The following is a 408,497-nucleotide window of genomic DNA, read 5'->3' as shown; positions in this document are numbered from 1 at the left end:
CCGTGGTGATCGTCCCGGTTCCGGCCGTGACGATCGCGGTGGGGACCGGCCGTCGTTCAACCGCGACGACCGTGGTGAGCGCAGGCCGTTCAATCGTGATGACCGTCCCGGTGGGGGGCGTCCGCCGTTCAACCGTGATGACCGTCCGGGTGGTGGTTACCGTGGTGATCGCGGTGACCGTCCTTCGTTCAACCGCGACGACCGTCCCGGTGGGGACCGTCCTCCGTTCAACCGCGACGATCGTGGTTCCGGGCGTCCTCCCTTCAACCGCGATGATCGCGGTGGTGAGCGTCGTTCGTACGGGGACCGTGACCAGACCCGTAGCCGTTATGGCTCGCGCCCGGATGGTGAGCGCAGGCCGTTCAATCGTGATGACCGTCCGGGTGGTGGTTACCGTGGTGATCGTCCCGGTTCCGGCCGTGACGATCGCGGTGGGGACCGTCCGTCGTTCAACCGCGACGACCGTGGTGAGCGCAGGCCGTTCAACCGCGACGACCGTCCCGGTGGAGGGCGTTCCTTCGGGAACCGTGACCGCGACGGTGAGGGGTCCCGCACCCGCTACGGCCGGGACGATCGGTCCGGTGGCCGTGACGAGGCTCCCAGCGGTCAGCGTGAGGAGTTGCCGGAGCTCGCGCCGGACATCACCGCGGAGGAGCTCGACAAGGAGATCCGCGAGGAACTCCGTTCCCTTCCGCTCGACCTCGCGGAGCTGATCTCCCGCCACCTGGTGGCGGCCGAGAGGGCTCTCGGTGAGGACGACGCGGAGCGGGCGTACGAGCACACGAAGGTCGCCCGTCGTTTCGCGGCCAGGATCGGGGTGATTCGCGAGGCCGTCGGCATCGCGGCCTACCGCGCGGGTCACTTCTCCGAGGCGCTCAGCGATCTGCGCGCGGCTCGCCGGATGACGGGGTCCGACTCGTTCCTGCCGATCATGGCGGACTGCGAGCGTGGCCTTGGCCGTCCCGAGCGCGCCCTTGATCTGGTCCGCTCCAAGGAGGCCGAGCGGCTAGACCGCGTCGGCAAGATCGAACTCGCCATCGTGGAGTCCGGCGCCCGGAGGGATCTCGGTCAGAACGACGCGGCGGTCATCACCCTCCAGCGCCTTCCCGAGCTGCGTGACACCCGTCCTCAGCCCTGGTCGGCCCGCCTCGCCTTCGCCTACGCCGACGCGCTGTCGGTGGCGGGTCACGAGGGGCCCGCCACCGAGTGGTTCGGCCGGGCGATGGCCTTCGACGAGGACGGCGAGACCGACGCGGCCGAGCGTTACGCGGAGCTGACGGGCGCTGTCATCGAGGATCTCGAAGAGGACGACGACGAGGACGGGGAAGTCATCGACGCCGACACCCGCTCCGAGGGCGGCGCCGATGCCGAGGTCGGCGACGAGACCGACACCGATGACGGCGATGAGGTCCTCCACATCGACGATGACGCCGACATCGACGACGTCGCGGATCTGGACGCGGAGATCGAGGCTGAAGACGACCTCTTCGACGACGAGTTCAGCGAGAACCGGGCCGCTGCCGGCGATGCTCCGGACAACGGCTCCGCCGAAGAAGTCTCCTCCGAGAAGGTCTCTTCCGAGAAGGTCTCCGAGAACGAGCCGGTCGACGCCGAGCGGAAGATAGAGGAGAAGCCCGGCAAGGTGGAGCGCGCTGTCGGCCCGGCCTTCATCGAGCCCGACTTCGGCGACATTCTCAGTGACGCCCCCGATGCCGGCTCCGACGGAGACGATGACGACCTGGACGAGGATCGGGACGGGGACGACGAGCAGGGCCGGGGCCGGGGCAAGTCCGAGAAGAAGTAGTTCAAGGGACCTTCACCACGTTCCGGGTGGACGGGCCGTCCATCCGGAACGTGGGAGGTACCTCCAGAGTGATCCTGAGCCTCGCGTCCTTACGGCTGGACCCGGTCCAGCCAGTGCAGGATGCCGGCCACGTTTGACGGGGCGCCGCTGAGCAGTTCGAACCGCTCGGCGGTCGCCTCGTCCGCGTTCAGGGCCGCATAGCGGTCGCGGGTGCGCTCCCTCACCATGGCGGCGGCGTGATCCAGGTCCATGCCCTCCGTACGGGTCTGGCGGGTCATGTCCACCCAGACGCGAAGCTCCTCGGCGGAGCGTCCCAGGATCTCCTCCACATCCGCGACCGGCCCGTAGTGACTGAAGAGCAGTCTCTGCGGGCCCAATGCTTTGAACAGGGCGATCGAGTCCAGCGCGGTCCGCAGGTCGAAGTCCGGCGGGGGCGTGGCGGGGCGCAGGTCGCCCGTTTCGGGAAGGTAGACCCCGGCCGCGTCGCCGACGTAGAGGTCTCCGGTGCCGGAGTCGATGAGCCCCACATGGTGTCTGGCGTGCCCTGGTGAGTAATGGCTGTTCAGGGTACGGCCGTTGCCGAGGTCGATCGTGTCGGTGTCGCCGAGCGCGCGGATCCGCGAGGCTTCCGTGGGGGAGAGCTCGCCGAACAGGGCGTCCAGCTTGTCGCCCCAGACCGTCCGCGCGCTGGCCATCAGCCTGGACGGATCGGCGAGATGCCGGGCACCCTTCTCGTGAACCACGATCTCCGCGTCCGGGTAGAAACCGGCGATGTCGCCGACCCCGCCCGCGTGATCCAGATGGATGTGCGTGACGACGACCGTGGCGAGATCTCCCGGGCCGACGCCCAGCGAGGTCAGGGCGTCGCGCACCACGGGAGCGGAGGTGGAGGTGCCGGTCTCCACCAGGCAGGGACGGTCTCCGAGGATCAGGTACCCGGCCGTGATGCTCGAATATCCGGCCATCCTCGTGTCGATCTCGTAGACGTCCCCGCCGAGCGCGGTGATGTTTTCCACAGGCCACCTCATAACTGGAACCGGCGTCCACAGAACAGTATTCGGGCCATTCCTGTGCGGCTCACATCGTAGAGAGTCGTCCTCGACCGGCAGGATCGAGGAGGATCGCATGGATCGTAACGAGGTCATTCTCGTGGGCCGCCTGCCTGAGGCGGCCCACATCAGGGTGTTGCCGAGCGGAAGCAAACTCGGCACCTGGCGCCTGATCGTCCGACGGCAGCACCGCTGGCGTGGAGCCCGGGTCGACACCATTCCGTGCGCGTCGTTCGAGCTCGAAGTGATCGAGGCCGTGGCCGGTTGGCTGCCCGACGACATCGTCGAGGTGACGGGTTCGCTGCGCCGCCGCTGGTGGGGAAGTGAAGGGGCGAAATCGTCCGGGTACGAGGTCGAGGTGTGTTCGGCGAGACGTCTCGAACGCAGGGTGACCACGATCCTGACCGGCGAGGAGGGGGTTCCGGTGCCCGCTCCGCCTCGGTCGGTGCGCTCACTCGTGCACGCGGAGCAGGGAGACGCCGAGCAGGAGGATGCCGGACAAGGAGATTCCGGGCAGGGTGCGGAGTCGCGGCTCGTTCCGGTTGAGCGAGGTCCTGCCTCGGCGGGGCCTGACGACCTCCCTCTGATTCGATCGGAACTCGCTTCGGAAGGTACGTCGGTGCCGGTGCCGGTGTTGGTTCCACAAGCCGTGGAGGCGTCGATTTCGGACCGTTCTGGGGTGTCTCACCTCGCGACACGCGCGGGAATGGTCTCCGGAGTGAGCGAGTGACCGGTGTCCTTCTTCGCATGCATCCGAGATCGCGGGATATCGGAGTTTCTCGGAGCCCCGGCTTCCTCTCGGGATTCGGGCTCCTCGAACTCTCAGGGGCCCGGCTTCCCGAAGGGCGGGTTGTCCGTGGGCGATGTCCGCCCCGGGGTGAGCAGGCGCAGGACCAGGCCGGTCCTGGGCTTCGGGCCGAAGGAAGTGGACTTGCGAGGCACTCGTTCCCCCTGGGCCGCGACCGCGAGCACATCGTCGACGGCGAGCGGGCGCAACAGCACCGCGGTCCCACCGGAGGCCCGTGCGAGCCGTACGGCGGCCTCCGGGTCGTGGTGGACGATACGCACCGACAGCTCGTCGTCCCGCATTCCCCAGACCTTTGGCAGGAGAAACTCCGCGAGGACGGAGGTGTTCAGTGCTCGCCACCTGGCCGAGCGCTCGGAGGGCATGGCATGTTCGAGCTGATCGAGGTCAGGGTCGCTGAGAAGGTGGGTGAGCCCGCCGGAGGAGAGCAGGTAGGCCGGTCCGCTGGTCTCGTCCAGCGCGGCCAGGCCCTCGGCCAGGTCCGTGTGCTCCTGAACCCGCCACGAGCCCTTGGCCTTGGCCAGTGCCTCTTCGAGCGGCAGCTCGGGAATGACCCGGTGGATGGCCTTCAGATCCGGTGGGTAGGCGCTGGAGTCCACCAGGAGCGCGAGGCCGAAATCCCACGGCTCGGCCTCCACGAAGCTCAGCGGCGTCACCGCTGCCACCGATGCCACAGATGCCACGGATCCCGCAGATCCCACGGGTGCGGTGGGTTCCGTTGGTGTCACCGGTTCCACCTGTGTCAGGGGGGCTCCCCGTGTCAGGGGTGCCACAGGTCTCGCGGCGTTCGCGGGCCCTGCCGGTGTCACGGGCACGGGCTCCGCCGGTGTCGTCCCCTCCACGGCCCCCACCCGCCCCGAGGGCGTCCCCGCCGTCCCCGCCGTCCCCGCCGCGCCTGCCCGGGCCGCTGTGTCGGTCGTGGACGTGGCATCACTTGGGGGAGCGGCGCGGTGTTTCCGCTGGAGCGCGAGGTAGGTGGCGTAACGATGGTGCCCGTCGGCGATGAGGGCCTGGCGGGGGCGGAGGTCGGCGTCGATGGAGGCGAGCTCCCCGGTGTCGGTGACGGCCCACAGCCGGTGCCTGACCCCGTCTTCGGTCCTCGCCTCCACCAGCGGAGGCCGGGACGCGGCGACACGGTCGACGAGGCGGGTGGTGGCGCCGTCCGCGCCTTCGTAGAGCAGGAAGATGGGTTCGAGGTTGGCTTCCGTGGTGCTCATCAGCGCCAGCCGGTCGGCGACGGGTCCGGGCATCACGTTCTCGTGAGGCAGGACGATGTGCAGTTCCGGACCGGCCAGGCCCACGTCGCCGATGATTCCGCGCTGCAGGATCCCGGGGCCCGACTGCTCGTAGACGTAGACCGCGGGCGTCTCGTCGGCGGCCAGCACCCCGGAGGAGAGCCATTGGTGAAGCGTCTCCCGCGCCTCGGCGTATCTGTGCTGGTCGGTGCCGGGAAGGATCAAGCGCACCACGTTGTTGGGATGGGTGTCGAGCAGCTTTCGCACGCCGGCCTCGTCGATGAGGTCGTAAGGCGGTGAGGTGACCCCGGCCAGATCGTCGACCGTGAACCGTACGCCGCGGAACGGGCGGAGCACCAGCCCGCCGGGTATCGGCAGTTCAGGATTCGCCATAGAGGGCATGCTGCCATAAAGGCCTGAAACGGCCGGGGGCCGCTTCGAGTCTGTGGTGGTGCCCGGTCCGTCAGGGAATCGGCCAGATCTGTCGTCTGTCGATGAAGGAGGCCTCACATAATGGTCCAAGGACGTGGCGGTCCGTCTGATTCCCCCAGCCCCGAGACGGGCGCTCCGGTCGGGGACGTCTACGAATGGTTCCAACGAGGGATGAGGCTGCTGGCCGAGGGCAGTCCGGCGGCGGCGGCCGCGCTGCTGGAGCGGGCGGCCGACGCGGAGCCGGAGTCACGGAGCATCCGGGAGGCTCTCGCCAGGGCGCAGTTCAACTCCCGTCAGTACTCTGACGCCGCCGACAGTTTCCGCTGGATCATCGATGCCAACCCGGCTGAGGACTACGCGTATTTCGGGCTCGGGCTCGCCCTCTGGCGCACCGGGGACATGGAGGGGGCTCAGGAACCGCTGGCCATCGCCGTCGCGATGCGACCCGACCTGCGGCACTACGTTTCCGCGCTGAAAAGCGTTCGCGCCACGTTGCGTGCCCGCAGGATGTGATCCGTACGAGTAAAGCGCTGTGATCCTCCGGTTCACCGGATGCGATCCTTGCGGGCTCGCGGCAGGCGGGTTGCGCCCAGGTTGCGTCTGCGGAGGTGGTGTACGAGTTTCCCCAGGTGACAGGCGTGGCCGCAGGCGTCCGTCGTATGTGGTCTGTGTGGGGTTGCCGGTACGGCCGCGGATGTTCGCCGTGTGTGGTTCGCGTGGGTTTGCCGGTTGTGGTGATGGGTGGCTGTTGTCTGTGACCGCTGTGGCGATAGGTGGCTTTTGTCTGTGATTCGGATGAGGTCGTAGGCGTCCGTCGCATGTGAATCCATGTCGGCCCGCGGGCGTGGCCCGTAGACGCTCGTCAGATGTGATCTGGGTGGGTTCGCCGTGGGTTCGCCGAGGGTGATCCAGGCCGCTCCGTCGGATGGACCCGTGCGGATGGTGGAACGCGGGTGATGAAATGGGCCGGTGGATACGAATACGCTGATCGACTCGTACGACACCCTTCTCCTTGACCTCGACGGGGTGGTGTATCTCGGGCGCGACGCCGTGCCGTCGGCTCCCGAGGCTCTGAGCCGGGCGGCGGAGCGTGGTGTGCGCCTCGCCTACGTCACCAACAACGCCTCGCGCACCCCCGCCGCCATCGCCCAGCACCTGCGTGCGCTGGGCGCTCCGGCGACCCCCGAGGACGTCGTGACCTCCGCCCAGGCCGCCGCGCGGCTCGTGGCCGAGCGGGTCGAACCGGGCGCCGCGGTGCTGGTGGTCGGCGGGATGGGGCTGCGCTCCGCACTGCGCGCCCACGGGCTGCGTCCGGTCAGCACCGCCCTGGACGCCCCGGTCGCGGTCGTCCAGGGCATCGCGCCCGATCTCTCCTACGGCCTGCTGGCCGAGGGAGCACTCGCCGTGAGGGAGGGGGCGTTCTTCGTCGCCGCCAACGCCGACTCGACCATGCCGACCGGCAGGGGCGAGCTTCCCGGCAACGGCGCGATGATCAGGGTCATCGCCACGGCGACCGGGGTGGAGCCGGTCGTCGCGGGAAAGCCCGAGCCGCCCCTGCACCGGGAGTCGATGCTCCGTACCGGATCGCGACGGCCCCTGGTGGTCGGTGACCGGCTCGACACCGACATCGAGGGGGCGAACAACGCGGGAGTGGACAGCCTGCTGGTCCTGACCGGGGTGGCGAGCCCGCTCGACGTGCTGACCGCCGTTCCACGGCACCGGCCCACCTACGTCGCCGCTGATCTGTCCGACCTGCACCGGCCCTACCCCGAGGTGCGGCGGATCGGGAACGGATGGGCCTGCGAGGGGTGGACGGCCCGCTGGGAGGAGGGCGCGCTCACCCTCGAAGGCGAGGGTGAGCCGCTCGACGGGCTCCGCGCCGCGGCCGCCGCGACCTGGGAGGCGGTGGGCGAGGGCCGGGCGGACGAGGACGCGGTGAAGGCGGCACTCGACTTCGTCCTCCCGCCACGCACCCCGGGCACCCCGCGCTCCGGCTGAGACGGCCGCCTCGGCCCCATGACCACGGCCCCCTGACTCCCCGGCCCCTGACCACGCCCCCCGACTCCCCGGTCACGTGGACCCGGCGGGGACTCACGCCGCGTGATGACCGGGGGCCGGGAAGTCAGGGGCCGAACCGGCCATCGCCGGCTTCGGGGACTCTCCTTCCGCGTGATCCCGACCGAGGGCGGGACCCTCAGAGAAGCTTGCGCAGGCGGAGAAGGTCACCGAAGCTGGCGTCGACCTTGACCCGCCCGCTGAAGACGGCCCGTCCCATGTCGAGCTCCCCGTTGACCAGGGAGATGAGATCATCGCTGCCGATGGTCAGCTTCACCTCGGCCTGCCTGCCGTCGTTCGCGGCCAGGTCCTCGAAGGGGCCGAGTCCGCCGTGGTGGATGTGCCCGTAGAAGGTGACGCCGAGATCCTTGACGTGGCAGCTGATGCTGCGCTCGACCACGTGCTTGGCGCGGCTTTCCTGGTCAACCTCGTCGAACTGCTCGCCGAGTTTGCGCAGTGCCACCCGGCACTCGTCGACGGTCGCCATCGCGTGGCGCTCCCTTCTCTCCCTGACCGATCCGAATCCCTTGCAGGTACGGACGGTAGCGTTCCACATGGGTACGGCATGCAATCCGGCGCGGGGGTGTGCCGGAGAAAGAGGCGGCTGTCATGGCGTCGAAACATCACGTGGGTACGCGTCGGCGGTCGCCGACCTTAACGGGATGACAACGAGCGAGGCCCCCGTGATAGTTCACGGTTTACCCATTTTTGGAGAACCCCTTCCCTCCTGGCCCACGTCGGCCGGGCCGGTGCCGGATCGCCCTGTGCGGAAGCGGCCGGAGGGGGAGGGCGGCTTCCCCTCGGGAGCCGGGAGCCGGGAGACGGCGAGACCGCGAGCGTGGGCACGGTGAAGACGGAAAGGGCGGGAAGGCCCGCCGGGACGACGAGGGGCGCGGGTTCCGATACGGTCGGGGAATCCACGGGCGCGGAGCCGCCGAGCGTCGTGCTCGTACGACGGCGGCCGTGTTCGTACGGTGTTCGTACGGTGTTCATACGGAGGAAGGGCTGCGGAGACGGCCACGAGGGCCGAGGCGGCCAGGAGCGGTTCCGGAGGGGGCGCATGACGGACCTGCTGGAGGAGACGGACGAGACGGGCGACGAGCGGGTGGACGCCGCGCTGGGCGGGCTCACCCGTCTCGGTGCCCTGCCCGTCTCGGCGCACGCGGACGTCTTCGAGGAGGTGTTCGGCGGGCTGGAGCGGGCGCTCGCCTCGGTGAACGACGTCTCGGGACGGGAGCCCGCCTCGGTCGGCGATCTCCCTGGCCAGGCGATCACTCCGGCACACGGTGCGTCGAGGCAGGGGCCGGGGACGGCACTGACCCACGGTGTCCCGGGGCCGGGGCCAAAGCCGGGGCCAGGACCGAAGCCGGGACCGGCGTACGGCGGCTTGGGGCGAGGACCGTCCCCGGCGGGCGGCGTCCCCGGAGGGGACGGCCCCTCGGGACAGGCGCCGGCGCGCGGTGTCTCCGGGCAGGAGCCGGAACCGGCGGACGGCACCCGGGACGGGCGCCCGTGAGCCGGCGGACACGCCTCGACAGCGAGCTCGTCCGCCGGAAACTGGCGCGGTCCCGGGAACAGGCGGCCCAGCTCATCGAGGCCGGCCGGGTCAGCGTCGGCGGTCAGGTGGCCGCCAAGCCCGCGACCCAGGTCGACACGGCCTCGGCCATCGTGGTCGCGGAGGCGGCCGAGGGGCCCGACTACGTCTCGCGGGGCGCGCACAAGCTCCTCGGCGCGCTGGAGGCCTTCGGCCCCCTCGGCCTCGCCGTCGAGGGGCGTCGCTGCCTGGACGCGGGCGCCTCGACCGGCGGCTTCACCGACGTGCTGCTGCGCGCAGGAGCGGCCCACGTGCTGGCCGTCGACGTCGGGTACGGCCAGCTCGCGTGGTCGCTGCGGACCGACGACAGGGTCACGGTGATGGAGCGGGTCAACGTCAGGGACCTGAAACCCGACATGGTCGGCGAGGCCCCCACGCTGATCGTCGGTGATCTCTCCTTCATCTCCCTGCGCCTGGTGCTGCCGGCCCTGGCCCTGTGCGCCGCAGGGCGGGCCGACTTCGCGATGCTGGTCAAACCCCAGTTCGAGGTCGGCAGGGAGCGGGTCGGCGCGGGCGGGGTCGTCCGCGACCCGGAGCTTCGCGCCGGGGCCGTACGGGACGTGGCCGAGGCCGCGCGGACCCTCGGCCTGAGCGTGCGAGGGGTCACCGCGAGCCCGCTGCCGGGCCCGTCCGGCAACGTCGAGTACGTCATCTGGCTGGGCAAGGGAGAGGGCGCCCCGCCGGTCCCCGATCTTGACGCGGAGATCGAACGGGCGGTGGCGGAAGGCCCCCGATAGGTCCGTGGGTCCGTACATCCCTCACCCGCCGGGGCTCCCGGGGCTCCCCGCCTCCCAAGCCCCTCGCCCCGAAGCCGCACGCACTCAAGCTTCCCGCCTCCCGTCCCCAAGCCTCACGCCCCGCGCTTCCCGCTCCCGAACCCCCGCTCCTGAACCCCCGCTTCCCGGCGCACGCTCCCGAGTCCCCGAACCCCCGCCTCCCGGCCACCCTGGCGCCCTCGGCGCCTGGGCGACCGGGGAGAGTGGAGACCTGACATCCTCATCCCCCACCGGAACCGCCGGAGATCCCGGAGATCCCGGAGGTCGCGAAGATCTCCGGAAACCCCCGGAATCCTCCGGGCGGAGGGGATTCCCGCGATCGTCCATGAGAGTTCCCGATCCACCGCCGGCCGCCCGCCAGGAGAAAATCCTTGAGGTCCCACACCAGCTCCACAGGCGTTTCACCTCTCCACAGGTCCGGCGGGGGCGCCGCCGGGCACACTCGTAGTGGCCCGGTCGTCGCCACCGCCGGGCACGGTACAGAAACACGCGGCACCGCGCCGTGTCTCCCTCCCCGCCCCGGGGCGAGGGTCTCCACGCTCAAGGAGAGTCGATGACTGCCAAGCGCACCGTGCTGGTCACCGCGCACACCGGGCGGGAGGCGGCCGTCGACAGCGCCCGGATGGTGATCCAGCGGTTCGTGGACGCCGGGCTGAACGTGCGCGTTCTCAGTGCCGAGGCCGACGAGATCGCCTGCGCGGGGGCCGACGTGGTACCCGCGGGTTCGGCGGCGGTCGACGCCGCCGAGATGATGATCGTGCTCGGCGGGGACGGCAGCCTCCTGAGGGCCGCCGAGCTCGCCCGCCCGGCCGGGGTGCCGCTGCTGGGGGTGAACCTCGGACACGTGGGCTTCCTGGCCGAGGCCGAGGTGGAGGACCTGGCGGACGCGGTCGACAGCGTGGTGGACGGCCGCTACGACGTCGAGGAGCGGATGACCATCGAGGTCACCGCCCGCCTCAACGGCAAGCTGCTGGCCGACAGCTGGGCGCTGAACGAGGCAACCGTCGAGAAGAGCGAGCGGATGCTGGAGGTGGTCGCCGAGATCGACGGGCGCCCGCTGTCGCGCTGGGGGTGCGACGGGGTGATCTGCGCCACGCCGACCGGTTCGACCGCGTACGCCTTCTCCGCCGGAGGCCCGGTCGTGTGGCCCGAGGTGGAGGCCCTGCTGCTGGTGCCCATCAGCGCCCACGCCCTGTTCGCCCGGCCTCTGGTGGTCTCGCCCCGCTCCAAGCTGGCGCTGGAGATCCAGACGGAGACGGCGGGCGCGGTGCTGTGGTGCGACGGCCGCCGCAGGTTCGACCTGCCCGCCGGTGCGAGGGTGGAGCTCAGGCGGGCCGAGCTGCCGGTACGGCTCGCGCGGCTGCACGGCCTGGAGGACACCGGGGCGCCGTTCACCGACAGGCTGGTCGCCAAGTTCGATCTCCCTGTACAGGGGTGGCGTGGCCGTGTGAGGCCCTAGTTCGTCCGGGCGGGCGACGCCTCAAGCGCGTAGGATCGTGCCCGCGCACCGCACTGATGTTCGGTGAATTCGATGTGACGGGAGGGACCAGTGCGACCTAGAGTCGAGGAGGTCCGCATCCAGGGGCTCGGCGTGATCGACGAGGCCGTCCTGGTGCTGGCGCCGGGATTCACCGTGGTCACGGGCGAGACGGGCGCGGGTAAGACCATGGTGGTGACCGGTCTGGGGCTGCTGTTCGGCGGCCGTGCCGACCCCGCCAGGGTCCGCCCCGGCTCCGGCAAGACCACCATCGAGGGCACGCTGGTCGTCGACCCCGCGGGACGGGTCGCCCAGCAGGTGCAGGACGTGGGCGGCGTGGTCGAGGACGGTGAGCTGATCATCTCGCGGACGGTGTCCGTCGAGGGGCGCAGCCGCGCCTGGCTGGGCGGGCGCACCGTCCCCGTCGGCACCCTCACCTACCTGGCCGAGGACCTGGTGGCCGTGCACGGCCAGATGGACCAGCAGCGGCTGCTGCAGCCGGGCCGCCAGCGGGCCGCCCTCGACCGCTACGCCGGTGAGGAGCTGGTCAAGCCGCTGCGCGCCTACGAGCAGGCCTACAAGCGGCACAGGAAGACCGCGGAGCAGCTGGACGAGCTGACCACCAGGGCCAGGGAGCGCGCCCAGGAGGCCGACCAGCTCAGGTTCGGGCTCGGCGAGGTCGAGAAGGCCGACCCCAAGGCCGGCGAGGAGATCGAGCTGCGCGAGGAGGAGGAGCGGCTCTCCCACGCCGACTCCCTCAGGGGGGCCGCGGAGACGGCGCACCGGGCGCTGCTCGGCGACCCGCTGTCCGGCGAGCAGGCCATGCCGGACGCCATCGCGCTGGTCGGGGAGGCCCGTACGGCCGTCGAGGCGGTGCGCGACTTCGACCCCGCGCTCGCCGGGATCGCCGACCGGCTCGCGGAGGCGGGCTATCTGATCTCCGACGTCGCCACCGAGCTGGCCGCGTACTTCGAGTCGGTCGACGCCGACCCGGGCCGGCTCGCGGTCGTGCAGGAGCGGCGGGCCGTGCTCACCCACGTCATCCGCAGATACGGCCAGGACACCGCGGAGGTGCTCGCCTGGGCCGCGCGGGCCGCCGCCAGGGTGGCGGAGCTCGACGGCGACGACGACCGCATCGGCGAGCTCACCCGCGAGCACGAGGAGCTCACCGAGCGCCTCACCGAGCTGGCCGCCGAGCTGACCCGGGTCAGGACGGCGGCCGCGGAGCGGTTCGGGCGGGCCGTGACCGAGGAGCTCACCGCGCTGGCCATGCCGCACGCCAGGGTGGTGGTCACCATCGCCGCCGCCCCCGAGTTCGGCCCGCAGGGCGTCGACGAGGTCGAGCTACGCATGGCGCCGCACCCGGCCTCACCGCTCCTGCCGCTGAACAAGGGCGCCTCGGGGGGTGAGCTGAGCCGGGTAATGCTCGCCATCGAGGTGGTGTTCGCCGGTGCCGACCCGGTCCCGACGTTCGTCTTCGACGAGGTCGACGCGGGCGTGGGCGGCAAGGCCGCGGTGGAGATCGGCCGCAGGCTGGCGCGGCTGGCCCGCACCTCCCAGGTGATCGTCGTCACCCACCTCCCGCAGGTCGCGGCCTTCGCCGACCAGCATCTCGTCGTGGAGAAGGCCGACGACGGGAGCGTGGTGCGCAGCGGCGTGATCGCCCTCGACAAGGACGGCCGGGCGCGCGAGCTCTCCCGCATGCTCGCCGGGCTTGAGGACTCCGAGCTGGGCCGCGCGCACGCCGAGGAGCTGCTGTCGATCGCCGCCGCGGACAAGGCGTGACCGGACAGGCCGCCGGCGGGGTGTGACGGGAGGCGGAAACAGCCCGGACGGGCCGGATAACGAGATGACGGGGCGTGTGGCGGGTTGAAAGAGTAATGCGGATGTTCCGGGGAAGCGGGGGCCGGGGGTTTCGGGTGACGGATCTGACACGCTGCCGGCTGTTTGGCTCTCCCGGTCGTTCCCTCTGGCAGGATGGTCGTGATGAAGGTGCCGATTGACGGGCTGAAAGACAGGCTCACCGGGTACCTCCGCCGCAGGAAGGTCACTGACCTTCCCGGGGTGACGGCAGTGGCGAGAATCGATCGGCGGACCAAGAGGCTGACCAAGCGCCTCAGGGCCGGGGAAATCGCGATTATCGATCACGTTGACGTTGACCGGGTGAGCGCGGAGGCGCTTGTCGCGTGCGGCGCGGCGGGTGTCGTCAACGTCGCCTCCGGCATCAGTGGCCGCTACCCCAACCTGGGCCCGCAGATCATCGTCGACGCCGGGGTGCCGTTCGTCGACAACGCCACCCCCGAGCTGTTCGAGCGGATCAAGGACGGCGACCTGGTCAGGCTGTACGAGGGCGTCATCCACCTCGACGACGAGGTGGTCGGCAAGGGCGACGTGCAGACGGCCGAGGCCGTCGAGGCCGCGATGAGCGAGGCGCGGGCCGGGCTGACGGTGCAGATCGAGGCGTTCGCGGCCAACACCATGGAGTACGTCCGCCGCGAGCGCGACCTCCTCATCGACGGGATCGGCGTTCCCGACGTCCGGACCGTCATGGAGGGCAGGCACGTCCTCATCGTGGTGCGCGGTTACCACTACAAGGAGGACATCGCCGCCCTCCGCCCCTACATCCGCGAATACCGCCCGGTCATGATCGGCGTGGACGGCGGCGCGGACGCGCTGCTGGAGGCCGGATACCTGCCCGACATCATCGTCGGGGACTTCGACTCGGTCTCCACCAAGGCGCTCACCACCGGTGCCGAGCTGGTCGTGCACGCCTACCGCGACGGCAGGGCGCCGGGCCTGGAGCGGGTCCAGCAGCTGGGCCGCACCGCGGTGCTCTTCCCGGCGATCGGCACCAGCGAGGACATCGCGATGCTGCTCGCCGACGACAAGGGCGCCGATCTCATCGTCGCCGTCGGCACCCACGCGACCCTGGTGGAGTTCCTCGACAAGGGCCGCTCCGGCATGGCCAGCACCTTCCTCACCCGCCTGCGGGTGGGCAGCAAACTCGTCGACGCGAAAGGCGTCAGCCGGCTCTACCGCAGCCGGATCTCCACACCGTCCCTGCTCCTGCTCGTCGCCACCACGCTGATCACCATGGGGGTGGCGATCGTCGTCTCCCCGGTGGGCAAGATCTGGCTGGACAGCATGCGCGACGTCTGGAGCGGCTTCATCTTCTGGCTGGTCGGACTCTTCTCGTGATCGATTTCCGCTATCACCTCGTCTCCATCGTCGCGATCTTCCTCGCGCTGTCGGTGGGCATCGTGCTGGGCACCACCCTGCTCGAAGACCCCGTCATCAAGGCGAGCGAGCTGGCCGTCAACCAGTTCCGCGAGGGCAACAACGAGCTTCGCGACCAGGTCGAGGCCCTGCAGAAGCGCGAGGCCGCCAACGACGCGTTCGTGGCAGCCGACACCCCCCGGCTGGTCGGGGACGCGCTCGCCGGCGAGAGCGTCGTGATCGTCGAGGCCCCGGGCAGCACGGCGAGCGTGCGCGAGGCGGCGCAGCAGGTGATCGAGGAGGCCGGGGCGACCGTGACCGGCCGGATCACCCTCACCGAGCGATACACCGACCCCGCCCAGGCGGGCTTCATCGACAAGCTGGCCGTCGGCGCCAAGGCCCCCGAGACCGTCTTCTCCGTCGAGGACACGGCGTACGACAAGGCGGCGGAGGTGCTCGCCGGGGCGATCCTGACCAGTGACTCCAGCCAGGTGGGCAAGGAGCACCCGGCCGGGGCCGGCATCCTCGACGCCTTCCAGCGCGGCGGCCTGCTCACCGTCACCGACGAACCCGCCAAGCGCGCGGAGGCGGCCCTGGTGATCGCCCCGGCGGAGGCGTACACCGGGGAGACCGCGGGCGAGCAGGCGGGCGCGCTCGTGACGCTGGCGGTCGGCCTGGACGACGCGGGCCAGGGCACCGTGCTGGCCGGCACGCAGACCTCGGCCGCGGCCGGCGGGGTGATCGCCGCGCTCCGCGAGGACGCGGCCCTCACCGAGAAGGTCTCCAGCGTCGACACCGCCGATATGCCCGCGGGACGGGTCGTGGTGGTCTACGCTCTCCGAGAGCAACTCACCGGGCTGGCCGGCCAGTACGGCATCGGCCCCGGCGTCTCCGGCATCGAGCCCAGCGCGACGCCGACCCCCACGGCCGCTCCCACGGCCGCCACGGCCACCTCCGGAGGATGACCCGATGGCTCGTCGCGCTTTTCCCCGCGCCCTCGCGGGTGCCCTCGCCGGCGCGTTCCTCGGCGCGGTCGCCGCGCGTGCCGCGTACGCCGCCTTCACCCGCAGGCCCCCGGTCGGCGACGCGGAGACCTGGGCCAGGACGAACCACCGGGGCGAGCCGATCACCCTGCTGGAGGGCCCGGCGTTCGTCGCCGGTGCCGGAGCCGCCGCGGCCGTGATCCCCGGGCTGCCCGGCGGGGTCCGGGTGGCGGCGCTGCTGGCGGTGGCGGGCGGCGGCGGCCTCGGAGCCTACGACGACCTGTACGGCGCGACCTCGTCCAAGGGGTTCAGGGGGCATCTGAGCGCCCTGGCCAAGGGCGAGGTCACCAGCGGGGCCGTGAAGATCCTCGGCATCGGCGCGACCGGCCTCGCCGCCGCCGCCGTCACCTCCCGCGACCCCTTCGACGTGGTCGTCAACGGCGGGCTGATCGCCGGAAGCGCCAACCTGGCCAACCTCTTCGACCTGCGGCCGGGCCGCGCCGTGAAGGTGGGCCTGCTCGCCGGGGCGCCCCTGCTCGCCGCGGGACTGCTCAAGGGCGACCCGGTCCCGGCCACCCTGGCCGCGCTCCCCATGGGGGCCGCCGCCGCGCTGCTGCCCGAGGACCTCGGCGAGCGGGCGATGCTCGGCGACGCGGGGGCCAACGCGCTGGGCGCGCTCCTCGGCCTGGCCGCCGCCGTCACCCTGGGCCGCCCCGGGCGGCTCGCCGTGCTCGGCACCGTGGTCGCGCTGACCGCCGCCTCGGAGAAGGTCAGCTTCACCAAGGTGATCGCGGGCAACCCCCTCCTGCACCGCGTCGACATGCTCGGCCGCCGCCCTGTGGAGCAGGCACCCACCCCCCGATGAGCACGAGGATCGCGCGGGGGGTCGCGGGGGCGGCACTCCTCATCGGAGTCGTGACCGTCCTGGCCAGGCTCGTCGGGTTCGGCCGCTATCTCGTCCAGTCGCAGAGCGTCGGCAACAGCTGCCTGGGCACCGCCTACAACACCGCCAACTACGTGCCCAACATCGTCTTCGAGCTGGTCGCGGGCGGGGTGCTGGCCGGGATGGTGGTGCCGGTGCTGGCCTCGGCGGCCTCCAGGTCCGACGACGACCCCGGGGCGAGGGCGGAGGTGAGCAGGACCACCTCGGCGCTGCTCACCTGGGCGATGCTCGTCCTGGTGCCGCTGACGCTGCTCATCGTCGCGTTCGCCGGGCCGATCGTCGCGCTGCTCATGGGTGATCCGCACGGATGCGGCGTGGCCGGCGTCGTCGAGGCCGGCACCGGCATGCTCGTCGTCTTCGCCCCTCGGATGATCTTCTTCGGGCTCGCCGTGGTGCTGTACGGGGTGCTCCAGGCCCATCGGCGGTTCATGGGCCCGGCCCTGGCGCCGCTCGTCTCCAGCCTGCTCATCGTCGCCTCCAACCTGCTGTTCGAGGTGGTCAACGAGGACGCCGCCAGGGACCTGACGAAGCTCAGCGGCGCCGGGCAGCTGTCGCTCTCCCTCGGCGCGACCGTCGCCGCCGCCGCGATGGTGCTCACCGTCGTCGGCCCGGTGTCCAGGCTCGGGCTCCGGCTGCGGCCCACGCTGACGTTCCCGCCGGGCGTCGCGGCCAAGGCGCGGAGGCTCGCCACCGCGGGTCTCGCCGTGCTGGTCGCGCAGCAGGTCGCGCTGATCGTCGTCATCCGCCTGGCCAACGGCCTGGGCGGCGAGGGCGCGATCGCCGCCTACACCTACGCCTGGGCGCTGTACCAGCTGCCGTACGCCGTGCTCGTGATGCCGATCGCCACCAGCTCGTTCCCGGTGCTGTCCACCCGGGCGGCCGAGGGGGACACGCCGGGGTTCGACGCCCTGACCGCCTCCACCACCCGGGCCGTGCTGCTGGTGACGGGGCTCGCGGCCGGGGTGATGGCGGCGGTCGCCGTACCGGTGTCGAGGGTGTTCCTCGACGGGACCGCGGGCGGCGATCCCGCCGAGATGGCCAGGGGCGTCGCGCTGTTCGCGCCGGGCCTGGTCGGGTACGCGCTCATGCTGCACCTCGCCCGCATCCTGTACGCCTGCGGGCGGGGCCGGTCGGCGGCGGCCGCCTCGGTGACCGGATGGGCCGTCGCGCTGCTGGCCCAGATCGTGCTCGCCCACACGGCGGGGGACCCGTCCGAGGTGGTCGGGCGGATCGCGCTGGGCAGCACCGTCGGGATGACCGTCGGCGGACTGCTTCTCACCGTCGCCGTGCTCCGCGCCAGGGCGGCGGCCGCGCTGGCGGGGACGCCGCGCACCCTCCTGGCGACCCTGGCCGGCGGCGTCGCGGCCTGGGCCGCGGGACTGACCCTGGTCGAGGCCTTCGGCGCGGTGGCCACGTGGGCGTCCGTGGCGGTCGGGCTCGCCGCGGGGGTGGCCGGGGTGGTCGTGTTCGCGGCCGTGGTGGTGATGATCGACAGAGAGGACGCCCAGGCGCTGCTGGCAAGGCTTCGCCGGGGTCCCGCGAGGGGGGAGAGTCGTTCGGATGGCTGATCAGGGCAGGCGCGTGGCACTCGTGCTGGGGACGAGCGCGGGAGGGGTCGGCCGGCACGTGGCCATGCTGGCCGGGGGGCTGGTGCGCGGCGGCCACCGGGTGGTCGTGGCGGGCCCGCCGAGCACGGAGCGCGCCTTCGGCTTCGCCGCCCTCGGCGCGCGCTTCGCGCCCGTGCCGATCTCCGACCGGCCCCGCCCGCTCGCCGACCCGCGGGCGGTCCTGGCGCTCCGGACGCTGCGCGGGGCGGACGCCGTGCACGCCCACGGGCTGCGGGCCGGGGCCCTGGCGGCGATCGCGCTGGCCGGGACCGGGACCGGCCTCGTGGTGACCCTGCACAACGCCGCCACCGCGGGCGGTGCCGTCGGCGCCGTCTACGCCCTCCTGGAACGGATCGTGGCCCGCCGCGCCGACCGGATCCTGGTCGTCTCCCCCGACCTGGGGGAGCGGATGACCCGTCTGGGGGCCGGGCACGTCGAGGCCGCCGTCGTTCCCGCGCCCTCGCTGCCTCCTTCGGGACGCGAGCCCGGCGACGTGCGGCGGGAGCTCGGCACGGGTGACCGGGTGATCTTCCTGACGGTCGCGAGGCTCGCCCAGCAGAAGGGGCTGGAGACCCTGCTCGACGTCGCGAAGGCCCTGCGTGGGGCTCGCGGGGGCGCGGTGCCCGTCCCGGGCTCGGCGGCGGGTACCGCACCGGGACCGGCCGTGGGTTCGGCGGCGGGGCCGGTCGCGGGTTCGTCGGCGGGGCCGGTGGCGGGTCCCGTGTCGGGCCCGGCGGAACCCGTGCGCGGCCGGGGTCCGGGGGAGCGGGCGCCCGAGGCGGTGTTCCTGGTGGCGGGGGAGGGGCCGTTGCGGGGGGAGTTGCAGGAGCGGATCGACCGGGAGAACCTGCCGGTACGGCTGCTCGGCGACCGTTCCGACGTGGGGGATCTGCTCGGGGTGGCCAGGGCGCTGGTGGTGCCGAGCCGCTGGGAGGGGCAGCCGCTCACCGTGCAGGAGGCCCTGCGGGCGGGCACGGCGATCGTCGCCACCGCCGTGGGGGGCATCCCGGCGATGGTGGGCGAGGCCGGGCTGCTGGTGCCGTACGGGGACATCGAGGCGATGCGCGACGCGGTCGCGAGGGTGCTCGCCGACGACGGCCTCGCCGGGGAGCTGGCCGGGGCCGCCGCGCTGCGGGGGCGCGGGCTGCCGGGCGAGCGGGAGGCGCTGGAGGCGGTGCTCGCGGTCTACGCGGGGCTTTCCTGAGCCGGGCCCACCGGCCTTCCCGGGCGGGTTCATCGGCTTCTCCGGATGGACCTGCCGATTTCCCGAGGGAACCACAGGCCTTCCCGGGCGGGTTCATCGGCTTCTCCGGACGGGCTTACCGGCTTTCCCGGGTGGGTTTACCGGGCTTTCCGTGCTTTCCGGGAGAGCTCCGGTGGTGCCCGCGGGCCTCCATGGGGCCTGGAGGGCGTGAAGGGGCCGGTGGCGGGCGATTCCCGGACCCGGGGGAACAAGCGGGGCGCCGCGATGTTGGATTAGGCGCCGCCATGCCGGACGCCTATACTGGCGTGGTTAGGGGGGGAGTATCCCTTCGCGGCAGTCTCGTCATCACGGTGTTGCCTCGCTCCACGAGGCCCCCGGGGCTGTCGGTCCGCATCGTCGACCCGCTTCACGTCGACCTGGTTTCACGCGGGCGGGAGAGACCTCCGGCAGTCTGTCGTGCGCGCCGCCGGAGGTTTATCAGTTGTGAATGTTCCTGTCTGGGTATGGTTCGCCGTCATCGGCGGACTCCTGGTCGTCCTCGCATTCGACCTTTGGATCGTCGATCGAGGCGAGGCTCGAGAGTTCTCCCTCAAGCAGGCCGGGTTCTGGGTCGGCTTCTACGTCACCCTCGCCGTGCTCTTCGGCATCGGGCTGTGGGTCATCGCGGGCCCCACCCCCGCGGGCCAGTTCATCGCCGGTTATCTCACCGAGTACAGCCTGAGTATCGACAACCTCTTCGTCTTCTACATCATCATGACCCGCTTCGCGGTGCCGAAGGTGCACCAGCACAAGGTGCTGCTGATCGGCATCCTGATGGCGCTGGTCATGCGCGGCATCTTCATCGCGATCGGCGCCGCGGCCCTCGCCAACTTCGGCTGGCTGTTCTACGTCTTCGGCCTGTTCCTCATCTACACGGCCGTCCAGCTCGTCCGCCAGTTCGGCAAGGAGGAGCACCTTGAGGAGAACGCGGTGCTGCGCTGGGCGCGGCGGGTGCTGCCGCACACCGACGACTACGTGGGCTCCAAGATCATTGTAAAGGTCGACGGCAAGCGCCTGGTCACCCCGCTGCTGATCGTCATGATCGCCATCGGCACCACCGACCTGCTGTTCGCGCTCGACTCGATTCCGGCGATCTTCGGCCTGACCACCGACGCCTTCATCGTCTTCACCGCGAACGCGTTCGCCCTGATGGGTCTGCGCCAGCTGTACTTCCTGCTGGGCGGCCTGCTCCAGAAGCTGGTCTACCTCAGCTTCGGTCTTGCGTTCATCCTCGGTTTCATCGGGGTTAAGCTGATCCTTGAGGCTCTGCACTCCAGCGGTGTCTCCTGGGCCCCCGCGGTGCCCATCTGGTTGTCGTTGTCGGTCATCGTCGTCACGATGATCGTCACCACCGTGGTCAGCCTGATCAAGGTTCGGCGTGACAACCGCGCGGGCAAGGAAAACACCACCCCGGCGAGTGTCGAGCAGGGCTAGCGAATCGGCGTGTGAGGCGCTTTGCTTGTCTCATTGCGCCTTATAAGGGCTAAGAGATGGGTAACATCCTGCCCCAGAGCGGGTAGACATACCGGTCTAATGCCGCAAGACATCACAAAGGTTCCCTGTGTCCCACGATTCAGCAAGCCACAGGCCAGGCCCGCTGGGCCTGGCACGTGGCGTCTCCCCGTGGTTGCTCCCGACCGTGGCCGCCGCCGCCGCGACCTCCCTGCTCAGCCGTCGTGACCGGCGCTGGGCGCTGGCGGCGGTCCCGCTGACCGCGCTCACCGGCGGGATGCTCTGGTTCTTCCGCGACCCGGATCGCACCCCGGGCACCGGGCGGATCCTGTCGCCCGCGGACGGCGTGGTGCAGAGCATCGACCCGTGGCCGGACGGCCGCACCCGGGTCGCGATCTTCATGAGCCCGCTCGACGTGCACGTCAACCGGGCGCCGATCGCCGGTACGGTCACCTCGATGGAGCACGTGTCCGGCGGTTACCTGCCCGCGTTCAACAAGGACAGCGACACCAACGAGCGGGTCGTCTGGCACCTGGACACCGCGCTCGGCGACATCGAGCTCGTCCAGATCGCCGGGGCGGTCGCGCGCCGCATCGTGCCCTACGTGGCCGAGGGGGCGAAGGTCGCCAGGGCCGAGCGGATCGGGCTGATCAGGCTCGGCTCGCGGGTCGACGTCTACCTTCCCGAGGGGATCGCCCCGGCCGTCTCCGTGGGCCAGAAGACGGTCGCGGGGGTGACGGGTCTTGACCACGGCTGACGCGAGCTGGCCGATGGACGAGACGGACGACGAGCCACGAGGGCCCGTGGGCAAGGCGTTCCGCCTGTCGGCCGCCGACTCCCTCTCCCTCGGCAACGCCCTCTGCGGCTTCCTCGCGGTCTGCGTGCTCGCCTGGTCGGCCATCAGCGCGCTGCAGCAGGACAAGCCCTTCGCGGCCGACCCTCGCTTCTTCGGCACCGCGGTGGTTCTCCTGCTGATCGGCGCCACCTGCGACCTGTTCGACGGCCTGGTGGCCCGCAAGTTCCGTGCCTCGGCCATGGGCGCCGAGCTGGACAACCTCGCCGACGTGATCAGCTTCGGCTTCGCGCCCGCCTTCATGGTGGTCATCTGGGCGGGGTTCAACCAGCAGATCCCCTTCCTGCTGGTGATGGCCGCGGCGTCGTCGGTGCTGCTGGCCGGGGTCGTCCGGCTCGCGCGCTTCGCCTGCGTGAAGACCAAGAGCGGCGACTTCATGGGGCTGCCCATCCCGATGGGCGCGATGACCGTGGTCTCGATCGTGCTGCTGTTCCCCCCGTCGATCTGGACGATCCTGCCCGTCTTCGGGGTGGCGTACCTCATGGTGAGCCGGATCGAGTACCCCAAGCCCAAGGGCAACCTGGCGGCCGCCGTGCTCGCCTGGATGATGATCAACGTCGCCTGCCTCACCATCTGGGTCGCCGGCCTGGCCGGTGGCGACACGCTGATCAAGGTCGGGGCGGTCATGCAGATGACGATCGTGGCGGCCATCCCGCTGCGGGTCCTGATGTTCAAGCGGGAGAAGCGCAAGGAGCAGCGCAAGGCGTCCGCCGGGGTCGGCTGAGTCCGACCGCCCGCGGCGCGTTCGCACCGGTTTCTCCCAGGGCATGGCGGATGGTCGCGGACACGCCATGCCCGGATCCGTTCTCGTCCCTGAATGCCCCGGCACGCTTCCCATGTCCGGCGTGGCTGCGTTCAATTGCCTCATGGCAGCTGAGCCTCATGAGCACACCCGTACCTATTTCCTCGGCATCCTTGCCCGCGAGCTGGAGCTGAGGGGCATGAGCGTGACGCTCAGGCGGAGCCCGCCGGCGCTGCGGGTCAGCGATCCCGAGGCGGCGATGTTCAACGAGACCCTAGACTGCGTCCCGCTGGCCGAGGGCTGGTTCTACCGCTGGTCCTGGGGCGACCTGGTCGAGCGGGTGGAGGATCCGGCCAAGGCCGCGGACCGGATCCTGCGGGTCTTCGGCGGCTGACACCCGCCCTCCCGCCGGAGACCGTGCCACCTGTCCAGCCAGGTCTTCCCGGCAGAGGCCCCGCCACCCGGCCGCCAGGTCTTCCCGCCAGAGGCCGTGCCACCTGTCCAGCCCGGCCTTCCCGCCAGAGGCCGCACACGTGCCGCCCGGGCGACAGGCTCCCCGCCGCCCGGGCGGGGTGTCACCAGCCGCGCTCGCGCCACTCGGGCAGCGAGGGGCGCTCGGCGCCGAGCGTGGTGTCCTTGCCGTGGCCCGGGTAGACCCAGGTGTCGTCCGGCAGCCGGTCGAAGATCCGCTCCGACACGTCGGCGAAGAGCTGGGCGAACCGCTCGGGATCCTTGTTGGTGTTGCCGACGCCGCCGGGGAAGAGCGAGTCGCCGGTGAACAGGTGGCCCGGGTGATGCAGGGCGATCGAGCCGGGGGTGTGCCCGCGCAGGTGGATCACCTCCAGGCCGACCACGCCGACGGTGATCCCGTCGCCGTCCTCGACCTCCAGGTCCACCGGCACCGGCAGCGCCCCCGCGTCGAGCGGGTGGGCGATCACCGAGGCGCCGGTCGCCCTGGCGACCTCCTCCAGGGCCTGCCAGTGGTCGCCGTGCCGGTGGGTGGTGACGATCTTGCTGATCGGCTGGTCGCCGATGAGTTCGAGCAGCCGGTCGGGCTCGGCGGCCGCGTCGACGAGCGCGCCGTCGCCGGTCTGGGTGCACCGGATCAGGTAGGCGTTGTTGTCGAACGGGCCGACGGCCAGCTTGGCGATCGTCAGGGCGGGCAGCTCGCGGAGGTCGGCGGGGCCGCCGACCTGAACATCACCGGTGTACGTCACGGATTCTCCTCGGACGGGGTCGCGGGAGGGTGAGGCGGTGCGCGCCCCGCCCTCGTCCTCCTCATCATTCCGCCCGGCGGGCGGGCCGGGGCATAAGGGGGGTGTTCACATCGTTGAAACCGTGGGTCACCTGCCAGGTCTGGGCCGAGGCCGTACCCTGGAGAGGGCGGGAAAACGACCCCGGACGCAGGTCCGGAAAATTGTCGGCCCCTCTCGCTAGTCTTCCCGCGACTACTTCCAACCCTCTACCAACGACGTCGGGACTGCTGTGGCTGACCGCCTCATCGTGCGTGGTGCACGTGAACACAACCTCAAGGACGTCTCGCTGGAGCTGCCGCGAGACGCTCTGATCGTCTTCACCGGACTGTCCGGCTCTGGCAAGTCCAGCCTGGCCTTCGACACGATCTTCGCCGAAGGTCAGCGCCGGTACGTCGAATCGCTGTCGGCGTACGCGCGGCAGTTCCTCGGGCAGATGGACAAGCCCGACGTCGACTTCATCGAGGGGCTCTCGCCCGCGGTGTCGATCGACCAGAAGTCGACGAGCCGCAACCCCCGCTCCACCGTCGGCACGATCACCGAGGTGTACGACTACCTGCGGCTGCTCTGGGCGCGGATCGGCAAGCCGCACTGCCCGCAGTGCGGGCGGGCGATCGCCAGGCAGAGCCCCGAGCAGATCGTCGACCGGGTGATGGAGCTGGAGGAGGGCACCCGCTTCCAGGTGCTCGCCCCGGTGGTCCGCGGCCGCAAGGGCGAGTACGCCGAGTTGTTCAGCCAGCTCCAGGCGAAGGGCTTCGCCCGCGCCCGCGTCGACGGCACCGTGGTCAGGCTGGACGAGCCGCCGACCTTGAAGAAGCAGGAGAAGCACGACATCGAGGTGATCGTCGACCGCCTGGCCGTGAAGGAGGGCGCGAGCAGCCGCCTCACCGGCTCGGTGGAGACCGCCCTGGGCCTGTCGGGCGGGACGATCACCCTGGAGTTCGTCGACCTGCCCGAGGACGACCCCAACCGCGAGCGCTTCTACTCGGAGCACCTCCACTGCCCCTACGACGACCTGTCGTTCGAGGAGCTGGAGCCCCGCTCGTTCTCGTTCAACTCGCCCTTCGGCGCCTGCCCGGAGTGCACGGGCCTGGGCGTCCGGATGGAGGTCGACCCCGACCTGGTCGTGCCCGACCCGGAGCGGCCGCTGGGCGAGGGCGCCCTGTCCCCGTGGGCCGGCGGCCACACCAGCGATTACTTCGTACGCCTGGTCGAGGCGCTCGGCCTGACCATGGGGTTCGGTCTCGACACCCCGTGGGAGCGGCTCCCCAAGAAGGCGCAGAAGGCCCTGCTGTACGGCCACGACGAGCAGGTCCACGTCCGCTACAGCAACCGCTACGGCCGCCAGCGCTCCTACTACACCACCTTCGAGGGGGTCATCCCCTGGGTGCAGCGCCGCCACGGCGAGTCCGACAGCGACGGCATGCGCGAGAAGTACGAAGGCTACATGCGGGAGATCCCGTGCCCGGCCTGCGAGGGGGCGAGGCTCAAGCCGGTCTCGCTCGCCGTCACGGTCGACGACCGCTCGATCGCCGAGGTCTCGTCGATGTCGATCGGCGACTGCGCGGCGTTCCTGGCGGGGCTGAAGCTGTCCGAGCGCGACATGCAGATCGCCGAGCGGGTGGTCAAGGAGATCAACGCCCGGATGGGCTTCCTGCTCGACGTGGGTCTCGACTACCTGACCATGGACCGGGCCTCCGGCACCCTCGCCGGTGGCGAGGCGCAGCGCATCCGGCTCGCCACCCAGATCGGCTCGGGCCTGGTCGGGGTGCTGTACGTGCTGGACGAGCCCTCCATCGGCCTGCACCAGCGTGACAACCAGCGGCTGCTGGAGACCCTGATCAGGCTGCGCGACATGGGCAACACGCTCATCGTGGTCGAGCACGACGAGGACACCATCGCCGCCGCCGACTGGGTGGTCGACATCGGCCCGGGGGCGGGCGAGCACGGCGGCCAGGTCGTCGTCTCCGGCACCGTGGCCGACCTGCTCGCCTCGGAAGACTCGATGACCGGCGCCTACCTGTCCGGCCGCAAGACGATCGCGATCCCCGCCGCCCGCCGCAAGCGCGACAGGAAGCGGCAGATCACCGTGAAGGGCGCCCGCGAGCACAACCTCAAGGGCGTCGACGTGGAGTTCCCGCTGGGGCTGCTCACCGCGGTCACCGGGGTCTCGGGGTCGGGCAAGTCCACCCTGGTCAACGACATCCTCTACAACGCGCTGGCCAAGGAGCTGAACGGCGCGCGCACCGTCCCTGGCCGCCACGCGCGGGTCAACGGGATGGACCTGGTCGACAAGGTCGTGCACGTCGACCAGTCGGCGATCGGCCGCACGCCCCGGTCCAACCCGGCGACCTACACCGGCGTCTTCGACAAGGTCCGCGACCTGTTCGCGCAGACCACCGAGGCCAAGGTCCGGGGTTACCAGAAGGGCCGGTTCAGCTTCAACGTCAAGGGCGGCCGGTGCGAGGCCTGCTCGGGAGACGGCACCCTCAAGATCGAGATGAACTTCCTGCCCGACGTCTACGTGCCCTGCGAGGTCTGCCACGGGGCGCGCTACAACCGGGAGACCCTGGAGGTCCACTACAAGGGCAAGACGATCTCCGAGGTGCTCGACATGCCGATCGAGGAGGCTCTCGACTTCTTCGACTCGATCCCGGCGATCAAGCGCTACCTGAAGACGCTGAACGACGTCGGCCTGGGCTACGTCAGGCTCGGCCAGCCCGCCACGACCCTGTCCGGCGGCGAGGCCCAGCGCGTCAAGCTCGCCTCCGAGCTGCAGCGCCGCTCCACCGGCCGGACGATCTACGTGCTCGACGAGCCCACCACCGGCCTGCACTTCGAGGACATCCGCAGGCTGCTGGGTGTCCTGGGCAAGCTCGTCGACGGGGGCAACACGGTCATCGTCATCGAGCACAACCTCGACGTGATCAAGACCGCCGACTGGCTGATCGACATGGGCCCCGAGGGCGGCTCCCGGGGCGGCAGCGTGCTCGCCGTCGGCACGCCCGAGGAGGTCGCCCTGGTCGACGAGAGCCACACCGGCCGCTTCCTGCGCAAGATCCTCGGCAGCTGAAGGCCGGGTTCGGGACCGGGCTGCCCCGTCAATACCCTTGACGCGGCAGCCCGGTTCCGAGCTGGGACGACGTCGCGAGAAGGGCCGAGATGAGCACGCAGGAGATCTCCGCCGGGCCCGCGCGCAGGCGGGTGATCGCCGCCGCGGGGGCCGTGGCGTGCGGGGCGGCGCTGGCCGGGTGCGGCGGCGGGGAGTCCGCCGCCGTCGTGCCGCCGGGGATCAAGGGAAAGGTCATCGCGCGCACCGCCGACATCCCGGTGGGCGGCGGCAAGGTGATCACCAAGTGGAAGGTCGTGATCACCCAGCCGTCCTCGGGGGTGTTCCGGGCGTTCTCGGCGAGCTGCCCGCACCGGGGATGCGCGGTCGGGAGGGTCGGGGACGGCGTCATCCGCTGCCCCTGCCACGGCAGCGAGTTCGCCGCAGACTCCGGCAAGTGCCTCAAGGGACCGGCGGAGGCGCCGCTGGTCCGGTACGCGCTGAGGGTCGAGGGCGACGGGATCGTCATGGTCTGACGGTTCGCCCCGCTTCCTTCTCCGGTTCTCCGGCTCCTCGGGGGAGGCTCGGGGGAGGCGCGGCCTCGCCGGGCTCGAAGCCCGTGGCGAGGGTTTCCAGGGGGATTCTCCGGATGGCCCGGAAAGAGGGCCGAGGTGGTAATTCTTCACAGTCTCCTGACATGACGTACGGCATGCTGAACCGTCATCGGGGTGCCAGCCGTACCTGAAGATGATGATCCTGGAGGATATTCATGACTGAGACGACGCGTCGTACGGTGATATTGAGCGCGGGCGGGGCCGGGATGGCCGCGGTGCTGACCGCGTGCGCGGGGTACGGGGAGCCCGCCTCGGATGGCGGGGACACGTCCTCGACCGCCTCCTCGCAGGCGCCGGAGGCGGCCGAGACGACCGCGGGCGCCGAGGGGGGCGACTCCGGGGCGAAGGCCCTGGCCAAGACCGCGGACATCCCCGAGGGGGGCGGCAAGGTCTTCAAGGACGAGAAGATCGTGGTCGTCCAGCCGGCCGCCGGCGAGTTCAAGGCGTTCAGCTCCGTCTGCACCCACCAGGGGTGCGACGTCGACAAGATCGCGGACGGCACCATCGACTGCCCGTGTCACGGCAGCAAGTTCAAGATCACCGACGGCTCCGTGGCGAACGGCCCGGCCACCGAGCCCCTGGAGGAGAAGTCGATCAAGGTGGACGGCGACTCCATCGTCCTCGCCTGAACCCGGCCGCGGGCCCGCCGCCGGGAGGAGCGTCCCGGCGGGAGGCCGGGTGCCGTGCGGCGGCCCCCGTACGGCCCGGGTCACCTCGCGGGGCGACGACCGTCGCGTGAGGCCGTGACCCGGTCCCGAGCGAAGGCGGGCCGGTGTGTCCCGGCCCGGCCCTCCTCGCGGGACCGGTGTGGTGAGGGCCCGAGGGGGCCGGACCGGAAAGCCGTGAGAAGAGCCGGGCCGGAAGGCCGGGAGGACGGCCGGGCGGGCAGGGCACCGGGAAATCTGTAAGGAAACCTGTCGGTCGGGGCCGATAGGCTTTCCGTGTGGCGAGATCTGTGGGTGGTCCGGCGAGTTTCCGGCCGAAGCCGGGGTCCATCCCCGAGTCCCCGGGCGTCTACCGGTTCAAGGACGCCGAGGGCCGGGTCATCTACGTCGGCAAGGCGAAGAGCCTGCGCCAGCGGCTCAACTCCTACTTCGCCGACTTCGCGGGCCTGCACCCGCGCACCCAGACCATGCTCACGACGGCCGTGGGCGTCGACTGGACGGTCGTCGGCACCGAGGTCGAGGCGCTCCAGCTCGAATACTCCTGGATCAAGGAGTACGACCCCCGGTTCAACGTCAAATACCGCGACGACAAGTCCTACCCCTACCTCGCGGTCACCATGGGGGAGGAGTTCCCCCGGGTCCAGGTGCTGCGCGGCGCCAAGCGCAAGGGCACCCGCTACTTCGGCCCCTACTCCCACGCCTGGGCGATCAGGGAGACCGTCGACCTGCTGCTGCGGGTCTTCCCGATCAGGAGCTGCTCGGGCGGGGTGTTCAAGCGGGCCGCGCAGATCGGCCGCCCCTGCCTGCTGGGCTACATCGACAAGTGCTCCGCCCCCTGTGTGAGCCGGGTCACCACCGAGGAGCACCGGGCGCTGGCCGACGACTTCTGCGAGTTCATGGCGGGCAACACCGGCCGGTTCGTCAAGCGGCTGGAGCGCGAGATGCGCGAGGCCGCCGTCGCGCAGGAGTACGAGCGGGCCGCCAGGCTGCGCGACGACGTCCAGGCGCTGCAGAGGGCGATGGAGAAGCAGGCCGTGGTCCTCGGCGACAACACCGACTGCGACGTGATCGCCCTGGCGGAGGATCCGCTGGAGGCCGCCGTCCAGGTGTTCTACGTCCGCAGCGGGCGGATCAGGGGCCAGCGCGGCTGGGTGGTCGACAAGGTCGAGGAGGTCGCGCCGGGCGAGCTGGTCGAGCAGTTCCTCCTGCAGATGTACGGCGACGCGGCCGCGGAGGCGCTGCCCAGGGAGGTGCTGGTGCCCGTCCTGCCCCCCGACGCCGAGGCGGTCACCGAGCTGCTCGGCGAGCACCGCGGGGCACGGGTGGAGATCAGGGTCCCCCAGCGCGGCGACAAGAGGTCGCTGATGGAGACCGTCGAGCGCAACGCCGTCGAGTCCCTGAAGCAGCACAAGCTGAGGCGGGCCAGCGACCTGACCGCGCGGAGCAGGGCGCTGCAGGAGGTCGCCGACGCCCTCGACCTCGACCAGGTGCCACTGCGCATCGAGTGCTACGACGTCTCCCACATCCAGGGCACCGACGTGGTGGCCTCCATGGTGGTGTTCGAGGACGGCCTGGCCCGCAAGAGCGAGTACCGCAGGTTCTCCGTGCGCTCCACCGAGGGTGACGTCGCCTCGATCCACGAGGTGATCTCCCGCCGGTTCAAGCGTTATCTGGAGGAGCGCTCCGCCGTCGGGGAGCTCGACGCGGCCCCCGAGACGGATCCGGCCGGGCCGGGCGATCCAGCGGGAGAGGCTGCCGGAGGACCCGGCGAGGATCTGCGGACGCCGGGCATCGACCCGGAGACCGGTAAGCCGCGCAAGTTCGCCTACCCGCCCAACCTGGTCGTCGTCGACGGCGGTCCCGCGCAGGCCGCGGCGGCCCGCAGGGCGCTCGACGAGCTGGGCGTGGACGACGTGGCGGTGTGCGGCCTGGCCAAGCGGCTGGAGGAGGTCTGGCTGCCCGGCGAGGACCTGCCGGTGATCCTCGCCCGCTCCAGCGAGGCCCTTTACCTTCTCCAGCGGGTGCGCGACGAGGCCCACCGCTTCGCCATCACCTACCATCGATCCAAACGGTCGAAGAGCGTCAAGGAAAGCGCTCTGGACGAGGTCCCCGGTCTCGGCCCGGCTCGCAGGCAGGCGTTGATCAAGCATTTCGGATCGGTGAAGCGGCTGCGGGAGGCGACCGCGGCACAGATCTGCGAGGTTCCCGGGATCGGCCCCTCGACGGCCGAGACGATCGTGTCGGCCTTGAAGGGGCAGAACCCATGAGCGACGAAAGAGAGCCCGCGTTCGTTCTCGTCACCGGAATGTCGGGGGCGGGGCGGAGCACCGCCGCCAAGGCCCTGGAGGACCTGGGGTGGTTCGTCATCGACAACCTGCCGCCGGGGCTGCTGTTCGCCATGGCCGAGGAGGCGGGCCGGGTCAAGCTGGCCGCCGACAAGGTGGCCGCGGTGGTCGACGTGCGCAGCCTGGCCTTCACCAGCGACCTCAACAGCGCGATCGAGGAGCTGGAGGGGCGCGGCGTCGCCGTGCGCGTGGTGTTCCTGGAGGCGAGCGACGAGGAGCTGGTCCGCAGGTTCGAGAACGTCCGCCGCCCGCACCCGCTGCAGAGCGACGGCCGCCTGGTCGACGGGATCGCCCGCGAGCGCGGCATCCTGCGCGAGGTCAGGGCCAACGCCGATCTGGTGATCGACACCTCCAACCTCAACGTCCACGAGCTCCGCGGGAAGATCGTCGCCTTCTTCGGTGGCGAGGACCGCCCCGGCCTGCGGGTCAACGTCGTCTCCTTCGGCTACAAGTACGGCCTGCCCGTCGACGCTGACCTCGTCGTCGACTGCCGGTTCCTGCCCAATCCCCACTGGGTCCCCGAACTTCGCCCCATGAACGGACTGGACGCCCCCGTACGGGAGTACGTTCTCAACCAAGCGGGTGCGAAGGAACTCCTCGACGCCTACGAGGAGGTGTTCGCCATCATCGCCTCCGGCTACACCCGCGAGGGCAAGAGCTACGCCACGCTCGCCGTCGGCTGCACCGGCGGCAAGCATCGCAGCGTCGCCATGGCCGAGCAGATCGGTGGCCGGCTCCGCGATAGGGGTGGCATGGAGGTGCAGGTGAGCCATCGGGATGTGGGCCGGGAGTGATTGAGGGTCTCAAGATCGTCGCGCTGGGTGGGGGACACGGGCTGTACGCCTCGCTGTCGGCGTTGCGGAGGGTCACCTCCGAGCTGACGGCGGTGGTCACCGTCGCCGACGACGGAGGGTCGAGCGGCCGTCTCCGCCGGGAGCTCGGCGTGCTTCCCCCGGGAGACCTGAGGATGGCCCTGGCCGCCCTGTGCGGCGACGACGAGTGGGGGCGCACCTGGAGCGAGGTCGTCCAGCACCGCTTCCGCAGCGAGGGCGACCTGCACGGCCACGCGATCGGCAACCTGCTGATCGTGGCGCTGTGGGAGCGGCTCGGCGACACGGTCTCCGGGCTCGACTGGCTCGGGCGGCTGCTCGGCGCGCACGGGCGGGTGCTGCCGATGTCCTCGGTGCCGCTCGACATCGCCGCCGAGGTCGAGCTGGACGGCGAGGTGAGCACGGTACGCGGCCAGGTGGCCTGCGCCCTCACCCCCGGCAGGGTCCGGGCGATCTCGCTGCTCCCCGAGGACCCGCCGGCGTGCCCCGAGGCCGTCCAGGCGGTCCTCGACGCCGACTGGGTGGTGTTCGGCCCCGGTTCCTGGTTCACCAGCGTGCTGCCCCACCTGAAGGTGCCCGAGCTGGCCGAGGCGCTGCACACCACCCGCGCTCGCCGCCTGGTCGCCCTGAACCTCGCCCCGCAGCCGGGGGAGACCGACGGCTTCTCCCCCCAGAAGCACCTGGAGGTGCTGCGCCAGCACGCGCCCTCCCTGGAGATCGACGTCGTCGTGGCCGACACCGGGGTGATCGAGGACCGCGACGAGCTGGAGAAGGCCGCCGCCGACCTGGGCGGGAGGCTCGTCCTCGCCTCCGTGGCGGACGAGGACGGCTCCCCGCGACATGATGCGCAACGTCTTGCCTCCGTCCTGGACGAGATTTTCCGTGAGAAGCGTTGATCCTGGTCAGCGGTGCTCAGGAGTGCGAGAAACTTCTGTGAGCCCGATTCATCTCGGGCCGCATGGGGTCTGTATGGGGGAGGACGAACGCGCATGGCGATGACAGGTGTGGTCAAGGACGAGCTGAGCAGGCTGCCGGTCCTGAAGCCTTGCTGCCGTAAGGCCGAGGTGTCGACGCTGCTGCGGTTCGCGAGCGGGTTGCACCTGGTGAGCGGCCGGATCGTGATCGAGGCCGAGCTTGACACCAACGTCACCGCCCGGCGGCTGATCAAGGACATCGGTGAGGTTTTCGGGCACAAGGCGGAGGTGCTCGTCCTGGCCCCGGCCGGATTGCGCAAGGGCTCCCGCTACCTCGTGCGGGTCTACCGCGACGGGGAGGCGCTCGCCCGCCAGACCGGTCTGATCGACAACCACGGGCGCCCGGTCCGCGGCCTGCCCCGCCAGGTCGTCGCGGGGGCGACCTGCGACGCCGAGGCGGCCTGGCGGGGGGCGTTCCTGGCGCACGGCTCGCTCACCGAGCCGGGGCGTTCGATGTCGCTGGAGGTCACCTGTCCCGGGCCTGAGGCGGCGCTCGCGCTGGTCGGGTCCGCGCGGCGGCTGAAGATCCACGCCAAGGCCCGCGAGGTGCGCGGGGTCGACCGGGTGGTGGTCCGCGACGGCGACGCCATCGGCGCGCTGCTCACCAGGCTGGGCGCCCACGACAGCGTGCTGGCCTGGGAGGAGCGGCGGATGCGCCGCGAGGTCCGCGCGACGGCCAACCGGCTGGCCAACTTCGACGACGCCAACCTGCGCCGTTCGGCCCGCGCCGCGGTCGCCGCGGGGGCGAGGGTCCAGCGGGCCCTGGAGATCCTCGGGGAGGAGGCCCCCGAGCATCTGGTGATCGCCGGTCGCCTGCGGGTGGAGCACAAGCAGGCGTCCCTGGAGGAGCTCGGCCAGCTCGCGGACCCGCCCCTGACCAAGGACGCCATCGCCGGCCGGATCCGCCGCCTGCTGGCCATGGCCGACAAGCGCGCCCAGGACATCGGCATCCCCAACACCGAGGCCAATCTCACCGTCGACATGCTGGCCCCGTAGGTCTCCCCGCCTGTAAGCCTTCCGCTCAGGTCAGGGCTGCTTCCTGGGCTCGAAGTAGTTCACCCGGCCGGCCTCGTCCGGCTGCGGGACGGACGAGGCGGCGCGGGCGTCGTGGGCCGCGCGGGCGGCCTTGACGCGCCTGTTCACGAAGCCGAAGCCCGCGTAGGCGGCGACCACCCAGAACAGCAGCGACATGGGGTCGCTCCTGATCGCGTCGGGGAAGGCGTTGAGGACCTGGGCGACGGCCGGGCCGTAGTCCTCGCCGGACAGCCGCACCCAGACGACGACGGCTCCGGCGATCTGGCCGAGCGCGGCGCCGGCGAGGGAGAGGAAGGCGGCCAGCGGCGGCAGCACCGGGCTGGTCGGCCTCACCGCGATCATGGCGAGGCCGACGAGGAGACCGACGCCGATGGCGGCGAATCCGATTTCGTACCCGCTGAAGGCGATGAGCGCGCCGTAGGCCGCGGCACCGGCGACGGTGGCCAGGAGACCGGCGATAATGCCTGGTAGGAGCCCGTTCCCCAGGTGCGGATCGTTGTCTGTCATGGGGGTTCCTCTTGGGGTTGGAGGTATTTACAGTGACGAGTCGGGCACTTTACTTGAATGGTGCGATACCTGTTCGTGGGTTAACGGATAACGGAGCACCCCCTCAAGTGGTCTAGGCCAATTTGGGTCCGATAAGGTTCGTGGTTGAGGTTTCAGCCCGCCCCAAGTCGCCGATCCCGAGAGACCGGCGCATCGACGTACGAGGAGATCGGCACCGTGACCATCCGCGTAGGCGTCAACGGATTCGGCCGCATCGGCCGCAACTTCTGGCGCGCGGTCGCTGCCAGCGGCAAGGACATCGAGATCGTCGCGGTCAACGACCTGACCGACAACGCCACGCTCGCCCACCTGCTGAAGTACGACAGCATCCTCGGCCGCCTGCCGTACGAGGTGAAGAGCACCGCCGACGAGATCATCGTGGACGGCAAGACGATCAAGGCGTTCGCCGAGCGCGACCCCGCCAAGCTGCCCTGGGGCGACCTGGGCGTGGACGTCGTCGTCGAGTCGACCGGTTTCTTCACCGACGCCAACAAGGCCCGCGTGCACGCCGAGAACGGCGCCAAGAAGGTCATCATCTCGGCCCCGGCCAAGAACGAGGACTTCACCGTCGTGATGGGCGTCAACCACGACAAGTACGACCCGGCCAACCACACGGTCATCTCCAACGCCTCCTGCACCACCAACTGCCTGGCGCCGATGGCGAAGGTCATCAACGACACCTTCGGTATCGAGAAGGGTCTGATGACCACGATCCACGCCTACACGCAGGACCAGAACCTGCAGGACGCCCCGCACGGCGACCTGCGCCGCGCCCGCGCCGCCGCGATCAACATCGTGCCGACCTCGACCGGCGCCGCCAAGGCCATCGGCCTGGTGCTGCCCGAGCTCAAGGGCAAGCTCGACGGCTTCGCGCTGCGCGTGCCGATCCCCACGGGCTCGGCCACCGACCTCACCGTCGAGGTCGGCCGCGAGACCACCGTCGAGGAGGTCAACGCCGCGCTCAAGGCCGCGGCCGAGGGCGAGCTCAAGGGTTACCTCACCTACAACGAGGACCCGATCGTCTCCTCCGACATCGTCACCGACCCGGCGTCCTGCATCTTCGACGCGCCCCTCACCAAGGTGATCGGCAACCAGGTCAAGGTCGTCGGCTGGTACGACAACGAGTGGGGTTACTCCAACCGCCTCGCCGACCTCATCGAGCTGGTCGGCGCCGACCTCTGATGAAGGACATCTCCGAGTTCGACGTGGAGGGTCGGCGCGTCCTGGTGCGCGCCGACCTCAACGTCCCCCTGGAGGGGGACGTCATCACCGACGACGGCCGCATCCGCGCCTCGGTGCCGACGATCAAGGAGCTCGCGGGCCGGGGTGCCCGCGTGGTCGTCGTCGCGCACCTGGGACGCCCCAAGGGCAAGCCGAACCCGGAATACTCCCTCGCCCCCGTCGCCGAGCGGCTGGGTGAGCTCCTGGGCGCCGACGTCGCCTTCGCGACCGACGTGGTCGGCACCTCCGCCCAGGAGGTCGTGGAGGCACTACAGGACGGCCAGGTGGCCCTCCTGGAGAACCTGCGCTTCGAACCGGGCGAGGAGTCCAAGGACGACGCGGAGCGGGCCGGTTTCGCCGCGAAGCTCGCCGCCTTCGCCGACGTCTACGTGGGCGACGGCTTCGGCGCGGTGCACCGCAAGCACGCCAGCGTCCACGACGTGCCCGGCCTGCTGCCGCACGCCGCCGGAAGGCTGGTCCTGGCCGAGGTCGAGGTGCTCAGGAAGCTGACCGACGAGACCGAGCGGCCGTACGTCGTGGTGCTCGGCGGCGCCAAGGTCTCCGACAAGCTCGGCGTCATCGGCAACCTGCTCACCAAGGTCGACCGGCTCCTCATCGGCGGCGGCATGGCCTACACCTTCCTCAAGGCCCAGGGCTACGAGGTCGGTAAGTCGCTGCTCCAGGAGGACCAGCTCGACAAGGTGCGCGGCTTCCTCGACGAGGCGGCCAAGCGCGACGTGGAGATCGTCCTCCCGGCCGACGTGCTGGCGGCCGTCGAGTTCGCCGAGGACGCCGAGTACGAGGTGGTCGACGCCACCGCGATCCCGGCCGACCGCGAGGGGCTCGACATCGGCCCGCGCACCCGCGAGCTGTTCGCGGGCAAGCTGGCCGACGCGAAGACGGTGTTCTGGAACGGCCCGATGGGCGTCTTCGAGTTCGAGGCCTTCTCCGGCGGAACTCGCGCGGTCGCCGAGGCGTTGATCGCCTCGGAGGCCTTCACGGTCGTCGGCGGGGGAGACTCGGCCGCCGCCGTGCGCAGGCTCGGCCTGGCCGAGGACGGGTTCTCGCACATCTCCACCGGTGGCGGGGCCAGCCTCGAATACCTGGAGGGCAAGACCCTCCCCGGACTCGTGGCGCTGGAGCGGTAGAAGTGAACCCACGCGGTGAGCGGAGTGGCCGGTCGACGACCGACGCCGTCCGCGCAGTCAACAGGGAGTGGTGAGCGAACGATGAGCACACCTCGTAAGCCGCTCATGGCAGGCAACTGGAAGATGAACCTCAACCACCTTGAGGCCATCGCGCACACCCAGAAGCTCGCCTTCGCGCTGAACGACAAGGACTTCGACCGGGTCGAGGTGGCCGTGCTGCCGCCGTTCACCGACCTGCGCAGTGTGCAGACCCTGGTCGACGGCGACAAGCTGCGGATCGTCTATGGCGCGCAGGACCTGTCGCAGCACGACGGCGGCGCCTACACCGGGGAGATCTCCGGGACCATGCTCGCCAAGATCGGCTGCACCTTCGTGCTCGCCGGGCACTCCGAGCGCCGCCAGTACCACCGCGAGGACGACGACGTCGTCAACGCCAAGGTGCAGGCGGCCTACCGGCACTCCCTCACCCCCATCCTGTGCGTGGGGGAGGGGCTGGAGGTGCGCCGGGCCGGTGACCAGGTGGCCCACAGCGTCGCCCAGCTCGACGGCGGCCTGCGCAAGGTCAGCGCCGAGCAGGCCGCCTCCGTCGTGCTCGCCTACGAGCCGGTCTGGGCGATCGGCACCGGCGAGGTGGCCACCCCGGACGACGCGCAGGAGGTCTGCGGGGCACTCCGGTCGCGACTCGCCGAGCTGTACGACGCCGAAGTGGCCGCCGGTGTCCGTATCCTTTACGGTGGGTCGGTCAAGTCTGACAACATCGCGGGCATCATGGCGCAGCCTGATGTCGACGGTGCCCTGATCGGTGGCGCGAGCCTCGACCCCGGGGAGTTCGTCAAGATTTGCCGTTTTGGTGAATTGTCGAGCTGACTGAGCCATTCGGTGGGTGCGACTTGACAGCACGTCATACCCTCTTAGAGCAAGTTTGAATCGTCACGCCTTCGGCGTACACACGGGTCGTGCCCGGACGCGGGTCACGCGCACATAGGGAACAGGTCAACGGTGACAATCGGAATCTCCATCGCCCTCATCCTGTCGAGCCTGCTGATGATGCTGCTCGTCCTGCTCCACAAGGGCAAGGGCGGTGGTCTCTCGGATCTGTTCGGTGGCGGTTTCTCGTCGTCGTTCGGAGGCTCCTCCGTGGTGGAGCGCAACCTCGACAGGCTCACCGTCATCACCGGTGTCGTCTGGTTCGTCTGCATCATCGCGCTGGGCCTGCTTCTGCGGCCCTGACCCGGCTTCGACAGGCGTGACAGTGGTTCAGTCCCCGCATCCCCAAGCGGCGGGGCCATCGAGCAAGGAGTTCATCCGTGGGTAGTGGCAACGCGATCCGTGGCAGCCGTGTCGGTGCCGGCCCGATGGGGGAGGCGGAGCGCGGCGAGGCGGCCCCCCGTGTCCGGGTCCCTTTCTGGTGCGCGAACATGCATGAGACGCGCCCCAGTTTCGCCAGCGACGCGGCCGTTCCCGAGTTCTGGGACTGCCCCCGGTGTGGCCTCCCCGCCGGTCAGGACGAGGCGAACCCGCCCGCGCCGCCGCGCAACGAGCCTTACAAGACGCACCTCGCGTACGTGAAGGAACGCCGCAGCGACAAGGACGGCGCGCAGATCCTGGCCGAGGCCCTGGAGCGGCTGCGCTCCTCCTCGCGCCCGATCTACTAGCAGGATCTCGCCTACCAGCAGAGTCCTGGCGCGCGTGCGGTCCGGCGGACCGCACGCATGCCTGAAAGGCCCCCGTGGGAGACCCCCACGGGGGCCTTTCGCATGTCATGGCTCCGGAGCCCCGGGGGCAGGGAGCCGTCGCCGGGGAGGAGGGCGCCGGAAAGGGGGGGGGGCGTCGTCGGGGAGGTCGTCCCGCCGTCGCCGGGGCGGTGGCGGACGGTGCGTGAAAAGAGGTTTACTCGGAGCGATCCGGAAAGTTACCCTGAACGCAGGGAAATGGCGGCGGTTACGACCGGGGAGCGAGACCGCCGGTGCGTTTCGGGGTCGACGTCAACGCTGCTTTGTCGCACTTATGAACCCATCTTCCTTTTTGTCCGATATTCAGGGTTGAACTAACTCTCGGGCTTCTGAGGGATGACGCGTGAACGGAAATTCCGGGGTGAGAGTACGTTTCATCGCCCTGTGCGTATTCGTTTCCCTGCTTGTCGCCGGTTGCGGTGGTGAGGGGGGTTCGGGAGCGGGTGGTGAGGGCCTCGGTGACGGTGAGACCTCGACGGGCCTCACCCTTCCCGAGAACGCGCCGCCGCAGGTGAAGCGCGCCTACCGCGCGGCGGTGAAAGCGGAGGACAAGCGAGACAAGGCGGAGGAGAAGGCCATCGACGTCGTGGAGGGCGTGCCGGTGCCCACCGCCGCGCCGCCGTCGGACGCCCCGCCGTCCGACCCTCCGCCGTCAGAGCCCCCGCCGCCTCCCGACGCCTCCGTCTCGCAGGTGCCCGACGGTCCGGACCAGCCCACCGACTCGGGCCGGCCCGCCGAGCCGCCGCCTTCCCAGCCTCCCCCCTCCCAGCCACCGCCGGCGGTGGTGGTGCCCCCCGTCGTTCCGCCGGAGGTCGTGGCGGCCGTCCACGCGTGGGTCGCCGCCCAGAAGGAGTGGATACGGCAGTGCACCAGGACCGAGGTGGAAATGGCCGAGGCCGACAACTCAGGAATCGGGCGGATAAGACAACCGGTTTGCGGAAGTAAGAACCCACCGCCCGAGCTCGTGCCGTGGATCAAAATCATGGGAATCGATGTCGACAGCCTCATCTACGGCTGATTCCACCGAGGAGCCGAGACAGGCCGACGGGCCACTCATGCTCCGTGATGTGGCCGAAGCCGTCGGATTGATCGCCGCTCCGGCGACCTTTCTCACCGCGCTGGGTTTCTACTTCGGCTGGAGACGCACCCAGGCCTACGCCGTCTATTTCGGCATCGACAGCAGCATGCTGGGTTTCAGCATTCAGGAATACCTGCTGCGCAGCGCGACCTCCGTTTACACGATCGTGCTCGTCCTGGTCATGCTGGGCCTCCTCGTCGTCGGAGCGCACCGGCTGATCCTTCACGGGCAGCAGGGGCCCAGGGGGCGTCTCGCCGTGCGGGTGGCGACCGTCGCGCTCACCGGAGCGTCCGTTCTCGCCCTGCTCGTCTGGGCGGGCGCTCCGCTCAACCGGCTGGCGGGAAAGGTCCCGGCGCTCGCCCAGGTGGGTGTCTCGGCGGGTGCCGTCGTGCTCGCGGGCGTGGCCCTGCTTCTCGTCCGGCGCGGGCTCGGGCGCCGCCCGCGCGGTCCCGCCGACCACGAGAGGGCCGCGCCCGACAGGAAGGTCATGCGCGTCGTCGCCGTGGTCGTGGTGGGCGCGGGTGCCCTTGTCGCGCTCGACGCGCTCGCCGCGGCCGGTGACCCGGTGGTACGGGCGTCCCCCCTCGTGACCCGCGACACTCTCCTGTCCTGCGGGGTCGGGCTGCTCATCTACTGCGGTCTCCTGTGGCGCCACTGGTGGCGGGCCGGCCATCCGGCGCACATCACCGACCGCCCGCCGCCGTGGTCGCGCACCCTGCCGGTGGTCCTCGTCGCGCTCCTCTTGGTCGGCGGGATCTTCGCGGCCACCGACGAGTACGCCGAGTACGTGGGCACGCAGGAGGCGCACCTGACCGCGGTGAGGCTGGAGGGCGGAAGAGGTGTGGTCGTCTACGCGAACAAGGACCCCCTGTTCCCGGCGGGCGTGTCCTGCAGGCCGCTGAAGGGCAGGGACATCGCCTTCCGTTACCGCTGCGAGGGCCTGAAACTCCTCGTCCGCACCGCCAAGGGAGTGCTGGTGCTCCCGGGCACCTGGTCACGCGACGACGGCATCGACGCCGGTGACCGCGTCATCGAGCTGGGCGAGGACAAGTCGATGCGCCTTGAGTTCACCCCGGGTGAGAGTGACCTGTTCTTCACGCCGCGCTGAGCGCGCCCGGCGCCGTCTCGGTCGCCCGGGTTCCCGCCGCGCCTCCCGGCTCGGGCGTTCGATGAACCTCCACGGCTTTCGACGGACGCTCGGGCCTTCGGCGGACCTCGGCGGCTTTCGACGGACACTTGGGCCTTCGGCGGACCTCGACGCCCGCCTGGTTGTGCCGTCCCGGCCGGGTTTCCGTCCGGGTCGTGCGTACCCCCCTCCGGAGCGTGACGGAGGGGGTTGAGTCACCGCACCGGCGGGGTGGTCCTTCACCGCCGCCCGACACGACCCTGATTCAGGGCCTGCCTGGCATATCCGGTCTGCCGGGCATGTCCGGCCTATTGGGCGTGTCGCCCATGTGAGGAAGATCTCTCCTCTGCGCCATGCCGGACATTTTCTTGGAGCCCATCGCCACGGCCCCCAGTCCGAGCAGGAGGATGATGATGCCGGTGATGACGTTGTTCCAGGCGCTCCCTCTCGTCGCAGAGCCGGTGATCCAGGGAGCCACGATGGTCCAGATACCGATGACCGGCGCGACCCAGCTGATCCCGTATGTCCGGCCGTAGGCGGACGCGAAGGCGAGTGCCAGGGCGGCGACCGCGATGCCGGTGACGAGGTTGCTCACGGCGAGCCTGGACAGGCCGTTGAAGCCGACCACCCAGGGTGAGATCGCCAGATACAGGCCCGCCAGGAGGCCCAGTCCCTCGATGGTCTGGGCTACCGAACTGGAGCCCGCTCGTTCGTACCTTTCCCGCATCTCGATGAGATCGGGGTGGTGTTCCAGACTTGTGGGTCTCGTCATGCCCCATTCCCCCTTGCCGCTCTTCGGTAAATCTCGATTTCCCGCCAAAGCGGATTTGTGCTGATATACCCGACATAAGCTCCAATCAGCCCAAAACGGGACAAGTTTGGCTAATGACATCGCTGGGACACGGGCTCCGATGGTCTACCCCGCCGGGCCCGCCCCGCCGGGACCTCCCTCGGGGCCGGGGGAGGGCTCGCTGTGAGAACCGGTGTGATCACCGCGATGGCGCCAGGGGGCGCCGGGGTGGCGCCGGACGTCCTGGGTACGGGATGGAGCACACCCCTCGCGCGAACATGGAGAGCCGGGGGAGAGCGAGGTTGCCCGGAGGTGACCTTATGGACGAGATGGACGAGAAGTCGGGAACGCACGACCACCCGAGGAGCGCGCTGAACCTGCGGCTCTTCCTGGCGGTATTCGGCCTGGTGGTGTGCACGGCCCTGGCCGTCCTGTCGGCCTGGGCCGGGATCACCGCGCTCGCCGTGAGCATGGCCGTGCTGGCGGCCGTCGCCGTGGTGGACATCGTGGTGGTCGGCATCAGGATCGCCCGCAGACGCCGTCGCGGCGAGCGGCACACCCTCTTCGAGTAGGGGCGCGCGATCGCGCCTCGGTGGCCCGGCCGCCGTCCGGGGGAGGGGCCGGGATCCCTTTCCCGATCCCTCCCCAAGGCGCCCCCTCCGGTCCCTCCGTGCCTGTTTCACCGGAGGAGTCCGTCCCATCGATGAGAGGCCCGTCTCACCTCGGTCGGTCGTCCAGGGCGAAGGACAGGTAGCGGTCGGCGGAGCGGCGCACGGCCTCGGCGCCGTCGGTGCGCATGATCCGCTTCCACCAGCCGCCGTAGACGCGTTCGAAGGAGTACGGCTCCAGCAGCGACAGGGCGCGGCGAATCGTGCCGGGACGCTCGGGGATGAGGTTGGGGTAGCTGTACATGAAACTCACCCAGCGGCGGTCCTGGACCACCTGGAGGATGTCGCCGGAGAACAGGGCGCCCCGGCCCTCCTCGCCGTCGCGCCAGTGCATGACCTGGCCGCCGTCGAAGTGGACCCCCGCGTTGATCAGGGTCAGTCCCTCGCGGATCTCGTGGGTGTCGCCCTCCCAGAACACGACGGAGTCGTCGGGGCGGGCCACCCAGTCGCGGTCGGCCGCGTGGATGTGGATCGGCGCGTCGAAGGCGTGCGCCCACTCCACCATCGAGCCGTAGAAGTGCGGGTGGCTGATCGCGATGGCGTCGACCCCGCCGAGCTCGGTGACCTGCCTGACCAGCTCGTCGTCGAGGTGGGTGACCATGTCCCACAGCACGTTGCCGCCGGGCGTGCGGACCAGCAGGGCCCGCTGTCCGATGGCCGTGGCGGGGTCGGTGCCGACCCCGACCACCCCGGTGCCCTCCTCGGCGACCAGCGACCGGTGCCCGGTCGCGCGCAGCTCGTTCAGGGAGGTCCAGCGCTGCCCCTCCCAGCCGACGTACTGCCGCTCGTCCTCGCAGATCGGGCAGTCGTCCCGGGGGGCGGCGTACTGGACCCCGCAGGTGGCGCAGATGGGCAGGTCGTTCACGGAGGCTCCTCGGGTCGCGGTTCGTCTCCACCCTAAGATCGCCGTGCCCGCCGAGGGCGGCACCGTCACAGCTGAACGACCGCCGGGCGGGCGTCGGCCGGGCCGTGGGCCATGATGCGCCGCAGGGCGGGCCGGAGCCGCTCGATCACCTCGTCGTCGACTTCGAGGACCGCTTCGATCTCGGGGTCGTCGAGACCCAGCTCCTCCAGCGCGTGCGGAGCGACGACGACGCGAAGCACCCTGTCGCGAAGGGTGATCTCGCTGACGGCCCCGTACGCGGTCGCCTGGCCGGAGAGGACCAGGCAGTGACCGTCCGTCTCCGGCTCCTCGACGTCTTCCTCCCAGTCCTCCCCGTCCTCCCAGTCCTCCTCGTCCTCGGACAGGCCGCACATGAAGATGAGCTCCATGCCTTCGCCGCCGTCGCTTTCGGCGACACCGGCGGACAGGCACTCCAGATCGTGGTCTTCCGCCACTCCCGCGACCCGGGCCGTGAATCGAATGGTCATGCCGCGGAGCGTAACGGGCCACGGCGACGGTTCCGGCGCGTCGATCACCGCTGGGAGGGGTCAGCGGCGGTAGACCTCCTGGCCGTCGACGAAGGTCATCGCGACCTTGGTGCGCCAGATGTCGGCGGCCGGTTCGGTGAACGGGTCGCGGTCCAGGACGACGAGGTCGGCGCGGTTGCCGGGGACGATGGCGCCCGCGTCGTCGTCGCGGTTGATCCGGGCCGAGCCCGCGGTGTAGGCCGTCAGCGCGGTGGCCAGGGTGAGGCTCTGGCCGGGCAGGAACGGGGTCTGCGCCGTCGGGTAGCCCGCGTGGATCGAGCCGCCGGGTTCGGTGCGGTTGACGGCCACGTGCATGCCCTGGATCGGGTCGGCGTCGGAGACCGGCCAGTCGCTGCCCGCGCAGAACAGGGTGCCGTTGCGCTGCAGGTCGGCGAAGGGGTACTGCCAGGCGGAGCGCTCCTCGCCCAGGAAGGGGAGGGTCAGCTCGTCCATCTGGGCGTGGTGGGTGGCCCAGAGCGGCTGCAGGTTGGCGGTCACGCCGAGCTGGGCGAAGCGCGGCAGGTCGGACGGCTCGACGACCTGCAGGTGCGCGATGTGGTGCCGGTTGGCCGGGTCGGTCCCCTCGAAGCTGTCCAGCGCCTCGCGGACGGCCCGCTCGCCGATGGCGTGGAAGTGCACCTGGAAGCCGTGCCGGTCCAGCTCGGCGACGCACTTCCTCAGCAGCGCGGGGTCGACGTACGACAGGCCCGTGCCGCCGCAGCGGCAGTAGGGCTCGATCACCGCGGCGGTGAAGTTCTCGGTGATGCCGTCTTGCATGATCTTCACCGATCCGGCGCGGAACCGCTCCAGGCCCTCGGCGGAGCGGCGCCGTTCCAGCAGCTCGGGGATCTGCTCGGCGCCGCGCGCCCGGTCCCACCACAGCGCGCCCACGACGCGGGCCCGCAGCGCGCCGGAGGCCGCCGCGGAGACGTACGTGGGCAGCTGGTCGTCGTAGCCCGCGTAGGAGCCGACGATGGCGTCCTGCCAGCCGACGACGCCGAGGGAGAACAGGTGCTTCTGGGCGTCCATCAGCGCGTCGTGCAGGTCGCTCGGCGTGGGGCGGGGGGTGAGCAGGCCGACCAGGTCCATCGCGCCCTCGTGCAGCACGCCGCTCGGCGTGCCGTCGGCGTCGCGCTCGATCCTGCCGTCGGCGGGGTCGGGGGTGTCGCGGGTGATCCCGGCCAGTTCCAGGGCGCGGCTGTTCACCCAGGCGGCGTGGTGGTCGCGCTGGATCAGATAGACCGGGCGGTCGAAGACGTCGAGCTGGGAGCGGTGCGGCAGTCCGCCGGGGAAGGCCGACATGTCCCAGCCGCCGCCGTCGATCCACTCGTGGCCGGGGTGGGAGTCCGCGTAGGCGGTGATCCGCTCCAGGTACCTCGGCAGGCCGTAGACGCCGGACAGGTCGCACCTGGCCCGCTCCAGGCCCGCCTGCACCGGATGCATGTGGGCGTCGGTGAACCCGGGGGTGAGCAGGCCGCCGCCCAGGTCGACGGTCTCGTGGCCGGGGGCGGCCAGTCGCGCGACGTCGGACTCCGTGCCGACGGCGGCGACGCGGCCGTCCCGGACCAGTACCGCCTCGGCGAAGGCGTCGGCGGCGAGGAAGACCCTGCCGCCGCGGAAGAGGATGTCGTTCACTCGTTTCCCATTCGGGTGGCGGGCGGGCAGGTCATGGCTCTCCTCGGCGTCGGCGCTCTCTGGCTTCTCTGCGTTTTCGGGGTTCTCGGCGTTTTCTGTATTTTCTGTGTTTTCGGGGTCTCTGCGTTCTCTGGTACGGCGATGCTCTCAGCGTCCGGTGACGCGGCGGTTCAGCGGCCGGTTATGGAGTCGGCGACGCGGGCCAGCACGGAGGTGCGGCCGAGCCCCGCCTTCTCCCTCGCGTCGGCCCGGCGGTAGAGGTCGTACATGGTGTGCACGCCGATCCACCGCAGCGGTTCCACCTCCCAGCCTCGCACCTTGCGGTCCACCCAGGGGAGGGACGCGAGCTCGGTGTCCTCGCGCAGGATCAGGTCGCGCAGGGTACGGCCGGCGAGGTTGGTGGTGGTCACCCCGTGGCCGGTGTAGCCGCCCGCCCAGCCGATGCCGGTGGTGTGGTCGACGTGCACGGTGGCGCACCAGTCGCGGGGCACGCCGAGCACCCCGGACCAGGCGTGCGCCACGCGAGAGGCCCGCAGCGCGGGGAACATCCCGGTCAGCAGCTCCCAGAGCGCCTCGATCGTCCACTCGTGGGTGTGGCCCCGGTCGTCCACCCGGGAGCCGTACAGGTAGGGCTTGCCGCGCCCGCCGAACGCGATCCGGCCGTCGGCGGTGCGCTGGGCGTACATGTAGTAGTGCGCCATGTCGCCGAGCAGCTCGTGGCCCGCCCAGCCGATCTCGTCCCACAGCGCGCCCAGCGGCTCGGTGACGATCATCGAACTGTTCATCGGCAGCCACGCCCGGTGGTACTGCCTCAGCTCGGCGGTGAAGCCCTCGGTGGCGCGGACGACGTACTCGGCTCGGACGGTCCCGTACGGTGTGCGGGCCTCGCGCGGGGCGATCTCGGTGACCGGGGTGCGCTCGAAGATCTCCACCCCGAGGTTCCGTACGGTCTCGGCCAGGCCCCTGGCGAGCTTGGCGGGCTGGATCCTGGCGCAGTGCGGGCTCCAGATCGCGCTGACCGCGCCGTCCACCCGCAGGCGCTCCTCCCGCTCGGCGGGGTCGAGCAGCCGCACGTCCTCCTCGGTCCAGCCCCAGTGGCGCTCGTGGGCGAGCAGCTGGTGCAGCCGCCGGTCCTGGGCGGTGTTGGTGGCGACCGTGGTGACGCCGCCCTTGACGATGTCGGCGTCGATCTTCTCGTCCTCGGCGACGGCGACGACCTCGTCGATCGTCTCGAACATCACCCGCTGCAGCCGCCTGGCCGCGTCGGCGCCGTGCGTCCTGGCGTAGCGCTCGGGGGTGCCGGCCAGCTCGCCGACCAGCCAGCCGCCGTTGCGCCCGGAGGCGCCGTACCCGGCGAACTCCTTCTCCAGCACGACGACCCGCAGGCCGGGGCTCGCCTTCTTGAGGTAGTAGGCGGTCCACAGGCCGGTGTACCCGGCGCCGACGATGGCCACGTCGGCGTCGAGGTCCCCGGCGAGGGGGGCGCCGGGGGCGGGGATGCCGAGGGAGCGATACCAGAAGGAGACGTCTCCGTTGACGAAGTCCCCGGTCAGGGGAACGCGCGTGCTCATGGCCTCATATCCTGCTATATCCGTCTATCCGGGTGTGCCTGTCAACGGAAACCGTTGCAGAAACGCCGTACTGCCGAGTAATGAGTGATCTTCCCAGACGTAACGATGGGCTCACTCATGTGTAGCAGTCCCGTAACAGTGTCAGGAAAGGCTATCTCGCAACAGAGGGAGCATTCTGATGGGGTTTCTGAGGATTCGTACGACCGTTGACGAGCGGCCGGGCCGGCTCGCCTCGCTGGCCGCCGCACTCGCCGCCAAGGGCGGCAACATCCTGGGTCTGAGCGTGCAGACCGACGCGGACGGCACGGTCGACGAGTTCGTCACGGACATCCCCGCGGGTGCCGAGGCGGTACGCGAGGCGCTGGAGGCCGCGGGGGGACGCAGGGTCCAGGTCGTCACCGCCACCGCCCACGAGCTGACCGACGAGCCCACCCGCGTCCTGCTGCTCGCCTCCCGGCTGCGCATGACGCCCTGGCGCCTGCCGGAGCTGCTGGGAGAGCTGCTGCGCGCCGACGACTCCCGCTGGGTCTACGGTGCGGAGATGAGCGATCTTCCGGACCCGACCCTGCTGACCGTGCCCGTGGCCGCGCGCCGCGCGATCAGGGTCCGCCGGGCCGAGCTGCCGTTCACCCTGACCGAGGCCGCCCGCGCGGCCTCCTTCGTCCGTCTCGCGCAGCCCCCCGTCGAGCAGTCCGGGGCCGACCGCGAGATCACCCTCTCCGACGGCGTCGAGGTCGAGGTCCGCCCGCTCACCCGCCTCTACCGCGAGGCCGTACGCGACCTGCACGACCGCTGCTCGCCGGAGGCCCGCAGGTTCCGCTACTTCACCTCGATGCCGGTGCTGCCGCCGAAGGTCTTCGACCGGCTCTGCGACCGCACCCACGGCCAGTCGATCGTCGCCGGGCACGACGGCCAGGTCGTCGGGCTCGCCAACCTGATGTTCACCCCGGATCCGGGCATCGCCGAGATGGCGTTCCTGGTCGAGGACCGCTGGCAGGGCAGGGGGCTGGGCACCGCCCTGGCCGGGATGCTCGTCCGCCAGGCCCGCGACCTGGGCTTCGCCGAGGTGAGGGCGACCCTGCTGTCCGACAACGTGCGCATGCGCAGGCTCCTGGTCTCGCTCGGCGCGACCCTGAGCTACACCGAGGACCCCGGCGTGGTCGAGGCCAGGCTGGCCGTGGGCGTGATGGCGACGGCATCCCCGAGCTGACCCCATCGCGTGGCCTCCCCGTTTCGAGATCGCTCAGGGGTCCCGAACCGGGGAGGCCGCATTCTTCCGCGTCCCCGCCTCAGGAGGCCTGCCCCTCCTGGGGCGGGTCCTTCCGGGGAGCGGCGCTGTCGTCGCCGTTCTGTCCGTCCTGTCCGTCCTGGTTATTCTGGGGGGCGGCGCTGTCATCGCGGGAGGTGCCGGCGGCGTCGCGGGAGGTCTCGATGGCGTCGAGCCTGCGCTCGATCCGGTCCAGGCTCTCCTGGATGCGCTCCAGCCTGGCGGAGAACGCCGCTCCCATGACGTGGAAGCCCTCCTCCGCCGTCACCGCGAGCTCGGGCCCGCGCCGCCCGAGCAGAGTGATCACCTGGGCGCGTACGGCCTCAAGGCGCGCTCCCTGTCCCGTCAGCACCTGGGCGGCCACGCCCTCGCCCTCGCGGAGCAGCCCGAGCAGGATGTGCTCGGTGCCGATGTAGGTGTGGTGCAGGCCGAGCGCCTCGCGCAGGGACAGTTCGAGCACCTTCTTGGCGCGCGGGGTGAACGGGATGTGGCCGCCGGGGCTCTCGTCGCCCCTGCCGATGATCTCCTCCACGGCGTTCCTGACGCGCTCGCCGCCGATGTCGAAGGCCCGCAGGGCCCGGCCGGCGACGCCGTCCTCCTCCAGGATCAGGCCGAGCAGGATGTGCTCGGTGCCGATGTGGCCGTGGCCGAGCCGCCTGGCCTCCTCCTGCGCCAGGACCACGACGCGGCGGGCACGGTCGGTGAAGCGCTCGAACACGGGGAGCCTCCGTGAGGGGTGTCGAGGTGCTTGCCCCCACTATGCGGCACCCGGCCGGTGAGCGGGAGGACATCTCCCCGGGCAATTCCCGCCTCTTTACCGGAGAAAGCTTACATTTTTGAGTTAGGTTCGTGACAAATGGCTTTCGCGTCCAGGGGTGTCGTGCGTAGGGTCCCCGCATGACGACCGACGCCTTCATCGACGCCCTGCCCAAGGTCGAGCTCCACGTCCATCTGATCGGCTCCGCCTCGGTCCCCACCGTGCTGGAGCTCGCCCGCCGTCACCTCGACGGGAGCGTCCCCACGGATGAGGAGGAGCTGCGCGCCTTCTACAGGTTCACCGACTTCCCGCACTTCGCCCGGATCTACCAGGCGGTCAACGCCCTGGTCCGCGAGCCGGAGGACGTGGCGACCCTGGTGCTCGGCCTCGCCGCCGACCTCGCCGCGCAGAACGGCCGCTACGTCGAGCTGACCGTCACGCCGTACGCCCACCACGTCGTCGGCATGCCGATGCGGGAGGTCACCGAGGCGCTCGACCTGGCCTCCCGGCGCTCCCGCGAGGAGCACGGGGTGCGGATGGCGTACGTGTTCGACATCCCCGGAGAGTACGGGGCCGAGGCGGCCCGGGTCACCCTGGACCACGCGCTGCGGGAACCTCCCCAGGCGCTGGTAGGTTTCGGGCTGGCCGGAATCGAACAGGAACGCCCGAGGTACCGTGACGTCTTCGCGGACGCCTTCCGCGCCGCCACCGCCGCCGGGCTGCGCAGCCTGCCGCACGCGGGGGAGATGACCGGCCCCGAGACCATCTGGGAGGCCCTCGACCTCCTGGGCGCCGAACGGATCGGCCACGGCACCTCCTGCGTGGACGACCCCCGCCTCGTCGCCCACCTGCGCGAGACCCGGATCCCCCTGGAGGTCTGCCCCACCTCCAACGTCTGCACCGGCCAGGTCGCCCGGGTCGAGGAGCACCCCCTGCCCCGCATGATCGAGGCGGGCCTGTTCGTCACCCTCAACAGCGACGACCCGCCCATGTTCGCCACCACCCTGAGCCGCGAGTATCGCGTCGCCGCCGACCAGCTTGGCCTGGACCGCGAGACCCTCACCACTTTGGCCCGCAACGCCGTCGAGGCCTCGTCCATGAACGAGGCGGACAAGAAGGAGATCCGAGACGAGATCGACGCTGTCACCGCCCAGCACTCAGGGACGGCTTCCTGACGGCTCGCGACAGCGGGGGCCGGCCTCAGGGAGAGGAGATCCGGCTCAGGCTCGAAGGGATCTTGGAGGCCGCCGCCCTGTCCAGGAGGAAGAGGGTGCTCCGGCTGCCCCGGGCCCCGGCGGCCGGGACCTGCATCGTCCCCGAGTCCGACAGGGCCAGCCGTACCGCTCCCGCCTTCTCCTCGCCGGCGGCGATGACCCACACGTCGCGGGAGCCCTGGATGACCGGCAGCGTGAGCGAGACGCGGGTGGGCGGGGGCTTGGGCGAGCCGTGCACGGCCACCACCGGGCGGGTGTCGTACAGGGCGGGCATGCCGGGGAAGAGCGAGGCGACGTGGCCGTCGGGGCCCATGCCCAGCATCATGAGGTCGAACGCCGGGGCCGGGCCGTGGTCCTCGGGGCGGGCGGCGCGGCGCAGCTCCTCGGCGTACGCCTCCGCCGACTCCTCGGCGGTCATGCCGGAGTCGGGGCCGCGCATCACGTGGACCCGCTCGGGGTCGAGGTCGAGGTGGTCGAGCAGGGCCTCGCGGGCGCCGGTCTCGTTGCGCTCGGCGTCACCGCCCGGCAGGAAACGCTCGTCGCCCCACCAGATGTCCACCTTGCGCCAGTCGACGGCGTCCCTGGCGGGGGAGGCGGCGATCTCGGCGAGGGTGTCGATGCCCAAGGTGCCGCCGGTCAGGACCAGGTGGGCCGAGCCCTTGGCCGACTGGGCGTCGACGGCTCGGACGATCACCCGGGCGGCGACGGCCTTGGCGAGCACGTCGGCGTCGCGGTGGGTGATCACTGTGGGAACGCTCACGGGACTTCTCTTTCCGATCTTTCCAAAGGAGGTGCCCCGCGGCCGTGGCCGCGGGGCACGCGCGGCTCAGGACTTCTTGGTCTGGGCGAGTCGCTGGATCGCGGCCGCGTAGATCTCGTCGGGGTCCAGCCGCCGCAGCTCCTCGGCGAGCAGCTCCGACGTCGGGCGCCGGGTCAGGGCGACCCTGCGGTCCGGCTGGCCGGGACGCGACAGCGTGGCCATCCGGCCGTCGCTCCGGACGATGGTGATGTCACCCTCGGCCGAGACCAGCTTGACCGCGGTCAGGCCGGGCCCGGGGGAGTCGGTGACCTTCACGGAGGCGCCGAGGCGCTCGCCGAGCCAGGCCGCCAGCAGCAGGGCGCTGGCATGGCCGGACACGGCCTCCACGGTGCCCCGCTTCACCTTGCCCACCGGCTGGTCGAACGCGGCGGCGAGCAGGCTCCGCCACGTCGTCAGCCGGGTCCAGGCCAGGTCGGTGTCGCCGGGCACGTAACCGCGGGCCCGGCCGGTGATCGACTTGACCGAGTCGGCCGCCGACCGCGCGTCGATGATGCGGCGCTGGGCCAGCATGCCGATCGGGTCCTTGGAAGGGACCTCGGGACAGTCGCTGGGCCACCAGGCCACCACCGGGGTGTCGGTGAGCAGCAGCGGGCTGACCACGGAGTCGGCGTGCCTGGTCAGCTCCCCGTACAGGCGGAGCAGGATCACCTCACCCGGGGTCGACTCGCCGAACCGGATCTCGGCGTCGAGCCGGTTCGGCTCCTCCGAGTCGCGGGGGATGACGACGAGGATCCGGGAGGGGTGCTCCCTGGCCGCCTCGGTCGCCGCCCGGACCGCGTCGTACTGGTCGCTCTCGCCGCAGACCACCACCAGGGTCAGCACCATGCCGACCGCCGGGGTGCCCATCTGGTGGCGCAGGTGGGTGAGCTGCGAGGAGATCTTCGAGGCGTTCGTGCCGCTGAGCATGAAGCTGGTCATCTACAGCCGCCTCCAGGAACGCCCGTCGCGGGCCATCATCTCGTCGGCCGAGGCCGGGCCCCACGTGCCCGCGGGATACTCCTCCGGCGGGCCCTGGGTGCTCCAGAACTCCTCGATCGGGTCGAGGATCTTCCACGACAGCTCGACCTCGCGCTGGTGCGGGAAGAGCGGCGGGTCGCCGATCAGCACGTCCAGCAGCAGCCGCTCGTAGGCCTCGGGAGAGGACTCCATGAACGACTCGCCGTAGGCGAAGTCCATCGAGACGTCCCGCACCTCCATCGCGGTGCCCGGCACCTTGGAGCCGAACCGCACCGTGATGCCCTCGTCCGGCTGCACCCTGATGACCAGGGCGTTCTGCCCCAGGATCTCGGTGTCGTCCTTGCTGAACGGCAGGTGCGGCGCTCGCTGGAACACCACGGCCACCTCGGTGACCCGGCGGCCGAGCCGCTTGCCGGTGCGCAGGTAGAACGGCACCCCGGCCCAGCGCCGGTTGGCGATCTCCACCTTGATGGCGGCGTACGTCTCGGTGATCGAGTCGGGCGGGATGCCCTCCTCCTGGGTGTAGCCGATGACCGGCTCGCCGCCCTGCCAGCCAGAGCCGTAGCGGCCGCGCGCGGTGGCCAGCGACAGGTCCGTCGGCAGCCGCAGCGCCTTGAGGACCTTCTCCTTCTCCCTGCGCAGCGAGTCGGCCCCGAACGACGTCGGATCCTCCATGCCGACCAGGGCCAGCAGCTGCAGCAGGTGGTTCTGGATCACGTCGCGGGCCGCGCCGATGCCGTCGTAGTATCCCGCCCGGCCGCCGATGCCGATGTCCTCGGCCATCGTGATCTGCACGTGGTCGACGTAACTGCGGTTCCAGATCGGCTCGAACAGGTTGTTGGCGAACCGCAGCGCCAGGATGTTCTGGACCGTCTCCTTGCCCAGGTAGTGGTCGATGCGGAACACCGAGCTCTCCGGGAAGACCGCGCTGGTGATCGCGTTGAGCTCCTGGGCGCTCCGCAGGTCGTGCCCGAAGGGCTTCTCGATCACCACCCGGCGCCAGGACCCGGGAGGACCGTCGGCCAGGCCGGTCCGCTTCAGCTGCTGGACCACGACCGGGAAGAACTTCGGCGGCACCGACAGGTAGAAGCCGTAGTTGCCGCCGGTGCCCCGGGTCTGGTCGATCTCCTTGAGCATCATCGCCAGCGCGTCGAACGCGCCGTCGTCGGTGAACTCGCCCCGGCAGAAGAAGATGCCCTCCGACAGCTGCTTCCAGACCTCCTCGCGGAACGGCGTCCTGGCGTGCTCCTTGACGGCGTCGTGGGCCAGCTGCGCGAAGTCCTGGTCCCGCCAGTCGCGGCGGGCGAAGCCGACCAGGGAGAAACCCGGGGGCAGCAGCCCGCGGTTCGCCAGGTCGTAGATCGCCGGCAGCAGCTTCTTGCGCGCCAGGTCGCCGGTGACGCCGAACAGCACCAGCACGCACGGCCCCGCCACGCGCGGCAGGCGCTTGTCGCGCGGGTCGCGCAGCGGGTTGGCGTCGATCAGGGCCTCGGTGATGCCCGCGGTCGCGGCGGCGGTGGCCGTGGTGGCCGTGGGCGTGACGGCCGCGGGCGTCACCTTCCCGTGCGCGCCCGCCGCCGGGATGGCCGTCGTGCCCGCCGTGGCGCCCTCCCCGGCGTGCGCGGCCTCCCCGGCGTGCGCGGTCTCCCCGGCGCTCACAGCGCTCACAGCGCTCGCCGTGCCCGTCGCGCTCGTGGGTGAGCTCTCCTTGCTCATGCGAACCTCCAGCGGCCCATCAGACCTCCCGCGCGGCGGCGAGCAGGCGCGCGACCCCGGCCGCGCGATCGGTCAGGTGCAGCCGTACGGTGGGACGCCCGCGGCTGACCAGCGCGCCCTGGTCGCCCAGGGCCTGGGCGAGCTGGAGGCGGCCCAGGGTGTAGGGCTTGCCGGGGACCTCGACGTCGTTCTCGACGACCCCGGTGATCTGCAGGAACACCCCGTTCTGCGGGCCGCCCTTGTGGTACTGGCCGGTGGAGTGCAGGAAGCGGGGGCCCCAGCCGAAGGTGACCGGGCGCTCGGTGCGGATCGCGAGCATCCCGCGCAGCGTGGCCGGGTCGGCCCCGCTCCACACGTCCGTCATCTCCTCGAACGAGGCGCCCTCGGGGTACGGGGCGTCGAAGGCCGCCTCCCGGTCGAGGTAGGCCATCACCGCGAGGTAACCGCGCTCGGGGATCGACTCCAGCAGCCGGGTGAGCACGTCCGACAGGTCCTTGACGTCCTCGGAGCCGGGGAACTCGCCGTACACCTCCACCGGGCCGTCGACCAGGAGCGGCGTGCCGACGGGCAGCTCGGCCTGGTCGAGCAGCTTGGCGGTGTTCTCCTTGGACTCGGCCACGTTCGGCTGGTTGAACGGGTCGATGCCGAGGACGCGGCCCGCGACGGCCGTGGCGTACTCCCAGACGAGGAACTGCGCGCCCAGCGGGCCGACGACGGTGACGGTGGCGTCGGTGTCGATCCCGGCGAGCAGCTCGTCGTCGGCGTCACCCGGGTCGGCGCCCACGACGGGCAGGATGCCCTTGCCGGACTTGCCGGTGGACTCGGCGACCAGCTGCTCGATCCAGTCGGGCAGGCCGTTGATCTCCGACAGGCTGTCCTCGATCACGAGCTTGTCGCGCCCGGCCGCCGCGGCGGCGCCCAGGGCGGCGCCGAGGTCGAGGCCGGGGTTGCCCTCGGTCCGTGACAGCAGCGGCAGCACCTCGGCCGCGTCGTCGAGCAGCCGCTCGACGTCGGCGCCCGCCAGCGCGCTGGGCACCAGGCCGAACGCCGTCAGGGCGCTGTAGCGGCCGCCCACGTTCGGGTCGGCCAGGATCACCTGGTAACCCGCCTCGCGGGCGCTCAGCTCCAGGGGCGAGCCGGGGTCGGTGACGACGACGATCCTGCCCGCCGGGTCGATCCCGGCGTCGCGGAAGGCCTTCTCGTAGATCCGCCGGTGGCTGTCGGTCTCGACCGTGCCGCCGCTCTTGCTGGCGACGACCAGGATCGTGGTCTCCAGCCGGTCCTCCAGCGCCCGGCGCACCTGGCCGGGGTCGGTGGTGTCGAGCACGGTCAGCGGCACGTCGGCGGAGGCGGTGATCACCTCGGGGGCGAGGGAGGAGCCGCCCATGCCCGCCAGGACCACGTGGTCCAGGCCCTCGGCGCGGGCCCGCTCGACCAGCGCGCCGATCTCGGGGAGCAGCCGCCTGCTCGTCAGCGGGAGGTTGAGCCAGCCGAGCCGGACGGCCGCCTCGGCCTGGGCCTCCGCGCCCCACAGCGTGGCGTCGCCGGAGGTCAGGGCCTGGGGGACCCCCTCGGAGGCGAGCTGCCCGACGGTCTCGCCGGCCTGCTCGGTGAGGTCGTCGTCGCCGAACGTTACGGACAATGACATATGCGCCTCACGCCTTCTTCAGCTCGGAGGAGACGGTCTCCAGCAGCTCTTTCCAGGAGGCCTCGAACTTGTCCAGGCCGTCCTCCTCCAGGAAGCGCACGACGTCGTCGTAGTCGATGCCGGCCTCCTTGAGCGCGGCCATGGTGTTCCAGGCCTCCTCGTAGGAGGAGCGGACCGTGTCGCCGGTGACGCCGCCGTGGTCGGCCGTCGCGTCGAGGGTCTTCTCCGGCATCGTGTTGACCGTGCCGGAGGTGACCAGCTGGTCGACGTAGAGGGTGTCGGGGTAGTCGGGGTTCTTCGTGCCGGTGGAGGCCCACAGCGGGCGCTGCGGCCGGGCGCCGGCCGCGGCCAGCGCCTGCCAGCGCGAGGACTCGACGACCTCCTCGAAGGCGGCGAAGGCGAGGCGGGCGTTGGCGACCGCGGCCTTGCCCCTCAGCGCGAGGGCCTCGGGGGTGCCGATCTTGTCCAGGCGCTTGTCGATCTCGCCGTCCACCCGGCTGACGAAGAACGAGGCGACCGACTCGATGGCCGACAGGTCCAGGCCGTTGGCCCGCGCCTTCTCCAGGCCGGTCAGCCAGGCGTCCATCACGGCGCGGTAGCGCTCAAGGGAGAAGATCAGCGTGACGTTGACGCTGATGCCCTCGGAGATCGCCTGGGTGATCGCGGGCAGGCCCTCGACGGTGGCGGGGATCTTGATGAACAGGTTGGGCCGGTCGACCAGCCACCACAGCGCGCGCGCCTCGGCGACGGTCTTGTCGGTGTCCCTGGACAGGCGCGGGTCGACCTCGATCGACACCCGCCCGTCCACCTGGCCGCTGGCGTCGAAGACCGGCCTCAGCACGTCGGCGGCCCAGCGGATGTCGTACGTGGTGATGGCCCGCACGGCCTCCTCGACGTCGACGCCGCGGATCTTCAGGTCGTGCAGCTGGCCGTCGTAGGCGTCGCCCTTGCTCAGCGCCGACGCGAAGATCGTCGGGTTGGAGGTGACGCCGACCACGTGCTTGTCGCTGATCAGCGACTGCAGGTTGCCCGTACGCAGGCGCTCGCGGCTGATGTCGTCCAGCCAGATGGAGACGCCCTGCTCGGAGAGCTTCTTCAGAATCTCACTCATGCTCAGTTTCCCGTCGTCTCGCCCTTGTCGGCTCCGGTCTTGGCGAGGCTCGCCTTGGCGGCGGCGGCCACGCGCTCGGCGGTGAGGCCGAACTGCTCGTAGAGGGTCCTGTAGGGGGCCGAGGCACCGAAGTGCTCCAGGCCGACCACCACGCCCTCGTCTCCCACGAACTCCCGCCAGCCCAGCGAGATTCCCGCTTCCACCGCCACGCGGGCGCGCACCGAGGTGGGCACCACCGTCTGCCGGTAGGCCGCGTCCTGGGCCTGGAACCACTCCACGCACGGCATCGACACGACCCGGGTGGCGATGCCCTGCGCCTCCAGGATCTCGCGGGCCCCGAGGGCGATCTCGACCTCGGAGCCGGTGCCGATCAGGATCACCGAGGGCTGCCCGTCGGAGGCGTCCCGCAGGACGTAGCCGCCGCGGGCGACCTTCTCCGCGTCGCCGGTGCCCTCGAAGACCGGCAGGTTCTGGCGGGTCAGCGCCAGCGCGGCCGGGCGGTCGTTGTGCTCAAGCACGACCCGCCAGGCGGCGGCCGTCTCGTTGGCGTCGGCCGGGCGGACCACGTCGAGGCCGGGGATCGCGCGCAGCGACCACAGGTGCTCGATGGGCTGGTGCGTCGGGCCGTCCTCGCCCAGGCCGATGGAGTCGTGCGTCCACACGTAGGTGACCGGCAGCCCCATCAGCGCGGCCAGCCGCACGGCCGGGCGCATGTAGTCGCTGAACACCAGGAACGTGCCGCCGTACGGGCGGGTGCCGCCGTGCAGCGCGATGCCGTTGAGGATCGCCCCCATGCCGTGCTCGCGGATGCCGAAGTGCAGCGTGCGGCCGTAGGGGCCGCCGGGGAACGCCTTGGTCTGGAACTCCTCGGGGATGAAGGACGGCTCGCCCTTCATCGTGGTGTTGTTGGACTCGGCCAGGTCGGCCGAGCCGCCCCACAGCTCGGGCAGCACCGGCGCGAGGGCGCTGAGCACGTCGCCGGAGGCCTTGCGGGTGGCGACGGAGGAGCCGATCTCGAAGGACGGCAGCGCCCCGGTCCAGTCGGCGGGGAGCTTCCGCGCGGAGATGCGGTCGAACTCGGCGGCGCGCTCGGGGTTGGCCTCGCGCCAGCTCCCGTAGAGCTTGTCCCACTCGGCGCGCACGGCCCGGCCGCGCTTGACGACCTCGCGGGCGTGCTCCAGGACCTCGGCGGGGACGTCGAAGCTCTTCTGCGGGTCGAAGCCCATGACCTTCTTGGTCGCGGCGACCTCGTCGGCGCCCAGCGCCGAACCGTGGATCTTGCCGGTGTTCTTCTTGTTGGGGGCGGGCCAGCCGATGATCGTGCGCAGCCGGATGAACGACGGCCTGCCGGTCTCGGCGCGGGCGGCCTCCAGTGCCTGGTGCAGCGCCTCGACGTCCTCGACGTAGTCGCCCGTCTGCGTCCAGTCGACGGTCTGGGTGTGCCAGCCGTACGCCTCGTAGCGCGCGACGACGTCCTCGCTCAGCGCGATCTGGGTGTCGTCCTCGATCGAGATGTGGTTGCTGTCGAAGACGACGGTGAGGTTGCCCAGCCGCTGGTGGGCCGCGAGGGCGCTCACCTCGTGGCTGATGCCCTCCTCGATGTCGCCCTCGGAGGCGATGCACCAGATGTTGTGGTCGAACGGGCTCGCGCCCGGAGCGGCGTCCGGGTCGAACAGGCCGCGCTCGCGGCGGGCGGCCATCGCCATGCCGACCGCGTTGCCGATCCCCTGGCCGAGCGGGCCGGTGGTGGTCTCGACGCCGACGGTGTGGCCGTGCTCGGGGTGGGCCGGGGTGAGGCTCTCCCACTGGCGCAGCCCCTTGAGGTCGTCCAGGCTGAGGCCGTACCCCGACAGGTAGAGCTGGATGTAGAGGGTCAGGCTGCTGTGACCCGCGGAAAGGACGAACCGGTCGCGGCCCGCCCAGGTGGGGTCTGACGGGTCATGCCGCATCACCTGCTGGAACAGCAGGTAGGCGGCCGGCGCCAGGCTCATCGCGGTGCCGGGGTGACCCGATCCCGCCTTCTCTACGGCGTCCATGGCCAGGGCCCGTACGACGTCGACCGCACGGCGGTCCAGGTCGCTCCATTCGAGGGCTGGCACGAGTTCACTGCTCAAGTGCTCGATCTCCGGATCTAATCGTGTGATGGTGGCGCCGGTCTGGTATTTCCCGCCCACACCGGACCCTAACGGTTTCGACCTGGCTACCGTGGCGTAGGTCGGCCCGGGGCGGGTCCGCGGGATCCGCAGGCGGCGCGCGCCCCCCCATCGCAGGGGTCCCCCTCGCGCCGCTTCCGCACCCCGTGCCGGGACCGGCCCCCCCTGCAACTACAGTGAGTCCTCAAGGCTGGCTGGTGCCCGCATTCACGGATCCGCTCTAATCAGAGGTTACGCGTTGACCCCGCACGTGCTGGAAGCGCCTTAGATGGTGCTCACCGACAAGCAATCGACGGCCCTGACCGAGGGGGGCACGGCCCCCGAGGCCGCGCCGCGCTCCTTCGCCGACGTCGTGAAGGCGTACGTCGCCCTCACGAAGCCGCGGATCATCGAGCTGCTGCTGATCACGACGCTGCCGGTGATGTTCCTGGCGGCCAAGGGCCTGCCACCGCTGTGGATCGCCGTCAACACGCTGGTGTTCGGCACCCTGTCGGCCGGCAGCGCGAACGCGCTGAACTGCTACATCGACCGTGACATCGACGCGGCCATGCGCCGCACCCGCCGCCGCCCGCTCGCCCGCGACCTGGTGCCGCCGACGAACGCGCTGATCTTCGGGATCATCCTCGGCGTGCTGTCCACTCTTGGACTCGGGTTGACGGTCAATTGGCTCGCCGCGGGCCTGTCGCTGGGCGCGAACCTGTTCTACGTGCTCGTCTACTCGATGATCCTCAAGCGGCGGACCTCGCAGAACGTGGTCTGGGGCGGCATCGCCGGCTGCATGCCGGTGCTGATCGGCTGGGCGGGCGTCACCGGAAGCCTCGACTGGGCCCCCGTGGTGCTCTTCGGAGTGGTGTTCTTCTGGACGCCCCCGCACACCTGGACCCTCGCGATGCGCTACAAGGAGGACTACGCGGCGGCGAAGGTCCCGATGCTCCCGGTGGTCGCCACCGAGCGCCGGGTGGTGCTGGAGAGCATCGTCTACACCTGGGCCACGGTGCTCTGCTCGCTGCTGCTGTGGCCGATCGCCGGGACCACGCTCCTCTACCCCGTCGTGGCCGCCGTCCTGGGCGCCGCCTGCCTGTGGGAGGTCCACCGCCTCCTCGGCCGGGTCAACGCGGGCAAGACCGGCGTCGACCTGCGCCCGATGCGCTTCTTCCACTGGTCGAACGCCTATCTGGCGCTGCTCTTCCTCGCCGTCGCGATCGACTCGATGTTCGTCTGATGTGCGCCTGATGCCCGCCTGACGCTCATCCGACACCCGTCTGAGTCGTCTCACACGTACGTTCTCCCGCGGTGCGCCCGTTTCCGCGCGCCTGACCCGGGGGAGACGTCTCCCGGGGGAAGATGTTTTCTTGACCGGCCCGGGGCGGGCCTGGTCGTGGGGAGGGTGATTCGTGGTGTTCGGGAAACCTTCGGAGCCGGACTCCGGCTCCGGCCGCGGGGGCGGCTCGTCACCCGGCACGGTCCCGGGACCCGCGACGGCCGGACGCGCGGGCCGGGTTCCTGACGGCACGGGGTCCGCCGGTCTTCGGGCGGTGGTCTCCCGCTCCGGTTCGCGGGGCCGGTACCAGCGGTTACGGTGGCCACATGGCCGGCCGTGACCCCCGCTGGGTGCTCAGGGACCGTCCGTCGGTCACGCTGATCGCCGGGCTCGTCCTGGCGGGACTGTGCGCCCTGGTGTCGTTCTCCTTCGACGTGCTGAACGGCGACCCCGTCTACTTCTTCATCGCCCTGGGCCTCGCGCTCGCGCCGGTCCCGGTGCTGCTCGCCGCGGTGCTGGCGCTCGACCGCATCGAGCCCGAGCCGCGCGGCAACCTGCTCTTCGCGTTCGCCTGGGGCGCGGGCGTGGCGGTCCTCGTCGCAGGGGTGATCAACTCCTTCAACCTGATCTACATCGAGAACACCGTCCAGCTGGGCTACGACTACGCGCGCAACCTCACCGCCACGTTCGGCGCCCCGGTGGTCGAGGAGACGATGAAGGGCCTGGTCCTGCTGGGCCTGCTCAGGTTCAAGCGCGCCGAGCTGGACGGGCCAACCGACGGCATCATCTACGCCAGCATGGTCGGCCTCGGCTTCGCCATGAGCGAGAACGTGAGCTACTACGTGGCCGCGCTCGACGAGATGGGCGCGCGGGGCCTGGCGGTGACCGTCGTGCTGCGCGGGATCCTCTCGCCGTTCGCGCACCCGCTGTTCACCTCCATGATCGGTGTCGCGGTGGCCTACGCGGCGCAGCGCCGGGGCCCCGGCCGGATCTTCGTCATCGCCGCCGGGTGGATCGGCGCGATGCTGCTGCACGGCATCTGGAACGGCTTCGCCACCTACGTCGGCATCGGCGGCCTGGCCGTCGCCTACCTGCTGCTGATGACCGTGCTGTTCGTGCTGATCTGGATCATCTTCCGCGACCGCAAGCGCATCATCGCGCTCATCCAGACCTACCTGCCCGCCTACTGGGCGACGGGGCTGGTGTCCTCCGGCGACGTCGCGATGCTCTCCTCCCTGCCCGGCCGCCGCCAGGCCCGGCAGTGGGCGAGGAACCACGGGGGCAGGACGGCACTGCGGGCGATGAGCGACTACCAGCTCGCGGCCACCGAGCTCGGCCTGCTCCACGAGCGGGCCAGGGGCCACGTGATCGACGAGCGCACGTTCAACGAGGAGCAGCGGGCGCTGCTGGAATGCATGGCCGACGCCCGCGCCCGTTTCCCCACGTCCTCAGCGGGTCACGCCCCCGGTGGTTCCGGCCACGCGCCGGGCGGTCCCGGCCACCCGCCGCAGGGCGGGTCGTTCCACCGGTGAGACGGCCCCGGTCCGGGTTCACCCCCGCCGGAGCGCGGTCTCCGGGGCCGATCATCGTCCGGCCGCACCGGGACCGCGTCGAGCACGGACGGCGTCCGGATGCGTGAGGACGCCCTCCGAACGGCTTCCGCGGGAGGTTTCAGGCGTGGACGGTGTCGCGTTCGCCGGTGACCGTCTCCGGGACGTCCCGCGGGCCGTGCGGGCCGGTCGCGAAGAGCGCCCGCAGCGCGCAGAGCCAGACCAGGGTCGCGCCGAGCACGTGCAGGTTGACCAGGGCCGCGGGCACGCCCAGGAAGTACTGGACGTATCCGACGACCCCCTGCGCCGCCTCCACGGCCAGCAGCGTCCACGCGGCCCGCCGGGCGTACCCGGGCGCGTCGGTGATGTGCAGCGCGAAGGCCAGCGCGAAGGTGAGGCCGACCACCACGTAGGCGACGTCGGCGTGGATCCTCGCCACGGTCTCGATGTCGAAGCCGAACCGGGAGGCCATCTCGTCCCCGGAGTGCGGCCCGGTGCCGGTCACCACCACGCCCACGACGAGCAGGACGAACACGGCGGCGACGAGCGCGAAGGCGAGCGTGCGGACGTGGCGGTGGACCGGCCGCCGCGACACGCCCCCGCTCTCGCCCCCGCTCTCGGCTTGCCCGGCGCGGGCGTACAGCGCGTACGCCGCGGCGATCATGCCGACGGAGACCAGGAAGTGCACGCTCACGGTCACCGGGTTGAGCGCGCTGCGCACGACCAGGCCGCCCCAGAGCCCCTGGAAGGCCACGCCGACCGGCTGCAGCCAGGCCAGTTTGACCAGGTCGGGGCGGCGGGACGACAGGCGCAGGGCGGCGACCAGGCAGGCCACGCCGACGGCCAGCACCAGGAAGGTGAGCATCCGGTTGCCGAACTCGATCGCCATGTTCAGCGGCGAGATCTCGGCGTGGGCCACCGGGGTGAAGCTCTCCGGCGTGCACCGGGGCCAGGTGGGGCAGCCCAGGCCCGAGCCGCTGACCCGTACCGCGGCGCCCGTCACCGTGATCCCGATGTTGACGACGACCGCCGCCAGCGCCCAGCGGCGCAGCGTGGGGAGGGTCGGCGGCCCCACGATCCGCGCCGCCTTCGCGGCATACCGGAGGGTCAGGTCAAGGAGGTGGTTCACGGCTCACATGCTAGGCGGCGAGGTGCGCGGTCCCGTCCCGGACCCCGGTACCCGCCCGCCCGGCGCGGGCCGCCCGCCGTGAGACGGCGTGCCGTACGGGCCGGTGGGTAGGGGTGCGCGTGAGCCGGGCGGCACGCGTGCGATGCCCGTTTTGGTGCATTGATCCGGTAGAAGGTATGTGACATAGTACTGGCGGGCCCGAGGCGTGGGAGCGAGGTGGAACATGCCGGACGTCGTGGTCGTCGGCGCCGGGGTCGTCGGTGCCGCCTGCGCCTACTACGCCGCCCGCGCGGGGCTGGACGTGGTGGTCGTCGACCGGGGCGCGGTGGCGGGCGGTACGACGGGCGCGGGCGAGGGCAACATCCTGGTCTCCGACAAGGAACCGGGACCCGAGCTCGACCTGGCGCTGCTCTCCAACCGGCTCTGGCGGGACCTGGCCGGGGCGGGGCCGACCGGGGCAGCCGGCGGCGGGGCCGGGGCGGGGAAGGCCGGGGGCGACCCGGCGGCCGGTGGGGGGTTCGAGCAGGGCGGGGGGTTCGAGTTCGAGGCCAAGGGCGGCCTGGTGGTCGCCGAGACGGACGAGGTCCTGGCGGCGCTCACCGACCTGGCGGCGAAGCAGGGCGTCGAGCACGTCGCCGTCGCCCCGGGTGAGCTCGGCGACTACGAGCCCCACCTGGCGAAAGGGCTCGCCGGAGGCGTGTTCTACCCGCAGGACGCCCAGGTCCAGCCCATGCTGGCGGCGGCCGGGCTCATCCGGAGGGGTGCCGAGCGGTTCGGTCACGGCGCCCTGATGCTGCGCACCGGCGTCACGGTGACCGGCTTCGTCCGTGACGGCGGCCGGATCGCCGGTGTCACCACCGACCACGGCGACATCCTCGCCGGGGCCGTCGTCAACGCCGCGGGCACCTGGGGCGGCGAGATCGCCGCGCTGGCCGGGGCGCGCGTCCCGATCCTGCCCAGGCGCGGCTTCGTCCTGGTCACCGAGCCCCTCGCCGGGCCGCTCGTCAGGCACAAGGTCTACACCGCCGCCTACGTCACCGCGGTGGCCAGCGACTCGGAGGGGCTGGAGACGTCCGCCGTCGTGGAGAGCACCCCGGCGGGGCCGGTGCTCATCGGCGCCAGCCGCGAGCGGGTCGGCTTCGACCGCACGGTCTCCGTCCCGGTGCTCGAACGTCTCGCCCGCCAGGCCGTGGAGCTGTTCCCCGCCCTGGCGGCGTACCGGGCGATCCGGGCCTACTGCGGGTTCCGCCCCTACTGCCCGGACCACCTCCCGGTGATCGGGGAGGACCCCCGGGCACCCGGGCTCTACCACGCCTGCGGCCACGAGGGGGCGGGCATCGGCCTGGCCCCGGCCACCGGCCACCTGATCGCCCAGCTCCTGGCCGGTCTCCGCCCCGACCTGGACCTCACCCCCTTCCGCCCGGACCGGTTCGCCGAGGAGGCGTCGTGACCTCCTCACGGGGCCGTGGCCGTGCCCCTTCCCGAGGAGGTGCCCGATGAGGGATCCGTACCGCCTGGTGCGGGCGCGGCCCGAGCCGGAGTTCGAGATCAGCGTGGACGGCGCGCCCGTCCCGGTGGTCCCCGGCCAGACCGTCGGCGCGGCCATGCACGGCGCGGGCGTCCGTTCCTGGCGCACCACCAGGTTCGGCGGGCGCCCGCGCGGGCTGTTCTGCGGCATCGGGGTCTGCTTCGACTGCCTGGTCACGGTGAACGGGACCCCGTCCCTGCGCGCCTGCCTGACCGAGGCCCTCCCGGGAGACCTGGTGACCACCGGCGACACCGGCGACACCGGCGGCACCGGCGACACTGCCGGCACCGGCGGCACCGGCGATGGCGAGGGGGAGGGGTGAGCGGCCGATGACGCGGATCCACGACCTCGCCGTCGTCGGCGCGGGCCCCGCCGGGGTCGCGGGCGCGCTCACCGCCGCGCTGTCCGGGCTGGACGTCGTGCTGATCGACGGGGCCGCCAGGCCGGGCGGCCAGTACTTCCGGCACCCCGCCGAGGGGTTCCACGCCGCGCGGCCCGGCGCGCTGCACCACGGGCTCGGCAGGTTCACCCGCCAGTGGGAGACGCTCCGCGAGCGCGCCGAGGTGCTCCTGCGCCACCGGGTCTGGGCGGTCGGGCGCGCGGACGGGGTGGTCAGCGTGCGGTGCCTGGAGGGGGACCGCGAGGAGCGGCCCCGCACGGTGGCCGCGCGGGGGCTGCTGATCGCCACCGGCGCGCACGACCGGCCGCTGCCGTTCCCCGGCTGGGACCTGCCGGGGGTGCTCACCGCGGGCGGCGCGCAGGCGCTGCTCAAGGGGGACCTGGTCCTCGCGGGCAGCGGGGTCGTGGTCGCCGGTACCGGCCCGTTCCTGCTCCCCGTCGCCGCGGGACTGGCGGACGCGGGGGCGCGGGTGCTCGGGGTGCACGAGGCCAATGGTGGGTTCGGGCTCGCCAGGCACCCGCTGCTCGCCGCGGGACGGGCCGGGGAGGCCCTCGGGTACGGGGCGCGCCTGGCCCGCCGCCGGATCCCGTACCACCGCCGCGAGGCGGTGGTCGCCGCGCACGGCGACACCGCGCTGACCCACGTCACCGTGGCGAGCCTGGACCGCGACTGGCGGCCGGTCTCGACGCGGACCGTCGAGTGCGACACCCTCGCCGTCGGCTACGGCTTCGTCCCCCAGCTCGACCTGCCGGTCCAGCTGGACTGCGACACCCGCCGCGACCCCGACGGGAGCCCGGTCGTCGCGGTCGACACGTGCATGCGTACCAGCGTGCCCGGCGTCTACGCGGCGGGGGAGTCCACCGGCGTCGGCGGGGCCGCGCTCGCCGAGGTGGAGGGGCGCGTCGCGGGCCGGTCCGCCGCCGCCGACCTGGGCCGCCCCGTGCCGCCCGACCCGGCCCTGTCCCGCCGCAGGGACCGGCTCGCCGCCTTCGCCCGCGCCCTGCAGGAGGCCTACCCGGTACGGCCGGGCTGGCGGGAGTGGCTGCGCGACGACACGCTTGTCTGCCGCTGCGAGGAGGTGCCCCTGTCGGCCGTACGGGAGGCCCAGGCCATGGGGGCCGTGGACGCGCGTTCCGTCAAGCTCCTGGCCCGCCCGGGGATGGGATGGTGCCAGGGCAGGATGTGCGGCTACGCGGTCGCGTGCCTCACCGGTGAGGACCCCGCGCCGCCCCGGCGCCCGATCGCCCAGCCCCTCAGGCTCGGAGACCTCGCCGCGGGGCCGGGCTCCTCCCCGGAGCCGGGCGGGTCCGAGCCTCCCTCGCGCCGGGACCGTACGGGAGCCTCCCCGGACCCGGACCCGGGCGCGGTCCTGTAGCAGCCGGAAACCCCCTCGGAAGGACGAACCATGACGACCCCCGCGAAGCCCTGGCACGGTGTGACCGTGGCCACCGCGCTGCCCCTGGGCGCGGACCTCTCCGTCGACCTGGACGGCTACGCCGAGCACTGCCGGTGGCTGGTCGCCTCGGGGTGCGACGGCGTCGTGCCGAACGGGTCCTTGGGCGAGTACCAGACGCTGACCCCCGAGGAGCGGGCCTCGGTCGTGGAGACCGCGGTCGCGGCCGTCGGCGGTGACCGCGTCATGCCGGGGGTCGCCGCCTACGGCGCCCTGGAGGCCAGGCGCTGGGCCGAGCAGGCCGGTGAGGCCGGGTGCCGCGCGGTGATGCTGCTCCCGCCGAACGCCTACCGCGCCGACGACAGGACCGTGGTGGAGCACTACCGGGAGGTGGCGCGGGCCGGTCTGCCGGTGGTGGCCTACAACAACCCCTTCGACACCCGGGTGGACCTCACCCCCCGGCTGCTGGCCACCCTCCACGCCGAGGGGCTGATCGCCGGGGTCAAGGAGTTCAGCGGGGACGTCCGCCGGATCTACGAGATCGCCGAGCTCGCCCCCGGGCTGGACGTGCTGGCCGGGGCCGACGACGTGCTGCTTGAGCTGGTCACCGCCGGGGCGGTCGGCTGGGTGGCCGGATACCCCAACGCGCTGCCCGAGTCGACCGTGGCCCTGTACCGCGCGGCCGCCGCGGGGGACACGGCCACCGCGCTGCCGCTCTACCGCGCGCTGCACCCGCTGCTTCGCTGGGACTCCAGGCCGGTGTTCGTCCAGGCCATCAAGCTCTCCATGGACCTGGCCGGACGCGACGGCGGCCCGTGCCGCCCGCCCAGGCTCGGCCTCGCCCCCGAGCAGGAGGCCGCCGTGCGCGCCGCCACGGAGAAGGCCCTGGCCGAGGGCCTGCGGTAGACCTGCCCCGTACCTTTTCAACCTTTTCACCGTGAGGAGAGCGGATGAGAACGAAGAGGGTCTTCCACGCGGTGGACTCCCACACCGAGGGCATGCCCACCCGGGTGATCACCGGTGGGGTGGGGGTCATCCCCGGCTCGACCATGGCCGAGCGGCGCGAGCACTTCCTGGCCGGGATGGATCACGTCCGCACCCTGCTCATGTACGAGCCGCGCGGCCACTCGGCGATGAGCGGGGCCGTCCTGCAGCCGCCCACCCGGCCCGACGCCGACTACGGCGTGCTCTACATCGAGGTCTCCGGCTGCCTGCCCATGTGCGGGCACGGCACCATCGGCGTCGCCACGGTCCTCGTCGAGACCGGGATGGTCGAGGTCGTCGAGCCGGTCACCACCATCCGGCTGGACACCCCCGCCGGGCTGGTCGTCGCCGAGGTCCGGGTCGAGGACGGCGCCGCCACGGAGGTCACCATCACCAACGTGCCCTCCTTCAGCGCGGGACTGGACCGCGTGGTCAAGGTGCCCGGCGTCGGGGAGGTCGTCTACGACCTCGCCTACGGCGGCAACTATTACGCCATCCTGCCCGTCGAGTCGGTGGGCCTGCCGTTCGAGCGGTCGCGCAAGCAGGCGATCCTCGACGCCGGTCTGGCGATCATGGGGGCGATCAACGAGCGGGACGAGCCGGTCCATCCGCTGGAACCCGGCATCCGGGGCTGCCACCACGTGCAGTTCACCGCGCCCGGCTCCGACGCCCGGCACTCGCGGCACGCGATGGCGATCCACCCCGGCTGGTTCGACCGCTCGCCGTGCGGCACCGGCACCAGCGCCCGGATGGCCCAGCTGCACGCCAGGGGCGAGCTGCCGCTGGACACCGCCTTCGTGAACGAGTCGTTCATCGGCACCCGCTTCGTCGGGCGGCTCACGGAGGAGACGGAGGTGGCGGGCCTGCCCGCGGTGGTCCCGGCCATCACCGGTCGCGCGTGGGTCACCGGCACCGCCCAGTACTTCCTCGACCCCCGCGACCCGTTCCCCGCCGGTTTCCTTCTCTGACTCCGGCTCCGACTCCGGCCGTCCTGAGCTGCGAACACGTGCCCGTCCCCGAGCCGTTCCCCGCGGGTCGCGCCCCGTGGCCCAAAACGGCGTCCTAACGCTAACGGTCTTGTTTCGGCCCTTGACGCGCATCTGCGTTGCACGTGCAATATCACACATCATCGGACGTGAGGAGCCGCGCATGCGTGCCACCCCCCTGAAGTGCTTCACCTCGCTGGCCGTTCTCGGTCTCCTGGTCACCGGATGTGGCCAGGGACTGCTCGGTGACGGCGGCGGAGGCCAGACGGCCGCCGCGAAGGACGAGCCGATCGTCCTCGGCATGCTGATCCCGCAGTCGGGCAGCGAGGCCGCCATCGGTCCCTACATGAGCAACGCGGCGCAGCTCGCGATCGACGAGATCAACGCCAAGGGCGGTGTGCTCGGCCGCAAGCTGGAGCTGAGGACCGCCGACGACGCCTGCGACGCCCAGTCGGCGGCGGCGGGCGCCAACAAGCTGGTCACCGAGGGGGTCGACGTCTCCGTGGGCGGCTACTGCTCCGGCGCGACGCTACCCACCCTGCCGATCTTCGGCAAGGCGAACATCCCGATGATCATCCCGGCCGCCAACTCCCAGGAACTGGTCGACCAGAAGCTCAAGCACGTCTTCCTGATCAACGGCACGGGCTCCCAGCAGGCCGCGGCCGCGGAGAAGTGGATCGCCAAGCAGGAGTCGAGGAGCGTCGCGCTGATGCACGACAACACCAGCTACTCCAAGGACATCGCGCTGCGCACCCAGGCCCTCCTGGAGGCCCCCGACGGCGCCGAGGCCGTGATCACCGAGGCGGTCACCCCGAAGGAGAGCGACTACAGCGCCAACATCACCAACGTGCTGGCCAAGAAGCCCGACTTCGTCTACTGGACCGGCTACTTCCAGGAGGGCGGCCTGATCGCGCGCCAGCTCCGGCAGGCCGGGTACAAGGGCTCCATCATGGTCGGCGACGGCTCGGTCTCCCCCAAACTGGTCGAGATCGCCGGGGACGAGGCCGCCGAGGGCCTCTACGCCACGATGACCCAGACGCCCGACACCCTTGAGGGCGCCGAGGGCTGGATCGAGGCGTACAAGAAGAAGTACGCCTCCGAGCCGGGTCCGTACTCCAACCAGGCCTACGACGCGGTGCGGCTCGCCGCCGAGGCGGTCACCAAGGCGGGCGCCACCGACGGCGACAAGGTGATCGCGGCGCTGGAGGCGATCGACGGCTTCTCGATGTTCTCCGGGCCGCTGAAGTTCACCCCCGAGCACACCCTGGCCAACGGCGGCTTCCAGATCCTCGTCGTCAAGGGAGACAGGTTCGCCCTGCAGGACGCCCTCCAGTGACGCAGCTCGTCTGGAACGGGCTGTTCGTCGGCTCGTTCTACGCCCTGGTGGCCCTGGGCTACAGCATGGTCTACGGGATCATCAAGCTGCTCAACTTCGCCCACGGCGACCTGTACATGCTGGGGGCGTTCGCCGGTTTCGCCATCCTCGGCGCGGTCGGCGGCGTGTCCTCCGCGATGGCCCTGCCGCTGCTGCTCGCGGTGCTCCTGGCGACCATGGCCGTCACCGGCCTGGCCGGGGTGGCGCTGGAGCGGATCGCCTACCGCCCGCTCCGCCGCGCCCCGCGGCTCTCCCTGCTGATCACCGCGGTCGGGGCCTCCTTCGCCCTGGAGTACGGGATGCGCGCGGTGGCCGGGGCCGATCCGCGGGTCTACCCGGTGCGGCTGGGCGGCACCTCGCTGGAGATCCTCGGCGCCCGGCTCACCGTGCAGCAGCTCGTCCTGGTCGGCGTGGCGGTGCTCCTCATGGCCGGGCTCAACCTGCTGGTCACCCGCACCCGCGAGGGCCGGGCCATGCGGGCCATCGCGCTGGACCCGCGCACCAGCGCGCTGATGGGCATCGACGTCAACGCGGTGATCTCCCGCACCTTCTTCATCGGCTCGGCGCTGGCGGGCGCCGCGGGCGTGATGGCCGGGGCCTACTACGGGAAGATCGACTTCATGATGGGCTTCCTGATCGGGCTCAAGGCCTTCACGGCGGCCGTCATCGGCGGCATCGGCAACATCCCCGGCACGATGCTCGGCGGCCTGCTGCTCGGGCTGCTGGAGTCGTTCGGCACGTTCTGGCTGGGCGGTGAGTGGCGCGACGTGTTCGCCTTCGGGGTGCTGATCCTGTTCCTGACGGTGCGGCCCACCGGCCTGCTCGGCGAGCGCGTCACGGAGCGGGTATGAGCGAGGCCGTCAAGCCCGGCGAGCCCGCCGGTCCCGTCGGCACCAAGGTCCGCCGCCGTGGCACCGACAGGCCGCCCAGCCGGGCGTCGAGGCTGCTGCAGAACCGGTGGGCCGGGATCGCCGGGCTGCTGATCGCGCTGCTCGCCCCCTTCGTCGACGCCACGCCGTACGCCCTGTCGGTCATGACCAGCGCGGCCATCGCCGTGATGCTCGCCGCCGGGCTGAACATCGTGGTCGGCTACTGCGGCCTGCTCGACCTGGGCCACGTCGCCTTCTTCGCGGTCGGCGCCTACACCAGCGGCGTGCTGGCCACCCGCTTCGACCTGCCGCTGCTCGCCACGGTGCCCGCCGTGCTCGTGGTCACGGTCGTCGCCGGGATCGTCATCGGCGCCCCCACCCTGCGCCTGCGCAGCGACTACCTCGCCATCGTGACCCTCGGCTTCGGGGAGATCATCCGGATCACCGCCAACAACCTGGACGTCACCGGCGGCCCCTCCGGCATCTACGGCATCCCGCACCTGGTCGAGCACCCCGCGGCCTTCTACTACGTCACCGTGGCCGTCGTCTCGCTGGCCGTCCTCGGCGCGGCGCGGCTGGGCCGCTCCCGCCTGGGCCGGGCCTGGCGCTTCGTCCGGGAGGACGAGGACGCCGCCGAGGCGATGGGCGTGCACACCTACCGGGTCAAGCTCGCCGCCTACATCGCCGGGGCGGTCTGGGGCGGCCTGGCCGGGGTGCTGTTCGCCGCGCAGCTGTCGGCCATCTCGCCGGGCAGCTTCACCTTCCTGTCGTCGGCGCTGGTGCTCATGGCCGTGGTCCTCGGCGGCATGGGCTCGGTGCCCGGCGTCGTCGTCGGCGCCGTCGTGATCAGCGTCCTGCCGGAGATCCTGCGCGACCTCGCCGACTACCGGTTCTTCCTGTTCGGCGTGCTGCTCATCGTCTTCATGCTCCTGCGGCCGCAGGGGATCTGGCCGGCTCGTTCCAAGGAGGTCCCGTGAGCCTGCTGAGCGTGGACGGCCTGCGCCTGACCTTCGGCGGGCTGGTGGCCATCGACGGCCTGTCGTTCTCGGTGGACGAGGCGGAGATCGTCTCCGTGATCGGGCCCAACGGGGCGGGCAAGACGTCGGCCTTCAACTGCGTCACCGGCTTCTACCGGCCGACCTCGGGCCGGATCACCCTGCGCGGCAGGGACCTGCCGGGGATGCGGCCCTCGGCCATCGCGGGCCTGGGGGTCGCGCGGACCTTCCAGAACCTGCGCCTGTTCGGGGAGCTGTCGGTCCTGGACAACGTGCGCGCCGGATCGCACCTGTGGCTGCGCCAGAGCGTCCTGGACGCCCTGCTGCACACCCCGCGCTACCGGCGCTCGGAACGAGAGTGCACCGAGCAGGCCCACCACTGGCTGGACTTCGTCGGCCTGCGCGGCGACCGGTACGGGCAGGCCCGCCACCTCCCGTACGGCGAGCAGCGCCGCACCGAGATCGCCCGTGCCCTGGCCCGCCGCCCCGACCTGCTGCTGCTGGACGAGCCCGCGGCCGGGCTCAACCACGGCGAGAAGGCCGAGATGCTCGACCTGATCCGGCGCATCCAGGCGCTGGGGGTGGCCATCGTGCTCATCGAGCACGACATGGGCCTGGTCATGGAGGTCTCCGAGCGCGTGGTCGTGCTCAACTTCGGCCGGGAGATCGCCGACGGCCGTCCCGAGGACGTCCGGCGCGACCCGGCCGTCATTGAGGCCTACCTCGGCGGCGACCCCACCGCCGCGAGGGACGAGGCCGGCGGGACCGGCGGGACAGACCGGACCGCGACGACGAGGAAGGACGGCGCCGGGAAAGGCGGCGCCGGGGGAGACGGCTCGGGTGAGGAGACCGCGCCGGAAGGCGGCGCCCGGGAGGACGAGGGCACCGGACAGGAGAGCGCCGGAGGAGAGACCGCGGGGAAGGACAGCGCGGCCGGGGGAGACGCCAATGCTTGACATCGACGGGCTGGACGTCCACTACGGCGGCGTACACGCCCTGCGCGGCCTGTCGCTCGGCGTCGCCGAGGGGGAGATCGTCGCCCTGCTCGGCAACAACGGCGCGGGCAAGACCACCACGCTGTCCGCGGTCTCGGGGCTGCTGCGCCCCACCGGCGGCACGGTGGTCTTCGACGGCGAGACGATCACCAGGGAGAAGCCGCACCGGATCACCGCGCGCGGCCTGGTGCACGTCCCGGAGGGCCGCAGGATCTTCAGCACGCTCAGCGTGCACGAGAACCTCCAGCTGGGCGGCTACCTGGTCCGCGACCAGACGGAGGTCCGCACGCGGATCGAGCGCGTCTACGAGCTGCTGCCCCGCCTGGCGGAGCGCCGTACCCAGCAGGGCGGCACGCTGTCGGGCGGCGAGCAGCAGATGCTCGCCATCGGCAGGGCGCTGGTCACCGGGCCCCGGCTGCTGCTGCTCGACGAGCCGTCCATGGGCCTCGCGCCCCTGGTGGTCGCCTCGGTCATGGAGCTCATCGCGGGGATCAACGCCCAGGGCACCTCGGTCCTGCTCGTCGAGCAGAACGCCGTGGCCGCCCTGGGGATCGCGCACCGCGGCTACGTGATCGAGAACGGCGAGTGCGTCCTCGACGGGCCCGCGGACGAACTCCGCCGGGACGCCCGGGTGGCCGAGGCCTACCTCGGCGGGGTCCGGGAGGGCGAGGGGGGATGACCGGCGGACCCGCCACCGGTGCCGTGCCCCCCGGATCGGCCCCCGGGTGTTCGGAGGCGCGCGCATGGCCTGGGAGGATGTGGGGGTGGCGGGTTCCGCCGATCAGGCGTGGACGCGAGCGACACGAGAGGCTCCGGTATGGCTCCTAGGGCGGACGGCCGGCTCGACCTGCCGGCCGTGAGCGAGCGGCAGAGCCTGCGCGAGCAGGTGGCCCACGCGCTCAGGGCGGCCCTCATCACCGGTGAGATGAGGCCGGGCATGGTCTACTCCGCCCCCGTCCTCGCCGCCCAGTTCGGGGTCTCGGCGACCCCGGTGCGCGAGGCCATGCTCGACCTGGCCAAGGAGGGCCTGGTCGAGGCGGTGCGCAACAAGGGCTTCCGGGTCACCGAGCTGTCCGACCGCGACCTGGACGAGCTGACCGAGATCCGCAGGCTCATCGAGGTGCCCACGGTGGCGCAACTGGCCGACGCCGGTCGCGCGCCGAGCTTCGAGCTGCTGCGCCCGCTGGCCCAGGCGATCGTCGACGCCGCCGAGCGCGGCGACCTGATCGCGTACGTCGACGCCGACATCCGCTTCCACCTGGACCTGCTCGCCCTGGCGGGCAACGCCCACCTCGTGGAGGTGGTCCGCGACCTGCGCAACCGGGCCCGCCTGTACGGCCTGTCCTCCCTGCACCGGCGGGGCGCCCTCGCCGACTCCGCCCGCGAGCACCTCACCCTGCTCGCGCTGCTCTCCGAGGGGGACGCGAGCGGCGCCGAAAGGCTGATGCGCGCCCACATCCGGCACGTACGCGGCATCTGGGCCAGCAGGCCCGAGTAGCGCGGCCCGAGTCGGCGCGGCCCGGCGGCCGAGGCCGACCGGCGGGGGCGCGGCGTTCGGAGGGCGGCCCGGCGGGTGCCCTGGAAGCACCGGGCACCGGGCACCGGGCCCGCCGGGTGTCACCGGTGGCGCCCGTCACAGGAACGGGATCGGCGGGCGCCCGCCGCTGGAACGGGGCTGGTGGCTGGCGTCCGGCCGAGGACGGGTAGCCGGTGCCGCGGGTCGCGTGCGGGCGAGGACGGGTCAGCCGGTGCCGCGGGTGGCGCCCACGCTGGCGATGACCACGCAGCCGATGGCGGCCCACTCACGCACCTGGAGGACCTCACCCAGCACCAGCAGCCCGACCAGCGCCGCCACCGCGGGCTCCAGGCTCATCAGGATGCCGAAGACCCGCTTGGGCATCCTGCGCAGCGCCTCCAGCTCGATCGAGTAGGGGATGACCGACGACAGCAGGCCCACCCCGAGCCCGATCAGCAGAAGCTCGGGCTGGAGCAGGTCGGTGCCGCCCGAGGTGATCCCGACGGGGGCGACCAGCAGGCAGGAGACGATCATCGCCAGGGAGAGTCCGGTGCTCCCGGGAAAGCGCCGGCCGACCGAGGCCGACAGCAGGATGTAGCCGGCCCAGCAGGCCGCCGCCACCAGGGCGAAGGCGATCCCGGCCCAGCTGATCCTGGACGCCGCAGTGCCCCACGGGGCCAGCAGCACCACGCCCGACCCGGCGAGCGCGACCCAGAGCAGGTCGAGACGGCGGCGCGAGGCCGCCACCGCGACGCCGAGCGGGCCGAGGAACTCGATCGCCACCGCGATGCCCATGGGCAGCCGGGCCAGCGCCTCGTAGAACGACAGGTTCATCACGCCCAGCGTCACGCCGAACGCCACCCCAGCCCCGATGTCCGTCCTGGACAGCCCGCGCAACCGGGGGCGGGCGACCGCGCCCATGATCAGCGCCCCCGCCGCGATCCGCAGGAACACCACGGCGCTCGGCGGCAGCTGGGAGAACAGATCCTTGGCGAAGCCCGCCCCCACCTGCACCGACAGGATGGCGAGTATCACCAGCCCGGACGGCGGGACGGCGTCGGAGGCCGCCTTCAGCAGCGCCCCGGGCCTGGGCAGGCCCCGCTTGTACGGCTCGGCGGGCCCGTGCAGGGCTTCGGCGGTCACGACTCTCCTCATGCCAGGTGCAAAGTAATTAATGGCACCTTACTTTTCGCGCCCCTCGTTTTCAGCGACGTCCGCGATGCGAGACGCCCGTGACCAGGGAGGCCCGGTGAGGGGTGACGGCCCGGCGGGAGAGAGGGGCCCGCCGGGCTATCCGGTTCCGGGCACCGGGTCGCGGGTGTAGAGCGCCACGGTCATACCGGGTACGCGGCCCGTCCGCCACGCCTTGACCCGGGCGAAGCCCTCCTTGGCCAGGGCGGTGACCCGGCCGACGCGCGAGGCCGCCTCCGATCCGCCGCGCCAGACCACCCAGACCCGCTCGCGCCCGGCCACGGCGGCGGCCACGTCGGAGCGCTCCGGGTAGCCGAAGGAGTCCGGCAGGGGGGCGGGCCCGGCGAGCAGCACGTCGTCGGGCAGCCCCTTCCCGCCGTGCCGCGTCCTGTCGTAGTAGAGGAAGCCCTCACGCAGCGAGGAGCGCCCGTAGACGAGGGCGTCGCCCGGCAGGGACTCGCTCGCGAGGATCCGTACCGCCCGGGGGAAGTTCTCGTGGTGCCCGTCCTCCTTGCGGAAGTCCAGCTGGCCGGGGAGCCCGGCCGCCAGGACGCCCACCAGCGCGAGCCCGGAGGGCAGGCGGGGCAGCGCGGTGAGCGCGATCCCGGCCAGCAGCGCGTACGCGGGCACCGTCGCGAACAGGTAGCGGTCGACGTAGACCGGCGAGACCAGGTGGGACAGGACGAACAGCAGCAGGGGCGGCAGGAGCGCCCAGGCGCCCAGCAGGACGACCCAGAGCCGGTCGGTGCCGTGCCGCCGGCGCAGGAACGGCGCCGCCGCCGCGAGGGCGAGCGCCGCGCACCCCGCCAGGGCGGTGCCCCCGGCCATCTTGGGCAGCGCCAGGAACACGTCGGGTCCCGGCAGGGTGATCCAGCTGATCGCGTGCCGCTCGGCGAAGCCGACCACCGCCCAGACGGCCCCCGGGACCGACCCCAGGGCCATGCAGGCCAGCATCCTGGGCAGGACGCCCCGCCCGTACAGGGTGATCGCGAGCAGGTGCGCGGCCAGCACGAGCAGCGCGAACACCTGCGTGCAGCCCAGCAGCGCGACGGCGGCCGCGTACCTCCACCAGCCGCCGCGCCGTCCGGGCTCCTCGATCGCCCGGTACAGCGTCCAGGTGGCGAGGACCGCGGCGGCGGCGGCGAACGCGTAGGAGCGGACGTTCTGCCCGTGGTAGGAGACGGAGGGCAGGAAGACGTAGACGGCGGCGGCGGCCGGTCCGGCGGGCTGCGAGCTCAGCCGGCGGGCCAGGTCGGCGATGAGCGCGGTGGCCGCGCCCGTCGCGAGCGCCGAGGGCAGGCGCATCCACCACTCGGCCTGCCCGAACTCCAGCCACAGGCGCATGAACCCGTAGTAGGGCAGGAAGTGCCCGTCGATGTGCTGGGCCAGCTCCCAGAGCCCTCCGGCGCCACGGCGGGCCGCGCTGAGGGTGGCGAGCTCGTCCGACGACAGGGAGACCGTGGACGAGCCTGCGACGGCGACAAGCGTGGCGACGATCCCCATGGCCAGACTCGGCCAGATTTGCCCCGTGTGTCGTGTCGCCGGACGGGATGAAGATCGCGTTCCGGTAATGATCACCTGGAGGATGGTAGGTCTTAACGATCATCCTCGTGGATCTTTTACAGCGAAAAGTGGGGATATTTCCGGTTAAGTGAACTTCGCGCGTGGGATCCGACACGCAGGTCCGGCCGGGTCGTTCCCGGCGGGACGTCCGGGGGCCGGGAAGAGTGGCGCCCGGTCATTCCCAGCGGAACGTCCGGGAGGTCAGGAAGAGCGACACCGCCGCCCACGCCGCGAGGATCGCCACGGCGGCGAGCGGAAGCCCCGAACCGTCGCTCAGGACCGCGCGGAGCCCCCCGGTCAGCGCCGAGATCGGCAGCAGCTCCAGCGCCGGCCGTACCGCCTCGGGGAATTTCGCCAGCGGGAAGGCGACCCCGCCGCAGGCGAGCAGGAGCAGGTAGACGAGGTTCGCCGCGGCGAGCGTGGCCTCGGCGCGCAGCGTTCCGGCCATCAGCAGGCCGAGCCCGCTGAACGCGGCGGTGCCCAGCACGACCAGCAGCAGCGCCGCGAGCGGCGAGCCGGTGGGACGCCAGCCCAGGGCGAGCGCCACCGCGCAGATGACCGCCACCTGGACGACCTCCACGGCGACCACCGCGAGCGTCTTGGACAGCATCAGCCCGGTCCGCGAAAGCGGGGTCGCGCCCAGCCGCTTCAGCACGCCGTACCGGCGCTCGAAGCCCGTCGCGATGGCCTGCCCGGTGAAGGCGGTGGACATCACGGCCAGCGCGAGCACCCCGGGGGTCATGAAGCCGATCCGGGAACCGCCGCCCACGTCGAGGATCGGGGCGGAGGAGAGACCGACGAGCAGCAGCACCGGGATGATCATCGTGAGCAGCAGCTGTTCGCCGTTGCGGAGCATCGCCCGGATCTCCGCGCCCGTCTGGGCCGCCACCATCCGGCCCAGCGGCGCGGCTCCGGGAGCCGGCGTGAGGTCCAGGGTCGTCATGGGGCTGCTCTCCTGCGGTCTGGCCCGCGCTCCGGTCCGGGCCGCGCCCGGACGCGCGCGGGACGGTGGCGAGGGCGGTTCGGGGGTGTCGCCGGAGCGGGCGGCTCCGGGAGCGTCAGCGGAGCGCGAGGCTCCGGGGGCGTCACCGCGGCGGGGAGCTCTGGAGGCGTCAAGGGGGCGGCGGGTTTCGGGAGCGTCACCGGAGCCGGGGATGCCGGGGATGCCGGGAGCATCGAGGATGCCGGGAGTGTCACCGGAGCTCACGTCCGGTCAGTTCCAGGAAGACGTCCTCCAGGGTGCGCCGCTCGATGCTGAGGTCGTCGGCGGTCACCCCCTCGGCGGCGCACCAGGTCGTCACGGTGGCGAGGAGGCCGGGCGCGACCTGCCCCTCGATGATGTAGTGCCCCGCCGGGGACTCCTTGGCCGCGCTGCCGGTGGGCAGGGCGGCGAGCAGCTCGTCCAGGCACAGGCCGGGCCGGGCGCGGAAGCGCAGCTGCCGCTCGGCGCCGGTGAGGGAGGAGGGCGTGCCCTCGGCGACCACCCTGCCGCGGTCGATGATCACGATCTGGTCGGAGAGCCTCTCCGCCTCGTCCATGTGGTGCGTGGTGAGCACCACCGAGACCCCGCTCGCGCGCAGGTCCCGTACCAGCTCCCAGCAGGCGTGCCTGGCCTGCGGGTCCAGGCCCGCGGTCGGCTCGTCGAGGAAGACCAGCTCGGGACGGCCGATGACCGCCCCCGCCAGCGACACGCGCTGCTGCTGGCCGCCGGAGAGCCTGCGGTACGGGGTGCGGGCGTGCTCGCTCAGCCCCAGCCGCTCCAGCAGCGCCGCCGGGTCGAGCGGGTGGGTGTGGAAGCGGGACATCAGCCGCAGCCACTGCCCGCAGCGGGACGCGGGCGGCACGCCGCCCGCCTGGAGCATCACCCCGACCCTGGCCCGCAGTTCCGGTCGCGACGGGTCGAGCCCGAGCACTCTCACGGTCCCGCCGTCGGCCCCGCGGAACCCCTCGCAGATCTCCAGGGTGGAGGTCTTGCCGGCCCCGTTGGGGCCCAGCACCGCGGTGACCGCGCCTCGGGCGGCGCTGAAGGTCAGGCCGTCGATCGCGGTCGTCCCGCCGTATCTCTTGACCAGGTCGACGATCTCGACGGCTGGGGAGTCCATGGCCACGAGTTTAGGGACTGCGCCCGCCGGTCCCGCTTCCGGACCACGCGTCAGGGGCCGTCCCGGCCTCGTTTCCCGGCCGCTTCCGGACCCGCCCGACTGGCACTCGAAGGTTTTTATAGGGAAATTTCCGAAATACAGGAATTCGGATGACCAACTGTTGGTTGGGACGCTTCGGCCCCTTTGGGCCCGCCATCGCCCGTCCAGCGCCCGTCACCGAGGGGCGTGGCCGGAAACCACGTGGCCCGCGACCGAAGCGGCCCGCAATCAAAAGGGGACAAGGGTATGACCGCGGCCGTCGTCGAGCCGGAGGTGGCGCCGATCGCACGGCGCAGGACACCGCTACTGCTCATCCTGGGCGCGCTGTCGGCGGTCGGTCCCCTCTCGATCGACATGTACCTGCCCGCCTTCCCCTCCATCGCCGCCGACCTGGGCACCGGGCAGGCGCAGGTCCAGCTCACCCTCACCGCCTGCCTCATCGGGTTCTCCGTCGGGCAGGTCGTCGCGGGCCCGATCAGCGACACGCGCGGCCGGCGCGGCCCGCTGCTGATCGGCATCGCCGCCTACGCCGCCGCCTCCCTGCTGTGCGCCTTCGCCCCCTCTGTGTACGGGCTGGTCGGATTCCGCCTGCTCCAGGGCATCGCGGGCGGCGCCGCGCTGGTGATCGTCCGCGCGGTCGTCCGCGACCTGTACGAGGGCGCGGCCATCGCCCGGATCTTCGCCACCCTCATGCTCGTGACCGGCCTCGCGCCGATCCTGGCCCCGATCGCGGGCGCGCAGCTGCTCGACCACACCTCCTGGCGGGGCGTGTTCGTCGCGCTGAGCGTCGCGGGACTCCTGCTGCTGGCCTCCGCGCTGTCCGGGGTACGCGAGACGCTGCCCGCCGACCGGCGCGAGAGCGGCGGCCTGCGGCACACGCTCGTCACCTTCTGGCACCTGCTCCGCGACCGCTCCTTCATGGCCGCCACCCTGGCCGGAGGGCTGGGCTTCGCGGCCATGTTCGCCTACATCTCCGGGTCGCCGTTCGTGCTCCAGGACGTCTACGACACCTCGGCGCAGACCTTCTCCCTGGTGTTCGGGCTGAACGCGCTCGGCCTGACCGTCACCGCGCAGATCGGCGGGCGCCTCGCCGGGCGCCTGGACCCGGCGAGGCTGATCCTCGCCGGGCTGTTCCTGAGCGTGGCCGGGGCCGCCGGGGTGCTCGCCGCGGCCCTGTTCCACCTGCCGCTGCCGGTGCTGGTCGCCGCGCTGTTCGTGATGATGTGCGGGGCGGGTTTCGTCCTGCCGGGCAGCGCCGCGCTCGCCTTGGGCGGCCAGCCCCAGCAGATCGCCGGGAGCGCGGCCGCGCTGACGGGCGTGCTGCAGTTCGCGCTCGGCGCGCTCGCCGCCCCGCTGGTGGGTCTGGGCGGCGAGGGATCCGCCCTGCCGATGGCCGTCGTCCTGGCCGGTTTCACCCTCGCCGCGCTCGTCGCCTTCGTCGGCCTGCGGGGGGCCTCGCGGAGCGTTTCCCCAGGTTAGGTAAGGCTTACCTGCGTGACAAACCACATTCGGTCGACCGTACATCGGGTTTGTAACTGGGGAAGCAATTACGGCACACTGATGTTGTGAAATACGTGACCGGGATGCAGGGCACCGAGGGATCCGCCGCCGCGCGGCCCTCCGGCGTGTCCGCCGAGCGCAGCACGCGAGCGCGTGTCGCCCGGCTCATCCTGGAGCACGGGCCCGTCACCGCCGCCGCCCTCGGCGAGCGGCTCGGCCTCACCCCCGCCGCAGTCCGCAGGCACCTCGACGCCCTGCTGGCCGAGGGGATGGCCGAGGCCCGCACCGCCAGGCCGCGAGGCCAGCGGGGGCGCGGGCGACCGGCCAAGCTGTTCGCGATAACCGACGCGGGCCGCAGCGCCTTCGAGCACGCCTACGACGGCCTCGCCGGGAGCGCGCTGCGCTTCCTGGCCGAGCGCGTGGGCGAGGAGGCCGTGGCGGAGTTCGCCCGGTCACAGGTGGCCGGCCTGGTCGACCGCCTGCGGCCGAGGATGAGCGAGGTCCCCGCCGACCAGCGGGTCCGCGTCCTGGCCGAGGCGCTGTCGGCCGACGGCTACGCCGCCTCGGCGAGCAAGGCCAGCCTCGGCGGCGAGCAGCTGTGCCAGCACCACTGCCCGGTGGCGCACGTGGCCGCGGAGTTCCCGCAGCTGTGCGAGGCCGAGACGGAGGCGTTCGCGCGCATCCTCGGCACCCCCGTGCAGCGGCTCGCGACCATCGCCCACGGCGACGGTGTGTGCACCACGCACGTGAGTCCCCACAGGACACCCGGGCCGGGCGCGAGAGAGCGCGCGCCCGGCTTACCGATACCTGATCCGGCGCCGCCGGCCATCCACGAAACGATCGACACATCGAGCAAGGAGACCGGAAGGTGACTGTCACCGACCGCCCGGAGCTGGAAGGCCTCGGGAATTACAAGTTCGGCTGGGCCGACTCGGACGCCGCGGGAGCGACGGCCCGGCGTGGCCTGTCCGAAGAGGTCGTCCGCAACATCTCCGCGCTGAAGAGCGAGCCGGAGTGGATGCTGGACCTTCGTCTGAAGGGGCTGCGCCTTTTCGGCAAGAAGCCCATGCCCAACTGGGGCTCCGATCTCAGCGGGATCGACTTCGACAACATCAAGTACTTCGTGCGCTCGACGGAGAAGCAGGCCGCCTCCTGGGAGGACCTGCCCGACGACATCAAGAACACCTACGACAAGCTCGGCATCCCCGAGGCGGAGAAGCAGCGCCTGGTCGCCGGCGTCGCCGCCCAGTACGAGTCCGAGGTGGTCTACCACAAGATCCGTGAGGACCTTGAGGAGAAGGGTGTCATCTTCGTCGACACCGACACCGCGCTCAAGGAGCACGAGGAGATCTTCAAGGAGTACTTCGGGACCGTGATCCCCGTCGGCGACAACAAGTTCGCCGCGCTGAACACGGCCACCTGGAGCGGCGGCAGCTTCATCTACGTGCCGCCGAACGTCAACGTGGAGATCCCGCTCCAGGCCTACTTCCGGATCAACACCGAGAACATGGGCCAGTTCGAGCGGACCCTGATCATCGTCGACGAGGGCTCCTACGTCCACTACGTCGAGGGCTGCACCGCGCCGATCTACTCCTCCGACTCGCTGCACAGCGCGGTCGTGGAGATCATCGTGAAGAAGAACGCGCGCTGCCGCTACACGACCATCCAGAACTGGTCGAACAACGTCTACAACCTGGTCACCAAGCGCGCCGTGGCGTACGAGGGCGCGACCATGGAGTGGGTCGACGGCAACATCGGTTCCAAGGTCACCATGAAGTACCCGGCCGTCTACCTCATGGGCGAGCACGCCAAGGGCGAGACCCTCAGCGTCGCCTTCGCCGGTGAGGGCCAGCACCAGGACGCCGGTGCCAAGATGGTGCACCTCGCGCCCAACACCAGCTCCTCGGTGATCTCCAAGTCCGTCGCCCGCGGCGGCGGCCGCACCTCCTACCGCGGCCTGGTCCAGATCGAGGAGGGCGCTCACGGCAGCGCCAGCACCGTCAAGTGCGACGCGCTCCTCGTCGACCAGATCAGCCGCTCCGACACCTACCCCTACGTGGACGTGCGCGAGGACGACGTCTCCATGGGGCACGAGGCCACCGTCTCCAAGGTCTCCGACGACCAGCTCTTCTACCTGATGAGCCGTGGCATGGGCGAGGACGAGGCGATGGCGATGATCGTCCGGGGCTTCGTCGAGCCGATCGCCCGCGAGCTCCCGATGGAGTACGCCCTGGAGCTGAACCGCCTGATCGAGCTGCAGATGGAAGGAGCCGTCGGCTGATGGGTCTCGACACCGGAAAACCCCTGTCGACCCTCCACGAGAAGGCCTCGTACGACGTGGCCGACTTCGCGGTGCCGACCGGCCGGGAGGAGGAGTGGCGCTTCACCCCGCTCTCCCGGCTCAAGGGCCTGCACGAGGGCGTCGCGGCCTCCGCGAACGTCGTCGTGCAGGTCGACGCCGCCCCCGAGGTCACCGTGGAGACCGTCGGCCGCGACGACCAGCGGGTCGGCAGGGCCTACGTGCCCGCCGACCGGGTCAGCGCCCAGGCCTACGCCTCCTTCGAGAAGGCCACCGTGGTCACGGTCGCGCGCGAGGCCGTCGCCTCCAAGCCGACCGTGATCACCCTCACCGGGTCCGGCCAGGGCGCCGCGTACGGCCACACGGTCGTGAGGCTGGAGCCGATGGCCGAGGCCGTGGTCGTCCTCGACCACCAGGGCAGCGCCGTCTACGCCGACAACGTCGAGTTCGTCGTGGGCGAGGGCGCCACGCTCAAGGTCGTCAGCCTGCAGGACTGGGCCGACGACGCCGTGCACGTCTCCCACCACCACGCCCTGCTGGCCAAGGACGCGACCTTCCGCGGCTTCGTGGTCACCCTCGGCGGCGACCTGGTCAGGCTCTCCCCGTCGGTCTCCTACGACGGCCCCGGCGGCGACGCCGAGCTGAACGGCCTCTACTTCGTCGACGCCGGCCAGCACCTGGAGCACCGCCTGCTCGTCGACCACTCCACGCCCGACTGCCGCAGCAACGTCGACTACCGGGGCGCGCTGCAGGGCCAGGACGCCCACGCGGTCTGGATCGGCGACGTCATCATCCGGGTCGAGGCCGAGGGCACCGACACCTACGAGCTCAACCGCAACCTCCTGCTCACCGACGGCGCCCGCGCCGACTCGGTGCCCAACCTGGAGATCCTCACCGGCGAGGTCGCCGGGGCGGGTCACGCCAGCGCCTCGGGCCGTCTCGACGACGAGCACATCTTCTACCTCCAGGCCCGCGGCATCCCCTTCGAGGACGCGCGCCGCCTCGTCATCAGGGGCTTCTTCGCGCAGCTGCTGGAGAAGATCGAGGTTCCCGAGCTTCGCGAGCGAGTGCTCGCCAGGGTCGAGGCGGAGCTTGAGAAGTGACGTTCGAGAAGGTCTGCAAGCTCGCCGACATCCCCGACGAGGGAGTGATCGGCCTTGAGGTCGGCGAGACCCCCGTCGCCCTGGTCCGCCGGGGCGAGGAGGTCTTCGCGCTGCACGACGTCTGCTCCCACGCCGAGGTGAAGCTCAGCGAGGGAGAGGTCTACGACGGCGCCCTGGAGTGCTGGCTGCACGGCTCGTGCTTCGATCTGCGCTCGGGCAAGCCCACCGGGCCGCCCGCCAACAAGCCCGTCCCCGTATACCGAGTAAAGATCGATGGCGACGACGTCCTCGTCTCGCTCTCGAAGGAGTCATAAAGTGTCTGACACCAGCCGAGCCTCCTCGGGTTCCACCCTGGAGATCCGCGACCTGCACGTCACCGTCGCCGACAAGGAGATCCTGCGCGGCGTCAACCTGACCGTGCGCGCCGGTGAGACCCACGCCATCATGGGCCCCAACGGCTCGGGCAAGTCCACGCTCGCGTACGCGATCGCGGGCCACCCCAAATACACCATCACCAGCGGCCAGGTCCTGCTCGACGGGGTCGACCTGCTGGAGCTCACGGTCGACGAGCGCGCCCGCGCCGGCCTGTTCCTCGCCATGCAGTACCCGGTCGAGGTCCCCGGCGTCAGCGTCTCCAACTTCCTGCGCACCGCCGTCACCTCCGTCCGCGGCGAGGCCCCCAAGCTCCGCGAGTTCGCCAAGGACCTCAAGGCCGGCATGGACGCCCTGTCCATCGACGCGGCCTTCGCCCAGCGCAACGTGAACGAGGGCTTCTCCGGCGGCGAGAAGAAGCGCCACGAGATCCTCCAGCTGGAGCTCCTCAAGCCGAAGATCGCCGTTCTCGACGAGACCGACTCCGGCCTCGACGTCGACGCGCTGCGCGTGGTCTCCGAGGGCATCAACCGCTTCCGCTCCGACGAGACCGGCGTGCTGCTCATCACCCACTACACCCGCATCCTGCGCTACGTGAAGCCGGACTTCGTCCACGTCTTCTCCGCCGGGCGGATCGTGGAGCAGGGCGGCCCCGAGCTCGCCGAGAAGCTTGAGGCGGAGGGCTACGAGGCCTACACGAAGGCGTCGGCCTGATGGACACCGGCCTTGACGTGGAGAGGATCAGGAAGGACTTCCCCGTCCTCTCCCGCGAGCTTCCCGGCGGCAGGCCGCTCATCTACCTCGACTCGGGCAACTCCTCGCAGAAGCCGACCCAGGTGGTCGAGGTAATGCGCGAGCACATGGCGATGCACTACAGCAACGTCGGCCGCGCCATGCACGTGCTGGGCGCGGAGTCCACCGAGGCGTACGAGGACGCCCGCGACAAGGTCGCCGCGTTCGTCGGCGCGCCCGGTCGCGACGAGGTCGTCTTCACCAAGAACGCCTCCGAGGCGCTCAACCTGGTGGCGTACGCCTTCGGCAACCCCATCGGTGAGGACCCCCGCTTCCGGCTCGGCCCCGGCGACGAGATCGTCGTCTCCGAGATGGAGCACCACTCCAACATCGTGCCGTGGCAGATGCTCGCGCAGCGCACCGGCGCGACGCTGCGGTGGTTCTCCGTCACCGACGAGGGCCGCCTGGACCTGTCGAACCTCGGCGAGCTCGTCAACGAGCGCACGAAGATCGTCTCGATCGTGCACCAGTCGAACGTGCTGGGCACGGTCAACCCGGTCGCCCCGGTGCTCGCCAGGGTCCGCGAGGTCGGCGCGCTGATGATGCTCGACGCCTCCCAGTCGGTGCCCCACCAGAAGGTGGACGTGGCCGCGCTGGGCGTCGACTTCCTCGCCTTCACCGGCCACAAGCTCCTCGGCCCCTCGGGGATCGGCGTGCTGTGGGCCCGCGGCGAGCTGCTGGAGGCGATGCCCCCGTTCCTGGGCGGCGGCGAGATGATCGAGGCGGTCTGGATGGACCACTCGACCTACGCGCCCGCGCCGCACAAGTTCGAGGCGGGCACCCCGCCCATCGTCGAGGCCATCGGCCTCGGCGCGGCGATCGACTACCTGTCCGAGATCGGGATGGACGCCGTCGTACGCCACGAGCACGAGCTCACCGCGTACGCGCTCGGAGCCCTGGGGGAGATCCCGGGGCTGCGGGTGATCGGCCCGCTGGACCTCACGGACCGGGGCGGCACGGTCTCGTTCACCCTTGAGGGGATTCACCCGCACGACGTCGGGCAGATCCTGGATGACGACTTCGGGGTGGCCGTGCGCGTGGGGCACCACTGCGCCCGCCCGCTCCACCTGAGGTTCGGGATTCCCGCGACCACGCGGGCGTCCTTCTATCTCTACAACACACCGGCCGAGATCGACGCCCTGGTCCGCGGCCTCCACCACGTGCGGAAGGTGTTCGCCTAGCCATGCCCGAGCAGTCGAGCCGGCGGACCGGCGAACGGCGGGCGCGAGACGCCCGCCGCACGGCGCGCGGCGACGCACGAGCGCACGGCGCAGCGAACGAGAAGGTGAGCACGGCCCTATGATCGCCGAGTCCATGTACCAGGAGCTGATCCTGGAGCACTACAAGCACCCGCAGGGGAGGGGGCTCCGCGATCCGTACGACGCCGAGGTCCACCACGTGAACCCGACGTGCGGTGACGAGATCACCATGCGCGTGAAGCTGGGCGACGGCGGCAAGGTCGAGGACGTCTCCTACGACGGGCAGGGCTGTTCCATCAGCCAGGCCGCGGCCTCCGTGCTGCACGAGCTGGCCACCGGCTCGACCGTCGACGAGACCCTCGGCGTCGTGGACGAGTTCACCAGGCTCATGCAGGGCAGGGGAAAGGTCGAGGCGGACGAGGACGTGCTGGGCGACGCCGTCGCCTTCGCCGGGGTCGCCAAGTTCCCCGCCCGGGTGAAGTGCGCGCTACTGGCGTGGATGGCCTACAAGGACGCGGTCGTGAGGAGCAGCGAATGAGCAAGGCAGTGGAGACCCCCACCACGGCGTACGACGGGGACACCACCCATGACGAGGTCATGGAGGCACTCAAGGACGTCGTCGACCCCGAGCTCGGCATCAACGTCGTCGACCTGGGCCTGATCTACGGGCTCCACCTCGACGCCGCCGAGGCCGGTACCGAGGGCGGCGACGGTGCCGTCCTGCCGGTCGCCACCATCGACATGACGCTGACCAGCGCGGCCTGCCCGCTGACCGACGTCATCGAGGACCAGGCGCACTCCGCCCTGGAGGGCATGGTCTCCGACGTGAGGATCAACTGGGTGTGGCTCCCGCCGTGGGGCCCGGACAAGATCTCCGACGAGGGGCGCGAGCAGCTCCGGATGCTCGGTTTCAACGTCTGAGAAGTCATCTCGGGTACGGCTCGCACCCCCCTGGGTTCGGGCCGTACCCAATTGTGTGAGAGGATTTCGGAGGCCGGGAAGAAAAGCCCGGCCAGGAGTGTTGACTCCAACCGACGGACAAGCGGTCGGCTGATGCCGAACGCCCCGACCGAACCTGGCACTGCGAACGCCGGGTATGCTTGATCGTGGTTTGACTGCGTGCGGGTAAGCTAGACCCGCCCCGTGCGGTGCGCCTCGACTTGCACCGCACTACCGCCCCCATGTGGGCGTTGATCCAGCGCGGCCTCAGGCCGTGCGTTCCAGGCTCGTCCTTTCGCAGAAGTGACGTGCCCCGTTCTTCTATCGAAAGGCACGAGTCTTCGTGACCATGCTTGACGCTGTTCTGCCCGAAATCACTGACATCACCGAGATCTCCCAGGCCCCCGCAGGCGTGTCCGAGTTCACTCTCCTCGGTCTGCCGAAGCCGCTGGTGACCGGTCTCTCCCGTTCGGGCATCGACAGTCCCTTCCCCATCCAGCGGGCCACGATCCCCGACATTCTCGCAGGTCACGACGTCCTCGGCCGCGGCCAGACCGGCTCGGGCAAGACTCTCGCCTTCGGCCTGCCGATGATGACCCGCATCGCCGGCGCCAAGGCCCGCCCCGGCCACCCGCTGGCCGTCGTGCTGGTCCCGACCCGCGAGCTCGCCATGCAGGTGACCGACGCCCTTGAGCCGCTCGGCCGCGGCCTGTCGCTGCGGATGAAGACCGTCGTCGGCGGCATGTCGATGGGCCGCCAGATCGAGGCGCTGCGCCGCGGTGTCGAGGTCGTCGTGGCCACCCCCGGCCGCCTGACCGACCTCATGCAGCAGGGTGAGTGCATGCTGGACGAGGTCCAGGTGACGATCCTCGACGAGGCCGACCACATGTGCGACCTCGGCTTCTTCCCGGTCGTCAGCGCGATCCTGCAGCAGACCCCGGCCGACAGCCAGCGCCTGCTGTTCTCCGCCACCCTCGACGGCGACGTCGACAAGCTGGTCCGCCGCTTCCTCACCAACCCGGTGACCCACTCGATGGCCCCGGCCGCCTCCTCGGTCGACACCATGGAGCACCACGTGCTGGAGGTGCACCGCGACGACAAGTTCCCGGTGACCGCCGAGATCGCCAACCGCGAGGGCCGGACCATCATCTTCGTGCGCACCCAGCACGGGGTCGACCGGCTGTGCAAGCAGCTCGCCCAGGTCGGCATCCGGGCCGGCGGCCTGCACGGCGGCAAGCGCCAGAACCAGCGCACCCGCATCCTGGCCGAGTTCAAGGAAGGCACGATCAACGTCCTGGTCTGCACGGACGTCGCGGCCCGCGGCATCCACGTCGACAACATCAGCCTCGTGCTGCACGTCGACCCGCCCCAGGACCACAAGAGCTACCTGCACCGCGGTGGCCGTACCGCCCGCGCCGGGGAGAAGGGCACCGTCATGACGCTGGTGCTCCCCAATGAGCGCCGCTCCACCGACTCGATGACCCGCCGCGCGGGCATCAAGCCGTTCCGCATCAAGGCCACGCCGGGCCACCCGCGCCTGGAGGAGGTCGCCGGTGCGCGTACGCCCAGCGGCGAGCCGATCCCGGTCTGGGAGCCCTCGGCGCCGGCCGCCAAGCAGCGTCAGGGCCGCGGCGGCTTCGGCGGCAACGGTGGCGGCGGCGGGCGTGGCCCGCGTCGCTTCCGCTCCGACCGTCCCGCCCACGGCGCCGGCGAGGGCCAGCAGCCCCGCGAGCGTTCGTTCGGTGACGACAACCGTGGCACCGGTGCCACCGGCGGCGGCCAGTACCGCTCCGAGCGCCCGGCCGGCGGCGGTTACCGCTCCGAGCGTCCCGCGGGCGGTGGCTTCCGTTCCGAGCGTCCCGCCGGTGGCTACCGCGGTGGCGAGCGGCGCGAGCCGTTCCGCGCCGACCGCCCGGCCCCGGCCGGTGGCGGTTACCGTTCCGAGCGTCCCGCGGGCGAGCGCGAGCCGTTCCGCGGCGACCGCCAGGGCGGCGGCTTCCGCGGCGGCGAGTTCCGCGCCGACGGCCGCGGCTCCGCCCCGCGCGGTGGCGGCAGCCGTTACGGCCGCTGATCGCCGCTGATCACCTCGTAGGACCCCGAAGGGCCGGTACGGCGTCCGCCGTACCGGCCCTTCTGCTTCTCCCGGCCGGTCCCCGGCCGGGAATCACCTTGGGATCACCAGGGCGAGGGGCGCGGATCGACACGCACGTGGATCACGTAGTGCCAGCCGCTCGTCTTCCTCTCGAACTCGTAGAACCGGGTCTCCTCGATCGGCTGGAGCTGGATGCTCTGGTCGAGGAGCAGGTCGTCCCCGACGTAGTCGTCCTCCATCAGGGTGAGGCGCACGGTCTCGCTCGCGTGGAACAGCGGCTCCTTCATGGGGCCTCCGTACACCATGACGGTGCGGTCCCTGGGGCACCTGTAGTCGTTCAGCGTCCAGGCGCACCGGTGCTGGGCGAGCGACATGGTCCTGCCGGCCCAGTTCGGGTCCGGCCACAGCTCGACGACCTGGCTCATCGGCGGCAGGATGCTGGGACCGGTGGCCTTGATGTAGACCTCGTCGTGCCCGCTCTCCTCAAGGTCGTAGGCGATCACGCTCTCGATGGAGACGCTCACGTACTCGGAGGGGGCGGTGGTCGTCGCGGTGGACGCGGTGGCCGTGCCCGGGGAGAGCAGGACGGCCGTGCAGACGGCGGCGGTGAAGAAAGATCTGATGTTTCTCACGCCCTCACCTTGCGCAGGGAGGGCTTGCGGGTGAGTTGGAAGCGGCTTGGATCCCGGGCCGGCCGGGCCGTGGGCCGCGCCCGGCGCTGGATCTTGTGGTTGACGATCTAGATCCAGTCGTCATTATGGCTTTATATCCCGCTATTTCTGTTCAGCTTCGAATGCCCTGGGGGCCGGGCACTCTTCCGCCGGGCTGCCTGGATGATCAACTGATGTGTCTGGGATATCCGAGATAAGGGGATAAATGAGCCTTTCGTGGTCCAGCCTCCGTGCTCTCGCCCGCCTCTCCCTCGTCGTCCTGCTGGCCACGGCCGGAGGCGTCACCGCCGCGTCCGCCGCGTCCGCCGCGTCCGCCGCGTCCGCCGCGTCCGCCGCGTCCGCCGCGTCCGCCGCGTCCGCCGCGTCCGCCGCGTCCTCAGTGTCCGCTGCGTCCTCAGCGTCCGCCGCGCAGAGTTACCGCGTCCTGCAGCTCAACCTCTGCCACAGCGGCGTCAACACCTCCTGCTTCAACGGGGCCAACGTCATCCAGGAGGCGCGCGACGTCATCGGCGCCAGGCAGCCGCAGGTCGTCACGCTCAACGAGATCTGCCGCGACGACCTGGCCCAGCTCGCCCCCTCGATGGGGGACGGCTACCGGGTGTTCGCCCCCGCGCTGCGGCCCGACGGCACGCCGGTGCGCTGCGTCAACGGGGACGAGTACGGCAACGGCCTGATCTTCCGCGCCACGGGGGCGACGAGCTTCTCCGGCGTCTACGCCACCCAGGACGGCGGGAGCGAGAGGCGCGTCTACGTGTGCGCCGAGTTCCCCGACCTGACCGGGTGCACCACCCACCTGTCGACCACCGGGAACGTCGCGATGGCGCAGTGCAAGGCCGCCATCGCCATGCTGCGCGACCGGGGCGCCGCCACCAGGCCGACCTTCCTGGCGGGTGACTTCAACATGAGGTACGCGCCGCTGTTCGGGCAGAACGTCCAGAACTGCAACTCCGCTCCCTTCTTCAGGAAGGGGGACGGGGACGTGCAGCACGTGTTCGCGGCGAGCATGGGCTTCGAGCGCACCGACGTCATCTCCATGAGGTACACCGACCACCCCGCGCTGCTCGTCACGCTGACGAGGCCCTGACGAGGTACTGACGGGCTCCGGCGAGCTCCGGACGGACCTGGCCTGAAGTCCCCGCCGCGCCTCGGCGGCGGGCCGGGGATCCCGCGAGGGCCGTCCTCGGCGGTGAGCCGGGCCGGCCGTCGAGGGCGGGCGAGACGGCGTCCTCCGGGACCCGGCTCGCCCGGCGACGGCCGGGGTCTCCGGCCCCCTCGTGGTCTCCTCCAACCGGCCGGGGTGATCGTAGCTGAACCGGTCTATCCGCCTATTGACAGTGCGGACACATTGACTTTACGGTCACGTTACTTATCCGGTTCAGCAAGCGCATGCGGTCGCGTTTAAATCGGTTGGGAGCGCTCCCATGCTGGAGAGGAGACAGTCGATGCGGATTCGACGAGGGGTCGCGATCCTCGGGGCGGCGTGCGTGGCCTGCGTGGTCGCGGCCGGGTGCACCGGAGGGTCCACGACGCCGTCAGCTCCGAGCGCGGCGCCGCGGGGTTCCGGCGGAGCGGCTCCACCGGCCGGAGCGGGCGGCGCGGACGCCGCGTTCCCCCGCAACGAGACCCTGTACACCAGCGGCACCCAGTGGGGTCCCCCGGTCAACTGGAACCCGCTGCGAACCTGGGACTCGGCCACCGGCACCAAGGGACTCGTCTACGAGACCCTGTTCCTGTACGACCCCCAGACGGACAGGTTCACCCCCTGGCTCGCCGAGAGCGGCACCTGGACGGACGACAAGACCTACGACCTCAAGCTCAGGCAGGGGGTCACCTGGGCCGACGGCAAGCCCTTCACCGCCGACGACGTGGCCTTCACGGTCGAGCTCGGCAAGATGAAGACCGTCCCCTACGCCAACCTGTGGGACTGGCTGGAGAAGGTCGAGGCGGTCGACCCCGGCACGGTCAGGTTCACCTTCTCCAAGGCCAACCACCAGCAGTGGGCCAACTGGGTCTACGGCAACGCGATCGTCCCCAAGCACATCTGGGAGGGCCGCTCCGAGGAGGAGGTGCTGAACGGCGTCAACGAGAAGCCGGTCGGCACCGGGCCGTACGCCTACCACAGCCACGACCAGGACCGGATGGCCTGGGTCAAGCGCGACGGCTGGTGGGCCACGGCGGCGCTGGGCAAGGACGTCAGGCCCAAGTACGTCGTCGACATCGTCAACTCCAGCAACGAGGTCGCGATGGGCCTGCTGCTGCAGAAGGGCCTGGACCTCAGCAACAACTTCCTGCCCGGGGTGGCCAACCTCGTCAAGGGCGACTTCGGCGTCCAGACCTACTATCCGGAACCGCCCTACATGCTCTCGGCAAACACCGCCTTCCTGGTGCCCAACACCACGAGGAAGCCGATGGACGACCCCGCCTTCCGCAAGGCGCTCGCCGGCTCCATCGACACCAAGAAGATCGTCGAGGGCGTCTACGGCAACCTGGTCAAGGCCTCCAACCCGACCGGCCTGCTGCCGCAGTGGGACAAGTACGTCGACCAGGCCGTGGTGAGCGAGAAGGGCTTCGCGTTCGACACCGCGAAGGCGAAGAAACTCCTCGCCGACGCGGGCTACAAGGACGGCGACGGCGACGGGTTCGTGGAGAACAAGGACGGTTCCAAGGCCTCGCTGAAGGTGATCGTCCCGGCCGGGTGGACCGACTGGATGGAGGCGAGCCGGGTCATCGCCGAGGGCGCCAAGGCCGCCGGGATCGACCTCACCCCCGAGTTCCCCGACTTCAACGCGCTGGTCGACCAGCGCGCGTCCGGCAAGTTCGACCTGCTGATCAACAACGAGCGGCAGCTGTCCAACACCCCGTGGATGTACTACGACTACATGTTCCGGCTGCCGATCGGCAAGCAGCAGAACACCGTCAACTTCGGCCGCTACGAGAACAAGAAGGTCTGGGACCTCGTCCAGGAACTCGACGGCAAGAAGGCCGACGACGCCGAGGGCATGAAGCGGGTCGCCTCGGAGATCCAGAAGGTCCAGCTGGACGATCTGCCGGTGATCCCGCTCTGGTACAACGGCCTGTGGGCGCAGACGAGCAACACGGTCTGGACCAACTGGCCGTCCTCGGCCCCGGGCACCCCCAAGACCCCGCCGACCATGTGGCGCAACTGGCTGGAGCTGGGCGGGGTGCTCACCCTGACCGAGCTGAAGCCCGCCGGAGGCTGACCCCGCGATCCTCTCGCCCCCTTCCCTCGCGTCCGGATCCGTTCGGGGGCCGCGCGGGGAGGGGCCCGTCCCGCCGATTCTGGAGGATCGCGTGCGACGCTATTTCGGCCGGAAGCTGCTCGTGTACGTGCTCACCTTCCTCGTGGCAGTCACGATCAACTGGATGATCCCGCGCTTCATGCCGGGCGACCCGGTGCAGAGCATGCTGGCCAGGGCCAACGTGTCACAGCCCGCCGCCGTGGAGGCGATGCGCGTCCACTACACGAGCCTGTTCGGGCTCGACCTGCCGCTCTGGCGGCAGTACGTCAACTTCTGGGCCGCGCTGTTCAGGGGCGACCTGGGGACCAGCATCTGGCTGTTCCCCACCCCGGTGACCGACGTGATCGTGGGGGCGGTGCCGTACACGCTGGCACTGCTCATCCCGTCGATCCTGCTCAGCTGGTGGGCGGGCAACAGGTTCGGCGCCTTCGCGGCGAGGCGGAGGTGGCTGGACAACACGGCGCTGCCGATCGGGTACGTGCTCACCGCCACGCCCTACATGTGGCTCGCCATCCTGCTGGCCTGGGGGCTGGGCGTGGTGGCGGGGATCTTCCCCGTCTCCGGCGGCTACAGCTTCTCCATGCGGCCCAACTGGTCGTGGGAGTTCCTCGGGGACCTGGCGCTGCACTGGTTCCTGCCGTTCGCCTCGCTCTTCCTCGTCGCGTTCGGCGGCTGGGCGATCGGCATGCGCAACATGATCATCTATGAGCTGGAGGCCGACTACTCCACCTATCTGGCCTCGCTCGGGGCGTCGCGGCGGCTCATCCGGCGCTACGCGTTCAGGAACGCGATCCTGCCGCAGATCACCGGCCTGGCCCTGCAGCTCGGCGTGCTCGTGGCCGGAGCCCTGGTCACCGAGATCGTCTTCTCCTATCCGGGACTCGGCCACCTCATCCTCAAGGCGATCCAGAACCAGGACTTCTTCCTGCTGCAGGGGGCCTTCCTGTTCATCGTCGTGGGCGTGCTGATCGCCAACTTCGTCATCGACATCGTCTACGTCCTGGTCGACCCGCGTACCAGGACCGGGATGGGAGGGGAGGCGGCATGACGGCCGTGCCCGCGGAACCGCGCCCAGGCCGGAACACCGGGCGCCGCGAGGGCCTGTACTTCGCGCTGCGCAACGGGAAGCTCCTGGCGGGGCTGGTCGTGCTGGTCCCGCTGATCGTCCTCGCCGCCGCCGCCCCGGTGGTCGTCGGCGGCGACCCGAACGCCTACGTCGCCACCCCCGCCTCGCCGCCCTCGGCCGGACTTTGGTTCGGCACCACCATGTTCGGCCAGGACGTCTTCGCCCAGTTCGTCCACGGCCTGCGCGTCACCTTCCAGGTGGGGGTGCTCGGCGGCGGGCTCGCCGCGGTCATCGGCATGGCGGTCGGCTTCACCGCCGGATACCGGGGCGGGCTGGTCGACGAGGTGCTGAACATGCTCACCAACATCGTCCTGGTCCTGCCCGCGCTCGCGGTGCTGCTGATCGTCAACGCCTACCTCGGCATCCGCAGCGTCGGCGTGCAGGCGCTCTTCATCGGGCTCACCTCCTGGCCATGGGCGGCGAGGGCCATCAGGGCCCAGACGTTCTCGCTGCGCTCGCGCGACTTCGTGGACCTGGCCCGGCTCAGCGGCGTACGCACCTGGAAGATCATCGCCAGGGAGATCGCGCCCAATATGAGCTCGTACCTCTTCATGACCTTCATCCTGCTGTTCGGCGGGTCGATCCTGATCGCCGCCTCGCTCGACTTCATCGGCCTCGGTCCCAGCGAGGGCGTCTCGCTCGGCCTGATGCTCAACAACGCGGCCCGCTGGAGCGCCCTGCACCTGGGCATGTGGTGGTGGTTCGTCCCGCCGGGAGCCGGGATCACCGCCGTCGTCGGCGCCCTCTACGTGATGAACGTCGGCCTGGACGAGGTGTTCAACCCGAAACTGCGGGAGCTGTGAATGACTCTGCGTGTGAACGACCTGCGGGTCCACTACCGGACCCTGCGCGGGGAGGTGCGGGCGCTCGACGGGGTGAGTTTCGGCGTCGGCGACGGCGAGATCCTCGGCCTGGCGGGCGAGTCCGGCTGCGGCAAGACGACCCTCGGCAAGAGCCTCATCAGGATGGACGGCCGGATGCGGCTGGCCGGGGGCGGCGCCGAGCTGGACGGCGAGGAGCTGCCGATCGGCGACGACCGCCGGATGGACCCCTTCCGCTTCAAGCGGGTCTCCCTCATCCCGCAATACTCCATGAGCGCGCTGAACCCCACCCGCAGGATCGGCCGGATGGTCGCCGAGCTGCTCGCCTCCCGGGGCGAGCGCCTCGACGCCGCCGAGCTGGAACGCCGCCTCGACCTGGTCGAGCTGCCGCGCGACGTGCTGGAGCGCTACCCGATCGAGCTGTCGGGCGGGATGAGGCAGCGGATGGTGATGGTCGTCTCCACCCTGCTCGACCCGTCCCTGCTCATCGCCGACGAGATCACCTCCGCGCTCGACGTGTCGACCCAGAAGGCCGTGGCCAGGACCCTGCTGGAGTTCAGGGACCGGGGCTTCGTGCGCAGCATGATCTTCATCACCCACGACATCTCGCTCACCTACCAGATCGCCGACACGATCATGATCATGTACGCGGGGAAGCTGGCCGAGAAGGCCCCGGCGGACGTGATCGTCGGGGAGCCGCGCCACCCGTACACGCGGATGCTGATCTCCTCGCTGCCCGAGGTCGGCGTCCGCCACGCCGAGCGCAGGCTCTCCGGCATCCCCGGCAGGCCGCCCTCGCTGCTCGGCCCGCCCTCCGGCTGCCGGTTCAGGGACCGCTGCCCGATCGCCTTCGACAGGTGCGCGGAGGATCCGCCGCCGGTCGAGGTCGCCCCCGGCCACCACGTCGCCTGCTGGAAGGCCTGAAGGGGTTTCAGACGATGCCGAGACTCGAAGGGGTTCGACGGTGCTGACACTTGGAGGGGTTCGACGGTGCTGAGAATCGAAGGGGTTCGACGGTGCTGAGACTCGAAGGGGTCACCAAGACCTACCGGGTGGGGGCCTTCGGCTCCGCCACCCTCACCGCCGTCGACGACGTGAGCCTCGACCTGGCGCCGGGGGAGGTGGTCTCCCTCATCGGCGAGAGCGGCAGCGGCAAGACGACCCTCGGCAAGACCGTCCTCGGGCTGCTCCGCCCGACGAAGGGCAGGATCACCCTCGACGGCGCCCCGGTCAGGCCGGGCAAGGCGTACTACCGGCACGTGCAGGGCGTGTTCCAGGACCCGTTCAGCTGCTACAACCCGATCTTCAAGGCCGACCGGGTGCTCCGGATGATCAAAGACGAGTACTTCCCCGGTGTCGCCGCCTCCGAGTGGGACGGCAGGATCGACACCTCCCTCAAGGACGTCGGCCTCGACCCCGGGCAGGTCCTGGGCCGGTACCCCCACCAGCTCAGCGGCGGCCAGCTGCAGCGCCTGCTGATCGCCAGGGCGCTCCTGCTCGACCTCAGGTACCTCGTCGCCGACGAGATCACCAGCATGCTCGACGCGTCCACCAGGATCGACGTCCTCAACCTGCTCGCCGACCTGAAGTCGCGCGGCCTCGGCGTGCTGTTCGTCACCCACGACCTGTCGCTCGGCAACTACATCAGCGAGCGGGCCGTGGTCCTGTACCGGGGGCGGGTGGTCGAGTCCGGTCCCACCGGCATGGTGTTCGGCAACCCCCTCCACCCGTACACGGCCAGGCTGCTGTCGTCGGTGCCGAGGCTCACCGCCCGGTGGGACGGCGAGCCGGTCCCCTCCGCCGGGGACGTGCGGGAAGGGCCCTCCACGCTGGTGGAGGCCGAACCGGGGCATCTCGTCCGGCGCGACGACACCACGTCCATCGGATCCACGGGGAGTGTGCATTGAGGGCGCTACACGACGGCTGGACCCTTCACCAGGTGGGCGGGGGCGTCTCGCGCGTCCCGGCCACGGTGCCGGGATGCGTGCACACCGACCTGCTGGCCGCCGGGCTCGTCGAGGATCCCTATCTCGACGACAACGAGAACCGGCTGACCTGGATCGGGCGCTCCGGCTGGGACTACGGGACGGTCTTCACCTGGCAGGCCGACGGGCACGACCGCGCCGACCTGGTCTGCGAGGGCCTGGACACCGTCGCCACGATCGAGCTCAACGGCGTCGAGGTCGCCACCACGGCCAACCAGCACCGCTCCTACCGCTTCCCCGTGCGGGAGCTGCTGCGCGAGGGCGAGAACACGCTGCGGGTGCGCTTCGCCTCCCCGGTGGAGTACGCCGAGGCGCAACGGGCCGCGCTGGGCGACCGGCCGGGCAGCTACGAGGCGCCGTACCAGTTCATCCGCAAGACGGCCTGCAACTTCGGCTGGGACTGGGGCCCGTCCGTGGTCACCTCCGGCATCTGGCGGCCCATCGGGCTGCACTCGTGGAGCGGGGCCAGGATCGCGTCCGTACGGCCGCTGGTGAGCACCGACGGCCCCGACGGGCGCGTCGAGGCGCACGTCACCGTCGAGCGTGCCACCGATGCCCCTCTCACCGTGACCGCGGAGGTGGCCGGGGTGGTGGCGGAGGCGACGCTGGCCCCCGGCGAGCACGAGGCCGTCCTGGAGGTACGGGTGCCCGAGCCCCGGCGCTGGTGGCCACGCGGGTACGGCGCCCAGGACCGTTACGAGCTGACCGTACGCCTGTCCGGCCAGACCGGGGAGGCTCGCGAGGTGCCGGGGGACGCCTGGACGCGGCGGATCGGCTTCCGCGACGTCCGCCTCGACCGGACCGGCGAGGGGTTCACCGTCGTCGTCAACGACACCCCGGTGTTCGTGCGCGGCGTCAACTGGATCCCCGACGACTGCTTCCCGGCCCGCGTCACCCGCGAGCGGCTGGCCGAGCGCTTCGGCCAGGCCCTGGGCGCGAACGTCAACCTGCTGCGCGTCTGGGGCGGCGGCCTGTACGAGAGCGAGGACTTCTACGACCTCGCCGACGAGCTCGGCCTGCTCGTCTGGCAGGACTTCCCGTTCGCCTGCGCGGCCTATCCCGAGGAGGAGCCGTTCGCCACCGAGGTCGAGGCCGAGGTCCGCGAGAACGTCACCCGGCTGTCCTGGCGCCCCTCCCTGGCGCTGTGGTGCGGCAACAACGAGAACCTCGAAGGCCACGCCGACTGGGGCTGGCAGGACAGGCTGGAGGGCCGCACCTGGGGGGCGGGCTTCTACCACGGGCTGCTGCCAGCCCTGGTGGCGGAGCTCGACCCGGCCCGCCCCTACTGGCCGGGCAGCCCGTACTCCGGCCACCCCGGCCTGCCGCCCAACGACCCCGCCCGGGGCACCACCCACATCTGGGACGTGTGGAACCGTGAGGACTACACCCACTACGCCACCTACGCCCCCCGCTTCGTCGCCGAGTTCGGCTTCCAGGGCCCACCGGTCCACACCACCCTGCGCGACGCCGTGAGCGGCGAGCTCGCCCCCGACGCGCCCCTCGTCCTGCACCACCAGAAGGCCCACGAGGGCAACACCAAGCTGCTGCGCGGCCTCGGCGAGCACCTGCCCGCGCCGGAGACCTACGACGACTGGCACTACCTCACCCAGCTCAACCAGGCCCGTGCTGTCGCCTTCGGCATCGAGCGCTTCCGCTCCCTGGCGCCCCACTGCGCGGGCACGATCGTCTGGCAGCTCAACGACTGCTGGCCGGTCACCTCCTGGTCGGCCGTCGACGGCCGAGGGCGCCGCAAGCCGCTGTGGTACGCGCTGCGCCGCGTCTACGCCGACCGCCTGCTCACCGTCCAGGACGGCGCCGTCGCCGTGGTGAACGACGGCCCGGAGCCCTGGACGGGCGAGCTGGAACTCCTGCGGCTCGCCCTGGACGGGGAACCGCTGGCCAAGGAGACGATCACCGTCGAGGTGGCGCCCCGCTCGGTGGCGAGGATCCCGCTCCCGGACCCGGTCGCCGTCCCCGCGGACCCGCCGGCCGAGCTGCTGTCCGTACGGCTGGACGGGCACCGCGCGCTCCACTTCTTCGCCGAGGACACCCGGGTCGCCTTCCCCGTCGCCGCCTACGACACCGAGGTCACCCCGGCCGGGGGCGGTGGCCTGGACGTCACCGTCACCGCCCGCACCCTCCTGCGCGACCTGGCCCTGTTCCCCGACCGCCTCGACCCGGCCTCCTCCGTCGACGACATGCTCCTCACCCTGCTCCCCGGCGAGAGCGTCACCCTCCACGTCACCGGCTCACCCGACCCCGCCGCCCTCGCCGGCCGCCCCGTGCTGCGCTGCGTCAACGACTGAGCGCCCCCGGAGGATCGCGGGCCGCCCGGGGAGAAGAACGGGCGGCTCGCGTCCCAGAGCGTGGACCTTCACACGACGGGGTCGGACGGCCCGTTAGTCTTGGAGGGCACATCCGACGACGCCGAGAGAGATCATGAAGACCTTCGAAGAGCTGTACGCCGAGCTGTCCGACAAGGCGCGCACCCGGCCCGAGGGCTCGGGCACCGTGGCCGCGCTGGACGCCGGGGTCCATGCCATCGGCAAGAAGGTCGTGGAGGAGGCCGCCGAGAGCTGGATGGCGGCCGAGCACGAGTCGAACGAGCGGACGGCCGAGGAGATCTCCCAGCTCCTCTACCACGTGCAGGTCCTCATGATCGCCAAGGGGATCGGGCTGGACGAGGTCTACAAGCATCTGTGAGCCGGTGCGCCCGGCTTCCGACCTTGTAGGCAATTCCCGTCCACACGTAAGGAATCCCGTCATGCTGCGTCTCGCCGTACCCAACAAGGGCGCCCTCACCGAGGGGGCCCAGACGATCCTCAAGGAAGCCGGATACCGCGTCCGCAAGGACAGCAAGGAGCTCGTGGTCGCCGACCCGGAGAACTCCTGCGAGCTGTTCTTCCTGCGGCCCAAGGACATCGCCGTCTACGTCGGCGAGGGCACCCTGGACGCCGGGATCACCGGCCGCGACATGCTCCACGACTCCGGCGCGCGGGTCGAGGAGATCATCCCGCTCGGCTTCGGCCGCTCCACCTTCCGCTTCGCCGCCAACCCCGGCGACTTCGACTCCGTCGCCGACCTCAAGGGCAGGCGCGTCGCCACCGCCTACGCGGGGCTGCTGGAGGCCTACCTCGCCGAGCGGGGTGTCGAGGCCCGGGTGATCAAGCTGGACGGCGCGGTCGAGACCGCGATCCGGCTGGGCGTGGCCGACGCGGTGGCCGACGTCGTGGAGACCGGCACCACGCTGCGCAACATCGGCCTGGAGGTGTTCGGCGAGCCGATCACCCGCTCCGAGGGCGTGCTGATCAAGGGGATCGGCACCGAGGAGACCCCGGGCCTGCGGCAGCTCGTCCGCCGCCTGCAGGGCGTGCTGGTGGCGCGCGACTACGTGATGATGGACTACGACATCCGCGCCGAGCGGATCGAGGAGGCCATCGCCCTCACCCCGGGCATGGAGGGGCCGACGGTCTCCCCGCTGCACCGGGAGGGCTGGGTCGCGGTCCGCGCCATGGTCCCGCGCAAGGGGCACCAGCAGATCATGGACCAGCTCTGGGAGATGGGGGCGAAGGCCATCCTGGTGACCGCCATCTTCGCCTGCCGTCTCTGACCCGGCTCCGTCCTGGTGCTCGGGTACGAACCGATCGCCAGGGCGACTCGGGAGAGGCGGAAGAGTGCCCCCGGCGTGCCACGCGCCACCGCCCCGCCGCACCCGCCGGCCCCGGCCCAGGCCCAGGCCCTGTTCGTCCGCCGAGACGCCGGTGCCGGCGGCGATCCACCTGGCCTCGTAGGTGACGCCCATGCCCAGGCCGATGACGACGACCCCGGCCAGGACGGTGAGGACGGATCCGTCCGCCTGCGTGCCGGGGGCCGGGAGCGCGGCGCCCACGGCGTTGACGACGATGCCGGTGATCAGCGTGCTCCGGGTGCCGGAGCGGTGGATCGGCCGCTCGCCGAGGAAGTCGCCGGCCGTGATCGACAGGGCCGGGCCAAGGAACGCCAGCCCGGTCTCCAGGGCGCTGAAGCCAAGGATGTCCTGGAAGTACAGGGTCAGGAAGTACGGCACGGCCTGCATTGTCAGCCCGAGACGAGGACGACCACGACCGCTCCGCTGAGCGCCGGGCGGGCTTCTTGACCTCAAGCGCGGTTGACTTCCTAGGGTCGCAGGCGACTCGCTCCTGACGGACGACCTTAAGGAACTCGACTGTGACGACATTGGTGACGGGTGCCACCGGGAACACCGGCCGGCACGTTGTGGCGGAGCTGGTCCGCCGAGGAGAGCGCGTTCGGGCGTTGACGCGGAATCCGGCCGCGGCCGCGGGACGGTTTCCGGCCGAGGTGGAGCTGGTGGCCGGCACGCACACGGCACCGGAGAAGCTGGACGCCGCACTCGACGGCGTCAGCCGGCTGCACATCACGGTGACGGCCGGGCTTGCCGAGGTCGGGCCCGAGTTGGTCCAGCGGGCGGTCGCCGCGGGCGTTCGGCGCCTCACCGTGCTGTGGGGCGGCTGGGTGGGCCCGGCCGAGCAGGCGGTGGCGGACTCAGGCGTGGAATGGACACGTCTGGAAGCACAGGAGTTCATGTCCAACACGTTGACCTGGGCCGAATCGATCCGAGCCGAGGGAGTGGTCCGAGAGCCGTACGACTTTCCCAGCGCGCTGGTGCACGAGGCCGACATCGCGGCCGTGGCAGCCGTCGCACTGCTCGACGAGGGCCATGCGGGGCGGTCCTACAACCTCACCGGACCCGAACCGCTGACCCCGCGTGAACGGATCGCGATCCTGTCCCGGGCCATCCGCCGCGACATCGCCTTCGAGCAGATAACGCACGAACAGGCGGTCGACAGGCTGACGGCCACCGGCGTGTCCCAGGCCGACGCCGAGTACGTCGTCGGCTGGTACGCCGAGCCCAGTGTTTCCTCCACGACCGTGGACGACACGGTCGCACGGGTGACCGGCCGTCCGGCGCGTACGTTCGCACAGTGGACGGACGAGCACGCGGACCGTTTCTAGGCCGGGATTGATCTCTGCCGGCCGGTCGCCGTCCACGTGAGCCGAGGTCGAGCCGTTTGCTCATGTCGAGCTCGAACCCGCCGCACAGGTTCAGACGGGTCCGCAACAGGGCCGGCAGAGCGCCCCGGCCTCTCCGATCCCGACGGCCGCCCCGGGGCCCGGGGCGGCCGGCGCGTCAAGCCGCAGGACGAACCTTCCGCGCAGCGGCTTGTCCGGCCTTCCCCCCTCTGAGTGCCCGTGTGCGAACCGGTCCCCGAGCCCGCCCCGGGGTTCTCCGGCCCGACCTCGGCGCCGCGCCTGGGAGGGCGGCTCAGGAGGAGAGCGTCGCGGCCTCCTCGGCCTCGATCCGCTCGTTCCACTCGCGCTTGGAGGAGCGCCACGCCTCGTCGTCGCGGCCCAGGCGCCAGTAACCCGAGATGGAGAGTCTCGCCAGCGGGATCCCGCGCTCGGCGCGCAGGTGGCGCCTGAGGTCGCGGACGAAGCCCGCCTCGCCGTGGACGAAGGCGTGCACGTCGCCCTCGGGGAAGTCGAGCTCGCGGACCGCCCTGACCAGCGTCTCGCCGTACGGGGCGCTCCCGCGGTGCAGCCAGACGATCTTCGCGTCGCCGGGGGAGTCGATCTTCTGCTCCTCCTCGGGGCCCTCGACCTCGATGAAGGCCCAGGCCGGTGCCCCGGCGGGGAGGTTCTCCAGGGCGACGGCGATGGCGGGCAGCGCGCTCTCGTCCCCCGCGAACAGGTGCCAGTCGGCCTCGGGGTCGGGCGCGTACGCGCCGCCGGGGCCGAAGAAGTGGAGCTCGTCGCCCGGCCGGACCCGGGCGGCCCACGGCCCCGCGAGGCCGCTGTCGCCGTGGTGGACGAAGTCGATCGTCAGCTCGCGCGCGTCGGCGTCCCAGCGGCGGACGGTGTAGGTGCGGGTGGTGGGCCACTGCTCGCGGGGCAGGTCGCGGCGGATCGCCTCCATGTCGAACGGCTCCGGGTAGCTCACCCCGGCCGGGGCGAAGAGCAGCTTGACGTAGTGGTCGGTGAACTCGTCCGCGCGGAAACCGGCGAGACCGTCGCCGCCGAGCACCACCCGGATCATGTGGGGGGTGAGCCGCTCGACCCGCCGGACCAGGCCGCTCGTCACCTTCGGGGTGCGGCGCTCGGCTTTCTCGTCTGCCATGGGTCACTCCGTGGGGTCAAGGTTAGGTAAGCCTAACTCGTACCATACGTCATCGGAGCGAGGCGACGGCCTTCACCGCCTGGTCCACCTGCTCCGGGGTGGTGACGATACCGGTACCGAAGCGCAGGTAGACATCCTGGTACGGGGTCGCGCTGGTGATGATCCGGTGGTCCCGGCGGAGCCTGCCCACCGCGGTGGGGGCGTCCATGCCGTCGACCGCGCAGCAGACCAGCCCGGCCGAGAGCTCGGCGGAGACCGGGGTGACCAGCCGCACGTTGGGCAGGGCCGCGAGCCCCGCCTTGAGCCGGGTGGCCTGCTCGGTGATCCTGGCCGCCACCCGCTCCTTGCCGATCGCCCGGTGGAAGGCGAACGCCTCGCCCAGCGCCCAGCGGTGCTCGAAGCTGTGGTAGCCGCCGGGGGTGTGCAGGAGCCCGCCCGGGCCGTACGGCTCGTCGCCGGTGCCCGGGTCGACGGTCACGCCGGAGAAGCTCGCGATCACCGGCAGCAGCGCGCCCCAGGCCCGCCCCCTGCCCCAGAGGACGCCGGTGCCCCGGGGGCCGAACAGCCACTTGTGGGTGCCGCTGGCCAGGAAGTCGCAGCCCAGCTCCTCCACGTCGTCGGCCATCGCGCCGAAGCCGTGCACCCCGTCCACGCACAGCAGCGCCCGGTCCTCGGCGTCCCTGGAGCGGTTGGCCTCGGCGACCATGTCGGCGATCGCCCTGACCGGCATCCGCACCCCGGTGCCCGAGTGCACCCAGGTGATCGCGACCACCCGGGTCCTCGGGGTGAGCGCGGCCTTCAGCCGGGAGACGATCTCGTCGGCGGAGGCCTTGGCCGGGTCGTCGTACAGGCGGGCCCTGCGGACCTCGGCGCCGGTCCTGGCGGCGAGCAGCCGCAGGCTCTCGTGGGTGGCGAAGAAGTCGTGCTCGGTGGTGAGCACGTCCTGGCCGGGGAGCAGCCGCATGCCGCTGTAGAGCAGGCCCAGGCCCATCGTGGTGCTGTCGGTGAGGGCGACGTCGGGGGCGTCGGCGCCCAGGTAGGCGGCGGCGGCCTCGCGTACCGGCCCCTCCCTGTCCTCGCCGTGCAGGTAGGCGTCGGTGTCGGTGTCGAGGCCGCGCCGGTGCTCCTCGATCGCCCGCCGCACCTGGGCCGGGTGGGAGGCGAGGACGTAGGCGGCGAACTGCGCGTAGGAGGGGTCGAGCGGGAACTGGGCCCGCACCGACTCCCAGCTGGCGGGGTCGAACGGCGGAGCCTGCGACGCGGCGGGGGCGGTGGGGGAGGCGGGCCCGTCGCCGGGGGTGCACCCGGACAGCGCGGCTCCGGCTCCGGCCAGGAGTCCCGCCCCGAGCAGTCCTCGCCGCCCGACCCGAGGTCCGCGATCGTCCATTCCGTACCCCTTGCCGTCGTCTCGCCCCCTGTGCCCTTCCTACCGTGATCATGCGCGCCTGCCAAGGGGGACCGGGCCGGTACTCGAAATCTACAACGTAAAGGCGGTGGCGCCGGGACGGCGAAAAGGACCGTTCCTCGGGCGTGTGAGAGACCTCAGCGCTGCATGGCCGCCACCTGGCGGATCAGGTCGGCGACCCGGACGACGCCCATGCAGCGGCCGACCTCGTCGGTGACGACCAGGTCGTCGTAGACGCGCTCGGCGTCGCGGCCCGCGACCTGCATGGCCGCTATGGCGGGGGTGGTCTTGGGAACCGTGCGCGCGGGGTCGGCCAGCCGCCCGGCGGCCTTCTTGCCGTGCAGGGCGTGGCCGAAGCGCCCGGCGATCGAGAGCAGGAAGCGGCTGCGGTCGAGGCTGCCACGAGGACGCTGGTACTCGTCGACGAGGATCACGCTGGTGATGGACGGCTCGCTGCCGAAGGCGTCGATCACGGCCTCGGCGGTGGCCTCGTAGGGGAGGGTCACCGCGGGCAGCAGGAACTCGTGGACGCGGGGGCCGAGCAGGAGCCGCGAGGGTTCCTGCTCGACGACCGGGAGCGGCACGTGCACCCGTCCCGACGGGCCGGGGACCAGCAGCGGGCCCTGGGCCAGCCGCACCCCCCAGCCGCGGATCGCGGCGAGCTGGGCCTCGTCCCGCACGCCCGGGGCCAGCACGTGCGCGCCCGTTCCCCGCGCGAGCCGCGCCACGCCCTCGCCGATCGCGGCGCGGCGCGGGTCGCGGGGAACCTGGGCGATCAGGTCCGGTGAGATCACCACCAGGTACGGCGCCGCGTCGGCGATCAGGTCCAGCGGGACGTGCCCGGTGCCCAGGTCGCCGACCGCGACGAGGTAGCCGATGGCGCGCAGGCCCTCCAGCCCGGTGAGCAGCGAGCGGCGTTCGAACTGGCCGAAGTCGCCTCGTACGGTGAGGATCACCTCGCCGGGTCGCCGGCCCGAGGCGCGCAGGGCCTCGTGCAGCGGGGCGAGCGCGGCCGAGCCGCCGATCACCGCGGCCGTCGGCAGGGTGAGCACCAGGGGGAGCAGGACCTCGCTCGCGGCGACGTCGCGTACCGTCTGAGCGGTGGAGGAGATGTTCCCGCGGCCCTCGTCGTTCGCCTGGAAGGCGATGACGCCCCCGGTGTCGAGATCGACGACAGGCGTGACACCCACGCCCGCCGCGGAGACCTGCGAAACGGTATGCGCTCTGGTCGTCACATTCCGAGCATGGGGCATTCTCTACCGTCACAGAAGTAACGCAGTGTGATGTTCACCGATATTTCGCCATACGTTGGACTTGACCAGCGAGATCGTGTGTTCGGGGAGGTCAGCCGGTAGTGTCGCGTTCCATGACGTCGCGACCGGCCAAGGGGGGAGGCCGCTGGGTCTCCGTGGCGCCCGAGCGCCTGAACCGCTGGATCGACGGCTTCGTCGACCGGCACGGCCCGCCGGGCGTGACGGCCTCGGACTCCGTCGTACGCCTCGAAGGCGCGGACGGCGCGGTCGCCGAGTGCCAGGTGCCGTTCCCGCCGCTGACCTCCTCGGGCGGCGGCCCGATGGCGCGCCTCGTCACCCACGTGCGCACCGAGCGCAGGATCGGCGTGCTGCTGGTACGGCTGGGCGGCCACGCGGCGGGGATCTTCCAGGGCGAGGAGCTCCTCTCCTCCAAGGTGGGCTCGCGGCAGGTCCACGGGCGCAGCGCGGCGGGCGGCTGGTCGCAGCGGCGCTTCGCCCGGCGCAGGGAGAAGCAGGTGGACCAGGCGCACGAGGCCGCGGCCGAGGTGGCGCTGCGCGTCCTCGGCCCGCACGTGGGCGAGCTGGAGGCGGTCGTGCTGGGCGGCGACCGGCGCGCGGTCGACGCGCTGCGGCCCGACCGCAGGCTCGCGCCGGTCTTCGCGCTGGAGACCGAGCCCTTCCTGACGGTCCCCGATCCGCGGCTGGTGGTCCTCAAGGACACCCCCGCCCAGTTCCGCGCGGTCCGCATCAGGGTGAGCGACCCCGGTTGAGCGGACAGGGCCTGAGCGGGCGGGGTCCGGGTGGACGCGGTCCGGATGGGCGGGCTCGGGCGAGGGGACTCGGGTGAGGAAGCCGGGGCCAGGGGGCTGAGGCGAGGGGACTCGGGCGAGGGGCTCGTCAAATCGTGGAGAAGCCGCCCGGTGTCGCGCCGTACACTGATCGGTATGCGCACTCCCGATTGACCGTCGTCCCGATGAAGGCGAGACGGCCGAGCCGAGAGCCGGGAGACACAGGGCGCGGCGGGTTCGGCCTCAGTGAAGTGAGCCTGTGTATTTCCTGCTGGGAGTGTTCTCCAACCATGATCGTAGCTTCTGACATCGAACTGCGGGCCGGGGCCCGGTTGCTCATCGAGGGTGCGTCCTTCCGGGTGAACCCCGGCGACAAGATCGGGCTCGTCGGCCGTAACGGGGCCGGGAAGACCACGCTGACCCGCGTGCTCGCGGGGGAGGGGTCGGCCGCCTCGGGCACGGTCTCCATCAGCGGCGAGGTCGGCTACCTGCCGCAGGACCCGCGCACCGGCGACCTGCACGTGCTCGCCCGCGACCGCATCCTGTCGGCCCGCGGGCTCGACCAGGTGCTGCGCGAGCTGCGCGAGGCCGAGGCGGGCATGTCCTCGGCCGACGACCGCACCAGGGACCGCGCGGTCCGCGCCTACGGGCGCCTGGAGGACCGGCTGCACGTCCTGGGCGGGTACGCCGCCGAGTCGGAGGCCGCCTCCATCGCCTCCAGCCTCGGGCTGCCCGACCGGGTGCTCGGCCAGCCGCTGGAGACCCTCTCCGGAGGGCAGCGCAGGCGGGTTGAGCTGGCCAGGATCCTCTTCAGCGGGGCGGAGACTCTCCTCCTTGACGAGCCGACAAACCACCTAGATGCGGACTCAATCGGGTGGCTTCGTGATTTTTTACGATCTCACCAGGGCGGCTTGATCATTATTAGCCACGACGTCTCGCTTCTTGAAGCGACGGTAAACCGCGTCCTGCACCTCGACGCCAACCGTGCGGTGATCGACACCTACAACGTCGGCTGGAAGTCCTACCTGGCTCAGCGGGAGACCGACGAGAAGCGCAGGAGGCGTGAGCGCGCCAACGCCGAGAAGCAGGCCTCGGCCCTGATGTCGCAGGCCGACAAGATGCGCGCCAAGGCCACCAAGGCCAAGGCCGCGCAGGACATGCAGCGCCGCGCCGAGCGCCTGCTGTCCGGCCTGGAGGTGGAGCGGCGCGGTGACAAGGTCGCCAAGCTGCGCTTCCCCCAGCCCGCCCCGTGCGGGCGCACCCCGATCATGGCGGAGGGGCTGTCGAAGTCGTACGGATCGCTGGAGGTCTTCACCGACGTCGACGCCGCCGTCGACAGGGGGAGCAGGGTCGTCATCCTGGGCCTGAACGGTGCCGGGAAGACCACTCTGCTGCGGATTCTCGGCGGCATCGAGGAGCCCGACACCGGCGCGGTCAAGCCGGGACACGGGCTCAAGCTCGGCTACTACGCGCAGGAGCACGAGACGATCGACCCCGGGCGCACCGTGCTGGAGAACATGCGCTCGGCCGGGGGAGAGCTGCCCGACGTGGAGCTGCGCAAGGTCCTGGGCTCGTTCCTGTTCACCGGCGACGACGTGGACAAGCCCGCGGGGGTGCTGTCGGGCGGGGAGAAGACGCGGCTCGCGCTGGCCACGCTGGTGCTGTCGGCGGCCAACGTCCTGCTCCTGGACGAGCCCACGAACAACCTCGATCCGGCGAGCAGAGAGCAGGTTCTTTCGGCGCTAACGTCCTATTCTGGGGCGATTGTGCTCGTCACGCATGATGAGGGGGCTGTAGAGGCGCTACGACCCGATAGGGTGATCTTGCTGCCTGACGGAGTTGAAGACGCGTGGAGCGACGAATTTTCCGATCTTGTGGCACTTGCCTGATCTTAATTTGAGCGGGTACGGATCTTTTCCCGTGGAGTAGGTAGCCGATCTCGCTGAAATGACTGATCATGGCGTGTGTAACGCTGCGGAAGTCTGGCACTACAGGAGGTACTCGTGGCCGAGACTCTGAAGAAGGGCACCCGGGTTACCGGGGCCGATCGTGAAAAACTGGCCTCCGATCTCAAGAAGCGCTACAGCGCGGGTGAAAGCATCCGTGCCCTGGCCGCTTCGACCGGCAGGTCGTACGGGTTCATCCACCGCATCCTGAGCGAGTCCGGTGTGACTCTGCGCGGGCGCGGTGGCGCCACCCGAGGCAAGTCCAAGCGCTGACCCCGCCTCGGAACGCGCGACCGCAGCCGCTCGTCCCCCACGCTGAGACCGTCCCCGCCCGGACCTGTAGAACCTCATTCTGGAGAGTCGATAGGCTCGGGCGAGGCGGACACCGAGGGTGGGAGAACAGCGATGGCGGAAGTGGCGTTCGGGGGGAGTGCGGAGGAGATCTCTCTCAAGGAGGTCGGTCTGCGCTATGAGGTGGACGGCGAGATCGCGACGATCACGCTGGACCGTCCGGAGAAGCGGAACGCTCAGACGTTCGCCACCTGGTCGGCTCTGGCTCATATCGGTGACGGCCTGCCGCAGCAGGTGAGGGTCGTCGTGATCAGAGGTGAGGGGCCGTCCTTCTCGGCGGGGATCGATCTGAGGATGTTCACCCCGGAGGGGGTTCCGGGGCAGGGGTCGTTCGCGTCCTCCGCGACACTCGACGAGGCGGATTTCGCCGCGCGGGTGGCGCGGGCCCAGCGGGGTTTTCTCTGGCTGAGGCGTCCCGACATCGTCTCCGTGGCCGCCGTTCAGGGCCACGCGGTCGGCGCGGGGTTCCAACTGGCGCTCGCCTGTGACCTGCGGGTCCTGGCGGACGACGCCAAACTGTGCATGAAGGAGCCTGCCCTCGGGCTGGTTCCCGACCTGACCGGCACCAAGCCGCTGGTCGACCTGGTGGGCCTGTCCAGGGCCGTCGAGATCTGCTTGACCGCCCGCGTCGTGGGGGCGCAGGAGGCGGCGCGGATCGGCCTGGCCGAGCTGGTCGTCGCGCCGGAGGAGCTGACGCAGGCCGTGCGCGACCTGACCGACGCGCTGCTGGCGACCAACCGCGACGCCGCGACGGCGACCAAGCGGCTGCTTCAGGGTGCTTCGGGGCGCACGCTGGAGGAGCAGAGCGCGGCCGAGGCACGCGAGCAGGCGGGGCGCGTCAAGGCGCTCTTCGGGTAGGCCGTCCCGCTCGCGGTCCGCGATCCGCGAAGGGCCGGGTTCGTGAGCGACGGAGGATCGCGTTCGTGATCCGCGGAGGGCCGGGGTCGTGATCTGCGGAGGGTTGTGTCCGCCGTTCACGGAAGGCCGAGGTCGTGATCCACGGAGGATCGCGTTCGTGATCCGCGGAGGGCCGGGGTCGTGATTCGCGGAGGGCCGTCACGCGGCCCGTCCAGGTGGCACTCCGGTGCTGTTCGCCCGGAGCTGACAGGGGAATGATCGTGCCTCTCCCGGTGCTCGCATCGGGAGAGGAGGCCGTATGGCGATGATGGGCGGAGGGCTCGGCCCCCAGGCGATGGTGTCGTTCCGGCGTGACAGGTCGGTGACCAAGCAGCGGCTCGCGCCGGGCACGGTAAGACGCATCGCCCGCTACGCGCGGCCGTTCTCGCGGCACATCGCCGCCTTCCTCGCGCTGGTCGTGGTGAGCTCGGTCGTCGTGATCGCCAACCCGCTGCTGATGAAGGCGATCATCGACGACGGCGTCATCGCCAAGCGGCAGGGAGTGGTGATCGCCCTCGCGCTGGTCATCGCGGGGCTGGCCGTCGTCGACGGGGCGCTCACCCTGACCCAGCGCTGGTTCTCCTCGCGGATCGGCGAGGGTCTCATCTACAACCTGCGCACCGAGGTCTTCGACCACGTCCAGCGCATGCCGGTGGCCTTCTTCACCCGCACCCAGACCGGCGCCCTGATCTCCCGGCTCAACACCGACGTCATCGGCGCCCAGCGCGCCCTGACCAGCACCCTGTCGTCGGTCGTGGCCAACGTGGTCATGCTGGTGCTGGTCCTCGGCGCGATGCTGGTGCTCTCGTGGCAGATCACCGTTGTCGCCCTCGTGCTGTTGCCGATCTTCATCTTCCCCGCGAAGTGGGTCGGCAGGAAGATGTCCGGGCTCACCCGCGAGCAGATGGAGCTCGACGCCGAGATGAGCACCATGATGACCGAGCGGTTCAACGTCGCCGGGGCCATGGTCGCCAAGCTGTACGGCCGCCCTGCCGACGAGACCGCCGCCTTCGGCGACAAGGCGGGGCGGGTGCGCGACGTCGGCGTCACCGTCGGCATGTACGGGACGGTCTTCCGCGTCGCGCTCGGCCTGGTCGCGGCGCTGGCAACCGCCCTGGTGTACGGCGTGGGCGGCGTGCTGGCCGTCTCCGACGTCTTCGAGCTCGGCACCCTGGTGGCCCTCGCCGCCCTCCTGATGCGCCTGTACGGCCCCCTGACGAGCCTGTCGAACGTGCACGTGGACGTGATGACCGCGCTGGTGAGCTTCGACCGGGTCTTCGAGGTCCTCGACCTGCGGCCGATGATCGCCGAGAGGCCCGACGCCAGGCCCCTCCCCGGCGGGCCGGCCTCCGTGGAGTTCGAGGACGTCCGGTTCAGATACCCGTCGGCCTCGGAGGTTTCGCTGGCCTCGCTGGAGGCGGTGGCCCGCCCCGACACCGGGCCCGGCCACGAGGTGCTGCGCGGCGTGACCTTCACCGCCCGCCCCGGCGAGATGGTCGCCCTGGTCGGCCCCTCGGGCGCGGGGAAGACCACCATCACCGGCCTGGTCTCCCGGCTCTACGACGTCGGCGAGGGCGCGGTCCGCGTCAACGGCCTGGACGTGCGTGACGCCACCCTCGCCTCCCTGCGCGACACCGTGGGGGTCGTCACGCAGGACGCCCACCTGTTCCACGACACCATCGGTGCCAACCTCCGCTACGCCAGGCCGGGGGCGGCCGACGAGGAGATCTGGGACGCCCTGCGGGCCGCCCAGATCTCCGACCTGGTCCTGGACCTCCCCGAGGGCCTGGAGACCGTGGTGGGCGATCGGGGCCACCGGCTGTCCGGCGGCGAGAAGCAGCGGCTGGCCCTGGCGAGGCTGCTGCTCAAGGCGCCCCGGGTGGTCGTCCTCGACGAGGCCACCGCGCACCTCGACTCCGAGTCCGAGGCCGCCGTCCAGCAGGCGCTGAAGATCGCGCTGGCCGGGCGCACCTCGCTGGTGATCGCCCACCGGCTCTCCACGATCCGCGAGGCCGACCAGATCCTGGTGGTCCAGGACGGCCGGGTGGTCGAGCGGGGCCGCCACGAGGAGCTGCTGGCCAGGGGAGAGGTCTACGCCGAGCTCTACCGGACCCAGTTCAGTCAGACCTCCTGACCCCTGCCGGTCCCCGCACCGGATGTCCCGGCGGCGCGCCCAAGAGTGGATCTTCCGGTACCAATGGTGTTAGATCATGGGGACGTGGAAGACCGGCTGAAACGCGATGACCTGACCGACGACGAGTGGGGGCGGCTGGCGCCGTCGCTGCCCGCTCACGCCCGGCGGGGAAACCGGTGGGCCGATCACCGCACGATCATCGACGGGGTGTTCTTCCGCACCAGGACCGGCTGCCCCTGGCGCAAGCTGCCGGAGACGTACGGCAACTGGAAGACCGTCTACAACCGGCACCGCCGCTGGTCGGCGGACGGCACCTGGGAGACGATCCTGGACACGCTGCGGAGCGGCGAGGATCCGGCTCCCGGGGCGGCCCCTCCGGGGGACATCCGGCCCGGCGCGACGTTCGAGGTCCCGAACTGGTGACCGCGCCGCGTCCGCCCGGCTCCCGCCGTGTCGGCGGCCGGGCCCGCGTGGACCGGCTCCGGGGATAGGCGGCGGCCGCCGCGTGCTCCCGAGGCGAAGCGCCAGGCTCCCGCCGTGTCGGCGTCAGGACGACGCGGGCCGGGGTAAGAGTGACGCGGACCGGCGTCAGGACGGCGACGCGTAGCCCAGGCGGGTGAGTTCCTCGCGGGCGACCTTGGCCACCAGCTCGGCGTCCTGCCCGCGCAGGCGGGTGCGCCAGACGCCGACCTTGGGCACGCTCCGGCCCAGCAGGGCGATCTTGGGGACCCGCGTCTCCAGGAAGCCGGAGAGCCCGTCCAGGGCCTCGGCGGGGGAGGAGACCAGGTCCTCGTAGCGCAGGGTCAGCAGTTGCTCGCGGGGCAGCTCCTGGTGGAGCGAGGCCGACAGCCGCACCGCGCTGCGCCAGCGCAGCGCGCACTTGCCCGCCGTCGGCATCGCCTTCCAGCGCTCGCGGTGCTCGCCGGAGTTGACGCCGAGGAACGGGTTGGGGAACTCCGTCTCGTCGCTGAGCATGGCCCGCTTGAACCACGTCACGGAGTCGGGGTCGGCCAGCATGTCGGCGGCCACGTCGCGGCCGTCCCTGATGAGCTGGACGAAGCGGGCGTCGGGGAAGGCCTGCAGCAGCACCGAGGCGCTGTAGAGCAGGTCGGGGCTGGCGTCGCCGAAGCGGGTCACGGAGCCCGAGGCCACGCAGGGCCCCGCCCCGGTCACTCCGCCCGCCTCGCGGCAGGGGGCCGGGCACTCCTCGCAGGCGCCGGGGATTATCTGCCAGGACTCGGCCATGGCGTCGCGGAGCACGCGGGTCGCGCCCATGCCGCGTCCGGCGATCGAGGGCCGCCGGGCGAAGGCGTAGACGACGTGCGCCACCGCCGCCCGCCCCATGGTGACGTGGAATCCGGGGGAGCGTTTCAGGGCGCGGGCCAGCAGATCCGCGCCGGAGTGCGGGGCGGCGAGCACGAACACCGGCCTGCGGACCTTGATGCCGTTGACCACCAGGATGTGGGGCGGAGGTCGCATATGAAAGCCCAGTGTGGCACCGTTTGCGGAGTGAACGAACCGGCCACCGCGATACGGGTCCCGCCTCCGCCGCGTCCGGGCGACACGGTGGCGGTGGTCGCCCCCTCCGGACCTCCCGATTCCGAGCGGCTGGCGCGCGGAATCCGCGTCCTGGAAGGGCTCGGGCTGAAGGTCGTCGTCGGCGCCCACGTCCTCGGCAGGGATCGCTACCTGGCGGGCCCGGACGCCGGCCGCGCGGCCGATCTGCGGGACGCCTGGTGCGACCCCGCGGTGAGCGCGGTGTTCTGCGCCCGGGGCGGCTACGGCGCCACCCGCCTCCTCGGCCATCTCGGCCGTCCCGACTGGGACGCCATGCGGGCCGCCGGCCCCAAGGCGCTGGTCGGCTCCAGCGACGTCACCGCCCTGCACAGCGCGTTCGCCGTGGAGCTGGGCGTCGCCTCCTGGTTCGGGCCGATGCCGGCCTGCTCCACGATCAGCGATCCCGAGGGGCCCGAGCCGCGCACCTTCGAGAACCTCACGGCCGCCCTCGCCGGGGCCCCGCCGACGATCACCGGCGACCGGGTGATCGTTCCCGGTGAGGTCACCGCGCCGGTCACCGGCGGTAACCTCACCCTGCTGGCCGCGCTCTGCGGCACGCCGTACGCGCTGTCGGCGCGCGGCAGGATCGTCCTGCTGGAGGACGTCACCGAGGCCCCGTACCGGATCGACAGGATGCTCACCCAGCTGCTGCAGGCCGGGGCGCTCGACGGGGCGGCCGGGTTCGTGCTGGGGTCCTGGGTCGGCTGCGGCGACCCGTACCCGGTGCTGGAGGAGCTGCTCGCGCCGCTCGGTGTACCAGTGATCGCCGGGCTTCCGATAGGGCATGGAAAGCCACAGTTTTCTGTATTGCTCGGGGCACTTGGTGCTATTGATGCAAAATCGTGCTCTCTGGCCTACTCAACAGGGGGCGCCGACAAGGCACGCTAGGTGCGAACCTAGGAGGAAACCGGCAGAGGGGGCGCACGCGTGAGATTGTTCCGGCGGCACCGTGACCGGCGGACCGAGACGCCGCCGCGTCCGGTCGAAGAGGTCGATCTGGACTCCCTGCTCGCCCTGGTCGCGGACAATCTCGGCTACACCTGCGCGTTCGATCCCGGCGGCGGGGCCCTGACGCTCACCGGCCCGCGCCGGGTCGTGGTGCGGCTCACCGGGCTGCGCGCCGAGGCGCTCCGGCGCTCCCGCGAGGACTGGCCCATGCTCGTCTCCGAGCACCTGTCCCACACCCTGGCCACGGCGGACGAGCCGTTCGACGCCTGCGAGCTGGAGCAGGTACGCCCGATGCTGCGGACCCGCATCCAGCTCGACGACGACCTCGACCCGGCCCGCGTGGTCGGGCGCCACCTCACCGCCGACCTGGTCGAGGTGCTCACCATCGGCGACGCCGCCTCCGGGCGGCCGGTCCGCCCCGAGGAGGTCGGCTGCTGGCCGATCACCGCGGGCCAGGCGCTCGACCTCGCCCTGGAGAACACCCACCGGGAGGAGCGGCTCTCGGTCACCGAGGGTGACCTCGGCGGTGTGGCGGTCCGCAGGCTGACCGGCCCCACCGAGGGCGCCGCCGCCCATCTGCGCAGGCTGGGCGACTACCTGCCGGTCCCCTCCGACGGGGTCCTCGTCGCCCTGCCCGACCCGGCGACGCTGATCGTCCACCCGGTCGAGGGCATCGGCGTGGTCCGCGCGATCGAGCGGCTGCGGCTGTTCGCCCAGCGGGAGTTCGACAGGCGCGCCGGCGCCCTCAGCCCGCAGGTCTACTGGTGGCACGGCGGGCGTCTCTCCCTGATCAGGGCCGACCTGGTCAGCCAGGACGGGCAGACCCGGCTGGTGGTCGCGCCCCCGCCGGACTTCGCCCGGGTCCTCGCCGCCCTCGCCGTCCGCCCCGACGGCGCCACCGGCGGCTGACGACCCGCCACGCGCGAGGCCTTTCCCGTACGGCGGAATCGTGGGCGGTGGAGACGGCACCGGCGCGGACGCGAGATGATGGGACGTTCCCGCGCCCGTCCCGGCCGCCGACGCTCCGGGGCCCGGATCGGTACCGGCGCTCCAGCCCGCGCCCCGGCCGTGGCCGCCGGCCGCCGGACGCGGGACGATGGGGCCCGATGTACGAGGAGTGGACATGGCGCAGTGGTGCCTCGGTGTCGATCTGGGGACGAGCTTCTCCGCCGGGGTGATGGCGGCGGACGGGCGCTTCGACGTCCTGGAGGTCGAGGGGGAGCGGCGCATCCCCTCCGCCGTCATGCTGGACGAGCGGGGGACGCTCGTCGCGGGCAGGGTCGCCCAGCGGGGCATCGCGATCAGCCCCGAGCGCGTCGAGCGCAACCCCAAGCGCTACGTCGGCCGGGGCCGGATGCTGCTCGGCGGCGTCCCGGTGGACGTGGCCGACGCCCTGGCGGCGCTGCTGGAGCTGTTCGTCAGCGAGGGGCGGCGGCGGTTCGACGGCGCCGACCCCGACTGCATCGCGCTGACCCACCCGGTGGCCTGGGGCGCCGACCGCAAGGCGGTGCTGCTCGCGGCGGCGCGGAAGGTCGTCAGCGGCGTGCGGATCGCGCTCATCGACGAGCCGGTGGCCTCGGCCCGCTACTTCGCGTCCGCGGGGCGGGCGACCGGCGGTGGATCGCGGCTCGCCGTCTACGACCTCGGCGGCGGCACGTTCGACGCGGCCGTGCTCACCGTGGACGGCGGCGACTTCGCGGTCGTCGGCGAGCCGGGGGGCAGCGACGAGATCGGCGGCGAGGGGTTCGACGAGCAGGTCTTCGCCTTCCTCGGCGCCCAGATCGAGCGGCTCGACGCCGACTGGTGGCTGCAGGTGACGACCAACCCCGAGCGCCGCTACGTCAGCTACGCCGCCGACCTGCTCAAGATGGCCAGGGAGGCGAAGGAGACGCTGTCGAAGTTCGACACCTCCTCCCACTACGTGGTCGGCATCAACGAGGACGTGCACATCACCAGGGCCGACCTGGAGGGCCTCATCGGCGAGGAGATCGTCAGGACCGTCGACATCCTCGACGAGACGATCCGCGGCGCGGGGGTCGGGTCGGACGAGCTGGCCGCGGTCTTCATGACCGGCGGGCCCAGCAGGATGCCGCTGGTCCAGAAGGCCGTGCGCGAGCGCTTCGGCGAGCGGGTCAGGACCTACGACGACCCGAAGATCGTGGTCGCGTACGGCGCCGCGCAGCTGGCCTGGAAGCTCAAGGTCGAGCACCGCGAGCCCGGGGGACCCGGTCCCGCCACCGGCGGCCACCCGGTGCCCACCGGCGCTCCGGGCACCGGGCAGGTCTCCGGCATGGGGCAGCGGCCCTTCACCGGCCCTTCCGGCGCTCCCGGCACCGGGCAGGTCTCCGGCACGGGGCAGCGGGCCTTCACCGGCTCCCCGGCGGACTCCCCGGCCGTGGGCCACCGTCCTCCCGGCGCGTCGATTCCCGCCCCACGGGCCTTCACCGGCCCGGCCGGCGGCGCCACCGGGGACCACCGGGTGCTCACCGGTCCCGAGGACGGCGCCACCGGCGGTCACCGGGCCCCCACCGGCCCACCAGGGGCGCCCGGGGGTGCCGGAGGAGGCGCGGCGGGCGGGCCGGTGGTCCAGGGGATCGAGAAGGTCGCGGACGCCGTGCTGGAGGCGCGAGCCGAGGCGGGCCGGGTCTTCGTCCACCAGGCCTTCGACAACGGCCACTTTTTGCGCAGGCTCGACGGGATCGGGGGCCGCCACGACCGGGAGCTCCGCTTCGGCAGGCTCGTGGAGTGGGCCGCGTCCGGCGAGGGCGTCGTGGCCGTGGAGCAGGTGGGGCCCGCGCAGGTGCTGGTCCGCACCCTCACCCCCGACCTGGCGATCCGCGCCACCCACCCGCTGCAGACGTGGGGCGACCCGACCGTGATCGCCCACGGTCGTGCGGCGTGGGTCTTCTTCCAGTCCCGGCAGGCCGTCCCGGTCGACACCTCGATGGGCCTGCCCTGGGGGGAGACCGGCCAGCTGGCCATGATCGAGCTCGACCTGGCCGGGACCTTCGCCTTCCAGGCTCCCCAGCCGCGCGAGCTGGGCCCGTACGCCCAGTGGTTCCTCAACGAGGACAACAGGCTGCGCCGGCTGTTCGACCAGGAGGCCCCCAGCGGCACCGAGCCGTCGCCCTCGGTGGGCGCGCCGGGCTGCACCGTGGTGCTCGGGCAGTTCACCAGCAACAAGCCGATGTTCCAGAACCGGCACCAGGACTTCAGGCCGTGGCAGGTGCTGTGCCTGGTCGACCCCGGCGGCGTCGTGCGCCCGACGGTGCGCGAGCCGGGGCGGAGCTGGCTGCACCAGGTGGTCCTGCACCAGGGCAGGTGGTTCACCTCCGGCTCGGCGGGGCTGGAGGCCGACACCGCGGACGGCAGGACGAGGCTGGTCATGCCGCGTCCCCGGGGCGGCGCGCTGCGCTGGTTCCCGGCCGGCGGCCAGATCTACGCGGTCGGCGTCGACCAGGTGAGCCCGGCGAGGGGCTGGTCGGTCGGGATCTTCGACCGGCGTTCCCAGACGCTGGAGTTCCTGATGGGCAAGCAGTCGGCGGCGCTGGCCGGGCACCTCACCTCACGGCACCGCTGGGAGCGTCCCAGGTTCGTCGCCGACGGCGACTCGATGTGGATGACGATGCGGGACGCGGGACGCAGCAGGCTGCTGCACGTCACCCCGGGCGGGGCGCGGGAGGTGCACCGCACGCCGGGGACGTTCGAGCCGGTCGCCAGGGTTCCCACGGGCCTGCTCTGCCTGCACCGCCCCGACGACGCCACCGGCGGCGCCCGCGACCAGCCCGCCACCCTGGTGCACCTGCCGCTCTGACCGTTCGGGCCGTCTAGGTCCCTGCCGGGGAAGGCGGGGCCCGAACGGCCTGGACGGGTGTGTCACGCCTCCGTCCCGGCCCCCGGTTCCCCGGCGGCGAGCGGCGACGACCGCGCGGCCGGTCATCGCGGGCGCGTCACATCCGGCCGTCATACCCGGTCAGGGCGTCGCGGCGGGCACCGGTCGTTCCGCGCCCAGGGCCGCGACCGCGGTGGCGAGTTCCCGGCGGAGTTCCTGGCCGCGCGTGGTGAGGGTGGCGATCGCGGCGATGCGGTCCTCGCCCGACTTGCGTGCCTTGAGACGGTCGGCGGCCGAGCGGGCGGAGGCGGACCTCAGCTCGGCCCGCCTGGTCTCCAGCTCCCTGCGGCGGCGGGCCAGGCTCTCGTCCGCGGTCTGCTCGACGCCCACCCGCCAGGTCGCCACCATCCGCTCCAGGTCGAGCGTCATCTCCCTGGCGACCACCGAGAACTGGTCGCGCAGCGCCCCCCTGATCGCCGCCTGGCTGCGCTGCACCTTCTCCATCGAGCGGCGTCCCATGAAGATGGCCGCCCCGATGGCCGGGGCGACCAGGATGAAGCCCACCGGGCCGAGCAGGGCCGTGGCGAAGCCGCCCAGGGAGAGCCCGATCGAGGCCGAGGGCAGCACGTCCCTGATCAGGTCCACGCTGCCCGGGTCGTCCGCGGCCAGGTCGCCCTTGACCTGGACCTGCGTCAGGCTGGGCATCGCGCGGCCGTCGGTGGCGAGGTCGACCGGGTCGAGGCCGAGGTCGCGGGCGAAGGCGTCCAGCGTGGTCCTGGCCAGCCTCTCCACGTCGTACACGATCTGCGACCACGCCGCCTCCAGGGAGCGCTGCACGCTCTCCGGCAGCTCCGCCATGTACTGGTCGATCTGGGCCTGCTTCTTCAGCGTGGCGATCGTGTTCTCGTACGGCTGGCGGATCTCCGACACCCGCGCCGCGACGATGCCCGCCACCTCGCGCCCGAGGAAGGTGTTGGCCACCGCGCCCGCCCTGCGGCGTCCCGCCAGCTCGGTGAGCTCCGCCAGCCCGGCGTCCACCTCGGCGAGCCTGGCGGTGACGTCGCCCTCGTCGTCGGAGCCCACGGCGACGTCGTCCTTCGCGCCGGTCGCGAGCGATCCCAGCACCGACAGCGCGGCGGCGACCACCGTGGCGCCCCGCGCGGAATCCCTGCCCTCGGCGAAGCCGCGCAGGTGCCGCTCCAGCGCGTCCATGCCGCTGCGCGCCCGCAGGCTGTCGGCGCGTTCCGTACGCCCCTCGCGGCGCTTCGCCTCGGCGGCCTCGGCGAGCTTGGCGCTCACCGGGATCCACGGCGCCTCCAGGAGCGGGGCCAGCGTCGCCGCCCTGCCGGGACTCGCCGCGATCGCCTCGGTGACGAAGGTCCTCAGCCTGGCCTTGTTCTCCTCCTGAAGGGCGCGCCAGTTGGCCGAGTCCTCCACCTTCGTCAGGACGAACGCGATCGCCTGGACCCGCTCGGCGGCCTCGGCGAGGAACTCCAGCTCGTGCCTGAGCACCGGCTGGTCCTGCGCGCTGAGCGTGAACAGCAGCGCGTCGGCCCGCTGCAGCATGGCCACCGTCACCTGCCGGTGGCCCACCGTCAGGCTGTCCACGCCGGGGGTGTCGAGCAGCCGCAGGCCGTCGAGCAGCGGGTTGTCGAGGGTGATGTCCACGCTGACGACGTCGCGGCGCTTGCCCGCGTCGCCGCGCATCGAGGCGTAGTCGGGGATCGACTCGACGGTGATCGGCGTCTGGACCGGCCCCGCGTCGGTGCTGCGGTGCACGACGGCGGCGAGCCGGGGGCCGCGCCGCAGCGACAGGAAGCAGTTGGTGGCGACGTCGGCGTCGACGGGGAGCAGGTCGGGGTGGGCCACCAGCGTGTTGAGCAGCCGGCTCTTGCCGCGCTTCTGCGCCCCGGCGACCACGATGTCGGTGCACTCGTCCTTCCAGCGGCCCGCGCACGCGGCCAGCACCTCCGCGAGGTCCTTCCTGCCGCACTGCCCGGCCAGCGCGTGGACCTCGTTGGCGTAGCGCAGCAGCCTGGCCACGGGGCCGGTCGGGTCGGGGGTCGTCATGTCCTTTTCTCCTGTCGGGGATGGTTCAGGGGCTTGGGCCCGCGCCGTCTCAGGCGCTGTAGTGCGCCCAGATGGTCTCGTACGCCTCGCACAGCGTCTCGGCCGCCCGCCGCTGCCGCAGGGAGAGCGGCCGGTGGGTGAGGGTGCGGAACCGGGCGCCCAGGGCGGCGGCGTAGCCCGCGACCTCGGCGCGCGGGGCCCCGGGCGGCGCCCCGAGCTGGGTGGCCAGTTCGGCGCCCGCCAGCAGGAGCTCCAGCGCCCGCCGGTCGTCGGCGGGGACCATGGGAGAGGCCCGCAGCGCCTCGATCGCGGCGGGGTCCACCCGGACCGGGGGGAGCGCCTCGCCGCCCCCGGCACCCGCCGAGGGCGCCCGCCCGCCCTGTGCGGTCCCGTGCGCAGCCTTCTCCAGGGCCGCCTTCTCCAGCTCCACCTCGTCCAGCGCCGCCGAGACGAGGTCCTCCAGGACGGTCAGCACGTCCCTGGCGCGGTGCCCGCCGGTCCTGCCCTCGCTCATCATGGCGAGGGTGCGCCAGCGCATCGACGCCGCCGTGGCCGCGGCGGCGACCTCCGCGGGCGCGGCCCCCGGGGGCAGGCCGAGCTGCTCGGCGGGCTCGTCGTGGCGGGCCAGGCGCAGCAGCTCCGCGGTCATCTCCTCGTTCAGCACGAGCGTGCCGCGGCCGAGCGCCTCGGCGGCCGTGAAGATCCGCAGGCCGCCCAGGGAGGTCGCGATCGGCCGGTTCTCGTCGAGCTGGGCCGCGAGCGCGTCCAGGGTGGCGCGGTCGGCGCCCAGCGCGGGCGTGCGGGCGATCGCGCGCAGCCGGGTCAGCGCGTCGAGCGCCTTCAGCTGGTCGGCGCGGCGGGCGAAGTGGGCGATGCCCGCGGCCACCGAGCCGGTCGCGGCCCGGCCCGCCGAGGAGTACCCGGAACGCTCCAGCAGGTGGGCGGCGAGCGCCCCGGGGTCGGCGGTCCCGGTCGCGCGCACCGCGTCCACCGCGCTGGTGATGCCGTAGCGGTGCAGCCGCTCCACCAGCCGGTGCCGCACCTCGGCCGGTACGGGCAGCTCGGGCGCCGTGCGGAAGTCGTCCAGGTCCAGGAGGTAGTCCTCCAGGTCGTCCTCGTCGAGCCCGGCCAGCGCCGCCAGGGCGGCCGCGTCCTCGGTGTCCAGCGGGCGGGCCCGCGCGGTCTCGGCGAGCAGGCCGATCACCGGGACCACGTCGAAGACGGAGGTGCGCAGGTCCGCGTACCCCTTGGCGGCGAGCCGCCTGGCGGTCGGCCACGGGTCGCCCTCGTCGCCGCGCCGGTCGACCTGGCCGAGCACGGCGAGGGTGTTGACGCAGCTCATGCCGCAGGCGTCGGTCAGCCCGCGGAACTCGGCGAGGGTGGTGTCGTCGAACTTCTGGACGTAGCGCAGCACGTAGATCATCGCCTGCGCGCGGTCGTCCTCGTCGCCCGAGCCGAACAGCATGCTCCTGGCCGCCCGCTCGTTGGCGACCGTCACCGTGTTCATGCCGGGGGTGTCGACGATGGTGATCGTGCGCAGCGACGGCAGGTCCAGCGTGACCCGCAGGCGCCGGATCCGTGCCACGTCGACGCCGAACTCGGCGGGGAGCCGGTGTCCCGGCAGCAGCCGGGAGTGGGCCGTCCCGCCGTCGGTGAGCTCGACCGTGATGTGGCCGTCGTCCTCGCCGTACTCATATTGGGTGACCACGAAGGTGCACTCGCCCGCGTCCACCGGGGCGACGGGCAGCCCGAGCAGCGCGTTGACCAGCGTCGACTTGCCGCTGCTCACCGCGCCCGCCACCGCGACCCGCAGCGGCGCGTCGAGCCCGGCGCGCACCTGCCGCACCCGCTCGCGCAGCTCCGCGCCGGAGAGCCTGGCCGCGATGGTGTCGCACAGGCCGCGCAGCAGGTCGGCGGGCCCGGCGTTCACGCGTCACCGCCCCGGCCGCCCGGGGTGTTCTCGCGGGCGGGTACGAGGGTCCGGCCGTCCGGCGGAGGCGTCTGAGCGGGCATGTCCGGGATCTCCTCCTCGGTGGGTACGGGAGTTCGGTGAAAGCGGGGAGGGAGGCGTCTCAGTGTCCGGTGCCCGGGTCCGGTGACCCGTGGCGGTAGACGACGACCTGCGGCACGCGGATCACGCGCTCGCCGTCGGCGTACCCCCGCCTGACGGTCTCGGCGACGATGTCGTGCAGCTCGGGGCGCCCGGCCGCCTCGGTGCCCGCCGCCTCGTGCAGGCGCGGGTCGAAGCGCTCGCCGTCGGCGACGAGCTCCCGGACGCCCGCCCGGTTCAGCGCCTCCAGCAGCGTCCCGGCCAGCCGGGGGTGCCGCTCGGCGAGCTGGTCGCGGTAGCCGACGCAGGCCGTCACCAGGGCCTCGCGCCCCGGGTGGCCCCCGGCGAGGAGCCGTTCCACCTGCTGGGTGAGCGCGGCGCTGATCCCGCTCCCCGCGACCTCGGCCAGCGCCCCGGCCAGCGGGTCCGCCGACGGATTCGCCGACGGATCGGCCGGTGGACCCGCCGGCGGGGCGGGGTGACCCGCGCCGGGCCGCCCCGGTGCCGGTACCGCCCCGCCCGAGGGGAACGGCGGCATCGGGGGCGGTGCGGGAGCCGCCTGCCAGGTGCCGGGCAGGGGCGCCCGGGGTGCGGCGCGGGGGTCGCGGCGCCGCAGGTACAGGCCCGCGGCCACCACGGCGACCACGACCAGGACGCCCGCCGCCACCGCGAGCACCAGGGGCAGGGGGAGGAACCCGAACGGTGTTCCCACCGTCCCCACCGTGCCGGACCCCGCCTCCCCCGGACGCAGGGAGCGCACGCCGCCGTCCCGCAGGGGTGCCGGCGGCGCGCCGGCCGCCTCCCCTCCGAATCCGGGCACCGCGCCGCAGCCGGTCAGCGCCGGCCAGGCCAGAAACAGGGAAAGGAACGCGCGTCGGTCCCTCATCGCAGGCCTTCCTCGTCGGCCGCCCGTGTGACCCGGATCCGGGTCCCCCCTCGGTGAGATCACACGGGCTCGTGCCGGTCTCGCTGGTTCAAACGGTTCTAACGGTTCAGGCGGTCGAGACGGCTAGACGGTCGGGAACGGGCCCGAGGTCTCGGTGTAGTCGGCGACCCCGTCGCCGTTCAGGTCGACGCGCGTCTCGTCGATGTAGCCGTCGCCGTCGTGGTCGAGGTAGACGACGTCGGTGACGCCGTCGCCGTCGGTGTCGTAGCGCTCCTCGTCGGCGAGGCCGTCGCCGTCGATGTCGATCAGCTGGGCGTCGGTGCCTCCGTCGCCGTCGTAGTCGACCAGGTCAGTGGTGCTCACATCGAAATCGCTCATTGGTCCGATCCTTTCCGGTGGTGTTACATCGGATGAGAGTCACGATCGCACCGGATTGTTGCAGCCGAATCCCAGATTTCTTAGCGAATTTCGGAAAAGTCATCCCGCTCTCACGACTTGTCCGAATCAAAAGGGATAAAGCGGTACAGAACCCCCTGGATGTCGCCGGTTCAGCTGAGCGCGCGGGCGGTGTGGATCAGCGGAACGTGGCTGAACGCCTGCGGGAAGTTGCCGACCATCCGGCCGTAGCGGGGGTCGTACTCCTCGGCGAGCAGGCCGACGTCGTTGCGGAGCGACAGCAGGCGCTCGAACAGCTCGACGGCCTCGTCCTTGCGGCCGATCATCGCCAGCGCCTCGGCGAGCCAGAAGCTGCACGCCAGGAACGCGCCCTCGCCGCCGGGCAGGCCGTCCACGTCGTTGTCGGGGGAGACCGGGTAGCGCAGCACGAAGCCCTCGACCATCAGCTCGCGCTGGATCGCCTCCACCGTCCCGACCACGCGGGGGTCCTCCGGCGGCAGGAAGCCGACGATCGGGATCAGCAGCAGGGCCGCGTCCAGCTCCCGCGAGCCGTACGACTGCGTGAAGGTGCCGCGCACCGGGTCGAAGCCCTTGTCGCAGATCTCGGCGTGGATGCGGTCGCGCAGGTCCCGCCAGCGCGTCAGCGGGGCGGCCTTGCCGAAGGCCTCCACCTGCTTGACGGCCCTGTCGACGGCGACCCAGCACATCACCTTGGAGTGCACGAAGTGCCGGCGCGGGCCGCGGACCTCCCACAGGCCCTCGTCGGGGTCGCCCCAGTGCGCCTCGACGTAGGAGATCAGCTCGAACTGCAGGGTCCACGCCCGGTGGTCGGCCTCAAGACCGGAGACGCGCGACAGGTGCAGGGAGTTCATGACCTCGCCGTAGACGTCCAGCTGCAGCTGGTCGACCGCGCCGTTGCCGATCCTGACCGGCCGGGAGTTCTCGTAGCCGGGCAGCCAGTCGAGCTCCAGCTCCGTCAGCCTGCGCTCCCCGGCGACGCCGTACATGATCTGCAGGTCCTGGGCGCGGCCCGCGATGGCCCGCAGCAGCCAGGACCGCCACGCGCCCGCCTCCTCCAGGTATCCGGCGCCGATCAGGGCGTCCAGGGTCATGGTGGCGTCGCGCAGCCAGCAGTAGCGGTAGTCCCAGTTTCTGACGCCGCCGAGGTCCTCGGGCAGCGAGGTGGTCGGGGCGGCGACGATGCCGCCGGTGGGGGCGTACGTGAGCGCCTTGAGGGTGATGAGCGAGCGGACCACGGCGTCGCGCCACGGCCCCTGGTAGGTGCACTGCTCCACCCATTCGGCCCACAGCGCGTCGGTCTCGGCGAGCTGCTCGTACGGGTCGATCTCGACCGGCTTGGGCTCGTGCGAGGGGTGCCAGGTGAAGACGAACGCCATGCTGTCGCCCTCGGACACCTCGAACCTCGCCCGGTGGGCGTAGTCGCTGCCCTCCAGCGGGACGGGGGAGTGCAGCCACACGGAGTCGGGCCCGCCGACGGCCTGCAGCAGGCCGTCGCTGCGGCGCACCCAGGGCACGATGCGGCCGTAGTCGAAGCGGATGCGGATCTCGGTGGCCATCTCCACCGTGCCGGACACGCCCTCCACGATCCTCACCAGGTCGGGGTTGGTGTGCCGGGTGGGCATGAAGTCGGTCACCCGCACCGTGCCGGTCGGGGTGTCCCACTCGCTCTCCAGGACGAGGGTCTCGCCCCGGTAGCGGCGCCGGGTGGCGTGCGGACGCTCGGCGTGCGCGGGGCCGATCCACCACTGGCCGTTCTTCTTGTCGCCGAGCAGCGCCCCGAAGCAGGAGGGCGAGTCGAAACGCGGCAGGCAGAGCCAGTCGATGGAGCCGTTACGGCCGACCAGGGCCGCCGACTGCATGTCGCCGATGAGAGCGTAGTCCTCGATCCACATGCCTCGAAGCTAACGCCTCCGCGCGGTCCACGGTGGCCTCCGGAGGAACTGGGCGCCCGGCTTCGTCCTGGGCATGAAGAACTGGCTCAGCGGCCCGATGGCGAGGGCGAACACCAGCGTTCCCACCCCCACGGTCCCGCCGAGCAGCCAGCCCGCGGCCAGCACGGTGACCTCGATCACGGTGCGCGCCGCGCGGATGGACAGGCCGAGGCGGTTCAGGCCGGTCATCAGGCCGTCGCGCGGCCCGGGGCCGAGCCCCGCGCCGATGTACAGGCCGGTCGCCGCGCCGGTGACCACGACGCCGAGCAGGAGGTACGCCCAGCGCGCGGCGAGGGCGTCCGGGGCCGGGAGCAGCCACATCGCCGCGTCGGCGAACAGCCCGAGGAAGACGACGTTGCTGAGGGTCCCCACCCCTGGCTTCTGCCGCAGCGGGATCCACAGCAGCATGACCAGGGCGCCCACGATGATGATCCAGGTGCCGATCGACAGGCCCATGTGGATGGAGAGCCCCTGGTGGAACACGTCCCAGGGGCTGCCGCCCAGCCGCGACTCGATCTGCAGGGCGACACCGACGCCGTAGAGGGCGAGGCCCGCGTACAGGCGGGTGAGCCGGTTGGGGAGGGAGACGAGGGCGGGCAGGGAGAGTTCGCTCATAATGGTCCAATCGTCCAGGCCATAATGCCGGACCAAAAGGGCCAATCATGAGAAGTGGCCTTACGATGGCCGCCATGGACCGGTATCTGAGCGGCCCCCAGCTCGCCCGCCTCCTGTCGATCGACCCCGCCGCCAGGCCGTACTACCGGGTCCTGGCCAGGACCGTGCGGTCGCTCGTCCTGGACGGGCGGCTGCCCGTGCGGGTGCGGGTGCCCGCCGAGCGGAACCTCGCCGAGGCCCTGGGGGTGAGCCGCACCACCGTGACCTCGGCCTACGACCTGCTCCGCGAGCAGGGGTACCTGGAGAGCAGGCAGGGCGCGGGAAGCTGGACCGCGCTGCCCGACGCGGGCTCGCTGGGCACCGACAACCCGTGGCTCGCCGCCGGGGACGACGGGCTGCTGCCGATGCACAGCGCGGCGCCGAGCGCGATCTCCACGCTGCCCGGGGCGATCGCCGCGGCCACCGGCCGGTATCCCCGCTACACGCTCGGCATGGGCTACGACCCGGTCGGGATCGCCCCTTTGCGCCAGGCGATCGCGGCCCGCTACACCGCGCGCGGGGTGGCCACCCGCCCCGAGCAGATCCTCGTCACCACCGGCGCCCAGCAGGCCATCCACCTGGTGTCCATGATGCTGCTCTCCCGGGGCGACCCGGTGCTGCTGGAGTCGCCCACCTACCCGCACGCCCTCGACCTGGCCAGGACGCGCGGCGCCAGGATCGTCCCGGTCGGCGTCCCCGACGAGGGCTGGCGCGAGCTGGACCTGCTGACCAGCGCGATGCGCCAGTCGGCGGCCCGCCTCGCGTACGTCATCCCCGACTTCCAGAACCCGACCGGGCACCTGATGGACGACGCGGCGCGGGCGGCCCTCGCCGCCGCGGCGAGGCGGTACGGCACCACGCTGGTGGTCGACGAGAGCTGGTGCGAGCTGACGATCGACGAGGGGGCCTCGGCCACGCCGCTGGCCGCGTTCGACACCGACGGCAGGATGATCACCATCGGCTCGGCGTCCAAGCTGTGGTGGGGCGGGCTGCGCATCGGCTGGATCCGCACCACCGCCGCCACGGTCCGCCGCCTGGCCGTGCTCCGCGCCTCCGTGGACATCGCCAGCCCGCTCTTCGAGCAGCTGGTGGTGGCCGAGCTGTTCGAGGACATCGAGCGGGCCAAGGCCGAGCGGGCCCGCCTCCTCGGCGCCTCCAGGGACGTCCTGGCGGCCGAGCTGGCGGCGCGCATGCCCGACTGGAGCTTCCTGACGCCCCGGGGCGGCGGCTCGCTGTGGGTACGGCTGTCCGGCCCCTCGGCCGTCGCGCTGGCCGACGCGGCGGCCTGCCAGGGGGTACGCCTGGCCCCCGGGCAGTGGTTCGGGATGGACGGCACCCTGGAGGGGCGGCTCCGCCTCCCCTTCACCCAGCCGCCCCGGGTCCTCGTCGAGGCCGTGCGGCGCATCGCCGAGGCCAGGCTGAGGGGGGCGTACGGCATCCGCCCCGCCGGGCCCCTCACCCCGACGCTGTGAGGCGGGAGGCTCAGTCGGAGGGGACGCCCCTGGCCAGCGGGGCCCGCAGCCTCAGCCGCACGGCCGCCATCCGCAGGCCGAAGGCGAGGAGCGCGGCGGCCACCGTGGCCGGCCAGCCGTGCAGGCCGAGGGTGTAGAGCAGCGCCATCAGCGCCGAGCCGAGCATGGCGGGCACCGCGTACAGCTGGCGGTCGTACAGCAGGGTGGGGATCTGCCCGGCGAGGACGTCGCGCAGGATGCCGCCGCCGACCGCGGTGGTGACCCCGAGCAGGGCCGCGTGCAGCGGGGTGAGGCCGAAGTACATCGCCTTCTCGGTGCCGACCGCGCAGAACAGGCCGAGCCCCGCGGCGTCGAACACGTTCACCGCGGGCATCACCCGCTCGACCTGCGGATGCCAGAAGAACACGATCGCGGTGGCGACCACCGGCACGACCACGTAGCCGACGCTGGAGAAGGCCGCGGGCCGCACGTTCAGGATCAGGTCGCGCGCGATCCCGCCGCCCAGCGCGGTCATCTCGGCCAGCACGGTCATGCCCACCACGTCGAGCCGCCTGCGCACCCCGACGAGGGCGCCGGAGAGGGCGAAGACGAAGATCCCGACGAGATCGAGCACATTATTCACTGATAAATCATCCCATGACCGGATATATATGCTTTCCATGAGGTCGGTGGGGCCGTCAGGGCGCCGGAGCCGTCTCCGGCGTCCGGTGCTCGCGCATCATCGCATGCAGCCTCCCGGCGAACGCGAGCAGCACCAGCGACGCCACGATGGAGATCGCGGCGAGGGTGAGGAAGTACGCGGGCTCCGACATGTGATTCTTCAGCCGTCCCGTCTGCCCGCCCACCGCGTCGCCCACCGAGAAGGAGAGGAACCACAGCCCGAGCATCTGGCTCTTGAACGCCTCGGGGGCGAGCTTGGTGGTGACCGAGAGCCCGACCGGGCTCAGCGCCAGCTCCCCGAAGACCTGGACGAGGTAGACCAGCACCAGCCACCACACCGAGATCTTCCCGGTCTGGGCCAGCAGGGCGGCGAGAGCCATGATCATGAAGCTCAGGCCGTTGATGAAAAGACCCACCGAGAACTTGTGGGGAGCGGTAACCCGGTTGCCCAGCCTGATCCACAGCGCCGCGAAGACCGGCACGAAGATCATGATGAACAGCGGGTTGAACGCCTGCGTGGTCGCCGGGGTGATCCGCAGCCCGAACAGCGACAGGTCCGTGTTGTTCTGGGCGAAGAACAGCAGCACGGTCGGCGCCAGGTCGTAGACCATCCAGAAGATGGCCGCCGCGACGAACAGCCAGACGTAGGCCTTCATCCGGGAGCGCTCGTCGTCGGTCAGGTTGTGGCTGCCCAGCAGGATGTAGCCGAAGTAGAGCACCGGCACGGCCACGATGAGCAGCGTCATCACCAGGGCGAACGTGTCGAGGGTGAAGGTGCCCGACGCCCCCCACACGGCCAGCGCGCCGCCCGCCACGACGACGGCCGCGACGACGGCGAGGGTGAAGTGCCGGCGCTCGCGCGGGGTCATCCGGTGGCCGGGACGCTCGCCCACGCCCATGAGGTGGCGCCTGCCCAGCACGTACTGGACCAGGCCCAGCGCCATGCCGACCGCCGCCGCGCCGAAGCCCAGGTGCCAGCGGTCGCCCTCGGCGAGCCGGCCCACGACGATGGGGGCGATGAAGGCGCCGATGTTGATGCCGAGGTAGAAGATCGAGAAGCCCGCGTCCCTGCGCGCGTCGTCGTCGCGCGGGTAGAGCTTGCCGACCATCGTGGAGATGTTGGGCTTCAGCAGCCCGGTCCCGGCGATGATGAGGAACAGGCCGAGCGCGACGAAGGCGCCGGTCTCGACGGGGACGGCCATGCTGATGTGGCCGCACATGATGACGAAGCCGCCGCACAGCACCGCCCTGCGCGCGCCGAGGACCCGGTCGGCGATCCAGCCGCCGGGCAGGGCGACGAGATAGATGAGGGCGCCGTAGATGCCGATGATCGCCTGGGCGGTCTGCTCGGTCAGCCCGAGGCCGCCCGTGGCGGGGGAGGCGGCCATGAAGGTGGCGAGGATGGCCCGCAGGCCGTACCAGCTGAAGCGCTCCCACATCTCGGTGCCGAACAGCGTGGCGAGGCCGCGCGGGTGCCCGAAGAAGGTCCTCTCGCGAGCCCGTGTTCCCGATGGCATGCGTCCCCCCGAACGTCGGCACGTGATCAGAGGCTAACTCTACGTACGCGTCCTCTCCGGGCGGGAAAGCCGGTTGTGCAATGTGGCGTTTCTTCTCCCTTTCAGGGGCTTGTCCAAGGGGAACGGCATGTGGTGCGATGCATGCCACTCGTGCAAGTGAGCACTTTCTGGAGGCGCGTCATGGCCGGTGTCCTTGAGGAGCGGGCGGCGATCGAGAGGGAGATCGCGGGCCGTACGGTCTGCGGTCAGCTGAAGGAGGCGGCGGAGAGCAATCCCGGCGCGCCCGCGTACTCCGACCCGGTCGAGGGGGGCTGGTCCACCCTCACGTACTCCGAGGCCAGGCAGCGGGTCCTGGAGATCGCCGCCGGTTTCGCCGCCCTCGGGCTGGAGCCCGGCGAGGCGGTCGCGCTCATGATGGTGAACCGCAGCGAGCACGTGCTGGCGGACCTCGGCGCGGTGCACGCCGGAGCCGTCTCCTGCTCTGTCTACTCGACCTTCGCGCCCGAGCAGGTGGCGTTCGTGGCCGCCGACGTCGCGGCGCGGATCGCGGTGCTCGGCGGACCGGCCGACCTGGCCAGGTGGGAGCCGGTCCTGGACGAGCTCCCCGGGCTGCGCAAGGTCATCGTGCTGGAGGGCGCCCCGGACGGCGACCGGTTCGTCTCCTGGGACGACTTCCTCGCCCTCGGCCGCGAGACGCTCGCCGCCGACCCCGCCGCCGTCGACGCCCGCTGGCGGGCGGTGACCGCCGACGACGTCCTCACCGTCCTGTACACCTCCGGGACCACCGGCAACCCCAAGGGCGTGCCGCTCACCCACGCCAACGTGTTCTTCGAGGTCGTGGCCACCAACCGGATGGCCGAGCTGCCGAGCAACGGTACCCAGATCTCCTACCTCACCTACGCGCACATCGCCGAGCGGGTGCTCAGCCTCTACCTGCCGCTCTTCAAGTTCTCCCACACCCACTTCTGCACCGACCTCGCCCAGCTCGGCGCCACCCTCGGCCAGGTCAAGCCGGTGCTGTTCTTCGGCGTGCCGCGCGTGTGGGAGAAGATGATGGCCCGGCTGCAGGCGCTGCTGGCCACCCAGCCCGAGGAGCAGCAGGAGGGCGTGCGCCAGGCGATGGCCGCCGGGCTCGCCTACATCGAGGCCAACCAGTACGGGCGCACTCCCTCGGCCGAGGTCCTCGCCGCCTACGAGCGGGCCGACGCCGCGCTGCTGTCGATCATCCGGTCGATGATCGGCTTCGACAACGCGGGCTGGCTCGCCACCGCCGCCGCGCCGATGCCGCTGGAGGTCCAGCGCTTCTTCGCCGGTCTCGGCCTGCGGGTCCTCGACGTGTACGGCATGACCGAGACGACCGGCGCGTTCACCGCCAACGCCCCGGAACGCTACAAACTCGGCACGGTCGGCCAGGCGGGCCCCGGCGTCGAGGTGCGGATCGCCGAGGACGGCGAGATCATCACCCGCAGCCCGGCCAACACCCGCGGCTACCTCGGGCGCCCCGAGGCCACCGCCGAGCTGCTCGACGAGGACGGCTGGCTGCACACCGGGGACGTGGGCTCCGTCGACGAGGACGGCTTCGTCAGCATCGTCGACCGCAAGAAGGAGCTCATCATCACCTCCGGGGGCGAGAACATCTCCCCGGCCAACATCGAGAGCCACCTCAAGGAGCACCCGCTCATCGGACAGGCCCTCGCCTACGGCGACGGCAGGCCGTACCCGGTGGCGGTCCTCACCCTCGACGGCGAGGTGGCCCCCGGCTGGGCGCAGTCCAACGGCGTCTCGTTCACCACCCTGGCCGACCTCGCCGAGCACCCCGACGTCCTCAAGGCCGTCGAGGGCGCGGTCGCCGTCGCCAACGAGAAGCTGGCCCGCGTCCAGCAGATCAAGCGCTGGCGCCTGCTGCCGGTGGAGTGGACGGCCGAGAGCACCGAGCTCACCCCGAGCCTGAAGCTCAAGCGCCGCGTCATCCACGCCAAGTACGCGGAGATCATCGACGGCATGTACGAGGGCTGATCGCGCGGCGTGCGCGAAGGCTGGGCCCACGGCGTGTGCGAGAGCCGATCGCGCGGCGTGCGCGAGGGCTGATCGCACGGCGTGTACGAGAGCCGATCGTGTGGCGTGTGCGAGAGCCGACCACGAGGAGACCGGGAAGCCGCTCATGAGCCGCCCGGCGCCCGCCGTCGCCGGGCGCCGGGTTCTCCTTTCCGGTGTCCCGGTGTTCCGGTACCTGCCGATGCCCGGCACCGTGATCGCCTTCCGGAGGTTCGGGCCCGGCGGCAGCGTCTGGGCCTGACCCCGGGGCTTTTCCCGCAGGACGGCTCTCGTTTTGCCCAACGGGGCGTGTGTCCTCTACCTGCTTGTTACCGGCGGCCTCCTAGCGTCCTGATCATGACGATGAGAGTCCTTCTCGCATCCCTGGCGGCCGGGGCGGTGACCCTGCCGGTACCGGCCGGAGCCCCGGCCGCGGCCGTCGAGGACCTGACGATCCGCTCGGTGACCCTGCGCCCCGCGACCCCCGTGGTCGGGCCCGCCGACTCCGTACGCATGGTGATAGAGGTGGTGGCCCGGGGCGTCACCGGCCCCGAGGGCGTGAGGATCAAGGTCGAGCCCGGCGCGCCTCCCGCCTCGGCGGGCCCGTCCTTCCCCGTCACCGCGCCACGCCCCGGGGCGTCCGCCCGGCCGGGACCCGGACGGGGGCCCGTCCTCGCGCCCGGACCGGCACCCGGCCCGATCGTGGCCGCCCGCCTCGGACCCGGCGCGGCCGAGGCGGCGCGGGAGACGGCGGGGAGGATCGTCTCCCGCCCGGGGGAGGGCTGGGTGACCTGGCGGTTTGCCCCGGAGAAGAGCCTGAGCCGCTGGTACCCGGCAGGACCGTGGACGGTCTCCGTGACCGCCAGGGGCGCGGACGGCGCCGAGGTCACCGGGCACACGGGTTTCCTGCTGAAGCGCCTGACCAGGTTCGGCGGGGTGGAGGCGGTCAGGGGGGACTCGGGCGTTCGGGTGACGGGCGTGCTGAACCGGGTCGACCCGCAGGGGGATCTCGACTACGCGCCCTTCCCCGGCCAGCCCGTCGAGATCCTGCACCGGCCGGGGGAGAAGGCCGGATGGACGAGGGTGGCCGGTGCCACGACCGACTCCCACGGACGTTTCGCCCGGACCGTGGGCGACCGCACGGGCGGTGAGTGGCGGCTCCGCTTCCAGGGCACCAGCCACTACGCCCCCAGGCTGGGCATCGTCCACCAGGTGACGCGCTAGGCGTCTCCCACGGATCGCCAGGCCGTCCGGGCGGGGAAAAAGCCCCGGCCGACCGGCGAGACAGGCCATGCCAGGCAAGACCAGGCCAGGCCGGCCCGGATCAGACCAGGCCAGGCCAGGCCATTTCAGGCCAGGGCGTGCACCGCAGCGCCGAACAGGGAGGGCATCCGCCGGGCGGCCGGGACGATCAGCCGTCCCGCCGTCCAGTACCGGCGGGTGCCCACCAGCGCCCCGGTGAGCAGCCGGTGCCGCCGGGACAGCCGCAGCCAGGCGGCCTCGTACGACCCCGGCGTACCGGCCCGCAGGCAGTCGACCAGCAGCCGCGCGGACGTCAGCGCGAGCGACACCCCCTCCCCGGTGAGCGCGTCGACGTAGCCGGCCGCGTCACCGACGAGCAGCACCCGGCCGGCCACCCGGGCGCGCACCCGCTGGCGCAGCGGCCCCGCGCCGCGCACCGGGGTCGCGGCCGGTCCCTCCAGCCGTTCCAGGAGCGCGGGGAAGTCCGCCAGGTGCTCCGGGTAGCCGCGCCGCCGCGAGCTCAGCACGGCGACGCCCACCAGGTTCTCGCCCACCGGCGTCACGTACGCCTCGCCGTCCGCGGCCCAGTGGACCTCGACGAAGTCCGTCCACGGCGCGACCGGATAGTGCCGCCGCAGCCCGTACCTGCGCGGCCCGCGCCCCGGCAGTTCCAGCCCGAGCAGGGCGCGCAGCGGGGAGTGCAGGCCGTCCGCGGCGACCAGCCAGCGGGCGCGCAGACCCGCCGCCTCGACCCCCTGGCCGTCCTGCCGCACGCCGTCCACCCTGCCGGGCACGACCTGCACGCCCAGCTCCCGCGCCCGCCGGGCGAGCGCGGCGTGCAGCGCGGTCCGCCGCACGCCCAGGCCCGACCCGTCGCGGAACGTCGCCTCCACCGCGTACCGGCTGTCCAGGTAGCGGATGCCGCGCAGCGGCCTGCCCTCGACCCGTACCCCCAGCGACCCCAGGGCGGCGGTCCCGCTGGGCATCAGCCCCTCGCCGCACGCCTTGTCCACCGGTACGGCCCTGGGCTCGACGACGACCGCCTCCATCCCGGCCAGCGCGGCGTGGATCGCGGTGGCCAGCCCCGCCGGCCCCCCGCCCGCGATCAGGACGTCGATCACGCCGGTGCCCCGCCGGTGGACGGTGGCGCCCCGGCGGGCGGTGTCTCCGCCGCCACGGTGGAGGGTGGTACGTCCACCGGCGGCGCGACTCCCGCCGACGCGGTGGGCGGCGGGCCCCCCGGTGGCGTGTCCCCTGGCGGCGCGTCCACCGGCGGCGCGGCTCCCGTCGTCGCGGTGGCGGGCGGCGTCGTGGCGAGCGAGGCCAGGGCTTCCTCCTCGCAGCGGATCCGTACCACCATCAGCGCGGCGTTGAGCACGGTGAACACCAGCGCGGTGACCCACGCGCTGTGCGCCAGGGGCAGCGCGGCCCCCTCGACGGCCACCGCGACGTAGTTGGGGTGGCGCAGCCACCGCAGCCGGTAGGGGCCGTGCCGCACCGGCGGCAGACCGGGCACGACGATGACCTGGGTGTTCCACTGCGGGCCCAGCGCGGTGATGCACCACCAGCGCAGACCCTGCGCGGCGACCACCAGGACGAGCATCGGCCAGCCGAGCGCGGGAACGAAGGGCCGGTCGGCCAGGCCCGCCTCGATCAGGCATCCGGCGAGCAGGCCGGTGTGCAGGACGACCATCCACGGGTAGTGGCCCTGCCCGGACAGCACCCCGCCGCGCGCCGTGCTCCAGCGCGCGTTGCGGCGCGCGACGACGAGCTCGGCGACCCGCTCCAGGCCGACGAGCAGCACCAGCAGCAGGTACCAGGACGACAGATGCCAGGACATCGGGCTCCTACCAGCGCAGCAGTACGAGTTCGGAGCAGAAGCCCGGCCCCATCGCGAGGAGGAGCCCCGGCGTGCCCGGCGGTGGTGGCCGCAGGGCGAGCGTATCCCGCAGGACGTGCAGGACGGAGGACGAGGACAGGTTCCCGATCGCCGCGAGCGAGCGCCAGGTGAGGTCCAGCGCGCCCTCGGGAAGCCGCAGCGTCTCCGCCACCGCCTCCAGGACCTTCGGCCCGCCCGGGTGGCAGACCCACGCCGTCACGTCCTCGACCCTCAGGCCGTGGTCGCCGAGGAAGCCGTGCACGTCGTCCGCCAGGTAGGTGCGCACCACCTCGGGGACGCTCGCGTCGAGCACCACGCGGAAGCCGGTGTCGCCGACGTGCCAGCCCATCACGTGCTCGGAGTCCGGGTACAGGTGGCTGCGCGAGGCCACCACCGTCGGCCCCGTCGTCGAGGCCGGCGACTCCGGGACCCCGAGCGCTCCCAGCGGTTCGGGGAGCCACTGGTGCGTCACGGGCGCGCCGGTCGCGGGGGAGGACCAGGCGGCTCCCGAGGACGTGGAGGGTTCCGAGAGGGGGAGCCGGTGGTGCGCGGCGGACGAGCCGTTCGTTGGTTTCGTGATGTTTGCCGGATTCGTCGGAGAGAACCCGGCGGGTCCCGCGGGCCGCGTCGTCGCGGACGCGCCGTTCGCCCCGGCGGCGCGGAAGGCCACAGAGGACGCGGTGGATCCGGTACGCCGTGGCCGCCACTCGTCGCCGCAGGCCACCACGGCCGTCGCCCCGTCGCCGAACAGGGCGCTCGCCACCATGTTGGCGATGGAGGCGTCACCGCGCTGCAGGGTGAGGGAGCACAGCTCGACCGAGAGCAGCACCGCGAGATGGTCCGGCCAGCCGCGCAGGTAGTCGTGGAGGCGGGCGATCCCGGCCGCCCCCGCGACGCAGCCCAGGCCGAAGACCGGTATCCGCTTGACGTCCGGGCGCAGCCCGAGCCGCCCGGCCAGCCTGGCGTCCACCGAGGGCGCCGCGACACCGGTCACCGAGGTGAAGAGGATCATGTCCACGTCCTCGGGGAGGACCCCCGCGTCCCGTAGCGCCCCGCCCACCGCCTCGACGCCCAGCTCCACCGCCGTCTCCACGAAGGCGTCGTTGGCCGCGCCGAAGCCGTCCAGCTTGGCGTACCGTTCGAGCGGCAGCGTCAGGTGCCGCGACTCCACCCGCGCGGAGGCGTGCAGCCTGTCGAGCAGCAGACGGCTGGCACCCTCGGGAAGGCACGCTCGCGCGAACGCGTCGGTGATCTCTGCCTGGGAGTGGTGGTTCGGCGGGAGTGCGCCGCGGACAGCGACGATTCGCGTCATCTGGTAACCCCCGGCTCGCGAACAGCGGACACCTCCCTTTTGCCCACCTGCCGCGTCCCGCATGCGTCACGAAGCCCTTCATGCCCGCCTGCCACGGCGTTCCGGCCCTACGGGAGCCGCGCTCCGCCTCCGCGAAGTCCGTACGAGAGTCATGTTCCACCTCCGCGATGTCCGCGCGAGAGCCGCGCTCCGGCTTCGTGAGGTGGACGACCGGCGAGCGGGGCCCGCGCTCCGTGAGGTTCCCGCCTACGATCGATCCGTGACGACGAGCCGGCCATCGCGCCTGGGACCCGGGCCGTCGCTCCGGGCCGTACGGGGACTGCTGCTCGCCTGTCACCCGGGGCCGACCGTGGCGGTCACCGTCCTGGTGACCGCGCTGGCCGTCGCGAGCGGGCGCGACGCGGCCGGGTGCGCCCTGGTGGCCGCGGCCGTGGTGGCGGGGCAGCTCTCGATCGGCTGGTGCAACGACGCGGTGGACGCCGCGCGCGACGCCGCCGCGGGCCGCACCGGCAAGCCCGTCGCCTCCGGCGCGGTGGGCGTCCGCGCGGTGTGGGCCGCCGCGCTCGCGGCCCTGGCGCTGTGCGTGCCGCTCTCGCTGGCCTCCGGTCCCGCCGCCGGGGCCGTCCACCTGGCCGGTGTCGCCGCGGCGTGGGCCTACGACCTCGGGCTCAAGGCGACCGCGCTGTCCTGGCTGCCGTACGCGGTGGGCTTCGGCTCGCTGCCGGGGTTCGTGACCCTGGGCCTGCCGGGACACCCGTGGCCCGCCTGGTGGGCGGTGGCCGCCGGGGCGCTGCTCGGCTGCGGGGCGCACCTGGCCAACGTGCTCCCCGACATCCCCGCGGACCTCGCGGGCGGGGTCCGCGGCTGGCCGCAGCGGCTCGGCACCGCCCGCGTCCGCCTCCTGATCCCGCTGCCCCTGCTGGCCGCGACGACCCTGCTCGTCCTCGGCCCCCCGGAGCCGCCGGGCGCGGGCGGCTGGGCCGCCCTGGCGGCGGCGGGGGCCTTCACCGCCGGGGGGCTGGCCCTGGGCCGGGGCTCGTCGCGCGTCCCCTTCGCCGCGGCGATCGCCGTCGCCGCGGTCGACGTCACCCTGCTCCTCGCCCGCGGCACCGCGATCACCGTCCCCTGACAGGTCCGCGTCCGGCGGGCCCGCTCCCCGGCCGATCGGTGTCCGGCCCGGCCGTTCCAGATCGACCCCGTACTCCCGTATGTGACGAAAGGAGCGGCGGGCGCGGTGTCACGCCACCGGGGGAGCGTACGCATCGCGCGAAGGTGTTTCGGGTGAGCGGCGAATATCGATTCGGCTGTAAAGGAAATGGGGCCACACCCGAGGGTATTTCCGCAAACGCGGATAAGGTGGTGACCGAAATGGAGATGTCAAATGCACTCCCGAGAGAGCCGAAGGTAAACTCCTCCCGTCGGCGATGCTTTGATTCCGAATTTTCGACTTTATTTATAGGTTTTGTGGGTTTTCTGACTTCCGGGCCGGGATCCTCGATATCCCGCCCCGGGATCCGGTCCGAGGGTCTTTGGCGAGCCCCCTCCGATGGCGTGCGCCATAGGCCGCCGGGGTGTGCGGTGAATGCCTGACTCCCAGCTCAGGCGGGTCGCCGGCCCAAGACGGGAGCCGTCGCCGGAAAGGGCCCGCCACCTCGGCCGGGCCGTGACGCCCGCCGCCGGAGTCGCGGGCGCGGTGATTTATCCGGCGCTCCGGGAAAGGCGCAGGTGGTCGCGGATACACGCGAAGGATCGCGCGTCCATTGCCGCGGCCATACCATTTCTGCCCATTGACACCCTTGGCGGCTTTAGGGAACATTCAAAAGATTTTCCAAGACCTCCAGCATGATCGAAAAGCCCGTCCCGCAAACCCGGTGAACCGTCGGAAGAATTGATCTCCGCGGTTTCCCGGACGGCCACCAGTATTTTTTCCGGTCCGTTCCCGGCCCGCTGTCGCGGCGGGGAGCGCGACAGACCAGTTCACCGCCGCCACCTTCGACACCACCGGAACCGCGTGACCACGACCGCGCCGGTGGTGGTGATCACGCCTGCCGGAAAGCCATCGACGAGAAAAGACGAGAAAACCAGCCAGCCAGCAACAAGGAGCTCGACGGTGAACAGAAAGAAGGAGGGACCCGCGCCGGTCCTGCCGTCACCACCGCCGTCACCCCTGCCGGGGAGCGGAAAGTCCGAAAAGACGCGGCTCGCCATCCACGGCGGCGACCCCGTCCGGCGTGTGCCCTGGCCGACCTACGACAAGGGAGCCGTCTTCGTCCACCCCGAGGACGAGGAGGCGGCGATCCGCGCCATCCGCAGCCATCTCTACTTCCGCTACGACCACCGATCCCAGCGGGACACCGAGTGCGGCCGGTTCGAGGAGGAACTGTGCCGCTACTTCGGGACCAAGCACGCGCTGGCCGTGTCGAGCGGCACCACCGCGATCGCGCTCGCCATCATGGCGGCGGGGATCCCGCGCGGTTCCCTGATCGCCTGCCCCGGCTTCACCTTCGTCGCCACCCCCAGCGCCATCGTGCTCGCCGGGTGCACCCCCCTGCTGGTGGAGGTGGACGAGAACCTCCACATGGACATCGAGGACCTCCGCCGCCGCTGGACACCCGAGATCAAGGGGATCCTGGTCGTCCACATGCGCGGCTTCGCCGCCGACATGGAGGCACTGACGCGCTTCGCCGCCGAGATGGGCGTGCCGGTGTTCGAAGACGCCGTACCGGCCCTCGGAGCCGAGCTGAAGGGCCGCAAGCTCGGCACCTTCGGCCTCGCGGGAGCCTTCAGCACCCAGTCGGACAAGTCGCTCAACTGCGGCGAGGGTGGCTTCCTGGCCACGGACGACAGCGTGCTCTTCGCCCGTGCCGTCGTGCTCTCCGGCGCGTACGAGGGACGCTTCCGGCGGCACTTCCCCGACGGAGAGCCGCCGATCGGCACCGATCTCGACCTGCCGCTGCTCAGCTTCCGCATGGACGAGATCCGCGCGGCCCTGCTGCGCGCCGAGATGGCCCGGTTGCCGCTGCGCCTGGAGCGTTTCCACCGCAACTACACCTACGTGGCCTCGGCCCTCTCCGGCCTCTCACGGATCGCGATCCGGCAGCCCGTGGAACCCGGCGCCTACCTCGGCGAGGCGTTCATCTTCCGCGTTCCCGGCGTGGACGCGAAGTGGTTCGCGAACGCCCTCTGCCGCGAGGGGGTCGACGCGCGCAACCTCGGCTCCGACGAGGACACCAACGTGCGGGTCTTCTGGAACTGGCGCTTCATGTTCGGCGCCAAGGACGCCGGTGAGATCAAGGCGCTGCTGCCGAACACCACGAGATACCTGGAGCAGGCGATCGACGTCCCCCTGTCCTCCAGCCTCTCGGCGCAGGACTGTGACCACCTGATCCAGGCGGTCCGCAAGGTGGCGGCCGCCGTCACGCCGGACCGCCGCCTCACGGAACCGGTGCGTGCCGTCCTGGGTGACGATCGCGGGTACGCGCCCGGCGTCCGGGACTCCGGGCCGCAGGCTGAGCCGGTTCGTGCCGTCCTGGGTGACGATCGCGGGTACGCGCCCGGCGGCCACGCCCCCGCCCCGCTGGCGGAACCGGTCACCGGGCTGGCCGACACCGCCCCCGTCGGGCAGTAGCGATGGAGGCCCCCGCGGAAAGGAACACGATCCCGCGCCTCGCCCTCGTCGGGGTCTTCGGGGGGCTCTTCTGCGGCTACCTGGGTCTCAGCGCGGCGATCCCGGTGCTGCCCGGCTTCGTCAGGGAGAGCTTCGGCGCCGGAGACCTCGCCGTCGGGCTGGTCGTCATGGCGACGGCGCTCACGGCCCTGCTCGTACGGCCGGTCTCCGGCCACCTCGCGGACCGGTACGGCCACCGCCCCGTCATGCTGGCCGGCGCGCTGATCATCACCGTCGGCGGCCTGCTCTACTTCCTGCCGCTCGGCCTGAACGGTCTCGTCGCCGTCCGACTGCTGCTCGGTGCCGGCGAGGCGTCGCTCTTCACCGCGGGTGCCGTCTGGGTCGTGTCGCTCGCGCCGTACGACCGCCGCGGGCAGCTGATCGGGCTCTACGGCATCAGCATGTGGGGCGGGATCTCGGCCGGGACCTTCCTCGGCGCGGCGCTGCTGAACCTCGGCTACGGCGCGGTGTGGGGCTTCGGCGTCGTCGCGGCGTTCGTCGGCCTCCTGCTGATCGGCTCGGTTCCCGCGACCTCCGGGGCCTCCACGCCCTCCGGGACCGGTCGGCCCGGTGAGAGGCGGCCGGGCGTGATACCGGACGCCGAAGGGCCGGACGGTGAAGGGCGGCGGGAGCGGGCGCGGCGGAGCCGGGGGAGCTGGCGGAGCACCCTGCTGCCGCGCCCCGCACTGCTGCCGGGACTGGCCCTCGCGCTCGCCGCCGCGGGGTACGCCGGGCTCGCCGCCTTCGTCGTCCTCCACCTTCAGGCCCGTGGCGTCTCGTCGGGTGTCGTCGTGCTCAGCGTCTTCAGCGCCGTCTACGCCGGCACCCGCCTGTTCATCGGCCATCTGCCGGACCGGCTCGGGCCGCGCAGGGTCGCGATCTGGTCCGGTGCCGGCGAGGCCACCGGCCTGTCGATCATCGCCCTGGCCCCGAACCTGCCCGTCGCCGTACTCGGCAGCCTGATCATGGGGGTCGGGTTCTCGCTGCTGCACCCGTCGCTGGCCCTGATGGTGATGAACCGCACCGACCCGTCGAGGCAGGGAGCCGCGATCGGTGCCTACACCTCCTTCTGGGACCTGGGCCTGGCCGTCTGGGGGCCGCTGGCCGGAGCGGTCGCGGCCGGGTTCGGCTACCCCGCGGTGTTCGTCGTCGGTGCCGCCTGCGCGGCGACGGCCGTGGTCGTGTCGCTGTGTGTCCGCCGGCCCGACGCGCGACCGGCGGTCGTGAGTTGAGCCAGTCGAGTCAGGAGCACGTCATCAACACATCGGAATCCCCGGGCGCGTCGCCGCTCAGGATCCTCTGCGTCACCGGCTGGTGCCGCAACGGCAGCACCATCATCGGCAACGTCCTCAACGAGGTCCCGGAGTTCTTCCATGTCGGGGAGATGCACTTCCTGTGGAAGAACTCCACGGGCAGGGGCGCGAACAGCTCGTGCGGCTGCGGCAGGCCGCTGACCGAGTGTCACCTCTGGTCGAGGATCCTCCCGCTCGACCGCCCGCCCGGGGTCTCGGCCGAGGCCCACGCGGACGCCGTCATCCGCCGCCAGCTGGCCTGCGTACGGACGCGGCACACCTGGCGCGTACTCGGCCGGGGGCTGCACTCCGCCGAGATCCGCGAGCACGCCGCCCTGATGGCGCGGACCTACCACGCCGTCGCCGCGCTGACCGGCGCGCGCGTGCTCGTGGACACCACCAAGATCCCCGGTGAGGCGGCCCTGCTGCCGCACCTCGAAGGGGTGACGCCCTACTACGTCCATCTCGTGCGCGACCCCCGGGCGGTCGCCCAGTCGTGGAGCCGGGAGAAGCAGTACTGCTACGTCATGTCGTCCAGGAAGAGCACGGCCTACTGGCACGGCTTCAACGTGGCCTCGCGGGCGATCCTCAAGCGCCATCCCGAACGGTCGATGTTCCTGCGCTACGAGGAGTTCATCGCCGACCCGGCCGGGACGATCGACGCGCTGCTACGGCTCTGCGGCGCCGACCCCGCCGCCAACCCGGTACGGGGCCGGACGGTCGAACTCCATACCAACCACACGGTCACCGGCAATCCGGATCGCTTCGACACCGGGACCACCGTCATCAGGAACCGGGACGACTCCTGGAGGACCGGCCTTCCCGCACCCGCCAGGCTGGCCGCGACGACGCTGTCGTGGCCGCTCCTCCGGCGCTACGGCTACGAGTACGGCGGCACACCCCCCACCGGCGCGCGGCAGGCCGGTACCGCGCCGCCACGGGCGACCGGTGAGCGCTAGACCGCGCCTTCCGGGCACGCGTCGGGGAGCCCGTACGGCAGGACGGCACAGAAACGGCAAGAACGGCAGGGACGGCAAGGAGGAGGAAGGGTGGACCTGGGGCTTGGGAACAGGGTCGCGCTCGTCGCCGGTGGCTCCAGCGGCCTCGGCCTGGCCGCCGCCATGGAACTGGCCAGGGAGGGAGCGCACGTCGCGATCGGCGCGCGCGACCGCGACCGGCTCGCGGAGGCGGAACGGAGCGTCAAGGAGGTGGCGCGCGGACGTGTGCACGCCACGAGCGTCGACGTCACCGACGGGGACGCCGCGCGCCGCTGGGTCGACGAGGTCGCCGCCGACCTCGGCGCGCTCCACATCGTCCTCGTCAGCGGCGGCAGCCCGCCGATCGGCACGGCCTCGCGGTTCGAACCGGCCGACTACCGGGCGGCCGTCGACAAGGTGCTCTCCCCGGCGATCGCCCTCGCCCTCGCGGCACTGCCGCACCTGAGGGCCGCCCGGTGGGGCCGGCTGCTCTTCGTGGCCTCGGAGACGGCGAGCGTCCCCATCCCGCAGCTGGCGCTGTCCGGGATGACCCGCGCCGCCATCGTGCGTTTCGCCCAGTCCCTCGCCTCGGAGCTCGGCCGCGACGGCATCACCGTCAACGTGCTGGCGCCCGGCACGACCCGTACCCCGCCGGTGGAACGGGCGGCGGCGAAGCTGGCCGTGGACGGCGACGTCGAGGCCCGGTTGCGTGCCATGGGCCGTCACAACGCCCTGGGCCGCATCGGCGACCCGGCCGAGTTCGCCGCCGTGGCGGCCTTCCTCGCGGGGGAGCGGGCCTCGTTCGTCACCGGCGCGCTCCACCTGATCGACGGTGGCGCCGGCGTGGTGGGGCCGGAACCGGCCCACCTCACCTCCGCGAGCAGGGACACCTTCACATGACGCTCGAAACACGGAGCCCCGGAGGCCGGGGTTTCGGAAAACAGGATTCCCGAAGACGAGAAAGGCACCCGTGATGTCGACGACCAGCCACGCCCACACCGAGAAGGACGTCCGCGATTTCTTCGACCAGACCCTCAGCACCTACCTGAGTTTCTGGGACGGCGACGGCGTCCTGCACACCGGTTACTTCGCGGACGACACCGACGACGACTACCGGGCCGCCGCCGAGCGGACGTCCGGCATCCTGGCCGCGGACGCCATGATCGACGGCTCCTCCTCGGTGCTCGACGTCGGCTGCGGCTGCGGCAACTTCCTCATCCACCTCGCCAGGCGGTTCGGCTGCCGGGGAGAGGGGCTCGACCTGAGCGTGGAGCGTGTGAAGTTCGCGCGGGAGGCGCTCGCCGCCGAGACCGGGCTCGACATCGGGTTCCGCCAGGGCTCGGTCATCGACATGCCGTACGAGACGGGCACCTTCAGCCACGTCGTCAGCCAGGACGCGCTCTGCCTCGTACCGGACAAGCCCAGCAGCCACCGTGAGATCCACCGCGTCCTCAGGCCCGGGGGCGTCTTCGCCTTCTCCGACTTCCTCCAGCCCAAGGAGGAGGTCGGCGAGCGCGCCCGCAAGCACGTCTACGACCGCGTGAGATGGAACGGCGGCTACTCGTTCGTCGGCTACCAGACCGTCCTTCAGGAGGCCGGGTTCGAGATCCTCCTCGCCCGCAACCTGGAGAGCCACATCAGGCAGACCTACCGCGTACTGGGCAGGACGGCCACGGAGCGCGCCGGGACGACACAGGACGCCGCGGCCCGCGACTGGATGCTGGCCTTCGCCGAGTCCTGCGCGGAGATCCAGGTCGCCATCGACGACGGCGAGTTCGGCTGGGGCATGTTCGTCACCCGCAAGCCCGGCGACGCCACCCCGTAGCGCCGGACCCGCGCCGAGCGCGGAACCACCACGGGCACCGGACCCACCACGAGCACCGGACCCACGACGAACGCCGACCCACGACGAGCGCGGAACCACCATGAGCGAGGAAGTCATGCAACGTACGGATGGCGTGAAGCGGACGATGGCCGAGGTCGTCGCCGAGCGGAAGAAGCAGATGTCGCCGGGCCGGATGTTCGTCGAGGCCTGTACGGCCAAGGGGCTTGAGGCCTCCGTCGAGTACGACGTGACGATCACCGACTCACTGACGAGCTCGCGGCGCAAGCCGCGTTACCCGGCACGCAACATGCTCAAGGTCGTCGACCTCTCCAGGGACCCCCGGCGGTACTACTGGCAGGAGAGCCCGCCCCGGCCGGACGACCCCCGCGTCGACGAGGCCGACCTGAGGCGTGAGGCGGCGAACCGCTTCCACAGGTCGCCGGTCCCGGAGCTCTATCCCACCACCGCGTGGGTGCAGGTGCCGCCCGGACTGTGGGAGGACCCCGAGACCTTCGAGTCCTTCATCAACTACCGGCTGATCGTCCGCCTCGGCACGGCCGAGAACCACACGATCATCCGTGGCAAGGGCGGGCTGCTGAACATCCCGGACGTCATACGCATGACGTCGAAGGGCCCGTTCACCTCGACGATCCTCGCGGCGTGCAACGAGGCCGAGCAGATGGGAGGTACGGCCGACGGCCTCATCATCAACCCCGTCGACTACTACCGCTTCATGGGACAGGGCCGCCTGATGGACGACCTGGAGCAGAACGGCGTCTTCGTCGTGCGGACGCGTCTGGTCGACCCGGGAACCGCCATCGTCGGCGACTTCGGGCACGGTGCCCAGCTGTTCGACGCCGGGCGCTCGGTGATCCGCTTCGCCGAACCGCCCCCGGGGACCTTCGCCGAGCCCGGCATCGCGCTCATGGCCGAGATCTACGAACGGGTCGTGATCAACCTCATGACCAACTTCTTCATCGTGACCCTGTGACCCCCGGCCCCGCCGTGACCCCGTAGAAGGAGCGCACATGCCGACAGCGCCGCCCCCGCCGCCTTCGCCGCCCCCGCCGAACCCGGCGGCACCCATCCGGCGCGATCCCGACGTCCTCGTCGTCGGGGGCGGCGTCGTCGGCCTGTTCTGCGCCTACTACCTGCGCCGCGCGGGCCACGGCGTGACCGTCGTGGAACGCGGCCCGCTCGGCGGCCCCCAGTCCTGCTCGTACGGCAACACCGGCTTCGTCGGCACGCAGGGCGCGCTTCCCCTCGCCGAGCCCGGCGTGATGGCACAGGGGCTGCGCTGGCTTCTCAACCCGGAGAGCCCCTTCTACATCAGGCCGAGGCCGGACCCCGAGCTGCTGTCCTGGCTCTGGCACTTCCGCCGCGCCTGCAACGAGCGGGACGCGAAGGCCGGGTTCCGCGTGCTGGTCGACATGAAGAGGCGGAGCCTCGACATCCTGCGGGAGCTCTGCGCGTCGGGCGACCTCGCCTCCACCCTCACCGCCCAGGGCATGCTCCTCGCGTACCGGACACCGCGGGGGTTCGAGAAGGCGCGCCTGTCGGTGCCCGGCACGGTCGCGAGCGGCGTGCCGCTGCGCGTCCTCGAACCGGGGGAGCTGAGCGTGCTCGAACCGGACGCCGGGTTCGACATCCACGGCGCCCTGTACAACGAGGAGGGCGCCTACCTGCGTGTTCCCGAGTTCGTCACCGGTCTCGCCCGGACGCTCGAAGGCATGGGCGTCGAGATCCACGAGCGGACCGAGGTCGTCGGCTTCGAGGTCGCGGGCCGCGAGGTCCGGCGGGTCAGGACCACGCGAGGGGACCTCACCCCCCGCGAGACGGTCGTCGCCGCCGGGACGTGGTCGGCGGGACACGCCCGCGAGCTGGGCCTCGGGCTCAGGCTCCAGCCCGCCAAGGGGTACTCCGTCACGGTCAAGGCGCCGGCCAACGCGCCCCGGCTGCCGGTCCTGCTGGGCGAGGGGAAGGTCGCGGTCGTACCCCTCGGCGATCGCCTCCGCTTCGGCGGGACCCTGGAGCTGTCGGGCCTGGACGCCACGATCTCCCGCCGCCGCGTGGACGGCATCCTGCGGACCGTCCACACCTACCTCCCGGAGCTGGAGCGCACCGAGGTCCTCGAAACCTGGAGCGGCTTCCGCCCCTGCAGCCCGGACGGCCTTCCCTACCTGGGACGCGCCGGCCCCTACCGCAACCTGTCCGTCGCGTGCGGCCACGGCCACATCGGCATGGGTCTCGCGCCGGTCAGCGGCAGGCTGATCGCCCAGATCGTCTCCGGAGAGCGGCCCGAGACGGACCTCACCCCCCTGCGTCCCGATCGCCACCGGGGCCGCGTCCGGCGCCGGCCCCGTTCCTGAGTTCCTGACGACCGGCCACGCCCGTACCCGCACTCAGCCTCCTCCGACGGGAGAGACCACCATGGCGACCGGAACGGACACGACGCGCGACGTCGCGATCGGCGTCCTCTGCTGCGACACCGGCTTCACCAAGATCCCGGGGCACATCCGCAACCGGGCCACCTTCGACTTCCCCGTCATCTACCGGGTCGTGGACGGCGCGACGGCGGAGCGCGTGGTGACCCAGGCCGACCCGAGCCTGCTCGACCCGTTCATCCAGGCCGCGCGGGAACTGGAGGCGCGGGGCGCGGCGGCCATCACCGGCGCCTGCGGCTTCCTCGCCATCTTCCAGAGGCAGCTGGCCGACGCGGTCAACGTCCCGCTCCACGCCTCAAGCCTGATCCAGCTGCCCATGGTCCACCGCATGATCCGCTCGGACCGGAAGGTCGGGCTGCTGGTCGCCAAGAAGCCCTCCCTCACCCGCCGCCACCTGGAGGCGGTCGGTGCCGAGCACGTCCCGGTCTGCGTCGCGGGCCTGGAGGACCAGCCGGAGTTCCGCGAGGTCATGCTCGAAGGGCGGCGAGCCGAACTCGACGCCGACCGCCTGGGCCGCGAGGTGCTGAGCCAGGCCGAGCGGCTGGCGAAGGAGAACCCGGACATGGGAGCGCTCGTCATCGAGTGCACCGACGTGGTGCCCTACGCGCACGAGATCCAGGCGCGGCTCGGCGTGCCGGTCTTCGACATCGTGACGCTCACCCAGATGGTCCACCGAAGCCTGACGCGCCGCCCCTTCGGCGTCCCCGGCCCCGCCGCGAACCCGTGACCGGCTCCTCCGGGAGGCGGGGAGAGGGCGGGCCGGACACGCCTGCCCTTCGTCGCCGAACGCGGGCGGTCATGTGGGTTACGGAACCCACATAACCGCCGATTTTTGTCAGTACGCGGAGAAGGGGACCCGCGCCCACTACGACAAGGTCATGGCCGACCTCCCCCTCCGTTCCGACGCGAGAAATCCATATTCGGGCGGCCGGTCACGCGGGTTGAGAGCGGTGTTCCGACGGCGTACGGCCGGGCGGCGGCCCGAGGTGTCGCGGCGGCGTCCTCGATCCGTGTGACCACGCCGTCCGCCGCGTTTCCGAACCGGGACCACGACGCGGGCCGGTGGACGGAGAGGAGAACGACATGGGCGAAGGGCGCGTGCGGACGTCATCCGGCGCTTCGCCGGGAACCGCCGAGGGTGTGTCCCCCGGCGAGCTCCGTCAACCTTCGGAGATCGCGAATCATGATCTGCCGCCGGGACGTGGCGATGTGACCGCGCCTCCTCAGCTCGGCCAGTTCGGCGGCCACGGAGGAGCGGGACAGGCCCGTCGCGCTGGCCAGCTCGTCCTGGGAGAGGTCCACGGCGAGTTGTGAACCGTGCGCGCCCCCGGCGAGCCGGAGCAGGATCCGCACGACGCGGTCGAACGCCGGCAACCCCGCGAGTTCCACGCGGATGTCCTCGCCCTCCCGATAGCGGCGCAGGAGCAGCCGCATGAGGACGTCGTGCAGGCCGAACCGGTCGACGATCCGGCTGAAACGATCGGCGGGCAGGATGTGCGTCACGCACGCGCTCAGCGCGGTCACGGTCGCCGACCGGTCGGACCCGTCGAGCACGGCGATCTCACCGATGACCTCACCCGGTCCCCGTACGGCGAGCAGCAGCTCGGTCCCGTTGGGCTCGACGCGCATCACCTTGATCTTCCCCGAGGCGAGAACGAGCACGTGGGTGCCGGGATCGCCCTGGTGGAGCATCACCTCTCCCGCCTCGTAGCGGCGCTCGACCCCGTCTGACAGGAGCGTCCGCCAGGCCTCGCCGGGAAGGAGGGAGCCGAGCCCCCGCAGCGTCTGGTCCATTCCTGTCTCCTCAGTTGCCCGAGACGCCGCCGTGAGTGCGTACTCCAGGCGTATGCCGACCCCGGCGCGCCGACAACCGGGAGAAATCCGGCGGGAAGTCCGGGTTTTCGAACTTCGACGCGACCAGTATCCGGTGAAGCGCCGGAGACGTCATTCCGTTCGTCCTGGTGGGCACTAAAGTGTCAGATTTATCATGATCGCGCCGAGTGTCAGGACGATCGCCTTCAGCAGCAGCCAGAATCCCCACCGGATCAACTGGTACTTCCGCTCGATGATCCTGCTCAGGCGACGAATCTGGTCGGTGGTCCGTTCGAGGTCCAGGACGGAGGAACGCGACAGGGCCGCGATGGTCGCCTCGTTGGAATCGAACCGCAGCACGTCGCCGTAATAGCCTATGTATCCCGGCTTGTTGCTCTTGGTCTTTCCCGTCCTGGGGTAAACCGCTCCGGTGAGGCAGGAAAGAGCCGCGAGGGCCGCGAGGATCCCCGCCCACCACAGCCATTCGACGGTGTCGGACAGCTCGAACGGCGACCAGCTCCCGGCGAGCAGGCCTCCGGCGACGGCGCCGAGCCCGATTCCGGCGACCCCGAGCAGTACCTGCGCCTTCGCGTCGGCGCGGTTGAGCTCCTCGCGGGCCTCGGTGAACAACCGGGTGGCGTAGGCGCGGGCGGCCTCCGCGCGTTCCAGCTCCGTGACCTGAGGTTCCACCCTCTTCTTGACGAGACGACGCAGCACTCCAGACCCCTCACCTCAAGCCGGTTCGACGGTCGCGGCGATTCCCGCTTCCGGTGTCGTTCTGCGATGCGGCAGGACCTCGACACACTCCCGCACCATTGAACCGAGGAAGGTCATGATCTGTACATGGTTGATCATGTGAGAGAGATTCGCCCCGTCCTCTGGTCCAGGCGATGGCCGGGAGGAAAATCGGCGAACACGAAGCCCCGCCGCCCGCGACCGGCGACGGGGCCCGAGGACCGTGGGCTCAGCCCTTGTAGTTGAACACCTGGCGCAGCGTGTGCTGGATCGCGACCAGGTCCCTCTGGTCCGCCATCACCTGGTCGATCGACTTGTACGCCCGCGGGTGCTCGTCCACCAGGGCGGCGGCCCGGTCCGCGTTCCAGGTCCGGCCGCGCATCGCCTCGGTGAGGGACGCGGCCGTCAGCTCCCGCTTCGCCCGGGTCCGCGACATCCTGCGGCCGGCTCCGTGGGAGCAGGAGTTGTACGACATCGGGTTACCGAGCCCGCGCACGATGTACGAGCGCGTCCCCATCGAGCCCGGGATCACGCCCTCGTCGCCGGTGTCGGCCTTGATGGCCCCCTTACGGGTGATCCACAGGTCCTTGCCGCCGTGCGTCTCCCGCTGGGTGAAGTTGTGGTGACAGTTGATCGTGCGGAGCCGCCGGCCCTCACCGACGACCCGGAACAGGGCGTCGCTCAGCACCCTGTCCATCCGGGCACGCGAGGCCATGGCGTAGGCCTGCGACCACAGCATGTCCTCGATGTAGGCGGTGAACTCCGGCGTGTCCTGCAGCAGGTAGGCCAGGTCCGGGTCCTCCAGGCCGATCGCCTGCTCCTTCATCAGCTTCTTGGCGTCGACGATGTGCTTGGTCGCGAGCAGGTTGCCGATGCCGCGCGAGCCCGAGTGCAGCACCGTCCAGACCCGGTCACGCTCGTCGAGGCAGACCTCGACGAAGTGGTTGCCGGATCCGAGGGTGCCGAACTGCAGGGACACCTTCCTCTCCTGGTGGGAGGTCAGGCCGGTGTGCGGGCGGCCGAGGTCGCCGAGCGCGCGGTCCATGGACGGGTCGTCGTGGCCCTTGCCCACGCCCGCCGGAATCCGCTTCTCCACCAGCGGCATCAGGGCCTCAAGGGTGTCCGGGAGGTCGGCGGCGGTGAGCGTCGTCTCGGTCGCGACCATGCCGCAGCCGATGTCGACGCCGACGGCGGCCGGGATGATCGCCCCTTCGGTGGGGATCACCGATCCGACCGTCGCGCCGATGCCGATGTGCGCGTCGGGCATGAGAGCGACGTGTCCGGAGACGAACGGCAGGCGGGCGGCGCGCGCGGCCTGCGTGATCGTACCCTCGTCGATCTCGCTGGCCCACGACACCAGGTTCGGTGCGGGCTGGTTCGGCATCATGATCTCCTTCGTTGCGAGATCCAGTTTGCCCACCCACGTGCATGAGATCCCACTTATTTTATCGGGCGCCGAAGATCACGGCCCCTCGCTCCCGTTGAGGAATCAACCGTCTCGTGGTGATGTTGGAAGAGTGAGGCCTGTTTAGGGCTGGGCGGGGGGCTGGCCGTAGGCTGGCCCCTGTTCCATCAGGTGACCGACTGGGAGGTGGCGTCCCGTGCTGCAGGACTCGTTCGGCCGCGTGGCGACTGACCTGCGGGTGTCCCTGACCGATCGCTGCAACCTGCGCTGCTCCTACTGCATGCCGCCCGAAGGCCTCGAATGGCTGCCGAAACCCGAGCTGCTGACCGCCGACGAGATCGTCAGGCTGGTCACCATCGGGGTCGAGCGGCTCGGCATCACCGAGGTCCGCTACACCGGCGGCGAGCCCCTGCTCCGCCGCGAGCTGCTCGACATCGTGACCCGCACCACCGCGCTCGACCCCGTCCCGCAGGTCTCGCTGACCACCAACGGGATCGGGCTGAGCCGGATGGCCGCCTCCCTCGCCGCCGCCGGTCTGCACCGGGTCAACGTCTCCCTCGACACCCTCGACCGCGAGACCTTCAAAGAGCTCGCCCACCGCGACCGCCTCGCCGACGTCCTCCAGGGGCTGGAGGCGGCCGACGCCGCGGGACTGCGCCCGGTCAAGGTCAACACGGTGCTGATGCGCGGGATCAACGACCACGAGGCCGTGCCGCTGCTCCGCTACTGCCTGGAGCGGGGTTACGAGCTCCGGTTCATCGAGCAGATGCCGCTGGACGCCCAGCACGGCTGGCGCCGGGAGAACATGATCACGGCCGACGAGATCCTCGCGACGCTCAAGGCCGACTTCGACCTGGCCGACGCCGACGCGGCGGAGCGCGGCAGCGCCCCGGCCGAGCTGTTCCTCGTCGAGGGCGGCCCTGCCAGGGTGGGGGTGATCGGCTCGGTCACCCGGCCGTTCTGCGGCGCCTGCGACCGGGTGCGGCTCACCGCCGACGGCCAGATCCGCAACTGCCTGTTCGCCACCGACGAGTCCGACCTGAGGGCCGCGATGCGCGGGGGCGCCGGGGACGACGAGCTCGCCGAGCGCTGGCGATCCGCGGTACGGATCAAGAAGGCCGGTCACGGCATCGACGACCCGGCCTTCCTGCAGCCGTCCCGCCCGATGTCCGCCATCGGGGGCTGAGGTCCTGACCCGGAGAGACCCGGAGAGACCCGGAGGTGTCCGATGACCGTCCGCCACGACGCCTGCATCCTGGCGGGCGGTCTCGCGCGAAGGCTCGGCGGGCGTGACAAGCCCGGCCTGCGCGTCTCCGGCCGCCCGCTGGTCGAGTCGGTGGCCGCCGCCGTGCCCGGCGCGGCACGGCTGATCGTCGTCGGGCCGCCCCGCCCCGGCCTGCCGCGCGCGATCTTCCGGCGTGAGGACCCGCCCGGAGGCGGTCCCGTCCCGGCGCTGCGGGCGGGCCTGGCCGAGGTGACCGCGCCGTGGGTGGCGCTGCTCGCCGCCGACCTCCCGTTCCTGACCGCCGAGCATGTGGACGCGCTGCTGGCCGCCGCAGGAGCGGGGGACGGGCGGGACACGGCGCCGTACGCCACCCCCGGGCAGGGGCGGGACGAGGCGCCGTACGCGGGAACGGGGACACCGCCGGGCGGGGCCGGAGAGGCGGGCGGGCCCCGGGCGGGGGCGGTGCTCCTCGACGACGGCGGGCGCGAGCAGTGGCTCGCCGGGGTGTGGCACGCGGAGAGCCTGGCGCGGGCGCTCGCCCGCTACGAAGGACGGTCGCTGCACGGCCTGCTCGCCCCGCTCGCCCCGGTCACCCTTCATCTCACCGGGCGGCCGTGGTTCGATTGCGACACCATGGACGATCTACAGCGGGCCCGGACGGTGGAGCCGGGCCCCGACGGCGGAGGCGTGGGTTCCGGCGAGGGCCGCGAGAGCGGCGACGGCGCGGGACGGGCGCGACCGCGGACAAGGAGCGAGAGTTGAACGTGCTGACGGAGTGGACCGCGCTGGTCTGCCGGGAGCTGGGGGTCGATCCCGCGCTGGTGGACCGCGACGAGGTGCTGGACCTGACCAAGGAGGTCGCGCACGGGGTGGCGAGGCCGGCCGCGCCGCTCACGGCCTATCTGCTCGGCCTGGCCCAGGGGGCGGGCACGGCACCGCCGGACGTCGTGGAGAGGCTGACCACGCTGGCGCGCAACTGGGAGCAGGCGACGACCGAGACGCTGGGCGACAAATAATGCCAAAAGTAAGGCGCTTTAATGTAAAAGTCTGAGAAAAGGGCGACGCCGGGTGGTTACGGGGGCAAACCACCCGGCGTCGCTTCATCGGCGTTCCGACGGGGGCCCGGAACGCCGGCAACAGTGCCCCGACGGGGGACCAGGGCACTTGGCTAAAGCGTACACCTACTACCCTTGGGGTGCGTCAAGACTTAGTCACGACCCGATCTCGCGTCGATGGCGCGGAATCTCACTTTGTCCGGAATCTTCCACGTCAGGGGCATGCGGAACCCCGCGCGGAGGGGCGTTGGCCCCGATCACGGCAATGTATGGTAAAAAGATCGCTCCGGCGAAGAGTAGCAGCCGTACGGGCATCGGAGCGGGCACCGTGAAGGCGAGGACCAGGCAGATCAGCCGGATCCCCATCTTGATGAAGTAGCTCTTCTCGCGCTTGCCGATGTCGGCGCTGAGCGAGGGCTGGGCGTCCGTCACCTGATGGACCACCGGGCGCCTGCGCCATCCCCTCACGATTCCCAATCTAGGCCTCATATCGGCTGGGTGCGAACGGTCATGTAATCGTGGCTTTCCGGGAAGAAGCAGGGGATGACAGATCGAACGTATCGGGTGACCGAGATAGTCGGCACTTCGGGGGAGAGCATCGAGGCCGCCGTCCGCAACGGGGTCCGCCGCGCCTCCCGGACCCTGCGCCATCTCGACTGGTTCGAGGTGACCGAGATCAGAGGGCACATCGAGGAGGGGGAGATCGGTCACTTCCAGGTCGGGATGAAGATCGGGTTCCGCCTGGAGGACGACTGAGCCTGTACGGCGGATGTCCGGTGACGCAGACTACGGGGATGGAGGAGACCCGGGTCGCGAAGGCGGGAAGGGCGGGAGGGCCGGGAAGGCCGCGGGGCACGGCGGGGGCGGTGGCACGGGCCGCGCTGGCCACCGTGATGATCCTCCCGGCCGGCTGCGCCACCCCGGCGGGCGGCCCGCCCGCCGGGCCCGCCCCGGGAGCCGCGGGCACCACCGGGGCCGTCTCACGCACCACGCCCGCACCGGTGGTGACGCCCGCCGTCACCACCACCACCGGCACCGGGCAGCGCGCCGGAACGGAGGAGGAACCCCTGCTGCGCCAGAGCGCCGCCGACGTCGCGCGGACGATAGGCAGCATCCGCAAGATCGACGACCTGCCGCTGTACGAGATGACCTACCACGGGTCGTACGACCGCGAGGCGCCCCTGGGGGAGGAGGAGCTGGCGGGACGCGCCGACGGCTGGGCCTGCTCCCTGTTCGCCCTCGGCGGCGACCGGCCGCTGTTCGGCCGCAACTTCGACTGGGACCCCAACCCGGCGCTGATCGTGCACGCCGACCCGCCAGACGGCTACGCCTCGGTCTCCGTCGTCGACCTGTTCCACCTGATCGGAGGCTCCACCCCGCCGGACCTGTCCGCCGCGCCCGACCGCCGCAGGATGGCCCACGCGGTGCTCGCCCCCTTCGACGGGGTCAACGAGAAGGGCCTGGCGATCGGGATGGCCACCTCCCCCGAGGGCGGGCTGCCCGCCCGCTCTCCCGACCGCCCCGACATCGGCAGCGTGCGCGTCATCAGGATGATGCTCGACAAGGCGGCGACCGTCGACGAGGCGCTGGCGATCATGCGCCGCCACGACGTCGACTTCACGATCGGGCCGCAGGTCCACTACCTCATCGCCGACGCGGCGGGCGGGTCGGCCGTCGTGGAGTACGCCGGGGGCGGGCTCAACGTCATCGACGACCGCATGCTCACCAACTTCGGCATGACGGGCACCTCCGCCGCCCAGCGCCGGGCCGACCACCGCTACCGCACGCTCGCCGAGGGGCTGCCCGCCACCCGGGACTGGCAGGGCGCGATGGGCCTGCTCCGGCGGGTGGCCCAGACGCACACCCGCTGGTCGGTCGTCTACGACCTCACCGACGCCACCGCCCGCGTGGTGGCGGGCCGGCGCTGGGACACGGTGCACACCGTCCCGCTCGTCCAGCGCTGAACGCCCGGCCGGGCGAAGGGGACGTACGCGGTGCACACCGTCCCGTTCGTCCGGCGCTGAACGTCCGGCCGGGCCGGAGCGCACCGCGTCCGGCGTTGAGCGTCGGACGGGCGAAAGAGACGGACGCGGTGCGTCCCGTCCCGTTCGTCCGGCGCCGGACGGCTCTCACCGGGTGGAGACCTAGCTGGCCTGGCTCACCGTCGACATGTTGAAGTCGGGCACCCGGATCGGAGGCATGACCGCGCGGTTGAAGTAGTCGCTCCACTCGCGCGGCAGGGTCTGCTCGGAGGCGCCGATCTCGGTGAGGCGCCGGAGCAGGTCCACCGGGCTCTCGTTGAAGCGGAAGTTGTTCACCTCGCCCACGACCTCGCCGTTCTCCACCAGGTAGACGCCGTCGCGGGTCAGCCCGGTGAGCAGCAGCGTCTGCGGGTCGACCTCGCGGATGTACCACAGGCAGGTGAGCAGCAGGCCGCGCCCGGTGGAGGCGATCATCTCCTCCAGCGACCGCCCGCCCTCGGGCCCCCGCATGATCAGGTTGTCGACGGCCGGGGTCACCGGCAGGCCGGTCAGCTCGGCCGAGTGCCGGGTCTGCAGCAGGTTGGCCAGCCTGCCGCCGGAGATCCAGTCGGTGGGCGCGAGCGGCAGCCCGTTGTCGAACACCGAGTTCTCCCGGCCGGAGGCGTGCGCCACCACGAACGGAGGGCACTCGATACCCGGCGCCGAGGGGTCGCCGTACAGGCGGACCGGCAGCTCGGAGAGGACGTCGCCGACGCGGGTGCCGCCACCGGGCCTGGAGAAGACCGTGCGCCCCTCCAGGGCGTCGCGCGCCCCGGCCGTCCAGTAGAGGTACGTCATCAGGTCGGCCACGGCCGTCGGCGGCAGCAGCGTCTCGTACCGGCCCGCGGGCAGCTCGACGCGGTTCCTCGCCCACTCAAGGCGCTGGGCCAGCGAGGCGTCCAGGGCCGCCACGTCGACGTCGGAGAAGTCGCGGGTGGAGACGCCGGTCCACGCCGAGCGCCGCATGTCGGGGGACTTGGCGTTGAGCTCCAGGCGGCCGGTCGGCTGGGTGTGCCGCAGCCGGGCGCCGGTCGAGGTGCCCACGAAGGTCGTCGTGACGGTGTGCTCGGCGAACCCGTACAGCCTGCGCCCGCCCGCCTCGGCCGTGGCGAAGGTCTCGCCCAGGGCGGGGGCGAAGGCGCCGAACACCCCGATCGAGGTCGCCTCCGCGGGGGCGTCCCAGTCGTCGGAGCGGGTGCCCTCCAGCAGCGGCCTGGCGTCCTCGGACGGCCGCGCGTCCTCGGCGGCGTGGTCGGCGGCTGCCACGACGTCGTCGAGCTGCTCGGGGCGGACCGCCGCCCGCGACACCACGCCCACGCCGCGCCCCACGATGGAGATCACGGTCAGCTGCGCGGAACGGGACACGCCGTTGGTGGTGAGGGTGTTGCCCGCGAAACGCAGGTTGGCGCTCGATGTCTCGTCCACGATCACGACGTTGTCGTCGGCCGTGGAGAGCTCCAGGACCTTCTCGATCATCTCCTGGGGGGTCATCCCGTTCCCTTCCCGCCGGACCGCCCGGCCGACGCCCTCTTCCGCCCGCTCTTCCGTCCGTTCACCGCGCGTGCTCAACTGCCACTCTCCTGGACCGTGTTGAGGATGCGCACGCCGTGGAAGAGCGCCGACGGGCAGCCGTGGCTCACCGGCGCGACCTGGCCCGGCTGCCCCTTGCCGCAGTTGAACGCCCCGCCCAGCACGTACGTCTGCGGCCCGCCGACCGCCGCCATCGAGCGCCAGAAGTCGGTCGTCGTGGCCTGGTAGGCGACGTCGCGCAGCTGCCCGGCGAGCCTGCCGTTCTCGATCAGATAGAACCGCTCGCCGGTGAACTGGAAGTTGTAGCGCTGCATGTCGATGGACCAGCTCTTGTCGCCCACCACGTAGATGCCCCGGTCGACGCCGGAGATCAGCTCCTCGGTGGTGGGACCGCCGGGCGCCGGGCGCAGCGACACGTTGGCCATCCGCTGGATCGGGGTGTGGCCGGGGGAGTCGGCGAAGGCGCAGCCGTTGGAGGCGCCCAGCCCCTTCAGCAGCGCCATCCGCCGGTCGAGCTGGTAGCCGACCAGGACGCCGCCGGAGACGATGTCGAACTCCCTGGTCGCCACCCCCTCGTCGTCGTAGCCGATCGTGGACAGGCCGTGCTCGACGGTGCGGTCACCGGTCACGTTCATCTGCTCGGAGCCGTACACCAGCGTGCCGAGCTGGTCGAAGGTGGCGAAGCTCGTCCCGGCGTACGCCGCCTCGTAGCCGAGGGCCCGGTCGAGCTCGGTGGCGTGCCCGATCGACTCGTGGATCGTCAGCCACAGGTTCGACGGATCGACCACCAGGTCGTACACCCCCGCCTCGACGGAGGGGGCCCGGAGCTTCTCCTCCAGCAGCTCGGGGATGCGCGCCAGCTCCTTGGGGAAGTCCCAGCCGGTGCCGGTGAGGTATTCGTACCCCCGGCCGGTGGGCGGGGCGAGCGTCCGCATCGAGTCGAAGCGGCCCTCCAGCACCCTCGTCGCGTTCAGCCGGGGATGGACGCGCACCCGCTGCTGCGTGGTGACGGTCCCGGCCGTGTCGGCGTAGAACTTCTGCTCCTTCACCTGCGTCAGCGACGCCTGGACGTGGTCCACCCCGGGATCCCTCAGCAGGCCGCCCGACCAGTCGGCGAGCAGCGCCGCCTTGTCGCGCATCGGCACCTCGAACGGGTCGACCTCGTAGGAGGAGATCCAGGTGACGTCGGAGTGCACCGCCTCGGGGGCGAGCTCGACGGGCTCGCGGTTGACCGCCGCGGAGACGACCGCCACCTCCACCGCCTGCTCGGCGACCCTGACGGCCGCCTCGGGAGTGAGCTCGATGCCCGCCGCGAAGCCCCAGGTGCCGTTCTTGACGACCCGTACGGCGTAACCGAGGGTGTCGGCGTCGATGGAACCTTCCAGTGCGGCGTCCGAGAGACGCAGGGTCTCCCCGCGGATGCGCTCCAGCCGGAAGTCGGCGTGCTCGGCGCCCAGGTCACGGGCGCGCTGCAGGGCCGCGTCCGCCAGCCGGCGCAGAGGCAGGGCGAGGAAGTCGGAGTCGATCTGGCGCATGTCGACGATCCTAGCCCTGTGATCTTGTCCCTCCCGGACAAGGCGGTTACCCCCCGGTAGCCGATACCGTCTGACCATGGCTCGATCTGTTCTCGTAACCGGCGGCAATCGCGGCATAGGCCTCGCGATCGCCCGCGAACTCGCTCAGGCGGGCGACGACGTCGCCGTCACCTACCGTTCCGGCCAGCCTCCCGAGGGCCTGTTCGGCGTGCGCTGCGACGTGACCAGCACGGCCGACGTGGACGCCGCCTTCGCGAAGGTCGAGGCCGAGTACGGCCCGGTCGAGGTGCTCGTCGCCAACGCGGGCATCACCAGGGACACGCTGCTGCCGATGATGAAGGAGGAGACCTTCACCGACGTCATCGACGCCAACCTGACCGGCGCCTACCGGGTCGCCAAACGCGCCACCCGCGGCATGCTGCGGCTCAAGCGCGGGCGCATCGTGCTGATCTCCTCGGTGGTCGCCATGCTCGGCTCGGCGGGGCAGAGCAACTACGCCGCCTCCAAGGCCGGGATGATCGGCTTCGCCCGGTCGGCCGCGAGGGAGCTGGGCTCGCGCAACATCACCGTCAACGTGGTCGCCCCCGGCTTCGTGGAGACCGACATGACGGCCGAGCTGGACGAGGTCTACCAGGAGCAGATCAGGAAGAGCATCCCGCTGGGCCGTTACGCCGCCCCGGAGGAGATCGCGCGCGTGGTCAGGTTCCTGGCCGGCGAGGACGCCGCCTACATCACGGGGGCCGTCATCCCCGTCGACGGCGGCCTGGGAATGGGGCACTGACGTGGGAATTCTCGAAGGCAAGCGGATCCTGGTCACCGGGGTCCTCACCGACGCCTCCATCGCCTTCTCGGTGGCGAAGCTGGCCCAGGAGGAGGGCGCGCAGATCGTGCTCACCGGCTTCGGCCGGCTCAGCCTGGTGGAGCGCATCGCCAAGCGCCTGCCGGAGCCGCCTCCCGTGCTGGAGCTCGACGTCACCAACACCGAGCACCTCGACTCCCTCGCCGACCGGGTCGGCGAGCACCTCGGCGGCCTGGACGGGGTGGTGCACGCCATCGGCTTCGCGCCGCAGACCGCCCTGGGCGGCAACTTCCTGAACACCTCGTGGGAGGACGTGGCGACCGCGGTCCAGGTCTCCACGTACTCGTTCAAGTCGCTCGCGGTGGCCGCGCTCCCGCTCATGAAGGAGGGCGGCGCGATCGTCGGCCTCGACTTCGACGCCACGAAGGCCTGGCCGGTGTACGACTGGATGGGCGTGGCCAAGGCCGGCCTGGAGTCCTGCTCCCGTTACCTGGCCCGCGACCTCGGCAAGCAGGGCATCCGGGTCAACCTCGTCGCGGCGGGCCCGATCAGGACCATGGCCGCCAGGAGCATCCCCGGCTTCGTCGAGTTCGAGGAGAGCTGGCCCGCCAAGGCCCCGATCGGCTGGGACATCAACGACCCGATCCCGGCGGCCAAGGCGTGTGTCGCCCTGCTGTCCGACTGGTTCCCCGCCACGACCGGTGAGATCGTCCACGTCGACGGCGGCGTCCACGCCATCGGGGCCTGAGCGTTCCCGCCCCGGCGGGCGGTGACCGGCCGGGGCGGTCGCCGTACCGAGGCGGCGGTGAGGCCGTGGCCGCCTGTCGTACAGGGCGGTGACGAGCGGCCGGGCCGAGGACCGCGGGCGGGACCGGGGCTGAGGCGGTCAGGCCACCCGGTGGTGGCTCGGCGGGGCCGGCTCGAACGGTATCGACTCCCGCACCTTCCGCCTGCTGTACAGCAGGCGGACCGCGAGGATGGCCGAGACGAGCACCGCCGTGGTGAGCACGGTGCTCGTCGTGTCGGACGACCGGCTGGGGGTCACCGGCTGCGCGTCCGGCATCTGCCGCTGGAGCTCCTGCATCACCGGGGCGGGCCACAGCAACTCCACCCGGGGCGCCTCGGCGTCGACCACGGGTGACGGCTTGGGGGCCGGTGGCTCGCCCACCTCGGCCGTGGGCGTCCGGGTGTCCGGGAACGACGTCTCGGGGAACGGCGGCCGGTCGGTCGGCACCGGAACCGGGCTCTTCCTGGCGGGGACGGCGCCCTGGTCCCGCGATGGGCTCGGCGAGGGGGTCGCCGACGGGCTGGGGCTCGGCGACGACGGCTTGGGCGAGGGCGTCTCCGAGACCCCGGGCTCCTGCGGCTCCTCGACGAGGGGGGCCACCGCCGAGTCCGACGAGCCCGGCGAGTCCCCGCACTTGGCGGAGGCCGCGGAGGTCACGGACCGGCAGACGTCGGCGGGGCCCTGGGGCTGGGGGGCGTGCGTGCCGCCGGAGGGCCTCTCCTCGTCCTTCGCGGGCGGCCTCCTCGGGTGCCCCGAGGGGGGCTTGGTGGCCGAGGGGGCCGGTGCCGGGCTCTCCGTCCCGGCGGGCGCCTCCTCGACCTCGGGGGGTGCCTCGGCGTCGCCGTCCGTGCCGGGGGGCGGGGACGAGGGGGAGGGAAGGAGGACGCCTCCCGTGAGGCCGTGCACGACGCCGTCCACGGCCCGGCAGACCGTGCCCGTCACGGTGCCCAGCAGCCCCCCGTGGTCGCAGTCGTCAAGACGCGCGACGGCATCCGCCCGGGCGGCGCTCACGGGCACGAGCGCGACGGCCGGAATCCCACCCCCCAGCGCCAGCGCCAGAACGCCTGCCGCCATCGCAGTTCGCACTCGTCTCCTTCGCCCCGGGCCGGATGCCGGCCGTGAGACCTCGCCGACATCCAGGTGTCCCCCTGCCACCTGTTTGACAGTTTTGTAGGGAGGCCCGCTTTTTCCACGGAAAGTTGTCATTCGGTATCGACTAGTGATACGCGAGACGAATTCTCGTTCGGTTTCTTGTGTATTTCTCCCGGAAGGCCGCCCGGCTTTCCCCGGAGGCCACCCGCTCTCCCGGGAGGCCGTACGCGCCGGAGTCTCCCCGGCGCCTCCCCGATGCCGTGCCTCAGTCGGCGGACACGTCGTCGAGCGCCTCCCTGATCTCTACGGGCAGCGACAGGTCCTCGGCCTGGAGCACCCCGGACAGCTGCGCGTGGGTGCGGGCGCCGACGATGGCGGAGGCCACCCCCGGCTGGTCGCGTACCCACGACAGGGCCACCGACAGCGGTGAGACGCCGAGTCCCTCGGCGGCGGTCGTCACCGACTCCACGACCCGGCGGCACCGCTCGTCGAGGTAGGGGGTGACGAAGTCGGCGAAGTGCGGGGTCGCGGCCCGGGAGTCGGCGGGGATGCCCGTCCGGTACTTCCCGGTGAGGACGCCACGCCCGAGCGGCGACCAGGCGAGCACCCCCGCGCCGACGTGCTCGGCGGCGGGGATCAGCTCGCGCTCGGCCTCCCTGGCCAGGAGCGAGTACTCGACCTGGGCCGCGACGATCGGCACCCTGCCCGGGACCGCCCGCTGCCCCACGGCGGCGGTCGCCAGCTGCCAGCCCGCGTAGTCGCACACCCCGGCGTACGCGGCCCGCCCCGAGGACACGATGGCGTCCACGGCGGCCAGGGTCTCCTCCAGCGGGACGTCGGGGTCGAAGGCGTGTAACTGCCACAGGTCGACCTCGTTGACGCCCAGGCGGGTCAGGGAGGCGTCGATCGCGGCGACCAGATGTTTCCTGGAGGCGTCGCGGGGCCTGCGCCCGGCGGGGGTGAGCACGGCCTTGGTGGACAGCACCAGCTCCGAACGCGGCACGGAGTCGCGCAGCAGCCGCCCGAGCAGCCGTTCGGCGTCTCCACCGGTGTAGACGTCGGCGGTGTCGATGAGCGTGCCGCCGGCCTCGGCGAACATGCGGAGCTGCGCCGCGGCCTCCTCGGCGCCGGTGTCACGTCCCCACGTCATCGTCCCCAGTCCCAGGCGGGACACCGACAAGCCGCTCCGGCCCACATAGCGCTGCTCCATGATCCGGCCAGGTTACCGCCCGGCCACTTAAAAGTAGTGGAGCGAAGGCTGCAAGACTTGCCCGCGTGACGACCTTGTTGCTGGCCAGACACGGCCTTACCCACCTCACCGGTCCGGTCCTCGCGGGCTGGACCCCGGAGGTGCACCTCAGTGACGCGGGACGGGCCCAGGCGGAGGCGCTCGCCGCGCGGCTGACCACCCTGGAGCTCGACGCGATCGTCTCCAGCCCGCTGGAACGCTGCCAGGAGACCGCGCAGGCGGTCGCCGGGACGCGGCCGGGTGCGGAGGTGCTGACCGACGAGCGCTTCGGCGAGTGCCGCTACGGCGACTGGACGGGCCGCCCGATCGCCGAACTCGTCAAGGACCCCCTCTGGCCGGTCGTGCAGGCCCACCCGAGCGCGGTGACGTTCCCCGGCGGAGAGTCCCTGGCCGCCGTCCAGCACCGCGCCGTGACGGCCGTCAGGGAGTGGAACGACCGCCTCGGCCCCAAGGCGGTCTATCTCGTCTGCAGCCACGGAGATGTGATCAAGGCCATCGTGGCCGACGCCATGGGGCTCCATCTGGACCAGTTCCAGCGGATAACGGCCGACCCGGCGTCGCTCACCGCCATTCGCTACACCCCCTTGCGTCCCTTCGTGCTCAGGCTCAACGATCTCGGCGGAGATGTGGCCGGATTGCGCCTCAAGGAGGGTTCGGCGGGCGAGGAAGGGGGAGAAAATCCCACCGGGAGCGATGCCGCAGTCGGCGGCGGATCCGGAACCACGTAAGGTCGGGCTATGCCGGTCTTCGACTACGATCCACCCGAGAGGTTCGTGGCCGGTGCCGTGGGGCAACCGGGATCACGAACCTTCTTCCTGCAGGCGCGGGGCCAGGGCAGGCTGACCACCGTGGCCCTGGAGAAGTTCCAGGTCGCGGCGCTGGCCGACCGCCTCGACGAGCTGCTCGACGAGGTGTTGCGACGCGGTGAGGGCAGTGTCCCCGTGCCCGCCGTCGCCCCGGCCGCGCTGGCGGACAACGCCCCCCTCGACGTGCCGATCAGCGAGGACTTCCGCGTCGGCGTGATGGCCCTGGCCTGGGACCCCGAGGCCGCGCAGGTGGTCATCGAGGCCAAGGAGGCCGTCGCCGAGGACGAGGAGTTCGAGCCGTCCCCGCTCGTCGAGCCCACCGTGCTGCGCGTGCACATCAGCCCCGGCGCCGCGAGGGCCTTCACCAAGCGGGCCATGGCGCTCGTCGCCGCCGGCCGCCCGCCCTGCCCGCTCTGCGCCCAGCCTCTCGATGCCGAGGGGCATATTTGTGTGCGGCTCAACGGTTACCGGGGTAGTAGCGCTTCATCTGCTGGAGGAGGCGAATGAGTGCTGAGAGCGAGCCGGCGCTGAGCGCGGCGCCGGCCACGGGGCTGGACGACGAGACCGCGACGCGTCTGCTCCGTGACGGCCAACTGGACGTGGCGGGCCGCCTGGTCGAGGCGACCAACATGACGCTCTACTGTTCGGTCCGGCTCGGCGGGCTCGCGGCGGCCTGCGTGTACAAGCCGGTACGGGGCGAACGCCCCCTCTGGGACTTCCCCGACGGCACCCTGGCGGCCCGCGAGGTCGCCGCCTACGAGGTCTCCGCGGCGATCGGCTGGCGGATCGTGCCGCCCACCGTCTACCGCGACGGTCCCTTCGGCCCGGGAATGTGCCAGCTCTGGATCGACACCGACCCCGAGACCGACCTGATGGTGCTGATCCGCAGCCGCCAGCCCTCGCTGCGGCGGATGGCCGTCTTCGACGCCATCGTCAACAACGCCGACCGCAAGGGCGGTCACCTGCTGCCGCTCGCCGACGGCCACGTCTACGGCGTCGACCACGGGGTCTCCTTCTCGGCCGAGGACAAGCTCCGCACCGTGCTGTGGCAGTGGCGCGGCAAGCCCCTGTCCCGCGAGGCCATGAACGTCCTCACCCGCCTGGAGTCCGACCTGGAGCAGGGCCGTCTCGGCCGCCGCCTCCGCGAGCTCCTCACCCTCCACGAGGTCGAGGCCACCTGGACACGGGTCCGCAGGCTGCTCGACACCGGCCTGCACCCCCTTCCCTCCAAGGACTGGCCCGCCATCCCCTGGCCGCCGATCTGAGACCCCCGCGCGGGGTCTCCCGCCCCGGGCACCGGGCCCCGCGGGGAGGTGGGGTGCTCGCGTGGCGGCCTCCGTGCGTCCCGCGGGGGGTCTCGCGTGGCGGCCTCCCCGGCTCCGGATCCCCGGCTTCGGACGTCCTCTCGACGGCGGACCTCGGTTCCCCTGTCGGCGGTCCCGGAGCTTGGTCTCCCGATGGAGGGCCCCGGTCCGCGCCCGCCTCCCGCGAGGGCGTAGCCTCCGGGCATGTGCACGGTTGTCGTCAGCATCGATCCGAGCGCCGAGATCCCCCTGATCGTGGTCGGGGTGCGCGACGAGTTCGTCGGCCGCCCCTGGGTCCCACCGGCCGCGCACTGGCCGGAGAGCCGGCCCGGCCTGATCGGCGGGCGTGACCTCCAGGCGGGCGGCACCTGGCTCGCCGTCGACCCCGGGGCCAGACGGGTCGGAGCCCTTCTCAACGGGCTCGGCGTGCTCGCCCCCGACGAGGGCCGCCGATCGCGGGGCGACCTGCCACTCCTGGCGGCGGCCGGAGGCGAGCCCGTGGAGAGCGATCTCGGCCACTACGACCCCTTCCACCTGCTGCGGGCCGATCTCGCCGGGGCCCGCCTGTGGCACTGGGACGGGATCACCCTGGAGCGGGACGACCTTCCCCCGGGCACCCACATGATCGTCAACAGCGGCTGGGAGCGCGGTGCGGAGAACGAGCGGGTGGCGTTCTTCCGCCCCCTGTTCGCCAAGGCGGGCCGTCCCACGGAGCTCGGCGGCCCCTGGGGGGAGTGGCGGGAACTCGCCACCGGGGCGGGGATCCCCGCCGAGGACCCCCGGACGATGATCGTCCGTCACGAGCTGCCCGACGGGCGGACCTTCGGCTCCGGCTCCGTCACCCTGCTCGCCCTGGCGCCCGGCGGCGTCCGCTACGACTTCACCGCCGACCCTCGCGATCCGGGCGCCTTCCGCGAGGTCCGCACGGAATGATCCGGTCGGCTCCCGGAGTTGAGGTGAGTGCCCGTACATCCACCGCCCCGAGCCGACCGGGGTGGTCTGACCGCTGGATAGGCTTCATTTTATGAGATCGTGGTCTGAGCCGAAGGTTCCCCGGCTTCCCGGTGCCGGTGTCCCGCTGCGGCTGTTCGACACCGCCGCGCGAGAGGTCGGCCCCACCCGGCCGGGCCGCACGGCACGGATGTACGTCTGCGGCATCACGCCCTACGACGCCACCCATCTGGGCCACGCCAACACCTACCTCGCCTTCGATCTGGTCAACCGGGTCTGGCGTGACGGCGGTCACGAGGTGCACTTCACCCAGAACGCCACGGACGTCGACGACCCCCTGCTGGAGCGTGCCGAGCGGACCGGCGTCGACTGGCGCGACCTGGCCGAGCGCGAGATCGAGCTGTTCCGGACCGACATGGAGGCGCTGCGCGTCCTCCCGCCGCGCGACTACGTCGCGGTGACCGAGGTGATCGACCAGGTCGCCGACCTGATCGTGTCGCTGCGCGACAAGGGCGCCACCTACGAGCTCGACGGCGACGTCTACTTCGACGTGGCCGCGGCCCCCAAGTTCGGGGCCGTCTCCGGTTACCCGGAGGAGCGCATGCTCGCCCTGTTCGGCGAGCGCGGGGGAGACCCGGACCGGCCGGGCAAGAAGCACCCGCTCGACTGGCTGCTCTGGCGCGCGGAGCGCCCGGGGGAGCCGTCCTGGCCCTCGCCGTTCGGCCTGGGCAGGCCCGGCTGGCACATCGAGTGCACCGCGATCGCCCTGACGAACCTGTCCAGCGGTTTCGACGTCGCCGGCGGGGGTTCCGACCTGATCTTCCCCCACCACGAGTGCGGTGCCCACGAGGGCCACGTGGCGTGCGGGGAGTGGCCCTTCGCGAAGGCGTACGTGCACGCGGGCATGGTCGCCCTGAACGGCGAGAAGATGTCCAAGTCGAAGGGCAACCTGATCTTCGTCTCCCGGTTGCGCCGGGAGACCGACCCGATGGCCATCCGGGTCGCCCTGCTGGCGCACCACTACCGTTCCGACTGGGAGTGGACCTCCGAGCAGCTGGGCTCGGCGGAGGTGCGGCTGGCGCGCTGGCGCTCGGCGGCGGGGCTGCAGACCGGCCCCGACGCCGGTGTCGTGCTCGAGAGGGTACGCGCCCGGATGGCCGACGACCTGGACGCCCCGGGAGCCCTCGCGGTCGTCGACGACTGGGCCGAGCGGGCCCTGTCGGAGGGGGGCAACGACCCGGACGCGCCGATCCTTGTCAGGGAGACCGTGGACGCCCTGCTCGGGGTCGCGCTCTAGGGGCCTGGGTTCCCCGGGCGGCGCCGCCTCCGCGCGCCCCTGGGGCGCGGTGGCGCCGCCGGGACGGGGGCCGTGTTCTTGAGGGTTCTTGAGTAGCCGATGTGCCGTGAGAAACGACGCCGTGTTCCTTGAGAGAAGCTGTGTTCCTTGAGAGACGCCGTGTGCCTTGGGAAACGACGGAGCCCGCACCGCTTGCGCGGTGCGGGCTCTGCCTGAAGCCTTTGAGGTCAAACCAGGTCAGATGACCTGAACCTGGTCGGCCTGCGGGCCCTTCTGGCCCTGCGTGGTGACGAAGCTGACACGCTGGTTCTCCTCCAGGCTGCGGTAGCCGCCGGAGTTGATAGCCGAGTAGTGCACGAAGACATCGGCGGTGCCGTCATCCGGTGCGATGAATCCGAAGCCCTTTTCGGCGTTGAACCACTTAACGGTGCCCTCAGACAAAACTACTTCTCCTCATTGGGAGCCTCACCGAACCACCAGGTCGGCGGCACGGGGCTGCGTTGCGGACCCTACCATGCACCCGCGGAAACCATCCGGAGAAACTGTGTAACGTCCGCTGTCGGCGGACTTCTCATAAGCACTTGAGATGATAAGGCTAAGCTGAGAACTACGACTGCAACCAGGCAATGGTATCCGACGCCTCCGCGATGCGCAAGTCACAGGTTGGGCGCGAAGAACCGCTCGCGCTCCTCCTCGGGGAGGTGGTCGACGAAGAGGGTGCCGTCGAGATGGTCGGCCTCGTGCTGCAGGACGCGGGCGAGCATGCCCAGGGCCCGGACGGTGGCGGGCTTGCCGAACATGTCGCGACCACGCGCGGTGACCATGTAGGAGCGTTCCAGCGGCCACCAGCGGCCGGGCGCCGACAGGCAGGCCTCGTCGGCCACGATCTTCCGCTCGGACAGCTCCAGGCGCGGGTTGACCAGGTGGCCGGACTTGCCGTCCAGCTCGTAGACGACGACCCTAAGGGGGACGCCGATCTGCGGGGCGGCCAGTCCCGCGCGGCCCGCGCCGGCCCGCATCGTGGCCTGGAGCGACTTGACCAGGGCGCGCAGCGCGCGGTCGAAGGTGGTCACCGGCTCGGACACCGTGCGGAGCACGGGATCGGTGAACGGTCGGATCGGCTGGACGGCCACGCGCACTCCCCGAAGCGAACGAATTGGCACGGAGACGATTCCCTTTGTCGCGCCGACTCAACCGTTACCCGGGCCCCTTCGAGTTTCCGGAATGTTGCCGCTGTGCGACGTGTGCATTGCGTATTTCCAAGGTTAGTCACACGTAACCGGCGCACCATCACAGATAGTAAATGTGCGTAATGCCGTCCTCTTAGATTTCGGGATCGAAGCCCCCCGAAACCGCAGGAGGAAAGAACGATGGCCAAGCCCTGGATCAGCGACTGGCGGCCCGACGATCCCGACTTCTGGCAGGGGCGGGGCAGGAAGGTGGCCCGCAGGAACCTGGTCTTCTCCATCTTCGCCGAGCACCTCGGGTTCACGCTGTGGACCGTGTGGAGCATCGTGGCCGTGCAACTCGGCTCCTACGAGTTCTCCACCGACCAGCTCTTCTGGATCGTCGCCCTGCCCAACCTGGTCGGCTCGGCGCTGCGCGTCCCGTACACCTTCGCCCCGGCCAGGTTTGGCGGCCGGAACTTCACCGTGGTCAGCGCGCTGCTCCTGCTCGTGCCCGCGGCGCTGCTCGCCGTCGCGGTCGGCGACCCGGCCACCCCGTACTGGGTGTTCCTGGTCATCGCGGCCACGGCGGGACTCGGCGGCGGCAACTTCGCCTCCAGCATGGCCAACATCACCTACTTCTACCCCCAGGACAGGCAGGGGTCGGCGCTCGGGCTCAACGCGGCGGGTGGCAACATCGGGGTGAGCTCGGTGCAGCTCGTCATGCCCCTGGTGATCGGGGCGTTCGGCCTGGCCGCCGCCGGGCTGTTCTGGATCCCGTTCATCCTGGCCGCCGCGATCGGCGCCTACTTCTTCATGGACAACCTGACCTCCGCCAAGGCGAGCCCCGCCGACCAGCTGAAGGTCGCGGGCCGGGCCCAGACCTGGATCATGTCGGTCCTGTACATCGGTACCTTCGGCTCCTTCATCGGCTACTCCACCGCGTTCCCGCTGCTCATCAAGAGCCAGTTCCCCGAGCGGGCCTCCCTGGTGGCGCTGGCCTTCATCGGCCCGCTGCTCGGCTCGCTGATCCGCCCGGCCGGGGGCTGGCTGTCGGACCGGCTCGGCGGGGCGCGGGTGACGCTCGTCAACTTCGCCGCGATGGCGGGCGCGGCGGCGCTGGTCTGGCAGGGCCTGTCCCAGCACGCCTTCGCGCTGTTCTTCTGCGCCTACATGCTCCTGGTCGCCACCACCGGCATCGGCAACGGCTCCACCTACCGGATGATCCCGGCGATCTTCCGGGCGAAGGCCGTGGCGGGCATCGCTCCCGGTACGGACGCCCACGAGGCCGCCGTGGCCGTCGGGAAGCGGGACGCCTCCGCCGCGATCGGGATCATCTCCGCGATCGGCGCCTTCGGCGGGTTCTTCATCAACCGGGGATTCGGCAGCTCCATCGCCGGGACCGGGGGAGCGGGCGCCGCGCTGGCCTCCTTCGCCGCCTTCTACATCGTGTGCGCGGTCATCACCTGGGCCTGCTACCTGCGTACCGCGGGATCGGTGCCGAGCCTGGCGGCGGCACGCGTGTGACCCCGGCCGCACCGGGCGCCCGTTTCGCTCACATCCGGCACCGGCCCCGCAGACGGACAACTCACATCCGCCTCATCGCGAATGTGAACGCGGTTAGCGGCTTGTAGCACATCGGTAACAGGGGAGACCTCGCGGTGAAACCGCCTGAAAGCACCATCGGATCCATGCCGGTCTCACTTCCCCCCCAGACGCCTGTGAAGGCTGGGGCGGATCGGACGAGAAGGGAAACGCCCCCCATGTCACGGCTCGTCGTGGTAGGACACGGACCGACATCGCACCGGCTGGTCGAGGCCCTCGTCGCCAAGGGCTTCGCGGGAAGCGTCACGGTGCTGGGGGAGGAGCCCCGGCCGGCGTACGACCGGGTGGCGCTCACCTCCTACCTGACGGGCAGGAGCGTCGAGGACCTCACCTACCCGACGCCGGACGGGGTCGTGCTGCGGCTGTCGTCCAGGGTCGTGGACATCGACAGGGAGGCGCGCGAGGTCGTCACCGCCGACGGCCACCGCGAGCCGTACGACGTGCTGGTGCTGGCCACCGGCTCCAGCCCGTTCGTGCCGCCGGTGCCGGGCAGGGAGCTGGACGGCTGCTTCGTCTACCGCACGATCGACGACCTCGACGCGATCAGGGAGGCCGCCTCGGGCGCCACGAGCGGCGTCGTGATCGGCGGCGGGCTGCTGGGGCTGGAGGCCGCCGACGCGCTGCGCGGCCTGGGCCTGGCGACGCACGTCGTGGAGATGGGCGGCTGGCTCATGCCCCGCCAGGTCGACGAGGGCGGCGGCGCCGTCCTGCGCGGCCACGTGGAGGCGCTCGGCCTGAGCGTGCACACCGAGGCGGGGGCCAGGGAGATCGTCGCGGGCCCCGACGGGCGGGTGGCGGGCCTGGTCAAGCCGGACGGCGAGACCGTCGAGGCGCAGATCGTGGTCTTCTCCGCGGGCGTGCGGCCCCGCGACGAGCTGGCCAGGCGGGCGGGGCTGGAGGTCGGCGGGCGGGGCGGGATCGCCGTGGACGACGGGATGCGCACCGGTGACCCGGCGATCTACGCGGTCGGCGAGTGCGCCCTGCACGAGGGGATGGTCTACGGGCTGGTGGGGCCGTGCCTCACGATGGCCGAGGTCGCCGCCGACCGCATCCTCGGCGGCGAGGCGGTCTTCACCCGCGCGGACCTGTCGACCAAGCTGAAACTGCTCGGCGTGGAGGTCGCCCAGTTCGGCGCGATGGAGGGCGCGCTGGACGTGACCTTCATGGACCCGGTGGGCGGCGTCTACCAGAGGCTGTTCGTCAGCGACGACGCCCGCACCCTGCTCGGCGGGATCTGCGTCGGCGACGCCACCCCGTACAACACCCTCAAGCCCTTCGTCGGCCGCGACCTGCCGGGGTCGCCGGGCGAGTTGCTGTTCACCGGCGGGCCGGTGAGCGCCGAGCTCCCCGACGACGCGCAGATCTGCTCCTGCAACAACGTCACCAAGGGCCAGGTGTGCGCGGCCATCGCCGAGCACGGCCTCACCGACGTCCCCGGCGTCAAGGCGTGCACCCGCGCGGGAACCACCTGCGGCAGCTGCGTCCCGACGCTCAAGCAGGTCCTCGTCTCCTCGGGCGTCGAGGTGTCCAAGGCCCTGTGCGAGCACTTCGCGTACAGCAGGGCGGAACTGTTCGACATCGTCCGGGTACGCGGCATCACGACGTTCTCGAACCTCATCGCCGAGCACGGCACCGGGCGCGGCTGCGACGTGTGCAAGCCCGTCGTCGCCTCGATCCTCGCCTCGCTCGGCAACGGCCACATCCTCGACGGCGAGCAGGCCGCGCTGCAGGACACCAACGACCACTTCCTGGCCAACATCCAGCGCAACGGCACCTACTCGGTGGTGCCGCGCATCCCCGGCGGGGAGATCACCCCGGACGGCCTCATCGTGATAGGCGAGGTGGCCCGCGACTTCGGCCTCTACACCAAGATCACCGGCGGGCAGCGGATCGACCTGTTCGGGGCCCGGGTCGAGCAGCTCCCGCTGATCTGGAGGCGCCTGGTGGACGCGGGCTTCGAGTCCGGGCACGCGTACGGCAAGGCATTGCGCACGGTGAAGTCCTGCGTGGGCTCGACCTGGTGCCGGTACGGCGTGCAGGACGCCGTCGGCCTCGCCATCGCGCTGGAGCTGCGCTACCGGGGCCTGCGCTCGCCGCACAAGCTGAAGTCGGCCGTCTCCGGCTGCGCCCGCGAGTGCGCCGAGGCCCGGGGCAAGGACTTCGGCGTCATCGCCACCGAGAAGGGCTGGAACCTCTACGTGGGCGGCAACGGCGGCTTCACCCCGCGCCACGCCGACCTGTTCGCCTCCGACCTGGCCACCGAGGAGCTGGTCCGCGTCATCGACCGGTTCCTGATGTTCTACGTCCGCACCGCCGACCGCCTGCAGCGCACCTCGGCCTGGCTGGAGGCCCAGGGCCTGGCCTACGTCAGGGAGGTCGTCCTGGACGACTCCCTGGGGATCTGCGCCGACCTGGAGGCCCAGATGGAGCGGCACGTGGCCGGTTACGCCGACGAGTGGCGGGCCGCGATCGACGACCCGGAGAAGCTGCGGCGGTTCGTCTCCTTCGTCAACGCCCCCGGGACCCCGGACCCGTCGATCGCCTTCGAGCCCGAGCGCGACCAGATGAGACCGGTCCTGATCCCGCTGGAGGTGGTCCGTTCCTGACCCGGACCGCCCGAACCCCGAGGACCCGAAGCGAGGAGGCCCGCACCGATGACCGCCCTGAGAGAGGACCTGGAGACGACCGCCTGGACGGCGGTCTGCTCCTACACCGACCTGCAGCCCGAGCGCGGAGCGTGCGCGCTCGTCGGCGGCAGGCAGATCGCGCTGTTCCGCGCCTTCGACGGCTCCCTGTTCGCGATCGGCAACCGCGATCCGTTCAGCGGCGCCCACGTCCTGTCCCGGGGGATCGTGGGCACCAGGGCGGGCGAGCCCGTGGTGGCCTCCCCGATGCACAAGCAGGTCTTCTCCCTCGCGACGGGGGTGTGCCTGGACGACCCCGCGGTGGCCGTGCCGACCTATCCGATCCGCGTCACCGGCGGAACGGTGGAGGTGGACCCCGGATGAGCACGGACGGGCACGGGGTGAGGCCGCGGGCGGCCGGATACCGAGGAAACATCGAGCGAGAAGTGGTGAACGACAGATGAGCATCGCCGTTCTGGACAGTCCCATCGGCTCTCCCGAGACCGCGCCCGACGCGCTGGCCGGGTTCACGATCGGGGTCACCGCCACCCGGCGGCGCGAGGAGTTCTGCGCGCTGCTGGAACGCAGGGGCGCGAGAGTGGTACGCGCCCCGGCCATCCGGCTGGTGCCCCTGGCCGAGGACGCCGACCTGCTGGCCGCGACCCGCGCCAGCCTGTCCGCCCCGGTCGACGACGTGGTGGTCACCACCGGTGTCGGCTTCCGCGGCTGGATGGCCGCCGCCGAGGGCTGGGGGCTCTCCGGCGACCTCTCCGAGCACCTGACAGCGGCCCGGCTGCTGACCCGCGGGCCCAAGGCGCGCGGCGCGGTCAGGGCGGCCGGCCTGACCGACCACTGGACCCCGCCCACGGAGTCGTGCGAGGAGGTGAAGCAGCACCTGCTCGCCCAGGACCTGCGCGGGCGCCGCATCGCCGTGCAGCTGCACGGGGAGCCGCTGACCGGTTTCGTGGCCGCGCTGCGCGAGGCGGGCGCGGAGGTCATCGAGGTGCCGGTCTACCGGTGGCTGCCCTACCGCGACGTGTCGCCGCTGCGGCGCCTGGTCAGCCAGGCGATCTCCGGCGGGGTGGACGCGGTGGCCTTCACCAGCGCCCCGGCCGTGCTGGCCATGCTCAACTCCGCCCGCGCGGACGGCCTGGAGGACGCGCTGGTCGCGGCCTTCGCCGGGCCGGTCGTCGCCGCCTGCGTGGGACCGGTCACCGCGGGCCCGCTGGAGGCGCGCGGGGTGCCCACCGTGCAGCCCGAGCGCTCCCGCCTGGGCACGCTGGCCCGTACCCTCGCCAGGCACCTGCCCGAGCACAGCGTCACCCGCCTGGTCGCGGGCGGCCACCAGCTGGAGATCCGCGGCCACGCCGTCGCGGTGGACGGCGAGCTGAAGCCGCTGCCGCCCGCGCCGATGGCGGTCCTCAAGCGCCTGGCCGACAAGCCCGGACACGTGGTGGCCCGCTCCGACCTGCGGACCGTGCTCCCCGGCGGCCCGTCGCGCGACTCGGCCGAGCACGCGGTCGAGATGGCCATCACCCGCCTGCGCCGCGCCCTCGGTCCCGCCGGGATCGTCGAGACGGTCGTCAAGCGCGGCTACCGCCTGGCCTGCGACCGGGGCGAAGGCCTGTGACGACACTGGTCCTGGCCGGGCACGGGACACGGAGCGCGAGAGGCGAGGAGACCCTGGCCGGACTGCGGGACCTGGTGCGCAGGGGCCGCCGGGGGACGCGGGTGGAGCAGGCGTTCCTGGAGATCAGCTCGCCGTCGCTGGCCGACATGCTTCCCTGCCTGCCAGGCCCCGTGGTGGTGGTCCCGCTGCTGCTGGCGGGCGGCTACCACGTCCACATCGACCTGCCCTCCGTGGTCGCCTCGGCGCGGCCGGACGCCGTGGTGGCGGCCCCGCTGGGACCGCACCCGCTGCTCACCGCCGTCCTCGCCAGGCGGCTCTCCGCCGCGGGGCTGCGGGGGGCCGACTCGGTGATCCTGGGCGCGGCGGGGTCGTCCGACCCGGCCGCGCTGGCCGACGTGCGGGCGGCGGCCCGGCTGCTGTCGGTACGGCTGTCGCGCCCGGTCACCGCGGCCTTCGCCGCGACGGGCACCCCGTCGGTCGGCGAGGCCCTGGAACGGCTGCGCTCGGGACCCGCGCCGCGGATCGCGCTCGCCTCCTACCTCCTCGCCCCCGGCTTCTTCCAGGACCGCCTGGAGGCGTCGGGAGCCGACCTGGTCGCCGCTCCCCTGGGGGTGGACGCCGACCTGGCCGCGCTGGTGTGGGCCCGGTTCGACCAGGCCCGCCTGGCGTCGATGGCGGCAGGCCTCGACCTGGGCGCCCGGCCCTCGGGGGTCAGGACACCGGCGTGACCCACCCGGTGCCGGCGGCCGGCGATCGCGGGGGGCGATCGGGGCTCGCCGGGGCTTGAGCGCTGGGGGCGCTCAGGCTCGCCGGGGCTCGATCGTGAGGGCGCTCAGGCTCACGGGGCTCGACGGCGGGGAGATCAGGCCCGCGGGGGCTCCAGTCTCAGCTCCCGGACGATCTCCTCGGCCACCTCGTCCCGCGACGGCAGGGAGTCGCCGGCGCCGAGAAGCGTCTCGTAGTAGGCGTGGCTGAAGCACCCGGCGAGCAGCAGCCGGGCGCTGGCGACCGGGACGACCTCGGGGGAGACGCGCCCCGCCCGCTGCTCGGCCGCCAGGTACGCGGTGAGCGGGACGATCTCCGACATCGGCCCGATGTCGCTGTCGCGCATCGCCTCGCGGAAGTGGACGGTGACCGAGGGGGAGGTGAAGGCGGGCAGCGCCGCCGACTGGACCTCGCAGTAGTAGTCGATGCCCGCCCGCGCGATGGGCAGCAGGTTCTCGCTCACCCGGCCCTTGCCGACCAGGTACATCAGGTCGTCGAGGATGCGCAGCCAGACCGGGAGCCGGTCCTGCAGCAGGGCGAGGAACATGTCGACGGCGTGCCCGGACGCGGTGCCTCGCGAGCGCGGGCGCGCGGCGTCGTCGGCCTCCTCGCGCTTCATGAACGCGGCCAGCTCCAGGACGCGGCGCCGCGCGTCCTGGGCGTTCCGCTGCGGGTCGGCGGGCCGCTGGGGCCGGTCGATCTGGTACGGGTCGATATAGGGAGTCGCCATGGTCGCCCTAACGTGCGCAGTCACATGGACAGATGGTCGTGACGGTGATGCGTCGTTCACCGGTGTCCGCGGGGCCGTGTCTTCCTGGCCGTGGAGTCGCCGACGTCCGATTTTCCGGCCGCCGACGTCCGGTTTTCCGCTCGGCCCGCCTCCGGAGAGGCGGGACGTGCCCGATCCGTGCCTGTCGACCCGGGCCCGACCCCAGGCTCGACCTGGATTCAACCTAGGCGAAAAAGAGCGCGCGGTGGTAACCGTACGCCGTGAGTTCAGCCGTCGGAGTCACGGTCGCGGCGGCGCAGATAGCGCTCGAACTCGGCGGCGATGGCGTCGCCGCTCGCCTCGGGCAGCTCGGCGGCGTCCTTGCGCTCCTCAAGCTCCTTGACGTACTCGGCGACCTCGCTGTCCTGGGAGGCGAGCTCGTCGACGCCGTGCTCCCAGGCCCGGGACTCCTCGGCCAGCTCGCCCAGCGGCATCGGGATGTCGAGCAGGTCCTCCATCCGGCTGAGCAGCGCCATGGTGGCCTTCGGGTTGGGCGGCTGGGCGACGTAGTGCGGCACCGAGGCCCACAGCGACACGGCGTGCAGCCCGGCGGCGCCCAGGGAGTGCTGCAGGACGCCGACGATGCCGGTCGGCCCCTCGTAGCGGCTCAGCTCCAGGTTGATCGCCCTGGCCAGGCCCTCGTCGGTCGCCGACCCCACGATCGGCACCGGGCGGGTGTGCGGCGAGTCGTTGAGCAGCGCGCCGAGCAGGACCGCCAGCTCGACCCCCAGCTCGCGGCAGACCAGCACGATCTCCTCGCAGAACGCGCGCCAGCGCATGTTGGGCTCGATGCCGCGCAGCAGCACCACGTCGCGGTCGACGCCCGGGGGCCTGGCCACCGACAGCTTGGTGGTCGGCCAGGTGATGGAGCGCGTCAGCCCCTCGCCCATCTCGACGATCGGGCGGGTCACCTGGAAGTCGTAGTATTCCTCCGGGTCGAGGGAGACCAGCGGGGTCGCCTTCCACTCCTCCTCAAGGTGCGCGATCACTCCGCTCGAGGCCTCACCCGCGTCGTTCCACCCCTCGAACGCGGCGATCATCACCGGGTCGACGAGCTCGGGCAGGCCTTCGATCTCGATCACGCGCCCCCTCCTTCTCACCTCACGTCCTATCCGGCTAAGCCTATGCGGTGAGGGGCCCTTCACGTCACCTTCCCGACATGGTGCGGGCGATCGGGACGTCGCGGCCCGCGAGCCGTCACCCGCCCGGCGGCGCCGGGCCCCGCGACCCGCCCGCCGGGCGGGGGGAGGCCGTGGTCGCCGAGGTCGTCGCCGGTGACGGGGGCGCCCGGATGGGTCCCAGTACTCTTGTTCCCATGACAAGCACTCCGTCTTTCCGCGAAGTCCTGGCCGAGCGGGTGATGGTCGCCGACGGGGCGATGGGGACGATGCTTCAGGCCCACGACGTCACCATGGACGACTTCCAGGACCATGAGGGCTGCAACGAAGTGCTCAACGTCACCCGTCCCGACATCGTCCGGGCCGTGCACGAGGCCTATTTCGAGGTGGGGGTCGACTGCGTCGAGACGAATACCTTCGGCGCCAACCTTTCAGCTCTTGGCGAATACGACATATCCGAACGTGTCTTCGAGTATTCCGAGGCCGGTGCCCGCGTCGCCCGTGAGGCCGCCGACGCCTGGTCCACCACCGACCGGCCGCGCTTCGTGCTCGGCTCCATCGGCCCCGGCACCAAGCTCCCCACCCTCGGGCACAAGCCGTACGCCGAGCTGCGCGACGCCTATTACGACAACGCCGCGGGCCTGGTGAGCGGTGGCGCCGACGCGCTGATCGTCGAGACCTCCCAGGACCTGCTCCAGGTCAAGGCGGCGGTGATCGGCGCCCGCCGGGCCATCGCCGACTCCGGCCGTGACGTGCCGGTCATCGCCCAGGTGACCATCGAGACCAACGGCGCGATGCTGCTGGGCTCGGAGATCGGCGCGGCCCTGACCGCGATCGAGCCGCTCGGCGTCGACGTGATCGGCCTCAACTGCGCGACCGGCCCCGCCGAGATGAGCGAGCACCTGCGCTACCTGGCCCGCCACGCCCGGGTCCGCCTGTCGTGCATGCCCAACGCCGGGCTTCCCGTGCTCACCTCCGACGGCGCCTACTACCCGCTGAGCCCCGGGGAGCTGGCCTCGGCGCACGAGAACTTCACCCGCGACTACGGGCTTTCCCTGGTCGGCGGCTGCTGCGGCACCACCCCCGAGCACCTGCGCCAGGTCGTCGAGCGGGTCCGGGGCAGGGAGACGGCCCCGCGCCGCCCCCGCCCCGAGGCCGGCGCCTCCTCCCTTTACCAGAGCGTCCCCTTCCGCCAGGACATCTCGTACATGGCCATCGGCGAGCGCACCAACGCCGTCGGCTCCAAGGTGTTCCGCGAGGCGATGCTCGCCCAGGACTGGGAGGAGTGCGTGGAGATCGCGCGGGGGCAGGCCCGCGACGGCGCGCACATGCTCGACCTCTGCGTCGACTACGTGGGCCGCGACGGCGTGGCCGACATGAGGGAGCTGGCGTTCCGCTTCGCCACCGCCTCCACGCTGCCGGTCGTCCTCGACTCCACCGAGCCCGCCGTCCTGGAGGCCGGGCTGCAGATGCTCGGCGGGCGCGCGGTCGTCAACTCGGTCAACTACGAGGAGGGCGACGGCCCCGAGACGCGCTTCCACAGGAACATGACCCTGGTCCGCGAGTACGGCGCCGCCGTGGTGGCCCTCACCATCGACGAGCGGGGCCAGGCCCGCACCGCCGACCTGAAGGTCCAGATCGCGGCACGCCTCGTCGAGGACCTGACGGCCAACTGGGGGATGAGGGTCGAGGACATCCTCGTCGACATGCTCACCTTCCCCATCGCCACCGGCCAGGAGGAGACCCGGCGCGACGCGCTGGAGACGATCGAGGCGATCAAGGAGATCAAGCGGCTGCACCCCGGCGTGCAGACGGTCCTGGGCCTGTCGAACGTGTCGTTCGGCCTCAACCCGGCGGCCCGCATCGTGCTCAACTCGGTCTTCCTCAACGAGTGCGTCAACGCCGGCCTCGACGCGGCGATCGCGCACGCCTCCAAGATCCTGCCGATGGCGCGCATCCCCGAGGAGCAGCGCGAGGTCGCCCTGGACATGGTCTACGACCGGCGCAGGGAGGGCTACGACCCGCTGCGGCGGTTCATGGAGCTGTTCGAGGGCGTCGACGCCGCCGCGCTCAAGGAGAGCAAGGCCGAGGAGCTCGCCGCGCTGCCGCTGTGGGAGCGGCTCAAGCGCCGCATCGTCGACGGCGAGCGCAAGGGCCTGGAGGCCGACCTCGACGAGGGCCTCGCCCGGCGCCCCGCCCTGGAGATCGTCAACGACGTGCTGCTCGACGGCATGAAGACCGTCGGCGAGCTGTTCGGCTCCGGCCAGATGCAGCTGCCGTTCGTGCTCCAGTCGGCCGAGGTGATGAAGACCTCGGTCGCCTACCTGGAGCCGCACATGGAGCGGGTCGAGGGCGAGATCAAGGGCCGCATCGTGCTCGCCACCGTCAAGGGCGACGTGCACGACATCGGCAAGAACCTGGTCGACATCATCCTCTCCAACAACGGCTACGAGGTCGTCAACCTCGGCATCAAGCAGCCGGTGTCGGTCATCCTGGAGGCCGCCGAGGAGAAGGGGGCCGACGTCATCGGCATGTCCGGGCTGCTGGTGAAGTCCACGGTCATCATGAAGGAGAACCTGGAGGAGATGAACTCCCGGGGCATCTCCGACAGGTTCCCCGTGCTGCTCGGCGGGGCCGCGCTGACCCGCGCCTATGTCGAGCAGGACCTCGCGGAGCTCTTCCAGGGCGAGGTCCGCTACGCCCGCGACGCCTTCGAGGGGCTGCGCCTGATGGATGCCTTCATGGCGGTCAAGCGCGGGGAGAGGGGCGCGAGCCTGCCGCCGCTGCGCGAGCGCCGGGTCAGGGGCGGCGCCACGCTGGTCAGGACCCCGGTGGAGGAGCTGCCCGCCCGCTCCGACGTGGCCACCGGCAACCCGGTGCCGGCCGCGCCCTTCCTCGGCGAGCGCGTCGTCAAGGGCGTGCCGCTCGCCGAGTACGCCGCGTTCCTGGACGAGCGGGCGACGTTCATGGGCCAGTGGGGCCTCAAGGCCGCGCGCGGCGGCGACGGGCCCTCGTACGAGGAGCTGGTCGAGACCGAGGGCCGTCCGCGCCTGCGGATGTGGCTGGAGCGGATGCAGACCGACGGGCTGCTGGAGGCGGCGGTCGTCTACGGCTACTTCCCGTGCGTCAGCGACGGCGACTCGCTGATCATCCTGGACGAGGGGGGGAACGAGCGCACCCGCTTCACCTTCCCGCGCCAGCGGCGCGACCGGCACCTGTGCCTGTCCGACTTCTTCAGGTCCAAGGACTCCGGCGAGGTCGACGTCGTCGCCCTCCAGGTCGCGACGATGGGCAACCGGGTCTCCGAGGCCGCGAACGAGCTGTTCGCCAAGGACGCCTACCGCGACTACCTGGAGCTGCACGGCCTGTCGGTGCAGCTGACCGAGGCCCTGGCCGAGTACTGGCACGCGCGCGTGCGCTCCGAGCTCGGCATCGGCGGCGACGAGTCCCTTGAGGACATGCTCAAGGTCGACGTCGCGGGCTGCCGTTACTCGTTCGGCTACCCCGCCTGCCCCAATCTGGAGGACCAGGTCCAGCTGATGGGGCTGCTCGATCCGGCGAGGATCGGCGTCGAGCTGTCGGAGGAGTTCCAGCTCCATCCCGAGCAGTCGACGTCCGCGCTGATCGTCCACCACCCCGAGGCCAACTACTTCAACGTATGACCGGCGTGTGACCGGTGTTCGATCGGCGTGTGACCGGCAGGGGGTTCAGCGGGAATGGAAGCGGTTCTCTTCGACATGGACGGGCTTCTCGTCGACAGCGAGAAGATCTGGTTTCAGGTCGAGACCGAGGTGATGGAACGGCTCGGCGGCGAGTGGGGGGAGGCCCACCAGGAGAATCTGGTGGGCGGCTCCATGCCCGCCACCGTGGCGTACATGCTCAAAGTCTCCGGCGGGGGCGCCACCCCGGCCGAGGTGGAGACCTGGATGCTGGAGGGCATGACCGCCAGGCTCGCGGGCGGGGTGGAGATGATGCCCGGCGCCGCCGAGCTGCTGGCGGAGGTACGCGGGCAGGGCCTGGCCACCGCGCTGGTCACCTCGTCGGTCCGGCCGATCGCCGAGGCGTGCCTGCGGAGCATCGGCGCGCACAACTTCGACCGCGTGGTCACCGGCGACGACGTCGCGAGGACCAAGCCCGACCCCGAGCCCTACCTGACGGCCGCCCGGCTGCTGGGCGTCGACCCGGCCCGCTGCGTCGCCCTGGAGGATTCACCGAATGGGGTGACGTCGGCCACCGCCGCGGGCTGCCGGGTGGTGGCGGTGCCGAGCGTGCTGCCGATCACCGCCGCGCCCGGCCGCCTCGTCGTCGGCTCGCTGCTGGAGGTCGACGTGGCGATCCTGCGCTCGCTGTCCTCGGGCGAGCTGTTCTCAGGCGAGTCGGTCTCCGGTGAGCCGTCCTCGGGCGAGCTGTCCTCCGGTGAGCGGTCTTCCGATGGGCCGTCCTCCGGTGGACTGTCCGGGGTCGGGGATCGCCCCTGATCTTTCCCGCGAACCGGCCCGTATCCCCTAAGGGGTGATCCCTCCTCAGGAAGGAGGGCCCGTCCCGGTTCGACGTGCCAGGATGGAGATCGGGTAAGCCGATACGAGGGGCGGTCCGCTATGTCGTTCGAACAGATCGCGTGGTTGCCGATCTGCGCAGGGGTCACCGGCGTGGGGCTGGTGCTGAGTGTCCTGGTGATGCGGCGCCGGGGCGCCGCGGCGGGGTTGCGCGCCGCGGCCTGGTCGCTGCTGCCCGTCGCCGCGGTCCTGACCGGCGCGCAGTCGACCCTGTGGCAGATCGGCACGGCGGTCGTCACCTTCGTCGCCAACCTGGTGCTCAACCCCACGGTGTGGGCGGGGGTGGGGGTGGCCGGGCTCTCCGCGCTGCTCTTCCTGGTCTCCGGCTTCCTGCGCGGCCGCCGCCTCAGGGCCGCCGCGTCCGGGACCTCACCGGCGGCGCCCACCGTGAGCGCCCCGGCCGCCGCGGGGCAGCGCAGGGCCGTGACTCCGGGGACCCCGGGAATCCCGGGCACCCCCGGGGCGACCGCCGTCACGCAGCCGCTGCCCAAGCGCACGCCCGCGCCCTCGCCCGTCTCCCGGGCCGCCGGATCCCGGCCCGCGGCCAAGCCGGCCGCCGACGACGACTTCTCCGATATCGAGGACATCCTGAAGCGTCGCGGGATCGGGTGACGTTGGGTAATCGCGTCGTTTCCGTGTCACGAATCCGAGACATAAGCGGAACGGCTTCCGGACATTACCTTCAAGATCAAAACGAATGAATTTCGCGTGAATCACAGTTGAGCCACATAGCGCCTCAGAGGACTGGTCAGCGCAGTTCAGCCCATAGATTCTGCGCACGGGACCACTAATAACGGCCCGTAGACTTACGGCGCGCTGCCCCGACCCGGGGGACGCGTTGACGGACAACGTCGTCTGGGATCCAGGGGGCCACTGTATGACCGCACCGCTCGACGTCCCCGGCACGGCCATGGAGGCCCAGCCGGAGGCTGTTCTCGAAGGGGTGGGCGGAAAAGCCATCGAGGGCCGGTCTCTCGGCCAGATCGCCTGGCTGCGCCTGAAGCGCGATAAGGCGGCGATTATCGGCGCTTTCGTCGTGGTCTTCCTGACGCTGATCGCGATCTTCGCGGAACGTCCCTTCGGCGGGATCATCGCGCTGTTCGGCGACTCCCCGAACATTCCCAACAACGACCTCATCGACCCCATGACGAGCGCCCCGATAGGCGCCTGGGGCGGGATCAGCCTGGAGCACCCGCTCGGCCTGGAGCCGGTCAACGGCCGCGACATCTTCGCCCGGATCCTGTCGGGCGCCCAGATCTCGCTGCTGGTCGCCTTCCTGGCCACGCTGCTGTCGGTCGTGCTCGGCTCCCTGCTGGGCGTGCTCGCCGGTTTCTTCGGCGGCTGGGTCGACACCCTCATCAGCCGGGCGATGGACATCTTCCTCGCCTTCCCCCTGCTGCTGTTCGCGATCGCCATCGTCGGCGCCGTCCCCGACCAGGCCCTCGGGCTGAAGGGCAACGGCCTGCGGATCGCGGTGATCGTGTTCATCATCGGCTTCTTCAACTGGCCGTACATCGCGCGCATCGTGCGCGGCCAGACCCTGTCGCTGCGCGAGCGCGAGTTCGTCGACGCGGCCCGCTCCCTGGGGGCGGGCAACAGCTACATCATCTTCCGCGAGATGTTCCCCAACCTCGTGGCGCCGATCCTCGTCTACGCGACCCTGCTGATCCCCACGAACATCCTGTTCGAGGCGGCTCTGTCGTTCCTCGGCGTCGGCGTGAACGAACCCCAGGCCTCCTGGGGCGGCATGCTCACCAGGGCGGTCGACTACTACCAGACCGCCCCGCACTTCATGATCGTCCCGGGCCTAGCGATCTTCATCACCGTTATGGCGTTCAACCTGTTGGGCGACGGGCTCCGGGACGCCCTCGACCCGCGAGCCCGGTAGCGAACAAGCGACCGTCCTCTATATCACCGTCACTCATGACAAGGGGTATACCACCACGATGAGGAAGATCAACGTACTGGCGCTCGCCGCGCTGGGTACCGCGCTGTCCATGGGACTGGCCGCCTGTGGCGGAACAGCCGGTGGCGGTGGCAACACGTCCTCAGGAAGCCAGGGGACCGGTGCCGCGGCATCCGCGGCCAAGTACAACGACGGCTACACCAAGGTCGTCAACGCCGCGGACACCAAGGGCGGGACCCTCAAGTTCGCCTACTCCGACGAGCCCGACTCGATGGACCCGGGCAACACGTACTACGCCTGGAACTGGAACTTCACGCGTCTGTACGCCCGCCCGCTGATGACCTACGCCGCCGAGCCCGGCGACGCCGGCCTGAAGCTGGTCCCGGACCTGGCCGAGGGCCCCGGCGAGATGGCCGCGGACGGCAAGTCCTGGACGTACAAGATCAAGAAGGGCATCAAGTACGACGACGGCACCGAGGTCAAGGCCGCGGACGTCAAGTACGCCATCGCCCGGAGCAACTTCACCGAGGAGCTCACCGACGGTCCGAAGTACTTCGCGGAGTACCTCGACGCCGGTGACTACAAGGGTCCCTACAAGGACAAGAACCTCGACGACTTCAAGGGCATCGAGACCCCCGACGACTACACCGTCGTCTTCAAGCTGAAGGCGCCGTTCGCGGAGTTCGACTTCCTGGTCGCCAACCCGCAGTCCGCCCCGGTGCCGCAGGCCAAGGACACCGGCCTCGACTACGAGAAGACCGTCGCCTCGACCGGCCCCTACAAGATCGAGAAGTACGAGATCGGCAAGCAGTTCAACCTCGTCAAGAACGAGAACTGGGACCCGGCCACCGACACCACCCGCAAGCAGCTGCCCGACCGCATCGAGGTCCAGCTGAAGCAGAACGCCGAGGACATCGACAAGCGCCTCATCAGCGGCCAGGTCCACGTCGACCTCGGCGGCACCGGCGTGCAGCCGGCGGCCCGCGCCCAGATCGTCGCGGACGCCAAGCTGAAGGACTCCACGGACAACCCCTTCACGCCGTTCAACCGCTACGCGATGATGTCGACCGCGGTGAAGCCGTTCGACAACATCGACTGCCGCAAGGCCGTGCAGTACGCCACCGACAAGACCGCCACCCAGGCTCCCTGGGGCGGCCCGCTCGGCGGCGAGATCGGCACCACCGCGATGACCCCGACCACGGTCGGCTACAAGCAGTTCGACCTGTACCCCAACGGCGCCGACCACAAGGGCGACCTGAACAAGGCCAAGGAGCACCTGGCGGCCTGCGGCCAGCCGAACGGCTTCGAGACCAGCATCGCGGTCCGCGGTGACCGCACCAAGGAGGTCCAGGTCGCCGAGGCGCTCCAGGCCTCCCTCGACCGGGTCGGCATCAAGGCCACCATCAAGAAGTACCCCTCGGGTGACTGGAGCGCGCAGTACGCCGGCAAGCCGGAGTTCGTGCACGCCAACAACCTGGGCATCATGATCGCCGGCTGGGGTTCCGACTGGCCGTCCGGCTTCGGCTTCCTGTCGCAGATCGTCGACGGTCGCTTCATCAAGGACTCCGGCAACTACAACATGATGGAGCTCAACGACAAGTCGGTGAACGACCTGCTCGACAAGGGCATCCAGACCACCGACGCCGCTGCCCGCAACGAGATCTGGGCCCAGGTCGACCAGAAGGTCATGGAGTCTGCCGCCTTCATGTCCTTCGTCTACGAGAAGACCCTCATCTTCCGTCCGTCGACCCTGACCAACGTGTACGTGCACCCCGCCTACGGCATGTACGACTACACGTGGCTCGGCGTCCAGCAGTAGCCCTCTAGTTAGCCAAAGGCAGGTGAAGGCCTGACAGTGCCCGGGAGCGACCCTCCCGGGCACTCCGGCCGAACGATCGTGGTCGCTTTCATCGTCCGCCGCGTGATCGCCGCCGTGCTGATGCTCGCCATCGTCAGCATGGCCACCTTCGCGATCTTCTTTCTCATCCCGCGTGCTCTGGGACAGACCCCCGAGGGCATGGCGTCGCGTTACGTCGGTCGAGACGCCACCCCCGAGGCGATCCAGGGCGCCGTGAAGCGGCTGCACCTGGACGATCCGCTCCTGGTGCAGTACGGCAGGTTCGCGCAGGGCATCGTCGCCGGCCAGGACTACTCGCTCGGCCCGCGCAAGGCCGACTGCCCGGCACCGTGCTTTGGCTTCTCCTTCAACAACAACCAGGCGGTCTGGCCGACGCTGCTCGACCGGCTCCCCGCGACGATCTCCCTCGCCCTGGGCGCGGCGATCACCTGGGTCGTCGCCGGCGTCAGCGTGGGCGTCATCTCCGCGCTGAGACGCGGCACCGCCATGGACAGGGCGGCGATGACGATCGCCCTGGCGGGGGTGTCGCTCCCCATCTACTTCACCGGCCTGGTGTCGCTGTCGCTGTTCGCGTACACGCTGGGGATCTTCCCCGGCGGCGGCAGCTACACGGCGTTCACCGAGAACCCGATCATGTGGTTCCAGTCGCTCGTCCTGCCGTGGATCACCCTGGCGTTCCTGTACGCCGCCCTGTACGCCCGGCTCACCCGGGCGGGCATGCTGGAGACCATGGGCGAGGACTACATCCGCACGGCCCGCGCGAAGGGTCTCAAGGAGCGGACGGTCGTGACCAAGCACGCGCTGCGGGCCACGCTGACCCCGATCCTCACCATCTTCGGCCTTGACCTCGGCCTGCTGCTGGGCGGCGCGGTGCTCACCGAGAGCACCTTCTCCATCCCCGGCATCGGCAAGCTGGTCATCGACGCGATCCGGGGCAACGACCTGCCCGTCGTCCTCGGCGTGACCCTGTTCGCGGCGATCTTCATCGTCGTGGCCAACCTCATCGTGGACGTCCTGTACGCGGTGGTCGACCCGAGGGTGAGGCTCTCATGACGACTCCCGCACCGGAGTCCTTCCTGGAACTGCGCGACCTGCGCATCCACTTCCCGACCGAGGACGGCCTGGTCAAGTCCGTCGACGGCCTGTCGTTCAGGCTCGACCGGGGCAAGACCCTGGGCATCGTGGGCGAGTCGGGCTCCGGCAAGAGCGTGACCAGCCTCGGCATCCTGGGCCTGCACAAGGGCGGGCGCGCCAAGATCTCCGGTGAGATCTGGCTCGACGGCGAGGAGCTCGTCGGCGCGAGCGCCGACCACGTGCGGACCCTGCGCGGCAAGAAGATGGCGATGATCTTCCAGGATCCGCTGTCCGCCATGCACCCGTACTACAGCGTGGGCGCCCAGATCATCGAGGCGTACCGGATCCACCACAAGGTCAGCAAGGCCGTCGCCCGCAAGCACGCGATCGACATGCTCGGCCGGGTGGGGATCCCGCAGCCCGACAAGCGGGTCGACGACTACCCCCACCACTTCTCCGGCGGCATGCGCCAGCGCGCGATGATCGCGATGGCGCTCTCCTGCGACCCCGAGCTGCTCATCGCCGACGAGCCCACCACGGCCCTCGACGTGACCGTCCAGGCGCAGATCCTCGACCTGATGCGCGACCTGCAGAGCGAGTTCAACTCCGCGCTGATCGTCATCACCCACGACCTCGGCGTGGTCGCCGAGCTGTCGGACGACATCCTGGTGATGTACGGCGGCAAGTGCGTCGAGTACGGCACGGCCGAGGACACCTTCTACCGGCCCGAGCACCCCTACACGTGGGGCCTGCTGGGATCGATGCCCCGCCTGGACCGCGAGCCCACCGAGCGGCTGCTCCCGATCAAGGGCTCCCCGCCCTCCCTGATCAACGTGCCGTCCGGCTGCGCCTTCAACCCCCGGTGCGCCTTCGCGGGCCGTACCGAGGGCAAGGCCACCTCGGAGGTGCCGCAGCTGCTGGAGACCGACGGCGGCCACCTGGTCCGCTGCCACATGCCCCGCGCGGAACGGCGGTCCATCTGGGAGAACGAGATCAAGCCGATGATGGAGAGCACGTGAGCGAGCGAGCGGACCGGCACAACACGCCCCGGGTTAGGGAGGACGCGTGACCTCGGTCGACGTCGTTGACGACAAGGGCGGCGCGGCCGAGCGGTCCCCCGCCGACGCGCTGCTGTCCGTGCAGGGCCTGCAGAAGCACTTCCCGGTGACCAAGGGCCTGCTGCGCAGGCAGGTCGGCGCGGTGAAGGCGGTCGACGGGATCACCTTCGACGTCCGCAAGGGCGAGACGCTCGGCCTGGTGGGCGAGTCGGGCTGCGGCAAGAGCACCACGGGACGGCTGATCACCCGCCTGCTTGAGCCCACCGGCGGCAAGGTCGTCTTCGAGGGCCACGACATCACCCACATGTCCCAGGCCAAGATCCGCCCGCTCCGCCGCGACATGCAGATGATCTTCCAGGACCCCTACTCGTCGCTCAACCCCCGGCACACGGTCGGCGCCATCGTCGGCGCCCCGTACCGCATCCAGGGGATCCAGACCGAGCAGGGCACCAAGAAGGCGGTCCAGGAGATCCTGGAGCTGGTCGGGCTCAACCCCGAGCACTACAACCGCTATCCGCACGAGTTCTCCGGCGGCCAGCGCCAGCGCATCGGCATCGCCCGCACGCTCGCCCTCAAGCCCAAGCTCATCATCGCCGACGAGCCGGTCTCCGCGCTGGACGTGTCGATCCAGGCCCAGGTGGTCAACCTCCTGGAGGACCTGCAGAACGAGCTCGACCTGACCTACGTCATCGTCGCGCACGACCTGTCGGTCATCCGGCACATCAGCGACCGGGTCGCGGTCATGTATCTCGGCAAGATCGTCGAGCTGGCCGACCGCAAGGACCTGTACGAGTCGCCCATGCACCCGTACACCACCGCGCTGATGTCCGCGGTGCCCGTCCCCGACCCGGCCCGGCGCAAGGACCGCGAGCGCATCCGCCTCCAGGGCGACGTGCCCAGCCCGCTCAACCCGCCGCCCGCCTGCCGGTTCCACACCCGGTGCTGGAAGGCCCAGGAGATCTGCAAGACGGTGGAGCCGCCGCTGGCGACGCTGGCCCCGGGACACCAGGTGGCCTGCCACTTCCCGGAGAACGCCCCCGCCGGGCACCAGGCCCCGCAGGCCGTCTCCGGCTGACCGTCCTCGGCCCTCACCCGCCCGTACGGACCCCGTGCGGGCGGGCGCGTCAGAGAGCCGCGTCAGAGGGCCGCGTGAGAGGGTCAGGGAAGCGCGCCCGGCGTGATCAGGCCGGTCTCGTACGCGAGCACGACGGCCTGGACGCGGTCGCGCAGGCCCAGCTTGGTGAGCACGTTGCCGACGTGGGTCTTCACCGTCGTCTCGCTCACCACAAGCTGGGCGGCGATCTCCGCGTTGGACATGCCCTTGGCGATCAGCCGGAGCACCTCCAGCTCCCGCTCGGTCAGCCGGTCCAGGCGCGCGGGGGTCGACTGCTGGTGCGCCGAGGGCAGGTGCGCCCCGAACTTGTCCAGCAACCGCCTGGTGACACTCGGCGCGACGATCGCGTCGCCCGCCGCGACCACCCGGATGGCCTGCACCAGCTCCTCGGGCGGCACGTCCTTCAGCAGGAACCCGCTCGCCCCGGCGCGCAGCGCCTCCACGATGTACTCGTCGAGGTCGAAGGTCGTCAGCACCAGCACCCGCGGCACGTGCGCGCCCGCGGTGGCCTCCCGCACGATCCTGCGGGTCGCCTCGATGCCGTCCACGCCCGGCATCCGGATGTCCATCAGCACCACGTCGGGCAGCAGCGCCCGCGACTGGTCCTGCGCGGCCTTGCCGTCGCCCGCCTCGCCGACCACCGTGAGATCGGGCTCGGCCTCCAGGATCAGGCGGAAACCCGTGCGCAGCAGCGGCTGGTCGTCCACCAGCAGCACTCTGATCGTCATCACGTGTCCTTGAGGGGGAACCGGGCATTGACCTCGAACCCGCCCCCGTCGCGCGGGCCGATCCTCAGAAGTCCACCATAGAGGGCGACACGTTCCCGGATGCCCGCCAGTCCGTGCCCGGTCACCTCCGCGTCCGGGTCGCGCGCCTCCGGGCCGAGGCCGTCGTCCTCGACCTGCACGGCCAGCTCACCCGGCTCGTGGCGTACCGTCACCCAGGCCCGCGCCTGCGGCCCCGCGTGCCGCAGGCTGTTGGTCAGGGCCTCCTGGACCAGCCGGTACGCGGCCAGGTCGACACCGGGAGGCAGTGTTCCCGCTGTTCCCGCTGTTCCCGCTGTTCCCGCTGTTCCCGGCGTTCCCGTTGCTCCCGTTCCCTCCGGCGGCGGGGTGCCCCGCTCGTCCTCGATCCACAGCTGTGTCCGCAGCCCCGCCTCGCGCATCTGGTCGACCAGGGCCGGGATCTCACGTACCCCCGGCTGCGGGTTGCGCTCGGCGGGGGTCCCGTCGGTCCTGAGCACGCCCACCATGCCGCGCATCTCCGCCATCGCGGTCCGGCCGAGCTCCTCGATCGCCGAGAGGGCCTCCCGCGCCCCGTCGGGGTTGCTGGCCAGCACCCGCCGCGCCGCGGCGGCCTGGACGGTCATCACGCTCACGTGGTGGGCGACCACGTCGTGCAGCTCGCGGGCGATGCGGGAGCGCTCCTCGGCCCTGGCCGCCCGGGTGTCGGCCTCCCGGGCTCGCTCCGTGCGCCGCGCCCGGTCGCGCAGCTCCGCCTGGTAGGCCCGGCGCAGCCGCACGCTCCGGCCGGCGATCCACAGGGAGGCGGTGAGCACGGCCATCAACGGCAGGCCGCTCCACCCGCCGAACCCACCGAAACCGCCGAACCCGTCGAGCCCGGCGCCCGCCGCCGCCGACACGACGTGACCGGTGAGGGCCAGGGCGAGGGCGCACAGACTGAGCGCGAGGCCGCGCCCGGCGGCGATCGTGTAGACCAGCACCAGGGTGACGAGCCAGAGCAGGGAGGGGCTCCGGCCCGTGGAGGCCAGGGTGACCTCGGCCACGCAGACCAGGAAGAGCATCAGGAACGGCCGGTGGCGGCGCAGCGCCACCGACAGGCAGCCGGCCACGACCAGGCCGAGGCTCATCGCGTCGGGCGCCCGCAGCCGGTCGGGGTCGCCGAGGACGTGGGCCGCCTGGGCGAAGGGGACCGAGGCGGCGGCCAGCGCTCCACCGAAGATCGCGTCGGGAATCAGCGGGTGCCCGCGGAACCAGGTCCGAAGGCTGCCGATGGTGTTGCGCACACAATCAATTTAGGCGCCCTTCTCCGGACGCCACCCTGCCAGAGGTGGATATCGCCCTCATCCCCGCGAAGGATCCGCTCCGGGAAACGCGCGGGGACACTCCCGGACCGGCCGGGGAGTCCGGCGAGGGAATCCGGCCAGGGAGTCCGGCCGGAGAGTGCCGTGAGGCCACGCCGGGATCGGCTTGAGGTGCCCGAGGCCACGCCAGGATCGGCCCGGGGTGCCCGGGGTCACGCCGGGATCACCGTCAACGCGCCGTCGACACGGTGTCACGGCCGTCACGGCCGACCAGCCAACCAAGGCCAACCGGCCAGCCGGACAATCACGGCCAGCCACGGCCGTCACGGCCGCCGCAGGCCCTCACCGTGGCCGCTACAGCTCGTCGGTGGCCGCCCTGGAGGTCCTGGTGGGGCGCCGGTTGCTGCGGACGGTGTCTCCGGGCTGCCGCTCGGGGACGGGCGGGGGAGTGCCGCCGAACTCCGGGCACAGGGCCTGGTAACTGCACCAGCCGCACAGCCTGCTGGGCCTGGAGCGCCACTCGCCCGTCTCCAGGGCCCGCTCGATGGCCTGCCACAGGGCCTGGACCTTGCGCTCGGTGGCGAGCAGGTCTGCCTCGTCGGGGGTGTAGCGCAGGACCTCGCCGCCGCCCCCGAGATACATCAGCTGGAGCATGCGGGGCACCGAGCCGCGCAACCGCCACAGGACCAGCGCGTAGAACTTCATCTGGAACAGCGCCTTGGCCTCGAAGGCGGGCCCCGGGGCGCTGCCGGTCTTGTAGTCGACGACGCGGACCTCGCCGGTGGGCGCCACGTCCAGCCGGTCGATGTAGCCCCGCAGCATCAGGCCGCTGCCGAGCACCGCCTCCACGTAGAGCTCCCGCTCGGCGGGCTCCAGGCAGGTGGGGTCCTCAAGGGTGAAGTAACGTTCCAGCATGGCACGGGCCTGGGCCAGCCACTCGGCGCGGTCGTCGTCGCCGGTGAACATGCCCGCGTACGACGGATCCTCCTCCAGGAGCCTGCGCCACTGCGGCTCCAGCAGGTCCTGGGCCGCGGAGACCGTGCGCCTCGGGGCGGGCAGGTCGTACAGGCGCTCCAGCACCGAGTGGACCATCGTGCCGCGCACCGCGGCGGGCGACGGCGGCTCGGGAAGCCGGTCGATCACCCGGAAGCGGTAGAGCAGCGGGCACGTCATGAAGTCACCCGCGCGCGACGGCGACAGGGCTCCGACGATCGTGGGCTCGGGCAGTGACATGACCGCACTGTAGGTCACGGTGACGACAGTTTGCGCCCGGGTGCCCTCGTGGCGTCTGCCGGAGGCCCCGCGGCGCGTACCATCGAGGCCTGAGGGTGGATGGGACGAGGAATGGTGAGCCAGCGGTGAGCAGCGACAGCCCACGCCAGGACAATCCGGGGCTGCGGATGGGCCGCCCGTTCGGCATCCCGATCTACGTCTCGCCGACCTGGTTCATCGTGGCGGCGTTCATCACCTACTCGTTCCAGAGCGTGGTGGCCTACCGGCTGCCCGACCTGAGCACCCCGCTCACGTACGTCGTCGCGTTCGTCTTCGCGGTGCTGCTGTACGTCTCGGTGCTCCTGCACGAGCTGGCGCACTGCGTGGTGGCCAGGATGTACGGCCTGCCGGTCCGGCGGATCACCCTCTACCTGCTCGGCGGCGTCTCGGAGATCGAGCGCGAGCCGGAGACCCCGGGCAGGGAGTTCATGGTGGCCTTCGCCGGGCCGCTGCTCTCGCTCGGGCTGGCCGCGCTCGGCTTCGCCGCCTCCTACGTGATCGACCCCGGCACGATCGCCGGCGTCCTGGTCTTCCAGCTCTGGCTCGCCAACCTGATGGTCGGCGTCTTCAACCTGCTGCCGGGGCTGCCGCTCGACGGCGGGCGCATGCTGCGGGCGGGCATCTGGAAGATCACCCGCAAGCCCGTCTCCGGCACGATCGCGGCGGCCTGGGCGGGCCGGGTGCTGGCCGTCGTCCTGGTCGTGCTGCCCATAGGCCTGCCGCTGGTGGCCGGGCAGGAGCCGGAGACGACCATGATCGTCTGGACGATGCTGCTCGCCGCCTTCATCTGGTTCGGCGCCACCCAGGCGCTGCGCGGCGCCCGCGTGCGGGCCCGCATCCCCGAGGTCAACGCCCGCGCCCTGGCCAGGCGGGCCATCGCGGTGACCGGCGACGTGCCGCTGGCCGAGGCCCTGCGCCGGGCCGCCGAGGCGGAGGCGGGGGCGATGGTCGTGGTCGACCACGACGGCCACCCCACCGGCATCGTGAACGAGGTCGCGGTGGAGGCCACCCCGGAGAGCCGCCGCCCCTGGGTGACGGCCGGTTCGCTGGCGCGCAGCCTGGAGCCCTCGCTGGTGCTCGCCGCCGACCTGGAGGGGGAGCCGCTGATCGACGCGATGCGCGAGTCCCCGGCGGGGGAGTATCTCCTGGTCGAGCGCGGCGGCGATATCTTCGGCGTGCTCGCGACCTCGGACGTGAACCGCGTATTCAGCGGGGTTTAAGCGAACCACAGGTCGTTCACAGGCGTCTCACTGGATACTCGCCGATGACGGGACGGGGACGGGACGGCAGGGGAGGATCATGCCCGTTCGTCCCACTCGTTTTCGGCACTTACCAGGACTAGGGTTTTGGCCAGCGAACGGGCTGGCCATGTAGCTTAAGGGACGTCAATTGGCACCCCCCCGAACACCGGCTCCGGCCGGCGATCTGACGCCGGATCTCCTCGGCGCCCCCGAATGGACCGACCAGATGGTCGCGGCCGCGGGCATCCCCATGTACGACATCCCCTTCCTCACGGTCGGCGGCGGCATGGGATCCTTCGTGACGCTCGACTACCTGCGGATCTACGGTGTGCCCACCTCGCAGATGCGGGTGGTGTCCAACATCGACCACCCGTGGCAGACCTACGAGTTCCTCACCAGGTGCTCGCAGATCCCCCGGCGCGAGCGGATCCGCTCCGACTCCTCCTCCCGCCCGGACAACCTGTGGGGGTTCCCCTCCTACGCCCTGGAGGAAGCGTGGAAGGAGAAGAAGCCGTCGTACCTGTGGCAGATCCTCACCGAGCCGCTCCTGAACGACTTCTGGACCCCGCGCGCCGGCACCGTCTTCGAGAACCTCGAACGCGAGGCCAAGCGCATCAACTACTGGGACATGCTGGTCAAGGGCCAGGTGCGGATGGTCCGCCGCAGGGCGGGCGGCGGCTACTTCACCGTGGTCACCCCGCCCGACGGCGCGGCGCCGACCAAGCGCATCATCTTCCGCTCGCGCTTCGTGCACGTCGCGATCGGCTACCCGGGCCTGAAGTTCCTGCCCGACCTGCAGGAGTTCCGTACCAAGCACGGTGACTACCAGCACGTCGTCAACGCCTACGAGCCGCACGAGCAGGTGTACGAGTTCCTGAAGACCCGGCCGGGCACCGTGGTCATCCGCGGCGGCGGCATCGTCGCCTCCCGGGTGCTCCAGCGGCTGTTCGACGACCGGGAGAGGCACAACCTGCAGACGCAGATCATCCACATCTTCCGCACGTTCGTCAGCGGCTCGCACGGCCCGCACATCTGGTCGCGCCGCAAGGGCGGCGACGGCTGGGCCTACCAGGGCTTCAACTATCCCAAGTCGGTGTGGGGTGGTCAGCTCAAGGCGGAGATGCGCAAGCTGGAGGGGGCCGACCGCGCGAAGAAGTACAAGCAGATGGGCGGCACCAACACCCCCTTCAGGCGGCGCTGGCAGGAGCAGATGCGAGCGGGCCGCAGCGGCGGCTACTACCACCCCGTGCAGGGCACCGTCGACCGGGTGGAGGAGAGCCGCGACGGGCGGCTCGTCAGCTACGTGCGCAGCGGCGACGGCATCGTCAGGGAGCCGGTGTCCGACTACATCATCGACTGCACGGGCCTTGAGGCCGACATCGCCGAGCACCGGATCTTCGCGGACCTGCTCCAGCACGGCGGGGCGTTCCGCAACCCGGTGGGCAGGCTGGAGGTGGAGCGCCACTTCGAGGTGAAGGGGACGGCGAGCGGCGACGGCGCCCTCTACGCCTCGGGATCCGCCACCCTCGGCGGCTACTTCCCCGGCGTCGACACCTTCCTCGGCCTGCAGATCGCGGCCCAGGAGATAGCCGACGACCTGGCGAGACGAGGATTCGTCAAGAAGATGGGACCGCTGCGGTCGACCTCGCAGTGGTTCAAATGGGCCCGCAACTCGTCGGTGTAAGGAGTATCTCCCGTGGTTCCGACCCTGCTGGGCCGTATTCAGACGCGCCTGTTCATGCTCGCCACCGTCGGCGTGGTCATCACCCTGCTGATCGTCCCGCTGCTTCCCGGCTCCGGGCCGCTCTCCGGCCGCTACGTCAACGGCCTCCTCGTCATCGCGGCGGTGGCCGTGCTGGGGGTCGTCTGGGAGCTGATATACCACTTCCTGATGCAGTTCAGGTGGGAGAAGGACTGGCCGACCCTGTTCGGCCTGCTGACACTCGTGCCCGAAGGTCTTGTGCTGTACTTTTTGCTACGGTCCGGTGCAGTTGATTTCATCGATCCGGTCCCACCGGCCGCCTTCTGGACACATTTCACCGTCGTCTGGGTAAGCATCTGGTTGGTGACGAACGGTCCCATGAGGGTGCCGTTCATCCGGTGGCGTTTCCGGGGAGGGAGAGTTCTGTGACCGACCAGGGCTTCGGGGTGGTGCGTCCGCTTCCGGGCAACGGGCTGGTGGCCCATGAGGGCGGCCTGCTGCTGGTGTGCGACGCGGCCGAGGCCGTTGTCGAGGATCTGCTGGGGGCGCTGCGGGAGACCGCGGCCTCCGGCGGCGACGGCCGGGCGCTGGCCCGCCGGGTCGCCCAGATCCTCGCCGTCATGATGGGCGAGCCGGTGGCGTGCGCCGTCGCCGGTCCCGTCAGCGGGGGAGTGGCCGTCCTGGTCAGCGGCCCGGCCTTCGCGTCGGTGACCGGTGCGAACGGTGAGATCCAGCTCGCCGGCCGTGACGCGCTCACCTGGTCCGACCGGTTGGTCCCGGGTCCGGTGACCCGGGTGGAGCTGCGCCTGCCCGACGCAGGGGACGCGCACCCGCTGTCCCGGCTGGACGCCGGGGTGATCGTCGCGGGCGGGGTCTGGTGCGACCTGACCGAGGCGGGCGCCGCCCCGCGGGCCGTGCCGCGGATGGAGTCCGCCCCCCAGGGGCAGCACGCCCAGCACGCCCAGCAGGGCCGGCAGAACGTCCAGCAGGCCGCGCCCCGGATGGAGCCCGCGGCCCCCGCCCCCACCCCGATGCCCGCGCCGCCCGAGCGGTCGGCGCCCCCCGAGTGGTCGGCCCCTCCGGAGGCCGCCCCGCCCGCGCCCTACCCGATGGGCCCGGCCGAGCCCTACCCCCCGGTCGCCCCGCCGGTCGAGCCGCGGCGCGAGCCGCAGCCGCAGGCGTGGCACTCCGAGCCGATGCCCCAGGGCCCGCTCTCCTCTCCCGGCCACCCGGGCGCCCATTCCGGCGGCCCCTCCACCGGGCCGGGCCCGGCGGTCGTCCACCACGAGGACATCGACACCGCGATGGCGAGCGGGATGGGCGGCGACCCCATCGACGTGCGCGACCAGCCGTTCGAGTACGAGCTGCTGACCCCCGGGGGCTCGCAGCCGGGCAACGAGCCCCCCGGCCCCGCGGCCGAGCCGGAGGCGCGGCCGCTGGTCTACGGGGTCGACTGCAAGAACGACCACTTCAACGACCCCCGCGTGCCCTACTGCGCGGTCTGCGGCATCGCGCTGGTCCAGCGCACCCTCGTCCCCTACAAGGGGCCGCGCCCGCCGCTGGGGGTGCTGCTCCTCGACGACGGCCTGACGCTGCGGCTCGACACCGACTACCTGGTGGGCCGCGACCCCGAACGGGCTCCGGAGGTGGCCGACGGCTCGGTGCGCCCGGCCAAGGTCACCAGCCCCGACGGCTCGGTCTCCCGGCGCCACCTGCGGGTGGCGCTGGACGGCTGGGACGTCAACCTGGTCGACCTGGGGTCGGTCAACGGCACCCAGATCCAGCCGCCCGGCGACCCCAACTTCTACGACATCCCGCCGAACGAGCCGGTCGCGATCCTGCCCGGCACCACCGTGCGGATCGGCGTCTCGCGCACCATGCGCTACGAGTCGCACCGCAACCGCTGAGAGCGTTCACCCCTGAGAGCGTTCACCCCTGAGAGCGTTCACCCCTGAGAAAGCCTGTCGCCGGGAACGCCCACCGCTGAGAACACCCGGCGCCGAGAACGTCTCGCGCCTTCCGGGCGGTACGGCCACGGCCGTGCCGCCCGGCGTGTTCTCCGGGGCTTCCCGGGGCCAGGCGGTCAGGGCCGCGTGACCGGTGTGACCGGTGTGACCGGTGCGGCCGAGGCGCGCAGGGCGGAGACGGCCTCGGTCCAGTCGACCGGGTCGGCGTCCTGCTCGGCGCGGACCAGCAGGTGGGCGCCCTCCGGGGCGTTCGCGGTGTCGGCGGCCACGACCAGCGCGCCCTCGGGGACCGGGCCGGAGGTGGCCTCCACCCCGAGCCTGACCAGCCGCTGGGCCAGCGCCGAGGCCCGGTTCCCCCCGGTGAGGACGAGGGGACGTCCCCACAGCGTCGCGAGGGCGAGCGCCACGTGGGCGGCCGAGTCGTCCCCCGAGCCGTGGTGCACCGCCACCGGCCCCGGCTCGGAGCCGGGCTTCGCCCGCCCGAGAAGATGCGGAGCCTGCTCGAAAGGACGCGGGGACCCGGTCACGGTCACCACGCGGCAGGTGGCGCCGTCGCGCACCCCGGCGTAACCGGGGACACCGGCGGGCAGCACCAGCAGGTCGGGACGGGCACCGGTGGCCAGCCCCGGCAGCTCGCCCGCCACGTCCGCGCCGAACCGGCTCACCACCCTGCCGTCCGGGCCGCGCTCGCGGGCCGTGGCGGCCAGCGTCTCCAGCTCCTGAAGGGTCTCGGCCAGCTCGGCCAGCTCCGAGGAGAGGCCGCTGCCGACCTCCAGGCGGCCCGCCGGGTAGGGGCGCAGGTGGCCCAGGACCACCTCGGACGGCGCCTTCGAGGACGGGGCTTTCGAGAGGGCCAGGGTGGTGGCCAGGCCGACCAGCGGGGCCTGCTCGGCGACGGGCTCCGGAACGATCACCAGCACCCGGTGGGCGGCGGTCACCCCGAGGGCGGCGCGCTCGGCGTCGGCGATGTCGCGGGCCACCCGCCGGTCGGGGTAGAGCCTGCGCACCAGCGGGCCGGTCATCGCGGTCGTGACCAGGGCCATGACCACCATCAGCGAGTACAGCTCGTCGTCGAGCACGCCCTTCTGCAGGCCGACGGTGAGGATGACGATCTCGGTGAGGCCCCGCGTGTTGAGCAGGGCGGCGAGCGTCCAGGACTGCCGGGCGGGCAGCCGCTGCGTCCGGGCGGCGGCGTAGGAGCCGAGCAGCTTGCCGCCGATCGCGACGGCCAGGATCGCGGCGAGGGTGCCGAGGCTGGACAGGTCGAGCTCGCGCAGGTTGACGTTGAGGCCCGCGACCACGAAGAACATCGGCAACAGCAGCAGCACGGCGAGCTGCTCCAGCCGTTCCAGGATCTCGTGGTTGAGCCGCTCCGCCCCCTCGCGGGGCATCACCGTGCCGAACACGAACGCCCCGAAGATGAAGTGGACGTGCATCCACTCGGTGGCCCAGGCCGACCCGATCAGGCCGATGAGCACCAGCGAGAGCAGTCCGGGTGTCAGCCGCCCCGCCTTCTCGTACGCGGGCACCAGGCGGGCCAGCAGCGGCTTGACCACCAGGAACATCACCAGCGCGTACGGCAGGGCGAGCAGGACCTTCCACTGTCCCTCGGCCTCGCCCGCCCCGGCGATGCCCACCACCACCGCCAGGACGGTCCAGGCGAGCACGTCGATGACGGCCGCCGAGGCGAGGGCGAGGCCGCCGAGCGTGATGCGCTGCATTCCCCGGTCGGTGAGGATCCTGGCCAGCACCGGGAACGCGGTGGCGGCCATCGCCGCGCCCATGAACAGCACGAACGGCAGGGTCCTGCCGCCGCCCACGTGCTCGCCCGCGACGGCGAGCGCGAGCACGCAGCCCAGGACGAACGGCACCACCGTCGAGCCGAGCGCCACGGTCACCGCGATCCGGCCCTTGCCCCTGACCAGCTTCTGGTCCAGCTCCAGGCCGACGACGAACATGAACAGCACGAGGCCGACGTTGGCCAGGGCCTGCAGCGGGGGCCGCATCTCGGGCCCGAACAACTGGTCGCCGATCAGGGGGCCCAGCAGGGTGGGCCCCAGCAGGATGCCCGCCACGATCTCGCCGATGACCGGTGGCTGGCCGAGTCGCCTGGCGAGCGCGCCGAACAGCCGGGCCGCCGCGAGGACGATGACAAGGTCGAGCAGGAGCAGGTCCATATGGAGCACTTGCCAACACGCTTTCCGTATGCCATGAAAAGCCCCGAGAATGTCGAGGGCGACGTTACCGTGTGGGCAATGTCGCCGCGAACGTCGCGCGGGCATGGAGGGAGACCGTTGGTGGAAGGCATCGCCGATTACGAGTTCGTCCGGTCGTTGGGGGCGGGCAACCACGGCGAGTTCTACTTGGCGAAGAGGCCGGAACGGTTGCCCGTCGAGGCGGACCTGGTCGCGGTGAAGGTGGTGGGCGGCACCGGGAACGACGCGTTCCGCCGCGCCACGAGGGAGCTGAAGGCGTTCGCCGCGGTGCGCTCGCCCTATCTGGTGCGGCTCTACGACGCCGGGCAGCAGGGCGGGGTGTTCTACTACTCGATGGAGTACCTGCCGGGCGGCTCGCTGGCGCGTCCCGCGGAGCCTCCCGCGCGCGAGCGGGTGCTGCGCGCGATCGCCTGCGTCTCCCACGCGGCGCAGGCGCTGCACGAGGAGGGGATCGTCCACCGCGACATCCGTCCCGGCAACGTGCTGCTCACCGACGACGGCGGCAAGCTCTCGGACCTGGGCCTGTCGCAGGTGCTGATGCCGGGCGCGACGGTGACCGGGATGGGCGACATCGGGTCGGTGGAGTTCACCGATCCCACGCTGCTGCAGGGGGAGACCCCCACCCCCGCGGGAGACGTGTGGTCCCTGGGCGCGACGTTGCACTGGGCGGTGAGCGGCAACGGCCTGTACGGCGAGCTGCCCACCCACGACCCGCTGCTGACCCTGCGCAAGCTGAACAGCACGCCGCCGTCGATCGACCCGGGCCTGGAGCCCGAGCTGTCGGACCTGGTCCAGTCCTGCCTCGGCGACGCGGCCAAGCGGCCCACCGCCAGGGGAGTGGCCGACCGGCTCTACGCGCTGCTGGCCTGAGCGTTCTCGCGGTCCGGGAGCCTCCGGCTCGCGCCCCCCGCGGCCTGGGACGCCCCGTCTGCCGGGGCGTCCTGCCGGTCCGGAGTGTCCGACCGCCGTGGTCGTCCCACCCGGGAACACCGGGAACGCCGGGAACGCCGGGAACACGGGCCGGGATCCCGTCCGGGACGGCCCGGGGTCTCGCGTGAAGGCCGCCCCTACCCTCCGGCGGGGCGGAGGCGGTCCAGCTCGGCGTCGAGCATCCGTTCCAGGCGCGCGGCGCCGAGCCTGTCCGGGTAGAGCAGGTGGTGCGCGCTCAGCCCGTCGACGAGGGCGAGCAGCCGCTCGGTGACGTCGTCGAGGTCCTCGGAGGTGGCGATCTCCCCGGCGCCGGACGCCGCGCCGAGCAGTCTGCGCACCAGATAGCGCAGCTCCTCGGCCTCGGCGCGCTGGGCCTCCAGCATCGCCGGGCTGGTCATGCTGCGGCTCCAGAAGCCGATCTCCAGCCCGCTCTCCCCGGCGCGCTCCTCGTCCAGCGGAAGGTTGTCGAGGAGGAGCTCGCGCAGCGCGGCCAGCCCGGTGAGACCGGCCAGCTTGCCGCGCAGGCGCTCCACGATGCGCCGGTGCGAGGACCGCAGCGCCGACAGCATGATGTCGTCCTTGTCGGCGAAGTAGTGGGTCAGCACGCCGTTGGAGTAACCGGCCTCCCTGGCGATGGCCCTGGTCGTGGCGGCCTCGATCCCCTCGCGCAGGATGACGCGGCGCGCGGCCTCGACGACCTCCTCGCGACGCTCGCCGTGATTGACGATCTTCGGCACCTCGCCCCTCCCCGATTTCCCGACGGATCCGTTGACATTTTAGTCGGTCGCCCGTCTATTATCCGCTGAAGACACGAGGAGGACTCAACATGACCGTCGTCACCCTCGGCGTGCACATCGTGGACGTGCTCGCCAGACCGGTGGAGTCGATCCCCGCCGGGCAGGACACCCACCTGCTGGAGCAGATCCGCGTCACCGCGGCGGGCGCCGCCGCCGCGACCGCCGTCGATCTGGCCGCGCTCGGCGTCCCGGTGGCCTCGGTGGGAGCGATCGGCGACGACGAGCTCGGAGACCTGCTCCTCGTGATGATGGGGCGGCGCGGGGTCGACGTGACCGGGATCGTCCGCAAGCGGGGGGAGCAGACCGCCGCCTCGATCCTGCCGATCCGTCCCGACGGCGGGCGCCCGTCCTTCCACGTACCCGGCGCCAACCTGGGCCTGTCCACCGCCGACGTCGCCCGCGAGACCGTCCTCGGCGCGCGGGTCGTGCACCTGGGCGGCATGGACGCCACCTGGGGCCTGTACGACCCCGCGTTCTACGCGCTGCTGGACGAGGCGCGGGCGGCGGGCACGATCGTGACGATGGACCTGCTGTCCAACATGCCGGACCTCATGCAGGGGGTCCGCGCCTTCCTGCCGCACGTCGACTACCTCCTGCCCAACGAGGAGCAGGCGCTGCTGATGAGCGGCGCCGCCGATGTGGAGGAGGCCGCGCGGTCCCTGCTGGCCCTGCTGCCCGAGGGGACCTCGGCCGTCCTGGTCACGCTCGGCGCGGACGGCAGCCTGATCGCCGACGCGGAGGGCCTCACCCGCGTGCCCGCCCTCGACGTGCCGGTGGTCGACACCACGGGATGCGGCGACGCCTACTGCGCCGGGTTCGTCGCCGGTCTGGTCGACGGCCGCGACGTGGCCGGCGCCGCGCGGCTCGGCACCGCGGTGGCCGCCCGCGTCGCCGGGGGCCTCGGCTCGGACGCGGGCCTGGACGGCGCGCGGGAACTCCGGGACGAGAAGTGACCCCGCCGCCCGTACGACCCGCCCCCCCGGGGCCGTACGGGCGGCGGGAGCGGCGGCGAACCGCCGGAACGCATCCAGCCGGAACGCATCCAGCCGGAACGCATCCAGCCGGAACGCATCCAGCCGGAACGCATCCAGCCGGAACGCATCCAGCCGGAACGCATCCAGCCGGAACGCATCCAGCCGTGAGCCCAGACATGACCCCCAGACGTGAAAGGACGACGCATGTCCATCGACGCCAAACTCAGGGAGCGGGCCGCCAAGGTCGTCCCCGGCGGCATGTACGGCCATCTCAACGCGGCCCTGCACGGTCCCGCCTACCCGCAGTTCTTCGTCGGGGGTGAGGGCTGCCGCCAGCGTGACGCCGACGGGCGCGAGTACGTCGACCTCATGTGCTCCTGGGGGCCGATGGTCCTCGGCCACCGTCACCCCGCCGTGGAGGGCGCCGTCGCGGCCCAGCTCGCCGCGGGCGACTGCCTCAACGGCCCCGGCCCCGTCTACGTGGAGCTCGCCGAGCTGCTGGTGGAGACCGTCCCGCAGGCCGACTGGGTGATGTTCTCCAAGAACGGCACCGACGCCACCACCCAGGCGCTGATGGTCGCCCGCGCCGCCACCGGCAGGACCAAGGTCCTCATGGCGCACGGCGCCTACCACGGCGCCGACCCGTGGTGCACGCCCAGCACGGCGGGGACCACCCCCAACGAGCGCGCGGACCTGGTGGAGTTCACCTACAACGACCTCGCCGGCGCCGAGGCCGCCGCGGCGCGGGCGGAGGGCGACGTCGCCGCGATCATCGTGACGCCGTTCAAGCACGACTCGTTCGAGGACCAGGAGCTCGTCGCCGCGGAGTTCGCCAGGGGGGTGCGGGCCCTGGCCGACCGGATCGGCGCCGCGCTGGTGATCGACGACGTGCGCGGGGGCTGGCGGATCGACCTGGGCGGATCCTGGGAGCCCCTGGGGGTGCGCCCCGACCTGTACGCCTTCAGCAAGGCCATGGCCAACGGCCACCCGATCGCCGCCGTCACCGGGGTGGACTCCCTGCGCGGGCCCGCCCAGACGCTCTACTCCACCGGCTCCTTCTGGTTCAACGCCGCCCCGATGGCCGCGGCCAAGGCCACGATCGAGACGCTGCGCGACATCGACGGCATCGCCCTGATGGAGCGCGCGGGCACCCGCCTGCGCGAGGGCCTCGCCGCCCAGGCCGCCTCCCACGGGTTCACGGTCAACCAGACGGGGCCGGTGCAGATCCCGTGGCTCTCCTTCGAGGGCGACGCGACCCTCGACAAGGGCATGTTCTGGGCCGCGGCCTGCCTGGAGGAGGGGGTCTATCTCCACCCGTGGCACAACTGGTTCCTGTCGGCCGCCCACACCGACGCCGACATCGACCGGGCGCTGCAGGGCACCGACGCCGCCTACGCCAAGCTCAGGGCCCGCTTCGGCGCCGACTGAGCCCCGGCCGGACGCCGGAGGACGTCCGCGAGCCGGGACGCCCTCGGGTCAGGGCGTCCGTCGGCCGGGACGTCCGAGGGCAGGACGTCCGCCGGGTCGGCGGTGCGCGGCTAGCTCCGGGCGTCGTCCCGCAGGCGGTACCACTGCAGGTCGTCCAGGCGCGTGCCGTCCGGTCCCGGCAGCAGGCCGCGCAGCAGCGCCTCCTTGGTGAAACCCGCGCGCTCCAGGACGATCTGCGAGGCGGTGTTGTCCGGGGCGGTGCCCGCGATGATCCGGCCCAGCGGGGTGTGCTCGAAGGCCCAGTCGGTCAGCAGCCGCACCGACCGGGCGGCGAAGCCCCTGCCGCGGAAGGCCGGGAGCACGCTGTAGCCCGTCATGGCCTGTCCCAGCGGCGGGACGATCCCGCTGAGCTGGATGTCCCCGGCGAACGCGTCCGTCGCGGCGTCCAGGATCACCACCTCGACCCCGGTGCCCGCCAGCCAGTCCGCGCCCGCCGTGCGGCAGCGCTCCTCGACCTCCTCAGGGGTGGCGACCTCGGACGGGACGTGGTGCTTCACGACGTCGGGCAGGTTCCGCAGCGCCAGGTAGTCGGCGGCGTCGGCGGGGGTGAGCCGCCTGAGCCGCACCACCCCGTCGGTCAGCGAGCCGCCGGGGAATCCCGGCAGGAGGGGCCTCACGCGCTCGCCGGAGTCGCCGGGCAGGCGGGCGAAGGCCACCAGGTCGCGGCGGGTGCCGTCACGCTGCTCCTCGGCCCCGCGCCGCACGCCCTCGCGCCGGAAGCCCGCGGCCAGGGCGACCCGCTGGCTGGCGAGGTTCTCCACGTCGGTGAGCAGCTCGACGCGCTCCAGCCCGTGGGCGAAGCCCCACGCGGTCAGCGCCGCGGTGGCCGCCCCCGCCACCCCGCGGCCCCGCGCCCACGGCGCCACCAGGTAGCCGATCTCGCTGGTGCTCCGCGGACGGGCGGGTTTCAGGCTGATGTTGCCCAGCCACCCGTCCGTCGCTGGGTCGGCGATCGTGAACGGGGCCCCTCCGGCCTTCCACTGCTCCCGGGTCACCTCCGCGTACCGGAAAGCGTCGTCCAGTGTGTAGGGGGAGGGGACGAGGGGGACGAACCGCACGATCTCCGGATCGGAGCAGGCGCGGACGATCGCCTCGGCGTCCGCCGGGACGAACGGTCTCAGGATGACGGGACCCGCGGGGATCACTTCTTCTGGAAACACGGTTCAACAGCTACCAGGTGCCTCGTAAAGGGGCGAATCATTTTGCGGAGGGTCTCCCCGCTCTCCCGGGCCCCTCACCCCTCCGCCACCGTGAGGATCACCGCGAGGATCACCGTGATGGCCGCTGTGAGGGGCCCTGTGAGGGGCTTGTGAGGGGCCTGCGAGGGGCCTGCGAGGGGCGCTGTGCGGATCACGGGGCGGACCGCTGTGTGGACCCGCCGCGGGACCGGTCTCGCGCCGCCGTCCGGGCGTCCGCCGGGACGGGACAGGCCGCGGCCGCGCGCCGATAACCTTGCGGTCATGGGTTTTCGCAGGCATGGGCCGTTTCAGGCCGGGGATCAGGTTCAGCTCACCGACCCCAAGAACAAGCGCCACACGGTGACGCTTAAAGAAGACGGCGTGTTCCACACGCACAAGGGCGGAATCCCGCACAGTGAGCTGATCGGCCAGCCCGAGGGCTCGGTCGTGCGCTCGTCCGGCGGCACCCAGTATCTGGCGTTCAGGCACCTCCTCCAGGACTACACGCTCTCCATGCCGCGCGGCGCGGCGGTGATCTATCCCAAGGACTCGGCCCAGATCGTGGCGATGGCCGACATCTTCCCCGGCGCCCGGGTGGTGGAGGCGGGCGTCGGCTCCGGCGCGCTCACCTGCTTCCTGCTGCGCGCCATCGGCTCCGAGGGCACCCTCACCTCGTACGAGCGGCGCCAGGACTTCGCCGAGATCGCCACCAAGAACGTGGAGAAGTTCTACGGCGGCCCGATGAAGCAGTGGCGTCTGGTGGTCGGCGGCTTCGCCGAGGATCTCGACGAGAGCGACGTCGACCGGATCATCCTGGACATGCTCGCCCCCTGGGAATGTGTGGACGCCGCGGCCCGCGCTCTCACCCCAGGTGGTGTGATCTGCTGTTATGTGGCGACCACAACCCAGCTGTCGCGTACGGTCGAAACTCTGCGGGAGCACGGGAGTTTCACCGAGCCCCATGCGTGGGAGACCCTGGTTCGTGACTGGCACGTCGAGGGGCTGGCGGTGCGGCCCGACCACAGGATGGTCGGCCACACCGGGTTCCTGGTCTCGGCCCGTCGCATGGCCGACGGGGTGACGCCACCACCTCGACGTAGACGTCCGGCGAAGGGGGCACATGGCGAGGAGTCCACGACTTCCACGTCTTCCGCCACATGATGACGATTCGGCCACGACGGCCCGTGAGAGCGTGACACGGGCGCAGACCTTCGTGTTCTTATACTTCTAGGACTAAAAGCACCAAAAGGGATTAATCATCACGCACTTAATGTAGTTATATGAACACTGCTCAGCCAGGTAAGGGACAGCCCTCAGATGGGTAGGGTTTTGAGTAGTCGGTCTCGACTGGGAAGGAGGTGACGCCGTGGCAGCTCGCGACGACGCTGAGGCTCGTGCCGCGCAGCGCGAACGGGAGGTCGCCGACCTCACAACACAGGTCTCCTTCCTGCAGGAGGAGATCACCGCGTTGCGTCGGAAGCTGACGGAGTCTCCCCGGCAGGCCCGGATTCTCGAAGAGCGTCTCCATGACGTGCAGGCGAACCTCGCGGCCGTAACCGGCCAGAACGAGCGTCTGGTGGCCACCCTCAAGGAGGCCAGGGACCAGATCGTCGCCTTGAAGGAGGAGGTGGACCGGCTGGCGCAACCGCCGTCCGGATTCGGTGTTTTCCTCGAAACCAGAGAAGACGGCACGGTGGAGGTCTTCACCGGCGGCCGCAAACTCAGGGTGAACGTGAGTCCCGCGGTGGACGTCGAGGCGTTGAAGCGTGGCCAGGAGGTCATGCTCAACGAGGCGCTCAACGTGGTCGAGGCCCTCGGCTTCGAGGACCTGGGCGAGATCGTGATGCTCAAGGAGCTCCTTGAGGACGGCCAGCGCGCGCTGGTGATCTCGCACGCCGACGAGGAGCGGGTGGTGAAACTCGCCGAGTCGCTGATGGACCAGCCGATCCGGGCGGGCGACTCCCTGCTGCTCGAACCCCGCTCGGGCTACGTCTACGAGCGCATCCCCAAGTCCGAGGTCGAGGAGCTCGTCCTGGAGGAGGTGCCCGACATCTCCTACGAGGAGATCGGCGGGCTCATGCGGCAGATCGAGCAGATCCGGGACGCCATCGAGCTCCCGTACCTGCACGCCGACCTCTTCCGCGAGCACAAGCTCCGCCCGCCCAAGGGCGTCCTGCTCTACGGGCCGCCCGGCTGCGGCAAGACGCTCATCGCCAAGGCCGTCGCCAACTCCCTGGCCAAGCAGGTCGCGGAGAAGACCGGCCAGTCCGGCAAGAGCTTCTTCCTCAACATCAAGGGTCCCGAGCTTCTCAACAAGTACGTCGGCGAGACCGAGCGGCACATCCGCCTGGTCTTCCAGCGGGCTCGCGAGAAGGCCTCCGAGGGCACCCCGGTGATCGTGTTCTTCGACGAGATGGACTCGATCTTCCGGACCCGTGGCTCCGGCGTCTCCTCCGACGTCGAGAACACCATCGTTCCCCAGCTCCTGTCGGAGATCGACGGCGTCGAGGGCCTGGAGAACGTGATCGTGATCGGCGCCTCCAACCGCGAGGACATGATCGACCCGGCGATCCTGCGGCCCGGCCGCCTGGACGTCAAGATCAAGATCGAGCGGCCGGACGCCGAGGCGGCCAAGGACATCTTCTCCAAGTACCTCATCCCCGAGCTCCCGCTGCACGCCGAGGACCTCTCCGAGCACGGCGCCAACCGGCAGGAGACCATCTCGGGCATGATCCAGCGGGTCGTCGAGCGGATGTACACCGAGAGCGAGGAGAACCGCTTCCTTGAGGTGACCTACGCCAACGGCGACAAGGAGGTCCTGTACTTCAAGGACTTCAACTCCGGCGCGATGATCCAGAACATCGTCGACCGGGGCAAGAAGATGGCGATCAAGCAGTTCCTGGAGACCGGGCAGAAGGGCCTGCGGATCCAGCACCTGCTGGCGGCCTGCGTGGACGAGTTCTCCGAGAACGAGGACCTGCCCAACACCACCAACCCCGACGACTGGGCCCGCATCTCCGGCAAGAAGGGCGAGCGGATCGTCTACATCCGTACCCTCGTGACGGGCAAGCAGGGCACCGAGGCCGGACGCTCCATCGACACGGTGGCCAACACCGGCCAGTACCTGTAAATCACGCGTCACCGGCGGCGCGGCTCCTCATCGCGGGGGCCGCGCCACCGGCGTTTTTAATCCCTTTGTCGCATAAATCCGTATCTCCTTTCACAGTCGTCCCAGAAGTGGACAGAAATAGACAGCCGTCACGGGGAACCCGAATGATCGAGACGCCGTCCAAGTGGCGTGCGTGAACATTCCGGTCCGGCCGCCCGGTGAACGGCACGGGCTCCCGCGAGGCGCTTCGGGGAAGCGGCCGCCTCGCCGAGCTCGACCTCCTGCGCTTCCTCGCCGCCATCGCGGTGCTCGCCTTCCACTACTTCATCGCCTTCGCCTCGGTGTGGGGCGACCGCCCGGCCGAGCTGTTCCCGGCGATCTCCACCGTCTCCGGGCTCGGCATCCTCGGCGTCGAGCTGTTCTTCATGATCAGCGGCTTCGTGATCCTGATGAGCATCTGGGGGCGAGGCCTGGGGGCGTTCGCCCTCTCCCGGCTGGTGCGGCTCTTTCCCGCCTACTGGGTCAGCGTGGCCGTCACCGCCGCCGTCTACGGGCTCACCGCCGCCACGGCCCTGGACCCCAAGCTCAGCCTCGGCGAGTACGGGGTCAACCTCACGATGCTCCAGCGGGCCTTCGGCGTCTACGACGCCAACGGCGTCTACTGGTCGCTCTGGGTGGAGCTCCGCTTCTACGTGCTGATCTCGATCCTGGTGATCGTGGGGGTGACGCTCAACCGCTGCCTCGCCTTCATGGGCGTCTGGCTGCTGGCGGCCGGGTTCTTCGCCGGGAGCGAGGAGGCCTGGGTGGACCTGGTGGTCATGCCCAAGTACGCCGCGTACTTCGTCGGCGGCATGGCGTTCTTCCTGATGACCAGGTTCGGCCCCAGGCTCGTCCTGTGGTGTCTCGCCGGGATCAGCGGCGGCCTCGCCGTCAACGCGGCGATGGACCGGGTGGCCGGGCGGATCGAGAACGTCGGCTACGCCGCGATGCCCGTGCCCCCGTGGGCCGTGGCCGCCACCGTGATCGGCTTCTACGTGCTCATGGCGATGGTGGCGCTCGGCTGGCTGGGGTGGCTGCGCTGGCGCGGCCTGGTCGTCCTGGGCGCGCTCACGTACCCGCTCTACCTGTTCCACACCCCGGCCGCGGTCCTGATCGTCCCCGCCCTGCGGGACACCCTGCCGCCCCCGCTGACCGCGCTGGTCACCGTGCTGGCCGCGATGGCCTTCTCGTACGTGGTGTACCGGGTGGCCGAGCGCCCGCTTCAGGAGTTCGTCAAGTCCAGGAGGCGGAGAAGGGCCGCATCCCCGTCCCCGTCACACCTCCCCGCGCTCTCCTCGATCCCCCTCGCAACGGGCGAAAAGGCTTCGGTGCCATAACTGTCCGACCACCGGGCATAGTGAAGGGTCTAGGGTCGAGAATAGATACCACGGAGAGAATCAGTCCCTGACGAACAGAGGGTGCGCATGACGGTACGGCGGGTGATGGGCATCGAGACCGAATACGGCATCTCCGTGCCCGGACAGCCGGGGGCCAACGCGATGGTGACCTCCTCTCAGGTCGTGAACGCCTATCTGGCGGCCTCGGCCGCCAGGGCACGGCGCGCGCGATGGGACTTCGAGGAGGAGAACCCGCTGCGGGACGCACGGGGGTTCGACCTCGCGCGGGAGGTGGCCGACCAGAGCCAGCTGACCGACGAGGACCTCGGCCTGGCGAACGTGATCCTCACCAACGGGGCCCGGCTGTACGTCGACCACGCCCACCCCGAATACTCCACGCCCGAGTGCACCAACCCCCGGGCGGCGGTGATCTGGGACAAGGCGGGCGAGCGGGTGATGCACGACGCGGCGGTCCGCGCCTCGGCGATGCCGGCCAACGCCCCGATCCAGCTCTACAAGAACAACACCGACAACAAGGGCGCCTCCTACGGCTGTCATGAGAACTACCTCATGCGCCGGGCCACCTCGTTCGCCGACATCGTCAGGCACCTGACGCCGTTCTTCGTCTCCCGGCAGGTCGTCACCGGCGCGGGCAAGGTCGGCATCGGCCAGGACTCCCGGGGCGAGGGCTTCCAGATCAGCCAGCGGGCCGACTTCTTCGAGGTCGAGGTGGGCCTGGAGACGACGCTCAAGCGGCCGATCATCAACACCCGGGACGAGCCCCACGCCGACCCGGAGAAGTACCGCCGCCTGCACGTCATCATCGGCGACGCCAACATGTCGGAGATCTCGACCTACCTGAAGCTGGGATCGACCGCGCTCGTCCTGGCCATGATCGAGGACAACTACTTCACCCGCGACCTCGCCGTGGACAACCCCGTCCAGGCTCTGCGCGCGGTCTCGCACGACCCCACGCTCAAGTACGAGATCTCCATGCGCGACGGCCGCAAGCTGACGGCGGTGCAGTTGCAGATGGAGTATCTGGAGCTCGCCCGCAAGTACGCCGAGGAGCGCAGCGCCAACGGCCTGGACGAGCCCACCAAGGACATCCTGGAGCGCTGGGAGTCGGTCCTCACCCGCCTGGCGGAGGACCCGATGCAGCTGTCCAGGGAGCTCGACTGGGTGGCCAAGCTGGAGCTCCTGGAGGGCTACCGGACCCGTGACGGCCTGCCCTGGTCGCACCCGCGCCTGCAGCTCGTCGACCTCCAGTACTCCGACATCCGCCCCGACCGGGGGCTCTACAACCGGCTCGTCGCCCGGGGCCGCATGCAGCGCCTGGTGACCGAGGAAGAGGTCCAGCGGGCCATCGAGGTGCCGCCCAACGACACCCGGGCCTACTTCCGGGGCCGCTGCCTGAGCCAGTACAGCGAGTCGGTGGCCGCGGCCTCCTGGGACTCGGTCATCTTCGACATCCCCGGCCGCGAGTCGCTGCAGCGCGTCCCCACCCTTGAGCCGCTGCGCGGCACCAAGGCCCACGTGGGCGAGCTGTTCGACCGCTGCCGTACCGCCGCGGAGCTGGTGACGGCGCTGACCGGCGAGCAGTGACCTGCTGAGAGGTCCCAAGAGGTCCTGAGGGGCCTGAGAGGGGGAGGCGGTCCGGCCCCGGACCGCCTCCCCCTCGGCGTGCCCGGACCCCGTGACGACCGGATCCCGGCAAACCGGACACCCGGATTGACGGGGGACGGAGAACCGGGATACGTTCCGGGTGTTTTGTGGCGGTGCGAGGGAAATCCGGTGAGATTCCGGTGCGGTCGCGCCACTGTAACCGGCTCCCCGGAGCCGGAAGTCAGGTCACACTCGGCCGCCACCGACCTACGAAAAGGGACGCGTAAATCCCGGAGGAGGTGGCCGTGAGCCAGATCTCGGCACCGCACGTTCAGCCCATCCCATGGCCCTCGCTCACCCGCTGGCTGCTCGCCGTACCGGTGCTGCTGCTCCTCGCCTACCTGGTCACCTTCGACCAGGGAGCGATCTCCCAGGCGGGAAACTACCTGCACGAACTCATGCACGACGGGCGTCACCTGCTCGGCGTTCCGTGCCACTGAGCCACAGGTGATCACCAAACTCATCGTCCGGGGCCTCGTCGCCGGACTGCTCGCAGGGCTGCTCGCGGCCGTCTTCGCCTACACCGTCGGCGAACCGCGCATCGACCAGGCCATCGCGCTGGAGGAGGCGGCCGCCGCGGCCGCCGCCCCGGCCGGGACACACGACGACACCGGGACCGCCGCCCACTCCCACGACGAGGAGGAGGCGCTGGTCAGCAGGGACGGGCAGCGCGCCGGGCTCTTCCTCGCCCTCGGCCTGTACGGCCTGGCGATCGGAGGCCTGTTCTCCCTCGTCTACGCGGCCGTACGCGGCCGTGCGGGACCCCGCTCGGAACCGGTGCTCGCCGTCACCCTCGCCGCCGCCGCGTTCACCTCCGTCGTCCTCATCCCCTTCGTGAAGTATCCCGCCAACCCTCCGGCCGTCGGCGATCCGGAGACCATCAACCAGCGCACCGTGCTCTATCTGGTCGCGGTGGTCATCGGGATCCTCGCCGTCGCCGCGGCCGTCGCCGCCTACCGCTACGCCTCGCGGAGCGAACCGTGGGTGCGCTGGCTGTCGGCGGGCGCCACCTTCCTGGTCCCCGTCGTCGCGGCCTGGATCCTCCTGCCGGAGATCTCGGAGGTGCCCCGGGGCTTCCCCGCCGACCTCCTGTGGGACTTCAGGGTCGCCTCCATAGGGACCCAGGTGGTCTTCTGGGCCGGTGTCGGCGCGCTGTTCGCCTTCGCCGCCCGCAGGCGCGGCCCGGTGTGACGACCCCCTCGGGGGTCACCCGCCTGCTCCTGGTCTGCCACGCCTCCACCTCGGCGACGGTACGGGCCGCGTTCCCGGGTGACGAACCACTCGACGAACGCGGCCTGCGCCGGGCCGAGGGGATGGCGCGGGACCTCGGCCCGGGGCCCGCGGCCTGCCCACCGGAGCTGCGCTGCGTCCAGACGGCGGCGGCGCTCGGCCTGCGGGCCGAGCACGACCCGCTGCTGGCCGACTGCGACTACGGCCGCTGGAGCGGGATGACGCTCGGCGAGGTCGAGGCCGCCGAACCCGAGGCGCTCGCCTCCTGGCTCGGCGACCCCGGCGCGGCGCCGCACGGCGGGGAGCCGGTCACCGCGCTCCTCGACCGGGTGTCCGGCTGGCTCGCCGTCCGCACCCCCGGCAGGGCCGTCGCGGTCACCCACCCGGCGGTCGTCCGCGCCGCGGTCGTCCACGCCCTCGGCGCCCCCGCCCAGGCCTTCTGGCGCGTCGACGTCGCGCCGCTGGCCCGCGTGACGCTCACAGGGCGCGGCGGGCGCTGGCGGCTCAGCTACTCCTGATGGCGGCCCGAGCGCCCGGCGCCCTTTGATTTCGACGAGACGGACAGGAGATCCCGAAGGTGCCTGACTCCCGCTATCCCTTCACCGCGATCGTGGGGCTGGAGGACCTGAAACTTGCGCTGATCCTCAACGCGGTCTCCCCCCGCGTCGGGGGAGTGCTGGTCAGGGGGGAGAAGGGCACCGCCAAGTCCACGATCGTGCGGGCGCTGGCCGCGCTCCTGCCGCCCGTCGAGGTGGTGACCGGCTGCCGCTTCTCCTGCGACCCCGCCGCCCCCGACCCCGGCTGCCCGGACGGCCCGCACGAGGGTCGTACACCCCCGGCGCCCCTGCCCGCCCCACCCGCCACCGTGCGGCCCGACGAAGCTCAGCCAGATGGAGCTCGGCCCGATGGGGTTCAGCCCGGTGGAGCCCGGTCCGCCACCGTGCCGCGGCCCGACGAAACTCAGCCAGGCGTGGCTCGGCCCGACACCGCGCGGGACGGCGCCGCGCGGCCCGCCCGCCTGGTCGAGCTGCCCGTCGGCGCCTCCGAGGACCGCCTCGTCGGGTCCCTCGACATCGAGCGGGCCCTCACCGAGGGCGTGAAGTCCTTCGAACCCGGCCTCCTGGCGAGCGCCCACCGGGGCGTCCTGTACGTGGACGAGGTCAACCTCCTCCACGACCACCTGGTGGACCTGCTGCTCGACGCCGCCGCCCTCGGCACCTGCTACGTCGAGCGCGAGGGGGTGTCGGTACGGCACGCCGCCCGGTTCCTGCTGGTCGGGACGATGAACCCCGAGGAGGGGGAGCTGCGCCCGCAGCTGCTCGACCGCTTCGGGCTGACCGTGGAGGTCCGGGCCTCGCGGGAACCGTCCCAGCGGGTGGACGTGGTGCGGCGCCGCCTGGACTTCGAGGCCGACCCCGACGCCTTCGCCGCCGCCTGGTCGGACGAGGAGCGGGCGCTGGCCGCGCGCATCGCCGAGGCGCGCGCCCGGGTTCCCCGGGTCGTCCTGCCGGACGCGGCACTGCTCAGGATCGCCACCGTCTGCGCGGGGTTCGAGGTGGACGGGCTCCGGGCCGACCTGGTCACCGCCGGCGCGGCGATCGCGCACGCCGCCTGGCAGGGCCGCACCACCGTCACCGCCGACGACGTACGGGAGGCCGCCAGGCTCGCGCTCCCGCACCGCCGCCGCCGCGACCCCTTCGACGCGCCGGGCCTGGACGAGTCCAAGCTCCAGGACCTCCTGGACCGGATCCCCGACGACCCCGACGGCCCTGAGGACCCGGAGGGCCCGGACGACTCCGGCGGCCCGGGGGGCACCGATCCCGACGGCGGCCCGGACGGACCGGCGCCCGGCGGCGGTACCGAGGCCGGGGACGCCACCTCCGAGGACCCGGGCGACCCGGGAGACACGGGCGCTCCCGGTGACGGGGACACCTCCCGGCCCGCGGCCCCGGACGTCCCCGGCGGTCCCGGCCCCGGGACGCGGGGGCCCGCCGCCTCCACCGCGGATCCCGGCGAACCGGCGGGGACGACCGGGGGAGCACCGGCCCGCGAGCGGACCTTCGACGCCGAGCCCGGAGGCAGGACCAGGCTGTTCACCGTCCCAGGCGTCGGCGGGGGAGCCCCGGGGCGCCGGTCGCGTGCCAGGACGCCCCTGGGCCGTACCACGGGGGCCCGGGTCCCCGAGGGCCACACCGGCTCCCTCCACCTGCGGGCCACCGTCGGCGCCGCCGCCCCGTACCAGGTCGCGCGGGGCAGGAGCGGGCCGGGACTGCTGCTGCGGCGCGGCGACCTCAGGGAGGCGGTCCGCGAGGGCCGCGAGGGCAACCTGGTGCTGTTCGTGGTGGACGCCAGCGGTTCCATGGCCGCCAGGCAGCGCATGCGGGCGGTCAAGAGCGCGGTGCTCGGCCTGCTCCTCGACGCCTACCAGCGCCGCGACAAGGTGGGGCTCGTCACCTTCCGGGGCGCCCGCGCCGACCTGGTCCTGCCGCCGACCTCCTCCGTCGAGGCCGGCGCGGCCCGGCTGCGCGAGCTCCCCACCGGGGGGCGTACCCCGCTGGCCGCGGGTCTGCTGCGGGCCGCCGAGGTGCTGCGGGTCGAGCGCCTGCGCGACCCGTCCAGGCGCCCGCTGGTGGTCCTGGTCACCGACGGGCGGGCCACCTCGGGCACCGTCGAGGAGTCCCACCGCGCGGCGGGACTGCTGGCCGGGGTGGCTGGGGTGGTGGTCGACTGCGAGGGCGGCCACGTGCGCCTCGGCCTCGCCGCCTCTCTGGCGGCGCGGATGGGCGCGGAGACCGTACGCCTCGACGATCTCACCGACCTGGCCGGGATGGTCCGCGAGCGGCGCGGCGCCGCGTGACCGCGACGGACCGGCGAGGACGGGGCGCTCCGCGTGACCACGAACGGCCGGCGAGGACGGCGAAACAGCGAGGACGGCGGGACGGTGGGGACAGTCAGGACACCGCGCCGCACGACATGAGCCGTACGACAGTAGCCGCACGACAGTGAAGGGAGGGCGACGATGCCGCAGGGCAAACCCGTCAGCGTGCCCGAGGACGGCCTGACCACCAGGCAGCGCCGCACCCGGCCGCTGCTGATCGTCCACACGGGACCGGGCAAGGGCAAGTCCACCGCGGCCTTCGGCCTGGCCCTGCGCGCCTGGAACCAGGGCTGGCCGATCGGGGTCTTCCAGTTCGTGAAGTCCGCCAAGTGGCGCATCGGCGAGGAGCGGGCGCTGCGGGTGCTCGGCGACTCCGGCGAGGGCGGGCCGGTCTCCTGGCACAAGATGGGCGAGGGCTGGTCCTGGATCCAGCGCCCCGGCAGCGAGGAGGACCACGCCGCCGACGCCCGCGAGGGCTGGGAGCAGATCAAGCGCGACCTCGCCGCCGAGACGTTCCGCCTGTACGTGCTCGACGAGTTCACGTACCCGATGAAGTGGGGCTGGATCGACGTCGACGAGGTGGTCGAGACCCTGCGCGGGCGTCCCGGCGGCCAGCACGTCGTCGTCACCGGCCGTGACGCCGACCCCCGGCTGCTCGACGCCGCCGACCTCGTCACGGAGATGGGCAAGATCAAGCACCCGATGGACGCCGGGCAGAAGGGCCAGAAGGGCATCGAATGGTAGCCCGGCTGGTCATCGCGGCCCCCGCCTCCGGAGCGGGCAAGACGACCGTGGCGACCGGTCTGATGGCCGCCCTCGCCCGCCGGGGCTTGGCGGTCTCCCCGCACAAGGTGGGGCCCGACTACATCGATCCCAGCTACCACGCGATGGCCACCGGCCGGCCGGGACGCAACCTCGACCCCTGGCTGGTGGGGGAGGAGCTCGTCGCCCCGCTGTTCCTGCACGGCGCGGCCGGGGCGGACGTCGCGGTCGTGGAGGGCGTGATGGGCCTGTACGACGGCGCGGGCTCCACCGAGTTCGCCTCCACCGCGCACGTCGCCAGGCTGCTCGGCGCCCCGGTGGTCCTGGTCGTGGACGCGGCCAAGCAGAGCCGTTCCGTGGCGGCGCTGGTGCACGGGTTCGCCTCCTACGACACCCGGATCAGGCTCGGCGGGGTGATCCTCAACCGGATCGGCTCCGAGCGGCACGAGGCCATCTGCCGCGAGGCGCTCGCCGGGAGCGGTGTCCCGGTGCTCGGCGCGATCCGCCGCAGCGACGCCGTCGCCACCCCCTCCAGGCACCTGGGCCTGGTCCCCGCCGCCGAGCGCCGCACCCAGGCCGTGCGGGCCATGGACGCCGTCGCGGACCTGGTCGCCGCCTCCTGCGACCTGGAGGAGATCCTGCGCCTGGCCCGTACCGCGCCGCCGCCGGCGGCCGTCCCGTGGAGCCCCGGGCCGCCCGCCGCCCCCGTCACGAGGATCGCGGTCGCCGGAGGGCAGGCCTTCACCTTCGGCTACACCGAGCAGGCCGAGTTGCTGGCGGCGGCGGGCGCCGAGGTGGTCCCCTTCGATCCGCTCGTCGACGAGACCCTCCCCGAGGGGGCTCGCGGGATCGTCATCGGGGGCGGCTTCCCCGAGGTCTACGCGGCCGAGCTGTCGGCCAACGAGCCGCTGCGCGAGCGGGTCGCCGCGTTCGACGGGCCGATCTCGGCCGAGTGCGCGGGCCTGCTGTACCTCGCCAGGAGGCTGGACGGCATGCCGATGTGCGGGGTCCTCGACGTCGAGGCCAGGATGACCGGCACCCTCACCCTCGGCTACCGGGACGCGGTGGCCGTCCGCGACTCACCGCTCACCAGGGACGGGGAGCGCTACCGGGGCCACGAGTTCCACCGCACCGCGGTCGAGCCCGCCCCCGACCGGCCGCTGTTCCGCTGGCGTGGCGGCGCCGACGGATTCGCCGACGGCCGGGTCACCGCCTCCTACCTGCATCTGCACTGGGCCGGCAGCCCCCGGCTGGCCTCCAGGTTCGTCGAGGCCTGCCGCCGGGTCCCTGTCGTCTGACTTCTTTCGATGCCTATTCGTGATCGTCAGAGACCGTCAAAGAGGTTTGAAGATCGAGAATGCCGATATTCGATCTTTAGTGGTTTTTCGAGTTCCATCCGTTCCGGTCAATCCCGTCCGTTCGGGAAACGCGTCCGGCCTGGCCGGGCAACCTCGGCCTCACCCGGGTGGCGGGAAAAAGCGAATCCCATCCTGAATGCCCGTCCAAAGGCCGCGCGAGGTCCCGTTGGGTGCCGGGCGAAGGCCCCGTGAGCTTTCAGGTTAAGGTGTCCGGCGGCAGCCGGGCGGCGGGCAGCCGTGGCGGGGCGAGGGCCACCCCCTCCGTGTGGAGGAGCGCCGACAGCATGCGGCCCGCCTGCCCCATGCTGATCCGGGAGGCCGGGTCGCGCCGGAGCAGGCCCTCCAGGACGGGCCACAACACCCCCGCCCGCGCCACCTGCTCCTGGTGCCCGCCCGCCGGATCACGCGGCGCCGGCGTACGGGAGAGGGGGCGCGGCGGCCGGCCCTCCACCGCGAAGTACAGGCTCGCCCCGAACGACCACAGGTCGCCCGCGGGGGTCGGCGGCCCGCCCCGCAGCCGCTCCGGCGCGACGAAGGTGGGAACGGGGACGGTCGGCAGGGTCGCGGAGGTGTCCGGGTCGCCGTGCAGTGCCGCGATGCCGAAGTCGGCCAGTACCACCCGGTCGCCGGTGAGCAGGATGTTGCGCGGGTTGATGTCCCGGTGCAGGACGCCCGCCCCGTGCGCGTGACGCAGCCCGCTCAGCAGCTGGAAGCCGATCCACGCCGCCCAGTGGATCGGCAGGCGGCCCAGGTGCCGTACGGTCTCCTTGAGCGTGAGGGCCTCCAGGAGCTCCATGACGATCCAGAGCCGCCCGTCCTCCTCCAGGAGGTCGTGCACGGAGATCACGGCCGGGTGGTTCAGTCTCCCGGCCGAGCGCGCCTCGCGCAGCGCCCGTCGTCGCGCGTCGTGCATGTCCGCCCCGTCCTCGCCGAACCGGGGCTGGATCTCCTTGATCGCCACATTCCGCCTGAGCAGGGAATCGTGGGCTCGCCACACCCTTCCCATGCCGTCCCGCCCGATCGGCGAGGCCAAGTGATAACGATCACCTAGTAAACGTGCCTTTCCGGCATCTGTTCCCATGAATCACCTGCTGCACGATAGAAGCCGGGCCCCTCAGCTGATTCATATTTTCACCTGGAACAGCGCACTATGTGATTACCTACGGTGATTCTCTGTAACGATTCAGACGCATAGGCGTAGTGGAATGTTGTTCCATGTCCGTAAAGCCTGATTGTGTAATCAGGAAAATGGCCCGGGGCCGGTGAAAGCGTTTCGGAAACGCCCGCGAACGGTCCCCGGCCGCGCCGACGCGGCGCGCGTCCGCGAAGGGTCTCGGGCGGCGCCGAGGCGGCTTACGCCCGCGAACGGTCTCCGGCCGCGGAAGCGGCGCGCGTCCGTGAAAGGGTCTCAGGTGGCGCAGAAGTGGCGCGCGCCCGCGAACGGTCTCAGGCCGCGCTGAAACAGCGCACGTCGTCCAGCATCTTCGAGGTCCGCTCGGCGCTCAGCCGCGCCCGCGGATCCTTGCGCAGCAACCCCCGCAGCACCGGCTCCAGGGCACCCGCCCGCTTCGGCGCGCGCGGCGGCTCGCGCAGCGCCGCCACCAGCGCCGCCATCGAGTTCACCGTACGGAACGGGGTCCGGCCCTCCACCGCCATGTACAGCGTCGCGCCGAACGACCACATGTCCGCCTCGCGGGTGCCGCCCCTGCCCTGCAGCGCCTCCGGCGCGATGAACGCCGGGGTGCCCCGCGTCGAGGTCGTCGCCGCGCCCTCCGGCGCCGCGAAGCCGAAGTCGGCCAGCACCACCCGGTCGCCGGTCAGCATGATGTTGGCGGGCTTGATGTCGCGGTGGATCACCCCGCCGTCGTGCGCGTGCCGCAACGCCTCCAGCAGGCGGCACCCCATCGCCGCCACCAGGTCCACCGGGAGCGGGCCCGCCTGCACGAGCGTGTCGTGCAGCGTCAGCGCCTCCAGGAACTCCATGACGATCCAGAGGCGCTCGGCCTCCTCGGTGAGGTTGTGCACCGTCACGATGCCCCGGTGGCTCAGCCGCGCCGCCATGCGGGCCTCTCTCACCACCCGCCGCCGCTGCTCGGCCGCGGCGGCTCCCGGTGGCAGGAGTATCTCCTTGAGGGCCACCTCTCGCTCCAGAAGCAGGTCATATGCGCGCCAGACGACGCCGGTCGCCCCCTGGCCGACGCGTGAGACGAGCTTGTATCTGCGCGCGATGATGGTGCTCACCCCCCAATGATCGCAGTTTCCAGCCCCGAAGGCCTACCTGGAACGTTCCTTATCTCTCCAGGAGTGTCGGATCTGCCCGGATTCCGCGAGTGACGATGCTCACACGGGGGGCGTACGGGCCCCCGGGGCTCGTGTGAGCCCCGGGGGAGGTCTCGCGGGCACGCGGGCTCACACGAGACCGACGCCGAGCAGCAGCGTGCCCGCGCCCAGTGACACCCCGCCCGCCGGGACCAGCCAGATCAGCTTGTTCGGCTTCGTGTCGGAGGGGCGTACCACGGACAGGAAGAAACCCAGCGGCATCAGGATGGGCGCCGCCACGATCAGGATCCGGGACAGGTCCTTCAGGCCGCCGGACAGGTCCGCCTGGTCGATGTAGAGCAGCGCGACGAGCGCGAAGAGCACCAGGACGCCCGCGTGCGCGTGCCCGGCCCGCCACAGGCCGCGCCGCACCGGATTGTCCATGTAGCCGGGGACGCCGCGCATGATGTGCCCGAGCAGGGAGACCCCGCCGAAGGCCGCGGCGGGCACGGTGATGAGGAGTATTCCCGCTGTGTTCAAGGACGACGGTGACATGGGGGCGCCTCTCATTGGATAGTGGAGCTAGCCAATTATTGGATAGGAGTGCTATCCAGTCAAGCGGGGACGGATTTGCCTTGGGGCCCCGGGGAGGGTTCCCTGGCGGGCAGGACCTCGGCACGGCCCGTACGGGCTCCCGTAAAGATCGCGGGACGATCCGCGCACAATGTCGCCCGGTTCGGGGAAGATATGAATCAGATCCGTCCCCCAGGTGGAGGTGCCACACATGGCAAGCAAGGACACCGGCGGCCAGAAGCAGACCGGCCGTACCGACAAGGAGGTCGAGGAGACCGCCCCGGCGGAAACCTCCGACGTCCAGGAACGTCACGAGAAGCTCTCCGATGACGTCGACGCGATCCTCGACGAGATCGACGAGGTCCTTGAGGAGAACGCCGAGGAGTTCGTGAGGAGTTACGTGCAGAAGGGCGGGCAGTAAGCCCGCCCGGTGGAATCCAGGGCCAGGGGTGAGGGCGGATCCGGCGAGCGGCCGGAAGATCCGTCCTGACCACGGCCCGGCCCGGCACCCGCCGGGCCCGGCGGGTGGGTGACGTACGGCCGTCCCCGCCGGGGGCGTCCTTCCGGTCGTTCCGCCGCCGAGCGCCGTGAGCACGTCGAGCCGATCAGGGGAGGCCCCTCCGGGAATGGTTCCCGGAGGGAATGAGAACCGTCCGGAGTGTTTGGCGGGAAGGCGCGGGCCGGGTCGCCCGCGGCCGTCCCCGATCCGGCGGGCCGGCCGTTTCCCGCCGGCTCCGCCACCTCCGTCCCCTCTTTCACCTCGGTCACCTCGGTCCCTTCAGTCGCCTTGGTCGCCTCCGTCGCCTCCGTCGTCTGGGTGACGAGGCCCGGCGCGGTGGAGAGGCCGCCCGGCGGTCGCCCGCGATCACCGCGCCGCCAGCGCCATCGCCGCCACGATCACCACGCCATCGGCACACATCGCCGTCACGATCACCGCGAGCACCGGCCCCCCGCGACGCCCTTCCGGGGGCTCTGTCTTCGTGTCCCTGCGTGAGCTCCGCCCTCGTCTCCTTCGCGGGCACCGTCCCCGCATTCAGCGCCGGCTCCGCCTTCCCCGCGGGCACCCTCTTCGCGTCCCCTCGTGAGCGCCGTCCCCGTCTTCTTCGCGGGTACCTGTCTCCGCGCCCTTCGTGGGTTCCGCCCTCGCGTCCTCCGTGAGACCCCGGCCCCGTCCCAGCTGGCGCGTGATCGGGATCGGTGCCGCCTTCGTGGCCTTCGCGGGATCCATCGTATTCGTCGCATTTGTCGCGTTCGAGGGAGATCCGCGACGGATCGGGCGACCGGTGCCGATCACCCGCAAAGATTCAAAAGCCCCGCGCGGAGGGTTCGCGCTGAGCTGATCCAGGGAAGTGCAAGCAGCACGGCAAGATGAGTAAGGTCGGGCCTTAAAGGACTGCACCTTTGGAGGGAGTCGCGTGGGATCTCATAGGGACCTGCCCGCCGGCATGGTGAATCACATCTTTACCGACACCGGGAGCTCCTCGTTCACCGAGTTCGTCAGGTCCCATTCGCCGGACTTGCTGCCTGGCCGTAACGAGGCCCTGGCGACTCCGGTGGGCGACCAGATCCCGCACGCCACCACGATCGTGGCGGCGATGTGCGCCGGTGGCGTGGTGATCGCGGGAGACCGCCGGGCCACCTCCGGCAACATCATCTCCCAGCGTGACATGGAGAAGGTGTTCCGCACCGACGACCACTCCGGCATGGGCATCGCCGGGGCGGCGAGCACCGGCATCGAGATGGCCCGCCTCTACCGGGTGGAGCTCGAACACTACGAGAAGCGCGAGGGCCGCACGCTCTCGGTGGCGGGCAAGGCCAACCGGCTCGCCACGATGATCCGCGGCAACCTGCCGATGGCGATGCAGGGGCTCGTGGTCGTCCCGCTCTTCGCCGCCTACGACCCCGACGTCGACGGCGGGCGCATCTTCAGCTACGACGTGGGCGGCGGCCCCTACGAGCAGCGCCAGCACCACGCCATCGGGTCCGGCTCGATCTTCGCGCGGGGCGCCCTGAAGAAGCTCTACCGCGAGGGCGCCTCACCCGAGGACACGGTGCTGACGCTGATCCAGGCCCTCTACGACGCGGCCGACGACGACTCGGCGACCGGTGGCCCGGACGTGATCCGCAAGATCTGGCCCGTCGTCGCGGTGATCACCGCCGACGGATACCACCGCCTCCCCGACGAGGAGGTCGGAGAGCTCGTCCGGGTCGTGGTCGAGTCCCGGGCGGACCGCCCCGACGGCCCCGTCGCCCCGCTGCGCTAACACGAGAGGATCACCCCAGGTGTCCATGCCTTTTGGATATGTCTCGCCCGAGCAGCAGATGCGGGACAAGGCGGACTACGCGCGCAAGGGGATCGCGCGGGGCCGTAGTGTCGTCGTCCTGCAGTACGCCGACGGCATCCTGTTCGTCGCGCCCAACCCGTCCCGGGCGCTGCACAAGATCAGCGAGATCTACGACAAGATCGGTTTCGCCGCGGTCGGCCGCTACAACGAGTTCGAGGCCCTGCGCCTCGGCGGCATCCGATACGCCGACATCAACGGCTACACCTACGCCCGCGACGACGTTACCGCCCGTGGCCTGGCCAACCTCTACGCGCAGAACCTCGGCCAGATCTTCACCGAGTCGCTGAAGCCGTTCGAGGTGGAGATCGTGGTCGCCGAGGTCGGCGACTCCTCCGACGAGGACCACATCTACCGGCTGACCTTCGACGGCTCGGTCTTCGACGAGGCGGGCCTGGTGGCGATGGGCGGCCAGGCCGAGGCGGTGGCGGGCCGTCTCAAGGAGCGCTACCACGACGGCCTGTCGCTGGCCGAGGCGCTGGAGGCGGCGCTGTTCGCGCTGACCGAGCCGGGTGGCGAGCGCTTCCCGGCGAACCAGCTGGAGGTGGCGGTGCTCGACCGCAACCGGCCGCACCGCAAGTTCCTGCGGCTCAACGGCCCCAGGCTGGAGCGGCTGCTGGCCGACGGCGCCCCCGCGGCCGAGTCGGCCGCCCAGGCGGCCAAGAACGAGAACCCCCTTTCCGCGCCCGAGACGCCCGGCGCCCCGCCGACCGCGCCCGACGGCGACATCGACACCGGATCCAGCGGCTGACCGCATCCGCCGACGACACGGAGCGCCGCCCCCGCCCGGGGGCCGGCGCTCCGCTGTGTCCTGGATCACACCCTCCCCGGACAACCGATGCCGTCCACCGGCGGTCACAGCCTGTGTGAAGAACGCCATCCCGCACGCCTGGACCAGGCTCGTTCCCCCTTTGACCGCTCCCGCCGCCCCGCGAAGGGCCCTGGCCGCTCCCGTCGCCCCGCGAAGGGCCCTGATCGCTCCCGTCGCCTCGCGAAGGACCGCTCCGCGAAGGACGACCACCCCGCGATGGACCGGCCCCCGTGAGGCGGGCCCCGCGCTCGCCCTGCTCGCGGCCGTGGCACTGGTGTCCGGCTGCGCCGCGGAGACCACCCCGGCCACTTCGGCCACCCCGGCCGCCCCGCCCCCCTCCGCGTCCGCCCCCTCGACGGGCACGCCGGACGCCGCCGCGGAGACCACCCCGGCCGCCGCGCCCGCCGCCACCCCCGAGCTCTTCGGTACCGAGTTCCAGGCCGCCCCCGAGCACGACTGGAGCAAGGGACGGCCGCCGCCCTTCGAGGGCGTCCTGCGCGGCTGGCTCACCGACGTGGACGACGACGGGGTGGCCGAGTACCGGCCGATCCGCTTCGTCCAGAACGGCGGCGAGGACGGCCACTTCGACGGTCCCGAGGAAGGCGACGTGGTCCGCTACCTGGCGCCCATCGCCGAGGACGTGCGCTTCCTCGCCGACAGCGGCTGCGACGGCACGACGCAGACCTACGACAGGGCCACCAACCTCGGCACCGAGAGCTGCACCCGCCAGACGCTGATCGACAACGTCAGGGAGGCGGCCTCCCTGACCGGCGTGGAAGGCCTCCACAGGCCGGCCCTGATCACCACCGAGAACGGCAGGATCACCAAGGTTGTCGAGATCTTCTGGCAGGGCGGGGGCTGACCGGGACCGCCGATCCGGCGCCTCCGTCCCGCCCGCGCCCGGCGGCGGACCGGGCGCGGGCCGCGTCCGCGCCCGGTCCGCGCTTAGCCGCTCACAGGCCGGGGCATAAGCCGTACGACCGAAAACCCCATGATCCCTCCCGCGAGAGGGGTTCGGCGAATAGTGTGAGGCAATGGATCGTCGCATCTTCGGGCTTGAGAACGAGTACGGCGTCACCTGCACGTTCAGGGGGCAGCGGCGGCTGTCGCCCGACGAGGTAGCGCGTTATCTATTCCGCCGTGTCGTCTCCTGGGGCCGATCGAGCAACGTCTTCCTCCGCAACGGGGCGCGCCTGTATCTCGACGTGGGCAGCCACCCCGAGTACGCCACCCCCGAGTGTGACAACGTCGTGGAGCTCGTCACCCACGACAAGGCGGGCGAGCGCATCCTGGAGGGCCTCCTCGTCGACGCCGAGAAGCGTCTCCGCGAGGAGGGCATCGCCGGGGACATCTACCTGTTCAAGAACAACACCGACTCCGCGGGCAACTCCTACGGCTGCCACGAGAACTACCTGGTCGGCCGGCACGGCGAGTTCGGCCGCCTGGCCGACGTGCTGATCCCGTTCCTGGTCACCCGGCAGATCATCTGCGGGGCGGGCAAGGTGCTGCAGACCCCGCGTGGAGCGGTCTACTGCGTCTCCCAGCGGGCCGAGCACATCTGGGAGGGCGTCTCCAGCGCCACCACCCGGTCGCGCCCGATCATCAACACCCGTGACGAGCCGCACGCCGACGCCGAGCGGTTCCGCCGCCTGCACGTCATCGTCGGCGACTCCAACATGAGCGAGACGACCATGCTGCTCAAGGTCGGCGCGACCGACCTGGTGCTCCGCATGATCGAGGCCGGCACCGTGATGCGCGACCTGTCCCTGGAGAACCCGATCCGGGCCATCCGCGAGGTCTCCCACGACATGACCGGGCGGCGGCGGGTCCGGCTGGCCAACGGCCGCGAGGCGTCCTCGCTGGAGATCCAGGAGGAATACCTCTCCAAGGCCCGCGACTTCGTCGACCGCCGTGGCGGCGACGAGATCAGCCACCGGGTGCTGGAGCTGTGGGAGCGCACCCTCAACGCGGTCGAGACGGGCAATCTCGACAAGGTCGCCCGCGAGATCGACTGGGTGACCAAATACCAGCTGATCGAGCGCTACCGCAAGAAGTACGACCTGCCGCTGTCGAGCCCCAGGGTCGCCCAGCTCGACCTCGCCTACCACGACGTGCACCGCCGCCGTGGCCTGTTCTACCTGCTGCAGAAGCGCGGCGCGGTGGAGCGGGTGGCCTCCGATCTGAAGATCTTCGAGGCCAAGTCGGTGCCGCCGCAGACCACCCGGGCCCGGCTGCGCGGTGAGTTCATCCGCAAGGCGCAGGAGAAGCGCCGCGACTTCACCGTCGACTGGGTGCACCTGAAGCTCAACGACCAGGCGCAGCGCACCGTGCTGTGCAAGGACCCCTTCCGCAGCGTCGACGAGAGGGTGGACAAGCTCATCGCCGGAATGTGACGGTCATACTTCGGCAAGCTCGTCCCGGCCTTACCTCCTCCGTACGCCGGGACGGGTAGTGTGGCGCGAACCTGACGTCTGCTTGAGGGATACCTATGCGCCGCCGCAGCATGGCCGTACTGGCCGCAGTGCCTCTGATGTTCGCCGCAGCATGTGGCTCCGGTGGAGGCGTGGCCACCGGCGCCTCCAGCCCCGCGAGCAGCAGCGGCGGGGTCGCCGAGCTGCAGGTGACCGGGCAGGCCGGTGCCAAGCCGACCGTCGCCTTCCCGTCCAAGGTCGTCGAGACCTCCTCCTACAAGGTGCTCACCCCCGGCACCACCGGCGAGGCCGCCAAGCTCGGCACCAGCGTGATCGCCAACTTCACCGTCTTCACCTGGGACGGCAAGGAGAACAAGATCGCCGGTTCGACCTACGACGAGGGCGGGCCGCAGGTCATCACGCTCAACGAGCAGGTCCCGGAGATCCTCCGCAAGGGCTTCGCCGAGACCAAGGGCGGTGGCCGGTTCATGTCGGTCGTCGCCAAGGACGCGCTCCCCGCCGAGCAGCAGGCGCAGGCCCCTCCCGGCCAGTCGCAGGTCTTCGTGGTCGACGTGGTGGGCGTCCCGCAGGCGAAGGCCGCCCAGGGCACCGCGACCGACCCCGGTGTCGAGGGGATCAAGGTGGAGAGCCCGGGTGGCGACGCCGCGCCGAAGCTCACCACCAAGACCAAGAAGAAGGCTCCCAAGGAGCTCGTCACCAAGACCGTGATCAAGGGCACCGGCCCCGAGGTCAAGACCGGCCAGTCGATCCTGGTGCAGTACGCCGGGAAGATCTGGGGCTCTGACGTCGAGTTCGACAGCAGCTGGTCCCGTGGCGGTCAGCCGATCATGTTCCCGATCGGCGCCGGCAAGGTCATCAAGGGCTGGGACCAGGGTCTGGTCGGCGTCCCGGTCGGCAGCCGGGTGCTGCTGAGCATCCCGCCGGACCTCGGTTACGGCAAGGCGGGCAGCGGCGACAAGATCAAGGGAACCGACACCCTCGTCTTCCTGGTCGACGTGCTGGGCGCCTACTGAGCCCGCTTGAGCCACCGGTGAGTCACTGACCCGCCGATCCGGCGTTCCACCCCCGGCGAGGCCCACCGGGCCGCCGCCGGGGCATCCCGCCCCACCTCGCCTCATCCCGGAGCCCGGCCGTGCGCGCACGGCCGGGCTCCGTGCTTTCCCGGCCCAGAACCCGGGTTCGGGACTCAGGCCCCCGCGGGCGAGGGCGTGGCCTCCCGGGGCCGCGGCCTAGAATCCGGGCTGTGAGCGGCGACGATCTCGACACGGTGGCGGTACTCCACGACCCGGTGCGCCGGGCCGTCTACGACTACGTGGCCTCCCGGGGCCAGGACGTGGGGCGCAACGAGGCGGCCGAGGCGGTGGGGGTGCAGCGGACCCTGGCCGCCTTCCACCTCGACCGGCTCGTGGAGGCGGGCCTGCTCGAAGCGGGGTTCCGGCGGCTGACGGAGCGGACGGGGCCGGGCAGCGGCAGGCCGGCGAAGGTCTACCGCAGGGCGCCGGGGGAGTGGCAGGTCAGCGTGCCCGCCAGGGACTACCGCACCCTCGCCCTGGTGCTGGCCGAGGCCGTCGAGCTGCTCGGCGGGGACGAGCGGGCCGAGCAGGCCGCCCGGCGCGCGGGGGCCGGGCTCGCGCAGGAGGGCGAGGATCTCGCCGGGGTGCTGCGGCGGCGCGGGTACGAGCCGTACGAGGAGGACGGCCGGGTGCGGCTGCGCAACTGCCCGTTCCACGTGCCGGCCGAGGAGCATCCGCTGCTGGTCTGCTCGGTGAACCTGGAGCTGTGCCGCGGGCTGCTCGACGCGCTCGGGCGGGACCCCTCGGCGGCCGGCCTGGACCCGCGCCCCGGGGAGTGCTGCGTCGCCTTTTCTAAAAACAATGAAGATTGACATAGAAGGATCGGGGATGATCTGCTGTGTCCATGCATCTGGCTCAGCTGAACGTCGCCCACGCGCGCGCGCCCAAGGACTCGCCGGAACTGGCCTCCTTCGTGGCGGGCCTCGACCCCATGAACCGGCTGGCCGAGACCGACCCCGGTTTCGTGTGGCGGCTCAAGGGGGGTGAAGGGCCCGAGGACTTGATCGAGCACGGGTACGGCGACCACCTGCTGATCACCTTCTCCGTGTGGAGGTCGCGCGACGCGCTGTGGGACTACGTCTACCGCAGCGGCCACCTGGCGTTCCTGCAGCGGCGCAGGGAGTGGTTCCTGCGCGTCGCGGAGCCGTACCTGGTGATGTGGTGGATCCCCGAGGGGTACGAGCCGACGCTCGCCGAGGGGATGGAGCGCCTGGAGCGGCTGAGGGCCGGAGGCCCCACGCCGGAGGCCTTCACCTTCAAGGACTTCTACGAGAGCGACTCCCGCGAGAGCGGCTACGGAAGCAGCGAGGCCGCGTGGCGCCCGGCGGCGGCGGAGGCCAGGAAGTAGGCCAGGTCCTCGTCCAGGCCCCGGCCCATCGTCGACAGGCGCACCGGAGACCCCCGCAGCGCCTCGTACAGCCCGTCCACCGGCACCTCGACCAGCTCGTGCCGCGCGGCGAGCGGGCGCGACTGCTCGGCCACCCGCCTGCCGAAGTCGCCGGGCAGCACGGGTACGGCGACCTGGGCCGGGGCGAGCGCCACCCGGCCGTAGGCGGTCAGCGAGTGGTGGGAGACCCCGATGTGGCGCTCGCGCAGGTCGCCCTCGCTGACCCGCAGCGCCGCGACCGGGCGGCCCCCCAGGACGGCGGCGGCGTTGACCGCCTCGCCTGCCGAGACGCCGGAGAAGCCCCAGCGGGTGCCGCTGCCCAGGTTGCCCGGCCCCTGGGTGACGATCGCGACGTCGGCCCTCAGGACGTGCCTGGCGGCCAGCAGGCCGGTGTGCGGGGTCACCACCTCCACGTCGCCGCCGAAGGCCTGGCCCGCCGTGACGACGCCGCACAGCCAGCCGGTCTCCCGCAGCCGCGCGCACGACATGGAGAACCAGGCGGGCAGCGCGCCCCCGTCGAGCATCACGTAGGCGACCCTGACGGGCCTCCCGCGCCCGCCCGGGGTCTCTCCGCCCTCCGACGGGTGTTCGTCCGCGGATTTCCCGGGCTCGGGCGGGTGCTGGCCGTACAGGCCGCAGAGGATCGCGGGCAGGGCCGAGTGCAGGTCAGCGACGATCACCGGCATGCCGTCCACGGAGTCGGCGTCGCGCAGGACCTCGTGGAACGGCGAATCCTGCTCGTCCGCGCCGAGGACGGTGGCCTGCAACGGGGTGTAGCGTGCCTTCACCAGGTGTCCGGGGCCTTGGGGATCTTGCGGCAAACGGTCGGGAACAGCCACCACCATGGCGTAGCCTCCCGTACCGAGACCCATCGCGAGCGCGGTCGTGTTGAGCAGCACCACGTCACCGGGCTCCGGACGTCCCACCAGGGCCGGGTAGGCGAGCGCGCGAGCCTCACCGTCCTCGGTGGTCACGTCGAGTTCCACCGCCCCCGGCCACTCGCGCCGGACCCGTACGACCTCGCCCCTGCGCCATCTGATCACGGGGGAAGGGTAGCGTCACTCGAACAGGGAGGAGGCCGGATGTCGCGCCGGAAGACCGAGCGGCTGCTCAATCTCGTGATCTGCCTGCTGGCCACGCGGCGGCCGCTGAGCGCCGAGCACATCCGCCAGGCGGTGCCGGGCTACGACGCCGACAACGACGAGGCCTTCCAGCGGATGTTCGAGCGGGACAAGAACGAGCTGCGGGAGATCGGCATCCCGATCGAGGTCCACAAGGACCCGTGGGAGGACGATCCGGGCTACCGGATCGTCCGCTCGGCGTACGAGCTGCCGGAGATCACCCTGGAGCCCGACGAGGCCGCCGTGGTGGGCCTGGCGGCCCAGGTGTGGCAGCGGGCCAGCCTCGCCGAGGCGGCCAGCGGGGCCCTGCTGAAGCTGCGCGCCGGGGGCGTGCAGACCGACGAGGCCCACGGGGTGCTCGGCGGGGCGCTGGAGCTGCGCGTCGACACCCAGGACCCCTCCTTCCCCGCGCTGTGGGAGGCCGTGCGCGACCGGCGCGCGGTCCGCTTCGCCTACCGGGCGGCGGCCAGCCAGAACGTGCTCACCCGCACGGTGGAGCCGTGGGGCGTCGTCAGCCGCCGGGGCCGCTGGTACATGGTCGGCCACGACCGCGACCGGGACGCGCCGAGGGTCTTCCGGCTCAGCCGGATCAGCGGCACGGTCACCACCGTCGGCCGTCCCGGCGCCGTGGTGGTGCCCGACGGCGTCGACATCAAGTCCATGGTCGGCTTCAGCGACGCCGCCGTCCGCGAGCGCACCGCCCTCATCCGGGTCAGGGAGGACACCTGCCAGGGGCTGCGCCAGGTGGCGAAGGCGGTGCGGCCCGCCGGCGACGGCTGGGACGAGCTGGACGTCGACTTCACCGACCCCGGCCGGCTGGCCGGGTGGATCGTGGGCTTCGCCGCGGACGCCGAGGTGGTCGGCCCGCCGGACGCCCGCGAAGCGGTCATCTGCCGCCTGAAGGGAGCACTCGCGTGAGCACGGCCGATCGCCTGCCCAGGCTGCTGGCACTGGTCCCCTACCTGATGTCGCACCCCGGGGCACAGGTGCCCGAGGTCGCGAAGATCTTCGGGCTGAGCGAGAAGCAGCTCATCGACGACCTGCAGCTGGTCTGGATGTGCGGGCTGCCCGGCCACACCCCCGGCGACCTGATCGACGTGTCGTGGGACGGCGGGGAGATCGTCATCGACAACGCCGAGACCATCGCCCGCCCGCTGCGGCTGGGCGTCGACGAGGCGAGCGCCCTGCTGGTCGCGCTGCGCCTGCTCGCCGAGATGCCGGAGTTCGGGGAGCGCGACGCGCTGGCGAGGGTGATCGCCAAGTTCGAGCAGGCCTCGGGCGAGGGCGCGGCGGCGGTCAGCAGCCAGGTCGCGGTGGAGGTCGACGCCGCGCCCGACGCGCTGCCCGTCGTCAACGAGGCGCTGCGGAGCGGCAGGCGGCTGTCGCTGCGCTACTACGTGCCGGGCCGCGACGAGATCACCCCGCGCGAGGTCGACCCGATGCGCCTGGTCGTCGTGGACGGCCGCCCCTACCTGTCGGGCTGGTGCTACCGGGCCGAGGCGGTCCGGCTGTTCCGGCTGGACCGGATGCTCTCCGTCGACGTGCTCGACGTGCCCGCCGACCCGCCCGCGGGCGCCGTGGCCGACGAGGTGACGCCCGGGGTGTTCCGGCCCTCGCCGACCGACGAGCTGGTGGAGCTGGAGCTGACCGCCGCGGGCCGCTGGGTCGCCGAGTACTACCCGTGCGAGCGGGTCGAGGAGCTCGGCGAGGGCCGCGTGCGGGTGGCCCTGCGGGCCAGGGACCAGGGCTGGCTGGTACGCCTGGCGCTGCGCCTCGGCGACACCGGCAGGGTGGTCTCGCCGGCCTCGCTGGACGAGAGCGTCCGGGCCGCGGCCACCGCCGCGCTGAATCGTTACGAGTCGGTTTCCTGACGCACGGAGCTGGAGCCCCCCGCCATGAGCTGGATCATCGCCGCGATCACGCTGACCCTCGCCGGGCTCGTGGTGCTGGCCTTCCTCGCCGTCCGGGTGCTGCGCGCGGCCGCCGAACTGGGCCGTGAGGTCGACCGCACGCAGGGGCGGCTGGAGCCCGTTCGGGTGCTGTTCGGCGAGCGTACGGCGGCCGTACGGGGGCAAAGGGATGAGTCTGTCCCCGGGGGAGCGTACGATCGGGACCAAGAGACTGCACGTCGCCCGGCGTAAGGATGTGTAATGCCCAACCTCGGACCCACTGAGCTGATCATCATCGGCCTGATCCTGGTGCTGCTCTTCGGTGCCAAGAAGCTGCCGGAAGCCGCGCGCGGGCTCGGCCGGTCGCTACGCATCTTCAAGTCGGAGACCGCCAAGCTCCGCGACGAGGACGAGCCGACGACCGCGACCGCCACGGTCGTCCAGGCGCAGCCCCAGCCCGCCGCCCCGGTTCCCGCCCCGATCCCGGCGGCGACCCAGGCCCCGGCCCCCGCGCCGAGCGCGGAGGAGGAGGCCCGCCGCCTTGAGGAGCAGGCCGCCCGGTTGCGCGCCCAGGCCGGAGCGCCCAAGTCGCAGTGATCGGCGGTAGCCTGAAGATCTACCCTGATCACTCGACTCGTCACCCAGGATTCGCGAATGGCGCTGCTGAAGTGGCCCAAATCGGGCCGAAACGGGGCGGCACCCCCGCCCCCCGAGGCGGGCGACGGCCGCATGCCGCTCATGGAGCACCTGCGCGAGCTTCGTAACCGGCTGGTCATCGCCCTGCTCGGCCTGGTCGCCGGCATCATCGTCGGTTTCATCTTCTTCGACCCGATCTGGTCCTTCGTGTCGGCCCCCTACTGCGGGCTTCCCCAGGCGCAGGAGCTGCGGCCGGGGCAGTGCACGATGCTGATCCTCGGCGTCTTCGACTCGTTCTTCGTGAACCTGAAGGTCGCGGCGATGTTCGGCCTGGTGGTCTCCTCGCCGATCTGGCTGTGGCAGATCTGGGGCTTCGTCACCCCGGGCCTGTACCGCAACGAGAAGCGCTACTCGTTCCTGTTCATCCTGCTGGCCGTCCCGCTGTTCCTCGCGGGCGCGGCGCTGGCCTACTTCGTGATGGACACCGGCCTGTCGATCCTGCTGGGCTTCGCCCCTCCGGGGACGCTGACCGGCATCACGATCGACGAGTACCTCGGCTACGCGCTGATCATGCTCATCGTGTTCGGCATCTCCTTCGAGCTGCCGCTGCTCATGGTGTTCCTGAACATCATCGGGGTGCTGCCGCACGCGCTGGTGGCCAAGCACCGCCGCATGGTCATCTTCATCATGTTCGTCTTCGGCGCGGTCGCCACCCCCGGCGGCGACCCGTTCACGATGATCGCGCTCGCCCTGCCGATGGTGGTGCTGTTCGCCTTCGCCGAGGGGTTCATGTATCTGCGGGAGAAGAGGCTGCGCGGTAAGGAAGAGGACTTCTCCCACCTGTCCGACGACGAGGCCTCCTCGCTCGACGACGACGCCTCGCCCCTGGGCGACGTGGTCCCCGTCGGCGACCCGGCTCCTATCGATTCGAGAACGACCGACACCGATCCCAGCAAATAGGGGATAAGTTCCGGTCTGTGCCCGCAGAGATCGCAGTCCTCGTCAACCCCGCCGCACGCGGCGGCCGTTCGCGGGGACTGCTCTCCCCGGTGCTCGACCGCCTGCGGCAGGGCGGGCGCGAGGTCTCGGTGATCCTCGGAGACTCCGCCTCCGACGCCCTGGAACGCGCCTGCACGGCCGTCGCCGAGCAGCCGGAGGCGCTGGTCGCCTTCGGCGGCGACGGCCTGGTCCACCTCGCCCTCCAGGCGGTCGCGGGCAGCGGCGTGCCGCTGGGCGTCATCCCGGTGGGCACCGGCAACGACATCGCCGCCGCGCTCGGCATCCCCCTGAAGGCGCCGCTCGCCGCCGCCGACACCGTGCTGCGCGGGCGGGTGCGCACGGTCGACGCCGCGAAGGCGGGCGAGGACGAGTGGTTCGCCGGGGTGCTTGCCTGCGGCTTCGACTCCCGGGTCAACGAGCGGGCCAACACGATGACCTGGCCGCCCGGCATGGCCAGATACCTGGTCGCCCTCGCCGAGGAGCTGCGCTCCTTCCGGCCCGTCCCGTTCAGGATCGACCTGGACGGCGAGATCGTCGAGCGCGAGGCGATGCTGGTCGCGGTCGGCAACACCTCCTCCTACGGCGCCGGCATGCGCGTGTGCCCCGGCGCGGCCCCCGATGACGGCCTGCTGGACGTGACGATCCTCGGCGCCGTCCCCAGGGGTGAGTTCCTGCGCGTCTTCCCCCGCGTCTACCGGGGCTCCCACGGCGCCCACCCCGCCGTCACCATGCTCCGCGCCCGCCGGGTGAGCCTGGAGGCGCCGGGAGTGATCGCCTACGCCGACGGCGAGCGGATCGGTCCCACCCCGCTGACGTGCGAGATCGTCCCCGGCGCGCTGGCGGTCCTCGTCTAGGGCCGTGCCCCGCGGGCAGAGCCGGTCGACCGATCGGCGGGCCACGGCCCGGCCGGTTCTTCCCGGTCCGTCCTGGACGGCGACGACTACGTCCTGGACGGCGACGACTACGTCCTGGACGGCGACGACTACGTCCTGGACGGCGACGACTACGTCCTGGACGGCGACGACTACGTCCTGGACGGCGACGACTACGTCCTGGACGGCGACGACTCCAGGCAGCCCCGACCCCAGGCAGCCCCGACCCCAGGCAGCGCCGACTCTAGGCAGCGCCGACTCCAGACAGCGCCGACTCTAGACAGTGACGACGATCTTCTTTCCGGCGTGGAGCCCCTTCTCAAGGTGGAGGTGTGCCTGGACGACGTCGTCGAGGGTGAACACCCTGCCGACGGCGGGACGCAGCGCGCCGAGGCGTACACCGGCGTTCATGAAGGCCGCCATGCGCCTCACCACAACGGGGTCGAGGGTGTGTTCGAAGCTCCGGTAGCCGAAGATCGTGAGTGGCGTGCCCTGCGGGAAAGGCGTGGGCCGGGGGTCCAGGAAGCCCGCGGCGACCAGTGTCCCGCCCGGGCGGGCCGCCTTCAGGAGATCCCGCTGGCCGGGGCCCATGACGACGTCGAGGACGATGTCGGCGCCGGTCCCGCCGGTGTGGTGGCGGACGGCTTCGGCGACGTCCGCGTGGTCGGTGGCGACGACCTCGGCGGCGCCGGCGGCGAGCAGGTCGTCCTTCCTCGCGGTGTGCCGGGTGACGGCGATGGGCACGGCGCCGATCTGGTTGGCGATCTGTGTCGCCGCCCGGCCGACACCGCCGGACGCGGCCGTGATGAGGACGTGGTCACCGGGCCGCATCCCCGCCTTCTCGACGAGCGCGCCGTAGGCGGTGGAGTACGCTACCCAGATCGCCGCCGCCTCCGTGATCCCGAGCCCGGCGGGCCGGGCGACGACCCGGCTCGCGGGGACCGTGGTGTACTCGGCGTAGCTGCCCCTGACGCTCGCGTCGGGAACGGCCGCGAGGATGACCGGCTCACCGATCTCCAGCCCGGTGACCCCGGGGCCCAGCGCGTCGACGACGCCGGTTCCCTCGACGCCGAGGCGAGCGTGCGGCAGGGGGACGGGCGCGGGCGAGGCGCCGGATCGCGCCATCAGGTCGAGCGGGTTGACGGCGAACGCCTCGATCCTGACCCGTACCTCGCCGGCCGCCGGCTCGACGACCGGCTCCTCGACGACGTGCATGACCTCCGGCCCGCCGAACTCGTCGAACACGACGACTCGTGGCATGGTGACTCCTTCGCGTCTGACGCTGGTTTCTTCGCTCGCGAAAGACGTTACGGAGCCCTCGGTTACCTCCTGGTACCTTCGACTTCCATGCAGAACCCCGCCGGACCGGCCTTCCTCGCCGACTGCCCCACCCGGCTGGCGGTCGAGATCATCTCCGACAAGTGGGCCGTGCTCGTGCTCTTCGGGCTCAGCCAGCGGCCTCGCCGGCACGGTGATCTCGTCGACCTCATCGGCGGCGTCTCGCGCAAGGTCCTCACCCAGACGCTGCGCAGGCTCCAGCGGTACGGGCTGGTCGAACGCCGTGCCGAGGCGCCACGGCGGGTCGAGTACAGCCTCACCGACCTCGGCCGGACCCTCGTCGAGCCCATCGAGGTCCTGACGAACTGGGCGAGGGACCACGGCGGGGCCGTCGCCTCCTTCCAGGAGGCGGCGGAGGCCGCCACTCCCGCCCGGCCCCGCGAGGCGGATTGATCTTGGCGACGGGCGGGGCGGCGGCCGTCGCCAAGATCAACCCGTCTCGTCCGGCTCCGATGATCGGCGGGACCCGGCCCAGGCCGCCCGGGGCCCTCGGGCGCCGTACGGAACCGGCCGGAACCCCGCCCCGGACGGCCCGCGCGGGCGGCCGGATCCCGGCGGAAAAAAGGGGGGACGGACCGGAATCCCGATATCGGTAGGCTGGACGCATGACGACCCCAGCGGAACGATACGCTGCCTTCCGTCAGAGCCAGGCCGAGAGCGGGCCGGCGCTGACCTCGTTCCGCGGTCTGTACGACTTCGAGCTGGACGACTTCCAGCTCGACGCCTGCCGGGCGCTGGAGGCGGGGGACGGGGTCCTCGTGGCGGCCCCCACGGGCTCGGGCAAGACCGTCGTGGGCGAATTCGCGGTGCACGTGGCCCTGGAGGAGGGCCGCAAGTGCTTCTACACCACCCCGATCAAGGCGCTGTCCAACCAGAAGTACAACGACCTGGTCAAGCGCTACGGCACCGACAAGGTGGGCCTGCTCACCGGTGACAACAGCGTCAACGGGGAGGCCCCGATCGTCGTCATGACGACCGAGGTGCTGCGCAACATGCTCTACGCCGGGTCATCCACCCTGGCGGGGCTCGGCTTCGTCGTCATGGACGAGGTCCACTACCTCGCCGACCGGTTCCGCGGCGCGGTCTGGGAAGAGGTGATCATCCACCTGCCCGAGTCGGTGCGCCTGGTCGCGCTGTCGGCCACGGTCAGCAACGCCGAGGAGTTCGGCGAGTGGATGGGCGAGGTCCGCGGCGACACCAGCGTCATCGTCGACGAGCACCGCCCGGTCCCGCTCTGGCAGCACATGCTCGTCGGCAGCCGCATCTACGACCTGTTCGTCACCGGCGACGAGGACCGGCGCCCCCAGATCAACCCGAACCTCCTGCGCATCGCCAGGGACGAGGAGCGCCAGGCGTACGGCAGGGGGCGGCGCGGCTACTCGCGGCCCCGCAGGAACGGCCCGCCGGACCGGGCCGCGGCCATCGAGCGCCTGGACGCCGACGCCCTGCTGCCCGCGATCACCTTCATCTTCTCCAGGGCCGGCTGCGACGCCGCCGTCATGCAGTGCCTGCACGACGGCATCCGGCTCACCACCGACGCCGAGCGCCACGAGATCCGGCAGATCGTCGACGAGCGCACCGCGCACCTGCCCGACGAGGACCTGGGCGTGCTCGGCTACCTGGAGTGGCGCGACGCCCTGGAGCGCGGCCTGGCCGCCCACCACGCGGGCATGCTCCCGGCCTTCAAGGAGGTCGTCGAGGAGCTGTTCACCCGGGGCCTGGTCAAGGCCGTGTTCGCCACCGAGACCCTGGCGCTGGGCATCAACATGCCCGCCCGCTCCGTGGTGATCGAGAAACTCGACAAGTGGAACGGCGAGACCCACGCCGACCTCACCCCCGGCGAGTACACCCAGCTCACCGGCCGGGCCGGGCGCCGGGGCATCGACGTGGAGGGCCACGCGGTCGTCCACTGGCAGCCGGGCACCGACCCGCTCCAGGTCGCCGGCCTGGCCAGCACCCGTACGTACCCGCTGCGCTCCAGCTTCCGCCCCTCGTACAACATGGCCGTCAACCTGGTGGGCCAGGTGGGCAGGGAACGGGCCAGGACCCTGCTGGAGTCCTCGTTCGCGCAGTTCCAGGCCGACCGGGCCGTGGTCGGCATCGCCAAGCAGGTGCGCCGCGCAGAGGAGGCCCTGGAGGGCTACCGCCAGGCGATGACCTGCCACCTGGGCGACTTCGAGGAGTACGCCGCGATGCGCAGGGCCCTGTCCGACCGGGAGGCCGAGCTGTCGCGCCAGCGCGGCGCGGCCCGCAGGACGCAGGCGCTGCGCTCCCTGGAGGCGCTCAAGCCCGGCGACATCATCAGGGTTCCGGGCGGGCGCCGCGCGGGCCTGGCCGTCGTCCTCGACCCGGGCCTCAACTCCAGGGGCGAGGGCCCGTCCCCGCTGGTGCTGACCATCGGCAAGCAGGTCAAGAAGCTGTCGCCGGCCGACTTCCCCGTGCCGGTGGAGCCGGTCGAGCACCTGCGCATCCCGAAGAACTTCAACGCCCGCTCGCCCAAGGAGCGGGCCAACCTGGTCTCCTCCGTGCACGCCAAGATCGGCGACCGCGACTTCGGCAAGCCCGTCAGGGCGCGCGACCACGCCGCGGAGGACGACGAGATCACCCGCCTGCGCAGGGAGATCCGCCAGCACCCCTGCCACGGGTGCGACGAGCGCGAGGACCACGCCCGCTGGGCCGAGCGCTACCACAAGCTGCTCCGCGAGACCGAGGGGCTGCGCCGCCGGGTCGAGGGCCGCTCCCACGTCATCGCCCGCACCTTCGACAAGGTCTGCGGGGTGCTCGACCAGCTCGGCTACCTCGACGGCGAGAGCGTCACCGCCGAGGGCCGCCGCCTGGCCCAGCTCTACACCGAGCTGGACCTGCTGACGGCCGAGTGCCTGCGCGCGGGACTCTGGAACGACCTGGACCCGGCCGAGCTGGCCGCGTGCGTGTCGTCACTGGTCTTCGAGTCGCGGCAGGCCGACGACGCCCGCCAGCCCAGGATCCCCGCTGGAGCGGCCCAGAAGACGCTGGCGGACATGGTCCGCCTCTGGGGGGAGCTGGAGTCGATCGAGGGCGACCACGGCCTGTCGTTCATCAGGGAGCCCGACTTCGGCTTCGCCTGGGCGGCCTTCCGCTGGGCCAAGGGCCACACCCTCGACGCGGTGCTCCGCGACGGCGTCGCCGGTTCCGAGCTGGCCGCGGGAGACTTCGTCCGCTGGACCAAGCAGCTGCTCGACCTCCTCGGCCAGATCTCCGACGCGGCCCCGTCGGGGAGCAAGGTCAAGCAGACCGCGGGCAAGGCGATGGACTCCCTGCGGCGCGGGGTGGTCGCCTACTCGTCCCTCACCTGAGTCCGCTTGAGTTCCGGCCCCTGACCTGGGTCTTCTCCGGTTCCCGGGTCCTCCCCTCCCGAGGGCCGGCCGGTCTCCGGCCTGGGCCTTCTCCGGCCCGGCGCCGGGCCCCCGCCACACGAGCCCGGCCCGGACGCCGGGCCGGGGAGGTCTCCGGTCCGGATCTTCGCGGCCCGGCGTCGGACGCGAAGATCCGGCGGGCCTTCGCGGGCCTTCGCGGGGCACGGGCCGGTGCCGGGAATGGTCAGGCCAGGCTGAAGCGGACCTCGCGGGTGGTCGGGTCGGCGCGGGTCAGCCGCACGCGTACGGTCTCCCCCAGCGGGAGCCCCTCGCCGTCGCAGCGGGCCACCACCGCCGGGTCGGTGACCTGCACCTGGCCCCACGGCCGGTCCTCGGCCACGTCGATCACCACGGCCTCGAACGTCTGGCCCACCCGCTCGCGCAGGACGAAGGCCTCCACCAGGTCCACGCACGCCCGCTCGACGCCGCCCGCGCGGCGCCCGGTGGCGTGCATGATCTCCGGCAGCTCGTCCATGGCCCGCTGGACGTCCTGCGGCACCGGCTCGCCCGCCGCGATGGCCAGGCAGATCTCCGTGGCGTAGCGGTCGATGAGACGGCGCAGCGGGGCGGTCACGTGCGCGTACGGCGCGCCCACGGCGGCGTGCTCCGCCTGCGCGGGCGGCTCGCCGTTGAAGGCGACGTATCCGGCGCCGCGCAGCAGCACCGTCGACTCCTGCAGGAACGCGGCCTGCTCGGGGACCTTCGGGTCGAGGGAGTGCACGACCTCGCCGTACCCGGCGCCCTCGGGCCAGGGCACGCCGAGAGCGGCGGCCACCCGGCGGACCTGGGCGATCTTCTCGGCCGGGGCGGGCGGCAGCACCCGCAGCAGGCCGATCTCGGCGTCCAGCATCATGGAGGCGGCGGCCATGCCCGTCAGCAGCGAGATCTGCGCGTTCCACGCCTCGGCGTCCAGCGGGGCGCGCAGCTCCACCCGGTAGCCGTCGCCGTCGGGGACGACCTCCTGGTCGGGGGTGGGCAGCGTCACGCCGCCCCTGGCCCGCTCCTGGGCGAGCCTGAGCCGGCCGATCTCGGCCAGCAGCCGCAGCGTGCCGTCGGCGGTGCCGGTGTCGATCGCGGCCTGCGCGTAGTCGTAGTCGAGCCGCTCGCGGCTGCGTACCAGCGCCCTGGTCACGTCCGCGCCCACGATCCGGCCCTCGGCGTCCAGGTCGACGCACCACAGCGCGGCGGGCCGCGTCACGCCGGGCAGCAGGCTGGCGGCGCCCTCGGACAGGACGGGCGGGTGCAGCGGCACGCGCCCGTCGGGCATGTAGACCGTCTCGCCGCGGGTGCGGGCCTCGGCGTCGATCGCGCCGCCGGGCCTGACGAACGCCCCGACGTCGGCGATGGCGTACCAGACGCGGTAGCCGCCCGGCCGCTCCTCCAGGTGCACGGCCTGGTCGAGGTCCATCGATCCCGGGGGGTCGATGGTGATCAGCGGCAGGTCGGTCCGGTCGAGCCGGGGCAGGGCGGGCACCTCGGCGACCCACTCCGCCTCGTCGATCACCGCCCGGGGGAACTCCTCGGGCAGTTTCATCTCACGACGGATCCGCTCGAAACCGTCGTCGAGCCGCGGATGGGACTCTCCGGGCACCCGGATGCTCTTGTGAGGCACAGGGAGCAACCTACCGGCTCGCGGCGCGCCGCCCCACCGGCCCCCGGAGCGGGGAGGTCAGAGCGCGGAGGCCAGGCGCTCCAGCGGGCTGGAGAGGCCGTAGCGCTCGCTCAGCGTGGCCAGGGCCTCCGGGTCCCTGGGTTTGGCGGGAAGCGCGATGTCGACCTCGGGAAGGGGGGCGTCGCGGGCGACCTGGACCACCTCGGGGGCCACCCGCAGGTAGTCGCGGGCCGCCGACAGCTTGGCGCGCTGTCCGGCGGTGAGGTCACCGCCGCCCTCGCCACCGTCGACGGCGCGCAGCAATGCCTCCAGCGAGCCGAACCGGGTGATGAGGGCCGCCGCGGTCTTGTCGCCCACCCCCGGCACGCCCGGCAGCCCGTCGCTGGGGTCGCCGCGCAGGGTGGCGAAGTCGGCGTAGGAGCGGCCGGGGACGCCGTACTTCTCGGCGACGGCGGCCTCGTCGACCAGCTGGAGGTTCTTGACCCCCCTGGCGGTGTAGAGGACCCGGACCGGCCGGGAGTCGTCGACCAGCTGGAACAGGTCGCGGTCGCCGGTGACGATGTCGACCTGGCCGCCCGCGCGCGCGGTGAACGTGCCCATCACGTCGTCGGCCTCGTAGCCGGGCACGCCGACCCTGGCGATTCCCACCGCGTCGAGCACCCGCTCGATCACCGGCACCTGCGGGGCGAGCGTGTCGGGCGTCTCCTCGGCGCCGCCCTCGGCGACCCGGTGGGTCTTGTACGTCGGGATGGCCGCCACCCGGAACGCCGGGCGCCAGTCGGCGTCCATGCAGGCGACGAGTTCGGCGGGGGAGTGCCGCCGGACCAGCATGGCGATCATGTCGATGACGCCGCGCACCGCGTTGACGGGCATCCCGTCGGGGGCGGTCATCGACTCGGGGATGCCGTAGAAGGCGCGGTAGTACAGCGACGGGGTGTCGAGAAGCATCAGGCCGGGCATGGCGACCATTTAACCAATCAGCCGAGCACGCCGATCGCCAGAACGCAGGTGTCGTCCTCGGGATTGGGGCCGCCGATCACCTCGATGAGCTGGTCGAGCCCGTCGTCCAGGTCGCCTCTCAGCAGGGCCGCGGCCTCCATGGTCAGCGCCAGGCCCTCGTCGATGTCGCGGGTGCGGCGCTCCACCAGCCCGTCGGTGAACAGCAGCAGGAGGTCGCCCTCCCGCAGCTCGACCCCGGCCAGCTCGTACGGCTCGTCGGGCGTGGCGCCCAGCAGCACCCCGGCGGGCGGGTCGAGCTGGGTGGCCGTCCCCTCGCGGACCAGGATCGGCGCCGGGTGCCCCGCCTGCCCCCAGGTGAACATCCTGGTGGCCGGATCGAGGTGGCCGACGACCGCGGTCGCCGTCGTCTCGGGCATCCGGTGCAGCACGAGGTCGTTGAGCCAGGCCAGCAGCCTGTCGGGGGAGTGGCCGGTCATCGCGAGACCGATCAGGGCGTGGCGCAGCTGGGCCATCTGGGAGATCGCGGGCATCCCGTGCCCGGACACGTCGCCGATGGTGAGCAGCACCCTGCCGTCGGGCAGGGGGACGGCGTCGTACCAGTCGCCGCCCAGGCCGGGCTTGACCCCCGCCGCCACGTAGCGGACCGCGATGCGCGCGTGCGGCAGGTCGATGGTGTCGCCCAGGCCCGGCATGATCGCCTCGCGCAGCGCCACGCTCATGTCGTGCTCCTCCGCGACCTGCTCGCGGACCCGCAGCAGCTTGCTGCGCGACTCCGACATGATCCGCTCGGCGCGGCGGCGGCAGGTGATGTCCTGCACGACGCCGTGCACGGCGGGACGCCCGCCGGCCACGACGGGGTCGAGCACGGCGCGCAGGTGCCGGAGCTCGCCGTCGCGGCGGATGCGGAACTCGGCCTCCCCGCCCTCGGCCCGGTGCACGACGGACCACAGCAGCCGGTCGAGGTCGGGCCGGTCGGCCTCCTCGACCTGACCGGGCAGGTCGCGCAGGTGGATCGGGCCGTCGCCGGGGGCGCGGCCGAATATGGTGTACGCCTGGTCGGACCAGGTGGACTCTCCGGTCTGGAGATCCCACTCGGCCCAGCCCATCTCGCCCATGCGCTCCGCGTGCGCCAGGCGTGCGGTGAGGAGGTGTCGCTCCACGGCCATGTGCTCGTCGGGCTCGCCGCGCAACCGCTGCACCGTCTCAGCGGCGGTCGACGGGGCCGGACCGGTCACGTGGTCGTTTCGTGGGTGGAGGGGTGGCTGGTGGCCGCCCACTACGCCGACCATGTAGCTCGCTCTCGAAATGTGTGGCTTTACGGATATTTTGCCAACAAAATGTGATCGTACTTCAACAGATTGTAGTGGCGGAGTCGCCTTCGTGCCTTCCTTTCCCTGACTTTCGGGTTCCGGGCCGGGCCCGGATGCATCGCCGTCCCGGCCGGGATTAGATTGGTCGGCGTGACGACGGAGTCCTCTGACCTCTACCCCGTGACCCGCCTGGCCGCCGCCCGCGAGGCGGCCGCCACCGCCGGGCTCGACGCCCTGCTGCTCACGCCGGGCCCCGACCTTCGCTACGTGACCGGCTACGAGGCCCTGCCGCTGGAGCGGCTCACCTGCCTGGTGCTTCCGGTCAGGGGTGACGCGTTCCTGATGGTGCCCCGCCTGGAGCTGCCCGCGGCCGAGCACTCCCCGGCGTCGCGGCTCGGCGTCGAGTTCGTCCCCTGGGACGAGACCGACGATCCGTACGCGGCCGTCGGCAGGCGCCTGGGCGCGGTCCGCAAGGTCGGCCTCGCCGACCGGATGTGGGCGATGCAGTCGCTGCGCCTGCGCGACGCGCTCCCCGGCGCGGAGCAGGTGCTCGCCGGGACCGTCCTGCGCGGGCTGCGGATGCGCAAGAGCCCGGCCGAGGTGGCGGCGCTGCGCGAGGCGGGCGCCGCGATCGACGCCGTCCACGCCCAGGTGCCCGGCTTCCTGCGGGCCGGCAGGACCGAGCGCGAGATCGGCAGGGACATCGCCGAGGCGATCATCGCGGCCGGCCACTCCACCGTCGACTTCGTGATCGTGGGCTCCGGGCCCAACGGCGCCAGCCCGCACCACGAGCTGTCGGACCGCGTCGTCCAGGAGCGCGAGCCGGTCGTGGTCGACATCGGGGGCCAGATGCCCGGCGGCTACTGCTCCGACTCCACGCGCGTGTACGCCGTCGGCGAGCCCCCGGCCGGCTTCATGAAGTACTACGAGGTGCTCAGGCGCGCCCAGCAGGCGGCCTGCGACGCCGTGGCCCCCGGGGTGACGTGCGAGGCGGTCGACGCCGCCGCGCGCGACGTGATCGCGGCCGAGGGGTACGGCGACTACTTCATCCACCGCACCGGCCACGGCATCGGCCTGGAGACCCACGAGGAGCCCTACATCGTCGCGGGCAACGCCGAGCCGCTCGCGCCCGGCTTCGCCTTCTCCGTCGAGCCGGGGATCTACCTGCCCGGGGCCCACGGCGCCCGCATAGAGGACATCCTCGTCTGCACGGACGAGGGCGGCGAGAGGGTCAACCACCGCCCTCGCGAGCTGGTGATCGTCTAGCGGCCCCCGGCCCGGTGGTCCTCGGCCCGGTGGTTCCCCCGGTCGTGCGGGGACGGCTCACGGGCACGGACATGGGCGCGGGCGCGGGCATGTGGCCGCGGTCGCGCGGGGGGTGCCAGAATCGGGGTGGCCGGTGATCCCGGCCGCCCTCTCGCCGTCCGCGCCGGGACCTCGGAGCCGGGGCCTCGGTGCCGATACCTCGGTGCCGGGACTCCTTGCCGGGGCCCGGAGCACGCGGGCGCGACCCCCTCCCCGCCAACCCTGGGGCGGGTCTCCACGCTGGAAGGACTCAGATGACCGTTGAGCGCGTTCTGCCGACCGGCGACGCCCATGACCTCCTGGACCTGGTCCGCGACCTGATCGGCAAGGAGGTCGCGCCCCGGGCCGCCGCAGAAGAGGCCGCCGGGCGCTTCCCCCGGGAGGTGTTCACCACGCTCGGCCGGGCCGGGCTGCTCGGCCTTCCCTACCCCGAGGAGCACGGCGGGGCGGCGCAGCCGTACGAGGTCTACCTGCAGGTGATCGAGGAGCTTTCGGCCGGTTGGCTGGCCGTCGGGCTCGGCCTGTCTGTCCACACGCTGTCGTGCTTCCCGGTGGCCGCCTACGGCACCGCCGGGCAGCGGGCCGCGCTGCTTCCCGGGATGCTGGGCGGCGAGTGGCTGGGCGCGTACTGCCTGTCGGAGCCGCAGTCGGGGTCCGACGCCGCCGCGCTGGCGACGAGGGCGGTTCCCGGGGACGGGGGTTACACCGTCGACGGGGTCAAGGCCTGGATCACCCACGGCGGCGCCGCCGACTTCTACACGCTGATGGCCCGCACCTCGGCCGACGGCGCGCGCGGCATCTCCTGTTTCCACGTGCCCGCGGGTACGGAGGGGCTGTCGTTCGGCGCGCCGGAGCGGAAGATGGGGATGAGGTCCTCGCCGACCGCCCAGGTCCGCTTCGACGGGGTGCGGCTGGCGCCCGAGGCCCTGCTGGGTTCCGAGGGGGAGGGCTTCCGGATCGCGATGGCCGCCCTGGACGGCGGCAGGCTCGGCATCGCCGCCTGCGCCGTGGGCGTGGCCCAGGCGGCCTTCGAGACGGCCACCGCTTACGCGGCCGAGCGCCGCCAGTTCGGCTCGCGGATCGTCGACTTCCAGGGCGTCGGCTTCATGCTCGCCGACATGGCCACCCAGATCGCCGCAGCCCGCGCCCTCTACCTGGACGCCGCCCGGTTGCGCGACGCGGGGCGGCCGTACGGCACGCGGGCCGCGATGGCGAAGCTCTTCGCCACCGACATGTGCATGAAGGTCACCACCGACGCGGTCCAGGTCCTCGGCGGCTACGGATACGTGGAGGACTTCCCGGCCGAGCGCCTCATGCGGGAGGCCAAGGTCCTGCAGATCGTCGAGGGCACCAACCAGGTCCAGCGCCTGGTCATCGGCCGCGCCCTCGCCAGGGGCGACCGGCCCTGAGACCCCGGCGGGCCCGGCCGCGAACTCCCGCCCGCGCGGCCGGGTCCCCGCGCCGGTCGCGGCTCCCGGTCGTCATCCCGGGGCGCCGCCGGAGTCCTGGGGGCCGGTGTGGACGAGGGCGGCCCACAGGTCCGGTCGGCCCGGGTATCGCTCGCGAAGGGCCAGGCTCGCGCCGTGGACGGCGTCGGCGACACCGGTGCCGAGTGGCGGGCCGGGATCCAGCCGGGCGTAGACGTGGTCGGCGGCCTGCGCGGCGACGTCGTCCCTGATGTTCCACAGCGTGACGATGACGTGCTCGTAGCCCGCGAGCTGGAAGGCCGGCGCCAGGTGGATCGCCTCGTCGGCGATCCTGCCCTTCGAGGCGGCGGTGTGACAGGCCGAGAGGTGGGCGAGCTCCGCGTCGGGCGGGTCCTGCCGGGCGATGTCCAGGATGTCGAGCCGGTCGCCCCCCAGGGCCAGGTGGCTCCTGGACGGCCGGTGCGGATCGGCGTAGGCGTGACCGGCGAAGTGCGGCCAGGTGTGTGAGGGGAGCGCGGCCAGCAGGCGTTCGCGGGAGACCGATCCCAGCAGGAGCGCCCCGGGAATCCGGTGCGCGATCCGCTCGGCCTCCCCGACGGTGGCGGGCAGGTCGCTCATCCCCGGCGTACGGTCGACGGCCACGACCAGCGGACGGCGCGGTCGCGGGGGTGCCGGAGGCCGCCGCCGGGCGCGGCGCAGGGCCAGCAGCGTGGTGGTGTACGAGGACACGACGGCGAGGCGCCTGTCCATGGCGCCCTCGACGGCCAGGTGGAACCGTACGGCGTGGTAGGTCGAGGTGTCGCGGTCCAGGAGGGGAAGGCGGACGGACTCGACGCCCCCTCCCCGCAGGATCAGGGCGTCGCTGCGGTAGGGACTCACATTGACGATCACCACGGGGTCCTCGCCCACGGCGGCGACCAGATCCTCCCCGCGCGGGGGTGACAGAAGGCCCATCGCCCGGACCTCCCGCAGCGACTCCTCCCACTCCGCCGCGAGGCGCCAGCGGTGCTCGGCGGTGAGGCCGGTGGTCATGGTGGTCGTGGTGGTGCCGGGGATGGCGGGTCCTTGATCCAGCAGGTCGCGCAACCGGCGCACGCGGAGCGCCGGCTCCGGTGCCCGCTCCTCAAGCTCGCCCAGGTCCGAGCGGGTCTCCATGGCCTGGGCGAACAGCAGGCCCCGTCCGTACTCCAGCGACTCCGGCGCCCGGAGCGTCTGCCCCCGCTGCAGGGCGCACGCCGCGGCGTCCAGCCCGAAGTAGGCGTTGCTCCCGAGCGCGCGTTCCTGCTCGGCCCTGGGCAGCCTGCGGGTCGTGGCCAGGGGGAGCAGCCGTACGGCCGTCGCGAACCCGGCCGCGGCCTCCCCCCATTTCCAGCTCGCGCGAAGCCGCTCGGACAGACTCCTCGCGGGGGAGCGCGTGAACTCCCGCAGCGTCCGCAGGGCCTCGTCGAGATCGGCGGGATCGCCGCTCCGGGCGAACCGCTCCGTCATGGCGTCGCCGACGCCGACGGGGTCGTCCGCCTCGCGCAGCAGGCGGACGGCTTCGGCCAGCTCACCGGGGTCGCCGGTCAGCCGCGCGCGCCGCAGGAGGATCTGCCCGAGTTCCCTGGCTCCCCCACTGCCGCTGCGCGTCCCCGGGGGAGCCAGGGTGGTCACGGTCCGGCAGAGTTCGACGGCCTCGTCCAGCACCGGCCGCTCGCCCGTGTGGTCGAACGTGATCCTGAGCGCGGCGGCGAGCCCGGAAAGCATCAGGGGGGTGTCCCGCATGGCGGGGCCGGTCTCGCCGAGCGCCTGGCGCTTGCGCCTGACGCCCTCGTGCAGCCAGGTGACGTCGCCGTCCGCCTGGAAACGGAGGAGCTGGATCGTGCCGAGCAGGTCCAGCTGAAAGGGCCGCCCGGCGGTCCCGGGCGGAACGGCGTCGATGGTCTCCTCCAGCGCGCCGGCGGCCTCGGGTAAGGCGGACAGGTCGCCGAAGTAGGCGGAACGGATGGCGATGGCCTCCGCGTACGCGGGTAGAAGCATGTGGCGGCTGTACCACGGGAGCGGGAACATCTCCAGTGCCTCGCGGGTGATCCGCACCGCTTCGTCGAGGTCGGCCTCGCCACCTCGCACGAGGAATCGCATCGCCTCCCGCGGCGCCGCGACCGACTCGGTCAGCGAGGCGTCGTCATCGTGGCGCAGATACGTCTCCTCCAGGACGTTCCCGAGGGTCGTCAGGCAGGACGCCCGGATCGGATCCCCGGGGCGGACACGCGCCACGGCCTCCCGGGCCGCGTGCAGGGCGTCGCCCAGTGCCGGCCCGTCGGCGGTGAAGATGTGCGGGTTCCGCAGTGTCATGGCGAGACTGTTCAGGCACGCCACCCGCTCGGCGGCGCCGGGGGGCAGCAGCGCGGCCGCCCTCGCAGCCCGGTCCCGTCTCCGCTCCTCATCGAGGATTCGGACGGCACCTCGGCGTAGGCCTGGAGCACGGAGCCCTCCATGGGATCGTCCGGAGGGCAGGCCTCGACGGCGAGCCGGCCCACCTCGACCGCCTCCGCGAGCACGGACGGGTCACCGCCGCGCAGGAAACCGTGATGGAGGGTGACGCACAGGCCGAGCAGGGCGAGGAGCCGTTCCGGGGGTGCCGGGAGGGGCGCTCTCCCCTGGCCGGCGGAAGGCCGCGGTGGACTCCTCCAGGAGCCGGAGGTCGCGCGTGACCTCGAAGTGGTTCGCCGAAGTCCGGCGAGTTCTTGACGAGGTCCTCGGGATCGAGGTCGCTCGCCCGGTATCTGGCGCCGTACAGCATGCCGGTCGCGTACGGGAGCACGGACGTCTCCCGCGGCGGCAGTCCCTCGTGGTCGCGGAACCAGGTGCCGGCCCTGTACAGCAGTTCCGCGGCGGCGGCGCTGGTCCAGGGGCTCAGCACCTGGTCCCGGCGGCCGTCGTCGATGACGCCGGCGAGGCGCGTCAGGACGTCCTGGACGGTGATCTCCACGCCGTCTCCTCTCAGATCCTCCAAGGGGGCGCCACGAAGGGAGATCGGCCAAGATTGACGTTGTGAGAGAGCAGAGTTCCCCCGTGCCCCCCGCAGGGGATCGGGCCGATCGGGGGGGCCGAGGTGTTGCTCGGAGCGCTCGCCGGGTCGGCGTTGCTGCCGTTCCTCCAGGCGGTCGCGACCAGGGCCGGAGAGGATCTGTACGCGAGGATCCGCGATCTCCTCTCCGGCGAGAGCCGCGAGCGTGCCAGGACCTCGATCGCCGAGACCGGTCACGTCACGCTGGTCGACACGGGCCCGGGAACGATCGTGCGGCTGCCCGCCGACCTTCCCCCCGGCGCGTCGGCGGCGCTCGGCGCCCTGAGGCTCCCCCCCGGCGGAGCCGGGGTGGCGCGTCGTCTACTGGGACGGGGTGCACCGCGTGTGGGTCTGCCACGAGGCGGACGCCCCTCCCCGGGGCGCCCTGGAGGTCGGCGGGACCACCGAGGACACCCCGCCCGCACCGGAGCCGCCGGAGCCGCCGCCGGGACCTCGTTAGAGCCCGTACGTCTCCAGCAGCCGCAGCCAGATCTCGCTGACCGTGGGGTAGGACGGCACGGCGTGCCAGAGCCGGTCGAGGGGGACCTCGCCGACGACGGCGATCGTCGCGGAGTGCAGCATCTCGCCCACGGCGGGCCCGGCGAAGGTCACCCCGAGCAGGACGCGGCGCCGCTCGTCCACGACGGCCTTGGCCCTGCCCCGGTAGCCGTCGCCCTGCAGGTAGGCGCCCGACACCCTGGCCAGGTCGTACTCGACCACGCGGACGTCGAACCCCCCGGCGCGGGCCTCCGCCTCGGTCCGGCCGACCGAGGCCACCTGCGGGTCGGTGAAGACCACCTGCGGCGCGCCGTACGCGTCCGCCGTGTCGCGCAGGCCCGGCAGGTCGTCGGGCTCGCCCTTCGCCCGCGCCGCGATGACGTCGCCGCACACCCGCGCCTGGTACTTGCCCATGTGGGTGAGCAGGGCACGGCCGTTGATGTCGCCCACCGCGTACAGCCAGCCGCCGGAGACTCCGGTGGCGCGCATGCTGTCGTCGACCTCGATCGTGCCCCCGGCCTCCAGCCCGACGGTCTCCAGTCCGAGGTCGCCGGTCGCCGGTCGCCTGCCGGTGGCCACCAGCAGCTCGTCGGCCTCCACCGGCGGCCCCTCGGACAGGTGGACCGTCACCGGGCCGCCGGGCACGGGCCGCTCGACCCGCGTCACCTTGACGCCCGTGCGCACCGTGATGCCCGCCTCGGCGAACGACGCGGCCACCAGCTCCCCGGCGAACGGCTCCATCCTGCCGAGCAGCCCGCTGCGCGCCAGCACGGTCGTCTCCCGGGCGCCGAGCCCGTGCATGGCCTGGGCCATCTCGCAGGCCACCACGCCGCCGCCCAGCACGACCAGCCGTCCGGGCACGCTCTTCGTCGTCGTCACCTCGCGGCTCGTCCACGGCGACGCCTCCGCAAGGCCGGGGATCGGCGGTACGGCCGCGCCGGTGCCGGTGGCCAGCACGACCGCCCGCCGGGCGGTCAGCGTGCGGACCGAGCCGTCCTTCGCGGTCACCGCGACCCGCCCGGGGCCGTCCAGCCGCCCGTGCCCGCGTACGAACTCCGCGGGCACGTTCCCGATCCACTCGACCTGGCCCGCGTCGTCGAAGTGGGACACCGCCTCGTCTCGCCGGGCGAGCACGGCGGCCGTGTCGATCGGGCCCGGCGTGAGGCCGGGCACCCGGGCGACCTCGGCGGTCAGATCCACCGGGCGCAGCAGCGCCTTGCTGGGGATGCACGCCCAGTAGGAGCACTCGCCGCCGGCCAGCTCCCTCTCGACGATCGCGGCGGTCAATCCTCCCCTGACCGCGCGGTCGGCGACGTTCTCGCCCGCGGGCCCCGCGCCCACAACCACCACGTCGAACTCGTCCGACACGACTTACCTCCCACACAGAACCGGCCATCGGCCGCGCGTCGCCCCCGGCGACGCCGGTCGTACCAGCTTCGCATCCTCCGGCCGGAGCCGGGGACACGCGCCGGATCTCGGCGGGTCCGGGGTGGGGCCGGGGGAGGGGAGCCCGGGAGGCGTGGGGGCACGGGCGCTCGCTCAGCCCCGTGCCCTCGCGCCTCCCAGGCCCGTCTCATTCCTCCAGCAGGCGCTCGGTGAAGAGGGTGACGGGCCTTTCGAGTCTCACGCCGTCCACGACGATGTCGACGACCTCGTTGTAGAAGGCGACGTGATCCCTGATCCTCTCGGCGGCCGGGATCGGGTCGGGGTAGGCCCACGCCACGTCGGCGGGGACGGGCCCGCCCTCGCGCGTGGACCAGTAGGAGGCGACTCCCTTGTACGGGCAGCGGGTGCTGGTCGCCGTCGGCTCGAACAGGTCGAAATTCACGTCCTCAGGGGGGATGTAGTAGCGGGTGGGCAGGCCCGTCTCGAACAGCAGCACCGGGCGCCGGGTCTCCGCGACGACCCTGCCGCCGATCTCGACCCTGACGTGCCGCGAGCTGGGCACCGGATCGACCCGCTTGTACGGGTCACGGGGGTGGACGAAGATCTCCTCCTCCTCTTCGTACCAGTGTTCGAGCACCTCGCCGCCGTGCCGGAACCACTCGAACGCGATGTGGCCGGGCAGGGCCGGATAGCTCCACGCGGCGTTCGCGACGGTCTCGCCGCCGATCACCAGGTCGTAGAAGACCGTGGACCCCTCGTGGACGCCGGTCGGCGGGGCGGCGGCCGGACGCAGCAGGTCGGAGCGGACCTCCGATTCGGGGAAGGCGTAGCGGGGCACCGGGTGCGACGCCTCCCAGACCAGCACCGGGGCGGGGCTGTCGACGACGGTGACGTCGCCCCTGGTGCCGCGTACCCAGCGCTCGCTGGTCTCCCAGTTGAACGTTCCCGACGCGGGCACGGCCTACGCCTCCGCGTCCGCGAGTTCGGCGACGTACGGCCTGCGCTCGCGCCAGGCCGCGATCTGGTCCGGCCGCCCGAAGACCCGCAGGTACTCCTCGACCTGGCCACCGGCCTGGTCCCACAGCAGCTCCGGCTCGAAGTCGCCGCCCTCGGGGCCGACGAACGGCTCCAGCGGCTCGATCACCGTGTCGAGGCTGGGATGCCAGAAGACGCCGGTGGAGCGCCGGGTGACGGTGCCGCCCGCCACGACGCGGTGCCTGCCGGGGCGGAGCCGGCCGTTCGTCCACTTGGTGAGGATGTGGCCGGAGAAGACCTGCAGGGCTCCGGGCACGATCGGCACCGGGATCCAGCTCCCGTCGGGCGCCTGCCCCTGCAGTCCCGCGTAGTCGCCGCGCTGGTGCAGCACGGTCAGCGCCGAACCGTCGGCGTGCTCCAGCAGGAGCAGCTTGTCGTCGTCCGTCCCGGTGTCCCCGTGCGTCCAGGTCGGGTAGTCGTTGACGACGAAGCTCGTGTAGTAGGGGCGCCCGGAGATCGGGAACGTCGACAGGGGCACGCCGAGCACCCGGCTGTAGAGGTCGAGCACCCGCTCGGCCACGCCGACCGAGGCGTCGTGGTAGAGCCTGGTCACCGCGGCCAGGCCGGGCTCCTGCGGCGGCCAGACGTTGGGGTGGGCGTACAGCTGCGCGTACTCCTCCGACAGCCCCGCAGCCTTCGCCTCCTCCACGGTGTCGAACTGGCCGATGTTGAAGCGCTCCAGCTCCAGCCGCCCGAAGTCGTCGGGCCACTGCCGCCAGCCCCGGTAGGGGTGCCCGGTCGGGCTGGCCAGCTTCGCCTTCTCCTCCCGGGGCAGGGCGAGGACGCGGCCGATCCGGTCGTGGAAGTCGTCGATCAGCTCGGCGGGGACGCCGTGGTTGACGACCTGGATGATGCCGACCTGCTCGGCCGCCGCGCGCACCGAGGCGATCAGCTCCTCGGGGGCGTCGTCGCTCAGGGCGAGTTCGAGGTCGATGACGGGGATCTGGGCGGTCATGCGGTTCTCCCTTGGATCGTGTCGAGCGCTTCGCGCAGCACCCCGGCCTGCTCGGCCGGGCCTGCCGCCGTGAGGAGCCGGGCCGACGGGGCCCGGCGCAGGAGCTCATCGGCGGCGGCGTCGCTCAGCCGGGCGCCGGTGGCGGGACGTACGAGCAGGATGGGCACCTCGTACCCGGAGAGGACCTCCAGCTGCTCCCAGAGGGTCTCGTCACCCAGGTGCGCCGCCGCCTCGGCGGGCAGGTTCCCCAGGTGGTGGCGCCAGGTCCAGGTCCCGTCGGACTCCTCGACGAGCTCGTAGCGGACGTCGGCGACCAGGTCGTCCTCGGCGGCGTCCGGCCTCGCCTCCCTGAGCCGGTCGAGCGCCTCCTCCCTGGAGGCGTGGCGGCCGGGCACGGCGCCCGGCTCCCCCGGGGCGCCGGGAAGGGTGTCCAGCAGCACCAGGGCGCGTACCAGGTCGGGGGAGCGGGCGGTGAGCGCGATCGCGGTCAGCGCGCCGAGACCGGCGCCGGCCACGACCTTCGAGGCGGGGGCGAAGGACCGGATGGCCTCGCTCACCGCGGGGGCGAGCCTGCGCGGGGAGTAGACGCCGTTCCCGCGCCAGCCCGACCGGCCGTGGCCCGGCAGGTCCAGGGCGAGGGCCGGACGGCCGAGCGCGAGCAGCGTCCGGTCCCAGGAGCGGGCGCTGCGGCGCGCCTCGTGCAGCAGGACGATCTCGGCCGGGCCGGTGTCCCAGGTGACGCCGCTGACGTGGCCGCCGCTGACCACGGTGACCCAGCGGCGCTGGATGCGGTGCGGATCGGGACCGGTCAGGCCGAGGCTCTCGGCGATCTCGGGCAGCAGGGCGAATTCCTGTTCGGGTACCGCGAGTTTCGATGACATTGGTGCCTCCGTGCGGGCTGGTGGGAAAACAGGGCGTGTTCTAGGGCGATCCGTCCTCCTTGTCCGGGGTGGCTTGGGTGTTCAGGGCGTCCTGGGTGGTTCGGGGATCCCGATGCGCGGGAGCGGTCACCGGGACGGCGGTTCGCGGCAGGTCGCCCGCGTCGAGGTGGCAGCGGACCGCGTGGCCGTCGCCGGTGCGGGCCACCGGCGGGTCCACCGTGTCGCAGAGCCCCTCGACCCGCAGCGGGCAGCGGGCCGCGAACCCGCACCCGGTCGCGCCCTCCGGCTCTCCGGTGGGACGGACGCTCTCCGGCCCGTCCAGCCGGGCCCGCGACGCGGCGACCAGCGAGGCGGTGTACGGGTGGTGCGGGCCGGAGAGCACCCGAGAGGCGGGTCCCTCCTCGACGATCCGGCCGCGGTACATGACCGCGATCCGATCGGCCAGGTAGCCGACGACCGCGAGGTCGTGCGAGATGAACAGGTACGACGTCCCGGTCAGCCGCTGCTGCTCCGACAGCAGCCGCAGCACGCCCGCCTGCACGCTCACGTCGAGGGCGGAGACCGGCTCGTCGCACACCACCAGCTCGGGATCCCCGGCGAAGGCGCGGGCGATCGCGGCCCGCTGCTTCTGGCCCCCGGAGAGCCGGTCGGGACGGGCGTCCAGCAGGTGGTCGTCCAGGCCGGCCCGCGCGGCCAGCCCGGCGGCGGTGCGGGAACCGCCCAGCCCGCGGACCGCCCTGGTCAGGATCGCGCGGATCGTGTGGCTGGGGTTCAGCGACGTCTCGGGGTTCTGGAAGACCATCTGGACGCGGCGGCGGTCGCGCGCGTCACGCCGTCCCACGGTCGCGGCCAGCTCCCGGCCGTGCAGCGCGATCGTCCCCGTTCCCCGGGGTCCGAGCCCGGCGACGGCGCGGGCCAGCGTCGTCTTGCCGCTGCCCGACTCGCCGACCAGGCCGAGGACCTCGGCGCGGCCTATGGTCAGGTCGACCCCGTCGACGACGGCGGTCCGGCCGTACTTCCTGGTCAGGCCGCGGACCTCCAGCAGCGGCACCCCTCGCGGGGCGTCCGTACCGTCGGCCGGGCCGGTCGGCTCCAAGGGCGAGCCGTATACATCGGACGTATCGGGCACTTCGGGCAGCTTTTCGAAGGGCGAGCCAGGTGGCTCCTCGAAAGGCGAACCGGGTACCGCGAGCAGCCGGTCGGTGTGGTGGCAGCGGGCCCGCCGCCCGCCGGGGGCGGCCTCCAGCGCGGGAGTCCTCTCCCGGCAGAGGTCGTCGGCGAGGGCGCAGCGGGGCGCGAACGCGCACCCGCCGGCCTCCTCACCGGGGATCGGGGGCCGGCCCGGGATGGCCGCGAGCTCCCGCGTGTGGCGGGAGACGCCCAGCCGGGGGACGCTCGCCAGCAGCGCCGAGGTGTAGGGGTGCCGCGCGCTCGCCATCACCTCCGCCGCGGGCCCCTCCTCGACCATCCGCCCCGCGTACAGGACGCCGACGCGTTCGCACAGGCGCCCGACCAGCGCCAGGTCGTGGCTGATCAGCACCACGGCCGCGTCCGTCTCCGCGCGCAGCGCCCAGAGGAGGTCGAGGATCTCGTGCTGCACCGTCGCGTCCAGGCCGGTCGTCGGCTCGTCGAGGACGAGCAGCCGGGGCCGGGTGGCGAGCGCGGCGGCGATCACGACGCGCTGCTGCTGGCCGCCGGAGAGCTGATGCGGGTAGCGCCGCGCGATCGCGGCCGGGTCGGGCAGCCGCACCCTGGCCAGCAGCGAGACCGCCTCCCGCCGCGCCTCGGCCCGTCCGCGTCCCTGCAACCCGAGGACCTCGGCGAGCTGCGCGCCGATCCGCATCGTCGGGTCGAGCGAGCTGCCCGCCTCCTGGTGCACGACGGCGAGCGAGGTGGTCCGCCAGCGCCGCAGGTCCGCGGGGGAGAGGGCCGGCACCTCGACGCCGTCCACGGTCACCCGGCCACCGGTGATCGAACCGCCCGGCGGCAGGTGGCGGCCCAGGGCGCGGCTCAGCGTGGTCTTGCCGCACCCGGACTCACCCACGATCCCGTACGTCTCGCCCGGAGCGACGTCGAAGGAGACGTCCGTCACCGCCGGGGCCTCGCCGCGCGCCGTGCGGTACGAGACCGACAGCCCCGCGACTCGCAGCCCCCGGCTCGGCGGTCCGCCCTCACCTGGCCGGGACTCGACGCCGTGCGGGTCCTCCCCGGGTGGTCGCGTCAGGCCGACGTCCCGGGCCACGGGCTCCCGCGGCGCGGGAAGACGAGGTCCTCCGGTCGCTCTGCCGGTCATGAAGCCTCCCATCTGCCGCGCAGCGAGTCGGCGACGAGCGCGATCCCCACCACCAGCGAGGCGATGGCCAGCGCGGGGGCGAGTACGGTCCAGGGCGCGAGCTGGAGCCAGACGCGGTTGTCCGAGACCGACGCGCCCCAGTCGGGGGAGCCCGGCGGCTGGCCGAGCCCCAGGAACGACAGCGTGGCGGCGGCGAAGATCGCGTCGCCGAACCGGGAGGTCGCCTCCACCAGCACGGTCGTGCCGACGTTGGGGAGGATCTCCCGCCGCATCAGCGACCAGGGGCGTTCCCCGCGCAACCTGGCCGCCTCGACGTACGCCTTCTCCCGCTCGACCAGCGTCGCCGCGCGGACGCTACGGGCCACGATGGGCACGAACGACCCCGCGACGACCAGCACCATGACGGTCACCGAACGGCCCGCCAGCGCCACGAACAGCACCGCGGCGATGATCGCGGGGAAGACCACGACCGCGTCGAGCAGCCGCATGACGACCTCGTCGAGGAGGCCGCCGAACGTCCCCGCGACCAGGCCGACCGCGGTGCCGGCCACGACGGCGAGCGCGGTCGCGAGCGGCGCGACCTGCAGTACCGGGCGGGCTCCCGCGAGCATCCTGGAGAAGGTGTCGCGGCCGAACTGGTCGGTGCCCAGCCAGTGTCCGGGACCCGGGGGCAGGAAGCGGCTCAGCGGGTCGTGCCGCAGCGGGTCGTAGGGGACCAGCTGCGGCCAGAACGCGGCGACGACCGCCCAGGCCAGCACGAGCGCGCCGCCCGCGACGAGGGCCACGCGGAAGCCGCGCCCGGCCGCCCGCCGCCGCACCCGGCCCGCGCCCGCGGTGACGGCGCTCATGTGGCCCCCCTCCCGCGCCCGGCACCCGATGTCCCCCGGTGCCCGGCGGCCCGGCGTCCGACGAACGGGCGCTCACCGGCCGGACCTCTCGTACGCCCGTTCACGCGGCGGCCCCCCCGAGCCGGACCCGGGGGTCGAGCAGGCGGTAGGCCAGGTCGGCCGCGAGGATGATCGACATGTAGAGGACGCCGAGCACCATCGCGGTGGCCTGCAGGGTCGGCAGGTCCTTGTCGATCGCCGACTGCAGCAGCAGGGCGCCGATGCCCGGGTAGTTGAACAGCAGCTCGACGGCGACCAGCCCGCCGAGCAGGAACTGCAGCTGCACGCCGAGCGCGCTGGTGGCCGGAACCGTGGAGTTGCGCAGCACGTGCCGCCGTACCACCTGGGCCCGGCCGAGGCCGCGCAGCTCCGCGGCCCTGACGTACGGGCTCTCCACGGCCGCCACGGTGCTCGCGCGCACGTGGCGGGCGACGTAGCCGGTGCACAGCAGGACGAGGGAGACCACCGGCAGCGCCAGGTGGCCGAGCCGGGTGAGGATCGTCGCGCCGTCCGGCGCCTGGGCCGAGGCGGGGAACCAGCGCAGCCGCACCGCGAAGACGACCAGCAGCACCACCCCCGTCACGAACTCCGGTATGGCGCCCAGGGCGAGCCCGGTGACGCTGATGACCCGGTCGGCGGGGCGGTCGTGGTTGACCCCGGCGACCAGCCCGAGCGTCACCGCGACCGGGACCAGCAGGGCGAACGCCAGCCCGCCCAGGACGAGGGAGTCGGCGAGGCGCCCGAGCACGAGATCGCGGACCGGCACCCCGAGGGTGTGGGAGTCGCCCCATCGACCGGTGAAGAACCCCGACAGCCAGTCGGCGTAGCGGTCGGCGAGCGGCCGGTCGAGCCCCAGCTGCTCGCGGAGCCGCGCCACGGCCTCCTCGCCCGCCTCGCGGCCCAGGATCGTGCGGGCCACGTCGCCGGGGACCAGCTCGGTGGCGGCGAAGACCAGCAGGGACACCGCGAGCAGGGTGAGCGGGACCGCCGCCAGCCGCCGGAGCAGGAATCGCCTCATGCCGCTCATGCCTCCCTAGAGCCGCGAGACCGAGCTGAAGTCGACATAGCTCGATGGATGGGCCGCCACGCCGGTGAAGCGCTCACCGGCGTACGCCCGGACGGTGCCGCTCCAGACCGCGATGATCACCGGGACGTCCTCGTGGAGCGCCTTCGCGATGATCGCGGCCTGGGTCCCGCGTTCCTCGTCGGTCGCCGCCGAGTCGTAGGCGTCGGTGGCGGCGTCCAGCGCGGGGTTGGCGTACTTCGAGCCGTTCCACACGCCGCCGCTCTTGACCATCGGGATGATGAACTGGCTGGGCACCGCGCGCCCGGCCCAGCCCACCAGGTTGGCCTGGGTGAACAGCCAGGGGGTGTCCTTCTCCTGGTCGCCGCCGTAGAAGTCGCCGGAGGTGCGCTGGTCGAGCTCCACCTCGATGCCGACCTGCTTGAGCTGGTCCTGCACGGTGAGGGCGTAGTCCTTGCTCGGCGGGTCGTACGTCAGCGCGAAGGAGAGCTTCTCCACGCCGGCCGCGGCGAGCAGCGACGCGACCTTCGCCGGGTCCTTGGCCCGCTGCGGCACGTCCGGCGGCGCGGCCGGGAACAGCGCGGCGAACAGGTGGTCGTTGCCCAGCGCGCCGATGCCGTCGTAGACGCCCGCGTTCACCCCCGGCCGGTCCAGGGCGTACGCGATCGCCTGGCGCACCTCCTTCTTGTCGAAGGGCGCCTGGTCCACGCGCAGGGTGAAGGCGGTGAGGCCGGTGCCCTGGACCTGGTCGACGACGGTGCCGCCGAGCCCCTTGAGCGGCCCGACCAGCGCGGGGCGGCTGAGGATCTGGGCGTCGATCTCGCCGCTCTGCAGCGCGAGGAGGTCCGCCTGGTCGTCGGCGTAGAAGGTGATCCGCACGCCGTCCAGGTACGGCTTGCCCGGCTCCCAGTACTTCGGGTTGCGTTTGAACACCGCTCCGCTGGAGGCGTCGTACGACTCCAGCAGGAACGGGCCGGTGCCGACCGGCTTGGCGGTGAAGTCGCCCGCGTAGTCCGCCTTGAGGATCACCGCGTTGTAGTTTCCCGCCGACACCAGGTACGGGAAGTCGGAGAAGGCCCGCTCCAGGGTGAAGACGACCGTCGAGTCGCCCCGGACACCGATCCCGCCCTCGGCCAGCACCGAGTCGAACGCCGCCGCGGCGGCGGACTTGCTCTTGGGGTCGAGCAGCCGGTCGAAGGTGGCCTTGACCGCCTTCGCGTCCAGCGGCGTGCCGTCGGAGAAGGTGACGCCCTCGCGGAGGGAGAAGACCCAGCGCCTGCCGCCCTCCTCCGGCTCCCACTTCTCGGCCAGGCGGGGCACCAGCTTGAAGTCCCTGTCCAGCCAGATCAGGTAGTCGGCCACCAGCTGGACGATCGCGATCGCGGAGCCGTCGTACATGGTGACGGGGTCGACCGCGGTCGGCGGCGGGGGAGAGCCGGCGCGCAGGACGCCGCCGGTCTTCGGGGTGCCCGGCGGGGAGGCGGGAGCCGTCCGGGGCCCGCCGCCCGCGCTCGCCGTGTCGCCCGTGTCACCCGCGCAGGCGGCGAGCAGGCCGGTCAGCGCGGCGCCTCCGGCCGCGCCCAGGAAGACGCGTCGTGACAGGCCGGGGAGGCGGGACAGCACCTCGCCGCCCGGACCACCGGGGGTACTTCGAGGGGTGCTCCGGGGGGCACTGTGGGGGGATTCCTGCATCGGAGGGTCTCCTCGCGGTCGCGGCTGGTGAGGATCCGCGCGGCTCGGAGGCGTCCCGCGGCGGCTCGAATATATCCATACTATTCAGGTAGGAATACTGGGCTGTCAAGGGCGCGTGGCCATCGGGACCGGATGCCGTGGCCTTTCCGGGGCCTCCCCGGAGCCTTCTCCTTCGTTGAAGCCGGGCAGACTAGGACCAGATCGTCACAGGGGGGACGCAAGCGTATGAACACGCCACCATCGCCGGGAGCGGAGCGGGCCGACGGATCGCCCGTCCGGATCGGCGCCCTCGTCCCGCTGACCCGGCCCGGCTGGGTCGACGCGGGCCGGCACCTGCTCGCCGGACTCGAACTGTCCGTCCGCGACGTCAACGACGCCGGCGGGATCGCCGGAAGACCGCTCGAACTGGTGGTCCGGGACACCGCGGCCGATCCGCTGAAGGCCACGGCGGCCGTGGACGAACTGGCGCACCTGGGCGTGGCCGCCCTGGCGGGGGAGTACCACAGCGTCGTCGCCCGCGCCGCCGCCGCCAGGGCCGACGCCCTCGGCCTGCCGTTCCTCTGCTCGTCGGCGGTTCTCGACGCGCTCACCGAACAGCCGACGGACCGGGTCGCGCGCCTCGCCCCGGCGCAGTCCCACGGCTGGCGGATCTACGCGGACTTCCTCCTCGGCGCGGGCCACGGCCGGATCGCCGTGGCGGCCGAGCCGAGTGTCTACTGGGCGTCCGGGACCCGCGTCCTGCGGGACCACCTCGCCTCACGCGGCGGCACCGTCACCGAACTCGACATGCGCGCGCTCACCCCCTCGGACGTGTGCGACGAGCTCGCCGGCGACCGCGCGACGGCCCTCCTTCTCCTGGTCGGCCACCCGGAGCCGGCGGTGCCGATCGTCAGGGCCGTCCGCCGCGACCGGCGCCTCGCCGAGATCATGATCGGTGCTCCGGCCGGGCAGCCGGAGTTCCCCGGATGGGCGGCGCTGCTGGGCGCCGACGGCGCCGCGATCCCGTTCCTGCGCTACCTGCCCGAGCGCCTCGGCCCACTCGGCACGCGAGTCGGGGCGGCCCTTCGCGAGCGGCTGGCCGAAGCGCCCTCCTTCGTCGCCTTCGAGGGCTACGACACGGTCGCCGTCCTCGCCGAGGCGCTGCGTTCTCACGGCGCGGACCGGGCGCGCGTCGCCGGATCCTGGCCGCGCGTCGCGGTGGAGGGCACCCGAGGGCAGATCAGGTTCTCCCGCACGCCGGGCGTCGGCGTCTGGCAGTGGGCCTGGCCGCCGATCCAGATCGTCGACCGGGATCCGGCGGAACCCGATCGTTTTCGGATTCTGCACACCGGCTGAGAGAGCACGGGCGGTCACCGCCGAGTTCCACGCCGCCGACGGCTCGGGGCGATCGAACGGGCGAGCTCATCGGCGGCGTGTGAATCGGCCACTCCGTCCGGGACGTCCGGGACGTCCGGCGGCCGGGTGCCGGGTGCCGGGTGCCGGGTGCCGGGCGGAACATCGAGCGCCGCGGCCCGGGACGCAAGCGGGGGCGGGGGCGGGTCAGGCCGCGCGGCACTCCCCGCCACTTTCATTTTTTACCAGATCCGCGCGCCTCATGAGGCATCGGAAAGTCCTTCATACTGCCCGTTGCGAACCGGCCCGACGAACGATGGAGCAACGGAATTGCGCTACGTACTGGGTTTCGAGGAGATCGACTCGACGAATGTCGCGGACGTCGGAGGAAAGGGGGCGCACCTGGGCGAGCTCTCGCGAATCAATGGGATTCGCGTGCCGGACGGCTTCTGCGTCACGACGGACGCCTTCCAGCGGGTCGTGGCCGAGGCGCCGTCGATCGGCGCTCTGCTCGACCTGCTGCCGCGCGTGGAACCGGACGACCACGCGGCGATCCGCACCCTGAGCGCCGACATCCGCCGCGTCGTCGAAGCCGTCGAGGTTCCCGGCGATCTCGTGGCGGCGATCGGCGAATCGCTCGCCCGGCTCGGGGAGCAGGCCTCCTGCGCCGTGCGTTCCAGCGCGACGGCCGAGGACCTGCCGAACGCGTCCTTCGCCGGCCAGCAGGACTCGTACCTGAACGTCGCGGGCCTGCCGGAGATCGTCCGGCACGTCCGGAGGTGCTGGGCCTCGCTGTTCACCGAGCGGGCGGTGACCTACCGGAGCCACCACGGCTTCGACCACCGCAAGGTACGGATGGCCGTGGTCGTACAGCGGATGGTGTTCCCTGACGCGGCCGGGATCCTCTTCACCGCCGATCCGGTGACCTCGAACCGGAAGGTCGCCACCGTGGAAGCCGGTTGGGGGCTCGGCGAGGCACTCGTCTCCGGCCTGGTCGCCGGGGACGTCCACACGGTGCGCGACGATCGGGTCCTCACCACGTCGGTCGCCACCAAGCCGCGGTCCGTCCAGGCGTCGCCGGGGGGCGGCACCCGGGAGGCGCCGGTCGAGCCGTCGCGGCGGACGCGGGCGGCCCTGACGGACGCGCAGGTCGTACGCCTGGTGCGGCTGGGCCGGCGCGTCGAGGCGCACTTCGGCAGGCCCCAGGACATCGAATGGTGCCTGGTCGGCGATGACTTCCACCTCGTCCAGAGCAGGCCGATCACCACCCTGTTCCCCGTCCCCGAGACCGGCGACCAGGAGAACCACGTCTACGTCTCCGTCGGTCACCAGCAGATGATGACCGACGCGATGAGGCCGCTGGGACTCTCCCTGTGGCAGCTGACGACCCCGCGGCCGATGCACGAGGCGGGCGGGCGGTTGTTCGTCGACGTGGCCCCCCTCCTGGCGACGCCCGCGGGCCGCGCGAACCTCATCGGGACCCTGGGCAGGTCCGACCCGCTGATCCGGGACGCGCTGCGGACCGTCCTCGACCGGGGCGACTTCATCCGCTCGCTTCCGGACGAGGACTCCGCCGCCGCGCCCGCCGGTGACCCGCCCGCCCCGATCGAGACCGATCCGGCCGTCGTCACCCAGCTGATCCGGGAGAGTCAGGCGTCCGTCGCCACGCTGCGGAGCGAGATCCAGGCCCTGTCCGGGCCGGCGCTGCTCGACTTCGTCCTGGCCGACGTCGCGGAGCTGAGGCGCATCCTGTTCTCCCCGCGGAGCCACCAAGTGATCATGGCGGGGATGGAGGCGGCCTGGTGGCTCAACGACCACCTTGAGGAGTGGCTGGGCGAGAGGAACGCGGCCGACACGCTCACGCAGTCCGTTCCCCACAACGTCACGTCGGAGATGGGGCTGGCACTCCTCGACGTCGCGGACACGATCCGGCCGCACGCGGAGGTCGTGACGTTCCTGCGCCGCGTCGCGGACGAGGGCCGGGAGGGCGACGGCTTCCTGGACGAACTGGCCGGGCTGGACGGGTCGGCCGGGCTGGACGAATCGGCCGGGTCGGCCGGTGGGCGGGAGGCGCGGGACGCCATCCGGGGCTATCTCGACGAGTACGGCATGCGCTGCGCGGGCGAGATCGACATCACCAGAACGCGCTGGAGCGAGCGTCCAGCCACGCTCGTGCCCGCCATCCTCGGCAACATCAGGAACTTCGAGCCCGGCGCCGGCGAACGACGCTTCGAACAGGGACGCCTGGAGTCACGACGGAAGGAGCGGGAAATTCTGACGCGGCTGCGCGCCCTGCCCGACGGGGAGCGGAAGGCCGAGGAGACCAAGCGGATGATCGACCGCGTCCGCGCCTTCGCCGGATACCGGGAGTATCCCAAGTACGGCATGGTCAGCCGCTACTTCGCCTACAAGCAGGCGTTGCTGCGGGAGGCCGGCCGCCTCGTCCGCTCCGGCGTGCTGCGCGAGGAGGAGGACATCTTCTTCCTCCGGTTCGAGGAGCTGCGGGAGGTCGTGCGCACCGGTCACGTGGACGCCGGACTCGTCCTGGAAAGGCGGGAGGCGTTCCGGTCGTACGAGACGCTCACCCCGCCCCGGATCCTCACCTCGGACGGCGAGGCCGTCGCCGGCCGGTACCGGCGTGACGACGCCCCGCCCGGCGCGCTGGCCGGCCTCCCGGTCTCGGCCGGGACCGTCGAGGGCCGTGCCCGCGTCGTCACGGACATGGCGCGGGCCGACCTCGAAACGGGCGACATCCTGGTCACCACCTTCACCGACCCCAGCTGGACCCCCCTGTTCGTCACCGTCGCCGGACTGGTGACGGAGGTGGGCGGCCTCATGACGCACGGGGCGGTGATCGCGCGGGAGTACGGCCTGCCGGCCGTCGTGGGGGTGGAGAGGGCCACCCGGCTGATCCGGGACGGGCAGCGGATCCGCGTTCACGGAACCGACGGGTACGTCCAGGTCCTCGACTGAACCGCCGCTTCGGCACCGGGACTCCGGCACCCGTCCTCGACCGGACCGCGATTTCGGGCCGGGGACTCCGGCACCCGTTTTCGGCCGGACCGTCGCCTCGGGCCGGGGACTCCGGCCCCCGAGGCCCCGGGGAGCGGTGCGGAGCATGAATTGTCCCCGGATGCGGCCGAAGTGCGCTACGGGCCGGTGACGGTGCCGGAGCTCCACGCCCAGGCGGCGATGCCGACCCGGTTGGCCGCCGCGAGCTTGCGCTGGACGTTGGCGACGTGGGTCTTCACCGTGCCGGAGCCGATGAACAGCTCGGTGGCGATCTCGGCGTTGGTGCGGCCGTGGGCGACCAGGCGGGCGACCTCAAGCTCCCGTTCCGTCAGCGGCTCGGCGAGCGAGGGTGACGTAGCGGGCGGGGCGGGCACGGCGGGCGTTCTGAGGTGGGCCAGCAGGCGGACGGTGACCTGCGGGCTGATCAGCGTGTCACCGGCCATGGCCGCCCGTACGGCCTCGACGAGCAGGGCGGGGCCCGACCGCTTGAGCAGGAAGCCGCAGGCGCCGTTGCGCAGCGCGGTGTGCACGTACTCGTCGAGGTCGAAGGTCGTCACGACGATCACCCGGGTCTGCCCGGCCAGCGACCGGGTGACCTCAAGCCCGTCGAGCCTCGGCATGCGGATGTCGGCGAGCACCACGTCGGGCCGCAGATGCCGGGCCAGCCCGACGGCGTCGTGGCCGTCGGCGGCCTCTCCCACCACCGTCATGTCGGGCTGGGAGTCGAGGATGAGCCGGAAGCCGATCCGCACGTCCTCCTGGTCGTCGGCGATCAGGATCCGAGTGGTCATGCCGGCTCTCCCCGACCGGCGGCCGGACGGCTCGCGCGTGCTCCGGCGTGCCGGAGCCGCCATGACGGGTGGGCGGGCACGAGCGCCTCGACCCGCCAGCCGCCCGGCTCGGGCCCGGCCGACAGCGAGCCGCCGAGCACCTCGACCCGCTCGGTGAGCCCGACCAGGCCGAAGCCCCCGCGATCGGCCGCCTGCGAGTGACCGCCGCCGTCGTCGTCGACGCGCACGCGTACCGACTCTCCCACCCGGGTGACGGTGATCGCGACGTAGGTCGCCTCGGGGGCGTGGCGGCGTACGTTGGTGAGCGCCTCCGTCGCGACCCGGTAGACGGTGGCGGAGGTCTCCTGGGAGAGGCGCCGCTCCAGCCCGGGATCGACCGAGAGGTCCACCCGCACCGACGGGGAGTAACCTCCGGCGAGCTGAGCCAGGCCGCCGACTCCGGGCAGCGGGCCCGCCGCGTCCGGTCCGGCTCCGTCGGCTCCGCCGACCCCGTCGGCCTCGTGGAGCATCTGGACGGTCCGGTCCATGGCGGCCAGGGCCCGCTGGCCCGCCTCCTCGATACGCCGCAGCGCGTCGGCCACCTGCGGCGGGACCGCCCCCGGCGCGAGCCGGGCGGCCTGTGCCTGCACGAGCATGCCGCTCACGTCGTGGGCGACGAAGTCGTGCAGGTCGCGGGCGAGCACGAGCCGCTGCGTCCGCCTGGCCTCGGCCACCGCGCGGCGCCGCCCGTCGTCCAGCACACGCACGTAGAGGCCGGCCCCCGCCGCCGCGACCGCGAGGAGGGACCAGCTCGCGCAGGCCACGACGGTGAACGTGACGTCGCCCGGCCAGAGCGCGCGCACGAGCATCAGCGCGACCGCGCCCCCCGCGAGCCCGGCCGAGGCGACGGCCCGGGGTGCCGGCGCGCGCCTGGCGGCCATGAGCGTCAGCACGAGCAGGGCCGGCACCTCGGCCAGCACCCAGGGGACGGTGTCGCCGCGCCATCCGGCCAGCGGGTGCGCGACGGTGATCGCGATCGAGATCGTCCCGGCCGTCGCGGCGGGCCACGCGGGCGGCACGCGCGGTACGAACGCCACGATCATCATGGCGAGTGCCACGAACGCGGCGGCTTGCTCCATGGATCGACTCTATGGGGATGCCCGGCCGAGGCGGATCCCCCGAAAGGCAGAGGGAGCTCGACGCTCGCCGGGCGAGATCCGCCGAACGGCGGATGGGCGCGGCGCACTCCGCCGCCCGACGCTTGAGCCATGGAAACGACCAAGGGCGAAACGACCAAGGACCACCGGAAGACGAACTCCCGACGGCGACAATGGCCACGATGGCACCGATGGGCGGCGTACGCGGCGAGCGCGTGGTCGCTGCTCTACGGCGGCCTCGGACTCCACTGGGCACTGGGCGGCGCGGGTTTCCCCTTCGGCGAGGGCGACATCCCCGACGCCAGGGCGGAGTCGTTGCTGGGCGGCGCGACGGCCTCGGGAACGGCGCCGGTCATCGCGGCGCTCGGCTTCGCGGGCGCGGTGCTCGCGCTGGTGATGGCCCGGGTACGGCCGCGTGGCGCGGCCCGCGTCGCGGTGCTCGTGACGGCCTGGTCCATCGCGTTGACGCTCGTCGCCCTCGTCCCCGACGCCCGGATCATGATCGCGGTCGGGTACGTCCCGATCGTCCTGGCCGGGCTGCCGTTCGGCTGGCCGGACGTCGACTACTTCGCGGTCGCGCTGCCCTGGCCGGTGCTGAACCTGATCGTCTGCCTGGCCGGAGGGCTGCTGTGGGCGGGCGCCGCACTGGCCTTCCAGCGGCGCACCGGCGACTCCTGCGGCGACTGCGGCCGTTCCGCGCGCGGGAACGCCACCTGGACGACACCCGCCTCGGCGGCCGTATGGGGGCGCTGGGCGGCCTACACGGCCTTCGTCGTCCCGCTCTTCTACGCCGTGGTCCGCTGGGCGTGGGCGCTGCACATCCCCCTGCTGTTCTCGGAGGAGGAACTGCGCTGGCTGCACGAATCGGGCCTGGTGTGGGCGGGAGCGGGGCTGGCGACGTTCGCGGCGGCCGGTGGCGTGCTCACGCTCGGGCTGGTGCACCGCTGGGGGGAGATCTGGCCCCGCTGGATGATCGGACTGGCGGGCAGGCGCGTGCCGCCCGCCCTTCCGGTCACGCTCGCCTCGGTGGTCACGGCCGTACTGCTGTCGGCTGGCACGCAGGCCGCGCGCACCACGGACTGGGCCGACCCGGCCGCCTGGCTGAGCAGCCCGATGACGTACTGGCCGATCTGGGCCGTGGCCCTCGGCGTGGCGACGCTGGCGTACCACCTGCGCAGGCGGGGCCGGTGCCGCCACTGCGGGCTGCTCTGACCGGCTGCGGCATCTGACCGGCTCCGGCACGCGGCGGGAACGGGTCACGGGTCGAGCCGGCGGCCGTCCCCGGCTCGTCGGTGGCGCCGTACCTGGGTCATGGGGTCGGCGCGACGGCGTCGCGGGGCTCGACCGCCCGCGACGAGGATGACGGAGCTGACGGGGACGACTGGGACGACGGGGGCGGCGCGGCGGCGGGTGACCGGCGCGAGAGCAGGTATCCCGCCAGCGCGGTGAGCAGGCCGGTCAGGCCGGCCGCCGCGAAGCCGCCCGCCGGCACGGACGCGTCGATCGCCACGCCCACGACCGGGGCGCCGAGCGCGAACCCCGCGCTCGCCGCCGAGGACTGCAGGCCGGTCGCCTCACCTCGCGCACCGGCCGGCGCCAGCCGGCTCACCGCGTCGGAGACCGTGGAAAGGGTCGGCGCGGTGAGCAGCCCGGCACCGATCACGGCCACGCACAGCCAGGGCCAGTCCTGGGCGAGCCCGGCCGGGATCGTCACCAGCCCGAGCAGGCCGAGCAGCGGCCAGGTGGGCATCGACCAGGGCAGCGCTCCGTACACCAGGCCGCCCACGACGGACGTCACCCCGAACACGGCGACGACCACGGCCGCCCACGAGACCTGACCGGCCTCCCGGAGGGTGGCGACGATGGCCAGGTCGACGCCGCTGAGCAGCATCGCGACGCCGAACCCCATCGTCAGGACGGCGACCATGCGCGCTCCCAGCCACTCCCGGCGCCGGCGCCGGGGCCGCCCCGCCGCCTCGCCGTCCGCCTCGTCCTCGGCCCGCATCGGCGGGTCGAGCAGGGCGATCCCCACCCCGCCGACGACGATCGCGGCGCCCACTCCCCAGGCCACCACGCCGGGGGACACCGTCGCCGCGCACAGGATCACCACCGACGGGCCCACGATGTACGACAGCTCGCCCACCACCGACTCCAGCGCGAACGCCGCCCGCCGCTGCCCCGCCGTCGTCATCGCGGCGATCGCCTGCCTGGTGACCGACTGGATCGGCACCATCAGCAGGCCGGCGGCGAAGGAGGCACCCAGCATGATCACGTACGGCAGCGCGGGCACGGCCAGCCAGAACACGAACTGCGGCACGATCGTGGCCAGCAGCACGGTACGAAGGCCCCGCCGGTCGATCATCCGGCCCAGCAGCGGCCCGCCCAGCGCGACACCGGCGGTGAGCGCCGCCACCACGGCCCCCGCCGCCGCGTAACTCATGTCGAGGGCGATGACGACGTACATCGTCAGCGCCATCGCGTCCGCCGTGATCGCGGCACGGGCGAGCAGCGAGACGCCCAGCAGGGGCGTCATCCCCGGCACCGCGAGTACCTGTCGAAGTCCGGTCACCGTTTTCACGGTAGGTCACCAAGAAGGCCATAGGAAGTCGCCGATTCGTTGGACCAGGCATAATGGATACTTATGGCACGTGATCTCGACACCGCGCTGCTGCGGTCGTTCGTCACCGCCGTGCGGGCGGGCAGCATCAGCCGTGCGGCGGTGGCGCTCGGCCGCACCCAGCCCGCGCTCAGCCAGCAGCTGCGCAAGCTCGAAAGGGCCGTCGGCGGCCCGCTGCTGCACCGGGCGCCGTCCGGAGTCTCGCCGACCCGGGCGGGCGAGGAACTGCTGCCCTACGCCGAGCGCATCCTCGCGCTGTCGGCACAGGCGCTCGCCGAGACGGGAGGCGCGCTCACCGGGCACTGCGGGGTGGGACTCCTGGAGGACCTCGCCGCCTCCCGCCTCTCCCAGGCGCTCGCAGACCTCGCGCGGCTGCACCCCGGCGCGACGCTGGAGGTGCTCAGTCTCTCCAACGCGGAGATGCGGGAGGCCTACGACGCGGGCCGTGTCCAGCTCGTGCTCGACGAGGTCCCGCACCTTCCCTGGCCGCCGCGCTGGACGGTGCGCCTGCCGCTGGTCTGGGCGGTCGGGCAGGGGGTCTCCACCGACGCCGATCCGCTGCCGGTGGTGCTGTTCTCGAACGCGTGCGCCTGGCGGACGTCGGTGCTGGAGGCGATGGAGGTGATGGAGGGCACGGGGCGCCGCTGGCGGGTGGCGTTCGAGAGCAACAGCCTCGCCGGGGTGCTCGCCGCGCTACGGGCCGGGCTCGGGGTCGCGGCACTCCTGCCCGCCAACCTGGAGCCGGCCATGGCCTGCCACGACGTGGCCGCTTTGCCCCCTCTGCCGGACGTCGAGCTCGGCCTCGCCCGCCACCACGGCACCGAGGGCGACGCGCTCGTCGACGCCGTGGAGACCGCCCTGCGGCGGATGATCTGAGGCGCGCACCCGCCCGTCCCGGGGTGCCGTCGACGAGCGCGCGCGTAAGGTGCCAGGCGGCGGACGTCTTTCACACCGGCCCACCAGGTCATGCACCCGCTCCGCCCCGGCCGCCGCGAGCGCATCACGCGCCGCGCACCGGCGTCCGGCACCACGCCGGCCGGACGGGAGGCCGCTCACGTGGTCGGACCCGGGTACTTCAGGGCCAGCTCGCCGGCCAGGCCGGACGCGACCTCGACGGCGATCTCGATCGCTCGCGCCGCAAGGGGGGAGTGGGTACGGCCGGACCGCCAGTGCAGGTAGACCTCGCGCGGGGGGATGGCCGGTCGCAGCTCGTGGACGCGGAGCCGGTCGTCGGACTCGGCACCGGCGGCGTGGACGGCGAGCCACGGCAGCACCGCCGACCCCATCCCGGCCCGCACCATCGACAGCAGCGTGTCGTTGCCCGCCGTGCGGAAGACGATCCTCGGGTTCGTGCCGGCGCGGGTGAACGCCTCCTCCATCCTGGGCTGGTCGCAGGTCGGCGGCCAGGCCACCAGCGGCGCGTCGTCGAGCAGGTCCAGCGGGACGGAACGCCCGGAGAAGGCGCCGCGCCCGGCCACCAGCAGGTACGGATCGTCGAGCAGCTTGACGTGCTCGACGTCGCCGTCGAGGCGGCCGTCGTAGAACAGCAGGTCGAGATCGCCGATCTGAGGGGCCTCCGGCTCCTCCTCGAACAGCCGGATGTCGCAGCCGGGGTGCTCGTCGCGCAGCCGGCGCACGACGACCGGCAGGATCACCGTGGACACGCTCTGGAGGGTGCCGATGTCGATCCGGCCGTCGCCCGCCCGGAACCGGTCCACGGCCCCGGCCAGGGCCGCGGCCTTCGCCAGCAGCTCGCGTCCGTGCTCCAGGACGACGGCGCCGAGCGGTGTGATCCGTACGGGTCTTGGCCCGCCCGGCCGATCGAACACCGGGCCGCCGACGGACCTCTCCAGCGCGGCGATCTGCTGGCTCACGGTCGACTGGGTGTAGCCGAGGCGGGCCGCCGCCCGGCCGAACGAGCCCTCCTCGACGACGGCGGCCATCGCGGCCAGGTGCCTCAGTTCGAGATCGATCACGGGTCCGAGCATACTCCCGGCCATCGCTTTCAGCGATCAAGTCAATCGGAAACAATCGCTTTTCGCGATGCCTCCCGGCTCCTAGCGTGGTCGGCATGAAGGAGAGTCCGATGAGCACATTCGTGTTGATCCACGGCGGAGGGGACACCGGATGGTCCTGGCACCTGGTGGAGGCCGGACTGCGAGCGCGCGGGCACGACGTGCTGGCTCCCGACCTTCCGGGCGACGACGAGTCGAAGACCCTGACGGACTACGCCGACGCCGTGGTCGAGGCCGTCGGTGACAGGCGGGACCTGGTCGTCGTGGGCCACTCGTTCGGCGCGTTCACCGCCCCGCTGGTCGCCGACCGGCTGCCCGTCGACATGCTGGTCCTCCTGGCCGGCATGATCCCGTCGCCGGGTGAGCCGCCGGACGAGTGGTGGGCCAACACCGGCTACCGGAGGGCGGTGGAGGAGCAGGCCGGGCGCGACGGCGGTCTGACCGGCAGCGCGGATCCGTTCGTGACCTTCTACCACGACGTGCCCAGGGAGCTGGCCGTGGAGGCGATGGGCAGGGAGCGCGCCCATCCCTCCAGGGCCGCGACGGCCGCTCCGTGGCCGCTGGACGCGTGGCCGGACGTGCCGACGAGGTTCGTGCTCTGCGGGGAGGACCGTTTCTTCCCGCCCGGCTTCTTCCGCCGGCTGGTGCCCGAGCGCCTGGGCATCGTCCCCGACGAGATCGCGGGCGGCCACTGCGTCGCGCTCAGCCGCCCCGAGGAGGTGGCGGACATGCTGGCGGGCCACACGGGCCACACGGGCCACACAGGCCACACAGGCCACACGGGCACCGCGTCCGCCATGAGGCCCGGGCGGTGAACGCGTCGATCTATCATGATCGTTGGGGAACCGTATACTTGGTGATCGTTAGTATCTCTCGTCCTTTCTGTACAGTTCTGCTTCATGCGTACCCCCCGTATCGCCCTGCTGGCCGGGGTGCTGGTCGGCCTGCTGCTCACCGGCACCGTGCACGCCGGCGCCACCACCGGCGCGCCGGTTCCCACCGGCACCAAGGCGTTGACCCACAATCCGCTGTACCGCAGCGGCAAACTGGCCGTGCCCTGCGACCGGCATCCCGATGACTCCGGCAGCGTCGCCGCCGCGAAAAAGCACCTGACGGCGATCCTGGGCTGCCTGAACGCCTCATGGTCCAAGCAGGTGAAGAAGACGGGCCTGGCGTTCGGGAAGCCGGCGATCCAGTTCATGACCAAGGCCGGCCGCGCGTGCGGGTCGGCGTGGGGCAGGTATCACACCGGCCGCTACTGCAGCAGCGAGCGGCGGATGGTGATCATGATCAAGGAGTATGCCGTCCAGGCGCCGGCCGACCCGGTGATGCTGCATCTGATGGCGCACGAGTACGCCCACCACGTGCAGAACCTCACCGGCATACTGCCCGCCTACAAGAACATGCCGGCTCCCACCAAGGCGCACGCGCTGGCCCAGAGCCGCCGCCTGGAGTTGCAGGCCGACTGCCTGGGAGCGGTGTTCATGGCCAGTGTCTGGTCCTCGCAGGACTACCGGGACGAGGACTGGAAGGAGGTCGTGGACCACTACCGGCTCAGCGGTGACGAGAGGGTCAACACCGAACGCAGTCACGGCACGGGCAAGAACCGGGTCGCCTGGCTGCAGCGGGGTTTCACCGGCGTGTCCCCGGCGGCGTGCAACACCTGGACCGCACCGGCCTCCCGCGTCGCCTGACGGACGCCTTCCCGCCGCCCGGTTGACCGGTCAAGGTCACCCCACGCTCGCTAGCGGCGGCGTCCGCGTGCCTTGAGAGGGGTGAGGGGCAGCTCGGGCGCGGGCAGCGGGGCGGCTCCGGTGCCGGGCACCGTGCCGAACGCCTCGCCCTCCATCCACTCCCGCCGGAACCCGGCGATCTCCTCGTGGCTCCGGCCGACGAAGTTCCACCACATCACGATCCGCTCCTCGAACGGCTCCCCGCCGAGGAGCAGCAGCCGCCCGGCCCCCTCGGAGCTCAGGGCCAGCTCCGAGCGCCCGCTGCCCAGGTAGAGCAGCGGCCCGGGGGAGAGATCCGTCTCTCCGGCCCGTACGGTGCCGGACAGGGCCAGGGCGGCGTACTCGAAGCCGGGACGCAGCGGGACGGAGGTCCCGGCGCCCGCCTCCAGCGTCACCTCGGCCCCGACCAGCGGGGTGTGGGCCGTCGCCGGGGAGGTGACACCGCCCAGCTCGCCCATGATGACCGTCACCGTCACTCCCGGGGAGGTCAGCGTGGGCAGCGCCGGGTGGTGCTCGAAGGCGGGGGCGGTGCCGCGGGCGGCGGAGGGGAGCGCCACCCACAGCTGGACCCCGTGCAGCACGGCCCCGGCGGGCGACTCCTCCGCGTGGGACACGGCCCGCCCGGCGGTCATCAGGTTGAGCTGGCCCGGCCGGATCGGCTGCTCGCTGCCGACGCTGTCGCGGTGCAGGATCTCGCCCTCCACGAGCCAGCTGACGGTCTGCAGGCCGGTGTGCGGGTGCGGGGGGACGTGCATCCTCGCCCGCTCGGGTCCGTAGTGGTCGACGAAGCACCACGCGCCGACCATCCGGACGTCCCGGTTCGGCAGGGTCCTGGTGACCCTCATCGCCCGGGGGCCGCCCAGCACCACGTCCCGGCCGGTCAGCAGCTCGTTCACCGGCTCCGCCGCCACGTCCGCGAGGCCGCCGCAGGCCGACTCGCGCGGATCCGTTTCCAGGTTGCTCATCCCGCGAATGTACGTCGCGATCCGCCCGTACCGGGCATCGGGTGGCATCGAGTGGCATCGGGTGGCATCGTCCCCCGGGAAGGGGATCACGTGCGTGGCCGGCGGCCGGTTCCGGTATCTTTCGTCCACCCCGCCAGTCATCCACGGACCCGGCAGGACGGACACCGCGTGAAGTGAGAGGCCGAATGACCACCGAGACACCTCCGGGCGGATCCCGCAAGAGCCGCTGGAGCGCGCAGACGTGGTTCAACGTCGTGTTGCTCGCCATGACCCTCCTGCTGGGGGTGTCGGCGATCGTCGGCGCCACGGTCCTGCAGAACGCGGCGTCCGCCTCCAACAGGCTGATCGACCACATCTCGGCGGGCAGGCTCCAGGCCGAGCGCCTGCAGGCGACCCTGCTGAACCAGGAGACCGGGGTGCGGGGCTTCATCATCACCGGCAAGGAGGAGTTCCTGCAGCCGTACGTGGACGGGCGGCGCGACGAGATCACCGTCTCGGCGCAGATCGAGCGGCTGGCACCGGGCACGGAACCCCTGCGGGCCCTCGAAGAGGTGGCGCGGCTGGCCGCCGACTGGCGGGCCCGCTACGCGGAGCCGATGATCGCCAGTGTCAGGGTCGAGGGCCCGGAGAGCGTGAGCACCGCGCAGGCCGAGGAGAGCAAGCGCTCCTTCGACGCCGTCAGGAAGGGACTCGACACCCAGAACGCCGCCTGGGCCCACGCGAGGGAGGTGGCCCGCGCCGACCTGGGGGCCGCCCGCACGGTGCGGGACGCCACCTTCTTCGGCATCCTGGCCGCCTTCCTGGTCACCATCGTCACGGTGGCCGTGCTGCTGAGGATCGCGGTGTTCGGCCCCCTGGCCCGGCTGCGCGAGGCCTCCCGCAGGGTCACCATGGGGGACTTCACGCACCACGTCGACACCGGCGGCCCCGCCGACCTCGCCGAGCTCGCCGACGACATGGAGGCGATGCGCCGGCGCATCGTCACCGAGCTGGAGGAGGCCCGAGGCTCCCGGCTGCGGATCGCCGCCCAGGCGGACGAGCTGAAGCGCTCCAACGCGGAGCTGGAGCAGTTCGCCTACGTGGCCTCGCACGACCTGCAGGAACCGCTGCGGAAGATCGCCTCGTTCTGCCAGATGCTCCAGCAGCGGTACGCCTCCCAGCTCGACGACCGGGCCAACACCTACATCGACTTCGCCGTGGACGGCGCCAAGCGCATGCAGGTGCTCATCAACGAGCTGCTCACCTTCTCCCGGGTGGGACGGATCAGCAGGGAACCCGTCGAGATGGACCTGAACGACGTGGTCGGCAGGGCCCTGGCCAACCTCTCGGCGGCGGTGGAGGAGTCCGGGGCCGAGATCGAGGTCGGCGACCTGCCCGCCGTCGTCGGGGACCGGACCCAGTTCGTGATGCTCTGGCAGAACCTGCTCGGCAACTCCCTCAAGTTCCGTGACCCAGGACGCGCGCCCCGGATCGGGATCGAGTCCGAGCGGCTCGACGGGGAGGTGCGGATGACCGTGACCGACAACGGCATCGGCATCTCGCCCAACTTCGCCGACAAGATCTTCATCATCTTCCAGCGGCTGCACCAGCGTGACGCCTACGAGGGCACCGGGATCGGCCTGGCGCTCTGCAGGAAGATCGTGGAGCAGCACGGCGGCACGATCCGGCTGGACACCGAGTACACCGAGGGGGCCCGTTTCGTCATCACGCTGCCCGCCGAGGTCGTCGTGCCGGAGCGGGAGGGCGAGGCGGAGGACGAGTCCGGGCGGGAGGGCTCCGCGGAGATCACGGCCGGGACCGTGCCGTGACGGGAGGGCTCCACGGAGATCGCGGCCGGGACCGTGCCGTGACCGGACGGGAGGACCTCACGGAGATCGCGGTTGGGACCGTGCCGTGACACGCGGACGGTACGCGCGGTATCCGAATACCGTTACCGTTTACCGGATGGAGGAGATCGACCGCCGTATCGTCACATTGCTGGCCAGGGATGGCCGGATGAGCTTCACCGATCTCGCCAGGGAGACCGGGCTCTCGGTGTCGGCGGTGCACCAGCGGGTGCGCCGGCTGGAGAAGCGCGGCGTGCTGCGGGGGTACGCCGCCCTGGTCGACTACGACGCCATCGGGCTCTCGCTCACCGCGTTCGTCTCCATCAAGCCGATCGACCCGGCCGCCGCCGACGACGCCCCCGAGCGGCTCGCCCACCTGAGCGCCGTCGAGGCCTGCCACAGCGTGGCCGGGGACGAGAGCTACATCCTCAAGGTCCGGGTGGCCTCGCCGCTCGCGCTGGAGGAGCTGCTGAACCAGATCCGCACCGCCGCCAACGTCTCCACCCGCACGACGGTCGTGCTCAGCACGCCGTACGAGCACCGCACCCCGGAGCCGCCGGGCGAGGACGGCGGAAGGCCCGAGGAGCGCGCCTGACCATTCCCGGCTTGCCGGGAATGTAGTGGTTGCTCCAAGCTGGACGGGTGTCTCCCAGAAAGATCATCATCGACTGCGACCCGGGGATCGACGACGCGCTGGCGCTCGTCCTCGCCCACGGGAGCCCCGAGCTGGAGATCCTGGGGATCACCACGGTCGGCGGCAACGTCGAGCTGGCCAGGACCACCGACAACGCGCTGCGGCTCCGCGAGTTCCTGGGGTTCGGCGGCGTGCCGGTCACCGCGGGCAGCGCGGGAGCCCTGCTGCGCCCCCGGGTGCACGCGGCCGGGGTGCACGGGGACTCGGGTCTCGGGGAGGCGGTGCTGCCCCCGGCGTCGCTCCCCCCGGCCGCCGGGCACGCGGCCGACTTCATCGTCGAGACGCTCCGGGCCGACCCGGGCGAGGTGACCCTGGTCGCGATCGGCCCGCTGACCAACGTGGCGCTCGCCGTGCTCAGGGAACCCGCGGTCGTCGGCTGGGCGCGGGGGCTCACGATCCTCGGCGGCTCCTACACGCGGGGCAACTTCTCTCCCGCGGCCGAGTTCAACATCGCCGCCGACCCGGAGGCCGCCGCGGTCGTCTTCGGCGCGGGCTGGACGGTGACCATGATCGGTCTCGACGTGAGCCGTGGCGCCGTGACCACGCGGGCGGTGGCGGAGCGCATGGCGGAGATGGGCAGGCTCGGCGCCGACCTGCTCCTGCCGTGCGTGCGGTTCTACGGCATGATCACCGCCGAGGGCGGGCCCGCGATCCACGACGCCTGCGCGATCGCCCACCTGATCGACCCGTCGCTGATCACCCTCGAACCGGCCGTCGTGGACGTCGAGACGGCGGGCCGCTTCACCGCCGGGATGACCGTGACCGACTTCGCCCTCCGGGGCCGCGCCCCCAACGCCCTGGTCGGCACCTCCCTCGACGTGGGCCGCTTCTGGGACCTCCTGCTCACCGTCTACGCCCGGGTCGCGGAGTCGATCGAGCCCTGAGGCCGGCCCGGCCTCCTGCCGAGCCCTGAGGCCGCCCGGCCCTCTAGGGGATGATCCTGCGGCGGCGAAGGTCGCCGAGGATGTCCAGGAACATCGCCTCGGTGTCGACGTACTCGTGGAAGCCGAAGCGCCGGGCCTTGGAACCGTCGGCGAAGAAGTCGTAGTCCCAGGAGAACACGGCGTCGCCGAAGGCCCAGGAGGACACGTCCTCGTACGGGTGCGGCTCCAGCCCGTACCTCTCGGTCATGGAGTCCCAGAGCGGTCCCTTGTCGGCCATGACGACGTCGAGCGACATCGGCAGGGGAGGGGCCACCTCCAGGTCGAAGAACCCGGCGATCCTCGGCCACATGTCGTTCCAGCGGAAGAGGTCGCCGTTGTTGACGTTGAACGCCTGGTCGGCGCAGCGCTCGTCGGTCGCCGCCCAGACGGTCGCCCTGGCCAGCAGCCCCGCGTCGGTCATCTCCAGCAGCGTGTCGTAGGCCCCCGGCCTGCCGGGGAAGCGCAGCGGCAGGCCCAGCTCCTTCGAGATCGCGCCGTACACCGCGATCACCATGGCGAGGTTCATCGGGTTGCCGAGGGCGAAGCCGCAGACCACGGACGGGCGGATCGCCGTCCACGTCCACCCCGCCCCCTCGCGGCGCTCCTCCAGGAAGTCCTGCTGGGCGACGTTGAACTCCGGCGGCATGTGGTGCGGGTCGCTCTCGCGGGCCGGGGTCTTGAAGGGGCCCAGGTGCGCGCCGTAGACCTTGTACCCCTGCATGAGGCTGACGTGCCGCAGGCCCGGCGCCACCGGCTCGACCGCGTCGACGACGTTGACGAGCATGGCGAGGTTGGGCGGGACGAGCTCTGCCCAGGTCGGCCGGTCCTGGTAGGCGGCGTAGAAGACGTGGGTCACGTCGGTGAGCTCGCCGAGCTTCTTGGCGCAGTCGTCCCGGTCGAGCAGGTCGACCCGCACGTGGCGGACCCGGCCCGCGCTCTCCCCGCCGCGGCGCGACAGGCCGATCACGTCCCAGTCGCCGAGCGCCGTGAGGTGGTCGACCAGGTTGCGGCCGATCACCCCCTGGGCGCCGACGACGAGGGCGACCTTGGGGTGAGTGCTCATCGTTCTTCTCCCGGTCGGTGCGGATGGGCCGGCGCGTGGTCACGCTCCCGTGCCGGGGAACGCCGGTGCCGTGCGGTCCGATTCTGCGCCGCTCCCCTTCCATGAGTCCAAGGCTTGTTACTTGTCGCCGCCATAAGCATCGTTCATGGCAGGCGTCGCGCCCGGCGCGCGCTCCCCATAATCCCAAGTCATGACTTATGGGACTCTGATAATTTTTATGCATGCTGAGCCTGCGACAGCTCGAATACCTGGTGACCATCGTCGACCAGGGCTCCTTCACGCGGGCCGCCGAGATCCTCCACGTCACGCAACCGGCGCTGTCGCACCAGATCCGGGCGCTGGAGCGGTCGGCCGGCGCCTCCCTGCTCGAACGGCTGCCCAGGGCCGTCCACCTCACGGCGGCCGGGCGCGCGATGCTGCCGCACGCGCGGGCCGCCCTGGCCGACGCGGACCGCGCCCTGTCGGCCGTACGCCGGACGGCCGGGCTGGCCGGGGGAGAGCTGCGGCTGGCGACGGTCTACTCGGTCGGCCTGGGCGTGCTGCCCGCCGCGCTGCGCGCCTGGAGCGGTCTCCATCCCGGGGTCGACGTCAGGCTCTTCGAGCACCGCCACGCCGACGAGCTGGCGGAGGCGATGGCGAGCGGGCAGGCCGACCTCGCCGTCGGTCCCCGGCCCGCGTCCTGGGCGGGGCCGGTGCGCACGCTCGGCACCGAGGAGTTCGTCGTGGCCGTCTCCTCCGGCGATCCCCTCGCGTCCGGCGGGGCGTCCTCGGTGGACCTGGGCGACCTGCGCGACCGCCGCTGGGTCCACTACGCCCCCGGCAACGGCCTGGCCGACATCCTGGACCGCGCCTGCGCGGAGGCCGGGTTCCAGCCCAGGATCGCGGTCCGTACCGAGCAGACGGCGTCGGCCCCGACCCTCGCGGCCGCCGGCCTCGGGCCCGCGCTCGTCCCCGCCAACATCGTGCCCGCGGGATACGAGGGCCGCGTCCTGCGGCCGAGGCCCGCCGTGACCCGCGTCCTCACCGCCTACGCGCGCACCGGGTTCGACGCCCTCGGCGGGGCCTTCCTCGCCCTGCTCGCCGAGAGTACGGCGGCCACGTTACCTCCCCCGCCGGACGCCCATCCGGCTTCCTGAGCGTCCGTGCTCCCCGCGCGCCGCGTCCGTGCTTCTCGCGTGCTTCTCGCGTGCTTCCCTCGTGCTCCCCGCACGCTCTCCGCACGCCGCGGCCCGCGCCGTGAGGCGCGGGCCGTGTGCGGTGCGAGGTCACCCCGTCATGTCACGATATTTCAAGAAAAATCAGGTCAGGGCGTGGAAGTGGGACAGGAGCCGGGCCCTGGCCTCCTCGGTGGCGCCGAGGGCCTCCAGGCCCAGGAGGGCGGCGCCCATGATGGGCGCGACGTCGGCGACGATCAGCTTGGCCTGCGGTGCGCTCTCGGCGAAGCCCCGTTCCAGCAGCTCGCTCATGAGCGGGTCGCGGGCGGTGAGCACGCCGCCGCCCAGGACCACCTCCATCGGGACGGAGAGCAGGTCCAGGCGGCGCATCGCGACCACCGCGAGCACGACGACCTCCTCGGCCATCCGCGCCACCAGCGAGCGGGCCACCCCGTCGCCCTGGGCCGCGACCGCCATCAGCGCCGGCACCAGCTCGTTCAGCCTGTTGTAGGACAGCTCGCCGAAGTGGATGGCGAGGGCCACCTCCTCGACCGTACGGGTGCCGAAGTGCTCGCGGACCGCGGCGACCAGCGCGCTGACCGGCCCCCGGCCGTCCTCGGCGCGCACCGCGTGCCAGAGCGTCTCCTCGCCGAGCCCGAGGCCGCCGCCCCAGTCGCCGGTGAGCCGTCCCAGCGCCGGGTACCTCGCCACCTCGCCCGTGGGGGAGACCGCCACCGCGTTGATCCCCGCGCCGCACACCACGGCGACCCCCGCGGGCCCGGAGGCCCCGGCGCGCAGCAGCGCGAAGGTGTCGTTGCCGACGGCCGCCGTCCTGCCGTACCCCCGGGAGAGGATCTCCGCGCGGAGCGCCTCCTCCTCCACCGGCAGGTCCGCGCCCGCCACGTAGGCGGCCACGTGGTCGGCGTACGGCGTGGCCGCGCCGGGGCCGAGCGCGGAGCGCGCGGTGTCGCCGATCACGTCGATCGCGACGCCCACCCCCGTGGTCTGGGGCTGGAAGGCGCCGCCGCGCCCGGTGGCGAGGACCGAGCCGTCCTCGGCCACCAGCGCGATGTCGGTCTTGCTGTTTCCGCCGTCGACCGCCAGGACCGTCCTCACGCGGTCGCCCAGGACAGGTGCCCGCGGTTGGCCTCGATCAGGCGCCTGGCCAGGTCGCCGGAGAGCGAGGCCTGGCCGATCAGCGGGTGCGCGAGCAGCGCGTCGGCGACGCGGTCCTCGCCGCCGCGCAGCGCGGCCTCGATCGCGAGCGTCTCGTACGCGGTGACGTGGGCGATGAGCCCGGCGAAGAGCGGCTCCACCGGCTCCACGGGCAGCGCGGCCGCGCCCGTGGAGGTGATCGTGGCCGGGACCTCGATCACCGCCTCGTCGGGCAGGAACGGCAGCGTACCGTCGTTGCGCAGGTTCACCACCTGGGTGTCGCCGCGGTCGCCGACCAGTGAGGCGATCAGCGCGACCGCGGCCTCGGAGTAGAAGGCCCCGCCGCGCTTCTCCAGGAGTTCGGGCTTGGTGTCCACCGAGGGGTCGGCGTACAGCTCCAGCAGGGACCTTTCCATCGCCGCGACCTCGGCCGCGCGCGACGGCTTGGTCCGCTGCTCCTCCACCACCAGGTCGTGCTCGTAGAAGTAGCGCAGGTAGTAGGAGGGCACCACGCCCAGGTGGCGGATGAGCGCGGCGGGCAGGCCGACGTCCTGGCCGATCTCCTCGGCGTGGCTCTCCAGCAGCTTCGGCAGCACGTCCACCCCGTCCAGGTGGACGGCCCGCTCCCAGGTGAGGTGGTTCAGGCCGACGTGGCCCAGCGAGATCCGCTCGGGGGCGACGCCCAGGTTCGCGGCGAAGCGGCGCTGGAAGCCGATGGCCACGTTGCACAGGCCGATGGCCCGGTGCCCGGCCTCCAGGAGCGCCCTGGTGACGATGCCGACCGGGTTGGTGAAGTCGACGATCCAGGCGTCCGGCGCGAGCCTCCTGACCTTCTCCGCGATGTCGAGCACCACCGGCACCGTGCGCAGCGCCTTGGCCAGCCCGCCCGCGCCGGTCGTCTCCTGGCCGACGCAGCCGCACTCCAGCGGCAGCGTCTCGTCCACGTTCCGCGCCGCCTGGCCGCCGACGCGCAGCTGCAGCAGGACGGCGCGCGCCCCGGCGACGCCCTCCTCGACCGAGGTGGTCGCGACGACCGTGGCCGGGTGCCCGGCGCGCGCCAGCATCCGGCGCGCCATCCCCGCCACCAGCTCCAGCCGGTGGACGTCCGGGTCGACCAGCGCGATCTCGGTCAGCGGCAGCTCGTCGCGCAGCCGCGCGAACCCGTCGATCAGCTCCGGCGTGTACGTCGAGCCGCCCCCGACAACGGCGAGTTTCACCCTTTTACTCCTGTCAGCGTGACGCCCTCGATGAAAACCCTCTGGGCGAAGAAGAACACGATGATCACCGGGGCCATGACGAGCAGCGTCGCCGCCATGGTGAGGTTCCACTGCACGCTGTGCAGTGCCCGGAAGGACGCCAGCCCGAGGGATAGCGTCCAGTTCGCCTCGTTTGTCTGGGCGTAGAGCAGCGGACCATAGTAATCGTTCCAGCAGTAGAAGAACTGGAACAGACCCACCGCGGCTATCGCCGGACGCGCCATCGGCAGGATCACCCTGACGAGCGTCCGGAAGTCCGAGCAGCCGTCCACCTTGGCGGCCTCGGTGTACTCCCTGGGAATGGTGACCAGGAACTGCCGCAGCAGGAAGATGGAGAAGGCGTCGCCGAACAGCATCGGCAGGATCAGCGGCCACAGCGTGCCGGTGAGGTCCAGGCGCGCCCAGATGAGATAGACCGGCACCGCGACGACCTGGGGCGGCAGCATCATCATCGTGATGACCGCGAGGAAGGCCGGCTTGCGTCCCCGGAAGCGGAAGCGGGCCATCGCGTACGCCACCGGGACCGACGACAGCAGCATGAACGCGGTGCCGAGCCCGGCGTACAGGAACGTGTTGCCCACCCAGGCCAGCAGGTGTGACTTGGCGAACACGTCGGCGAAGTTGGACCAGTTCCAGGTGCGGGGCCACAGGTCGCCGGTGAGCGCCTGGTCGTTGGTCATGACGGCCGTCAGCGCCACGAACACCAGCGGGCCGACGAACATCAGCGACAGCGCGATGGCGAGGGCGTGGGTGGCGATCCAGTACAGGAGCGCCCGGCCGCGCGGGCCGCGGGAGGCAGCCTTCGCGGGTCGTGCGGCCGCCGTGGCCGGGGCGGCCGGGGTGGTGAGGGTGGTCACCGGTCCCCTCCTTCGTCGAACGCGCGGAACCTGCGGAGCAGGATGAGGGTGCAGACCGTGGAGAACGCGAACAGCAGCAGGGCCAGCACGCAGGCGTACCCCATGCTGAAGTCGCGGAAGCCGACGTGGAACAGCCACTGGGCCAGCGTCAGCGTCGACAGCTCGGGATAGCCGGGCACGAAGGCGGTGCCGGGGGAGTCGGTGACCCCCGCCGCGACCCGGGAGGCGATCATCGCCTGGGTGAAGTACTGCAGGGCGTAGATGACGCCGGTGACCGTCGAGAACATCAGCACCGGCGAGATCGTCGGCAGCGTGATGCTCCTGAACTGCCGCCACGCGCCCGCCCCGTCGATGGCCGCGGCCTCGTACAGGTGCTTGGGCACGTCCAGCAGGGCCGCGAGGAAGATCATCATGGTGTTGCCGATGCCCCACATGGCCAGCATGGTCAGGCCCGGCTTGGACCAGTCCTTGTCGCCGAACCAGTCGGGCGCGGCGATACCGAAGAACTCGATGAACTGGTTGAGCGGTCCCGAGGGGTTCAGCAGGAACACGAAGGAGACCGTTCCGGCCACCACCGGGATCAGCGACGGCAGGTAGAACACCGTGCGGAAGAAGCCGACGCCCGACTTGAGCCGGGTGAGCAGCCACGCCACGCCCAGCCCGAAGAGCACCTGCGCGGGGACCATGAGGACCACCAGCCACAGCGTGTTCCCGATGGAGACCCAGGCCCGGTCGTCCACCAGGAAGTAGCGGTAGTTGTCCAGGCCGACGAACTCCAGCGTGAACAGGTCGTAGCGGTAGAAGGAGAAGTAGACCGTCGCCGCGAGGGGGTAGGCGAAGAAGACCGCGAACCCCACCAGCCAGGGCGACATCCAGAGGAGGGCCTTGAGGCCCTCGCCGCGCCGCCACCGGGGCGGCGCGGCGTGGACGGTGCTCATCGAGGATCAGCCCCCGGAGAGCTTCAGCTTGTCGTCGAAGCGCTTGTCGACCGCGGCGAGCCCGGCGTCGAGGTCGGTGACGGAGCCCTTCTCCCACCTGACCATGAACTCCTGCAGCGAGTCCTGGTTGAAGGTGCTGTTGACGCTCGCCGGGATCGTGCTCGTCCTCGGGTGGGCGAAGATGTCGAGGAAGGTCTGGAAGTTCGCGTCCTTGTCCAGGTCGGGCGACTCCAGCGACGCCTTGGTGGTCGGCACGTTGCGCAGCGCGTTGGAGAGCGTGACCAGCGCGGAGGTGTCGGTGGTCAGATACTTGACCAGCTCCCAGGCGGCCTGCGGGTTCTTGGCGCCCTTGGGCACGCCGATCACGGTGCCCGCGGTGAAGCCGCCGCCGTACAGGTCGGGCTTGGCGTCGGAGACCGGGAGCGGCGCGGTGCCGTAGTCGATGTCCTTGGCCTCGTTGGCGAGCATGGCGTTGCGCCACTCGCCGTCCAGGACCATGGCGATCTTGCCCTTGTAGAACGGGTGGTCGGCCGACCACTCCTGGCCCAGGCTCTTACGGAACTTCTCCAGCTTGTCGTACCCGTACCAGTCGACGAGCTCCTTCTGCCAGCGCAGCAGCTCCTTCCACCCCGGGTCGGAGCCGACCGCCGAGGTGCCGTCCGGCTTGTACCAGGTCGCGCCGACCATCGGGGCCAGGTGCGAGGCGGTGTTCTCGTAGTACTGGAAGCTCGGCATGAACCCGGCGACCTTGATGGTCCCGTCGGCGTCGCGGACGGTGAGCTTCTTGGTCAGCGCGGTCAGCTCCGAGAGCGTCTTGGGCGGCTGCTCGCCCTTCATCAGGGCCTTGTTGTAGTAGAGCCCGTACGCGTCGGCGAGCAGCGGCATCACGCACCGTTTGCCCTCGTACTCGGTGTAGGAACGCGAGACCTCAGGCAGCACGGACAGGTCGATGCCGTCCTGCTTGATCACCTGGGTGAGGTCCTGGAACGTTCCGCTGCGGCACCACTGGGCCACGTTGTCGGTGGTGAACGAGGAGGCGACGTCCGGCGCCTTGCCGCCGCGCACCGCCTGGGTGATCTGGTCGTCCTGCACGCCCTTGACCAGCTTGACGGTGATCTGGGGGAACTTCGTGCGGAAGCCCGCGATGGCGTCCTCGAACGCCTTCACCTCGGCGGGCGCGGAGAACCCGTGCCACAGTTCGATGGTGGAGGCCGGCAGCGCGGCGGAGGCGGAGCCCGAGGGCTTGGGCCGGGAGCCCAGCGCGGGCGCGCTCCCGGTGCCCGCGGTACAGGCGGTCAGGGTGGCGGCCGTCAGGGTGGCCAGGGCGAAGGTGAGAAAGCGTCGGTGCACGACGGCTGCCTCCTGGGGACGGTGGATCTGGCGGGATTCCGGGCGGGGGTCCTGCGGTTCGGGTGGGCGGCGGGGATCAGGAGGGGACGGTGGAGCTGAAGACCTCGTCGCGGGCGGTCGCGAGGGCGAGGTCGAGGGCGCCGGTGAGGACGGGATTGCCCTCGACGGTTGACAGCAGCAGCGGCGGCCGGGGGATGGTGAGCGCGTGCAGCTCGTGCTCGACGAGCTCGCGCAGGGTGTCGCCGCCGGCGAGGAGGGTGCCGCCGGTCAGCACGATGATCTCGGGGTCGACGACGGAGGTGATCGCGGCCAGCCCGACGGCGAGCCGGGAGGCGATGTCGCGCAGCCCGGCGCGGGCGTCGTCGGCGCGCCTGCCGGTGGACGCCGAGGACCGCACGGCGTTCAGCACCGCCTGCGCGGGAGCGGTGCCGCGCACGCCGTACGACCGCAGGATCTTGAGCACCGCCGGGCCGCCGGTGAGGGCCTGGTAGCCGTGGTTGGCGTAGCGGCCGGTGTCCCTGGCGGTCGGCGCGCCGGGGGTGGGCATGTAGCCGACCTCTCCCGCGCCGCCGGTCGCGCCCCGGTGCAGCCGCCCGCCGAGGACCAGCGCGGCGCCGAGGCCCTCGTCGGCCCAGAGCAGCACGAAGTCGCGGTGGCCGCGGCCCACGCCGTGCGCCTGCTCGGCCTGGGCGACGAGGTTGACGTTGTTCTCCACGGCGACCGGCACGCCCAGCCCGTCGGCGAGGGTGCGGACCAGGTCGGGGATGTGCCAGCCGGGCATGTCCTTGCTGGTGGCGTACGCCATCTTGCCGGTGCCCGGGTCTATCGTGCCCTGCACGCCGATGACCACGCGCCGCAGCGCCGCGGGGGCGCCCGCGCCCTCCAGCGCGGCCCGCACCCGCTCCAGCGCGTCGCCGCCGGAGCGGCCGGGGCTGGGCAGGTGGTGCTCGCCGACCACGGTGCCGGTGATGTCGGCGACCCTGACGTCGATGCCCGCGCGGGTGACGTCGAGCGCGGCGACGTGCGCGGCGGCCGGGTTGAGCCGGTAGACCTCGGCGGTGCGGCCGGGCAGGCCCTCGCGGATGCCGTCGAGCACGACCAGGCCCGCCTCCTGCAGGCGGATGAGAAGCTGGGAGGCGGTGGGTTTGGACAGGCCGGTGAGGGCGCCGATCTCGGGGCGGGTCAGCGGGCCGCGCTCCAGCAGCGCCTGCAGGGCGGCGCGGTCGTTGATCGCGCGCAGCAGGCTGGGGGTGCCGGGCGTCGGCTGGGCCACTGGTCCTCCGTGTGCGTCTTGCATCCACCGATGAAGCAAAGTTAGGAAACTTTCCTAACTTCGAGTGAATGTAAGGAACCCGGCGGATTCTCGTCAAGCAGGCAGGGAACGCCGCAATCAAGCTGTGATGACGGAGGGGCGGGTAAACTTCTCGACGGACCTGCTAGGGTGATGGTTTGTCATAACAACCAGCGCAATGGCCCGGAGTATCCCATTACTAGCAACGATAATGGAGCGACGGCAACCCGTCAAATCGAGCTGACCCGGGAGCAGGAGTACGTTTCCTGCCTTTATGCCCGGCTCGATCTGCTGCGCGAGCGCACCCAGCGTCAGCTGGACGGCGTCCTCGCGCAGGGCGGGAGTGGCGGCACGCACCAGAACCGCTCCGAGCGCGACAGCTTCGCCGGGATGTACGCCGAACGCCTGGGCCGCCTGTGGGCGGTCGAGAACGGCCTGTGCTTCGGCCGGCTCGACAACGCCGACGACACCTCGCTCTACATAGGCCGCATCGGCCTGGCCGACGACGACCAGCGCCGGATGCTGATCGACTGGCGGGCGCCGGTGGCGCAGCCCTTCTACGGCGCCACCCCGGCCGCCTCGATGGGCGTCACCCGCCGCCGCCACCTGCAGACCAAGGGCCGCACGGTGATCGGGATCGACGACGATCTCCTGGACCTCGACAGCCTCACCGAGGAGGACGTGGCCACCCTCAACGGGGAGGCCGCGCTGCTGGCCTCCCTGGGGGCGAGGCGCACCGGCCGGATGCGCGACATCGTCGCCACCATCCAGTCCGAGCAGGACCGCATCATCCGCTCCGACCTCAACGGGGTGCTGGTCGTGCAGGGCGGCCCCGGCACCGGCAAGACCGTGGTCGCGCTGCACCGCGCCGCGTACCTCCTCTACACCCACCGGGAGAAACTGGCCCGCAGGGGCGTGCTCATCCTCGGGCCGAACCTCACCTTCCTGCGCTACATCGAGCAGGTGCTGCCCTCCCTGGGCGAGACCGACGTGCTGCTGTCGACCGTCTCCGAGCTGTACCCGGGGGTCGTCCCCGGCCGGAGGGAGCGTCCCGAGGTCGCCGGGATCAAGGGCGACGCCCGGATGGCCCAGGTCGTCGCGCGGGCCGTGCGCGAGCGGCAGCGGGTGCCGCGCAAGCCGATCGACATCAAGCTCGACCGCTACACCCTCCGGCTGGAGGGCAACGTCCTGGAGGCCGCCCGCAACCGGGCCGCCCGCTCCAAGAGGGCGCACAACGAGGCCCGCGCGGTCTTCGTCCGCCACCTGCTCAACGCGCTCGCCCGGCAGGCCGCCAGGCAGCTCGGCAAGGGGATGATCGACGACGACGAGCTCGCCGACATCCGCGAGGACCTCCGCACCGAGCGGCCCGTCAAGGCGGCCCTGAACCGGCTGTGGCCCTACGTCACCCCGCAGCAGCTCCTGATCGGGTTGTTCACCTCCCGCGAGCGCCTCGACCACGCCGCCGCCGAGTTCGGCGAGGCCGAGCGCGAGCTGATGCTGCGCGAGCCGCCCCGCAAGGGCGAGAACTGGTGGGCCGAGTCCGACGTGCCGCTCCTGGACGAGGCCGCCGAGCTGCTCGGCGACATCGACCCCGCGGTGCTGCGGGCCGGGGCCTGGATGGCCGAGGAGGAGCAGGCGGCCCAGCGCGCCGCCGCGCTCGACGAGCGGCAGCACCAGCTCGCCTACGCCAAGGAGGTCCTGGAGCTCACCGGCCTGTCCGACATCATGGACGCCGAGAGGTTCGCCGCCCGCCACCTCGGCGACGACGTCTTCCTCACCACCGCCGAGCGCGCGGCGGCCGACCGCACCTGGGCCTTCGGCCACGTCATCGTCGACGAGGCGCAGGAGCTGTCGCCGATGGACTGGCGGATGCTGATGCGCCGCTGCCCGACGCGGTCGATGACGATCGTCGGCGACCTGGCCCAGACCGGCTCGTCGGCCGGGGCGCGCTCCTGGGGCCGCGTCCTCGACCCGTACGTGTCGGGGCGCTGGCGCGAGGAGACCCTCAGCGTCAACTACCGCACCCCGGCCGAGCTGATGGTCGTGGCCGCCGACGTGCTCACCCTGGTCGACCCGGCGCTGACCGCCCCGACCTCGGTCAGGGAGACGGGGGCGCGCCCGTGGGCGGCCGCGCCGACGGCCTCCCTCGGCGAGATCGTCAAGGCCGAGGTCGTCGAGGGCGGGCGGCTCGTCGTGATCGTCCCCGAGTCGCGCGCCGGGGAGTTCGGGGAGATCGTGGTCGGCTCCGTCGAGGGCGCGGTGGCCGGTCCCGGATCGGCCGCCCTGGACGCGCAGGTGGCGGTGCTCACCGTCGCGGAGGCCAAGGGGCTGGAGTTCGACGCGGTCGTCGTGGTCGAACCGGAGCTGATCCTGGGCGAGTCCCCGCGCGGCGCGAGCGACCTTTACGTGGCGTTGACCCGCGCCACCCAGCGGCTTGGCGTCGTGCACGACGGTCCGCTTCCCGACGCGCTCGCTCGACTTGAGGGACATCGGATCACATGAGACCATTGACGGCTCTCGTCGATCATGTCCCAGCTGCGAAAACTTGGTGTTTCCGCAGTTGGTGACACGGTTGACATCTGCGCTGGGCTCGGTAGTTTGCTGCCCAGTCCAGCACGGGACTGGCCGGTCGGCCGCCTTTCGACATAGCCGTCTCCTGCGCCCGTGACGGGGGATGACCCCGTCCGTACAGCCAGGCGCAGGGCCGGCAGTCCGTCGAGGCGGGGCACTCCTTCCGGGCGGGGGGTTGGACCCAGGAGGGGTCCGGGCACCCAGTAGACAACGGCAATCCGCGCTCGCCGCCGACGGGACGGAACCGGTCCGAAGGGTCGCCCGGGCCCTCTTCCCGCTCCCGTGCGAGCGCCGCAAGCGTCGGGGCGGCCCGGGTGTCCTTCGACACCCGGGCCGCCCCGTTGCCGTTTATGGTGGTTTTTGTCGGATTTCAAATGTTTTAGTGTTGCTTCTGGTTAATGTGGTGTGGAGCTTTTGGGGGCGTGCCCGCCGGGCGGTAGCGTTCCGGCTAGGAACATCGGCCAGGAACACCGGCTGGGAAGGCCAGGTGCCACCCGCCCGACATCGCAAGGAGCCCCGCCCGTGGTGCAGGACAAGACGGCCGCCCCGGTGCCGGAGAGATCCGCGACGGACGATCCCGCGAACGGCCTGGACGACCCGGACGGCCCGGACGGATCGGTGGCCGGTCCCGCGCGAGGTCCGGAGGCCGGCCCGGCGGACGCCTCGGCCGCCGGTTCCATACGGGGTTCGACGGCCGGTCCGGTGAACGGCTCGACGGCGGGTCCGGCGGACGGTCCCGTACGGCGTTCCGAGGACGGTTCCGGGGGCGCCGGGCCCGCGAGCGGCCCGCCCGGCGCGGAGGTCCCTGCTCCCGTGTCGCGCCTGGCGCTGCCCGCGCGCGTCGCGGGCGCGGTGGCCGGTGGCCTGCTGGTGTTCCTCGCCTTCCCGCCGCTCGGGCTCTGGTTCCTCGCGCCGCCCGGGATGGCCCTGGCGGTCCTGGCGGTCCGCGGCACCCGTCCGCGCCGGGGCGCCTGGCTCGGCCTCCTGACAGGGCTCGCCCTGCTGCTGCCCGGCCTGCACTGGGTGAGCCCGATCGGCATCGACGCCTGGGTGGGCCTGGTCGCCATGGAGAGCGTCTTCTACGCCCTCTGGGGGGCGGGCGTCGCCCTGGTGACCCGGTTGCCTCTGTGGCCGTTGTGGAGCGCCGCGCTCTGGGTGGCGGCCGAGTGGGCGCGGGGACGGTTCCCCTTCGGCGGGTTCCCCTGGGCGCGGGTGGCCTTCAGCCAGGGAGAGTCGATCTTCACCCCGTACGCGGCGCTCGGCGGGGCACCGCTGGTTAGCTTCGCGGTGGCCCTGTGCGGCGGCCTGCTCGCCCTGGCGGCGACACGCTCCCTCCCGGCCCCGGGTACGCCCGCGTCGTCCGGTCCCCGCCCCGCCCGGGACGCGCGCCGGGTACGGGCGCTGGCCCTGCCGCTCGCCGGGGCGCTGGCCGTGCCGGCCGCGACCCTCGCCGTTCCCCGGTACGGCGACGAGGGCAGGAGCGTGACCGTCGGCGTCATCCAGGGCAACGTCCCCGGCCGGGGCATGCACCCGCTGGGCGACGAGCCCGCCGTGGTCCTCGGCAACCACACCCGGATGCTCCACCAGATGGCGCGGGACGTCAGGGAGGGCAGGACGCCCCGCCCCGACCTGGTCGTGCTGCCGGAGAACTCCACCGACATCGACCCGCTGAGCGACGACTTCGCCAGGAGCGAGATCGACGCGGCGGTCAAGGACGTCGGGGTGCCCGTCCTGGTCGGCGCCGTGGTCAGGATCGGGGACAGGAACCGGGCGACCCGCAGCATCGTCTGGGACCCGGTCACCGGTCCCGGCGCCTACTACGACAAGCAGCAGCTGGTCCCCTTCGGGGAGTTCACCCCGCTCAAGGATCTCGTGCTGGCCCTGTTCGAGCGGGCCTCCCTGGTCGGCAGGCAGTCGGTGGCGGGCACCCGCGACGGCGACCTCAAGCTCGGCCCGGTGACCGTCGGCGCGATCAACTGCTACGAGGTGGCCTTCGACGGGATCGTGGGCGACACCGCCAGGACCGGTGCCACGCCGCTGGTGGTGCAGACCAACAACGCCACCTACGCCCTGACCAACCTGCCGCCGCAACAGCTCGCCATGTCCCAGCTGCGGGCCGTGGAGCACAATCGAGCGGTGATCACTTCCGCGATCACCGGCATCTCGGCGTACGTGACCCCGAGCGGTTCGATTGCCTGGCGTACCGGTGAGCTGGTACCGGCCATGAACGTGCTGACCGTTCCGGTCAGGACCGCGCGGACCGTCGCGACCCGCGTGGGCGCGCTGCCCGAATGGGCCCTGATACTTGTGGGTGCGGGTGCGGTGGCCGCCGCCTGGCGCCGCCGGACACCCGGCGCGGGGCACTCCGTGAACCGGGAGGATGATCAGCAGGTGGGAGACGCGTGATGGAGCGGATGCTTGGTCGGGTGCTCGTCATCGTCCCGACGTACAACGAGCGGGAGAACCTGCCGCCGATCACCCGGCGGCTGCGCGAGGCGGTGCCCGAGGCCCATCTCCTGATCGCGGACGACGACAGCCCCGACGGCACGGGGGCGATCGCCGACGAGCTGGCGGCCGGCGACGACCACGTCCACGTGCTGCACCGGGCGGTCAAGCAGGGGCTGGGAGCCGCCTACATCGCGGGCTTCCGCTGGGGCCTGGAGGAGGGCTTCGGCGTCCTCGTGGAGATGGACGCCGACGGTTCCCACCAGCCGGAGGAGCTGCCCAAGCTGCTGGACGCGCTGGCGAGGGGGGCCGACCTGGCGATCGGGTCCCGGTGGGTGCCCGGCGGCAAGGTCGTCAACTGGCCGGCCTCGCGGGAGTTCCTGTCGCGCGGCGCCAACATCTACACCAGGCTCCTGCTCGGCCTCCCGGTCCGCGACGCCACCGCGGGCTTCCGCGCCTACCGCGCCTCGGCCCTGGAGAAGCTCAACCTGGACGACGTCGAGTCGCGGGGCTACTGCTTCCAGGTGGACCTGACCCTGCGTACGGCCATCGGCGGGATGCGCGTCAAGGAGGTGCCCATCACCTTCGTGGAGCGCACCGTCGGGGCCAGCAAGATGAGCCGGGGCATCGTGTTCGAGGCCCTGTGGCGGATCACCGTCTGGGGCGTCACCGGCCTGCCCGCCCGCCTGCGCCGCCGCCGCGACCGCCGGCGCTGACCTCGGGGCGCTCCGCGGTCCCCGCGGTCCACGGGCCCGCGTCCGCTCAGACGCCTCGGTCCGCCCAGAAGGCCCGGACTGTGCGGGCCGCCCGGGAGGGTCCGGGCGGGGTTTCGCGGGCCCGCGTCCGCTCGAACGCCGCGGACGGCCGGACGGCCGGACGGCCCTGACGGGGTTTCGTGGTCCCGGGCGGGGGCGTCCGGGGCGCTCTCGCGAGGCCGCCGGACCCCCTCGGGGATGCGATCCTGAGAGTCCGCCGAGGACGCCGTCCACGCTGAGCGAACGCGGAACGCGCCGCCGCTCCGGGACGTTGTTCATGTCGTATGGCTGTCGCACGAGTTGAGGCGAAAATGCGCATTCTGCTGTTCCTGACCTTCCTCGTGGTGCCGGTCCTCGAGATATGGGTCCTCATCCAGGTCGGCCAGGTCATCGGCGGATGGCCCACGGTGGCCGTCCTGCTCGCCGACAGCCTGCTCGGCGCCTGGATCGTGCGCCGCGAGGGCCGCCGGGCCTGGCGCAACCTCCAGGGCGCCCTGCAGAGCGGCCGGATGCCCGACCGCGAGCTCGCCGACGGCGCGCTGATCCTGGTGGGCGGCACGCTGCTGCTCACCCCTGGGTTCCTCACGGACGTCCTCGGCTTCCTGTGCCTGCTGCCGTTCACCCGGCCGATGGTCCGCAGGCTCGGATCCTGGTTCTTCGCCCGCCGGGTCCGCACCCTCGTCGCCAGGAACGCGGCGGGCGCCGGGCTCGGCTCGCCGTTCGGCGGTCCCGGCTCGCCCTTCGACGTGCTGCGCGACGCCGGGAGGCCCTCGGGCTCGGGGCCGGTCGTCCACGGCGAGGTCGTCCGCGACGAGCCGGGTGGCGCGGGCGCGCCGGGCGGTGCCGGAGACTCCGGCCGGGGTCTCACCGGCCGCTGAGCGCGGCCACCGGTGTCCCTTTCCCGATTCACCGCCTCCGGCTCACGGATCGCTGAGCGCGGCCACCGGTCTCACCTTTCCCGGTTCGACCGCCTCCGTCTCACCGATTGCTGAGCGAGGCCAGGCGGTGCAGCGAGAACCGGAACAGGGCCGCGTTCAGCGGCTTGATCACCCGCCAGCCGAGCTGCCCGGCCGCGCCGAACGGCACGTCGAGCTCCTCCTCCCAGACGATCGTGCTGCCGCCCTCGCGGGGCAGCACGCGGAAGATCCCGGTGCCGCGCACCAGCCATCCGGTGTGCCGGACCCCCACGCTCCTGGGCGGGTCCCACTCGGTGATCTCCATGGTGTCGAGGAACCCGGCGGGCCCCACTCCGGTGAAGGCCTCCAGGTGGCTCCCGACGCTGTGGCCGTTCCCGGCGGTCACGCGCGCCCGGGTAAGGAACATCCACTCGCCGTGTCTCCGCCAATTGGTCAGCACGGCGAACACCCGTTCCGGCGGGACGTGCGCGTCCACCGAGACGCTGATACGGGAACTGGTCATTCCTGGATCCTTCCCCCGCGACCGGCGGCCGACCCTCAGGCCCTTCCGCACCCGTGAGATCCTGCCGTGGGCGTTGACAGGAAAACCCTATTTTTCTACCTTTTAAGTCGGAATTTCGGTTGGCTCGGGATCATGAGGGCGTGACGGCGCGACACGTGCCGCGGCGAGCCCGGGACGGTCCGCGGCCGCGAGAACGGGGAGAGGGGCGGTTCCACACATGACCGCGTTCGCGCAGGGAACCGGCCTGATCGAGGTGAGGCCGGTCGGCTGGGACGACACGGCGGCCGTGGCGCTCAGGCAGGCCATGACCGACGAGATGGACGCCCGCTACGCCGACATGCTCGCCGTCATCGGCCTCGTGCCCAGTGGCATGAACGTCCGGCCGGAGACCGTCGCCTACACCGGGGTCGCCTACACGGCGGAGGGCGTCGCGGTCGGCCACGTGGCGCTGCGCGGGCTCGGTGACGACATGGAGCTCAAGCGGATGTTCGTGACCCCGTCCCACCGGGGCACCCGCGTGGCGCGGGCCCTGCTGGCCGCCGCCGAGGACGCGGCCCGCGCGCTGGGCGCGCCCAGGGTCGTCCTGCAGACCGGTCCCCGCCAGCCGGACGCGGTGAGGATGTACGAGCGGGAGGGCTACACCCCCATCCCCGTCTTCGCCCCCTACGACCGGCTCCCCGGCTCCCTCTGCTTCGAGAAGCTCCTCTGACGCGGCCCCTCCCGGCGGGGACGGGAAGTGCCGGTCAGGGCGGGAAGTGCCGATGGAACTCGCCGTGAGAGCGGGGAGCCCGGTGGAGTTCACGGCCGCCGGGAGCCGGGTCTCCACCGGTCCCCGGACACGGGTTCGCCGGCCCGGCCGAGGGGACGGCCGGACCGGCGAGGTGCTCGCGGGCGTCTGTCTAGGACGGGGACGCCGCGTGCTCCGGACTGTCGACGTAGATCCGACCGAAGTCGATCGCCGGGGCGAATCCAGCGAAGTTACGCTGGACCTCGGCTCTCTCCGCCGCGTTCGGGTTCGGGTTGGTGCAGCTCGTGCCCGCGCTCGCGCCGGACATCAGGTCCGTGCACCGGCCGGTACGCCGGTCGGGCAGGCCCAGGATGTGGCCGATCTCGTGGGCGGCGATCCGCAGCGGGTTGTGGCCCTCCGCGGTCGCCTGTCGCCCCATCCACACGGTTCCGCGACCCAGGCTGGTGGGCTGCGCACGGGGCCAGCCGTTGTCGGCGATCACCACGAAGTCCGCGGGACTGCCGGCCACCAGTCGTACGTTCGGGGCGCTGGAGTTCCAGATCTGGGCCGCCTGGTCCACGGCGGACCGGAACTCCGCGGCCCTGCTCGCGTCGTACCTGAGCACACGGACCGCTGCCGTACGGGCGTCCGCCGCGTGGGCGGGCGCCGCCTGGGCGGGGGTGACCGTCACCAGGAAGGCCAGCCCCAGGATGAGGGCGACGCCGAAGCGGATGATTCTTGACATTTCTAGCGGGCCTCCTCGGCCATCGGGGGGTTGCTCACGGGGAGCAGCTGGTGAGGAGGTGAGATCAGCCGGTGACGAGCGTCAGCCCGTACGCCGAGAGGATCTCGTTGACCGGCTGGTGGTAGGTGGTGCCGCCGGAGCTGCAGTTGCCCGAGCCGCCGGAGGTGACACCCTGGGCCTGGCTGCCGGAGATGAACGAGCCGCCGGAGTCGCCGGGCTCGGCGCACGCGCTGGTGCGGGTCAGGCCGCTCACCGAGCCCTGCGAGTAGTTCACGGTGGCGCCGTGCTGCTGGATGGTGCCGCAGCGCCAGCCGGTGGTGGAGCCGGAGCGGCAGATCGAGGAGCCGACCGAGGCCTGGGTGGAGCCGCGAACGGTGACGTTGGCGCCGCCGGCGCCGCGGACGTAGGGGGTCATGGTGTGGCCGGGGGTGGAGACCCAGGCGTAGTCGTTGCCGGGGAACGACGAGCCGTAGAAGGAGCCGGACGGGCTGCTGGTGACGCTGCCCGCCCTGCCGCAGTGACCGGCGGTCACGAAGCCGGGGGCGCTGCCACGACGCGCGGAGAAGCCGATGCTGCAGCGGCTGCCGCCGATGTAGTAGGCGTTGCCACCGATGATGTTGATGAAGGCCTGGGGCTTCTCGGCGGAGAGCGCCACCTTCACGGCGCTCTTGTCGGCGCCCGCGGCGGCGGCGAGGGCCTCGCCCGCGGCCTGGTCGGCGGCGAGGACCACGACGCTGTTGGTCGTGACGTCGACGTACCAGAGGGAGGCACCCGCCTTCGCCTCCGCCGACGCCCCGTCGAGCTTGGCCTTGACGGCGTCGAGGCTGGCGAGGGAACGGCCGACGATCACGGGCTGCGCGCCCTTGGCCCTGATGGCGCCGGCGTCGGCGGCGTCGGTGGTCGCCACGGAGAGCTGGGAGGCGTCGCCGTTGAGCCAGGCGCCGGCGTACTCGGCGCCGAGCTCCTGGGTCAGGGCGGCCTCGGAGGCGGCCGCGCGGTGCTCGTTGGCCAGGCGCTGGACGGCCTGCTCGGCGGTGAGGCCGAGGTCGCGCTGGAGGGCCTCAAGCATGGATGCCGGAGGCTGGGGCGGGGGGGCGGATGCTGCGACGGCGGGCGCCACGGTGGCGACCAGGTACAGGGCCACGGTAGCGGCGCCGGCCAGGAGGGTACCTCGACGTAACATGAACACTCCTTGTGAGGGGTGATGTCAAGGTATTCGGGAGAGGCTCGCGGAGGGATCTCCCAAAGAATCCCTATCGCGATGTTATGGGGACCTTGATGGCTTTCTGGGGCGATGACGAGGTGGCGTGCGGTGGCCTTGCGCGAGCACCGCGGACGCTTCTCTCCCGAGGCGGTGATGAGACCGAAACAGTCGAGGAGTGTGGCCGAAACGCCCGGCGGAGGATCGGCGATCGCGTGCTTTCCCCCCTCGCGCGGCCGGGGGGAACTCTGGAAGACTGGTCGTCGCGCCCTTGGCGCACGGGTTCCGATTCCTGACAGCGATCAAACGGAGCGCGTCGATGACTTGTTCTGGACATCCAGAACTCGCGAGGATGGGTCGCTGCACCGCACGTGCGGACGGCCGAGGGAAAGGCGCCCTCGCGAGGTCGGCTCCTCGCCTCCCCCGGACGCGCCCCGCGCGGGCCGTCGTCCCGGCCCCTCACCGTCCGGCCGTCACGGCCCGGATGTCACAGAAGGACACGTGTCATGACTGACGAAGCCGCCGCCGCCGACGAGAGCGAGGAGACGGCGACGCTGCCGCGCCGCGTCGACGCGCTCCGGTGCCCGCACACCGAGCCCGGCGAGCGCCGCTGCGTCCTGCCACCCGGCCACGAGCTGGACCACGTCTACCCGCACAAGAAGGCCCCCGCGCTGTGCGCGGGTGAGTGACGGGCCGATCGCGCACCACCGCCCACCACCGCCCACCGGCCGCTCCCGGAGCTGCGGGCGTCCCCGGCCTCGCGGACGAGAACGGGCCCGCCCGCGCGGGGGAGCCGCCCCAGAGGTCCCGCGGGAGGAGTTCCCCTCAGAAGGCCCTCGGAGTGAGGTCCCCTCAGAGGACGCCGATCGCCTCGGCGGCCGTCACGGCCGCGCGGACGGCCTGCGCCGGGTCCCCCTCGTGATAGCGCCGCTCACTCGTCTCGATGTTGTCGAGGAACTCCTGGTAGCGGAGGGCGTACGCGAGATGCTGCAGCGGTTCCGCCAGGATCAGCGCGCGGGCCGGGTCGCAGCCGGGGACGCTCGCCGCCCACGTCGCGCACCAGGCGTCCGCGGCCGCCTCCCAGCGGTCTGCGGGCAGGAAGTCGCGGGGCCGCAGCCCGTCGAGGGCGGGGTGGCCGTAGTGGCTGTCGGCCAGGTCCAGCACGACGGTGCCGCGCGGCCCCGACACCCAGTTGCCCGGGTGGAAGTCGCCGTGCACCAGCGTGCACGGCAGGCCGCAGGACTCCAGGGCGGCGACCAGAGACGGCAGGCGGCCGGCCAGCCGGTGGGCCAGGCGCAGCTCCCCGGTGTCCAGGTCGCCGCCCGCCTCGCCGTCGAGCAGCCCGCCCACCAGGGCGGCCATGGCCGCGGGAGTGCGGTCGAGCAGCCCCTCGGGCCGCCCGCCCCCGCGCGCGGCGAGAGCCGCCTGTGCCCTCGCCAGCCGGCTCACCGCCCCGGCGACGATCTCCCGGGGCGCACCGTGACAGTCGCCGCCCGGCACGTGCTCCAGGAGCACCCGCCGGTTCGGGGTGTCGGCCGCCACCACGGCGGGCACCAGGCCGGGGTCCTCCGCCGCGAGCATCCCGATCGCGAGGGCCTCGTCGGCGGCGAAACCGGGAGTGATCTTCAACCAGACCGGTCCCGGGCTCGTGGGGACGCGGAACAGCCCCGCCAGGTTCCAGGTCCTCACCTGCCGCGCGGGTCCCTCGGCGGGCCTGCCCGCCTCGCGCAGCGCGGTCTGGGCCCAGCCGAGCGCCGCGCGCACCCCCGAGGCCTTCGCCCATTCAGCCCGGTGTGCCACGGGGCCCGCCAGGTCTTCGGGCGCGGACGGCCTCCCGGTCGCGCCCGGATCACCGGGCCGCAGGGAGGCCAGGCCGGGCGCCGGCGTGCCGAGGGCCTCGACGTGGTAGGTCGTGTGGCCCTCGCGGGGGCCGCGGCCCCGCTCCTCGGCGTCGACCAGGCGCAGCACCACCACGGGCGTGCCGAGCACCCCCTCCAGGTGAGCCACGACCGATCCGACCTCGGCCCACCAGGGGTCGGCCACCGGGAACGGCCCGACCGTTCCCAGCCACTCGCCGCCGGCCGTCACGAGGGCGCTCACCGTGCGGCCCGACGCTTCGCTCACGGGGGCGCTCACGTGCGGCCCGACGCTTCACTCACGCGGGCAGTGTGCCGCCGGGGAGGTCGTCGGCGCCACGGGTTTTCACCGAAGCCCTCCCCGGGCCGGAGCGCCGGGGTCTTCCCGGGCCGGAGCCCCCGGTGTCTCGCCGGCCAGGAGCACAGGACCTCCTTGAGCCGGAGTGCCGGGACCTCCTGGAACGTCCTCGAACACCCCCGACCCGCCCCGACCCGAGCCTCCCCGGGGGCGCAGGGGGCTCGGTCGACGCCCGGCGGGTCCGTTCAGTGCCCGGGGTCGTGGCCGTCGAACAGGGAGGGTTCGTGCCGCCGGCTCGGCTGTGCGTGGGGCCCCATCGGCCCTGCGGGGTGGTCGCCGTCACCCGCGCGGGAGCGCCGCAGCTGCGACCGGAGCTCCGCGTCCTCGCGCATCTCCTGCTCGGAGGGGGACAGGAAGATGGCCAGGAGCAGCCCGAGGGTGAGCAGGCTGATCCCGACGAGCAGGGGCAGCATGAAGTCCATCCCCTGCGCCCCGCTCGCCGGCGAGGCGATGTCGTGGAGGCCGACGTCCATGGCGAACATGCCGGTGTAGTGCATCCCATTGACCGCGAGCCCCATCAGCAGGGCGGCGCCGGTGGTGGCGAGCGCCCCGCGTACGCGCAGGCTGAACCAGAGCGCCACCGTCGCCGCGACCACGGCGATGAGCACCGACACCCCGACCAGGAGAGGGTCGTAGCTCACGTGCGCGGACATGTTCATGGCCGCCATGCCCAGGTAGTGCATGCCGGCCACGCCCAGGCCGGTCAGCAGCCCGCCGCCGAGGAGCGCGCCGGTGCTGTTCTCCTTGCGCGAGACCAGGTAGAGGCCGGCGCCGACGACGACGACCGCGAGCAGCGCGGACGCGACGGTCAGCGGTACGTCGTAGCGGATCGAGGTGCCCCGCACGTCGAAGCCCATCATCGCGATGAAGTGCATCACCCAGATGCCGGTCCCGCCGATGGAAAGGGCCGCGCCGCCGAGCCAGAGGAGGGGTGACCCCTCCTCCGTCCCGCGTGCCCGCGCGGCGAGCAACAGTCCCAGCAGACAGCCGATACTCGACATGATGTACGAGGCCGCCGGCGTGACGAACCCGTAGGCGAAATGGTCGATGGCAGGCATGGCGAACTCCTGGCGGACGGGAGACGATTGGAACGTGCCAGGCCGAGAGCGGGCCTGACGGCATACGGGGGCGGTTTGGGGTGGGGCGGGCCGCGGGTGGCTGACCGACCAATCACTGCGAGGGGTGCTCACCTTACAGTTCCCCGGTTCCGAATGGCCATAATGGGGTGATTAAGAATGCCTAAAACGATCACGCGGTGACTGTTCCGCTCACGTGAAGTGAACATTCCAGGAGAGGAGGGGGGCCCGATGATCAGGCTCACCGGCCAAGGACGGAAGACGCCGCCGCCTCCGATATGGCCGGAGGACCGCTACGAGGTCGTCTGCGAGCGCGACGATCCGCACGGGGGCACCCGTGACCGCTACCACTTCCCCCGGCACGCGGTGCACTCGGCCCGTGACCTGGAGACGGCCGGGCTCGCCAGGAGGGTGCGCGTGGTCAGGCTGTCCGACGGGGTGGTGATCTACGACCGCGTCAACGGCGTCGACCTGCCCGCCGACGAATGGTGACCCGCCGGTCCCCGCGACGGGGCGGGAGGGAGCCGGGTCAATCACCCGGCCGGGGGTAGGGGTCCTGGATGGACGCCGGACGCGCCGCTCGTGCCGGCCGCCCGGGGTGCCGTGAGTGTCGAGGAGTGGTCGTGGACGGATCTGTGCCATCTGTACCGCGAACGGACGGGAATCGCGGAAACGGCGAGAAGGGGTCCTACGAGGGACGCGCGAGAATGCTCGCGGGACTGGCCGAGGCCAGCCACATGAGCGCGGTGGAGAACCTGCCGGCTCTCGTCGAGGAGCACGCCTCCTACGTCGGGCTGCACGACGTGCTGATCTACCTGGCCGACCTGCAGCAGGACGTCCTGCGCCCGCTGACCGGCCCTGACGTCGGTGAGGAGAGGCGGAAGGGCGAACTGCGGATCGACGGGACGCTGGCGGGCCGGGCCTTCCAGGAGGTTCGCGTCCTGTCCAGGCTCCCCTCGGAGGACGAACCGGGCCGCTGGTGGGTGCCGCTGCTCGACGGCACCGAACGCCTCGGGGTGCTGCGCGCCAGCTTCCGGCCGGGGGCGGACGAGAAACGGGCACAGGAGGACATGCGGCATCTCGCGTCCATGATCTCGCTGCTGCTGGTGAGCAAGCGCTCCCAGAGCGACTCCTACGCCCGGCTGGTGCGGACCCGGCCGATGAACGTCGCCGCCGAGATGCAGTGGAACCTGCTGCCGTCGCTCACCTTCGCCACCGAGGAGGTGGTGATCGGCGCCGCGCTCGAACCGGCCTACGCGCTCGGCGGCGACGCCTTCGACTACGCGCTGTCCGGCGATTCCGTCCACCTGGCGGTCTTCGACGCGATGGGCCACGACGCGTCCGCCGGGCTGACCTCGAACCTCGCGGTGGCCGCCTGCCGCAACCGCCGCCGCCAGGGCGCCGGTCTCGTCGAGGTCAGCGAGGGGATCGAGGAGGTGCTGATCGAGGAGTTCGGCCTGGGCAACCGCTTCGCCACGGCGATCCTCGCCAACCTGGACATGCGCACCGGCGTGTTCACCTGGGTCAACCGCGGCCACCACCCCCCGGTGGTGATCAGGAGAGGGCGCTGGGTCGCCACCCTGCAGTGCCCGCCCGCCCACCCGATGGGTCTCGGCCTGGGGCTCACCGTGACCCTGTGCAGGGAGCAGCTGGAGCCCGGCGACCGCGTGCTCCTCTACACCGACGGCATGACCGAGGCCCGCAACCGGCTGGACCAGGAGTTCGGCCTGGAGCGCTTCGTCGACTTCATCATCCGCCGCAACGCCGACGGCCTTCCCGTACCGGAGACCCTGCGCCGCCTGGTCCGCAGCGTGCTGGAGTATCACGACGGGAGGCTGCAGGACGACGCGACCGTCCTGCTGGTGGAGTGGCGCGGCGGCGCCCAGAAGAAGCTGCGCCTCTGAACCGGGGGCGCGGAGGCCGGGACCCCGAGCCCCCGGGCCGGGGGGCGGCGGGCGGACGGCGAGCCCCCGGCCCCCCGGGCCCCCGGCCCCCCGGGTCAGCGGGCGGACGGCTCGGGAGAGTAGGGGCTCTCGCCGTCCCGGATCGCCGAGAGCATCCGGGCCGTGTACGCCCGTACGGCCTCGTGCAGGCCGTGGCCGAAACTCACGCGGGCCACCCCGAGGTCCGCGAGCTCGCCGAGCGACGGCGTGCCGGGGCGGAACAGGATGTTGATCGGCCCCTCCATCTTCTCGACCAGCGCGCGGACGGCCCCCGTCTCGGTCGCGAGGATCGGATAGACGCAGTCGGCGCCCGCCTCCAGGTAGCGGCGGCCCCGCCGCACCGCCTCGGCCAGCCGCTCCTCGGCGCTCCCGGTGCCGTGGAGGTAGGTGTCGACCCGGGCGTTGATCACCAGGTCCACGCCCGCGCCGGTCGCGGCGGCCCTGACGGCGCCGAGGAAGGCGGCCTGCTCCTCGATGTCGATCATCACCTCGGTACGGGGGTCGGAGTCCTCCAGGTTGCAGCCGGACGCCCCCGCGGCGACGAGCCGCTCGACCAGCTCGGCGGGCTCCAGCCCGTAGCCGCGCTCCATGTCGGCGGTGACGGGCAGGCCGACCGAACGGCTGATCCTGGCGATCGCGGCCAGCATCTCCTCGACCGGGGTCTCCTCGCCGTCGTCGTACCCGAGCACCGGGGCGATCGCGGCGCTGCCGGTGGCGACCACCGGGAAGCCCGCCGCCTCGACGGCGCGGGCCGACGCGGCGTCCCAGACGTTGGGCAGCACCAGCGGGCGGCCGGGTGTGTGCAGCGCCCGCAGCGCCGAGGCCTTCCCCTGGGTCGTCGCCGGTGTGGAGCCGCCGGTGTTCTCGCTGGTCGAAGTGGTCATGGGAGCGACCCTAGGGGGAGAGCGGACCGACCTTAAGAGCCAATTCCGCGACATTCGATTGGGCCACTTTCCCCGTTGCCGCCACCGGGGGAGAAACCGGACGATCTTCCGTGGTGAGACGGTCCTCCGGGAGGCGCTGGGACGGAGATCTCAAGGAGGTCCCGGAGGTGAAGCCCCGGAAGACGGAGGTCTCCGAAGGCGGGAGGCCCGGAGAAGATGCCCTGAAAACGGAGAAAAGGCCTCGGGAAGGGGAGACCCCCGGCCCTGGTGGGGGCCGGGGGTCTCCGACTCTCCGAACTCTTCGAATCGGTCAGGCGCTCTTGCGGCGCTGGGCGCGTAAAATCGCCAGGCGCTCGTTGAGCACCTCCTCCAGGTCCTCGATCGTGCGGCGCTCCAGCAGCATGTCCCAGTGCGTCCGTGGGGGCTTGGCCTTCTTTGCCTCCGGCAGCTCGCCGTCCACCCGGAGGGCGGTCGCGCCGCACATGCGGCACTCCCAGGTCGCCGGGATCTCGGCTTCAGCGGCAAGCGGAACGTCGAATCGATGACCCTTCGGGCAGGTGTAGGACACCTCCTGGCGCGGGGCCAGATCGGTGTTGCGGTCGTTCTCGTAGCTGGTCGCCCCGAGTCTGGTGCCGCGTAGCGCACGCTCGCCCATGTCTGAATGCCTCCTGAGGGCCCCGTCGTGAGGGGTTTGTCTCCCACGGCGTACAACGCTTGATACCGTGTGTGGATTCCCACAGACAGGGTGATCCAATCGCACGTTCTTGACCCGGTCTGCGATGGGCTCTTTTTTCGGGGTGTCCTCAGAGGCGTTCCGGCACCTGATTTCCGGCCGCTCTGATGGCCTTGGGCAGGTCGACGAGGGCGAGCAGCACGAAACCGAGCACGAAGAAGATCACCAAAGAGATGATTCCCAGGCGATAGCTGTCGGTCAGCTGGAGCGCCAGGCCGAGGGTGAACGAGCCGAGGAACGTCGAGCCCTTGTCGCTGATCTCGTACAGGCTGTAGTACTCCGCCTCCTTGCCCTTCGGGATCACGTGGGAGAACAGTGATCTCGACAGGGCCTGCGTCCCGCCCATCACGATCGCGATGGCGAACCCCAGCGCGAAGAAGGGCAGGGCCGCGCCCTTGGGCAGGAAGTAGGCCACGGCCACCACGGCGATCCAGGCGATCAGCGCGACCATCACCACCCGCTTGGCCCCGTACGAGGCGGCGAGCCTGCCGAGCAGCAGCGCCCCGAAGAAGGCCACGAACTGCACCATCAGGATCGCCGCGATCCGTACGGTCTGGTCCAGCCCGAGCTCCTTGTCGGCGTAGGTGGCCGAGAAGGAGATGACGGTCTGCACGCCGTCGTTGTAGATGAGATAGGCGACCAGGAAGCCCAGGGTCAGCGGATAGCGCCGAAGCTCCTTGATCGTGCGGCCCAGCTGGCGGAAGCTGCCGGTCACGGCCTGGCCCGCGCTCTCCGCGCCCGAGGGGAGCGCCCGCCGGTTGCGCAGCCGCAGCAGCGGGATGATCGTGAACCCGCCCCACCACAGGCCCGCGGACGACAGGGCGATGCGCACGGCGTCGCCCTCGGTGATGCCCAGGTCCTCATGGCCGAGGAAGAGCGCCAGGTGGACGGCGAGCAGCAGGCCGCCGCCGAGATAGCCGAAACCCCATCCCCTGGCGGAGACCTTGTCGCGCTCGTCCGCCGTGGAGATCTCCGGCAGGAACGAGTTGTAGATCACGAACGCGGCGGCGAAGGCGACGCTGGACACCAGGAACAGCGCGCCGCCCAGCAGGTAGCGCCCGTCGGCGACGAACCAGAAGCAGACGGTCGCGCCCGCGCCGATGTAGGCGAAGAGGCCGAGAAGCTCCTTCTTGCGGCCGGTGTGGTCGGCCAGCGCGCCCACCACGGGCATCAGGATGATCTGCAGGATGGCCGCGACGCCCACCACGAAGGAGTAGTAGGCGCTGGGCCGCACGTCGAACCCGATCACGTCCACGTACGGGCGTCCCTGGGCGGCGGTCTCCGCGATCGTCGTCAGGTACGGGCCGAGGAAGACCGTCAGGATGGTGGTCGGGAAGGCGGAGTTCGCCCAGTCGTAGAAGTACCAGCCGCGTTGCTCGCGGAGCCGGGACTGGGGGGAGTCCTCGACGGCCTGTTCGGAGGTCATGAGCGGTCCTCGGTCTGTCGGGAGGCGGGGCGGGGGCGGGGGCGGGGTCGAGTTCGGCTTCGGGGGAGCGGGGAGGGGCGGGGAGGGGCAGGGAGGGGCGGGAAACGGTGGCGGGGCCGGGGGCTCCGGGGAGGAACGGGGCCTGGGGCGGGGGGCGAGGTCCGGGCTCGTGGGGTCTACGCGGCGAGACGGCCCGGATACCACTGGTCACGGGCCGCCAGCACGTCGCGCAGCCCCGAGATGTTGTCGGTCATCAGGCCGTCCACCCCGAGGTCGAGCAGGCGTTCCATCACCCCGGTGTCGTTGACGGTCCACACGTGGATCTGCATGCCGAGCGCGTGCGCCGTACGGATCAGGGCGGGCGTGGTGATCCGCAGGCCGCGAAAGCCGACCGGCACCTGCGCGCACGGCACTCCGGCGCGGGCCAGGCGGGCGAGCAGGCGGCCGTACCCGGAGGTGGTGGCGGCGGCGCGCAGGGTCGCCACGCCGCGCGGGCCCAGCGAGGAGCACACCTCGCGGCCGATCGCGGCGCGGGCCCTGGCGAGCCGCTCCTCGGAGAAGGAGGTGAGGCAGATCCGGTCGTGGGCGGCGGTCCGGCCGATCGCCCTGGCGAGCGGCGCGATGGCCGCCGACTCCTTGACGTCGATGTTGAAGCGCGCCTCGGGCCACGAGCCCAGCAGGTCCTCCATCAGCGGGATCTCGTCCACGCCGCCGATCCGCGCCTCGCGCACCGCCCGGTACGGCAGCTCGGCGATCCGGCCCCGGCGGTCGGTCACCCGGTCCAGGGTGTGGTCGTGGAAGGCGAGCAGCACCCCGTCGGCGGTGGCGTGCGCGTCGGTCTCCAGGTAGGTGTAACCGAGCTCGACGGCCCGCTCGAACGCGGAGAAGGTGTTCTCCCTGCCCTCGGCGGCCCCGCCCCGGTGGGCGAAGGGCAGGGGGCCGGGATGGTCGAGGAAGGGGTAACGGCGTCGCACGTGCAGGAGTATGCCCCCTGCGGGCCGGACGCGTCATCGCGGACAGGTGAACGTTTGGGTCACAAGCCACGGAACGGAACGCGGCGACGGCCCCGGCGCGGCCGGGCCGATGGGCAGGTCAGGGCTTTGCCCTGACCTGCCCATCGCCGTGAACGAACCTGCCCATCGCCGTGGATGATGGGAAATACCTGGTCGTCCACGGCGGACCTTGCCGTTCCGTCTGATTTCCGCTCTCCGGGGCGCGACGACGTCGAGGCGGGGGTTCGTGAGAGCGGAGGCCGCGAATGAGCAAGGGAAACACGCCCGGACACCTGGCGAGCGTGAGCGGTTACCTCGACGACCGCCTCGGCGCGGCGGGATTCCTCAAGCGGAACATGCGGAAGATCTTTCCCGACCACTGGACGTTCCTGCTGGGCGAGATCCCCCTCTACTCGTTCGTCATCCTGCTGCTGACCGGCACGTTCCTGACGTTCTTCTTCAAGCCCGGCATGGAGGAGATCGTCTACAACGGCTCCTACGCGCCGCTCAAGGGCGTCATGATGTCCGAGGCGTACGCCTCGTCACTGGACCTCAGCTTCGACGTGCGCGGCGGCCTGCTGATGCGGCAGATGCACCACTGGGCGGCCCTGATGTTCATCGGCGGCATGATGATCCACATGCTCCGGGTGTTCTTCAACGGCGCCTACCGCAAGCCCCGCGAGCTGAACTGGCTGATCGGCGTCGCCCTGCTGGCCCTCGCCCTGTTCGAGGGCCTGACCGGCTACTCCCTGCTCGACGACCTGCTCTCCGGCGCCGGCCTGCGGATCACCGCCGGGGTGGCACAGTCGCTGCCGGTGGTCGGCACCTGGCTCACCTTCTTCCTCATCGGCGGCGAGTATCCCGGTGACGAGGTCATCGGGCGCTTCTACTCGATACACATCCTGCTCCTGCCGGGCATCCTGCTCGCGCTCATCACCGCCCACCTGATCCTGACGTGGGTGCTGAAGCACACGCAGATGCCGGGCAGGGGCCGTACCAACGACAACGTGGTGGGCGCGCCCACCTACCCGTCCTTCATGGCCAAGTCGGGCGCCTACTTCATGTTCACCTTCGGGATCGTCGCGCTGCTGGGCACCTTCGCCCAGATCAACCCCGTCTGGCTGTACGGCCCCTACAAGCCGTCCGACATCTCGGCGGCCTCCCAGCCCGACTTCTACCTGGCGTTCCTGGACGGCTCGCTGCGCCTGATGCCCTCCTGGGAGATCAACTTCCTGGGCTTCACACTGCCGATGAGCGTGATCGTCCCGGCGCTCGCCCCGCTGGGGCTCATCCTGCTGGGCCTGGTCCTGTACCCGTTCGCCGAGCAGTGGATCACCGGGGACCGGCGCGAGCACAACCTCTCGGACCGCCCCCGCAACAACCCGCACCGCACCGCGATCGGCATGTCGGCGGTCACGTTCTACGGCATCCTGTGGCTGATGGCCTCCACCGACGTGCTCGCCGCGTTCTTCCGCCTCTCGATAAACCAGATCATCTACATCGGCCGGGGGATGGTCTTCCTCGGCCCGGCCCTGGCGTACTTCGTCACCTACCGGATCTGCCTGGGCCTGCAGCGCCGCGACGCCGACGCCCTCGGCCACGGCGTGGAGACCGGCGTGATCAAGCGCCTGCCCACGGGGGAGTACATCGAGGTCCACGTCCCGCCCTTGGAGTCCATCGAGGCCCAGGTGCGAGGCAAGGAGCCGGTCCCGATCCTCGCGGGGACGGCCGAGGACGGCGACGGCGTCCCGGAGCACAACGGGAAGCACCACCCGCTCCGCAAACTGCGCGCCATGATGAGCCGGGCGTACGGCGGGGACAAGGTCCCGCTCGACGGCGACGGCGACCAGGCCCGCAACGGCCACGGCGAGCACGACGGCCACCGCGACCGGGACGGACGCGACGGCCACGACGGGCGAGAGGCACGCGAAGGTACCGGGCGCGCGGCCGTCGGGCCGGGGACGGACGAGAACAGGCCGCCGTGACCGGTCGCGGCCGTCACTTCCCGGCCGTCACTTCCCGGCCGTCACTCCTCGCGCGTCTCCCCGGTCGTCGTCCCCCGGCCGTCACTCCTCGCGCGTCTCCCCGGTCGTCGTCCCCCGGCCGTCACTCCTCGCGCGTCCCCCCGGGCGTCCCTGGCCGTCACTCCTCGGGCGGCACCTTGCCCGACCACTCCTGGCGGCGGGCCTCGGCCACCGCGATCGCCGCCGCCACCGCGACGTTGAACGAGCCGACCCGGCCGACCTGCGGGATGTAGCAGACGCCGTCGGCGGCCTCCAGCAGCGCGGGGGAGCACCCGTGGTCCTCGCCGCCCACCACCAGGCACACGTCCCCGCCCAGCTTGGCCTCGGACAGGGGCACGGCGTCGCCGGTCAGCTCCACCGCGACCACCGCGAACCCGTCCTCCTTGGCCGCCCGTACGGCCTCCAGGACGGGGACCGGCTCCTCCCAGGCCACCAGCCTGTCGGTGCCCAGCGCGGTCTTCTGCGCCTTGGGGTTGGTCGGCGGGGTGGCGTTGCCCGCCAGCCAGATCCGCTCCACGCCGAACGCGGCGGCCGTGCGGAAGATGGAACCGATGTTGAACGGGCCGGTCACCGACTCCAGGATCAGGGCCAGCCGCCCCTCGGTGTTCCTGCGCCAGGTGCGGTTGAGGCGCTTCACATCGGTCGGGCGCAGCTGCCTGCGCGGGTTCGCCGTCATCGGTCGTTCACCGTTCCTCGTCGCTCCTCGTTCGTTCCGGGTGTCTCGCGGTGACCCGCGCCTCGCCCGCCACCGCGCCCCTGACCAAGGCCGCCCGTGCCCGTCCGCCTGTGCCCGCCCCCGCCGAGCCGGTGCGCGGCTCGTGAGGGAGCGGGGGAGCGGGTGCTCACCGCGGCTCCGCCTCCGGGCGCGCCGCCACCCGGAGGATCCGGTACGAGGAGCGGGAGGCCACGCGCTCGGCGGGCCAGCCGCGCTCGTTCAGCCAGCGCTGCAGGGAGTCGGAGCCCAGGTGCTTCTGGACCACCAGGTGGGCGACGCCGTCCGGGGTGAGGCGCGACAGCCAGCGGGTCAGCATCTCGTGCATCGCGGCCTTGCCGATGCGGATCGCCGGATTGGACCAGATGGCGGAGAACCGCACCTCCGGCGGGACCTCGTCGACATGCATCGACCTTACTTTGTCAAGGGAGGCGGCCCTGGCGTTCCTCGCGCACAGCTCGACCGACCTGCGGTTGACGTCCACCGCCCAGACCGTCGCCTCCGGGGCGCGCGAGGCCATCGTCAGCGCGATCGGCCCGTAGCCGCAGCCCAGGTCGAGCAGGTCGCCGCCCGGCGGCGGAGGGGGGACGCTCTCCAGCAGGATCCGGGTGCCCTGGTCGACGCGCTCGGCGGAGAACACCCCGCTGTCGGTCTCCAGTTTCAGATGGAGGTCGGGGAGCACGAGCGTGACCGAGCCGGGACGGCCCGCGGTCTCCGGACGCTCCTCGAAGTAATGTGCCACGTCGTAGAACGTTACCAACGGCCGGGACCGGCTCAGGGCGGCCGCGACCCCCGGCCGCGATCTCGCCCCGCCCCTGGCCGCGACTCCAGCCCCGCCCTTCCCCGCCCTTGGCCCCGCCCCGGCCGTGACCCCACCCGCGGGGCCGCCCGTAAGCTCGCCTGCCCGCTCTCGCCGTACGCGGCCTCATGAAGGGTCATGAGGGTCATGAGGCCGCGGGAGGGTCAGGGGATCCGTGAACCCAGCAGCAGGGACACCCCGGCGGTCACCAGACCGGCCAGGATCGCCGCCACCACGAACCACTGGGTGATCTCCTGGTTGACCGTCCGGTAGCCCAGCGAGGTGCCGATCTGCTCGTACACCTGCTTCAGCTCGCTGCCCGACTCCGCCTCGTAGGCCCGGCCGCCGGTGCCCTCCGACAGGGTCTGCAGGGTGGCCTTGTTCACCGGCACGTTCACGTCGCGGCCGTCGATCGAGACCGTCCCCTCCTGGGTGCCGTAGGCGATCGTGGAGACCGGGACCCGTACGCTCTTGGCCGCGTCGATCGCCTCGGCCACCGAACGCCCCGAGGTGTTGTCGCCGTCGGACAGCAGCACGATCGCGGCCGGGGGCGGGTCGGTCACCGCCTGCTGGTCGAAGGAGCGCAGCGACTCCAGGGAGCTGAACACCGCCTCGCCGATCGCGGTGCCCGCCCGGGTGCTGAGGGTGCCGAGGGAGGTGCCGACCGCCTGGTGGTCGGTGGTGGGCGAGACCACCACCGAGGCGGAACGGGCGAAGGCGACCAGCCCGACGTTGAAACGCTCAGGCAGGTCCGTGACGAACTTCTGGGCGGCCTCCTTGGCCGCGGTGATCCGGTCGGGCTGGACGTCGTCGGCCTCCATCGAGAGCGAGACGTCCAGCGCGATGATGATCGTCGCCCGGTCGCGGGGGATGCGCACCGAGTCGGCGGGACGGGCCGCGCCCACGATCAGCAGGCTCATCATGACGAGGAACAGCGCCGGGGCCACGTGCCGCCGCCAGCCGGGCCCCGCCGGGGCCACCAGCGTCAGCAGGGGCAGGTTGGTGAAGCGCAGCGCGTAGCGGCGCCGGGCGAACTGGGCGGCCACGTAGCCCGCCACGAGCAGCGCCAGCGCGGCGAACAGCCACAGCCAGACCGGAGAGAGGAAGGTCACCGTGTCGCTCCCGACCTCGGGGGCCGATGGGTCAGGTGCGCCATGCGGCGCTGCCGCAGCACGAACTGGGCGATGTCGAACACCCAGTCGCGGTCGGTGCGCAACACCAGGTGGGCCACCCCGCAGCGGCGCAACGCCACCTGGTTGGTCGTCCGCTGCGCGGCGGCGGCCTCCGCGTACGCGCGGCGGACCTTGGGCGTGAGCTGGATCTCGCGGCTCCGCCCCGTCTCCGGGTCGGTCATGCTGACCAGCCCCACCGGCGGCAGCTCCAGCTCGCGAGGGTCGATCACCTCGACGGCCAGCACCTGGTGGTGGGCGGCCAGCCGGCGGATCGGCCGCTCCCAGGGCAGCTCCAGGCCGGGATCGAGGGTGGGCTCGGGGTCGAGGAAGTCGGAGACGACCACCCGCAGGCCGCGCCTCCGTCGCGCCGAGGCGAGGATCTCGATCGCCTCGGCCAGGTCGGGGGCACCGGCGACGGCGCGGCCCCTGGGGGCCTCCATCAGCGAGTGCAGCAGGCCGTACAGCGCCGGGCGGCCGTTCCTGGCGGGCATCCGGTGGACGTACTCGTCGTGCAGGACGTACGTGCCGAAGCGGTTGCCGATCCGGCCCGACAGGAAGCCGATCGCCCCGACGGCGGCCACGACCAGGTCCCGCTTCTCCATTCCGGCGGTGCCGAAGTCCATGCTGGGCGACAGGTCCGCCAGGGCCCAGGTCTCCAGCTCCCGGTCGGCGATCAGGTCGCGCACGTGCGGGACGGTCGTGCGGGCGGTCACCGACCAGTCCATCCGCCGGATGTCGTCCTCGCCGGGCACGTAGACCCGGCTGTCGCCGAACTCGCTCCCGGGGCCGGGAAGCAGCCCCTGGTACGCGCCCTGCAGCAGCCCGTCCAGGCGCCGGACGATCGTGAGCTCCAGCCGGCGCAACGCCTGCTCGGCCGTGCTCAGGTCAGGATCGCCGGTGCCTTCGAGGCCGGTCACCGGGGTCCCTGGTTCCAGACGACCAGCGGGGGCGGCACGGCGGCGAGGATCTGGCGGACCACGTCCTCGGGGTCGATCCCGTCGGCGATGGCGTCGAAGGTGAGCATCAGCCGGTGGGACATCACGTCCACCGCCACGTCGCGCACGTCGTCGGGGAGCAGGTAGTCGCGGCCGCGCAGCAGCGCCAGGCCGCGTCCCGCGGCGACCAGGCCGAGGGTGGCCCGGGGGCTCACGCCGATCTCGATGTTCTCCTGCAGCCCGGCCAGGCCGTACTCGGCGGGGGAGCGGGTGGCCATCACGAGCCTGACCACGTAGTCGGCGACGAGCTGGTGGACCGAGACCTGGTCGGCCATGGCCTGCAGGGCGGCCAGCCGCGCGGGGTCGAGCACCGGCCTGGGGGTCGGCGGGGTCACGCTCATCCGGTGCAGGATCTCCAGCTCCTCGTGGGCGCTGGGATGGGTGACGCGGACCTTGAACAGGAACCGGTCGCGCTGGACCTCGGGGAGCGGGTAGACGCCCTCGGACTCGATCGGGTTCTGGGTGGCCAGCACGATGAACGGTTTCGGCAGCGGGTGGGTCTCCCCGGCCAGGGTCACCTGCCGCTCGGCCATGACCTCCAGCAGCGCCGACTGCACCTTGGCCGGGGCCCTGTTGATCTCGTCGGCGAGCAGGAAGTTGACGAACACCGGGCCGAGCTCGACGTCGAAGGCCTCGCGGGAGGGGTGGTACACCCGGGTGCCCACGATGTCGCTCGGGACCAGGTCCGGGGTGAACTGGATGCGGGCGAACTCGCCGCCGACCACCGTGGCCAGAGTCGAGGCCGCCAGGGTCTTGGCCACCCCCGGCACCCCCTCCAGCAGGCAGTGGCCCCTGGCCAGGAGCGCCACGAGCAACCGCTCCACCATGTGCTCCTGCCCGACGATGACCCGCCGGACCTCGGCCAGGGCGTCGCGCAGCAATCCGGTGTCGGTCTCGCTCGGCAGTTCTTCGGCGACGGTCATGCCGGTATTCCATCAAATGAAAAGGCGGCTCGCACGACGGGCCCGCTCCGTATTTCCTGACAGTGCCGTCGTGTGCCCGCCGCATGCCCGTCGTGTGCCCGGGGCATGCCCGCGGGACGCCCACGGGGCGCGGTGTGATCGGCGGGGTGTGCTTTCATGTCAGACGTGGCCACTCCACTCCAGTACGGTGACCCGCCCCAGCTGGGGCCCTTCCTCGTGCAGGCCCGCCTGCGCGTGGGACCCGCCGGGCTGGTCTACCTCGGGCTGGCGCCCGACGGCCGGGCCGTCTCGGTCGCGGTGCTGACCAAGGGGGCGGCGCTCGACCCGGCGGCCCGCGACCGCTTCGTCACCGGGGTCCGCGACGCGACGGCGAGCCGTTCCGGCGTGCGGGGCTGGATGGCGAGGGCGACACGAGCGCGCACCGCCGTGGCCGACACGGTCCCGCAGGTGCTGGCGATGGACGGCGGAAGCGCCCCGTGGGTGGCCACGCCGTACGAGCCCGACAGGGCCGGGGCGGAGCGGTTCCTGGAGCCGGTGCTGGTCAGCGGCACGCTGATCGGTGAGCAGCACGGCCCCGACTTCGCGCCGCACTGGGTGGGCGACCGCTCGCCCGCGCTGCCCGCGCCGCCCAAGGCCGCGCCGCCGCCGACCGAGACCCGCAGGTCCGTGGTCATCGCCGGGGTCGTGCTGACCGTGCTGCTCGTGCTGCTGGCGGTGATGGTCTGGTTGCTGCTGCGCAAGGAGGACGACTTCGAGCCGTTGCCGAAGCCGTTGCCGCCCACGGTGTTCGTCCCGACCCCGCCGCCGGTACCGACGACACCCGAGCCGGGCCAGCCCACCCCGTCGCCGTCGCCGAGCCAGAGCGGGACCGGCACGCCCGGCCCCCAGGAGGGCGACGAGAACGAGGGCGAGCCCATCTAGGGACGCCCGCCCGGGGGGTGCCTGAACGCACCGGGGCCGGATGTCGCCCATCGGGTTCGACGTGAGCCGGCAGGTGTCCACTGTCCACGGTCGACGGTCCACGTGGAGAGAGGGCGTGTGGGTCCTCCCCGCCGGGTACGCCTGTCAGGTTCGAAGTGAACCGGTGGGTGTCCGGATGGAGCGGTTCCGCAGGTCTTCCCTGTCCTGCTACTCGCTTACGAGTACTCATGTTTGACTTCTTTCATCTACTCGTGTTTGAGTAGTCGCATGAGTAGTACGCGATTGTTCATCCTGGGGGCGCTGGCCCGCCGGGGGCCGATGCACGGTCACCAGATCCGGCAGAGCGCGCAGACGGACCGGACCGAGCTGTGGACCGACATCAAGGTCGGGTCCCTGTACGGGGCGCTGCACCGGATGGAGGCCGAAGGGGTGATAGAGACGGTGCGCACCGAGCAGCAGGGCAACCTCCCGGCGCGGACCGTATACGCGATCACCGAGGACGGCGGGCTGGAGCTGGAGTCGCTGCGTGAGGCGGCCCTGCGTGACACCCGCCTGCGGCCCGATCCCGTGGACCTCGCTCTCCAGCTCAGCTCCGACATGGGCGAGGGGGAGCTGCGGGCCGTCATCGAGGACCGGCACCGCAAGCTCACCGCCGAGCTCCAGACCTGGCGGCGGCTGAGGGAGGCGGCCACCCCCCACCTCCGTGGCCTCGAACCGCTCGGCTTCGACCACACCCTCGTCCGCCTGCGGGCGGAGATCACCTGGCACGAGACGCTGCTTGAGGAACTGCCCCGGCTCCTCGGCGCCGGGGGATCCCCCGGGACGCCCTCCGGCGACGAGGAAAACGAAGAGAACGAAGGAGGGGAAGCCTGACATGCCCGCGAAACCACTCGACGTCCTCGTCGTCGGAGGCGGCATAGGGGGCCTGGCGCTGGCCCAGGCGCTGCTGCCCTCCGGGGTGAACGTCCAGGTCTACGAGCGCGAGCGCGACGCCGCCGACTGGGTGCGGGGCTATCGCATCCACCTGAACCAGATCGGCAGCAGGGCGTTGCACCGGTGCCTGCCGGGCCCGCTGTGGGAGGCGTTCCTCGCCACCTCCGGCCACCCCGGTCCCGGCTTCGGCTTCCACACCCATCGGCTGCGGGAGCTCGTGTTCGTGGAGGAGGGCGTGATGACCGGCGGGGCCGCCGACCCCTCGGGCGGCCAGTACGCGGTCAGCCGCACCACCCTGCGCAGGCTCCTGCTGGCCGGGCTGGAGGGCGTCGTCCACCACGGCAGGACGTTCCGGCGCTACGAGGTGAGGCCGGACGGCAGGATCGTCGCCTTCTTCGCCGACGGCACCTCGGCCACCGGAGACGTGCTGGTCGGCGCGGACGGCGCCAACTCGCTGGTACGCGGCCAGTATCTGCCGGGGGCCCGCCGCGTCGACACCGGCGCGCTCGCGATCGGCGCCCGGCTGCCGCTGGACGACCGGGCCCGCGGGTGGCTCCCCGGAAACCTCGCCGACGGGCTCAACCTCATCCTGCCGCCGAGCGGGAGCGCCATGTTCACCGCGGCCTTCAACGGCAGGCGCAGGGCGGAGAGCCTCCTCGCCCGGGGGACGGGTCCCGGTTCCGCCGGAGGGGCCGGTGGCACCGCGAGGGAAGGAGGCCTCGCCGGCCTGGAGGCCCGCCTCGCCGGGTTCGGGCTCGACCTGAGGTCCCTGGCCGACGATCTCCAGGACTACGTGCTGTGGGCCTTCGTCGCCCCCCACGGGACCTATCCGGCCGGGGCCGCCGACCTCGACGGCGACGGGCTCAAGGATCTGGCCGGGACGATGACCTCCGGCTGGCACCCCGCCCTGCGCCGCCTGGTCGCCGAGGCGGACCCGGCCAGTGTCCAGCTGATGCCGTTCAGGACATCCGTCCCCGTCGGCCGATGGCCCGCGACGCCGGTGACGCTGCTCGGGGACGCCATCCACAACATGACGCCCGCGATGGGCTTCGGCGCCAACACGGCGCTGCGCGACGCCGCCCTGCTGGCGAGCGGGCTGGCGGCGTTCCAGCGGGGCCGGGGCACCCTGACGGAGGCGATAGGCGGCTACGAGACCCGGATGCGCGCGTACGGCTTCGGCGCCGTCCGCACCTCCGCGAGGTTCACGGAGTTCATGATCTCCGGCAGTCCCCTCGTCCGGCGCGGCGCGAAGGCCTGGTTCCGCCTGTGCGACACCCTGCCGCCGGTCAAGCGGATGAGCTTCGGCCGCCTGTGGACCGACGGCGCGGCGCCCCCGCCCTCCCCGGTTCCTCGCGGGTGATTCGCTTGAGTCTCCCGTAACGGGAGCCTTTACCGTCCGGGGCATGGAAATCATCGTTCACGACACCCCGCGGGTCATGCTGGACCTGGTGAGCCTTCCGCTGGAACGGCGCCCGGAGGCGCCGCGCGCGATGCCGGCGCCCATGCGCGAGGCCGTCCCCATGCCCGGCGACCTCGTCGACATCCACCACATGGGCGGCGGCTTCCGGGTGGACCGTGACGACGATCGCCACCTCCCCGCGCTGCGGCGGCTGGTCGAGCAGGACGTACGCGGCCAGATCGAGGACGCGCTGCGGTCCGCCTGGAGGCATCTCCGCGACGCCGGGCTCTCCCCCCTCCGCCGGGCGGGAGGAGGCGGCATGATCGGTGACGGGGTGGGCATGTCCGCCGTTGAGGTTGCGACCTGTGAAGACCCGCGAAGACCTGCGAAGAGGAGAGGTGATCACGCCATGCCGGCACGCGAGGAGATCCCGACCACCCTGCGGCGTTCGCCGAGGAAGGCACAGGAGACGTGGATCAAGGCGCATGACTCCGCGGTGGAGACCTACGGGGAGGGGGAGCGGGCGCACCGCACGGCGTTCGCCGCGCTGAAGCACTCCTTCGAGAAGGTCGGCGACCACTGGGAGCCGAAGGGCCGCAAGGGGCCGTCCGACGACCGCGCCGCCCGGGGCGGGCTCAGGGGCGGCAGGAGCGCCGAGGGGGTGGACGCCAACGCCTCCAAACAACACCTGTACGACGTGGCCAGGCGCCTGGACGTCAAGGGGAGGTCCACGATGTCGAAGGAGGAGCTGGTCGCGGCCATCGGGGAGGCGAACCGGCGGGCCACGGCGAAGGCCCGCGGAGGCTCCTGAGGTCTGGTCGGGGGCTCTGCCGACGCCTGCCCGTGGTTGAGAGCCCCCGCCAAGGTGAGATAGGTGGCGCAGGCCCGCTGAGGTCCTCAGGTCCTGGCTGAACGCCTGGGTGCCGGATGCTTCGTCCGGGGTGGCTTTTGTTCTCGGGGTAGGTATCAGCGCGTTTAAATTGCTGTCCCTTTTGCGTAGATTCCCTTCCTTATCGCTATAAAGCGACTTATGTCGGATAAGGAGGCTCGTGTGCCGATGTGTGGATCGGTGCGCCGGAAGCGACCGCAGCAGGGAAGGAAGCGCCGCCATGACGGATGTGTCGAGCATGGGACCCCGGCCGGGCGATGACCGACCGGTCCTGACCAATCGTCAGGGGCACCAGGTCTACGACAACCAGAACCAGCGCACGGTCGGCGCGAGGGGTCCGGCCACACTGGAGAACTACCAGTTCCTGGAGAAGATCAGTCACTTCGACCGCGAACGCATCCCCGAGCGGGTGGTCCACGCCCGGGGGGTGACCACCTACGGCCACTTCGAGGCCTACGGCAGACTGGGTGACGAGCCGATCGGCCGCTACACGCGGGCGAAGCTCTTCCAGGAGGCCGGGAAGCGGACCGACGTGGCCGTGCGGTTCTCCACGGTGATCGGCGGCAGGGACTCCTCGGAGGCCGCCCGCGACCCGCGCGGGTTCGCGGTGAAGTTCTACACCGAGGACGGCAACTGGGACCTCGTCGGCAACAACCTGGCGGTCTTCTTCATCAGGGACGCCATCAAGTTCCCCGACGTGATCCACTCGCTCAAGCCGGACCCGGTGACGTTCAGGCAGGAGCCCGGCCGGATCTTCGACTTCATGTCGCAGACGCCGGAGAGCATGCACATGATCGTCAACCTGTTCAGCCCGCGCGGCATCCCCGCCGACTACCGGCACATGCAGGGCTTCGGCGTCAACACCTACAAGTGGGTGAATGCGGAGGGCGAGACCCATCTGGTCAAGTACCACTGGATCCCCAAGCAGGGCGTGCGCAGCATGACCGCCGAGGACGCCGCCGCCGTACAGGGGCAGGAGCTCGGGCACGCCACCAAGGACCTGCACGAGGCGATCGATCGCGGCGACTTCCCCGAGTGGGAGCTGCTGGTGCAGATCATGAGCGACGACGACCACCCCGAGCTGGACTTCGACCCGCTGGACGACACCAAGGTGTGGCCGGAGGACCGCTTCCCGCCCAGGCCGGTCGGCAGGATGGTCCTGGACCGCAACGTGGCCAACAACTTCGCCGAGAACGAGCAGATCTCCTTCGGCACCGGCGTCCTGGTCGACGGTCTCGACTTCTCCGACGACAAGATGCTGACGGGCCGCACGTTCTCCTACAGCGACACCCAGCGCCACCGGGTGGGTCCCAACTACCTGCAGCTGCCGGTCAACCAGGCCAAGCACGCCGAGGTGCGCACCAACCAGCGTGACGGCCAGATGACCTACCACGTCGACGGGGAGGGCGAGAACCCGCACGTCAACTACGAGCCGTCCATCACCGGCGGGCTCAGGGAGGGGCGGTACCCCACCCACGACGAGCAGGGCCCGGTCGTCTCGGGACGGCTGACCCGCAAGCGCATCCCGCGCACCGACGACTACACGCAGCCGGGCCAGCGCTATCTGCTGATGGAGCAGTGGGAGCGCGACGACCTCGTGCTGAACTTCGTCGACATGCTGTCCCAGGCCGCGCGCCCGGTCCAGGAGCGCATGGTCTGGCACTTCCTGATGGTCGAGGACGACCTGGGCCTCAGGGTCGGGGAGGGGCTCGGGATCGCCCCCGAGGACGTCGCCCACCTGGAGCCGCTGGCCGGCCAGGACCTGAGCGACGAGGACCGCGAGCGGATGTCCGGACTCGGCAAGAACGGGCCCCGCGACGTGAGTGGTCTGAAGATGACCCACTGCGTGCCCGACGAGCGGGCGCGGGCGGAACGGTAGGAAACGCCACCGGGCCGGAGCGAGCCGTGCTCCGGCCCGGCGGGGTGGGAGGCGTGAGCGGGTGACCACCGCGCCGGGACGGTGTCCCGGGACGAGAGAAAGCTGATCCACTCGCTCCGGGAGGCCGCTGACCAGGAGCTTCGAAACAGGGAGAAACCCTCGGTCAAGGTCGCCCGATTTTTCCGCTTAAAAGGTATGAATGCCATTACAGCGGGCACGCGATCCTCAACCTGAGCCGCCAGCACCTCAGCCGTTCCGACTCCCAATTGGACTGCCATGCCTGCTAAGAGCAACGTCATTCCGATCATCCACTGGTCCCGCCGCTCGTCGTGCCTCAGTGAGGACCCCGAGCTGTTCTTCCCCGTGTCCTACGAGGGGCCGGGCCGTGAGCAGTACGAGCGCGCCAGGGCGGTGTGCCGCCGGTGCCCTGTGCGCGGGCGCTGCCTGGAGTACGCGTTGAACACCCAGCAGATGTACGGCGTCTGGGGAGGTACCACCCCGGAGGAGCGCAGGGCCACCATGACCGGGGCGAAACGGCGGGTCAGATAGCGGCTCCGCCGCGCCGGCCGCCGCTTCGGCCCTTTTCCCGCCCGCCCGCTCCACCGCTCCCGTTCGGCGTCCGCCCCAGCGTGTCCGGTCTGCCTGGTTCTTCGAGGTCATCCGGCTCACCGGGCTCACCGGGCTCACCGGACCAGCCGGGCCCGCCGATCTCGTCGACGAGGGCGCGGAACCGGGCGGCGTTGCGCTGGGAGTTGTCCGCGCAGCAGTTGTTGAAGAGCACGTGAGTCGTCTCGGCGCCCTCCGCGAGCTCCCGGACCCTGGCCGCCCACCGCGCGAGTTCGGGCTCCGAGTACATGTACGCGAAGCGCTCGTCGATGTTCTTGCTGGTCCACTTGTCGGAGTGCCCGTGCAGCCGCACCACGGCGAGGCCGGAGGTCGCGGCCAGGACCGGCGGGATCGACGAGGTGTGCCCCTGGGGCATGTCGACCCCCACGTACGCGAGGTCGTGCCCGGCGAGGAAGGCCAGGGTGTCCTCGCGGTTCTTCCCGTCCATCCAGGTGTGGTTGCGGAACTCGACGCTGACGCGCATCGGCGCGCAGCGCCGGGCGCACTCCAGGATGTAGCGCCTGTTGCCCTCCCCGATCGGGAACCACGGCGGGAACTGGAAGAGCACCGCCCCCAGCTTGCCCGCCTCGTGCAGCGGCTCCAGCGCGTCGAGGAACCGCCGCCAGACCTCGTCGGCGATCTCCGGCGGCACGTCCTTCGGGTAGAGGTTGCGCTGCGGCGGCGCGCCGAGGCTCTCCCGCAGGTCCTTGTAGAGGGAGGCGGGCCGGGTGGGATGCCCGGTCAGCAGGGAGAACGCCTTGATGTCGAAGGTGAAGTCCGGGGGCGTGCGGTCCCGCCACGCCTCCACGGTGCTCAGCGACGGCGGGTGGTAGTAGGTGGCGTCCACCTCGGCGATCGGGAACCTCGTCGCGTAGTAGGCCAGGCGTTTCGCCGGGGTGGAGGCGTCACCGGGATACCAGCCCGACTCCAGCAGCGACCGGTGCGTCCACGAGGCCGTGCCCACGAGGATCCTGCCCATACTTCGCGTCCTCCCTGACGAGTCCGACGTCCGTTTCGAGCCCCGCTCCCTGGGCCCTGCCCTCTGAGCCCTTGAGCCGGTCCCGCCCGGGGGGCGGGGGCCTTCAGGGCCTTCCGCCGACACCGCCGGCCAGCTCGCCCAGGCGCGCGGGCCCTCCGGTGTGCGGCGACAGCGGCGGGGTGTCCATGCCCTCCGCGCTCCGCAGCCCCTCGAACATCTCCCGCATCGCCTCCGTCGCCGTGCGGCGCGGCCGCCAGCCCAGCTCGGCGCGGGCGCGGCCGATGTCCATGATCGGCATTCTGAGCACCAGGTCGACCAGGCCGGGCGAGGCGGGGATCAGCCGCATGTGCCAGGCCGCGGCGACGGTGCTCCTGAGCGCCCAGCCCGAGACGGGGACCAGCCGGGCACCGAGCAGCCCGGCCAGCACCGAGGGCTCGATCACCGGGTCGGCGGCGATGTTGAAGGCGCCCGACACCGGCCGGGTGACCGCGAGCCGGTAGGCCTCGCCGACGTCGTCGCTGTGGACCGTCTGGAAGCGGAGCCCGGGGGTGTCGGGCACGAACGGGATCAGCTTCGGCCGTACCAGCCGCTGCGGCACGAACGGCCCGCCGAACAGGCGCCGCTGCCCGACCGCCGCCTCCCGCTTGAAGATGAAGCCCGGCCGCAGCCGTACGACCCTGATGTCCGGGTGGTCACGCTCGAACAGGTCGAGCACCCGTTCCACGTAGGCCTTCTCCCGGCCGTAGGCGGCCCCTGGCCAGCCGTGGGTCGGCCAGTCCTCGGTGACGGCCCTGTCCTTGGGAGCCGAGGAGTACGCGCCCACCGAGGAGGCGTGCACGAGCGCGGAGACCCCCGCGCGCGCGGCGGCCTCGAAGACCCTGATGCTGCCCAGGACGTTGTTCCGCCAGGTCGTCACCGGGGCGCGGGTGGGCTGGAACAGCCACGCCAGGTGGACGACCGCGTCGGCCCCCTCCAGGTGTGGCGCCAGGTCGCCGCCGGCGACGTCGGCGGTCCGCCAGGTGGTCTTGGGCGGGTGCCAGTCCGGCCGCCTGCGGGCCAGGCCCACGATGGATGTGACGTCGGGGTCGGCCGCGAGGGCGGACACCACGCTCGTGCCCACGTTTCCCGTCGCGCCGACTACTACTACTCGCATGCCTACCGGGTGCCCAGGGAGGGCCCGGCGAACCCGGTCTTCGCGACGGCTTTGCCGTGCGGGGGGACGATCCGGCGACACGGGGTGGCGGGGAACCCCGCGTCGGGCCGTTCGGGGGCCGTCACACGCCGTCCGCCGGTCCTTTCACCGGCCCCTCCCGGAGCCGCCCGTGAGGGGCGGGGAGTGAGCCGATGGGGAGACGGCGGGGGTCTCAGCGGCGGGGGGACGGCCAGGGGTTGGGGCGGCAGCCGTACAGGGACTTGGTCTGCTGGAGCATCACCGGCGCCCGCCGGCCGCGTCCCGGGCAGGACACGTGGCCGTGGCCGAGACCGTGGCCGACCTCGTGGCTGATGACGTACTCGCGGTAGGAGGCCACGTCTCGGCCGTAGCCGGTCGCCCCGCTGTTCCAGCGGACCGCGTTGATGATCGCGCGCTCGCCGTTCCAGCAGGAGAGTACGCCGTTGGTCCGCATCGGCAGGCACCGCCGGTCGGCCGTCTCGGGGCTGGACAGCGAGACCCTGATCCGCACCGGGCCGCGGGCCACCCGCTTGAACCGGTACCCCCAGCCGCGCCGGTCGTTGAGGATCCGGTGCACCTCGGCGGCGAACTCCTCCACCTCGAACGGCAGGCCCCGCTCGACCTCCACCGCGTACCGGATCACCTCGCCCTTCCCCTTCGGAGGCCGGGCCTCACCTGGGGCGACGGCGTAGCGGCCCTTGGCCGACCGGGGCACCCGCACCTTCAGCGGCTGCTGCCGGCCGTTGGCGAGCAGCAGCGGCTCCTTGGCCGGCGACGAGGTCGTGGGACCGGCGGAGGTCGCGGGGGCGGCGGTGTTCCGGGAGTCCTGGGGTTGCGGCGGCGGGGTCGGCGTCGCGGGCACCGCCGGTATCCCGGGCGGCGCGGCGTCGGGAGGCGCGGGCCTGTCGGGAACGGGTTCGAGATGACCGCTCAGCACCGTGGCCCCACCGGCCGAGAAGGTGACCACGATGCTCAGCGCGAGAAGCCACAGAACAGTCTTAGGGTCACGTCTCATTGCGTTCCTGGACATAGACCGTAAACCTTATTGCCCCTCGGCGGTAACTAATCAAACCAGGAGAAAATCCATCATATGACGGCAGCACGGGGGGACTTTGGGGGGGTATGCCAACGGCGGCCGCACGCTGCGGCCGCCGTCGGATCAGGCGTTTTGCGAACTTAACGGGCTTAACGGGCTTAACAAGACCTTCACTGGCCTAACAGATGGTTTGCGGTCCTGTGTCGCGGGTCAGGCGGCGGCCCTGCGGCCCCGCGGTCCGGTGGTCCGGTGGTCCGGTGGTTTTACGAGTGCGGACAGGTGTCCTGGTACTCGGAGATGTTCAGGTCGACCCGGGGCGCCGGGCACAGGAACTGCTCGTACCGGGTGTCGTTGTCGATGAACCGCTTCATCCACGAGACGCTGTACTTGGCGATCGTGGTGTTGGAGACGTTGGGCGCCGTGTGGCCGGCGTTGTTGAGCTCCAGGTAGGCCTTCTCCGAGGAGGCCGGGATGCTGTTGTAGAACGGCTTGGCGTGCGCGCTCACCGAGGCGATCGCGTCGTTCTCCGCGCCGATGATCAGGGTCGGGACCCGCACGCCCGGCCAGCTCTTGGTCGTGTGCCACGGGGTCAGCGGGATGGCCGCCTGCAGCTGCGGACGGCTGTTGGCCGCGGCCAGCGTGCCGCCGCCGCCCATCGAGTGCCCGGCGACGCCGAGCCTGCTCGCGTCGACCCGGTTCGCGACCGTGCTCTCCTGCGTGAGGTAGTCGAGCGCGGCCAGCAGCTGCCGTCCCCGGCTGGCGGGCTGGTCGGAGCGGGTGAGGGTGTCGATGTTGAAGACCACGAAGCCGTGGGAGGCCAGCCGCGAGGCGAGCCAGGCCATGGTGGACCTGCTCGCGGTGTAGCCGGGGGCGATGGCGACGCCGCCGAACGTTCCCTCCGCGGTGGACGTCGGGTAGTAGATCGTCCCTCCGCCGAAGCCGGTCACCCGGACCGAGGAGACGGTGGTCTCCGAGATCGCGAACGGTCCCCTGGACGCCTCGATGAGGGAGACGGTCGGGTCGGGGCCGCGGTCGTAGGGACCGGCGGAGGCGGCCTGCGCGGCGGGGGCCGCGACGGCCTGCGCGGCGGGCGCGAGGGTCCCGCCGGTGCCGAGCAGAGCGAGTGCGAGGGTCAGCGTGGCGACCGTCGTCGCCCGGCGGGAACGCCTGGGCGCGGGGGCCTGGGGGGTGGTGCCGTACGGCTGCACGTTGCTGTACTCCGTTCCTGTGGGGGAAACCACGGCGATACGGCGGTCGGCGCTGACGGCCGTTCGTCGCGCGTCGGCCCGCCACCGGGAACGGTGGCGGTACGGTCAGCGTCACCGGGGTGACCCCTCGGGTTTCTGACAGACGCCACTTTCTCGTTGTCAGCCTCGGAGTGCATCGGTGAAATCACCCGTACTCCATCGCACTGGTTAACACCGGTGGATAACTACACCAACCGGTGAATCAGGACATCAGCCGCACCAGTTCCACCCGGGAGCGGATGTCGAGCTTGGCGAAGATGTTCCTGAGGTGGTGCTCGACGGTCCTCGGGCTCAGGAAGAGCCGGGCCGCCACCTCCCGGTTGGTGGCGCCGTCCGCCACGATGCGCGCGATCTGGTACTGCTGCGCGGTGAGCTTCTCGGTGGCCTTCGGGCGGTGGGACCGGACGGCCTCTCCGGCTCCGCGCAGCTCGGCGCGGGCCTGCTCGGCCCAGAGCCGCGCGCCGGAGCGCTCGAACGTCTCCAGCGCGCTGTGCAGGTGCTCCCTCGCCGCGCCAGGACGCCGGTTCCTGCGCAGCGCGCTGCCGAAGAGCAGCTGGGTGCGGGCCGTCTCGAACTCGGAGAAACCCTGGTGGTGCAGGTCGAGCGCGGCCCTGAAGTACTCCTCCGCGTCGCCGGGGGCGGCCAGGAGCGCGTGGCAGCGGGTGGCCAGCGCGCGCCGGTCGGGACTGCGGGTGCTGCCCACCCAGCGGTCGAGCACCCGCAGCGCCTCCCCCGCCCGTTCCCGGTCACCCGTGCGGGCGCTGGCCTCGACGAACAGCGGGGTCGCCATGACCCGTACGACGAGGTGGCCGTTGGTCCCGTCCGCCCTGGCCGTGGCCCGCAGCCGCTTGGCGGCGTCGGCGTGGCGGCCCGCCGCGAGGTCGAGGTGGGCCAGCGCCCAGTTGCCGAGCGCTCCCGCCACGCACACGCCGTGGGCCCCCGCCAGTTCCATGGCGCTCGCCGCCCTGATCGCGCAGGTCTCCGCGTCCCCCTCGACGGCCGCGGTGAGGGCGAGCCACCCCAGGTGCTGGCCCGCGCTGTTGGGCCGCCCGCGCTCCTGGGCCAGCCGGAGCCCCTCGACGGCGCTCGCGGTGATGGAGGCGTAGCGGCCCATCCAGAGCTCGGCGTGGATCATGAACTCCAGGACCTGCGGCACGGTGGAGACCGCCCCGCGGGCGCGCGCCGTCTCCACCGCCCGGCCGCACAGCCTCGTCGCCTGCGCGTCGTCGCCGAGCAGCAGGCTGGCCACCCCCGCCCACACCAGCACCGAGGGGGTCCGCACCGAGGGCGCGAGCTCCAGCACCCGGCGGAGCGGATCGGCCGCCTCCCGGTGACGGCCGTCGAAGGTCGCCGCCGTACCGGCCAGGTACTCGAACATCAGCTGGGTGGCCGCCGGGTCGTCCGGGCGGCGCAGCGTGGCGGCCCACCGCGCGATGTCCAGGTAGCGAGGGTTGTCACCGGCCATGTAGCTCGCCTCGCCCGCGCGGATGAGCACCCGGACGGCCTGCCCCCGGTCCCTGTCCAGCAGCGACTCGGCCGCCGCCAGCAGGTCGTCCCCGGCACTGCCGGTCTTCCCGGTGCGCAACTCCAGGCTGCCGCGGATCAGCTCGGCCTGGCTCCGTACCTCCTCGGAGATCGTCAGCGACTGCAGGCGGGTGAGCAGCGACCGGGCCCGCCTGGGCAGGCCCGCGTGCCAGGCGCGGTTGGCGGCGGCGGCCAGGCGCGCGGCCCTGACGTCGCCGTGCTCGGTCAGCTCGGCCGCCCGCTCGAAGGCGAGGAAGGCCGAGGGGTGGCCGCCGTGGGAGCTCGCCGCCGCCGCGGCCGAGGCCAGCTCGTCGGCGAGCGCCTCGGCGGGGCCGTCCATCGCGGCGGCCCGGTGCCAGGCCCGCCGCAGCCGCTGGTGGTCGTGGCGCAGCATGCCCGCGAGCAGGCGGTGCGCGGCGCGGCGGCGGGCGAGGGAGGCGCCGGCGTAGACGACCGTCCGCATCGCGGGCTCGCGGAAGTCGTAGCGGTCACCGTCCATGTCACCGTCGCCGTCTCCGCCGGCGACATGGACGATCACCCCCGCCCGCTCCGCCGGTTCCAGCGCGGTCAGCGCGCCCTCCGGCTCCGCGGCGCCGGCCAGGGTGACCGTCTCCAGGCCGGGATCCGCCGCGAGCAGCAGGAGCGTGTCCGCGGTCTCACGGGGCAGCCGCGCCAGCCGGTCGGCGTACGCGCGCCAGAGCCGCCCGCCCCTCGGCAGGGTCGCGGGCGGGGCGGCGGCGCCGGAGATCTGCTCGGGGCTCAGCGACCCGGCGAGCTCCCCGAGCGCCAGCGGGTTGCCGCGGGCGATCTCCAGCAGTGACGCCCGTACGTCGTCGGCCAGCCCCGGCACCAGGTCGTCGGCGAGCCGCCTGGCCGCCTCCTCGTCCAGGGGGCCCAGCTCGAACGCCGGTATGTCGTCGGGGGCGGCGGTGCGGTCGCCGTCGTCGTCGTCACGGCCGTCGCCACTGTCGCCGGTCCCGAACAGCAGCACGACCGGTTCTCCCGCCAGCCGTCTGGCCGCGAAGAAGAGCGCCTCGCGGCTGGGCGCGTCGAGGTGGTGGACGTCGTCGACGCAGGCCAGTACCGGGCCACCGGCGGCCACCAGGAGGTTGAGCACCGCCGCGGGAAGCGCCAGCCCGCCGTCCGCCGCGCCCAGCTCCAGCGCCCGGGTCAGGGCCTCCGCCTGCGCCGGGGGGAGCGAGGGGAGCCGGTCGGCGACCGGCCTGAGCAGTCCGTGCAGCCCGGCGTACGGCAGGTGCGACTCCGCCTCGGTGCCGCGCGCCCTGAGCACGACGAAATCACCGGTGCCGTTCGTGCCGCCTGTGCCGTTCGTGTCGCGGGTGCTCGTATTGCCGCTGCCGCTGCCCGTGTCGCCGGTGCCGCCCGTGTCGCCGGTGCCGCTCGCGTGGGCCGCCGCGAGGTCGAGCAGCGCGGTCTTTCCCGTACCCCGTGCCCCTCGCAGGATCGCCGCGCCCCCGGAGCCGCCGCGGGCGGCGTCGAGTAATCGCAGCAGCGCGTCCTGCTCCGTGTCACGGCCGTGCAGCGCCGGTGACCGGGTGGCGGCGGAGGGGGAGGGCATGCCTCAGTGTTACGCGCGTGTGTCGCGCCTGGAAAGAGCGGGTGGCGCGGTTCCCCACCGGCCTCCGCTGGCCTGCACCGGTGTACCGGCGGCCTCGGAAAGACCGGTGATTTCACCGATGCGCGCCGGAGGGTGCGCCGGGCGAACCCCGGGCGGATTCCGAGGAGGCGGACGCGGGGGCCCGGGGCGCGGAGTGGAGAAGAGAGGCCGGGCCGGCGAGGGGCCGGCCCGGCGGGGGATGGAGACCGGGAGCTCAGCGGTCCGGGACGATCGCCTTCCTGGCCTGTCCCGGATCGTCGGCGGCCAGCGCGATCCGGGCGTTGTCGCGGCACCGCTCCAGGGAGTGGGCGGCGAGACTCTCCCGTACCGGGGAGATCCCGGGCGCGGACATCGACAGGCTGGTGACGCCCAGCCCGACCAGGACGGTCGCCAGCAGCGGGTCTGCCGCCGCCTCTCCGCACACGCCGACGGGTTTGCCCGCCGCCTGACCGGCCGCCGCGCAGTCGGCGATCAGCTGGAGCAGCGCGGCCTGCCAGGGGTCGAGCAGGTCGGCGAGCTCCCCGTGCTGCCGGTCGGAGGCGAAGGTGTACTGGCTCAGGTCGTTGGTGCCGATGCTCAGGAAGTCGAGCTCCTCCAGCAGGCGCCCGGCGCGCAGCGCGGCGGCGGGGACCTCCACCATCGCCCCGACGCGTCCGATCCCCCGGGCGCGGGCCCGCCCGGCGAAGTCGGCGGCCTCGGCCACCGTCGTCACCATGGGCGCCATCACCCACGGCTCGGTCCCGGTCTCGCGTGCCGCCTCGGCGATGGCGTCGAGCTGGGTGTCGAGCACCTCGGGCCTGACCCGGGAGACCCGCAGCCCCCGTACGCCCAGCGCCGGGTTGGTCTCCTCGGCCAGCCCGAGGAACGGCAGCGGCTTGTCCGTGCCCGCGTCGAGGGTGCGGACCACGACGTGCCCGCCGGGGGCGGCGCGGAGGACCGCGGCGTAGGCGGCCACCTGCTCCCCGCGGCTCGGCTCCTCACGCCGGTCCAGGAAGAGGAACTCGGTGCGGAACAGCCCCACCCCCTCCGCGTCCACGCCCTCGGCCCCCTCCGCTGAGGGGGTTCGGTCCCGCGGCGCGAGGTCGGCCGCGGAACCGATGTTGAGCAGCAGCTTGACCGGGTGGCCGTCGGAGGTCCTGCCGGGACCCCGGACGGTGCCCGTCCGGCGGCGGTCGGCCTCGGCCCGGCGCTGGATCTCGGCGGCGGCCCTCTCGCCGATGCCGACCTCCACCTCGCCCCGCAGGCCGTCGACCGACACCCAGGTCCCCTCGCCGATGGCACCCGCCCCCCGGCAGGCGACCACGGCGGGCAGGCCGCGGGCGCGGGCCAGGATGGCGGTGTGGCTGGTCGGGCCGCCCCTCTCGGTGACGAGGGCGAGGACGGCTCCGGGATCCAGGTTCACCGTGTCGGCGGGGGACAGATCCTCGGCGACGAGGACGAACGGATGACCCGGGTCGGGCACCCCGGGGACGGGCAGGCCGAGCACCGACGCCACGGCCCGGTTGCGGATGTCGTCGAGGTCCGCGGCGCGCTCGGCGAAGTAGCCGCCCGCCGCCAGCAGCGCGCGCCGGTGGTGGGCGCAGGCCTCGTCGATGGCGTGCGCCGCGTCCTTGCCGGATCTGACGTTCGCCTCCACGGACTCGTGCAGGCCTGGGTCGTCGGCGATGAACGACTGCGCCTCCAGGATCGCCCTCGCGTCGGCGTCCGGCGCCTTCTCCGCCCGTGCCGCCAGCTCGAAGACCGTGGCCCGCAGCGCGTTCATCGCCCGGTCGAACTCGGCGTCGGCGTCGGTGACGGGGGAGGGGTCGGGCAGCTCCGGGGGGCCCGCCATCCGGCAGACCCGCCCGGCGGCCCGGCCCGAGCTCACGCCCAGGCCGCCGAGCGTCTCAGCCACGGGAGGTCTCTCCGGCGCCTCGGGGGGTCGCTCCGGCGGCTCCGGCGGCTCCGGGGGTCTCCTCGGCGTCGAGGTCGCGGGCGAGCAGCTCGGCGAGGGAGTCGAGCGCCTCGTCGGCCCCCGGCCCCTCCGCCTCGATCGTGACCTCCGTGCCGTGCGTGGCACCCAGGGCCAGCACGGCGAGCATGCTGTTGGCGGGTACGGGCCTGCCGTCCCCGACGCGGATGCGGACGGGCATCCCCTGCTTGGCCGCGGCCTGCACGAAGATCTTCGCGGGCCGGGCGTGAAGGCCCGTGCTTGAGGCGACGACCACTGTCCTCTCCGGCATCTCCGGTTCTCCTTCTGCGCGTTCTGCGAGTGGTGCGGACTTGACGGGGCCTGTGCGAGCTTGACGGGCTCACGCGAGCTTTGTGCGGGCCTGTCGGTGTTTGTGGGTGCTTTCGTACGAGCATGTGAAGCGGGCCTGTGCGAGCCTTGGCGGGCCTGTTCGGCCTGTTCGGCCTGTTCGGTTCGTTTGAGCCTTGGGGTCGTTCGGCTTGTTCGGGCCGTCCGGGTTTGTTTGGGCCCGTCTGGGTTTGTTTAGGGCCGTTCGGGCCTGTGGGCCGGGCCCTCCCGCCGTACTCGGCGGGAGGGGGCCGGGAGACCGGGGCCGGTCAGGGCTCGATGGTCACCTTGATGGCCTCGCCCCTGCTGACGATGTCGATCCCCTCCAGGACCTCCGCGAGCGGCAGCCGGTGGGTGATGAGGTCGGCGACCGGTACCGAGCCGTCGGCGATCAGCCGCAGGGCCCGGGCGTTGTGCGCCGGGCTGGACCCGTTGGCTCCGACGATGGTCAGCTCCCGGTAGTGGACCAGATTGGAGTCGCACCGGATGATCGGGTTGTCCTTGGGCAGGCCGCCGAAGAAGCTGATCCGTCCCTGGCGGGCCGCCATCCGCAGCGCCTGCTCCTGGGCGGCGCCGGAGGCGGCGGCGGTGATGACGACGTCGGCGCCCCTGCCGTCGGTCAGCTTGAGCACCTGCTCGACGACGTCCTCGCCGTGGACGACCGCGTCCGGGCCGACCAGCCTCGCGGCCATCTCCAGCCGCCCGGCGTTGATGTCGACCAGGAAGACCCGCGCCGCGCCCCGCGACCGCGCCAGCCGTACGTGCAGGCAGCCGATCGGCCCCGATCCCATGATCACCACGTCGTCGCCCTCGCCCACGCGGGCCAGTTCCTGGCCATTGAGCACGCAGGCCAGGGGCTCGGCCACCGAGGCCTCGGCGAAGCCGATCCCGTCCGGGACGCGGTTGACGCCGTCGACCGCGAGGACCGACGCCGGGATGATCATGTACTCGGCGAAACCGCCGTCGTAGTGGTAGCCCATCGACTCCTGGTTCGGGCAGACGGTCATCCGGCCCCGGCGGCACTCCGCGCACCTCCCGCAGGGGATCGCGGCGATCACCTGCACCCGGTCGCCCGGGGCCCACTCGCCCGCCTCGGTGACCTCGACCACCTCACCGGCGATCTCGTGCCCCATGACCCTGGGCGGTTTGATGTGGTGGTGGCCGTGCTTCTGGATCTTCGCGTCGGTACCGCAGGTCGAGCAGTTGCGCACGCGTATCTTGATCTCGCCTGGTCCGGCGACGGGTTCCGGCGCCTCCTCGACGCGGATGTCGCCAGGGGCGTAGAAACGGGCGACCTTCACGATGCCTTGTCCTCTTCGTTCGGTTGCAGCAGCCGGACCACCTCGGCGACCTCCGTCGCCTCGCGAAGGGCCCTGGCCTGGTCGGGATCCATCAGGATCTGGGCGAGTTCGGCGAGCAGCCGTACGTGGCCGTCGCCCTTGGCGGCGATGCCGATGCACACCGTCACCTGGTCGCCGTCCCAGTCGACGCCGCCGGGAAAGCGCACGACGCTGACGGCGTCGTGCCGGACGGCGTCCTTGGCGGCCAGGGTGCCGTGCGGGATGGCGACCCCCTCGCCGACGTAGGTGGAGATCGAGCGCTCCCGTACGAGCATGGTGTCGATGTAGGCGCTCTCCACCGCGCCGACGGCGAGCAGGGCCTCCCCGCACTGCCGGATCGCGTCGTCGCGGTCGGCGGCCGAGGCCGCCAGCCGGATGGCGCGCGGGTCCAGCGGCAGCGGCGCCGTCTCAGGCATTGACGGTGCCGCCGCTCTTGATCGTGCTGACCAGCTTGGTCACCGCCGGGTCCCCGATGAAGACCTGGAACGGGATCAGCACCTTGTCCGGAGCCCCGGCCCTGGCCCGGTTCGCCAGCCCGGCGTGGCAGACCACCACGTCGGCGTCGGCGGGGATCGAGTTGACCGGGGTGTGCTCCACCTGGACGTTCTGGTCCTTCAGCTGCTTGCGGAGCTGGCTGGCGAGCATGACGCTGCTGCCCATGCCCGCGTCGCAGGCCACGACGATCTTGTGGATGTCCTTGCTCTCGATGCTGGCCATAGGTCAGGCCTCCTTGACGACGGGTGTGGTCTCGGTCTGGGTGGGTGGTTCCTCGGGGTTCTCCTCCGTCTCGTCCTTACCCCTGCCGAACCCGAGGAGCGCCGAGGCGACGGCGAAGGAGACGAGGGTCGCGGCGAGGACTCCGGCGATGGTGCCGAACCACCCGCCCCTGGGGGTCACGGCGAGGAAGGCGAAGATGCTTCCGGGCGACGGCGTGGCCACCAGCCCGGCCCCGGTCACGAGGAAGACCAGGACGCCCGTGGCGCCACCGGCGATGACCGCGAGGATCAGCCGGGGCTTCATGAGCACGTACGGGAAGTAGATCTCGTGGATGCCGCCGAAGAACTGGATGATGATCGCGGCGGGGGTGCTGGGACGCAGCGCGCGGGGGCCGAAGAACATGAAGGCGAGGAGCAGGCCGAGGCCGGGGCCGGGGTTCGACTCCAGCATGAACAGGATCGACTTGCCCGTCTCGGCCGCCTGTGCCACGCCCAGCGGGCCCAGCACGCCGTGGTTGATGGCGTTGTTGAGGAACAGCACCTTGGCGGGCTCGATCACGACCGAGGCCAGCGGCAGCAGGTTGTTGCCGATCAGCCAGGCGACCGCGTCGCTCGCCACGTCGGTGATCGCGGCGACGATGGGGCCGACGGCCTTGACTCCCACCAGGGCCATGGCGCCGCCGATGATGCCGGCGCTGAAGTTGTCCACCAGCATCTCGAAGCCGGACTTGACGCGGTCGGCGACGAGCCCGTCGAACAGCTTCAGGAGGTACGCGGTGAGCGGCCCGATGATCATCGCGCCGAGGAACATCGGGCTCTCGGCACCGGCGACGACGCCCATCGTGGCGACGGCGCCGACCACGGCGCCACGCTGGCCGTGGACCATCCGCCCGCCGGTGTAACCGATCAGGATCGGCAGCAGCACCTTCACGATCGGGTCGACCAGGACGGCGAAGTCCTTGTTGGGCAGCCAGCCGGTGGGGATGAACAGGGCGGTGATCAGGCCCCAGGCGATGAACGCGCCGATGTTCGGCATGATCATCCCGGCGAGATACCCGCCGAAACGCTGGATGTTCGCTCTCGCCCCGGTTCCTGTGACGGTTGGGGTGTACTCGCTCATGTGTGCTGCTCCTTCCGGGGTGGCCGGCGACCGGCCGGCCAGGGGGGTGGATCTGCGCCGCTGTCAGCCCCCGGACCGCAGCGGCAGGGCAGGATCGGCTCCGGTGACGCGGACGTCGTCACGGTGGATGTGGTGAGGGGAGGGCATCCGGCTTCCCGGCAGCCCGACCGCGGCGGTCGCCCAGGCAAGTGCCTCGACCAGCGCGCTCTCGCCGCGCGCCCCGCCCGCTAGGAAGCCGGCGAGCATGGCGTCACCGGCTCCGACGGTGCTGCGCGGCTCGGCCACCGGGCACTGGCCGTGCCAGATCTGGTCGTCCTGCAGCAGGATCGCGCCGTCGGCGCCCAGGCTGGCCAGGACGGCGCCCGCGCCCCGGGCCCGCAGGTTCTCCGCGGCCTTGATGGCGTCGCCCAGGGACGAGATGACGATCCCGGTGGCCTCGCCGAGCTCCTCCCGGTTGGGCTTGACCAGGGCGGGGGCCTCGGCGAGCGCCGAGACGAGCGCGGGGCCGCTGGTGTCGACCGCGACGTTGATGCCCGCCTCGCTGAACCGCTCGCACAGGCGGGCGTAGACGTCGGCGGGCACCTCGGGCGGGAGGCTCCCCGAGGCGACCACCCAGTCAGCGGAGCTGGCCGCCCCGAGCACGGCCTCGGCGATGGTGTCGAGCTCGGCCGGCGACAGGGCGGTCCCCGGTTCGTTGATCTTGGTGACCGTGCCGTCGGGCTCGGCCAGCGCGACGTTGGACCGGGTGGTCCCGGCGACCGGGACGGTGATCATCTCGATGCCCTCGGCCGAGAGCAGGCTCACCAGCCGCCGTCCCTCGTCGCCCCCGAAGGGGACGACCGCGCACGAGCGGACCCGGTTGGCCAGCAGCGCCCGGGAGACGTTGACGCCCTTGCCGCCGGGGTCGAGGTGGGTGGCGGCGGCGCGGATGACGGCCCCGCGGGTCAGCGACCCCACCTCGATCGTACGGTCCAGGCTGGGGTTGAGGGTGAGGGTGACGATCACGCCGGGACCACCTCGATCGTACGACCGGGGCCTGGGCCGTGGCCTGCGCCTGATCCGGGACCGGGGGCTGGACCGGAGTCCTGGCCTGGACCGGTGCCTGGGCCGGGCGTGGGGCCGGGGGGCAGGGGGACGGTCACGCCCGGACCACCTCCGGGCCGGCGGCGGCCATCTCGGCCGCGACCCCGGTGTCGAGCCCCGTGTCGCTGATCACCACGTCGATCTCCTGGATCGAGGCGAAGCGCGCCAGGTAGGTGTTGGCGAACTTGGTGTGGTCGGCGAGCAGCACGCACCGCTGCGCCGCGCCGATCATCGCCCGCTTGATGGCGGCCTCGGCCGGGTCGGGCGTCGTCAGCCCCTTGGCCACCGAGCACCCGTTGGCCGCCATGAACGCCACGTCCACGTGCAGGTCGGCGAGGGGGCGCAGTGCCCAGTCGTCGACGGTGGCCAGGGTCCGCCCGCGCACCCGCCCGCCCAGCATGATCACCGTCAGGTTGGAGCGGGTGGCCATCGCCGTCGCCAGCGGCGGGGAATTCACGATCACGGTCAGCTCCCGGTCGACCGGCAGCGCCTGCACCAGCCTGCCGGTCGTCGACCCGGCGTCGATGATGATCGCGCCGTCCTCGGGAAGCTCGGCGAGCGCCGCCTTGGCGATGCGCTCCTTCTCTCCGATCATCACCTCGTCACGGGCGGCCAGCTCGGGCTCGAACCCCAGCCGCTCGACCGGGATCGCACCGCCGTGCACGCGCCGCAGCATCCCGGAGCGCTCCAGCGCGGTCAGATCGCGGCGGATGGTCTCCGTGGTGACGGCGAACTCCTCCGCCAGCGTCACCACGTCCACCCGTCCGACGGTCCGCGCCCGGCGCAGGATCTCCTGTTGCCGTTCCTCGGCGTACATGCTGTTGATTCACCACCGTTTCAGTGTTGTTTCAGCTTTATTTACACCCGTATGTGTTGGAACGTCAATGGGTTGACTTCCCACCAAACCAGCATGAACATGAAAAAACCCCAGGTGCTTGCCCGGGGGTGCGGTGCGGGGTGGGAGTGGCCTGCGGTTGGCCCAGATTTTGGAATGCGTTGGAAATCCTGTGGCCCCGGGGTGGAGTGAGGCCGTTTCGTCAGGCCGTCCCGGAGGGGCGTTCCGCCGGGATCCTCGGGTGGGCCCCCTCAGGGTGGGGTCCTTGGATGGGGGCCTCGGGTGGGGCCCTCAGCCGGGGAACGAGATGTGGGCGGCCGGTACGTGGGTGGCCAGCCAGACGCCGTTGGCGCTGAGCTGGAACTCGTGACCCGCCCGGTGCATCTCCCCCGAGCGGACGACCAGCACGACGGGCCTGCCCCGGCGCGCGCCCACCCGGGTCGCGGTCTCCCGGTCGGGGGACAGGTGCACGGCGTGCCGGTTCATCGGCCGCAGGCCCTCCTCCCGGATGGCGGCCACGTACGAGCCCACCGTCCCGTGGAACAGGAACTCGGGCGGCTCGGCCGGGAGGAGGCCCAGGTCGACGTCGATCGTGTGGCCCTGGTTGGCGCGGATCCGGCCGCCCTCGACGACGAAGCGCCGCTTGTCGTTGCCCGCGACCACCTGCGCGAGCTCCTCACGGGTGATCGCGAAATCGTGCCGCGCCGTGGCCGCCAGCAGTGCGTCGATGTCCGTCCAGCCCTGTGGGTCGAGGACCAGGCCGATGCGTTCCGGCTGGTGCCTGAGGTGCTTGGAAAGATACTTGGAGACTCGAACGAGCCGTCTGTCGTCCATGGGACACCAGGATGCTGGCTCACCCCGCCGTTTTCCACCGGATTCACGCCCGGTGCTCCCGGGCCGGAGCGCGTGCCCGGACGCCTTCGGGCTTTCGCGTCCGCGTCTTCGCGTATCCGGAGATCAACCTCGCGTGTCCGGGCGTACACCCGTACTCGGAGGTCACCCTCGTGTCCGTAAGCCCTCGCGTACTCGCGTGTCCGCGCCTTCCGCCGGAACGGACGGGGGCCGGTGCGGAGCCGGGCTCAGCCGTCGGCGGCCCAGCCGCGGGTGCGCTTGAGCACGGCGGCCACGCGGGCGAAGCGGGCGCCGTCGAGGACGGAGCCCTCGCGCCGGATGTCACCCTCGGCGAGGGCGAAGACCCGGTCGAGGCGCAGGTAGGAGACCCGGTTCTCCCGGTCCCACTGGCCGGGGCCGATCTCCAGCCAGTCGTCGGGGTCGCCGCCACCGGCCCGGCTGGACAGCATCAGCGCGAGCAGCTTGCGCCCGTGCCGGCCGACGACCAGCAGCGGCCGGTCCTTGCCCCGGCCCGGGTCCTCCTCGTAGGGGACCCAGGCCCAGACGATCTCGCCGGGGTCGGCGAGCCCGTCGAGGTCGGGGGAGTAGTGCAGGGTCGCGCTCCGGTCGACGCGGTGCACCTCGCGGACCGCGCCTCGGGCCGGCCGGGGGTCCTCACCAAGATCACGCACGTGCACAGCCTATTGCAGACCCCGCACGCTTCCAAGGGGCTGCCGGGAGCCGATAAAGGGGGCCGGTGGAGGGAAAGCCGGTGGAGGGAGCGCGCCGCCCGCTGGCCGGGGCCAGCAGGGCGGCCGAGACCCGGGTGGGCGGGTGCCCTGGTCCGGATCTGGTCCGGAGCGGCTCAGCGTCCGGAGACGGCTCAGCCGCCGCTCTTGCGGCGGAAGGAGCGCTTGGCCGCAGCCGGGCCGTGAGCACCGTGGATCTTCGAGGAGTTCTTCCCCTTGCCCCCGGCGCCCGCGTCCGCCTGGGCGAGCTTCTTGCGCTCCAGTGCCTCGCGGAACTTGCGCTTCAGCTCTTCGTCGGAACTTTCGGAACCTTCGGGCTCCGGCGTGACGTCAGACATTACAGACCTCCTGATCTATCGGGCGGTCCAACCCCGACCAACAGGATCATCATCCTCTCATCCGGAGCCTTCCGGCGTGCAGGCCCCCGCTTCGGCTCTGAGAGGAAGCGCCGGGAGGAAGCCCCGGGACGAGGCTCGGGGAAGCCCCGGGAGGAAGGGCGGCGAAGGCTCCGCCGGCATGCCGTCCGGCCACGTCAGTGCATGCCCAGGGCCATCATCAGCAGCAGGCCGGCCAGGTGGCCGACGACCACGAAGACGATCACGAAGACGAAGACGAACTTCGCCGGGCCGTGCTCGAAGTGCCGGCCCTCCTTGAGGGTGGAGCGCTCGGCCTGGCGCTCGGCGATCCGCTCCTCGATCGGCTTGCTGTGAAACATGGGGGTCCTTTACTCGCCAACGGTTGGGGCGATAATGGTTTGTGTACTAATTATCGTACTATGTCGGTTGGAGGCACGCGTGAGTGACATGGCTGATCCCCTGAGCCTGGACCGTCAGGTGTGCTTCGCCCTGGCGATCGCCTCGCGCAACGTCATCGGGCTCTACCGGCCCCTGCTGGAGCCGATGGGACTCACCCACCCCCAGTATCTGGTCATGCTCGCCCTCTGGGAGCGGGCACCGCTCTCGGTCAAGGAGCTGAGCAAGCTACTGAGACTCGACCCCGGTACGCTGTCCCCGCTGCTGAAGCGTCTCGAGGCCGTCGGCTACATCCGGAGGCGGCGTGACAGCCAGGACCAGCGTGTCCTGGCCGTCTCGCTCACACCGGAGGGCCACAGGCTGCGGGACGAGGCGGAGAAGGTTCCGCCGGCGATCGTCAGGCGTCTGGGTATGAACCTGGAGGAGCTCCAGGAGCTCCACCGGTCGCTGACACGGGTGATCGCCGCGGCGGACGGCGCGCATCACTGATTCGCGAAGAATCAGCGGACGAATCAGAGGACAGGGAGAGGAAAGGCTCATGGCCGGAAGTCACGGGGGAAGCCCCAAGTCTTGGCTCGCGGTGATCGTCATTCTGCTGGGGTTCACCGTGGGGGGCGTCGCCCTGTGCCTCGGTCCCAACTGGACGTTCTTCTGGGTCGGGGCCGGGATCATCGCGATCGGCGGTGTGATCGCCCTGGTGGTCGACATCTTCTCGGACGTCATCATCGACGCGCCCCGCGTGCCGATGGACCAGGGCAACGGCTGATCAGATCTTCTGCAGCGCCTCCTCGACAGAGGTGAAGACCTCGAAGGAGGTGCGCAGGCCGGTGATGGTGAGGATCCGCTCCAGGGTGCCGTGCACGCCGACGAGGGCGAGCCGGATGCCCAGGGCGCGGCTCCGCCGGAGCGCCAGGATCAGCTCGGCGACCCCGGTGGAGTCACAGAAGGTGAGGCCCGCGACGTCGGCCACGACCATGGAGGGCGTCTCGGCGGCCCACGCCTTGTCCATCTCCACACGCAGGATGGGGGAGTTCTGATAGTCGAGCTCTCCGAGCGCCCGGATGACGAAGACCGTCCCGAGCAGGCTCGATGAGACCGTGAAAAAGGCCATGCTGCGCTCCTTTGCCCGCGGGTGGCAGGGCGGGCTGCCTTTTTCCTATCAGTTCCGGGATCACCGTGCCCCGACGGGGCCTCAAATGATCCGGTAGAGCAGCTCGGGCCGTCCGAGGCCACCGTACTGGGGCACCCGGTGTGTGATCCCGTTCTCCGTCAGATGTTCCAGATAGCGGCGGGCGGTCACCCGGGAGACGCCGATCGCCGCCCCGGCGGTCTGGGCCGACAGGCCGCCGGGGGACCCGCGCAGCTCAGCCAGTACGGCGTCGAGGGTGGCCTGCGTCATCCCCTTCGGCAGGAGGTTCTGCGCCGGGCCCCGCAGCGCCGCCAGCGCGCGGTCCACCTCGACCTGGCCGCTCGCCTCCCCGGCGCCCTCCACCGACGACCGGAACTCGGCGTAGCGGGTGAGCTTCTCGTTCAGCGAGGCGAAGGTGAAGGGTTTGAGCAGGTACTGGGCCACGCCGACGGAGACGGCCGACCTCACCACCGACAGGTCCCGCGCCGAGGTGACCGCGATGACGTCCGACATCACGCCCGCCGCCCGCAGCGCCCGGCACACCTCCAGCCCGTGCATGTCCGGCAGGTAGAGGTCGAGCAGGATCAGGTCGACGGGGTGCCGCCGCAGGAAGCGCAGCGCGTCGCCGCCGGACCTGACCACTCCCGCCACCCGGAAGCCGGGCACCCGCTCCACGAAGACCCGGTTCGCCTCGGCGGTGATCTCCTCGTCCTCGACGACCAGTACCGAGATCATGAGGTTCCCTTCCCCCGCAGCGGCAGCCGTACGGTGAACACCGCGCCCGTCCCGCCCTCCACCGGCCGTCCTCCGGCGCCTCCCTCGCCCGCGACCGCGCGAGCGGCCCCCGGGGCCGGGCTCGGCACGGCCGGGCCCGTTCCCGCCGCCGGGTCTCTCTCCGCCACCGGGTTCCCCGCCGCCGGGTCCTTCTCCGTCACCGGGTTCTCCGTCACCAGGCCCGGCCCCGCCGTCCGGCCCGGCTCGGCCGCGTCGCCGACCTCGATCGTCCCGCCCATCCGGCGGACCGCCTGGCCGACCATGGCGAGGCCGAGGCCGCGGCCGTCGCCCTTGGTGGTCCAGCCCCGCCGGAAGGCCTCGCCCGCCGTCGCCGGGTCGAGGCCGGGCCCGCTGTCCGCCACGCTGATCACGAAGGTCGTCTCGTCGGCGCGCAGCCGCACCTCCACCCGCGCGGGCCGGGTGCCCGACATGGCGGCGTCCGCCGCGTTGTCCATCAGGTTGCCGACGATCGTCACCAGGTCGCGGGTGTCCAGGCCGAGGTCGTCGAGCTCGCTGTCCGGGGTGATCGACAGTTCCACCCCCCGCTCCCCGGCCTCGGCGCTCTTGCCGAGCAGCAGCGCGGCGAGCACGGGTTCGCGTACGGCGCCCACCACCCGGTCGGTGAGCTGCTGCGCGGCCTTGATCTCCTCGGTCGCGAACGCGACCGCCTGCTCGGCGCGGCCCAGCTCGACGAGGGTGACGACCGTGTGCAGCCGGTTGGCCGACTCGTGCGCCGCGGCCCGCAGGGAGTCGGCGAAGCCGCGTTCGGCGTTGAGCTGCCCGGTCAGGGACTGCAGCTCGGTGTGGTCGCGAAGGGTGATCACGGTGCCGAGCGAGCGGCTGCCGGAACGGACCACCGCCACGTTCACCACCAGCGTCCGCTCCCCGGTCATGTGGATCTCGTCGGTGCGGTTCTCGGCCGCCGAGAGCCGCACGCCCAGCGAGGGGGGAAGGCCCAGCCTGGTGACGTGCCTGCCGTTCACCTCGCCCGACAGGCCCAGGAGATCCCTGGCCCCGTCGTTGCAGAGCGCCACCGTGCCCGCGTCGTCGACGAGCAGCAGCCCTTCCCGTACGGCGTGCAGGATCGCGTCGTGGTACTCGTACATCCGGCTCAGCTCGGCGGGGCCCATCCCGTGCGTCTGGCGGCGCAGCCGGGCCCCGACCAGGTAGGTGCCCACCCCGCCGACGGACAGGCCGAGCAGGCCGATCAGCACGGCGCCGGTGATCTGCCCGCGGAGCCTGACACTGATCTTGCTGACGGTGATGCCCCCGCTGACCAGGGCCCGTACCTCGCCATCGGCGTCGCGGACCGGGGCGACGGCGCGGACCGAGGGGCCGAGGGTGCCGGTGTAGGTCTCGGTGAAGACCCGCCCGGCCAGGGCGGGCGCGGTGTTGCCGAGGAACCGGCGGCCGATCTCGGCGGGGTTGGGGTGCGTGTAGCGCACGCCGTCGAGACTCATGATGGTGATGAAGTCGACCCCGGTCTCCCGCCTCACCCGTTCCGCGTACGGCTGCAGGACCGCGGGGTCGCCCAGGGCGGCGAGGACGGAGGGGGAGTCGGCCACGCTGACGGTCACCGCCCTCGCGGTGCCGACGGCCTCCTCGACGAGCAGGTCACGCATCTGCAGGAACGCCAGCAGGGCGCCACCGGTCACGGTGACGCCTACGACGACGATCTGGAGGGCCAGCATCTGCCTGGCCAGACTCCAGTCGCGTATGCGTCTGGGAAGTTTCCGCAAGTTCACGAACGAAATGTACGCAATGGTGACTTAGATCACAGGGCCGGGTCATAGTCGCTCGACCGGACTTTTCCTCTAGCGCGTGGAGCACGCATGAGCGCGGCACGAGACAAAACACATTACCTGTACATTGCCGTCATCGTTGCCGTGCTTCTCGGTATCGCGATCGGGTTCGCGGCCCCCGACGTCGGGGTGGCACTGAAGCCGCTCGGCACCGCCTTCGTCGCCCTGATCAAGATGATGATCAGCCCGATCATCTTCTGCACCATCGTGCTCGGGGTCGGATCGGTCACCAAGGCCGCCAAGGTCGGCAGGGTCGGCGGCCTCGCGCTCGGCTACTTCATCGTCATGTCGACCGTCGCGCTCGGCATCGGCCTGCTCGTGGGAAACCTGGTCGACCCCGGACAGGGCCTGCAGCTCACCGACGAGCTCCGCAAGGCCGCCGAGGCCGAGGCGGCCAAGGGCGGCGAGACCGACACGGTGTCGTTCCTGCTCGGGATCATCCCCACCACGCTGGTGTCGGCGTTCACCGAGGGCCAGGTGCTGCAAACTCTTCTGGTCGCGCTGCTCGCCGGGTTCGCCCTGCAGGCGATGGGCGAGCGGGGCAAGCCCATCCTGAACGGCATCACGCACATCCAGCGGCTCGTCTTCCGGATCCTCGCCATGATCATGTGGGCCGCTCCGATCGGTGCCTTCGGCGCGATAGCCGCGGTCGTCGGCGCCACCGGCATGGACGCGCTCAGGAGCCTCGGCGTCATCATGCTCGCCTTCTATCTGACCTGCGTGCTCTTCGTGTTCGTCATCCTCGGCCCGATGCTCTTCCTGGTGGCACGGGTCGGCCTGTTCTCGCTGCTGCGCTACCTGGGCAGGGAGTTCCTGCTGATCCTGTCGACCTCCTCGTCGGAGTCGGCCCTGCCCCGCCTGATCGCCAAGATGGAGCACCTCGGCGTGAGCAAGCCCGTCGTCGGCATCACCGTGCCGACCGGGTACTCCTTCAACCTCGACGGCACGGCCATCTACCTCACCATGGCCACGCTGTTCGTCGCGAGCGCCACCGGCGCCCCGCTCGCCTTCGGCGAGCAGGTCTCCCTGCTGGTGTTCATGATGATCGCGTCGAAGGGTGCGGCCGGGGTCACCGGCGCGGGCCTGGCCACCCTCGCGGGCGGCCTGCAGTCCCACCGCCCCGACCTGGTCGACGGCGTCGGCCTCATCGTCGGCATCGACCGCTTCATGTCCGAGGCTCGGGCGCTGACCAACTTCGCCGGAAACGCGGTCGCCACCGTCCTGATCGGCACCTGGACGGGCGAGTTCGACCGGGAGCGCGCGACCGAGGTCCTGGCGGGCAGGGCGCCGTTCGACGAGACGACCCTCCTCGACGACGACGAGCACGGCGGCGACGACCCGCCGCCCCCGCCGCCCGCCTCGCGGACGGACGACCCGGCCCTGTCGCCGGTGTAGCGACGGCCGCCTTCTCCACGCAGGACGGCGACCTCCTCTACGAACGTTCCTCTACGAACGACGGCGGCTTGCTCCGCTTTCTCGACTTTCTCCACTTTCTTCACGGATGTACGGGCCGGTGGCGGACACTCCTCTCCGGGGGGCGTCCACCACCGGCCCGTACGCGTGAGGGCAGGCACACCGCCCGTGCCGTCACCGGCTCATCGCCCGTCTCGCCACCGGCTCACCGGCCGGTTCCCGCAGGCCGGAGGCGTTGACACCCCTGCCGCCTGGCCCTAGTTTGTGCAGGCTCAGACGATCTATCGAGGAAACGAAGGGGAGCGGTGGATGGCCGTCATCGATGCCCACCAGCACTTCTGGAACCTGGAGACGGGCTCCTACTCCTGGCTCACGCCGGAGGCGGGGCCGCTCTACCGCACCTTCGCCCCCGAGGAGCTCCTCCCGCAGCTCGCCGCCGCCGGTGTGGAGCGGACCGTGCTGGTCCAGGCCGCCGACACCTACGCCGACACCGACGCGATGCTGGCGCAGGCGGACGCCTACGACGCCGTCGCCGCCGTGGTGGGATGGGTGCCGCTGAACCGGCCCGACGAGGCGGCCGGGGCGCTGGAGCGCTACGGCAGGCACCCGAGGTTCGCCGGGGTCAGGCATCTCATCCACGACGACCCCGACCCCGACTGGGTCGTCCAGGACACGGTGGTCGAGAGCCTGGGCCTGCTCGCCGAGGCGGGGCTTCCGTTCGACGTGGTCGCGGTGCTGCCCAGGCACCTGGAGCACGTGTCGTTCCTCGCCGAACGTCTCCCCGGGCTGCGGCTGGTCATCGACCACCTGGCCAAGCCGCCGATCAGGGAGAAGGGCTGGGAGCCGTGGGCGTCACTCATCGCCCGCGCCGCCGAGCATCCCAACGTGTACGGCAAGGTGTCCGGCCTCAACACCGCCGCCGACCCCGAGACCTGGACGGCCGAGGACCTTCGCCCCTACGTCGACCACGCGATCGAGGTGTTCGGCCCCGAACGGCTGATGTTCGGCAGCGACTGGCCGGTGGCCGTCCTCGCGGGTGACTACGCCAAGGTCTGGCGGGAGACCGGCGTACTGCTGTCGGGTCTCGACGAGGCCGGCAGGGACGCCGTCCTCGGCGGCACCGCCGCGCGCTTCTACGGCGTCGAGGTCTGACCGTGACGATGTGGGTGAGCGCCTCCCGGCGAGGCCCGGCCCGGGCCCCGGTGCTGACCGACCTCGGGTTCTCGACGGGGTCCGTCCTCACTCGCCGCGTCCTCGGGCTGGTTCTCGCGCGGGAAGCCTCAGGCTGATTCGTGTCCCGGACCGGTTTGCGTTCCGGGTCGGTTCGTGTGGGAGGGGCCGGTTCGCGCGGGGAAGGTCCTGAGCCGGTTCGCGCGGAGGGTCTCAGGCCGGTTCGCGCAGGAAGCCGATGCTCGCCGCGAGGTCGCGGAGGTCGACGCCGAGGCCGCGCAGGATGGCGACAGAGGTGTTCGAGGAGTCGGCCAGCAGGCCCTTCAGCAGGTCCTCATCGGTCACCTCGGAACCGGAGGTGTACAGGGCGACCTCGACGACCTTCCTCGCCCTGGCGGTGAGGAGCAGGTCACCGGCCGGTCCGCTGAGCGTCACGTTCAGCGGGCGGAGCCGGGAGCGCGTCAGCCGCCACGCCAGGGGGTCCTCCCGCCGGGCCGGGAGGCGTCGCCTGATCGCGTCCAGGTCGACGCCGATGGCGGCGAGCAGCTCACGGTCGCCCGCCCGGCCCCTCGCGGCCTCGCGGTTCCGTATCTCCGCGCCGACGGCATCCGGTGTGACGGCTGCCGGTGTGACGCTCTCCGTGCCGACCGCTTCCGATGTGCCGGTCCCCGGGATGACGGCCTCCGCATCGACCACCTCCGGGGAGACCGTCTCAGGGGAGACCCCCGACGCTGTGACTCCCGACGCTGTGACTCCCGGCGGTGTGACCGCCGACGGGGCGGCCGTCTCCGGGGCGGTCGCGAGTCCTGTCACCGGGCCCGCCACCGGCCCTGTCACCGAGCTCGTTACCGACCCCGTCACCGGCCACGACTCGGCCAGGGCGAGCAGGAACACGTCCTCGTCGAGCGTGGTGCGGCCGTGGTCGAGCGACAGCAGTCCGGCGCGGACCGTGGTCCGCCGCGCTTCGGGGGTGAATCTCGCGAACATCGTCAGCTCCCGCCCTCGGTGATTCGGTGTGCGTGCTTGCGGTGCGCCGTCTGCCGCCTGACTCCGAGCGCCGCGGCGATGACCTCCCAGGACGAACCCCGGTTCCTGGCCTCGATGACGTGCGCGGCCTCAAGCTCCTCCAGGAGCCTGCGCAGCGCCGCCACGGCCGCCAGCGCCACCACCGGATCCTCGCCGTCGACGGCCTCGGCGAACTCGCTCAGCGATCCCATGCCGTCAGCATAAGCTGACAAGTTCATCGCTGTCAGCATTTGCTGACACTATTTCCGTGCCTCCTGGCGCTCCCGGTGCCTCGCCACGTTCCGGGTGGGGACGCGCTAGCGTGCAGGGGTGGACAGGATCTTCACCGTCGAGGAGGCGCGGGCGCTCATGCCCGTGCTGCTGGAGCGGGCCGCCGCGTTCGTGGCGATGCGGGGTGAGCTGGCCGAGCTCGCGTACGAGCTCCGGAGCACCGGGACCTCCCCGGCCGGAGGGCTGGCGGAGGCGAAGGCCTACGAGGCCAGGCTGGAGGAGATCCTCGGCTGGTTCGAGGAGCGGGGCATCGAGGTCAAGGGCGTCGCGCCCCTGCTGGTCGACTTCCCCTCGGTGCTCGACGGGGTGCGCGTACGGCTGTGCTGGCTCGAAGGGGACCGCGAGCTGGTGTGGTACCACCGGGACGAGCTCGGCTTCGCCGGTCGCAGGCCCCTTCCCTGACCGCGATCCCCGGGAGCCCGATTACTCGATCACGAGGTTGACCGGGATGTTGCCCCGGGTGGCGTTGGAGTAGGGGCAGACCTGGTGGGCGGCCTCCACGAGGGCGGTGCCCGCCTCCCCGTGCAACTCGTCGGGCAGCTCGACGCGCAGCGTCACGCCGAGCGCGAAGCCCTTGCCCTCGGGGGAGAGGCTTACCTCTGCGGTCACCGAGGCCTCGGAGACGTCGGCCTTCTGCTTGCGGCCGACCAGCTGGAGCGCGCTGGCGAAGCAGGCGGCGTATCCGGCCGCGAACAGCTGCTCGGGGTTGGTGCCCTCGCCGGAGCCGCCCATCTCCTTCGGCGGCGCGAGGGCCACGTCGAGGCGCTTGTCGGACGAGACCGCCCGTCCTTCCCTGCCGTTGGCGGTGGCGATGGCGGTGTAGAGCGTACTCATCGGGATCCCCTTCACGATTGCGGGCAACTCAATTGTGTACAATTTAGTTGATAACAGTCAAGTTCGGTATAATCGCCGCGTGAAGATCTCCGTCGAGAACCTGGTCTGCTTCGACGTGCACGCGGCGTCCCGTGCGCTGGACGCCGTCTACCGCAGGGTGCTGGCCGACCTCGGGCTGACCTACCCCCAGTATCTGGTCATGATGGTTCTCTGGGAGCGCGAGCCGGTGACGGTCAAGGAGCTCGGCGTGAGGCTGCGGCTCGACTCCGGCACCCTGTCGCCGCTGCTGAAGCGGCTGGAGGCGGCGAGCCTGGTACGCCGCGAGCGCAGCGCCGACGACGAGCGCTCCGTGCTGGTGCGGCTCACGTCCAAGGGGAGCCAGCTGGGGGAACGGGCGTGCGACGTCCCCGCCCAGATCTTCGGGGCGGCCGGTCTCGCCCCCGCCGAGGTCCTCGACCTGCAGCACACCCTGCGCCGCGTCATCGCCTCCCTCGACGAGTCGGCGCGATGACCACGGCCGACGACGTGCGCCGCGTCGCCGTGGCCCTGCCCAGGACCGAGGAGAGGATCGTCAGGGACCGGGTGACGTTCCGGGTGGGCCGGATCGTCTACGTCGCGATCTCGCCGGACGAGACCTCGATGGGCTTCGCCTTCCCCAAGGAGGAGCGGGCCGCGCTGGTCGCGGCCGAGCCGGAGAGGTTCCACATGCCCCGGCCCTCCGACGAGCGTTACAACTGGGTACGGGTGTGGCTCGCGGCGATCGACGAGGCCGAGACGAGAGAGCTCGTCGAGGAGGCCTGGCGGATGGTCGCGCCCAAGAGGCTCGCGGCCGCCCATCTCGGAGAGCGGCCGCCCACCTCGGGGAGCCGGTGATCAGGAGGTTCCGCTGAGGTGGACCTCCCGGGCCAGCTTCGTCGTCCGGGCGGTGGAGCGCTGCCAGGTGGTACCCGCCGGGTGGGCGGTCAGCAGGACCACGATCCAGCGCTCCTTGGGGCCGACGAGCCCGGTGGTGTGCAGAACCGGGCGCCCCAGATCGGGCACCGGCCCGGCCTGGGCGGGCACGACCTGCGCGGCGGGCACGACCTGCGCGGTGAGCGTGACGTCGCCGCCGGACGCGGGCCGAGGCGCGGAAACGGGCGCGGAAACGGACCTGGGCGCGGAAACGGACCCAGGTGCGGACGCGGCGAGGGGTGCGGTCTGGGCGGCGGACACAGGTACGGGCGCGGACGCGTATACGGGCGCGGACGCGGCGGAGGCCGAGGAGCGGGTGGCGGGTGCGGGGGAGGCGGCCGAGGAGGTCGTGGGGCGGCAGCGGACCGGGGGTGTGGAGCCGTACCCCGACCAGCCCTGCTTGACCGCCCACGGCCCGCGCACCGCGCGGGGGATGCCGAAGTGCTGGTCGAAGCCGTCGGAGCCGCACTGCCCCGACCTGCGCAGGTGGCCCAGGATCAGGTCGCGGACCTTGGGGTCGGCCCGGTCGAGCAGGTAGCGGTAGGTCGTGACCACGTCCATCGCGCTGAGCGAGGTGTATCCCCAGAAGCCCGGCTTGTCGGCCGGTGGGGGAACGGTGTCGGTGAGCCGCAGCTTGCGGGCCATCCGCTGGACGATCCTGCCCTGGCCGCCCCGGGTCCAGAAGGACGTCGCCGCGCCGTCGTCGCTGACCCGCAGCATGACCTTGAGCAGCGCCAGGTCCCGGGAGGGAACGCTCTTGCGCGACTCCAGATAGTCGATCGCGATGAGGATCTTCACCACCGACGCCGACCGGAACCGCCGGTGCGCGTTGCGGTACTCGGTCACCTTCGCCGCCTGCCGGTCGAAGACCACGTACCCGGCGGTCACTCCCGCCGGGACGTGTGGCTTGCGGGGGGCCGAAACCGGGGCCGCGACCGAAGCCGGAGCTGCGGCCGAAACCGAGGCCGAAGCCGAAGCCGTGGCTGCGACAAGAGGAACAACCATCGCGAGGACTGCCAGAAAACGCGTCACGGGACGAATGCCTATCAGATCCCGGCGCCGACGTCAGGGGGACGCCCTTCCCGGGGCGTTCCGGAGGTGACACGCTCAACGGGCGGGCTCCAGCGACATAACCGACTAAACATGTAGAGATTAAGGGTTTTGGTGTTATTGTCGTCATATGTCGGCAGTTCCCTTGCATCTCGCCGTCGCTCTCGACGGCGCCGGATGGCATCCCGCGGCCTGGCGTGACCCCGCCGCCTCCCCGAAAGCCCTGTTCACCGCCGCCTACTGGGCCGCCCTGGTGGCCGAGGCCGAGCACGGCCTCCTCGACTTCGTCACCATCGAGGACTCCCTCGCCCTGCAGACCACGCGCCTGGACGGCCACGACGGCCGTACCGACCAGGTGCGCGGGCGTCTCGACGCCGTCCTCGTGGCCTCCAGGATCGCCCCGCTGACGGGCAGGATCGGGCTGGTGCCCACGGCCACCACCACGCACACCGAGCCCTTCCACGTCGCCAGCTCCATCGCCACCCTCGACTACGTCAGCTCAGGGCGGGCCGGGTGGCGCGCCCAGATCTCCGGGCGCCACACCGAGGCCGCCCACTTCGGCCGCAGGGAGGTCCCCGAGCTGAGGCCGGAGGACCTCGGCGACATCGACAGGTCACCCCTGGTGCGGGAGCTGTTCGGCGACGCCGCCGACGCCGTGGAGGCGGTGCGGCGTCTCTGGGACAGCTGGGAGGACGACGCGGTCATCCGCGACGTGGACACCGGCCGGTTCGTCGACCGCGACAGGCTCCACTACGTCGACTTCGAGGGCGAGTACTTCACGGTCAAGGGGCCGTCCATCGTGCCGCGGCCGCCCCAGGGGCAGCCGCTGGTCACCGCGCTGGCACACTCCCGGCTGCCGTACGAGTTCGCCGCCCGCGGCGCCGACGTCGTCTACGTCACGCCGCACGACACCGAGCGGGCGCGGGCCATCGTGGCGGAGGTACGCGAGATCGAGGGCGAGGTACGCGACCCGGACGCCGGAGAGCTGAAGATCTTCGCGGACCTCGTCGTGTTCCTGGGAGAGGACGCGACCGAGGCCCGCGAGCGCAGAGCCCGGCTCGACGAGCTCGACGGCGCCGCGTACACCTCCGACGCCGCGATCTTCACGGGCACGCCCGGCGAGCTCGCCGACCTGCTCCTGGAGTGGCGCGCGGCCGGGCTGGAGGGCTTCAGGCTCAGGCCCGCAGTGCTGCCGACCGACCTGAACGCGATCACCCGCGGCCTGGTGCCCGAGCTCCGGGCGCGCGACGCCTTCCGCCGCGCGTACGAGGCCGACACGCTGCGCGGCCACCTCGACCTGCCCCGACCCGCCAGCCGATACGCAGGGAGCCGACGATGAAGCAGGTCATCCTCGCCGCCCACTTCCCGGGCGTGAACAACCACACGGTCTGGAGCGATCCCGCCTCGGGCAGCCAGATCGACTTCGCCTCCTTCACCCACCTGGCGCGGACCGCCGAGCGAGGGAGGTTCGACTTCTTCTTCCTCGCGGACGGGCAGCGGCTGCGCGAGCAGCGCGGGAGGATCCACGACCTCGACGTGGTCGGCCGCCCCGACTCGCTCACCGTGCTCTCCGGCCTCGCCGCGGTCACCGACCACCTGGGCCTGGCCGGGACGATCAACGCCACCTTCAACGAGCCGTACGAGCTCGCCCGCAAGCTCGCCACCCTCGACCACCTGTCCGGCGGCCGGGCCGGATGGAACGTCGTCACCTCCTCCGACGCGTTCACCGGCGAGAACTTCCGCAGGGGCGGCTTCCTGGAGCACGCGCTGCGCTACGAGCGGGCCGAGGAGTTCGTGCGGACCGTCAACGAGCTCTGGGACTCGTGGGCCGCCGGGGACCTCGTCGCGGACCCGGAGGTGGGAACGTTCGCCAGGGCGGAGGCGGGGGAGTTCGCCCACCGGGGCACCCAGTTCGACATCGGCGGCCACTTCACCGTGCCGCGCAGCCCGCAGGGCCGCCCGCTCACCATCCAGGCCGGGGACTCCGAGGGCGGCAGGGCCTTCGCGGCGGCCACCGCCGACGCCATCTTCTCCCGGCACAGCAGGCTCCAGGACGGGCAGGCCTTCTACCGCGACGTCAAGTCGAGGCTGGCCGCGCACGGCCGGTCGCCCGACTCCCTGAAGATCCTGCCCGGCGCCACGTTCGCGCTCGGCGACACCGACGCCGAGGCCCAGGAGAACGCCGACCACATCCGCCGCCAGCAGGTCAGCCCGCAGACCGCGATCCTGCTGCTGGAGCAGCTGTGGAACCGCGACCTGTCGGCCTACGACCCCGAGGGCCCGCTGCCCGAGATCGACCCGGACGTCTCGGACGACTCGATCATCAAGGGCCGGACCCGGATGTCCCGCGACCCGCTCGCGACGGCGGCGGAGTGGCGGGCCCTGGCCGAGTCCAAGAAGCTCGGCATCCGCGACCTGATCATCGAGGTGACCGGCAGGCAGTCCTTCATCGGCTCGCCGTCGCGCGTCGCCGAGGAGATCAACGAGTTCGTGCAGGGCGACGCCTCCGACGGCTTCATCCTGGTGCCGCACCTCACCCCCGGCGGCCTGGACGACTTCGTCGACAGGGTCGTACCGCTGCTGCAGGAGCGCGGGGTCTTCCGCGCCGACTACGAGACCACCACGCTGCGCGGGCACCTGGGCCTGGAGAACGAACGATGAAATTTCTTGCCATCACCCTGATCGTCCATGGCCCCGACCCCATCACCGGCGAGCTCAAGTCGACCAACGCGCGCCTGCGCGAGGTCGTCGAGAACGCCGTGCTCGCCGAGGAGCTCGGCTTCGACGGCTTCGGCGTCGGGGAGCGGCACGAGCGCCCGTTCATCTCCTCGTCCCCGCCGGTCGTGCTCAGCCACATCGCGGCCAGGACGTCGGCGATCAGGCTGTTCACCGCGGTCACCACGCTGAGCCTGCTGGACCCGGTACGCGCCTACGAGGACTACGCCACCCTCGACCACCTCTCCGGCGGCCGCCTGGAACTCATCATCGGCAAGGGCAACGGCGCCGCGCAGGCCCAGCTGTTCCACGTGACCGGCGAGGACCAGTGGGACCGCAACCGGGAGGGCTACGAGCTGTTCCGCCGCCTGTGGCGGGAGGACAGGGTGACCTGGTCGGGCACGTTCCGGCCGTCCCTGACCGACGCGGAGACCTGGCCGCGCCCGCTGCAGAGGCCCATCCGCGTCTGGCACGGCAGCGCCACCAGCGAGGAGTCGGTGGAGCTCGCCGCCCTGTACGGCGACCCCCTCTTCTCCGCCAACGTCAGCAACCCGGTCGAGCCGTACGAGGAACTGGTCCGCCACTACCGGGAACGCTGGGAGTTCCACGGCCACGACCCGGCAGACGCCCTGGTGGGCGCGGGCACCGCGGGCTACTACGCGACCAAGAACTCCCAGGACGCGATCGAGACCTACCGGCCGATCTTCAACGCCCGATTGGAGCTGTTCAGGAAGGTCGGGGTGACCCCGGTCTTCCACACCCTGGAGGACGCGATCGAACGCAGCTCGATCCTGGTCGGCAGCCCGCAGCAGATCATCGACAAGGTCCACCGCTACCACGAGCGGCTCGGGCACGAGGTCATGCACCTGCACGCCGACGCGGACGGCCTCACCGACAAGCAGCACCGGGCGGCCCTGGAGCTCTTCCAGAGCGACATCGCCCCCGTGCTGCGCGCGGAGATCCCCAGCAGGCCGTTCCCCCGCCCCGAGGACTCCGAGCAACCCGGGAGCCGGAGCCCCGAGGACGCGCGGGACGGGGGGCGGCCGTGACCTCCCCCCTGTCGATCCTCGACCTCGCCCCCATCCCCTCCGGCGGCACCGCGGGCGACGCGCTGCGCAACACCCTCGACCTGGCCAGGCGGGCCGAGGAGTTCGGCTACCACCGCTACTGGGTGGCCGAGCACCACCTCGCGCCCGGCGTCGCCAGCGCCGCCCCGGCCGTGCTCATCGGCCTGCTGGCCGCCGCGACCAGCACGATCAGGGTCGGCTCGGGAGCCGTCCAGGTCGGCCACCAGACCGCGCTGTCGGTGGTCGAGCAGTTCGGCCTCGTCGACGCCCTCTACCCGGGCCGCGTCGATCTCGGGCTGGGCCGCTCCGGCCAGCGCAAGGCCGAGTTCGCGGAGCTGGCCAAGCGGACCCCGCCCCCGCCGAAGCCCGCCAGGGTCGTGGACGGGCTGCTCATCCCGGAGGCCTTCTCCTTCGCCGCGCTCGCGAAGTCCCCGCTGTTCTCCCTGTACGGCGCGCTGCTGCAGCAGCCGGGCGCGGAGAGCCCCGACTTCGCCGACCAGGTCGACGAGATCGCGGCGCTGCTGGCCGGGACCTACCGCTCCCCCGAGGGGGTGGCCGCGCACGCCACGCCGGGCGAGGGCGCGGACCTGACGCTGTGGATCCTGGGCAGCAGCGGCGGGCAGAGCGCGCAGGTGGCGGGGGAGCGGGGACTGCCGTTCGCCGCGAACTACCACGTCAGCCCGTCCGGGGTGCTGGAGGCCGCCGAGGCGTACCGGGAGGCGTTCAAGCCCTCGGAGGTCCTCGCCGAGCCCTACCTGGTCGTCTCGGCCGACGTCGTCGTGGCGGAGGACGACGAGACGGCCCGTGAGCTCGCCTCCCCGTACGGGCTCTGGGTCCGCAGCATCCGCACCGGCGCCGGGGCGATCCCGTTCCCGTCACCGGCCGAGGCGGCGGCCCACGAGTGGACGGAGGAGGACCGCGCGCTGGTCGCCGACCGGCTGGCCACCCAGTTCGCCGGCTCCCCGCGAACCGTCGCGGAGAGGCTGCGCGTGCTGCGCGACGTCACCGGCGCCGACGAGCTGCTCGTCACCACCATCACCCACGACCACGCCGACCGGGTCCGCTCCTACGAACTGCTCGCCGCGGAATGGGAGGGAGGAACCGTCACGGACTGAGCCCGCGTCACCCACACCTTCTCCGGCACCCGGCGGCCATCGCCGGGTGCCGGATCCTTTTCCGGGCTGTCCGGCACGCCGGCCGGCCCGGACGGCGACTACCTTCGGATCATCGAGCCCGGCCAGGGGTATCTCGCCGCCGCGCGGCGACGACCTGTCCGGTGGACGGCGAGAAGCGAAGGAGAGATCCATGTTCCGGCAGACCAGGGCGTTCAGCGGGTTCGCGGTGGACGACGTCGAGACGGCGAGGGGTTTCTACGCCGAGACCCTGGGACTGGAGGTGTCCGAGAGGAACGGCATGCTGACCCTGCACCTCGCCGGGGGCGGGAACGTGCTGGTCTACCCGAAACCCGGCCACGTCCCGGCCTCGTACACCATCCTCAACTTCCCGGTGGACGACATCGACGCCGCCGTCGACGGGCTGGTCGGGCGCGGGGTGGTCTTCGAGCGGTACGACGGCCTCCCGCAGGACGACAGGGGCGTCATGCGGGAGGGGGGTCCCTTCATCGCGTGGTTCAAGGACCCGGCGGGCAACGTCCTGTCCGTACTCCAGGAGGGATGACCGGACCCTCCGGACCCTGACGATCCCCGCCCGGCCCGCCGGGGAGGCGGGCCGGGCGGGACCTCAGGCGCGCTTGGCGATGGCGGTGATGAAGGGCTGGACGAGCCGCGCGGCCAGCGGGCCGAACGCGGCGAGGATGAGGACGTACGCGGCGGCGAGCGGCCCCAGGTCGGGATGGACCCCGGCGGCCACCGCGAGCCCGGCGATCACGATGTTGAACTCGCCCCGGGGGATGAGCGCGATGCCGGCCCGCGCCTGCCCGGCCTTGGCGATGCCCGCCCGGCGGGCGGCGTAGGCGCCGGTGAGCAGCTTCGTGATCATGCTGATCAGGGCGAGCAGCGCGGCCAGCCCGGCGACCGGCAGGATCTTGGTCGGGTCGGTCTGCAGGCCGAAGAAGACGAAGAACACCGCGGCGAACAGGTCGCGGATCGGGGTGAGCAGCGCCTGCGCGTCCTCGGCCAGCTCGCCGGAGAGCGCGATGCCGACCAGGAAGGCGCCGACCGCGGCCGAGACCTGCAGCTGCTGGGCCACCCCGGCGACCAGCAGCGCGAGCCCGATGACCTTCAGCAGCAGCACCTCGGAGTTGGGGCTGGAGACGAACGCCTCGATGGCCTTGCCGTAGCGGAGCGCGACCAGCAGCACGACGCTGACCGCGGCCAGCGCGATCGCCACGGTGACCGCGCCGCTGGCGAGGCTCAGCCCGGCCAGCACCGCGGTGAGGACCGGCAGGTAGATCGCCATCGTGAGGTCCTCGAAGACCAGCAGCGACAGCACCACCGGCGTCTCGCGGTTACCGATCCACCCCAGGTCGGACAGGACCTTCGCGGTGATGCCCGATGAGGTCGCGTACGTGACACCGGCCATCGCGATGGCGGCCACCGGGCCCCAGCCCAGCAGCAGCGCGGCGATCGCGCCCGGCGCGGCGTTGAGCACCAGGTCGACGACGCCCGCGCGCGCGTTGCCCTTGAGGCTCGTCACGAGCTCGTCGGCGTTGTACTCCAGGCCGAGGGTGAGCAGCAGCAGGATGACGCCGAGCTCGGCGCCGACCGAGATGAACTCCTCGCTGGTGGCGAGGGGCAGGATGCCGCCGGTGCCGAAGGCCAGGCCGGCGATGAGGTAGAGGGGGATGGGCGAGATGCCCACCTTCAGGGCGAGTGCTCCAAGTATGCCGAGCCCGAGAAGGACAGCACCGAGCTCAAGGAAAAGAATCGCAGTGTGCACCCGGTGCCCTACCCGCCGGAAAGGATGTCGGAGACGGCGGATGTGCTCTCCGGGCTGCCCACCACGACCACCACGTCACCCTCGACCAGCCCGAAGTCGGGGGCGGGGCTGGCGAACACCTGGCCGTCGCGCACCACGGCCACGATCGAGGCGCCGGTGCGGGTGCGGACGCGCGCGTCACCCATCGGGCGACCGGCGTACGGGGAGCCGGGCAGGATCGGCAGCTGCAGGCTGACCAGGCCCTCGACCTCGCGGTGCAGGTCGTTGAGGCGCTGCACGATGCGCGGGGCGCCGAGCAGCTCGGCGAGCGCGTCGGCCTCCTCGTCGTTCATCTTGATGGTCTCGCACGCGCGGTCGGGATCGTCGGGGTCGTATATCACCAGGTCACGGCGGCCGGTGCGGTGAGAGACGATCCCGATGCGCCTGCCCGACCGCGTCGTGAACTCGTGCCGCAGTCCTATACCGGGCAGTGCCGTCTGCTCGACCTCCACCGTGCCAGCTCCTCCGCTTGCGTGTGCGTTCGTCCTTTACGGAAAACCTACCAACCGGGAGTCCGCGGTGCGCTATCGGCCAAATCATGTATTTCCGATTGACTTTGTAGGTTATTTGCCGGACGATGAACGGGAACCCAGCCCCCCGCCGTGAATGAGGTCTTCCGTGTCCGCTCCCGCCGTCGACGCGGGGATGCGACAGCGGGCCGTGCCACCGCGGTCACGTGTCCCCCTGTCCTCCTCCGCCGCCTGGCAGCGTCTCGTCAGCCCCCTGGTCATCGTCGTCGTCTGGCAGATCGCCAGCGCCACCGGACTCCTCCCGGAACGGCTCCTCGCCTCGCCCCTGAAGATCCTCACCACCGCCGCCGGGCTCGTCCAGGAGGGCGTCCTGCCCGAGGCGATCGCCGTCTCGCTCCAGCGGGCCGCGATCGGCTTCACCTTGGGCGCGGTCGCCGGGATCGGCCTGGCCCTGATCGCGGGGCTCAGCCGCGTGGGCGAGAACGCCGTCGACCCGCCGCTGCAGATGCTGCGGGCGCTCCCGCTGTTCGGGCTGATCCCGCTGTTCATCCTCTGGTTCGGCATCGGGGAGATCCCCAAGGTGGCCCTGGTCGCCCTCGGCGTGCTCTTCCCGCTCTACCTCAACACCTTCTCCGGAATCCGCGGCGTCGACGGCAGGCTCGCCGAGGTGGCCCGGGTGCTGCGGCTGAGCCGTACGGAGACGGTCACCCAGATCGTCCTGCCGGGCGCGCTGGCCCAGACCCTCGTCGGCCTGCGGCAGAGCCTGGGCGTGGCCTGGCTGGCGCTGATCGTGGCCGAGCAGATCAACGCGGACGCCGGACTGGGATACATGATCAACAACGCCCGGGAGTTCCTGCGCACCGACGTGGTCGTCGTCGGCCTGATCGTCTACGCGATCCTCGGCCTGCTGACGGACGCGGTGGTACGCCTGCTGGAGAGGAGGGCCCTGTCATGGCGGCAGAATTTCCTGTCACGCTGACCTCGTCCCGTACCGAGGCCCCTGACCGTACGGATGATCGTACGGAGGCCCCCGCCCGGACAGAGGCTCCTGACCGTGCCGAGGTCCGTGACCGTGCCGAGGCTCGGTCCGCCACGAGGACCCGGCCCTCCGGGGAGGCCCCTTCCGCCACGGAGGTCCCGTCCTTGGATACTCCGTCCTTGGATACTCCGTCTTTGGAGATCCCGTCCTCGGAGATCCCTTCTCGTACGGCGGCTCCGGTGGCGGCCGTGCGGGGGCTCACCCGGGCCTTCGGGGAGCGGCGGGTCCTCGACGGGGTCGACCTGGAGATCGGCAGGGGCGAGTTCGTCGCCCTGCTCGGCCGGAGCGGCTCGGGCAAGTCCACCCTCCTGCGGGTGCTCGCGGGGCTCGACCCCGGCGCCGACGGAGAGGTCGAGGTCGGCGACACCGTCGCCGTGGCCTTCCAGGAGCCCCGGCTGGTGCCGTGGAAGCGGGTCCTGGCCAACGTCGCCCTCGGCCTGCGCGCCCCCGACCCGCGCGCCGCCGCGCTGGCCGCGCTGGAGGAGGTCGGTCTCGGCGGCCTGCGCGACGCCTGGCCGCTCACCCTGTCGGGCGGCGAGGCCCAGCGGGCCTCCCTGGCCAGGGCGCTGGTCCGCGAGCCCGGCCTGCTCCTGCTCGACGAGCCGTTCAGCGCCCTGGACGCGCTGACCCGCATCACCATCCACCGGCTCGTGCTCGACCTGTGGGCGAGACACCGCCCCGGCATCCTGCTCGTCACCCACGACGTGGACGAGGCCATGCTGCTGGCCGATCGCGTCCTGGTGCTCGACGGGGGCGCCATCGCCCACGAGTCCAGGGTCGAACTGCCCCGGCCCCGTCACCGTGACCATCCCGATCTCGTCGCACTGCGCTCCACCCTGCTCAACCGGCTGGGCGTCACCCCGGAAGGAACAACATGAAACGTCGTGTCACCGCCCTGATCGCCGCGGCACTCCTCCTCACCGTCACCGCCGCCTGCGGGGCGGGGGAGGAACAGAGCGTCCGCGCCGACGGCTCGGTCGACCTGTCCCAGGTGACGCTGCGCATCGGCGACCAGAAGGGGACGGGCCTGCAGGCGCTGCTGACCGCGGCCGGCCAGCTCGACGACGTCAAGTACAAGGTGACCTGGTCCCAGTTCACCTCGGGGCCGCCCATCCTGGAGGCCATCAACGCCGGCTCCCTGGACTTCGGCGCGGTGGGCAACGCCCCGCCGGTCTTCGCCGCTGCGGCCGGGGCGAAGATCGCCGTCGTCGCGGTCGCGGAGAAGGGGGTCGGCGGCCAGGCCGTCGTCGTCCCGGCGGACTCGCCCATCAAGGCCCCCGCGGACCTGCGCGGCAAGCGCGTCGCCGTGGCCAAGGGCAGCTCCGCGAACTTCCACCTGCTGGCCGTGCTGAAGAAGGAGGGGCTGAGCTTCGAGGACATCCAGCCCCAGTACCTCCAGCCGCCGGACGCCCTCGCCGCGCTCTCCTCCGGCAAGATCGACGCCTGGGCCATCTGGGACCCCTACACCGCCCAGGCCGAGGCCCAGACCAAGGCGCGCATCCTGGTCGACGGCGAGGGCTACGCCAACGGCTTCGAGTTCCAGATCACCGGCAAGGACACCCTCGCCGACCCGGCCCGCACGGCGGCGCTGGGCGACTGGGTGGGGCGGATCCGCAGGGCGCACCAGTGGGCCAACGACCACCAGGACGAGTGGAGCAAGGTCTTCTCCGAGCTCACCGGGCTGGACCAGGGGATCGTCAGCACGGCGATCAAGCGCAGCTCGTTCAGGGACCTCAAGCTCGCCGGGGACGTCGTCGAGCGCGAGCAGCTGGTGGCCGACGCCTTCAGCGAGGCCAAGCTCATCCCGGTACCCGTCAAGTTCGCCGACGTCGTCGACACCCGCTTCGACGCCACCCTGGAGAACCCCTCGTGACGCCCTTCCCGCGGCTTGGAGGCACCCGATGAGGTTCCACTGGTTCCTGCCAACCGCCGGTGACAGCCGGGTCCTCACCGGGGGCGGCCACGGCCTCGCCAGGGGGCACGGCCGCTCCGAGGCGGCGGCGTTCCGCCCGCCGGACATCGAGTATCTGGCGCAGGTCGCCCGCTCCGCCGAGCAGCTCGGCTTCGAGGCCGTCCTCACCCCGACCGGCACCTGGTGCGAGGACGCCTGGCTGGTCACCGCCGCGCTGACCCGCGAGACCGAACGGCTGAAGTTTCTCGTCGCGTTCCGGCCGGGCTTCATGTCCCCGACACTGGCCGCGCAGATGGCCGCCACTTACCAGCGGCTCTCGCGCGGCAGGCTCCTGCTCAACGTGGTGACCGGCGGGGAGACCGTCGAGCAGGCCAGGTTCGGCGACCACCTGTCCAAGGACGAACGCTACGAGCGCACCGACGAGTTCCTCTCGATCGTGCGCGGCGCCTGGAGCGGCACCCCGTACGACTTCGAGGGCACTCACTACCGCGTCGACGGCGCGATGGTCTCCGAGACGCCCGACCCCGTCCCGGAGATCTACTTCGGCGGCTCCTCGCGGGCGGCGGGACCGGTCGCGGCCAAGCACGTGGACGTCTACCTCACCTGGGGCGAGCCCCCGGAGCAGGTGGCGAAGAAGATCGAGTGGGTCCGCGAGCTGGCCGAGGAACAGGGCCGCAAGCTCCGTTTCGGCATCCGGCTGCACGTGATCACCCGCGACACCGAACGCGACGCCTGGGCGGAGGCCGAGCGGCTGCTGGCCGCCATCGACCCGGCCGACATCGTCTCGGCCAGGAAGCTGCTGGGCCGCAGCGAGTCGGTCGGCCAGAAGCGCATGCTGGAGCTGCACGAGGGCTTCGCCGGTGGCACCGCCCGCGACCTGGAGATCCACCCCAACCTCTGGGCCGGGGTCGGTCTCGTCAGGGGCGGCGCCGGAACCGCGCTGGTCGGCAGCCACTCCCAGGTCGCCGAGCGGATCGAGGAGTACGCCTCGCTCGGCATCGAGGAGTTCGTCCTGTCCGGCTACCCCCACCTGGAGGAGTCGTACTGGTTCGGCGAGAACGTGCTCCCCCGGCTCGCCGCCGCACCTGCCCCGAGGTGAGGACGGGGTCGGTGCTCGCCTCCCTCCGGAGGTGAGCACCGCCGCCGCGCCCGCCCCGGGGGATGACGCGACACCCGGCGGTACGCCTTGCGCCCGGCCCCGGCAGGGAGGATTCTCGGCCCATGCCTGACGACCGCCCGTACGACATCGTGCTGTTCGGCGCCACCGGGTTCACCGGGGCGCTCACCGCGGACTACCTAGCGCGCCACGCCGGTCCCTCCCTCCGCTGGGCCCTGGCCGGGCGCAACCGGGCCAAACTCGAAGCGGTCAGGGAGCGGATCGGCCTGCCCGAGCTGCCGCTGCTCCACGCCGACGCGACCGATCCCGCCTCCCTGGTGGAGATCGCCAGGCAGGCCAGGGTCGTCGCGACCACCGTGGGTCCCTTCGTCTCCTACGGCGAGCCGCTCGTGGCCGCCTGCGCCGACGCGGGCACCCACTACGCGGACATCACCGGCGAGCCCGAGTTCGTCGACCGCATGTTCATCCGCCACCACGAGCGGGCCAGGCGGACCGGAGCCAAGCTCGTGCACTCGTGCGGTTTCGACTCGATCCCGCACGACCTGGGCGCCTACTTCACGGTCAAGCATCTGCCCCAGGGCGTGCCGCTGGAGGTCAGCGGATTCGTCCGGGCCTCCGGCGCCCCCTCGGGGGGCACCGTGCACTCCGCCGTGCTGGCGATCTCCCGCTTCCGGCAGTCGGCCGAGGCCGCGCGCCTCCGCCGCGAACTCGAAGAGCGCCCCTGGGCACGTCCCGCGACCGGAACCGGGGTCGGGGCCGGTTTCACGACCGGGACCGGTTCCACGATCGAAGCCACGGCGAGCCCCGAGATCGCGATCCCGGCGAATCCCGCGACCGAGGCCACGGCCGATCCCACGGCCGATCCCGCGGCGGGGACTGCGGCGGGGACTGCGGCGGGGTCCACGCTCCCGATCGAGGCCACAGCGGCCCCCGGGGGCAGGAAGGCGCGCGGCGGGCCCGGGTCGCTCCGCTACGTCGGCGGCTGGGCCCTGCCGCTGCCCACGCTCGACCCGCAGGTCGTCGCCCGCTCGGCCCGCGCGCTGGAGAGCTACGGCCCCGACTTCACCTACCGCCACCACTTCGCGGTCAAGCGACTACCCGTCGCGCTGGGCATCGCCGCCGGGGCGGGGGCGCTTGCCCTGCTCGCCCAGATCCCCCCGGCGCGATCCCTGCTGCTGCGGAGCTTCGCCTCCGGCGACGGTCCCGGCGTCGAGCAGCGGGCCAGGAGCTGGTTCAAGGTCACCTTCCTCGGTCAGGGAGGTGGGGAGCGCGTCGTCACCGAGGTCGCGGGCGGCGATCCCGGCTACGGCGAGACCGCCAAGATGCTCGGCGAGTCGGCGCTCTGCCTGGCGACCGACGACCTGCCCGACGTCTCAGGCCAGGTCACCACCGCCGTGGCGATGGGCGACGCGCTGATCGACAGGCTCGGGCGTGCGGGCATCACGTTCAGGGTGCTGAGCGACTCGCGGAAGTAGGCGCCCACCCGGGGCGGGAGCCCGTCATCGGCCGGGCACGCCTCGCCGGAACGCGACCGGCCGGAATCCACTCCGTCGGAACACAGGTCGAGCGGAACCCGTCGGACCGGGGTGAAATCCGCCTGGCCGGGACCGCCGAACGGGAACGCGAGCGGCCGGGGCCTGCTCGGCGGGACCCGGTGCGGCCAAGGCCCGATCCAGCCGGACCCCGTTCGGGCGGGTCACCCCCGGCCAGAGGGGTCGCTCGGCGGCGGTGTGGAGCGGTGGCGCCTGCGGTAGGCGCGCTGCTGGCAGGCCCGTGAGCAGTAGGCGCGAGGGCGGCCCGCCTCCGCCCGTTCCATGCTCGTTCCGCACATCGCACATGAGGCACTTTCGTCACGGCTTACATCACGCTCACGGACCAGTGCCTCGATGCCGTCCAGCACGCGCCGCAGGCCGAACTCGAAGGAGTCCTCCGGCTCGTCGTAGCCACCGGCCTCCCAGACGCGCGTCAGCGTGGGGTAGCGGTGAAGGTTCTCGTACAGGGAGTCCCTGGCGCCCCACCACTCCTCCTCGGAGACCCCGGTGTGCCGCTCGATCCTGGTGATCTCCGCCACCCTGGCCGCCTCGCTGTCCACGAACCGGCCGACGAGGCCCACCACGGCGACCATCTCGGCGGGTCTGAGGCCGATCCCCGACACGGTGCCGAGCGCGTACTCGAAGTGGGCGATGGAGTTCGGGCCGGGGACGTGCCGGGTGCCGCGTGCTCCGGCCAGCCAGGGGTGGCGGCGGCACAGCGCCCAGCCACGTCGCGCCCACCCCTCAAGCGCCTCGCGCCATCCGTGCGACACGTCCGTCGATGTCCCGACCGATGTTCCGTCCGATGTCCCCGCCGGGGCCCCGGCGGGGGACACCGGTGCGACACCATCCCCGGCCGTGTCCGCCACTCCCTTCGTATCCTCCGCACCCGCGGTGCTCGCGGTGGAGCTCGTCGTGACGTCGCCCATCACCGCGTCGCACATCAGGTCGACGAGCTGCGCCTTGCCCGGCACGTGCCGGTAGAGCGACATGCTGGTGAAACCGAGCCGTTCGCCGACCCGTCGCATGGACAGCGCCTCGATCCCGTCGGCGTCGGCGATCTCTATGGCGGCGCGCACGATCGCGCCGACGCTCAGCCCCTGCCTCAGCCCCTGCCTCGGCCCCTGCTGCGGCGCCTGCTGCGGCGCCTGCCTCTGCGCGGCGTCCCGCGGCTCCCGCCACAGCAGCTCGACCGTCCGGTCCGGATCCTCCTCGGCGGCCACCCGCTCCTCCTTCGACTTGACGCTCGGCCCCAATATCTGTTTATGCTGTATATCACTGTTTACATTATAAACGAGGAGGCTCCTTGAACGAGCTCTACGTCTCCCCCTCGGGTGACGACGCCTGGCCCGGCACCCGGGAACGGCCGCTCGCCACCCTCGCCCACGCCCGTGACCTGGCCCGTGACCTGCCCCGTGGCGCGGGCGCCGTGGTCAACCTGCTCGCGGGCACGCACCGGCTCGACGAAACCCTCCGGCTCACCGAGGCCGACTCCGGCGTGACCTACCGGGCCGCGGGCGGGGACGGCGAAGACGGCGAGGCCGGAGAGGACGGCGAGGACACCGAGGCCGGGGAGGTCGTCGTCAGTGGCGGCCGGAGGATCACCGGCTGGCAGGAGCGGGACGGCGTCTGGGTGGCCGAGGTCGGCGACCTCGACACCCGGCAGCTCCACGTCGACGGCCGCAGGGCCGAACGGGCCTCGATCGACATCCTTCCCGGGAACGTCACCAGGACCGACACGGGTTACGTCACCGACAGCACCGCCCCGCAGAGCTGGGGAAACCCCGGTGACGTCGAGTTCGTCCTGCGCGGTGTCTACCCGTGGACGGAGGCCCGCCTCGGTGTCGCAGCCGTCGAGGGGGACGAGCACTCGACCACCGTCACCATGGCCCAGCCCGCCTTCGGCTGGGCGATCGAGCTCTACAACTCGGTCGTCCCGTGGGAGGGCGGCGGCGAGTCGTACGGCCCCGGCCTGCCGACCCGGGTGGAGAACGGGGCGGGCTTCCTGACCGAGCCCGGCACCTTCGTCCTCGACAGGTCCCGCCCCGGCCACCACGTCCTGCGCTACCGGCCGCGCCCCGGCGAGGATCCCGGGCGGACGGAGGTCGTCGCGCCCGTACTGGAGGAACTGGTCACGGTCACCGGAGCCCGCGACGTCGCCTTCCTGGGCATCACCTTCGCCGACGCCACCTGGATGCGGCCGAGCCGTCCCGAGGGCTTCCTGCACTACCACGGCACCGGCTACTACGACGGCGGTCCCATCGAGAAGGTGTCGTTCGCCGAGGGGGCGTGGGTGACGGTGCCGGGGGAGTCGCTGACGATCCCCGCGAACGTCGTGTTCGAGGGCACCGAGCGGGTCGCGATCGAAGGCTGCCGGTTCACCAGGCTGGGCGCCACGGCCCTGCGGGTCTCCGGTGACAGCGCCGAGGTCCTGGTGCGGGGAAACGTGTTCGAGGGCGTCTGCGGCGGTGGCGTCTCGATCGGCGGGAGCCGTGGCGTCAGGATCGAGAACAACTGGGTCCACGACATCGGCCTGGAGTACTCCGGCTCGCCCGGCATCGCGGTGACCGCGAGCGAGGACTCCACGGTCGCGCACAACCAGGTGAACGACGTCCCGCACTGCGGCATCGTGCTCGGCCCCGGCAGGAGCACCCGGGTCCTGCGCAACCTCACCTTCGACACCCTCAAGGTGCTCGCCGACGGCGGCGGCATCTACCTGTCGGGCCCGCAGGGCGACTCCCACGACAGCGGCGCGGTGATCCGCGGCAACGTCGTGCGCGACACGCTCACGCCGTACAACTTCGCGCTCTACACCGACTACGGCGCCGCCTGGGTCACCGTCGAGGGCAACGCCGTCCAGCGCGCGGACAACACCGCCACCCTGCAGGTCTGGCCGCCGCTGGAGAACGTCGTCCTCCGCGGCAACTTCTGGGACGCCGATCCCGTGGGCTGGGACGACCCCCCGGAGGGCGTCACCCTGGAGGGCAACGTGACGGTGGCCGACGGGAAGGACTTCGAGGCCCGTACGGCGGAGATCACCGCGCGGGCGGGCCTGGAGCCCGGCCACGCCCACCTGCTCGGCCGCTGACACCGCAGAGCCCTCCGCGCGGAGGGCTCTGCGGCTTCCCGGACTCCCCGGACTCCCCGGACTCCCCGGACTCCCCGCCACCAGGGTGTGCCCGCGAGCGGAGTCTCCTGAATCGCGATGGCGGCACGCCCCGCCGTCGGGCACGCCCTACCATTCAGCTGTGCAGAATGATGTTCTAAGGGCCGGGGTGTTCTCCCGTGCCGTGCTGGTCGCCTTCTGGGTCTGTTGCGCCGTGCACCTGGCGCTGGGGGTCGCCGGTGCCGCCCCGCTGGACTCCGTGACCAAGGCGCTGCTCATGCCGCTGCTCGCGGCCTGGGTGCTGGCACGGCGCGGGCCGCGCCCGCTGGTGGCCGCGCTCCTGCTGTCCTGGGGCGGCGACGTGGCCCTGGAGATCGACGGCCTCTTCCTCCCGGGCATGGCCCTGTTCGCCGTGGCGCACGTCTGCTACGTGACCTGCTTCGTCCGGGAGGGAGCCCTCGGCGCGCTGCGGCGCCGCCCGGTGATCCCGGTGGTCTACGCCGTCCTCTGGGTGGTCCTGATCCTCGTCCTGTGGCCCGGTCTCGGCGACCTGCGCCTGCCGGTGGCCGCCTACTCGCTGCTGCTGACCGCCACCGCGGTGACCGCCGCGGGTCACGGCCGGTGGATCGGGGCGGGCGGCGCCCTGTTCCTGCTCTCCGACACGCTGATCGCGTTCGAGCCGGCGGACCTTCCCCGCCTCCCGGCGCACGGCTTCCTGATCATGGCCACCTACATCGCGGGCCAGTACCTGCTGGCCTCGGGCGTCGTCGGCCGCCCCCGTCCCGGCCCCGGCCCCGGTTCCCTTCCCCGAAACCCGGCCGCGCGGAACGAACGCCCCGGCTCTCTTGGAGAAGCCTTGGGACCCGTATGAGCGTGAAGGCGAGCCGGGCGCGGTAGGAGACGGAGTAGTCCCGGCGCCCGTACGCGGGCACGGGCCGCGTCACGTCCGGTCGCGCGTTCCGGCGACCGTGACATGGCGCGGCGCGAGGCGGGCCGACGCTCCTGGCGCCAACCGGGAGGCGCCGGCGTCGCCACCGGGTGACAGCGAAACCAATGGGCGACAGGCCCCGGCGATGGCTCGTCGAGCCCGGGACCGGCCCGAGCCCTAGGGGAGTTCAGCCATGCAGATGCCCGCGGTCAACGAGTGCCAGGTCGAGGCGTGCGCGTACAACACGGCGCACACCTGCCACGCCCTGGCCATCACGGTCGGCAACAGCAGCCACGCGGAGTGCGAGACCTTCTTCAAGGTCGACGCGAAGGGCGGTGACCCGTCCGCCACGGGTCACGTCGGCGCCTGCAAGATGTCCAAGTGCCAGCACAACGTCCAGTACGAGTGCCAGGCCTCCGGCATCGTCGTCGGCTACGCGCAGAACGACATCGACTGCCTCACGTACGCGCCCGCCTGAGAGCGGGTGGCCCGGTCCGGGGCGGAACCGGTCCGAGGCCGACGGCGAGTGGTCATCTGCCTGTCCGGCTCGGCGGACAGGCCCGGACCCTCCTGCCAGCCGTCGACCACGCCCGCGGCGACGATCGACTGGACGTTCGCCAGTGCCTCCGGTGAGGGCAGGGCCTGGAAGCCGGATTCCGCGACCCGGAGAACCGAGACGTCGAGCGCCTCGTGGTTCCCCGGGCGCTCCGGGCCGTGGCGGGGTCGCCGAGGGCCTCATCACCCGCGCACCCGCTCAGGGCGAGTGCCGAAGCAAGGGGCAGGGCGGCGACAGGCCACTTCAACGACGTCATCGACGAGATCCTCTCCGCTTCAGGGACCACCGGAATTCGAGTGATCGAGCGACCTGAACCCCAAGACGGACGGCTTCCCATCACGATCGGAGCGGGGGACGCGTGACGACGGTCGTTCAGGAGCGGGCGGCGCGGCGGGAGGTGATCACGTCGATGACGGCCACGACCAGCGCGACCAGCACGAAGGCGATGGTGACCAGCAGCGAGTGCCGGAACGCCGTCGCGTAGTCGCCGCGCGAGGAGGCGACCTCGGAGAAGAACACCGAGCCGATCGCCGCGATGCCCACGGCGGTGCCGATGCGCTGGCCCGTCTGGAGCACGCCCCCCGCGGAGCCCGCCCCGGCGACCGGCACCTCGGACAGGGTCAGCGTCTGGTTCGGGGAGATCACCAGGCCGCTGCCCAGACCGGCGAGGAGCAGCGGCACCGCGACGGCCCAGGCCACGTGCGTACCGGGGACCAGCTGTACGGCGAGCGCCGTGACGGCGAGGAAGACCGCGACCAGCACCAGCCCGGCCACCACCAGGGGGCGGCCCAGCCGGGTGACGATCCGGCCGCCGAACAGGGACGCCACCGCCGACCCCCCGGCGAACGACGTGGTCGCCAGCCCCGCCTCCAGGGCCGAGTAGCCCAGCCCGTTCTGCAGGTACAGGGTGAGGATGAAGAAGATCGCGGTGAAGCCCGCGAAGTAGAGCGCCCCGACGAGGGCGCCGAGCGCGTACGAGCGCCTGCGGAACAGGGACAGGTCGACCATCGGCTGGTGGTTCCGCCCGTACCGGCGCTCCCAGGCCGCGAAGGCGGCCAGTACGACGAGCCCGCCGAGCAGGGACGGCCACTTCGCCGAGGCCCGCCACTCGTGTCCCTCGACGAGCGGCAGGAGCACCAGCACGACGCCCGCGGCGAGCAGCAGCACGCCCACGGGGTCCATGGTCTCGCGTGGCCGGGGCTCCCTCGCGGCGGGCCGGATGTAGCGGTACGCCAGGAGCACGGCCAGGATGCCGATCGGCACGTTGACGTAGAAGACGAGGCGCCACCCGTCGACGTCGCCGCCGAGGTTGATGAGCAGCCCGCCGAGCAGCGGGCCGATCGCGGTCGAGACGCCGATCACGGTGCCCAGCATCCCGAACGCCCTGCCTCGCTCCGCCCCCCGGAAGAGCTGCTGGATCAGCCCGCTGACCTGCGGGTTGATCACTCCGCCCGCCAGGCCCTGCACGAGTCTCGCGACGACCAGCAGGGTCGGGTCCCCGGCGACCCCGGCCGCCGCGCTGGCCAGGGTGAACAGCACGACACCGAAGACGAACGCGTTGCGCCGGCCGTACATGTCGCCGAACCGCCCGGCGGGGACCAGGATCAGCCCGAAGGTGAGCGCGTACCCGGACACCACCCACTGCAGGGCGCTCTGCGGGGCCTCCAGCCCGGTACGGATGGAGGGCAGCGCCACGTTGACGATGCTGACGTCCAGCAGGGTCATGAAACCGGCGACGAGGCAGACGCTCAGTGCCTTCCAGCGGCGCGGATCCGGCCCCTCCCGATCCCGGGTGGACGTCACCCCGTCGTCGTCGGGTCCGGTGCTCATCGGGTCGCGCGGGGGAGCGGTGTCCCGGCCCGTGGTCGGCTGAGGATCGTCATGACCGCCTCGTTCCCCGTATCCGGTTGACCTCTCCACATTTCAGCAGCGCATACGTACCCCTTTCTGACTTCCGAATCACCATTCGCCGTCCGGGCCGGGACTCGCGGGCGCGACTCCGGCCCCCGCGGTCGCGCCCGCGAGGGCCGGAGTCGTCTCGCCCGGATGAGTGTGCCGCTCGAAGAAGTGCGGCGGGCGGCCCCATCACCACCCGCCGCACCGGTCCGTCCGGGTATGGCCGCACCTCGGCCGGTGAACCCCCCGGCCGGTTGATCCCCCGGACGGTGTGGTCACCGTCGGTACGAAAGACCACCCTTTGTCAGGGGCACGACACCTCGCCGCTGGCGGCCGGGACGTTCACCGCGCTCCAGGCGGCCTTGACCGCGTTGACCTCGACGCAGCCGCTCGGGTAGAGCGACCTGGCGGCGGCCACGGTGGCCCGCCGCGCCTTCGCGTGCGTCCACGGGGCGGTCTTGGTGTTCAGACCGGCCTGGAAGATGCGGCCGGCCTTCTGGATGCCGATGCCGGTCAGGCTCGTCGGGCCCGAGCAGACGGAGCTGGCCGGCTTGCCCACCGGGTTGGTGCCCTCGGCGAGCAGGTAGAACCAGTGGTTCTGCGGCCCGGCCGCCGCGTGCACCGCGGTGGAGGGGATGGACGCGCTGTAGCAGTTCGGGTGCCCCTTGGCCGAGGGGTTGTACATGTTGCGGATCTCGCCCGCGCCGGTCAGGTTGACCTCCTCGCCCACCAGGTAGTCCGGCGGGTCGAGGGAGGCGGGCTGGTTGGCGTAGTGCTCGGTCAGCGCGCCGAAGATGTCACCGGTCGACTCGTTGAGGCCGCCGGACTCGTTGCCGCTGCCCCCGCTGCCGCCGGAGTACTGGAAGATGCCGTGGCCGTACTCGTGGCCGACGACGTCCATCGGGGTGGCCTGCCTGGTGTTGGCGCTGTTGCGCCCGAAGCTGGTGTAGCTGCCGTTCCAGTAGGCGTTGACGGCGCTCAGGCCGACCCGGGCCGGGAAGGCGCCGCCCGAGCCGTTGAACCCGTTGCGGCCCAGCCAGGCGCTGAGCATGTTCCATTCCGTCTGGGCCGCGTACAGCGCGTCGACGCAGGCGGTCTCCAGGTTGGTGCCCGAGCCGTTGCCCCACGAGTCGTCGGGCCCGGTGTAGGCGGAGCCGTTCTGGCCGCCGCAGCGCAGGCCGGGGCGGGTGGTGTCGGTCATCGAGTACGAGCCGCTGGAGCCCGAGGTCTGGATGGTCACCGGGTTGCCGTTGTAGTAGCTGTTGCCGGTCCCGGCGTGCACGTCGTCGTAGGAGTCGACGATCGACCCGTCGAGGGCGTCCACGAAGACGTGCAGGACGCTCGGGGCCTCGGCGGTGGCGCCGGTGACGACCACCTCCCAGGCCAGTCTGGGCGTCGTGGTGGTCGCGTGCACGAGCAGCTTGGGCGCGGCCACGCTCTCCACGGTGGGCAGCTGCGCGCGGGCGGTGGCGGCCGCGGTCGCGGCGTCCACCTTGCTCGTGACGTCGATCGTGATCCTGGCCTGCTGGCCCGAGCTCACGGTCCCGACGAGCTCTCCGGCCCTGTCGGTGGAGACGACCACCTCACCGCCGTAGACGGGCAGCCCGCGGTAGGTGCGCGCGTAGGTCAGGTACTGCAGGCCGTAGGCGCCGGAGATGTTCCTGGACAGGGTGAACTTCTCGTTCTGCCCCTTGAGGACGGCCTCCGACCTGGCGGCGAGGGTCGCGTTGGCGGTGGTGACCGCGCGGCTGCGCGACTCCGCGTCCGGCGGCGCGAACACCGGCGGCTCGGCGGAGGCGGTACGGGCTGCGGCGGCGTCCGCCGGGGTGGCGGCGTTCACCGCCGTGGGGGTGGCCATGGCGGCGACGGCCAGTACGGCCACGGCGCCAAGCTTGACCTTCGGATTCACGCGGGGTGACTCCTCTCGATGTCCCTTGGGGGGTAGGAGGGATGCAAGGAGCCCTAAGAAGTCCGGGCTCCATAAAGTTGGCATCGAGAAGGGCCGCTGAGTACCTAGCAAAGTTCCATAACGCGGTGATATGGGCTTATACGCGTACTGGCGCGACCCCTTCCGCGGGGCTCTCACCTGCGCGGGAGCGTCCCCGGGCGGGCTGATCCGTGCCCGCCTTTTCGTGACAGGGGTGGATTACCCGAGTCGGGAGAGTTCGCAAAATTGGGTCTTCTCAAGGGCGCGGCGGGCGGGTTATCAAGAGCGGTACCTCCGCTCCGGCCGGTCCGCCGTGGCCCCCCGTCCCGGCCGCCCTCGGCCACCCGCCCCGATGTTGACGAAGGACGACATGCGTCAGTGCCGGCAAGTGATCTCGCGAATCCTCAGCGTCGCCGCCCTGCTCACCGCCATGCTCGCCGCCGGGCCCCTCTCGGTCGCGAACACGGCCGCCCCTTTCCTGGCCGGTCCCTCCCCGGCCGCCGCGAGCGCCGGGGCGGCCCTCCCCTGGCAGTGGGGGTACGCGTACGTCAGGAGCTCCTCCGTGGTGGACGGAGCCCACCAGGGAGGCTCGTGGCCGGCCGGGCTCAAGGCCGAGGCGTCCCCGGGAGGACCCGGCCAGGTGTTCGTGAAGTTCCCGCAGATCGGCCTCGCCTCCGGGGGAGTCGCCCACGTCACGGCGATATCCCGGTCCGCCGACTGGTGCCAGGTCCAGGAGTGGCGGCAGTCGGGCGCCGACGAGATCGTGGCGGTGCAGTGCTACCGCTACGGCGGGACCCCGGTCTTCACCCCGTTCTCCGTCGTCTTCGGGCACAGCACCGAGGTGCTGCGCGCGCCCGCGGCGTTCGGCTACGTGCACTGGAACGGCTCCGCGGTGGCCGGGCAGTTCAACTCGTCGGCACCGGGGGCCGTGAACTCCGTCCTGGCGTCGTCGTCCCCCGGGATATGGCAGGTCACCCTGCCGGGGCTCGGCTCGGCGGGCCACGCCGGGAACATCCAGGTCACGGCGGTCGATCCGGCGGTTCCCGCCCGCTGCAAGCTGAGCGGGTGGAGCCCCTCGGCCGCCGAGCAGAGGATCGTGGTGAGGTGCCACGACGCGGCCGACGCGCCGCTCAGCACCGGATGGAGCCTGACCTACCACCGCGAGCGTGCCGTCGTCGCGACCCTCCCGTACTACCGCTTCGCCTACACCTTCGACAACGAGCCCGACAGGGTGGGCAGCTACCGGCCGATACCGGCGGCCGTCAGTTACAACTCCCGGGGAGAGGGCGTCCGGATCGACCACGTGGGGATCGGCCGCGCGAACGTGGTCTTCGGCGACGTCACCGGCGGATACCGGGACAACGTCCAGGTCACCGCCTTCGGCTACGGGCCCGAGTTCTGCAACCTGTACACCCCCTGGGAGTCCTACCCCACCTTCCCCGCCTACGTGAACATCCGGTACGTCACCTGCTACAACGGCACCACCCAGGTCGGCCACCCCTCGATGGTCACCTACGTGTCCGCCTCCAGCTCCAGTTCCTGACCGCCGGGCGGTCTCCCGGACGGACGGCGGCGACGCGGCGTCCGATCGCGAGGGGACCGTGCCGGGACGGACAGGAGTCCCAGATTTCCGGACCTGTGTGGCCGCCCTCCTTGGAGCGCGACCGGTACGGCGGCACAGTTGGGCCATGACACAGACAGCACCGACCGACCGCCGCCGGTGGGGCCGCTTCGCCCGGCACTACGTCGAGATGGTCATCGCGATGTTCGCCGGGATGTTCGTCCTCGGCATGCTCCTGTCCGCCGCCGGGCTCCGCTTCTCCCACGACGGGCAGCCCGAGCTCGCGTACCTGCTGATGGCGTTCGACATGTCCGTCGGCATGGCCGTCTGGATGCGCTACCGGGGCCACGGGTGGGCTCCCACCCTGGAGATGTGCGCCGCCATGTTCGTCCCCGTCGTGCCGCTCTTCCCGCTGCTCTGGCTGGGTCTCATCGACGGCGGGGCGCTCATGGCGATCGCCCACGTGGCGATGTTCCCGCTGATGCTGGCCGCCATGCTCCGGCGCCGCGACGAGTACGCGGGCTGCGCGGCCTGAGACCGGCGACCGCCCGGATCGTGTTCCCCGCGGGGGCTGGAACAGCCTCCGGGCGGTCGCCCTCCCGGATCCCCCGAATCGCGCCCTGCCCGGCAGGGCCTTCCCGTACGGGGATCCCCGAATGATCCTTTCGTTGGAAAGGCGCCCGGAGGACTCGCATACTCACGAGCATGGAAACACACCTCACCGACGCGGTCGTGGGAGAGCTGACGCTCACGCTGGATCGAGACGGCGGCACCGTGCGCGTCGAGGGTGAGGGGATTCCCCCGGTCGTCGTACGCCGGTCGGACGAGGCCGTCGCGCGGCGGCACATCCCCATCGGCACCCGCGGCCCCGACCAGCTGACCATGACGCTCGACGGCGCCACCGTCCCGCTACGCCCGGGGCCGGGGCGCGTCACGCGCCACTCCTACCGGGCCGAGGTGGACCACGCGGGGATCGTCTACACCCTGATCCCCACCTCCGAGGAGTCCAGCTCCCTCTTCCGCGGCGAGCACCACCTCGGGAACCTCACCACCTTCGCCGACGGCGAGGCCAGGGCCGAGTGGGTCGCCGCACCGACCCCGGAGGAGGCCGCCATCGGCTACGCGCTCGCCGCCTGCTTCGGCAGCGGAGCGGAGCATCCCCTGCTGGCGATCGTCGGCATGCTCCCCTTCTGAATCGTCACCGGTCAAGCCGAACGACCTCCGGACGCTCAGCCGGTGGTGTGTTCCCAGTAGGGGTCGCGGTAGAGCATGACCGAGGTGCCGCGGAGCAGCTCGTCGGGGGCGGAGATCAGCACGAGCTCGCCCTCGGCCTCCAGCCCGCGCAGGATGTCGCGGACGCGCGGGCCGACCGGGAGGCGGCCCACCGGCAGGTGGAGGGTCTCGCGGACCAGGTCGGCCACCTCGGAGAGCCGGAACGGCTCGGTGAAACCGGCGATCAGCCCGCGGACGATCTCAACGGTGATCACGGACTCGGCCTCGGCGTGGGCGAGCTGCCAGGTCAGCTGGGCCCCGCGCCGGCCGGTTCCGGCGCAGGCGGTGCACGGCTGGGAGAAGCCGGGCACGATGTCCTCGACGGTGGTGCCCAGGCAGGTGGTGCACTGGTTGGTCTCCGACGCGTGCAGCTCCGCCGCCGCCCGGTCGGCCAGCTGCCTGCCGCACACGCACAGATAGACCCGGAACCTGCCGCGCACCAGGGCGAGGGCGTCGGCGTCGTCCGGTATCTCTTCCCACAGCGCGGTGATCGTGTGCTGTCTCATCGTCGTGCGACTCTACCCATTCCGGACTCGTCGTGGATCCGGCGCGCACCTGTCACAGACCTCTCACGGACCCGCCCGGTCCCGTCACGGCAGCATGACCGGGACCAGTCGCATGGGAGCGCTCCACAACCATTCGGCGGTGATGTAGGTGGAGGTCAGCAGCGTCATCAGGCCCAGGGTGCGCTCGGTCGCGGTGGAGGGGTGGGCGCCGCAGTCGCCGAAACGGCACATCCACAGCTCGAACATGCTGTCGTCGGAGAGCTGCTCGTGGACCGAGGGCCGCCCCGCGGGAATCCCGTCCCGCCAGATGTCGACCGACGGGCTGGTGGACGGGAACGCCCCGGCCAGCACGCCGCCGCCCGAGGTGACCGCCCTGCCGACCCCGTCGCGCACCGGCAGGATGCCGCCGGACTGGAAGAGCACCACCCCGCCCCCCGGCGGGCTGGCCACGCGCAGCACCTCCACGGGGGACGACTGCTCCGCGCCCCACAGCTCACCGGTCTCCATCGGCGGGCACGACTGCGGCTCGGCGCCCAGGCGGCGGATGACCTCGTCCTCGGGCACCTCGCCGACGAAGGCCACGCACAGCTCCTCGTTGTAGTCCTCGTACGAGAACATCATCGCGTCGACGGTGTCCTGGAGTTCGCGGAACCTGGGGCTCACGCTGGGAGCTCCGGGCAGGTGGGCGAACAGGCCGGCCATCTCGGTGAAGAGGGCCTGGGCGCCGGGGGAGCGGCCCGCGATGCACGGCCGCCAGGGGTCGGCGCCCGCGGCGAGCAGGGTCCGTACGGCGTCGTCCCAGCCGTGGCGGACGGCCTCCCACAGCGGGGTGGCGCCGTCGGCGTCGACGGGGTCGACCTCCGCGCCCGAGGCGAGCAGCAGTTCGATCACCTGCGTGGCGCCCTCCTGGGCGGCCCGGTGCAGAGGGGTCGTGCGCAGCCACGGCAGCCGCCGGCCGGGGTCGAACCCGCTCGCCAGCCGCTGACGGATCTGCGCCAGGTTGGTGTCGCGCCACGCGTCGACGTCCTCGGCCCACTCGTCTTCGCCCACTTCTATCCCATCTTGTCGTACTGAGCGGATCCAACCAGGTCCGTGCGACAGTTCTCGGCCAGAGCACGTCGCGAGAGGCGGTCGGCGGTGCGGGTGGTCTCGGGGAGGCGGTAGCGGGGCGTCAGGTTCAGCACGTTGTGGCAGGCGGTGTCGAGGTCGACGCGGTGGCCGGTGGAGACGAAGACGGGTTTGACCCCGTCCCGGGTGCGCAGCACGCGGCCGACGACGTCGCCGTCCAGCGTCAGGTCGGTCCACGCGCCCCGCTCGGGCGCGGGCTCGGGGTAGGTGCCGACGAAGGCCGTCTTGCCGACCCCGATCGTGGGCAGCCCCGTGAGCACGCCGAGATGGCAGGCCAGGCCGAAGCGGCGCGGGTGCGCCAGGCCGTATCCGTCGCAGACGACCAGGTCGGGCGGCGCGGACAGGCGCTCAAGGGCGTCCAGCAGCGCGGGGACCTCGCGGAAGGCGAGCAGCCCGGGGACGTAGCCGAAGGTCACCCTCCCGGCCACGGCGACCTCTTCGACGATCTCCAGCGTCGTCCCGTCCAGGACGGTCACCGCGGCGGCCAGCCGGTCCCTGTCGTAGGCGACGTCCACTCCCGCGACCCTGGAGGGGCGGCGGGGTCCGGGACCGGTCAGGTCGAGCAGTGCCCTGAGCTCGTCCTGGACGGCCTCGGCCTCCGTGACAGTGCGCGGCATTTGTACCTTCATAACTCCATGATCGCTACTTTTATAGTATGACGTCATATTTCGGTACGGTTCATCGGATTCTTCGGTGGCCGGTGAAGTCGCTACGGGGCGAGGAGCTCCAGGAGGCGCGTTTCGACGACCGGGGACTGGCCGGCGACCGGGCCTACGCGCTCGTCGACGAACGGGAGAACCACGCGGGCAGGGTGCTGACCGTACGGCGGCGGGCGGAGATGCTGCACTGGCACGCGGCCTACGGTTCCCCCGGGAAGGACTCCCCCGGGGGCGACGGTGACGCGCTGTCGCCGACATCGACGCCGACGCTGACCGGGCCGGACGGCGCCACGTGGGACTGGGACGCCCCCGGCCTGGCGGGCGCGCTGGCGGAGTCGCTGGGCACGCCGCTGAGCCTGCGCGCCGCCGACGGGCAGCAGGACCGGGGCCCGACCGTGCTGGTCACCTTCGCCGCGTCCCTGGCGGCGCTGAACGACGAGCTCGGCAGGCCGGTGGACCTGCTCAGGTTCCGGCCCAACCTGCACCTTGGGACCGACGCGCCCGCGTTCGACGAGGAGGGCTGGGGGCCCGGCGCCACGGTCACCGCGGGCGACATGGAACTCACCGTCACCGGCGACCACTCGGGCCCCTGCGTCAGGTGCGTCGTGCCCAGCTGGGACCCCGAGGGACGCGAGCGCTGGCCCGAACTGCAGAAGTGGCTGATCGGCGAGCACGAGAACAAGTTCGGCGTGATCATGCGGGTCACCCGCACCGGCACCGCCCGTCTCGGGGACCGCGCCACCGTCACCCCCGGACCCCACCGGGCCCGGTCCTGATCCCGCCGGACCACCCTCCGATCCAGCGGGAAACCGGACGAACCGGAACTGAATAACCCGGAACCGGACGAACTAGAACTGGATGACCTAGAACTGGATGACCCGAAACCGGACGACGTCCACGGTGAGACCCAGGCCGGTCACGCGCAGCGGTACCCGCCGCGCGGTCGACGTCAGCTCCGCGGTGATCTCGGTGCCCTCGGCGTTGACGGCGATCTCCGGCCCGAGCCGCGCCTCGACGCCGAACCGCTCGCCGCGCAGGTAGCCGGCCGCCTCGCCTCCGCGACCTCCTCGGCCGGGCGCTTCACCTTCTCCGAGTGGTCGGCGATCCGGGTGAGCAGGTGCCGCCTGCACTCCGCGATCTCCGCCCGGCTCATGAACGCCACGTCCGCGAACTCCGAGATCGACGGTCTCTGTGTGTCCGCGGGCTCCAGCACGAGCACGGTCACGTTGCCGGTGGTCGGCGTGTTCCCGCTGGGCAGCAGCTTCGCGTCGCCGAGCAGGGCGCCGAGCAGGGTGGACTTCCCCGCGTTGAACGCCCCCAGGATCCGACGGGCAGGGGGCGGTCCGTCGCCTCGATCACCCTCGTCCTCAGGTGGCGCAGGTGGGCGAGCGGCTCGGGCGGCAGCAGCGGGAGCCAGGCCGGCTGCGTCACCGTGTTTAGCTGACTCTCCACCCTGTCGCGGCGAGTCCTGATGTCTTCGAGGTTATTCATCATCATTTATGTCCTTACGCCACGCTTGCGCCGTTAGCAGTGCGCTTTATTCCCTTCACGTCATGAGGCGGCGAGACCGGAAGGATGCCGTCCATCCGGCTTCACTGGCTTTCTCGCACATTTAACATGACTTTTCAGGACCGGTGAGGTCGGGAACGGTGGTGAACCGAGAAGGTCGTCACGCCGCGGCGGTGCCCGGCCGCCGTCACCCGTGGTGGAGCGGAGGAAGTGATCTGCGACGATCTCGTATGCCGGCGCCGGAACGGGTGGCGTCGACGAGGTGGATCCCGGGGGTGAGGGGAATCGGGGCGGACTCGGTGGGAGGTTGCCGGCTGTGAGGGACACGCCGCGACGGAGACCGGTCGTGCGGCGGAGCTCCATTCCGGATTCTCCGTGTCGGCACTTTTGGATATTACGAACAGTTTGGATGGTCTGCCACCATCGGGATCGGGGCAGGAGGTAACAATACGATATATTGTCAGCTTGATAGATTATCTATAGCTGACTCTATAAAGACAAATCGTGCCACAGGTCGATAGGTCGAGTGACCGATATATCCCTATAGGATGACGAGAAGAAGATCTGCGAGGAAAGGGCGGACCATGTCGGTGCTCGTGGCGTTCAGCGTGACCCCGATCGGAGCGGGGGAGGACGTCGGCGAGCTCGTCTCCGAGGCCGTGCGCGTCGTCCGCGCCTCCGGCCTGCCCAACAGGACCGACGCCATGTTCACCACGGTCGAGGGCGAGACCTGGGACGAGGTCATGGCCGTCGTCAAGGACGCCGTCGCGGCGGTCGAGGCCCGTGCCGGGCGGGTCAGCCTCGTCCTCAAGGCGGACATCCGCGAGGGAGCGGGCGGACGCCTGGAGACCAAGGTCGCCACCGTCGAGCGGCACCTCGCGCCGTAGCGCCTCCCGCGTTCCCGCGCGTCGTCTCCGGGCGGCCCGTCTCGCCCAGAGCGTAACGGGAACACCGGTGGAGCCGAGGTACGTTCTGCAGGCACGGGCAGGTTTCGGGAGCGCAGGAGCGTGAGCCGCATGGCGGGCAACAGGTCGATCGGGCGTCTCCTCGCGGGCGGGCTGGCGCTGGCCGCCGCCGGCTGGGCGTTGAAGGACATCCCAGCGGAGCTCGGGGGCAGGGCCGAGGGGGAGCGGCTGGAGCGGATGCGCCGCTCGCCGCGGTTCCACGACGGCGTCTTCCGCAACTCCGTGCCCGGCGGCTTCGTGCCCTCCCCGCAGAGCGCGCGGGAGATCGCCTGGAACATGTTCCGCAACCGCGAGGAGCGCCGCCCGGCCACCGCGATCCCCGTGGTGACCTCGCCGTCCGGCGGCCCGTCCCCGGCGGGGCTGAGCGTCATCTGGTACGGCCACGCCACCGCGCTGCTGGAGATCGAGGGCCGCCGCGTGCTCGTCGACCCGGTGTGGAGCAGGCGCGCCTCGCCCTCCCAACTGGTCGGCCCGCGGCGCCTGCACCCGGTGCCGGGGCCGCTGGCGGGCCTCCCGCCGCTGGACGCGATCGTGATCTCGCACGACCACTACGACCACCTCGACCGCGCGACGGTCCGCGGGCTCACCGCGCTGCAGACCGCCCCGTTCCTGGTGCCGCTGGGCATCGGCGCCCACCTGGAGCGGTGGGGCGTGCCCGCCGCCCGGATCGTCGAGCTCGACTGGGACGAGGAGGCGACCGTCGCGGGCCTGCGGTTCGTCGCCACCGCCGCCCGCCACTTCTCCGGCCGCACCCTCAACCGCAACGTCACCCTGTGGGGCTCCTGGGTGATCGCGGCCGGGGAGAAGAGGGTCTTCTACGCCGGAGACTCCGGATACTTCGACGGTTACGCGGGGATCGGCGCCGCGCACGGCCCGTTCGACCTCACGCTCATGCCGATCGGCGCCTACAACGCCGCCTGGACCGACATCCACATGGACCCCGAGGAGGCGGTCAACGCCCACCTCGACCTGGGCGGCAAACTGCTCCTCCCCGTCCACTGGGCGACCTTCGCCCTCGCCACCCACCCGTGGGCCGAGCCGGTCGACCGCCTGTGGCGCGAGGCCAAGGCCCGCGACGTCCGCATCGCCGTTCCCCGTCCCGGCGAGCGCGTCGACACCGTCGACGTGCCCATGCTGGAGAACTGGTGGGAGACGCCGCCCGGCGGCGAGGCGCTCCGCCCGCGCCAGGCTCAGGCGCCGGTGCCCGCCTCCCCGCCCCTGGGCTCCGACCCCAGGCTCTGACTCCCGTACGACGCCTCAGGCCCCGGCGGTCCTCGTCGCCAGGCGGGCACGGACGACGAGGTCGTGCACCGCGCCCGCCGACGGCGCGGTGTCGGGAAGGTCGGCGGGGATCCCGGCCGGTCACAGTGCCGCCTCCCTGGTGCGCGTCAGATACTCCTCCACGCGCCGCCGGTCGGGCTCGGCGGGCAGCGCGTCCGTATCGCCGAACCTCGCCAGCAGCTCGGAGCGCCAGCGGTCGACCTCGTCCCAGGAGAGCTCTCCCCGCCGTACGGCGAGCAGCCGGTCGCGGTGGGCGTCCATCCGGACCAGGGGCTCGCCGTGGCGGGCCAGGTGCAGGCCGCTGAGCAGCAGGCGGATCATGTGCATGGCCTGCTTCCACTTGGGGCGCGCGGGGTCCAGGCGGCGGAACTGGGCGTCGGCGTATCCGGTGAAGGTCCGGTTGGCGCGCCCGGACACGAAGGCGTCCCGGATGGCGAGCAGGTCCTCGCCCGCGGGGGTGGTGTGCTCGACGATCGGCGACCACAGGCACTCCAGGACCGTCGGGTTGGCCTCCAGCGCGAGCCCGCAGAACCGCTCGACCTCCCACGAGAACTGCTCGGGCAGTGGCCCGTCGACGTGCGTGGGCGGCTTGGCCAGCCGCCAGAACAGCCGGGTCGGCGCGACGAAGACCCCGCGCCGGTCGACGTCCGACCCCTCGGTCTCCAGCCCGTATGCCCGCGAGCCGACCACCACCGACAGTATCGAGTGATCCGGGACGTACCGTACCTCCATCCGCACAGCCTGCCAGGACCGCGCCCGGCCCGGGTACGGGTTTTCGCGCCGCGCCGCGCGCACGGGTGGCGAGAAGCGTGTCGGTTGGCGAGAGGCTTGTCGGGTGGCGAGGGTCGCGTACGCCGGGTGGTGAGAGGCGCGCGTCAGGCGGCGAGGGTGGCGTGCATCTCCCAGACCAGGATCTCGGCCGGGCCGGTCGCGGTGACGCGCTGGCCGCCGGTGGCGGTGAAGCGGACGGCGTCGCCCTCGGCGAGAGGTCCGGCCCCCTCCAGGTCGACGGTGCCCCGGGGGACGAACAGGTGCAGGAACGGCGCCTCGGGCAGTTCCACGCTCTGGCCCGGCTGGAGCCTCGCCACGTGCAGCGCGGCGTACCTGTTGTTGATGCGGATGGCGCTGCGGCCCGCGTCCCTGGCCATGCCCGAGGCGACCGGGACCAGGGCGCCGCCGAGCAGGTCGGCGTCGATCTCCAGCTGCTCGTAACCGGGGGTGAGCCCGCCCTCGTCCGGCACCACCCACATCTGGACGAAGTGCACCGGATCGGTGTGCCGCTCGCCCTGGAGCCGCCACGAGTCGTTCTTCTCCGAATGGAGGATGCCCGTCCCCGCGCTCATCCGCTGGGCCAGTCCCGGATAGATCACCCCGGAGTGGCCCTCGGAGTCCTGGTGGACGAGGGAGCCGCGCAGCACCCAGGTGACGATCTCCATGTCCTGGTGGGGGTGGGTGTCGAAGCCGGTGCCCGGCTTGACGACGTCGTCGTTGTTGACGAGCAGCACGCCGTGGTGGGTGTTGCCCGGGTCCTGGTGGCGGCCGAAGGAGAAGGAGTGCTTCGAGTCCAGCCACTGGATCTTGGTGCCCGGACGCTCGCCCGACCTGCGGATGTCGACGTTCATGTCTGGTTGTCCTCTCGCCTCGGTTGTTGAAACTTAAACTAACAAGCCGGGTGAAATGTTCCGCACATCCCCGGGTTGGGGAGATCTTGCTTACCGATCCGAATAAGATGTGTCACGATTTATCACTACGCGGGCCGTATGTGACTTCGCCTTGACGAGAAGCGGCCTACGCGATCTACCTGGGGGAACACAGTGCTGGGCTTGTTTTCGTGTGCTCCGAGGCCGCTGGATCGATGAGCGCCCCCGCCGGAGCCGCGAAGAACGCTCCTTACGACTACGAGAGGTTCAGCAGGCTCGCCGGGCCGGTGACCGAGCCGGAACCCGGGGTGCCCTACCGCGTGGGCTACCGCTCCCTGCTGGCCACCGAGCCGCACCGGGTGCGGGCGGTGCTGCTGATGGTCGCGGCGCTTCTCGTGGAGTTCACCCTGATGGCCTGGCTGCTGCTGCCCGAGCACTGGACCGTCCGGCCCGACCCCTACGGCACGATCCCGTGGTACCTGCCGGTGGCCGACCGGATCATGCTCGTCGCGATCGCCCTCATCGAGGTCTTCCGGCTGGTCAGCGTGGTCTCCAACGTGCACGCCATGCTGGCGGCCAGGGACCCGGTCCCGGTCGCGCCCGAGCCCGGCACCCGGGTGGCCTTCATCACCACCTGCGTACCCGGCAAGGAGCCGCTGGAGATGGTCAGGGAGACCCTGGCCGCCGCGCTGAGGATCCGCCACGACGGGGTGTTCGACGTCTGGCTGCTGGACGAGGGCGACGACCCCGACATCCACGAGCTGTGCGACTGGCTGGGCGCCCGCCACTTCACCCGCAAGGGCGTGCCCGGGTGGAACCAGCCCAAGGGGAGCTTCCGCGCCAAGACCAAGCACGGCAACTACAACAGCTGGCTGGACGCGCACGGCGACGACTACGACTTCTTCGTCTCCGTCGACACCGACCACGTACCGCTCCCGGAGTTCTGCGAGCGCATGCTCGGCTACTTCCGCGACCCGAGGGTGGCCTTCGTCGTCGGCCCGCAGGTCTACGGCAACTACGACGCCGGGGTCACCAAGGCCGCCGAGAGCCAGCAGTTCCTGTTCCACTCGCTGATCCAGCGCGCGGGCAACCTGTACGGCGCGCCGATGTTCGTCGGCACCAACAACGCCGTGCGCATCCGCGCGCTCAAGCAGATCGGCGGCCTGTACGACTCGATCACCGAGGACATGGCCACCGGCATCGAGTTCCACCGCTCCCGCGACCCGGAGACCGGGCAGCGCTGGATGTCGGTCTACACCCCCGACGTGCTGGCCGTGGGGGAGGGGCCGTCGTCGTGGACCGACTTCTTCACCCAGCAGCTGCGCTGGAGCCGGGGCACCTACGAGACGCTGCTCACCCAGTTCTGGAGGGCCGCGCCGAAGCTCTCGCCGGGACGGTTCTTCAACTACACCCTGATGGTGACCTTCTACCCGATGTCCGCGCTCAACTGGCTGCTGGCCGGGCTCAGCGCCACCCTGTTCATGGCCGTCGGGGGCTCGGGCGTGACCGTGCCGATGGACGTGTGGCTCATGCTGTACGGCGACGCGGCCCTGCTGCAGGTCATGCTCTACACCTGGAACCGGCGGCACAACGTCAGCCCGCACGAGCCCGAGGGCTCCTCGGGGGTGGCCGGGATGGTCATGTCGGCGCTGTCGGCGCCCATCTACGTCACCTCGCTGATCGGCGCCGCGCTGCGCAGGCCCAGCAAGTTCGTCGTCACCCCCAAGGGCGACTCGGCCAGCCCCGACCAGATCGCCACGTTCCGCATCCACCTGTGGTGGGCGGCGATCTTCGGCGGCGGCCTGCTGCTCACCGTTCTCTGGACCGGCCACATCCACCTGGTCATGACCCTGTGGGGGATCCTCGCCCTGGTCATCTGCCTCGGGCCGCTCACGACCTGGGCCTGGAACCTGCGGGCGGCCAAGGCCGCCCCGCGAGCGGCCGGTGACGAGTCGTGAGCCGCCTGCGCAAGCACCTGGTCGGGGTGGCGGTGGTGACCGCGATCCTCGCGATCAACCTGCCCGCCGTCGCGGGCTTCGCCACCGAGACGTGGCACGACTACCGCATCAACGGCGACGACTACAAGGCCACCCACGGCCACTGGACCTTCCTCGACGTGCCGGAGAAGTTCAAGGTCAACGCCATCCACGCCGCGCTGCTGCACACCGGCAAGGTGCTCATCGTCGCCGGATCCGGCAACAACGCCGCCAACTTCGACAAGGGCACCTTCAAGACCGTGCTGTGGGACCCGGCGAGACCGGGCGCGCCGGACGAGTTCAAGCTCATCGACACGCCCGTCGACTTCTTCTGCGCCGGGCACGTGGTGCTGCCCGACGGCAAGCTCCTCATCGCGGGCGGCACGGGCCGCTTCGAGGTGCTGAAGGCCAAGGTCAAACGGGCCGCGGGCGCACTGGTCATCAAGAACGAGGACCCCGACTCCGAGCCCAGGGAGTTCCACCCCGGCACGCTGCTCACCGCCCCCGGCGGGCAGGTCTACCGCACCCTCGCCCACGTCAGCGTGCCCCCCGCGCGCAAGGCCGAGACCGGTGTGCCGGGGAAGGTGCGGATCAGGCCCAGCCAGACCAAGGTGTTCGCCGAGGCCGTCACCGAGGGCGCGGCGGGCCTGCTCGGCGCGGCGGCCGGCTCCGTCAAGTTCGAGATCCAGGGCCTCAAGGGGCGGGAGAAGCGCGACCTGTACGCCATGGGCGGCAGCATGACGCTGGACAAGCAGGACTTCCAGGGCATCAGGGACGCCTACGAGTTCGACCCCGTCACCGAGCGCTACACCAAGGTCCAGGACATGACCGAGGGACGCTGGTACCCGACCATGACCGGCCTGCCCGACGGCAGGGTGATGACCGTCTCCGGCCTCGACGTCGTGGGGCAGATCACCAGGGACAACGAGATCTACGACCCGAGGACGAAGACCTGGCGGCCCGGTCCCAAGCGGTTCTTCCCCACCTACCCCGCGCTGTTCCTGCTGGAGGACGACACCCTCTTCTTCTCCGGCATGAGCGCCGGGTACGGCCCCGGCCAGCTCGCGCTGCGTCCCCCCGGCATCTGGGACTACCGCCGCGACACCGACCGGCTCGTGAAGACCCCGGGCGGCGTCGGCGGCGTGGCGCCCGACGAGATGGAGGCGTTCACCCCCGTACCCGGGCTGCCCCAGCCGGAGCTGAACGAGACCGGCGCCTCCGTGCTGCTGCCGCCCGCGCAGGACCAGCGGGTCATGGTGATGGGCGGCGGACCGGTCGGGGAACGCCAGCCGGGCCTGCCCAACGCCACCGCCAGGACCGCCATCGTCGACCTCACCGAGGCCAGCCCCCGCTACGTCAGGGGCCCCGACCTGTCCGACCCGGTGCGCTACCCGAACGCCGTGCTGCTGCCCGACGACAGCGTGTTCTCCTTCAACGGCTCCAGCGACTACCGGGGGCGCGGCGCCAGCGACGTCCTGCGCGCGGAGGTCTACCGCCCGGAGAGCAACAGCTTCCACGAGGCGGCGGCGCCCGCCGTCGGCCGCAACTACCACGCCGAGGGTCTCCTGCTGCCCGACGGCCGGGTGCTCGGCATGGGCTCCGACCCGCTCTTCGGCGACAAGGCGGGCTCGCTCCCGGGCACCTTCGACCAGCGCATCGAGATCTACACGCCGACCTACCTGCACAACGGCGAGAGGGCGCCGGTGTTCACCGGCGGGCGCGAGAGCGTCCTCCTGGGCCGCAGGGCCGGTTTCCAGACCCCCGACGCCGCGCGTATCCACCAGGTACGGCTGATGCGCCCGAGCGCCGTCACCCACGTCACCGACGTGGAGCAGCGCTCGATCAGGCTGGACTTCACCCGGGTGAAGACCGGGATCATCGCGGAGATACCCTCCAATCCAGCCCTGGTGCCCCCGGGCTGGTACATGCTGTTCGGGGTCACCGAGCGGGGAACGCCGTCCCCGGCTCGCTGGGTCCACGTCCGAGGAGGGGCCTGACATGCTCCCCCCGGCCCTCTCACGGCGTACGGCGCACTCCCTTTCCCGCTCCCCGGCGCCAGGCCCGGGGTCCCACGCCGGAGGTACTCGATGAACAGGTACGGCCTCGCAGCCGCGCTGGCTCTCGCTCTCGCGACGGCGGCCTGCACCGGCGACCCCGCGCCGCCCGCCGCCTCGGGGAGCGCCGCTCCCGGGGGCACCGCGTCCAAGGACACGAGCGACTTCTACGTCGACCCCGACGGCGCCGCCGCCCAGGAGGTCCGCGAGCTCGAAGGGGAGGGCAGGGCGGAGGAGGCCGCGCTGATCCGTAAGATCGCCGACCGGCCCAACGCGATCTGGATCGGCGACCAGGACCCGAGGGACAGGGTCGCCGGCATCACCACCCAGGCCCAGGCGGCGAAGCGGATCCCGGTCCTGGTGGCGTACCACATCCCCAACCGCGACTGCGGCCAGTTCTCCGCGGGCGGCGCCGCGGACGCGGAGGAGTACCGCTCCTGGATCGGCCGGTTCGCCGAGGGCATCGGCGACCGGCCCGCCCTGGTCGTCGTCGAGCCCGACGCGCTCGCCCACATCCTGGACAACTGCACCCAGGGCGGCCAGGCGGGCGAGCGCCTCGACCTGCTCCGCGACGCGGTGGAGACGCTGAAGAAACAGCCCAACGCGAAGGTCTACGTCGACGCGGGGAACGCCGGCTGGATCAAGGACCCGGGCGAGTGGGCCGAGCCCATGCGCAGGGCCGGGGTGCCCCAGGCCGACGGCTTCGCCTTCAACGTCAGCAACTTCTTCACCGTCGAGGAGAGCGCCGCCGTCGCGAAACGGCTCTCGGACGCGGTCGGCGGGGCCCGCTACGTCCTCGACACCTCGCGCAACGGCAACGGCCCCGTCCGCGACGCGCGGGGCGACGACGCGTGGTGCAACCCCAAGGGCCGCGCGCTCGGCGCGGAGCCGACCACCGAGACCGGCGACGAGCGGATCGACGCCTTCCTGTGGATCAAACGGCCCGGCGAGTCCGACGGCGAATGCCACCGGGGAGAGCCCCGCGCCGGCGACTGGTTCCCCGAATACGCGCTGGAACTCGCGCGTAACGCGAGATAGCCGCTTATTCGTTATATCTTCGATCTTGCAGGTCAAGATTGCTTCGCAGGAGATTGACCGGAGTTGTCAGTTTTTCAGCGACCCTCTGGGAGCTTTCCTCGATGAACAGATGGAAGACGGTCATCGTCGCACTGGCGGTCACCCTGCCAAGCGGCGTACTGCCGGCCGCCGTGCTTCCCGCCGGTGCGCTGCCCACCGGCGCCTTGCCCGCCGCCGCCGCGCGATCCGCGGCCCCCCCGATCGAGAACGGCGAGACCCAGCCGGTCTACTCGCGCGCCGACGCCCTCACCGAGACCGTGTTCGTCGAGGTCGCCGGGGTCGACAGCGACGCCGACGGCCGCCCCGACCGGGTCGCCGTCGACATCATGCGCCCCAAGGAGACCGCCTCGGGACTGAAGGTCCCGGTCATCATGGAGGCCAGCCCCTACTACGCGGGCGGCAACGACGTGGCCAACCACGTCGTCGACCTCGACGGCTCCGACCCCGCGGGCATGGAGTACCGGCGCAACAAGTTCAACGACCTGCGCGACGAGATGTTCGGCGTCGACGGCTCCGACGTGAACCGCGCCGCCGCGCCGCCCTTCCGCGGCTACTACGACAACTACTTCGTGCCGCGCGGCTACGCGATCGCGCTGGTGGAGAACCTCGGCTCGGGCCGGGCGACCGGCTGCCCCACCACCGGCCTGGCCAACGAGACCGCGGGCCCCAAGGCCGCGATCGACTGGCTCAACGGCCGCGCCCGCGGGTTCGACGCGGCCGGGAACGAGATCACGGCCGGCTGGTCCACCGGGAACGTCGGCATGATCGGCGTCTCCTACAACGGCACGCTGCCCAACGCCGTCGCCGCGACCGGGGTCGAGGGACTCAAGGCGATCGTGCCGATCGCGGCCATCTCCTCCTGGTACGACTACTACCGCGCCAACGGCGGCGTGCTGGCGCCCGGCGGCTACCAGGGTGAGGACGCCGACGTGCTCGCCCGCTACGTCCTGACCCGCGAGAACGCCGAACAGACCTGCGGCGCGCTGATGGACCGGATCGAACAGGACCAGGACCGGGTCACCGGCGACTACTCCAAGTTCTGGGACGAGCGCAACTACCTCAACGACGTGCGCAAGGTCCGCGCCGCCGTCTTCCTGGTGCACGGCCTCAACGACTGGAACGTCAAGACCAAGCAGGCCGTCCAGTGGTGGGACGCCCTCGCCAAGCGCGACGTGCCCCGCAAGATCTGGCTGCACCAGGGCGCGCACTTCAACCCGTTCTCCTTCGCCGGGCGCAACGCCGAGTGGCTGCGCCAGCTCCACCGCTGGTTCGACTTCCACCTGTACGGCCTGCGCAACGGCATCATGGACGAGCCGCAGGCCGACGTGGAGTCGGGCCCGGGACAGTGGGCCCGGCACGCCTCCTGGCCGCTGCCCGGCACCCGCGACGCGCGGCTCCACCTGGCCGCCGGCAAGGACGGCCGCAACGGCACCCTGAGCGAGGACCGCCCCCGGGACCGTCCCGTCGAGTCCTTCGTCGACCAGAGCGCCCGCACCGCAGAGCAGCTCGCCGAGAACGCCGAGGCCACGGACCCCAACCGCCTCGCCTACCTGACGGCCCCGCTGTCCCGCGACGCGCGGCTGTCCGGCACCCCCAAGGTCGCGGTGAGCGCCGCGTTCGAGGGCGGGCGCTCGCCGTACCTGACGGCGCTGCTCGTCGACTACGGCACCGACGCCCGCGCGTACGGCGACGTCGTCTACGGCGACACCCAGGTCTGCTACGGCCAGGGCGTGCCCGGCGACACCGGCTGCGCCCGGCTGGCCGAGCACAGGACGGTGACCGCCCCCTACAAGATCATCACAAGGGGCTGGCTCGACGTCCGCAACCGCGACTCCGCCTCCGAGACCGAGCTCCTGCGCGAGGGCCGCTTCTACGACTTCCGCTTCGACCTCCAGCCGAACGACTACGTCGTCAAGGCCGGCCACCGGATCGGCGTCGTGCTCGCCTCCACCGACCGCGACTTCACCCTGCGCCTGCCCCCGGGCACCGGCGTCTCGGTCGAACCGGGCTCCAGCTCGATCATCCTCCCGATCGTCGGCGGGCGCTCCGCCCTCCGCTGATCTCAAGGCTCCCGGGCTCCGTTCCCGCCCCCGGACGAGAACGGAGCCCGGCCTTCGGGAAAACGCGGCGGCTCGCTGACCCTCACAGAAAAACACTGAGAACCAGCGAACGGATGTCCAACTCCGAGATCGCGGGGCACCTTCACCTCACCGTCGGCACGGTCAAGACCCACATCGGCCGCCTCCTGGCCAAACTGCCCCCCGCGACCGGGCCCAGCTCGTCAGCGCGGCCTACGAGGGCGGGCTCGTCGAAGGTCCTCCCCTGTCGTGATCCCTGGGATCACTGGGATCCCGGGGAGCTCGCGGTCCTCGCGGACCCTGGAGAACCGCCGCCCCCCGGTCCCCGGGCGGCGGGGAGGTCACGGAGGTCACGGAGGTCATGAGGGAGAACCCTGGCTTGTCCCTGACATCGGGGCTCCGGCCTGCCGCCGGGCCAGGCGGGGGCCTAGCGTGGAGTGCATGGGACGAATTCTTCTGATCGTGGCGGCCGTGGTGATCGGCTTCCTGCTGCTGGGCTCGGTTCTGGGCTTCCTCTTCACGCTCCTCAAGTGGGCTCTGATCATCGGGCTGGTGGGCGTGGTGGTCATGTTCGTGAGCAGGCTCTTCCGCTCCTCGAACACGCACGACTGACCGCCGCCCCGGGGCGGGACCGCCGTCCGGAGACGGAGACGGGGGCCGCCGTCCAGGAGACGGGGCCGACGCCCGGTGAGACCGCCCGGAGACGGGACCGGGCCCGGTGGGACCGGGCCCGGCGGGTCCGGCCGCCGGGGCGGGCCTCCCCGCCGCCTTCCGCCGTCCCCGGTCGTCTCACCGTCCCCGGCCGCCCGCGCTCAGTCCCGGGAGACGTGCTTCAGTTCGAGCTCGTCGAGCAGGGTCTGGGTCGCGGCGGCCACGGCCTCGACGGCCCGCTCGAAGGCCTCCGCGTTGCGCGTCGAGGGAGAGCGGAATCCCGACACCTTGCGGACGTACTGGAGCGCGGCGGCTCGCACGTCGTCGTCGGTCACGTCGCTGGCGTAGGGCTCACGAAGGGTCTTGATACTCCGGCACATGACAGGACGGTACTCCGTCTCGCGGCTCTCCCGATCCGCCCGATCAGATCGGCCTCACCGGAACCGCCCGGCCCGACCGGCGGATCACCCCGGAACCACCTGGCCGATCGCCGGATCACGGCCGAAGCCCCCGGCCCGATCGCCGGATCACCCCGGAACCGTCCGGCTCGCTCGCTGGATCACGTCGGAACCACCCGGTCCGCCCCCAGATCACTCCGGAACCGCTCACCGCTCGCCGGGGCGCGATCGTGTCAGCCGTCCGGTCAGCCGTCGCGCTCGCACTGGACCGCGTCGGCGGCCAGGACGGCGCCGAGGAGGCCGGGGAAGAGCGTGTCGAGGTCACGCCGGCGCAGCGCGTTCAGCTTGGCCGTGCCCCGGTAGACCTGGTTGATCACGCCGGCCTCGCGCAGCACCCGGAAGTGGTGGGTGGTGGTCGACTTGGCGACCGCCAGCTCGATCGCCGAGCAGGGGGCGCCCTCGTCCTCGTCCAGCCGGCACAGGAAGCGCACGATCTGGAGGCGCATCGGGTCGGACAGCGCGTGCAGCACGCCCTCCAGACGGATCTCCCCGCACGCGGGGTGCTCCAGAGCCCTGACGGACGCGGTCGACACGGTGACTCCCTCCTGATGGATCCTCTCGATTGTACGAGAGTAGTCGTAGTTTGACATCTGTCGTAGTACGTAGACTATCGTATTAGTCGTGAAGCCGGGGCGCCGCCCCCGAGATCCCTCCCGAGAAGGAGTACGGCCGTGAGCGCCCTGTTCGAGCCCCTGACGTTGAGGTCCGTCACCATCCCCAACCGGGTCTGGATGGCCCCGATGTGCCAGTACTCCGCGGCGGCCGAGGGGCCGGACCGGGGAGCGCCAACCGACTGGCACCTGTCCCATCTGGCCGCCCGCGCGGTGGGCGGCGCCGGGCTCATCCTGACCGAGGCCACCGCGGTGGCGCCGGAGGGACGCATCAGCCCGGCCGACCTCGGGCTCTGGAACGACCGCCAGCGGGAGGCGTTCACCCGCATCACCCGCTTCCTGCTGGAGCACGGCGCCGTGCCCGGCGTCCAGCTCGCGCACGCGGGGCGCAAGGCCTCCACCCGCAGCCCCTGGCGGGGCGGCGCGCCCACCGGCCCCGGCGAGCACGGCTGGCAGCCGGTCGGGCCGAGCCCGATCCCCTTCGCCGACGGCCACCCCACCCCCACGGAGCTGAGCGCCGGCGACATCGACCGGATCGTGGACGACTTCGCCGCCTCGGCGCGGCGGGCGCTGGCCGCGGGCTTCCGGGTGGCCGAGATCCACGGCGCGCACGGCTACCTGATCGCCGAGTTCCTGTCGCCCTTCAGCAACCGCCGCACCGACGAGTACGGCGGCTCGTACGAGAACCGCACCCGGTTCGCGCTCCGGGTCGTCGACGCGGTCCGCGCGGTCTGGCCGGACGAGCTCCCCCTCTTCTTCCGGATCTCGGCCACCGACTGGCTGGCGGAGGACCCCGCCGACGACCGCGAGGGCTGGAGCGCGGACGACACCGTCCGCTTCGCCAAGGACCTGCTCGCCCACGGCGTCGACCTGCTCGACGCCTCGACCGGCGGTAACGTCGCCGGGGCGCGCATCCCCATGGGACCCGGCTACCAGGTGCCGTACGCGGCCAGGGTGAAGGCCGAGACCGACCTGCCGGTGGGCGCGGTCGGGGAGATCACCCGGCCCGGACAGGCCGAGGAGATCATCGCCTCGGGCCAGGCCGACGCCGTCCTGCTCGGCCGCGAGCTGCTCCGCAACCCCTACTGGCCGAACCTCGCCGCCCGTGAGCTCGGCTCCGCGGAAGCCCGCTGGCCCGACCAGTACCACCGCGCGGTCTGACCCGGTCCCGGCCGGGACCGCGTCGACGATCCCGGCCCGCGCGCGTCCCTCCCGCCGGGCGGTGAGGTGAACCGTCCGGACGAAGGGACGCGCGCGGGTGGGGCGGAAGGCGACGGACCGGTCCGCCAGGGGGGACGCGGGCCGGCCCGCCTGTCAGGGGGAGCTCAAGGGGAGTGGCGATGGGCGGACCGGCCCGCCTGGGGGCGGACCCCCGGGGGTCGAGCGGGCCGGTCCGTGATCATGGGGTGGCGCGGCGCAGGGCCACCGCGTCCCGGTAGACCGTGGCGGGAGCCTGCCCGTCGATGAGCAGGCGGCGCATCAGGACCGCCACCTCGCCCATGGTCTCCGGGCCGAAGCCGCGGCGGGTCACCTCCTGGGTGCCGATCCGCAGGCCCCGCATGGGCTCGCCGGGAGGCTGTCCTGGCAGATGGACGCCGCTGAGATAGACGCCGCCCTCGGCCAGCAGCCGGGCGGCCTCGTCCCCGCCGCCGAACGCGGAGGCGTCCACCGCCACGTGGTGCGAGGCGGTCCAGCCCAGGTGGGCGGCGGCCATGGTGAAACCCGCGCCGTCCAGCGCCCTGGCCATCGCCCCGGCGTTGGCGGCGCAGCGGTCGGCGTACCCGGAACCCTCTGCGGCGTGCTCGGCGGCGGCCAGGACCAGCGGTGCCAGCCGTGAGGCGTCGTAGTTGGCGGTCAGGCCGGGATAGGCGGCCGCCGCCACCTGGCGGGCGAGGTCCTCGTCGCGGGTCACGACGGCAGCCCCCGGCGGGCCGCCGAAGGAGGTGTAGGTGGACATGGTCACCAGGTGCGCGCCCTCGGCCAGCGGCCGCTGGAACCGGCCGCCCGCGATCAGCCCGGCCACGTGCGAGGCGTCGTAGACCAGCAGGGCCCCCACCTCGTCGCACGCCGCCCGCACCTCCGCGACGTCGTACGGGAACAGCATCAGGCTCGCGCCGATCACCACCAGCGCGGGCCGGTGCTCGCGCAGGAACGCCGGCAGGGCCGCGTGGTCGACGTCGAGCCGTTCGGCGTCGTAGGGCAGCTCGGCCACCCGCAGGCCCCGGATCCCGGCGGCGCCCTGGGCGTGGTGGCTGGCGTGGCCCCCGGCGGTCTCCGGCAGCACCGCGATCGTGTCGCCGGGCCGGGTGAACGCGCTGTAGCAGGCGAGGTTGGCCAGGGTCGCGCTCTGCAGCCGCACCTCGGCGAACTCGCCGCCCATCAGCGCCGCGACCTGGAGCGGGGCGAGCACCTCCAGCACGTCCAGCTCGTCCAGGCCGGTCTGGTACTTCTCCCCGGGCCAGCCCATCGACGGGCGGCAGCCCAGGGAGATCTCGTGGGCGGCCCTCGCGCGCGCGCTCATCGTGTTGGTGCCCGCGTACAGCACCACGCCGTCCTCGTCGAGGCGGCCCCGGTGCTCGGCCAGCACCGCGTCGACCAGCCGGGTGACCGCGTCGAGCCCCAGCCCGTCCACCTCGGCCTCAAGCTCGGCCAGGCGCAGCTGTGCCCTCGGAGGCGCCCACGGGGCGACGCGGCTGCGCTCCTCCACGAGGCTCCTCTCACCGGGCGATCGGACGGCTCTCACGAGACGGACTCCCCGCCTCTCGGAGGCGGCTTCCCCGAGATCGGCGAGTGCGACTTCCCCGAAATGAATAAGTGCGACGCTACGGCCCACGCCAGATCGAGTCATCGTTCCGGCGCCGGAGATACTTCCTACATCTGTAGGATTGGACCGTGATAGCGGACGACGTCCAGGATCTGCTCGAATCGCTCGCCGTGGCGATCGGCAGGGGCATGTCCGTGGACGACCTGGAGGGGCGCGTCGTCGCGCACAGCGCCCACCACGGGGAGGTCGATCAGGTCAGGGCCCAGGCCATCCTCTCGCGGTCCGTTCCCGCCGAGGTGAGCGCCTGGCAGGAGTCGCACGGGGTGGCCGCGACCCGCGACCCGGTGCGCGTCCCGAGAAATCCTGACCTGGGGATGGCGGCCCGGCTCTGCGTGCCCCTGCTCCACCAGGACCGCCGCGTCGGCTACCTGTGGATCATCGAGGGGAACGGCCCGCTGAGCCCGCAGGAGCGGGACAGGGCCGTGCGCGACGCCGCCGCGATCGCCGCCCTGCTCGACGACGGCGGCAGCTCCCACACCCTGAGCCAGCTGCTCACCGGCGAGATCGGCGTGCGGCGCGCGGCGGGCGTGCTCGGCGAGGGGCCGCTGCGGATCCTGGCGCTGCGGGGCGACCCCGACGGCCTGCGCGAGGCGGTCGGCGACGAGCTGGCCAGGGTGCGCCGCCCGCCGGCCTTCACGATCCTGGACCGCCACGCCGTGCTGCTGCTGAACCGCGGCGAGGACGCGGCCGCGCTGGGCGAGCGGCTGGCCGCCAGGATCCGGGTGGGCGCGGGGGTCAGCGCGACGCACCCGGGGCTGGAGTCGGCCGTACGGGCGCACGAGGAGGCGCTCACCGCCGCCAGGGCCGCCGCGGCGGAACGCGCGCTGCGGCCGGTCGCCCACTGGCCCGACCTGGGCGTCTACCGGCTGCTCGCCGAGCCGCTCACCGGCCGGCCGGGCGCGGGCGGCCCGCTCGACACGCTGCGCGAGCACCCGGCGCTCCTCACCACCCTGGAGACCTACCTGGACAGCGGGGGAGACGCGCAGGAGACCGCCAGGCAGCTGCACCTGCACCGCACCAGCCTCTATTACCGCCTCGCCAGAATCGAGCAGCTGGCCGGCCGCAACCTCAAGAACGGAACCCACAGGTTAGAACTCCATCTCGCGCTGAAGCTCTGTCGCTGGAATGCGGTGTAACGACCCGGTAATCAGGGCACAGCTCTCCGGTGCTGCAGTTGATCAACGAGGTCATGACCATCGTCGTCGTGCTCGCGCTCATCCCGCTGTCGTTGATTCTTGTGTCCGTGGTCGTCCTCGTGGCGCTGGCCGCGTTGGCTCTGGCGACCTCACGGGAGCAGGATGGAAGGACGACATCCCGGAGGTAGACGGTGCGGCAACTCAGCGCGGTGGACACGCAGTTCCTGAATTTCGAGACCTCGACGAACGTCGCGAACATCGGGGGGCTCGCGATCCTGGCCGGCGGCCTGTCGCGCGCCGATCTGGTGTCGCTGCTGGCCCACCGGCTCCACCTGGCCGCGCCCTTCCGGATGAGGCTCGCCTTCGTCCCGTTCGGCCTGGACCACCCGTACTGGACCGAGGACTCCAGGATCGACCTCGACTACCACGTGCGCGAGATCGCGCTGCCCAAGCCGGGCAGCGACAAGCAGCTGGGCGAGCAGGTGGCCAGGCTGCACGCCCGCCGCCTCGACCGGCGCCGCCCGCTCTGGGAGATGTACCTGATCCACGGCCTCCGCGGCGACCGTACGGCCCTCTACATGAAGGTCCACCACGCCGCGGTCGACGGCGTCACCGGTGCCGACGTGCTGGCCAGCCTGCTGGACACCTCACCCGAGCCGGAGGAGGTCCGGCTGGCGCCCGCGGCCGAGCCCGAGGAGGAGATCGACTCGACGGAGATGGTCGTCAGGGGGCTGGCCAAGGCCGTCGTCAACCCGGCCAACACGATCCGGTTCCTGATCAACGCGGTCCCGCACCTCGACGAGATCCCGCTGGTCTCCCAGGTGCCCGGGGCGGGACTGGTCTCGCGGCTCACCAGGGACCTGGCCACCTACCTGTCCGGGTCGGGGGCCGCCGAGGTGCCCGCGATGCCCCGCATGACCGTGCCGCGCACGCCCTTCAGCGGCAGGATCAGCGCGCACCGGCGGTTCGCCTACACCACCCTGCCGCTGGAGGACGTCAAGCTGGTCAAGAACGCCTTCGGCGTCACGGTGAACGACGTGGTGATGTCCCTGTGCGCCGGCGCGCTGCGCCAGTGGCTGCTCAAGCACGACGCGCTGCCCGAGCAGCCCCTCGTCGCGGGGGTGCCGTTCTCGCTGCGCGTCCCCGGCGACCAGAGCGCGGGCAACCAGGTCAGCATCATGATCACCACCCTGGCGACGCAGATCGCCGACCCGGTGGAACGGCTGCTGGCGGTACGGGACGCCATGCGCCTGATCAAGGACCGCTCGTCGCTCGCCCCGGCGCGCTGGCTCCAGCAGCTCAGCGACATGATGCCCTCCGCGCTGACCGGCCTGGCCTCCCGCGCGGCCTTCAACCTGTTCGCCGGCAGCGCGGGCCCGATCAACGTGGTCATCTCCAACGTGCCCGGCCCGCAGCTCCCCCTCTACGTGAGCGGCGCCAGGCTGCTCGCGTACCACCCCGTCTCCGTGGTGACCGACGCCAGCGGTGGCATCAACATCACGGTCTTCTCCTACGACGGCTCACTTGACGTTGGCGTGATCGCCTGCAGGGAGATGGTCCCCGACGTGTGGACCGTCACCGACTACTTCAGGGACGCCCTCCTGGAGCTCAAGTTCCTCGTTGAGGAGCAGTGAGAGGCCGGGGGCGTCCTCGACGAAGCGCAGGGCCTTCTCCAGGCAGACGATCGAGCCTCGCTCCTGCCTCTTGACGAACCGGATGTCGTCGGCCAGGGCCTGCATGATCAGCAGCCCCCGGCCGTGTTCGGAGGTGGGGGAGGGGGACGTGGCCCCCGAGAAGTCGAAGCCGTTGCCGGCGTCCACCACCTTGATCACGCAGCGGTCCCTGGACAGCTCGGTGCTGACCATGTAGTCGTCACTGGGCGTGGCGTGCTGGATGACGTTGGAACACGCCTCCGAGAGCATGAGCTGGATGTCCTCGCGAATCTGCGACACAACACCCAGGGCCTGGAGTGAGGAGTCGAGAAGTTGCCTGATCACGGGAACACTCGCGGCGTCACGCGGCAGACGCAACGCGATCGTGGCCTCCACGGTCCCCTCCTTTCGCAGTGATGTGTAGAAGCCTTGCCCTGGGTGACCCCTCCTAATCGGAGTCGGGTGATCGTGTCCCTGGAATACGGCAACAGACGGCAAAGTACCGCCTACGCGACAGGGGATTGAATGTGCGGATATTTTTCTCGCGGCTCGCGGCTCGCGGCTCGCGGCTCGCGGCTCGCGGTCACCGGCTCGCCGATGCCCGGGACGCGTCCTCGTACGAGAGCGCGGCCTGGCGCCGTCCCCGTCCCGGCGCGGAACGGCCGCCGGGCGGGGGTCTGAGACCCCCGCCCGGCTTCGGTGATACGGGGCCGTCAGCCCGAGAAGGCGTCCATCGCGGCCTGGCAGAAGGCCTTGAGGTCGTCGGGCTTGCGGCTGGTGATCAGCGTGTTCGGGCCCGAGGCGCAGATCACGACCTCGTGGTCCTCCCAGGTCGCCCCGGCGTTGCGCAGGTCGGTCCGCAGACTCGGCCAGGACGTGACCTTGCGGCCGCGTACGACGTCCGCCTCGATCAGGGTCCAGGGCGCGTGGCAGATGGCCGCGACCGGCTTGCCCGCGTCGAAGAACCCCTTCGCGAAGCCGACGGCCTCGGGCACGGTCCGCAGGAAGTCGGGGTTGGCGACGCCGCCGGGCAGCACCAGCCCGTCGAAGTCGGCGGCCGACACCTCCTCGACCGTCGCGTCCACCGGGAAGGTGTCGGCCCTGTCGAGGTGGTTGAACCCCTGGACCCGGCCCTGCTCGGTGGAGATGAGCCTGGGCGTTCCCCCCGCCTGCTTGACGGCCTGCCAGGGCTCGGTGAGCTCGACCTGCTCGATGCCCTCCGGAGCCACGAGGAACGCGATCGTCTTGCCGTTCAGCATGTCGTCTCCTCTGTTGACGTGCGGTGATGTCGTCAAAGGGATGCCATGCCCGCGGTGCCGGGATCCATGCGAGGGCCGTCGGCCCCCGGGCGGACCTTGCGACGGCGGAGGCCGGAGGCGATGAGCCGGGTGACGAGCTCGCGCGAGGAGACGGCCTCGGCGCCCAGCGCGACGGCCCGCTCGTAGACGGTCTCGGGAACGTCGTAGTGGTCGCGGTCGAACGCCCGGCGCGGCACGCCGAGCAGCTCCGCGAAGGCGTGCAGCTCCCCGGTCGAGCTGTCGCTGACCAGGTGTGACCAGAGCAGGCCGCGAGGACCCGGCCAGTTGGGCGGGTCGATGAGGACGCTCACCGCCGGGCGAGGTCGAGCGCGACCTCCAGGGCGGCGGCCTGGCGCTCCTCGTCGGTGATCGAGTCGTCCCTGAGCATGAACAGCGAGGCGTGCAGCGCGAACAGGGCCATCGAGTGCCTCAGCTGGGTGGGCAGCGGATCCTCCGGGTCGACGAGGAAGGACAGCAGCTCGAACATCCGCTCGCGGGTCTTCTCCATCGTCGGATGGTTCTTGAGCGAGGTCTGGTTGCGCTCGAAGAACCGCATGACCTCGCGGTGCCTGCCCCGGTACAGGTCGTGGGAGTAGCGGCGGACCAGCTCCTCGCGCGTCTCGTCGGTGCGGGGCCGGTCTCTGGCCCAGGTGACCAGCGCCTCGATCGACCTCACCCGGTCCTCCGCCAGGCTGGCGATGATGTCGTCCTTCGTTTTGAAGTGATAGTAAAGTGCCGCCTTGGTCACGCCGAGGGCCTCCGCGATCTCGCGGAGCGAGGTGGCCTCGTAGCCCTGCTCGGTGAAGAGCTTCAGGGCGATCTCCTGGATGCGCGTCCGTGTGTCGGCGTGTTCCCTCATGGTTCCCTTACCGAGAAATTAACTTGACGGCCGGCAAGTAAGCGGTTTGAATTCCAGCATATCCGACGCTAGCCGGTCGGCAAGTAAGTAAGATCACAAAACAGGGGGCAAGAAAGTGAAGGAGACCGCGGCCGCGCCCGCGCGGCGTCGCGAGGTCATGGTGGTGTTGCCGGGCCTGATGCTCGCGATGGTCCTGGCCATGCTCGACAACATGATCGTCAGCACCGCGCTGCCTCGCATCGTCGGTGAGCTCGGGGGGCTGACCCACCTGTCCTGGGTGGTGACCGCCTACGTGCTCGGCACCACGGTCTCGACCCCCATCTGGGGCAAGATCGGTGACCTGTACGGCAGGAAGAGCATCTTCCTCGCCTCCATCGTCATCTTCATGGTCGGCTCCGCGCTCTGCGGCATGGCCGGTTCCGAGATGCTCGGCGGACCCTCCAACGGCATGACGCAGCTCATCGCCTTCCGCGCGCTCCAGGGCCTGGGGGCCGGGGGCCTGATGGTGAACGCCATGGCGATCATCGGTGACCTCGTCCCGCCCCGCGAGCGCGGCCAGTACCAGGGCATCATGGCCGCCGTGATGTCGCTCGCCATGATCGCGGGCCCGCTCGTCGGCGGGTTCATCACCGACCACCTCGACTGGCGCTGGGCCTTCTACGTGAACCTGCCCATCGGGTTCGTCGCCCTGGCCCTGCTCGCCGTCAAGCTGCAGCTGCCCAGACTCCGCACCGAGCACCGCATCGACTGGCTGGGCGCGGCCCTGCTCTCGGTCGGCATCACCGCGCTGGTCCTCATCACCACCTGGGGCGGCAACGACTACGCGTGGGGATCGCGGCAGATCCTCGGCCTCGCGGGGCTCGCCGTCGTCACGCTGGCGCTGTTCGTCCTGGTGGAGCGTCGCGTGGCCGAGCCCATCATGCCGCTCAACGTCTTCCGCGACCGCAACTTCAGCCTGATCTCGGGCGTGGGCTTCCTGCTCGGCTTCGCCATGTTCGGCGCGATCAACTTCCTGCCGCTGTTCCAGCAGACCGTCCAGGGGGCGAGTGCCACCAACTCCGGCCTGCTGCTGCTCCCGATGATGGGCGCGGCCATGGTGGTCTCGCTCTTCGTCGGCCGCGCCATCACCCAGACCGGCAAGTACAAGATCTATCCGATCCTCGGCGGCGTGGGCATGGCGTTCGGCATGTGGCTGCTCTCCACGATGGGCGTCGACACCCCCGCCTGGCAGACCGGCGTGTTCATCGCGGTGCTCGGCCTCGGCATGGGCTTCCTGATGCAGACCACCATGCTGATCGCCCAGAACAGCGTCGAGCAGAAGGACCTCGGCGTCGCCAGCAGCGCCTCGACCTTCTTCCGTTCCATCGGCGGCTCGTTCGGCGTCTCGCTGTTCGGCGCGGTCTTCAACAACCACCTCACCTCAAGCCTGGAGAGCAAGCTGGGCGCCGCGGGCGGGCAGCTCGCCTCCGGCGGTGCCCAGTTCGACCCGGCCGCGCTGCACGAGCTGCCCGCCAACGTGCGGGTCGGGTTCCTGGAGTCGCTGGCCGAGTCCATCTCCGGCGTCTTCTGGTGGGCGATCCTGTTCGCCGTCCTGGTGCCGCTGCTGGCGGCCTTCATCAAGGAGATCCCGCTGCGCGGCGGGCCCGAGGCGTCCGAGGAGGCCAAGACCCCGGTCCCGGTGCTCGACTGACCTGACCGCCCGACCGGCTTCGGGCACCCGGGCCCCGGTCCGGGTGCCCGGCCCACGGGCCGGCCTGCTTCGAGGGCCGGCCCCGGTCCCGGTGCCCGGCCGGCCGCCTCGTCGGGACTCGGGACCCGGCCGGTCGCCGGGTCCCAAGTCCCGCCCCAGCGATCCCCAAGCCGTCCCCGTCAGGCTGGGGACATGAAGACAACCATTCCCGCCACCGCCGGGTACGTCACCCGGCGGCCGCTGGCCGACGACGCCCGCGAGATCCACGAGCTGATCTCGCTCTGTGACACCCAGGTGATCGGCAAGGCCGACATGACCCTGGACGACGTCGCCGACCAGCTGAACGACTCCTCCTTCGACACGGAGTCCGACGGCTGGCTCGTCCACGACGAGACCGGGCGGCTGGTCGCGTGGGCGTGGGCCTGCCGCAAGGGCGGCAGCGACAACGTCGACGTCGACGTCGTCGTGCACCCCGCCACCCCGGACCTGACCGGCCCGCTCTGGGACACCGTGACCGAGCGGGCCAGGCGGATCACCGCCGAGCTCGGCCACGACCGGGCCGTGGTGGACATCGGCCTCTACCGGGAGGACAGCGGCAAGCGCGCCATCGCCGCGGCCCGCGGCTTCGCCGCCGCCACCAGCTTCATCCGGCTCCGCGCCGACCACGAGGGGACGGTGCCCCGGCCCGAGCTCCCGGCCGGGACGACGGTGCACCACGGGCTCACCGAGGAGGTGCGCCGCCAGGGCCACGCCGTGCAGCAGGCCGGTTTCGCCGAGCACTTCGGGTTCACCCCGAAGGACTACGACGAGTGGTACGAGGAGCTGGACTCCTCGGTCAACACCGACTGGGCGCAGCTGGCGGTCGCCCGTCTCGACGGCGAGCCCGTGGCGATGCTGCTGGGCACCAACGCCTTTCTCGGCGACGAGAACTCCGGCTACGTACGCCAGCTGGCCGTGCTCCCCGCCTTCAGGGGCCGGGGCCTGGGCCGGTTCATGCTGCGCGGGGCGTTCGCCGACGACGCCCGCCGGGGGCGGGTCGGCACCTACCTCCACGTCGACGCCAACAACAGCACGCCCGCCCTCGACCTCTACCTCTCGGTGGGCATGCGCCAGGTGCTGGCCATCGACGTCTGGCGGCGCACGATCTGACCTCCGCCGTACGAGACTTCCCGCGGTCCCGTACGAGGAGTCGTACGGGACCGCGGGAAGATCTCAGCGGCGCAGCAGCGGCAGCGCGCACACCCCGGTGAGCACGATCGTCGCCGCCAGGGCCACGCCGGTGCCGATCACCGACCCTCCGTCCAGATAGAGCGTGCCGAACGTGGCCACCCCCACGACCTGGCCGAGCTGGGTCACCATCACGAACAGCCCGCTGACGTCGGGCGCGTCCTCGGGGGCGGCCTGGGCCAGTCCCACCGCGAGCACCGGGCTGAACGCCCCGCCGAGACCCAGCCCTATCACCGCGAACGCCACCGTCAGGAGCGGCTGGCCGTGCCCCCCGCCGCCCAGCGCCAGCGCCAGGAGCAGGTAGCCGAGCCCGGCCACGCCGAAGGAAGTGACGATCATGCGGCGGTGCAGGCGCTCGGGGACGCGGCGCCAGTTGAGGCTGGCGACGGCGAAACCCGCCGCGCCCGGGACGAACGCCAGGCCCGCCGCCAGCGGGCTGTCTCCCAGCGCCCCCTGCAGGTGCAGGGCGATGGTGAGCAGGAACCCGCCGTAGGTCGCCATCGCCCCGAAGATCGCCAGTGCCGACGGGACCACCCCCGGTGCCCGGACCACCCGCGCGGGCACCAGCGGCGCGGCGGCCCTCCGCTCGACCAGTACGAAGACCCCCGCCAGCGCCACGCTCGCCGCGATGGCGACCCACCCCCACAGCGGCCAGTCCTGCTCGTGCCCCAGTACCAGCGGGACCACCAGGAGGCTGACCGCCAGCGAGAGCGTGACCAGGCCGGGCAGGTCCAGGGGGCGGTGGCGCGACGGGCCGCCGGGCGGCAGCAGCCGCGCGCCCAGCACGAGCAGGCCGAGCCCGATCGGCACGTTCACCAGGAACACCGGCCGCCACGAGGTGCCGAACAGGTCCGCGGAGACCAGCAGGCCGCCCAGCACCTGACCCACCACGGCGGCCCCCGAGATCACCGTGGCGTACAGGCTGAGCGCGCGGGCCCTGGAGGCTCCCGTGAAGTTCGCCTGGATCATGCTCAGCACCTGGGGCACCATCAGGGCGGCTCCCGCGCCCTGGAGGAACCTGAAGGCGATCAGCTGCCCGGCGGAGACGGCCAGCCCGCAGGCGAGGGACGCGGCGGTGAAGCCCGCCAGGCCGTACAGGAACAGGCGGCGCCCGCCGTGGCGGCCGCCCAGCCGGGCACCGGTGATCAGCAACATGGCGTAGGCGATGGTGTAGCCGGAGACGATCATTTGCAGGCCCGACCCCGACGTGCCGAGGTCGGCACGGATCACGGGGGAGGCGACGTTGACGATGGAGACGTCAAGGATGGCCATGAACTGCCCGGCCAGGATCACCGCCAGCAACCAGGAGGTGGAGGTACGGACGGCCGGAGCCGATGTAACGGTCATGGGGAAGACTGTGGGACAGGGCGGATACGAGTAACGAGAGCCTGCCGATCCTGGTACTCACAGCACCTGGCAGCCCGCGCGCCCGTCGGCCAGCATGGAGGGGTGACGACGATCCCGGCGACTCCCGCGCCTTACGCGCCCCTCGCGATCCCGGAGAGAACACCGGACGGCGAGCGGCGGGGCACACCGGACACCGCGCGGGGGACCGGACCGGCCACCCGCCGCGCCGAGCTGGGGGCGTTCCTGCGCAGCCGCCGCGAGCGCATCACTCCCGAGGCCGTGGGCCTGCCGCCGGGGCTGCGCCGCCGCACCCCCGGCCTGCGCCGCGAGGAGGTCGCCCTGCTCGCCGGGGTAGGCGTGACCTGGTACACCTGGCTGGAGCAGGGGCGGCCGATCAACGCCAGCGTGCAGGTGCTCGACGCCGTCTCCCGCACCCTCGGGCTGGACCGGGCCGAACGCGAGCACCTCTACCGGCTCGCCGACATGCCCGCCGTGTCCGAGTCCGACACCTGCGGCTCCCTCGAACCCGAGGTCCAGGTCATCCTCGACCGGCTCGACCCGCTTCCCGCGGGCGTCTACAACGGCCGCTACGACCTGATGGCCTGGAACGAGGCGTATGCCTCCCTGTTCCCCAACGTCGCCACCCAGCCGGTCGCGACCCGCAACGCCATCTGGCAGCTCTTCGTCACGCGGGATTGCTGCAGCGTGGTCGTCGACCGGGCCGGGGAGCTGCCCCAGATGGTCGCCACCCTGCGCGCCGGGTTCGGGCGGCACCTGGGGGAGCCCGCCTGGACCGAGTTCGTCCGCGACCTGTCGGCGGCCAGCCCCGAGTTCGCGCGGATGTGGGCCACCCACGACGTGGCCAGGCCGGGAAACCGGCTGAAGCTCTTCCACCACTCCGCCGTCGGGCAGATCCGCACCACCTCCACCAGCATGGCGCTGTCGTCGCCCCCGGAGACGCGGGTGGTCGTCTACCTGCCCGTGGACGACGAGAGCAGGGAGCGCATCGCCTGGATCAGGGCGCACCCCGAAGCGCCTGCGGTCGCCCACACCCACCCGGCGGCCACCTCGGGGTGAGCGCCCGCCGGGCCGTCAGTCCGGGGTCACCCGGTGCTTGGAGAGGTGGGCCAGCACCGCCTGGTTGGCCTCCCAGCCGTCGGGGAACTTCACCGGCACGCCGAGCTGGACCGGCTCGGACGACGGATGGGCGTCCAGGAGTTCGGGAATGCCCGCCCTGGCCACCACGACGCAGGCGTGGCGGTGCCGGGAGGTGAGCACGCACAGCCGCCCCGACTCCAGGTGGAACGCGGTGGCGTCGCGGCGCCCGGAGAGCGGGTGGAGCACGATCGTCACGTCGTACTCCCGGCCCTGCAGGCGGTTGGCGGTGTCCACCGTGATCTCCGGCGGCACCCCGGCGGCCCTGATCGCGGCGACCTGGTCGCGGTGCGCGGCGCCGATGGCGATCCGGTCGGCCGTGACGGGGTGGCTGCCGCGCTCGGAGTGCGCGACCGGGCCCCGCTGGAGCAGCCGCGTCGCCAGGGTCGCGGTCGCCGCCACGGCCTCCGCGTCGGTGCGCACCGTGTGGCGGCTCGGCAGCTCGTACAGCGCCCAGCCCGACACGGCCGCCTCCTCCAGCGCCCGGTCGTGGGAGGTGCGCATGCCGTTCACGGTGAACTCCAGCGACCGGTCGTCCGGGCCCGTCCCCGCGCGGAAGCCGGTGAACGGGTAGAACGCCTCGGAGACCACCGGCGCCGCCGACGCGGGCAGCCGCCAGGAGACCGGCAGCCGGTGCACCGGCAGGTCGGGGTTGTGCCGCAGCAGCACCGAGACCGCGCTCTGCACCGGGTCCCACGACAGGCCCGCCCAGCGGTCGCCGTCCACGATCGAGAACGGGTCGAGCTGGCCGGGGTCGCCCACGAACAGCGCCCGCTCGAACAGCGAGGCGATGCGCAGCAGCTTGTCCGAGCGCATCTGGTACGCCTCGTCGACGATGGCCCACGGCCAGGTACGGTCGCCGATCCAGGCCCACTTGTCGGCGGTGGCGACCACCACGGCCGGATCCCCCAGGTCGGGCAGCTTGCCCGCGACCGAGACGTTGGGGCGGGCGAGGATGCGGCCGGGCGTGATGTAGCCGCTCGCCGACAGGCGGCCGATCGGCAGGTCGGGGTGCTCGGCCGCGAGCCGTTCCACCAGGTCGTCGACCTGCTCGTTGGTCTGGGCGACGATCATCAGCGGCTCACCGGTCTCCGCGATGTGCCCCGCGGCCTTCACCACCAGCGTGGACTTGCCCGCGCCCGGCGGCGAGTCCACGACCACGCCGCGGTGGCGCGGCAGATCGGCCAGTACGGCGGCCACCACGGCCGCCGCCTCCCGCTGCGGGGTCGTCATGCCGCACCCCCGCCACGGCCCGCCGCGCCGAAAGCGTACGCGTCGCGGTCAGCCGCGCGGGAAGTGCGCGTGGCGGGACGGGACACCGCGCGGCGGAACGGGGTCCGGTGAGCGCTCAAAGCCATTCCTCCTGCGCGTCGTCGTCGCTGGGCTCGTACTCCTGCGGGGGGCCGCCGTGGGTCCACGGCGTCTGCTCCGGGTCGGGCAGCGCCGCCGACGACTGGAAGTCGTCGGTCAGCGAGGTGTACGAGACCCGCTCGCCCGGCTCGGGCACCGAGCCGGGGGCCGGTGTCCTGCCCCGCCCCATCCCCTTGGTGACCTTGAGGGTGATCTCGTCGTCCGCGATCTCGACGATCTCGGCGGCGTGGCCGCGCCGGTCGGGACTGCCGACCGTGGTGCCAGGGGCGAGCCGCACCGGGTCGCCGGTCCTCACCGTGATCAGGGGCCGGAGCTTGCGCGAGCGGCCCTCGCCCTCGCTGTGCTCGGGGTCGGCGGCCGTCACCGTCCCGGCGAAGGCCTCGCCGCTCAGCCGGTACTCGGCCATGAGCAGCGGGTCGTCGTGGGCCCGCTGCACGTCGTAGCTCGCCCGCGCCCGCTCCAGCCCCGCCAGCCGCGCGGCGGCGCCGACCGCTCCGTCCCTGCGCGCCTGGGGCGGCCCGCCCTCGGCGATCCGCTCGACGAACCGGGTGAACGACCCGCGGTCGATCTCCCAGCGGTCCTTCACCCGCGACCCCTCGGGCAGGGAGCGCAGCAGGTCCACGCTCCGCCACATCAGCCGCCAGGTGGGTTCGAGCTGGGTACGCAGCGCCTGGCCGATCCGGTCGACGGCGCGATCGGTCGGCGCCTCCTCGTAGGCGCGTATCGCGGGGCCGAGCACCTCGTTGTCGAAACCGGGGTCGGTCGCGGGACCGGCCGGGGGCCAGAGCAGCGGATCCTCGGCCTCCTCGGCCGCCCGGCGCCCGGACATCCCCGGCGGCGGGTTGATCCACCCCAGCAGCGCCGCCAGGTTGGCGTCCTCCAGGTTGCTCTGCCCGGTCGCCCAGTGCAGGCCCAGCGCCTCGGTGGCCGCGAGCAGCACCGAGGAGCCCGGCTGCCGCGACCGGTCGCCGAAGTAGGTCAGCCACCGGCCGAGCAGCGGCACCGAGGGATGCACCGGCCAGGGGCCGTCGGCCCGGCGGAACCGGGTGGACCGGCCGAGCAGCGCGGCGAACGAGGCCGCCGGCCGGTTCGGCACCAGGATCTGCGGCGCGTCCAGGCACCGCTCGTACGGCTCGCCGCCCCTGCGCTCGACCGTCTCTGTGCTCTTCTCGAACCCCTCGATGTACGGCAGCAGCACCTCGGCCAGCCCGGCGGCGAAGGCGAACCGCAGGTCCCGGTTGCGGGGCTGGGGGACGACGAGCAGCCGGGGGTGACCCGGGTCGGTGCCCACCATGGCGGCCAGCGGCGCGCCGGCCTCGCCCGCGAGCTTGAGCGGGATGAGCACCATCGGCTGGGCGGAGACGTGACAGTGCCGGACCGTGGTGATCCGCTGCGCGACGCCGTCCCTGACGGCCCTCAGCTGCGCCAGCGCCGTCAGCGTGCTCACCTGCCGCCCTCCGTCCGCCCCGGGCCCCCGGCCGGGCCCGGTACGCCGGTCCCCGTCGAGGCGGCGTCTCGTACGCCCGTCCCCGTCGCGGTGACGTCCCGTGCGGCCGGTGCGCCGGTCCGCGCCGTGGTGACGTCTTGTACGCCGGTCCTCGTCGCGGTGACGCCCCGTGCGGCCGGTGCGCCGGTTCCCCCCGCGGTGAGTGCGGCCGGTGTGCCCGTCCTCACCGCAGCGACTCCTCGCGCAGCCGGTTCGCCAGCCGGAGCAGGCGGGCGATCTCTTCCTGGCCCTCGGCCGGTTCGCGGGTGCCCTCGGCCAGGCCGAGCGCCTCGTCCATGCCGGAGACGCCGCCCAGCTGGTCGCGTACCTGGCGCCCGAGCAGGTCGCTGGACCCGCAGGCGCGCGCCTCGTGACGGCAGAACATGCACATGTCGCAGGTGGACAGGCAGTCGGGCGCGTAGCGGGCGGGCACCTGGAGCAGCGCCTGGGCCAGCTCCTCCGCCGAGCGGGTCGGCACGCCGTCCTCGCCGGGGGCCAGGTCGAAGGTGAGGTCGCCGGGCAGGCCCTCCAGCAGGTGCTCGACCCTGGTCATCCGGGCGAGCTGGCGGGTGAGGACCGAGAGGTGCTTGCGCACGTCGATCAGCGCCGCCGTCGGGCGGTTGGCGAAGTTCTCCGGGCAGACGAGGACCACGTCGTGGGAGACGCGCCGCGGGTCGTGGCCGAGGTCGGCCATGAGCGTGCGCAGCGCCAGGACGTAGACCGCGGCCTGCCGCGCCGCCGCCGCGACCTTGTCCGGCTCGGCCTGACCGTCGATCATGCTGAACGACTTGATCTCGACGATGTGGAAACGCCCCCCGATCTGGAAGGCCACCACGTCCGGCTCCAGGTAGGAGGTGTGCCCGGCGATCTCCAGGCTGAACAGCGGGTGGTCGTAGAACACCGCGGTCCCGTCGTCCTCGCGCGCCGCGCGGTCGATCAGCGCCCGGGTGTGCGAGTGGCGCAGGTGGGAGCCGACGCTCTCCACGTCCCGGTAGCCGACCTGGGCGACGGCGAGGCCGAGCAGCTCGCGCAGCAGCCGCAGCAGCTCGGCGCAGCCGTTCTCCTTCACCAGCGCCTCGAACACGTTTCCACGGCTGATCGCGAACTGGGACTGGCCGAACGGCGCCGGGAAGCCCATGTGCCGGGCCGTGAGGTCCTTGTCGACACCCGCGGCGTCCATCAGCGCCCGGCGCGCGCAGCCGGGGTTGGCGGCGAGCGCCGCGATGGCCCGCGCGTCGTGCGGGTGGGGCGGCATCGGCCCGCGCAGCTCGTCAAGCCTTTTCGGGGAGGGCCTCTCCCTGAGCTTGGTCATGAGCAGGTCTCCCCGTTCAGCCTGGTCTTCAACAGGCCCCCCTCAAGGTGTTCATCGCGGTGGCGCCGAACAGGCGCTCCACGTCCGGTAGTTGCCTCGTCGCCCGTGCCGCCACCTCGGCCCGCTGCGCGGAGTCGGCGGCCAGGTGGACCTCCAGCTCGGCCCGAGCCGCGTGGATCGCGGTCGCCGGGTCGGCCGGGGCGAACCCCTCGACGGCCCCCGGGATGTTCTGCGCCATCCGCGACAGCAGCCGCACCGCCCCCGTGGGCGGCTCCGTCAGCCGGGTCAGCTGCTCGGCGACGCGCACCGCCGAGGTGAGGAAGTCGACGCGCGGGCTCAGCGGTCCCAGCACCCGCAGCTCGGGCGGCCACGTGCTGTCGGCGAGCAGCCCCCGGGCGGGGGAGAGGCGGTCGGTCAGCGCGGCGCACAGGTAGTACGGCCTGGCGTAGGGATCGCCGCGGAACGAGCGCTCCTCGTCGCGCCGCAGGCTGGTCAGCTGGGAGCCGCGCAGCTCGCGGGAGAAGAAGGCGTCGTTCACCGCCACGATCAGCTTGGCCGGGGTCGGCACGCCCAGCAGGGTCAGTGCCTGGTGCACCTGCTCCCTGATGGGCAGCAGCGAGGTCTCGGGCTCGTGGGGCGGCGCCGGGACCTCGGAGGCCACCGCCGCGTCCCACGCCTGCTCGGCCCTGCGCAGATCCCCGCGCAGCGACCGGGCGAGCGAGTTCTCCCTCGCCTTGACCGCCCGTCGCACCTCGGCGCGGAGGTCGGCTATTCGCCGTTCCAGCGCGTCCAGTGGATCACTCACGGCTCGGAGCGTAACAGGAGCTCCACCAGCCTCCCCTGAATTCCAGCCAATTCCAGCATTAAAGTGCGAATTATTGAATGACAATAACGGGCGAAAGGTACATTTAATACGAAACTGATCGTTTGGGTCGCGAGCTCGTCGTCCGGAGATCGTCCGGTGGACGGCCGCCCCGCACTCCAACGGCCTGTCCCCAAAAAACCTTAACCCAGTCAAGATATTGACCAGGTTGCGCCTCTGTTAGGTTGGAAAGGTGACAGGACTCCGGGAACGCAAGAGGCGGCAGGTCCACGAGGCGATCTCGGCCGCGGCGATCGGGCTCTTCCTGGAGCGCGGGTTCGACGAGGTGCCGGTCGCGGAGGTGGCGGCGGCGGCGGGTGTCTCCAAGCCGACCCTGTTCAAATACTTCCCGACCAAGGAGGACCTCGTCCTGCACCGCATCTCCGACCACCAGGGGGAGGCGGCCCGGGTCGTCCGCGAGCGCGGGGCGGGCGAGACGCCGCTGGCGGCGCTGCGCCGGCACTTCCTGGACGGGCTCGACCGTCGCGATCCCGTGACGGGGCTCAACGACCACCCCGAGGTGCTCGCCTACCACCGGATGGTCTTCTCCACGGCCGGTCTCGCGGCCCGGGTGCTCCACTACATGGCCCTCGACGAGGAGGCTCTCGCCGCCGCGCTAGCCAAGGACACTGACGAGCTCACCGCGCTGCTCGTCGCCGGCCAGGTCCTCGCCACGCAGCGGGTGCTGTCCCGGCGCAACTGGCTGGCCCTGGTCGGCGGGGCGACGGCCGACGGGACCCACCCGTCGGCCGTCGCCGCCGCCGACCACGCGTTCGCCCTGCTCCCCGAACTCCCCTGAACACGCGGCACCGGACAGGGAGCGGGGCGGGACCCGCGAGCTAGCCCTCGACCTCCGTGCGGTCGGCCGACCACAGGGTGTGGAAGGAGCCCTCGCGGTCCACCCGCTCGTAGGTGTGCGCGCCGAAGAAGTCACGCTGGCCCTGGATCAGGGCGGCGGGCAGGCGCTCGGCGCGCAGCCCGTCGTAGTAGGCCAGCGCGGTCGAGAAGCCGGGCGCCGGGATGCCCAGCTCCGCGGCCTTCGACACCACCCGCCGCCACGAGTCCTGAGCCAGGGTGAGCGCGTCGGCGAAGTAGGGGGCCGCGAGCAGCGTGACCGGCTTGTCCTGCGCCGCGTACGCCTCACGGATGCGGTCGAGGAAGACGGCCCGGATGATGCAGCCGCCCCGCCAGATCGTGGCCAGCGCGCCGAGGTCGAGGTCCCAGCCGTACTCGGAGCTGCCGACCCTGAGCTGGTCGAACCCCTGGGCGTAGGCGACGATCTTCGAGGCGTACAGCGCCCGCCGCACGTCCTCGGCGAACTCCTCGCCGACGGCACCCGCGGGCACGCCCGACGGGCCCGGCAGGCCGCGCGCGGCCGCGCGCAGGTCCGCGTGGCCGGACAGGGAGCGGGCGAACACCGCCTCGGCGATGCCGCTCACCGGAACGCCCAGGTCCAGCGCGATCTGCACCGTCCACCGGCCGGTGCCCTTCTGCTCCGCCCGGTCGGCGATCACGTCGACGAGCGGCTTGCCCGTGGCCGCGTCGACCTGGCGCAACACCTCGGCGGTGATCTCGATCAGGTACGAGGAGAGCTCGCCCTCGTTCCACTCCGCGAAGATGTCCGCGAGCTCCGCCGGGGTCCGGCCGAGTCCCTGCCTGAGCAGGTCGTAGGCCTCGGCGATGAGCTGCATGTCGGCGTACTCGATGCCGTTGTGCACCATCTTCACGAAGTGCCCGGCGCCGTCGGGGCCGATGTGCGTGCAGCACGACACGCCGTCCACCTTCGCCGCGATGTCCTCCAGCAGCGGGCCCAGCGCCTGGTACGACTCCCGCGAGCCGCCGGGCATGATGCTCGGCCCGAGCAGCGCGCCCTCCTCGCCGCCGGAGACCCCCGCGCCGACGAAGTGCAGGCCGCGCTCGCGCAGCGCGGCCTCGCGCCGGCGCGTGTCCAGGAAGTGCGCGTTCCCGCCGTCCACGAGCATGTCGCCCGGCTCCAGCAGGGGGGCGAACTCCTCGATCACCGCGTCGGTCGGCGCACCCGCCTTGACCATGATCAGAATGCGCCGGGGCCGTTCCAGCGCCGCGACGAACTCCTCGGGAGTCTCGCAGGGGACAAAGGTTCCCTCGTCCCCGTGTTCCTCGATCAGTGCCTTGGTCCTGTGCGAGGACCTGTTGTGTACCGCTACCGAGTGTCCGTGCCTGGCCAGGTTGCGGGCGAGGTTCGCCCCCATCACGGCCAGTCCTGTCACACCGATCTGAGCCTGAGTCATCTCTGACACTCCTTTGTCGTGTCCAAGAATGCCAGTCTGCACCCACCGCCGATCAAAGCCCCCAAGAGGTCCCGGGGGAGAGGCCCCCGGTACGGTACGGATCCACGAACCGCCGGTCCTCACGAGGTTCCCGCGTCCGGCGGGAGCGTGAGGTGTCCGGCACCCGGCGCGGAGCCGCGGGATACCCGGATCCCCTGGGGATCAGTGGCGGAACAGGGTTCCCGGAGCCTCCGAGCCGAGGACTCCGCCCAGGCAGCGATAGGTCCGCGCGCCGCCCTGGAACTGCTCCTTCGAGGGCGGCAGGACCGTGCTGTGCCACCTGGCCTGCCCCACCCGGCGGGCGTCGCCGTACCGGGAGGCGAGCATGATCCGCGCCGCGCACACCTTCTTCACCGTCGGATGCCTCTCCAGGGCCGCCAGATCGTAGGTGAGGGAGTCCCGCGGCAGCGGGGCGATCGCGAACGTCTCCCACGAGTGGGACTCCTCGCAGCCGATCCGCTTGGCCGTGGTGTCGCCCGCGATCGAGACGAGGCCGCCCCAGCACTCGGGCTCCGCCACGCACGCGGCTCCCGCGCCCGCCACCGCCGCGGCGGGGCAGGCGGCCGTGACCGTGGCGACCTCGGGAACCGCCGCGGACGCGTCCGCCTCCGGGGCCGCGCTCCCGCCCCCGCCACCGTTCTGGAGGGCGCCGGAGTTCTGGAGGGCCCGCGAGCCGGACGGCTGCCCGGTGGACGGGGTCTGGTCCCGGTTCTCGATGTACATGAGCCCGACCCCGGCCATCAGCAGGATCGCGAAGGCCACGGCCACCGCGACGAAGATCCGCACGTTCGACGAGGAGGGGTGCGCCGGGGCCGTCGCGGGCGACTGGGTACCGGAGAGCCCCTTCAGCCCCGGCGACGTCATGTGCGACCGCACCACCTCCCCGCCCTGCCCGCCCCGCGCCGCCGGCGTGCCGTACGGGGCCTCCGTCCTGGCGTACGGGGGCGGCGGCACGGAAACCGGGCCCGCGTCCGGAGCCGGGGAAGGGGAAGGACGCGGGGTGGAGGGCCGGCGGACCGGCCGGCCCCCCTCCAGGCGCAGGTCCGTGAGGGCGTCGCGCAACGCGGCCACCGAAGGGGTACGCCGCGCCGGGTCGGTGGCCATCGCCTCCCTGAGCACGGCGGTCAGCTCCGGCGGCACCCCCGGGATATCGGGGACGGGCAGGCGGTGCAGGGCCATGATGACCGCGATGTTGACCACGCCGCTCTCGGGGAAGCGCGGCGGGCGCCCGGAGAGCAGCGCGTACAGCGTGGCGGCGAGGGAGTAGACGTCGCCCGCGGCGGCGGGTTCGGTCAGCTCGAACGCCTCGGGCGGGGCGTAGGCCGGGGTGAGGGACTCCCGGGTCACCGACGCCTCGCTGCCCGAGGACGGCATGGTGGCCAGCCCGAAGTCGGAGAGCACCACGTTGCCGTACCGGTTGATCAGGATGTTGGCGGGCTTGATGTCGCGGTGCAGCACCCCGGCGGCGTGCGCGGCCGACAGCGCGTCGGCGATCCGGATGCCGATGTCGGCGACCTCGGCCGGTGGCAGCCGCTTCTCGGCCCGCATCCGGTCCAGCAGCGACCCGCCGGGACACAGTTCCAGGACCATGTACGGGCGGCCGTCGGGCAGGACCCCCGCGTCGTAGACGTGGGCGACGTGCGGGTGACCGGAGAGGGCGCCCGCCGAGGTCACCTCACGCATGAAACGGCGCCGGTCCCGCTCGGAGACCAGCACCCGGTTGTCCACCTTGAGCGCGACCTCGCGCTCCACCGCCAGCTGCCTGGCCCGGTAGACGATCCCGAAGCCGCCCTGGCCGAGCACCCCGGACACCTCATAGCCCGGTACCGCAAAGGCGCCCGATCCGGTCACCTGCCACCTCCTGAAGACGAGCGGCAGATTACCGGAGTTTGATCCGCCAACTGGGTGCGTATCCTCTTATCGCTGTTCAGAGAGATGACCCGTAACTGGCCGGAGAGATGACGTACGGCCGGTCGAAGAGACGACTCATGGCCGGTCGGAGAGACGGCGCCCGTGACCGGCGGGGCGCTCGTCGCCGAGCTCCGCCAGGAGCGCGTCCCAGCGGGCGCCGATGCTGTCGAGACCGTAGCCGGAGGCCGTGAGCACGGCGTTCCCGCCGAGCTCGCGGCGCAGCTCCCGGTCCTCGATCAACCGGTTGAGCGCCTCCGCGAGCGCCGCCGGCCTCCTCGCCGGTACCAGCAGCCCGTTGTGCTCGTGGACGATCATCTCCTTGGGACCGTGCGGGCAGTCGAAGCTCACCACCGGCACGCCCTTGCTCATCGCCTCCAGGATCGTCATGCTGAACCCCTCGTAGCGCGAGCTGACGACGTGGACGGACGACCTGGCCAGCTCCACGCCGATCTCCGCCGAGCTGCCCATGAGCAGCATCGTGTCCGACAGCCCGGCCTCCTCGATCCTGTCGCGGAGCCTCCGCTCGGCCTCGGGCCTGCCGCGCCCGTAGAGGCGCAGCACCCAGTCGGGATGCGCGTCCGACACCGGCTTCCACGCCTTGACCAGCAGGTCGAAGCCCTTGGCGTGCACCACCCTGCCGACGGCGATCACCACCTTCTCGTCCAGCTCCGAGATGTCACCGGCCAGCGCGGTCACGGCGTTCGGGATGCGCAGCAGCCGTCCCGGGGGCGCCCGCAGCGCCCTGCGGTAGTGCTCCAGATCCGTCCGGGTGAGGGTGACGAAGGCGTCCAGCCTGCCGTAGCGCCGCTTGATGAGCCGGACGACCTCCGGGGCGTGCAGGCCGAGGGCCACGTGCTCCTGGCCGACGGTGATGACACCCGGCGGCGCGAACAACGCGGTGATCAGGTTGAACCCCGGCCGGGTGGAGATCAGCACACCGGAGCGCATGGACCGCAGGAAACGCACCATGAGCAGGTCCGTCCTGAGCGAGACCGCCCGGTGGATGCTCTCCTGCCTCGGGACCAGGACGCTCGGCAGCCGCGACAGCAGCCGCGCCACCGGACCCCGCCGCCCGGTCCTGTCGTCGAGGAACGACACCCGCACGCCCGGCGGGATGGGGAAGAACGGTTCCCTCGCCGTCCGGATCACGCTGACGATCTCCACGTCACGCTCGCGCGCCAGGTGCCCCGCCAGGTTGAGCACCGTCCTGATCGTGCCGCCCATCCCGTACGCGTGCTGCAGCAGGAAGCGGACCGTCCGGGTGTCGGGTGCCGGGGCACGTCGCGCCCGCCTCGCGTTGAGGAGCCGCAGCAGCCGGAGCGCCGCGCGCCTCGCCCCCTCGCGTGCCTTTCGCCGTACCCTCGCCAACGTCCCCGACATGCTGGGAGCCCCCCGCCGATCTCTCCCTCCCCTGCTCGTTACCTTCCCCGGAGTCGCTTTCGCCGAAGCGCGCACGTCACGACATCATGGTCACCGCCCGGCGAGATCTTTGTTCTCCCGGCGCTCTTGTCCCCGGCCGTTCTTCTCGCGCTCTCCTCAGGGCTCTTCCCGCGGCTTCCCCCGGGGCGCGTCACTCGCCGAAGCGGGAGAGCCGTCCGCGTACGCGGGCGTGGCGCAGCGCCCACGCGAACAGGCCGAGCGTGGCGGCGAGGTAGACGACGTCCAGCAGTGCCGCCCAGGCGAGGCTCTCCCAGGGCACGGCGCCGCCGTTCAGCACGGTCCGCATGCCCGTGAAGACGTGGGTCGCGGGCATGAACGCCGCGATGGCCTGGAGAGGGCCGGGAAGCGTCTCCACGGGGTAGAAGATGCCCGCCAGCGGCTGCACCACGAAGACCAGCGACCAGGCGATCACCTGGGCGTTCTCGCCGAAGCGCAGCACCGCGCAGATCCCCACCAGGCCGAGGGACCAGCCCATCACCAGCAGCAGCGCCATGAACGGCACCATCCCCGCGCCCAGGCTCGTGACGCCGAAACCGTAGAGGGCGAGCGCCAGCCCCGACATGATCGCGATGGCGAAGACGACCTTGCCGAACGAGAACACGATCAGCCCGACCACGTACTCGACATTGGAGAGCGGGCTGACCTGGACGTTCAGTAAATTCCTGCTCCAGATGTCCTCAAGGAAGGCTATCGAGATCTCGTTGCTCGCCTTCTGGAGCACCTGCCACAGCAGGACCGCGCCGAGGAGGAAGGCGGCGACGAACGGCACGCGCTGCGACTGCAGGAACAGCGTCACGAAGCCCCAGACGAAGAGCTCGATCGTGGGCCAGAAGACGATCTCGAACATCCGGACCGGGCTGCGGCGCAGCGCCGCCAGGTCGCGGAAGACCACACCGCTGATTCGTCGCCTGCGCGCGGCCATGCCGAGCGGGGGGAGGGTCATCGTCATGATCGCGCCACCGATCGGGCCACCTTGAGGAAGACCTCTTCCAGATCCTCGGCGCCGTAGACGTCGGTGAGCTCGGCGGTGCTCCCGCTGGCCACGATCCGGCCCTCGGACATGAAATGGACGCGGTGACACATCCGCTCCACCTCCTGCATGTTGTGGGACGTGATGAGCATCGCGCGCCCGCTCTCGGCGGCCACCCGGACGAGCAGCTGGCGGATCCGGTCGCCGGCGTCGGGGTCGAGGTTGGCGGTGGGTTCGTCCAGGATGAGCAGGCTTGGTTCGTTGATCAGGGCCTTGGCCAGTTGCACGCGGGTGCGCTGACCGGAGGAGAGCTCCATCACGCGGCGCCTGCGCAGCGGGCCGAGGTCCAGCAGCTCGACGACCTCCTCCACCCTGGCCCTGGGTTTCCGTACGCCGTACAGCCGGGCGAAGGTGTCGAGCACTTCGCGCACGTGCAGGACACCGGGGAGGTCGACGTAGCTCGCGGCGAAGTTGATCTGGCTGAGCACCTCGGTCCGGTTCCTGGCGAGGTCCAGGCCGAACATGTGGATGCTGCCGCTGTCGGGCGTGATCAGGCCGAGGAGCATGTGCAGGGTCGTCGACTTGCCCGCGCCGTTGGGGCCGAGCAGCCCGACGATCTGGCCCGTGCCGACGGTGAGACTCACCTCCCGGACGGCGGCCACCGAACCGAACCTCTTCGCCAGCGCCACAGCCTCAAGAATCACCACCACGTCAGCGTGCGGTCCGCCGGCCCCTCCGGGCAATCGGTTTTCCCATGGGTGGCGCGGTTGATTTGACGATGCGGTTCGTGGTTCATAAAGTTCACCAGACCCGAGGGAGACGGCGGTGACGCCGGGGCCTCGGAACCCTCTCTGACGATCTTCCTCCTTACGGGATCTTTGTCCCCAAAGAGGTCTGATTCGACACGAATCGGACGATCAAGTAAGTTAGACGGGTTGCCCCGGAAGGGGAGGCTGGAAATTCTGAAACAGGTAAGCCGGATCGGGTCGGTTTGACACGAAAAAGCGAGCCTGAAAGAATAAAGGCACAACGAAAGAACAGAATAAAACAAAACGAACGCCCCGGAGTTCTGCTTGGCTGGTTGGCCGGGTCTGGGTGATGGTGTAC

General features: G+C 71.9%; 367 protein-coding genes, 2 pseudogenes and 1 riboswitch. Of the genes and pseudogenes, 215 read left to right on the top strand and 154 right to left on the bottom strand.

Features of this window, described 5'->3' with window-relative positions:
* A partial coding sequence (locus tag ACSC1Q_RS18520; RefSeq protein WP_436759939.1) for a hypothetical protein occupies positions 1-713 on the top strand: 713 nt, incomplete at its 5' end.
* Positions 620-1,804, top strand: coding sequence for a hypothetical protein (locus tag ACSC1Q_RS18515; protein ID WP_436759938.1), 1,185 nt, complete (start codon positions 620-622; stop codon positions 1,802-1,804). The genes ACSC1Q_RS18520 and ACSC1Q_RS18515, both read left to right, overlap by 94 nt.
* 89 nt (positions 1,805-1,893) lie before the next feature.
* Here the strand turns inward: ACSC1Q_RS18515 and ACSC1Q_RS18510 are convergent, their stop codons facing one another.
* Positions 1,894-2,832 carry an MBL fold metallo-hydrolase gene (locus ACSC1Q_RS18510; RefSeq protein ID WP_436759937.1) on the bottom strand — a complete coding sequence of 313 codons (939 nt, stop codon included), beginning with the start codon at positions 2,830-2,832 and terminating at the stop codon, positions 1,894-1,896.
* A 97-nt stretch (positions 2,833-2,929) separates the two neighbouring features.
* On the opposite strand from ACSC1Q_RS18510, the gene ACSC1Q_RS18505 reads away from it, so the two are divergent.
* Positions 2,930-3,583 carry a single-stranded DNA-binding protein gene (locus tag ACSC1Q_RS18505; protein WP_436759936.1) on the top strand — a complete coding sequence of 218 codons (654 nt, stop codon included), beginning with the start codon at positions 2,930-2,932 and terminating at the stop codon, positions 3,581-3,583.
* A 92-nt stretch (positions 3,584-3,675) separates the two neighbouring features.
* Here the strand turns inward: ACSC1Q_RS18505 and ACSC1Q_RS18500 are convergent, their stop codons facing one another.
* Complete coding sequence (locus ACSC1Q_RS18500; protein ID WP_436759935.1) at positions 3,676-5,295, bottom strand: DUF1015 family protein; 1,620 nt, start codon at positions 5,293-5,295, stop codon at positions 3,676-3,678.
* 111 nt (positions 5,296-5,406) lie between these two features.
* Here ACSC1Q_RS18500 and ACSC1Q_RS18495 point away from each other — a divergent pair, with 111 nt between their 5' ends.
* Together ACSC1Q_RS18495 and ACSC1Q_RS18490 are read left to right on the top strand one after the other, a co-directional pair.
* On the top strand, positions 5,407-5,838 hold the full coding sequence (locus ACSC1Q_RS18495; RefSeq protein ID WP_350967959.1) for a tetratricopeptide repeat protein: 432 nt from the start codon (positions 5,407-5,409) through the stop codon (positions 5,836-5,838).
* 456 nt (positions 5,839-6,294) lie between these two features.
* Entirely contained in the window at positions 6,295-7,323 is a 1,029-nt protein-coding gene (locus ACSC1Q_RS18490; protein ID WP_436759934.1) for an HAD-IIA family hydrolase, read from the top strand.
* A gap of 196 nt (positions 7,324-7,519) precedes the next feature.
* On the opposite strand, the gene ACSC1Q_RS18485 is transcribed toward ACSC1Q_RS18490, so the two are convergent.
* The gene (locus tag ACSC1Q_RS18485) at positions 7,520-7,867 is read right to left on the bottom strand and encodes an SCP2 sterol-binding domain-containing protein (RefSeq protein WP_350967957.1); all 348 of its coding nucleotides are present in this window, start codon (positions 7,865-7,867) and stop codon (positions 7,520-7,522) included.
* 573 nt (positions 7,868-8,440) lie between these two features.
* Here ACSC1Q_RS18485 and ACSC1Q_RS18480 point away from each other — a divergent pair.
* The 13 genes from ACSC1Q_RS18480 (at position 8,441) to ACSC1Q_RS18420 (ending at position 22,660) form a co-directional block, all read left to right on the top strand.
* Positions 8,441-8,896, top strand: a complete 456-nt coding sequence (locus tag ACSC1Q_RS18480; protein WP_436759933.1) for a hypothetical protein — start codon at positions 8,441-8,443, stop codon at positions 8,894-8,896.
* Positions 8,893-9,711 (top strand): TlyA family RNA methyltransferase, encoded by an 819-nt coding sequence (locus ACSC1Q_RS18475; protein WP_436759932.1) that lies wholly within the window; start codon positions 8,893-8,895, stop codon positions 9,709-9,711. The genes ACSC1Q_RS18480 and ACSC1Q_RS18475 overlap by 4 nt, the downstream gene beginning before the upstream one ends.
* 592 nt (positions 9,712-10,303) lie before the next feature.
* Positions 10,304-11,209, top strand: a complete 906-nt coding sequence (locus ACSC1Q_RS18470; RefSeq protein ID WP_350967954.1) for an NAD kinase — start codon at positions 10,304-10,306, stop codon at positions 11,207-11,209.
* Positions 11,210-11,299: 90 nt separating this feature from the next.
* Entirely contained in the window at positions 11,300-13,012 is a 1,713-nt protein-coding gene (gene recN, locus ACSC1Q_RS18465; RefSeq protein WP_436759931.1) for a DNA repair protein RecN, read from the top strand.
* 201 nt (positions 13,013-13,213) lie between these two features.
* Positions 13,214-14,425, top strand: a complete 1,212-nt coding sequence (gene steA / locus ACSC1Q_RS18460; RefSeq protein WP_436759930.1) for a putative cytokinetic ring protein SteA — start codon at positions 13,214-13,216, stop codon at positions 14,423-14,425.
* Complete coding sequence (locus tag ACSC1Q_RS18455; protein ID WP_436759929.1) at positions 14,422-15,408, top strand: copper transporter; 987 nt, start codon at positions 14,422-14,424, stop codon at positions 15,406-15,408. Before steA ends, ACSC1Q_RS18455 begins: the two co-directional genes overlap by 4 nt.
* A 4-nt stretch (positions 15,409-15,412) precedes the next feature.
* Entirely contained in the window at positions 15,413-16,291 is an 879-nt protein-coding gene (locus ACSC1Q_RS18450; protein ID WP_436759928.1) for a hypothetical protein, read from the top strand.
* Positions 16,288-17,937 (top strand): murein biosynthesis integral membrane protein MurJ, encoded by a 1,650-nt coding sequence (murJ, locus tag ACSC1Q_RS18445; RefSeq protein ID WP_436759927.1) that lies wholly within the window; start codon positions 16,288-16,290, stop codon positions 17,935-17,937. Before ACSC1Q_RS18450 ends, murJ begins: the two co-directional genes overlap by 4 nt.
* Positions 17,930-19,180 (top strand): glycosyltransferase family 4 protein, encoded by a 1,251-nt coding sequence (locus ACSC1Q_RS18440; protein WP_436759926.1) that lies wholly within the window; start codon positions 17,930-17,932, stop codon positions 19,178-19,180. Before murJ ends, ACSC1Q_RS18440 begins: the two co-directional genes overlap by 8 nt.
* Positions 19,181-19,663: 483 nt before the next feature.
* A complete protein-coding gene (locus ACSC1Q_RS18435) occupies positions 19,664-20,653 on the top strand; it encodes a TerC family protein (RefSeq protein WP_436759925.1) in 990 nt (329 codons plus the stop codon).
* A 127-nt stretch (positions 20,654-20,780) separates the two neighbouring features.
* The gene (locus ACSC1Q_RS18430) at positions 20,781-21,428 is read left to right on the top strand and encodes a phosphatidylserine decarboxylase (protein ID WP_436759924.1); all 648 of its coding nucleotides are present in this window, start codon (positions 20,781-20,783) and stop codon (positions 21,426-21,428) included.
* On the top strand, positions 21,415-22,248 hold the full coding sequence (gene pssA, locus ACSC1Q_RS18425) for a CDP-diacylglycerol--serine O-phosphatidyltransferase (protein ID WP_362685651.1): 834 nt from the start codon (positions 21,415-21,417) through the stop codon (positions 22,246-22,248). Before ACSC1Q_RS18430 ends, pssA begins: the two co-directional genes overlap by 14 nt.
* 142 nt (positions 22,249-22,390) lie before the next feature.
* Complete coding sequence (locus ACSC1Q_RS18420) at positions 22,391-22,660, top strand: hypothetical protein (protein WP_344749577.1); 270 nt, start codon at positions 22,391-22,393, stop codon at positions 22,658-22,660.
* A 181-nt stretch (positions 22,661-22,841) separates the two neighbouring features.
* Here the strand turns inward: ACSC1Q_RS18420 and ACSC1Q_RS18415 are convergent, their stop codons facing one another.
* Complete coding sequence (locus tag ACSC1Q_RS18415) at positions 22,842-23,483, bottom strand: MBL fold metallo-hydrolase (protein ID WP_436759923.1); 642 nt, start codon at positions 23,481-23,483, stop codon at positions 22,842-22,844.
* 268 nt (positions 23,484-23,751) lie between these two features.
* On the opposite strand from ACSC1Q_RS18415, the gene uvrA reads away from it, so the two are divergent.
* The 7 genes from uvrA to whiA all read left to right on the top strand — a co-directional run bounded on the left by uvrA (position 23,752) and on the right by whiA (position 32,992).
* Positions 23,752-26,592, top strand: coding sequence for an excinuclease ABC subunit UvrA (uvrA, locus tag ACSC1Q_RS18410; RefSeq protein ID WP_436759922.1), 2,841 nt, complete (start codon positions 23,752-23,754; stop codon positions 26,590-26,592).
* A gap of 89 nt (positions 26,593-26,681) precedes the next feature.
* Positions 26,682-27,104: a Rieske (2Fe-2S) protein gene (locus tag ACSC1Q_RS18405; RefSeq protein ID WP_436759921.1), complete on the top strand. Its 423-nt coding sequence runs from the start codon at positions 26,682-26,684 to the stop codon at positions 27,102-27,104.
* A 233-nt stretch (positions 27,105-27,337) separates the two neighbouring features.
* Complete coding sequence (locus tag ACSC1Q_RS18400) at positions 27,338-27,811, top strand: Rieske (2Fe-2S) protein (protein WP_436759920.1); 474 nt, start codon at positions 27,338-27,340, stop codon at positions 27,809-27,811.
* A gap of 326 nt (positions 27,812-28,137) precedes the next feature.
* The gene (gene uvrC / locus ACSC1Q_RS18395) at positions 28,138-30,114 is read left to right on the top strand and encodes an excinuclease ABC subunit UvrC (protein ID WP_436759949.1); all 1,977 of its coding nucleotides are present in this window, start codon (positions 28,138-28,140) and stop codon (positions 30,112-30,114) included.
* Positions 30,111-30,986, top strand: a complete 876-nt coding sequence (gene rapZ, locus ACSC1Q_RS18390) for an RNase adapter RapZ (RefSeq protein ID WP_350967939.1) — start codon at positions 30,111-30,113, stop codon at positions 30,984-30,986. The genes uvrC and rapZ overlap by 4 nt, the downstream gene beginning before the upstream one ends.
* A gap of 14 nt (positions 30,987-31,000) precedes the next feature.
* Positions 31,001-31,918, top strand: a complete 918-nt coding sequence (locus ACSC1Q_RS18385) for a gluconeogenesis factor YvcK family protein (protein ID WP_436759948.1) — start codon at positions 31,001-31,003, stop codon at positions 31,916-31,918.
* A 93-nt stretch (positions 31,919-32,011) separates the two neighbouring features.
* Positions 32,012-32,992: a DNA-binding protein WhiA gene (gene whiA, locus ACSC1Q_RS18380; protein WP_329079024.1), complete on the top strand. Its 981-nt coding sequence runs from the start codon at positions 32,012-32,014 to the stop codon at positions 32,990-32,992.
* A gap of 30 nt (positions 32,993-33,022) precedes the next feature.
* On the opposite strand, the gene ACSC1Q_RS18375 is transcribed toward whiA, so the two are convergent.
* Positions 33,023-33,538 carry a hypothetical protein gene (locus tag ACSC1Q_RS18375; RefSeq protein WP_436759919.1) on the bottom strand — a complete coding sequence of 172 codons (516 nt, stop codon included), beginning with the start codon at positions 33,536-33,538 and terminating at the stop codon, positions 33,023-33,025.
* A 216-nt stretch (positions 33,539-33,754) separates the two neighbouring features.
* Between ACSC1Q_RS18375 and gap the strand changes: the two genes are divergently transcribed.
* From gap to ACSC1Q_RS18340, 7 genes are all read left to right on the top strand, one after another.
* Entirely contained in the window at positions 33,755-34,759 is a 1,005-nt protein-coding gene (gene gap, locus ACSC1Q_RS18370; RefSeq protein WP_436759918.1) for a type I glyceraldehyde-3-phosphate dehydrogenase, read from the top strand.
* Positions 34,759-35,946, top strand: coding sequence for a phosphoglycerate kinase (locus tag ACSC1Q_RS18365; RefSeq protein WP_436759917.1), 1,188 nt, complete (start codon positions 34,759-34,761; stop codon positions 35,944-35,946). Before gap ends, ACSC1Q_RS18365 begins: the two co-directional genes overlap by 1 nt.
* 81 nt (positions 35,947-36,027) lie before the next feature.
* Positions 36,028-36,813: a triose-phosphate isomerase gene (tpiA, locus tag ACSC1Q_RS18360; protein WP_436759916.1), complete on the top strand. Its 786-nt coding sequence runs from the start codon at positions 36,028-36,030 to the stop codon at positions 36,811-36,813.
* Positions 36,814-36,945: 132 nt separating this feature from the next.
* The gene (gene secG / locus ACSC1Q_RS18355) at positions 36,946-37,176 is read left to right on the top strand and encodes a preprotein translocase subunit SecG (RefSeq protein WP_030905020.1); all 231 of its coding nucleotides are present in this window, start codon (positions 36,946-36,948) and stop codon (positions 37,174-37,176) included.
* Positions 37,177-37,253: 77 nt separating this feature from the next.
* Positions 37,254-37,601, top strand: coding sequence for an RNA polymerase-binding protein RbpA (locus tag ACSC1Q_RS18350; protein ID WP_012892502.1), 348 nt, complete (start codon positions 37,254-37,256; stop codon positions 37,599-37,601).
* A 439-nt stretch (positions 37,602-38,040) separates the two neighbouring features.
* Positions 38,041-38,697 (top strand): hypothetical protein, encoded by a 657-nt coding sequence (locus tag ACSC1Q_RS18345; protein ID WP_436759915.1) that lies wholly within the window; start codon positions 38,041-38,043, stop codon positions 38,695-38,697.
* A gap of 49 nt (positions 38,698-38,746) precedes the next feature.
* Positions 38,747-39,865 (top strand): hypothetical protein, encoded by a 1,119-nt coding sequence (locus tag ACSC1Q_RS18340; protein ID WP_436759914.1) that lies wholly within the window; start codon positions 38,747-38,749, stop codon positions 39,863-39,865.
* 283 nt (positions 39,866-40,148) lie between these two features.
* Here ACSC1Q_RS18340 and ACSC1Q_RS18335 read toward each other — a convergent pair whose 3' ends face one another.
* A complete protein-coding gene (locus ACSC1Q_RS18335; protein WP_436759913.1) occupies positions 40,149-40,655 on the bottom strand; it encodes an SPW repeat protein in 507 nt (168 codons plus the stop codon).
* Between the two features lie 338 nt (positions 40,656-40,993).
* Between ACSC1Q_RS18335 and ACSC1Q_RS18330 the strand changes: the two genes are divergently transcribed.
* On the top strand, positions 40,994-41,245 hold the full coding sequence (locus ACSC1Q_RS18330; RefSeq protein ID WP_436759912.1) for a DUF6343 family protein: 252 nt from the start codon (positions 40,994-40,996) through the stop codon (positions 41,243-41,245).
* A 145-nt stretch (positions 41,246-41,390) separates the two neighbouring features.
* Here ACSC1Q_RS18330 and ACSC1Q_RS18325 read toward each other — a convergent pair whose 3' ends face one another.
* The 4 genes from ACSC1Q_RS18325 to ACSC1Q_RS18310 all read right to left on the bottom strand — a co-directional run bounded on the left by ACSC1Q_RS18325 (position 41,391) and on the right by ACSC1Q_RS18310 (position 45,957).
* Positions 41,391-42,206, bottom strand: coding sequence for an MBL fold metallo-hydrolase (locus tag ACSC1Q_RS18325; RefSeq protein WP_436759911.1), 816 nt, complete (start codon positions 42,204-42,206; stop codon positions 41,391-41,393).
* Positions 42,207-42,271: 65 nt separating this feature from the next.
* A complete protein-coding gene (locus tag ACSC1Q_RS18320) occupies positions 42,272-42,712 on the bottom strand; it encodes an Imm10 family immunity protein (protein ID WP_436759910.1) in 441 nt (146 codons plus the stop codon).
* Positions 42,713-42,772: 60 nt separating this feature from the next.
* Positions 42,773-44,386: an amidohydrolase gene (locus tag ACSC1Q_RS18315; RefSeq protein WP_436759909.1), complete on the bottom strand. Its 1,614-nt coding sequence runs from the start codon at positions 44,384-44,386 to the stop codon at positions 42,773-42,775.
* 170 nt (positions 44,387-44,556) lie between these two features.
* A complete protein-coding gene (locus ACSC1Q_RS18310) occupies positions 44,557-45,957 on the bottom strand; it encodes an NAD(P)/FAD-dependent oxidoreductase (protein ID WP_436759908.1) in 1,401 nt (466 codons plus the stop codon).
* 178 nt (positions 45,958-46,135) lie between these two features.
* Here ACSC1Q_RS18310 and ACSC1Q_RS18305 point away from each other — a divergent pair, with 178 nt between their 5' ends.
* On the top strand, positions 46,136-47,167 hold the full coding sequence (locus tag ACSC1Q_RS18305; RefSeq protein WP_436759907.1) for a GNAT family N-acetyltransferase: 1,032 nt from the start codon (positions 46,136-46,138) through the stop codon (positions 47,165-47,167).
* Positions 47,168-47,486: 319 nt separating this feature from the next.
* Here the strand turns inward: ACSC1Q_RS18305 and ACSC1Q_RS18300 are convergent.
* Positions 47,487-47,942: pseudogene (locus tag ACSC1Q_RS18300) on the bottom strand (Clp protease N-terminal domain-containing protein); the annotation flags it as partial.
* A 179-nt stretch (positions 47,943-48,121) separates the two neighbouring features.
* Here ACSC1Q_RS18300 and add point away from each other — a divergent pair.
* Positions 48,122-49,156: an adenosine deaminase gene (gene add, locus ACSC1Q_RS18295; protein ID WP_436759906.1), complete on the top strand. Its 1,035-nt coding sequence runs from the start codon at positions 48,122-48,124 to the stop codon at positions 49,154-49,156.
* Positions 49,157-49,181: 25 nt separating this feature from the next.
* Here add and pgl read toward each other — a convergent pair whose 3' ends face one another.
* From pgl to tkt, 6 genes are all read right to left on the bottom strand, one after another.
* Positions 49,182-49,955 (bottom strand): 6-phosphogluconolactonase, encoded by a 774-nt coding sequence (gene pgl, locus ACSC1Q_RS18290; RefSeq protein WP_436759905.1) that lies wholly within the window; start codon positions 49,953-49,955, stop codon positions 49,182-49,184.
* Between the two features lie 66 nt (positions 49,956-50,021).
* Entirely contained in the window at positions 50,022-50,933 is a 912-nt protein-coding gene (locus tag ACSC1Q_RS18285) for a glucose-6-phosphate dehydrogenase assembly protein OpcA (protein WP_436759904.1), read from the bottom strand.
* Complete coding sequence (zwf, locus tag ACSC1Q_RS18280; protein ID WP_436759903.1) at positions 50,934-52,688, bottom strand: glucose-6-phosphate dehydrogenase; 1,755 nt, start codon at positions 52,686-52,688, stop codon at positions 50,934-50,936. It abuts the gene before it with no gap.
* Positions 52,689-52,707: 19 nt separating this feature from the next.
* Positions 52,708-54,336, bottom strand: a complete 1,629-nt coding sequence (locus ACSC1Q_RS18275) for a phosphoglucose isomerase-related protein (protein ID WP_436759902.1) — start codon at positions 54,334-54,336, stop codon at positions 52,708-52,710.
* 7 nt (positions 54,337-54,343) lie between these two features.
* A complete protein-coding gene (gene tal / locus ACSC1Q_RS18270; RefSeq protein WP_436759901.1) occupies positions 54,344-55,447 on the bottom strand; it encodes a transaldolase in 1,104 nt (367 codons plus the stop codon).
* A 2-nt stretch (positions 55,448-55,449) separates the two neighbouring features.
* A complete protein-coding gene (tkt, locus tag ACSC1Q_RS18265) occupies positions 55,450-57,561 on the bottom strand; it encodes a transketolase (protein ID WP_436759900.1) in 2,112 nt (703 codons plus the stop codon).
* 307 nt (positions 57,562-57,868) lie between these two features.
* Here tkt and ACSC1Q_RS18260 point away from each other — a divergent pair, with 307 nt between their 5' ends.
* Both ACSC1Q_RS18260 and ACSC1Q_RS18255 read left to right on the top strand, forming a co-directional pair.
* A complete protein-coding gene (locus ACSC1Q_RS18260; RefSeq protein WP_436759899.1) occupies positions 57,869-58,822 on the top strand; it encodes a heme o synthase in 954 nt (317 codons plus the stop codon).
* A 365-nt stretch (positions 58,823-59,187) separates the two neighbouring features.
* A complete protein-coding gene (locus ACSC1Q_RS18255) occupies positions 59,188-60,393 on the top strand; it encodes a PrsW family intramembrane metalloprotease (protein WP_436759898.1) in 1,206 nt (401 codons plus the stop codon).
* 139 nt (positions 60,394-60,532) lie between these two features.
* Here ACSC1Q_RS18255 and ACSC1Q_RS18250 read toward each other — a convergent pair whose 3' ends face one another.
* Positions 60,533-61,540 carry a COX15/CtaA family protein gene (locus tag ACSC1Q_RS18250; protein ID WP_436759897.1) on the bottom strand — a complete coding sequence of 336 codons (1,008 nt, stop codon included), beginning with the start codon at positions 61,538-61,540 and terminating at the stop codon, positions 60,533-60,535.
* Between the two features lie 223 nt (positions 61,541-61,763).
* On the opposite strand from ACSC1Q_RS18250, the gene ACSC1Q_RS18245 reads away from it, so the two are divergent.
* The 11 genes from ACSC1Q_RS18245 (at position 61,764) to ACSC1Q_RS18195 (ending at position 72,563) form a co-directional block, all read left to right on the top strand.
* Positions 61,764-62,990 carry an NAD(P)/FAD-dependent oxidoreductase gene (locus ACSC1Q_RS18245; RefSeq protein ID WP_436759896.1) on the top strand — a complete coding sequence of 409 codons (1,227 nt, stop codon included), beginning with the start codon at positions 61,764-61,766 and terminating at the stop codon, positions 62,988-62,990.
* A gap of 46 nt (positions 62,991-63,036) precedes the next feature.
* Positions 63,037-63,390, top strand: coding sequence for a (2Fe-2S)-binding protein (locus ACSC1Q_RS18240; RefSeq protein ID WP_436759895.1), 354 nt, complete (start codon positions 63,037-63,039; stop codon positions 63,388-63,390).
* A 7-nt stretch (positions 63,391-63,397) separates the two neighbouring features.
* Positions 63,398-64,843 carry an FAD-dependent oxidoreductase gene (locus ACSC1Q_RS18235; protein ID WP_436759894.1) on the top strand — a complete coding sequence of 482 codons (1,446 nt, stop codon included), beginning with the start codon at positions 63,398-63,400 and terminating at the stop codon, positions 64,841-64,843.
* A gap of 30 nt (positions 64,844-64,873) precedes the next feature.
* The gene (locus ACSC1Q_RS18230; protein ID WP_436759893.1) at positions 64,874-65,767 is read left to right on the top strand and encodes a dihydrodipicolinate synthase family protein; all 894 of its coding nucleotides are present in this window, start codon (positions 64,874-64,876) and stop codon (positions 65,765-65,767) included.
* Between the two features lie 44 nt (positions 65,768-65,811).
* On the top strand, positions 65,812-66,813 hold the full coding sequence (locus tag ACSC1Q_RS18225) for a proline racemase family protein (RefSeq protein WP_436759892.1): 1,002 nt from the start codon (positions 65,812-65,814) through the stop codon (positions 66,811-66,813).
* A gap of 181 nt (positions 66,814-66,994) precedes the next feature.
* Positions 66,995-68,167 carry a branched-chain amino acid ABC transporter substrate-binding protein gene (locus ACSC1Q_RS18220; protein ID WP_436759891.1) on the top strand — a complete coding sequence of 391 codons (1,173 nt, stop codon included), beginning with the start codon at positions 66,995-66,997 and terminating at the stop codon, positions 68,165-68,167.
* The gene (locus tag ACSC1Q_RS18215) at positions 68,164-69,057 is read left to right on the top strand and encodes a branched-chain amino acid ABC transporter permease (RefSeq protein WP_436759890.1); all 894 of its coding nucleotides are present in this window, start codon (positions 68,164-68,166) and stop codon (positions 69,055-69,057) included. The genes ACSC1Q_RS18220 and ACSC1Q_RS18215 overlap by 4 nt, the downstream gene beginning before the upstream one ends.
* On the top strand, positions 69,054-70,052 hold the full coding sequence (locus ACSC1Q_RS18210; RefSeq protein WP_436759889.1) for a branched-chain amino acid ABC transporter permease: 999 nt from the start codon (positions 69,054-69,056) through the stop codon (positions 70,050-70,052). Before ACSC1Q_RS18215 ends, ACSC1Q_RS18210 begins: the two co-directional genes overlap by 4 nt.
* On the top strand, positions 70,049-71,026 hold the full coding sequence (locus tag ACSC1Q_RS18205) for an ABC transporter ATP-binding protein (protein ID WP_436759888.1): 978 nt from the start codon (positions 70,049-70,051) through the stop codon (positions 71,024-71,026). Before ACSC1Q_RS18210 ends, ACSC1Q_RS18205 begins: the two co-directional genes overlap by 4 nt.
* Complete coding sequence (locus tag ACSC1Q_RS18200; protein ID WP_436759887.1) at positions 71,019-71,744, top strand: ABC transporter ATP-binding protein; 726 nt, start codon at positions 71,019-71,021, stop codon at positions 71,742-71,744. The genes ACSC1Q_RS18205 and ACSC1Q_RS18200 overlap by 8 nt, the downstream gene beginning before the upstream one ends.
* A 138-nt stretch (positions 71,745-71,882) precedes the next feature.
* Positions 71,883-72,563 (top strand): GntR family transcriptional regulator, encoded by a 681-nt coding sequence (locus ACSC1Q_RS18195; RefSeq protein WP_436759886.1) that lies wholly within the window; start codon positions 71,883-71,885, stop codon positions 72,561-72,563.
* 243 nt (positions 72,564-72,806) lie between these two features.
* Here ACSC1Q_RS18195 and ACSC1Q_RS18190 read toward each other — a convergent pair whose 3' ends face one another.
* From ACSC1Q_RS18190 to ACSC1Q_RS18175, 4 genes are all read right to left on the bottom strand, one after another.
* The gene (locus ACSC1Q_RS18190; protein WP_436759885.1) at positions 72,807-73,724 is read right to left on the bottom strand and encodes an EamA family transporter; all 918 of its coding nucleotides are present in this window, start codon (positions 73,722-73,724) and stop codon (positions 72,807-72,809) included.
* A gap of 147 nt (positions 73,725-73,871) precedes the next feature.
* A complete protein-coding gene (locus ACSC1Q_RS18185) occupies positions 73,872-75,275 on the bottom strand; it encodes a glycosyltransferase family 39 protein (RefSeq protein ID WP_436759884.1) in 1,404 nt (467 codons plus the stop codon).
* 235 nt (positions 75,276-75,510) lie between these two features.
* Positions 75,511-76,278 carry an ABC transporter permease gene (locus ACSC1Q_RS18180; protein WP_436759883.1) on the bottom strand — a complete coding sequence of 256 codons (768 nt, stop codon included), beginning with the start codon at positions 76,276-76,278 and terminating at the stop codon, positions 75,511-75,513.
* A 250-nt stretch (positions 76,279-76,528) separates the two neighbouring features.
* Positions 76,529-77,437: an ABC transporter ATP-binding protein gene (locus tag ACSC1Q_RS18175; RefSeq protein WP_436759882.1), complete on the bottom strand. Its 909-nt coding sequence runs from the start codon at positions 77,435-77,437 to the stop codon at positions 76,529-76,531.
* Between the two features lie 285 nt (positions 77,438-77,722).
* On the opposite strand from ACSC1Q_RS18175, the gene ACSC1Q_RS18170 reads away from it, so the two are divergent.
* From ACSC1Q_RS18170 to ACSC1Q_RS18125, 10 genes are all read left to right on the top strand, one after another.
* Positions 77,723-78,955 carry a multidrug effflux MFS transporter gene (locus ACSC1Q_RS18170; RefSeq protein ID WP_436759881.1) on the top strand — a complete coding sequence of 411 codons (1,233 nt, stop codon included), beginning with the start codon at positions 77,723-77,725 and terminating at the stop codon, positions 78,953-78,955.
* Between the two features lie 104 nt (positions 78,956-79,059).
* The gene (locus tag ACSC1Q_RS18165) at positions 79,060-79,848 is read left to right on the top strand and encodes a helix-turn-helix transcriptional regulator (protein ID WP_436759947.1); all 789 of its coding nucleotides are present in this window, start codon (positions 79,060-79,062) and stop codon (positions 79,846-79,848) included.
* Positions 79,845-81,257 carry a Fe-S cluster assembly protein SufB gene (sufB, locus tag ACSC1Q_RS18160; RefSeq protein ID WP_350967904.1) on the top strand — a complete coding sequence of 471 codons (1,413 nt, stop codon included), beginning with the start codon at positions 79,845-79,847 and terminating at the stop codon, positions 81,255-81,257. The genes ACSC1Q_RS18165 and sufB overlap by 4 nt, the downstream gene beginning before the upstream one ends.
* Entirely contained in the window at positions 81,257-82,378 is a 1,122-nt protein-coding gene (gene sufD / locus ACSC1Q_RS18155) for a Fe-S cluster assembly protein SufD (protein ID WP_436759880.1), read from the top strand. Before sufB ends, sufD begins: the two co-directional genes overlap by 1 nt.
* On the top strand, positions 82,375-82,692 hold the full coding sequence (locus tag ACSC1Q_RS18150) for a Rieske (2Fe-2S) protein (RefSeq protein ID WP_436759879.1): 318 nt from the start codon (positions 82,375-82,377) through the stop codon (positions 82,690-82,692). Before sufD ends, ACSC1Q_RS18150 begins: the two co-directional genes overlap by 4 nt.
* A gap of 1 nt (position 82,693) precedes the next feature.
* On the top strand, positions 82,694-83,464 hold the full coding sequence (gene sufC, locus ACSC1Q_RS18145; protein WP_436759878.1) for a Fe-S cluster assembly ATPase SufC: 771 nt from the start codon (positions 82,694-82,696) through the stop codon (positions 83,462-83,464).
* Positions 83,464-84,723, top strand: a complete 1,260-nt coding sequence (locus ACSC1Q_RS18140; protein ID WP_436759877.1) for a cysteine desulfurase — start codon at positions 83,464-83,466, stop codon at positions 84,721-84,723. The genes sufC and ACSC1Q_RS18140 overlap by 1 nt, the downstream gene beginning before the upstream one ends.
* A gap of 118 nt (positions 84,724-84,841) precedes the next feature.
* The gene (gene sufU / locus ACSC1Q_RS18135; protein ID WP_350967900.1) at positions 84,842-85,279 is read left to right on the top strand and encodes a Fe-S cluster assembly sulfur transfer protein SufU; all 438 of its coding nucleotides are present in this window, start codon (positions 84,842-84,844) and stop codon (positions 85,277-85,279) included.
* Positions 85,276-85,662: a metal-sulfur cluster assembly factor gene (locus ACSC1Q_RS18130; RefSeq protein WP_436759876.1), complete on the top strand. Its 387-nt coding sequence runs from the start codon at positions 85,276-85,278 to the stop codon at positions 85,660-85,662. Before sufU ends, ACSC1Q_RS18130 begins: the two co-directional genes overlap by 4 nt.
* A 367-nt stretch (positions 85,663-86,029) precedes the next feature.
* Positions 86,030-87,751 carry a DEAD/DEAH box helicase gene (locus ACSC1Q_RS18125; RefSeq protein WP_436759875.1) on the top strand — a complete coding sequence of 574 codons (1,722 nt, stop codon included), beginning with the start codon at positions 86,030-86,032 and terminating at the stop codon, positions 87,749-87,751.
* A 104-nt stretch (positions 87,752-87,855) separates the two neighbouring features.
* On the opposite strand, the gene ACSC1Q_RS18120 is transcribed toward ACSC1Q_RS18125, so the two are convergent.
* Complete coding sequence (locus ACSC1Q_RS18120; RefSeq protein ID WP_436759874.1) at positions 87,856-88,404, bottom strand: hypothetical protein; 549 nt, start codon at positions 88,402-88,404, stop codon at positions 87,856-87,858.
* A 244-nt stretch (positions 88,405-88,648) separates the two neighbouring features.
* On the opposite strand from ACSC1Q_RS18120, the gene ACSC1Q_RS18115 reads away from it, so the two are divergent.
* The 11 genes from ACSC1Q_RS18115 to ACSC1Q_RS18065 all read left to right on the top strand — a co-directional run bounded on the left by ACSC1Q_RS18115 (position 88,649) and on the right by ACSC1Q_RS18065 (position 100,648).
* Complete coding sequence (locus tag ACSC1Q_RS18115) at positions 88,649-89,527, top strand: endonuclease/exonuclease/phosphatase family protein (RefSeq protein ID WP_436759873.1); 879 nt, start codon at positions 88,649-88,651, stop codon at positions 89,525-89,527.
* Positions 89,528-89,885: 358 nt separating this feature from the next.
* A complete protein-coding gene (locus ACSC1Q_RS18110) occupies positions 89,886-91,664 on the top strand; it encodes an ABC transporter substrate-binding protein (protein WP_436759872.1) in 1,779 nt (592 codons plus the stop codon).
* A gap of 91 nt (positions 91,665-91,755) precedes the next feature.
* Positions 91,756-92,751 (top strand): ABC transporter permease, encoded by a 996-nt coding sequence (locus ACSC1Q_RS18105; RefSeq protein WP_436759871.1) that lies wholly within the window; start codon positions 91,756-91,758, stop codon positions 92,749-92,751.
* Positions 92,748-93,632: an ABC transporter permease gene (locus ACSC1Q_RS18100; protein ID WP_436759870.1), complete on the top strand. Its 885-nt coding sequence runs from the start codon at positions 92,748-92,750 to the stop codon at positions 93,630-93,632. The genes ACSC1Q_RS18105 and ACSC1Q_RS18100 overlap by 4 nt, the downstream gene beginning before the upstream one ends.
* On the top strand, positions 93,633-94,574 hold the full coding sequence (locus ACSC1Q_RS18095) for an ABC transporter ATP-binding protein (protein ID WP_436759869.1): 942 nt from the start codon (positions 93,633-93,635) through the stop codon (positions 94,572-94,574).
* A 92-nt stretch (positions 94,575-94,666) separates the two neighbouring features.
* Positions 94,667-95,557, top strand: a complete 891-nt coding sequence (locus tag ACSC1Q_RS18090) for an ABC transporter ATP-binding protein (RefSeq protein WP_436759868.1) — start codon at positions 94,667-94,669, stop codon at positions 95,555-95,557.
* Positions 95,554-97,941: a glycoside hydrolase family 2 protein gene (locus ACSC1Q_RS18085; RefSeq protein WP_436759867.1), complete on the top strand. Its 2,388-nt coding sequence runs from the start codon at positions 95,554-95,556 to the stop codon at positions 97,939-97,941. The genes ACSC1Q_RS18090 and ACSC1Q_RS18085 overlap by 4 nt, the downstream gene beginning before the upstream one ends.
* Positions 97,942-98,074: 133 nt before the next feature.
* A complete protein-coding gene (locus ACSC1Q_RS18080) occupies positions 98,075-98,338 on the top strand; it encodes a phosphoribosyl-ATP diphosphatase (protein ID WP_350947730.1) in 264 nt (87 codons plus the stop codon).
* Positions 98,339-98,399: 61 nt separating this feature from the next.
* Positions 98,400-99,245: an ATP phosphoribosyltransferase gene (hisG, locus tag ACSC1Q_RS18075; protein ID WP_436759866.1), complete on the top strand. Its 846-nt coding sequence runs from the start codon at positions 98,400-98,402 to the stop codon at positions 99,243-99,245.
* Between the two features lie 190 nt (positions 99,246-99,435).
* Positions 99,436-99,750: a hypothetical protein gene (locus ACSC1Q_RS18070; RefSeq protein WP_436759865.1), complete on the top strand. Its 315-nt coding sequence runs from the start codon at positions 99,436-99,438 to the stop codon at positions 99,748-99,750.
* 91 nt (positions 99,751-99,841) lie between these two features.
* Positions 99,842-100,648, top strand: coding sequence for an NmrA family NAD(P)-binding protein (locus ACSC1Q_RS18065; RefSeq protein ID WP_436759864.1), 807 nt, complete (start codon positions 99,842-99,844; stop codon positions 100,646-100,648).
* Between the two features lie 310 nt (positions 100,649-100,958).
* Here ACSC1Q_RS18065 and ACSC1Q_RS18060 read toward each other — a convergent pair whose 3' ends face one another.
* The 3 genes from ACSC1Q_RS18060 to ACSC1Q_RS18050 form a co-directional block, all read right to left on the bottom strand.
* Positions 100,959-101,810 (bottom strand): siderophore-interacting protein, encoded by an 852-nt coding sequence (locus tag ACSC1Q_RS18060; protein ID WP_436759863.1) that lies wholly within the window; start codon positions 101,808-101,810, stop codon positions 100,959-100,961.
* Between the two features lie 49 nt (positions 101,811-101,859).
* Positions 101,860-103,197, bottom strand: a complete 1,338-nt coding sequence (locus tag ACSC1Q_RS18055) for an aminotransferase class V-fold PLP-dependent enzyme (protein ID WP_436759862.1) — start codon at positions 103,195-103,197, stop codon at positions 101,860-101,862.
* 155 nt (positions 103,198-103,352) lie between these two features.
* Complete coding sequence (locus tag ACSC1Q_RS18050) at positions 103,353-104,450, bottom strand: EAL domain-containing protein (RefSeq protein WP_436759861.1); 1,098 nt, start codon at positions 104,448-104,450, stop codon at positions 103,353-103,355.
* Positions 104,451-104,581: 131 nt separating this feature from the next.
* On the opposite strand from ACSC1Q_RS18050, the gene ACSC1Q_RS18045 reads away from it, so the two are divergent.
* From ACSC1Q_RS18045 to ACSC1Q_RS18020, 6 genes are all read left to right on the top strand, one after another.
* On the top strand, positions 104,582-105,238 hold the full coding sequence (locus tag ACSC1Q_RS18045) for an acVLRF1 family peptidyl-tRNA hydrolase (protein WP_436759860.1): 657 nt from the start codon (positions 104,582-104,584) through the stop codon (positions 105,236-105,238).
* A 308-nt stretch (positions 105,239-105,546) separates the two neighbouring features.
* Positions 105,547-107,145 carry an ABC-F family ATP-binding cassette domain-containing protein gene (locus ACSC1Q_RS18040; protein ID WP_436759859.1) on the top strand — a complete coding sequence of 533 codons (1,599 nt, stop codon included), beginning with the start codon at positions 105,547-105,549 and terminating at the stop codon, positions 107,143-107,145.
* A gap of 114 nt (positions 107,146-107,259) precedes the next feature.
* The gene (locus tag ACSC1Q_RS18035; protein WP_030904785.1) at positions 107,260-107,475 is read left to right on the top strand and encodes a helix-turn-helix domain-containing protein; all 216 of its coding nucleotides are present in this window, start codon (positions 107,260-107,262) and stop codon (positions 107,473-107,475) included.
* 132 nt (positions 107,476-107,607) lie between these two features.
* Positions 107,608-108,411, top strand: coding sequence for an enoyl-CoA hydratase/isomerase family protein (locus tag ACSC1Q_RS18030; RefSeq protein WP_436759858.1), 804 nt, complete (start codon positions 107,608-107,610; stop codon positions 108,409-108,411).
* A 298-nt stretch (positions 108,412-108,709) separates the two neighbouring features.
* Positions 108,710-110,584: an ABC transporter ATP-binding protein gene (locus ACSC1Q_RS18025; RefSeq protein WP_436759857.1), complete on the top strand. Its 1,875-nt coding sequence runs from the start codon at positions 108,710-108,712 to the stop codon at positions 110,582-110,584.
* Positions 110,585-110,668: 84 nt separating this feature from the next.
* Positions 110,669-111,007: a transposase gene (locus tag ACSC1Q_RS18020; protein ID WP_436759856.1), complete on the top strand. Its 339-nt coding sequence runs from the start codon at positions 110,669-110,671 to the stop codon at positions 111,005-111,007.
* Between the two features lie 165 nt (positions 111,008-111,172).
* Here the strand turns inward: ACSC1Q_RS18020 and ACSC1Q_RS18015 are convergent, their stop codons facing one another.
* A complete protein-coding gene (locus ACSC1Q_RS18015; protein ID WP_436759855.1) occupies positions 111,173-112,063 on the bottom strand; it encodes a sulfotransferase family protein in 891 nt (296 codons plus the stop codon).
* A 30-nt stretch (positions 112,064-112,093) separates the two neighbouring features.
* Here ACSC1Q_RS18015 and ACSC1Q_RS18010 point away from each other — a divergent pair, with 30 nt between their 5' ends.
* From ACSC1Q_RS18010 to ACSC1Q_RS18000, 3 genes are all read left to right on the top strand, one after another.
* Entirely contained in the window at positions 112,094-113,029 is a 936-nt protein-coding gene (locus ACSC1Q_RS18010) for a S66 peptidase family protein (protein WP_436759854.1), read from the top strand.
* A 39-nt stretch (positions 113,030-113,068) separates the two neighbouring features.
* Positions 113,069-113,998, top strand: coding sequence for a hypothetical protein (locus tag ACSC1Q_RS18005; RefSeq protein ID WP_436759853.1), 930 nt, complete (start codon positions 113,069-113,071; stop codon positions 113,996-113,998).
* A 214-nt stretch (positions 113,999-114,212) separates the two neighbouring features.
* On the top strand, positions 114,213-116,903 hold the full coding sequence (locus ACSC1Q_RS18000; protein ID WP_436759852.1) for an Hsp70 family protein: 2,691 nt from the start codon (positions 114,213-114,215) through the stop codon (positions 116,901-116,903).
* A 159-nt stretch (positions 116,904-117,062) separates the two neighbouring features.
* Here ACSC1Q_RS18000 and ACSC1Q_RS17995 read toward each other — a convergent pair whose 3' ends face one another.
* The 6 genes from ACSC1Q_RS17995 to yczE all read right to left on the bottom strand — a co-directional run bounded on the left by ACSC1Q_RS17995 (position 117,063) and on the right by yczE (position 124,890).
* A complete protein-coding gene (locus ACSC1Q_RS17995; protein WP_436759851.1) occupies positions 117,063-118,991 on the bottom strand; it encodes a dynamin family protein in 1,929 nt (642 codons plus the stop codon).
* Between the two features lie 49 nt (positions 118,992-119,040).
* Positions 119,041-120,921: a dynamin family protein gene (locus ACSC1Q_RS17990; protein WP_436759850.1), complete on the bottom strand. Its 1,881-nt coding sequence runs from the start codon at positions 120,919-120,921 to the stop codon at positions 119,041-119,043.
* Between the two features lie 142 nt (positions 120,922-121,063).
* Positions 121,064-121,927, bottom strand: coding sequence for a nucleotide exchange factor GrpE (locus ACSC1Q_RS17985; protein ID WP_436759849.1), 864 nt, complete (start codon positions 121,925-121,927; stop codon positions 121,064-121,066).
* A gap of 123 nt (positions 121,928-122,050) precedes the next feature.
* Positions 122,051-122,305: a hypothetical protein gene (locus ACSC1Q_RS17980; RefSeq protein ID WP_350967871.1), complete on the bottom strand. Its 255-nt coding sequence runs from the start codon at positions 122,303-122,305 to the stop codon at positions 122,051-122,053.
* Between the two features lie 170 nt (positions 122,306-122,475).
* Entirely contained in the window at positions 122,476-124,236 is a 1,761-nt protein-coding gene (locus tag ACSC1Q_RS17975) for a glycoside hydrolase family 15 protein (RefSeq protein ID WP_436759848.1), read from the bottom strand.
* 9 nt (positions 124,237-124,245) lie between these two features.
* Positions 124,246-124,890, bottom strand: coding sequence for a membrane protein YczE (yczE, locus tag ACSC1Q_RS17970; RefSeq protein WP_436759847.1), 645 nt, complete (start codon positions 124,888-124,890; stop codon positions 124,246-124,248).
* Positions 124,891-124,964: 74 nt separating this feature from the next.
* Here yczE and yczR point away from each other — a divergent pair, with 74 nt between their 5' ends.
* Positions 124,965-126,401, top strand: a complete 1,437-nt coding sequence (gene yczR, locus ACSC1Q_RS17965; protein ID WP_436759846.1) for a MocR-like transcription factor YczR — start codon at positions 124,965-124,967, stop codon at positions 126,399-126,401.
* Between the two features lie 10 nt (positions 126,402-126,411).
* On the opposite strand, the gene ACSC1Q_RS17960 is transcribed toward yczR, so the two are convergent.
* A complete protein-coding gene (locus tag ACSC1Q_RS17960; protein ID WP_436759845.1) occupies positions 126,412-127,023 on the bottom strand; it encodes a trimeric intracellular cation channel family protein in 612 nt (203 codons plus the stop codon).
* Positions 127,024-127,078: 55 nt separating this feature from the next.
* Positions 127,079-128,578 (bottom strand): peptide MFS transporter, encoded by a 1,500-nt coding sequence (locus ACSC1Q_RS17955; RefSeq protein ID WP_436759844.1) that lies wholly within the window; start codon positions 128,576-128,578, stop codon positions 127,079-127,081.
* 180 nt (positions 128,579-128,758) lie between these two features.
* Between ACSC1Q_RS17955 and ACSC1Q_RS17950 the strand changes: the two genes are divergently transcribed.
* The 3 genes from ACSC1Q_RS17950 (at position 128,759) to ACSC1Q_RS17940 (ending at position 131,836) form a co-directional block, all read left to right on the top strand.
* Complete coding sequence (locus ACSC1Q_RS17950) at positions 128,759-130,594, top strand: AMP-dependent synthetase/ligase (protein WP_436759946.1); 1,836 nt, start codon at positions 128,759-128,761, stop codon at positions 130,592-130,594.
* Between the two features lie 145 nt (positions 130,595-130,739).
* Positions 130,740-130,874 carry a hypothetical protein gene (locus ACSC1Q_RS17945; RefSeq protein ID WP_436759843.1) on the top strand — a complete coding sequence of 45 codons (135 nt, stop codon included), beginning with the start codon at positions 130,740-130,742 and terminating at the stop codon, positions 130,872-130,874.
* A gap of 95 nt (positions 130,875-130,969) precedes the next feature.
* Entirely contained in the window at positions 130,970-131,836 is an 867-nt protein-coding gene (locus ACSC1Q_RS17940; protein WP_436759842.1) for a hypothetical protein, read from the top strand.
* Positions 131,837-131,961: 125 nt separating this feature from the next.
* On the opposite strand, the gene ACSC1Q_RS17935 is transcribed toward ACSC1Q_RS17940, so the two are convergent.
* From ACSC1Q_RS17935 to ACSC1Q_RS17925, 3 genes are read right to left on the bottom strand one after another with little or no spacing between them, the layout of a single operon-like run.
* Positions 131,962-132,975 (bottom strand): NAD(P)/FAD-dependent oxidoreductase, encoded by a 1,014-nt coding sequence (locus ACSC1Q_RS17935; protein ID WP_436759841.1) that lies wholly within the window; start codon positions 132,973-132,975, stop codon positions 131,962-131,964.
* Positions 132,972-133,694 (bottom strand): isoprenylcysteine carboxyl methyltransferase family protein, encoded by a 723-nt coding sequence (locus ACSC1Q_RS17930; protein WP_436759840.1) that lies wholly within the window; start codon positions 133,692-133,694, stop codon positions 132,972-132,974. The genes ACSC1Q_RS17935 and ACSC1Q_RS17930 overlap by 4 nt, the downstream gene beginning before the upstream one ends.
* 7 nt (positions 133,695-133,701) lie before the next feature.
* Positions 133,702-135,045 (bottom strand): type III polyketide synthase, encoded by a 1,344-nt coding sequence (locus ACSC1Q_RS17925; protein ID WP_436759839.1) that lies wholly within the window; start codon positions 135,043-135,045, stop codon positions 133,702-133,704.
* Positions 135,046-135,304: 259 nt separating this feature from the next.
* On the opposite strand from ACSC1Q_RS17925, the gene ACSC1Q_RS17920 reads away from it, so the two are divergent.
* From ACSC1Q_RS17920 to ACSC1Q_RS17880, 9 genes are all read left to right on the top strand, one after another.
* Positions 135,305-136,174: a UbiA family prenyltransferase gene (locus tag ACSC1Q_RS17920; protein ID WP_436759838.1), complete on the top strand. Its 870-nt coding sequence runs from the start codon at positions 135,305-135,307 to the stop codon at positions 136,172-136,174.
* Between the two features lie 981 nt (positions 136,175-137,155).
* Positions 137,156-138,673 (top strand): DegT/DnrJ/EryC1/StrS family aminotransferase, encoded by a 1,518-nt coding sequence (locus tag ACSC1Q_RS17915; protein ID WP_436759837.1) that lies wholly within the window; start codon positions 137,156-137,158, stop codon positions 138,671-138,673.
* A 2-nt stretch (positions 138,674-138,675) separates the two neighbouring features.
* Complete coding sequence (locus ACSC1Q_RS17910) at positions 138,676-139,944, top strand: MFS transporter (RefSeq protein ID WP_436759836.1); 1,269 nt, start codon at positions 138,676-138,678, stop codon at positions 139,942-139,944.
* Entirely contained in the window at positions 139,941-140,963 is a 1,023-nt protein-coding gene (locus ACSC1Q_RS17905; protein ID WP_436759835.1) for a sulfotransferase, read from the top strand. The genes ACSC1Q_RS17910 and ACSC1Q_RS17905 overlap by 4 nt, the downstream gene beginning before the upstream one ends.
* A 90-nt stretch (positions 140,964-141,053) precedes the next feature.
* A complete protein-coding gene (locus ACSC1Q_RS17900) occupies positions 141,054-141,881 on the top strand; it encodes an SDR family oxidoreductase (RefSeq protein WP_436759834.1) in 828 nt (275 codons plus the stop codon).
* A gap of 73 nt (positions 141,882-141,954) precedes the next feature.
* Positions 141,955-142,806 (top strand): class I SAM-dependent methyltransferase, encoded by an 852-nt coding sequence (locus ACSC1Q_RS17895; RefSeq protein ID WP_436759833.1) that lies wholly within the window; start codon positions 141,955-141,957, stop codon positions 142,804-142,806.
* Positions 142,807-142,921: 115 nt separating this feature from the next.
* Positions 142,922-143,797: a family 3 encapsulin nanocompartment shell protein gene (locus tag ACSC1Q_RS17890; protein ID WP_436759832.1), complete on the top strand. Its 876-nt coding sequence runs from the start codon at positions 142,922-142,924 to the stop codon at positions 143,795-143,797.
* A 37-nt stretch (positions 143,798-143,834) separates the two neighbouring features.
* Complete coding sequence (locus tag ACSC1Q_RS17885) at positions 143,835-145,175, top strand: NAD(P)/FAD-dependent oxidoreductase (protein ID WP_436759831.1); 1,341 nt, start codon at positions 143,835-143,837, stop codon at positions 145,173-145,175.
* 61 nt (positions 145,176-145,236) lie between these two features.
* Complete coding sequence (locus tag ACSC1Q_RS17880; RefSeq protein WP_436759830.1) at positions 145,237-145,977, top strand: aspartate/glutamate racemase family protein; 741 nt, start codon at positions 145,237-145,239, stop codon at positions 145,975-145,977.
* Between the two features lie 380 nt (positions 145,978-146,357).
* On the opposite strand, the gene ACSC1Q_RS17875 is transcribed toward ACSC1Q_RS17880, so the two are convergent.
* From ACSC1Q_RS17875 to ACSC1Q_RS17860, 4 genes are all read right to left on the bottom strand, one after another.
* Positions 146,358-147,044: a Crp/Fnr family transcriptional regulator gene (locus ACSC1Q_RS17875; protein ID WP_436759829.1), complete on the bottom strand. Its 687-nt coding sequence runs from the start codon at positions 147,042-147,044 to the stop codon at positions 146,358-146,360.
* Positions 147,045-147,218: 174 nt separating this feature from the next.
* A complete protein-coding gene (locus tag ACSC1Q_RS17870; protein ID WP_436759828.1) occupies positions 147,219-147,779 on the bottom strand; it encodes a Pycsar system effector family protein in 561 nt (186 codons plus the stop codon).
* 15 nt (positions 147,780-147,794) lie between these two features.
* Positions 147,795-147,917, bottom strand: coding sequence for a hypothetical protein (locus ACSC1Q_RS17865; protein WP_436759827.1), 123 nt, complete (start codon positions 147,915-147,917; stop codon positions 147,795-147,797).
* Positions 147,918-148,026: 109 nt separating this feature from the next.
* Positions 148,027-149,181, bottom strand: coding sequence for an RtcB family protein (locus ACSC1Q_RS17860; protein WP_436759826.1), 1,155 nt, complete (start codon positions 149,179-149,181; stop codon positions 148,027-148,029).
* A gap of 217 nt (positions 149,182-149,398) precedes the next feature.
* On the opposite strand from ACSC1Q_RS17860, the gene moaA reads away from it, so the two are divergent.
* The 3 genes from moaA to ACSC1Q_RS17845 are packed head-to-tail and all read left to right on the top strand — an operon-like array spanning position 149,399 to position 151,443.
* Positions 149,399-150,388 carry a GTP 3',8-cyclase MoaA gene (gene moaA / locus ACSC1Q_RS17855; RefSeq protein WP_436759825.1) on the top strand — a complete coding sequence of 330 codons (990 nt, stop codon included), beginning with the start codon at positions 149,399-149,401 and terminating at the stop codon, positions 150,386-150,388.
* A 42-nt stretch (positions 150,389-150,430) separates the two neighbouring features.
* Positions 150,431-151,189: a molybdenum cofactor guanylyltransferase gene (gene mobA, locus ACSC1Q_RS17850; protein WP_436759824.1), complete on the top strand. Its 759-nt coding sequence runs from the start codon at positions 150,431-150,433 to the stop codon at positions 151,187-151,189.
* 2 nt (positions 151,190-151,191) lie between these two features.
* Positions 151,192-151,443 carry a DUF6457 domain-containing protein gene (locus tag ACSC1Q_RS17845; RefSeq protein ID WP_436759945.1) on the top strand — a complete coding sequence of 84 codons (252 nt, stop codon included), beginning with the start codon at positions 151,192-151,194 and terminating at the stop codon, positions 151,441-151,443.
* Positions 151,444-151,638: 195 nt separating this feature from the next.
* On the opposite strand, the gene ACSC1Q_RS17840 is transcribed toward ACSC1Q_RS17845, so the two are convergent.
* The gene (locus tag ACSC1Q_RS17840) at positions 151,639-151,914 is read right to left on the bottom strand and encodes a DUF3099 domain-containing protein (RefSeq protein WP_436759823.1); all 276 of its coding nucleotides are present in this window, start codon (positions 151,912-151,914) and stop codon (positions 151,639-151,641) included.
* A gap of 111 nt (positions 151,915-152,025) precedes the next feature.
* Between ACSC1Q_RS17840 and ACSC1Q_RS17835 the strand changes: the two genes are divergently transcribed.
* Together ACSC1Q_RS17835 and ACSC1Q_RS17830 are read left to right on the top strand one after the other, a co-directional pair.
* On the top strand, positions 152,026-152,238 hold the full coding sequence (locus ACSC1Q_RS17835) for a dodecin (protein WP_362836493.1): 213 nt from the start codon (positions 152,026-152,028) through the stop codon (positions 152,236-152,238).
* Between the two features lie 20 nt (positions 152,239-152,258).
* Positions 152,259-153,446, top strand: coding sequence for a carcinine hydrolase/isopenicillin-N N-acyltransferase family protein (locus tag ACSC1Q_RS17830; protein ID WP_436759822.1), 1,188 nt, complete (start codon positions 152,259-152,261; stop codon positions 153,444-153,446).
* A 180-nt stretch (positions 153,447-153,626) separates the two neighbouring features.
* On the opposite strand, the gene ACSC1Q_RS17825 is transcribed toward ACSC1Q_RS17830, so the two are convergent.
* Both ACSC1Q_RS17825 and ACSC1Q_RS17820 read right to left on the bottom strand, forming a co-directional pair.
* Entirely contained in the window at positions 153,627-154,994 is a 1,368-nt protein-coding gene (locus ACSC1Q_RS17825) for a metallopeptidase TldD-related protein (protein WP_436759821.1), read from the bottom strand.
* A 74-nt stretch (positions 154,995-155,068) separates the two neighbouring features.
* A complete protein-coding gene (locus ACSC1Q_RS17820; RefSeq protein WP_436759820.1) occupies positions 155,069-156,568 on the bottom strand; it encodes a TldD/PmbA family protein in 1,500 nt (499 codons plus the stop codon).
* Positions 156,569-156,644: 76 nt separating this feature from the next.
* Here ACSC1Q_RS17820 and ACSC1Q_RS17815 point away from each other — a divergent pair, with 76 nt between their 5' ends.
* Together ACSC1Q_RS17815 and fabI are read left to right on the top strand one after the other, a co-directional pair.
* Entirely contained in the window at positions 156,645-157,349 is a 705-nt protein-coding gene (locus ACSC1Q_RS17815; protein WP_436759819.1) for a beta-ketoacyl-ACP reductase, read from the top strand.
* 1 nt (position 157,350) lies between these two features.
* Complete coding sequence (gene fabI / locus ACSC1Q_RS17810) at positions 157,351-158,115, top strand: enoyl-ACP reductase FabI (RefSeq protein WP_436759818.1); 765 nt, start codon at positions 157,351-157,353, stop codon at positions 158,113-158,115.
* Positions 158,116-158,253: 138 nt separating this feature from the next.
* Here fabI and ACSC1Q_RS17805 read toward each other — a convergent pair whose 3' ends face one another.
* Both ACSC1Q_RS17805 and ACSC1Q_RS17800 read right to left on the bottom strand, forming a co-directional pair.
* On the bottom strand, positions 158,254-159,240 hold the full coding sequence (locus ACSC1Q_RS17805; RefSeq protein ID WP_436759817.1) for a hypothetical protein: 987 nt from the start codon (positions 159,238-159,240) through the stop codon (positions 158,254-158,256).
* A gap of 271 nt (positions 159,241-159,511) precedes the next feature.
* The gene (locus tag ACSC1Q_RS17800) at positions 159,512-160,456 is read right to left on the bottom strand and encodes an aldo/keto reductase (RefSeq protein WP_436759816.1); all 945 of its coding nucleotides are present in this window, start codon (positions 160,454-160,456) and stop codon (positions 159,512-159,514) included.
* Between the two features lie 65 nt (positions 160,457-160,521).
* Between ACSC1Q_RS17800 and ACSC1Q_RS17795 the strand changes: the two genes are divergently transcribed.
* The 5 genes from ACSC1Q_RS17795 to mshC all read left to right on the top strand — a co-directional run bounded on the left by ACSC1Q_RS17795 (position 160,522) and on the right by mshC (position 164,853).
* Positions 160,522-161,223 (top strand): histidine phosphatase family protein, encoded by a 702-nt coding sequence (locus ACSC1Q_RS17795; protein ID WP_436759815.1) that lies wholly within the window; start codon positions 160,522-160,524, stop codon positions 161,221-161,223.
* Positions 161,224-161,232: 9 nt separating this feature from the next.
* Positions 161,233-161,808 carry a DUF3090 domain-containing protein gene (locus tag ACSC1Q_RS17790; RefSeq protein WP_350967840.1) on the top strand — a complete coding sequence of 192 codons (576 nt, stop codon included), beginning with the start codon at positions 161,233-161,235 and terminating at the stop codon, positions 161,806-161,808.
* Positions 161,805-162,566, top strand: coding sequence for an SCO1664 family protein (locus ACSC1Q_RS17785; RefSeq protein WP_436759814.1), 762 nt, complete (start codon positions 161,805-161,807; stop codon positions 162,564-162,566). The genes ACSC1Q_RS17790 and ACSC1Q_RS17785 overlap by 4 nt, the downstream gene beginning before the upstream one ends.
* Positions 162,567-162,809: 243 nt before the next feature.
* A complete protein-coding gene (locus ACSC1Q_RS17780) occupies positions 162,810-163,538 on the top strand; it encodes an NRDE family protein (RefSeq protein ID WP_436759813.1) in 729 nt (242 codons plus the stop codon).
* Positions 163,539-163,629: 91 nt separating this feature from the next.
* The gene (mshC, locus tag ACSC1Q_RS17775; protein WP_436759812.1) at positions 163,630-164,853 is read left to right on the top strand and encodes a cysteine--1-D-myo-inosityl 2-amino-2-deoxy-alpha-D-glucopyranoside ligase; all 1,224 of its coding nucleotides are present in this window, start codon (positions 163,630-163,632) and stop codon (positions 164,851-164,853) included.
* 237 nt (positions 164,854-165,090) lie between these two features.
* On the opposite strand, the gene ACSC1Q_RS17770 is transcribed toward mshC, so the two are convergent.
* Positions 165,091-165,294 carry a cold-shock protein gene (locus ACSC1Q_RS17770; RefSeq protein ID WP_344903117.1) on the bottom strand — a complete coding sequence of 68 codons (204 nt, stop codon included), beginning with the start codon at positions 165,292-165,294 and terminating at the stop codon, positions 165,091-165,093.
* A 215-nt stretch (positions 165,295-165,509) separates the two neighbouring features.
* Complete coding sequence (def, locus tag ACSC1Q_RS17765; RefSeq protein ID WP_436759811.1) at positions 165,510-165,986, bottom strand: peptide deformylase; 477 nt, start codon at positions 165,984-165,986, stop codon at positions 165,510-165,512.
* 237 nt (positions 165,987-166,223) lie between these two features.
* On the opposite strand from def, the gene ACSC1Q_RS17760 reads away from it, so the two are divergent.
* The 5 genes from ACSC1Q_RS17760 (at position 166,224) to ACSC1Q_RS17740 (ending at position 172,606) form a co-directional block, all read left to right on the top strand.
* Positions 166,224-167,546, top strand: a complete 1,323-nt coding sequence (locus tag ACSC1Q_RS17760) for an MFS transporter (RefSeq protein ID WP_436759810.1) — start codon at positions 166,224-166,226, stop codon at positions 167,544-167,546.
* A 236-nt stretch (positions 167,547-167,782) separates the two neighbouring features.
* Positions 167,783-170,230, top strand: a complete 2,448-nt coding sequence (gene nirB / locus ACSC1Q_RS17755; protein WP_436759809.1) for a nitrite reductase large subunit NirB — start codon at positions 167,783-167,785, stop codon at positions 170,228-170,230.
* A gap of 48 nt (positions 170,231-170,278) precedes the next feature.
* Positions 170,279-170,632, top strand: coding sequence for a nitrite reductase small subunit NirD (gene nirD / locus ACSC1Q_RS17750; protein ID WP_436759808.1), 354 nt, complete (start codon positions 170,279-170,281; stop codon positions 170,630-170,632).
* A 76-nt stretch (positions 170,633-170,708) separates the two neighbouring features.
* Positions 170,709-171,878 (top strand): uroporphyrinogen-III synthase, encoded by a 1,170-nt coding sequence (locus ACSC1Q_RS17745; protein WP_436759807.1) that lies wholly within the window; start codon positions 170,709-170,711, stop codon positions 171,876-171,878.
* Positions 171,875-172,606, top strand: a complete 732-nt coding sequence (locus ACSC1Q_RS17740; RefSeq protein WP_436759806.1) for a sirohydrochlorin chelatase — start codon at positions 171,875-171,877, stop codon at positions 172,604-172,606. Before ACSC1Q_RS17745 ends, ACSC1Q_RS17740 begins: the two co-directional genes overlap by 4 nt.
* 134 nt (positions 172,607-172,740) lie before the next feature.
* Here the strand turns inward: ACSC1Q_RS17740 and ACSC1Q_RS17735 are convergent, their stop codons facing one another.
* Positions 172,741-173,373 carry a hypothetical protein gene (locus ACSC1Q_RS17735; RefSeq protein WP_436759805.1) on the bottom strand — a complete coding sequence of 211 codons (633 nt, stop codon included), beginning with the start codon at positions 173,371-173,373 and terminating at the stop codon, positions 172,741-172,743.
* A gap of 266 nt (positions 173,374-173,639) precedes the next feature.
* A complete protein-coding gene (locus tag ACSC1Q_RS17730; RefSeq protein WP_350967829.1) occupies positions 173,640-174,494 on the bottom strand; it encodes a PAC2 family protein in 855 nt (284 codons plus the stop codon).
* Positions 174,495-174,727: 233 nt separating this feature from the next.
* Here ACSC1Q_RS17730 and metH point away from each other — a divergent pair, with 233 nt between their 5' ends.
* From metH to ACSC1Q_RS17690, 8 genes are all read left to right on the top strand, one after another.
* Positions 174,728-178,192, top strand: a complete 3,465-nt coding sequence (gene metH / locus ACSC1Q_RS17725; protein WP_436759944.1) for a methionine synthase — start codon at positions 174,728-174,730, stop codon at positions 178,190-178,192.
* 54 nt (positions 178,193-178,246) lie between these two features.
* On the top strand, positions 178,247-179,008 hold the full coding sequence (locus ACSC1Q_RS17720) for an HAD family hydrolase (RefSeq protein ID WP_436759804.1): 762 nt from the start codon (positions 178,247-178,249) through the stop codon (positions 179,006-179,008).
* A gap of 120 nt (positions 179,009-179,128) precedes the next feature.
* Complete coding sequence (locus ACSC1Q_RS17715; protein WP_436759803.1) at positions 179,129-179,698, top strand: cellulose synthase; 570 nt, start codon at positions 179,129-179,131, stop codon at positions 179,696-179,698.
* Positions 179,699-179,963: 265 nt separating this feature from the next.
* Entirely contained in the window at positions 179,964-180,974 is a 1,011-nt protein-coding gene (locus ACSC1Q_RS17710; RefSeq protein ID WP_436759802.1) for an ABC transporter permease, read from the top strand.
* Positions 180,975-181,032: 58 nt separating this feature from the next.
* On the top strand, positions 181,033-182,811 hold the full coding sequence (locus tag ACSC1Q_RS17705; protein WP_436759801.1) for an ABC transporter substrate-binding protein: 1,779 nt from the start codon (positions 181,033-181,035) through the stop codon (positions 182,809-182,811).
* Positions 182,812-182,889: 78 nt separating this feature from the next.
* Positions 182,890-183,903 carry an ABC transporter permease gene (locus tag ACSC1Q_RS17700; RefSeq protein ID WP_436759800.1) on the top strand — a complete coding sequence of 338 codons (1,014 nt, stop codon included), beginning with the start codon at positions 182,890-182,892 and terminating at the stop codon, positions 183,901-183,903.
* Positions 183,900-184,943: an ABC transporter ATP-binding protein gene (locus ACSC1Q_RS17695; RefSeq protein WP_436759799.1), complete on the top strand. Its 1,044-nt coding sequence runs from the start codon at positions 183,900-183,902 to the stop codon at positions 184,941-184,943. Before ACSC1Q_RS17700 ends, ACSC1Q_RS17695 begins: the two co-directional genes overlap by 4 nt.
* Positions 184,944-184,989: 46 nt before the next feature.
* The gene (locus ACSC1Q_RS17690; protein WP_436759798.1) at positions 184,990-186,057 is read left to right on the top strand and encodes an ABC transporter ATP-binding protein; all 1,068 of its coding nucleotides are present in this window, start codon (positions 184,990-184,992) and stop codon (positions 186,055-186,057) included.
* 83 nt (positions 186,058-186,140) lie between these two features.
* Here ACSC1Q_RS17690 and ACSC1Q_RS17685 read toward each other — a convergent pair whose 3' ends face one another.
* The 3 genes from ACSC1Q_RS17685 to ACSC1Q_RS17675 all read right to left on the bottom strand — a co-directional run bounded on the left by ACSC1Q_RS17685 (position 186,141) and on the right by ACSC1Q_RS17675 (position 189,373).
* On the bottom strand, positions 186,141-186,824 hold the full coding sequence (locus ACSC1Q_RS17685; RefSeq protein WP_350967820.1) for a response regulator: 684 nt from the start codon (positions 186,822-186,824) through the stop codon (positions 186,141-186,143).
* Positions 186,824-188,122, bottom strand: a complete 1,299-nt coding sequence (locus tag ACSC1Q_RS17680) for a sensor histidine kinase (RefSeq protein ID WP_436759797.1) — start codon at positions 188,120-188,122, stop codon at positions 186,824-186,826. The genes ACSC1Q_RS17685 and ACSC1Q_RS17680 overlap by 1 nt, the downstream gene beginning before the upstream one ends.
* Before the next feature lie 372 nt (positions 188,123-188,494).
* Positions 188,495-189,373, bottom strand: coding sequence for a RecB family exonuclease (locus ACSC1Q_RS17675; protein ID WP_436759796.1), 879 nt, complete (start codon positions 189,371-189,373; stop codon positions 188,495-188,497).
* Positions 189,374-189,540: 167 nt separating this feature from the next.
* On the opposite strand from ACSC1Q_RS17675, the gene ACSC1Q_RS17670 reads away from it, so the two are divergent.
* The 4 genes from ACSC1Q_RS17670 to ACSC1Q_RS17655 all read left to right on the top strand — a co-directional run bounded on the left by ACSC1Q_RS17670 (position 189,541) and on the right by ACSC1Q_RS17655 (position 194,262).
* Entirely contained in the window at positions 189,541-190,632 is a 1,092-nt protein-coding gene (locus ACSC1Q_RS17670; protein WP_436759943.1) for a site-2 protease family protein, read from the top strand.
* 169 nt (positions 190,633-190,801) lie between these two features.
* A complete protein-coding gene (locus tag ACSC1Q_RS17665) occupies positions 190,802-192,337 on the top strand; it encodes a hypothetical protein (RefSeq protein WP_436759795.1) in 1,536 nt (511 codons plus the stop codon).
* 12 nt (positions 192,338-192,349) lie between these two features.
* A complete protein-coding gene (locus ACSC1Q_RS17660; protein ID WP_436759794.1) occupies positions 192,350-192,784 on the top strand; it encodes a hypothetical protein in 435 nt (144 codons plus the stop codon).
* On the top strand, positions 192,781-194,262 hold the full coding sequence (locus ACSC1Q_RS17655) for an FHA domain-containing protein (RefSeq protein WP_436759793.1): 1,482 nt from the start codon (positions 192,781-192,783) through the stop codon (positions 194,260-194,262). The genes ACSC1Q_RS17660 and ACSC1Q_RS17655 overlap by 4 nt, the downstream gene beginning before the upstream one ends.
* A 176-nt stretch (positions 194,263-194,438) precedes the next feature.
* On the opposite strand, the gene ACSC1Q_RS17650 is transcribed toward ACSC1Q_RS17655, so the two are convergent.
* Positions 194,439-196,499, bottom strand: coding sequence for a cation:proton antiporter (locus ACSC1Q_RS17650; RefSeq protein WP_436759792.1), 2,061 nt, complete (start codon positions 196,497-196,499; stop codon positions 194,439-194,441).
* A 120-nt stretch (positions 196,500-196,619) separates the two neighbouring features.
* Here ACSC1Q_RS17650 and ACSC1Q_RS17645 point away from each other — a divergent pair, with 120 nt between their 5' ends.
* On the top strand, positions 196,620-197,408 hold the full coding sequence (locus ACSC1Q_RS17645) for a serine/threonine-protein kinase (protein ID WP_436759791.1): 789 nt from the start codon (positions 196,620-196,622) through the stop codon (positions 197,406-197,408).
* 197 nt (positions 197,409-197,605) lie between these two features.
* On the opposite strand, the gene ACSC1Q_RS17640 is transcribed toward ACSC1Q_RS17645, so the two are convergent.
* Positions 197,606-198,205 (bottom strand): TetR/AcrR family transcriptional regulator, encoded by a 600-nt coding sequence (locus ACSC1Q_RS17640; RefSeq protein ID WP_436759790.1) that lies wholly within the window; start codon positions 198,203-198,205, stop codon positions 197,606-197,608.
* Between the two features lie 89 nt (positions 198,206-198,294).
* Here ACSC1Q_RS17640 and ACSC1Q_RS17635 point away from each other — a divergent pair, with 89 nt between their 5' ends.
* Together ACSC1Q_RS17635 and ACSC1Q_RS17630 are read left to right on the top strand one after the other, a co-directional pair.
* Positions 198,295-199,218, top strand: a complete 924-nt coding sequence (locus ACSC1Q_RS17635) for a carbohydrate kinase family protein (protein WP_436759789.1) — start codon at positions 198,295-198,297, stop codon at positions 199,216-199,218.
* Positions 199,219-199,443: 225 nt separating this feature from the next.
* A complete protein-coding gene (locus ACSC1Q_RS17630) occupies positions 199,444-200,667 on the top strand; it encodes an aminotransferase class III-fold pyridoxal phosphate-dependent enzyme (protein WP_436759788.1) in 1,224 nt (407 codons plus the stop codon).
* Between the two features lie 110 nt (positions 200,668-200,777).
* On the opposite strand, the gene ACSC1Q_RS17625 is transcribed toward ACSC1Q_RS17630, so the two are convergent.
* The gene (locus ACSC1Q_RS17625; RefSeq protein WP_436759787.1) at positions 200,778-201,887 is read right to left on the bottom strand and encodes a GNAT family N-acetyltransferase; all 1,110 of its coding nucleotides are present in this window, start codon (positions 201,885-201,887) and stop codon (positions 200,778-200,780) included.
* A 300-nt stretch (positions 201,888-202,187) separates the two neighbouring features.
* On the opposite strand from ACSC1Q_RS17625, the gene ACSC1Q_RS17620 reads away from it, so the two are divergent.
* The 10 genes from ACSC1Q_RS17620 to ACSC1Q_RS17575 all read left to right on the top strand — a co-directional run bounded on the left by ACSC1Q_RS17620 (position 202,188) and on the right by ACSC1Q_RS17575 (position 214,223).
* Complete coding sequence (locus tag ACSC1Q_RS17620) at positions 202,188-203,066, top strand: tRNA (adenine-N1)-methyltransferase (RefSeq protein ID WP_436759786.1); 879 nt, start codon at positions 202,188-202,190, stop codon at positions 203,064-203,066.
* Positions 203,067-203,271: 205 nt separating this feature from the next.
* Positions 203,272-205,035, top strand: a complete 1,764-nt coding sequence (gene arc / locus ACSC1Q_RS17615) for a proteasome ATPase (RefSeq protein WP_436759785.1) — start codon at positions 203,272-203,274, stop codon at positions 205,033-205,035.
* 197 nt (positions 205,036-205,232) lie between these two features.
* Positions 205,233-206,390 (top strand): acyltransferase family protein, encoded by a 1,158-nt coding sequence (locus ACSC1Q_RS17610; RefSeq protein WP_436759784.1) that lies wholly within the window; start codon positions 205,233-205,235, stop codon positions 206,388-206,390.
* Between the two features lie 87 nt (positions 206,391-206,477).
* The gene (dop, locus tag ACSC1Q_RS17605; protein ID WP_436759783.1) at positions 206,478-207,995 is read left to right on the top strand and encodes a depupylase/deamidase Dop; all 1,518 of its coding nucleotides are present in this window, start codon (positions 206,478-206,480) and stop codon (positions 207,993-207,995) included.
* A gap of 154 nt (positions 207,996-208,149) precedes the next feature.
* A riboswitch (adenosylcobalamin (AdoCbl) riboswitch) is annotated at positions 208,150-208,283 on the top strand.
* A gap of 17 nt (positions 208,284-208,300) precedes the next feature.
* The gene (locus ACSC1Q_RS17600; protein ID WP_350967788.1) at positions 208,301-208,495 is read left to right on the top strand and encodes a CbtB domain-containing protein; all 195 of its coding nucleotides are present in this window, start codon (positions 208,301-208,303) and stop codon (positions 208,493-208,495) included.
* 7 nt (positions 208,496-208,502) lie between these two features.
* A complete protein-coding gene (locus tag ACSC1Q_RS17595) occupies positions 208,503-209,246 on the top strand; it encodes a CbtA family protein (protein ID WP_436759782.1) in 744 nt (247 codons plus the stop codon).
* A complete protein-coding gene (locus tag ACSC1Q_RS17590) occupies positions 209,243-209,803 on the top strand; it encodes a histidine phosphatase family protein (RefSeq protein ID WP_436759781.1) in 561 nt (186 codons plus the stop codon). Before ACSC1Q_RS17595 ends, ACSC1Q_RS17590 begins: the two co-directional genes overlap by 4 nt.
* A 59-nt stretch (positions 209,804-209,862) precedes the next feature.
* A complete protein-coding gene (locus ACSC1Q_RS17585; RefSeq protein WP_436759780.1) occupies positions 209,863-212,142 on the top strand; it encodes a VWA domain-containing protein in 2,280 nt (759 codons plus the stop codon).
* Between the two features lie 162 nt (positions 212,143-212,304).
* Positions 212,305-212,907: a cob(I)yrinic acid a,c-diamide adenosyltransferase gene (gene cobO, locus ACSC1Q_RS17580; RefSeq protein WP_329079316.1), complete on the top strand. Its 603-nt coding sequence runs from the start codon at positions 212,305-212,307 to the stop codon at positions 212,905-212,907.
* Entirely contained in the window at positions 212,901-214,223 is a 1,323-nt protein-coding gene (locus ACSC1Q_RS17575) for a cobyrinic acid a,c-diamide synthase CobB (protein WP_436759779.1), read from the top strand. Before cobO ends, ACSC1Q_RS17575 begins: the two co-directional genes overlap by 7 nt.
* Positions 214,224-214,479: 256 nt before the next feature.
* Here the strand turns inward: ACSC1Q_RS17575 and ACSC1Q_RS17570 are convergent, their stop codons facing one another.
* The 3 genes from ACSC1Q_RS17570 to ACSC1Q_RS17560 all read right to left on the bottom strand — a co-directional run bounded on the left by ACSC1Q_RS17570 (position 214,480) and on the right by ACSC1Q_RS17560 (position 217,097).
* A complete protein-coding gene (locus ACSC1Q_RS17570) occupies positions 214,480-215,316 on the bottom strand; it encodes a serine/threonine-protein kinase (protein ID WP_436759778.1) in 837 nt (278 codons plus the stop codon).
* A 413-nt stretch (positions 215,317-215,729) separates the two neighbouring features.
* Entirely contained in the window at positions 215,730-216,524 is a 795-nt protein-coding gene (locus ACSC1Q_RS17565) for a serine/threonine-protein kinase (RefSeq protein ID WP_436759777.1), read from the bottom strand.
* A gap of 168 nt (positions 216,525-216,692) precedes the next feature.
* Complete coding sequence (locus ACSC1Q_RS17560; protein ID WP_436759776.1) at positions 216,693-217,097, bottom strand: hypothetical protein; 405 nt, start codon at positions 217,095-217,097, stop codon at positions 216,693-216,695.
* Positions 217,098-217,326: 229 nt separating this feature from the next.
* Between ACSC1Q_RS17560 and ACSC1Q_RS17555 the strand changes: the two genes are divergently transcribed.
* The 8 genes from ACSC1Q_RS17555 to ACSC1Q_RS17520 all read left to right on the top strand — a co-directional run bounded on the left by ACSC1Q_RS17555 (position 217,327) and on the right by ACSC1Q_RS17520 (position 225,121).
* Positions 217,327-217,536: a ubiquitin-like protein Pup gene (locus ACSC1Q_RS17555; RefSeq protein WP_329079325.1), complete on the top strand. Its 210-nt coding sequence runs from the start codon at positions 217,327-217,329 to the stop codon at positions 217,534-217,536.
* Positions 217,537-218,560: 1,024 nt separating this feature from the next.
* Positions 218,561-219,379: a proteasome subunit beta gene (prcB, locus tag ACSC1Q_RS17550; protein ID WP_436759942.1), complete on the top strand. Its 819-nt coding sequence runs from the start codon at positions 218,561-218,563 to the stop codon at positions 219,377-219,379.
* A 25-nt stretch (positions 219,380-219,404) separates the two neighbouring features.
* Entirely contained in the window at positions 219,405-220,208 is an 804-nt protein-coding gene (gene prcA / locus ACSC1Q_RS17545) for a proteasome subunit alpha (RefSeq protein WP_436759775.1), read from the top strand.
* A gap of 115 nt (positions 220,209-220,323) precedes the next feature.
* The gene (locus tag ACSC1Q_RS17540; RefSeq protein ID WP_436759774.1) at positions 220,324-221,130 is read left to right on the top strand and encodes a hypothetical protein; all 807 of its coding nucleotides are present in this window, start codon (positions 220,324-220,326) and stop codon (positions 221,128-221,130) included.
* Between the two features lie 172 nt (positions 221,131-221,302).
* A complete protein-coding gene (pafA, locus tag ACSC1Q_RS17535; RefSeq protein ID WP_030904553.1) occupies positions 221,303-222,661 on the top strand; it encodes a Pup--protein ligase in 1,359 nt (452 codons plus the stop codon).
* Positions 222,662-222,756: 95 nt separating this feature from the next.
* Positions 222,757-223,713 carry an FKBP-type peptidyl-prolyl cis-trans isomerase gene (locus ACSC1Q_RS17530; RefSeq protein ID WP_436759773.1) on the top strand — a complete coding sequence of 319 codons (957 nt, stop codon included), beginning with the start codon at positions 222,757-222,759 and terminating at the stop codon, positions 223,711-223,713.
* Positions 223,714-223,943: 230 nt separating this feature from the next.
* Positions 223,944-224,585 (top strand): helix-turn-helix transcriptional regulator, encoded by a 642-nt coding sequence (locus ACSC1Q_RS17525; RefSeq protein WP_436759772.1) that lies wholly within the window; start codon positions 223,944-223,946, stop codon positions 224,583-224,585.
* 32 nt (positions 224,586-224,617) lie between these two features.
* Positions 224,618-225,121: a DUF3291 domain-containing protein gene (locus ACSC1Q_RS17520; protein ID WP_436759771.1), complete on the top strand. Its 504-nt coding sequence runs from the start codon at positions 224,618-224,620 to the stop codon at positions 225,119-225,121.
* Here ACSC1Q_RS17520 and ACSC1Q_RS17515 read toward each other — a convergent pair.
* The gene (locus ACSC1Q_RS17515; protein ID WP_436759770.1) at positions 225,067-226,203 is read right to left on the bottom strand and encodes a DUF3866 family protein; all 1,137 of its coding nucleotides are present in this window, start codon (positions 226,201-226,203) and stop codon (positions 225,067-225,069) included. The genes ACSC1Q_RS17520 and ACSC1Q_RS17515 overlap by 55 nt on opposite strands.
* Before the next feature lie 39 nt (positions 226,204-226,242).
* Here ACSC1Q_RS17515 and ACSC1Q_RS17510 point away from each other — a divergent pair, with 39 nt between their 5' ends.
* From ACSC1Q_RS17510 to ACSC1Q_RS17485, 6 genes are read left to right on the top strand one after another with little or no spacing between them, the layout of a single operon-like run.
* A complete protein-coding gene (locus ACSC1Q_RS17510) occupies positions 226,243-227,199 on the top strand; it encodes a helix-turn-helix transcriptional regulator (RefSeq protein WP_436759769.1) in 957 nt (318 codons plus the stop codon).
* On the top strand, positions 227,196-228,152 hold the full coding sequence (locus ACSC1Q_RS17505; RefSeq protein WP_436759768.1) for a helix-turn-helix transcriptional regulator: 957 nt from the start codon (positions 227,196-227,198) through the stop codon (positions 228,150-228,152). Before ACSC1Q_RS17510 ends, ACSC1Q_RS17505 begins: the two co-directional genes overlap by 4 nt.
* 24 nt (positions 228,153-228,176) lie before the next feature.
* Positions 228,177-228,422 (top strand): hypothetical protein, encoded by a 246-nt coding sequence (locus ACSC1Q_RS17500; protein ID WP_436759767.1) that lies wholly within the window; start codon positions 228,177-228,179, stop codon positions 228,420-228,422.
* Between the two features lie 9 nt (positions 228,423-228,431).
* A complete protein-coding gene (tatA, locus tag ACSC1Q_RS17495; protein WP_436759766.1) occupies positions 228,432-228,767 on the top strand; it encodes a Sec-independent protein translocase subunit TatA in 336 nt (111 codons plus the stop codon).
* Positions 228,768-228,824: 57 nt separating this feature from the next.
* The gene (gene tatC, locus ACSC1Q_RS17490; RefSeq protein ID WP_436759765.1) at positions 228,825-229,766 is read left to right on the top strand and encodes a twin-arginine translocase subunit TatC; all 942 of its coding nucleotides are present in this window, start codon (positions 228,825-228,827) and stop codon (positions 229,764-229,766) included.
* 17 nt (positions 229,767-229,783) lie between these two features.
* Positions 229,784-230,659 (top strand): diacylglycerol/lipid kinase family protein, encoded by an 876-nt coding sequence (locus ACSC1Q_RS17485; RefSeq protein WP_436759764.1) that lies wholly within the window; start codon positions 229,784-229,786, stop codon positions 230,657-230,659.
* A gap of 294 nt (positions 230,660-230,953) precedes the next feature.
* On the opposite strand, the gene ACSC1Q_RS17480 is transcribed toward ACSC1Q_RS17485, so the two are convergent.
* Positions 230,954-231,937 (bottom strand): zinc-dependent alcohol dehydrogenase family protein, encoded by a 984-nt coding sequence (locus tag ACSC1Q_RS17480; protein WP_436759763.1) that lies wholly within the window; start codon positions 231,935-231,937, stop codon positions 230,954-230,956.
* Positions 231,938-232,024: 87 nt separating this feature from the next.
* Here ACSC1Q_RS17480 and ACSC1Q_RS17475 point away from each other — a divergent pair, with 87 nt between their 5' ends.
* Together ACSC1Q_RS17475 and ACSC1Q_RS17470 are read left to right on the top strand one after the other, a co-directional pair.
* Positions 232,025-232,408 (top strand): winged helix-turn-helix transcriptional regulator, encoded by a 384-nt coding sequence (locus tag ACSC1Q_RS17475; RefSeq protein WP_436759762.1) that lies wholly within the window; start codon positions 232,025-232,027, stop codon positions 232,406-232,408.
* 212 nt (positions 232,409-232,620) lie between these two features.
* Positions 232,621-235,350, top strand: a complete 2,730-nt coding sequence (locus ACSC1Q_RS17470; RefSeq protein ID WP_436759761.1) for a DEAD/DEAH box helicase — start codon at positions 232,621-232,623, stop codon at positions 235,348-235,350.
* Between the two features lie 244 nt (positions 235,351-235,594).
* Here the strand turns inward: ACSC1Q_RS17470 and ACSC1Q_RS17465 are convergent, their stop codons facing one another.
* The 3 genes from ACSC1Q_RS17465 to ACSC1Q_RS17455 are packed head-to-tail and all read right to left on the bottom strand — an operon-like array spanning position 235,595 to position 239,217.
* Positions 235,595-237,022, bottom strand: a complete 1,428-nt coding sequence (locus ACSC1Q_RS17465; RefSeq protein ID WP_436759760.1) for an RNB domain-containing ribonuclease — start codon at positions 237,020-237,022, stop codon at positions 235,595-235,597.
* Positions 237,023-237,079: 57 nt separating this feature from the next.
* Positions 237,080-237,991 (bottom strand): 5'-3' exonuclease, encoded by a 912-nt coding sequence (locus ACSC1Q_RS17460; RefSeq protein ID WP_436759759.1) that lies wholly within the window; start codon positions 237,989-237,991, stop codon positions 237,080-237,082.
* Between the two features lie 8 nt (positions 237,992-237,999).
* Positions 238,000-239,217, bottom strand: coding sequence for a PP2C family protein-serine/threonine phosphatase (locus tag ACSC1Q_RS17455; protein WP_436759758.1), 1,218 nt, complete (start codon positions 239,215-239,217; stop codon positions 238,000-238,002).
* Between the two features lie 225 nt (positions 239,218-239,442).
* On the opposite strand from ACSC1Q_RS17455, the gene ACSC1Q_RS17450 reads away from it, so the two are divergent.
* Both ACSC1Q_RS17450 and ACSC1Q_RS17445 read left to right on the top strand, forming a co-directional pair.
* Positions 239,443-240,558, top strand: a complete 1,116-nt coding sequence (locus tag ACSC1Q_RS17450; protein WP_436759757.1) for a M24 family metallopeptidase — start codon at positions 239,443-239,445, stop codon at positions 240,556-240,558.
* 293 nt (positions 240,559-240,851) lie between these two features.
* A complete protein-coding gene (locus ACSC1Q_RS17445; protein WP_436759756.1) occupies positions 240,852-242,006 on the top strand; it encodes an acyl-CoA dehydrogenase family protein in 1,155 nt (384 codons plus the stop codon).
* Positions 242,007-242,078: 72 nt separating this feature from the next.
* On the opposite strand, the gene ACSC1Q_RS17440 is transcribed toward ACSC1Q_RS17445, so the two are convergent.
* The 10 genes from ACSC1Q_RS17440 to ACSC1Q_RS17395 form a co-directional block, all read right to left on the bottom strand.
* Positions 242,079-244,358 (bottom strand): CHAT domain-containing protein, encoded by a 2,280-nt coding sequence (locus ACSC1Q_RS17440; RefSeq protein ID WP_436759755.1) that lies wholly within the window; start codon positions 244,356-244,358, stop codon positions 242,079-242,081.
* A gap of 11 nt (positions 244,359-244,369) precedes the next feature.
* The gene (locus ACSC1Q_RS17435; RefSeq protein ID WP_436759754.1) at positions 244,370-244,564 is read right to left on the bottom strand and encodes a hypothetical protein; all 195 of its coding nucleotides are present in this window, start codon (positions 244,562-244,564) and stop codon (positions 244,370-244,372) included.
* A gap of 965 nt (positions 244,565-245,529) precedes the next feature.
* On the bottom strand, positions 245,530-246,939 hold the full coding sequence (locus ACSC1Q_RS17430; protein WP_436759753.1) for a dihydrolipoyl dehydrogenase family protein: 1,410 nt from the start codon (positions 246,937-246,939) through the stop codon (positions 245,530-245,532).
* Between the two features lie 205 nt (positions 246,940-247,144).
* Entirely contained in the window at positions 247,145-247,915 is a 771-nt protein-coding gene (locus tag ACSC1Q_RS17425; RefSeq protein WP_436759752.1) for a DUF427 domain-containing protein, read from the bottom strand.
* Positions 247,916-247,918: 3 nt separating this feature from the next.
* Positions 247,919-248,947 carry a 2-oxoglutarate and iron-dependent oxygenase domain-containing protein gene (locus ACSC1Q_RS17420; RefSeq protein WP_436759751.1) on the bottom strand — a complete coding sequence of 343 codons (1,029 nt, stop codon included), beginning with the start codon at positions 248,945-248,947 and terminating at the stop codon, positions 247,919-247,921.
* Positions 248,944-249,828 carry an alpha/beta fold hydrolase gene (locus tag ACSC1Q_RS17415; RefSeq protein ID WP_436759750.1) on the bottom strand — a complete coding sequence of 295 codons (885 nt, stop codon included), beginning with the start codon at positions 249,826-249,828 and terminating at the stop codon, positions 248,944-248,946. Before ACSC1Q_RS17415 ends, ACSC1Q_RS17420 begins: the two co-directional genes overlap by 4 nt.
* Before the next feature lie 40 nt (positions 249,829-249,868).
* Positions 249,869-252,121, bottom strand: coding sequence for a dipeptide ABC transporter ATP-binding protein (locus tag ACSC1Q_RS17410; RefSeq protein WP_436759749.1), 2,253 nt, complete (start codon positions 252,119-252,121; stop codon positions 249,869-249,871).
* The gene (locus ACSC1Q_RS17405) at positions 252,118-252,969 is read right to left on the bottom strand and encodes an ABC transporter permease (RefSeq protein ID WP_436759748.1); all 852 of its coding nucleotides are present in this window, start codon (positions 252,967-252,969) and stop codon (positions 252,118-252,120) included. Before ACSC1Q_RS17405 ends, ACSC1Q_RS17410 begins: the two co-directional genes overlap by 4 nt.
* A 100-nt stretch (positions 252,970-253,069) precedes the next feature.
* Positions 253,070-254,026 carry an ABC transporter permease gene (locus ACSC1Q_RS17400; protein ID WP_436759747.1) on the bottom strand — a complete coding sequence of 319 codons (957 nt, stop codon included), beginning with the start codon at positions 254,024-254,026 and terminating at the stop codon, positions 253,070-253,072.
* A 15-nt stretch (positions 254,027-254,041) separates the two neighbouring features.
* Positions 254,042-255,724, bottom strand: a complete 1,683-nt coding sequence (locus ACSC1Q_RS17395; RefSeq protein WP_436759746.1) for an ABC transporter substrate-binding protein — start codon at positions 255,722-255,724, stop codon at positions 254,042-254,044.
* A gap of 225 nt (positions 255,725-255,949) precedes the next feature.
* Here ACSC1Q_RS17395 and ACSC1Q_RS17390 point away from each other — a divergent pair, with 225 nt between their 5' ends.
* A complete protein-coding gene (locus ACSC1Q_RS17390; RefSeq protein ID WP_436759745.1) occupies positions 255,950-257,059 on the top strand; it encodes an ABC transporter substrate-binding protein in 1,110 nt (369 codons plus the stop codon).
* A 327-nt stretch (positions 257,060-257,386) separates the two neighbouring features.
* Positions 257,387-260,029 carry a rifamycin-inactivating phosphotransferase gene (rph, locus tag ACSC1Q_RS17385; protein ID WP_436759744.1) on the top strand — a complete coding sequence of 881 codons (2,643 nt, stop codon included), beginning with the start codon at positions 257,387-257,389 and terminating at the stop codon, positions 260,027-260,029.
* A 176-nt stretch (positions 260,030-260,205) separates the two neighbouring features.
* Here the strand turns inward: rph and ACSC1Q_RS17380 are convergent, their stop codons facing one another.
* Positions 260,206-260,859 (bottom strand): response regulator, encoded by a 654-nt coding sequence (locus tag ACSC1Q_RS17380; protein WP_436759743.1) that lies wholly within the window; start codon positions 260,857-260,859, stop codon positions 260,206-260,208.
* A complete protein-coding gene (locus ACSC1Q_RS17375; protein WP_436759742.1) occupies positions 260,856-261,977 on the bottom strand; it encodes a sensor histidine kinase in 1,122 nt (373 codons plus the stop codon). The genes ACSC1Q_RS17380 and ACSC1Q_RS17375 overlap by 4 nt, the downstream gene beginning before the upstream one ends.
* Before the next feature lie 129 nt (positions 261,978-262,106).
* Between ACSC1Q_RS17375 and ACSC1Q_RS17370 the strand changes: the two genes are divergently transcribed.
* A complete protein-coding gene (locus ACSC1Q_RS17370; RefSeq protein ID WP_436759741.1) occupies positions 262,107-263,207 on the top strand; it encodes a hypothetical protein in 1,101 nt (366 codons plus the stop codon).
* Between the two features lie 97 nt (positions 263,208-263,304).
* Here ACSC1Q_RS17370 and ACSC1Q_RS17365 read toward each other — a convergent pair whose 3' ends face one another.
* Positions 263,305-264,564 (bottom strand): MFS transporter, encoded by a 1,260-nt coding sequence (locus ACSC1Q_RS17365; RefSeq protein WP_436759740.1) that lies wholly within the window; start codon positions 264,562-264,564, stop codon positions 263,305-263,307.
* 72 nt (positions 264,565-264,636) lie between these two features.
* Here ACSC1Q_RS17365 and ACSC1Q_RS17360 point away from each other — a divergent pair, with 72 nt between their 5' ends.
* Positions 264,637-265,488, top strand: coding sequence for a LysR family transcriptional regulator (locus ACSC1Q_RS17360; RefSeq protein WP_436759739.1), 852 nt, complete (start codon positions 264,637-264,639; stop codon positions 265,486-265,488).
* Between the two features lie 176 nt (positions 265,489-265,664).
* On the opposite strand, the gene ACSC1Q_RS17355 is transcribed toward ACSC1Q_RS17360, so the two are convergent.
* Positions 265,665-266,588 carry a LysR family transcriptional regulator gene (locus ACSC1Q_RS17355; protein ID WP_436759738.1) on the bottom strand — a complete coding sequence of 308 codons (924 nt, stop codon included), beginning with the start codon at positions 266,586-266,588 and terminating at the stop codon, positions 265,665-265,667.
* A 110-nt stretch (positions 266,589-266,698) separates the two neighbouring features.
* On the opposite strand from ACSC1Q_RS17355, the gene ACSC1Q_RS17350 reads away from it, so the two are divergent.
* On the top strand, positions 266,699-267,442 hold the full coding sequence (locus ACSC1Q_RS17350; protein WP_436759737.1) for an alpha/beta hydrolase: 744 nt from the start codon (positions 266,699-266,701) through the stop codon (positions 267,440-267,442).
* Positions 267,443-267,526: 84 nt separating this feature from the next.
* Complete coding sequence (locus ACSC1Q_RS17345; protein ID WP_436759736.1) at positions 267,527-268,321, top strand: neutral zinc metallopeptidase; 795 nt, start codon at positions 267,527-267,529, stop codon at positions 268,319-268,321.
* Between the two features lie 50 nt (positions 268,322-268,371).
* Here the strand turns inward: ACSC1Q_RS17345 and ACSC1Q_RS17340 are convergent, their stop codons facing one another.
* The gene (locus ACSC1Q_RS17340) at positions 268,372-269,325 is read right to left on the bottom strand and encodes a pirin family protein (protein ID WP_436759735.1); all 954 of its coding nucleotides are present in this window, start codon (positions 269,323-269,325) and stop codon (positions 268,372-268,374) included.
* Between the two features lie 185 nt (positions 269,326-269,510).
* On the opposite strand from ACSC1Q_RS17340, the gene ACSC1Q_RS17335 reads away from it, so the two are divergent.
* The 3 genes from ACSC1Q_RS17335 (at position 269,511) to ACSC1Q_RS17325 (ending at position 272,729) form a co-directional block, all read left to right on the top strand.
* Entirely contained in the window at positions 269,511-271,133 is a 1,623-nt protein-coding gene (locus ACSC1Q_RS17335) for a sensor histidine kinase (RefSeq protein WP_436759734.1), read from the top strand.
* 136 nt (positions 271,134-271,269) lie between these two features.
* Positions 271,270-271,746: an Lrp/AsnC family transcriptional regulator gene (locus tag ACSC1Q_RS17330; RefSeq protein WP_436759733.1), complete on the top strand. Its 477-nt coding sequence runs from the start codon at positions 271,270-271,272 to the stop codon at positions 271,744-271,746.
* 47 nt (positions 271,747-271,793) lie between these two features.
* Positions 271,794-272,729, top strand: a complete 936-nt coding sequence (locus tag ACSC1Q_RS17325; RefSeq protein WP_436759732.1) for a nucleoside hydrolase — start codon at positions 271,794-271,796, stop codon at positions 272,727-272,729.
* Between the two features lie 43 nt (positions 272,730-272,772).
* Here the strand turns inward: ACSC1Q_RS17325 and ACSC1Q_RS17320 are convergent, their stop codons facing one another.
* Positions 272,773-273,831, bottom strand: a complete 1,059-nt coding sequence (locus ACSC1Q_RS17320) for an SDR family oxidoreductase (protein WP_436759731.1) — start codon at positions 273,829-273,831, stop codon at positions 272,773-272,775.
* 221 nt (positions 273,832-274,052) lie between these two features.
* Between ACSC1Q_RS17320 and ACSC1Q_RS17315 the strand changes: the two genes are divergently transcribed.
* Complete coding sequence (locus ACSC1Q_RS17315) at positions 274,053-274,967, top strand: LysR family transcriptional regulator (RefSeq protein WP_436759730.1); 915 nt, start codon at positions 274,053-274,055, stop codon at positions 274,965-274,967.
* A gap of 162 nt (positions 274,968-275,129) precedes the next feature.
* On the opposite strand, the gene ACSC1Q_RS17310 is transcribed toward ACSC1Q_RS17315, so the two are convergent.
* The 6 genes from ACSC1Q_RS17310 to ACSC1Q_RS17285 form a co-directional block, all read right to left on the bottom strand.
* A complete protein-coding gene (locus ACSC1Q_RS17310; RefSeq protein ID WP_436759729.1) occupies positions 275,130-276,101 on the bottom strand; it encodes an N-acetylglucosamine kinase in 972 nt (323 codons plus the stop codon).
* Positions 276,098-277,357, bottom strand: a complete 1,260-nt coding sequence (locus tag ACSC1Q_RS17305) for a 6-phospho-beta-glucosidase (protein WP_436759728.1) — start codon at positions 277,355-277,357, stop codon at positions 276,098-276,100. Before ACSC1Q_RS17305 ends, ACSC1Q_RS17310 begins: the two co-directional genes overlap by 4 nt.
* Positions 277,354-278,253, bottom strand: coding sequence for a carbohydrate ABC transporter permease (locus ACSC1Q_RS17300; RefSeq protein ID WP_436759727.1), 900 nt, complete (start codon positions 278,251-278,253; stop codon positions 277,354-277,356). The genes ACSC1Q_RS17305 and ACSC1Q_RS17300 overlap by 4 nt, the downstream gene beginning before the upstream one ends.
* On the bottom strand, positions 278,250-279,191 hold the full coding sequence (locus ACSC1Q_RS17295; RefSeq protein WP_436759726.1) for a carbohydrate ABC transporter permease: 942 nt from the start codon (positions 279,189-279,191) through the stop codon (positions 278,250-278,252). Before ACSC1Q_RS17295 ends, ACSC1Q_RS17300 begins: the two co-directional genes overlap by 4 nt.
* 6 nt (positions 279,192-279,197) lie before the next feature.
* Positions 279,198-280,541, bottom strand: coding sequence for an ABC transporter substrate-binding protein (locus tag ACSC1Q_RS17290; protein ID WP_436759725.1), 1,344 nt, complete (start codon positions 280,539-280,541; stop codon positions 279,198-279,200).
* 76 nt (positions 280,542-280,617) lie between these two features.
* Positions 280,618-281,814, bottom strand: a complete 1,197-nt coding sequence (locus tag ACSC1Q_RS17285) for an ROK family protein (RefSeq protein ID WP_436759724.1) — start codon at positions 281,812-281,814, stop codon at positions 280,618-280,620.
* Positions 281,815-281,985: 171 nt separating this feature from the next.
* On the opposite strand from ACSC1Q_RS17285, the gene ACSC1Q_RS17280 reads away from it, so the two are divergent.
* From ACSC1Q_RS17280 to ACSC1Q_RS17265, 4 genes are all read left to right on the top strand, one after another.
* Positions 281,986-284,334, top strand: coding sequence for a HelD family protein (locus ACSC1Q_RS17280; protein WP_436759723.1), 2,349 nt, complete (start codon positions 281,986-281,988; stop codon positions 284,332-284,334).
* 591 nt (positions 284,335-284,925) lie between these two features.
* Complete coding sequence (lnt, locus tag ACSC1Q_RS17275) at positions 284,926-286,809, top strand: apolipoprotein N-acyltransferase (protein ID WP_436759722.1); 1,884 nt, start codon at positions 284,926-284,928, stop codon at positions 286,807-286,809.
* Positions 286,809-287,564, top strand: a complete 756-nt coding sequence (locus tag ACSC1Q_RS17270; protein WP_436759721.1) for a polyprenol monophosphomannose synthase — start codon at positions 286,809-286,811, stop codon at positions 287,562-287,564. Before lnt ends, ACSC1Q_RS17270 begins: the two co-directional genes overlap by 1 nt.
* A gap of 350 nt (positions 287,565-287,914) precedes the next feature.
* Positions 287,915-288,481, top strand: coding sequence for an FxsA family protein (locus ACSC1Q_RS17265; protein ID WP_436759720.1), 567 nt, complete (start codon positions 287,915-287,917; stop codon positions 288,479-288,481).
* 100 nt (positions 288,482-288,581) lie between these two features.
* On the opposite strand, the gene ACSC1Q_RS17260 is transcribed toward ACSC1Q_RS17265, so the two are convergent.
* Entirely contained in the window at positions 288,582-289,022 is a 441-nt protein-coding gene (locus tag ACSC1Q_RS17260; protein WP_436759719.1) for an SRPBCC family protein, read from the bottom strand.
* 217 nt (positions 289,023-289,239) lie between these two features.
* On the opposite strand from ACSC1Q_RS17260, the gene ACSC1Q_RS17255 reads away from it, so the two are divergent.
* Positions 289,240-289,731, top strand: a complete 492-nt coding sequence (locus tag ACSC1Q_RS17255) for a GNAT family N-acetyltransferase (protein WP_436759718.1) — start codon at positions 289,240-289,242, stop codon at positions 289,729-289,731.
* Between the two features lie 190 nt (positions 289,732-289,921).
* Here ACSC1Q_RS17255 and ACSC1Q_RS17250 read toward each other — a convergent pair whose 3' ends face one another.
* Positions 289,922-290,494, bottom strand: coding sequence for a snapalysin family zinc-dependent metalloprotease (locus tag ACSC1Q_RS17250; RefSeq protein WP_436759717.1), 573 nt, complete (start codon positions 290,492-290,494; stop codon positions 289,922-289,924).
* Positions 290,495-290,558: 64 nt separating this feature from the next.
* Complete coding sequence (locus ACSC1Q_RS17245) at positions 290,559-291,677, bottom strand: S1 family peptidase (protein WP_436759716.1); 1,119 nt, start codon at positions 291,675-291,677, stop codon at positions 290,559-290,561.
* 524 nt (positions 291,678-292,201) lie between these two features.
* Between ACSC1Q_RS17245 and ACSC1Q_RS17240 the strand changes: the two genes are divergently transcribed.
* Entirely contained in the window at positions 292,202-292,384 is a 183-nt protein-coding gene (locus ACSC1Q_RS17240; RefSeq protein WP_350967723.1) for a hypothetical protein, read from the top strand.
* 163 nt (positions 292,385-292,547) lie between these two features.
* Here ACSC1Q_RS17240 and ACSC1Q_RS17235 read toward each other — a convergent pair whose 3' ends face one another.
* Both ACSC1Q_RS17235 and ACSC1Q_RS17230 read right to left on the bottom strand, forming a co-directional pair.
* Positions 292,548-293,819 (bottom strand): phosphotransferase family protein, encoded by a 1,272-nt coding sequence (locus tag ACSC1Q_RS17235; RefSeq protein WP_436759715.1) that lies wholly within the window; start codon positions 293,817-293,819, stop codon positions 292,548-292,550.
* Between the two features lie 275 nt (positions 293,820-294,094).
* Positions 294,095-294,967: an MHYT domain-containing protein gene (locus ACSC1Q_RS17230; RefSeq protein WP_436759714.1), complete on the bottom strand. Its 873-nt coding sequence runs from the start codon at positions 294,965-294,967 to the stop codon at positions 294,095-294,097.
* 249 nt (positions 294,968-295,216) lie between these two features.
* Here ACSC1Q_RS17230 and ACSC1Q_RS17225 point away from each other — a divergent pair, with 249 nt between their 5' ends.
* Together ACSC1Q_RS17225 and ACSC1Q_RS17220 are read left to right on the top strand one after the other, a co-directional pair.
* Positions 295,217-295,477, top strand: a complete 261-nt coding sequence (locus ACSC1Q_RS17225) for a hypothetical protein (protein ID WP_436759713.1) — start codon at positions 295,217-295,219, stop codon at positions 295,475-295,477.
* Positions 295,478-295,692: 215 nt separating this feature from the next.
* The gene (locus tag ACSC1Q_RS17220; protein WP_436759712.1) at positions 295,693-296,889 is read left to right on the top strand and encodes a PP2C family protein-serine/threonine phosphatase; all 1,197 of its coding nucleotides are present in this window, start codon (positions 295,693-295,695) and stop codon (positions 296,887-296,889) included.
* 95 nt (positions 296,890-296,984) lie between these two features.
* On the opposite strand, the gene ACSC1Q_RS17215 is transcribed toward ACSC1Q_RS17220, so the two are convergent.
* The 4 genes from ACSC1Q_RS17215 to ACSC1Q_RS17200 form a co-directional block, all read right to left on the bottom strand.
* A complete protein-coding gene (locus tag ACSC1Q_RS17215; protein WP_436759711.1) occupies positions 296,985-297,812 on the bottom strand; it encodes an isocitrate lyase/PEP mutase family protein in 828 nt (275 codons plus the stop codon).
* A gap of 310 nt (positions 297,813-298,122) precedes the next feature.
* Complete coding sequence (locus ACSC1Q_RS17210; protein ID WP_089205581.1) at positions 298,123-298,467, bottom strand: RNA polymerase-binding protein RbpA; 345 nt, start codon at positions 298,465-298,467, stop codon at positions 298,123-298,125.
* A gap of 148 nt (positions 298,468-298,615) precedes the next feature.
* Positions 298,616-299,971, bottom strand: coding sequence for an MFS transporter (locus ACSC1Q_RS17205; protein ID WP_436759710.1), 1,356 nt, complete (start codon positions 299,969-299,971; stop codon positions 298,616-298,618).
* Between the two features lie 176 nt (positions 299,972-300,147).
* Positions 300,148-300,945, bottom strand: a complete 798-nt coding sequence (locus ACSC1Q_RS17200; RefSeq protein WP_436759709.1) for a glycerophosphodiester phosphodiesterase family protein — start codon at positions 300,943-300,945, stop codon at positions 300,148-300,150.
* 284 nt (positions 300,946-301,229) lie between these two features.
* Here ACSC1Q_RS17200 and qcrB point away from each other — a divergent pair, with 284 nt between their 5' ends.
* Positions 301,230-302,948 (top strand): cytochrome bc1 complex cytochrome b subunit, encoded by a 1,719-nt coding sequence (gene qcrB, locus ACSC1Q_RS17195; protein WP_436759708.1) that lies wholly within the window; start codon positions 301,230-301,232, stop codon positions 302,946-302,948.
* Positions 302,949-303,105: 157 nt separating this feature from the next.
* Here qcrB and ACSC1Q_RS17190 read toward each other — a convergent pair whose 3' ends face one another.
* From ACSC1Q_RS17190 to ACSC1Q_RS17170, 5 genes are all read right to left on the bottom strand, one after another.
* Complete coding sequence (locus tag ACSC1Q_RS17190) at positions 303,106-303,663, bottom strand: TrmH family RNA methyltransferase (protein WP_436759707.1); 558 nt, start codon at positions 303,661-303,663, stop codon at positions 303,106-303,108.
* 166 nt (positions 303,664-303,829) lie between these two features.
* A complete protein-coding gene (locus ACSC1Q_RS17185) occupies positions 303,830-304,441 on the bottom strand; it encodes a class I SAM-dependent methyltransferase (RefSeq protein WP_436759706.1) in 612 nt (203 codons plus the stop codon).
* 221 nt (positions 304,442-304,662) lie between these two features.
* Complete coding sequence (locus tag ACSC1Q_RS17180; RefSeq protein ID WP_436759705.1) at positions 304,663-305,610, bottom strand: VWA domain-containing protein; 948 nt, start codon at positions 305,608-305,610, stop codon at positions 304,663-304,665.
* On the bottom strand, positions 305,607-306,587 hold the full coding sequence (locus ACSC1Q_RS17175) for a DUF58 domain-containing protein (protein ID WP_436759704.1): 981 nt from the start codon (positions 306,585-306,587) through the stop codon (positions 305,607-305,609). Before ACSC1Q_RS17175 ends, ACSC1Q_RS17180 begins: the two co-directional genes overlap by 4 nt.
* The gene (locus ACSC1Q_RS17170; protein WP_436759703.1) at positions 306,584-307,588 is read right to left on the bottom strand and encodes an AAA family ATPase; all 1,005 of its coding nucleotides are present in this window, start codon (positions 307,586-307,588) and stop codon (positions 306,584-306,586) included. Before ACSC1Q_RS17170 ends, ACSC1Q_RS17175 begins: the two co-directional genes overlap by 4 nt.
* A 156-nt stretch (positions 307,589-307,744) precedes the next feature.
* Between ACSC1Q_RS17170 and ACSC1Q_RS17165 the strand changes: the two genes are divergently transcribed.
* The 6 genes from ACSC1Q_RS17165 (at position 307,745) to ACSC1Q_RS17140 (ending at position 314,158) form a co-directional block, all read left to right on the top strand.
* Positions 307,745-308,509, top strand: coding sequence for a hypothetical protein (locus ACSC1Q_RS17165; protein ID WP_436759702.1), 765 nt, complete (start codon positions 307,745-307,747; stop codon positions 308,507-308,509).
* A 267-nt stretch (positions 308,510-308,776) separates the two neighbouring features.
* Positions 308,777-309,382 (top strand): PadR family transcriptional regulator, encoded by a 606-nt coding sequence (locus ACSC1Q_RS17160; RefSeq protein WP_436759701.1) that lies wholly within the window; start codon positions 308,777-308,779, stop codon positions 309,380-309,382.
* Between the two features lies 1 nt (position 309,383).
* On the top strand, positions 309,384-310,802 hold the full coding sequence (locus ACSC1Q_RS17155) for an FAD-dependent oxidoreductase (RefSeq protein WP_436759700.1): 1,419 nt from the start codon (positions 309,384-309,386) through the stop codon (positions 310,800-310,802).
* A gap of 448 nt (positions 310,803-311,250) precedes the next feature.
* Positions 311,251-311,652 (top strand): ChaB family protein, encoded by a 402-nt coding sequence (locus ACSC1Q_RS17150; protein ID WP_436759941.1) that lies wholly within the window; start codon positions 311,251-311,253, stop codon positions 311,650-311,652.
* Positions 311,653-311,950: 298 nt separating this feature from the next.
* Positions 311,951-313,609, top strand: coding sequence for a catalase (locus tag ACSC1Q_RS17145; protein WP_436759699.1), 1,659 nt, complete (start codon positions 311,951-311,953; stop codon positions 313,607-313,609).
* A gap of 276 nt (positions 313,610-313,885) precedes the next feature.
* Positions 313,886-314,158 (top strand): WhiB family transcriptional regulator, encoded by a 273-nt coding sequence (locus ACSC1Q_RS17140; RefSeq protein WP_436759698.1) that lies wholly within the window; start codon positions 313,886-313,888, stop codon positions 314,156-314,158.
* Here ACSC1Q_RS17140 and ACSC1Q_RS17135 read toward each other — a convergent pair.
* The 17 genes from ACSC1Q_RS17135 to ACSC1Q_RS17055 all read right to left on the bottom strand — a co-directional run bounded on the left by ACSC1Q_RS17135 (position 314,151) and on the right by ACSC1Q_RS17055 (position 331,457).
* Positions 314,151-315,194 (bottom strand): DUF72 domain-containing protein, encoded by a 1,044-nt coding sequence (locus tag ACSC1Q_RS17135; RefSeq protein WP_436759697.1) that lies wholly within the window; start codon positions 315,192-315,194, stop codon positions 314,151-314,153. The genes ACSC1Q_RS17140 and ACSC1Q_RS17135 overlap by 8 nt on opposite strands.
* 103 nt (positions 315,195-315,297) lie before the next feature.
* On the bottom strand, positions 315,298-316,347 hold the full coding sequence (locus ACSC1Q_RS17130) for an NAD-dependent epimerase/dehydratase family protein (RefSeq protein ID WP_436759696.1): 1,050 nt from the start codon (positions 316,345-316,347) through the stop codon (positions 315,298-315,300).
* A 211-nt stretch (positions 316,348-316,558) separates the two neighbouring features.
* The gene (locus ACSC1Q_RS17125; RefSeq protein WP_436759695.1) at positions 316,559-317,380 is read right to left on the bottom strand and encodes a DUF3152 domain-containing protein; all 822 of its coding nucleotides are present in this window, start codon (positions 317,378-317,380) and stop codon (positions 316,559-316,561) included.
* Between the two features lie 284 nt (positions 317,381-317,664).
* Entirely contained in the window at positions 317,665-318,609 is a 945-nt protein-coding gene (bdeA, locus tag ACSC1Q_RS17120; RefSeq protein ID WP_436759940.1) for a bis(hydroxyethyl) terephthalate hydrolase, read from the bottom strand.
* A gap of 241 nt (positions 318,610-318,850) precedes the next feature.
* Entirely contained in the window at positions 318,851-321,751 is a 2,901-nt protein-coding gene (locus ACSC1Q_RS17115) for a helix-turn-helix transcriptional regulator (RefSeq protein ID WP_436759694.1), read from the bottom strand.
* Positions 321,752-322,004: 253 nt separating this feature from the next.
* Positions 322,005-323,684: a phosphoenolpyruvate--protein phosphotransferase gene (ptsP, locus tag ACSC1Q_RS17110; RefSeq protein ID WP_436759693.1), complete on the bottom strand. Its 1,680-nt coding sequence runs from the start codon at positions 323,682-323,684 to the stop codon at positions 322,005-322,007.
* Positions 323,677-324,012 carry an HPr family phosphocarrier protein gene (locus ACSC1Q_RS17105; RefSeq protein ID WP_436759692.1) on the bottom strand — a complete coding sequence of 112 codons (336 nt, stop codon included), beginning with the start codon at positions 324,010-324,012 and terminating at the stop codon, positions 323,677-323,679. The genes ptsP and ACSC1Q_RS17105 overlap by 8 nt, the downstream gene beginning before the upstream one ends.
* Positions 324,013-324,337: 325 nt before the next feature.
* Positions 324,338-325,369 carry a zinc-dependent dehydrogenase gene (locus ACSC1Q_RS17100; protein ID WP_436759691.1) on the bottom strand — a complete coding sequence of 344 codons (1,032 nt, stop codon included), beginning with the start codon at positions 325,367-325,369 and terminating at the stop codon, positions 324,338-324,340.
* Complete coding sequence (locus ACSC1Q_RS17095) at positions 325,366-325,824, bottom strand: PTS mannitol transporter subunit IIA (protein ID WP_436759690.1); 459 nt, start codon at positions 325,822-325,824, stop codon at positions 325,366-325,368. The genes ACSC1Q_RS17100 and ACSC1Q_RS17095 overlap by 4 nt, the downstream gene beginning before the upstream one ends.
* Positions 325,817-326,125 carry a PTS sugar transporter subunit IIBC family protein gene (locus tag ACSC1Q_RS17090; protein ID WP_436759689.1) on the bottom strand — a complete coding sequence of 103 codons (309 nt, stop codon included), beginning with the start codon at positions 326,123-326,125 and terminating at the stop codon, positions 325,817-325,819. Before ACSC1Q_RS17090 ends, ACSC1Q_RS17095 begins: the two co-directional genes overlap by 8 nt.
* A 3-nt stretch (positions 326,126-326,128) precedes the next feature.
* Positions 326,129-327,244: a mannitol-specific PTS transporter subunit IIC gene (gene mtlA / locus ACSC1Q_RS17085; RefSeq protein WP_436759688.1), complete on the bottom strand. Its 1,116-nt coding sequence runs from the start codon at positions 327,242-327,244 to the stop codon at positions 326,129-326,131.
* A gap of 63 nt (positions 327,245-327,307) precedes the next feature.
* Positions 327,308-328,249 (bottom strand): 1-phosphofructokinase, encoded by a 942-nt coding sequence (pfkB, locus tag ACSC1Q_RS17080; RefSeq protein WP_436759687.1) that lies wholly within the window; start codon positions 328,247-328,249, stop codon positions 327,308-327,310.
* A 133-nt stretch (positions 328,250-328,382) separates the two neighbouring features.
* Positions 328,383-329,144 (bottom strand): DeoR/GlpR family DNA-binding transcription regulator, encoded by a 762-nt coding sequence (locus tag ACSC1Q_RS17075; RefSeq protein WP_436759686.1) that lies wholly within the window; start codon positions 329,142-329,144, stop codon positions 328,383-328,385.
* A gap of 309 nt (positions 329,145-329,453) precedes the next feature.
* A complete protein-coding gene (locus ACSC1Q_RS17070) occupies positions 329,454-329,996 on the bottom strand; it encodes an RNA 2'-phosphotransferase (protein ID WP_436759685.1) in 543 nt (180 codons plus the stop codon).
* A 245-nt stretch (positions 329,997-330,241) separates the two neighbouring features.
* Positions 330,242-330,685 carry a type II toxin-antitoxin system PemK/MazF family toxin gene (locus tag ACSC1Q_RS17065; protein WP_436759684.1) on the bottom strand — a complete coding sequence of 148 codons (444 nt, stop codon included), beginning with the start codon at positions 330,683-330,685 and terminating at the stop codon, positions 330,242-330,244.
* 191 nt (positions 330,686-330,876) lie between these two features.
* Complete coding sequence (locus ACSC1Q_RS17060; protein ID WP_389912841.1) at positions 330,877-331,080, bottom strand: DUF5302 domain-containing protein; 204 nt, start codon at positions 331,078-331,080, stop codon at positions 330,877-330,879.
* A 194-nt stretch (positions 331,081-331,274) separates the two neighbouring features.
* Positions 331,275-331,457, bottom strand: a complete 183-nt coding sequence (locus ACSC1Q_RS17055) for a hypothetical protein (protein WP_350967626.1) — start codon at positions 331,455-331,457, stop codon at positions 331,275-331,277.
* A gap of 88 nt (positions 331,458-331,545) precedes the next feature.
* On the opposite strand from ACSC1Q_RS17055, the gene ACSC1Q_RS17050 reads away from it, so the two are divergent.
* Together ACSC1Q_RS17050 and ACSC1Q_RS17045 are read left to right on the top strand one after the other, a co-directional pair.
* Positions 331,546-331,983, top strand: coding sequence for a MarR family winged helix-turn-helix transcriptional regulator (locus tag ACSC1Q_RS17050; RefSeq protein WP_350967625.1), 438 nt, complete (start codon positions 331,546-331,548; stop codon positions 331,981-331,983).
* A 49-nt stretch (positions 331,984-332,032) separates the two neighbouring features.
* Positions 332,033-332,260, top strand: a complete 228-nt coding sequence (locus tag ACSC1Q_RS17045; protein ID WP_350967624.1) for an HGxxPAAW family protein — start codon at positions 332,033-332,035, stop codon at positions 332,258-332,260.
* Here ACSC1Q_RS17045 and ACSC1Q_RS17040 read toward each other — a convergent pair whose 3' ends face one another.
* From ACSC1Q_RS17040 to ACSC1Q_RS17030, 3 genes are all read right to left on the bottom strand, one after another.
* Complete coding sequence (locus ACSC1Q_RS17040; protein ID WP_436759683.1) at positions 332,261-332,605, bottom strand: STAS domain-containing protein; 345 nt, start codon at positions 332,603-332,605, stop codon at positions 332,261-332,263.
* Positions 332,606-332,686: 81 nt separating this feature from the next.
* Entirely contained in the window at positions 332,687-333,358 is a 672-nt protein-coding gene (locus tag ACSC1Q_RS17035) for a response regulator (protein ID WP_436759682.1), read from the bottom strand.
* The gene (locus ACSC1Q_RS17030) at positions 333,355-335,142 is read right to left on the bottom strand and encodes a sensor histidine kinase (RefSeq protein WP_436759681.1); all 1,788 of its coding nucleotides are present in this window, start codon (positions 335,140-335,142) and stop codon (positions 333,355-333,357) included. Before ACSC1Q_RS17030 ends, ACSC1Q_RS17035 begins: the two co-directional genes overlap by 4 nt.
* Before the next feature lie 87 nt (positions 335,143-335,229).
* Between ACSC1Q_RS17030 and ACSC1Q_RS17025 the strand changes: the two genes are divergently transcribed.
* Positions 335,230-336,594, top strand: a complete 1,365-nt coding sequence (locus tag ACSC1Q_RS17025; RefSeq protein ID WP_436759680.1) for a cation:dicarboxylate symporter family transporter — start codon at positions 335,230-335,232, stop codon at positions 336,592-336,594.
* Between the two features lie 327 nt (positions 336,595-336,921).
* Positions 336,922-337,764: an amidohydrolase family protein gene (locus tag ACSC1Q_RS17020; RefSeq protein ID WP_436759679.1), complete on the top strand. Its 843-nt coding sequence runs from the start codon at positions 336,922-336,924 to the stop codon at positions 337,762-337,764.
* 231 nt (positions 337,765-337,995) lie between these two features.
* Here the strand turns inward: ACSC1Q_RS17020 and ACSC1Q_RS17015 are convergent, their stop codons facing one another.
* Both ACSC1Q_RS17015 and ACSC1Q_RS17010 read right to left on the bottom strand, forming a co-directional pair.
* A complete protein-coding gene (locus ACSC1Q_RS17015) occupies positions 337,996-338,769 on the bottom strand; it encodes a Clp protease N-terminal domain-containing protein (protein ID WP_436759678.1) in 774 nt (257 codons plus the stop codon).
* A gap of 2 nt (positions 338,770-338,771) precedes the next feature.
* On the bottom strand, positions 338,772-338,999 hold the full coding sequence (locus ACSC1Q_RS17010) for a helix-turn-helix domain-containing protein (protein WP_362686394.1): 228 nt from the start codon (positions 338,997-338,999) through the stop codon (positions 338,772-338,774).
* Positions 339,000-339,117: 118 nt separating this feature from the next.
* Between ACSC1Q_RS17010 and ACSC1Q_RS17005 the strand changes: the two genes are divergently transcribed.
* Positions 339,118-339,480, top strand: coding sequence for a DUF2203 domain-containing protein (locus ACSC1Q_RS17005; protein WP_344744803.1), 363 nt, complete (start codon positions 339,118-339,120; stop codon positions 339,478-339,480).
* Positions 339,481-339,501: 21 nt separating this feature from the next.
* On the opposite strand, the gene ACSC1Q_RS17000 is transcribed toward ACSC1Q_RS17005, so the two are convergent.
* Complete coding sequence (locus tag ACSC1Q_RS17000) at positions 339,502-339,912, bottom strand: organic hydroperoxide resistance protein (protein WP_436759677.1); 411 nt, start codon at positions 339,910-339,912, stop codon at positions 339,502-339,504.
* Between the two features lie 79 nt (positions 339,913-339,991).
* Between ACSC1Q_RS17000 and ACSC1Q_RS16995 the strand changes: the two genes are divergently transcribed.
* Both ACSC1Q_RS16995 and ACSC1Q_RS16990 read left to right on the top strand, forming a co-directional pair.
* Complete coding sequence (locus ACSC1Q_RS16995; RefSeq protein ID WP_436759676.1) at positions 339,992-340,423, top strand: MarR family winged helix-turn-helix transcriptional regulator; 432 nt, start codon at positions 339,992-339,994, stop codon at positions 340,421-340,423.
* Positions 340,420-340,785, top strand: a complete 366-nt coding sequence (locus ACSC1Q_RS16990) for an MmcQ/YjbR family DNA-binding protein (RefSeq protein WP_436759675.1) — start codon at positions 340,420-340,422, stop codon at positions 340,783-340,785. Before ACSC1Q_RS16995 ends, ACSC1Q_RS16990 begins: the two co-directional genes overlap by 4 nt.
* Here ACSC1Q_RS16990 and ACSC1Q_RS16985 read toward each other — a convergent pair whose 3' ends face one another.
* Complete coding sequence (locus ACSC1Q_RS16985) at positions 340,786-341,751, bottom strand: serine hydrolase (RefSeq protein WP_436759674.1); 966 nt, start codon at positions 341,749-341,751, stop codon at positions 340,786-340,788.
* A gap of 292 nt (positions 341,752-342,043) precedes the next feature.
* Here ACSC1Q_RS16985 and ACSC1Q_RS16980 point away from each other — a divergent pair, with 292 nt between their 5' ends.
* The 5 genes from ACSC1Q_RS16980 (at position 342,044) to ACSC1Q_RS16960 (ending at position 347,372) form a co-directional block, all read left to right on the top strand.
* Positions 342,044-343,252, top strand: coding sequence for an LLM class flavin-dependent oxidoreductase (locus ACSC1Q_RS16980; RefSeq protein ID WP_436759673.1), 1,209 nt, complete (start codon positions 342,044-342,046; stop codon positions 343,250-343,252).
* Positions 343,249-344,574, top strand: a complete 1,326-nt coding sequence (locus ACSC1Q_RS16975; RefSeq protein ID WP_436759672.1) for an NtaA/DmoA family FMN-dependent monooxygenase — start codon at positions 343,249-343,251, stop codon at positions 344,572-344,574. The genes ACSC1Q_RS16980 and ACSC1Q_RS16975 overlap by 4 nt, the downstream gene beginning before the upstream one ends.
* Positions 344,571-345,677 carry an LLM class flavin-dependent oxidoreductase gene (locus tag ACSC1Q_RS16970; protein ID WP_436759671.1) on the top strand — a complete coding sequence of 369 codons (1,107 nt, stop codon included), beginning with the start codon at positions 344,571-344,573 and terminating at the stop codon, positions 345,675-345,677. The genes ACSC1Q_RS16975 and ACSC1Q_RS16970 overlap by 4 nt, the downstream gene beginning before the upstream one ends.
* Positions 345,674-346,810, top strand: a complete 1,137-nt coding sequence (locus tag ACSC1Q_RS16965; protein ID WP_436759670.1) for an LLM class flavin-dependent oxidoreductase — start codon at positions 345,674-345,676, stop codon at positions 346,808-346,810. The genes ACSC1Q_RS16970 and ACSC1Q_RS16965 overlap by 4 nt, the downstream gene beginning before the upstream one ends.
* A 190-nt stretch (positions 346,811-347,000) precedes the next feature.
* A complete protein-coding gene (locus ACSC1Q_RS16960; RefSeq protein ID WP_436759669.1) occupies positions 347,001-347,372 on the top strand; it encodes a VOC family protein in 372 nt (123 codons plus the stop codon).
* A gap of 63 nt (positions 347,373-347,435) precedes the next feature.
* Here ACSC1Q_RS16960 and ACSC1Q_RS16955 read toward each other — a convergent pair whose 3' ends face one another.
* Positions 347,436-348,515, bottom strand: a complete 1,080-nt coding sequence (locus ACSC1Q_RS16955) for a cation:proton antiporter (protein ID WP_435287939.1) — start codon at positions 348,513-348,515, stop codon at positions 347,436-347,438.
* A gap of 86 nt (positions 348,516-348,601) precedes the next feature.
* On the bottom strand, positions 348,602-349,084 hold the full coding sequence (locus ACSC1Q_RS16950) for a cation:proton antiporter regulatory subunit (RefSeq protein WP_344744815.1): 483 nt from the start codon (positions 349,082-349,084) through the stop codon (positions 348,602-348,604).
* 166 nt (positions 349,085-349,250) lie between these two features.
* On the opposite strand from ACSC1Q_RS16950, the gene ACSC1Q_RS16945 reads away from it, so the two are divergent.
* The 5 genes from ACSC1Q_RS16945 to ACSC1Q_RS16925 all read left to right on the top strand — a co-directional run bounded on the left by ACSC1Q_RS16945 (position 349,251) and on the right by ACSC1Q_RS16925 (position 354,645).
* Positions 349,251-350,081: an ABC transporter permease gene (locus tag ACSC1Q_RS16945; RefSeq protein WP_436759668.1), complete on the top strand. Its 831-nt coding sequence runs from the start codon at positions 349,251-349,253 to the stop codon at positions 350,079-350,081.
* Positions 350,082-350,275: 194 nt separating this feature from the next.
* On the top strand, positions 350,276-351,019 hold the full coding sequence (locus ACSC1Q_RS16940; protein ID WP_436759667.1) for an ABC transporter ATP-binding protein: 744 nt from the start codon (positions 350,276-350,278) through the stop codon (positions 351,017-351,019).
* The gene (locus tag ACSC1Q_RS16935; protein WP_436759666.1) at positions 351,016-352,014 is read left to right on the top strand and encodes an ABC transporter substrate-binding protein; all 999 of its coding nucleotides are present in this window, start codon (positions 351,016-351,018) and stop codon (positions 352,012-352,014) included. Before ACSC1Q_RS16940 ends, ACSC1Q_RS16935 begins: the two co-directional genes overlap by 4 nt.
* A gap of 28 nt (positions 352,015-352,042) precedes the next feature.
* The gene (locus tag ACSC1Q_RS16930) at positions 352,043-353,152 is read left to right on the top strand and encodes an LLM class flavin-dependent oxidoreductase (protein WP_436759665.1); all 1,110 of its coding nucleotides are present in this window, start codon (positions 352,043-352,045) and stop codon (positions 353,150-353,152) included.
* A 122-nt stretch (positions 353,153-353,274) separates the two neighbouring features.
* Entirely contained in the window at positions 353,275-354,645 is a 1,371-nt protein-coding gene (locus tag ACSC1Q_RS16925; protein WP_436759664.1) for a saccharopine dehydrogenase family protein, read from the top strand.
* 221 nt (positions 354,646-354,866) lie between these two features.
* Here the strand turns inward: ACSC1Q_RS16925 and ACSC1Q_RS16920 are convergent, their stop codons facing one another.
* A complete protein-coding gene (locus ACSC1Q_RS16920) occupies positions 354,867-355,925 on the bottom strand; it encodes a TetR/AcrR family transcriptional regulator (RefSeq protein ID WP_436759663.1) in 1,059 nt (352 codons plus the stop codon).
* A gap of 83 nt (positions 355,926-356,008) precedes the next feature.
* On the opposite strand from ACSC1Q_RS16920, the gene ACSC1Q_RS16915 reads away from it, so the two are divergent.
* From ACSC1Q_RS16915 to ACSC1Q_RS16905, 3 genes are all read left to right on the top strand, one after another.
* Positions 356,009-357,790, top strand: coding sequence for a right-handed parallel beta-helix repeat-containing protein (locus tag ACSC1Q_RS16915; protein ID WP_436759662.1), 1,782 nt, complete (start codon positions 356,009-356,011; stop codon positions 357,788-357,790).
* 160 nt (positions 357,791-357,950) lie between these two features.
* Complete coding sequence (locus tag ACSC1Q_RS16910; RefSeq protein ID WP_436759661.1) at positions 357,951-358,679, top strand: lysoplasmalogenase; 729 nt, start codon at positions 357,951-357,953, stop codon at positions 358,677-358,679.
* Positions 358,680-358,929: 250 nt separating this feature from the next.
* On the top strand, positions 358,930-359,214 hold the full coding sequence (locus tag ACSC1Q_RS16905) for a DUF1540 domain-containing protein (protein WP_389918003.1): 285 nt from the start codon (positions 358,930-358,932) through the stop codon (positions 359,212-359,214).
* A gap of 450 nt (positions 359,215-359,664) precedes the next feature.
* Here ACSC1Q_RS16905 and ACSC1Q_RS16900 read toward each other — a convergent pair whose 3' ends face one another.
* Both ACSC1Q_RS16900 and ACSC1Q_RS16895 read right to left on the bottom strand, forming a co-directional pair.
* On the bottom strand, positions 359,665-361,122 hold the full coding sequence (locus ACSC1Q_RS16900; protein WP_436759660.1) for an MFS transporter: 1,458 nt from the start codon (positions 361,120-361,122) through the stop codon (positions 359,665-359,667).
* Between the two features lie 370 nt (positions 361,123-361,492).
* Complete coding sequence (locus tag ACSC1Q_RS16895) at positions 361,493-363,097, bottom strand: M4 family metallopeptidase (RefSeq protein ID WP_436759659.1); 1,605 nt, start codon at positions 363,095-363,097, stop codon at positions 361,493-361,495.
* 406 nt (positions 363,098-363,503) lie between these two features.
* Here ACSC1Q_RS16895 and ACSC1Q_RS16890 point away from each other — a divergent pair, with 406 nt between their 5' ends.
* From ACSC1Q_RS16890 to ACSC1Q_RS16880, 3 genes are all read left to right on the top strand, one after another.
* On the top strand, positions 363,504-364,658 hold the full coding sequence (locus ACSC1Q_RS16890; RefSeq protein WP_436759658.1) for a hypothetical protein: 1,155 nt from the start codon (positions 363,504-363,506) through the stop codon (positions 364,656-364,658).
* A 145-nt stretch (positions 364,659-364,803) separates the two neighbouring features.
* On the top strand, positions 364,804-365,211 hold the full coding sequence (locus ACSC1Q_RS16885; RefSeq protein ID WP_436759657.1) for a hypothetical protein: 408 nt from the start codon (positions 364,804-364,806) through the stop codon (positions 365,209-365,211).
* Positions 365,212-365,381: 170 nt separating this feature from the next.
* Positions 365,382-365,870, top strand: coding sequence for a hypothetical protein (locus ACSC1Q_RS16880; RefSeq protein WP_436759656.1), 489 nt, complete (start codon positions 365,382-365,384; stop codon positions 365,868-365,870).
* 35 nt (positions 365,871-365,905) lie between these two features.
* Here the strand turns inward: ACSC1Q_RS16880 and ACSC1Q_RS16875 are convergent, their stop codons facing one another.
* From ACSC1Q_RS16875 to ACSC1Q_RS16865, 3 genes are all read right to left on the bottom strand, one after another.
* A complete protein-coding gene (locus ACSC1Q_RS16875; RefSeq protein ID WP_436759655.1) occupies positions 365,906-366,454 on the bottom strand; it encodes a hypothetical protein in 549 nt (182 codons plus the stop codon).
* Positions 366,455-366,538: 84 nt separating this feature from the next.
* Complete coding sequence (locus ACSC1Q_RS16870; protein ID WP_436759654.1) at positions 366,539-367,504, bottom strand: ankyrin repeat domain-containing protein; 966 nt, start codon at positions 367,502-367,504, stop codon at positions 366,539-366,541.
* Positions 367,505-367,506: 2 nt separating this feature from the next.
* Positions 367,507-368,199, bottom strand: coding sequence for an endonuclease V (locus tag ACSC1Q_RS16865; RefSeq protein ID WP_436759653.1), 693 nt, complete (start codon positions 368,197-368,199; stop codon positions 367,507-367,509).
* Positions 368,200-368,282: 83 nt separating this feature from the next.
* Between ACSC1Q_RS16865 and ACSC1Q_RS16860 the strand changes: the two genes are divergently transcribed.
* On the top strand, positions 368,283-369,017 hold the full coding sequence (locus ACSC1Q_RS16860; RefSeq protein WP_436759652.1) for an MOSC domain-containing protein: 735 nt from the start codon (positions 368,283-368,285) through the stop codon (positions 369,015-369,017).
* Positions 369,018-369,104: 87 nt separating this feature from the next.
* On the opposite strand, the gene ACSC1Q_RS16855 is transcribed toward ACSC1Q_RS16860, so the two are convergent.
* Positions 369,105-369,371, bottom strand: a complete 267-nt coding sequence (locus ACSC1Q_RS16855) for a hypothetical protein (RefSeq protein WP_436759651.1) — start codon at positions 369,369-369,371, stop codon at positions 369,105-369,107.
* Positions 369,371-369,520: pseudogene (locus ACSC1Q_RS16850) on the bottom strand (hypothetical protein); the annotation flags it as partial. The gene ACSC1Q_RS16855 and the pseudogene ACSC1Q_RS16850, both read right to left, overlap by 1 nt.
* An 814-nt stretch (positions 369,521-370,334) precedes the next feature.
* Here ACSC1Q_RS16850 and ACSC1Q_RS16845 point away from each other — a divergent pair.
* Both ACSC1Q_RS16845 and ACSC1Q_RS16840 read left to right on the top strand, forming a co-directional pair.
* Entirely contained in the window at positions 370,335-370,637 is a 303-nt protein-coding gene (locus ACSC1Q_RS16845; protein WP_436759650.1) for a thiamine-binding protein, read from the top strand.
* Between the two features lie 129 nt (positions 370,638-370,766).
* On the top strand, positions 370,767-371,957 hold the full coding sequence (locus ACSC1Q_RS16840; protein ID WP_436759649.1) for an MBL fold metallo-hydrolase: 1,191 nt from the start codon (positions 370,767-370,769) through the stop codon (positions 371,955-371,957).
* Positions 371,958-372,077: 120 nt separating this feature from the next.
* Here the strand turns inward: ACSC1Q_RS16840 and ACSC1Q_RS16835 are convergent, their stop codons facing one another.
* Together ACSC1Q_RS16835 and ACSC1Q_RS16830 are read right to left on the bottom strand one after the other, a co-directional pair.
* Positions 372,078-372,728 (bottom strand): nucleotidyltransferase domain-containing protein, encoded by a 651-nt coding sequence (locus ACSC1Q_RS16835; RefSeq protein ID WP_436759648.1) that lies wholly within the window; start codon positions 372,726-372,728, stop codon positions 372,078-372,080.
* Positions 372,729-372,871: 143 nt separating this feature from the next.
* Positions 372,872-373,618, bottom strand: coding sequence for a pirin family protein (locus ACSC1Q_RS16830; protein WP_436759647.1), 747 nt, complete (start codon positions 373,616-373,618; stop codon positions 372,872-372,874).
* A 233-nt stretch (positions 373,619-373,851) separates the two neighbouring features.
* Here ACSC1Q_RS16830 and ACSC1Q_RS16825 point away from each other — a divergent pair, with 233 nt between their 5' ends.
* The 5 genes from ACSC1Q_RS16825 (at position 373,852) to ACSC1Q_RS16805 (ending at position 381,433) form a co-directional block, all read left to right on the top strand.
* On the top strand, positions 373,852-375,594 hold the full coding sequence (locus ACSC1Q_RS16825; RefSeq protein ID WP_436759646.1) for a glycosyltransferase family 2 protein: 1,743 nt from the start codon (positions 373,852-373,854) through the stop codon (positions 375,592-375,594).
* Entirely contained in the window at positions 375,591-377,609 is a 2,019-nt protein-coding gene (gene glxA, locus ACSC1Q_RS16820; RefSeq protein WP_436759645.1) for a radical copper oxidase GlxA, read from the top strand. Before ACSC1Q_RS16825 ends, glxA begins: the two co-directional genes overlap by 4 nt.
* 90 nt (positions 377,610-377,699) lie before the next feature.
* The gene (locus tag ACSC1Q_RS16815) at positions 377,700-378,704 is read left to right on the top strand and encodes a glycoside hydrolase family 6 protein (protein ID WP_436759644.1); all 1,005 of its coding nucleotides are present in this window, start codon (positions 377,700-377,702) and stop codon (positions 378,702-378,704) included.
* A gap of 101 nt (positions 378,705-378,805) precedes the next feature.
* Positions 378,806-380,803: a Xaa-Pro dipeptidyl-peptidase gene (locus ACSC1Q_RS16810; protein WP_436759643.1), complete on the top strand. Its 1,998-nt coding sequence runs from the start codon at positions 378,806-378,808 to the stop codon at positions 380,801-380,803.
* A gap of 459 nt (positions 380,804-381,262) precedes the next feature.
* Positions 381,263-381,433 (top strand): hypothetical protein, encoded by a 171-nt coding sequence (locus tag ACSC1Q_RS16805; RefSeq protein ID WP_436759642.1) that lies wholly within the window; start codon positions 381,263-381,265, stop codon positions 381,431-381,433.
* Positions 381,434-381,633: 200 nt separating this feature from the next.
* Here the strand turns inward: ACSC1Q_RS16805 and ACSC1Q_RS16800 are convergent, their stop codons facing one another.
* The gene (locus ACSC1Q_RS16800; protein WP_436759641.1) at positions 381,634-381,852 is read right to left on the bottom strand and encodes a DUF2277 domain-containing protein; all 219 of its coding nucleotides are present in this window, start codon (positions 381,850-381,852) and stop codon (positions 381,634-381,636) included.
* A 263-nt stretch (positions 381,853-382,115) separates the two neighbouring features.
* The gene (locus ACSC1Q_RS16795; RefSeq protein ID WP_436759640.1) at positions 382,116-382,463 is read right to left on the bottom strand and encodes an ArsR/SmtB family transcription factor; all 348 of its coding nucleotides are present in this window, start codon (positions 382,461-382,463) and stop codon (positions 382,116-382,118) included.
* Between the two features lie 138 nt (positions 382,464-382,601).
* Here ACSC1Q_RS16795 and ACSC1Q_RS16790 point away from each other — a divergent pair, with 138 nt between their 5' ends.
* Positions 382,602-383,702: an NADH:flavin oxidoreductase/NADH oxidase gene (locus tag ACSC1Q_RS16790; RefSeq protein ID WP_436759639.1), complete on the top strand. Its 1,101-nt coding sequence runs from the start codon at positions 382,602-382,604 to the stop codon at positions 383,700-383,702.
* 238 nt (positions 383,703-383,940) lie between these two features.
* Here ACSC1Q_RS16790 and glyA read toward each other — a convergent pair whose 3' ends face one another.
* Positions 383,941-385,248, bottom strand: a complete 1,308-nt coding sequence (glyA, locus tag ACSC1Q_RS16785) for a serine hydroxymethyltransferase (protein WP_436759638.1) — start codon at positions 385,246-385,248, stop codon at positions 383,941-383,943.
* 185 nt (positions 385,249-385,433) lie between these two features.
* Between glyA and ACSC1Q_RS16780 the strand changes: the two genes are divergently transcribed.
* The 3 genes from ACSC1Q_RS16780 to ACSC1Q_RS16770 are packed head-to-tail and all read left to right on the top strand — an operon-like array spanning position 385,434 to position 388,135.
* Complete coding sequence (locus ACSC1Q_RS16780) at positions 385,434-386,501, top strand: PucR family transcriptional regulator (RefSeq protein ID WP_436759637.1); 1,068 nt, start codon at positions 385,434-385,436, stop codon at positions 386,499-386,501.
* Between the two features lie 29 nt (positions 386,502-386,530).
* On the top strand, positions 386,531-386,689 hold the full coding sequence (locus ACSC1Q_RS16775; protein WP_436759636.1) for a hypothetical protein: 159 nt from the start codon (positions 386,531-386,533) through the stop codon (positions 386,687-386,689).
* Positions 386,690-386,692: 3 nt separating this feature from the next.
* Positions 386,693-388,135, top strand: coding sequence for a WS/DGAT/MGAT family O-acyltransferase (locus ACSC1Q_RS16770; RefSeq protein WP_436759635.1), 1,443 nt, complete (start codon positions 386,693-386,695; stop codon positions 388,133-388,135).
* Here ACSC1Q_RS16770 and ACSC1Q_RS16765 read toward each other — a convergent pair.
* The 4 genes from ACSC1Q_RS16765 to ACSC1Q_RS16750 all read right to left on the bottom strand — a co-directional run bounded on the left by ACSC1Q_RS16765 (position 388,022) and on the right by ACSC1Q_RS16750 (position 390,310).
* A complete protein-coding gene (locus ACSC1Q_RS16765; protein ID WP_436759634.1) occupies positions 388,022-388,549 on the bottom strand; it encodes an ATP-binding protein in 528 nt (175 codons plus the stop codon). The genes ACSC1Q_RS16770 and ACSC1Q_RS16765 overlap by 114 nt on opposite strands.
* 317 nt (positions 388,550-388,866) lie before the next feature.
* Positions 388,867-389,412, bottom strand: a complete 546-nt coding sequence (locus ACSC1Q_RS16760) for a type 1 glutamine amidotransferase domain-containing protein (protein ID WP_436759633.1) — start codon at positions 389,410-389,412, stop codon at positions 388,867-388,869.
* Positions 389,413-389,444: 32 nt separating this feature from the next.
* A complete protein-coding gene (locus tag ACSC1Q_RS16755) occupies positions 389,445-389,762 on the bottom strand; it encodes a DUF4031 domain-containing protein (RefSeq protein ID WP_436759632.1) in 318 nt (105 codons plus the stop codon).
* Positions 389,759-390,310: a TetR/AcrR family transcriptional regulator gene (locus tag ACSC1Q_RS16750; RefSeq protein ID WP_436759631.1), complete on the bottom strand. Its 552-nt coding sequence runs from the start codon at positions 390,308-390,310 to the stop codon at positions 389,759-389,761. The genes ACSC1Q_RS16755 and ACSC1Q_RS16750 overlap by 4 nt, the downstream gene beginning before the upstream one ends.
* Before the next feature lie 115 nt (positions 390,311-390,425).
* Between ACSC1Q_RS16750 and ACSC1Q_RS16745 the strand changes: the two genes are divergently transcribed.
* Positions 390,426-392,000 carry an MDR family MFS transporter gene (locus tag ACSC1Q_RS16745; RefSeq protein WP_436759630.1) on the top strand — a complete coding sequence of 525 codons (1,575 nt, stop codon included), beginning with the start codon at positions 390,426-390,428 and terminating at the stop codon, positions 391,998-392,000.
* A 192-nt stretch (positions 392,001-392,192) separates the two neighbouring features.
* Entirely contained in the window at positions 392,193-393,149 is a 957-nt protein-coding gene (locus ACSC1Q_RS16740; protein WP_436759629.1) for a GNAT family N-acetyltransferase, read from the top strand.
* A gap of 63 nt (positions 393,150-393,212) precedes the next feature.
* On the opposite strand, the gene ACSC1Q_RS16735 is transcribed toward ACSC1Q_RS16740, so the two are convergent.
* Entirely contained in the window at positions 393,213-394,574 is a 1,362-nt protein-coding gene (locus ACSC1Q_RS16735; RefSeq protein WP_436759628.1) for an MFS transporter, read from the bottom strand.
* Positions 394,575-394,676: 102 nt separating this feature from the next.
* On the opposite strand from ACSC1Q_RS16735, the gene ACSC1Q_RS16730 reads away from it, so the two are divergent.
* A complete protein-coding gene (locus ACSC1Q_RS16730; RefSeq protein ID WP_436759627.1) occupies positions 394,677-395,651 on the top strand; it encodes a helix-turn-helix transcriptional regulator in 975 nt (324 codons plus the stop codon).
* A gap of 15 nt (positions 395,652-395,666) precedes the next feature.
* On the opposite strand, the gene ACSC1Q_RS16725 is transcribed toward ACSC1Q_RS16730, so the two are convergent.
* The 4 genes from ACSC1Q_RS16725 to ACSC1Q_RS16710 all read right to left on the bottom strand — a co-directional run bounded on the left by ACSC1Q_RS16725 (position 395,667) and on the right by ACSC1Q_RS16710 (position 400,703).
* Positions 395,667-396,962 carry an AAA family ATPase gene (locus ACSC1Q_RS16725; protein ID WP_436759626.1) on the bottom strand — a complete coding sequence of 432 codons (1,296 nt, stop codon included), beginning with the start codon at positions 396,960-396,962 and terminating at the stop codon, positions 395,667-395,669.
* Positions 396,963-397,077: 115 nt separating this feature from the next.
* Positions 397,078-398,547 carry a hypothetical protein gene (locus tag ACSC1Q_RS16720; protein WP_436759625.1) on the bottom strand — a complete coding sequence of 490 codons (1,470 nt, stop codon included), beginning with the start codon at positions 398,545-398,547 and terminating at the stop codon, positions 397,078-397,080.
* A gap of 223 nt (positions 398,548-398,770) precedes the next feature.
* Positions 398,771-399,898, bottom strand: coding sequence for a hypothetical protein (locus tag ACSC1Q_RS16715; protein WP_436759624.1), 1,128 nt, complete (start codon positions 399,896-399,898; stop codon positions 398,771-398,773).
* Between the two features lie 28 nt (positions 399,899-399,926).
* Positions 399,927-400,703, bottom strand: a complete 777-nt coding sequence (locus ACSC1Q_RS16710; protein ID WP_436759623.1) for a hypothetical protein — start codon at positions 400,701-400,703, stop codon at positions 399,927-399,929.
* A 250-nt stretch (positions 400,704-400,953) separates the two neighbouring features.
* Between ACSC1Q_RS16710 and ACSC1Q_RS16705 the strand changes: the two genes are divergently transcribed.
* Entirely contained in the window at positions 400,954-401,559 is a 606-nt protein-coding gene (locus ACSC1Q_RS16705) for a TetR/AcrR family transcriptional regulator (RefSeq protein WP_436759622.1), read from the top strand.
* Between the two features lie 40 nt (positions 401,560-401,599).
* Here the strand turns inward: ACSC1Q_RS16705 and gnd are convergent, their stop codons facing one another.
* The 5 genes from gnd to ACSC1Q_RS16680 form a co-directional block, all read right to left on the bottom strand.
* Positions 401,600-403,030, bottom strand: a complete 1,431-nt coding sequence (gene gnd / locus ACSC1Q_RS16700) for an NADP-dependent phosphogluconate dehydrogenase (protein ID WP_436759621.1) — start codon at positions 403,028-403,030, stop codon at positions 401,600-401,602.
* A gap of 201 nt (positions 403,031-403,231) precedes the next feature.
* Positions 403,232-404,920, bottom strand: coding sequence for a serine/threonine-protein kinase (locus ACSC1Q_RS16695; protein WP_436759620.1), 1,689 nt, complete (start codon positions 404,918-404,920; stop codon positions 403,232-403,234).
* A gap of 135 nt (positions 404,921-405,055) precedes the next feature.
* Positions 405,056-406,360 (bottom strand): glycosyltransferase family 4 protein, encoded by a 1,305-nt coding sequence (locus ACSC1Q_RS16690; protein WP_436759619.1) that lies wholly within the window; start codon positions 406,358-406,360, stop codon positions 405,056-405,058.
* Positions 406,361-406,550: 190 nt separating this feature from the next.
* Complete coding sequence (locus ACSC1Q_RS16685; RefSeq protein ID WP_436759618.1) at positions 406,551-407,369, bottom strand: ABC transporter permease; 819 nt, start codon at positions 407,367-407,369, stop codon at positions 406,551-406,553.
* The gene (locus ACSC1Q_RS16680) at positions 407,366-408,097 is read right to left on the bottom strand and encodes an ABC transporter ATP-binding protein (RefSeq protein WP_436759617.1); all 732 of its coding nucleotides are present in this window, start codon (positions 408,095-408,097) and stop codon (positions 407,366-407,368) included. The genes ACSC1Q_RS16685 and ACSC1Q_RS16680 overlap by 4 nt, the downstream gene beginning before the upstream one ends.
* Between the last annotated feature and the right edge of the window lie 400 nt (positions 408,098-408,497).

The organism is Streptosporangium heterodermiicola (assembly GCF_051390675.1).
Taxonomy (GTDB): Bacteria; Actinomycetota; Actinomycetes; order Streptosporangiales; family Streptosporangiaceae; genus Streptosporangium.
The sequence above is the reverse complement of the archived record's forward strand: the minus strand, read 5'-3'. Positions and strand labels throughout refer to the sequence as shown.

Bases quoted from the DNA above. Each gene is read 5' to 3' on its own strand.
- ACSC1Q_RS17160 (WP_436759701.1), top strand. From the start codon at position 308,777: ATGAGTAGTACGCGATTGTTCATCCTGGGGGCGCTGGCCCGCCGGGGG.
- ACSC1Q_RS17060 (WP_389912841.1), bottom strand. From the start codon at position 331,080: ATGTCTGACGTCACGCCGGAGCCCGAAGGTTCCGAAAGTTCCGACGAA.
- yczE (WP_436759847.1), bottom strand. From the start codon at position 124,890: ATGAGCGAACTCTCCCTGCCCGCCCTCGTCTCCCTCCCCAACCGGCTC.
- ACSC1Q_RS18470 (WP_350967954.1), top strand. From the start codon at position 10,304: ATGACTGCCAAGCGCACCGTGCTGGTCACCGCGCACACCGGGCGGGAG.
- prcB (WP_436759942.1), top strand. From the start codon at position 218,561: ATGGTGAATCACATCTTTACCGACACCGGGAGCTCCTCGTTCACCGAG.
- ACSC1Q_RS16990 (WP_436759675.1), top strand. From the start codon at position 340,420: ATGACCACGGCCGACGACGTGCGCCGCGTCGCCGTGGCCCTGCCCAGG.
- ACSC1Q_RS17230 (WP_436759714.1), bottom strand. From the start codon at position 294,967: ATGCCTGCCATCGACCATTTCGCCTACGGGTTCGTCACGCCGGCGGCC.
- ACSC1Q_RS16845 (WP_436759650.1), top strand. From the start codon at position 370,335: ATGTCGGTGCTCGTGGCGTTCAGCGTGACCCCGATCGGAGCGGGGGAG.
- ACSC1Q_RS17735 (WP_436759805.1), bottom strand. From the start codon at position 173,373: ATGGCGACTCCCTATATCGACCCGTACCAGATCGACCGGCCCCAGCGG.
- sufU (WP_350967900.1), top strand. From the start codon at position 84,842: ATGATCGCCGAGTCCATGTACCAGGAGCTGATCCTGGAGCACTACAAG.
- ACSC1Q_RS17940 (WP_436759842.1), top strand. From the start codon at position 130,970: ATGACGATGAGAGTCCTTCTCGCATCCCTGGCGGCCGGGGCGGTGACC.
- ACSC1Q_RS17240 (WP_350967723.1), top strand. From the start codon at position 292,202: ATGACTGACGAAGCCGCCGCCGCCGACGAGAGCGAGGAGACGGCGACG.
- ACSC1Q_RS18255 (WP_436759898.1), top strand. From the start codon at position 59,188: ATGGCCGGCCGTGACCCCCGCTGGGTGCTCAGGGACCGTCCGTCGGTC.
- ACSC1Q_RS18210 (WP_436759889.1), top strand. From the start codon at position 69,054: ATGAGCGAGGCCGTCAAGCCCGGCGAGCCCGCCGGTCCCGTCGGCACC.
- dop (WP_436759783.1), top strand. From the start codon at position 206,478: ATGACGGTACGGCGGGTGATGGGCATCGAGACCGAATACGGCATCTCC.
- ACSC1Q_RS17050 (WP_350967625.1), top strand. From the start codon at position 331,546: ATGGCTGATCCCCTGAGCCTGGACCGTCAGGTGTGCTTCGCCCTGGCG.
- ACSC1Q_RS18450 (WP_436759928.1), top strand. From the start codon at position 15,413: ATGGCTCGTCGCGCTTTTCCCCGCGCCCTCGCGGGTGCCCTCGCCGGC.
- ACSC1Q_RS17785 (WP_436759814.1), top strand. From the start codon at position 161,805: ATGAGTGCTGAGAGCGAGCCGGCGCTGAGCGCGGCGCCGGCCACGGGG.
- ACSC1Q_RS18235 (WP_436759894.1), top strand. From the start codon at position 63,398: ATGACGCGGATCCACGACCTCGCCGTCGTCGGCGCGGGCCCCGCCGGG.
- ACSC1Q_RS16875 (WP_436759655.1), bottom strand. From the start codon at position 366,454: ATGAGACAGCACACGATCACCGCGCTGTGGGAAGAGATACCGGACGAC.
- ACSC1Q_RS17250 (WP_436759717.1), bottom strand. From the start codon at position 290,494: ATGTCAAGAATCATCCGCTTCGGCGTCGCCCTCATCCTGGGGCTGGCC.
- ACSC1Q_RS18225 (WP_436759892.1), top strand. From the start codon at position 65,812: ATGAGAACGAAGAGGGTCTTCCACGCGGTGGACTCCCACACCGAGGGC.
- gnd (WP_436759621.1), bottom strand. From the start codon at position 403,030: ATGACTCAGGCTCAGATCGGTGTGACAGGACTGGCCGTGATGGGGGCG.
- qcrB (WP_436759708.1), top strand. From the start codon at position 301,230: ATGAGCAAGGGAAACACGCCCGGACACCTGGCGAGCGTGAGCGGTTAC.
- ACSC1Q_RS16980 (WP_436759673.1), top strand. From the start codon at position 342,044: ATGTCGGCAGTTCCCTTGCATCTCGCCGTCGCTCTCGACGGCGCCGGA.
- ACSC1Q_RS17260 (WP_436759719.1), bottom strand. From the start codon at position 289,022: ATGACCAGTTCCCGTATCAGCGTCTCGGTGGACGCGCACGTCCCGCCG.
- ACSC1Q_RS17140 (WP_436759698.1), top strand. From the start codon at position 313,886: ATGCCTGCTAAGAGCAACGTCATTCCGATCATCCACTGGTCCCGCCGC.
- ACSC1Q_RS17715 (WP_436759803.1), top strand. From the start codon at position 179,129: ATGTCGTTCGAACAGATCGCGTGGTTGCCGATCTGCGCAGGGGTCACC.
- ACSC1Q_RS18310 (WP_436759908.1), bottom strand. From the start codon at position 45,957: ATGAGCACGCGCGTTCCCCTGACCGGGGACTTCGTCAACGGAGACGTC.
- ACSC1Q_RS17930 (WP_436759840.1), bottom strand. From the start codon at position 133,694: ATGTCCTGGCATCTGTCGTCCTGGTACCTGCTGCTGGTGCTGCTCGTC.
- ACSC1Q_RS18110 (WP_436759872.1), top strand. From the start codon at position 89,886: ATGCGGATTCGACGAGGGGTCGCGATCCTCGGGGCGGCGTGCGTGGCC.
- ACSC1Q_RS18070 (WP_436759865.1), top strand. From the start codon at position 99,436: ATGCCCAGGCCGATGACGACGACCCCGGCCAGGACGGTGAGGACGGAT.
- ACSC1Q_RS16715 (WP_436759624.1), bottom strand. From the start codon at position 399,898: ATGACCAAGCTCAGGGAGAGGCCCTCCCCGAAAAGGCTTGACGAGCTG.
- ACSC1Q_RS17220 (WP_436759712.1), top strand. From the start codon at position 295,693: ATGCTCGCGGGACTGGCCGAGGCCAGCCACATGAGCGCGGTGGAGAAC.
- ACSC1Q_RS17020 (WP_436759679.1), top strand. From the start codon at position 336,922: ATGGCCGTCATCGATGCCCACCAGCACTTCTGGAACCTGGAGACGGGC.
- ACSC1Q_RS16815 (WP_436759644.1), top strand. From the start codon at position 377,700: ATGAACAGGTACGGCCTCGCAGCCGCGCTGGCTCTCGCTCTCGCGACG.
- ACSC1Q_RS17255 (WP_436759718.1), top strand. From the start codon at position 289,240: ATGACCGCGTTCGCGCAGGGAACCGGCCTGATCGAGGTGAGGCCGGTC.
- ACSC1Q_RS17170 (WP_436759703.1), bottom strand. From the start codon at position 307,588: ATGACCGTCGCCGAAGAACTGCCGAGCGAGACCGACACCGGATTGCTG.
- ACSC1Q_RS17910 (WP_436759836.1), top strand. From the start codon at position 138,676: ATGGAGGCCCCCGCGGAAAGGAACACGATCCCGCGCCTCGCCCTCGTC.
- ACSC1Q_RS17630 (WP_436759788.1), top strand. From the start codon at position 199,444: ATGTCCATCGACGCCAAACTCAGGGAGCGGGCCGCCAAGGTCGTCCCC.
- ACSC1Q_RS18400 (WP_436759920.1), top strand. From the start codon at position 27,338: ATGACTGAGACGACGCGTCGTACGGTGATATTGAGCGCGGGCGGGGCC.
- yczR (WP_436759846.1), top strand. From the start codon at position 124,965: ATGGACCGGTATCTGAGCGGCCCCCAGCTCGCCCGCCTCCTGTCGATC.
- ACSC1Q_RS18030 (WP_436759858.1), top strand. From the start codon at position 107,608: ATGGCGGAAGTGGCGTTCGGGGGGAGTGCGGAGGAGATCTCTCTCAAG.
- ACSC1Q_RS17475 (WP_436759762.1), top strand. From the start codon at position 232,025: ATGCAGAACCCCGCCGGACCGGCCTTCCTCGCCGACTGCCCCACCCGG.
- ACSC1Q_RS16810 (WP_436759643.1), top strand. From the start codon at position 378,806: ATGAACAGATGGAAGACGGTCATCGTCGCACTGGCGGTCACCCTGCCA.
- ACSC1Q_RS18230 (WP_436759893.1), top strand. From the start codon at position 64,874: ATGACGACCCCCGCGAAGCCCTGGCACGGTGTGACCGTGGCCACCGCG.
- ACSC1Q_RS18025 (WP_436759857.1), top strand. From the start codon at position 108,710: ATGGCGATGATGGGCGGAGGGCTCGGCCCCCAGGCGATGGTGTCGTTC.
- ACSC1Q_RS16685 (WP_436759618.1), bottom strand. From the start codon at position 407,369: ATGACGATGACCCTCCCCCCGCTCGGCATGGCCGCGCGCAGGCGACGA.
- ACSC1Q_RS17885 (WP_436759831.1), top strand. From the start codon at position 143,835: ATGCCGACAGCGCCGCCCCCGCCGCCTTCGCCGCCCCCGCCGAACCCG.
- metH (WP_436759944.1), top strand. From the start codon at position 174,728: ATGACAAGCACTCCGTCTTTCCGCGAAGTCCTGGCCGAGCGGGTGATG.
- ACSC1Q_RS18140 (WP_436759877.1), top strand. From the start codon at position 83,464: ATGGACACCGGCCTTGACGTGGAGAGGATCAGGAAGGACTTCCCCGTC.
- ACSC1Q_RS16960 (WP_436759669.1), top strand. From the start codon at position 347,001: ATGTTCCGGCAGACCAGGGCGTTCAGCGGGTTCGCGGTGGACGACGTC.
- ACSC1Q_RS17815 (WP_436759819.1), top strand. From the start codon at position 156,645: ATGGCTCGATCTGTTCTCGTAACCGGCGGCAATCGCGGCATAGGCCTC.
- ACSC1Q_RS17390 (WP_436759745.1), top strand. From the start codon at position 255,950: ATGAACACGCCACCATCGCCGGGAGCGGAGCGGGCCGACGGATCGCCC.
- ACSC1Q_RS17675 (WP_436759796.1), bottom strand. From the start codon at position 189,373: ATGTCACTGCCCGAGCCCACGATCGTCGGAGCCCTGTCGCCGTCGCGC.
- ACSC1Q_RS17445 (WP_436759756.1), top strand. From the start codon at position 240,852: ATGACCGTTGAGCGCGTTCTGCCGACCGGCGACGCCCATGACCTCCTG.
- ACSC1Q_RS16885 (WP_436759657.1), top strand. From the start codon at position 364,804: ATGACACAGACAGCACCGACCGACCGCCGCCGGTGGGGCCGCTTCGCC.
- ACSC1Q_RS17760 (WP_436759810.1), top strand. From the start codon at position 166,224: ATGGCCAAGCCCTGGATCAGCGACTGGCGGCCCGACGATCCCGACTTC.
- ACSC1Q_RS17560 (WP_436759776.1), bottom strand. From the start codon at position 217,097: ATGTCACCGTCGTCCTTGAACACAGCGGGAATACTCCTCATCACCGTG.
- ACSC1Q_RS17015 (WP_436759678.1), bottom strand. From the start codon at position 338,769: ATGTTCGCGAGATTCACCCCCGAAGCGCGGCGGACCACGGTCCGCGCC.
- murJ (WP_436759927.1), top strand. From the start codon at position 16,288: ATGAGCACGAGGATCGCGCGGGGGGTCGCGGGGGCGGCACTCCTCATC.
- ACSC1Q_RS17985 (WP_436759849.1), bottom strand. From the start codon at position 121,927: ATGAGGGACCGACGCGCGTTCCTTTCCCTGTTTCTGGCCTGGCCGGCG.
- ACSC1Q_RS17945 (WP_436759843.1), top strand. From the start codon at position 130,740: ATGAGCCGCCCGGCGCCCGCCGTCGCCGGGCGCCGGGTTCTCCTTTCC.
- ACSC1Q_RS18165 (WP_436759947.1), top strand. From the start codon at position 79,060: ATGCAGGGCACCGAGGGATCCGCCGCCGCGCGGCCCTCCGGCGTGTCC.
- ACSC1Q_RS16925 (WP_436759664.1), top strand. From the start codon at position 353,275: ATGCCTGACGACCGCCCGTACGACATCGTGCTGTTCGGCGCCACCGGG.
- ACSC1Q_RS17075 (WP_436759686.1), bottom strand. From the start codon at position 329,144: ATGTACGCCGAGGAACGGCAACAGGAGATCCTGCGCCGGGCGCGGACC.
- ACSC1Q_RS17265 (WP_436759720.1), top strand. From the start codon at position 287,915: ATGCGCATTCTGCTGTTCCTGACCTTCCTCGTGGTGCCGGTCCTCGAG.
- ACSC1Q_RS18080 (WP_350947730.1), top strand. From the start codon at position 98,075: ATGAAGACCTTCGAAGAGCTGTACGCCGAGCTGTCCGACAAGGCGCGC.
- ACSC1Q_RS17295 (WP_436759726.1), bottom strand. From the start codon at position 279,191: ATGAGCACCGTCCACGCCGCGCCGCCCCGGTGGCGGCGCGGCGAGGGC.
- ACSC1Q_RS17125 (WP_436759695.1), bottom strand. From the start codon at position 317,380: ATGAGACGTGACCCTAAGACTGTTCTGTGGCTTCTCGCGCTGAGCATC.
- ACSC1Q_RS17410 (WP_436759749.1), bottom strand. From the start codon at position 252,121: ATGACCGGCAGAGCGACCGGAGGACCTCGTCTTCCCGCGCCGCGGGAG.
- tatC (WP_436759765.1), top strand. From the start codon at position 228,825: ATGGCGCTGCTGAAGTGGCCCAAATCGGGCCGAAACGGGGCGGCACCC.
- ACSC1Q_RS17925 (WP_436759839.1), bottom strand. From the start codon at position 135,045: ATGACGCGAATCGTCGCTGTCCGCGGCGCACTCCCGCCGAACCACCAC.
- ACSC1Q_RS17420 (WP_436759751.1), bottom strand. From the start codon at position 248,947: ATGACCGCCCAGATCCCCGTCATCGACCTCGAACTCGCCCTGAGCGAC.
- ACSC1Q_RS18330 (WP_436759912.1), top strand. From the start codon at position 40,994: ATGGACGAGATGGACGAGAAGTCGGGAACGCACGACCACCCGAGGAGC.
- ACSC1Q_RS17375 (WP_436759742.1), bottom strand. From the start codon at position 261,977: ATGGAGCAAGCCGCCGCGTTCGTGGCACTCGCCATGATGATCGTGGCG.
- ACSC1Q_RS17460 (WP_436759759.1), bottom strand. From the start codon at position 237,991: ATGGTCGCCATGCCCGGCCTGATGCTTCTCGACACCCCGTCGCTGTAC.
- ACSC1Q_RS18015 (WP_436759855.1), bottom strand. From the start codon at position 112,063: ATGCGACCTCCGCCCCACATCCTGGTGGTCAACGGCATCAAGGTCCGC.
- ACSC1Q_RS16805 (WP_436759642.1), top strand. From the start codon at position 381,263: ATGGGACGAATTCTTCTGATCGTGGCGGCCGTGGTGATCGGCTTCCTG.
- ACSC1Q_RS17145 (WP_436759699.1), top strand. From the start codon at position 311,951: ATGACGGATGTGTCGAGCATGGGACCCCGGCCGGGCGATGACCGACCG.
- ACSC1Q_RS16800 (WP_436759641.1), bottom strand. From the start codon at position 381,852: ATGTGCCGGAGTATCAAGACCCTTCGTGAGCCCTACGCCAGCGACGTG.
- ACSC1Q_RS17650 (WP_436759792.1), bottom strand. From the start codon at position 196,499: ATGGACCTGCTCCTGCTCGACCTTGTCATCGTCCTCGCGGCGGCCCGG.
- ACSC1Q_RS17345 (WP_436759736.1), top strand. From the start codon at position 267,527: ATGCGTACCCCCCGTATCGCCCTGCTGGCCGGGGTGCTGGTCGGCCTG.
- ACSC1Q_RS17635 (WP_436759789.1), top strand. From the start codon at position 198,295: ATGACCGTCGTCACCCTCGGCGTGCACATCGTGGACGTGCTCGCCAGA.
- ACSC1Q_RS16975 (WP_436759672.1), top strand. From the start codon at position 343,249: ATGAAGCAGGTCATCCTCGCCGCCCACTTCCCGGGCGTGAACAACCAC.
- ACSC1Q_RS18420 (WP_344749577.1), top strand. From the start codon at position 22,391: ATGGCAGCTGAGCCTCATGAGCACACCCGTACCTATTTCCTCGGCATC.
- ACSC1Q_RS16840 (WP_436759649.1), top strand. From the start codon at position 370,767: ATGGCGGGCAACAGGTCGATCGGGCGTCTCCTCGCGGGCGGGCTGGCG.
- mtlA (WP_436759688.1), bottom strand. From the start codon at position 327,244: ATGAGCGAGTACACCCCAACCGTCACAGGAACCGGGGCGAGAGCGAAC.
- ACSC1Q_RS17415 (WP_436759750.1), bottom strand. From the start codon at position 249,828: ATGTCATCGAAACTCGCGGTACCCGAACAGGAATTCGCCCTGCTGCCC.
- ACSC1Q_RS16905 (WP_389918003.1), top strand. From the start codon at position 358,930: ATGCAGATGCCCGCGGTCAACGAGTGCCAGGTCGAGGCGTGCGCGTAC.
- ACSC1Q_RS17555 (WP_329079325.1), top strand. From the start codon at position 217,327: ATGGCAAGCAAGGACACCGGCGGCCAGAAGCAGACCGGCCGTACCGAC.
- ACSC1Q_RS18060 (WP_436759863.1), bottom strand. From the start codon at position 101,810: ATGGCAGACGAGAAAGCCGAGCGCCGCACCCCGAAGGTGACGAGCGGC.
- ACSC1Q_RS18305 (WP_436759907.1), top strand. From the start codon at position 46,136: ATGGGGTTTCTGAGGATTCGTACGACCGTTGACGAGCGGCCGGGCCGG.
- whiA (WP_329079024.1), top strand. From the start codon at position 32,012: ATGGCGATGACAGGTGTGGTCAAGGACGAGCTGAGCAGGCTGCCGGTC.
- ACSC1Q_RS17890 (WP_436759832.1), top strand. From the start codon at position 142,922: ATGCAACGTACGGATGGCGTGAAGCGGACGATGGCCGAGGTCGTCGCC.
- ACSC1Q_RS17510 (WP_436759769.1), top strand. From the start codon at position 226,243: ATGTCGCGCCGGAAGACCGAGCGGCTGCTCAATCTCGTGATCTGCCTG.
- ACSC1Q_RS16825 (WP_436759646.1), top strand. From the start codon at position 373,852: ATGAGCGCCCCCGCCGGAGCCGCGAAGAACGCTCCTTACGACTACGAG.
- ACSC1Q_RS16835 (WP_436759648.1), bottom strand. From the start codon at position 372,728: ATGGAGGTACGGTACGTCCCGGATCACTCGATACTGTCGGTGGTGGTC.
- ACSC1Q_RS16830 (WP_436759647.1), bottom strand. From the start codon at position 373,618: ATGAACGTCGACATCCGCAGGTCGGGCGAGCGTCCGGGCACCAAGATC.
- ACSC1Q_RS18335 (WP_436759913.1), bottom strand. From the start codon at position 40,655: ATGACGAGACCCACAAGTCTGGAACACCACCCCGATCTCATCGAGATG.
- ACSC1Q_RS18505 (WP_436759936.1), top strand. From the start codon at position 2,930: ATGGATCGTAACGAGGTCATTCTCGTGGGCCGCCTGCCTGAGGCGGCC.
- ACSC1Q_RS16865 (WP_436759653.1), bottom strand. From the start codon at position 368,199: ATGCCGCGCACTGTCACGGAGGCCGAGGCCGTCCAGGACGAGCTCAGG.
- ACSC1Q_RS17165 (WP_436759702.1), top strand. From the start codon at position 307,745: ATGTCAGACGTGGCCACTCCACTCCAGTACGGTGACCCGCCCCAGCTG.
- nirB (WP_436759809.1), top strand. From the start codon at position 167,783: ATGTCACGGCTCGTCGTGGTAGGACACGGACCGACATCGCACCGGCTG.
- ACSC1Q_RS18170 (WP_436759881.1), top strand. From the start codon at position 77,723: ATGACCGCGGCCGTCGTCGAGCCGGAGGTGGCGCCGATCGCACGGCGC.
- ACSC1Q_RS17000 (WP_436759677.1), bottom strand. From the start codon at position 339,912: ATGAGTACGCTCTACACCGCCATCGCCACCGCCAACGGCAGGGAAGGA.
- ACSC1Q_RS17790 (WP_350967840.1), top strand. From the start codon at position 161,233: ATGCCGGTCTTCGACTACGATCCACCCGAGAGGTTCGTGGCCGGTGCC.
- ACSC1Q_RS17780 (WP_436759813.1), top strand. From the start codon at position 162,810: ATGTGCACGGTTGTCGTCAGCATCGATCCGAGCGCCGAGATCCCCCTG.
- ACSC1Q_RS16935 (WP_436759666.1), top strand. From the start codon at position 351,016: ATGAAACGTCGTGTCACCGCCCTGATCGCCGCGGCACTCCTCCTCACC.
- steA (WP_436759930.1), top strand. From the start codon at position 13,214: ATGAAGGTGCCGATTGACGGGCTGAAAGACAGGCTCACCGGGTACCTC.
- ACSC1Q_RS17395 (WP_436759746.1), bottom strand. From the start codon at position 255,724: ATGCAGGAATCCCCCCACAGTGCCCCCCGGAGCACCCCTCGAAGTACC.
- ACSC1Q_RS17575 (WP_436759779.1), top strand. From the start codon at position 212,901: ATGGTAGCCCGGCTGGTCATCGCGGCCCCCGCCTCCGGAGCGGGCAAG.
- ACSC1Q_RS18405 (WP_436759921.1), top strand. From the start codon at position 26,682: ATGAGCACGCAGGAGATCTCCGCCGGGCCCGCGCGCAGGCGGGTGATC.
- ACSC1Q_RS17865 (WP_436759827.1), bottom strand. From the start codon at position 147,917: ATGATCAACCATGTACAGATCATGACCTTCCTCGGTTCAATGGTGCGG.
- ACSC1Q_RS18440 (WP_436759926.1), top strand. From the start codon at position 17,930: ATGGCTGATCAGGGCAGGCGCGTGGCACTCGTGCTGGGGACGAGCGCG.
- ACSC1Q_RS17405 (WP_436759748.1), bottom strand. From the start codon at position 252,969: ATGAGCGCCGTCACCGCGGGCGCGGGCCGGGTGCGGCGGCGGGCGGCC.
- ACSC1Q_RS17215 (WP_436759711.1), bottom strand. From the start codon at position 297,812: ATGACCACTTCGACCAGCGAGAACACCGGCGGCTCCACACCGGCGACG.
- ACSC1Q_RS18510 (WP_436759937.1), bottom strand. From the start codon at position 2,832: ATGAGGTGGCCTGTGGAAAACATCACCGCGCTCGGCGGGGACGTCTAC.
- tatA (WP_436759766.1), top strand. From the start codon at position 228,432: ATGCCCAACCTCGGACCCACTGAGCTGATCATCATCGGCCTGATCCTG.
- ACSC1Q_RS17860 (WP_436759826.1), bottom strand. From the start codon at position 149,181: ATGCCGAACCAGCCCGCACCGAACCTGGTGTCGTGGGCCAGCGAGATC.
- ACSC1Q_RS17950 (WP_436759946.1), top strand. From the start codon at position 128,759: ATGGCCGGTGTCCTTGAGGAGCGGGCGGCGATCGAGAGGGAGATCGCG.
- ACSC1Q_RS18495 (WP_350967959.1), top strand. From the start codon at position 5,407: ATGGTCCAAGGACGTGGCGGTCCGTCTGATTCCCCCAGCCCCGAGACG.
- ACSC1Q_RS17115 (WP_436759694.1), bottom strand. From the start codon at position 321,751: ATGCCCTCCCCCTCCGCCGCCACCCGGTCACCGGCGCTGCACGGCCGT.
- ACSC1Q_RS17205 (WP_436759710.1), bottom strand. From the start codon at position 299,971: ATGACCTCCGAACAGGCCGTCGAGGACTCCCCCCAGTCCCGGCTCCGC.
- zwf (WP_436759903.1), bottom strand. From the start codon at position 52,688: ATGAGCAAGGAGAGCTCACCCACGAGCGCGACGGGCACGGCGAGCGCT.
- ACSC1Q_RS17875 (WP_436759829.1), bottom strand. From the start codon at position 147,044: ATGGACCAGACGCTGCGGGGGCTCGGCTCCCTCCTTCCCGGCGAGGCC.
- ACSC1Q_RS17520 (WP_436759771.1), top strand. From the start codon at position 224,618: ATGCATCTGGCTCAGCTGAACGTCGCCCACGCGCGCGCGCCCAAGGAC.
- ACSC1Q_RS17280 (WP_436759723.1), top strand. From the start codon at position 281,986: ATGGTTTGTCATAACAACCAGCGCAATGGCCCGGAGTATCCCATTACT.
- ACSC1Q_RS18200 (WP_436759887.1), top strand. From the start codon at position 71,019: ATGCTTGACATCGACGGGCTGGACGTCCACTACGGCGGCGTACACGCC.
- ACSC1Q_RS17695 (WP_436759799.1), top strand. From the start codon at position 183,900: ATGACGACTCCCGCACCGGAGTCCTTCCTGGAACTGCGCGACCTGCGC.
- ACSC1Q_RS18260 (WP_436759899.1), top strand. From the start codon at position 57,869: ATGGTGCTCACCGACAAGCAATCGACGGCCCTGACCGAGGGGGGCACG.
- ACSC1Q_RS17975 (WP_436759848.1), bottom strand. From the start codon at position 124,236: ATGTGGATCGAGGACTACGCTCTCATCGGCGACATGCAGTCGGCGGCC.
- ACSC1Q_RS17320 (WP_436759731.1), bottom strand. From the start codon at position 273,831: ATGAGCACTCACCCCAAGGTCGCCCTCGTCGTCGGCGCCCAGGGGGTG.
- ACSC1Q_RS18195 (WP_436759886.1), top strand. From the start codon at position 71,883: ATGGCTCCTAGGGCGGACGGCCGGCTCGACCTGCCGGCCGTGAGCGAG.
- ACSC1Q_RS17340 (WP_436759735.1), bottom strand. From the start codon at position 269,325: ATGAGCAACCTGGAAACGGATCCGCGCGAGTCGGCCTGCGGCGGCCTC.
- ACSC1Q_RS18055 (WP_436759862.1), bottom strand. From the start codon at position 103,197: ATGGACGATCGCGGACCTCGGGTCGGGCGGCGAGGACTGCTCGGGGCG.
- ACSC1Q_RS18240 (WP_436759895.1), top strand. From the start codon at position 63,037: ATGAGGGATCCGTACCGCCTGGTGCGGGCGCGGCCCGAGCCGGAGTTC.
- ACSC1Q_RS17895 (WP_436759833.1), top strand. From the start codon at position 141,955: ATGTCGACGACCAGCCACGCCCACACCGAGAAGGACGTCCGCGATTTC.
- ACSC1Q_RS17825 (WP_436759821.1), bottom strand. From the start codon at position 154,994: ATGACCCCCCAGGAGATGATCGAGAAGGTCCTGGAGCTCTCCACGGCC.
- ACSC1Q_RS17380 (WP_436759743.1), bottom strand. From the start codon at position 260,859: ATGACCACTCGGATCCTGATCGCCGACGACCAGGAGGACGTGCGGATC.
- ACSC1Q_RS17705 (WP_436759801.1), top strand. From the start codon at position 181,033: ATGAGGAAGATCAACGTACTGGCGCTCGCCGCGCTGGGTACCGCGCTG.
- ACSC1Q_RS18100 (WP_436759870.1), top strand. From the start codon at position 92,748: ATGACGGCCGTGCCCGCGGAACCGCGCCCAGGCCGGAACACCGGGCGC.
- ACSC1Q_RS16900 (WP_436759660.1), bottom strand. From the start codon at position 361,122: ATGAGCACCGGACCCGACGACGACGGGGTGACGTCCACCCGGGATCGG.
- ACSC1Q_RS17070 (WP_436759685.1), bottom strand. From the start codon at position 329,996: ATGGACGACAGACGGCTCGTTCGAGTCTCCAAGTATCTTTCCAAGCAC.
- tpiA (WP_436759916.1), top strand. From the start codon at position 36,028: ATGAGCACACCTCGTAAGCCGCTCATGGCAGGCAACTGGAAGATGAAC.
- ACSC1Q_RS18095 (WP_436759869.1), top strand. From the start codon at position 93,633: ATGACTCTGCGTGTGAACGACCTGCGGGTCCACTACCGGACCCTGCGC.
- ACSC1Q_RS17045 (WP_350967624.1), top strand. From the start codon at position 332,033: ATGGCCGGAAGTCACGGGGGAAGCCCCAAGTCTTGGCTCGCGGTGATC.
- pafA (WP_030904553.1), top strand. From the start codon at position 221,303: ATGGATCGTCGCATCTTCGGGCTTGAGAACGAGTACGGCGTCACCTGC.
- ACSC1Q_RS17350 (WP_436759737.1), top strand. From the start codon at position 266,699: ATGAGCACATTCGTGTTGATCCACGGCGGAGGGGACACCGGATGGTCC.
- ACSC1Q_RS17025 (WP_436759680.1), top strand. From the start codon at position 335,230: ATGAGCGCGGCACGAGACAAAACACATTACCTGTACATTGCCGTCATC.
- ACSC1Q_RS17010 (WP_362686394.1), bottom strand. From the start codon at position 338,999: ATGGGATCGCTGAGCGAGTTCGCCGAGGCCGTCGACGGCGAGGATCCG.
- ACSC1Q_RS17620 (WP_436759786.1), top strand. From the start codon at position 202,188: ATGGGTTTTCGCAGGCATGGGCCGTTTCAGGCCGGGGATCAGGTTCAG.
- prcA (WP_436759775.1), top strand. From the start codon at position 219,405: ATGCCTTTTGGATATGTCTCGCCCGAGCAGCAGATGCGGGACAAGGCG.
- ACSC1Q_RS18180 (WP_436759883.1), bottom strand. From the start codon at position 76,278: ATGACGACCCTGGACCTCACGCCGGCTCCCGGAGCCGCGCCGCTGGGC.
- ACSC1Q_RS17480 (WP_436759763.1), bottom strand. From the start codon at position 231,937: ATGCCACGAGTCGTCGTGTTCGACGAGTTCGGCGGGCCGGAGGTCATG.
- ACSC1Q_RS17335 (WP_436759734.1), top strand. From the start codon at position 269,511: ATGACCACCGAGACACCTCCGGGCGGATCCCGCAAGAGCCGCTGGAGC.
- ACSC1Q_RS18175 (WP_436759882.1), bottom strand. From the start codon at position 77,437: ATGGACTCCCCAGCCGTCGAGATCGTCGACCTGGTCAAGAGATACGGC.
- ACSC1Q_RS17330 (WP_436759733.1), top strand. From the start codon at position 271,270: ATGGAGGAGATCGACCGCCGTATCGTCACATTGCTGGCCAGGGATGGC.
- ACSC1Q_RS17190 (WP_436759707.1), bottom strand. From the start codon at position 303,663: ATGACGGCGAACCCGCGCAGGCAGCTGCGCCCGACCGATGTGAAGCGC.
- add (WP_436759906.1), top strand. From the start codon at position 48,122: ATGACGACCGACGCCTTCATCGACGCCCTGCCCAAGGTCGAGCTCCAC.
- ACSC1Q_RS17500 (WP_436759767.1), top strand. From the start codon at position 228,177: ATGAGCTGGATCATCGCCGCGATCACGCTGACCCTCGCCGGGCTCGTG.
- ACSC1Q_RS18000 (WP_436759852.1), top strand. From the start codon at position 114,213: ATGGCGCAGTGGTGCCTCGGTGTCGATCTGGGGACGAGCTTCTCCGCC.
- ACSC1Q_RS17980 (WP_350967871.1), bottom strand. From the start codon at position 122,305: ATGAGCGATTTCGATGTGAGCACCACTGACCTGGTCGACTACGACGGC.
- ACSC1Q_RS18045 (WP_436759860.1), top strand. From the start codon at position 104,582: ATGACGTCGCGACCGGCCAAGGGGGGAGGCCGCTGGGTCTCCGTGGCG.
- ACSC1Q_RS17055 (WP_350967626.1), bottom strand. From the start codon at position 331,457: ATGTTTCACAGCAAGCCGATCGAGGAGCGGATCGCCGAGCGCCAGGCC.
- ACSC1Q_RS18285 (WP_436759904.1), bottom strand. From the start codon at position 50,933: ATGACCAGCTTCATGCTCAGCGGCACGAACGCCTCGAAGATCTCCTCG.
- ACSC1Q_RS16750 (WP_436759631.1), bottom strand. From the start codon at position 390,310: ATGAGGGAACACGCCGACACACGGACGCGCATCCAGGAGATCGCCCTG.
- ACSC1Q_RS17150 (WP_436759941.1), top strand. From the start codon at position 311,251: ATGCCGGCACGCGAGGAGATCCCGACCACCCTGCGGCGTTCGCCGAGG.
- ACSC1Q_RS17670 (WP_436759943.1), top strand. From the start codon at position 189,541: ATGGGCCGCCCGTTCGGCATCCCGATCTACGTCTCGCCGACCTGGTTC.
- ACSC1Q_RS17710 (WP_436759802.1), top strand. From the start codon at position 179,964: ATGACCGCACCGCTCGACGTCCCCGGCACGGCCATGGAGGCCCAGCCG.
- ACSC1Q_RS17720 (WP_436759804.1), top strand. From the start codon at position 178,247: ATGGAAGCGGTTCTCTTCGACATGGACGGGCTTCTCGTCGACAGCGAG.
- ACSC1Q_RS16970 (WP_436759671.1), top strand. From the start codon at position 344,571: ATGAAATTTCTTGCCATCACCCTGATCGTCCATGGCCCCGACCCCATC.
- ACSC1Q_RS17685 (WP_350967820.1), bottom strand. From the start codon at position 186,824: ATGACGATCAGAGTGCTGCTGGTGGACGACCAGCCGCTGCTGCGCACG.
- ACSC1Q_RS17225 (WP_436759713.1), top strand. From the start codon at position 295,217: ATGATCAGGCTCACCGGCCAAGGACGGAAGACGCCGCCGCCTCCGATA.
- ACSC1Q_RS17360 (WP_436759739.1), top strand. From the start codon at position 264,637: ATGGCACGTGATCTCGACACCGCGCTGCTGCGGTCGTTCGTCACCGCC.
- ACSC1Q_RS18115 (WP_436759873.1), top strand. From the start codon at position 88,649: ATGAGCCTTTCGTGGTCCAGCCTCCGTGCTCTCGCCCGCCTCTCCCTC.
- ACSC1Q_RS18125 (WP_436759875.1), top strand. From the start codon at position 86,030: ATGCTTGACGCTGTTCTGCCCGAAATCACTGACATCACCGAGATCTCC.
- ACSC1Q_RS17745 (WP_436759807.1), top strand. From the start codon at position 170,709: ATGAGCATCGCCGTTCTGGACAGTCCCATCGGCTCTCCCGAGACCGCG.
- ACSC1Q_RS17245 (WP_436759716.1), bottom strand. From the start codon at position 291,677: ATGTTACGTCGAGGTACCCTCCTGGCCGGCGCCGCTACCGTGGCCCTG.
- ACSC1Q_RS18275 (WP_436759902.1), bottom strand. From the start codon at position 54,336: ATGTCATTGTCCGTAACGTTCGGCGACGACGACCTCACCGAGCAGGCC.
- cobO (WP_329079316.1), top strand. From the start codon at position 212,305: ATGCCGCAGGGCAAACCCGTCAGCGTGCCCGAGGACGGCCTGACCACC.
- ACSC1Q_RS18485 (WP_350967957.1), bottom strand. From the start codon at position 7,867: ATGGCGACCGTCGACGAGTGCCGGGTGGCACTGCGCAAACTCGGCGAG.
- ACSC1Q_RS16880 (WP_436759656.1), top strand. From the start codon at position 365,382: ATGGAAACACACCTCACCGACGCGGTCGTGGGAGAGCTGACGCTCACG.
- hisG (WP_436759866.1), top strand. From the start codon at position 98,400: ATGCTGCGTCTCGCCGTACCCAACAAGGGCGCCCTCACCGAGGGGGCC.
- ACSC1Q_RS17370 (WP_436759741.1), top strand. From the start codon at position 262,107: ATGGAAACGACCAAGGGCGAAACGACCAAGGACCACCGGAAGACGAAC.
- ACSC1Q_RS16735 (WP_436759628.1), bottom strand. From the start codon at position 394,574: ATGACCGTTACATCGGCTCCGGCCGTCCGTACCTCCACCTCCTGGTTG.
- ACSC1Q_RS16930 (WP_436759665.1), top strand. From the start codon at position 352,043: ATGAGGTTCCACTGGTTCCTGCCAACCGCCGGTGACAGCCGGGTCCTC.
- ACSC1Q_RS16690 (WP_436759619.1), bottom strand. From the start codon at position 406,360: ATGTCGGGGACGTTGGCGAGGGTACGGCGAAAGGCACGCGAGGGGGCG.
- ACSC1Q_RS17530 (WP_436759773.1), top strand. From the start codon at position 222,757: ATGCGCCGCCGCAGCATGGCCGTACTGGCCGCAGTGCCTCTGATGTTC.
- ACSC1Q_RS18040 (WP_436759859.1), top strand. From the start codon at position 105,547: ATGATCGTAGCTTCTGACATCGAACTGCGGGCCGGGGCCCGGTTGCTC.
- ACSC1Q_RS17155 (WP_436759700.1), top strand. From the start codon at position 309,384: ATGCCCGCGAAACCACTCGACGTCCTCGTCGTCGGAGGCGGCATAGGG.
- ACSC1Q_RS17800 (WP_436759816.1), bottom strand. From the start codon at position 160,456: ATGGAGCAGCGCTATGTGGGCCGGAGCGGCTTGTCGGTGTCCCGCCTG.
- ACSC1Q_RS17135 (WP_436759697.1), bottom strand. From the start codon at position 315,194: ATGGGCAGGATCCTCGTGGGCACGGCCTCGTGGACGCACCGGTCGCTG.
- ACSC1Q_RS18365 (WP_436759917.1), top strand. From the start codon at position 34,759: ATGAAGGACATCTCCGAGTTCGACGTGGAGGGTCGGCGCGTCCTGGTG.
- ACSC1Q_RS16740 (WP_436759629.1), top strand. From the start codon at position 392,193: ATGAAGACAACCATTCCCGCCACCGCCGGGTACGTCACCCGGCGGCCG.
- ACSC1Q_RS17400 (WP_436759747.1), bottom strand. From the start codon at position 254,026: ATGAGGCGATTCCTGCTCCGGCGGCTGGCGGCGGTCCCGCTCACCCTG.
- ACSC1Q_RS18245 (WP_436759896.1), top strand. From the start codon at position 61,764: ATGCCGGACGTCGTGGTCGTCGGCGCCGGGGTCGTCGGTGCCGCCTGC.
- ACSC1Q_RS17470 (WP_436759761.1), top strand. From the start codon at position 232,621: ATGACGACCCCAGCGGAACGATACGCTGCCTTCCGTCAGAGCCAGGCC.
- tal (WP_436759901.1), bottom strand. From the start codon at position 55,447: ATGAGTGAGATTCTGAAGAAGCTCTCCGAGCAGGGCGTCTCCATCTGG.
- ACSC1Q_RS17440 (WP_436759755.1), bottom strand. From the start codon at position 244,358: ATGACACTGCGGAACCCGCACATCTTCACCGCCGACGGGCCGGCACTG.
- ACSC1Q_RS17210 (WP_089205581.1), bottom strand. From the start codon at position 298,467: ATGGGCGAGCGTGCGCTACGCGGCACCAGACTCGGGGCGACCAGCTAC.
- ACSC1Q_RS18375 (WP_436759919.1), bottom strand. From the start codon at position 33,538: ATGACAGACAACGATCCGCACCTGGGGAACGGGCTCCTACCAGGCATT.
- ACSC1Q_RS18500 (WP_436759935.1), bottom strand. From the start codon at position 5,295: ATGCCCTCTATGGCGAATCCTGAACTGCCGATACCCGGCGGGCTGGTG.
- ACSC1Q_RS17040 (WP_436759683.1), bottom strand. From the start codon at position 332,605: ATGGCCTTTTTCACGGTCTCATCGAGCCTGCTCGGGACGGTCTTCGTC.
- ACSC1Q_RS18130 (WP_436759876.1), top strand. From the start codon at position 85,276: ATGAGCAAGGCAGTGGAGACCCCCACCACGGCGTACGACGGGGACACC.
- sufD (WP_436759880.1), top strand. From the start codon at position 81,257: ATGGGTCTCGACACCGGAAAACCCCTGTCGACCCTCCACGAGAAGGCC.
- ACSC1Q_RS17315 (WP_436759730.1), top strand. From the start codon at position 274,053: ATGCTGAGCCTGCGACAGCTCGAATACCTGGTGACCATCGTCGACCAG.
- ACSC1Q_RS17820 (WP_436759820.1), bottom strand. From the start codon at position 156,568: ATGCGCCAGATCGACTCCGACTTCCTCGCCCTGCCTCTGCGCCGGCTG.
- ACSC1Q_RS18185 (WP_436759884.1), bottom strand. From the start codon at position 75,275: ATGGGGATCGTCGCCACGCTTGTCGCCGTCGCAGGCTCGTCCACGGTC.
- ACSC1Q_RS17270 (WP_436759721.1), top strand. From the start codon at position 286,809: ATGGAGCGGATGCTTGGTCGGGTGCTCGTCATCGTCCCGACGTACAAC.
- rapZ (WP_350967939.1), top strand. From the start codon at position 30,111: ATGAGCGACGAAAGAGAGCCCGCGTTCGTTCTCGTCACCGGAATGTCG.
- ACSC1Q_RS18320 (WP_436759910.1), bottom strand. From the start codon at position 42,712: ATGACCATTCGATTCACGGCCCGGGTCGCGGGAGTGGCGGAAGACCAC.
- ACSC1Q_RS17995 (WP_436759851.1), bottom strand. From the start codon at position 118,991: ATGACGACCCCCGACCCGACCGGCCCCGTGGCCAGGCTGCTGCGCTAC.
- ACSC1Q_RS17955 (WP_436759844.1), bottom strand. From the start codon at position 128,578: ATGCCATCGGGAACACGGGCTCGCGAGAGGACCTTCTTCGGGCACCCG.
- nirD (WP_436759808.1), top strand. From the start codon at position 170,279: ATGACCGCCCTGAGAGAGGACCTGGAGACGACCGCCTGGACGGCGGTC.
- ACSC1Q_RS16760 (WP_436759633.1), bottom strand. From the start codon at position 389,412: ATGCTGAACGGCAAGACGATCGCGTTCCTCGTGGCTCCGGAGGGCATC.
- ACSC1Q_RS17835 (WP_362836493.1), top strand. From the start codon at position 152,026: ATGACAGATCGAACGTATCGGGTGACCGAGATAGTCGGCACTTCGGGG.
- ACSC1Q_RS17090 (WP_436759689.1), bottom strand. From the start codon at position 326,125: ATGGCCAGCATCGAGAGCAAGGACATCCACAAGATCGTCGTGGCCTGC.
- mshC (WP_436759812.1), top strand. From the start codon at position 163,630: ATGAGATCGTGGTCTGAGCCGAAGGTTCCCCGGCTTCCCGGTGCCGGT.
- ACSC1Q_RS18220 (WP_436759891.1), top strand. From the start codon at position 66,995: ATGCGTGCCACCCCCCTGAAGTGCTTCACCTCGCTGGCCGTTCTCGGT.
- mobA (WP_436759824.1), top strand. From the start codon at position 150,431: ATGACCGTCCGCCACGACGCCTGCATCCTGGCGGGCGGTCTCGCGCGA.
- ACSC1Q_RS17105 (WP_436759692.1), bottom strand. From the start codon at position 324,012: ATGCCGGAGAGGACAGTGGTCGTCGCCTCAAGCACGGGCCTTCACGCC.
- ACSC1Q_RS18480 (WP_436759933.1), top strand. From the start codon at position 8,441: ATGACGGACCTGCTGGAGGAGACGGACGAGACGGGCGACGAGCGGGTG.
- ACSC1Q_RS17035 (WP_436759682.1), bottom strand. From the start codon at position 333,358: ATGATCTCGGTACTGGTCGTCGAGGACGAGGAGATCACCGCCGAGGCG.
- ACSC1Q_RS17130 (WP_436759696.1), bottom strand. From the start codon at position 316,347: ATGCGAGTAGTAGTAGTCGGCGCGACGGGAAACGTGGGCACGAGCGTG.
- ACSC1Q_RS17095 (WP_436759690.1), bottom strand. From the start codon at position 325,824: ATGCCTGAGACGGCGCCGCTGCCGCTGGACCCGCGCGCCATCCGGCTG.
- ACSC1Q_RS16725 (WP_436759626.1), bottom strand. From the start codon at position 396,962: ATGACGACCCCGCAGCGGGAGGCGGCGGCCGTGGTGGCCGCCGTACTG.
- ACSC1Q_RS17880 (WP_436759830.1), top strand. From the start codon at position 145,237: ATGGCGACCGGAACGGACACGACGCGCGACGTCGCGATCGGCGTCCTC.